Below are 437,078 nucleotides of genomic sequence, written 5' to 3'. Positions count from 1 at the left end.
TCCAGCGCGAGCAGTCGGCCCGCGTGGCGTCCGGCGCCTCGAAGCCGTGGATGAAGAAGTGATGGCCGGCCTCAAGGACAAGCGCGGCTTCATCGACAAGGACCGCCTCGACCTCTCCGAGCGCAAGGCCGTCGAGTACTGGATGAAGCGCTGGGGCGTGACGAAGGACCAGCTCACCGCCGCCCACCGCAAGGTCGGCCGCCTCACCAAGGACATCGCCGCCGAGCTGGGGAAGAAGCGCTAGGCGGCCGGCTAAGTCGGGAACCCTACGGCCAAGGCTGCGCTTTAGCTCCGCATCGCGGCCACCCCGGCCGCGCAATCCGGAGCCACCATGTCCATCCTGGTCTTCGCCGTCATCGTCATCGTCGTCGCCGCCCTGATCGCCTGGGCGGTCCAGAAGCTGCCGCTGCCGTCTCCGTTCGGCACCATCCTCCAGGCGCTGATCCTGATCATCGCCGCCGTGGTCATCGCCCAGCGCGCCGGACTGTTCTAGAGCGCCGGAACGCCCCCCGCCGCCCGTCCGTTGTCGCCCGGCCATCAGGCGGGACAACGGACGGAGGCGCGACCCATGGGCATCTTCAGCTCGATCTGGAACAAGATTACCGGACACAAGCCGGCGGCCCCGAAGCCGCAGGCCGCGCCCCAGCCTGCCCCTCAGGCCCAGGCCGCTCCAAAGCCTGCTCCGGCGCCGGCCGCACAGCCCGCCCAGCCGGTGGACGTCGAGGCCATCCTCGAATCCATGGCGGCCGCCAAGGGCGGCGGCGGCAACTGGCGGACCTCCATCGTCGACCTGCTGAAGCTGCTCGACATGGATTCCAGCCTCGACGCCCGCAAGGAGCTGGCCGGCGAGCTCGGCGTCAACGCCGGGCCGCACGGCAGCGCCGAGCAGAACATCGCGCTCTCCAAGGCCGTCTGGAAGAAGCTCGCCGAGAACGGCGGCAAGGTCCCCGCCAGCCTGAGGGACTGACGTCCCGGGCGTCCTCAGACCTGGGCCAGGCCGCCGTCGGCGAACACCTCGCCGCCGGTCATGAAGCTCGAGTCCGAGGACGCCAGGAAGGCCGCCACGGCGCCGGTCTCGCTGGGCTCGCCGATGCGGCCGATCGGGGTCATCGCCCCCCAGCGCCTCGATGGCGTCGGCGCCCACCGCCTCGATCGCCAGGTCGGTGCGGGTGGGGCCGGGCGACAGCACGTTCACCCGGATGCCGGTGCCCTGCAGGTCCAGCGCCCAGCTCCGCGCCAGGTTGCGGACCGCGGCCTTGGAGGCGCTGTAGACGCTGAACGCCGGCGTCCCCATCGCCCCGGTCGTCGAGCCGGTGAGGATGATCGACCCGCCCGGCGCCATCAGGGGCAGGGCCTTCTGCACCGTGTGGATCAGCCCCTTCACATTGACGTCGAACGTCGCGTCATAGTGCTCGGGGGTCAGGTCGCCCAGCTTCGCCAGGGCGCCGGTCCCGGCATTGGCGAAGACGATGTCGACGCCGCCCCGCTCGGCCTTCACCGCCGCATAGAGCCGGTCGAGGTCGGCGGGTTCGGTCACCGATCCGGCCACCGCCCGGGCGCTGGGGCCGAGCTCGGCCACCGCCCGGTCCAGGGCGTCCTGCCGCCGGCCGAAGAGATAGACGAACGCGCCTTCCTCCACGAACCGCCGGGCCGCGCCCAGCCCGATGCCGCTTCCGCCGCCGGTGATCACCGCGGTCTTGCCGTCCAGCCTCTTCATGATGCGCTCCTTTGCTTGAGGTTGCCCTCAGCTGGCGGCGCACCCACCTATCGACAAGTATGCACCTTTTGGTAAGTGCCCAGAAATGTCGAAGACCTCCTCGGCCGGTCCGGCCTGTACGCCAACCCTGCCCGGCTTCACCTGCGGCCTGGACGCCACGCTGCGGGTGATCTCCGGCAAGTGGAAGCCGCTGATCCTCTACTTCGTCGCGCAAGGGGGGCCGACCCGCTACGGCGAGCTCCGCCGCGCGGTGCGCGACGCCAGCGACAAGATGCTGATCCAGCAGCTCAAGGAGCTGGAGGCCGACGGCCTCGTGAAGCGCACCGACTACAAGGAGATCCCGCCCCGGGTGGACTACAGCCTGACGCCGCTGGGCGAGAGCCTCGCCCAGGCTCTCGTGCCGCTCTGCCTCTGGGGCGAGGCGAACCTGGAGGCGGTGAACCGCGTGTTCGCCGAGCGGGCGGCCGCCGGGGCCGCCCGCTCCGGAGCGCCTGGCCTGAGCGCCTAGGTCGCCGCGGACGCCCGGGCCGGCAGCTTCCAACCGGGCCGGGGGAAGTGGCAGGTGTAGCCGTGCGGGATCCGCTCCAGGTAGTCCTGGTGCTCGGGCTCGGCCTCCCAGAAGTCGCCCACCGGCTCCACGGCGGTGACCACCTTGCCGGGCCACAGGCCCGAGGCCTCCACGTCGGCGATGGTCTCCTCGGCGACCCGCTTCTGCGCCTCGCCGGTGTAGAAGATCGCCGAGCGGTAGCTCATCCCGATGTCGTTGCCCTGGCGGTTCAGCGTCGTCGGGTCGTGGATCTGGAAGAAGAAGGCCAGGATATCCCGGAAGCTGGTCACGGCCGGGTCGAAGACGATCTCGATCGCCTCCGCATGGGTCCCGTGGTTGCGGTAGGTGGCGTTCTTCACGTCGCCGCCCGAATAGCCGACCCGCGTGGAGAGCACGCCCGGCTGGCGGCGGATGAGCTGCTGCATGCCCCAGAAGCAGCCCCCGGCGAGAACCGCCCGTTCGGTCGTGGTCATGTCGCGTCTCCTTCGCTCAGGTCATCGGGCGCTGGCCCGTCGCCGGGAATGTGGGCCTTCCGCGCCGCGGTTTCCACCGGGCGATCGCGCGGATTCCGCGCCGCCCGCCGGGGAACCGGAGCCGCGCCTGCGCCTTCTGTCGGGAGCAGAGGGAGCATCAGATGCCGAACCGCGAGACAATCGACACCGGAACCGACAAGCGCTACGTGCGCCGCGACGAGGACGGCCGGTTCACCGAGGACCAGACCGACGTGGGCAAATCCTCCGCCGCCGACCAGCGCCAGCACTCGAAGACGCCCGCCAAGCGCGGCCAGGGCGACCGCGGCGACCGCCGGTCGTGATCCGCACCCTCGTCATTATGGCCCGGTTCGCCGGCCTCGCCGCGCGCGTCGGCCTTGACCTCGTGCGCCCCACCCGCCCGGATTACCGCCTGCCGCGGCGCTGGCTGGCCGACGCCTGACCTAGGGCTGCGGCGCGAAATCCCGGCGCGCCCCGCCGGGAATCGTCCACACATGGCGTGAGGGCCCGCCCGTTCGTGGGCGGTGGCTCGACCCAGCCCCGCGAGGCCCCACGCCATGAAGCCGCCCCCCATCCGCCTCTCCGACCTGAAGGGCGGCGCCCGCAAGGCCGCCGAGCCGACCGCCTACGCACGGCCCACGCCCAAGGTCTCCCGCCAGAAGAAGGCCAAGGTCCTCACCCCCGCCGAGCGCGCCGCCTTCCTCGCCGCCCGCCCGGACCTGAAGCCGAAGGCCCTAGGCCCCCCTTCGCCGGCCGCCGGCGGCGGGGCACGCGGACCGTCGCCTCCCCGTCCATCACCAGGTCGTCGCCCACGAAGACCTCGCAGCGCAGGACGACCCGGGCCGTCGCGTCGTCGATCGACGCCACCGTCACCCGCGCCTGGGCCACGTCGCCGATGCGGACCGGCCGGTGGAAATTGAGCGTCTGGCCGAGATAGACCGCCCCGGCGCCGGGCAGGATCGTCCCCACCACCGCCGAGCCGAACGAGGCTGACAGCAGGCCGTGCGCGATCCGGCCGCGATAGGCCGTCCGGGAGGCGAACGCCTCGTCCATGTGCAGCGGATTGAAGTCGTCCGAGGCCTCGGCGAACTGGGCGATCCTCTGCTCGGTCACCGGCACGCGCTTCTCGGCGCTCATGCCGACGACGAGCTCGTCCAGGATGTAGCCGCCCGACGGATGGGGTTCGATCATCCGGGCCCTGTACTGTCCGGGCCGCCGCTTCGCCAGTGGAAAGGACGCCGCGGCGCCCGCTGCCTACCGCGAGGGGCGGGGGCCGCGCGCGGCCCGGGCGGGGCGTGCTGCGGCAGGGCGGGCAGGCTGCCGACCATGCCCCGCGGGCGCGCCTTGGCGATCATCCGCTGATAGGCCGGGCGGCTCTCGATCCTCGCCTTCCAGGCGTTGACGTTGGGAAACCGGGTCTTGTCGACGATGTTGAGCTGCATCGCGAAGTTCAGGGGGAACAGCATCATGATGTCGGCCGTGGAGAACGCCTGCCCGCCGAACCACGGGTGCTGGCCCAGGTAGTCCTCCGCGAACTGCACGACCTGCTCGGAATCCACCAGGCGCGACCGCTCCGTGGGCGGCCGGATCTGCCAGACGCGGTAGTCGGCGATCGCCCGCGAGGCCAGCGAGCCCTCGGCGTAGTGCATCCACATCAGGTGATAGGGGTAGTCCGCGGAGTGGAGCGCCGGCGTCAGTTGGCCGGGCGCGTGGCGGTCGACGATCGTCTCGATGATCGCGCCCGACTCCACGAGGATCTGATCGCCGTACTTCACCGTGGGATAGACCGGCATGGCCGGGTTGATGGCCCGGAGCGCCGCCGAGGTGGCCATCATGTCGGCCGGCTTGAACTCCAGCTGGTAGGGCAGGCCCAGCTCCTCCATCAGCCAGACGATCCGCTCCGAGCGGCGGCCCTCCAGATGGTAGATGGTCACCGGCGGCAGGGCCGCCGCCGTGGGCGCAGGCCGGGCGGCCGGCTGGGCGGACGCGGCCGACGCCGACACGAGCGCGAGGACGAGCCCCGCCAGAACCGCACGCTTCATCTTTGTTTTCCCCCCGCCGGACGCGGCGGCGCGGAGCGTTGCACTTCCGTCCGGAGCGCGCCACCCCTGGCATGTTCCGGATGCATATGGAGCGTGGCTGCGCTTAGATACGCGTTCTCGCGATCGGCGGGCAGGTGCCGCGAAGGAGCGTCAATTCATGAATTCGGCGAGCAGGGAACAGACCGGCGGGGTCCTTCGCTGGATCGAGCGGACAGGCAATCGGCTGCCCGATCCGGTCTTCCTGTTCGTCTATCTGATCGGCGCCCTCATCGTGATCAGCGTGGTGGCCAGCGCGCTCGGCGTGTCGGCCGTCCACCCGACGCAAAAGGACCCGGAGACCGGCGCCCTGGCCCTGGTCGCGGCGGAGAGCCTGATCTCGGCCGACAACATCCGCCGGCTCTGGGTCGAGATGCCGACCACGTTCACCCACTTCCATCCGCTGGGGTACGTCCTCGTCGTGATGCTCGGCGCGGGCGTCGCCGAGCGCTCGGGGCTGTTCGGGACCGCGATGAGCGCCGCCGTGCGCGGCGCGCCCAGGATGCTGCTCACGCCGCTCGTGGCGCTGGTGGCGATGCTCGGCAACCTGGCGGCGGATGCGGCCTATGTGGTGCTGATCCCCCTGGCCGGCGCGCTCTACGCCGCGGCGGGCCGGCATCCCGTGGCGGGCATCGCGGCGGCGTTCGCCGGGGTCTCCGGCGGTTTCTCGGCCAACCTGCTGCCCGGCCAGCTGGACGCCCTGCTGTTCGGGATCACCGAGGCGGCGGCGGAGACCATCGCCCCCGCATGGGACGCGAACATCGCCGGCAACTGGTTCTTCATCTCGGCCATGACGGTCGTGTTCCTGCCGGTCATCTGGTACGTCACGGACCGGATCGTGGAGCCGCGCCTGGGCCGCTTCACCCCGGCTCCGCCGCCGAAGAGGGGGCGGAGGCCTCGGCCGAGATGGTGGCCGACGCGCCGCTCACGCCCGAGCAGAGGCGAGGGCTGCGCGGCGCCGGCCTGGCCGCGGCGGCCGTGGCGGCGCTCTGGCTGGTCTTCACCCTGGGCCCCGGCACCCCGCTGATCGACGAGACCGCGGCGGCGACCGGCCGGCTGACCCCCTTCTACCAGTCGCTGGTGGCCGCCTTCTTCCTCCTGTTCCTGGCCACGGGCTGGGCGTACGGACGGGCGACCGGGACGGTGAAGACGCACCGGGACCTCGTGCAGATGATGGCCGGGTCGATGGGCGACATGGCCTATTATCTCGTGCTGGCGTTCGCCGCGGCGCACTTCGTGGCGATGTTCAACTGGTCGAACCTCGGGCTGATCACCGCCGTCCACGGCGCCGCCGGGCTGCAGCAGCTGTCCCTGCCGGCCCCGGCGCTCCTGGCGATCATCGTGGTTTTCACGGCGGGCCTCAATCTCTTCGTCGGCTCGGCCAGCGCCAAGTGGGCGCTGCTGGCGCCCGTGCTCGTGCCGATGCTGATGCTGCTGGGCATCAGCCCCGAGGCCACCACCGCGGCCTACCGCGTGGGCGACGGGGCGACCAACATCATCACCCCACTGATGGTCTATTTCCCGCTGATCCTGGTGTTCTGCCAGCGCTGGCAGAAGGACTTCGGCATCGGCAGCCTCGCGGCGACGATGATGCCCTATTCCATCGGGTTGCTGATCGTGGGCGTGGTCCTGGTGGTCGCGTGGATCGGACTGGGTATTCCCCTCGGCCCGAGCGCGCCCGTCGCCTACGCGCTCCCCCGCCGCCGCGCCCTAGGACGGAGCCCGCGCCCGCCCTGCGTCAGTCCCGGGCGCCCGGCCCTGCGACCACCCGCTGGATCGCCGCCGCGGTGCGATCGCCGTGGACGAGACCCAGGAGGGTGCGGTGGCCGGCCCCTTCGACGTGGTCCACAAACCCGGCCCGGGACGCCTGGGCCGGGGCTTCGCGCGACTCGGTCCAGGCGCCGGACTGCGCTGGACCCGCCATGACCACCGCCACCGGCCAGTCGGGGTCCAGCGGTCCCGCCGCCGCCGCCTGCTGGGCGGCCGCCCGCCAGCTCTCCACCTCGGCCAGCGCCGTGCGGCTCTGGCGCCCCGAGACGAACCCATGCCGCTTCTCCGCCCGCCCCTCGGGCGGCAGGCCGATGCGGTCGCCCATCAGATAGAACGGCTTGGTCAGCCCCAGGCTGCCCACGGCCGCGCCGAGCCGGGCCAGGGTGGTGAACCGGTCGACGAACTGCTGGGCGCCGGGGGCGTCGATCATCTCCGGCATGGCGGCGTCGATCAGCACCAGCCCGGCCACCTGGTCGGGGTGGCGCGCGGTGTAGAGGCGCAGGTAGAGGCCGGCCATCGAGTGGCCCGCGAACACGAACGGCCCGCGCTCGCCCGAGGCGGCGATCAGCTTCGCCAGGTCGCCGGCGATCGCCGCCCCGTCCCGCGGGCCCGGCCCGGGATCGGAGTAGCCCATCCCCGCCCGGTCGTAGGCGCAGGAGCGCAGCCCCCGGCCCGTGAGCTTCTGCTGGATCGCCGCGAAGTCGGCCGCCCCGCCGAACGCGCCGGCTTCCAGCCAGACGGTGGGCGCGTCCGAGCGCGGGCCCTCGCAGACCAGACGCAGCCGCCGCCTGCCGATGTCCACGAACTCCCCGCGCGGACCGTGCAGCCGGTCCGCCACTTCGGCCGCCGCCGCCGCGGCCCCCCAGGCGGCGACAACGATCAGCATCAGGACGGGAAGGGCGCGCATGGCCATGTCGTAGAGGGCGGCCCCGGCGCTGACAATTGCGCCGGCACTACGTCAGTCCCGGACCCGCCGGCCGAACGGCCAGGACGTCACCCCGCCGGCGAACAGCGCCCACCAGACGATGACCGGCTGAAACGCCAGCCTGGGCGCGTGATAGGGCCACCAGGCGCCGGAGCCCTGGGCCGCCAGGGCGTCGGCCGCATGCTTGATGTTCGCCGGATAGACGCAGACCGCATAGAGCGCGAGCCCGATGGCCGCCGCCCGCCGCAGCCGCGGAACCGCCACCAGCGCCGTCGCCCCCAGGATTTCGGCGACCCCCGTCGCCGCGATCACCTGCTCCGGCCACGGCACCCAGTCCGGCGTGATCCCCACGAACGGCCGGGGCGCCAGGAGATGCAGCACCCCCGCGGCCAGATAGGCCGCGCCGAGCACCAGCCGCAGCACGACCCTCGATGTCTCAAGCCTGCCCATCGCCTGCCCCCAAGCTTGCCCCCACACCGGCGCGCGTCTCGCCCTCAAACCTTCCGGACGAACTCCGCCCGCAGCACCAGGCCCTTGATGCCCTCGTGCCGGCAGTCGATCTCCTGCGGGTCGCCGGTCAGCCGGATCGCCCGGATCACCGTCCCGCGCTTCAGCGTCTGCCCGCCCGACCCCTTCACCTTCAGGTCCTTGACCAGGCTCACGGCGTCCCCGTCGGCCAGCCGGTTGCCGACCGCGTCCCGCACCTCCACGGCGCCCGCCGCCGCCGCCGCGCGGGCCTTGGCCTCCTCGGCGCTGATCCACTCCCCCGACGCCTCGTCGAACACGAAGTCCCCGTCCCCGCCCGCATCGCTCATGGAAGCCTCCGAACCGCCGAAGCCGGCGGTGTACGCCCCCGCCCCCCGCACCGCCAAGCCCGCCGCCAAACCCGCCGCCCGGCCGGCCCGGCCGCCGGCAGTTGACAGGCGCGCCCCCTCCACCGGCTAATGTGGCGAAGCTTGTCTCGCGTATCGTCTGCACGAAAACGGAGGAGCGCCGTGCGTCGGATCCTGGTCCTTGTTGGTATCGCGTCGCTGGCCACCCTCGCCGCCACAAGCGCTGGCGCGCAGGCGGTCACCGTCCTCGGCGGCAGCCAGGCGCGGCTCTGCGCCTACGCAGCCCAGACCGGCGAGGACGACATCGCCAGCCAGGCCGTCTGCACGAACGCGCTGACGACCGAGGTCCTCGACCCCCTCGACCGGGCGGGCACGTTCGTGAACCGCGGGGTCATGAAGCTCCGGCGCAAGGACTTCGCCGGCGCCACCGCCGACTTCGACGCCGCCCTGCAGGTCAAGCCCGACCTGGGCGAGGCCTATCTGAACCGGGGCGCCGCCACCCTCGGCGCCCGCCGCTTCGCTGCCAGCATCGCCGACCTCGACCGGGCCCTCGCGCTCGGCGTCAAGGAACCGGAGAAGGCCCACTTCAACCGCGCCCTGGCTCACGAGAACCTCGGCCAATGGGAGGCCGCGCTGGCCGACTACGCCAGGGCCATCGAGCTCCGCCCCGAGTGGCAGCAACCCCGCACCGAACTCGCCCGCCTCTCGGTGGCGCCGCCCTGACGGGCGGTCCGGTCCCGGCCGCCCTTCTCCCCTTGTGCGAGAAGGTGTCGGCAAGGCCGACGGATGAGGGGGCGCGCGGGCCTCATTCACAGCCGCTGCTACCGCTTGAAGATAACCTCGTTCCGCGATTAGCTCGAAGCTTGGCAATGGGGGCCGGCGTGTCGAAACAAGCCTTGCTCAACGGCGCGATCGCGCTCGTTGCGGCATTTTTCGCTGCCTACTTCGCCTCCCCGCTACTCGCGGCACAGAGCTTGAGGTCTGCCGCGCGCGAGGGAGACGCTGAGCGACTCGAACGCCTCGTCGACTTCCCAACTGTGCGTGAAGGCCTCAAGAGTCAGATCAATGCTCAGCTAATGACGGCCATGCAGACGGACCCGGAGATGCAGGCGAATCCATTCGCCGCTCTCGCGCTCCTGATGGTTCCCGCGATCGTTGAGCGGGCAATTGACGCCTATGTCACACCAGACGCCATCGGAGCCATGGTCACCACCGGCAAGGCGAAGCCGACAGGCCTAAGCACTACTAGCAACCAAGCGGCCGTTCAGGTGGAGGCCGCCAAAAGGCATACGCCACAATCGTCTTTGCCAGAATCGCAACAACCGAGATTCGACTATCGGTACAAGGACCTCGACACCTTTGGAATATCGACTTCTGACCCAGAGGCCCCCCAGTCAGAAGCTCGAGTTCATTTTACGTCGGCAAGGTCTCTTTGGTTGGCGGCTGACCCGCATTCAGCTTCCAGATTTCACGGCTGCTCGCGCCGCAAACTGACCGTCGCTAGGCATGATCGCGGGCGGTGCCGCCCCTCCGAGCGGCCACCCCGCCTTAGATCTCACAGCCAGCCCATCGCCGCCCGCGCCCGCCGGGTGAAGGCGCGGGCTTCAGCCCGCCCGCGCCAGCGGCGGCGCGCGAGCGCCAGGCCTTGAGGCGGCGGGCGCGGGCGGCAGGATCGAGGGTGAGATTGTCGGTCCTAACTGTCGCTCAGCGAACTGCCCGGCCGGATTTCCGGCGGCGCGATGCGCCCAGCAATCTCATCTTCGACCGAGACGAAGAGCTGATCCAAGTTCGCGGCTACAATCGCTGCGAGCCGCGACTGATCCGGCACATCGCTTAGGCGGAACAGTCGATTGTCTGGGAGCGAGAGAACGGCCACGTCATCGGGCGCGATCTCACCATCATAAGCCAGGAGCGCCAGAGCCAACGCCACGTATGTCATCCGGTCGTTGAGGCGGACAGTGCTGGTAGGGATGCAGGATACGATCCGTTCCGGATCGACAATAAAGAACACAATAATAAGATCGATGACGAGATTGTCGCCGAAATAAAAAGGTCTCGCTTTCTGATCGCCGATTTTACCTGCGGCGGCATAGAGCTTGGTGGAAAGTTCCAACCAAATCCACGAGGAGGCGTCTACTACGAGGCCGGTCTAGCTCACGGACTCGGTATGGACGTCATATTTGCTTGTCGCGCAGACAGGATGGAACATGCTCACTTCGACACACGGCAGTTCGCTCACATCGTGTGGAAGGCACCCAACGAACTAAGGGCGGCCCTATACAATCGCATCGCTGCGACGGTAGGCGAAATGCCCGATGCTCCCGGACGAGGGCGCGGACGCGTCGATCTCTAGCCAAGAGCTTGGGTGGTGCGTCGCCATCCCCTACTTCAACGCCCACCCCCCATCCACATTGATCACCTGGCCGGTGATGAACCGCGCCTCGTCCGACGCCAGGAAGGCCACCGGGCCGACGAGGTCGTCCACCTCCCCCTGCCGGCGGATGCACTGGTTGGCGATCACCAGGTCGAAGATGCTCTTCAGCTTTTCCTCGGAGAGGCTGACGCGGCCCTCGCGGCCGACCTTCGGCTGGATGAGGCCCGGCGCGACCGCGTTGACGGTTATCTCGTAGGGGCCGAGCTCGCGGGCGAGCGAGCGGGTCAGGCCCATGACCCCGCCCTTGGCCGAGATGTAGGGGACCATCTCGGTGGGCAGGCCGTAGTCGAGGGTGGTCGAGGTGATGTTGACGATCCGGCCCCAGCGGGCGGCCTTCATCCCGGGGATAGCCGCCCGGGCGCAGAGCCAGCTGCCGGTCAGGTTGACGGTGACCGCGCGCGTCCACTGCTCGACGGAGAAGGCCTCCGCCGCCTGGGTGGGGGCCAGCAGGCCGCCGGCGTTGTTGACCAGCACGGCCACCGGCCCCAGCGTCTTCTCCACCTCGGCGAAGCCCGCCGCCACCGACGCCTCGTCGGCCACGTCCATCACCACCGCCCGGGCCTGGCCGCCGGCCTCGCGGATGCCGGCCGCCACGGCTTCGGCCCCCTCGGCGTTGATGTCGGCCACCACCACCGCCGCGCCCTTGCCGGCCAGCGTCTCCGCATAGCCCTTGCCCAGCCACCGCGCCGCGCCCGTCACCAGCGCCACCTTGCCGTCCAGCATGCCCGTCTCCTCCACTGACGCGTCTTATTACTTCGATATCTAATCAATTTGCGGCGCGGTGGCTATCGCTGGAAAGGTCGCTCTTAACGCCCCCTTCACCACGCCGGCCGCATCCGTCATCCTGAGGAACAGATGACGAACGCGATCTGACTCCCAGCGGCTTGGCCGGCTTCCACTCCGCCCCCGGCGGCTCCGGCCCCCTGCGGGTCCTGGGCCTCGACCCCGGCCTGCGCCGCACCGGCTGGGGGGTGATCGCGGTCGACGGCGCCCGGCTCGTCCACGTGGCCCACGGGGTGATCGCGCCCGACACCGAAGCGGCCTTCGCCGACCGGCTGCTGCACCTCTTCGAGGCGATCTGCGAGGTCATCGCCCTCCACGCGCCCGACGAGGCGGCGGTGGAGGAGACCTTCATGAACAATAACGCCCAGTCGGCGCTGAAGCTCGGCCACGCCCGGGCCTGCGCCCTGCTGGCCCCCGCCCGCGCCGGCCTCACCGTCGCGGAGTACGGCAACAGCGTGATCAAGAAGGCCGTCGTCGGCACCGGCGCGGCCGACAAGGGCCAGGTCGGCTTCATGATCGCCCGCCTGCTGCCCACCGCCGGCAAGACCACCGCCGACGCCGCCGACGCGCTGGCCGTCGCCATCGCGCATGCCCACGTGCGCGGCTCGCGCAAGCCGCTGGGGAGAGTGGCATGATCGGACGGCTGCGCGGGATGGTCGCCGAGGTCGGCGAGGAGGAGGCCCTGATCGACGTGATGGGCGTGGGCTACGTCGTCCGCTGCGGCGCCCGCACCCTGTCGCGCCTGCCCGAGATCGGCGCCGAGACCGTGGTCCATGTGGAGACCATCTGGGGCGAGCAGACCGGCCAGGTGCTCTACGGCTTCTCGTCGCGCGACGAGCGCCGGGCCTTCGTGATCCTGAAGACCATCCAGGGCGTCGGCCCGAAGGCGGCGCTGTCGGTGCTGGACGTGCTGTCGCCGGCCGAGCTCGCGTCCGCCGTGGCCCGCGACGACAAGGCCGCTGTCGCCCGCGCCAACGGGGTGGGGCCCAAGCTCGCCCAGCGCATCGTGCTGGAGCTCAAGGGCAAGCCGATCACCGAGGGGCCCGTCGCCGCCTTCCACGCGACCAGCTACGCCCCCGAGCAGGCCGCCAAGGTCAGCGTCTCCGGCGAGGCCGTCGCCGCCCTCATGGGCCTGGGCGTCGCCGAGCCCAACGCGCGGCGCGTCGTCGAGCACGCGGTCGGCCGCCTCGGCGAAGACGCCCCCGTCCCCGCCCTCATCAAGGCCGCCCTCCAGGAGCTGGGGCGGTAGTGGAAAGGAACCACGAAAGTCACGAACGACACGAAAGAGGCCGCGCTGAACCGGGCCGCGAGGCTCCCCCGTGCTTCCAACCTTCGCGCGCCGCAGGCGCGCAATCGGCCTCGAGACGCCGAGACCTCCCGCAGACACATAGGTCGGTTCCGACCCTTTTCGTGTCTTTCGTGCCTTTCGTGGTTCAATAACCCATGACCCGCCTGATCTCCGGGGACGCGCAGCCGTTCGAGGGCGCCGACAAGGCGCTCCGGCCGCAGACGCTCGCCGAGTTCGTCGGCCAGCAGCAGGCCAAGGCCAACCTGTCGGTGTTCATCGAGGGCGCCCGCCAGCGCGGCGAGGCGCTGGATCACGTCCTGCTGTTCGGCCCGCCGGGCCTGGGCAAGACCACGCTTTCCCAGATCGTCGCCCGCGAGCTCGGCGTGAACTTCCGCGCCACCTCCGGCCCCGTGCTCGCCAAGGCCGGCGACCTGGCGGCCATCCTCACCAACCTCGAGCCGCGCGACGTCCTCTTCATCGACGAGATCCACCGCCTGCCGGCCAATGTGGAGGAGATCCTCTACCCGGCCATGGAGGACCACGTCCTCGACCTGATCATCGGCGAGGGCCCCTCGGCGCGCTCGATCCGCATCGACCTCGCGCCCTTCACCCTCGTGGCGGCGACCACCCGGGCGGGCCTGCTGGCCACGCCGCTCAGGGACCGCTTCGGCATCCCGATCCGGCTGGAGTTCTACACCCACGACGAGCTCTCCAGCGTGCTCACCGGGGCCGCCGCCAAGATGGGCCTCGGCCTGCGCGCCGACGGCGCCCTTGAGATCGCCCGCCGCTCGCGCGGCACGCCCCGCGTCGCCGGCCGGCTGCTCCGCCGGGTCCGCGACTTCGCCGCCGCCGACGGCGCCCCTGGTCATCGACAGGAAGGTGGCGGCGTCCTCGCTCGCCCGCCTCGACGTGGACGAGCAGGGCCTGGACAGCCTCGACCGCCGCTACCTGCGCGCCCTCATCGAGAACTACGCCGGCGGCCCGGCGGGCGTGGAGACCATCGCCTACGCCATCGCCGAGGCCCGCGACGCCGTCGAGGACGTCATCGAGCCCTTCCTGATGCAGCAGGGCTTCATCCAGCGCACGCCGCGGGGCCGCATGGCCACCGCCCGGGCCTACGAGCACCTCGGCCTGACGGCGCCGCCCCCGCCCCAGGCCCGCGGCGTGAACCCCGACCTCTTCGACAAGTGACCTGAACCACCCCGCCCATCCCGGCGAAAGCCGGGACCCAGGCTGAGTCGTCCGCCATAACGTCCGCATAGTCGGCGCCAGCGCCGTCACCCGCTAGGTTGGCCCGCATGAGCGCGACGGCTGATTCGGCTTGGGTCCCGGCTTTCGCCGGGATGAGCGGATTATGAAGGACGAGCATTCCAACGCCGGCTGGCTGGAGGGCCGCGAGCATGTGCTGCCCGTGCGCGTCTACTACGAGGACACCGACTTCACCGGCGTCGTCTATCACGGCAACTACGCCCGCTATTTCGAGCGCGGCCGGAGCGACTTCCTGCGCGTGGTCGGGATCAGCCACGCCGACCTGCTGGACCGCCCGGATCCGGCCGCCTTTACGGTCGTGAAGCTCACGATCGAGTTCCGGCGGGCCGCCCGGATCGACGACCTGCTGCACGTCCGCACCCTTTACGAGACGGTGAAGGGGCCCCGCTTGTTCATCCGTCAGCGGATCCTTCGCGGCGACGAGTTGATCGCCACCGCCGACGTGGAGGCCGCCTGCATCGACCTCGCGGGCCGGGCGCGGCGTCCGCCCGCCGGCCTCGCCGCGACGCTTGGCCCCTACCTGGCCGCTCCGCCTTAAGTTCGCCGCACGCATACGCAAACCACGACCTTACGACTCAACCGATCCGGACCCGCCCATGGACCCCAGCGCCGTCAGCCCCGACAGCTTCAACGCCGTGAACCTGTTCCTCAGGGCCGACTGGGTCGTGAAGCTGGTGATGGTGGGCCTGGCCGCCGCCTCGCTGTGGTCGTGGACGATCATCTTCGACAAGCTGTTCCGCTTCGCCGCCCTGAACCGCCAGGCCGACAAGTTCGAGGACGCCGTCGCCTCCGGCCGCAGCCTCGAGGAGATCGCCCAGGAAGCCGGCGAGCGGCCCCGCCACGCCCTGCCCCGCATGCTGCAGGGCGCCTTGAAGGAATGGCGCGACGCCCGCGCCAAGGGCCAGTCCGAGAGCCAGGCCGCCTTCCTGGTCCAGCGCATCGACCGGGTGCTCGACACCATCATCGCCCGGGAGAGCCAGCGCGTGGAGGAGGGCCTGGGCTCGCTGGCCATCGTCGCCACCGCCTCGCCCTTCGTCGGCCTGTTCGGCACCGTCTGGGGGATCATGCACGCCTTCCAGGCGATCGCGATCCAGAAGAACACCTCGCTCGCCGTCGTCGCCCCCTCGATCGCGGAGGCCCTGTTCGCCACCGCCATCGGCCTCGTCGCGGCGATCCCGGCCTATATCGCGTTCAACGCCTTCTCGACGAAGGCCGGCAAGTTCGCCGCCCGGCTGGAAGGTTTCGCCGACGACCTCTCCACCGCCATCCAGCGCCGCCTGGCGGAGCGGGTCTAGATGGGTCTGTCGGCCAACGACGCCTTCGCCGCCGGCGGCGGCCGCCGCAACCGGCGCCGCTACGGCCGCGGCCGGCGGGGCGCGCTCTCCGAGATCAATGTGACGCCGCTCGTCGACGTCATGCTGGTGCTGCTGATCATCTTCATGATCTCGGCGCCGTTGCTGACCGCCGGCGTGCCGGTCGAGCTGCCGAAGACCGAGGCCGGCGCCATGCAGGACCGTCCGGATCCGATCACCGTCTCGGTCCAGGCGAGCGGCGCCCTGTTCATCGGCGAGGATCCGGTGGCCTTCGCCCAGCTCTCGCCGCGCCTGAAGGCGATGGCCGGCGACGATACGACGACGAAGCCGATCTACGTCCGCGCCGACGGCAAGGCCTCGTACGAGACCGTCGCCCAGGTGATGGCCTCGCTCAGCACGTCGGGCTTCACCTCGATCAACCTGATCACCGAGACCGGCGGCCCGTCCTCCGGCGGCAACCCTGAGGAGGCGGCCGCGCCGTGATGCGCCGGGAGCTGTCGCCAGCGGCCGCGGGCTCGATCCTCCTGCACGGAGGGATCGCCGCGGCGCTCATGATCTCCTGGCCCTGGGCGCGGGACCTGAAGGTCGGCGCCGTCGTGCCGGTGACGATCGTGGCCAATGCGCCGGTGACCGACCTCCGCGCCGCCGAGCAGGCGCCCGTCGAGCAGACCGCCCAGACCGAGCAGCCGGTCCCCGACGCGCCGATGGACTCCAGCCCGCCTCAGCCGACGCCCACGCCGCCCGCGCCGGCTCCGACGCCGGTCCCGAAGAGCGCGCCGCCGCCGAAGGCGGCGCCGGCGTCTACGCCCGCCCTGAAGTCCACGCCCACGCCGCCGGCGCCCAAGAGCCCGCCCGCCAAGGCCCAGCCGAGGCCGGCCGAGAAGGGTCTCGACTTCGATGCCCTGCTGGCCAGCATCCCGGCCGCGAAATCGCCCGCCCGGCCGTCCTCCGCGCCGAAGGGCGCATCGCGGCCCGAGACCGCACAGCAGGCGCGGCCCAACCTGGGTTCGGGCCTCGCAGCCTCCGCCGCCATGAGCGGCCTCGCCGACGAACTGCAGCGCCGCTGGAACCCCAACTGCGAGGTGGAGGGCGGCCGCGACGTCGTGGTCCGCGTGACCTTCCAGCTCGGCTCCGGCGGCCAGGTCACCGGCGAGCCCCAGGCCGAGATCCGCGGCGCCCGCAGCGCGGTCAGCCAGGCCGCCGCCGACCGGGCGGTGCGCGCCGTCTACGCCGCTTCACCCTTCCGCAACCTCCCCGGGAGTTCTACGGCCAGCGTGTCGCCGTGAACTTCAACGCCCGCGAGGCCTGCCAGACATGAGCCTGAAGATCCTTTCCCTCCACCTGAAGCGCCTCGCCTTCGCCCTGATGGCGGCCCTCGCCGTCACCGTGGCCGCGCCCGCCGCGCGCGCCGAGATCGAGGTCAACGTCAATCGCGGCGACGTGCAGCCGCTCCCCCGTCGCCCTGCCGGCGTTCGGCGGCGGCCAGGTCGGCGCCGACATCGCCGGCGTGATCTCCGCCAACCTGCAGCGCTCCGGCCTCTTCCGACCGCTGGACCCGGCGAGCTTCGTCGAGCGCGACCTGACGGCCGCCGTGCAGCCGCGCTTCGCCGACTGGAAGCAGATCAACGCCCAGGCCCTGGTCAACGGCCAGGTGACCGTGGTCGGCGGCCGGCTCGTCGTCGATTTCCGCCTGTGGGACGTCTTCGCCGAGCAGCAGCTCCTGGGCTTGCAGTTCACCTCCAGCCCCGAGAACTGGCGGCGCGTGGCGCACAAGATCTCCGACGCAGTCTATGAGCGGCTGACCGGTGAGAAGGGCTACTTCGACACCCGCGTGGTGTTCGTGGCCGAGAGCGGCGGCCGCGGCGCAAGCCGCCAGAAGCGCCTGGCCATCATGGACCAGGACGGGGCCAACCCGAGCTACCTGACCGACGGCTCCTACATCGTCATGACGCCCCGGTTCTCCTCGAACAGCCAGGAGATCACCTACATGGCGCTCCGGCCCGAGGGCTCGTCGATCTACCTCTTCAACCTGGAGACCGGCCGGCGCGAGAGCCTGGGCGACTTCCGCGGCATGGTGTTCGCGCCGCGCTTCTCGGCGGATGGCGGCAAGGTCGCCTTCTCGGTGGAGCGCAGCGGCAACTCCGACATCTTCGTCATGGACCTCCGGAGCCGCCAGACCTCGCGGCTCACCGCCGATCCCGGCATCGACACCTCGGCGTCGTTCTCGCCGGACGGCTCGCGGATCGTCTTCAACTCCGACCGCTCGGGCAGCCCGCAGCTCTACGTCATGGGCGCCGACGGCTCGAACCCCCGGCGGATCACCTTCGGCGGCGGCCGCTACATGACCCCCCGTCTGGAGCCCGACCGGCGAGTTCATCGCCTTCACCAAGCAGTCCGGCGGCCAGTTCCACATCGGCGTCATGCGCGCCGACGGCTCGGACGAACGTCTGCTGACCTCCGGCTACCTGGACGAGGGCCCGAGCTGGGCGCCGAACGGCCGGGTCCTGATGTTCTCGCGGGAGGCCCGCGGCGGTGCGCCGAGGCTGTGGAGCGTCGACGTCACCGGGCGGATCCTCCAGCCGGTGCCCTATCCGACCGCAGGCTCCGACCCCGCCTGGTCCCCCCTGCTCAACTAGGGTTGCGCCGGAGGCGCAGCCCGTAGACTTTCAATCGCGACAAGGAGATCGAAGACATGGCCCTCAGCTACAACAAGACCGCGGTGAACCTGACCCTCGTGGCCGCCGCGGCCCTGTCGCTGGCCGCCTGCTCGCGGCCAAAGCCCCCGCTCGACACCCGTCCGCCGGCTTCGACGACGCAGCCGGCCCCGCCGCCGACCAGCCAGCCCGGCCCGGTGAGCAGCCAGCCGACCGGCGCGCTGCCCGGCTCGGCCCAGGACTTCACGGTCAATGTCGGCGACCGCGTGCTCTTCGACTTCGACCGGTACGACATCCGCGCCGATGCTCAGCCGGTCCTGAGCGCCCAGGCCGCGTGGCTCCGCCGCTACCCCTCGGTCCGCGTGCGGATCGAAGGCAACACCGATGAGCTGGGCACCCGCGAGTACAACCTCGCGCTCGGCGCCCGCCGCGCCAACGCCGTCCGCGACTTCCTGGTCTCCAACGGCGTCACCGCCGACCGGATCGCCACGGTCTCGTACGGCAAGGAGCAGCCCGTCGACACGAGCGGCACGGACGAGGGCCACGCCCAGAACCGTAACGCCAAGACCGCGATCGTCAGCGGCGCGCGCTAAGCTCGCGCCCTGAAATCGCCGCCGCCCGCTGCCAGGCTCTTCTCCATGCTGACCCGCCGCCTTCGCACGTCCCTCGTCGTCCTGGCCTTCGCAGCCGCCCTTCCGGCGGTCGCGCAGACTCCCATGGACGATCCGCTGGACAGTCGTGACGCCCGGCGGGTGGACCGCATGGAGAAGGTCGTGCGCGAGCTGCGCGACATCGTCTTCAAGGCCCAGAGGACCGGCGCGCCGGTGGTCGTCCAGCCGGCCGACACCGACGCCCGGCTGGCGGACCTCTCCCAGCGTATCGGGGATCTCGAGCAGTCGCTGACCCGGATGAACGGCTCGCTCGAGACCACGACGCACGAACTCGAGCTCACCAAGCGCGAGAACGAAACCCCTGAAGACCCAGGTCAGGGACCTCACCGACCGGCTGACGGTGGCGGAGAAGGCGGTCGCCCCGCCGCCGCCGCCCGAGCCGCCGGCCGAGGCCGTCGCCGACGCGCCGAAGGCCACGCCGCAGGAGGCCTTCACGGCCGCGCGGCAGCTGATGCTCGGCGGCGACTACGACGGGGCGGAGCAGGCCTTCGCGGCCTATGTCCAGACCTATCCGGAAGGCCCGCGGGTCGCCGAGGCGCGGTACTGGTGGGGCAAGACGCTCACCGTCCGCAACGCCCACGCCCAGGCCGCCACGGCCTATATCGGCGCGATCCGCGGCTGGCCGCAGACCGCCTGGGCCGGACGCCACGGTCGAGCTCGCCCGGTCTCTGGTGGCCCTGAAGAAGCCCACCGACGCCTGCCAGACGCTCGCCGAACTCACCAAGCGCTACCCGAAGGCGCCGGCCGCCGTGGCCAGCCGGGCCGCGGCCACCCGCACCCAGGCGAAGTGCGCGGCGTAGGATGGAGCCGGGCGACCCGCTCGCCGACGCCGTCCTCCCCGTCCTCGACCGCCGCCTGCTGGCCGACGACGAGCGGCCGCTGGCCGTGGCGCTGTCCGGCGGCGGCGACAGCCTGGCGCTGACCCTGCTCGCCGCGGAATGGGGCAAGCAGGCCGGACGTCCCATCCTCGTCCTGACCGTGGACCATGGCCTGCAGCGGCAGAGCGCCGCCTGGACCCAGGCCTGCGCCGAGACGGCGCGGCGCCTCGGCGCGGACTTTCGGGCGCTTGCCTGGACCGGCGCGAAGCCGGGCTCCGGCCTCGCGGCCGCAGCCCGCGAGGCCCGTCACAGGCTGCTGGCCGACGCCGCCCGACAGGCCGGCGCGCGCGTGATCCTCATGGGCCATACGGCCAGCGATGTCGCCGAGGCCGCGGCCATGCGCGCGGCCGGCTCGACCACGCCCGCGCCGCGCGAATGGGCGCCCTCGCCCGCCTGGCCCGAGGGCCGCGGCCTCTTCGTGCTGCGGCCGATGCTGTCGGTGACGCGGGCCGCGATCCGCGACTGGCTGACCGCCCGCGGCGAGACCTGGATCGACGACCCGGCCAACAGCGATCTGGCTTCCGCCAGGGTCCGGGCCCGGGCGGCCGATCCGCCGCCCGACGAGCCGCCGGGCGAGCCGGCGCTGGCGCCCCTGGCGGAGGCGTGCCGGTTCGACGCGGCGGGCGGCGTCACCTTCGAGCGCGCTCTGCTGCGGGGCGCCGAGCCCGCACAGGCCGCGACCTTCCTGGCCATGGCGGCCGTCTGCGCGGGCGGCGGCGACCGCCGCCCGGCGTCCGATCGGGTGGAGCGGCTGCGGGCGATCCTCGCCGGCGGCGCGGTCACAGCCACGACCCTGGCCGGCGCCCGGATCGAGGCCGACGCGGAGGTCGTGCGGATCTTCCGCGAGCCCGGCGAGGCGAAGCGCGGCGGCCTGCCGATGCTCTACCTGACCCCCGGCAAGCCCGTCGTCTGGGACGGCCGTTTCGAGCTCACCGCCGCCCGCGACGGCCTGCGCGTGGATCGGCTGGAAGGCCTGATGCGCAAGCTTCCCCCTGACCAGCAGGCGGCCGTCGCGGCCCTGCCCGCCAAGGCGCGCGGCGGGCTCCCGGCGGTCACCGACGGCCCGCTGGTCGTCTGCCCGGCCGTGACGCAGGTGGTCGGCGTCGAGTGCCGGTCGCTCGTCGCCGAACGCCTGCTCGCCGCCTGCGGCCTGCTGGAGCGCGAGCCCTTCTAGAGGGTTTCCAGCACGTGCTCGACACCACGCACGACCGGGTCGGCGAACCGGCGACCGAGCAGGCTCGCATGCGTCGAGCCCGCCACATGCTCCACGTGGCCGCGACGCGACGCGAGGGCCGGCGCGGACTGCAGGGTCTTCAGCCACGGCCGCGCCTGCTCGCCCCCGCGGTGATCACGGCGACCGGCAGTTCCGGCGGCAGGTCCGTCCGGCCGGCCTGGGCGGAGGTCGCGGGCCAGGCGTCGACCTCGTCGGCCGCGCCGCGGGCGTGGGGCGCGGAGCCGTGGATCCGCCGCTTCTCCACCGCCGCCTCGCCGGTGAGGCCGATGAGGTTGCCGGTGAGCAGCGACACCGGCCGCATCAGCCCGACCCGGGCGCCGGCCTCGGCCAGCCTGAGCACGCGCCCGAACGAGCGGACGGCGCGTGCTCCGCCGGGCAAGGCGATGACGTCCGGCGTCATGGCGTCGACCAGAACCAGGCCCTTCACGCGCGCCGGCTCGACGAGCGCCAGCAGGCGCACCATCAGCCCGCCCATGGAATGGCCGACGGCGATCAGCGGCCCTTCCTCGCCGACTGCGGCGAGCAGCGCCCGGGCGTCGGCGACGATGGCGCCGCCATCGCGGGGCCGGGGGCCGGGATCGGAATGGCCGAGGCCGGCGCGGTCGTAGGCCAGGCTCCGCAGCCCCTTGGCCGCCAGCCGCTCCTGCACCACCGCCCAGTCCGCGGCGCAGCCGAAGGCGCCATGCTCCAGGAAGATCAGCGGGCCCGATCCTGCCGGGCCCGCGCGCACGGCGCGCAGGCGCCGGCCGCCGATGTCCACCTGCTCGCCGCGGAACGCGAGCGCCGGCTTCAACTCTGCGTACGCCAGGGGATCAGTCCTTCGTGAACGGCTTCGGCACGCGCGACGCGCCCTGGCGGGGCAGCATCCAGCCGGGGTATTCCGCCGCCAGTTCGCTGACCTCGTCCAGCCGGGCGACGTCCTGGGCGGTGAGCGTGAGGTCGACGGCGGCCAGGTTGTCGTCCAGCTGCTCCAGGGTCTTGGCGCCGATGATGATGCTCATCACGTGCGGCTTGGCGAGCAGCCAAGCCAGCGCCACCCGGGCGACCGAGGCGCCGTGGGCCTCGCCGACCTCGCGCATGGCCTCGACGCAGGCCCAGGCGCGGTCGCGGTTCACCGGCGGGAAGTCGAAGTTGGTGCGGCGCGCGTCCTGCGGATTGTTGGACCCCGGCCCGAACTTGCCGGACAGCAGGCCGCCGGCCAGCGGCGACCAGACCATCAGGCCGAGCTTCTCGGACGTCAGCATCGGGACCAGCTCGCGCTCCAGGTCGCGGCCGGCGATGGAGTAGTAGGCCTGCAGCGTCTCGAAGCGCGCATAGCCCTTCTGCTCGCTCACCCCCAGCGCCTTGGCGATCTTCCAGGCCTGCCAGTTCGAGACGCCCACGTACCGCACGAGCCCCTGGCGCGTCAGGTCGTCCAGCGCCCGCAAGGTCTCGTCGACGGGGGTCACGCTGTCGTTGCCGTGGATCTGGTAGAGGTCGATGTGGTCGACCTGCAGCCGCTCCAGGCTCCGCTGCACGGAATCCATGATGTGACCGCGGCTCGCGCCCCGGTCGTTGGGGCCAGGTCCCATCTCGCCATAGACCTTGGTGGCGATCACCACGTCGCTGCGCTTCACGCCGAGGTTCTTCAGCGCCTGGCCGGTGAGCCGCTCCGACTCCCCGAAGGAGTAGACGTCGGCCGTATCGATGAAGTTGACCCCGGCCTCAATGGCGCTGCCGACGATGGCGTCCACCTCGCCCTGCTGCAGGGCGCCGATGGCGCGCCAGATGCCCGCCTCGCTCGAGCCGCCGAAGGTCATGGTCCCGAGGCAGATCTCGGACACATAGAGGCCGGTCCGGCCAAGCTGGTTGTATTTCATGCGCGCGATCTCCCGAGCCCCTCAGATATGGTGCCCCGACCGCGCGCCGTCGAGCCGTCGAGCCGTTCAGCCGTTGGCGGTGGCGATCGCGTCCTCGGCGGCGGGAGCGGGCGTGGGCGCGGCGGGCCGTGGGGGCCGCGGCGGGCCCGAGCGACGGCGGCCGGGGCGCGGGCTCCGAGCCGTACGCGGGCACCGGCCGGCGGTCGGCGTTGAAGCGGATGGTCGCGCGTGGCCGGCCGTCGCCGTAGCGCACGGTGACGCCGGCGTCGCGGGCCACGCCCGGCGCGTCGGCGGCCAGGGCTCCCGACTTGCGCTCCAGCTTCGCCTGCATCAGCAGCTTCTTGCTCTCCGGGATGCGCGAGACGAACGCCATGCGGACGCGGCGCGGGAAGCGGCGGGCTTCCGTAAGCGGGAGATCGTCGGCGCTGGCGAAGGCCCGGCCCATGAACAGCGTCGGGTTCAGTGGCCGGTCCCGGGCGTCGCGGACCTCGAAATGCAGGTGCGGGCCGGTGGAGGTCCCCGACGAGCCCACCTTGCCGACCACCGTTCCCGCGGCGACAGCCCGGCCCGGCCGCATGCCGTCGGCCACTGCGCCCATGTGGGCGTAGAGCGTGGTCAGGCCCTCGGCGTGGACGAGTTCCACGAAACGGCCGTAGCTGCTGCTCTGCCCGGCGCGGGTGACGACGCCGTCGGCCGAGGCCAGCACCGGCGCGCCGAAGTCGGCGGCGATGTCGACGCCCTCGTGCAGGCGGCCGTTTTCTTCCCACGGAAGCTGGCGTAGGCCGAACGGCGAGACGACCTCTTCGCCGGCCACCGGCGTGCGGAAGGCGATCAGGACGGCGGGTTCGACGGCTGCAGCGGGCGTGGCGGGCGCGGCGGGCGCGGAGACGAGGCGGGCGACGCTGGTCGGCGGAGCCGCGGCAGGCTCTGGGCGGTCCGGCAGGGCCGCGTTCGCCGCCGTGATGGCGCCCAGGGCGACGGCCGCGCCGATGCCCGCATCGATGATCCAGTGACGCGCACGCGCCTCGAGAGCCGAACTCGCTTCCGTCAAGGCTGATAGTCTCCCAGCACCGCCGCGCCCGTTTTCGAGGGCGGTTCCGTTATGGAGACCACCCGGGCGTCGGCATTCCCGCCGTTAGGGGTTGGTTAACTGGGCGAGCTTCTAGGCGAAAACTTGGCGGCCGGACATTCGAAACTGTCCGCGGGAGACCGGAACCGGCCGCCAAGCTTTGCTGTCGGTGCGCGGTCCTAGAAGAGGAACCGGACGACCGCGCGCAGGTCGTATTCCTTGTAGCTGTCGTCGAACACGCCGCCGCCTTCGATGGCGTAGAGCACCTGGTTGGCGCCCCCGCGGACGCCCACGCGGGCCACCGCGCCGCCCTTGAAGGCGTCTTCCGCATCGAGGCTGAACTGCGTGCCGGTCCCGAACCGGGCGACCGTCTTGCCAGCGTCTCCGGCGAGCTTGGCGCGCCAGCCGACCTTGACCTCCGGAGCCCACCAGAAATCGTCGCCGAACCGCGCGCCGAGCGCCATCAGCGCCGATCCGGTCAGCAGGTCGCCCTTGCGGTCCTCGACCGTCAGGTCGAAGCCGTTGCCGCCGCCGGCCTCGGTGTAGCCGTCCTCGGAGAGCCGGATGTAGTCGGCTGACAGCTCCGGCCGGGCGTAGAACAGGCCGAGCCGCGCCTCGTAGGACACGCCGGCGTGGCCCTCGATCAGCCAGCCGTTCCAGTCGGCTTCCGAACGCAGGTTGATGTCGCCGGTGGTCAGCACGCGGGTCGAATCGAAGGAGGCGTAGCCGAGGCCGCCGCGGACGTTGCCCTGGAACCCGCCGGCCTGGACGCGCCAGTAGGCGCCGCCGCCAAGGAAGTTCATGGCGATCTTCTCGCCGGCCGCCGCGCCCTGGTCGTTGTATTCGACGCTGACGAAGCTGGCGGAGAGGCCCACGGCCTGGTTGTCGCCGACCAGTTCGTAGCCGCCGGCCAGGCCGAAGCCTTCCGACTCGAAGCCCAGCGCATCCTCGGCGTCGCGGTCGATCTGGAACAGGATCTCTTCCGCCCAGACGCCATTGCCGCCGCCGCCGTTCGGCGCGTGCGGGTGCGCGATCGCCGAAGAAATGGCCGTGGAGATCGCCTGGGCCGACATCAGGGCTCCGCCCGAGTGGTCGGGGAGAAGCTGGTCATAGACCGCGCGGAAGCCCTCGTTTGTCTTCTGCGAGAGGATCGCGCTCTCGATCGAGCCGTTCCTGTCGAGGTTGTCGAACACCGCGCCGAAGGCTGCGGCGCCCGACCGATTGAGACCAAGCTCGGTGGCGGTCTTCGGGCGGATGTCCACATAGACCGCGTTGGCGTCGTTGCGCAGGGACGCGGTGTAGAGGAACGGCGCGCCGGCCAGGGTGGCCGTGCCGCCCTGCACGGTGAGCGCGTTCGAGCGGATGATCTCGTAGGACTTGGCCCCCCGCTGCAGCGAGGCGAGGTTCAGGTCGAACTGCGCGCCCGAGGCGACGGTCGTCGCGCCCGAGACGTTGACCCGCGTCGCGACGCCGGTCTCCCCGTCGACCGTGACCGCCAGCACGCTTTTGGCGCCCAGGGACAGCGAGGAAATCTGGATCACCTCGGTGTTGGTCACCGCCAGGCGGCCGTCCCCCCACGCTGACGTCGAGGCGGCCGTCGGTGTCGGTCAGCCGGCCCGTCACCACGCCGCCCGCGTCGATCACCAGGGTGTCGGCGCCCGTGCCGAAGCCCATGGCGCCGGTCAGCGTGCCGCCCTGGATTTCCAGCCGGTCCGCGCCCGAGCCGAACAGGACGTCGCCCAGGATCGCGGGCGTGCTGGTGCTCGTCGCCTTGGTCTGACGCACCGTGGCGCCGGAGACGTTGGCGCGCAGGTCGAGCGCGATCGCCTGGCCGGCGTTGGTCGAGCCGGTCCTGGGCGTGGAAAGGGCGCGGATGACGCCGGTGTTCTCCACCAGCGACAGGCTGCCGGAGAGGTCGACGACCGCGCGGGCGTCCTGCGAGCCGTTGGCCAGGATGGCCTCGATGGTCCCGGAGTTGCGCAGCGCCGGCACGACGCCGTTTTGGTTGATCAGCAGGCCGGTGGCCGCGCCGCCCTGGGCGGTGACGTCCGCGCCGTAGGAGGTGGCGCTGACCCGGCCGCCGAGGATGTTGATGCCGTTGACGATGGTGGTGACGCCGCCGCCGGCCTCGCCGATCCTGACGCCGGTGGAGGCGACGCCGTCCTGCAGGCCGGAGCCCACGGCCTCGCCCTTGATCACCAGGCCGTAGGCCTTGTCGCCAGCGCCGACGAGGCCGATGGTCGTGGCCCGGTCGGCGGCGCCGATGGCGATGGCCGGCGCTGCGCCGACCACGTTGATCGAGGCGTTGCCCTCGGAGGCGTCGGCGACGCCGTCGTCGTCCTCGTCGGTGTCGTTGGCGTCGTTGTCGGCCGGCCGGGTGTCGAGGATCACGCCGCCCGCCACATTGCCCACGACCTTGAGGCCGGCGCCGCCCTGCTTCAGGTCGTCGGCGTCCAGCTTCGCGCGGACGGAATCGATGAAGCGGGTGGTGTCGCGGTAACCGGTGACCGAAATCACGCCCTGCATCCGCACCGCGCCGCCCACGTCGCCCAGCACGACGCCATTCGACGCCTCGCCGCGCACCTGGACGGTCCCGTTGATGTCGGCGTTGACCGAGATGTCGGTGGCCGAGATGCCGACGCTGCGGTCGCCGATGACGCTCACCGCGCCGCCGTTGATCAGCGAACCGTTCAGCCGGGTGTCCATCAGGATGCCCGCGGAGTCGTTGCCCTCGATGCTGATCGAGCCGGCCGCCTCGTTGCGGATGTCGCCGGTGAAGGCGCCGGGACCGGTGACCCGCAGGCCTACGCGGTTCGAACCCTGGGCGAACAGCCCGTCCAGGTCGCCGTCGTTGTCCGTGTCGGTGGGCGTGTAATCCTCGGTGGACAGCAGCACGCCGCTGTTGCTCACCGAGCCGGTGTTGCCGCCGAGGACCAGCAGCGCCGTGGAGTTGTTGACCCCGGTGTCGAAGCCGACGGTGCCCGAGCTCTTCACCGCGTTGGAGGAATTCAGGGTCACTGCCGCGCCGGACGTGGTCGGCTTGATCGAGCCGGTGGCCTCGACCGTCAGGTCGTCGCGCGCACCATTGGCCACCGTCGCCGTCTGCACCGGTGTCGTCGTGGCGGTCGTGATCTTGGTCTCGGCGCTGGCGGACGCAGCATAGGCCAGCGGCAGGAGGGCCGCGGACACGAACAGACGCTTCATGATTCTGGAGATCCCCTGGCGCGCCCCCGCGCCCCGATAAGCCCGCCCGTTCTTAAGTTGGCAGGCTCCCCGTGACAAGCGGACGACCGTGACGTATGTACTTGTTTCGTAAAAACTGTACGCGGCTTCCCGGGGCGCTTCAAGACGCTCTTGACGGAGCGCCGTTATCGATCGCCCAGGAGCGACCATGCCGAGACCCGCCGCTGATCCCGCCAAGGCCGCTCAGACCAAGCTGCTGCGCCAGCAGGCCGGACGCTGGCTGAAGGGCGCGCGGGAGACGGCCGGCCTCACCCAGGCGGAACTCGCCGACCGCGTCGGCTTGCGCTACTACACCTTCGTGAGCCAGGTGGAGAGCGGTCTGGGACGCCTCCCCATCGAGACCCAGCGGGCCTGGGCCGAGGCGCTCGGCGTCGATCCCGGCGAGTTCGCCCGCACCCTCCTGGGGTACTACGAACCCGAGTTGTACCGCCTGCTGTTCGAAGACGCGGGCCGCCAGGCGGCCCAGGCCTGAGGGGATACCTGACCGTCCATGGGTGACGTCCTCCCGTTCATCGCGAGGGTTCGCGAAAGCGGCGACTGGACCGCGGCCGAACGCGCGCGGCTGGAGGCGCTCGGCCGGCAGTTCGCGGAGGAGGGTCTCCGGGTCGAGGTCATCTACGGGGCCACCGAGGACGGCGACCCCTGGTGCGTGGTGAAGGACCAGAACGAGGAGGTCCTTGTCCACGTGGCCCGTATCGGCGGCCGCTTCGTGGTCCACTATGCCGTTGACGACGCCATCGCCGAGGGGGCCGACCTGCATCTGGCGCTGGCCGAGCGGCTGGCCGTCGATGACGATACGCCGCAGGGCGATGTGGTCGTTCCGTTCAGCCTGGCCGGCCGCCAGGCCCAGACCTTCATCGCGCTCGTGGTGGCGACGGCCTTCTTCTACGAGACCAGCGCGGCGGTGATCGAAGCCGGCGAACTCGGCGAGGAGCTGCATTTCGACAGCGACCCGCCGCCCCCGCCGACGCTGGCAGAGGACAATTCGCTGAACGAGAAGCGCGAGGTCGCGACCCAGGCCGTGGTCGTCACCTCCGACGCCGAGCCCGCGCCGAGGACAGTGGAGCTCGCGGCGGCCGGGCCGCAGGCCCCGGCGGTCGCGGCGCCGCAGACCGCGCTCCACGTCGCCGCCAAGGACGAGGCCCAGCCGCTCGGCAAGCCTGAGCCCGAGGAAGCCGCGCAGGTCGCCGAGGCGCGCGCGGCGGCGGTCAATGTGATCAGGGGCGGCGACGGCGACGACGTGCTGACCGGGACCTCCGGCGTCGATCACCTGCAGGGCGGCGACGGGAACGACACCCTCTCCGGCGGCGGCACGAACCACGCCGGCTACGATTTCCTGCAGGGCGGCGCCGGGGCCGACCGGCTGATGGTAAACGCCGAGACCGTCGCCGAGGGCGGGTCGGGCGCCGACACCTTCGTGATCGCAAGGCCCATCGTCATGGGCGACGCCAGCACCCTGCTGGGCGTGATCCTCGACTTCCGCGCCGAGGAGGGCGACGAGGTCGAGACCGAGAAGGGGGGGCCGGTTGTGCTTCCGCCCTCGCCGCCGGGCGACATGGAGACCGAGGAACACCCGCCGACCGACGGCACGGGCCTTCTGCCGCCGGGGACCAGCTTCGGCCCCGGCCGCCGCGTCGAGGTCGACCTCGACGGCGACGGGGTGGTGGACGGCTACATCTGGGTCGCCAACGTGCAGAGCAAGCTCGGCGCCGGCGAACCCCCGCCTGTGAGCGTCGCTCTCGACGACGCGATGGTCACCACCGTCGGCGGGATCTGGAACGCCTGGGACATCGGCGCCTGAGGCGGCCGCCTCAGAGCGACTTCAGGATCCCCTCGACCATCTTCTTGGCGTCGCCGAACAGCATCATGGTGTTATCGCGGAAGAAGAGCTCGTTCTCGACGCCGGCGTAGCCCGACGACATGCCGCGCTTCACGAACAGCACCGTGCGGGCCTTCTCCACGTCGAGGATCGGCATGCCGTAGATCGCCGAGGTGGGGTCGGTCTTGGCCGCCGGGTTGGTGACGTCGTTGGCCCCGATCACGAAGGCCACGTCGGCGGTGGAGAACTCGGAGTTGATGTCCTCCAGCTCGAACACCTCGTCGTAGGGGACGTTCGCTTCTGCAAGGAGCACGTTCATGTGCCCGGGCATCCGGCCGGCCACCGGGTGGATGGCGTACTTCACCTCGACGCCCTCCTCCTTCAGCGTGTCGGCCATCTCGCGCAACGCGTGCTGCGCCTGGCTGACCGCCATGCCGTAGCCGGGGACGATGATCACCTTGGACGCGTTCTTCATGATGAAGGCCGCGTCGTCGGCCGAGCCCTGCTTCACCGGCCGGGTTTCCACCTTGCCGCCGGAGGCCGCCGCGCTGTCGTCGGCGCCGAAGCCGCCGAGGATCACCGAGACGAAGCTGCGGTTCATGCCCTTGCACATGATGTAGCTGAGGATCGCGCCCGAGGAGCCGACCAGGGCGCCGGTGATGATCAGGGTGGTGTTCTCGAGCGTGAAGCCCAGCGCCGCCGCGGCCCAGCCGGAGTAGCTGTTCAGCATCGACACCACGACCGGCATGTCCGCCCCGCCGATCGGGATGATCAGGGTGACGCCGATCAGCAGGCTGAGCGCGAAGATCGCCCAGAAGGCCCAGAGCGCTGTCCCGCCGCTCATGACCAGCACGACCACCAGGGCGATGATGGCGAGCGCGATGACGACGTTCAGCAGGTGGCGGGCCGGCAGCAGGATCGGGGCCCCGCTCATGTTGCCGTTCAGCTTGGCGAAGGCGATCACCGAGCCGGTGAAGGTCACGGCGCCGATGGCCAGGCCGAGGCTGAGCTCGATCAACGAGATCATATGGACGCGGCCGGCCTCGGCGATGCCGTAGGCCTCGGGCGTGTGGATGGCGGCGACCGCCACCAGGCAGGCGGCCATGCCGACCAGGCTGTGGAAGGCGGCCACGAGCTGGGGCATCGAGGTCATGGCGACCTTGCGGGCGATCACCGCCCCGATCGCGCCGCCGATCGCCACGCCGCCGCCGATCAGGGCCAGGGTCAGGCCGTCCAGGGCCCCCTGGCTCCAGAGCGTGGCCAGCGTGGCGCCGACCGCGATCGCCATGCCGATCATGCCGTTGCGGTTGCCCGCCTGGCTGGAGGTCGGCGAGGACAAGCCCCGCAGCGCCAGGATGAACAGGACGCCTGAGACGAGGTAGAGGATGGCCGCGAGGTTGGCGTTCATTGGTCAGCGTCCCCCCGACGCTTGGTGAGGCTGGTGATCGCGGCGACGAGGGCGCCGACCACGAGGACTCCTCCGATCGCGAGGACGACCTTGCCGCCCGCGCCCTCGGTCAGTTGCGGCACGGCCTGGGACATGCTGATCAGGGCCCCGCCGGCGGCGGCGAGGATCGCGGCGCGGGATAGCTGGGCGTTGCGCGCGTAGCCGCTTCTCACTTCGCCCCGCCCTTCTTCGCAGGAGCTTCCTTCTTCTTGTACATGGCCAGCATCCGCTGGGTGACGAGGAAGCCGCCGAAGATGTTCACCGCCGCGAAGGCCGCGGCGACGGCGCCGGCCCCCTTGGAGATCAAGACGTTCCCCGTCAGCTCGCCGCCTTGGCCCGAGGCAGCGGCGGCCAGGAGCGCGCCGACGATGATCACCGAGGAGATGGCGTTGGTCACCGCCATCAGCGGCGTGTGCAGGGCCGGCGTCACGCTCCAGACCACGTAGTACCCGACGAAGATGGCCAGCACGAAGATGGCCAGGCGGAAGACGGTGGGATCGACGGCTTCCATGGGACCTCAGCCTTGCAGTTGCGGGTGGACGACCTTGCCGCCCTGGGTGACGAGGGCGGCCTTGAGGATCTCGTCCTCGTAGTCCGGCGCGAGCTGGCCGTCCTTGAGCAGGAGGGTCGAGAAGGCGAGCAGGTTGCGGGCGTAAAGCGCGGACGCGTCCGCCGCGATCCGGCCGGGCAGGTTCGGCCGGCCAAGGATCTTCACGCCGTTCTTGGTCTCGACGACCTCGCCCAGCTTCGCGCCCTCGACGTTGCCGCCCTGCTCGATGGCCAGATCGACGAGCACCGAGCCGGGCTTCATGGACGCCACCTGGGCGGCGCTGATCAGCTTCGGCGCCGGGCGGCCCGGGATCAGGGCCGTGGTGATGACGATGTCCTGCTTGGCGATGTGGCTGGAGACCAGCTCGGCCTGCTTGGCCTGGTACTCCTTGCTCATCTCCTTGGCGTAGCCGCCGGCGGTCTGGGCGTTCTTGAACTCCTCGTCCTCGACGGCGAGGAACTTGGCGCCCAGGCTCTCCACCTGCTCCTTGGTGGCGGGCCGCACGTCGGTGGCGGTCACCACCGCGCCGAGCCGCCGGGCCGTCGCGATGGCCTGCAGGCCGGCGACGCCGACGCCCATGATGAACACCTTGGCCGCGGCGATGGTGCCGGCGGCGGTCATCATCATCGGCAGGGCCTTGCCGTAGGCCTCGGCCCCTTCGATCACCGCCCGGTAGCCGGCGAGGTTGGCCTGGGAGGACAGGACGTCCATCACCTGGGCCCGGGTGATCCGGGGGACGAACTCCATGGCGAAGGCGGTGGCGCCGGCCTTGGCGAGCGCGGTGAGCTCAGCCTTGTCCTGGTAGGGGTTGAGGGTGGCGGCGACGATCGCCCCCGTCTTCAGGGCGGCGGCCTCAGCGGCCTCCGGCGCCCGCACCTTGAAGAGGATGTCCGCCTTGGCCAGCGCGTCCTTCGCGGTCTTGGCGATGGTCGCGCCGGCGTCCTTGTAGTCGGCGTCAGGATAGGAGGCTGCGGCCCCGGCGCCCGCCTCTACGGTCACGGCGAACCCGGCCGCGATCAGCTTCTTCACCGTCTCCGGCGTCGCGGCGACACGGGTCTCCCCGGCCCGGCGTTCCCTGGTGACGGCGATGACGGCCATCTGCTCCCCCTCTGATTGGGCGGGACCATAGGAGGCCGAGTCAGGGTCTGTCCAGCAGACGCAAAACGCCGTTCAGGCGGCGACATCCTTCCCCTTCAGGGGAGGGTGGCCGGCGCGTAGCGCCGCCGGATGGGGATGTCAGGAATCAGAAGGGCGGGCGGAGCCTGGACGCGACTCCCCCACCCGGCTCGCGGCGCGAGCTGTCCCTCCCCTGAAGGGAGGGATGCGCGGGCCCTTAGTGGGCCGCGGCGCTCTTTTCGCGCAGGGCCACGACGCCGATGACGGTCAGCGCCACGGCGGCGACGGTGGCGCCCAGGAAGCCGGTCTCGGTGCAGAACCACAGGGTCAGCCACAGGATCAGCGCGGCGGTGGCCAGCGAGCCCCACTTGGTCATGCCCATGACCAGAGCGTAGGTCGCGGTCTGCTCGGAGATGTCCATCTCGCCGCGGTGGTAATCGGGGTCGGCCATCGAGGGCGGTCTCTCTTACGAAATACGGAAGTCCGGTGGCCGGGGTGCTACACGAGAGCGCGCGCCGGCTCAAGCTCAGGCGCTGTCGCCGCCCGCGGCCGGCCAGGTCGCGAGGATCGCCCGGATGGCGGCCACCAGGGCCAGCGGCTGGTCGATCATGATGTGGTGGTGGCTGTCGGGGATCTCGATCTCGAGCATGTTCTTCGGGAAGAACGAGGGCTCGCCGCTCTTGCGGCGCTCGATGATCCGCGACTGGGCGCCGTAGATGTGGACCATCGGCGTCTCGATGGTCGCGCCGAGCTGCGGCATCATCCCCGTGCGGTCCAGCTTCTCCCACATGGTCGGGTCGAACCGCCAGGTCCAGCCCTCCCCCGATTTGTCGGGCAGCGGCGCGCGCTTCAGGGAGCGGCGGGCGATGAAGTCGGCGATGTAGGCGTTGCCCGCCGGCTGCGGCGGCATCAGGCGGAAGCGGTCGAGGGCGGCCTCAAGCGTCGGATAGACCCGGCTCGGCCGGTCGGCGGTCGGGATGTTGCGGACCTGCTCGGCCCGCTTCTGGCGCTCGGCGACCACCTCCGGCGGCGGGCCGCCGAAACCGGTGTCCACCAGGATCGCGGCGCGCATGTTCTCGGGGTTGGTCGCCGCGGCGAAGAACACCTGCCCGCCGCCGAACGAGTGGCCGATGTAGACCGGCTTCGCGCCGCCTTCGTAGAGGCCGGTCGCCCGGGCCACCGCCTCGGCGTCCCCTGGAGAAATCGGCGAAGGCGTAGCGGTCGCGCCAGTCCGACGCGCCCATGCCGGCCAGGGACATGGCGGCGACCCGGTAGTCCTGGGCGAAGAAGGGGGGCGATGAAGCTCCACCAGTCGGCGTGGGCCGAGTTGCCGTGCACGAAGAGCAGGCCGGGCTTGCCGACCTCGCCCCAGGTCAGCACCTCGAGCTTCGTGCCCAGGCTCTCGACGAAAGTCCGCTCGGGCTCCTGGGCGATGGCGTCCTTGAACCACTGCGGCGACGGGGGCTCGGCGCCCTTGAAGGCAGCCAGCGGCGCCTTCACCTCCGGCGGCAGGTCGTCGGAATGGAACGGGCGGTCGTCGTAGGTTTCCTTCTCGGGCTTCCCGCCCGCGACCTCGTCCGCCATCACGCCATCCCTCACAGCCTTCCTACCGGGTCTAACAACCGTTTGAAGAATGGCAAGCGCGCAGCTCTTGACGCTTTGCCTCCTGCTCAAGCTGGATGCGGCAGGCCGTCGCAGCAACCTCCTGTTCAGCTTGATCTGCCAGCCTCAGGCGTCATCTTCCCGCATCTGGTCGCAGTCGGGGTTCTTGAATGCAGACGTTGATCGGGCGCCGTGCGGCGCTTCGCCTGGGCGCTGGCGCCCTGCTCTCGGGCCTGGCCATGCCGGCCTTCGCGAGCAACCTCGACGCCGGCCCCCGACGGGCGATCCTGCACAACCTGCACACCGGCGACCGCTTCAACGAGGTCTATTTCGCCAACGGCCGCTATGTGCCCGACGCGCTCGCCGAGGCCATGCGCGTACTGCGCGACTGGCGTACCGGCGAACAGAAGATGATGGAGCCGGCGCTGTTCGATGCGCTGCACGCCATCAACACCCGGCTGGAGACCAACCAGCCGTTCCAGATCATCTCCGGCTACCGCTCGCCGAAGACCAACGCCGCCCTCCATGCCAAGAGCAAGGGCGTGGCCTCCAACAGCCAACACACTCTGGGCAAGGCCGTGGACGTCCGCATCCAGGGCGTCGACCTGCGCAACCTGCAGAAGGCCGCCCTGAACGTCGGCGCCGGCGGCGTCGGCTTCTACCCCAAGTCCAACTTCGTCCACGTCGACACCGGCCGCGTCCGGCAGTGGAGCGGGGTGTGACGACGTCATCCTAGGCCTTGTGCCTAGGATCCCTACCTGAGGGGCAGGGCGCGGGCCGCGATGGCCCGAGTGTCCGGCTATTCCCCCGAATCCAGCGCACCTGATCGAGGGATCCCAGGCACAAGGCCTGGGATGACGCCGGCATTTCAGGGCGTCGGCTCCCGGGCCGGCTCCGGCGGCGGGGCCTCGGGGGGCCTGTTCCTCTTCCGAAGGCTCGCGGGTGGTCATCCCCACGGCGGCGGCGTCCTCGGCGACCTGGTCGTCGATCGGCGGGGGCGGCGGGGCGGCAGGTTCCGGCGCCACGGCGGCCGCGGGCTGGGCGGCTTCCTCGGCGGCGGGGGCCTTGGCCTCGGCGGGCGGCGGCGGAGCGACCGGCTCCGAGGTGAACCGCACGCCCCGACTGATCGCCAGCGCCGCCAGCAGCACCACGCAGGCCAGGGCGACCCACAGCACGATCCTCATCATCAGGCGACGTCCGTCTTGGGCTTAGGCTTCGCCAGCACGCCCATCCGCTGCAGGAGCTCCCGGTCCCAATCGTAGGGGTCGGTCCGGAAGTGCATCTGCCCGTCGGCGCCGGCGAAGGCCGTCCAGTAGAGGATGAAGACCGGGACCTGCTGGGGCAAGCGGGCGCGCACGGTCTTGCCGGCGTCCAGCGTCGCGGCGATCTGCTCCGGCGTCCACTTGGGGTCGCCGGCCAGCAGGGCCTCGGCCAGTTCCCTCGGCTTCTCGACGCGGACGCAGCCGTGGCTGGCCTGGCGTGAGAACCGCTCGAAGGTCGCCTTGGTGGGCGTGTCGTGCAGATAGACGGCGAACGGATTGTCGAAGTCGAACTTGTAGCGGCCGAGCGCACTCTGCTCCGAGCTCTGCTGGAGGCGCTTGGAGCCGTCGTCGTTGGTGATCACCCGGAAGCCGTTCCGCGCCAGGTAGCCGGGGCTTGCCCTCTCCTTCGGCCACAGCTCCTCGTTGGCGATCCGGGTCGGCACGTTCCACGGCGGGTTGATGACCACGCTATGCATGGCCGAGGAAAGCATCGGCGTCTCGTCGCCGGGCTTGCCCGAGACCGCCTTCATGGAGAGCACCGGGCGGTCGTCCTTGAAGAGGGTGACGATGGCCGCGCCGGAGTTCACCTGCACGCGGGTCGGCGGCATTTCCCGCGGCATCCAGCGCCAGCGCTCCAGGTTGGCGATGGTCTGCAGCACCCGCTGGCCGACCGGCTGGTTGAGCATGCGAAGCGTCGCGGGGCCGACGACGCCGTCGGGCTCGAAGCCAAACCTGCGTTGGGCGCGCTGCACCGCCTGGTGGAGGGCCATGTCGAAGGCGGGATCCCCGGCCGCCGGAGCCTCGGGATCCTCGACCGCGAGGCGGGCGCGCAGCGCGGCGACGCGGGGATCGCTCACGCCCAGCTTCAGCGGCGGGCCTTCGGGGATCGGCGTCCAGCCGCCGTCGGCCGCGATCTGGCGGTACCTGGCCAAGCCGCGCTTCAGGGCCGCATAGCCCGAATAGGGCGGCGGCAGGCTATCCAGCCAGGGCTTCAGCCGGTTGTCGGCGATGGCCTGGACGAACTCGGCCCGCGGGTCGTAGGGGCGCCGGCCGCAGCGTCCAGTTGTTCGGGAAATCGCCGAGCTGGAGCCGGCCGACGCGCACGTCGTGGGCGTAGGCCAGCAGACCCTGCGAGATCAGGCCCTGCTGCTCCGGCGTGAGCTCCCCGGCCGCCTCGAAGCCCTCGGGCAGATAGTCGGTGGGCTTCAGCCCGTGCAGCTCGGCGTCGCGCAGCGCGGCCAGCGCCTGCTCGGCCTGGGCGGCCGACAGCGGCGGGATCGCGGGCGGCGCGGCCTGCTGCTGGGCCCACGCCTGGCCGGCGGCGAGCACGCCAAGGACAGCCGCGCCCGTCCGCAGGAAGCCGCGCCGCTCGATACTCAGAACCATGCTCGTGGACACCTTAAGCTTCGCCCTCGCGGCATCGAACGCGCGAAGCCCTCGTTTCGTGGCATTCCGGGGACTTAGCCTTGATCAAGCTCATGTGGAGAAGTCGTGCAGGTCCTCATTGCGCGCGGGTCTGTTGCGGAGACACCAGAGCCTCGAACTCGTCCACAAGGCGTTCGATCTGCTTCATGCCCGCCGCCCAGAAGGCCTTTTCCCGCGGGTTGAGGCCGAAGGGCGCCAGGGCCTCCACATAGGTCTTCGTGCCGCCGGCCGCGAGCAGGGCCTCGTAGAGCGGCGCGAACCCTTCCGGATCCTCGCGCCGCTTCTCCATCAGGGCCCGCACCAGCAGGTCGCCGAAGGCGTAGGCATAGACGTAGAACGGCGCGTGCACGAAGTGGCTGACATAGGCCCAGTAGTGCTCGTAACCCTTGTTGAGCCGGATGGCCGGCCCGAGGCTCTCACCCATCACCTCCAGCCACAGGCCGCCGATCTCGTCCGGCGACAGCTCGCCGGCCAGGCGCGCGGCGTGGAAGCGGGTCTCGAAGCGGTGGAAGGCGATCTGGCGCACCACCGTGTTCAGCGCATCCTCGATCTTGCCGGCCAGCAGGCCGCGCTTTTCCTCGGGCGTCGCATTGGCCAGCAGCTTCTCGAACACCAGGCCCTCGCCAAAGATCGAGGCGGTCTCGGCGAGCGTCAGCGGGGTGTCGGCCAGCAGCGTGCCGAGCGGCTGGCAGAGCGTCTGGTGGACCGCGTGGCCGAGCTCATGGGCGAGCGTCAGCACGTCGCGGCGTTCGCCCATGTAGTTCATGAAGACGTAGGGGTGCCGCTCGGCGGTCACCGGGTGGGAATAGGCGCCGGACTGCTTGCCGGGCCGCGGCTGGGCGTCGATCCACGGCTGGTTGAAGAACACCTGGGCGGTGTCGGCGAACTTCGGGGCCAGCGCGGAGAAGCTCTCCAGGACCAGCGCCTTGGCCTGGTCCCAGGCATAGGTGCGGGGCTGGGCGGTATCGAGCGGCGCATTGCGGTCCCAGTGGTCCAGCGCCGTGCGGCCCATGACCTTGGCCTTCAGCCGGTAGTAGCGGTGGCTGACGCTGGCGTAGGATTCCACCACGGCGGCCTCCAGGGCCGCGACGGCGTCGGCGTCGACCTCATTGGCAAGGTGGCGGGCGGCGGCCGGGTCCGGGTAGTTCCGCCAGCGGTCCTCCACCTGCTTCTCGAAGGCGAGCGTGTTGAGGCAGAGCGCCAGTGTCGGCGTCCGATCGGCCAGGGCCTTGGCGAGCGCATTGGCCGCCGCCTTGCGCTGCGCGGCGTCGGGGCTGGAGAGCCGGTTCAGCAGCTCCGGCAGGGTCAGGGTGTCGCGGCCGACCTTGGCCGAGAGCCGGGCCAGCGTTTCGTCCGAGAGCCGGCTCCAGTTGGCGACCGCCGGGCCGCGGTCGACCAGCATCCGCTCCAGCTCGGCCGACAGCTCGTGCGGGCGGGACAGCCGCACGCGGCGGATCCAGGGCCGCCAGCGGGCGGCCGGCTTGTGGGCCTTCAGCGCCGCCTCGATTTCCACGTCCTCGAGCTGGTTGATCTCCAGGGTGAAGAACAGGCTCTCGGCGGCGATCTGCGAGGACCGGGTGCGCAGGTCCGCCTCGAACTTCGACCAGGCCGGGTCGTCGCGGGCGGTGGAGGCCGCGAGCGAGGCATAGGCCCCGACGCTCCAGAGGCCGTTGGTCGCCGTCTCGTAGAGCGCGATGCCGTGGTCCAGCCGTTCCCCCAGCGACTTGGGGTCGCTCCGGGCGGCCAGGAACCGGCCCTTCAGCGCCACGAGGTCGTCATTGGCCTGCTTGGCGCGGGCGAGGTCGGCCTCGATCCGCGGATCGGTGCGTCCGGCGTAGAGGTCGTCCAGCCGCCACTGCGGCAGGGTCTCGGTCTTCACGGGGGCGTTCATGGAGTGGATGTAGTCTATCCCTCGCCTTCAGGGGAGGGATGTGCGCTGAGCTAGAACTTCTGCGTGGCCAGCAGGATCGAGGTCTCCGTGCTCGCGATGCCTTCGATCTGGCGGATGCGGTCGAGGGTGCCGCTGAATTCGGCGAGCGTGGCGGTGTCGAGTTCGGCCACCAGATCCCAGCGGCCGTTGGTGGTGTGCACCCGGTCGACGGTCGGCAGGCCCTTGAGCGCCTTCACCACCGCGCCGGAGCGCTCGCCCTCGATGGCGATGCACATGATCGCCCGCACGCGGTTGGCCTCCAGCTCCGGGCGGGTGCGGATGGTGAACCCCTGGACGACGCCGCGGGCCAGCAGCCGGTCGATGCGGTTCTGCACGGTGCCGCGCGACACCTTGAGCCGGGCGGCCAGCGTCGCCGCCGGGAGCCGCGAATCGGCGCGCAGGAGGGCGATCAGGCCGCGATCCAGCTCATCCAGCTCATCCAGCTCATCCAGCATTTCGACAGACATGACTGCCATTCCAACAGAAGTTCTGACGAAATGTAGCAGGTTGCGCGCTTTTCGCTAGCACGACCGGAGATCATCCTGAAGCCAGGACCACCACACGAGGCTCGCGATGGCGCTGTTCCTGATGACCGACCCGGCCCATTACGAGGTCTGCTACCAGATCAATCCGTGGATGCGGCCCACCACCTGGCGCGAGGACCGCGACGCCTGCCTGGCGGGCGCCAAGGCCGCGTCCGGCGCGCTCCGCGCCGCGCTGAAGGCCATCGGCGCCCAGGTGGAGACGGTCGAGGCGGCCCGCGGCCTGCCCGACCTGGTGTTCCCGGCCAACGCCGCCGTGGTGCTCGACGGCCGTGTGCTGCTCGCCCGTTTCCGCCATCCCGAGCGCCAGGGCGAGGAGGCGATCTTCCGCTCGGCGTTCTGCAAGCTGAAGACCCGCGGCGTCATCGACGAGATCGTCGACCTGCCGGAGGACCTGTTCCACGAGGGCGCCGGCGACGCGATCTGGGACCAGGGCCGCCAGCTCTTCTGGGCCGGCTACGGCCCGCGCTCCAGCAAGGGGGCCCTGGCGGTGCTGAAGGACGTCTTCGGCCGCGAGGTGGTCCCGCTGGAGCTCGCCTCCGAGCGCTACTACCACCTCGACACCTGCTTCTGCCCGCTCACGGGCGGCGAGGTGCTCTACTACCCGCCGGCCTTCACGGAAGCGGCCCTGGCCGAAATCCGCGCCCGGGTTCCGGAAGAGCTGCGCATCGAGGCGACGGACGCCGACGCCGAGGCCTTCTGCGTCAATGCCGTGAACGTCGGCCGAACGATCGTCATGGCCAAGGCCCCGCCGGCGCTGCGCGCCCGGCTCGAGGCCCGCGGCTACGACGTCCGCGAGGTCGACCTCGCCCCCTTCATCCTCTCCGGCGGCGCCGCCTACTGCATGACCCTGCGCCTCGACCGGACGAGCCAGCCCGCCGCCGCCTCCATCGCCGCCGAATAGAGGGACATCCGATGAACGACATCGCCCTGCAACGCTCGCTGGCCAGCCAGCTGATCGCCACCGAGGCGCTCTACGGAGCCAAGAACTACAAGCCGCTCGACGTGGTGCTCACCCGCGGCGAGGGGGTCTACGTCTGGGACGTGGACGGCAACCGCTACCTGGACTGCCTATCGGCCTATTCCGCCGTGAACCAGGGCCACTGTCACCCGAAAATCCTGGAGGCCATGGTCGCCCAGGCGAGCCGGCTGACGCTGACCTCGCGCGCCTTCCGCAACGACCAGCTCGCGCCCTTCTACGAGGAGCTCTGCGCGCTCACCAACTCCCACAAGGCCCTGCCGATGAACTCCGGGGCCGAGGCCGTGGAGAGCGCCATCAAGGTGGCCCGCAAGTGGGGCTACGAGGTGAAGGGCGTGCCGGAGGGCCGGGCCGAGATCATCGTCGCCTCGGAGAACTTCCACGGCCGCACGGTGGCCATCGTGGGCTTCTCCACCGACCCCGGCTCGCGCGGCGGCTTCGGCCCCTTCGCGCCGGGCTTCAAGGTCGTCCCGTTCGGCGACGCCGACGCCCTGGAGGCGGCGATCACGCCGGAGACGGTGGCCTTCCTGGTCGAGCCGATCCAGGGCGAGGCGGGCGTAATCATCCCGCCGGCCGGCTATCTGAAGCGGGCCCGCGAGCTCTGCACCCGGCACAACGTCATCCTGATCCTCGACGAGATCCAGACGGGGCTTGGCCGCACCGGCAAGCTGCTGGCCGAGGAGCACGAGGGCGTCGAGGCCGACCTCACCCTGATCGGCAAGGCGCTGTCGGGCGGCTTCTACCCGGTCTCCGCCGTGCTCTCGAACACCGAGGTCATGGACGTGCTGCACCCCGGCGAGCACGGCTCCACCTTCGGCGGCAACCCCCTGGCCTGCGCCGTGGCCCGCGCGGCGCTGCGGGTGCTGACCGAGGAAGGCATGGTCGAGAACGCGGCGCGGATCGGCGAGCGCCTGCGCCGCGACCTGGCCTCGATCACCGCCTCGAAGGTGAAGGAGGTCCGCGGCCGCGGCCTGATGCTGGCCGTGGAGCTCCACGCCGACGCCGGCGGCGCGCGCCGGGTCTGCGAGGCCCTGCAGGCGCGGGGGCTCCTGGCCAAGGAGACCCATGACCACACCATCCGCATCGCCCCGCCGCTGATCCTGACGGAGACCCAGTCCGACTGGATCGCCGACCAGTTCGCCGCGGTGCTGGACTAGCCCTTCGGCGGCGGCGCCGGGGCCTTGGCGCCCTGGGCCGCCTGCGGGGCGGCCGCGGCGGCGGTCTTGGCCTCCGAGATCACATAGGCGCGCACGTCCTCGGCGTCCTGCGGCGACAGGAACCTCTGGAAGCTGGCCATGCCGCGCGGGGCCAGCGCCCCGTCGATCACCACCGACTTCCAGTTCTCCGCCGTCGCGAGCATCGGCGAGGCGCGCAGGTCCGGCAGCCAGGAGCCGCCGGCGTTCGGGCCGTGGCAGACCTGGCACTGCTGGTGGTAGAGCGCGAAGCCCTTCTGCACATTGCCCGTGGAGCTGACGTCCGTCAGGTCGAGCGTCGGCTGCTCCAACTTCGGGAAGGCCGGAGCGGTGGCGGTCCCCCCGAGCTTGAAGACCAGCAGCCGGCCCGGGAGCCTGGGCCGCTGGGGCAGGAAGCCCGGCGCGGAGATCTGGCCGCCGCCGCCGGCGCTCGACCATCACCGCCACGTACTGCTCGCCGTCCAGTTCGTAGGTCATCGGCGCGGCGATGATCCCGTTGCCCGCGTCGAAGCTCCACAGCTTCGCCCCCTGGCGGCGTCATAGGCGATGAACTGCCCCTCCGCGCCGCCCTGGAAGACCAGCCCGCCCGCCGTCGCCAGCACGCCCGCGTTCCAGAAGTAGGGGTGCTCGACGCTCCAGACCTGCTTCTGCTGCACCGGGTCCCAGGCGACCAGCGCGCCGCGGACCATGGACATCACCGCCTTCTGGGTGGCCGCGTCGGTGGGGAGCGCATTGGTCAGGAAGTCCACGCCGACGTTCCAGGCGCCGGGCTTGTAGGTGAAGCCCTTGTCGTCGGTGTAGGCGAAGGGCGTGACGTTGGTCGGGATGTAGACGAGGCCGGTCTTCGGCGAGAACGCCATCGGCTGCCAGTTGTGGGCGCCGAGCGGGCCCGGGATGGCCAGCGCCGGGCCGGAGCCATAGCGCGCGTTCGGTGTCTCGATCGGCCGGCCGGTCGCGAGGTCGACGCCGCTCGCCCAGGTGACGTTGGTGTAGTTCTTGGCCGAGAGCAGTTGGCCGGTCGCCCGGTCGATGACGTAGAAGAAGCCGTTCTTCGGCGCCTGCATCAGCACCTTGCGCGGCTGCCCGCCGACGGCGAGGTCGGCCAGCATGATGTGCTGGGTCGCCGTGTAGTCCCAGCTCTCGGCGGGCGTCGTCTGGTAGTGCCAGACGTAGTCGCCGGTCTCCGGCTTCAGGGCCAGGATCGAGGACAGGAAGAGGTTGTCGCCCTTGCCGCCCGAGCGCCGCTGGTGGTTCCAGGGCGTGCCGTTGCCGATGCCGAAATAGACGATGTCGAGCTCGGGGTCGTAGGCGATGGAATCCCACGCCGTGCCGCCGCCGCCGGTCTGCTTCCACTCCCCCATCGCTCCAGGTGGCCGCCGCCTTCTCGGCCATCACCTTGTCGGAGGCCGCGCCGTCCGCCGCGCCCGTCGGATTGGGCGTGGTGTAGAAGCGCCAGGCCTGCTGGCCAGTGGCGGCGTCGTAGGCGGTGATGTAGCCGCGCACGCCGTATTCGGCGCCGCCGTTGCCGATCAGCACCTTGTCCTTCACGACCCTGGGCGCGCCGGTGATCGTATAGGGCTTGGAGGGGTCGGTGGTCTGGACGCTCCAGGCCGGCTGCCCGGTCTTGGCGTCGAGCGCGATCAGCCGGCCGTCGATGGTGCCGAGGTAAACCTTGCCCTTCCAGACCGCGACGCCGCGGTTGACCACGTCGCAGCAGGCGTTGAAGCCCTTGGCGCCTTCCACCTTCGGATCGAAGGCCCAGAGCTGCTGGCCGGTCTTGGCGTCGAAGGCGTAGGCCTTCGACCAGGCGGTCGTGGTGTAGAGCACGCCATCGACGACGAGCGGCGTCGCCTCCTGGCCGCGGTCGGTGTCGAACTGGGCGTGCCAGGCGAGGCCGAGCTGGCCGACATTGGTCGTATTGACCTTGTCGAGCGGGCTGAACCGCTGTTCCGAATAGCCCTTGCCGTAGGACAGCCACTCGCCATTGGCGTCGGCGGCGGCGATCCGCGCGCCATCGACCTGGCCCGGCCCCTTCTCAGCGGGCTGGCAGCCCGCAACGACGACGGCCAGCGCCGCCACGGCGCCCAGCGTGAAGATCCTCATGTCGCCTCCCCTGGCCGCCTTTGCGTGGCCTTGGGCACGACGTTAGGCCCGCAGCGCTAAGCCGGGCAAGCCGGCCGCCACGTCAACTGCCGGAGGTCGCCCGGCGGCGGCGGTCGAAGGGCCAGGCGACGGCGGCGAGCAGCAGGTAGACGGCCAGGGCCGTGGCGCCGAACTGGACGGCGCCCGCGGGCTCGCTGAACATGCCCACCACCTGGATCACCACCAGCAGCGCCACGAAGGCCGCCGCCGGCCAGACGGGATCGCCCGCCCGCACCCGCTGGCCTGCCCAGGCCATGCCGGCGAGCGCCAGGAGGCCGATCTCCAGCGCCTGTTCCGGCACGGGCCAGTTCCAGAGGCCGAGGCCCAGCTTCGGCTCGCCGCCGAAGCCCAACGACAGGTCCGGGCGATGCACCAGCAGATCGGCCAGCCAGTGGGAGAAGACCACGAGGCCGATGACCACGGCGGCGCGCCTGGGCAGCTTCAGCAGCGCCATGGCCGCGAACGCCGCCGCCGCCGACCAGGCGAGCGCCGCGGGCAGGCTGTGGGTCCAGGGCATGTGTTCGAGGACGAGCGGCGAGCCCGGCAGGCTCGCGTCAAAGGTCAGGCGCTCCACCCCGGCCATCACCAGCACGGACCAGCCGATGTCGAGGAGCTGGGCCCCAGCCACGAGCGTCCAGAGCGGTGCGCGCGGCTCGGCGGCCTTGGCGGCGAGCGCGGCGGCGTAGTGGCCCACGAACATCGGCAGTCCCCCCGGTTGCTGCGCCTAAGCGGTACCGTGGAGAACGTGGTTCGACCAGCCTGCGGGCTGCAGGCCCGGTGTTCGGTTCTGAATGGGAAGGGCGGGAGCCCCGGTCGCGCCAGGGCTCCCTGAAGTCCTCAAGCCTTAGCGGCGGTAGTTGTTGTAGCCGTAGCGCTGGCCGTCGTTGGCCTCCCAGCGGATGCGCATGGCGAGCTGGTCGAACCGGCGGTCGAGCTCCGCCATCTCCTGCGGGCTGTAGCCGCCGCGGCGCATGCGCATGTCCATGCGGACCACGTCGTTGAACTCGGCGCGCAGGCGGGCCGCCTCCTGGCGGGTCAGCTTGCCGTTGCGCAGGCCCTGGTCGATGCGGCGGTCGAGCTGGACCTTGCGGCGCTCGATCGGCACCCAGCGGCCGTTGTTGTCGTTCCAGCCGCGGCCGCCGAACCAGCCGACTTCACGGTCGTTGCGGTTGTCGCGGATGCGCATGGCGAGCTGGTCGAACCGGCGGTCGAGGTCCTGGCGTTCCCAGGCCGACAGACCGTTGGAGCGATAGCGCGCCTCGATGCGGGCGAGGTCGCCGAACTCGGCGCGCAGCGACATGGCTTCCTGGCGGCTGAGGTCGCCGGTGCGGACGCCGGCGTCGATGCGGGCGTCGAGGTTGGCCTGGCGGTCGTTGATCGACATCCAGGGTTGGGCGGTGGCGGCGCCGGCGGTCAGCATCAGGGCCGCGCCGGCCATCAGGGCCATCCGGGTCTTGTTCATGTCTGTTCTCCTCTTCGTGTCGTCCCCCGAGGCGCCGGCCTAAGCAGGCGCCCCTCGGCGGGTCAGAACTCCGAAGGCGGAGGTTTGGTTCGAATTTCGGGAACCGGCTTCACATTCGACGGGGCCGCCCGTGAACCGGTTCCGGGCTTCGCGTGTTTACGGACGTCCGCAACCGGAGACCCGATAAGGCCATGACCCGCGCAGCCCCCATGATCGCCGCCCTCGCCGCGGCCGGCGTGGCGCTCACCGCCTGGCCCGCCGCCGCCGAGATCAACCCGGGCCAGCAGGAAGGCCTGGGCCTCACGTCCCGCGACGTGCCCGCGATCCTGCAGAAGGCGAAGACCGACCCCTATGCGCCCGCGACCTGCGAGGCCGCCTACCAGGAAGTCGCCGCCCTCGACCAGATTCTTGGCCCCGATGCCGACGAGCCCGAGATGCAGAAGAATGCGGCGGGCAACCTCTTGATCAAGGGCGCCCGCAGCCTGATCCCCTACCGCGAGGTGTTCCGCGTGGTCACCGGTGTCGACCGCAAGGAACGGGCCCTGGCGGACGCGGCCATGGCCGGCTGGGCCCGGCGCGGCTACCTGAAGGGTTATCTGCGGGGCGACGACTGCTCGGGCGAGCCCACGACCATCGCCGCCTCGGTGGACGCCAGCTCTGCTGCGACCGTGGAAATCTCCCCCGAGCCGGTCGCTTCGGCGCCGGTCGCGCAGGTGGACCTGCCGCCGCCGGCCGCGCCCACCGGGGCCTATCAGACGGCCGAGGTCCGGGCCTCGATGGAGACGGCCTTGGAGGCGGAAAATTAACTTAGCGCGTTAACCGTTGATTCGGGTCTCCGAAACCCGCCCTTTACCGCCTGCCTGTATCAATTCGGATCAGATCTCGAGCCTCGTCCAGAAGAGACGAGCATCCGATACAGGTGGGTTACTCCCGATGTCCAAGACTGTTCTCGTCGTCGACGACGACCCGACACAACGCCGTCTGATCCAGGCCGTCCTGGAGCGCGAGGGCTTCGCGGTCGTCCACGCCGAGAACGGCGATGACGCGCTCACCAAGCTTGCCGCCGGCACCAAGGCCGACGTGGTCCTGCTCGACCTCGTCATGCCGGGGATCTCGGGCCAGGACACGCTCCAGGAAATGCGCGCGCGCAGCTTCAACCAGCCGGTCATCGTGGTCACCGCCACCGGCGGCATCGACACCGTGGTCTCGGCCATGCAGGCCGGCGCCGTGGACTTCTTCGTCAAGCCGGCCGCGCCGGAGCGGATCATCGTCTCGATCCGCAACGCGCTCTCCATGGGCGCCCTCAAGGGCGAGGTGGACCGGCTGAAGAAGCACGCCAACGGCCGCACCACCTTCGACGACCTCATCGGCGGATCGCCGGCCATGACCATGGTCAAGCGCCTGGGCGAGCGCGCCGCCAAGTCCGGCATCCCGGTCCTGATCACCGGCGAAAGCGGCGTCGGCAAGGAAGTCATCGCCCGCGCCGTTCACGGCTCCTCCGACCGCGCCGGCAAGCCGTTCGTCGCCGTCAACTGCGGCGCCATCCCCGAGAACCTCGTGGAGTCGATCCTGTTCGGCCACGAGAAGGGCAGCTTCACGGGCGCCAGCGACAAGCACCTGGGCAAGTTCCAGGAAGCGAACGGCGGCACCCTGTTCCTCGACGAGGTCGGCGAGCTGCCGCTCGACGTCCAGGTCAAGCTGCTGCGCGCCCTGCAGGAGAGCGAGATCGACCCGATCGGCTCCAAGCGCTCCATCAAGGTGGACGTGCGGATCGTCTCGGCGACCAACCGCGACCTGAGCCAGGCGGTGGCCGAGGGCCGCTTCCGCGAGGACCTGTTCTACCGCCTCAACGTCTTCCCGATCGAGGCGCCGGCGCTGCGCGAGCGCAAGGAGGACGTCCCCGCCCTGGTGGACGCCTTCATCCGCCGCTTCAACGTGGAAGAGGGCAAGTCCGTGGTGGGCGCCGCGCCCGAGACCATGGCCTTCCTCGCCGCCCACGACTGGCCGGGCAACGTCCGCCAGCTCGAGAACGCGGTCTATCGCGCCATCGTGCTCGCCGACGCCCCCTACCTCGCCCCGCACGACTTCCCGGCCATCTCGGGCGTCGCCGCCCCGCCGCCGGAAGCCGTCGTGCGCCCGGTGGCGACCGCCGTCCCCCAGGCCCTGCCGACCGCCGCCGAGCTCGTCGCCGAGATGCCGAAGGACGCCCCGGTGCGGATCCTCGACGAGCGCGGCCACCTGCGCACGCTGGAGGACATCGAGCGCGACCTGATCCAGCTCGCCATCGGCATCTATGCCGGCCACATGAGCGAGGTGGCCCGCCGCCTCGGCATCGGCCGCTCCACGCTCTACCGCAAGGTCAAGGAGCAGGGGCTCGAGGACGTGGTCGAGCAGATCGCGGCGCAGGGGTAGGGAGACGGAGAGGCTCTAGTCGTCCGCCTTCTTCCGCCGGAAGCCCTTACCGCGGGCCATGGGCTTCTTCTCGCCCTTGGCCTTGGCGGCGATCTCCTTGAGCTTGACGGTCTGCATGACCGACAGCGCCTGCCCGCGGGCGCCCTTCTCGGGATCGCCGAACGCGCGGCCGTAGGTCTTCACGCGGTCGGCGACGCTGCCGAGGAATTCGCCCTCCCAGTCGGAGAGCTCGATACCCGCCTTGTCGGCGGTGCGCCGGGCGCGCTTCAGGGCGTTGAGGGCGGCGCGCTTGGCGGCCGCCCGCTGGGCCTCGAAGGGCGAAAGGGGCGCCTTCTTCCTCAAATCTCTCCGATCGCCGAGAGGTAGAGGTCGAGGATCGCATCTTCCTCCTGCCGCTTGGCGCGGTCCTGCTTCCGGAGCCGGATGACCTTGGCGATGATCTTGACGTCGAAGCCGTTGCCCTTGGCCTCGGCCTTCACTTCCTTGATCTGCTCGGCGATCTCGCCCTTCTCCACCTCGAGGCGCTCGATGCGCTCGATGATGCTCTTGAGCTGCCCCTGGGCGGTGGCGTTGAGAACGTCGGAGTGGGCGGAAGCGTCGTCGGCCATGGTCTAGGTCTACCGAAGTCGGGGGTTGCCGGAAAGCGGCGGAACCTACTCGCCCGCCTTTCGCCTGTCACCCGAACCTTGAACCTTGACTTCGGGGCCCGCGTTGAGGCGGATCGCCGCGGAGGGACCATGTCCGACGACACGCGAATGAAGCCGACCCAGGCCGACGCCGAGGCCGCCGTGCGCACGCTCATCGAGTGGGCCGGCGACGACCCCGCCCGCGAGGGCCTGCTGGAGACGCCGAAGCGGGTGGCCAAGGCCTACCGCGAGCTATTCGCCGGCTACGAGGCCGATCCGCGCGAGTATCTGGAGCGCACCTTCGAGGAGGTCGGCGGCTACGACGAACTGGTCATCCTGAAGGACATCCGGGTGGTCAGCTTCTGCGAGCACCACATGCTGCCGTTCCTAGGGAAGGCCCATGTGGGCTACCTGCCGCGCAACCGGGTGGTCGGCATCTCCAAGCTCGCCCGGGTGGTCAACGGCTTCGCCCGGCGCCTGCAGATTCAGGAGAAGCTGACCGCCGAGATCGCCGAGGCGATCCAGGACATCCTCGACCCCAAGGGCGTCGGCGTGGTGCTCGTCTCCGAGCACAGCTGCATGACCATGCGGGGCGTGAACACGCCGGGCTCGCGCCTGACCACCAGCCATCTGCTGGGCGAGGTCCGCGACGACCCGCGCACCCGCCAGGAATTCTTCGAGCTGGTCCGCAACTCGGACTGAGGGCCGCTAGAGCAGGCCCCGCGCCTCCAGCGCCGGGCGCAGCGCCGCGGGATCGGTGAAATGGTGGGCGTCGAGGCCCACCGCCTTCGCCGCCTCGACGTTGGCCGGGCTGTCGTCGACGAACAGCAGATCGGCGGGCTCGTGGCCGAAGCGCTGGCAGGCGAAGCGGTAGATGGCGGGATCCGGCTTCATCATGCCGTCGCGCCCGGAAATCACCGCGTCCTTCAGCCGGCCGAACGCCGGACTCATGGCGTAGGTCCCGTCGAGCGTGTGGTGACTGATGTTGGAGAGGCCGTACTGGGGCACGCCGCGGGCGTGGAGGGCCTCGATGGCCGCCTCGGTCTCCGGGATGGCCCCGGAGAACATCTCCCACCAGCGGTCGCCCCAGGCGCGGATCGCCGCCTCGTGCTCGGGAAAGCGGGCGATCAGCGGCGCCCGGTTCTCCTCGAAGGAGACGCCGCGGTCATGGGCCGTGTGCCAGTCCAGGGTGCAGACGTGCGCCAGGAACCGGTCGCATTCGGCCGGATCGGAAAAAATCTTCCGGTAGAGCGTGCGGGGGTTCCACCGCACGATGACGTTGCCGAAGTCCCAGACGACCGCCTTCGGCGACCCGGGACCGGGCAAGCGCGCTTAGCCCTGCTTGGCTTTGAAGCGCGGGTCGGTCTTGTTGATGATGTAAACCCGGCCCTTGCGGCGCACGAGCTTGCAGTCGCGGTGGCGAGTCTTGAGCGACTTGAGCGAGCTTCTGACCTTCATGACCTGTTCTCGGGCGTGCGCGGACGCGCGGCGTCCTGGTTCAACAAGAGCGGGCGCATATACGGGCCGGCCTCGCAGGAGTCAACGCTTCGGCCCCTGACGGCGTTTTGATTGTGGGCCGCGCCCCCGGGCTCGCTAGACTCCAGAATCGATGCGCCGCAGATATCTCCTCGCCCTCTACGTCCTGGCCGGTTGCGCCAGCCCGGCCAACAAGGCCCTCATCCCGACGCCGAGCGTGGCCCCGCCGCCGCCGGCCGTGGAGGCGCCCGCGCCCGTCCCGGCCCCGGTGACGCCGCCGACCGCCTCGGGCGACCAGGTGTTCGACGCCTGGGCCAGCGAGTTCCACGGCCGGGCGCTCAAGGCCGGGGTCTCCCGCGCCGTGCTCGACCGCGAGATGGCGGGCCTGACGCCGGACCCGCGGGTCGGCAGCCTGGACAGCCGCCAGCCGGAATTCTCCAAGCCGATCTCGGAATATCTGAAGGGCGTGGTCACCGGCGGCCGCGTGACCATGGGCCAGCAGCGACGGACCGCGCCCTATTTCGACGCCATCGAGCAGACCTACGGCGTCCCGCGCGAGATCCTGATCGGCATCTGGGCGCTGGAGAGCGGTTACGGCGCCATTCAGGGCGAGCGCGACGTGATCCGCTCCGTGGCCACCCTCGCCGCCCAGGGCCGGCGTCGCGCCTGGGCGGAGGGCGAGCTGATCGCCGCGCTGAAGATCATCCAGTCGGGCGAGCACCCGAGGTCGCGGCTGGTCGGCTCCTGGGCCGGGGCCATGGGCCAGACCCAGTTCATTCCGACCACCTTCACCTCCACGGCCGTGGACCACGACGGCGACGGCCGGCGCGACATCTGGGCCTCGGCCCCGGACGCCCTGGCCTCGGCCGCCAACCTGCTCGCCAAGGCCGGCTGGGTGCGGGGCCAGAGCTGGGCGCGCGAGGTCGCCGTACCGGCCGGATTCGACTGGAGCCTTTCCGAAGGTCCCCGCGAGGACCCGGCCTGGTGGGCGCAGAAGGGCGTGGTGCGCGCCGACGGCCTGCCGTGGACCGAGGCGGATGCAGGGGCGAAGGCCCAGCTCGTCGCCCCGACCGGCGCGGGCGGCCCCGCCTTCCTGCTGTTCCCCAACCACTTCGCGATCCGCAAGTACAACAACTCCATCGCCTATGCGCTTGGCGTCGGCATGCTGGCCGACCGGGTCGGCGGGATGGGCGACCTCGTCCGCCCCTGGCCCAACGAGACCCCGCTCTCGCTCGTCGACCGGATGACCGCCCAGCGGGCGCTGGCCTCGCTCGGCTTCGATCCCGGCGCGCCGGACGGGGTGATCGGCATGGGCACGCGTACGGCGCTGCGCAACTGGCAGAAGGCCCGCGGCCTCGTGGCCGACGGCTATCTGTCGCCGGACATGGTCGCGCGGCTCCGGCGGGAGGCCGAAGCGCCCGCGACGGCGGCGGCGGCCCCCGCGCGCTAGGCTGCGCGGGACCCGCGGGCCGTGTGAACGGCGCCTACAGGGTCCCGCCCTCGTCCGACTTCTCGATGGTCGCCATGGTGGCCATCTCGCGGGTCGCCGGCTTGGGATCGGCGTTGCGCAGGGCGTTGCTGCGGAAGGCATAGATCAGCAGCCCCCCCCATCAGCACGCTATTGAGGATGAAGGGCGCCGGGCCGAAGTGCTGGTAGAGCCAGACGAACAGCGGGGCGAACACAACATTGACCCCGTTGACCGCCGCGATGGCCCCGGCCACCCGGGCCTGCTCCCCGATGCCGACGGCGATCGAGGCGCCGGCGGTGAAGCCCGGCCGGGCGAAGCCGAAGCCCAGGCTCGCCACCGCGTAGCCGGCGACCACCAGATAGTAGTCGGTGGCGAAGGCCACGAGCAGGTTGCCGAGGCAGGCCACGGCCACGCCCCAGCGCAGGAGCTGGCGCGGCGTCATCTCGAACATCCGGATGATGCCCCACTGGGCGAGCAGGCCGGCGCAGGCGCCGAACATCATGGCGATGGAGATCGAGAACTGCGCCTGGATCGGCGACAGGCCGAGCTTGTCGATGATCAGGAAGCCGAGCGTCTGGGCCTGGGCCGTCTGGCAGGTGGCGACGATGAAGCCGTAGATCAGGAAGGGCGTGACCCGCGGGTCCTGCCACATCCGGGGCCCGGCCTTGGCGCCCGTGACCGGCCGGCGGGGCCGCCGGGCCTCCTCAGGCACCGGGGTCTCGGGCAGCATCCGCCAGACCACCGCCAGCATGCCGAGCGCGATCAGGGCGAAGGTGAAGAGCGGCCCGGCCAGCCCGAGCACCGGGATCTTGGTGAACAGCGGCGCGAGGAACGGCCCGATGACGGTGCCAAGGCCGAAGGCCCCGGCCAGGCTGGCCATCGCCTGGGTGCGCTGAGTGAGCGGCGTGCGCTCCGCCACATAGGCCTGGGTCGCCGGGTTGGCGGCCGCGCCGAACAGGCCGAAGAGCGCCCGGGCCAGCAGGAAGAACACGAAGATCGCCATCGGCGTCGCCCAGTGGCGGAGGCCCGCGCTGACCACCACGCCGCACAGCAGCATGGAAACCAGGAAGCCGGTCAGGCCGACCATCATCAGGGGCTTGCGGCCGTAGCGGTCCGACGCCCTCGCCCAGGCCGGCGACGAGGCGGCCCACAGGAGCGCCGAGAGCGAGAAGATCGCCGCCACCATGGGATCCGGAATGCCGATCTCGCGCCCGATCGCCGGCAGCACGGATATCAGGCCGGTGTTGCCCATCGCCGTGGCGAGCGAGACGCCGAAGATGATCGCGAACGAACGCCGGGGCAGGCCGCTGTCCGTCGGAGCGGGGAAGCCATCGGCCACCGGCTTAAGCGGGTTGGCCGGCGCCCGCAAACGGCAATCGCGCTCACTGGCCATTAAGCATTAACGGCGATCTTCCGCGGGAAGACGGAGCCCCGCGACGAATGTTCCAGATTATCGGCCTCGTGCTGCTGTTCGCCATGGTGTTCGGCAGCTACCTGATCTCGGGCGGCAACATGGGCGTCATCATGCACGCCGCGCCGCACGAGATGATGGCCATCGGCGGAGCCGGCGTCGCCGCCTTCCTGATCGGCAACTCGATGACGACGATCAAGGCCACCGGCGGCGGCTTCGCCAAGGCGTTCGCGGGCCCGAAGTGGAAGGCCGCGGACTACCGGGACCTGCTCAGCCTGCTGTTCCTGATCACCAAGACGATGAAGTCCAAGGGCATCATCGCGCTCGAGCAGCACATCGAGAACCCGCACGAGAGCACGATCTTCTCGAAGTTCCCGAAGATCATGAAGGACCACTTCGCCGTCGACTTCATCTGCGACACGCTGCGGATGATGACCATGAACCTCGAGGATCCTCACCAGGTCGAGGACGCGATGGAGACCCAGCTCGAGAAGCACCACCACGAGTCGCTGGCCGCCAGCCACGCGGTCCAGAACCTGGCCGACGCCCTGCCCGCGCTCGGGATCGTCGCGGCCGTGCTGGGCGTCATCAAGACCATGGGCGCGATCACCGAGCCGCCGGAGGTGCTGGGCACCATGATCGGCGGCGCCCTCGTCGGCACCTTCCTCGGCGTGTTCCTGGCCTACGGCATCGTCGGCCCGCTGGCGAACCAGATGAAGGAGATCGTCGAGGAGGAGGGCGCCTTCTACAAGATCATCCAGTCGGTGCTGGTCGCCCACCTGCACGGCAACGCCGCCCAGATCTCTGTCGAGATCGGCCGCGGCAGCGTGCCCTCCAAGGCCCAGCCGAGCTTCGCCGAGCTGGAAGAGGCCCTCAACGCCATGCCGAACGAGTAGGCTCGAAGCGCCGGCCGGAGCCCCTCGGGGCGACAAGAAATGTGATCACGGACGCGTGAATACGCCCCTTGCTGGCGCCGCGAACCGGCGCATAGTTCCCCTCAGCGTCCGGGCGCTCCGCAATGGCCCAGAGGGCGCGTGAACGAACCCCATCGAGGGAAGGGAACCAGGGACATGACCTCCGAACTGCTCCGCAAGCTGGCCATCGCCGGCGCCGCCGTCGCCGCCCTGTCGGTCGCGGCCTGCAACAAGCCGGCGGAAGAACCCGCGGCCACCGCGGAAACCACCACGGAAGCTCCGGCCGCGGCTCCGGCCGACGCCGCCGCCGCCGATGCGGCCGCCGCCGCCGCGGCTCCAACCGATCCGGCCGCCGCCCCGGCCGCCGACACCGGCGCCATGGCCACCACCGCCCCGGCTCCGGAAGCGGCCCCGGCCGCCGCGCCGGCCGAGAAGCACTAAGCTTCCCGCGCGAAAACGCGCTACGGAGGGCCGCCTCGCAAGGGGCGGCCCTCTTCTTATGCCCGGACGATGAGCGACCCTGCACCTCCCGCCAGCGATGACCCGCTCGTCTGGGGTGACGATGGCCAGCCGCGCTCACGGCTGTTCGGCGACGTCTACTTCTCCACCGAGGACGGCCTGGCCGAGGCCCGCGCGGTGTTTCTGGACGGCTGCGGCCTGCCGGACGCCTGGGCGGGGCGCCGCCGCTTCGTGGTCGGCGAGCTGGGGTTCGGGACCGGGCTCAACACCCTGGCCCTGCTCGACCTCTGGAGCCGCACGCGCCCGCCGGGCGCGCGGCTCCACGTCTTCAGCCTGGAAGGCTATCCGATCACCGCCGGGGAGGCCGCCCGCGCCCACGCCCGCTGGCCCGAGCTCGCGGAGATATCCGCCCTGCTCCGCGGCCGCTGGCCGGGCCGCGCCCGCGGGCTGCACCGCGTCGACCTGCCGGAGCTCGGCGCCGTCCTCGACCTCGCCGTGCTCGACGTGGCGGAGGCGCTGGAGGGCTGGGACGGCCGGGCCGACGCCTGGTTCCTCGACGGCTTCTCGCCCGCCCTGAACCCGCAGATGTGGGGCGAGGACGTCCTGCGCCTGGTCGGGGCGCGCTCGGCCCCCGGCGCGCGAGCCGCCACCTTCACCGTCGCCGGCCATGTCCGCCGCGGGCTCGCCGCCGCCGGCTTCGCGGTGGAGAAGCGGCCCGGCTACGGCCGCAAGCGCGAGCGTCTGGAAGCCCGCCTGCCAGGTGAGCCCGCCGATTCCGGGCCGCGCCGGGTGGCCGTGGTCGGCGGCGGGATCGCCGGGGCCGCGGCGGCGCGCGCCGTCCGCGCGCTGGGCGGCGAGGCGGTGCTGGTGGAGGCCCACGGCCTGGGCGCCGGGGGCTCGGGCAATCCCGCCGCGCTCGTGACGCCCAGGCTCGACGCCGGCGGCGGTCCGCCCGCCAAGCTCTTCGCCCAGGCCTTCCGCCGCGCCATCCAGCTCTATGGGGCCGAGGCGGCCGACGCCGTTATCGCGCAGGGCGTGCTCCAGCTCGCGCCCGGCGAGCGCGACGCCCTGCGCTTCGGAAAGGTCGCCGCCTCGGGCCTCTTCGAGCCGACCGCGCTGGCGATGATCCCCGCGACCGAGACGGCGTCGCGCCTGGGCGAACCTGCCCCGGACGCGCTCGACCAGCCGGCGGCCCTGGTGGTCGATCCAGGCCGGGTCCTGGCCGCCTGGGCCGGCGATATCGTGCCGGCGGACGTGGCGGCGATCGCGCCCGCGGGCGACGGCTTCAGTCTGCGCGACGCCGCTGGCGCAGAGATCCTGCGCGCCGACGCCGTGATCCTGGCCGCCGGTCTCGCCTCAGCCGCCTTCGGCCCCTGCCCGCCGCTGACTCCGGTCCGCGGCCAGGCGAGCTGGGCCACGACCCGTGAGCGCGTGCCGGCGGCCGCCTGGGGCGGCTACGCGGTTCCGACCGCCGACGGCCTCCTGTTCGGAGCCACCCACGATCGCGGGGAGACCGCCACCGAGGTCCGCGCCGACGATCACGCGCGCAACCGCGGGACCCTGGCGGCGGCCCTGCCCGCTCTGGCCGCCCGGATCGCCGACCTGCCGCTGGAGGGCCGCGCCTCGGTCCGGGCGACCACCGCCGACCGCCTGCCGCTGGCCGGACCGGCCGACGGGGGACCGCCGGGCCTTTTCCTGCTCACCGGCTTCGGCTCGCGGGGCTTCTCCTGGGCGCCGCTGCTGGCCGAGCACGTGGCGGCCCAGGCGCTGGGCGCGCCCTCGCCCCTGCCTGAGCCGCTGGCCGACCTGGTGGACCCCGCGCGCTTCCGGCGGCGGGCCGAACGACGCGGCCTTCCCTGAGGTCCAGCCGGCGCCCTAGAGTGGCCGGGCACTTCGGGGGACCAACCCGCCAGGGACCGAAGCCAATGAAACGACATATCTTCTGGGGTGCGCCGATCGCGGCGCTGGCCTTCGCCATGAGCGCCGGCGCGGCGCCGGACGCCCAGACCGACACCAAGGCGACGTCCAACGCCGCCCGGGAAGCCCGCCAGTGCTTCTGGACGCGCAACGTCAACGGCTTCGCCGCCGCCGACGAGAAGTTCGTCAACGTCCGGGTGGGCGTGAAGGACGTCTACCAGTTCGAGATGTTCGGCCCGTGCAACGACATCGACTGGAGCCAGCGCATCGCCATCGTTTGGCGCGGCGGCGCCCAGATCTGTTCGGGCTTCGACGCCGAGATCATCACCCCCTCGCCGATCGGTCCGCAGCGCTGCACCGTGCGCAACATGAAGAAGCTGACGCCCGAAGAGGTGGCCGCCCTACCCCGGCGCGGGCGGCCCTAGGGCGCATCCGCCAAAGGAAAGGGCGCCGGACCCTCAGGCCCGGCGCCCCTCCCTGCTGTCCGTGACGCCTTAGAAGCGCTTCTGGAAGCCGATCTCGAACACCCGGCCCAGCGGATTGCCCTGGGTCAGGTCGTAGTTGTACGGCGAGGGCACATAGGGCGGGTCCTCGTCGAACAGGTTCTGGACGCTGACGGTGATGGTGGTGTCCCAAGGCGCTTCCCACCGGCCGATCAGGTCGTGCTGCCAGTAGTCGTCCGACTTGCCCACCGCTTCTAGCCGCCGGCCGCCGCAGGCGTTGGTCGGGCAGGCCGTGCCCGCCGCCGGCACCGTCGTGGCGCTGGCGTCCGGCACCGTGATGAAGAACGGCGAGCCGAAGGCCGGCGAGGTGCCTTCCGCATAGCGGAGCTGCCAGCGGAACATGAACGGCCCGCGGTTGAAGGTCGCGAACCCGTTGGCCTTCATCTGCGGATACGAGAAGAAGTCGTTCAGCACGTCCGACAGGCCCGCCCGGTCCTCGGCGGGCGCGATGGTGATGCCCGGGTCCTCGAGGAGCGGAATGGCGCCGCGCTTGTACTCGATCAGGTAGGTGAGCTCGCCGCCGACGGCCCAGCTGCCTTCGAACCAGCCGTCCCAGGCGTACTGGGCGCGGGCCTCGATGCCGGACGTGTCGGTGTTCGGGCCGTTGACCACGAAGCTGCGCAGCCGCGCCACGTTCGCAGCGCCGCAGGCGCCCGCGAAGGTGAAGCGGGCCTGCAGCGACGCGTACGCCGGCTGGTTGCAGTTCACGTTCGTGCCGTTCGGGAACATCGTGGCGTAGAGGCGCGAGCCGCTCTCCTCGATGATCTCGTCCTTGAACTTGAAGTTGAAGTAGTCGACCGTCGCCGAGAAGCCGTTCACCTCGACGATCGCGCCGATGTTGAAGGTGTCGGCCTCCTCAGGCTTGAGGTTGGGGTTGCCGCAGCTCTGGAACGCCCGGTAGGCGCTGCCAAGCACCCGCACCCCGTTGTTACAGCCCGAGCCGGTCAGGCCGGGACCGGGCGCCCGGAAGGTTGTGCTCGCGCTGCCGCGGAGCGCCAGGAAGTCCGCCACCTGCCACTTCACGGCGATCTTCGGATTGGTTGTCGAGCCGATGTTGCCCTGGAATTCCTCGTGCCGGATGGCGAGGTTGATGTTCAAGGCGTCCGTGACCGGCACTTGCAGCTCGCCGAAGATCGCCTTCACGTTGGCGTCGTCGTCCCGGTCGGTGTTCGAGCCGAAGAACTGCAGCGGCCCGGTCTCGTCGGCGCAGGCCGGACGGTCGGGACAGGGGTTCTCGTCGGCGTTGAAGAGGGCGCCGTACTTCCGGATCTCGCGGTTGTAGCGGTACTGGCCGCCGGCCGCCCAGGCCACCGGCCCGCCGCTGAGCTCGAGGCCCGTCTCGCCCGAGAACACCGCGTCCAGCACCAGGATCTGGTTGGTGAGCACATTGGTGTAGTTGCCGTAGAGCCACTGGACGACCTGCGGATCGTTGGCCACCGCGGCGTTGAAGAACGGGTTGGCGGCGCCGTTCACCGCGCTGGTCTGCACCCCGTTGGTGAACGGGTTGAAGAAGTAGCAGCCGAGCGCCGCGTTGCCGGCGCCGGTCGTGAAGTTGGCGGTCTCCGCCGCCGTGCAGCCCCCCGGATCGTCGGCCTTGGCGCCGAAGCCGCGCAGCGCGAGCTGCAGGTTCTTCACCAGGATGTCGTTCGTGTTCGAGGTGTTCTTCTGCTCCATGTAGGTGACGGCGGTGTCGTAGTTGACGCCGCCGAAGATGGAGCCCTTGAGCCCGCCGGAAATCCGGAAGGCGTCGTTGACGATGCTCTGGTGGTCCGCCTTGTCCGGGTTCAGCGGATGGCCGGCGAAGGCCACCGCCCGCCAGCCGAGCTGAACGATGTCCACCCCGCGCGCGCCGCCCGGCGCCCCGGCTGGGCGCCGACCGTGGAGAACGCCCCCGCCCGGATCGCGGCGCATTCGGTCGCTGTCAGCGGGGCGCGGCAGTCGTTGATCAGGGCGAGCAGGCCCGGGTTGTTCACCGGCACGTTGAACGGCACCGACAGGTTCGGGCCGCTGCCGGCGGTCGGCGAATAGGACGTGCCGCCGTCCGACACCCGGGACGGGTACTGCGCCGTCAGGTTGGCGGGCGACAGGCGCTGGACCGGCGTGTCGTTCTTCGCCCAGGCGACCTCGCCGTGGAAGCTCATGTTCTCGGAGAGATCGAAGTTGACCTCGCCGTAGAGGTTGTAGTGGTCCTCCTCGTTCACCAGGTCGTTGAAGTTGGAGAACTGGAAGCGGCAGCCGGTGGCGGTGCCGGAGGTGGCCGGAAGCTGCGGGCCGGTCGGCACCGCGAAGGCGACCGTGGGGGCCTGGTTCGGCTGTCCGGCCAGGGGGTTCTGATAGGTGATCGAGCGGGTCAGCGTGCCGCCCAGCTCTTCGCAGCCGTTGTCGCGGAAGGCCGTGGCGCCGGCGACGAAGAAGCCGGGGTTCGAGGCGCCGGTGAAGCCGGCCGCCCCGGACGAGCCCGCGAAGTCGAAGGGCTTCAGCGCATAGTCGCGCTCGTGGATGTCGAGCCGCGAGCGGTGGCGGTAGCCGGCGGTGAGCAGGACGTTGCCGTTGTCGAACTGCTTGCCCCAGGCGACGTTGGCGTTCCAGTCGCCGTCCGAGCCGTCGATCAGGGCATATTCGCCGTCCACGTCGAGGCCGTCGAGGTCCTTGCGGGTGATGAAGTTCACCACCCCGCCGATGGCGTCGGAGCCATAGGTCGCGGCCGCGCCGTCCTTGAGGATCTCGATGCGGCCGATGGCGGCGGTCGGGATCGAGTTCAGGTTGGCGCCGCCGCCCTGGAACGCCGCGGCCGGGCTGTCCGCCAGCCGGCGTCCGTTCATCAGGGTCAGGGTCCGCTGGGCCCCGAAGCCGCGCAGGTTGATCGTCGCCGTGCCCGCGCCGCCGTTGTAGCGGTTGGATTCGCCGAGCGACGATTGCGAGGCGGTGATCGTCTTCACGAGCTGGACGATGGTCGGCGAGCCCTGCTCCTGCAGGTCCTCGGTGGACATCACGTCCACCGGCATGGCGGAGTCCTCGGGCGTGCCGGCGATGAATGAGCCGGTGACCACCACCTCTTCGACTTCCGCGGCGCGCGGAGCCTGCTGGGCGGCGGCGGGCGCGATGAGCCCAAGGGTAATGGCGACGGCCAAGGTCGAGCCGCCGGTGAAATAATGGCTTCTGGTCATAATGGGTTTCCTCCCCGTCATGGGGTCCGCCGCTCCCATCTGACGCGGAAGCTGACGCCCCGAACACGAAGGATCATCCGGCAGCGCAACGCCATCCGTCCAGCGCTTTCGGTGCTGGTGCATGACGTTGGGCGTTCGCGGCAACAATTCCGAACCGCGTTGATATTGCTCGAAAAAGCACGGTGACGCTGGGGCAACTCCGTACCCCTGCTTCGATCCCGCAACACGCGATAAACGTACTTGATATTCGAAAAAATCGGCTCTGGGGCCCCGCAATTCCGCATACCGCTGTTTCGGTTATCGGCGATAAGGTTGCGGCTGTTGCAGAAATGCCGCGACGCCGGCGGAATGACGAAAAAAGGGCGCCGCCACGGTCGCGGCGACGCCCCTTTCGGGTCCGGAGGCCCGGCGGTCAGAACCGCTTGGTCACGCTGAGTTTGAAGGTCCGGCCGAGCGGATTGGCCGTGAACGGGTCATAGCCCAGGTCGAGGCGGGCGAACGGCGGGTCCTCGTCGAGGAGGTTGTCGATGTCGAACACGAAGGTGGTGTCCCACGGCGCCTGGTAGCGCCAGGCCGCGTCAACCGTCGTGAAGGCGTCGATCTTCCGGCCCTCGTTGGAGCGCAGTTGGGTCGCGCCCGTGGCGTTCTGCACCACGTTCGGCGGGAAGGGCGACGTCCGCTGGTCGATGTAGCTGGCGATGTGGTTCACCTGCACCCGGATGTTGTGGGGCCCCATGGTGTATTCGGCGAAGGCCGTGCCCTTCCAGTCGGGCACCGGCACGATCTGGGTCTGGTAGTTGAGGTGGTTCACGCCCTCGAAGGCCGGCGACACCACCACGCCCTCCACGGTCGTCGCCCCGACACTGTACTCGTTGGTATAGGTCGCCGTGACGCCGAAGGCCGCGCTGCCGCCCCAGACGTCGTCCATCCGGTAGTTGGCCAGGACGTCGATGCCGTTGGTCTTCACCTTCGGCCCGTTCACCACGAAGGTCCGGATGCGGGACAGGTTGGCCACCGAGCAGACGCCGCCGGCGCCGAACACGAACCGCGACTGGAGCGCGGCGAACGCCGGGTTGCCGCAGTTGCCGGTCCCCGCGCCCGTCGGGAACATGGTCGAGAACATGCCGCCCACCGGCTCGGTGACCAGCGGGTTGTCGAAGTCGAAGTTCCAGTAGTCGATGGTGGCCGTGAAGCCGCCGGAGCTGGCGATCAGGCCGATGTTGTAGGTGGTCGCCTCCTCGGGCTCCAGGTCCGGGTTGCCGATGATGTCCACCGCCCGGAAGGCGCCGCCCAGGAACTGCAGGCTGGTCACCTGGCCGGGGTCGAGCGACGTGAGCGGCGGAGCCCGGAAGGTGGTGCCGACGCTGCCGCGGGCGGCCAGAAGGTCGCTGAACTGCCAGCGCACCGAGGCCTTCGGATTGAAGGTCGAGCCGACCCCGCTGCCGTGGTCCTCGTAGCGCGCGGCGAGCTGCATCTGGATGGAGTCGGTGAACGGCAGGCTGACTTCGCCGAACCCGGCCCAGACGTCGCCCTTCAGGTCCGACGGCGTCGCGCCGCCGAGGAACAGGAACGGCCCGTTGCGCACGGTGCAGTTCGTCGAGCCGTTCACCGGCGTGTCGATGCAGGGGGTGACGGTCAGATCGGTGAGGGCGTCATACTTCCCCTCGAACTGATCCTTCCGGTACTGCGCGCCGAGCGCCCAGCCGACGGCCCCGCCGCCGAGCTCCCAGCCGAGTTCGCCGTTCAGGACGGCGTCGACGACGAACAGCTTGGTGGTGAGGTCCGAGCCGGTCGGCTGGAAGAACCAGCGGATCAGTTCCGGATCATTGGCCACCGCGGCGCTGTAGTTCGGGTTGGTCTGACCCGTCAGGACGTTCGACTGGATGGCGTTGGAGAACGGGTTGAACCAGCGGCAGGGTCCGACGCCGGGCGTGCCGGTGGTCGGGCTGCATCCCTCGCCGCCGAGGCCGCGGAGCGCGAGCTGCAGCCGGCTGACGAGGGCGTCGTAGCCGATGCGCACGAGGTTGTCGGTCATGTAGGTGGCGGCCACGTCGTAGCCGATGCCGTTGCCGAACTCGCCGGCCAGGCTGGCCGACAGGCGGAAGGCCTCGTACTTGCGGCTGCCGCGCGAGGAGTTGTCGCCGAACAGCGGGTTGCCGCCGAAGCTCAGCGGCCGGTAGAGCACGCCGGGAAGGTAGGCGCCGGTGGCGAAGGAGGGGATCTGGGTCGGGTTCTGCTGGCGGTAGAGCGCGAAGCCCGGGTTGGTCGACGGCACGAAGTAGCCGGCGGCGAGGCCGGAGGCGACCGCCGGGCTGGTGGTGGAGGTCGGCGACTGCAGGGCGAGGTAGGAGGGCGATGTCGCCCACTGCGGCGTGTCGGTCTCCGAATAGAGGCCCTCGATGTGCAGCCGGTGATCCTCGGCGATGTCCCAGTTGATCTCGCCGTAGAGCTGGAAGCGGTTCTCCTCCTCCACGAGGTTGTCGTAGGGCGTGTAGTTGAAGGCACAGGCCGGCGTCGTGCCGCTGAAGGTGGGCGTCCCGCCGAGCGGGGCGCAGCCGGCGTCGCGCTGCAGGCCGGCGGCCGGCGTGAAGCCGCCCGTCGCGGTGTTCATCAGCGGCAGGAAGGCGGTGACCGCGTTGCCGGTCGAATAGCCGGTTTCCGGGCTGTCGAAATAGCTGACCTGGGTGAAGTCACGCTCGCGGACCGAGAGTTCCGACCGGTGCTGGTAGCCGCCGGTGAGCATCACGTTGAACGCGCCGAAGTCCTTGCCCCACACCGCCTGGGCCGTCCAGTCGTCGCCGTCCGACCCGTCGATCATCCGGTACGAGCCGTTGATTTCCAGGCCGTCGAAATTGCGCCGGGTGATGAAGTTGACCACGCCGCCGATGGCGTCCGAGCCGTAGGTGGCGGCCGCGCCGTCCTTCAGCACCTCGATCCGGCCGATGGCGGCCGACGGCAGCAGGTTCACGTCCGGCGCGCCCTGGCCGATGGGCGCGATGACCACACGCCGGCCGTTGAACAGGATCAGCGTGCGGGAGGCCCCCAGCCCCCGCAGGTTGACCGTCGCCGCGCCCTCGGCGCCCTGGGCGCGGCCGTCGAACTGGTTGGTGTCGCCGATGACGCCGTTGGACGCCGGCAGGTTCTTGATCAGCTCCAGCGTTGACGGCGAGCCCTGCTTCTCGAGCTCGTCGGCGCCGATCACGTCCACCGGCAGGGCGGCGTCCTCGGGCGTGCCGCGGATGAAGGAGCCGGTGACGACCACCTCGCCCACGGTCGTGCCGGACTGCTGGCCGGCGGCCTGCACGGCCTGGGCGGCGGCGGGCCCGGCCACGGCGAAGGACGCGAGCGCGGCGATGGTCGACGCGCTGCAGAAGAACCCGGTTCTGGTCATTGAGTATCCTCCCCCTCGGCGCCCTCTCCGCCCCTTAAGGGGTCGCGGGCCGCCTGAGTCCGCCCACTACGGCGCATTTGTTTCAACTGCGCCACATGGATTTTCGTGTTCCGACAACGCGGCTATTTGAAAGCGGCGCCCGCGCAACACCCGACAGGGCAAGGCATTGCCGTTACGGCAAGAGCCTTCGGCGCTCGGATTCTGCGATGCGCCGCGACCGGAGGATTTCGTAGTCGCTCCGCGGTTCGGCGCGCTAGGCTCGGGGCCTGGAGGAGGACCGGGTGGAGACGGAGACGCCCATCAATCTGATCGTGGCGCTCGGAATCGGGCTGCTGATCGGCATCGAACGCGAGCGGGCCAAGGCCGAACAGGACGGCGCGTCGCCGGGCGGTCTCAGGACCTTCGCCATCACCGCGCTCGCCGGGGCGGTGGCCGCAATGGCCGGCGGCGTCCCCCTGCTGCTGGCGGCTGCCCTGTTGGTCGGCGCCTTCGTCGGCCTCAGCTACTGGCGGGCGATCCCGGGCGCGGGGTTCGGCCTGACGACCGAGGTCGCCATGGTCCTGACGCTGCTGCTCGGCGGCCTGGCCATGACCCAGCCGGCCGCGGCCGGATCGGTCGGCGTGGTCACCGCCCTGCTGTTGGCCAGCAAGGCACGGCTGCACCGGTTCGCCGGCTCTGTGCTCACCGAGGAGGAGGTCCGCTCCGCCCTGATCCTGGCGGCCGCCGTGGTGGTCGTCCTGCCGCTGCTGCCGAACGCCCCCCATGGGTCCGTTCGGGGCGCTGAATCCGTGGAAGATCTGGAGGCTCGTAGTCCTCGTGCTGGCGATCGGGGCGGCGGGCTACCTCGCCACCCGCCTGCTCGGTCCCCGTTTCGGCCTGCCGATATCCGGCCTGGCCTCGGGCTTCGTCTCAAGCTCGGCGACCATCGGGGCCATGGGGGCCAAGGCCGCCGCGGTCCAGGGGATCCTCGGCGCCGCGGTGGCGGGCGCGGTGCTCTCGACGGTGGCCACGGTCCTGCAGATGGCGGCGGTGCTCGGGGCGACCAGCCAGCCGGTGCTGATGGCCATGGCCATGCCCCTGGTGTTCGCCGGCGTCGTCGCCGCGCTCTACGGCGCGGTGTTCACCCTGCTGGCGCTGAAGTCGCCGCCGCAGGACGGCGACCATGCCGGCAACCCGCTCAGCGTGAAGACGGCGCTGGTGTTCGCCGCCACGCTCGCGGTGGTCATGCTGCTGTCGGCCGCGGCGCGGGAATGGTTCGGCGAGGCGGGCGTCATCGTAGCGGCGGGCCTGGCGGGCTTCGTGGACACCCACGCCCCGGCGATCTCCATCGCCTCGCTGGTCGCGGCTGGCCGGATGACGCCCGACGAGGCCATTTGGCCGATCCTGGCGGCCTTCACCACCAATTCGGCGACCAAGGTGATCCTCGCCGCCACCGCCGGGGGCCGGGACTTCGCGCTCCGGGTGATCCCGGGCGTGCTGCTGGTCGCCGTCGCCGCCTGGGCCGGGGCGCTGGCCGCCATGCGGCTGGGCTGGCCGGGCTAGGGCTGCCGCTTCTCTAAGTCTTTGAAAGGGATGGTGGACGTGACAGGGATTGAACCTGTGACCCCCTCGATGTCAACGAGGTGCTCTCCCGCTGAGCTACACGTCCAAACCGGTCCGGTCGTCGGGAAGGCGGGGATATAACGGCGCGCCTCGCCGGGTGCAAGCGTCGCCTTCAGGCTGCGATCATCCGCTCCACCTCGGAGACGATCTCGCGCAGGTGGATGGGCTTGCTCAGCACCTTGGAGCCCGGAGGCGCCTGCTCGCCGGCCGCCAGCGCGACGGCGGCGAAGCCGGTGATGAACATGATCCGGAGGCCCGGGTGGCGGGCGGCGGCCTGGCGGGCCACCTCGATGCCGTCCATGCCGGGCATGACGATGTCGGTCAGCAGCAGGTCCCAGTCCTGGTCGAGCACGGCGGCCGCCTCGTCGCCGTCGGCGCAGGCCACGACGTCATAGCCGGCGCGCTCCAGCGCGCGCGCGAGGAAGCCGCGCAGGGAATCGTCGTCTTCGGCAAGCAGGATGCGGGGCATGGGCGCGGCGATCAGGTCTCGGTCAGGAAGAGAAAACCATAAGCCCTCAAGCGTAAACTCGCGATGAACCCTTTGACCTAATGCGGCGGCTGGGCCTTCTATGCCCCCCATGAACGCCTGGGAGCCGATCGCCGAGGATGCGCGCCCGCGCCACGCGGCCTTCGAAATCCGCCGGGCGGCTCGAGACGGCGTTCCGCCGCCGACGCCCCCTGGTGTTCGCCTCGCCCCATTCCGGCCGCCTCTACCCCGACGACATGATGGCCGCCGCCGCGCTCGACGCGCTGGCCATCCGCCGTTCGGAGGACGCCTTCGTCGACGACCTGATCGAGGCGGCGCCCCGGCTCGGCGCGGCGACGATCAGCGCCAGCTACGCGCGGGCCTACATCGACCTGAACCGCGAGGCCTTCGAACTCGACCCCAACATGTTCGCCGACGAACTGCCGGAGTTCGCCCGGGCGCGGACGGCCAGGGTCGCGGCGGGCCTGGGCGCCATCGCCCGCGTGGTCTCGGAAGGCCAGGAGATCTATGCACGCAAGCTGACCTTCGCCGAGGCCCGCGGCCGGATCGAAGGCGCGCACCGGCCCTATCACGCCGCCCTGGCCGGCCTGATCGCCGAGGCGCACGCGGCCCACGGCTTCGCGATCCTGATCGACTGGCATTCCATGCCGGCGGCGGCCCGGCCGCCGGCGGGCGCGACCGGCCCTGCGACATCGTGCTGGGCGACCGCTTCGGCGCCGCCTGCGCCGGCCTGCTGCCGACCCGGGTCGAGAAGGAGCTCGAGGCGCTGGGCTACCGGGTGGCGCGGAACACGCCTTACGCCGGCGGCTACACCACCGAGCACTACGGCCGGCCGGGACGGCGGGTGCATGCGCTGCAGGTGGAGCTCAACCGGGCGCTCTACCTCGACGAGGCGAGCCTCTCGCCCACCGCCGGATTCGAGACGCTCAAGAGCCATATCGAGGCCCTCACCCGCACGCTGGCGGCCGCCGACTGGAGCGCGCTGCGCGGCTGAGCCGGGGCGATCCGCCGGCCGGACCAAAAAAAGCCGCGCCAGAAGGCGCGGCTAGTTCATTAGGGAGGAAACGCCCAGGAAGGGCAGAGGCGTCAGCGACGCCTCACAACAATCGATATAGAGTGCGCTGCACAAAAAGGCAAGCTGACGGCGTACAGATTACGCTATCACGAAGCGTTACAGGAAATTTCCCGACATAATTCCGTCGCTTAGTGTTAGTATGCGACGCGTCCCATTCGCTTTTGCACCGCAAAACAGGCGCTGCCGCCCCTGTGGCGCCGCAGCGTCGCGCCGTCGCGGTTGCGAACTGTGGCTGGCGGATGCCTCGCCACTCGCCTACAAGCCCGCCTTTCTCAAAAGACCGAAGATCTTCCCCGCCCCATGTCGCTCCGCAACATCGCCATCATCGCCCACGTCGACCACGGCAAGACCACGCTCGTCGACCAGCTGCTCGCCCAGTCCGGCGTCTTCCGCGCCAACGAGGCGACGGTGGAGCGCGCCATGGACTCCAACGACCAGGAGCGCGAGCGCGGGATCACCATCCTGGCGAAGTGCACCTCGGTGCTCTGGCACGGCAAGGCCGGCGAGACCCGCATCAACATCATCGACACCCCCGGCCACGCCGACTTCGGCGGCGAGGTGGAGCGGATCCTCGGCATGGTGGACGGCTGCGTCCTGCTGGTCGACGCCGAGGAAGGCGTCATGCCGCAGACCAAGTTCGTGCTCGGCAAGGCGCTGAAGATGGGCCTGCGCCCCATCCTCTGCCTGAACAAGGTCGACCGCGCCCACGCCGATCCGGACCGCGTGCTGAACGACGCCTTCGACCTCTTCGCGGCCATGGGCGCGACGGACGAGCAGCTCGACTTCCCGCACATCTATGCGTCGGGCAAGAACGGCTGGGCGACGATGGATCTCGCCAAGCCCAACGACAACCTCGCCCCCCCTCTTCGACCTGATCGTCGACCACGTGCCGCCGCCGAAGGCCGAGGCCCGCAAGGACGAGCCCTTCCAGATGCTGTCGGTGCTGATCGAGAGCGACCCGTTCCTGGGCCGCCTGCTCACCGGCCGGATCGAGAGCGGCAAGGCGGTCCCCGGCATGGCGATCCACGCCCTGTCGCGCGACGGCAAGGAGATCGAGCGCGGCCGGATCACCAAGGTCCTAGCCTTCCGCGGCCTGAAGCGCCAGCCGATCGACGAGGGCGCCGAGGCCGGCGACATCGTCGCCATCGCGGGCCTGTCCAAGGCCACCGTGGCCGACACGCTCTGCGCGATGGAGGTCACCGAGGCCCTGCCGGCCCAGCCGATCGACCCGCCGACCATCTCCATGACGGTGTCGGTGAACGACAGCCCGCTGGCCGGCCGCGAAGGCGACAAGGTGCAGAGCCGCGTGATCGCCGCGCGCCTGCAGAAGGAAGCCGAGAGCAACGTCGCCATCCGCGTCACCGAGACCGCCGAGAAGGACGCCTACGAGGTCGCCGGCCGCGGCGAACTGCAGCTCGGCGTGCTGATCGAAGGCATGCGCCGCGAGGGCTTCGAGGTCTCCATCAGCCGCCCGCGCGTGGTTTTCCAGACCGACCCGGAGACCGGCGAGCGCCTGGAGCCCATCGAGGACGTGATGATCGACGTGGACGACGAGTTCACCGGCATCGTCATCGAGAAGCTGTCGGCCCGTAAGGCCGAGCTGAAGGACATGGGTCCGTCGGGCGCCGGCAAGACGCGCATCAGCCTGATGAGCCCGTCGCGCTCGCTGATCGGCTACCAGGGCGAGTTCCTGACCGACACCCGCGGCTCGGGCGTGCTGAACCGCGTGTTCAGCCACTACGAACCCTACAAGGGCCCCATCGACGCCGGCCGCAAGGGCGTGCTGGTCTCCAACTCCGACGGCGAGACGGCGGCCTACGCCCTGTGGAACCTGGAAGAGCGCGGGACGATGTTCGTCGGCGCGGGCGAGAAGACCTACCAGGGCATGATCATCGGCGAGAACTCGCGGTCCGACGACCTCGACGTCAACCCGATGAAGGCCAAGCAGCTCACCAACGTCCGCGCCTCCGGCAAGGACGAGGCCGTGCGCCTCACCCCGCCGCGCAAGCTGACCCTCGAACAGGCCATCGCCTACATCGAGGAGGACGAACTGGTCGAGGTGACGCCGAAGAACATCCGGCTGCGCAAGAAGGTGCTCAACCCGAGCTTCCGCAAGAAGCGCGTCCGCGAGGACTAGACGGCTTCGCCATCAGCGTGACACGTGGAGGCGCTATAGGTGTCCCATGACTGTCACGCCCGCCACGTCCGCCGCCGCCAAGCCGCCCCGCCACTACCCGACGCCCGGCGCGAAATGCGCCGACCTCGTCGTACACATTATCGGCCTGACGCTCGCCCTCGTGGGCGGCGTCGTGCTGCTGACCCTGGCCGTCATGGCCGGGCGGATCAGCACCATCGTCGGGGTCTCGATCTATGCGGCCGGCGTGATCGCCATGCTGGCCTTCTCGCTGGCCTACAACTTCGCCCACCACCGCTACCGGCCGCCGCTGCGCCGGCTGGACCACGCCGGCATCTTCCTGATGATCGCCGGCTCCTACACGCCCTTCACGCTTGGCCTCCCCGGCGCCTGGGGCTGGGGAATGACGACGGCGGTCTGGTCGGTCGCCACGGTGGGCGCGCTCGGCAAGCTGTTTCTGAAGGGCCTCGACCGGAAGGTCTGGGTGGTCGTCTACCTGCTGCTGGGCTGGATGGTGGTCATCGCGCTCGGGCCGATGATCGACAACCTCGCCTGGTACGCGCTCGCGCTGCTGGCCAGCGGCGGGGTGCTCTACTCCACCGGCGTGATCTTCTACGTCAACAAGCGCCTGAAGTTCTCCCGGGCCATCTGGCATGGCCATGTGGTGGCCGCGGCGGCCACGCACTGGGTGGCGGTTCTGCTGGGCGTCGTCCTGGCGACCCAGAACTGATCCTTACCGGAAGGACCAGGCCGTTCATCTGGAAGGCCTCGGCGACCAGGCAGGCCGCCGCGCCCAGCGCGCCGGGCGGTTCGTCGTCGATCAGCTGCGCCAGCGCCGCATCGACGCTGCGGTAGTCGTCGGCCTGGGCGGACGCGAACACCTGCAGCACCAGCCGCTCGTCCGCCGTCGGCCGGCCCGGCGCCGGCGGGCTCACCTGGATCTTCCGCCGGCCATGCCGCCGAAGCTGCTGGACGAACACCTCCAACCCACGGAGCGCCTGGCCGCCGGCGCAGCCGCAGGCCTCGTCGAACCGGGGCTGCAGCGTGGTGCAGGCGGCGTCTGCCGCCATCAGCCTGAGCCCGCACAGCACCAGCCGCTCGCCGCACGTCAGGTCCGTCTCGAACGCATCCATCGCCAGCTCCATCCTCGAAGCCGACGCTATTGCAGTTGCGAGTCATTCGCAACTTCTTCCGACGCGAGCGGGAGGAGCGCCTACAGCCCCCGCTCCATCCAGACGTCGCAGCGGGCATACTCCGTGCTGCAGCCCGTGAGTTCCTTGAACCCCATGGCCCGGTAGAGCGCCAGGGCGGGCGCCAGGGCGGAATTGGTCTCCAGGTAGAGGCGCGTGGCGCCCAGCGCCGTCCCCTCGTCGATGCAGGTCTGCATCAGGCGACGGCCCAGGCCGGAGCCGCGAAGCCCCTCGGCCACCGTCATCTTGGCCACCTCATAGCCGCCGTCGGGCATCTTCAGGAGCGCGACGCAGCCAGCCGGCCGGCCGCCGTCCAGGGCCATGAAGATCCGGCCGCCCTTGGCGAGGATCTTGCCCTCCGGGTCCTCCAGCACCTCGCGGTCCTTTGGCTCCAGGGTGAAGTGCTTGCCGATCCAGGCCTCGTTCAGCGTGCGGAACGCCTCGGCGTGTTCGGGGCGGTAGGCGACGATCTCCATGGACGAACGGTCCCGTTGCGTGGTGTTTCTCGCGGACGTCTCCGCGACCCAAGCTTAGCACATGGCCGATCCAACCTTCTCGAACCTGCCGACCACGATCTTCGAGGAGATGTCGGGCCTGGCCCGGAGCCTCTCCGCCGTCAATCTCGGCCAGGGCTTTCCCGACGATCCCGGACCGGCGGAGATCCGCGAGAAGGCCGCCGACGCGGTGCTGAACGGCTACAACCAGTACCCGCCCATGGCCGGCCTGCCCGAGCTGCGCCAGGCCGTCGCCGGCCACTACGCCCGCACCCAGGGCCTCGACCTGGACTGGGCGTCGGAGATCACTGTCACCTCCGGCGCCACCGAGGCGCTGGCCGCAGCCTTCTTCGGCCTAATCGAGCCGGGCGACGAGGTGATCGTCTTCCAGCCGCTCTACGACGCCTATGTCCCGCTGATCCGCCGCGCGGGCGGGGTCGCGCGCTTCGTGCGCCTGCAGCCCCCCGCCTGGCGCTTCGACCGGGCGCAGCTCGAAGCCGCGATCACGCCCCGCACCCGCTTCGTGGTGCTGAACAACCCGATCAACCCCTGCGGCGTCGTCCTGCCCGAGGAGGACCTGGCGCTCCTGGCCGAGGTCTGCATCGCCCACGACATCACCGCCATCTGCGACGAGGTCTGGGAGCAGGTGGTGTTCGGCAACGCCGTCCACCGGCCGCTGATGGCCCTCCCCGGCATGCGCGACCGGTGCGTGAAGATCGGCTCGGCCGGCAAGATGTTCGGCCTCACCGGCTGGAAGGTGGGCTTCCTCTGCGCCGCCCCGGCCCTGACCCACAGCCTGGCGCGCGCCCACCAGTTCCTGACCTTCACCACCCCGCCGAACCTGCAGGCCGCGGTGGCCTGGGGCCTGGAGAATTCCGCGGCCTGGTTCCGCGACATGCCCCGCGATTTGGAACGCTCCCGCGACCGGCTGACCGAGGGCCTCAGGCGCGAGGGCTTCGCCGTCCTGCCGAGCCAGGGGACCTATTTCCTGAACCTCGACCTCGCCGCCTCGGGCATCGGCATGGCCGACCGGGACTTCGCCCTCTTCGCGGTCCGGGAGGCCGGCGTCGCCACGATCCCGGTCTCGGCGCTCTACGAGGAAGACCCGGTCACCCGCATCCTGCGGCTCTGCTTCTCCAAGCGCGATGCGACGCTCGACGCCGGCGTCGAGCGGCTGGCCAGGGCCCGCGACCTGGCGCGGCGGGAAGCCGCCGCCTCATGACCCGGATCGTCTACCTCGGCTTCCCGCAGGGGGAGGTGACCGGTGGCCAGAAGATGATCCTGCGCCACGTGGAGACCCTGCGCGACCTGGGCTTCGACGCCATCGCCTGGAACAACCCGGAGAACGTTCCGGCCCCCGGGCTCGACCATCGGGCGCCAGTGGAGGTCGGAACGGCGTTCCGGGCGGCCGACATCCTGGTCGTGCCCGATGACGCGCCGCGCGCGCTGGCCCAGGCCTCGCAGATGGTCCGGAAACGCAGCGTGGTCTTCTGCCAGAGCGCCATCAGCCTGGCCTCGGTGGGCGCGCCGTCGATCGACCACTATCCGGCCGAACGCTTCCCGCCGTTCATCACCGTGGCGCCGGGCGTCGCCGGCGCGATCCGGCGCATCTATCCGCAGGCCGACGTCCACGTGGTGCCGGCGTTCGCCGACGAGCGGCTGTTCCAGCCGGGCAACCAGCGCAGGAACCGCATCGTCGTCTGGCCGAAGAAGCGGCCCGCCGAGGCCCGGGCGATCCGAAGCCTGCTGCCGAGGCTGCATCCGCAGAGCGCCCTGCCGTTCGTGGCGATCGACAAGGCGCCGGAGCGCGACATGGCGCGCGCCTTCGCGTCGTCCACCGTCTTCCTCAGCCTCGCCCGCATGGAGTCGCTGGGCATCACGCCCCTGGAGGCCATGGCCTCGGGCTGCGTCGTCGCCGGCTTCACCGGCATCGGCGGCCGCGACTTCGCCACGCCCGAGAACGGCTTCTGGGTCGAGGAGGACAATGTCTTCGCCGCCACGGACGCGCTCGCCGCCGCCTGCGACCTCGTCCGCCGCGGCGGACCCGACCTCGTGCGCATGTGGGAGGCCGGCCGCGCGACCGCCGAGGCCTGGTCCTACGCCCGCTTCAGGGTCCGGCTCGAGGAGACCTGGATGACGCTGGCGCCGGAGGCGCGTCTGAAAGATGGGCCTCTCGATTGAGGGGGTCGCGGCGCGCTGAAAGGCGGGGCTCTGACATAGAGCAAGCCTAGCCGACTTGCTCGTCGTGCGGGTTTGCCGCCTAATTCCCCCGAAGCGCTTCGGGGGGAGGCACATACATGCGCAGTCTGGTGCTTGCGGCGGCGCTCGTCGCCCTCTCGGCGGGGACGTCGATGGCGGAGACCCGCCAATGCCGCCCCGGACGCCGCGGGCGTTATCGACTTCGAGGCCTGCGCCGCGGCGGCGCCCAGACGGTTCGCCAGAACGGTCCCTGGCGCTCATCAACCTCGGCACCAGAGCCGTGCTTCGACAGGATTACGCTGCGGCGATCGGCTTCTACGACGCGGCCGTGCCACCCGGAGATTCGATCTACTCCGATCCGATGTTTCACGCGTTTCGCGCCGACGCCTATGCCCACGTCGGCCGACGTGAGGAAGCTCTGGCGGACGCGCGGATCGCGCTTCGCCAGATGAACGGCGAAACCTTTCCCGGCGTGCCGGTCAATTCCCTCGCCCACGACCCGGACAATGTGCTGCCGCGCATTCTCCCGATCCTGAAGGCGGCGTCCGATCCGGGCTTCGACAAGGCGATGCGGGCCTATCTTGCGCTTCCGGCCCGCGATTGGATCAGCCACGCCAATCGCGCCAGCGTCCTGGCGGATCTCGGTGACTATGAGGCCGCGGCGGCCGAGAGTGCGAAGGCGCTGGCAATCGAGCCGAATCACCCCGGTCTGCTGAACAACGTCTGCTACATGCAGGCAAAGGCCGGACGGCCCGCCGACGGGTTGCCCTACTGCGAGCGGGCGATCGCCGCGGCGCCTGACTTCGCCGGCCTCCGGGACAGCTACGCCACGGCGCTGGCTGGGCTCGGTCGATGCCGCGAAGCCGAGGTCCAGATGGCCGAGGCGCGGCGGCTCGATCCGGTCAGCATCGAGTATCGTCGTACGCTGGCCTGCCGGGCGGGCTGATCAGCAGGTCGAGCCGCCGTCGACCACGATGGTCTGGCCGGTGGTCCAGGCGCCGGCCCGCGACGCCAGGTAGATGGCCGCGCCGGCCAGGTCGTCGGGCTCGCCCAGGCGGCGCAGCGGCGTTCCGGAGCTGGCGCGCTTCTCACCTTCCGGCGTGTCCCAGAGCGCCTTGGCGAAGTCGGTCTTCACCAGGCCCGGCGCGATGCAGTTCACCCGGATGTTGTCGGGGCCCAGCTCCTGGGCGAGGTTGCGGGCGAGCTGCATGTCGGCGGCCTTGGAGATGCAGTAGGCGCCGATGACGGTGGAGCCGCGCAGGCCGCCGATCGACGAGACGATGATGATCGCCCCGTCCTTCCGCTCGCGCATCTCGGGGACCACCATGCCGATCAGCCAGTTGTTGGCCACGATGTTGTTGTTGAGGATCTTGCCGAAGGCGTCGTCGCTGATGTCGAGCTGCGAGCCGTAGAACGGGTTCGAGGCGGCGTTGCAGACCAGGATGTCGATCTTGCCGAACGCCTTGCGGGTCTCGTCCACCAGGCGCTGAAGATCCTCCTTCGACGAGATGTTGGCCGGGACGGCGATGGCGTGGCCGGGCTTCTTCTCGTTGATCAGGTTCGCCACCTCCTCGCAGGGGCCGGCCTTGCGCGAGGAGATCACCACCTTGGCGCCCTGCTCGGCCATCCGCTCGGCGATGGCGCGGCCGATCCCGCGCGACGAGCCGGTGATCACCGCCACCTTGCCCGTCAGGTCGAAGAGCCCGCCCGCGAGCACCTGGGTCCGGTCCATCACGTCGCTCATGGGTCGCTCCTCGTCTAAACAGTTGTTTGATTGGTCGCCATTTGCGCCGGCCGCTGCCGCCAGGTCAAGGCGGGTTCGGCGGTCGACAAGGGCCGGTTTCGGCTTATCGTAGGTCCGGTATGCGGCCGGGAGAGCCGCAGGGTCTCTCGGGGGAAGCGAACCATGGGCTTCAGGCATCTGGCCGCCGTCGTGGCGGCGATCGTTGCGTTCAGCGCCGGCGCGGCCGTCGCGCAGACGCCCCTGCCGCATCCGGGCCAGGCGATCTACCGCGAGCGCTGCGCCGCCTGCCACGACAACCCCGAGGCCACCCGCTCGCCGGCTAAGACGACGCTGGCGGCGATGAGCTTCCAGGCGATCAACTATGCGCTCACCGCCGGCAAGATGCAGGTCCAGGGCCAGGGCCTGGACGAGGCGGCGCGCGGCCAGCTCATCAACTACCTGACCGGCCGCTCCACCGCGACGCTCGACGCCTGGAGCGCGCCGATGATGTGCCAGGGCGCGCGGGCCAGGGTGGACCTGAAGGCCGCGCCCAGCGTCGCCACCTTCGGCTTCGACGCCCGCCAGACCCGGACGCTGACGGCGAAGCAGACGGGCCTTTCCAAGGCCAAGCTCTCGAAGATGGAGCTGGCCTGGAGCCTCGGCTTCCCGGACGTTACGATGATCCGCAGCCAGGCCGCGGTCGTGGGGAACAACCTCTTCCTGCCGGTGGCCGAGGCCTCGGCCATGTACAGCCTCGACATTTCCGATCCGGCGAAGCCCTGCGTCCAGTGGGTCTACAACACGCCCGGCGGCGCGCCCCTGCGCACCAGTGCGTCCTTCGGCGTGATCGCCGACGGCACGCCGGTGCTGGCCTTCTCAGGGCTGGATTCCGCGGTCCACGCCGTGGACGCCCGCACCGGCAAGGCGCTCTGGACCAAGGGCGTCGGCGCCTATTCCTACTCGCTGACCACCGGCACGCCGCGGGTGCTGAAGGACCGGATCATCGTGCCGGTCAGCCAGTACGAGATCATGGAGGCGGCCAACAACGCGGTCACCTGCTGCACCAACCACGGCTACGTCCTCTCGCTCGACCCGAAGACCGGCGCCCAGCAGTGGCGGTACGACACCATGGAGGACGCGAAACCGGTCCGCGACCGCGGCGACGGCAAGCCGCTGATGGGGCCTTCGGGCGCGCCGATCTGGAACTCACCAGTCATCGACGAGACGCGCGGTCTGGTGTTCTTCGGCACCGGCGAGGCCAACTCGCCGCCCGCCCACCGCAACACCGACGCCCTGATCGCCATCCGGCTGAAGGACGGCACGGAGGCCTGGAGCCATCAGGCCACCGAGAACGACATCTTCAACGCCGGCTGCGGCCCCAATCCGAAGCCCACCCAGCTCAACTGCGTGAAGGAGACGGTCTACCGCGACGTGGACTTCGGCGCCTCGCTGATCCTGGCCAAGCTCTCGGACGGACGCGAGATCCTCTACGCCGGCCAGAAGTCGGGCACGGCCTGGGCGCTGGACCCCGGCACCGGCAAGGTGCTGTGGCGGCGCGACATCGGCACGGGCGCGCCGAACGGCGGCATCCACTGGGGGATCGCCTTCGACCGCGACACCCTCTTCGTGCCGGTGGCCCAGATCGGCCGCCCCCTGCCCGGCGGCCAGCCGATCGACCCGGCCCTGCAGCCCGGCATGTACGCGCTGGACGCCCGGACCGGCGAGATCAGGTGGCACTATTCGGCGGTCCCCGACTGCGCCGGCGAGCGGGGCAGGAAGGGCGCCGCGCTGCGAGCGGCTCTACGGCTTCTCCGGCGCGCCGACGGTCATCGACGGGGTGGTCATCCAGGGCGGCCTCGACGGGCGGCTCTACGCCCTGGACGCGAAGGACGGTCGCGCGCTCTGGACCTACGACACGCTTCGGGAATTCGAGGCGATCAACGGCGTCAAGGCGAAGGGCGGGTCCATCGACAGCGCCTCCATCGTCGCGGCGAACGGCCTGCTGTTCGTCGGCTCCGGCTACGGCATGTTCGGCCAGGCGCCGGGGAATGCGCTCCTGGCGTTCCGGCCGGCGAAGTAGTCAGCGGCAGACGCTCCACCGGCCGAAGTCCAGGTGCAGGTGGTCGCGGTGAGCGGCGTTGTAGTCCGGGCTGAGCACCGCGCGGAACCAGGGGCAGGCGCCGTCGCGCACCCGGCGGAGGAACTGGCCCCGCGGGCCCTCGTCGCGGAAGTCGCGGAGCACGCTCACCCGCTGGCCGTCGGCGGTCCGGAAGCTCGCCACGTCGAGGGCGTTGGCGAAGGCGTGCTCGCTGCGCCGCCCCTCGGCCCGGCCATAGACGTTGCGGCAGGCGTAGGTCCCGTAGTGCTCGACGCCCGAGATCCGCGACCCCAGCAGGTCCTCGGCCGCCGGCTGCAGCACGTGGCGGCTCCAGGCGGCGTAGCCCAGCGCCGCCTCGCAGGTGATCACCGGCGCGGCCGGCGACAGCGGCGCGGCCCCGTCCCGCAGGCGTATGGTGTTGGTCGTGGCGCATTCGCCGAGGTCGCGGTCGGGCTCCTCGGTGAACCGCACGCCGGCCGTGTCCAGGGTGGCGCGGCAGATCGCGGGGTCGGCCACGGCGCGGGCGAACTGGACCCCGGTCGCCATCCCCACCGGCCGGTCGAGGCGGAACGGCTTCCACGGCAGGTCCTGGGCCGGCGCCCAGGCGTTGACGATCCCGGCCAGGAGGAAGCCGACGATGGCCAGGTCGACCAGCGCCGCCCACAGGCCGGCCAGGGCCAGCACGTCGGGCGGTACGGGTCTCAGCGTCACGGCTCGCACCCGGGTCATGGCGGTCCAGCGGCTTTCCAACTGCGCCGCAACGCTTAAGGTCGGGTCGGGTTCGGGGAGTTCCAGATGCGTCTCGCAGGCAAGATCGCGCTCGCCGTCTTCGCAGGCCTCATCCTGCTCGTGGCCGTGGTGCTGGTCCGCACCCTCACCTACAAGCCCGCCGCCGTGGCCGACGGCCGTGACGTGAGGGTCGCCCCGCCGGTCGCCGTCGATGTGGACCGCGCTGCCCAGCGTCTGTCGGCCGCTGTCCGGATCCAGACCGTTAGCCACCAGGACCGCGCCGAGGACCAGCCCGCCGAATGGGCCCGGCTGCACGCCTTCCTGGCCGAAGCCTACCCCGCCGCCCACGCCGCCATGCGCCGCGAGCTGGTGGCGGAGCGGACCCTGGTCTTCACCTGGCCAGGCTCCGACGCGGCGCTGGCCCCCATCGTGCTGATGGCCCACCAGGACGTGGTGCCGGTGACGCCGGGCACCGAAGGCGACTGGAAGCATCCGCCGTTCGGCGGCGTGATCGCCGAGGGCGCGGTCTGGGGCCGCGGCGCCATCGACGACAAGGGCTCGCTGATCACCCTGTTCGAAGGCCTGGAGACCCTCGCCGCCGGCGGCTTCCAGCCGCGCCGGACGGTGATCGTCGTCTCCGGCCACGATGAGGAGGTCCGCGGCGGGGGCGCCCGGGCGGCCGCCGCGCTCCTGAAGTCACGCGGGATCCGCGCCCAGTTCGTGCTCGACGAGGGCCTCGCGGTCATCGACGGCAATCCGCTGACCGGCGGCCGCCTGGCCCTGGTCGGCACCGCCGAGAAGGGCTTCGCGACCCTGAAGGTCACCGCGGAGGCCAAGGGCGGCCACTCCTCGGCCCCGCCGAAGGACGGCGGCGGGGTCCTGACGCTCGCCCGCGCCGTCGCCGCCATCGCCGACCGGCCCTTCCCCATGAGGCTGGACGGCCCGGCCGGCGACATGATGGCCACCGCCGCGCCGCACGCGCCGTTCGTCGTCCGCATGGCCGTCGCCAACCGCTGGCTGTTCGGCCCGCTGCTGAAGAGCCAGCTCGGCGCGACCCCGGCCGGGGCGGCCCTGATGCACACCACCATCGCGCCGACGATGCTGAAGGGCTCGCCGAAGGAGAACGTGCTCCCCCAGGACGCCACCGCCTGGATCAACTACCGCATCGCGCCGGGCGACAGCTCGGCCGAGGTCATGGCCCGCGCCAGGGCGGCGGTTGGCGACCTGCCGGTGACCCTCGCCTGGAACCGCCCGCCGGACGAGCCGTCGCCGGTCTCGTCGACCACCTCCGACGCCTGGAAGGTGATCGCCGCCGTCGCCGGCGAGACGGCGAGGGCACCGGTCGCGCCCGGCCTTGTCACCGCCGCCACCGACAGCCGCTACATGCAGCCTGTCGCGAAGGACGTGTACCGCTTCCAGCCCATGGCGCTGACTGTCGAGACCACCGGCATGATCCACGGGACCAACGAGCATCTCACCCTCGAGAACCTCGGCATGGCGGTTCAGTTCTATGCCCGGCTTGTGGCGACCGCGGCGTCGCGTTAGCCACATTCCTCACCTCGGGCCTTGCCGGAACCCGCGCGGGCCAATAACTCCGAGGTTCTGCACCTACGAGGTATCTATGCGCCATCAGTGGACCGGCCGGCTCGACGACGAAGACGGCGACGACGAGGACAAGGGCCGCCTGCCCGACATGCCGTTGACGGCGGGGCCCGTCCAGAACGCGCTGTTCAAGTCCCGCACGGTGCTCGTCTTCGGCGAGATCGACATGCGTCTGGCCGAGCGCGTCACCGCCCAGATCACCGCGCTCGCCGCCGAGAACGACAAGCCGATCCGCCTGATCATCAACTCGCCCGGCGGCCACGTGGAGAGCGGCGACACCATCCACGACATGATCCGCTTCTGCGGCGTCGAGGTGAAGGCGATCGGCACCGGCTGGGTGGCCAGCGCGGGCGCCAGCATCTTCCTGGGCGCCAAGAAGGAAAACCGGCTCTGCCTGCCGAACACCCGCTTCATGCTTCACCAGCCGGCCGGCGGCATGCGCGGCCAGGCCTCGGACATCCAGATCGAGGCCGAGCAGATCATCAAGATGCGCGACCGCGTGAACCGGATGATCGCCAACGAGACCGGCCAGCCCTACGAGCGGATCGTCAAGGACACCCAGCGCAACTACTGGCTGACCGCCGAAGAGGCCGTCGACTACGGCCTCGTCAGCCGGATCATCACCGATACCTCGGAAGTCTGACGTGACGGGCGAGCCGTGGTGGAAGGGCGCGGTCCTCTACCACGTCTACGTCCGCTCCTTCTTCGACGGCGACGGCGACGGCCACGGCGACCTGCGCGGTCTCCTGGCCAAGCTGGACTACATCGAAAGCCTCGGCGTCGACGGCGTCTGGCTGTCGCCGATCCACCCCTCGCCGAACCGCGACTGGGGCTACGACATCGCCGACTTCGAGGGCGTCCAGGCCGACTACGGCACGATGGCCGACTTCCAGCGCCTGCTGGACGAGGCCCATGCGCGCGGTCTGAAGGTCGTGCTGGACGAGGTGCTCAGCCACACCTCCGACGTCCACCCCTGGTTCGTGGAGAGCCTGACCGGCGGCCGGGACGGCCCCAAGGCCGACTGGTACGTCTGGGCCGATCCCCAGGAAGACGGCACGGCGCCGAACAACTGGCTCTCGGTGTTCGGCGGCCCGGCCTGGGCCTACCAGCCGGCGCGCCGCCAGCACTACCACCACAAGTTCCTCCGGCAGCAGCCGAAGCTGAACTGGCGCAACGACGCCGCCCGCGAGGCGGCGCTGTCGGTGCTCGACTTCTGGCTTTCGAAGGGCGTCGACGGCTTCCGGCTCGACGTCGCCGGCACCTACCTCCACGACGAAGCCCTGACGCCCAACCCGCCGGTCCCGATGGAGGAGCGCACCCGGCTCCACTGGAGCCACGCCGGCAACCTGCAGCAGCACCTCTTCGACTCGAACCTGCCCGAGAACGTCGAGATGCTGGAGCTCATCCGCCGGCGCGTGGAGGCCCACGACGGGAAGAACGGCGGCGAACGCTTCGTGTTCGGGGAGTTCTCCGAGGAGGAGGCCCGCTGCGGCGCCTACTGCACGCCCGCCGAGGGCCTGCACTCCGGCTACACCTTCGTCATGCTGCTGGCCCGCCAGCTTTCCTCCGGTTTCGTGCGCGAGCACTTCGACAACCTGGCCGGCTACCCCGGCCACTGGCCGACCATCAGCTTCTCCAACCACGACGTGCCGCGCACGGTCAGCCGGTTCGGCGGCAAGCAGGCCTCGCCTGAGCTCGCGCGGATGATGTTCGCCCTCCTGGTGGCGCTGAAGGGCACCACCCTCGTCTACCAGGGCGAGGAGCTGGGCCTGCCGCAGGCCGAGCTGACGCGGGATCTGCTCCGCGATCCGGTGGGCGACCTCTACTGGCCCTACGACGGCGGCCGCGACGGCTGCCGCACGCCCATGCCCTGGGGGCCCGGCCCGACGCTCGGGTTCACCACCGGCCAGCCCTGGCTGCCGGCGGCGAAGGAACACGCCGGCCTGACCGTCGCCGAGCAGGAGCGCGACCCGGAGTCCACCCTAGCCTTCTCGCGGTCGATGATCGCTTTCCGGAAGGCCTCGGACGCCATGCGGCTGGGAGAGCTCGAGTTCATCGAGACCGCGGAGCCCGTGCTGGCCTTCGTCCGCCGCCACGCGGGCGAGCAGGTCGCCTGCATCTTCAACCTCTCCGCCGAGCCGCAGTTCGTCGAGCAGCCGGCGCTCGCCGGCGCGGAGCTCCTGCCGGTCCGGGCCGGCGACGGCGAGCTGCGCGGGGGCTCGCTGGGCCTGTCGCCCTGGGCGGCGCTGTTCGTGAAGCTGCCGGCCTGATCCGGCTCGCCCTCGTCCGGCCACCGAATCTCGTCTAGGTGCGTTGAACTGACGCCGCACAAGCGCGCGGCGGCGCACGGACCCGACCATGGCCGACGGCGAGATCAGGACCGCCCGCAGCGACGGCCGCTTCGGCCAGGGCTTCCTCACGGACACCTGGTATTTCGCCGCGCTCAGCCAGGAACTGAAGCCGGGGAAGCTGGCGCGCCACGAGATCCTCGGCGAACCGGTGCTGCTGGCGCGCGCGAACGGCGGCGGGCTCTTCGCGCTCCGGGACATCTGCCCTCACCGCGCCGCCCCGCTCTCCAGCGGCCGCTTCCGGACGGAGGAAACCGGCGCTCCGAGCGTCGAGTGCCCCTATCACGGCTGGCGCTTCGGCGCGGACGGGGCCTGCACGGCGATCCCCTCGCTGGTCGCCGACCAGGCCATGGACGTCTCCCGCATCCGGGTGCGCCGCTATCCCGTGGCCGAGAGCCAGGGGATGGTCTTCGTCTGGATCGGGTCCGAGGCCGGGTCGCAGCCCACCGAGGCGCCGCCCGTGTTCCCGGGCGTAGTGGGCGGCCGGCCGAAGCTCGTCGAGCGCATGGACTTCGACGCCCACATCGACCACGCCGTCGTCGGCCTGATGGACCCGGCGCACGGCCCCTATGTCCACCGGCAATGGTGGTGGCGCACCGCCGGCAGCCAGCACGACAAGGCCAAGCGCTTCGAGCCGCGCGAGGCGGGCTTCGCCATGGTCCGGCACGCGCCGTCGAAGAACTCGCGCGCCTACGCCATCCTGGGCGGGCGGCCGGAGACCGAGATCGTCTTCCGCCTGCCGGGCCTCCGCTGGGAACACATCACCGTGGGGAAGCGCCAGGTCCTGTCGCTCACCTGCCTGACGCCGCTCGGCGAGACGAGGACCCGGATCACCCAGATCGTCTGGTCCGACCACCCGGCCTTCATCCTGCTCCGCCCCGCCCTGCGCGCCGCCGCCCGCGCCTTCCTGCGCCAGGACGCCGGCATGGTCGCCGCCCAGAACCAGGGCCTGAAGTACGATCCGCCGCTTCTCTGGATCGACGACGCCGACCGCCAGGCCAAGTGGTACCGGCAGCTCAAGCGCGAATGGACCGCCAGCCGGAGAGAGGGCCGCCCCTTCCGCAACCCCGTCGAACCGACCGTGCTCCGGTGGCGGAGCTGAACGCCAGCCGTCGTCCTAGGCCTTGTGCCTAGGACGACGAGCTTGAGACCTTAAGCCGTCCCCGTCGCGTCGGCGCCTTCGCCGACGAAGGTCACCTTGGTCCCCTTGCCGACGGCGCTGGCCAGTTGGCGGGCGTCCCAGTTGGTGAGCCGGACACATCCGTGGCTGGCGGCCTTGCCGACCAGCTTGGGATCGGCGGCGCCGTGGATGCCGTAGGTGTCCTTCGAGAGGTCGATCCAGACCGCGCCCACGGGATTGTTCGGCCCGGGCTTGATGGTCAGCTTGCCGAGCGTCTTGTCGCCGAAGTTCAGCTTCGACGGGTCGTAGGTCCACACCGGGTCGAAGGCGACGGCGGTGACCTCCCACTGGCCGGCCGGGGTGGGCATCTCCGATGAGCCGATGGTCGCCGGATAGGAGGCCAGCATCTTGCCGTCGGCGGCGTAGGCGCGCACCTGGCGGGCCTTCTTGTCGACCTCCACGAGGGTCACGGGCGCGGGCAGCTTCTCGGGCATCGGCGCGGCGACGACGATCCGCGTCCCAGCCTGGCCGAAGTTCGCGCCCGGGTTCAGGGCGACCAGCAGGTCCTCGTCCATGTGGAACCGCTCGGCCAGCATCTCGCGCGGGCCCGTGAAGGCCAGCCGCTCCAGCTTGGCCAGGGCCCGGTAGTCGTCCTTGGGGATCGCCTCCACGAACGGCCCCTTCACGTCCGCGTCGGTGATCACATAGTCGGTCATCGCCGGCCCGCCGTCGGCGGCCAGCCGGTCGAAGACCGCCTTGTCGAGCTTGCCGTCCACCGGCAGGCCCTGCTGTTCCTCGAAGTGGCGCACCGCGTCCTTCAGGTTGTCGCCGTCCTTGCCGTCGATCACGCCCGGCGAGATGTAGGCCCTGGACAGCAGCACCTGGGCGCGGATCAGCATCTGGCGGGTCTGGTCGGGCGACAGGTTCTCGCCCCACGCCGCCTTGTCGATCGCCTGGCCAATGGGCGAGGCCGAGGGCTGGACCAGCGACGGGATCGCCAGGGGCGAGGTCGAGACATTGACCGGCGGCGGCTGCGCCGCCTGGGCCGGGGGCGGGGGCGCCTCGGCCTTCCCGCCCGGCGGCGGTTCGCTGCACGCGGTCAGGGCAAGCGCCAGCATGCCGAGAGAAAGACCACCAAGAGTCGAATTCCTGACCGTCACCATGGACCTCCGCCGTGCGTCGCGCATTCCTGCGAGCGTGAGGTTCAAGGCGTCAGAAGCCCTGCGGTTCCTGGGCGGCCTGGTGGTCGCCGTCCTCCTGCTGTCCCTCCTGGTGCTGCGGGTGACCGGCTGCGCGCCCAATCCGAAGGTCGGCGAGGTTCCGCCGCCGAAGCCCGGGGCCACCGCGACCGCGCCGCCCGCAACCCGCATCCAGACGCCCGCCGAATGCGCCGAGGCCCGCGGCTGGGAGCGGGCGGCGAAGATCAACGGCGGCAGCCTGCATGCCCTGCCTGGGCGCCGTTCCGCCGGCCTGAAACCGGCTGGCAGACCTATGCCCCCCTGATCCAGCGCGAGATCGGCACGACCTGCGAGCCCGACACCCCCGGCTTTGCGGCCGCCTACGCCGCCTGGCAGGGGAAGATGCGCATCCTGCCCACCGGCGTGCTGTCGGCCGAGGACTTCGACCGCATGAAGGGCGCGATCCAGGAGGACCGGCCGATCGTCATGGTCTCCACGCGCGGGATCTGCCCGGAAGTCGCCAACAGCATCGCCCAGGCCCGGCCCGAGGAAGGCTATTCCGGCAAGGCCATCGTGCTGCGGCCCGGCGCGCTCGAGGCCTACCGCCGGATGGTCGCCGCGGCGAAGAAGGAGGTCCCGGAGATCGCCGCCGACCCGCGAAACCTGACGATCTTCTCCGGCTACCGCAGCCCGGCCGCCGACGCCGCCCGCTGCGCCGCCGAGGGCAACTGCGACGGCATCGTCCGCGCCCGCTGCTCGCCGCACCGCACGGGCCTCGCCCTCGACCTCTATGTGGGCCAGGCGCCCGGCTTCGGCCCGGATTCCTCGGCCGACGCCAACCGGCTCTTCATGAGCAAGACCGCCACCTACCGCTGGATGGTCGCCAACGCCCACCGCTTCGGCTTCGTGAACTACCCCTTCGAGCCCTGGCACTGGGAGTGGACCGGGGAAAATCCGTAGGGCAGGTTTCGGCGCCCATGGCCGAATTCACCACGCCCGACGGGGTCACCCTCGCCTACGACGACATCCAGCCGCCGGGTCCGCCCGAGCGCACCGTCCTGCTGCTGCACGGCTACACCTCGAACCGCAGCGAGGGCTGGCGGCGCACGGGTTGGTACGGCGCCTTCGAGCGCCGCGGCATGCGGGTGATCGGCCTTGACCAGCGCGGCCACGGGGAGAGCGCCAAGCTCTACGATCCCGCCGACTACACCCGCGCAAAGCTCGCCGCCGACGTGATCGCGCTCATGGACCATCTGGACGTCGGCCGGGTCGACCTGATCGGCTACTCCATGGGCACGCGCACGGCGACCGAGGCGGCGCTCCGGGCCCGACCGGGTCTCCAACCTCATCCTTGGCGGGGTCGGCGGCCGGCTCCTGCAGCCCTCCACCGACCGCGGATCGATCATGGCCGACGCCATGCTGGCCGAGGACCCAGAGACCATCGCTCACCCCTTCCTGCGCAGCTTCCGGCAGTTCGCCGACGAGCAGGGCGAGGACCGCCGCGCGCTCGCCGCCTTCGTCCAGGCCGAAAACCCGCCGCTGGACGTGGACGCCATGGCGACCCTGCCCATGCCGGTGCTGGTGGTGACCGGCGCCCGCGACGAGAGCGCCGGGGATCCCGAAGAGCTCGCGAGGGTATTCGCGCGGGGCAAGGGCGTCAGCCTGCCCGGCTGCGACCACTTCTCGGCGATCACCCACGGCTCGACGAAGGCGACGGTGTTCGACTTCCTCGACGGGCTGCTCGACGACGACTTCCCAGGGAGCTTCTAGGCCCTCTCCCTGCCCTCTCCCCTCTCCGCTTCGCGGGGGGAGGAGGCGATGGCCCGGCCTCGGAGCTCAACTCCTCTCCCCCGAGCGCAGCGAAGAGAGGGAGAGGGTAGGGAGAGGGCCTGGAGCCCGCCTCACCCCCGCGCGAACGAGTACGCCCCGCCGCGTTCCAGCGCCGCCTTGTAGGCCGGCCGGGCCTGGAAGCGCTCGACCCAGGCGGCGATGTTCGGGAACTGCCCCAGGCGCCCATAGACCCCGGCGATCTCGCCCACGAAGCTGAGGTTGATGTCGGCGCCGGTCAGCGCTTCGCCGAGGATCCAGTCGTGGCCCTCCAGAGAGTGGTCGATGTAGCCCAGGTGGTTCTCGATCTCGCTGTCGATGCGCGGCTTCAGCGGCGCGGCCGCCTCCCCGAGCCGCCCGGCGTAGAGCTGCAGCATCAGGGGCAGCATGGCCGAACCCTCGGCGTAGTGCAGCCACTGGAGGTAGGCCTCGTGCGCCCAGCTCCCGGCCGGCGGCGCGAGCCGGCCCTCGCCGTGGCGGCGGATGATGTAGTCGATGATCGCCCCGGACTCGTGGATCGTGTGGCCATCGTCGGTGATAACCGGGCTCTTGCCCAGCGGATGCACCGCCTTCAGCTCGGGCGGCGCGAGCCTCGTCGTCGCGTCACGCTCGTAGCGCCGCAGCTCATAGGCCAGGCCCAGCTCCTCCAGCAGCCACAGGATGCGCTGCGAACGCGAGTCGTTGAGGTGGTGGACGACGATCATCGGAGAGCCTCCCTGCGGCGAGGCGCCCAGAAACGCCGCTTCCCCTACGCAAGGCAAGCATCGCCTATAAGGAGCCCATGACTCTCGTCCTGCCCGACCTCCCCGCCCTGCTGGACCAGGCCGCCGCGGCCGCGGAGACTCATGTGGCCGCGCTCCGCGCCGCGGTCGGCGGCGTCGTCGCGCCGGGCGGCCGGCTGGACCGCGCGGCCCTCGACGCCGAGCAGCACGCCGCCCACGGCCTCGCCTGGTCCGCCGCCTATGCCGAGACTCTGCGCCAGACCGCCGCCTGGGCCCGCGACCTGGGTCCCGCCTTCGGCGAGTCCGAAGCCCTGCCGGCCCAGCTCCTGGCCTTCGAATATCTCAGCCAGCTTGCGGGCGGTCTGCCGATGAACCAGGGCGAGCTGTTCCGTCCGGGCGACCTCGGCGTCGACCCCGCCCGCCTCGCGCCCGCCATCGAGACCCTGCGCCCCGGGGCCGCCCAGGCCGTGAAGCTGCGCATCGTCGACCTGCTGGACGAGGCCCGCGGCCGGCCCTCGCTGGAGGCCAGCGGCCTCGACGAGACGCTCGAAGCCATCCGCCATCAGTTCGACGACTTCGCCGCCACGAGGATCGCGCCGCACGCCCACGGTTGGCACCTGCGCGACGAGCTGATCCCGCTCACCCTCTACCAGGAGCTCGCCGACCTCGGCGTCTTCGGCCTCACGGCGCCCGAGGACTGGGGCGGCTCAGGACTCGGCAAGACCGCCATGTGCGTGGTCTCCGAGGCCTTGTCGCGGGCCTGGATCGGAACCGGGTCGCTGGGCACCCGGTCCGAGATCGCCGCCGAGCTGATCATCGCCCACGGGACCGAGGATCAGAAGGCGCGCTTCCTGCCCGGCCTCTGCTCGGGCGCGATCATCCCCACCGCCGTCTTCACCGAGCCGGAGGCCGGCTCCGACCTCGGCTCGCTGCGCACCCGCGCCGTCCGCGACGGCGGCGTCTGGCGGGTCACCGGCGCCAAGACCTGGATCACCCACGCCGCCCGCGCCGACCTGATGACGCTGCTGGTCCGCACCGATCCGGCCTCGAAGGACCACCGCGGCCTCTCCATGTTCCTCGCCGAGAAGCCGCGCGGCACGGTCGCCGAGCCCTTCCCTGCCCCGGGCATGACCGGCGGCGAGATCCGGGTGATCGGCTACCGCGGCATGAAGGAATACGAGATCGGCTTCGACGGCTTCGCGGTCGACCACGCCAACCTCCTGGGGGGCCAGGAGGGCCAGGGCTTCGTCCAGCTCATGGCCACCTTCGAGAGCGCCCGCATCCAGACCGCCGCCCGGGCCATCGGCGTCGCCCAGAATGCCCTCGATCTCGCCGTCGACTATGCCCTGGCGCGGCGTCAGTTCGGCCAGCCGATCGCGGCCTTCCCGCGCGTCGCCAACAAGCTCGCGATGATGGCCGCCGAGATCCTGGGCGCCCGGCGCCTGGCCTGGTTCGCCGCCCGCGCCAAGGACGAGGGCCGCCGCTGCGACCTCGAGGCCGGCATGGCCAAGCTCACCGCCGCCCGCATCGCCTGGGCGGCCGCCGACAATGCGGTGCAGGTGCACGGCGGCACGGGCTTCGCCGAGGAGACCCCGGTCAGCCGGGTGCTGGCCGACGCGCGCATCCTCAACATCTTCGAAGGGGCCGGCGAGATCCAGGCGCAGGTCATCGCGCGGCGCCTGCTCGAGGCAGGAAACTAGCGGGGCCGAAATCCTTCCGAGACGAGGCCGATCTGGCGGTCCATCACCGCGATCAGCTCGTCGGCGCTGGCGTTCTTTCGCACCACCAGGCGGTAGGTCCAGGCATAGGCCGCCATCAGGAGGTCGATGATGTCCTGGTGGTCGGCGGCGGGATCCACATCGCCCTCGTCGACGCCCTTCTCAAGGCACTCGCGGATGATGTCCTGCAGCCTCGGCGTCATCCCGTAAGGCCGCGCGGCCGCCGACAGGGTCCAGTCGTAGGCGGCGGCGATGTGGGCCAGGAACAGGCGCAGCCGCTGGGCCTCGAACGAGAAGTGGATGGCGAACATGGTCCGCAGCCGGTCGGGCGTCGACCCCCGCAGGTGCGGCATCACCCGGTCCAGCTCGGCGTAGAGCGGCTCCAGGCGGTCCTGCATCACCTGGGAGAGGATATCCCCCTTGGACGCGAAGGTGGTGAACACGGAGCCCACCGAGACCCCGGCGTGGCGGGCGATCGCCCGGATCGTGGTCCCGTCGTAGCCCTCGGTCTCGAAGAGCTCACGCGCGGAGGCCACCACGCGGTTGCGGGTGGCCTCGCGCCGTGTGTGGCGGGCGCCTCCCAAAGCGCCCTCCGTCTCTGTGTCGGTCGTCATCGAAGGACCCCCCGGTCCCTGATTTCGTTGGTTAGCCGCGGCGGGCGCCGGCCAGCAGGATGCGGATCTGGTCGCGGGCCCGGGCCTGCAGGGCGTCGAGGCTCCAGCCGTGGAAGATCGCCTGCGGGAAGTTCGACAGATAGGCGTCCCAGAGCATCTGGGTGCGCAGCTTCACCTCGGCCTCCTGGCCGAGCTCGCCGCGGGTCACGCCGGCTTCGAGCTGTTCGGCGATCAGGTCGTGCATCGCCTGGACGCTCTGGGCGCTGCGCAGCGCCGGGCCGTCCTGCGGGGTCCAGGAGACGCTGAAGGCCGCGCGGGCCAGCGGCAGCTGGGTCTTGTAGAAGGCGTAGCCCGCCGAGAAGATCTTCAGCAGCGCGTCTTCGACCGTGCGGCCGCGGCCGGCGGCTTCGCCGCCTCCATGTCCGCGGTCATGATCTCGCGGAACAGGTCGGACTTGTCGGTGAAGTTGGCGAACACCGCGCCGGTAGACATGCCGGCGGCCGTCGCGATGTCGCGGATCGTGGCGCCTTCATAGCCCTGCTCGCTGAACAGCCGCCGCGCGGCGGCCAGTACCTTGGCGCGCGTCTGCTGCTTCGCCAGCGCGCGGCGGGTCGGCATCTTCACCTTGGTCTCGGCCGCGGGCTGGAGGGGGGAAACGTGCTTCATCTCTTAACCTTCTTGGCGCGGGGAGGCGCTCACTCTCGTTGCGTTTGCTTTCATCGACGGCCTGCGCCCCGGGGATCCGGGGGCCGCGCCGCCGGCGGCCGTCTCGCCTGGCCGCCGTCAGGTTCCGATGCGCCGCGGAGCGCCCGGGAATTCAACTTGAACACGTTCAATATCCCCGTTCCGCGATCCGGGATATACGACACAACTTTCGGAGGAAACCGGCGGCCGTGGGCGACCTGAGGTCGTAGCGCCGGCTGTTATCTAGATAATCCTTGCTCAGTGTGGCTGATTTGCGACCCAAGCCGCCGAATGCGGATCGTTGAACATGATCAATCCACAGACAGTCAAGCTGCAATTTCAACGTTCGGCGTAAACCACCGTTCTCGATGGCGGAACAGGCGGGCGCGGCCTAAATTGGGTTCATGGACCTGTTCGACATCCTCATCCCCGCGGCCCTGATCGCGGTCGCCGCGGTGCTGGCGCTCGGCATCTACGCCCTCTTCCGCGGGGGCGACTTCGGCCGTTCCTATTCGAACAAGCTGATGCGCCTCCGCGTCCTCGTGCAGGCCATCGCCATCGCCGTGCTGGTGGGCGCGGTCTGGTGGCGGGCGTCTCACTAGAGCCGGACTGCGACGCTTGGTCACCCTGAACCGCATCTACACCCGCACCGGCGACGCCGGCCGCACCCGGCTCTCCACCGGCGAGGCGGTCAGCAAGGCCGCGCCCCCGCGTCGCGGCCTATGGCGCGGTCGACGAGACCAACGCCTGCATCGGCCTGGCGCGCGTGCACACCGCCGAGGCGGCCGAGCTCGACGCCATGCTGGCCCGCATCCAGAACGAGCTGTTCGACCTGGGTGCCGACCTCTCCACCCCGCCGCGCGAGGACGAGGCGAACACGCTGCGCATGACCGACCGCCAGGTCGAGCGCCTGGAATCCGAGATCGACGGGATGAACGGCCTGCTGCCCGAGCTGAAGTCCTTCGTGCTGCCGGCCGGGACGCCCGCCGCCGCCGCCCTGCACCTGGCCCGCACGGTCTGCCGGCGCGCCGAGCGCCAGGCGGTGGCGCTGCTGGAGGCGGGCGAGCCCATCTCGGGGCCTGCGCTCCGCTACCTCAACCGGCTGTCGGATTTCCTGTTCGTCGCCGCCCGCTTCGCCAACGACCGCGGCGCGGCCGAGGTCTTCTGGCAGTCGGGCGCGACCCGCTGACTACTTCTGCGCCGGCGCCGCAGCTGGCGCCGGCGGCCGGCCGATCGCCTTCTTGGCCTCGGCCAGCGCCTTCTCGTCGGTGATCACCCGGCCGGTGATGTCCGACACCAGGATCGGGGTGGCGCAGACCCGCTCGGAATGGTCCCACCACTTGTGGGCCGCCGAGCACTTCTTCATCGGCATCACCCAGCCGACCTGCCAGACCGCCACGCCGATGCAGAGCACGGCGAAGACGCCCACGAAGATCAGCATCAGGCGGGGAATTCGGCTTTTCATGCGGTCTCTCTAAGACGGCGGACGGGGCATGGCTAGCGCGCTGTCCCGGCGGGAATGCGGCGCCTGCGAAGGGTTGCAAAGCGCGGCCAAACCGTTATCCCGCTCCCGACCCCTCATTTCCTCCAAGCAGATTTCGAGGCCTAGGCCATGAAGGTATTGGTCACCGTCAAGCGGGTGATTGATTACAACGTCAAGGCGCGTGTGAAGCCGGACCAGTCCGGCGTCGACCTCGCCAACGTCAAGATGTCCATGAACCCCTTCGACGAGATCGGTGTCGAAGAAGCTGTCCGCCTGAAGGAGAAGGGCGCCGCGACCGAGGTCGTCGCCGTGTCCGTCGGCCCGACCCAGGCGCAGGAGACGCTGCGCACGGCGCTCGCCATGGGCGCCGACCGCGCCATCCTCGTCCAGACCGACCAGGACCTCGAGCCGCTCGCCGTGGCCAAGGTGCTGAAGGCGATCGTCGCCGAGGAGAACCCCGACCTGGTGGTCATGGGCAAGCAGGCCATCGACGGCGACAACGCCGCCACCGGCCAGATGCTGGCCGCCCTGCTCGACTGGCCGCAGGCGACCTTCGCCTCGGAAATCGCCGTCTCCGGCGGCTCGGCCAAGGTCACCCGCGAGGTGGACGGCGGCCTGCAGACCCTGGAAGTGACGCTGCCGGCCGTGGTCACCGCCGACCTGCGGCTGAACGAGCCGCGCTACGCCAGCCTGCCGAACATCATGAAGGCCAAGAAGAAGGAGCTCGCGGTGAAGGAGCTCGGCTCCCTCGGCGTCGACACCGCCCCGCGCCTTAAGGTCGCCAAGGTCACCGAGCCGCCGAAGCGCGCCGGCGGCATCAAGGTCGAGACCGCCGCCGACCTGGTCATGAAGCTCAAGAACGAAGCGGGGGTCCTCTAATGGCCGTTCTCGTCATCGCCGACCACGACAACGCGACGCTGCGCGACGCGACCCACAAGACGGTCACCGCCGCCCAGAAGCTGTCCTCCGACGTGGACGTGCTGGTCGCCGGCAACGGCGCCAAGGCCGTGGCCGACGCCGCCGCCAAGATCGCCGGCGTGCGCAAGGTGCTGTTCGCCGAGAGCGCCGAGCTGGGCCAGGGCCTGGCCGAGGCCTTCGAGGCCCTGGTCGTCCCGCTGGCCGCCAACTACGACGCGATCCTGACCCCGGCCACCTCGCAGGGCCGCAACGTCGCCCCGCGGATCGCCGCCAAGCTCGACGTGGCCCCGATCTCCGACGTGGTGGACGTGGTCGACGCCTCGACCTTCGTGCGCCCGATCTACGCCGGCAACGCGCTGGAGACGGTGACGTCCTCCGACGCCAAGAAGGTGATCACCGTCCGTCCGACCGTCTTCAAGCCGGCGGCCGACGGCGGCTCGGCCTCGGTCGAGACGGTCTCCGCCCCGGCCGCGCCCGCCAAGGTGAAGTTCGTCGACCAGCAGATCGTCAAGTCGGCCCGCCCCGAGCTGGGCGGCGCCAAGATCGTGGTCTCCGGCGGCCGTGCGCTCGGCTCGGCCGAGGAGTTCCAGAAGGTCATCGAGCCGCTCGCCGACAAGCTCGGCGCGGCGGTCGGCGCCAGCCGCGCCGCGGTCGACGCGGGCTATGCCCCGAACGACTACCAGGTCGGCCAGACCGGCAAGGTCGTCGCCCCGGAGCTCTATGTGGCCGTCGGCATCTCCGGCGCCATCCAGCACCTCGCGGGCATGAAGGACTCCAAGGTGATCGTCGCGATCAACAAGGACCCCGACGCCCCGATCTTCCAGGTCGCCGACTACGGCCTGGTCGCCGACTACAAGGCCGCCATCCCCGAGCTGATGAGCGAGCTGACCAAGGTCGGGAAGTGACCGCGTGAGCTGGTCATCCCGGACGGCCGCAGGCCGATCCGGGATCCAGCTACGGCACGGAATCCAAAGGGCGGCCCCTCCCGGAGCCGCCCTTTTCTTTGCCCTCACCCTGCCCACTCCCTCTCTTCCCCCGGGCTTGCGCCGGTGTCGGGGAGAGGATTGGAGCTGAGAGGCCGAGCCATCCCCTCCTCTCCCCCGCGAAGCGGAGAGGGAGAGGGCAGGGAGAGGGCCCGCGGCTAGGCCGCCCGCTTCGCCGGCGCCATCTCGCCCGTCGCCAGCCAGCGGGCGCACTCCGGACCCAGGCGCTCCAGCGCCATCTTCTCGTAGTCCAGGCTGTCGCGGACGGTCAGCACGTCGCGCCAGGGGCCGTTGACGCCCTTGTTCATGAAGGTCCCGGCGCCGCCTTCCCACACCTGGCCGCCGAGCGGCGCGACCTTCTCGGCGTTGGCCTTCATCCAGTCGAAGGTGCAGTGCTCCACCGCCGCGGCCCAGCGGTCGGCGGGCAGGGAGACTTCGAGGAAGTCGGCGATGGCCCGCATCTCGCCTTCCAGGTCGCGCTTCAGGTCCTCGAAGTGCACCAGCTTCACGTTCGGCAGGTGGCGCACGTTCCACCAAGTCTCGATGTTCTCCCAGAACGACCAGAAGGGCGCCCCGTCGTTGTCGAGCCAGGTGCGGAAGTAGGACCTGGGGTCCGGATCGCAGGGCGGCAGCGGATCGCCCACCAGCCCCGGCGTCCCGTTGATCAGCTCGTAGGCGATCGGCAGGAAGTTCGCGTGGTGGTTCCACATGCTCATCATCACGTCGCGGCCGTCGCGGGCGACGTAGAGGTACCTGGCCTGGGTCGACAGGCTGAGCGCGTCGGCCGGCAGGTGGGTCTTCAGCACGCGCCGGTGCGGCTGGGCGATCACCATCTCGCGCACCTCCGGCGGGATGATCCGCATGTCCCACCAGGGCGAGATGTCGGCGATCCGCACGTCCGGGTCGCCGGCGAACAGGAGCTGGCCGACGATCTGCTGGGTCCAGGTCGTGCCGCTCTTGGCATAGGTGCCGACGACCACGTCGTCGCGGAACGGGAAGCCGTCCCAGGCGGTGGAATCCATGTGGTGGTTCATCAGCTCGCGCGTCTTGCGCGGCCGAAAGGCGTCGGCCTCCGGCATCATCCGGGTCTTCCTCTCTCGAGATGCGGTCGTCTGTTGGCGGCGGGCGAGAGGCCCGGCGCGAGGCGAACGCTGCTATCCGAACCCGTCCGCCGATCCAATCAGCGCCTTCGCCGAACCGCTCTGCAGCTTTGCAGCACGCCCCGCGCGGAGCTTCGCCGCCGGAGGCCGAGGCATATGGGCGAGCTTCGCCGGGACGGCTGTGACGGAGGTCACCTTCGTCGCCCTCTCCCTACCCTCTCCCTCTCTTCCCCCGGCGTGCGCCGGGGTCGGGGGAGAGGAGTTTGGCTGCGAGATCGGTGCTTCACCTCCTCTCCCCCCGCGCAGCGGAGAGGGAGAAGGTAGGGAGAGGGCCTACTGAGCCTGGTGCTCCGCCACCAGCCCCTGCCACTGATCCATTTCCGGGAACTTCTCGAAGCTCTTCACCGCCGGGGTCTTCGCCCAGGGCAGGGCCTCGGTGGTGTAGGTCTCCATCCACGGCGTGAACCAGGAGGCGTCGTCCAGCAGGGTCGCGCGCACGTTCACCAGCCACGCCGCCCCCGGCGGCTCGGTGAACATCCAGCTCATGCAGTGGGCGCAGAACCGGTGCATCGGCGGCTCGCGCAGGCCGCCCGCCACCGTCTCGCCGGCGATCACCTCGAACCCGTCCGCCGGGACCATCACCGACAGCGAATAGGCGCTGGCCGTCATCCGCTGGCAGCCCGTGCAGTGACAGGCCATGGTCATCAACGGCGCGCCCGTGATCCGGAACCGCACCTGCCCGCAGCGGCACCCGCCCTCGATCGGCAGCGGCATGGTCGTCGGCATGGCGGTCTCTCCTTCCAGGGTGGCGTCAGAAGCGGACGCCGGCCGGGCGCCTGAGGTCAAGTTCTCTTAGGCGGATCGGCGGGGTCGGCCGCACAATCGGGGGCATGGTCGCCTACACGCCCGCGCTTGCCGCCCACCTCTGCGCCCGCGTCCGCCGGGGGAGTCGCTGCGCACGCTCTGCGCTGACCCCGACATGCCCGCCCGCCGCAACGTCCAGATATGGCGACACCGATATCCGACCTTCGCCCTGCGCCTCGAGCGCGCCCGCCAGCTCGGCGGTTTCGGCGGTCGCGGCCGGCCGTCCAGCTACGACCCGGCTCGCGCCGAGCGCCTGCTCGAACGGATCGTGGCCGGCGAAGCCCCTGCAGAACATCTGCCGCGAGCCCGGCCTGCCGGACATCTCCACCGTCTACTATTGGCGCCGCCTCCACCCGGAGTTCGCCCGGGCGCTGGCCATCGCTAGGCGCATGCAGCGCGAGCTGATCGTCGAGGAAGGCTGGGAAATCGCCGAGGCTGCGACCCGCGAGACCGCCCGCGCCGTCGCCCGCCGGCTCAAGCACCTGCGCTGGCGCGTCGCCATGCTCTACCCCACCAAGTACGACAGCGACGCCGACCTCGTGATCCCCGACCCCGAACCCCTGCGCCTGAGACGCGACCGCTCCTCTCCCCCCGCGCAGCGGAGAGGGAGAGGGTAGGGAGAGGGCCGGGAACCGCACGGCGCCATCCCCCAACTGTCATCCCGGTTTCGGCGCAGCCGAAGACCGGGATCCATGAGCGCAGGCGTCCGTAGCGGGCGCAGCGCCGACACCGGGCCTCCTCTCCCCCCGCGCAGCGGAGAGGGAGAGGGTAGGGTGAGGGCCGGGAACCGCACGGCGCCATCCCCCAACTGTCATCCCGGTTTCGGCGCAGCCGAAGACCGGGATCAATGAGCGCAGGCGTCCGTAGCGGGCGCAGCGCCGACACCGGACCTCCTCTCCCCCCGCGCAGCGGAGAGGGAGAGGGTGGGGTGAGGGCCGGCTCGTGCGAGCGATCCGCACCGGATGAGAGTCCAAGGGCCCTCGGGCTCGCCTCCGGCGGTGGCAGAGAGGTCCCAGCCGGCCCTCACCCTGCCCTCTCCCGCGCCTGCGGCGCGGGCGAGGAGGAGCCGGCGCGAGCCCAGCATCCCCCGGATGCCGCCCGTCCTTAAGTCCATGGTCGGATGCGAGCCTGCCTCAGGCGGTTGGTCAAGGACCGGCCTCCGGCCGGCCGCTCCGCGGCGCGCAGCGCGCGTCCTTGAGCAACCGCCTGAGGCAGGCAGACTGGCTGCCATGGATTTAAGGCTCAGGTTCGCTCAGGGGTAGCGAGCAAGCGAAATGGACAGGCAAGACCTCCCCCGAGACGCTTTCGCCTCAACGGCGAGGGCAACCGCGATTGTCTTGCGTCGGAACTTTCTTCGAGGATAGGTTGCGAAAGTAGAACTGTACAGGTTTCGGGGGGATACGCGTGCCGAGTGGTACAGGCCTCGTTCTGTGTCGCTATGCCATTGAGCATGAAGACTCGATGGTCCGCTGGAGCGACCAGCTTCGACTCTTAACAGAACTCCGAGACGCGCCGCCGATTGCTTACCGCAAGCGCGACCCTGGTCCGGAAGATTACGATACTTACCTGATGCGCCCAGCCGCCCTTGAGATCGAGGGCTATTATTGCATCACGTTGGACGTCGTAAGGGATATTCGGTTTCGGGAGGTGCTTACGGCCGATCGAGACGCTCAGACCGTTCGAGCTTCCTTCGAAGCCACGGACGAAGTTGAACTCGCACACATCGTCATGGTGCCAGAACTCGGCGTACTCGCGGTCGAAGATCGTACCGGCGAAGGCAGACTGGCGGGCAGTTCGGCGGCCCATCGCCTCCAGGCCATGGTCGAGACGCGGCGTGGCTTTGCAATGCAGGTGACACAAGCGGGCGGACCACACGACCTGCAGCTTGCCATCCGAACTTGGGAACTTGAGCAGTTCAGCTTTCAAGCTCGACCGTTTAATCCTCACCCTTCCACGCCCGGCGAAATGCTGTCGGATATGATGGCGCAGGACGACATCGGCGTTATGCGCGGCGTGGCTAAGCCGAAGGACGGAAGACACATCAAGCCAGAGTCCGATGGTCTGGTCCAAGAGACGCTCGGCTTAGCCGAAAAGGGATACGCCACCTACGGGCTCAAGGGGCGGACCCCTAGCGGAGCTGAGGCAGTGGTCGACAAGCCTCCGTTCAGCCATGATCGACAGAAGAACCTCGAGCGGCTCAACGGGCCCCAGAAGCTCCGCATCTACGTAGAAGCCGACACACAGGAGGAGCAGGACCGAAAGGCGGTACGAGTGCTTATCGAATTTTTCGTCCCTATCTTACAGGCATGAAGCTCGCTGAGCCCAGCACACTTCCACGCGGCGCGCGGCGTTTCGTAGCCTATTGGCTGCAAGACACTGCATACCGTTTCCATAAGCATGGCTTTCGCACGCTCATACCTGTGAGGACCATCGTCTGCGTAGCGATCGGGGCAGCGGTCGGCATGCACGCAAACAAGGTGACGCTGGCAGATACGCAAACAATGGTGGCTGTCTACGCTGCCGTCTTCACTGTGAACGCCATTCTGCTTGCGATTTGCTGGGGTGCCTTTAGCAAGATGTTCGACATCTTGTCTGACCAGGATTTCGGCGCTTGGTTGCGCCGGAGGCGGATGGACGGTTACTACAGTTTCTATATCGAATTTATCCAGCTCATGCAGATGCTTGCAGTCGCGACTGCGGCTGTAGCTCTGATTTTGTCTCTACTGGCTGGTATACCTGAATGGGCCCTTCACGCTGCACTCGCGGCAGTCGCGACCACGTCTTCGTACGCGGCATGGTGGGCGTCGGGTTGTGTGCACATAATGCAGGACTTGGGTGACAGCCGCTCTGCATACCTGGATCGCCGCGACGAAGTACATGAGATGCGACCCCAGCAAGGTCGTGAGGCGTAAATCACTCCCACCCCCCGCGTTGACTCTCCGCCGTTCCCGCGTATAAGTCCGCCCCTCTCGCCCGCGGGGCTTCCTGCGGGCGCAATCCGTTTTGCACACACACTATAAGTACGAAGGCGCGCGAACGATGTACGCGGTGATCAAGAGCGGCGGCAAGCAGTACCGGGTCCAGCCCGGCGACGTGCTGGTCGTCGAAAAGCTCGACGGCGAGCCGGGCGCGAACGTGTCCTTCGGCGACGTCCTGATGCTGGGCGACGGCGACGCCGTGACCCTGGGCGCGCCCCTCGTGGCCGGCGCCTCGGTCGCCGCGACCCTGATCGAGACCCGCAAGGGCGAGAAGGTGAAGATCTTCAAGAAGATCCGTCGCCAGGGCTACCGCCGCACCCGCGGCCACCGCCAGCACGAGACCGTGCTCCGCGTCACCGCCATCAACGGCGAAGGCGGCAAGGAAGCGGCGAAGTGGGACGGCACGGTCGACCTGACCACCAAGGCCGAGCTGAACGCCCGCTCGCGCAACCTGGCCTTCCAGGCCCCGGTCGCGGCGGAAGCCGCCCCCGCCAAGAAGGCCGCCGCGCCGAAGGCGAAGGCCGCGTCCACCAAGGAAGCCGCCAAGGCCGCCCAGGTGAACGCCCCGGTGGAAACCGAAGCCAAGGCCGCGCCGAAGAAGGCCGCCGCCCCGAAGGCTGAAGGTGAAGCCAAGAAGCCGGCCGCCAAGAAGGCCGCCGCCAAGAAGGACACGGGCGCCGCCGAGTAATCGGACCGGCAGCCCTCAAGAGAGTAGGAGAGCACTATGGCTCACAAAAAATCCGGCGGCTCCTCGCGCAACGGTCGTGACTCGGCCGGCCAGCGCCTCGGCGTGAAGAAGTTCGGCGGCGAAGCTGTGCTCGCCGGCAACATCCTCGTGCGTCAGCGCGGCACCAAGTTCTGGCCGGGCCAGAACGTGGGCATGGGCAAGGACCACACCCTCTTCGCCACCGTGACCGGCGCCGTGAAGTTCATCACCAAGCGCAACGACCGCACCTATGTGACGGTGGTCCCGGCGACCGAGGTGATGGCGGCCGAATAGGCGGAACCACCTTTCTCCGGTTCCGCCCTCTCCGAAGATGGCGGACCGGACAGACGAACCTAGCGGGGAGTCCGGTCAGCCGGGCTCCCCGCTTTCGTTTTGGGCCCCGAAAAGTGGGCCGGGAGGTAGACATGTGCGCCATTGAAGTGACCCCCGTCGTCTCGACGGAACGGCTGGTCCTGCGCGGGCCGGTGCGGAGCGACGCCGACGCCCTCGTGGCCCTGGCCGGCGACTTCAACGTGGCGGGCATGACCGCCAACCTGCCCCATCCCTACGCCGCATCCGACGCCGAGGCCTTCCTCGACCGGATGGCCCGCCAGGACTTCGTCCGCGACGCCACCTTCTCCGTCGAGCACCGGCACTTCGGCCTGGTGGGGATGCTGGGCTTCCGCACCCAGGCGAACGGCCGGCCGAACCTCGGCTACTGGCTGGGCCGCCCCTACTGGAACCGCGGCTACGCCACGGAAGCCGTGCGCGGGGCGCTGGCGTGGGTGAAGCGCGACTGGCGGGCCAAGGTCGTCGAGGCGGCCCACTTCACCGACAACCCGGCCTCCGGCCAGGTGCTGGTGAAGGCGGGCTTCCTCTACACCGGCGACATCGAACGCCAGCCCTGCCTCGCCCGCGGCGAAGACGTCCCCGCCCGCCGGATGGTCTGGCTGGCCTGAGCTTCAACCGAGGGGCCGCGCAAGCGGCTCCTCCCCAATCTTGGAACCACAGAAGGACACAGAAAACACAGAGGGAGGCTCCGGCCCGCAGTCGGAGCGATGGCTGTCGGGAGATCGCGCGCCGGAGGCGCGCAAACCTCGCCAATCCCGAGTTCTCGGGACGGCCCGCCTTCTGTGTATTTCTATGTTTTCTGTGGTTTGAAAAAAATCGGCGGGCCGGCCAGCCCTTCCGTGTGGTCCGTGTATTCCGTGGTTCTTCTCTTTCTGTGGTATCCGCCTCACCCATGACGACGACGCCTGCCGATCCGCTGGTCCGCCAGCCGCCGCTCGCGCGCCTGATCGCGGGCCGCGGGCAGCTGTGGCGCGTGCCCGTGGTGCTGGGCGGGGCGGCGGTGATGGCGCTGGCCTCCCAGGTGTCGATCCCCCTCGGCCCCGTGCCGCTGACCCTGCAGACCTTCGCCCTGTTCTCGCTGGCGGGCCTCTCCGGCATGCGGCTCGCCCTGCAGATCGTCGTGGTCTGGATGCTGGCCGGCATCGTCGGCCTGCCGGTGTTCGCCGGCGGCGAGGCGGGGCCGGAGACGGTCATGGGACCCACCGCCGGCTTCCTGCTGGGCATGCTGCTGGCCGCCCCGCTCACCGGCCGCACGGCCGAGCGGACGACCGCCTGGCCGAAGCTCGCCGGCGCCTTCCTCCTGGGCCACGCCCTCATCCTGCTGCTGGGCTGGGCCTGGCTCGCCACCCTGGCCGGCGTCGGCCGCGCCTTCGCCGAGGGCGTCCTGCCCTTCATCCCCGGCGCCCTCCTCAAGTCCTTCGCGGCGGCCCTTCTCGTCTGGGCCGTCCGCCGCAGAGTCCCCACGTCATGAAGTTCCTCGACCAGGTCAAAGTCTACATCCGCTCCGGCAACGGGGGCGGCGGCGCCGTGTCCTTCCGGCGCGAGAAGTACATCGAGTACGGCGGCCCCGACGGCGGCGACGGCGGCCGCGGCGGCGACGTCTGGATCGAGGCGGTGGAGGGGCTGAACACCCTGATCGACTACCGCTACCAGCAGCACTTCAAGGCCGAGACCGGCGTGCACGGCATGGGCCGCAACCGCCACGGCGCGGCCGGCGCCGACGTGGTGCTGAAGGTGCCGGTGGGCACCCAGGTGCTCGACGAGGACAAGCAGGAAATCCTGTACGACCTCGACCAGCCCGGCATGCGCATCCGCCTGCTGAAAGGCGGCAACGGCGGGTTCGGCAACACCCACTTCAAGGGCCCGATCAACCAGGCCCCGAAGTTCGCCAACCCCGGCCAGGAGGGCGAGGAGAAGGCGATCTGGCTGAGGCTGAAGCTGATCGCCGACGTGGGCCTGGTCGGCCTTCCGAACGCCGGCAAGTCGACCTTCCTGGCCGCCTCCTCGGCCGCCAAGCCGAAGATCGCCGACTATCCCTTCACGACGCTGGCCCCCAACCTCGGCATGGTCGACCTCTCCGCCGGCGAGCGCTTCGTCCTGGCCGACATCCCCGGCCTGATCGAGGGCGCTCATGAAGGGGTGGGCATCGGCACCCGCTTCCTCGGCCACGTGGAGCGCACCGCCGTCCTGATCCACCTTGTGGACGGGACCCAGGAGAACCTCGGGGAGGCCTGGCGGATCGTCCGCCATGAGCTGGAAGCCTATGGCGAGGAGCTGGCCGACAAGCCGGAGATCCTGGCGCTCAACAAGATCGACGCGCTCTCCGAAGAGGAACGGGAGGCCAAGGCCGCGGAGCTGGAGGCCGCCGCCGGCGTGAAGCCCCGGCTGGTCTCCGGCTACACCGGCGAGAACGTCACCGAGCTGCTGCGCGAGGCGTGGAAGCTGGTCCGCCAGCGCCGCGGCGAGATCGTCCCCGACGAGGAGGACGAGGATCACGCCGAGCCGCCCACCGAGGGGGGCTGGCAGCCTTGAGCCCGCTCGCCGCCGCCCGCCGCATCGTCGTCAAGGTCGGCTCCGCCCTGCTGGTGGGCGAGGACGGCGCCGACGCGCGCTGGCTGGCGGCCTTCGCCGCCGACGTGGCCCGCCTGCGCGAGCGGGGCCAGCAGGTGCTGGTGGTCTCCTCCGGCGCCGTGGCGCTCGGCCGCCGCCGCCTCGGGCTCTCCCGCCGGGCGCTCACGCTCCCCGAGAAGCAGGCCTCGGCCGCCGCCGGCCAGTCCCTGCTGATGCGCGCCTGGGAGGAGGCCTTCGAGCCCCACGGCCTGGGCTGCGCCCAGGTCCTGATGACCCGCGACGACACCGAGGTCCGCCGCCGCTGGCTGAACGCCCGGGCCACCGTCGACACCCTGCTGCAGCTCGGCGTCATCCCGATCGTCAACGAGAACGACACCGTGGTGACCGAGGAGATCCGGGTCGGCGACAACGACCGCCTGTCGGCGCGCGTCGCCCAGATGGCCGGCGCCGACGTGCTGGTGCTGCTCTCCGACGTGGACGGCCTCTACACCGCCGACCCGCGGCGCGACCCGGCGGCGCAGCACATCCCCCGCCTCGACCGCATCACGCCGGAGGTCGAAGCCATGGCCGGCGGGGCGAACGCCGACGCCGGCGTCGGCACCGGCGGCATGGCCACCAAGCTGGAGGCCGCGCGCATCGCCGCCGCCGCCGGCTGCGCCACCCTGATCACGCTCGGCCACCGGCCCTCGCCGCTGTGGGCCGTGGAGCACGGCGAGAAGGCCACCGTCATCGCGCCGGCGACGACCCCCGCGGCCGCCTACAAGGCCTGGATCGCCGGCTCGCTCTCCCCGGCCGGGGCCCTGGTGGTCGACGACGGCGCGGCCGCGGCGGTCCGCAAGGGCAAGAGCCTGCTGGCCGCCGGCGTCCGGAAGGTCGAAGGCCGCTTCGACAAGGGCGACGCCGTGGTGATCCGCGACGAACAGGGCCGCGAGATCGCCCGCGGCCTCGTCCGCTACGAAGCCCCCGACGCGCGGCGGATCTGCGGCCTGAAGAGCGAGGCCATCGAGGCGGCGCTGGGCTACACTTCCGGCCCGCTGGTCCACGCCGACGACCTCGCCCTGGCGCACGGCGGGCCCGCCGTCCTGACCTGAGGCGGCGCGCCGCACGCCGCGCTGGTATGGTTCGTGCGATAAAGACCGGTTCTCAGGACGGGACCCCAGGGATGGATGCGCAGGCGGAGGCCCGGCGCCTCGCGGCGCTGCTCGACTACGATGTTCTGGACACGCCGCCCGAGCCGGCGTTCGACCGGCTGGCGGAACTCGCCGCCGACCTGTTCGACGCGCCGATCGCCCTGATCTCGCTGATCGACCGCGAGCGGCAGTGGTTCAAGGCCAGGGTCGGCCTCGACGCCGGGGAGACGCCGCGCGAGTTCGCCTTCTGCAGCCACGCCATCGAGGGCCCGGCGGGCTCGGCGCTGGTGGTGGAGGACGCGACCCGCGACCCGCGCTTCGCCGACAACCCCCTCGTCACCGGCGCGCCGAACATCCGCTTCTACGCCGGCGCCACCCTGGCCGCGCCGGGCGGCGAGAACCTCGGCACGCTCTGCGTCATCGACGACAAGCCAAGGCCGGTGCCCAGTCCGCGCGACCTCGAACGCCTGAAGCGGCTGGCGGCGCTGGTGGTGGGCGAGATGGAGGCCGCGCGCCTGCGCCGGCAGTCGGATTCCAACCGCCTGCTGCTGGAGCTGGTGGAGCACATCTCCGGCGTCGGCCACTGGCGGATCGACGGCCCGACCTTCAGGCTCACCTGGTCGGAGCAGACCTACCGCATCCACGGCGTCGACCCGGCAGACTTCCGGCCGGACCTCGGCAAGGCGGACGCCTTCTTCGCCCCAGAGGATCGGGCGCGCCACACCGAGGCCGTGCTCAACGCCTTCGCCACGGGCCAGGGCTACGAGATGCAGGTGAAGATCGTCCGCGCCGACGGGCTGGTCCGCGACTGCCTGATCCGCACCCGCACCCAGCGGGGGGCCGACGGCCAGACCCTAGGCCTGTTCGGGGTGATCCAGGACATCACCGAGCAGCTCCAGTCGCTGAAGACCGCCGAGCGCAGCCGGGCGCGCTACCAGCTCCTGGCCGAGAACATGGCCGACGCGGTCACTCGGATCCGGCTGGACGGCAGCTCCAGCTACATCTCCCCGGCCATCGAGCAGCTGATCGGCTGGAAGCCGTACGAGATGGCCGGCAAGCCGGCCCAGGCCTTCACCTGGCCGGAGGACCGGCCGCTGATCCTGGCGACCTTCGCCGAGATGGCCGCGGGCCTGGACGAGAAGACCGTCCAGCACCGCGCCCAGCACAAGGACGGCCATCCCGTCTGGGTCGAGACCCGCTTCCGGATGATCCGCGACACGGCCGGCCGGCCGCTGGAGATGGTGGCGGTGATCCGCGACATCAGCGAGCGCAAGGCGGTGGAGGCGGCCCTGCAGATCGCCCGCGACGAGGCCGACGCCGCGGCGCGCGCCAAGTCCGAGTTCCTGGCCAACATGAGCCACGAGCTGCGCACGCCGCTCACCGCCATCATCGGCTTCTCCGGCCTCCTGAAGATGCGCCAGGACCTGCCGGAGCAGGCGGCGATGTTCTCCCGGCGGATCGAGGGGGCGAGCCAGGCGCTGCTCGCCACCATCAACGACGTGCTCGACTTCTCGAAGCTGGAGGCGGGCCAGGTGGAGATCCGCCCCGCCCCCACGGATGTGGCGGCCCTGGTCGCCGAGGTCGCCGCGGTGCTGGAGCAGCAGGCGAGCGCCAAGGGCCTGACGCTGGAAACCCGCCTGGCCGACCTGCCCCCGCGCCTCGAGCTCGACCGCGACCGGGTGCGGCAGGTGCTGCTGAACCTCATGGGCAATGCGGTGAAGTTCACGGCGCAGGGCGGCGTCTCGGTGTCCGCCAGCCATGGCGAAGGCCGGCTCACGGTCGAGGTGTCCGACACCGGGCCGGGGATCGGCGAGGCGCAGCAGGCCCTGCTGTTCCAGAGATTCTCGCAGGTGGACGCCTCGGCCTCGCGCAGCCACGGCGGCACGGGCCTCGGGCTCGCCATCTGCAAGGGGCTGGTGGAGGCGATGGGCGGGACGATCGGGGTGGCTTCCGAGCCGGGGCGGGGCGCGACGTTCCGCTTCACCGTGCCCTGCGAGCCCGTCTGATCCGACCTTCCGCTGGCGCAGCCCCGCTCCGCACGGCTAGGTAAGGCTCAGGCTGAGCATATGGACGACGGCGGAACAGGACGGCGCACGCAGGCGCCCCGCGAGGGGCGGCTGGAGGCGCTTGCCCCGGGCCAGGCCATCGTCTGGGGCGGGGATCGCGTCGCCCACGTCTCCGAGGCGCTCGCCGCCGCCTTCCGGCCGGGCGACCGGCTGCTGGTGGCCGACGGCGCCCTGCTCCACGTCCCCCAGGGCGAGGCGGGCATCGCGGACCATGCTGTCGGGCAGGCCCACGAGGCCTTCGGCCGGATGGGCCAGGTTTCCGACGTCCAGATCAGCGCCTTCTTCTCCCACTTCGCCGAGAACCTGGAGCCCGGGCAGGCCCGCGACCTGATCCGGGACGCCAACGACGCCGACGTCGAAAGCGCCCGGGCCCGCGGCCGGTCCACCACCCGGCTGCAGATCACCGAGGCCATGCTCGAGGACATGATCGCGGGCCTGCGCGCCTGGCGGGACAGCGAGCCGTCGCGCGGCGCGGTCGTCGAGACCGTCCGCCACGCGGGCTGGACGGTGGAGCAGGTGAAGGCCCCGCTGGGCGTCGTGGGCTTCGTCTTCGAGGGCCGCCCGAACGTCTTCGCCGACGCCACCGGCGTCCTGCGCGGCGGCAACACGGTGGTCTTCCGCATCGGCTCCGACGCTCTGGGCACGGCGCGGGCGATCATGGAGCAGGCGGTGGCCCCGGCGCTCAGGGCCTGCGGCCTGCCGGCCGGGGCGGTCACCCTGGTCAATTCGGCGGCCCACGCCGCCGGCTGGGCGATGTTCGCCGATCCCCGCCTGTCGCTGGCGGTGGCGCGCGGCTCGGGCCCCGCGGTCGCCCAGCTCGGCGCGATCGCCAGGGGCGCCGGCACGCCGGTCAGCCTGCACGGCACGGGCGGCGCCTGGATGGTCGCCGACGCCTCGGCCAATCCGGAGCGGTTCTACGCCGCCGCCTTCCATTCGCTGGACCGCAAGGTCTGCAACACGTTGAACACCTGCTGCATCGTCCGCAGCGCGGCCGACACCCTGCTGCCGGTCTTCCTGCACGCCCTGCAGCGGGCCGGTGAGCGCCGGCGAGGCTGGAAGCTGCACGTGGCCGAGCCGGACCTGGAGCACATCCCCGCCGCGCTGCGCGCCGCGCGCGGGCCAGTGGTCCGCGCCGAGGGCCCGGTGGACGAGCCCCTCGTCGAGCCGCTGGCCGACGCCGACCTCGGCCGCGAGTGGGAGTGGGAGGAGACCCCGGAGGTCAGCCTGCGCCTGGTCGACAGCGTCGACGAGGCCGTCGCCCTCTTCAACAGGTACAGCCCGCGTTTCACCGCCAGCCTGATCAGCGCCGACCCGGCGGCGCACGAGCGGTTCTACGCCGCCATCGACGCGCCCTTCGTGGGCGACGGCTTCACCCGCTGGGTGGACGGGCAGTACGCACTCCAGAAGCCCGAACTCGGCCTCTCCAACTGGGAGAACGGCCGGCTGTTCGCCCGCGGCGGCGTGCTGGCCGGCGACGGCGTCTTCACCGTGCGCGCCCGGGTGCGCCAGACCGACCCCGATCTCGACCGCGGGGGCCAGCCGACCCCGCCCCGTCCCGCTTGAAGGGGCCGGCTTGAAGGCGCACCGCATGTGGTTCGCGGGCCCGGCGCGCCGGATCCCGCCGGCCGGGCGGCCGGGGGCCTCCGCCTGGGCTTCAACCTCGCGCCCGGAATGCGGGTGGGCCTCTACGGCGGCTCCTTCAATCCGGCGCACGAAGGCCACGCCCATGTGGCCGAGACCGCGCGGCGGCGGTTGAAGCTCGACCGGGTGATCTGGCTGGTCTCGCCCCAGAATCCGCTGAAGCCGGCCCACGAGACCGCCGACCTCGCCGAGCGCATGGCCGGCGCCCGGGCTCTGGCGTCCAGCCGGGACATGATCGTGTCCGACGCGGAGAGCCGGCTGGGCTCGCAGTACACCATCGACACCGTGCGCGCGCTGAAGGCGCGCTTCCCGGGCGTGAAGTTCGTCTGGATCATGGGCGCCGACAGCCTGGCCAGTTTCCACCGCTGGCGGGGCTGGACGCAGATCATGCGCGAGGTCCCCGTGGCGGTGGTCTCGCGGCCGTGGATCTCGCTGAAGAGCCGCTTCTCGCCCGCCGCACACCGCTTCCGCCGCTTCCGGGTCGGCTCGCAGCGGGCCATGGGGCTGGCGGACATGAAGGCGCCGGCCTGGGTCTTCCTGCGGGGCCGCTTCAACTTCCAGTCCTCGACCCTGTTGCGGGAACGCATGCGCCGCGCGCGATCTTTGAAGTCTTTGTGAGGCCCCCTGACCCGGGCTCCAGTCCGTGCTAGGGTCCTAGAAGCGAGGACATCAAAGGAGCACCCCGCTGCAACGTGAGACCGCGCCACGCGCGCCGGAGGCCTCGACCAGCGTCCACTCGGACGCCGACGCCTCCCAAGACGACCAGGGTCGGATCACCGCCCTGGAAGACCTGATCCTGGCCAAGCTCGACGACGACAAGGCGCAGGACGTCGTGTTCATCGACCTCAAGGGCAAGACCGCCGTCGCGGACGGCCTGATCGTCGCGTCCGGGCGTTCGCACCGGCACGTCGGCGCCATGGCCGACCACCTGCTGCGCGCCCTGAAGGACGAAGGCTACGGTCGCGTCAGGGTCGAAGGTCTCCCGCACTGCGACTGGGTGCTGATCGACACGGGCGACGTGATCGTCCACCTGTTCCGGCCCGAGGTCCGCAGCTTCTACAACATCGAGAAGATCTGGTCGGTCGACTCCCCGCACCGCACGCAGGCGGTTTGAGGACCCATCCCTCCCTTCACGGGGAGGGAGGACTTCCGTGAAGATCGTCATCGTCGCCATCGGCCGCCTCGCGCGCTCTCCGGAGACGGAGCTCGTGAAGCTCTACGTGGAGCGGGCGACCAACACCGGCCGCGCGCTCGGCCTCGGGCCCGTCGAGGTGGTCGAGGTGGAAAGCCGCAAGCCCGGCAAGGCGGCGGAGGCCGAGGCGCTGCGCCCCCACCTCGCCGACGCCCACGTGATCGCCTGCGACGAGCGCGGCCAGGCCCGGTCATCCCGCGCCTTCGCCGAGGAGATCGCGGGCCTGCGCGACCGCGGCGTGCGCCGGCTGGTGTTCCTGATCGGCGGGGCCGACGGCCTCGATCCGGACCTCGTCGCCGCGGCCAACGGCAAGCTGGCCTTCGGGCCGCAGACCTGGCCGCACGCGCTGGCCCGCGCCATGCTGGCCGAACAGGTCTATCGTGCGGCCTCAATTCTGGCGGGTTCGCCCTATCATAGGGATTAGATGCGGGCGCAGGCGCTCATTGGCGGCAGTGTGGCGGCGGCGGCCCTGGGCGCAGTGGCGCTCACCGGGGTCGCGGCCGCTCAGTCCGGCGAACGGCTGGCCCGGCTGAACCTCGCCGAGACCCAGCTTTCCGCCGAGCAGGCGGCCAACATGAACCAGCTCGCCCGGCTGCTGTCGGTGCTGGAGCAGATCCGCCGCGATCCGCCGCCCGCCCTCCTGGTCTCGCCGCAGGACGCCAAGGACGCGGTCCGCGCCGCCATCCTGGTCAAGGCCATGACGCCCGAGCTGCAGGCCCGCGCCCAGAACTACGCATCGGCCGCCGGCGAGATGATGCGCCAGCGGAGGCTCGCCGCCGTGCAGAGCGAGGCGCTGTTCACCACCGAGAGCCTGGCCGCGGAGAGCCTGCCCGAGGCGGAGACCGCCGCGCCCGACCTGGCCCGCCTGCCGCCCGTGCGGTCGGAGACCATCCGCCCGCCGGAATCCCTGCTGACGCCGGTCTCCGGCCCGGTGATCCGCCGCTTCGGCGCGCCGCTCGCCGGCGGGGGCCGGGCCAACGGCGTCACCGTCCAGGCGCCCCGCGCCGCCCGGGTCACCAGCCCCGGCGCCGGCGCTGTGCAGTATGTGGGCCCGGTTAAGGGTTGGGGGGTCATCCTGATTTTAAGGCTGGCGGGCGGCTATCATCTCGTGTTGGCTGGCCTTGAGCGACCGTCGGTCTCCGTCGGACAATCCGTCGCGCCAGGACAGCCTGTCGGATGGATGCCGGATGGTCGACAATCGCCATCGGAACTCTATCTGGAGGTCCGGGAGCAGGGCGCGCCGGTCGATCCGGGGCGCTGGCTTGGCGAGTACCGGGGCTGAGCGTCGTCATCCGGCGTCGTTCGGGGGCTTTTTGTCGAAGGCGGCGGCAGCCGCAGAGGGACCTGACGAAGGCGATGAAGAAGTATCTCCTGATCGGCGTTTCGGCCTTCGTGCTCGGTGCGGGGTCCATGGCCTATGTGAGCCAGCAGGCCATCGCCAGCGCCGAGCCGCGCGCGAAGACCTACCGGATGCTGGGCCTGTTCGGCGACGTGCTCGACACCGTCGAGCGGCAGTACGTCACCGATGTGGACGACACCAAGCTGATCCAGGCCGCGATCGACGGCATGCTGACCAGCCTCGACCCGCACTCGGGCTACCTCGACCCCGAGAACTTCGACGACATGCGCGACCAGACGCGCGGCGAGTATGGCGGCCTTGGCATCGAGGTCACCAGCGAGGACGGCGTCGTGAAGGTCATCTCGCCGATGGATGACACCCCGGCCTTCAAGGCGGGGATCAAGGCCGGCGACTACATCACCGCGGTGAACGGCGACAGCGTGCTGGGCCTGACCGTGACCGAGGCCGTCAAGCAGATGCGCGGCCGGCCGGGCGAGGCGGTGACCCTGACCATCGCCCGCGAGAAGTCCGACCCGTTCGACGTGAAGCTGACCCGCGAGGTCATCAAGCCGAAGTCCGCCACCGCCAAGATGGACGGCGACTACGGCGTCCTGCGCATCGGCAGCTTCAACGAGAAGACCACCGACGAGGCCGAGGCCGAGTTCGCCCGGCTGCGCGCCGCCAACCCGCAGATGAAGGGCCTGGTGCTCGACCTGCGCAACAATCCGGGCGGCCTGCTCGACCAAGCCGTGGCGGTGTCCGACCTGTTCCTGGAAGGCGGCGAGATCGTCAGCCAGCGCGGCCGCGATCCGCGCGACGTGGAGCGCTACAACGCCCGTCCGGGGGACATCACCGGCGGCATGCCGATCGTCGTGCTGATCAACAACGGTTCGGCGTCGGCCGCCGAGATCGTCGCCGGCGCCCTGCAGGACCGCAAGCGCGCCGAGATCGTCGGCCTGACCAGCTTCGGCAAGGGCTCGGTCCAGACCGTCATCCCGCTGCGCGGCGGCATGGACGGGGCGCTGAAGCTGACCACGGCGCGCTACTACACGCCGTCCGGCCGCTCGATCCAGAAGACCGGCATCGAGCCGGACCTCGAGGTCGCCGCCAGCCGCGAGGAAGCCCAGAACATCGCCAACCGTGCGTTCCAGTTCTCGGAGGCCTCGTTCCGCAACGCGCTGAACGCCGACGAGGGCAAGGTGCGCCGCGGGGCCCATGAGCCGGCCGAGGCGCCTCCGGAGGCCTTCGACGCCAAGAAGGACTTCCAGCTCGCCCGGGCCACCGACGTCCTTCGCTACGGCTCGGTGGCGGCGACGCCGAAGCTGCCGAAGCCGACGGCCAAGCTCGCCGAGGTGGTCGGCTCCCGGGCCCGCGTGGCCGAGGTGAAGCCCCCGCAGACGACCCAGAAGTAGTCCGGCTCTCGGAGCCAGACAGGGAGGGCGGTCCGCGAGGTCCGCCCTCCTTCGCTTATGGGCCCCTTGCGGCCTCGCCCCGCAGGCGAGCGGCGAGCTTTCGTTAACCATATCAAGGGAGGCTCCGGACCCAGGAGCACCCCTAAGTTGGCGATGATCTCGATTCCCCGTCTGAAGCCGCCGGCGATCGACTTCGCCAAGCTGCGGGCGATCGACCTTTCCAAGCTGAAGTCGATCGATCTCGCCAGGCTGAAGTCCCTCGACGCGGCGAAGCTGAAGAGCCTGGCCGCAAGCCCCTATGCCGGCGTAGGCGCCGCGGGCGCCCTGCTGCTGGTCGCCGCCGCGGCCCTCCTCATCATGATGGGACCGGCCGAACCCTCCGGCCCGACCGTGAAGGTGCCGCTGGCCGCCGTCCTGCGCCATGCACCGGAGGGCTGGCGCGAGGCGTTGCGGACGGTGAAGGGGGTTCCGATCACCGAGGACATCATCCGCCTCTCCGACCGGCCGCTCGACCCGCAGGCGATCCACGCCGCACAGACCGCCGCCCACGGCCGCGCCGGCCCCCACAGCGGCCCTTTGCCGCCCGCCCCGATCGCCGGGCTCTATGCGCCAGGTCCCGGCGGCCCGCTGCCCGTCATCGCCCCCGACGGTCGCACGCCGTTCGACGCCTACGCCCGGCCCTTCCACGACAACGGCAAGCCCAAGGTGGCGCTCGTCATCGGCGGCCTCGGCCTGAACGCCCGCGCCACCCAGCAGGCGATCGAGACCCTGCCCGCGCCGGTCACCCTCTCCTTCGTGGCCTATGCCGAGGGCCTGCAGAGCTGGATCGACCTGGCGCGCCAGTACGGCCACGAGGTGATGCTCGAGACGCCCATGGAGCCGGAGAATTTCCCGGACAACGACCCCGGCCCCTACGCCCTGATGGTCAGCGGCAGCCCCATGGAGACCGCCAAGAAGCTGGAATGGGTGCTTTCCAGAGCCACCGGCTATTTCGCGGTGACCAACTACCTGGGCTCCCGGTTCCTGGCCGACGAGAAGGCCTATGCTGGCTTCGCGGCGGCGGTGAAGGCCCGGGGCCTCGGCTTCCTCGACGACGGGTCGGCCGGCCAGCGGACGGGCGGCCTGCCCCGGGCGTCCGCGGGCCGGGTGATCGACGACCAGCTCACCGGCAAGGCGATCGACCAGCAGCTCCTGGCCCTGGAGGCCGGCGCCCTGCAGCGCGGCGAAGCCCTGGGCGCCGGCTTCGCCTATCCCGTGACCCTGGAGAAGGTCGCCGCCTGGGCCGCCACCGTCGAGAGCCGCGGCTACCAGCTCGCGCCCGCCTCCGCGCTCGCCAAAACGAAATGAGCCCGGCCGACGACTATCCGGACCACAGGCCGAATGTGGGCGTGGTGCTCTTCCATCCGGACGGCCGGGTGTGGCTGGGCCGTCGCGCCGGGACCGACCCGCCCCACAACTGGCAGTTCCCGCAGGGCGGCGTCGATCCGGGCGAGGCGCTTGAGGACGCCGCGCGGCGCGAGCTGCACGAGGAGACCGGCGTGACGAGCGCCACCCTGCTCGGGCGCACCGACGGCTGGATCGCCTACGATTTCCCGGCCCTGATCGCCGCCGAGCTCCGCCGCGGCTGGAAGGGCCAGAAGCAGGTCTGGTTCGCCTTCCGCTTCGACGGCGAAGAGGCCGAGTTCGACCTGGCCGCCCACGGCGAGCCGGAGTTCGACGCCTGGCGCTGGGACTACCTCGCCGCCGCGCCCGGGCTGATCGTGCCCTTCAAGCGCGCCGCCTACGAGCAGGTCGCGCGGGCCTTCGCGCCTTTCGCCGCACCCGCGCCCGGTCAGGGCTGAAACCTGCGGCCGTCCGGAGGTTTTGGAACTAGAATGCGTGCTGTCGGGATGAGGGGACGATGAGCACGATCGTCATGGTCCATGGCGCCTTCTGCGGCGGCTGGGCCTTCGAGCGCTTCCGCGCGCCGTTCGAGGCGGCCGGGCACACTGTGGTGGCGCCCGACCTGCGCGGCCATGCGCCCGACGACCGGGCCGGCGTCGTGGGCGTCTCCATGACCGACTACGCTCAGGACATCGCCGCCCTGTGCGCCAGCTATCCAGAACCGCCGATCCTGATCGGCCACTCCATGGGCGGTCTGGTGGCCCAGCTCGCGGCGCGGCGGTTCCGCCCGCGCGCGCTCGTGCTGCTCGCCCCCTCGGCGCCCTGGGGCGTGGCGGGATCCACCTTCGAGGAGGCCGCCACCGCCTTCGGCATCCAGATGCTGGGGCCGTTCTCGGCCGGCGCGGTCGAACCGGATCTCGGCCTGATGAACCGCTACAGCCTGAGCCGCATGCCGAAGGGCGGGAAGCGGCCGATCCTGACCCGTCTCAGGCCCGAGAGCGCCCGCGCCCTGCGCGAGACCGTCACCTGGTGGCTCGACCCGTTCATGACCACCAGCGTCGGCGCAGGCCCGCTGGGCGTGCCGGCGCTGGCCGTGGCCGGCGCACACGACCTCGTCCATCCGCCGGCCACGGTGCGGCTGACGGCGGACCGACTTGGCGCCGCCTACCAGGAGATGCCGGGGATGAGCCACTGGCTGCTGGGCGAGCCGGGCTATGAGACGGTCGCCGACCTCGTCCTGCGCTGGCTGGCCGACGAGGCCCGCGCCGCGGCGTAGGGCGGAACTAGGCGCCGTCGTTCGGGCTGAACAGCTTCAGCCCCAGGATGCCGGCCACGATCAGCGCCAGGCAGACCAGCCGCATGGCGGTCACCGGCTCGCGGAAGATCACCATGCCGAGGATCGCCGTGCCGACCGCGCCGATGCCGGTCCACACCGCATAGGCCGTGCCGATCGGCAGGTTGCGGACCGCCAGGCCCAGCAGCGCCATGCTCAGCACCAGGCTGATCCCGGTGAGCACGGTGGGCCAGAGCTTCGTGAAGCCGTCCGTGTACTTGAGCCCGATGGCCCAGCCGATCTCGAAAAGTCCCGCGATGAAGAGGATGACCCAGGCCATGTGCGGCCTCCGTCGTCTGTCGCGGGGTCGTCCCCGCGGGCAAAGAAAAGCGCCGGGGTCGTCCCCGGCGCTGATCGTTGCGGCTCGGAGCGAGCCCCTTAGAGCTTACGCTCCTGGTACTGCAGGGTGCCCATGTCGTAGCGGCCGTTGACCTGGGTGTCGTCCGGCTTGCGCACGGTCGAGAAGTTCAGGCCGATCGACTGGCCCGACGACAGGTTTTCCCACGAGCGGCGCACGCGCTTCAGGCCGTCGGGGTCCACCGGCTGGGTGTAGTTGGCCGTCGGGTCCAGCGGCGGCTGGCGAGTGAACGCCCACACGTTCAGGCCCTTGGCGATCTCGTCGGCGGCGCCGGCGCCGTAGCGCAGCTCGGCGAAGCAGACGTCCTTGTTGGAGCCCTGCGGGAACAGGATCACCGAATAGTTCTTCTGACCGCCCAGCGCCTTCGTCCAGGTCTGGTCGCGGCGGTTCATCTTGAAGCCATGCGCCTTGGCGAGGTCGTCCAGCTTCTGGCCGCGGACGGCCGGGACGCAGATGTTGTCCAGCACCGAGAGGACCTCGGCGGCGTCGCCGGTGGTCGGCAGCGGCGGCGGAGGCGGCGGCGCTTCGGCGGCGGGCGCCGCGGCAGGGGCCGGGGCGGCGGCGGGCGCGGCCGGCTGAGCTTCCGGAGCCGGCGCGCCGGGCGCGGGCGGCTGGGCCGCAGGCTGGTCGGCCGGCGTCTGGGCGTGGGCCGCGGTCGCGAGCCCGGCGGCGAGGATCAAGCTGGCGAAGGCATTACGCATGGACGTTCCCCTGACTTTTCAGCGCGGCATCAAACCGACAGAGGGCGCCGGAGGCAAGGCCCCACGGCGCCCACAATTCGTCGGGCGATCACGTGCCCGTTAGACGGCCTCGGTGGCGTGCTCGGCGAGCACGGTCAGGCCTTCGGGCGTCACGTCGGCGAATCCGCCGCGGATGTCGTACACCGTGACCTGGCCGTTGTTGTGCACGCGAAGCTGGCCCTCCCGCAGCGCCGTCATGAACGGCGCGTGGTTGGCGAGCACGCCGAAGTCGCCTTCGGCGCCAGGCGCGTCGACCTGGTCCACCAGCCCCGAGAACAGTTCGCGCTGCGGGGAGACAAGTGAGAAGTGGAGCTTTTCGGCCATGGTCCCTTAGGCTTCCGCGGCCAGCTTCTCGGCCTTGGCCACCGCTTCCTCGATCGGGCCGACCATGTAGAAGGCGGCTTCCGGCAGGTGGTCGTACTCGCCGTCGCAGATGGCCTTGAACGAGCGGATGGTGTCCTTCAGCTCGACGAAGGCGCCGGGCGTGTTGGTGAACTGCTCGGCCACGTGGAACGGCTGCGACAGGAAGCGCTGGATCTTCCGGGCGCGGGCGACCGTCAGCTTGTCCTCTTCCGAGAGCTCATCCATGCCCAGGATGGCGATGATGTCCTTCAGCGCCTTGTACTGCTGCAGGATCTCCTGGGTGCGGCGGGCGACCTGGTAGTGCTCTTCGCCGATCACCAGCGGGTCCATGATCCGCGAGGTCGAGTCCAGCGGGTCCACGGCCGGGAAGATGGCCTGGGCGGCGATGTCGCGGCTGAGCACGGTCGTCGCGTCCAGGTGGGCGAAGGAGGTGGCGGGCGCCGGGTCGGTCAGGTCGTCGGCGGGCACGTAGATGGCCTGCACCGAGGTGATCGAGCCCTTGTTGGTCGAGGTGATCCGCTCCTGCAGGTTGCCCATCTCGGTGGCCAGGGTGGGCTGATAGCCCACGGCCGAGGGGATGCGGCCCAGCAGCGCCGACACTTCCGCGCCGGCCTGGGTGAAGCGGAAGATGTTATCAACGAACAGCAGCACGTCCTTGCCTTCCACGTCGCGGAAGTACTCGGCCTGGGTCAGGCCGGTCAGGGCGACGCGGGCGCGGGCGCCCGGCGGCTCGTTCATCTGGCCGTACACGAGGGCGCACTTGGAGCCTTCGGTGGAGCCGTTGTTCTTCTTCGGGTCCACGTTCACGTTGGACTCGATCATCTCGTGGTAGAGGTCGTTCCCTTCGCGGGTCCGCTCGCCCACGCCGGCCAGCACGGAGTAACCGCCGTAGGCCTTGGCGATGTTGTTGATCAGCTCCTGCATCGTCACGGTCTTGCCGACGCCGGCGCCGCCGAACAGGCCGATCTTGCCGCCCTTGGTGTAGGGGCACATCAGGTCGATGACCTTGATGCCCGTGACCAGTACTTCGGCCGAGGTCGACTGCTCCGCGAAGCTCGGGGCCTCGCGGTGGATCGGCGAGTACTCGGTGGTCTGGATCGGGCCGGCCTCGTCGATCGGCTCGCCGATGACGTTCATGATGCGGCCGAGCGTGCCCGGGCCGACCGGAACGCTGATCGAGGAGCCGGTGTCGGTGACCGGCTGACCGCGGGTCAGGCCCTCGGTGGTGTCCATGGCGATGGTGCGGACGGTGTTCTCGCCCAGGTGCTGGGCCACCTCGAGCACCAGGCGGAACGGCTGGCCGGTCCGCTGATCGGTGTTGGTGGTCTCCAGGGCGTTCATGATCGCCGGCAGGTGACCCTCGAACGCGACGTCGACGACGGCGCCGATGACCTGGACGATCCGTCCGGTCGCGGCGGCCTTGGACGCGGCGGATTGGACCGCGGCGCCCTTCGGGGCGGCGGCCTTGGCGGGGGCCTTGCGGGCGGCGGGCTTCTTCGGAGCGGCTTCAGACATGGGTCAGCTCTTTTTCGATCAGATAGCTTCGGCGCCGGAGATGATCTCGATCAGCTCCTTGGTGATCTGCGCCTGGCGTGAGCGGTTGTACTGCAGGGTGAGGCTGGCGATCATGTCGCCGGCGTTGCGGGTGGCGTTGTCCATCGCCGTCATCTGGGCGGCGAAGAAGCCAGCCTGGTTCTCCAGCATGGCGGAGAACAGCTGGGTGGTGATGTTGCGCGGCAGCAGCTCCTCGAGAATCGCGGCCTCGTCGGGCTCGTACTCGTAGGCGGCGCCCTTCAGGTCCACCGCCTCGCCGCCGGCGGCGACTTCGGCCGGGATCAGCCGGGTCACGGTCGGGGTCTGGCTGACCACGCTCTTGAAGCGGCTGAAGACCAGGGAGACCACGTCCACCTCGCCCGCCTCGAACAATTCGCGGATCTTGGCCGAGACCTCTTCGGCGACCGTCAGCGACGGGTTGCCGCCGGCTTCGAAGGCGCCCACCGAGCGGTCGCCGTAGAAGCGGCGGAGCTGGTCGCGGGCCTTGCGGCCGATGGTCAGGACGCGCACGTCCTTGCCCTCGGCCAGCAGGGACGAGATCCGCTCGCGCGCGGCGCGCACGATGGAGGAATTGAAGCCGCCGGCCAGGCCGCGGTCCGAGGTCGCCACCACCACAAGGTGGCGGCGGTCGGAGCCGGTGCCGACGAGCAGCTTCGGCGCGCCGTCGCCGGACACGCCGGACGCCAGGTTGGCGATCACCGCCGCCATCCGCTCGGCGTAGGGCCGGGCGTTCTGGGCGGCGTCCTGCGCCTTCCGCAGCTTGGCCGCCGCGACCATCTGCATCGCCTTCGTGATCTTCTGCGTGGCTTTCACGCTTCCGATCCGATTGCGCATCTCCTTGAGGCTGGCCATTCCTGGCTACTTTCTCCGCTCAGCCAGCTCTTACGCGAAGGACCCGGCGAAGGCGCCGAGGACTTCCTTGAGCTCAGCTTCCACCGGACCGAGGTCCTTCTTGGTGCGGATGGTGTCCAGCAGGCCCTGGTGCTTGGCGTGCATGTGCGCCAGCAGCTCGGCCTCGAAGCGGCCGACGTCGGCGGTCGGCACCTTGTCGAGGTAGCCGCGGGTGCCGGCGTAGACGCTGACGACCTGCTCTTCCACCGACAGCGGCGAGTACTGGGGCTGCTTGAGGAGCTCGGTCAGGCGTTCGCCGCGGGCCAGCTGGCGCTGGGTCGCCACGTCGAGGTCGGAGCCGAACTTCGCGAAGGCGGCCATTTCCCGGTATTGGGCGAGCTCGCCCTTGATCGGGCCGGCCGCGGTCTTCATCGCCTTGATCTGGGCCGAGGAGCCCACGCGCGACACCGAGATGCCGACGTTCACGGCGGGGCGGATGCCCTGGAAGAACAGGTCGGTCTCGAGGAAGATCTGGCCGTCGGTGATCGAGATCACGTTCGTCGGGATGTAGGCCGACACGTCGTTCGCCTGGGTCTCGATGATCGGCAGGGCGGTGAGCGAGCCGAGGCCGTTGTCCTCGTTCAGCTTCGCGGCGCGCTCCAGCAGGCGCGAGTGCAGATAGAAGACGTCGCCCGGATAGGCTTCACGGCCCGGCGGACGGCGCAGCAGCAGCGACATCTGGCGGTAGGCGACGGCCTGCTTGGAAAGGTCGTCATAGATGATGACGGCGTGCATGCCGTTGTCGCGGAACCACTCGCCCATGGCGCAGCCCGAGAACGGGGCCAGGAACTGCAGCGGGGCCGGCTCGGACGCCGTGGCCGAGACCACGATCGTGTAGTCGAGCGCGCCGCGCTCCTCGAGGGTCTTCACGATCTGGGCGACGGTCGAGCGCTTCTGACCGATGGCCACGTAGATGCAGTAGAGCTTCTGGCTCTCGTCGCCGCCGGCGTTGATCGCCTTCTGGTTCAGGATGGTGTCGATCGCGACGGCGGTCTTGCCGGTCTGGCGGTCGCCGATGATCAACTCGCGCTGGCCGCGGCCGACCGGGATCAGGGTGTCGATGGCCTTCAGGCCGGTCTGCACCGGCTCGTGCACCGACTTCCGCGGAATGATGCCCGGGGCCTTCACGTCCACGCGGCGGCGCTCGGCCACGTTCTGGATCGGGCCCTTGCCGTCGATCGGCTCGCCCAGCGGGTTCACGACGCGGCCCAGCAGGCCCTTGCCGACCGGAACGTCCACGATCTCGCCCAGACGGCGGACTTCGTCGCCTTCCGAGATGGCGCGGTCTTCGCCGAAGATCACGACGCCGACGTTGTCGCGCTCGAGGTTCAGGGCCATGCCCTTCACGCCGGCGGACGGGAATTCCACCATCTCGCCGGCCTGGACATTGTCCAGGCCGTAGACGCGGGCGATGCCGTCGCCGACCGACAGCACCGAACCCACGTCGGAAACGTCGGCTTCCTCGCCGAAGTTGGCGATCTGGCTCTTGAGGATGGCCGAGATTTCGGCGGCGCGGATGTCCATAGTCTTACGCTCTCTTGAGGGCGAATTTCAGGGAATCGAGCTTCGACTTCAGCGAAGCGTCGAACAGTCGGGAGCCGACCCGCACCTTGATCCCGCCGAGGATGGCGGGGTCGACGCGGGTTTCGATTTCGGGGTCCTTGCCGAGCGCCTGGCGCAGGGCCTGGGCGACGCCCTGGGCCTGGGCGGCGCTCAGCGGGACGGCCGTGGTCACCTGGGCGGACACCGCGCCGCGCGCTTCGGCGGAGAGCCGCTCGAAGGCCGCGATCACGGCGGAGAGGGCGCTGGCGCGGCCGTTGACCGCGAGCAGGCCCAGGAACTTCTGGGTGGTGGCGTTGAACTTCGCCTGGGCCCCGATGGCGGTCAGGCCCCGGCGTTTCGCCTCGGCGTCGAACGCCGGGGAGTTCAAGAGGATCTGCAGGTCCCGGCTGTCGGCCAGCGCGGCCTTCAGCGACTTCAGGTCGGCCTCGACGGCCGCCACCTGGTTCTGGTCTTTCGCGAGATCGAACAGGGCCTGGGCATATCTGCCACCCACGTTCGAAGCTTGGGAATCGTCCGCCACTTAATATCCGCCCGGTGCGTTTTAGAGAGTCGCGGCGGTTGAGCCATCCGCGACCTAAAGGCTTGAAAGCGCTAGAGAAAAGCGCTTCGGCCCGAGCAGTCGGTATGACGCCCGGCCCAAAGCCGCGCGCCTAGTATCACGCGATGTTCGGCGCCGCAACCAAGGGGGGCGACCGAATGGGCCTTACCTGCCGCCGCGTTGGCGCCTGAGGGTCCGCGGCCGAAGCCTGGCGGCAACCTGCGGAAATTTTTCGAGAAAGGAAGCGGAGCCCTAGGAACAAGCCGGCGCGGGAGCCTGTTGACGTGCGGGTGCCGTGTGGTCGCGCGGAACCACTTGCATGCCGCGCCGTCGGGGCGCGGTCGCTTTTCTGGGGCTTCCGATGTCCAATTTCGCTTTGTCCGGCGCTTGCGCCGGGGCCACCGCCGGGGGATCGCTGAGATGTCCGGCGCCGCACCCGTCATCAGCCTGCCGACGCCGCCCGGCGGACATCTTTACGCCGCCGAAGCCGGCCTGCCCCAGGGCAGCCAGCCGGGACAGGCGCAGACCGCCAGCAGCTGGACCTTCAGCATCCGCGCCGACGACGGCGTCGACGACCTCTTCATCGGCGGCTACCAGGCGGTTCGCGACGGTGTCTTCACCGCCGGCGGCGTGTCGCTGCCCTACGGCCGCCTGTCCGTGACCGCCTATGATGCGGCCACGGGCGAGGTGACGGTCGGCTTCCAGCTCACCGGCGCCCACCAGAGCCAACCTTATTCACAGCAGCGGTACGGCGATATCGTCACCTTCGACGTGACCCTCACCGACCGGGACGGGGACACCGCACAGTCCAACCTGGTGCTGCAGATCCGCGACGACGAGGGCGTCCGGCTCAGCAACGATACCGCGACCGTCGCAGCCGGATCCTCGAAGACCGGCAATCTGGTGACCGACGGATCGCCCGACAGCTTCGGGGCCGACGGCTTTGGCCGGATCAGCCGCATCGCTAACGCTGAACGGACCGTGGTCGACGACACCGCCGACGCCGACGGGCGCTTCAGCCTGCAGGGGCGGTTCGGCGAGCTGACCGTCTCGCCGACCGGCGTCTTCACCTACACGGCCCGGGCGGACGCGTCCGAGGGCTCCGTCGACCGGTTCACCTACTTCGCCGCCGACGCCGACGGCGACGAAGCCGCGGCGACCGTCACCTTCACCTTCGACGCCGCCCCGCCGCCCCTCCTCCAACGAGGAGGGCCGGGTCTATGGGTCGCCCGGCCCGGGCTCGACGGTCACCGCGGGCGCCGGCGACGATACGCTGAACGCCAGCCAGGGCGCCGACGTGCTCACCGGCGGCGCGGGCCACGACAGCTTCGCCTTCGCGGCCCTGCCGTGGAGCGCCGGCCACATCACCGATTTCATGGTCGGGACCGACCGGCTGGACCTGTCGAGGATCTTCTCGGCGGCGGGCTACAGCGGCGACGATCCTGTGGCGGACGGCCGCATGCGCTTCGATCCCGACGGCGCCGGCGGCACGAAGCTCTATTTCGACCCCGACCAGCTCGACGGCGGGGAATGGCCGTTCCACATCACCACCCTCGATGGCGTGGCCCCGGCCGGCCTGACCTGGGCCAAGCTTGCGGGCGACGCCCCCCCGTCGTCCGGCGGCATCGGGACCGGCGACAAGGGCCAGGTGATCGTCTCCCCGGGACCGGGCTCGGTCCTGACAGGCGGCGAGGGCGCCGACACCCTGGTCGCCAGCCAGGGCAAGGACCGGCTGACCGGCGCCGGCGGCGGGGACCATTTCGAGTTCCCGAAGCTGCCCTGGAACGCCGGCCACGTGACCGACTTCGATCCGGCCGCCGACCGCATCGATCTTTCGGCGCTGTTCGACGAATACCCGGACGGGATCCTGGAGGCCCGCGCGGGCGCCGGAGGCGGCACCGAGGTCTATTTCGACCGCGACCAAGCCGACGGCGGCGACTGGCCGTTCCTGATCACCCGCCTGGACGGGATTTCGCCCGCCGCGCTCGGCACCGACTGGGTGATCGTCTAGCCGCCCAAGAAAAAAGGGCGCCGGCTCAAGGCCGGCGCCCTCAGGTGTCAGAAGCTCGACAACAGAGCCGCTGGGAGATCGGTGGCCTTACTGCTTGGCGAGCTGTTGCTGGCCGGCCTTGGCGAAGGCCTGGGCGTTGCAGTCGGCGAGGCGCGCGTCGTCGAGCGACTTGCGGCCCGAGAAGGCGGCCACGGGGCCGACCTTGCCGGCGATGGTCTTGCAGGCCGCGCCTGAGAAGGTCTGGGACGTCGGGGCCTGGGCCACGCAGGCGTCGCCTTCACAGACGAACATGGCGCCGCCGGCGATGAACTTGGTCTTCTCGGCGACCGGCGACTGCAGCTTGGCGGTGACGGGTTCGGCGGCGAAGGCCGAGCCGGCGGCGAGGGTGGTCAGGGCGGCGCAGGCCGCGAGGAATTGGAGCTTCACGAGAGCCCTCCAGCGTTTCGGGGAGAAATCGGCGCCCCTGCTCTAAGGCGCCGGCTTTGGTCCACCGCGGGGATCGCCTCGGGTATCCCCACCCAGGGCGCACAACGAACTAAGCATCGCTAAGATAACAGTGTTAAGATCGGCGGCAACCGCTTTTTTCGCAACGCCGTTATGCGTGGATGCAGAGCTCGGGGGTCTTGAAACGGCGCCGCTTCAGACCGTCAAACCCGCCGAAGGCGAGCGGGGTGGGGTTCCGAAACCCGCGTTCGGAGCGAGATCGTGGCTCCCCGCCCGTCCCGGGCTTCGCCCGTTCGGCCCCTGCCCATGGACGGGAGGGACGGCCGTTCATGTCTCGTCAACGTTGTTTGGCCTTGGGTGGCGGTGATAAGGAGCGCCCGGCCGGGGGCTTCTCTTCTATTAGGACGACGACATGGCCAACGCGCAGTCGCCGGGATCGGGCGGTCGCGGACCGCAGCCGCCCAAGCCCAGGCGATCGCCCCTGCAGTCCCTGATCTACTGGACGCTCGTGCTGGGCGTCTGGGGGCTGATCTTCGTGGTGGCCTTCTTCGCGGTCTTCGCGGTCGACCTGCCCGACACCTCGAAGCTCTATGACGTCCAGCGCCAGCCTTCGGTCAGCTACCTCGACCGCTCCGGCGCGCTCGTCGCCGTGCGCGGCAGCCAGTACGCGCCGCCGGTCGACCTGGACGCGCTTCCCGACCACGTGCCCGAGGCGTTCATCGCCATCGAGGACCGCTGGTACTACTACCACTTCGGTTTCAACCCCTGGGGCATCGTCCGCTCGCAGCTCTACAATATGAAGCGCGAGAGCGGGCCCTGCGCGGCGGCTCGACGATCACCCAGCAGCTCGCCCGCAACCTCTTCCTGACGCCCAGCCAGAACTACCGCCGCAAGGCGCAGGAGCTGATCCTCGCCGTCTGGCTGGAGGCCAGGTTCTCCAAGAAGCAGATTCTCGAGCTCTATCTGAACCGGGTCTATTTCGGCGCCGGGGCCTATGGCATCGAGGCCGCGTCCCAGCGCTACTTCGGCAAGCCCGCCTCGCAGCTCACACTGGGCGAAAGCGCCCTGCTGGCGGGGATGATGAAGGGACCGTCCCGCTACTCGCCGGTGGCCGCCACCGACCGCGCCGCGCGGCGGGCAACCGTCGTGCTCGATGAGATGGTCCGCAACAACTTCATCACGCCGGCGGAGCGGGAAGAGGCCTTCCGCACCAAGGTCCGCGTGAACCCGGTGCTGGCCAATCAGCGGGCGCAGTACTTCACCGACTGGGTGGACGATCAGGTCCGCAGCCTGGTCGGCGAGCCCACCGAGGACCTCGTCGTCGAGACCACCCTCGACCTGCCGTTGCAGGCCTCGGCCGAACAGGCGATCCAGGCCGGTGTGGCGGCGGCCAAGGGCCAGGGCGTGGAGCAGGCGGCGCTCGTCTCCATCGACGGCGAGGGCCGGGTCCGGGCCTACGCGGGCGGGGTGAACTATCTGCAGAGCCAGTTCGACCGGGCCACCGCCGCCCGGCGACAGGCCGGCTCGGCCTTCAAGCCCTTCGTCTACCTGACCGCCATGGAGAGCGGCCGGACGCCCGCCACGCCGGTGGTCGACGAGCCGGTCACCATCGGCAACTGGCAGCCGCGCAACTACACCGGCGAGTACCTGGGCCCGATCACCCTGGCCAAGGCGCTGGAGCAGTCGGTCAACACGGTGGCCGCACGGCTCGCCAACGAGGTCGGCACCTCCAACGTGGCGGCGACGGCGCGCCGGCTGGGCGTCACCTCGCCGATCCAGCTCGATCCTTCCATGGCGCTGGGCGCCGTCGAGGTCAGCCCGCTGGAGATGGCCCAGGCCTACGCCCCCTTCGCCAACGGCGGCTTCCTGGCCCGGGGCTACGGCATCGAGCGGATCCGCACGGCGTCGGGCCGGGTGCTCTACGACCACGGCGTCGACAAGGCGCCGCGCCAGGCCGTCATCGGCACGCCGGCGCTGCAGTACATGAACCAGATGATGCGCCAGGTGGTGACCCAGGGCACCGGCACGCGGGCGAACGTCCCGGGCTTCGACCTGGCCGGGAAGACCGGCACCACCAGCGACTACCGGGACGCCTGGTTCGTCGGCTACACCGGCGGCTTCGTCACCGCCGTCTGGGTCGGCAAGGACGACAACAAGCCGATGCGCCGGGTGACCGGCGGCGGCGCGCCGGCGGGCATCTGGAAGGACTACATGGCCGCGGCGCTGCCTCGCCTGAAGGTCCAGCCGATCCCCGGCGGGGTCATCGACCCGAACCCCGAGCCCGATCCGCTGGGCGACGTGATCGACGGCATCACCGACTTCTTCGGCGGCGGCGACGAGCGCGAGCCCCCGCCCTCGGAGTTCGACCGCCAGCCGCGCCCGAACGATCCGCCGTTCTAGCCTCCGGCCCTTCGGGCCGCCTCCCCGGAGGAGGAGGAAGTCGGCATCTACCGCCCGAAGGCGTGCAGGCGCGCGCCCTCGGCCCGGAGCCAGGCGCGGTGGCGGCGCTCGTCGCCCACCAGCGCCTTCACATGGGCCCAGAACCTCGGCCCGTGGTTCAGCTCCAGGAGGTGGGCGCATTCGTGGGCGGCCACATAGTCGGCCACCTCGAAGGGGGCGAGCGCCAGGCGCCAGGAATAGCGGATGTGGCCCGCGGTCCCGCCCGGTCCGGGCCGGCAGGAGCCCCAGCGGCTCTTGGCGTCCTGGAGGCTGACCCTGGGGACCGGCGCCCCCAGCCGCGCCGCATAGTGGGCGGTGCGCTCGGTGAACACGGCCAGCGCCCGCTTGCGGATCAGCAGGATCACGGCGCGGGCATAGCCCTCGCCGTCGCCCATGGCGGCGATGCGGTGCGGCTCCCCGCCGGACGCCTCGTGCCAGCGCGCCCGGCCCGTCGCCGTCTCCAGGCGCACGGGCTCGCCGAACACCTCGATCACCATGCCGGGCGAGAGCGGCGCGGTTGCCGGCAGCTCGGCGATCCGCTCGGCGATCCAGGTCGCCCGCTCGCGCGCGAAGGCGGCGGCTTCGGGGAGGCGGCGCAGCGACGGCGCCGTGGCCACGATCTGGCGGCGCGTCCGGTCGAGCCGGAGCGACACCCGGCGGGCGCGGCGGTTGACTTTCAGGGTGACGGTCGCGCCGGCCACCTCCAGCCGGTCACCGTCCGAGAGGGCTCGGCCGAAGAGACTCATGTGCCGGAGAATCTAGTGCATCCCGGCCGGGAATCGACCCCCGCGCGGGTGAAGGTTCGGCGACGGTCAGGCGGCCCGGCGCTGCCTGCCGAAACCGGTCTCGGCGCGGGCGATGAAGGCGCGGACCTTCGGATAGATCTCCTCGCGGAACCGCTTGCCGTTGAACACGCCGTAGTGGCCGACCTTCGGCTGGACATAGTCTTCCTTCAGCTCCGGGGGCAGGCCGGTGCAGAGGTCGTGCGCGGCCTGCGTCTGGCCGATGCCGGAGATGTCGTCGTTCTCGCCCTCGACGGTGAGCAGGCCGATGTCCTTGATCATGCCGGGGTTCACAAGCCGCCCCCGGTGGAAGAGCTCGCCCTTCGGCAGCAGGTAGCGCTGGAACACCACGTCGACGGTCTGGAGGTAGAACTCCTCCGAGAGGTCGAGGACCGAAAGGTACTCGTCATAAAAGGCCAGGTGCGCCTCGGCGCTGTCGCCGTCGCCGTCCATCAGCTGCTGCAGGTAGCGGCGGTGCGCTTCCTGGTGCTTCTCGAGGTTCATGGACATGAAACTGGCGAGCTGGACGAAGCCCGGATAGACGCGCCGCCCGACGCCCGGATAGGGGGCGGGCACGTTGTAGACCATGTTCGACTGGAACCAGGCGAAGGGCTTCTCCTCCGCCAGCTTGTTGGTGACGGTCGGCGACAGCCGGGCGTCGATCGGCGAGCCCATGAAGGTCATGGTCGCCGGCCGGCATTCCTCGTTGTCCTCGGCCATCAGGCTGGCGGCGGCCAGCACCGGCGGTCCCGGCTGGCACACGGCGACCACGTGCGGCCGGGGCCCGAGCTGGCGCAGGCACTCGCGGACGTGGTCGATGTAGTCGTGGAAGTCGAAGCGGCCTTCCATCACCGGCACGTCGCGGGCGTTCGACCATTCGGTGATGAACACCTCGTGATCCTGCAGGAAGGCCTGCACCGTGCCGCGCAGCAGGGTGGCGTAGTGGCCCGACAGGGGCGCGACGATCAGCACCGCCGGCTCCAGCTCGCGGCGGCCCGCCTTGCGCATGTCGGCCATGTCGCGGGTGAAGTGGGTGAGCTTGACCCAGGGGCTGGACCAGACCTCGGTCGGGCGGACGCGGACCGGCTGGCCCTCGATCTCGACGCTGTCGATGCCCCAGGCGGGCTTGCCATAGCGCCGGGTCAGGTTGGCGAGCAGGTCGGCGCCGGCGTAGAGGCTGCGGCCGAACTCGGTGTCGGCGGCCGGATTGAGCGGCGAGCTCCAGAAATCCCGCGTCGCCCGCGCGGCATACCGCAGGGGCGTCGTCGCGTAGTAGCCGGCCTCGTAAAGCGTATAGAGCATGGCCAATCCCTGTTGCGCCGCAGCATTAACATGCGTGCGGTTAATGGGATGCACAAGGCAGAGGTTCCTTCGGCGCCGCAGCGTGGCGCGATGCCGCGGAACGGGTCAGCAGGCGGTGGCGCGCGGACCGGTCGCCATGGCCTTGCGCACATGGCCGGCGATCTCGTCGGGCGAGAGGCCGTGGCGCAGAACGCAGACGAACTCGCCCCTCGGGCTCATCAGGTAGGTGATGGTCGAATGGTCGACGACGTAGTCCGCGCCCTCGCCGTTCTTCCGGTGGAAGACATGATAGGCCTTCGCGACGGCCTTCACCTGGTCGTCCGTGCCGGTGAGGCCCCAGACCTGCTTCGGGAAGGCGGGATTGTTCAGGTAGGCGGCAAGCTGGGCCGGGGTGTCGCGGGCCGGATCGACGCTGATCAGCACCGTCTGGAAATCCTTCGCGTCCCTGCCCAGCGCCTGCTCGGCGCCGCCGAGGGCGAACATCGTCGTCGGGCAGACGTCCGGGCAGTGGGTGAAGCCGAAGAACACCGCGCTCCACTTGCCCTTCAGCAGCCGCTGGTCGACGGTGCGGCCGGACTGGTCCACCAGTTGGAACGGCCCGCCCACGGCGGCGGTTTGCTTGGGGGTGGGGCTCAGGATGCCCGTGCGGACGGCGAGACCCGTGAGGATGGCGAAGGCGAGCGCGAGCAACGCGATGACGGCGAGGGTGCGACGGCGCATCCGGGGGTCCCTTGCGGCCCGGCCGGCGCGATCGGCGCGGCGCTGAGCCATGGCGAGCATTCAGGCCCCAGCCCCGAAGGCGCTGAAGCCGGTGAGCCTCGATAAGGCCCACGCCGCCCCGCCGCAAGCGGGACCCGGCCATGAGCCCGAACCGGTGAGCTTCGGCGTCCGCCGCAGCCAGCTCCGCGTCCGCACGCTGGTCACCCTGCGCTGGCTGGTGATCGCCGGTGAGATCCTCCTGCTGCTGGTCGTCGGCCTGGGCTTCGGCTTCAAGGCCCCCTACCCGCTCTGCTTCGCGGTGATCGGCGCCGGCGCCTGGATCAACCTCTTGACCGGGGTCGCCTCCCCCGGTCAGCGGGTGTTCAGCGACCGCGAGGCGACGTTCCAGCTTGCGCTCGACCTCCTGCAGATCTCCGCCCTGATCTACCTGACCGGCGGCACCGCCAACCCCTTCGTCCTGCTGCTCATCGCGCCGGTCACCCTGGCGGCCGCGACCCTGCCCAACTGGCCCGTGGTGCTCTTGGGCGCGCTCGCCTGCGTGCTCTCGGTGCTGCTGGCCTTCTTCCAGATGGCCCTGCCGGAGGTCGCCGGGCTCGAGGGCGTGGGCCCGGAGAGCTTCCGCATCGCCGCCGCGCTCGCCAACGTCGCCGGCATCACCCTGATCGCGGGCTATGTCCGCCAGGCCGCCGAGGAAAGCGCCCGCATGGCGCTGGCTCTGGACATGACCCAGGCGGTGCTGGCCCGCGAGCAGCGGCTCTCGGCGCTGGGCGCGCTCGCCGCCGCCGCCGCCCACGAACTCGGCACCCCGCTCGCCACCATCGCCATCGTCTCCAAGGAGATGGCCCGCGAGGCCCAGAGCCCGCAGGTGAAGGAGGACGCCGAGCTCCTGATGAGCCAGGCCGAGCGGTGCCGGGAAATCCTCAAGCGGCTGTCCGAGACCCCGGACCAGGCGTCCGACGAGGTCCACGAGCGCATGAGCCTGCGCCAGCTCGTGCACGAGGTGATCGAGCCGCACGCCAGCGTGAAGGGCGTCCGCGTGGAGGCCATCGTCTCCGGCGCGCCCGGCGTGAAGACCCCGGACATCTGGCGCCTCCCAGAGATCACCCACGCCATGACCTCGTTCGTGGAGAATGCGGTGGACTTCGCCACCTCGGAGGTCCTCCTGTCGGCCCGCTTCGACGCCGACAGCGTCTCCATCGAGGTCCGCGACGACGGCCCGGGCTTTGCGCCGGACATCCTCGCCAAGCTCGGCGAGCCCTATGTGACCTCCCGCGCCGGCATCGAGGGCGGCCGCACGGGCCACATCGGAATGGGGCTCGGATTCTTCATCTCCAAGACCCTGTTGGAACGAACCGGGGCAGTTGTGACGTTTCAGAACGGAAGGCCACGCGGTGCGGTTGTGTCAGCGAAGTGGCCTCGTTCGAGGATTGAGGTGGGCGGCGGTTGACGACGCAGGCCGGTTTGCCGAAAGGTAGCGATCTGCGACAGCTTGCCGCACGCCCGCGTAAAGGGAGCCCCACCAGGGGTTGCTGAATGACCGATCTGTCCGCCGATGTCTCGGCCCTCCCCGACAAGTCGCTTCTTGTGCTCGATGACGACGCGCCTCTCCGCACCCGGCTCGGGCGCGCCCTCGAGCAGCGGGGCTTCGAGCCGACGCTGGTCGGCAGCGTGGCCGAGGCGCTGACGGCGGTGAAGTCCAGTCCGCCCGCCTTCGCCGTGCTCGACATGCGGCTGGAGGACGGCTCGGGCCTCAAGGTGGTGGAGGCCGTGCGCGACGCCCGGCCCGACGCCAAGATCATCATGCTCACCGGCTACGGGAACATCGCCACGGCGGTGCAGGCCGTGAAGGCCGGGGCGGTGGATTACCTCTCCAAGCCTGCCGACGCCGACGACGTGGCCCGGGCGTTGCTGGCCAAGGGCGACACGGCGCCCGCGCCGCCCGAGAATCCGATGAGCGCCGACCGGGTGCGCTGGGAGCACATCCAGCGGGTGTACGAGCTCTGCAACCACAACGTCTCGGAGACGGCGCGCCGGCTGAACATGCACCGGCGCACCCTGCAGCGGATCCTCGCCAAGCGCGCGCCGCGCTAGGCCGGGTCTACTCGGCCGCGCGCAGCGGCTCCTGGACGATGGTCGTCGCCTGGCGGATGACGCCGTCCAGGTGGTCGCGCAGCTCCCGACCGCGCGGGGTCAGGTGGATCACGTGGCTGCGCGCATCGTGCGGGTTGAGGAAGGCCTCGACCAGGCCGAGCGCCGGGGCCTGGGCCCAGTCCGACCCTGCCGGCCCGAGGGCGCGCAGGCTGCGCGAGGCGGTGGACTGGGTGAGCTTGGCCACCTCGGCGAGCTCCTGCACCGTCAGGCCCTCATTCTCGCAGACATAGAGGAAGGCGATCAGCTCGTTGACGCTGACCCGGGGGTCGAGGGCCTTGAACAGGTGGATGGCCTGCAGCAGCGCGTTGCGCGATCTCGCCACCTACTCCTCCATGTAGCGGGCGAGCGCGCCGGACCCCATGGCCCTGGGCGCGCGCGTCAGCGACAGGGGCTTGCGTTCGCGCCGCTCGCGCATGGCCAGCGTCGCCTCCGGATACTGGTCTCGCACCAGCCTGAGGATGTCCTCCAGCCGGCGCTGGTGGTCGGCCGCGGCGATGTAATCGTCCACGCTGAGCTCGACCGAGATCTGACCGCAGAGCTTCATGGAATCTCCCTCCCGCAGACCGCGTCAGCCAGAGGATCGGACCAGTCGGCCGCGCAAGCAGCCTGCAATCGACCGGCGCTGCAATTCCTGCTGCAAATTGAAGTCGTTGCGGCGAGCGGTCGATCCGCCGCGACGAACAGTCGAGCTCGTGCGCGCCTCTTGTCGGAAAGCCGCTATGATCGCGTCGGGAGGGCCCGCGCCTTTGACGAGTGAGCTTGCCGCCGCACCGGCCGGCCGGCGCTGGACGCTGCGCCTGGACCGCTATCTGGCCGCCAACGTGCTCGTCTGGCTCGTGACCTACGCCCTGATGACGGTGCGCTCGATCAGCGACGCCACCTTCCCCTATTTCTGGGACATGGCGCTCCGGCGCCTCATCGTCTGCGGGATCGCGGTCGGGATCTGCATCCTGATCCAGCGCGCCCTCTTCGCCGCCCGCCCCTGGCCGATGCGCCGGCGCCTGCTGCTGGCGGCGGGGCTGGCCATCCTCGGCGGCGCGGCCTGGGGGGTGGTCAACCATCTGGCCTTCTACGTCATCGATCCCGTGGTCGTCTGGAAGGGCTCCACGGGCGACATCGCCCTCGGCCAGTTCATGAACTTCACGGTGATGATCTGGTCGTTCATCGCCTTCATCGCCGTGGTCTTCGTGCTCGACTACGACCAGGAGGTCCGGGAGAAGACCCTTCGCCTCGTCCAGGCCCAGGCCATGGCGGCGGAGAGTCAGAACCAGATGCTCCGCTACCAGATCAATCCGCACTTCCTGTTCAACACCCTGAACGCGCTCTCCTCCCTGATCCTGGCGCGCGACTATGTGCGCGCCGAGCAGGTGGTGCTCTCGCTGTCCCGCTTCCTGCGCGCCTCGCTGGAGCGCCCGGCCGGCGAGCGCAACACCCTGGACGGCGAGATCGAGGCCCAGCGGCAGTACCTGGCGATCGAGCAGATCCGGTTCGGCGACCGGCTGCGCTTCGAGGCCCGGGTGCCCGCCGACCTCGCCCAGGCCCTGGTGCCCAGCCTGATCCTGCAGCCGCTGGTCGAGAACGCCGTGAAATACGGCGTCGCCCGCTCCACCGCCCCGGTGACCATCGAGATCGCCGCCGAGCGCGTCGACGGCCGGCTTCACCTCTGGGTCTGCGACGACGCCCGCGGCGACCTGGAAGGCCATCCGCCGAAGCTCGGCGTCGGGCTGGAGAATGTGCGCCGCCGGCTGGAGGTCATGTATCCGGGAAGCGGCCGCCTGACCGTCGGGCCGCGCCCAGGCGGCGGCTTCATGGCCCGGGTCGAACTGCCCTTCGAGGGCGCGGCCGCGGAGCGCGCCGCATGAATGCGCTTGGCGAACCGCTCCGCATCCTGGTCGTCGACGACGAGCCGCTGGCGCGGCGACGTCTCGAGATCCTGCTGAAGGACACGCCCGGCGTGACCATCGTCGGTTTGGCCGGCGAAGGCGCGGAAGCCCGCCGGCTGATCGCCGCCACCGCTCCCGACGTGGTCCTTCTCGACATCAAGATGCCGGGCGTCTCGGGCCTGGACGTCCTCGACGGCCTGACCGGGCCCAGCGGCCAGGGGGCCGGCGCGCCCATCGTCATCTTCGTCACCGCCTTCGACCGCTTCGCCGTGGAGGCCTTCGACCGCGCCGCGTTCGACTATCTTTTTGAAGCCGGTGGAGCCTGAGCGGCTGACCCAGGCGCTGCGCCGGGCCCGCGACGCCCTGGCCGACCGCGGGCGCCGCGCAGCGCATCCGCGAACTGGAGGAGATCGTCGCCAATCTGCGCGGCGGGGCGCCGGCCGGCGACGCGCCGGCCCCCACCTACGAACGTGAGCTCTGGATCCAGGACCGCGGCGACCGCCTCAGCCTGCCGGTAGCCGCGCTCGACTGGGTGGCCGCGGAGCGGGACTATGTCCGCCTGCACGCCGGCGCGCGCAGCTTCCTGGTCCGCCAGCCGCTCGGCGACCTGGAGGAACGGCTCGACCCCCGGCACTTCGTGCGCGTGCACCGCTCGGCCCTGGTCCGCATCGACCGCATCGCCCGCGTCCGCCGGGCCATGGGACGGACCTCGGTGGTGCTGACCACAGGCGCCGAGGTGCCGGTCTCGCGCCGGCATCTGAGAGGGCTGAAGGCCGCGACCGTCGGTCGGGCGCTCTAGGGCCTATTCCAGCGCCGTGACCTGCGCGCCGGCGGCCCGGAGCGCGGCCAGCCGGCCGAAGGCAAGGGTCAGGGCCTTGCGTCGCGCCCCCGCCAGCGCCGCCACCGGCGCCTCGCGCAGCACCGCGCCGCCGAAGCCGTCGGCGACGATCAGCCCCGGCTCCTCGGGCAGGATCTCGCGCGGGAATTCCGGGGCGACGGCGAACGCGAAGGCGTCGCAGTAGGGCTGGTACTCGTGCCATTTCTGATCGGTGCGGAAGTCCTCCACCGAGCTCTTCACCTCGACGATGAAGATCTGGCCCTTGGGTCCCAGCGCCATCAGGTCGGCGCGCCGACCGTTCGGCAGGCAGACCTCCGCCAGCGGCGCATAGCCGAGCGCGGTGAGCAGCCGCGCCGCCCCGCGGGTCACGCTGGCCGTAGTCTCCGGCCGGCTGACGCCCTGACCACTGGAGAGCGTGGTGACGGAGATGGCGGTGACGGCGACATCCATGCCGCCACCCTGTTCCGCCTTCGTTCCCGATGCAAGCCTGGTGTCAGCCGCCGAGACCCATGGCCGCACGGGCGATGCACCAGATGCCGACGAAGAGCAGCACCACCGTCAGGCCCACATAGGCCGCGAACAGCCCCGGCCGCTCCGACCGCCGGACCGTGTTGGCGAAGCGGATGGAGCCGCCGGCCGCCATCCGCAGGCGCGAGACCGCCAGGTAGAGCGCCAGCGTCCCGACCGCGAAGAGGACGACCTCCATCTATTCCGCCGCGACGGCGACGCGTGCGCGATCCTTGAAGTTGATCTCCTGCAGGTAGCGGATGCCGTCCTCGGCGATGTCGTCGCCGACCATCCGGTCGCCCTCGCCGGCCAGTTCGTCGAGATCGACGTACATGGCGTAGAAGCTGCGCGTCCGCTCGGTGATCAGGCCGGCCTTCAGCAGGGTCTTGATGAGCACCCGGAAGACGTTGGTGTCGCTCTTGTAGCGCCGGTTGGGGTCGCGCTCCTTCCGCCGCTGGACAATGTCGGCCATCACCCGCTCGGGGTCCATGTCGTAGGCCCCGAAGAGTTCGGCCATCTGGTTCGGCGCGCCGCGGTCGAACAGCAGTTTCTGGGCGCAGTGGGCCGTCCAGTCCTCGACGAGGTCCCGCTCCGCCTGGGAAAGCTGCGGAATGGTCCGGTCGGCCCAGATCTTCCCGAACTTGTGGTGGAAGGCCTCGTCGGTCATCACGAGCTGGAACAGCTTCCTGGCCAGCGGGTCGCGGTTGTAGCGGTAGCCGTGGGAGAAGGCGCCCATGGCGAGGCCCTCCACCAGCATCTGCATGCCGACGATCTTCTTGTAGACCTCCGGCGCCTCGATGATCTCGACGAGCAGGGCCTTCAGGGCGGCGCTGCATTCCACCGGCCGACCCCAGCGGGCCTTGATGTATTTCGCGAAGGCCGTGACGTGGCGGGCCTCCTCGCGCGTCTGGTTGGCCGCGTATTCCTGGGCGCCCTGGTCCTTCAGAACGTGGCAGAGCGAGGCCGAAAGGTTCAGCGCCCCCCTGCTCGCCGTGCAGGATCGAGGAGAAGTTGCGGAGCTGCAGATGGTTGATGAAGGCTACCCGCATCTTCGGGTCTGTCAGGCTCTGGTCGACGTAGGGTAGCCGCAGGAAGACCACCTGGTCCTCCGGCATCAGGGGCTCGTTCTCCAGGTCGAACGGCTCGGAGAAGTCGATGTACTTCGCGTCGAGCGGATCCCAGAAGTGATCGTGGGTCGCCGAGATGATCTTGTCGAAGGCGGTGGAGCGCGCGCCGTAGCGGTCCAGCTCCAGCATGCTCTCGAAGTCGTCCGGCGCGACCGCGCCGTACATGACGTCCTTGGTGATGTTTCCGTCGGCCATGGCCCGTTCCTCCCGCGCCCGGCCCGTCTCACGCGGGTCTCGTGACGCCAATCCCGAAACTGTCTGCTTGGATGACGCCGGCGTCAAATCTTCCTCCCCTGCGCAGCGGGGGAGGAACAAACAAAACCGCCCGCCGGGGCGACCCAGCGGGCGTCAGTCATGCTCGACTACAGAAGTTCCCGACGCGGAGAGACCCGCGCCAGGGGCAAGAGCCTATTCGGCCGCGATCAGGATCTGCTTCGCGCGGTCCTTGAAGTTGATCTCCTGGAGGTACTTGATCCCCTCCTCGGCGATGTCGTCGCCGACCATTTTGTCGCCCTCGGACTTCAGCTCGTCCATGTCCACATAGACGGCGTAGAAGGCCTTGGTGCGGTCGGTGATGATGCCCGCGTTGACCAGGGTCTTCACCAGCACCCGGAAGATGTTGGTGGCTTCCTTCATGTCCTCGCGGCGGGTCTCGTCGTTGATGAGCTTGCCCATCTCCTCGATCACCCGGTTCGGGTCGAGGCCGAACTCCTCGTAGAGGCCGACGTTCTGGGTCGGGGCCACCAGGTTGAAGAGCAGCGTCTGGAAGCAGTGGGCCGCCCACATCTCGATGATCTCGTGCTCGGCGTCCGACAGGTGCGGGATCGTCCGGTCGGCCCAGATCTTCCCGAACTTGTGGTGGAAGGCCTCGTCGGTCATCACCAGCTGGGTCAGCTTGCGGGCCAGCGGGTCGTTGGTTTCGTTGAAGATCGTGGCGAAGGCGCCCATGGCGAGGCCTTCCACCAGCATCTGCATGCCGATGATCTTCTTGTAGACCTCGGGGCTGCCGATGATCTCGACCAGCAGGTCCTTCAGCACCGGGCCGCATTCCACGGGCCGGCCCCAGCGGGCCTTGATGTATTTCGCGAAGGCCGTGACGTGGCGGGCCTCTTCGCGCGTCTGGTTGGCCGCGTATTCCTGGGCGCCCTGGTCCTTCAGCACGTGGCAGAGCGAGGCCGAGAGGTTCAACGCCCCCTGCTCGCCGTGCAGGATCGAGGAGAAGGTCCGCAGCGTCTGGGCATTGGCGAAGGCGATCCGCCGCTTCTCGGTGCCGAGCGTCTCGTTGACGTAGTCGAGCCTGAGCGCGCCGATCATCTTCTCCGGCAGGATCATGGTGTTTTCCATGTCGAACGGCTCGGAGAAGTCGATGTACTTCGGGTCCAGCGGATCCCAGAAGTGGTCGTGGGTGGCGCTGATGATCTTGTCGAAGGCGGTGGAGCGCGCGTTGTAGCGGTCCAGCTCCAGCATGGACTCGAAGTCATCGGGCGCGACCGCGTCGTAGATGACGTCCTTGGTGATGTTGCCGTCGGCGGCCATCAGCATGCTCCTCACCTGACCGGGCGTTCGCCGCCCTTTTACTGGAGCGCCACCTTCAGACCTGAACGCCGTTCAGTCAAGAAAAATGACGGACGCGTCACCTTCGCTCATCTGCCCGGCGGGGCGACGGGAACTGACCTACCCCGCCCGGGCCTCGATGGCGTCGATGTCGTCGTCGGAGAGTCCGAAGTGATGGCCGATCTCGTGGACCAGCACGTGGCTGACCAGTTCCTCCAGCGTCACCTCGCCGTTGTCCGCCCACTCGTCGAGGATCGGCCGGCGGTAGAGGAAGACCATCGAGGGATGCGGGTTGGGATCGAACACCGAACGGTGGGCGAGGTCGACGCCGTGATAGAGGCCGGTGAGCTCGAAAGCATCCTCGATCTCCAGCGCCGCCAGGGTCTCGGCGTCCGCGAAGTCGTGGACCTGGAAGACCACGTCGCCGGTCATCCGCCGGAAGCCTTCCGGCAGGGCGGCGAACGCCTGCTCGGCCAGCGCCGCCAGGTCGTCCAGCGACGGCGCCTTGCCGACCATAAGCTCACTCATCTGGCACCACGATGTTGGGGTTTTCCGGCAGGCGGGTCTCGAACAGCCCGATGTCCAGCGCCCGCTGCGGCTCTACGGGGCGGAGCGGCGCGCGTGCGATGGCCTTCAGGGTCTCGGAATCCAGCGCCTGCTTGCCGCGGCGGGCCTGCCTCGCCTGCGGAGCCTCGATCGGCCGCTCGGCCGTGGCGATCCGCCAGTAGCTGACCATCAGCCGCCAGGCGGTCTGCGGCGGCTCGGCGGGCGGCGCGGGCCAGCGGCGACCGTCCTGAAAAGTCGGCGAGACAGGCGCCAGCCGCGGCGCGCGGCCGTTCCCCGTCACCACCTGCTCGGCGAGCGCGCAGTAGCGGTCCTCCGGCGGCGGGCCGCCGGTCCTCCGCTCGTCGTCGACCCGGCCCCTGTAGGCGTCCAGCGCCGCCTCGCGGGTGGCGAAGGCCGGCCCCACGGGGTCGGTGGTGAACACCACCGCCTCCTTGGCCAGCGCCCTGGCCTCGCGCTCGCGCGCCGCCCGGCCCTGGGGCCGGGAGAGCGCCAGCTCGGCGTTGGCGGCCACCGGATAGAGGATGGCGGACATCGGGATCATCATACCTGCCCTCCCACTTAAGGGCAGAACCGGCCGGCCGCCACCCGGCGCCCCGCCGGCCCGCCGCTCATATCGCCGCCGCCGAGGCACTGGATGGCGGCCGTGTGCGTTGGACCATCAGGTCCCCGACGCCCACCACGCCGACCCGGCCGGCCTCGCGCCGCGCTCCGACACTCGGCCGTGAGCGACCCCGCACAACGAAGGAGCCCGCCACGGCGATGGATGCATCCAATGACTGGGATATCTCACGGCGGGGTCTCCTGATGACCGGCGCCGCCTCGGCCGCCACGGCCACGCCCGCCCTCGCCCAGGACCCGGCCGCCGGCGAGGCGCTCGGTGACCGCCAGGGTCTCGTTCGAGGTGAACGGCCAGCGCCGCGACCTGGAGCTCGACACGCGCACGAGCCTGCTCGACGCGCTGCGCGAGCACCTGAAGCTGACCGGCACGAAGAAGGGCTGCGACCACGGCCAGTGCGGGGCCTGCACGGTCATCGTCGACGGCCGGCGGATCAATTCCTGCCTGACCCTGGCGGTGATGCACGAGGGCGCCAAGGTGACCACCATCGAGGGCCTGGGCACGCCCGAGGCCATGCACCCGATGCAGGCCGCCTTCGTGAAGCACGACGGCTACCAGTGCGGCTACTGCACGCCCGGCCAGGTCTGCTCGGCGGTGGCGGTCCTGGAGGAGATCCGCGCCGGCGTCCCCAGCCACGTCACCCCCGACCTCGGTGACAGGCCGAAGGTCACGGCCGAGGAACTGCGCGAGCGGATGAGCGGCAACATCTGCCGCTGCGGGGCCTACTCCAACATCGTCGACGCCATGACCGAAGTGGCCGGGAGCCGCGCATGAAGGCCTTCACCTACGAACGCGCCCGCACGCCCGCCGAGGCCGCGGCGGCCGTCGCCCGGACCCCGGGCGCCAAGTTCATCGCCGGCGGCACCAACCTGCTCGACCTGATGAAGCTGCAGATCGAGACGCCCCGCCACCTGATCGACGTCAACGGCCTGAAGCTGGACGAGATCGAGAAGACCCCGGACGGCGGCCTGCGCATCGGCGCCCTGGTCCGCAACACCGACCTCGCCGCCGACGCCCGGGTGCGCAACGACTACGCTGTGCTCTCGCGGGCGCTGCTGGCCGGCGCCTCGGGCCAGCTCCGCAACAAGGCGACCACCGCCGGCAACCTGCTGCAACGGACCCGCTGCCCCTACTTCTACGACACCGCCCAGCCCTGCAATAAGCGCCAGCCCGGCTCCGGCTGCTCGGCGATCGGCGGGGTCAGCCGTCAGCTCGCGGTGATCGGCTCCAGCGACGCCTGCATCGCCACCCACCCCAGCGACATGGCGGTGGCCATGCGCGTTCTGGACGCCAAGGTCGAGACCGTCCGCGCGGACGGCCAGGCCCGCAGGATCCCCATCGCCGACTTCCACCGCCTGCCCGGGACGACGCCGCATATCGAGACCGCGCTGATGCCCGGAGAGCTGATCACCGCGGTGACCCTGCCGAAGCCGGTGGGCGGCTTCCACACCTACCGGAAGGTCCGCGACCGGGCGTCCTACGCCTTCGCCCTCGTCTCGGTGGCGGCCATCGTCCAGAGGGACGGCCGGGGCCGCGCCGCGTTCGGCGGGGTCGCCCACAGGCCCTGGCGGGTGGAGGCGGCCGAAGCGGCCATGCCAGGCGGCGCCAAGGCCCTCGCCGACCAGGTCTTCGCCGGCGCCAAACCCACCCACGAGAACGCCTTCAAGCTGACTCTCGCCGAGCGAACGCTCGCCGGCGCCCTGGCCGAAGCGAGGGCCTGATCCCATGAAGTTCGACACGCCCGCCGCCACCAACCCGATCGACCAGCTGAAGGTCGTGGGCCAGCCCGCCGACCGGATCGAGGGCCCGCTGAAGGCCACCGGAACGGCGCCCTACGCCTATGAGCGCCACGACGCGGCGCCGAACGCCGCCTACGGCTACGTGGTCGTCTCGACGATCGCCAGGGGCCGCATCCGGTCCCTGGACGCGAGCCGCGCGCGCCGCGCGCCGGGCGTGCTGGCCGTGATCACCGCCGAGACCGCAGGGCCCTTGGACAAGGGCCAGTACAACACCGTCCGGCTGCTCGGCGGCCCGGAGATCCAGCACTACCATCAGGCCCTGGGCGTCGTGGTCGCCGAGACCTGGGAACAGGCGCGGGCGGCCGCGGCCCTGGTGCAGGTCCAGTACCAGGAGGCGCCGGGCCGCTACGATCTTGCGAAACTGAAGAACGCCGCCGCCGTCGCCCCGCCCGGCTTCGGCGGCCCGCCCGACACGGCGCGCGGCGACTTCGACGGCGCCTTCGCGAGCGCCCCCGTGAAGCTCGACGCGACCTACTCCACGCCGGGCCACGCCCACGCCATGATGGAGCCGCACGCCACCGTCGCGGCCTGGAACGGCGACCAGCTCACCGTCTGGACGTCCAACCAGATGATCGACTGGAGCCGGGGCGACCTCGCTAAGACCCTGAAGATCCCGAAGGAGAAGGTGCGCCTCGTCTCGCCCTTCATCGGCGGCGGCTTCGGCGGCAAGCTTTGGGTCCGGGCGGAAGCCGTGCTGGCGGCCCTGGGGGCGAAGGCGGTGAACCGGCCGGTGAAGGTCGCCCTCACCCGCCCGGTGATGTTCAACAACACCACTCACCGGCCCGCGACCATCCAGCGCGTGCGGATCGGCGCCACGCCGGACGGCAAGATCACCGCCATCGGCCACGAGAGCTGGCAGGCGGACCAGGAGGGCGGCAGTTCCGACCCCCACGTCAACCAGACCCGCCTGCTCTATGCCGGCGCCAACCGCATGACCCGGACCCGGCTCGCGAAGGGCGACCTGCCCGAGGCCAACGCCATGCGGGCGCCCGGCGAGGCGAGCGGCATGATGGCGCTCGAGATCGCCATGGACGAGATGGCGGAGAAGCTGGGCCTCGACCCCGTGGATTTCCGCATCCGCAACGACACCCAGGTCGATCCGGAGAAGCCGCACCGGCCGTTCTCCCAGCGCCAGTTCGTTCAGTGCCTGCGCCAGGGCGCCGACCACTTCGGCTGGAGCGCCCGCAACCCTCGGCCGGGCCAGACCCGCGACGGCCGCTGGCTGGTGGGGCTGGGCGTCGCCGCCGCCTTCCGGGGCGCGCCGGTCCAGACGTCCGCCGCCCGGGTGCGGCTGGAGGCCGGCGGGCTGTTGGTGGTCGAGACCGACATGACCGACATCGGCACGGGAAGCTACACCATCATCGCCCAGACCGCGGCCGAGACGATGGGCGTGCCGCTGCACCATGTGCGCGTGCGCCTGGGGGATTCCGACTTCCCGGTCTCGGCGGGTTCCGGCGGCCAATGGGGCGCGGCCAGCTCCACCTCGGGCGTCTACGCCGCCTGCATGAAGCTGCGCGAACAGGTGGCCGGCAAGTTCGGCTTCGATCCCGGCCAGACGGCCTTCCAGGACGGCCAGGTCCGGTCCGGCGGCAAGGCCTTCCCGCTCGCCCAGGCCGCCGGCCTGGTGGCCGAGGACGCCATCGAGTTCGGCAAGCTCGGCGAACAGCAGGAGCTCTCGACCTTCGGCGCCCACTTCGTGGAGGCGGCGGTCGATCCCTACACCGCCGAGATCCGCGTCCGCCGGATGCTGTCGGTCTGCGCCGCCGGCCGGATCCTCAATCCGAAGTCCGCCCGCAGCCAGGTGATCGGCGCCATGGTGATGGGCGTCGGCGCGGCCCTGATGGAAGACCTGGTGGTCGACAAGCGCCGCGGCTTCTTCGTCAATCACGACCTCGCGGGCTACGAGGTGCCGGTCCATGCCGACATCCCGCACCAGGAGGTGATCTTCCTGGACGAGGTGGACCCGGCCGCCTCGCCCCTGAAGGCCAAGGGCGTCGGCGAGCTCGGGATCTGCGGCGCGGCCGCGGCCGTCGCCAACGCGGTCTACAACGCCACCGGCGTCCGCGTGCGCGACTATCCCGTCACCCTCGACAAGCTGCTCGCCGGCATGCCGCAGGTGGCCTGACACCGGGCGCAGCCTGCGGCGCGCGGCCACCCCCGCAAATCGGCGGGGTGGGTTACTCTCCGAAGGGGGTGATTCGGAGTTCAGGGTTGAGCGCGGACCAACTGATCCTTGCGGCGGCGGCGGGTGCGGTCTCGCTCGCCATCTGCGCGGTCCTCTGGGCGCTGATCCAGCGCCGCCACGCGCAAGGCCGGGTCGAGGCCCTGGCCGAACGCCTCGCCGGGATCGAGGCCCGCGCGGAAGCCGCCCAGGCCTCCGCCGAGGCCTTCGATTCCGCCCTGCTCGCCGTCGAGGACGGCCAGGCCATGCTGGCCTCCGGCGAGGAAAGCCTGGTCACCTGCGCCGAGGCCCTGGGTCTGACCGAAGCCGATCCGCAGGGGCTGGTGAACGCCCTGATGCGCGCCGATCCCGACCATTCGCGGCGGCTGCGCGCGCTCTTCGAGCGCGGCGAGGCCTGCGCCTTCGAGGTCCAGGGGCCGAAGGGCGCCGTCACCGTCGAGGGCCGCGCGGCGGGCGCGCTCGCCTGGCTGCGCCTTTCCGGGGCGCTCGGCGAGGACGCCGCGCTCCCGACCGCCCCGCGCTTCGCGGCCTTCCTCAACGCCCGCGCCTGTCCGGCCTGGATCGCCGCGGCGGACGGCTCGCCGGTGTGGGTGAACCGCGCCTGGCTGGCCGCCGTCGACGCCGCCAGCCTGGACGAGGCCGCCGCCCGCGGCGCGGCCTTCGACAAGGGCGCCGACGCGCTTGCCGCCGAGGCCGCCAATCTCGGCCAGGTCCGCGACGCCGTGCGCTGGGCCACCGTCGGCGGCCGCCGCCGCGCCTTCCGCGTCGTCGCCCAGCCGCTCGAGGGTGGCGGGGTCGGCGTCTTCACCGACGACGTGACCGAGCTCGAGGAGTTCAAGGAGAACCTGCGCCGCAACGTCGAGGCGCACGACGAGACCCTGAACCACATCGCCGAGGCCGTGGCGGTCTTCAGCCACGGCAAGAAGCTGATGTTCCACAACACCGCCTTCGCCGAGCTGTGGGGCCTGGAGCCCGCCTGGCTGGGCGAGCAGCCGACCCATGGCGAGATCCTCGACCGCCTGCGCCAGCGCCGCCGCCTGCCCGAGACCGCCGACTACGGGAAGTGGAAGGCCGCCGAGCTTGAGCGCTACGAACAGCTCGGCCCTGCCGCCGACGACCTCTGGAGCCTGCCCGACGCCCGCACCCTCAAGGTCGTCCGCCAGCCGCACCCCATGGGCGGCCTCCTCCTGCTGTTCAGCGATATCACCGGCGAGCTCCGTCTGAAGGCGCAGTACAACGCGCTCATCCAGGTGCAGCAGGCGACGCTCGACAAGCTGAACGATGCGGTGGCGGTGTTCGGGTCGGACGGCAGGCTCAGGCTGCACAACGACGCGTTCCAGCGGTTTTGGGCGATCCGGCCGCAGGCGCTGGAGGCGGCCGGCGACTTCGAGGGCGTGGTCGAGCTCTGCGTGCCGAAGCTCCACGACATGGGCTTCTGGCGCGAACTGAAGGGCCGCGTGGCCGACCCGGACCCCAGCGCCCGGGCCCCGATGTCCGGCGAGATCAAGACCTCCGACAGCCGGATTGTCGCCTACCAGTCCCGCCCGCTCCCCGACGGCGCGACGCTGATCGCCTTCACCGACGTCACCGACGCCCGCAAGCTGGAGGGCGCGCTGGCCGCCAAGGAGGCGGCGCTGGCCGAGGCCGAGCGGCTGAAGCGCGATTTCGTAGGCAACGTCTCCTACGAGCTGCGCACCCCGCTCACGACGATCATCGGCTACTCCGAACTGCTGGAACGCTCCGGCGACGGCCTGTCGGAACGCGGCCGGGCGCACGCCGCGGCCGTGAAGTCCGCCGCCACCCAGCTCGCCCGGTCCATCGATGACGTGCTCGACATGGCCCAGATCGACGCCGAGGAGATGGCGCTGGACCTGGAGGACATCCGGGTCGCCGACCTGCTGCTGGCCACCGCCGCCCGCTGGCAGGCCGAGGCCGAGGCCGCCAAGGTCTCCATCGTCGTCGAGCCGTCAGAGGGCCTCGGCCTGATCCGCGGCGACGTCCGCCGGCTCAGCCAGATCCTCGACCACCTGGTGGAGAATGCGCTGGGCCAGACGCCGGCCGAGGGCACGGTGACCATTGCCGCCCGCAAGGCGCTGGGCGAGATCCAGCTGCAGGTCTCCGACACCGGCCGCGGCATCCCCTTCCACGTGCAGGCGCACATCTTCGACCGGTTCATCGGCCGCGAGCGGGGCGGGCCCGGGCTGGGCCTGGCCCTCGTGAAGGCGCTCACCGAGTTGCACGGCGGCTGGGTGGCGCTGGAGAGCGAGCCCGGCGCGGGCGCCACCTTCACCTGCCACCTCCCCGAGGAGGCCCAGGCCGCCGCCGCCCAGCCGGAGCTCGGCCTCAGCGTCTAGGCCGATTGTCGGAACGGCCGGGGGATCGCCGTCTTACAGTCGGATGCCCGCCTACGGAGGCCGCAGATGAACGCCCCTACCCCCACGCTCGCCCCCGCCACGGAGCTCGCTCGCCGCAGCGCCTGGACGATCCCCGGCGAGAGCGACGCCTACCGCGCCGCCCGCACGGCCCTGCTGGCCGAGGAGATCGAGCTTCGCCGCCACATCGAGGCGGTGGCCGCCCAGCGCCGCGCCCTGCCGCCCGGCGCGGCGATCGACCCCACCCGCTACCGCTTCGAGGCCGAGGACGGGACCCTGACCGACCTCGCCGGCCTGTTCGGCGACAAGGCGACGCTCGTCGCCTACTCGGCCATGTACGGGCCCGACCGCGCCCAGCCCTGCCCCATGTGCACCAACTTGGTGGGCGCCTGGGACGGCAACGCCCAGGACGTCGACCAGCAGGCCAGCCTGGTGTTCATCGCCCGCGCGCCGATGGCGAAGCTGAAGGCCTGGAAGCGCGACCGCGGCTGGCAGCACGCCCGCCTCTACCGCGACCTCACCGACGCCTACTCCATCGACTGGAAGGGCGTCAGCCCGGACCGCACCGAGGACTGGGCGGCGATCAACGTGTTCCGCAAGGACGGGGCGGAGGTCCGCCACTTCTGGTCCGGCGAGATGGGCCCGGAGAGCGTCGACCCCGGCCAGGACGGCCGCGGCGCCCCCGATCCCGCGGCGCTCTGGACCATCCTCGACATGACCCCGGAAGGGCGGCCGGACGGCTGGTACCCGAAGCTCAGCTACTAGGCCAAGACCCTCTCCCTACCCTCTCCCTCTCGGGCTTCGCCCGGGGGAGAGGAGGTGATGGCGCGGGCCTCGCAACCCCACGCCTCGCCCCCCGCGTAGCGGAGAGAGAGGGCTAATTACCGCGCGGCCACTTCAGCAGCTTCGTCCGGTCCGCGGAGCGCACCTCCACGTCGAACACGTCGCCCTCGCGGGCCAGCGTCAGCGGCGCCACGACCCCGGCCGGGCCCAGCGCCCAGAGCTTCTGGTAGAAGTCGGCGAGGTCGGCCACCGGCTGGCCGGCCACGGCCAGCACCATGTCCCCGGCCTTCAGCTCGGCGCGCGCCGCCGGGCTCTGCGGGCTCGTGCCGACGATCACCACCCGGTCCTGCATCTCCTGGGCCAGCACCCCCAGCCATGGCCGGGGCGCATGCGGCGCCTTCCCGCGGGCCAGGTCGTCGAGGATCGGCGGCAGGAGGTCGATCGGCACGAACATGTTGATCGGCTTCGGCCCCTCGCGGCTGCGGGCCTCCAGGCTGAGTGAGCCGACGCCCACCAGGTCGCCCTTGGCGCCGATCAGCGCCGCCCCGCTCCAGTGCGGATGGCCGGGCTCGGTGATCAGCGCGTCGTCGAGGAGGTATTCCCAGTAGCCGGCGAAGGGCATGCGGGTCAGCACCTGGCCGGCCGCCGCATGGGTGCGCCCGCCGGCGCCGGCGATCACCACGGGGCTCTCGGCGCGCAGCTGCCTGGAGTCCCCCAGGGGCAGGGCGGGCAGGCCCAGCGGCTCCAACGCCTGCACCACGCCGAAGCCGGTCACCGCGTCGACGCCCAGCGGATGGGCCGCCACCCGCGCGCCGTCGTTGAGGGTCAGCGTCACCTCGGCGGCCTCGGTGATCAGGTAGCCGATGGTGAGGACAAGGCCGTTGGCCCCGATCACCGCCCCGTTGCCGAGGCGCTCGGTCCCGAGGATCGGGGCGGTGAAGGCGTCGGGCGCCACCCGCGCCTCCAGCGCCACCACCGAGTTCAGCGCCTGCTCCAGGTCGAAGGCGCAGTCCCGCGCCTGCGGCCGAAGCTCCGCCTCCACCTCGTATCCGTCGAATGGCCGGGCCAAGCTCAAGCCTCCAGGTGCTCAGGCCCCCTAATGTCGGCCCGCGGGCCGGGCGGCACAAGTGACGAGGGTCGCGTGGGCCAGGGTGAGCGTCTCCGTGCCTGTTCCTCCCCCCACCGGGACAGGGGCCCCGAAAGGGCGGAGGGCGGCCCGCTCGGACGCCGGGACCGACCCTCTCGGTCGCTTCGCGACGAGAGGCCGTGAGTCTTCCATCACAGCCTCCCCGCCGCCCCTCTTGACCCATCGCCTCCGCCGCCTAGATCATCGGCCATCGCCGCCCTGCGGCGGCGCTTGGAGAAAGGCTCAATAAGCTGGAGACGAAGCCGTGCGACTGGCGACCACGGAACATCTCATCCATTCGCAGGGCCTGAAGGCCCAGGGGTTTGGGCGCCCTGCTCGCCCGCGGGATCCGCCCGGCGGTCGGGTTCACGAGCCCCGACGACGTCCTGAAGGACCCGCACCTTACCCACGGCCAGAAGCGGGAGATCCTGTCGTCCTGGGCGTCCGACGCCTCGGCCGTGCAGGACGAGCCCACCCTGCGCTGGCTGCTCGGCACGCCTGAGCCGGTGGCCTATGCGGAGGTGCGCGAGGCGCTGCTCAGGCTGGATCGGGCGCGGCACTGACGGCGGGCCGCCCTGCGGCTCCCCTGGGTCCCGGATCGCCGCTGGCGCGGCGTCCGGGATGACAGTCTGGCTTAGTGCTGGCTCTCCGGCATGCGGACGACCAGGCCGTCCAGCTCGTCGCTGACCTTGATCTGGCAGGAGAGGCGGCTGTTCTCCTCGACCCCCTCGGCGAAGTCGAGCATGGACTCTTCCATGGCCGACTTGGTCCCGGTCTTGCCGGTCCAGGCGGGGTCCACATAGACGTGGCAGGTGGCGCAGGCGCAGGCGCCGCCGCAGTCGGCGTCGATGCCGGGGATGTTGTTCTTCACCGCGCCTTCCATCACGGAGAGGCCGGTCTTCACCTCGATGGTGTGTTCGGTCCCGTCGTGCTCGATGTAGGTGATCTTGGCCATCGGTGAATCCTGCCCTCTACGCGCCGCCGCCCTTATCCCTGGGCGACGACCTCTTTCATGGAAACGGCGGGGTCGGCAAGCTTCGCCTTGTCCACCGGCTTTCGGTTGAGGATGAGCTGGCGGCCCATCATGAACTCCGGCGGGGCGTTGATCGCCTCCACCGACTGGATGCGGTCCCCGGCCAGGTGGAAGACGGCGAACTTCGCCGTGGCGGGGTCGCCGCGCACCAGGATCTCGTCGACGTCGAAGGCGTAGCCGGCGATCTGGAGCTTCAAGTCGTACTGGTCGGACCACTGCCAGGGACATTCGCCGGCCGGGGCGGGGCGCCCGGCGATGGCGCTGGCCGCCTGCTTGGCCTGTTCCAGCGCATTGGGCACGCTTTCCATGCGGAACATGCGGCCCCCGTAGATCGGCATGGGGCGGTGGGCGACGTCGCCGATGGCGAAGATCGCCGGGTCGGAGCTGCGGGCTTCCAGGTCGACGACGACGCCGCGGGCGACGTCGAGGCCGGCGTCGCGGGCGAGCTCGTCGTTGGGCTGGGCGCCGACGCCGACCACGGCGGCGTCGCAGGCGACGACGCGGCCGTCGGCCAGGGTGACGCCGGTGACGTGACCCGCCTCATCGCCCGTGAAGCCGACGACGGAGCAGCCGAGCTCGAAGGTCACGCCGTGCTGTTCGTGGTAGGCCTGGAAGAAGGACGACAGCGTCTCGCAGGCGACGCGGGCCAGCAGGCGATCCTCGCGCTCGAAGACGGTGACCTCGGCGCCCAGAGCCCGGCCGGAGGCGGCGACCTCCAGGCCGATGTAGCCGCCGCCGACGACGGCCAGCTTCTTGCCCGGACCGACGGCGGCCTTCAGCTGCTCGGCGTCGTCGGCGGTGCGCAGGAACATGACGCCCTTGAGGTCCGCGCCGGGGATCGGCAGGGCGATGGCCCGCGCGCCGGTGGCGAGGACCAGGTGGCCATATGGAACGACCGTTCCGTCGGCGAGCTCGACGGTCTTGCCGGCGCGGTCGATGCGCACGGCCCGCGCGTTCGGCCGGAAGTCGATGTCCGCCTCGGCGTACCACTCGGCCGGCTTGAGGGCCAAGCTGTCGGCGTCGGCCTCGCCCTTCAGCCAGGCCTTGGAGAGCGGCGGGCGCTGGTAGGGGGCGTGCGGCTCCTCGCCGATCAGGACGATGGGGCCCGCGTAGCCATACTGGCGGAGCAGGGCCGCGGCCGTGCCGCCGGCATGGCCGGCGCCGACGATCACCACCGCCCCGTCCGGAGCGCGCTCGCCCTCAGTGCTCATGGACCCTCGTTGCCGAAAAATGACGCCCGCGTCAACTTGGTGCGCGCGCCGGCCTCCCGGATCAGGTCATCCGGTCGGCGAGCATCTTCTTGACCTCGGAGATCGCCTTGGCCGGGTTCAGGCCCTTGGGGCAGACCTGGGCGCAGTTCATGATCGTGTGGCAGCGGTAGAGCTTGAAGGGGTCCTCGAGGTCGTCGAGGCGGTCGCCGGTGGCCTCGTCGCGGCTGTCGATGATCCAGCGGTAGGCGTGCAGCAGGGCGGCGGGGCCCAGGTACTTGTCCTGGTTCCACCAGTAGCTGGGGCACGAGGTCGAGCAGCAGGCGCACAGGATGCACTCGTAGAGGCCGTCGAGCTTCTCGCGGTCCTCGGGGCTCTGCTTCCATTCCTTCTGCGGCTCGGGCGTCTCGGTCTGCAGCCAGGGCTTGATGGAGGCGTACTGGGCGTAGAACAGCGTCAGGTCGGGGATCAGGTCCTTGATCACCTGCGAGGCCGGCAGCGGGCCGATCTGGCAGTCCTTGCCTGGGACCTCTTCCCACCCCTGCGTGCAGGCCAGGGTGTTGCGGCCGCCGATGTTCATGGCGCAGGAGCCGCAGACGCCCTCGCGGCACGAGCGCCGGAAGGCCAGCGTCGGGTCCACGGTGCTCTTGATGTGGATGAGCACGTCCAGAACCATCGGCCCGCAGGCGTCGACGTCCACGTCATAGGTGTCCCAGCGCGGGTTCTCGTCAGTCTCGGGGTCCCAGCGGTAGACCTTGAAGGTCTTGACCTTCCCGGCGCCGGCGGGCGCCGGGAAGTGCCGGCCTTTGCCGATCCGGGAGTTCTTCGGCAGTACGAACTGAGCCATGGGGCGCGCGTCCTCAGTACACCCGCGCCTTGGGCGGGATGTAGGCGATGTCGTTGGTCATGGTGAAGTTGTGCACCGGCCGGTAGTCGATCTTCACCTTGCCGGTGGCGTCGTCGAACCAGGCGAGCGTGTGCTTCTGCCAGGTCTGGTCGTTGCGGTCGGGGAAGTCCTCGTGGGCGTGGGCCCCGCGGCTCTCCGTGCGGTTGGCGGCGCCGTTGACGGTGACGATCGCCTGGCCGACGAGGTTGTCGAACTCCAGCGTCTCCATGAGGTCGGTGTTCCAGATCATGCCGCGGTCGGTGACGGCGATGTCGCCGCGCTTGGCCTGGACGGCGGCGAGCCGCTTCACGCCCGACGTCAGGCTCTCCGAGGTGCGGAAGACGGCGGCGTCCTCCTGCATGGCGCGCTGCATCTCGAGCCTGAGCGCCGCCGTCGGCGTGCCGCCGGAGGCGTGGCGCAGGCGGTCGAAGCGGGCCAGGTGGCGCTCGGTGTGGTGCGGTTTCAGCTCCGGCTGCTTGTCGCCGGCCTTGATGGTGTCGGCGGCGCGGAGCGCGGCCGAGCGGCCGAACACCACGAGGTCGATCAGGCTGTTGGAGCCCAGGCGGTTGGCGCCGTGCACCGAGACGCAGGCGGCCTCGCCGACGGCCATCAGGCCCGGCACCACCTGGTCGGGGTTCTTGCCGGCCTTGGTCACTACCTCCGAGTAGAAGTTCGTGGGGATGCCGCCCATGTTGTAGTGCACCGTCGGCAGCACCGGGATCGGCTCCTTGGTGACGTCGACGCCGGCGAAGATCTTGGCGCTTTCCGAGATGCCCGGCAGGCGCTCGGCCAGAACCGCCGGGTCCAGGTGGTCGAGGTGCAGGAAGATGTGGTCCTTCTTCGGGCCCACGCCGCGGCCTTCTCGGATCTCGATGGTCATGGCGCGGCTGACCATGTCGCGCGGCGCGAGGTCCTTCACGGTCGGCGCATAGCGCTCCATGAACCGCTCGCCCTCGGAGTTGGTGAGGTAGCCGCCCTCGCCGCGCGCGCCTTCGGTGATCAGGCAGCCGGCGCCGTAGATGCCGGTCGGGTGGAACTGCACGAACTCCATGTCCTGCAAAGGCAGACCGGCGCGGAGCACCATGGCGTTGCCGTCGCCGGTGCAGGTGTGGGCGCTGGTGCAGGAGAAGTAAGCCCGGCCGTAGCCGCCGGTGGCCAGGATCACGAGCTGCGCCTGGAAGCGGTGCAGGGTGCCGTCGTCGAGCTTCCAGGCGGTGACGCCCCGGCAGACGCCTTCGTCCATGATCAGGTCGAGGGCGAAGTACTCGATGAAGAACTCGGTGTCGTGCGCCAGGGACTGGCCATACATGGTGTGCAGCATGGCGTGGCCGGTGCGGTCGGCCGCGGCGCAGGTGCGTTGGATCGGGGCCTCGCCGTAGTTCTTGGTCATGCCGCCGAAGGCGCGCTGGTAGATCTTGCCGTCCTCGGTCCGCGAGAACGGCACGCCCCAGTGCTCCAGCTCATAGACCGCGGCCGGCGCGTTGCGGCAGAGGTATTCGATGGCGTCCTGGTCGCCCAGCCAGTCCGACCCCTTGACGGTGTCGTACATGTGCCAGCGCCAGTCGTCCTCGCCCATGTTGCCGAGGCTGGCCGAGATGCCGCCCTGGGCCGCCACCGTGTGCGAACGGGTCGGGAAGACCTTGGAGATGCAGGCGGTCTTCAGCCCCGCCTGGGCGCAGCCGAGCGCGGCGCGGAGGCCCGAGCCGCCGGCGCCGACGACGACGACGTCGTACTTGTGGTCGATGAATTCGTAGGCCGACATGGCTTCAGGAGACCCCGCCGCTGAACGCGACTTTCAGGATGGAGAGGATCGAAAGCGCCCCGGCGAGGCCGCAGACGAAGAGGTTGAGCAGCAGCAGGCCCGCCTTGGACAGCGTCTTGTGGATGTAGTCCTCGACCACCACCCGCAGGCCGTCGTGCATGTGCCAGAAGCTGACCGCGAACAGCAGCACCAGCAGGGTGGCGTTCACCGGCTGGGCCACCCACTGGACGGCGTAGGCGTAGTCGTGGGCCGCGAGCCGCATGGCCGCGAAGACGCCCCACAGGCAGAGCGGCACAAGGGCGATGCCCCCCACCCGCTCGCCGAGCCAGGTTCCGACCCCGTGGCCGGCGGCGCCCAGGCCGCGGGCGCGGGAGAGCGGCGTACGATAGCTGGCCATCAGACCGCCCCCGTCATGCCGGCGATCACCCAGACCGCGATGGTCGCCGCGATGGCGAAAGCCATCACCACCACCGCCGAGGCGTTGGCGCTCTTGATGTCGAGCCCGTGGCCCAGGTCCCAGACCACGTGCCGGATGCCGTTGGCCAGGTGGTAGAACAAGGACAACGTCATGCCGAACAGCACGAATTTGCCGATCGGCGAGCCGAGCACCGCCTTGAACGCCTCATAGGCCTCCGGGCCGCTGGCCAGGGAGACCGCCCAGGCCGCCGCGATCAGGGGCGCCCAGGTAGAGGCCGGAGCCGGTCACCCGGTGCAGGATCGAGGTCCACATGGTGATGTGCCATCGCCAGACCTGCAGGTGGGGCGACATCGGTCGGGCGCGGGGGCGCCTTGTGGCGTCGGTCATGATCTAGCCGCTCGCTCTCATGTTTGGAGGCGGCTCCGCTTTTAAGCCGCCCCGGTAGGCTGTCAACGAAGGCCCCGGCGCGCGGGGCCCCACCTTCGTAATCGCCGAACCCTTGGCGGTTTCGCCTCGCTTCGCAATGCGTGATTGCTGTAGTGATCCTTCGCGAAGGACGAAGGATCATGCGGTTCGACCTGACCGACCTCAGGCTCTTCTGCGAGGTGGTGGACGCGGGCTCCATCACCGGCGGCGCGGAGCGCAGCGCGCTGGCGCTGGCCGCCGCCTCCACCCGCATCCGGCACATGGAGGAGAGCCTGGGCGCGGCCCTGCTCTCGCGCTCCCGCCAGGGGGTCACGCCGACGCCGGCCGGCCGCATGCTGCTGAAGCACGCGCGCGCCATCCTCGACCAGAGCGCCCGCCTGCGCGACGACCTGGGCGCCTTCTCCGGCGGGGCCGGGGGCGAGGTCCGGGTGCTCGCCAACACCAATGCGCTGACCGAATTCCTGCCCGAGGCGCTGTCGTCGTTCCTGACCCGCCACCCGCACGTCAGCGTCGACCTGGAGGAACGGCTCTCGGACGAGATCGTCGGCCTGATCGCCGAGGGCGTCGGCGACGTGGGCATCGTCGCCGGCACGGTGGAGGTGGGCGCCCTGCAGGTCTTCCCGTTCCGCTCCGACCGCTTCGTGGTGGTGACGGCGAAGGATCACGCCCTGGCGGCCCGGCCGAGCGTCAGCTTCGCCGAGGTGTTGGACTACGACTTCATCGGCCTGGAGCGGTCGAGCTCGCTGCAGCGGTTCCTGGCCGGGAAGGCGGCGCGGGAAGGCCGCCCGATCCGGCTGCGCGTCCAGCTCCGCAGCTTCGACGCGGTCTGCCGGCTGGTGGAGTGCGGCGTGGGCGTCGGCGTCGTGCCGGCCACCACCGCGGCGCGCGCGGCGAAGACCATGGACCTGGCGATCGTGGCGCTCGCCGACGACTGGGCAGTGCGCGACCTGAACATCGTCGTCCGCGCGATGGACGACCTGCGGCCCTACGCGCGGGAGCTGGTGGAGAGTTTGAGGGGGTGAGCCCACCCCCTCCCCTTCAGGGGAGGGCGGACGGCGCGAAGCGCCGCCGGGTGGGGGTGTGTGGCCAGGCTCCGCATTGGGCGAAGAGCGCCCCGTCCTGAGGCGCCGGGCCCGAACGCGACTCTCCCACCCCGATCGCTCCGCGATCTGCCCCTCCCCTGAAGGGGAGGGATACGCGCGCCTACTCCCGATCCGCGAGCCAGTCCGCCGAGCGCATCTCCTGCAGGCGGGACGCGGTGCGTTCGAACTCGAAGGCGCCGTCGCCGGCCGGGTAGAGATGGTCCGGGTCGGCCTCGGCCAGGACGATCAGCCGGGTGCGGGCCTCGTAGAGCGCGTCGATCAGCAGGACGAAGCGCCTCGCCTCCTCGCGCCGGTTGGCGGTGAGCTTCGGCACGTCCTCCAGGAAGACCGTGTGGAAGCGCTCGGCCAGCGCCAGGTAGTCGTTGGGGCCCAGCGCCACGGAGCAGAGGCTGGCGAAGGACGACCGCACCAGCCCGCCGGCGGCGCGCGGCAGGGTGATCCGGCGGCCCAGCACCTCCAGCTCCTCGCCATCCTCCTCTTCCGGGCCCAGCATCTGGGTCCAGAGGTCGTCGAACACCCGCTGGTGGTCGGGATCGTTGGGCGAGAACCAGGTGCCGGCGGCCCTGAGGCGGTCGAGCCGGTAGTCGTGGGCCCCGGCGACCTCCACCACCTCGACCTTCGACTTCAGGAGATCGATGAACGGCAGGAAGAGCTGGCGATTGATGCCGTCCTTGTAGAGCTGGTCCGGATGGCGATTGGAGGTCGCCACCAGGGTCACGCCGCGGGCGAACAGGGCCTCGAACAGCCGGCCGAGGATCATGGCGTCGGCGATGTCGGTGACCTGGAACTCGTCGAAGCAGAGCAGGCGCGCGCCGTCGGCGACCACGTCGGCCACCGGCGGGATCGGATCGTCCCCCTTCGACTGCCCGAAGCGGGCCTTGCGCGCCGCGGCGTCGCCCTTGCGCCAGGCGTCGATCAGGCGGTGGATCTCGCCCATGAAGACGTGGAAATGGGTGCGGCGCTTCTTCTCCACCGGCACGGTCTCGAAGAAGAGGTCCATGAGCATGGACTTCCCCCGGCCCACCGGCCCCACGAGATAGACCCCACGCTCGCTCTCCGGCTTCCGGAACAGCGCCTTCAGGCGTCCGCCCGATTGCGCGGCGGCGAGGTCGTCTTCCAGCCTGACGAGTTCGCGGAGCCCCGCCGCCTGGGCGGGGTCGGGCCGGATGTCGCCTGCGGCCAGGCGGGCGTCGTAGGCGGCGGCAAGGGTCTCGGCCATCAGCCATGAGGCCTAGCGAGGGGCGACCGCATGCGCAAGGAATGGGGGCAAGGAACAGGCCGGCCGGACACGGGTTGAGCCTATGAAGAGAAGGAGACCCTGATGGCCGATCAAGACCGCACTTTCACGACGGACGACGTGTCCGCCAACCGTGGCCGCCAGCAGGGACTGGGTGTCGGGGAGCGTGAGCTGGAGGCCCAGCACGATCCCACGGTCGACGTCGACCAGCTCGAGGAAGACCTCATCGAAGACCACGGCAGCCCGAAGATCAGCCAGGGCGCCAAGACCCGGGCGCACACCAAGGACATCATCAGCCGCAGGAGCTGAGGGCAACCCGATCCCTCCCCTTCAGGGGAGGGAAACGCCGCTGCGCGGCGAGGGTGGGGAAGTCGCGTTCAAGCCCCGACTCCGAGCCTGGCCCACACTCCCCCACCCGGCAGCGCGTACCGCGCCGTCCACCCTCCCCTGAAGGGGAGGGATTGAGCCCTACCCCATCGTCGGGATGACGAACGCCGAGTCCTCCACGGCGCCCTCCGGCCAGCGGGCGGTGACGGTCTTCACCTTGGTGTAGAACTTCACGCCTTCCATGCCGTGCTGGTTGGTGTCGCCGAAGGCCGAGCGCTTCCAGCCGCCGAAGGTGTGGTAGGCGACCGGCACCGGGATCGGCACATTGATGCCGACCATGCCGACGTTCACCCTCGCGGCGAACTCGCGGGCGGCGCGGCCGTTGCGCGTGAAGATGGCGACGCCGTTGCCGTACTGGTGCTCGGAGGGCAGGGCCAGCGCCTCCTCGAAGGTCTCGGCGCGCACGATCTGCAGGACCGGGCCGAAGATCTCCTCGTCGTAGGTCTTCATGCCCTTCTTCACGCCGTCGAACAGCGAGGGGCCGATGAAGAAGCCGTCCTCGTAGCCCTGCAGCTTGAAGCCGCGGCCGTCGACGACCAGCTCGGCGCCTTCCTTCACCCCGATGTCGATGTAGTCGCTGATCTTCTTGCGGTGGGCGGCGGACACCACCGGCCCATACTGGGCGGCGGGGTCGGTGGAGATGCCGACCTTCAGGGTCTCCAGTTCGGCCAGCACCCGCTCGCGCACCTCGTCGGCGGTCTTCCGGCCCACGGGGACGACGACCGGCAGCGCCATGCAGCGCTCGCCGGCCGAGCCGTAGGCCGCGCCGATGATGTCCTTCGTCGCCTGCTCCAGGTCGGCGTCGGGCAGGATGATGCCGTGGTTCTTGGCGCCGCCCATGGCCTGGACCCGCTTCCCGTTCGCCGTGCCGCGGGAATAGACGTAATGGGCGATGTCGGAGGAGCCGACGAAGCTGACCGCCTTAATGTCCGGGTGGTCGAGGATGGCGTCGACCGCCGTCTTGTCGCCGTGGACGACGTTCAGCACGCCCTTGGGCGCGCCGGCCTCCATCATCAGCTCGGCCAGGCGGACCGGGACGCTCGGGTCCTTCTCCGACGGCTTCAGGATGAAGCTGTTGCCGACCGCGATGGCCACGCCGAACATCCACATCGGGATCATGGCCGGGAAGTTGAACGGGGTGATGCCCGCGCAGACGCCCAGCGGCTGGCGCATGGAATAGACGTCGATGCCCGGACCGGCGCCCTCGGTGTATTCGCCCTTCAGGGCGTGCGGGATGCCGCAGGCGAACTCGATCACCTCCAGGCCGCGCTGGATGTCGCCCTTCGAGTCGGCGATCACCTTGCCGTGCTCGGAGGAGAGCAGCTCGGCGAGCTCGTCCATGCGGGCTTCCACCAGCCGCTTGAACTCGAACATCACCCGCGCCCGGCGCTGGGGATTGACCAGGGCCCAGGTCTGCTGCGCGCGCAGCGCCGAGGCGACCGCGGCGTCCAGCTCGGCCGGGGTGGCGAGCGCCACGCGGGCCTGAACCTCGCCGGTGTTGGGGTTGAAGACGTCTCCGGTCCGACCGGAGGTCGAGGCGACGGACGCGCCGTCGATGAAATGGGTGATCTCACGCATGGCCGGCGTTTTAAGCCGATGACGTCAGGTGAGCCAGCCGTTGCGACACGCGGCGCCACCTGGAGATTGCGGCGGGAATTCGGCAAGCATTTCTCGGCTGAAGCCAAATAATCCGAAGATATACGCCCTTGTCAGCCACCGTTCAGGTGCGAAGGTGTTAAATGCACTCTCAGATGAGGGTCAGGAACAGCCTGGCCGTAGACAAGGAAAGAGGAGCGAGACCATGAAGATCGCCGCTATTTCCGCCGGCGTCCTGGCTACCGTCGCCGCCGGCGCGATCGCCACACCTTCCGCGGCCCAGTCGTACGGCCGCTATCAGGACTGCCGCTCGGGCAACGGGACCACCGGTGCGGTGGTCGGCGGCCTGGCCGGCGCGGCGCTGGGCGCCAGCCTCGCGGGCCGTCACGACGGCCGGGCCCCCGGCGCGGCCATCGGCGCGGTCGCCGGCGCCCTGCTGGGCTCCCAGATCGCGAAGTCGAACGACAAGTGCCGGACCTACGGCTCGAGCTACTACGCCCCGAACTATCGCGGCTCGAGCTACTACGGCAACCAGGGCTACTACGGCTCGAACTACAACTACGGCCGGACCTACGCCCAGCCGCGCTACACGAGCTACGACCGCTACGGCTACCCGACCAGCCGCAGCTACTACGGCTCGCCCTACTACCGCTAAGGGCTGAGCCTCCAAGGACCCCGGCCCGCCGCAGCGATGCGGCGGGCCGGGTGCTGTCTGGGGCAAGCCTCGTCCTCCCCCTAAGGTGGATGACGAGGCGCCGAGCCGCTTGCCCCCCTCCCCCGGCGCGTCGCATCCTGGGGGCATGACCCTCGCGTCGCCGGCCGCCGGCTTCGCCCCCCGGGGCGCGACCACATCGTCGACATCCTGATCGCCGAGCGGGCGCCGAAGCTGTCGGGCTCGCCGTTCTGGCCGGTCGTCCGGCCCCTGCTCTACGGCGTCCTCGACTACGCCAAGGCCCGGCGCATGGCCGACGCGATCCGGCCGCTGCCCGGCGTCCAGGCGCTGGACCATGTCTCCGGCCTGCTGTCGCTGAAGACCACCGCCGAGGGGCTGGACCGGGTCCCGCGCGCCGGCCGGCTGATGGTGGTCTGCAACCATCCCACCGGCATCGCCGACGGGATCGCGGTCTATGACGCGCTGAAGCCGCTCCGGCCGGACCTCTGCTTCTACGCCAACTCCGACGCCCACCGGGTCTCGCCCCGCCTCGACGAGGTGCTGATCCCCGTGGAGTGGGTGGAGGCCAAGCGCACCCGCGAACGGACCCGGCTGACCTTGCAGCTCACCCGGGAGGCCCTGGAGGCCGAGCGCTGCCTGGTCATCTTCCCGGCCGGCCGGCTCGCGCGCCGCCAGCCGGACGGCCTGCTTGCGGACCCCGCCTGGGCGCCGAGCGCCGTCTCCATCGCGCGCAAGTACGAGGCGACCGTCCTGCCGATCCACGTGAGCGGCCCCTGGTCGACCCTGTTCCACCTGTTCAACCGGGTCTCTCCGGAGCTGCGCGACATCACCCTCTTCCACGAGCTGCTCAACAAGCAGGGCCGGGCGTTCCACCTGAAGGTCGGCCGGCCGATCGCGCCCGACGCCCTGGTCGGCGATCCGGGCGAGGCCACTCTGCGCCTCAAGCACCATGTGGAGCGGACGATCCCCGCCGACGCCGACGCGGCCTTCGCATGATCCTGGAAGCCGAAGGCGACTTCCGCCTCGCGGGCGAGGCGGCCACGCAGCATCTGGGCCGGGCGATCGCCGACGCCCTGCATCCGGGGGACATGGTCTGCCTCTCGGGGCCGCTCGGGGCCGGCAAGTCGACCCTGGCCAGGGCCCTGGTGCGGGCGCTGACCACGCCGGACGAGGACGTGCCCTCGCCGACCTTCACGCTCGTGCAGTTCTACGAAGGCGCCCGCCTGAAGGTCGCCCATTTCGACCTCTATCGCCTGTCGTCGCCCGACGAGGCCTATGAGATCGGGCTGGACGAGGCGCTGGAGGACGGGGCCGCGGTGGTCGAATGGCCGGAAAGGCTGGAGGGCCGCCTTCCCGCCAACCGACTCGATGTAGAGATCTCGCTTTCCGAGGATGGCGAGGAACGGCGCGTGCGGCTGACGCCGCATGGGACCTGGGAGGGACGAGGGCTTGAGTTCGGACCGTGAGGCCCTGAAGGCCGAGTTCCTGAAGGCGGCGGGCCTGGCGGGCGCCGAGCGGGTTCCGCTCAGCGGCGACGCCTCGACGCGCAGTTACGAGCGGCTGAAGACGCCCGGCGGCGCGAGCCTGATCTTCATGGACCAGCCGCCGGCCGTGGAGAGCGGCGTCTGCCCGCCGGACGCCACCCCGGAACAGCGACTGGCGCTGGGCTACAATGCGGCGAGCCGGCTGGCGGCGGGCTCGGTGGCCGCCTTCGTGGCGACGGCCACCTACCTGCACGGCCGGGGGCTCTCCGCGCCGGAGATCATCGCCCACGACGTCGGCGCCGGCCTCTGCGTGCTGGAGGACCTGGGCGACGGCCTGTTCGCGACCCTGGTGGCGAACGGCCAGGACGAGCGACCGCTCTACGAGGCCGCGGTGGACGTGCAGGTGGCCCTGCAGGCTGAGGAACCGCCCGCCGTGCTGGGCGAGGGCGACACCGCCTGGCCGCTGCTCACCTACGACACCCTGGCGCTGAAGGTCGGCACCGACACCTTCCTGGAATGGTGGCCGAAGTTCTCCGGGCTCGCGCCGTTCGACGACGCGGCGGTGGCCGAGTGGGACGCGCTGTGGGCGCCGGTCTATGCGCGCGGCGAGGCCGGGGCCTCGGTCTTCACCCACCGGGACTACCACGCCCAGAACCTGCTCTGGCTGCCGGAGCGCGCCGGCCCGGCCCGCGTCGGCCTGCTGGACTTCCAGGACGCGCTGCGCGCCCATCCGGCCTGGGACCTGACGCACCTGCTGCAGGACGCCCGGCGAGACGTCTCCGCCGAGCTCGAGGCCGCCATGCTGGCGCGATTCCTGGACGCCCGGCCCGAGCTCGAGCGCGAACCGTTCCTCGCCGACTACCGGGCGCTGGCCGCCTCCAACGGCGCGCGGATCCTCGGCCGGGTGTTCGCCAGGCAGGCGATCCTCGGGCGGCTGCAGTACACCACCTACATGCCCCGCACCTGGCGCTACCTGGAACGGAACCTGGAGGACCCGGCGATGGCCGGCCTGAAGACCTGGTTCGACCGCCACGTGCCGCGCGAGGCGCGGGCGTGAGCACCGCGGCTCCCAAGACCGCCATGGTGCTGGCCGCGGGCCTCGGCACGCGCATGCGGCCGCTCACTGACGCCATGCCCAAGGCGCTGATCCCGGTGGCCGGGCGGACCCTGATCGACCGGGTGCTGGACAAGCTGGTCGAGGCGGGTGTGACCCGCGCGGTGGTCAACGTCCACCACCACGCCGACCAGATGGAGGCCCACCTCGCCGGGCGCCGCGACCTGGAGGTGCTGATCTCCGACGAGCGGGCCGAGCTGCTGGATTCCGGCGGCGGCATCCAGAAGGCCCGGCCGCTGCTGGGTGAGGACCCGATCTTCGTCGCCAACATCGACTCGCTCTGGATCGACGAGGGCGAGCCGCCGCTGGAGACGCTGAAGCGCGTCTGGGATGCGGAGCGCATGGACATCCTGCTGCTGCTCGTGACGCGCGGCCACGGCATCGGGTTCGAGGGGCCGAACGGCTTCTTCATGGACGCCGAGGGCCGGCTCACCCACTCGGTGCGGCCCGAGCCGCCGACGCCGTTCGCCAACATCGGCTTCGGGGTCCTGAAGCCGCAGGTGCTGGCCAGCTCGCCCAACGCGGGCCCGTTCTCGATCCTGCCGGTCTGGCATCGGCTGCAGGCCGAGGGGCGGCTCTACGGCGCGGTCATGGACGCCTTCTGGATGCACGTGGGTGATCCCGCCGCCCGGGAGGCGGCCGAGGCGCGGCTGAGATGACCAGCTTCCTGGACCGGCCCGGACCGCGCTGGTTCAACGTGCCTGCGCACCGCCCCTTCGCCCAGGACCTGGCCCAGGGCCTGTTCGACACGCTTGCGCCACTGGGTCCGGAGGCGCTGTCGCAGGCGGTGGTGCTGATGCCGACGCGGCGGGGCGCGCGGGCCATCGCCGACGCCTTCATCGCCGCGGCCGGCGGGCGCGCCGTCCTGCCGCCGCAGATGCGGCCCCTGGGCGACCTGGAGGAAGGCGAGCCGCCGTTCGAGCCGGGCGACCTATCCCTCGATCTGCCGGCCGCCATCGATCCGCTGAAGCGGAAGTTCGAGCTGACGCGGCTGGTGGCCGAGCGCGAGCACCTGCTGCAGGGCCGGACCCTCACCGCCCCCGGCGCCCCTGGAATTGGCCGAGGCGCTGGGCGGCTTCTTCGACAGCGTGCAGATCGAGGAGGCGGAGGTGGAGAGCCGGCTCGCCGACCTCGTGGAGAGCGAGCATGCCGAGCACTGGCAGGTCAGCCGCGCCTTCCTGGAGAGCGCGGTCGCCGGCTGGGCCGAACGCCTGCGCGACCTCGGCTTGGTGGACGTCAGCGAGCGCCGCGTGAAGCTGCTGCGGCGCCTCGCCGAGGTCTGGACCGACCGGCCGCCGCAGGGCGTGCTGGTGGCCGCCGGGTCGACCGGGACGGCGCCGGCCACGCGGGCGCTGCTGATCGCCGTCGCCAACGCGCCGCAGGGCTGCGTCGTGCTGCCGGGATTGGACGAGGGCCTGGCCGAGAAGGCCTGGGCCAAGGTCGACGTGCAGCATCCGCAGGGCCCCTGAAGCGCCTGCTGGACGATGCGCGGATCGCCAAGCGCGACGTGCCGCTCTGGCCGGCCTCGATCCAGGCGAACATGGCCCGGCGCTGGCGCCAGCGGATCGTCAACGAGGCGCTGCGCCCCGCCGACGAGACCGCCGACTGGCTGGGCGTCATCGCCGAGCTGCGCAAGGAAGGCGGCGACGCCGACCCCATCGCCGAGGGGCTGAAGGGCCTCTCCCGCGTCACCGCCCGGACGGAGGAGGAGGCCGCCACGGTCGCCGCCCTGCTGCTTCGCGAGGCCATGGAGACCCCGGACCTCACCGCCGCCCTGGTGACGCCCGACCAGGCGCTGGCCCGGCGGGTGACCGCCAAGCTGACCCGTTGGGGGATCATCCCCGACAGCTCCGCCGGCGAGAGCCTGGCCGGCTCGCGCTGCGGGTCGCTGGCCGGGCTGGTGGCCAAGGCCGCCGTCGACCCGCTGGCGCCAGTCACCCTGCTGGCGATCCTGAAGCACCCGGCGGTGCGACTGGGGCTCGACGCCGAGGCCTTCGCCGCCGCCCGCGACGTCCTGGAGCGCCGCGCCTTCCGCGGCCCCCGCGCCCGCACCTGGCCGGACTTAATCAGTAAACTGACGGAATATCCGGACGCCGCCGCCCTCGCCGACCGCCTGCGCGCCGCCCTGCCGAGCGAGTACGACGCCGACTCCCCCGCCACCCGCGCCGCCGCCCTCGCCCGGTCCATGGAGACCCTGGCCGAGGGCGCCGACGACCTCTGGAGCGGCTTCGACGGCGAGGCGGTGAGCCGGCTGCTGGCCGGCCTGATCCGCGACGGCGGCGACCTCCCCGCCGCCACGCCGCGCGGCTTCGCCGAGCTGCTGGACCGGCTGATGTCCGGAGAGAGCGTGCGGACCGGCGGCTCCACCCATCCCCGCCTGCGCATCCTGGGCGCCATCGAGGCCCGGCTCGTGCGCGCCGACCGGCTGGTGGTCGCCGGGCTGGAGGAAGGCGTCTGGCCGAGAGGCGCGGCCCTGGATCCCTTCCTGTCCAGGCCCATGCGCGAGCGCCTCGGCCTGCCGAGCCCCGAGCGCCGGGTCGGCCTCGCGGCCCACGACTTCGCCCAGGCCGCCTGCGCGCCGGAAGTGATCCTGCTCCACACCGAGCGTCGCGAGGGCGCCCCGGCGGTGAAATCCCGCTGGCTCTGGCGGCTGGAGACCCTGGCCAAGGGCGCCGGCGTGACGCTTGCCGGCCGGCCCGAGGTGCTGGACTGGGCCCGGGCGCTGGATGCCCCGGACGCCTACGCGCCCTGCCCCCCGGCCGGCGCCGAAGCCGCCGCTGGCCGACCGGCCCAAGAAGCTGTTCGTCACCGGTGTGGAAACGCTCACGCGCGACCCCTACGCCGTCTGGGCCCGGCACATCCTCGGCCTGCGCCAACTCGCCCGCCCCGACGAAGAGGTAGACGTCCGCATCCGGGGGACCGCCATCCACAAGGCCTTCGAAGACCTGGCGCTGAACTGGCCGGCCGACGCGCCCGAGACCGCGGCCGCCGCCTTCGAGGGCTACTACCTGCAGGCGCTCATCGACGGCGGCATGCCGCCCGAGGGCCTGGCCCGGGAGACGGCCCTGGCCCGCGAGGCCGCCGCCTGGGTGGCCGAGCTGGAGCTGCAGCGCCGCGCCGACGGCCGGGCGATCCACGTGGAAAAGGAAGGCGAGCTCGTCCTCGACATCGACGGCGAGCCGTTCACCGTCGCGGCCAAGGCCGACCGCATCGAGATCGGCCCGGACGGGCTGGGGCACGTGCTCGACTTCAAGACCGGCCGGGCCCCGAGCGCCAAGATGGTCCGCACCGGCTTCTCGCCGCAGCTCACCCTCACCGCCGCCATCCTGGCCAAGGGCGGATTCCACAGGGCCGGCCTGCCCGCCGCGCCCACCGGCGAGCTGGTCTATCTGGAGGTCACCGGCCGCAAGCCCGCCGGCCGCGCCGAGGTCCGCGCCGCGCCCGACGGCGACGGCAAGAGCGTGCTGGAGAGCCAGGGCGCGGCGGACGGAGCCCTCGCCGGCCTGATCGGACTGGTCCGCCAGTTCCGCGACCCGGAGCGCGGCTACGCCTCGCGCACCGCGCCGCAGTTCGTGAAGCTCTACGCGTCGGACTACGACCATCTGGCCCGGGTCTTCGAATGGTCCACCTCCGGCGAGGAGGGCGAGGAATGAGCGAGATCCGCGACCGCGCCGCCAACTCCAACGCCGACCCGCAGCAGCTCGCCGCGGACCCGACGCTGTCGGCCTTCGTCACGGCCAACGCCGGCTCGGGCAAGACCAAGACCCTGATCGACCGGGTGGCCCGCCTGCTGCTGGCCGGCGCCGAGCCCGCCACCATCCTGTGCGTGACCTACACCAAGGCGGCGGCGTCGGAGATGCAGCGCCGGCTGTTCGACCTGCTGGGCGACTGGTCGGTGATGGCGGGGGCCGAGCTCGCGGAGAAGCTGCACGCGCTCGACGGCCGCCGCGTCGATCCGCAGGACGAGGCCCAGCTCTCCGACGCCCGGCGCCTGTTCGCCCGCGCCCTGCAGACCCCGGGCGGGCTGAAGATCCAGACGATCCACGCCTTCTGCGAGAAGCTGCTGCGCCGGTTCCCGCTGGAGGCCGGCATCTCGCCCAGCTTCCGCGTGATGGACGATAGCGGGTCGGCGGCGGTGGCGCGCAGCGCCAAGGCCCTGGTCGCGCACCACGCGCTGAAGGCCGACGACCAGATCGCGGCCGCCTATGCCCGGTTCTCCGTCGCGCTCGACTTCCAGAGCTTCGAGGCGATGTTCGCCGATTTCGAGGCCCGCCGCGGCGCGCTGGCCGAGTTCTTCCACCGCGAAGGCGGGCTGGCGGGCGCCGAAGCCTGGGTCTGGCGGGCCGTGGACGTGGCGCGCGGGTCGACCGTCGAGAGCCTGGAAGCCGAGGCCGTGGCGGCCCTCGACCGGGGCCTGTGGCGCCGGGCGGCGGAGACCCTGCAGCGCGGCGGCGCCACCGACCAGAAGTGCGCCGCCCAGATCGCCGCGGTCGCCGCCAATCCCGACGCGACCTTCGCCGAGGCGCTGCTGCCGTTCTTCACCGAGAAGGGCGAGGGCAGCGCGGCGACCTGGGTCGGCAAGACCAGCGGGCTGAAGGCCGACGAGGGCCTGCGCGCCCTACTGCTGGCCGAGCAGGCCCGGCTGGAGGCGGCGCGCGAGCGGCTGCGCGCCGTGCAGGTGGCGTGGGAGACGCTCGACGCCCTGACGCTCGCCTCGGCCTATCTCGCCGCCTACCGGCTGGAGAAGGATGCCGCGGGCCTGCTCGACTTCGCCGACCTGATCGAGAAGGCCTGTCACCTGCTGCGCGACCGGCCGGCCGCGGCCTGGGTGCTCTACAAGCTGGACGGCGGCATCGACCACATCCTGCTGGACGAGGCGCAGGACACCGCCCCCGATCAATGGACGATCATCGACCAGATCACCGCCGAGTTCTTCGCGGGCGCCGGCGTCGGCGGCGAGGCGCGGCTGCGCGACCTCTTCGTGGTCGGCGACCCCAAGCAGTCGATCTATTCTTTCCAGGGCGCCCGGCCCGAGCAGCTCCGCCACAAGCTCACCTTCCACCGGGACCGGGCCACCGGCGCCGGGTTCCGCTTCGAGGAGGTGGAGCTGGTGGATTCCTGGCGCTCCACGCCCCAGGTGCTGAGCTTCGTGGACGCGGTCTTCACCCCGCCGGGGCTGGCGCGATCGATCCAGCCGGGTCTCGACGAGGCCGTCCGCCACCAGGCCCAGCGGCGCGAGCACACGGGCTGCGTGGACGTCTGGCCTCTGGAGGTCGAGCGGAAGGGCGACGAACGCGAGGCCTGGGATGCGCCGCTCGACGCCGAGGCGGAGGACAGCGCCAACCGCAGGCTCGCTAGGCGGATCGCGGATGAGATCAAGGCTCTCGTGGCCCGCGGCGACGCCGTCTTCGACAAGGAAACGAGGACGTGGCGCGCCGCCCACTATGGCGACGTCCTGATCCTGGTCCGCCGCCGTCGCGCCCTGTTCGAGGAGATCTTGCGCGCGCTCAAGCAACGCGACGTCCCGGTGGCCGGCGCGGACCGGCTGGCGCTCTCGCAGCACATCATCTTCGACGACCTGGTGGCGCTCGCCCGCTTCGTCCTCTTCCCCGGCGACGAGCTGACGCTCGCGGCCCTGCTGAAGAGCCCGCTCTGCGGCCTCGACGACGACAGCCTCTATCAGCTCGCCCACGGCCGGAAGGACGAGACCCTCTGGGCGCGGCTGGTCCGCCGGTCCGGGGAGCGGGACGACTGGCAGGTGGCCCACGCCTTCCTGCAGCTCGCGCTCACCGAGGCGAAGGCGCGCCGGCCGTTCGAGCTCTACGCCGTCCTGCTGGGCGTGAAGGGCGCCGACGGGCTCTCCATGCGCCAGCGCCTGCTGCGCCGGCTGGGGGCCGAGGCCGAGGACGCGCTGGACGAGTTCATGAACCAGGTCCTGGCCGCCGAGACCCGCGGCGTCCACAGCCTGGAGGGCCTGGCCGCCGAGCTGGCCGGCCTCGACATCGTCGTGAAGCGCGAGATGGAAGGCGCGGAGCGCGAGGTGCGGGTGATGACCGCCCACGGCGCCAAGGGCCTCGAGGCGCCGATCGTCTTCCTCCCCGAGACGACGTTGACCCAGACCGCGCGGGGCTCGCCCCTGCTGCCGGTGAAGGACGGCTTCCTGTGGTGCGGCTCGTCCGCCAGGGACTGCGAGGCGACCTCCATCGCCCGCGAGGCGCGCGCGGCGCGCGAGGAGGCGGAGGCCTACCGCCTGCTCTATGTGGCCCTGACGCGGGCGCGGGACCGGCTGGTGCTCTGCGGCCGGATCGCCGAGCGCACCGACCCGGAGAAGCTGCGCGGCTGGTGGGGCGCGATCCGCGAGGCCTTGGACCACGCCGACATCTTGGCCGAGGTGCGGGAGGTGGAGAGCGCCGGCCTGCATTTCCGCCGTTACGGCCATGACCCGGCGACCTTGCCGCCGGAGACCGCAGCCGCGCCGGCGCCGGCCGCCCTGCCCGCCTGGACGGCGACCAGCCCCCCGGCGGAAGCCTTCGCCCGCTACGCCTCACCGTCGGAGCTCGGCCAGGGCGTGAAGGTCCCGGCCCCCTCGCCGCTGGCCGAGGCCGGCGGGCTGGGGCGCTTCCGTCGGGGCGACCTCGTCCACCGGCTGCTGCAGATCCTGCCCGACCTCCCGGCCGGGGGCCGGGCCGACGGCGCCCGCGCCCTGCTCACCCGCGAGCGCGACCTGACCGAGGCCCAGCGCGCAGAGATGATCGCTGCGGCGCTCTCGGTGCTGGAGGACGCCCGCTTCGCCGAGGTATTCGGCGACGGCTCCCGCGCCGAGGTGGCGATCGCCGGGACCGCCGCCGCCTTGCCGCCGGGCTTGCGCATCTCCGGCCGGATCGACCGCCTCGTCGTGCTGCCGGACCGGGTGCTGGTGGTGGACTTCAAGACCAACCGGCCGTCGCCTGACCGGATCGAGGACGCCGGCCCCGCCTATCTGCGCCAGATGGCGCTCTACGCCGCCGTGCTGGCCGAGGTGTTCCCCGGGCGGCGGATCGAGGCGGCGCTCGTCTGGACCGACGGGCCGAAGCTGATGCCGGTCCCAGAAAACCTGTTGGCCGCAACGCTTGCCGACCTGCGCCGCACCGGTTGATACCTTGAGGGGCGCGGCCTACATCCGCGGATCAGGAGGCGCGGCCCTGCGTTGGGCCAGCGCATAAGGAGCTAACCCATGGCCACCGTGACGGTCACCGACGAGTCCTTCGAAAAGGACGTTCTGCAGGCCGAGCGCCCCGTGCTCGTCGACTTCTGGGCCGAGTGGTGCGGCCCCTGCAAGCAGATCGCCCCGGCGCTCGAGCAGATCTCCGACGAGCTTTCCAGCGCGGTGACCATCGCCAAGCTGAACATCGAGGAAAGCCCGACGACGCCCTCGCGTTACGGCGTCCGCGGCATCCCGACCATGATGCTCTTCAAGGGCGGCCAGATGGCCTCCATGAAGGTCGGCGCCATGCCGAAGCAGAAGATTCTGGAATGGCTGAACGAGGCCGGCGTCGCCGCCTGAGCCCCCATCCCTCCCCTGCAGGGGAGGGACAGCTCGCCCTCGGCGAGCCGGGTGGGGATCTGATGGGCAGGCTCCGGGCCTGATCGTGTCTCCCCCACCCGTCCGAGGCTTCGCCTCGTCCTCCCTCCCCTGAAGGGGAGGGATTTTCTTTGAGGCCTACGTCGGCCAGGTGTCCCGGCTCATGGCCAGCACCTCGCCGGCGAAGTGCAGGCCGCCGCAGACCAGCAGGTGCGGCGGCGGGCCGTCAGCGCCGAGCGCCTGGCGGACGCCGGCCTCCACGTTTGGGACCACCTCCACCTGCAGGCCCGCGGCGCGGGCGGCCTCGGCGATCTCCTCGGCGGGCGCGGCGTTGGGCGAATCGAAGGTCGTCGCGAAGACCTTCGGGTGCATCTCGGCGAAGGGCTCGAAGAAGCCGCGGGCGTCCTTGCGGGCGAACATGCCCACGACCATCGAAAGCGGCCGGCCATCCCGGTCGGTGAGGCGCGAGGCCGCCTCGGCCAGCGCCCGGCCGGCATGGGGATTGTGGCCGCCGTCGAGCCATAGGTCGGAGCCGCGCTCGCGGGCCAGCGCCGCCAGCGGCCCCGCCTTCAGCCGCTGGAAGCGGGCCGGCCAGACAGCCGACGCCACGCCCTCGCCGATGGCGTCCTCGCTGAGGCTCTGGTCGAAGGTGAGCGCCGCGGCCACCGCCAAGCCGGCGTTGGCGAACTGGTAGCCGCCGAACAGGCTGGGCGGCGGCAGGTCGAGCAGGCGCTCGGGCATCTGCACCAGCAGCCGGCCGCGCTCCTCCCAGGCGTCGAAGTCGCGGCCCATGAGCAGCATCGGCGCCATGCGGGCGTCAGCCTCGCGCTCGATGATATCCAGCGCCTCGTCCTGCTGGCGGGCGACCACCACCGGCCGGCCGGGCTTGATCACGCCGGCCTTCTCCCAGGCGATCTTGGCGAGGCCCGGGCCCAGCATCTCCAGGTGGTCGTAGTCCACGGGCGTGATGACGCTGACCGCCGGGGGCGTCGAAGACGTTGGTGGCGTCGAACCGTCCGCCCAGGCCCACCTCGACGATGCAGACGTCGGCGGGCGTCTCGGCGAAGGCCTGGAAGGCCAGCACCGTGGTGATCTCGAAGAAGCTGATCGGCTGGCCGTCGTTGGCCGCCTCCAGGCGATCGGTCAGGTCCTCGAGGCTCGCGTCGCCGATCAGCTCGCCCGCCACCCGGATCCGCTCGGCGAAGCGCACGAGGTGCGGCGACGTCAGCGCGTGGACCCGCAGTCCCTGGGCCTCCGCGATGGCCCTGAGGTAGGCGACGGTGGAGCCCTTGCCGTTGGTGCCGGCCACATGGATCACCGGCGGCAGGCGCCGTTCGGGGTGACCCAGCGCCGCCAGCAGCCGCTCGACGCGGCCGGTCGAAAGGTCGATCAGGCTCGGGTGGTTGGCGCGCAGCCTGTGGATCACCGCGTCCGAGGCGCGGATCGGATCGTGGTCGATCGCGGGCGGGGTTTGATCAGGCGGCGGAGGGAAGTCGCTCACGCCCCATCATGAGGGTCTTCAGGATCGAGGCCAGCACCGCCGGCAGCTCGGCGCGGGGCACGACCTTGTCCACCATGCCGCGCTCCACCAGGAACTCCGACTTCTGGAAGCCCGGCGGCAGGGTCTCGCGGATGGTCTGCTCGATCACCCGGCGGCCCGAGAAGCCGATCGTGGCGTTGGGCTCGGCCAGGTGGACGTCGCCCAGCATGGCGTAGGAGGCGAGCACCCCGCCCGTGGTCGGGTCGGTGAGCACGACGATGTAGGGCAGGCCCGCGGCCTTCACCTCGTTGAGCGCCAGGGTCGTGCGCGCCATCTGCATCAGGGAGAGCGTGCCCTCCTGCATCCGCGCGCCGCCCGAGGCCGTGAAGATGATGAAGGGCACGTCGCGCTTCACCGCCTCCTGGGCCGCCTTCACGAAGGCCTCGCCGGCGCCCATGCCGAGCGAGCCGCCCATGAAGGAGAAGTCCTGCACCACCACCACGGCCGGCTGGCCCTGGATGTGGCCATAGCCGATGGCCATGGAATCCTGTTCGCCGGTGGCCTTCCGGGCCGCCTTCAGGCGCTCGGCGTAGGGGCGCTCGTCGGGGAACTTCAGCGGGTCGTCCGCCACCACCGGCGAGGCGATCTTCTCGAAGGTCCCGCCGTCGAAGGTGACCTTCAGCCGCTGGGCCGCGCCGATCCGCATGTGGCTGCCGGACGGCGTCACCCAGAGCGCCGCCTCCAGGTCGGGGCGATAGATCATCTCCCCGGTGTCGGGGCACTTCACCCAGAGGTTTTCGGGGGTCTCACGCTTGGCGAACGCGTTGCGCACGCCGGGCGCGATCTTGGAGAGCCAGCCGCGCCGTTCGCGCGGGCCTTGGGGCCGTCCGGGCTTGTCGTTTCTCTGATCAGCCATCGCCATTGCGTCTAGACCGTCGTCTTCGTCGGTTGGCCGGTACGCGCGAAGCGCACACCCTTAGCCAAGGATTCGGCTTTGGAAAGAACGGCGGAGGTCACGAGTTCGTTTCTCTCCACCGCTTTGGCCACTTCGTCCACAAGCGCGGAACCCACGACGACCGCATCGGCGACGCGTGCTACCGCGGCCGCCCTTTCCGGAGTCTTGATGCCGAACCCGACCGCCACCGGCAGGCCCGAGGCCTTGCGGACCCGTTCCACGTGCGGGGCGACCTCATCGGCGTCGGCCTCCTTCACGCCGGTCACCCCGGCGACCGACACGTAATAGACGAAGCCCGAGGTGCCCTGGACGATGACGGACAGCCGCGCATCGTCGCTGGTGGGGGTGGCCAGCCGGATCAGCGACAGGCCGGCGGCGTCCAGCGCGGCGGCCAGCGGCCTCGCCTCCTCGGGCGGGCAGTCGACGACGATCACCCCGTCGATCCCGGCTGCGGCGGCGTCCCGGGCGAAGGTCCCGTAGCCCCGGCTGAGCAGCGGGTTCAGGTAGCCCATCATGATGATGGGGGTGTCCTGGTCGGTCTCGCGGAAGTCCCGGGCGAGGTCGAGCGTGCCCCGGAGGGTCATCCCGGCAGCCAGGGCCCGCTGGGCGGCGCGCTGGATCGGCGGGCCCTCGGCCATGGGGTCGGAGAACGGGAAGCCCAGCTCGATCAGGTCGGCGCCGGCGGCCGGCAAACCCTTGAGGATCTCCAGCGCGGTGTCGCGGTCCGGATCGCCGGCCATCACATAGGCCACGAATCCGGCGCGGCCTTCCTGCTTCAGCTTCGCGAAGCGGGCGTCGATACGGGCGGTCGTCAAATCGTGCGTCCCAGGTGGGCGGCGACGGTCGCCACGTCCTTGTCGCCGCGGCCGGAGAGGTTCAGGACCACCACGCCGCCCGGGCCCACCTCCCTCGCGACATCGCCGATGCGGGCGAGCGCGTGCGCGCTCTCGATGGCCGGCAGGATGCCCTCCAGCTTCGAGAGCAGCATGAAGGCCTCGAGGGATTCCGCGTCGGTGGCGGTGAGGTAGGTCGCCCGGCCGACGTCGTGCAGCCAGGAGTGCTCCGGGCCGATGCCGGGATAGTCGAGGCCGGCGGAGATCGAGTGGGCCTCGGTGATCTGGCCCTCGTGGTCCTGCAGCAGATAGGTCTTGTTGCCGTGGAGCACGCCCGGCCGGCCGCCGTTGATCGCCGCGGCGTGGCGCTCGGTGCCCATGCCCTCGCCGGCCGCCTCGACGCCGATCAGCCTGACGCCCTCGTCGTTGAGGAACGGGTGGAACATGCCGATGGCGTTCGACCCGCCGCCGACGCAGGCGACGACCGCGTCCGGCAGGCGGCCCTCGGCCTCCAGCACCTGATCCTTCGTCTCCTGGCCGATCACCGCCTGGAAGTCGCGGACCATCACCGGATAGGGGTGCATCCCCGCCGCGGTGCCGATCAGGTAGTAGGTGTCGTGGACGTTGGTGACCCAGTCCCGGAGCGCCTCGTTCATGGCGTCCTTTAGGGTGGCGGAGCCCGACGTCACCGGCCGGACCTCGGCGCCCAGCAGGTTCATCCGGAAGACGTTGGGCTTCTGCCGTTCCACGTCGACGGCGCCCATGTAGACCACGCAGGGCAGGCCGAAGCGGGCGCAGACGGTGGCCGTCGCCACCCCGTGCTGGCCGGCGCCGGTCTCGGCGATGATCCGGGTCTTGCCCATCCGCATGGCCAGCAGTATCTGGCCCATGCAGTTGTTGATCTTGTGGGAGCCGGTGTGGTTCAGCTCCTCGCGCTTCAGATAGATCTTCGCGCCGCCGAAATGCTCGGTCAGCCGCTCGGCGAAATAGAGCGGCGAGGGGCGGCCCACGTAGTGGGTGAGGAAGCTCCGGAGTTCGCCCTGGAAGGCCGGATCGGCCTTGGCCGCCGCGTAGGCCGCGTCCAGCTGGTGGACCAGCGGCATGAGCGTCTCGGGCACGTAGCGGCCGCCGTAGTCGCCGAAGCGGCCCTCGGCGTCGGGGGTAGGCCATGTAGTCGTTGGGACGGACGGAGGCGTTCACGGGGCCGAATCAGGCTCGTCTGGCGGCGTCAAGGAACGCCTTGATCAAGGCCGGGTCCTTTAGGCCGGGACCGCGCTCCACGCCAGAGGAAACGTCCACGATGGGCGCGCCGGACTTCTCCACCGCCGCGGCGAGGTTCCAGGGATCGAGCCCGCCGGCCAGCATCCAGGGCCGCTGGAACCGGCGCCCGGCGAGCAGCGTCCAGTCGAAGCTGTGGCCCAGGCCGCCCGGCCGGTCGGCGTCCTTCGGCGGCTTGGTGTCGAACATCAGGTGCTCGACGAGGCCGTCGTAGTCCGCGGCCGGCGCCAGGTCGGAGGCCTCGGCCACGGGCAGCACCTTGACGATGCCCAGGCCGGTGCGCGCGGCGATCTCGCGGACCCGCGACGGGCGTTCCGCGCCGTGGAGCTGGATCAGGTCGGGCTGCAGCCCCCGGGCCACCTCGTCCACCTGGGCGTCGGTGGGATCGACCAGCAGGGCGGTCACCTTCGCCCGGTTGCGGACCGGTTCGGCGAGCCGCCGGGCCGCGTCGGGGGCGATGTTGCGCGGGCTCTTCGGGAAGAACACGAAACCCAGGAAGGCCGCCCCTCCCTCCAGGGCGGCGGCGGCCGCCTCCGGCGTGGTGATCCCGCAGATCTTCGCGCTGACGCTCATGGGGCGGGATTAGGGGATCGCGGCGCGTCTGGGCAAGGCCGGCTGGACCTCGCGGACAATCCCGAGCAAGCTTCCGACCGGGACGGGGACGCTCAGAGCATGACCGAACGGCTGGACGGCGAGGCCCTGTGGCGGGCCTGGCGGCGGATCATCAAGACCATGACCGTGCCGGGCCTGGTGTTCGAGATGTTCTTCTCCCGCGCCGCCTGGAGCCAGTGGGGCGCGGACTATGTGAGCGGCCTGCGCCGCAACGCCTCCAGCCGGAAGGTCTTCGCCGAGCTCGCCGCTCTCACGCCGGCCGACGCGCGCCGGCTTTTGGCCATCGCGGCGATCAACCACCGCCGGCTCGAGGCGGTCTCGCGCTGGGTGGCGATCGCCCTCGTGACGGTTCCGGCCTCGCTGGCGCTGACGATCGCCCAGCTCCGGCCGGAGTGGTTGAAGGGGCTGTCGCTGGAGCCCCGCCAGTGGATCTTCGTCGGTTCGACCGCTTTGGTGGTGCTCTACTATCTGCTCGCCGCCTGGCGGGCTCGGCAGATCGTCACCGTGATCGAGCTGGGGTTCGTCGATCGGGGCATCCCGCTGAACGGCGGCGAAATCGGCGACGACGGCGAGCCCCTGACTCCGCCGATCGGGGCCTAGGGTCTCGGCGGCGGCTCCGCCCCATCCGTCCGCGCAGCCTGGGCCTTCAGCAGGTCGCGGATCTCCATCAGCAGGGCTTCCTGCGGGGCCGGCGCGGGCGTCGTCTTCGGCCCTTCCTCGGCGTCCTTGCGGCGGATGACGTTGATCATCTTCACCAGCAGGAACACCACCCAGGCGACGATCATGAACTTGATGCCGGCGTTGATCAGCGCGCCGTACTTCACCGACACGAACTCGTCGACCTTGGTGGCCGGGTTGTCGGCCTTCAGCACCCATTCCATGTGCGAGAAATCGAGGCCCGACATCAGCAGGCCGATCGGCGGCATCACCACCTGGTCGACCAGGGTCTTCACGATGTCGTTGAAGGCAGCCCCGATGATCACCCCGACCGCGAGGTCGATCACATTGCCGCGGGCGATAAACTCGCGGAATTCGCCAAGGATGGGGGCGCGCTTTTCGATCTTGTTCTCGAGCTTCCTCAGCCCGTCCTGGACGTTCGTCAGGGTTTGACGCCTCTACGCTTACTCGTCGCCGGAGAGATTGAGCCGCTCGCGCAGCTCCTTCCCGCTCTTGAAGAAGGGCACATGCTTGGCCCGCACGTCCACGGGCTCGCCGGTCCGCGGGTTGCGGCCGGCCCGGGCGTCGCGCGAGCGGACCGACAGCGCCCCGAAGCCGCGAAGCTCCACGCGGCCGCCCTCCTCCAGCGCCAGGATCATCCGTTCGAGGATCACGCCCACCACGCGTTCGATGTCGCGCTGCGTCAGGTGCGGGTTCTCTTCGGCGAGTTTCGCGATGAGCTCGGACTTGATCATGCGGCCCTTCGGGGGAGGTGAGCGGCGCGACCATGAAAGGTTCCGCCAATCGATTCAAGGCGGAAAGAGGGTTTAGGGCCCTCTATGGCGAAGCTTGGGCGGAGCCGGGGCGGGCCGTACACGTCCAATCAAATGAAAACGGCGGCCGGGTCGCCCCGGCCGCCGCATTCCGTTCAGCCGATGAAGGCTGAAACTACTCCTTCTGGGCCTTCTCGCGGAGAGCCGCGCCCAGGATGTCGCCGAGCGAGGCGCCGGAGTCCGACGAGCCGAACTGCTCGATGGCTTCCTTTTCCTCGGCCATTTCCAGCGACTTGATCGACAGCGAGACGCGGCGCGCGGCCTTGTCCACGTTGGTGATCTGGGCGTCGACGCGGTCACCCACGGCGAAACGCTCCGGACGCTGGTCGGCGCGGTCGCGCGACAGGTCGGACTTGCGGATGAAGGCGGTCATCGGCGCTTCGTCTTCGCCGAACCGGACCTCGATGCCGCCCGAGGTGACCTCGGTGACCTGGACGGTGACGGTCTGGCCCTTGCGGAAGCTGTCGCCCTGCATCGGGTCGCCGGCGAGCTGCTTGATGCCGAGCGAGATGCGCTCCTTCTCCACGTCGACGTCGAGCACCTTGGCCTTCACCACGTCGCCCTTGTTGTAGCGGGCGATGGCTTCCTCGCCGGGCGCGGCCCAGTCGAGGTCGGAGAGGTGCACCATGCCGTCGATGTCGCTGTCGAGGCCGATGAAGAGGCCGAACTCGGTGGCGTTCTTCACTTCGCCTTCGACGGTCGAGCCGACCGGGTGGGCCTCCAGGAAGGCCTCCCACGGGTTGGCCATGGCCTGCTTCAGGCCGAGCGACACGCGGCGCTTGGACGGATCGACGTCCAGGACGACCACGTCCACCTCTTGCGAGGTCGACACGATCTTGCCCGGGTGGACGTTCTTCTTGGTCCAGGACATTTCCGAGACGTGCACCAGGCCCTCGACGCCCGGCTCCAGCTCCACGAAGGCGCCGTAGTCGGTGATGTTGGTGATGCGGCCGGTGAACTTCGCGCCCACCGGGTACTTGGCTTCCACGCCGTCCCACGGGTCGGACTGGAGCTGCTTCATGCCAAGCGAGATGCGCTGGGTCTCGGGGTTGATCTTGACGATCTGCACCTTGACCGTGTCGCCCACCGCCAGGACCTGGCTCGGGTGGTTGACGCGCTTCCAGCTCATGTCGGTGACGTGCAGCAGGCCGTCGATGCCGCCGAGGTCCACGAACGCACCGTAGTCGGTGATGTTCTTGACCACGCCTTCACGGACTTCGCCCTCTTGCAGCTGGCTGACCAACTCGGTGCGCTGCTCGGCGCGGGCTTCTTCCAGGATGGCGCGGCGCGAGACGACGATGTTGCCGCGCGGACGGTCCATCTTGAGGATGGCGAACGGCTGCTCGCGGCCCATGAGCGGGCCGACGTCGCGCACCGGACGGATGTCGACCTGCGAACCCGGCAGGAAGGCCGAGGCGCCGCCGAGGTCGACGGTGAAGCCGCCCTTCACGCGGCCGACGATCGCGCCCATGACGGGCTCGTTCTTCTCGTAGACGGCTTCCAGGCGCGTCCAGGCTTCCTCGCGGCGGGCCTTGTCGCGGCTGATGACCGCTTCGCCCATGGCGTTCTCGACGCGCTCCAGGAACACCTCGACGGTGTCGCCGGCCTTCAGGGCGGGCTTGTCTTCGCCCGGCTGGGAGAATTCCTTCAGGGGCACGCGGCCTTCGGTCTTCAGACCGACGTCGATGATCGCGAAGTCCTTCTCGATCGCCACGACCTTGCCGTGGACAACCTGGCCTTCCATGAAGTCACGCCCGCCGAGGGACTCGTCGAGCAGCGCGGAGAAATCGTCCCGCGTCGGGTTCAGGCTCATATCGTCAGCCATGTGTACTTTCGTCTTCAAATGACCTGTGGGCCCGCGCACCGGATGGTGTCGGACGGAATCCCGCCGGGTCGGGTTAAGGGTTGGACCGAAGGCGCGGGCATACCCGTGCAGTGAGATTTGCCCGCAGCGACCGAGGGAAAGGCACGGTTGGATTTGCTCGGCTAGGAAGCAGCTTCCCAGCGGGCGCGCGCCGCCTCGACGATGCGGCGGGCCGCATCGGCGGCCTGCGATATACTCATTTCGGAGGTGTCCAGCAAGACGGCGTCCGGCGCGGGGCGCATGGGACTGTCGGCGCGGCTGCCGTCCCGCGCGTCGCGGCGCACGATGTCCTCGAGGATCTCGTCGTAGGTCACGGCCTCGCCCTGGGCGGTGAGCTGCTTCCAGCGGCGGTCGGCGCGGACCTCCGGCGTGGCGGTGACGTAGAGCTTCGCCGGGGCCTCGGGACAGATCACCGTGCCCTGGTCGCGGCCGTCCATCACGCCCCCGCCCGGCTGGCGGGCGAAGGCGAGCTGCAGGTCACGGAGCGCGAGGCGGACCGCCGGATGGACCGCCACCCGGCTCGCGGCCTCCCCTGGCGCCCCGCGTGCGGAACTCCGGGTCGCCGAGCTGGTCGACGGTGAGCCCCCGGGCGATCCGCGCGGCGGCTTCCGCATCGTCCAGGTCCAGGCCGGCCCGGGCGGCGAGCACGCCGACCGCCCGGTAGAGCAGGCCGGAATCCAGCATCGGCAGGCCGTAGAGGGCGGCCAGGCCGCTGGCCACCGTGCCCTTGCCCGAGGCCGCGGGCCCGTCGACCGTGATGACGAACGAGGACTTCACGCCGCTTCCGGGCGCTCGTCGGCGATCTCGGCGCCCAGGCCCTGCATCAGGGCGACGAACCCCGGGAAGCTGGTGGCGATCATGCCGGGCTCGTCCACCGCCACCGCCTGCTCGGACGCCAGGCCCATGACCAGGTGGGACATGGCGATCCGGTGGTCGCCATGGGTGACGACCCGCGCGCCGCCCTGGACCGGGTGGTTGCCGCGCCTGGACCCGATGACCGTGAGCGTCTCCGGCTCCTCCTCGACGCCCACGCCGCAAGCGGAGAGCCCGGCGGCCATGAGCGCGATCCGGTCGCTCTCCTTGACGCGCATCTCGCCGATCCCGCGCATCACCGTGCGGCCCTCGGCGAAGGCGGCGGCCACCGCCAGGATCGGGTATTCGTCGATCATCGACGGCGCCCGCTCGGGCGGAACCTCGACGCCGGAGAGTTCGGAGTATCGGGCGGTGACGTCGGCGACGGTCTCGCCCCCCTCGTCGCGGACATTGGTCACGGCGAGGTCGGCGCCATCTCGCCCAGGGTCTCCAGGAGACCTATGCGCAGCGGGTTCAGCAGCATGCCCTGCACCGTCACCTCGGACCCCCGGGTGATCAGGGCGGCGACCAGCGGGAAGGCCGCCGAGGACGGGTCCCCCGGCACGCGGATCGAGGTCCCGCGCAGCTTCTGGCCCGGCGGCAGGACGATCCGGCGTCCGCCATCCTCCTCCGTCACCAGCACCTCGGCCCCGAAGCCGCGCAGCATGCGCTCGGTGTGGTCGCGGGTGGCCTCCGGCTCGAAGACCTCGGCCCCGCCCGCGGCGTTCAGGCCGGCGAGCAGGACCGCCGACTTCACCTGGGCCGACGGCTCGGGCAGGCGGTAGGCGATGGTCCTGAGGTTGCCGCCCTTCAGTGTCAGCGGCAGGCGGCCGCCCGAGCGGCAGAGCCAGGTCGCGCCCATCTCGCCCAGCGGCTTCAGCACCCGGTTCATCGGCCGGCCGCGGAGCGACTGGTCGCCCGTGAAGGTGACCGAGAGGTCGAACCCGGCCGCGGCGCCCATGATCAGGCGCACGCCGGTGCCGGCGTTGCCGCAATCGATGACGTCGACCGGCTCGGCGAATCCGCCCTTGCCCTCGACGCGCCACCTGCCCTCTCCGAGGCGTTCCACGCCCGCCCCGAAGGCGGCCATGGCCGCCGCCGTCCGCTTGACGTCGTCGCCCTCCAGCAGGCCCTCGATCTCGGTCACGCCGCTCGCCAGCGCGCCCAGGATGAGCGCGCGGTGCGAGATCGACTTGTCACCCGGGGCCCGCACCGTCCCCTTGAGCGGGCCGCCCCGCCGGGCGCTCAAACCCTGCGCCGCCATGCCTGAAATCCGCGCCTCCGCGTGCCTGCCATTTCCGAGAGGGGGGATTGCTTTGACAGCCGCTCCCCCGCGTGGCAAGGGAGCCCGCTTCTCAAAAACCCCTTGTCTGAAAGAGGGTCGCCTCCCTTGGCCAATCCTGAGCTGGGCACCAAGCAAATCTGCCCCCCACTGCCAAGCTAAATTCTACGACCTGAACAAGCGTCCGGCGCACTGTCCGAAGTGCGGCACGGACTTCGATCCTGACGAGGCCGTCCGCAATCGCCGCGTTCGCGCCCGCGCCATCGTGCCCGAGGCCGACACCGACGACGAACGCGAAAGCCAGGTCCGCGGCAAGGACACCGAGTCCGAGGACGAGGAAGAGGACGACGCGGTCACGCCGGAGCTGGACGAGGTGGTCGACGAGCCGCCGCTGCCCGGCGACGACGACGAGGATGGCGCCGACCCGGTGGCCACCCCGCCGGCCGACGACCTCGGCGAGTTCTCGGACGACGAGGAAGTCGAAGACGACGCCGACGTTCCCTTCCTGGAGGAGGACGACGAGGACTTCGACGATTCCGAGATCGAGGGCCTGCCCGACGAGGGCGACGTCGACGACCGGTAACCGACACGGTCGGAGCCTGCGGCGAAAAAGGTCGAAAGACCCGCTTGATCGCGGTGAAGGCTTTGACTAGGTTCCGCGCCTCGCCGGGGGCGTTGCCCTCCGGCGACCCGAGACCTCGGGGCTATAGCTCAGTTGGTAGAGCGCTTGAATGGCATTCAAGAGGTCAGGAGTTCGACTCTCCTTAGCTCCACCATGAAGGCCCGCCGGTAACGCCGGCGGGCCTTCGCCTTTCCGGGATCCTGTGGCAGTCAGGCGCTCCGATCCGCCTGGAGCCACGCCCTTGCGCCCGACCCTCGCCCTCGCCGCCGGCCTCGTCCTGCTGGCCGCCTGCGACTCGCCGAAGCCGCGTCCGGCCCCGCCGCCCCTGCCGGCCGCCGCCATCCCGCCGGAGGGCGCCGCCGCGGCCGCCCCCGTCACCGCCGAGATCCCGGTGGCGGTCGCGCTGTCGGAGGGCCTGGCGCGCCGCGCCGAGCCGGCGAGCTTCTACCTCGACCAGATCGGCAAGGCGGTGAACCCGATGAGCCAGACGCCGGCGGTGACGGACGCCGACGGCCCCCTGCTGATCTCGGGATTCGCCTTCGACGGCGCGGCGAAGGCGCCGGCCCAGGGGGTGGACGTGGTGATCGACGGGGTCGCACGGCCGGCTGCCTACGGCGTGGCGCGCCAGGACGTGGCCGACCACTTCAAGAACCCGAAGCTCGCCGCCGTGGGCTTCAACCTCAACCTGCCGGCCGGCGCCCCTGACGCCCGGCGAGCACAAGCTGTCGCTGCGCGTGGTCGCCGCCGATGGCGAGGGCTTCTTCGAGTCGCCCGAGGTCGCCTTCACGGTCCGCTGACCGCCGATTGAAAGAGACCGGGCAGGTTCCCACATAGGAACCTGTCCGGCCGAGCCGCGCCGCTAACGGGCGGCCCGACCGGAGAGTCGCTTCCTGAGAGGGCTCTTCTGAGAATGAACCGATCTATCCTGTTCGACAGCCCGTTCCTGCTGGGCTTCGAGCACACGCGAAACCTGATCGAGCGCGCCGCCAAGGCCGCCGCCGAGAGCTACCCCCCTACAATGTGGAGGACCGCGGCGACGGAGCCTTGCGGATCACCCTGGCGGTCGCGGGCTTCACCCCCGCCCAGCTCAGCGTGAGCGTGGAGGACCGACAGCTCACCGTCGCCGGCAAGCGCGACGGCGAAGGCCGGACCGAGGACGCCTTCCTGCACCGCGGCATCGCCGCCCGCGGCTTCGTGCGCAGCTTCGTGCTGGCGGACGGGATGGTGGTGGAGGGCGCGACCCTGGAGCATGGCCTGCTCCACATCGATCTGGCCCGGCCTGAGCCCGAGACGCGGATCCAGCAGATCCCGATCCGCTCGGGCGGCTGAAATTATCAAATGAGGCGTGAGTTCAATTTTCACGCCGTCTGCGCCCCTCGAAGGCTGAACCGGCTTCCCCCGGGCGCGTTGGACAGATTGGAGGTGGTCAAATGATGACACCGGCACTGACTTCTGAAGCGTTTGCCGCACTCGGCGCCCCGAACCTGGTCTACGTCCGGCCGGTGAAGGCCGCGGAGATCCTGGCGAGCGTCCCGAGCGCCAGCATCCAGGGCTTTGAACTGGATCCTGACCAGACGCTCTACGCGGTCCACCGCGCCGATGGCGAACGCCTCGCCGTCCTGACGGACCGGGAATCGGCCATGGCGGCCGCGCTGGCGCACGAACTCGCGCCCGTTTCGGTCCACTAGCGCCGCACGACGCCGTTCCTCCCCTGGACCAGGGGAGGCGAAGCCGGCGGACCGCCGGCTTTTTTCATGCCTTCAGCAAGGGGCCGGAGCCGGCCGTTCAGGCCGCGGTCGGCCGCACCGACGAGTGGCCGTTGTCCTGCACCAGCAGGGCGTGGATGGCGTCGGCCGTGCCGGCCTGGCGGAGCTGCTCGCGCAGGTTGGCCTGGCGCAGCAGGCGCGAGACCCGGGCGAGCGCCCGCAGGTGCTCCGCGCCGGCGTCCTTCGGGGCGAACAGGGCGAAGATCAGATCCACCGGCTTGTCGTCCACGGAGTCGAACGCCACCGGCTGCTCGAGGCGCACGAAGACGCCACGCATGCGGTCGAGACCTTCGAGCCGGGCGTGCGGCACGGCCACGCCGTAACCGACCCCGGTGGAGCCCGCCTGCTCGCGCTCGATGAGGGCCTCGAGGACCTCACCGGCGTCAAGCTTCAGGTTCCGCGCCGCAATGTCGGCGACGACCTTCAGCGCCTGGCGCTTGCTGGCCGCGCTCACGCGCAGGGAGATCGCACCGCGATCCAGGAATTCGCCGATCTGCATCTGTCTCGTTAAGCCCGCAACTCTTCCGGGCGATCCACTAGCGGACCGCCATGACGGACCTGCGAAGCGCTATTGCGCCGCGCCGGTTCCGTCCCCGCCCCCGTTTCCGTTCCTCGTCCGCTCGGGATCGATCCAGCCGATATTCCCGTCGGGCCGGCGATATACCACCGACAAACCGCCATGGGCAGCGTTGCGGAACACGATTGTTTGAGATTCGGTCAGGTCGAGATCCAGGACCGCCATCGAAACAGTCATTGTTCTTACTGGCTTTTCGGTCTCGGCGATGATGATCGGCTCGGGGAAGCCCGGTTGCGACTCTTCGCCCTCCCACTCCTCGTCCTCGTCGGTGGGGGCGATGATGAAGTAGGCGGCGGCCTCCTCGGCCTGTTTCGCCTGGGCCGCGATCGAGTGGTCCTTGAGCCGATTCTTGTAGCGGCGGATCCGCTTGTCCATCTTCGCGAGGGCCGCGTCGAAGGCCATGTGGGCGTCGCCGCCGACCCCGTGGGTGGTCAACTGCTGGCCGGACGCCAGCGTGACCGCGCAGTCGACCTTGAAGGCTTGGCCCTCTCGGGTGACCACGACGTCGGCGCCGCCGCCGCGGTCAAAATACTTCTCGACGCTGGTGGAGAGCTGGTCGGAGACTCGCGAGCGCAGAGCCTCGCCGACATCGACGTGTTTGCCGGTGACTTGGACTTGCATGAACCATCAACGCGCCTCTCGCGAGATGGTGTCAACCTCAGGAAAATAGTCCCAGCAATGAGTGGAATCCCCGGGTCAGCAGGCTTGCGGCGAGCACGAGGATGCTGACGCTGGCGGCGGTGAGCGCATAGCCGAAGAGCGCCAGCAGGCCGTCCCCGCTGGACGAGGGCGAGCGAGAGCACGCTCACCGCCGCCGCCGGCAGGATGTTGCCCAGCGGGATCGGCAGGATCAGCACCACCGCCAGCAGGAAGCAGACCACCCCGATCACCCGCTCGCCCACCCCGCCGAACAGGAAGGAGAGCCGGGGCCGGGACACCGCCTCCACGCGCCGAATCCACGGCAGGACCTTGGGCAGGCCCTTCTTCAGGTCCTCGGTGGCGATGGCGCCCTTGCGGATCTTGGCCGGTAGCCAGGGGTGCCGCGCGCCGATCACGAGCTGGGGCGCGAGCAGCAGCAGCGGGATGCCGAAGATGGTCGTGCCGCCGGGCGGCAGCGGCAGCGAACAGGCCAGGCCGAAGATCAGCAGCAGGCCGCCCAGCGCCCGGCCGCCGAAGCGGTCGACCAGTTGGGCGACAGATATCTCGGGCTCGTCGTGGTCGGCGAGGTCCCAGAGGATATCCGACAGTGACTTCTGACTCTCACGGTCCGGCATGCGCCCGCCCCATCTGGGGCTTCGGCGTCACCGCGCCAAGGCGTATTTCGGCAACACAGCCGGGGAATGTGACCCGGGTTACACCGCGTCCTTCAAAAGGCGCCGCCGCTCCACGGACGACGGGATGCGCATGGCCTCCCGGTACTTGGCCACCGTGCGGCGGGCGATGTCGACCCCGGCCTCCTTGAGGATCTCCACGATCCGGTCGTCGGAGTGGACGTCGCTCTCCCGGGCTTCGGCTTCGATGAGCTGGCGGATCTTGTGGCGCACGCTCTCGGCGGAGTGGGCCTCGCCGCCCTCGGTCGCCTGGATCGCCGAGGTGAAGAAGAACTTCATCTCGAACACCCCGCGGGGCGTGGCGATGTACTTGTTCGAGGTCACCCGGCTGACCGTCGATTCGTGCATGCCGATCGCGTCGGCGACGGTCTTCAGGTTCAGGGGCCGCAGGTGCTCGACGCCATAGGCGAGGAAGGCGTCCTGCTGCCGGACGATCTCGGACGAGACCTTGAGGATCGTGCGGGCCCGCTGGTCCAGGCTCTTCACCAGCCAGTTGGCCTGGGCCATGCAGTCGGCGACGAAGGTCTTCTCCTGGTCGGAGCGGGCCGCCGCCGAGACCCGCGCGTGGTAGCGCTGGTCGACCAGCAGCCTGGGCAGGGTGTCGGAGTTGAGCTCCACGTGCCACAGGCCGTTCAGGCTCTCCCTCACGAAGACGTCCGGGGCCACCGGCTGCACGGGCTCGGAGCCGAACGCGGCGCCGGGCCGGGGCGTCAGCGCCTTCAGCTCGGCGACCATGTCGCGCAGGTCCTCGTCGTCGACTCCGCAGACCTTCTTCAGCGCGGCCATGTCGCGGCGGGCGAGCAGGGCCAGGTTGTCGAGCAGGGCCTCCATGGCCGGGTCGAACCGGTTGCGCTCCTTGAGCTGCAGCATCAGGCACTCGCGCACGTCGCGGGCGGCGACGCCCGTCGGCTCGAAGCCCTGGATCACGGTCAGCACGCGATCGACCAGGGCTTCATCGCAGCCCAGGCGGTCGGCGATCTCCCACAGCTCGGCGCGCAGGTAGCCGCCCTCGTCGACGGCGTCGATCAGGACGCTGGCCACCGCCTGCTCGGCGGCGTCCAGGCCGGCCACGGCGAGCTGGTCGTAGAGGTGCTCGACGAGGGTCTTCTCGCGGGACAGGGCGCTCTCCAGGGCGTCGAGGTCGCCGTCGAAGCCGACCGAGCCGCCCTTGCCGGCCTTCGACCAGTCGACCGAGCCGCCGGCGTCGGCGGCCCCCATCTCGGGCGCATCGCCGGTGGCGTGCTCGCCCGGCGAGGCCTCGTCGTGGCTGGCGTCCATCTCGGCGCGGGCGCCGGCGTCGTCGATGCGGTCGGTGGAAACGTCGTGGGCGACGTCGGGGGCGGCCTCGGCGGGGCCTTCCGATTCGCGCTCGCGTTCGCCGTCCTCGCGCTGCAGCAGCGGATTGCGCTCCAGCTCGCCCTCGACGAAGGCCTCCAGCTCCATGTTGGACAGCTGCAGCAGCTTGATCGCCTGCTGCAGCTGGGGCGTGATGACCAGCCCCTGTCCCTGCCGGATCTCTAGACGCGCGCCGAGCGCCACTGGCTTAGCCCCTCTGGCCTGTTTCTTGCTCAGGAGGCTACGGGCCTGTTCCCCACCGATTGGTTAACCGGCGGGGAAATTCGTTAAAGCCGTTCAGGCGGCGAGCTGGGCCTCGACGTCCGCCTTCCACGGGAAGTCGGGGTAGAACAGCGCCATCAGCCGGTCGGTGTAGGCGACGAGGATTCGCGAACCCCTGGGCCCGCTCCTGCAGCTCGCAGGGGAAAAAGGGCGTGTAGAGCGCCGTCAGCATGCCCAGCGCCGTGGCGTCCGCGCCGCTGGGCCGGTCGCCGAACAGGAACCGCTGGTCGCCGAGGATCTCCGAGAGCGCGGCGAGCGACTTCAGGCCCAGCTCGACGATCTCGGCGTCGGAATGCCGCGCCACCCCCTGCGCCCGCATGGCGGCGCGGACCTCGCGCAGCACCTCCTCGTGGATCGCGTCGCGGGCCTCCGGCGGGGCGCCGTCGAAGAAATGGGCCGGGCCGCGGGCGAAGTTCTCCGGCGTCAGCCAGCGGAAGTAGCCGATCACCCAGCCGAGCTGGTTCTCGAGCATGCGTTCCAGCGCCCAGGCCTCGGCCCGCTGGCGGGCGCTCAGCCCTCGTCGAAGTCGACGCCGTACGTCCTCTCCAGGTGCATCCGGATGAAGGTCGAATCGGCCACCCGGACCTCGCCGTCGTCGATGAACGGGATCTGGCCCTTGGGGCTCTCCTCCGGCATGGCGTCGCGCGCCTCGTAGGCCAGGCCCGCCATCTTTAGCTGGATCTCGGTCTTCGAGACGTACGGGCTGACCTGGGGCAGGCCGAAGGCCGCCTGCGCGCCATACAGAACGATCATCGGGTCTCTCCGTCGTTGACAGGAAGCGAGACTAGGGGCCCCCTGCTGCCATCATTCTGTCAGCAGCTTGGCGGGAGACGGGGTTGCGACGGGCGGACCGGCTGTTCCAGATCATTCAGGTCCTGCGGAGGCACCGCGGGCCGGTGACGGCCGACGTCATCGCCGAGGAACTGGAGACCTCCAAGCGGACCATCTACCGCGACATCGCCGACCTGATGGGCCAGCAGGTTCCGATCCGCGGCGAGGCGGGCGTCGGCTATGTCCTGGAGGGCGGATACGACCTGCCGCCGCTGATGCTGACGCCGGACGAGATCGAGGCGGCCGTGCTGGGCGCCCAGTGGGTGATGGGTCAGGGCGATCCCGAGCTTGCCCGCGCCGCGCAGGACCTGGTCGCCAAGATCGCCGTCGCGGTGCCGGAACGCCTCCGCCCGATGATCCTGGAGCCCGCCACCCGCGCGGCGAAGAACTGGAAGGCCCTGCCCGACCGGCTCGACATGGCCCAGGCCAGGCGCTGCATCCACGGCGGCCGGAAGATCCGCCTCACCTACCGCGACGAGCAGGAGCAGGAGACCTGCCGGACGATCTGGCCGTTCGCCATCGGCTACCACGACACCGTGCGGCTGCTGGTCGCCTGGTGCGAGCTCAGGAACGATTTCCGGAGCTTCCGGACCGACCGGGTGGCCGTGGCCGAGTTCCTCGACGACCGCTATCCCGAGCGGCCGGCGGCGCTCCGGCCCGCTGGCGGAAATTCTGCCAGGAGGAGGGCCAGCGCATGCGGCACATGAAGGAAGCCGACCTGAAGGCGGCGAGCTGAGCCGCCCTAGTTGAAGCGGTCGCCCAGGTAGACCCGGCGGACTTCCGGATTGTCGACGATCTCGTCCGGGCTGCCCTCGAACAGCACCTCGCCCGCGTGGATGATCGAGGCGCGGTCGATGATGTCCAGGGTCTCGCGGACGTTGTGGTCGGTGATCAGGATGCCAATCCCGCGGCCCTTCAGATAGGTGATGACCTCGCGGATATCGGCGATGGCCAGGGGGTCGATGCCGGCGAACGGCTCGTCGAGCAGCATGAAGGACGGCTCGGACGCCAGCGCCCGGGCGATCTCCACCCGGCGGCGCTCGCCGCCCGACAGCGAGATGGCCGGGGCGTTGCGCAGGTGCTCGATGTGCAGCTCCTCGAGGAGCTCGGTGACCATGGCGCGGGCCTTCTTGCGGTCGCGCTCGCGCAGCTCGACGACGGCCATGACGTTCTCGCCCACGCTCATGCCGCGGAAGATCGAGGTCTCCTGCGGCAGGTAGCCGACGCCCATTCGGGCGCGCTGGTACATCGGCTGGGCGGTGATGTTCTCGCCGTCGAGGTAGATAGAGCCGTAGTCGGCCGGGATCAGGCCGGTGATCATGTAGAAGCAGGTGGTCTTGCCCGCGCCGTTCGGGCCGAGCAGGCCGGCGACCTCGCCGCGGGCGAGATGCAGGGACACGCCCTTCACCACCGGACGGCCGCGGTAGGACTTGCCGATGTTGTCGACCACGAGGCCCTGGCCGGCCTCGGCCGGGAGCGCCTGCACGCGTTCCTGCGTCACGGAGGCCATCGGCTAGTTCTTGGCCTGGGCGTTGGACTTGGAGGGATAGAACACGCCGCGCACGCGGCCCTGGGCGTTCTTGCCCGTCGCCTGGCCGACCATGTTGCCCTCGCCGGTCTTGGTGTTGAACACCATCTTTGTCCCGCGGATCACGTTCTGGCCCTGCACGGCCACCACGTCGCCGGTCATGGTCAGCGTGCTGTTGGCGGCGGTGTAGATGCCCTGGTTGGCGCGCACCCGCTGGTCGGGGGTCATGTAATAGACCTGCCCCTCGGCCTCGAGGCGATCGAGTTCGCCGCAGCCGCCGGTCTGGCCGCCGCCGCCCGCCGCGGGCTTGTTGAAGATCTTCAGCACCTGGGCCCGGAGGCGCGAGGTCTCCTGCAGGGCCTCGGCATTGCCCTTCCAGATCGCCGTGCAGGCGTTGTTGGTCACCTCCAGCTCGTCGGCGGTGATGTCGACGGGCGCGTCGGAGTTCTTGGCCAGCTGGGCGGCCGCGGAGCCGGCGACGAGCGCCACGGCCGTCGCGACGATCGGGATCAGGTGCTTCGTCGGCATGCGACCAGTCCTACTTCATGTTGAGGCGAGCGCGCACGCCGCCCTTGAACACCATCCGCTCGCCCTTGCCATAGACGGCATAGGACTGCGCACTGATATCACCAAGCGACCCTGTGCCCTGAATAGGACCTGAACCCACGAGTTCACCGGTCTTGGTGTCGAACAGCGATTCGGCGGTCTCGAACGACTGCTGCGGACTTGAGATGCGCACGCCGCCCTTCAGTTCAAGCTTGCGGTCGCCCTCGTGATAGATTCCCGTGGCGCTCGAGATCCGCATCGGTTCGGGGCCCTCCTCGTCGAGGACGAGCGACGGCCGTTCGAGCAGCACGCGCTGATAGTCGCTCTGCGAGCGGGTGGCCGAGACGGCGGTGATCACGAACGCGCGGCCGCGGTCGTCCCGGCCGACGAAGCGGGGATTCACCAGCCGGATCGGCGCGTCGGGATCGCCCGCCACCTCCGGCTTGGTCCGAAACGCGTTCCAGGCGACCGAGCCGGCCATGCCCAGCAGGATCAGGGCGATCAGGGCGGGGACGCCGATGCGCAGCCAACGCAGCGTGCGCGAGCGGCGCCGCCAGCGGTCGGCCGAGGTCCGGGCGGCCGGCGGGGCGTGCGTGGTGGGAAGGTCCGGCGACGCCATGCCCCCACCCCTCAAGCGTGCGCGAAGATGTCGACGTCTTCCCAGCCGGCGACGTCGAGCAAGGCGCGGTGCGGCAGGAACTCGAAGCAGGCGCGGGCGAGATGGTCGCGGCCTTCGCGGACCAGCATCTCGTCGAGCCGGGCCCGGAGACCGTGCAGGTGCAGCACATCGGTGGCCGCGTAGCTGAGCTGTTCCGGCGACAGGTCGCCTGCGCCCCAGTCCGAGCTCTGCTGGGCCTTGGAAAGGTCGACGCCCAGGAGCTCCTTGACCACGTCCTTCAGGCCGTGGCGGTCGGTGTAGGTGCGGGCGATCTTCGAGGCGATCTTGGTGCAGTAGACCGGCGCGGTGATCACGCCGAGGTGCAGCCAGAACATGGCGATGTCGAAGCGGCCGAAGTGGAAGAGCTTCAGCACGCCCGGATCGGTCAGCAGGCGCTTCAGGTTGGGGGCGTCGTAGGTCGAACGGTCGAGCTGGACGATATGGGCGTCGCCCTTGCCGTCGGAGAGCTGGATCACGCAGAGCGGGTCACGGCCGAGCCGGAGGCCCATGGTCTCCAGATCGATGGCCACGACGCTTGCGCCGGCCAGCGCATCCGCGGGCAGGTCGCCGCTATGCAGGAAATTCGTCAAATCGAACGCTCGCTCCGGCGATCCATCCCGTCTCTCCACTATAGAGAGAGGGATGGTGCCCAGGAAAGGACTCGAACCTTCACGGCCGTTAAGCCACTGGCACCTGAAGCCAGCGCGTCTACCAATTCCGCCACCTGGGCCCGGTCCGTCCGGATCGGGAGGCGGCTACATATGGCGCCCGCTCCCCCCGGTCAACGGCGCCTTTGCCACAGTTTTGAAGTCGCATTGCGGCGCGGGGCCGCATCGTCTATCCGCAGGCTCGAATTCGACGCTTTCAGAGAACGCGCGCGCGCCATGCAGAACCTTGTCACCGTCTTCGGCGGATCGGGCTTCATCGGGTCCCAGGCCGTGCGGCAGCTCGCCCGGGCCGGCTGGCGCATCCGCGTCGCCGTGCGCCAGCCGAACCTCGCCTACGCCATGCGCCTGCACGGCGACGTGGGCCAGATCGACATCGTCCAGGCCAACATCCGCAACGAGGCCTCGGTCGCCCGGGCGCTGGAGGGCGCGACCGCCTCGGTGAACCTGGTGGGCGTCGGCCGCGAGGCCGGCCGCCAGGGCTTCCAGGCGATCCACGCCTTGGGCGCCAGGACCGTCGCGGAGCAGGCCCGCGCCGCCGGCGTCACCCGCGTCGTGCAGATGTCGGCCCTGGGCGCCGATCCGGCCTCGCCCTCGAAGTACGCCCGGACCAAGGCCGAGGGCGAACTGGCGGTCCGCGAGATCTATCCGGACGCCGTGGTGTTCCGGCCCTCGATCGTGTTCGGGCAGGACGACGACTTCTTCAACCGCTTCGCCGGCATGGCGACAGTCCTCCCCGCCCTGCCCCTCTTCGGCGGCGGGACCACACGCTTCCAGCCGGTGTTCGTCGGCGACGTGGGCAAGGCCATCGCGCTCGCCGTCACCTCCGACGAGGCGGCCGGCCAGACCTATGAGCTGGGCGGGCCGGCGACCTACACCTTCCGCCAGCTCATGGAGCTGATCCTGGCCGAGACCGGCCGCCGCCGGCTCCTCCTGCCGCTGCCGAACGCGGCCGCCGACCTGCTGGGCGCGGCGGGCGACCTCGTGCAGGGCTTCATCCAGCCGCCGATCACCTCCGACCAGGCCAAGCTGCTGCGCGTGGACAACGTCTGTTCCGGCGCCTATCCCGGCCTCGAGGCGCTGGGGATCACCCCGACCGCCCTGGAGTCGGTGCTGCCCAGCTACCTCTACAGCTACCGCAAGGGCGGCCAGTACGCCGACCAGGACGCGCGCGCCCCTGGCCGTGATGCGCTAGCCGAGCGCCGCCAGCCCCACCAGGCCCACCACCCCGACGGCGATCCGCCACCAGGCGAAGGGCGCGAAGCCGTGGCGGCCGACGAAGTCCACCACCTTGCGCACGGTGATCACCGCGGCGATCAGGGCGCAGACGAAGCCCAGGGCAATGATGCCGGCGTCGTCGGGGCTGAGCAGCTTGTAGTTGCTCGCGAGGTCGACGGTGAAGGCCCCGGCCATGGTCGGCATGGCGAGGAAGAACGAGAACTCGGCCGCCGAGCGCTTGTCGCAGCGCATCAGCAGGGCGCCGGCCACCGTCGCGCCCGACCGTGACACGCCGGGGACCAGGGCCAGGCACTGGAACAGGCCGATCGCGAAGGCGGTCTTGAGCGGATAGCTCCCGGCGTCCGTGTGCACCGGCTCGCGCGGGATGCGGTCCACCAGCAACAGCGCGACGCCCCCCCACGATCAGGCTGATGCAGATCAGCCGCGGGCTCTCGAAGAGCACGCCCTTGATGAAGTCGTGCAGGGTGAAGCCCAGCACCGCCGCCGGCAGGAACGCCAGCAGGATGGAGAGCACGAACCGCCGCGCCGCCGGATCGCGGTGCAGGTTGGTGGCCACGCCCCAGAGGCGGCCGAAGTAGACGCTGATCACCGCCAGGATCGCCCCCAGCTGGATCATCACCTCGAACGTCTTGCCCGTGGACTCGAAGCCCAGGAAGTGGCCGAGCAGCAGGATGTGCCCCGTCGAGGAGACCGGGATGAACTCCGTCAGGCCTTCGACGATGCCGAGGATGATGGCTTTGACCCACTCGGGCACGGCGAACTCCAGCTTGAACAAGGCGGGCAAAGGGGCGGCACTATGGTGAAGAAGCGGTTCATCTCAAAATTGGACTAATTCTGCGGTCCACTCGCGCAGATGCTGCCGAAAACGTAGCCGCCCAAGGCCACATAGTCCTGATATTGTATCATCCTATTTTCGACGTACCGCCGCTCGCGTACAGGGCCGTCCTGGAAGGAGCCCTCGACCATGGCCGAGCGCATGCTGAAGTTCACCGTCACGCCCCGGTCGACCCCGGCCAAGCGGGATGCGGCCGCGCGCAAGGGCGACTTCCACGAGATCTACGCCGACTTCATCGACGCCAAGGCGGCCGAGCAGGCCTCGCGCTGCTCCCAGTGCGGCGTGCCGTTCTGCCAGACGCACTGCCCGCTCCATAACAACATCCCCGACTGGCTGCGGATGACCGCCGAGGGCCGGCTGGAGGAGGCCTACCAGCTCTCCCAGGCGACCAACTCCATGCCCGAGGTCTGCGGCCGGATCTGCCCGCAGGACCGGCTGTGCGAGGGTAACTGCGTCATCGAGCAGGCCGGCTTCGAGACCGTCACCATCGGCGCCGTGGAGCGCTACATCAACGACAAGGCCTGGGAAGAAGGCTGGGTCCGGCCACTCGTCGCCGGCCCCGACCGCGGCCAGTCGGTGGGCGTGGTAGGCGCGGGTCCCGCAGGCCTCGCCGCCGCCGAGCTGCTGCGCGAGCAGGGCTATGCGGTCACCGTCTATGACCGGCACGACCGGGCGGGCGGCCTGCTGACCTATGGCATCCCGGGCTTCAAGCTGGAGAAGCCGGTCGTCGAGCGCCGGGTGCAGCGCCTGGCCGATGGCGGCGTCCAGTTCCGCCTCGGCTTCGAGGTCGGCCGCGACGCGACGCTGGCGCAGCTGCGCGAGGCGCACGACGCGGTGTTCGTGGCGACGGGCGTCTACAGGGCCCGCGACCTGGAGGTCCCCGGCGCAGGCTCGGCCGGCGTCGTCCCCGCGCTCGAATATCTGATCGCCGAGAACCGCGCCGACCTCGGCGACGAGGTCGAGGGCCACAGGGACGGCCGGCTGCACGCGGCCGGCAAGCATGTGGTGGTGGTCGGCGGCGGCGACACCGCCATGGACTGCGTCCGGACCGCCGTCCGCCAGGGCGCGGCCTCGGTCACCTGCCTCTACCGCCGCGACAAGGCCAATATGCCGGGCTCGATGCGCGAAGTGGCCAACGCCGAGGAGGAAGGCGTGGTCTTCGAATGGCTGGCCGCGCCGCGCGCCGTCACCGGCGAGGCGCTGAAGGCCGCGGGCCTCCGCGCCGCACGGATGCGGCTGGGTCCCCCCGACGCCTCCGGCCGCCAGGCGCCCGAGGAGATCGAGGGCGCCGACTTCGAGCTGAAGGCCGACCTGGTGATCAAGGCGCTGGGCTTCGATCCCGAGCCCCTGCCCGAGACCTTCGCCGCCCCCCGACCTCGCCGTGACCCGCTGGGGCACGCTCAAGGCCGACTTCCGCACCATGATGACCTCGGTCCCCGGGGTCTTCGCCGGCGGCGACATCACCCGCGGCGCCAGCCTCGTCGTCTGGGCGATCCGCGACGGCCGCGACGCCGCCGCCGCCATCCACCGCTACCTGACCGCCCACGCGAGCGCCGACGCGCTCATGGCCGCGGAGTGACCGCCATGTCCGACTACGTCCAGCACTACCTGTCCGAACGGCAGAAGCTCGTCGACGCCAACGGCGGCTACGACATCACCGAGCAGCACGACGCCTGTGGCGTGGGCCTGGTCTGCGCCATCGACGGCAAGCCGCGCCGCGAGGTGGTGGAGCTCGCCATCCTGGCGCTGAAGGCGGTCTGGCACCGGGGCGCGGTCGGCGCCGACGGCATCACCGGCGACGGCGCCGGCGTGCTGGTCTCCGTGCCGCAGGACTTCTTCGCCGCCCACGTGGAGCGGATCGGCCACCAGGTCCGCCCTGGGCCGATCGCGGTCGGCCAGGTCTTCCTGCCCAGGACCGACCTCGCCGCCCAGGAGGCCGCCCGGACCATCGTCGAGGCGGAGGCCCTGCGCTTCGGCTTCTACATCTACGGCTGGCGCCAGGTGCCGGTGGACACCTCGGTGATCGGCCGCGACGCCGCGGCCACCCGGCCCGAGATCGAACAGATCATGCTCTCGCCGCCCAAGGGGCTGGAAGGCGAGGCGCTGGAACGCGCCCTCTTCCTCTGCCGCAAGCGGATCGAGAAGCAGGTCGCCCAGGCCAACATCCAGCACTTCTACCTGTGCTCGCTGTCCGCCCGGTCCCTGATCTACAAGGGCATGTTCCTCGCCGAACACATCGACGAGTTCTATCCCGACCTCAAGGACCCGCGGTTCAAGGCGGCGGTGGCGATCTTCCACCAGCGCTACTCCACCAACACCTTCCCGGAATGGCGGCTGGCCCAGCCGTTCCGGATGCTGGCCCACAACGGCGAGATCAACACGCTGAAGGGCAACCGCAACTGGATGCGGAGCCACGAGATCCGCATGGCCGCCAACGCCTTCGGCGACTACCAGGACGACGTGAAGCCGGTGATCCAGCCGGGCGGCTCGGATAGCGCCGCGCTCGACAACACCTTCGAGGTGCTGGTCCGCGCCGGCCGCGACGCGCCGATGGCCAAGACCCTGCTGATCCCCGAGGCGTGGAACGCCCGGACCGAGGAGCAGATCAAGCCAGACCACCGGGCGCTCTTCGCCTACTGCAACGCGGTGATGGAGCCCTGGGACGGGCCGGCGGCGGTCTGCGCCACCGACGGCCGCTGGGTGATCGCCGGCAAGGACCGCAACGGCCTGCGCCCCATGCGCGTCGCCGAGACCTCCGACGGCCTGCTGATCGTGGGCTCCGAAGCCGGCATGGGCCGGGTCGAGGAGACCCGGATCACGCGCAAGTCGCACATCGCGCCCGGCCGGATGCTGGCCGTCGACCTCGCCGAGGGGAAGCTCTACGGCGAGGAGGCGATCATCGACCGGCTGGCCGCCCAGCACCCCTACGACCGCTGGCTCGGCAACATGGTCGAGCTGGAGGACCGGATCGGCCCCGGCGAGGAGCCGCGCCTGTTCGGCCGCGAGGAGCTGGTCCGCCGCCAGGCCGCCGCCGGCATGAGCCTGGAGGACCTGGAGCTGATCCTGGCCCCCATGGTCGAGGACGGGAAGGAAGCCGTGGGCTCGATGGGCGACGACACCCCGCTGGCGGTGCTGTCCTCCGAGTACCGGCCGCTCAGCCACTTCTTCCGGCAGAACTTCAGCCAGGTGACCAACCCGCCGATCGACTCGCTGCGCGAGACGGCGGTGATGAGCCTCAAGACCCGGTTCAAGAACCTCGGCAACATCCTGGCCGAGGACGAGACCCAGACCGACGTCTTCGTGCTGGACAGCCCCGTCCTGACCACCGGCATGTACGCCCGCCTGGTGGAGGCGATCGGCGAGAAGAACGTCGCCGTCGTCGACTGCACCATGCCGGTCCCGGCCGGCGAGGCGCGGGCGGGGGACGCGCTGCGCGCCAACCTGGAACGCATCCGCATCGAGGCGGAGGACGCGGCCCTGCGCGGCTGCTCGACCATCGTGCTCTCGGACCTCGCGACCGGTCCCGACCGCGTCGCCCTGCCGATGATCCTGGCGACCGGCGGCGTGCACGCCTGGCTCGTCGCCAAGGGCCTGCGGTCCTACGTCTCCATCGTGGTGCGCTCGGCCGAGTGCCTGGACACCCACTATTTCGCCGTCCTGGTCGGCGTCGGCGCCACCGCCGTGAACGCCTACCTGGCGCAGGAGGGATTCCTCGATCGCCAGGACCGCGGCCTGACCGGCGACCGGTCGCTCCGCGAGCTGTGCCTGAACTTCAAGACCGCCATCGAGGGCGGCCTGCTGAAGATCATCGCCAAGATGGGCATCTCGGTGATCTCGTCCTACCGGGGCGGGCTCAACTTCGAGGCCGTCGGCCTCTCGCGCAGCCTGGTGGCGGAGTTCTTCCCGGGCATGCCCTCGCGCATCTCCGGCATCGGCCTGGCCGGCCTGGAGACCAAGGCGGTCGAGATGCACCGCCGGGCCTGGAACCCCGCCGCGCTCTCCCTGCCGGTGGGCGGCTTCTACAAGGCGCGCCGCGCGGGCGAGGCCCACGCCTTCGAGGCGCGGATGATCCACACCCTGCAGACGGCCTGCGACCGCGGCGACTACCATATCTACAAGCGCTTCTCGGACGGCATGAAGAAGATGCCGATCATCCAGCTTCGCGACCTCCCTGGCCATCCGCACCGACGAGGTGAAGCCGGTGGGCTTGGACGCGGTCGAGAGCGTCAACGAGATCCGCAAGCGGTTCGTCACCCCCGGCATGAGCCTGGGCGCGCTCGGCCCCGAGGCGCACGGCGCGCTGAACATCGCCATGAACCGGATCGGCGCGAAGTCGGTGTCCGGCGAGGGCGGCGAGGACCGCGCCCGCTACCGGCCGCTGCCGAACGGCGACAACCCGAACTCGGCCGTGAAGCAGATCGCGTCCGGCCGGTTCGGCGTCACCGCCGAGTACCTGAACCAGTGCCGCGAGATCGAGATCAAGGTCAGCCAGGGCGCCAAGCCCGGCGAGGGCGGCCAGCTGCCCGGCTTCAAGGTCACCGAGCTGATCGCCCGGCTGCGCCACGCGACGCCCGGCGTGATGCTGATCAGCCCGCCGCCGCACCACGACATCTATTCGATCGAGGACCTGGCCCAGCTCATCTACGACCTGAAGCAGATCAACCCCGACGCCAAGGTGACGGTGAAGCTCGTCGCCATGACCGGCATCGGCGCGATCGCCGCGGGCGTGGCCAAGGCCAAGGCCGACGTGATCCTGATCTCCGGCAACGTCGGCGGCACGGGCGCCTCGCCCCAGACCTCGATCAAGTACGCCGGCGGACCCTGGGAGATGGGCCTCTCGGAGGCTAACCAGGTCCTGACGCTGAACAACCTGCGCCACTCGGTGAAGCTCAGGACGGACGGCGGCATCCGCACCGGCCGCGACGTGGTGATCGCCGCCATGCTGGGCGCCGAGGAGTTCGGCATCGGCACGGCCAGCCTGATCGCCATGGGCTGCATCATGGTGCGCCAGTGCCACTCCAACACCTGCCCGGTGGGCGTCTGCACCCAGGACGAGGCGCTGCGCGCCAAGTTCACGGGCACGCCGGAGAAGGTGATCAACCTCTTCACCTTCATCGCCGAGGAGGTCCGCGAGATCCTGGCGCTGCTCGGGCTGAAGTCCCTGCAGGAAGCCGTCGGCCGCACCGACCTGCTGATGCAGGTCTCCCGCGGCGGCGAGCACCTGGACGACCTCGACCTGAACCCGCTGCTGGTGAAGGCCGATCCGGGCGACCATCAGCCCTACTGCACGGTTGAGGGCCGCAACGAGGTGCCCGACACCCTCGACGCCCAGATCGTCCGCGACGCCGGGCCGGTCTTCGAACGCGGCGAGAAGATGCAGCTCACCTACACGGTCGCCTCCACGGCGCGCTCGATCGGCGCCCGGACCAGCTCGCACATCGTGCGCCGGTTCGGCATGGACGGGCTGGCCCCCGGCCACCTGACTGTCCAGCTCAAGGGCTCGGCCGGCCAGAGCCTGGGCGCCTTCGCGGTCCAGGGGCTGCGCATCGAGCTGACCGGCGAGGCCAACGACTACGTGGGCAAGGGCCTCTCGGGCGCGACCATCGCCATCCGGCCCTCGCCCCACCTTGCGCAGCCGGAGAAGAACGCGATCATCGGCAACACCGTGCTTTACGGCGCGACGTCCGGCCGGCTGTTCGCGGCGGGCCTGGCCGGCGAGCGGTTCGCGGTGCGGAACTCCGGCGCCACCACCGTCGTGGAGGGCGTCGGCGCCAACGGCTGCGAGTACATGACCGGCGGCATGGCGGTGATCCTGGGCAAGGTCGGCTTCAACTTCGCGGCCGGCATGACCGGCGGCATGGCCTTCGTCTACGACGCCGACGACAGCTTCCAGCGGTCGCTGAACCGCGAGAGCGTGATCACCTGCCGCGTCGCCAGCGCCCACTGGGCCGGCGTCCTGAAGGACCTCGTGGAGGAGCACGCCCGGGAGACCGGTTCGGCCCTCGCCGGCGAGCTGCTGCGCAACTGGGACCTCGCCCTCGAGCGCTTCTGGCAGGTGTGCCCGAAGGAGATGGTCGGACGCCTCGACCACGCGCTGGAGGCCGAGGAGGCCGTGCACCGCCGCGCCTGACATCCGGCGCCGGGCGCCGCCGGGCGCCCGGATATGCGGCGGGCCGTCGCAGGGTTTCAGCCCTGCAACGTTTCGGCCTCGCGCCCCGGGAACGACGCTATATAACAGCGTAAGCGCAAGCGTTCGGGGCGTAAGGACGGGGATGAGCGAGGCGGCGAAGGCGCCGGAAGACCTGGTCCGCCAGGCGCATGAAGCGTTCCGCCGTGGCGACGCCGCCCGGGCGTTCGGCCTGCTGGCCGAGGCTGAGGCCGTCTTCCCCCGCGACCTCTCAATCAAGCTCCAGAAGGCGATGATCCGCCGGGCCATGGGCGACCTGTCCGGCGCGCTGGCCGCCCTCGACGAGGCGCTGGACATCGACCCCTACGACTACGTCTCCCTTCTCTCGAAGGCGGGGCTCGTGGAGCAGATCAGCGGCGAGCGGGCCGCCGCCGCCATCTACAAGAACGCCCTGAAGATCGCCCCGGCCGACGACAAGATCCCGGCCGCCTTCCGCCGCCCCACCGAGCGGGCGCGGGACCTGGTGGCGCGCACCACCGAACGACTCGACGAATACCTGCGCGAGAAGACCGCCGAGGCCAGCTCCGACGTGTCCGAGGCCGCCCGCCGGCGGTTCGACGAGGCGATCGGCGTGCTGACCGGCAAGCGGAAGGTCTATGTGCAGGAGCCGCTGCTGCTGCACTATCCGCAGCTTCCGGCCATCCCGTTCTACGACCGCAGCCACTTTCCTTGGCTGGAGGAACTGGAGGCGGCCACCGACGTCATCCGCGAGGAGATGCTGGTGGCGATGGAGAAGGCCGGCGACGCGTTCGCGCCCTACATCGCCTATCCGAAGGGCGCGCCGGTCAACCAGTGGGAGGAGCTGAACCACTCCCGCCGCTGGAGCTCCTTCTTCCTCTGGAAGGACGGGGTCCGGCAAGACGGCGCCTGCGAGCTCTGCCCGCGGACCGCCGACCTGCTGAACCGCCTGCCGATGGCGCGCCAGAACGGTTTCGCGCCCACCGCCATGTTCTCGGCGCTGGAGGCGCACACCCACATCCCGCCGCACACGGGCTCCACCAACGCCCGCCTGCTCTGCCACCTGCCGCTGGTCCTGCCCGGACCGGCCCGCTTCCGGGTCGGCAACGAGACCCGGGACTGGAAGATGGGCCAGGCCTGGGTGTTCGACGACACCATCGAGCATGAGGCCTGGAACGACGCCGACGAGCTGCGCGTCATCCTGATCATCGACGTCTGGAACCCCTACCTGGAGCCGGCGGAGCGGGAGCTGATCACCACCCTGCTCCAGGCCCGCAACGAGTTCTTCGCCACGAACTGAGGCCCTCTCCCTACCCTCTCCCTCTCTTCCCCGGCTTGCGCCGGGGTCGGGGGAGAGGAGGTTCTGGCTCCGCGTTACAACTTCACTCCTCTCCCCCCGCGAAGCGGAGAGGGAGAGGGTAGGGAGAGGGCCTGACGCTCATCCGAACTCCGGTTCCGGGCCCACATACCGCGCCCGCGGCCGGATCAGGGCGTCGGCCTGGCCCTGCTCGATGGCGTGGGCGATCCAGCCGGCGCAGCGCGCGACGGCGAAGAGGGCGAAGGGCGCATCCTTCGGCAGCCTCAGGGCCTCGCAGGCGGCGACCAGGGCGAAGTCGATGTTGGGAGCCTGGCCCGTCACCGCGCGCACCGCCTCGGCGAGCGCGGCGAGATCCGCCGGCAGGGCGAACCGCTCCAGCAGGGCGGCGGCGCGGGGATCGTCGTCCGGATAGAGCGGATGGCCGAAGCCCGGCAGCGCCCGGTCCTCCAACAGCCGGTTGGCGATCGCCGTCCGCGGGCCCTGCTGGACGGCCTCCGCCGCGAAGGTCCGCACCGCCGCCGAGGCGCCGCCGTGCCGGGGGCCTGACAGCGTCGAAAGGCCCGCGAGCGCCGAGGCCGAGAGCGACGCGCCGGTCGAGGCCGCCACCCGGGCGGCGAAGGCGGACGCGTTCAGCTCGTGGTCGGCGACCAGCACCAGCATCCGCCGGATGAGGTCCGCGCCGGGCCCGCCCGGTCCCTGCCCCCAGGCCAGCGCCAGCCGGTTGTGGATAGCGCCGCCGCCCACCTCGCCCGCCACCGCGTCGGTCAGGACGTCGAGCAGGGTCGCCGCCTCGACGGCCAGCGCCATCGGGTGCCGCCCCCGCGCCGGCGGATCGGTCCCGGCCAGGGCGGCCAGCGCCAGGAAGGCGCGGGTGCGCATGTCCGCCGCCTCGGGCGGCCTCGGCCGCTCGGTCCGCTTCAGCGCCGCGCCGTGCCCGCCGCGCAGCAGCCGGGCGACGGACTCCAGCGTCTCGGTCTCGGCGAGCCGGATGGCGTCGCGGCCCCGGTAGAACAGCCGTCCGCCGGCAACCGTGGTGATCGCCGAGGCCAGCACCGGCTCGCCCCAGGCGATGGCGCCCGCCGCGACGTCCGAGACCTTGCGGCTTCGCGACTTCCGCTGCTGGAGCGCGGCGATGTCGGCGGCGCGATAGAGGCTGCGCCGCGGGTCATGCGGGTCCGGCCGCACCTGCACGCGGCCCCGGCTCACATAGGCGTAGAGCGTCTGCGCCCGCACGCTCAGGCGGCCCTGCGCATCCTCGGCGGAGATCCAGTCGGGCGGTGGCATATATTGATCATGTTGATCAAGATTGACGGCAGAAGCGTGAAGGCATTTCGTCGGCGCGGCAAGAGTTGAAGGAGCCCCAAATGTCCGATGGTCTCGAAGACGTCGTCGCCGCCGAAACCGTCCTGTCCGAGGTCGACGGAAAGAAGGGCGTGCTGATCATCCGCGGTCGCAGCCTCGACGAGCTGGCCGGACGCACCCGCTTCGAGGACGTGACGCGCCTCCTGTGGGACGGCTTCTTCGACGACCTGCCGGACGACCTGACCGCCCCGCTGGCCGCCGCCCGGGCCGAGGTGTTCGGCGAGGTGGCCGCCCTCGACACCGGCCTGCTCGACCGCACGCCCGTCGAGGCCATGCGGGCGCTCACCGCCCGGCTCGCCGACGGCGACGACCTGGCGACCGCTCTGCGCCTCGCCGCCGCGCCCGCCGTCTTCACCGCCGCCGTGGTCCGCGCCCAGGCCGGCGAAGCGCCCGTGCGGCCCGATCCCAGCCTCGGACATTCGGCCGACATCCTGCAGATGCTGACCGGCCGGCCGCCAGAGAAGGGCCACGCCAATGCACTGGACACCTACCTGGTGACGGTCAGCGACCATGGCCTGAACGCCTCCACCTTCGCCGCGAGGGTGATCGCCTCGACGCGCGCCGGCCTCGGCTCCGCGGTGCTGGGCGGGATCAGCGCGCTGAAGGGTCCGCTGCACGGCGGCGCCCCCGGCCCGGTGATCGAGATGCTGGACGGCATCGCCCACCCCGCCAATGCGCGGGCCTGGCTGGAGGCTGCGATCGCACGCGGCGACCGGCTGATGGGCTTCGGCCACCGGGTCTACCGGGTGCGCGACCCGCGCGCCGACGCGCTCAAGGGCGCGGTCCGGCGGCTGAGCGAAGGCTCCAACACCGGCCGGCTAGCCTTCGCCGAAGCGGTGGAGGCCGCCGCGCTCGCCATCCTGCGCGAGAAGAAGCCGGACCGGCCGCTCGACACCAACGTCGAGTTCTACACCGCCCTGCTGCTGGAGGCGCTGGGCCTGCCGCCGTCGGCCTTCACCTGCGTCTTCGCCATGGGCCGGGTCGCGGGCTGGATCGCCCACGCCCGCGAGCAGGTCGCCGGCGGCCGCCTGATCCGGCCCCAGTCGCGCTATGTGGGGCCATGGCCGAAGCAGGCGGCGTGAGTTCGTACCTCCCTTAATGGGGAGGGACAGGCCGCGTAGCGGCCAGGGTGGGGAAGTGCGGGTCTGAACTCCGGATCAGCGCGTGAACGCGACTCCCCCACCCCGCTCGCCTTCGGCGAGTCGACCCTCCCCATGAAGGTAGGGACGGACTAGTTTCGGCCCATGACGACGATCCAGGGCCTGTCTCCCGCCGAGAGCGCCGCGCTCACCCGCAGGGTGACGCTGCTGTCGGTAGCCGTGGCCGCCACCCTGGTGACGCTGAAGGCCGGCGCCTGGCTGGCCTCCGGCTCGACGGCGGTGCTGGCGTCCGCGGCCGACTCCGGGCTCGACCTGGTCGCCAGCCTGGTGACGTTCTTCGCCGTCCGCTACGCGGTCGCCCCGCCCGACGCCGAGCACCGGTTCGGCCACGGCAAGGCCGAGGCCTTCGCCAGCCTGATGCAGGCCGGCCTGGTCTTCGCATCCGCGGCCCTGGTGGCCCGGGAGGCGATCGGCGACCTGATGAATCCGCATCCGCTCAAGGCCGAGGGCTGGGCGGTCGCGGTGATGCTGGTCTCGACGGTGCTCACCCTCGTGCTGATCAACGCCCAGACCCGGGTGCTGCGGCAGACGTCCTCGGTGGCGGTCTCGGGCGACCGGGCGCACTACGCCTCCGACCTCGCCTCCAACCTGATCGCGCTCCTCGGCATCGGCGCATCCGCGTGGCTGGGGCTGAACGGCCTGGACGCGGCGGCGGCCATCGTCATCGCCGCCCTGCTGCTCTGGGGCGCGGTCGGCGTGTTCCGCGAGGCGTCGGCCCAGCTCATGGACCGCGAGCTGCCCGACGAGGCCCGGGCCCGGATCGTCGCCCTGATGACCGAGGATTCCCGGCTGACCGACGTCCACCAGCTCCGCACCCGGGCGTCCGGTCCGTTCGTCCACATCCAGATGCACGTCGACCTCGACCCGCAGCTCACCCTGGAGGCCGCCCACGAGGTGATCGTCGCGGCCGAGAAGCGGCTCCTCGCCGTCTTTCCGCAGGCCGACGTCATCATCCATGCCGACCCTCGCGGCCGCGCCGAGCCGCACGGCGGGGCTTTCGCCGAGTCCGCGGCAGAGTAAACGCGAACTTAAGGTGTCGGGGCGCACCTCAGGCAGATCGATTCCCGCCTGAATCCAGACCATTCCTCGGGCGTTGTAGCCGGACCATGAGCGTCGAACTCACCCTCCACCATTTCCCGCTCGATCCCGCCTCGCGACAGGTGCGCCTGGCGCTGGGCGAGAAGCGCGTGCCGTTCGCCGAGCTGACGGTGAAGTACTGGGAGCGCCCCCGCGAGCTCTCGGCGCTTAATCCGTCGGGCCTGGTGCCGGTGCTGGTGGCGGCGAACGGCGACGACCGCCTCGTGCTGTGCGAGGCCCGCGCGATCCTCGACTATCTGGAAGAGGCCTATCCCGAGCCGCCGCTGCTGGGCCGGGAGGCCGCGGAACGCGCCGAGGCGCGGCGCCTGCTCCAGTGGTTCGATCGCAAGTTCGAGTTCGAGGCCGGCGGCTTCATCCTGCACGAGAAGATGGAGAAGCGCCTGCTGGGCCTGGGCGCGCCGGAGCTCGCCAACCTCCGCCAGGGCCGCGACGGGGTGAAGAACCACCTCCACTACATGGATGGCCTGCTGCAGGCCCGCGACTGGCTGGCCGGCGGCCGGCTCTCGCTGGCCGATTTCGCCGCCGCCGCCCACCTGTCGGTCATCGACTATTTCGGCGATGTGCCGTGGAGCGACTTCCCCGCGGTGAAGACCTGGTACATGAAGCTGAAATCCCGGCCGGCTTTCCGGCCCCTGCTTCTGGACCGCTGGCCGGGCCTGACGCCCGCCAGGCACTATGACGATCTCGACTTCTGACCGCGACCTGATCCGCGCCGAGGCCCTGGCCCTCGGGTTCGACCTCTGCCGCTTCACCGACCTCGACGACGCCTGGCTGGCCGCCGGACGACTCGAAACCTACGTGGCCGAAGGCCGGCATGGCGAGATGGGCTGGATGGCCGAGACCCTCGAGCGCCGGCGCCATCCCCGGCCATGTGGGCCGACGCGAGGTCGGCCGTCGTGCTGGGCGTCAACTACGGGCCGGACACCGACCCCATGGCGGCGCTGGCCGACCCGACGCGGGCGGCGATCAGCGTCTATGCCCAGGGCGACGACTACCATGACCTGATCAAGAAGCGGTTGAAGGCGCTGGCCCGCTTCCTTCAGGCGAGGTTCGGCGGCGAGCTCAAGGTTTTCGTCGACACCGCGCCCCTGCTGGAGAAGCCGCTGGCCGAGCGCGCCGGGGTCGGCTGGCAGGGCCGTCACACCAACCTCGTCAGCCGCGAATTCGGCTCCTGGCTTTTCCTGGGCTCGATCCTGACGACCCTGGAGATCGAGCCGGACGCGGCCGAGCCCATGCACTGCGGCTCCTGCCACGCCTGCCTCGACGTCTGTCCGACGAACGCCTTCCCGGCGCCGTTCCAGCTCGATGCGCGGCGCTGCATCTCCTACCTGACGATCGAATTGAAGGGGCCGATCCCGCTGGAGTTCCGTGAGGCGCTCGGCAACCGGATCTACGGCTGCGACGACTGCCTGGCCGTCTGCCCGTGGAACAAGTTCGCCCAGGCCGGCCGCGAGCAGAAGCTGGCGGCGCGCGACGCGCTGCGAAATCCCGCCCTCGCGGAGCTGTCCCGCCTGGACGACGCAGCCTTCCGCGAGCTGTTCGCCAAGAGCCCGGTCAAGCGCATCGGCCGCGACCGCTTCCTGCGCAATGTGCTCTACGCCATCGGCAACTCGGGCGATCGGGGGCTGGCGGACGAGGCGAGGCGCCTGCTGGATGAACCCTCGCCGCTTGTGCGCGGCGCCGCGATCTGGGCGGCGTCTTGCCTGCTTCCCTATGCCGAGTTCGAGCGCCTGCGCGCCGAGCGGTTGCCCGCCGAGCCCGATGCCGAAGTCCGCGCGGAGTGGTTCGACCCGGCGGACGCCTAGGCCGGGAGGTCGCGGCGGATCTGCTCCAGGACGGAATCCCAGACGCCCGGCGCGGGCTGTCGGTAGAGGCGCATCGACGGGTACCAGAGGCTGCGGTCCGCGAACGGCGTCCAGCGCCAGTCCGCCCCGAGCCTGGCCAGCATCACCCAGCAGGGCTTACCCATGGCCCCGGCCAGGTGCGCCCCGGCCGTATCGACGGTGATCACCAGGTCGAGCCCGCTGATCAGCTCGGCGGTTTCCTGGAAGTCCCGTGCGCCGGTGTCCTCGGGCAGCAGGCTGACGGCGCCGGGCAGCGACAGCAGGGCCTCGACCGCGGCCGGCGAGAGCGAGCGGGCGGCGTCGTTCACCTGCTTCGGGTTGCCGCGGCTGATCACCCCGATGCGGCCCCCGATGGGCCGAGGCGTCGCCGAGAGGTAGGGGGCGGTCGGCAGGTCTGCGTCGCCGAACAGGGCGGGCAGCGAGCTCGACCATATCCAGAAGTCGGCCTCGGGCAGGGCGGCCTCGCCCTCGGCGCGGATCACCTCAACGCCGAGGTTCGCGGCGAACAGCGAGGCAAGCTGGGGCAGACAGAACCAGGTGAGCCGCACGCCCCGCTCGGCCAGGGCCTTGGCAAAGCGCGCGTACTGGATCTGGTCGCCGAAGCCCTCCTCCGGCCAGACCACCACATGCTTGCCGGCCGGATCCTCACCGTTCCAGCGCGGGAACGGCAGCGGCGGCGGCGGCCTGCGGCCGGGGACGTCCAGGCGCGCCTCCAGCCGCCGGAAGCCTTCGGCCAGCCGTCCCTGGCCGAGCAGGGGCCATGCCGAGGCCGTGCTCGGAGATCGCCCGGCCGGGCTCGCGTTCGAGCGCCGCGCGGAAGGCCTGCTCGGCGCCCACCGTGTCGCCCAGGCGCATGCGGATCAGGCCGATCCAGTGGTGCGGTTGCGGCATCCGGGGGCCGCAGCCGCGACCTGGCCATAGGCGTCGATGGCGGGTTCGAGCTGGTCGGCCTCCCGGAGCCGGTGGGCCTGCTGGTAGAGCGCCTCGATGCCGGCCCGGTCCAAGGCGTCAGAACTCCGTGGGCGCCAGGTCCCTGAGCCGCGGCAGGACCAGGTCCTTGTCGGAAAGGATGGGCTCGACGTCGAGCGGCCAGGCGATGCCCACGTCCGGGTCGTTCCAGATCACCCCGCCCTCGGTCTGCGGCGCGTAAAGGCCGTCGACCTTGTAGGCGAGCTCGGTGTCGTCGGTGAGGGTGCAGTAGCCGTGGGCGAAGCCGCGGGGCACGAAGAGCTGTTCCCCGACCTCGGCGGTCAGGGTGGCGCCGGCCCACTGGCCATAGGTCGGCGAGCCCGGGCGGACGTCCACGGCCACGTCGAAGATCGCGCCCCGGAGCACTCGCATCAGCTTGGCCTGGGGATGCGGCGCGGCCTGGAAGTGCAGGCCGCGGATCGTGCCCTTGCGGGCGCTGAACGCCTGGTTGTCCTGGACGAAGGTCACGTGAAGACCGGCCGCCTCGAAGGCTCGGGTGCTCCAGGTCTCGGCGAACCAGCCGCGCGCATCGCCATGCCGCTTGGGCGTGATAAGCAGGAGCTCGGGAAGGGCGAGCGGCGTGATCGTGGTCATGGCGCCTTGAAGGAATACGGGAAGAACCGCCTCCGCATGGACGAGCCCGCGCCGGAAGACAAGCCGCTGCTCAGCGTCTGCGTCATCGCCTTCAACTCCGGTCCCATGCTGGCCCGCTGCCTGGAGAGCCTGGCGGCCCAGACCTTCCGGGACTTCGAGACCCTGGTGATCGACAACGCCTCGCCGGACCCGGCCGATGCGGCGACCGCGGCGCGGTTTCCGGGCGTCCGGCTGATCCGCAACGCCGAGAACCTGGGCTTCGCCGGGGCCGGCAACCAGGGGGCGCGGGAAGCGTGCGGCCGCTGGTTCGTGCTGCTGAACCCCGACGCCTGGGCCGAGCCGGACTGGCTGGCCGAGCTGGCGGCGGCGGCCGGGCGCCATCCCGCCGCGCGGTCCTTCACCTCCCGCCAGCTCATGGCCGAGGACCCTGGCCTGCTCGACGGCCTGGGCGATGTGATGAGCGGCTACGGCATCCCCCTATCGCGGCGGCTTCCTGACCCCCGATCCCGGCGACACCGCCGAGGGCGAGGTGTTCTCCCCGTGCGGCGCGGCGATGATGATCGACCGCGCCCTCTTCTTGGAGCTGGGCGGCTTCGACGAGCAGTTCTTCTGCTACGGCGAGGACGTCGACCTGGGCTACCGGCTGCAGCTCCGCGGCGAGCCGACGGTGCTGGTCCCCGGGGCGGTGATCCACCACGTGGGCTCGGCGACGAGCGGCGGCCGGCGCTCGGAATTCGCGGTCTTCCACGGCACGCGCAACCGCTTCTGGGTGGTGGCCAAGGACACGCCGCTGCTGCTGCTGCCGCTCGTCGTGCCGCTGCATCTGGCGGCGGTGGCCTACATCAGTTCGCGGAAAGCCAACCGGCCGCAGGCGGGCCTGGTCTGGAAATCCTTCGTGGCCGCGATGAGGGGCCTGCCGCAGGTGATGAGGAGCCGGGCGCGGGTGCAGCGGAGCCGCCGCGCCTCGGCGCTCGCCATCGCCCGGGCCATGACCTGGAACCCCAGGGACCTGACCGCGCGCCGCGCCGTGGTCCGGCCGTTGCGCTCAGGGCTCTGACGCCCACTCGATCAGCCGGCGCATGAAAGGCTGCGCCGCGTTCGAGCTGGCTGATCTCCAGGTACTCATCCGGCTGGTGCGCCTGGGCGATGGAGCCGGGGCCGCAGATCACCGTCGAGAACCCGCCCCGCTGGAACTGGCCGGCCTCGGCGGCGAAGGCCACGACCCGCGGCGGGCCGTTGTCGCCGGCGAGGCGGCGGGCGAAGGCCTCCGCCGCGCCCTCCGGCTCCGGGGCGAAGGGCGGCACGTCGGTCTTCTTCTCGACGACCACGCCCGCCTCCGGCGCACGGGCCTTCAGCTCGGCGTCGAGCTTCCTGGCCTCGGCGTAGAACGGCGCCAGCACCGCCTCGACCTCGAAGCCCGGCGGGCAGCGCAGGTCGAAGGTGAAGCCGCACTCCCGGGCGATGATATTGTGGGCGGTGCCGCCGTTGACCATGCCGATGGTCAGCGTCGCGCCCTTCGGCGTGAACGGCGATGCGGGGTCGGCCTCGGCCTCCAGCCGCCTGGCCAGGTCGCCTAGGAAGCTCATCAGCTTCACCGCCTCCATGATCGCCGAGACGCCCTGATGGGTCTGGCTGGAATGGGCCTCGCGGCCGGTGACGGTGACGCGGAAGGTGGCGATGCCCTTATGACCGTTGACCGCCACCATGTCGGTGGGCTCGCCGACCACGACGACCGCCGGCTTCGGCAGCTCGCGGCGGATCACCTCGATCATCTCAGGCGCGCCCAGGCAGCCGATCTCCTCGTCGTAGGAGAAGGCGAGATGCACGGGCTTCGGCGGCCGGGCCGCCGCCAGCTCCGGCACGGCGGCCAGCGACAGCGCCAGGAACGCCTTCATGTCGCAGGTCCCGCGCCCGTAGAGCCGCCCGTCCTTCTCGGTGAGCGTCCAGGGGTCGGTGCTCCAGGGCTGGCCGTCCACCGGCACGACGTCGGTGTGGCCGGAGAGCACGACGCCGCCCTCGGCCGCAGGCCCGATCGTCGCCAAAAGGTTGGACTTGGAGCCGTCGGCGTTCGGCACGCGCCGGTGCGGCACGCCATGCCGGTCGAGATAGGCCTCCACCCAGCCGATCAGCTCGAGGTTGGAGCCGCGCGAGGTGGTGTCGAAGGCGACCAGCGTCGCCAGGATCTCGCGCGCGGCCGGGGTCAGGTCGGAGGACATGGGGAAGGCATAGATCATCCCTCCCCTGAAGGGGAGGGATCGAGCGCCTAGCCCAGCGCCGTGCGGCCCGGGCCTTCGAGGACGGCGATCAGCTCGATGCGGAAAATCAGGGCGGCGTTGGGCGGGATCTCGCCGCCGCCGGCGCCTTCCGCGCCATAGCCCTGCTCGGGCGGCACATAGAGGATCCACTCGTCGCCCGGCCGCATGAGCACCAGCGCCTCCTGCCAGGCCGGGATCAGGCCCCGCAGCGGCATGGCCGCCGGCTGGCCGCGTTCATAGGAGCTGTCGAACACCTTGCCGTCGATCAGCTTGCCTTCGTAGTGGACCTTCACCTCGTCGGAGAGCTGCGGCCGCAGGCCGTTCGCCGGCCCCTCGCGGACGACCTTGTACATCACCCCCGACGGCAGCTTCTGGACGCCCGGCTCCTTGGCGGTCTTCTCGAGGAAGGCGTGGCTGGCCACCGACTGGTCGGGCAGCTTCTGCTGACCGCAGGCGGCCAGCGACAGGGCCGCGACGGCAATCATCACAACACGGAACATATCAAACAGCCCTCGGAGGATATCCACGCTCGCGCAGCGCATCCATGATCTCCTGGGTGTGCTGCGCGTCACGGGTCTCGATCATCAGGTCGAACTCGGCGCCTTGGCCGGCACGTCCAGCGCGAGACGATTGTGAGCAACTTCAATGATGTTGGCGCCCATCTGGCCGATGATCGCCGAGACGTTGGCCAGCAGGCCCGGTCGGTCGTCGCCGATGATCCGAAGGCTGACGATCCGCTGCTCGCGGACCAGCTCGCGGGTCAGGACCGAGGCCAGGAGCCGGGTGTCGATGTTGCCGCCGGTGATCACCAGGCCGCACTTCTTTCCGCGGAAGCGTTCCGGATAGGCCAGCAGCGCGGCCAGCGACGCGGCGCTGGCCCCCTCGGTCACCGTCTTCTCGACGTTGCAGTAGAGCGCGATGGCCTTCTCGAAGTGCGGCTCCTCGATCAGCAGCACGTCGTCGATCAGCGGCCTCGCGACCGCATAGGAGAGGTCGCCCACCTGCTTGACCGCGATGCCCTCGGCGATGGTCGCCCCGCCGGTCGCGGCGCCGGCGTTCACGCCGCGCATCTTGGCGGTGAAGGAGGGGTACATGGCAGGCTCCAGCCCGACCACGCGGATGTCGCCGCGGATCTGCTTGGCCGCCGTCGCCATGCCGGCGATCAGCCCGCCGCCGCCGATCGGCACCGGCAGGACCTCGAGGTCGGGCACGTCCTCCAGCATCTCCAGCGCCACCGTGCCCTGGCCGGCCATGACGTCGAGGTCGTTGAACGGGTGCACGAAGACGAGGTCGCGCTCGTCGCAGAGCTTGCGGGCGAAGGCCGAGGCCTCGTCATAGCCGTCGCCGTCGATCACCACCTCGGCGCCGTGGGCGCGGGTCTGCTGGACCTTCACGAAGGGCGTGGCCTTGGGCATCACGATGGTCACCGGGATGCCGAGGCGGGCGGCGTGGTAGGCCAGGCCCTGGCTGTGGTTGCCGGCCGACGCCGCGATCACGCCGCGTTTCTTCTCGGCCTCGGAGAGCTGCAGCAGCTTGTTGAGCGCCCCGCGCTCCTTGTAGGCGGCGGTGAACTGCAGGTTCTCGAACTTCACCCAGACCTGGGCCCCGGTGATGTCCGAGAGCGTCTTGGAATAACGGCAGGGCGTGCGCTCGATGTGACCCTTCAGCCGCTCTTCGGCCGCGCGGATGTTGTCGAGGGTCAGGGTCATCGGGCCGGAGGCTGCTGGCGGGAAAGGCCGCGCAACCTAACGGCGGACGGTCCTTGCCGCAACGCAGCACGTCCTAGGCGGGGTCGAACTCCGCCACCAGGTGTCCAGGCGCGACCTCCTTCAGCGCCGGCGCGAGGATCGGGGCGTTGGGGTCGACCGGCAGGCGCGAGGGCAGGAAGCGCAGCGCAGCCCGGGGATCCATGGGGCTCGGCGGCTCGCCCGCGAGCTTGATCCGCTGTCGGGTGCGCTCGATGGCCGGATCCGGGATCGGCGCGGCGGAGAGCAGCGCGCGGGTGTAGGGATGTTGCGCCTCGGCATAGAGCCGGTCCCGGTCGGCCAGCTCCACCACGCGGCCGAGGTAGAGGACCAGCACCCGGTGGCTGATCTCGCGCACCACCGCCAGGTCGTGGCTGATGAAGATCATCGCCAGGCCCATCTCCTTCTGGAGCTGGATCAGGAGATCGATGATCTGCGCCCGGATCGAGACGTCGAGGGCCGAGACCGCCTCGTCGCAGATGACGAGCTTCGGCTTCAGGATCATCGCCCGGGCGATGCCGACCCGCTGGTTCTGGCCGCCGGAGAGCTCGTGCGGGTAGCGGTTGATCAGCGCAGGATCAAGCTCGACGCGCGCCATCATCGCCCGGGCCTCGGCTTCACGGGCGGCGCGGTCCATCCCCGGCCGGAACACCCGCAGCGGCTCGGCGATGGAATCGCCGATGGTCATGCGGGGATCGAGGCTGGCCAGGGGGTCCTGGAAGACGATCTGCAGGTCCGTGCGCGCCGCCTGCCAGGCGGAGCGGTCGGCGGGATCTAGGTTGCGGCCGAGCAGCGTCACCGCGCCACCGGTGGCCGGCAGCAGGTTCAGCACGGCGCGGGCCAGCGTCGACTTCCCCGAGCCGCTCTCGCCGACGACGCCCAGCGTCTCGCCCTGGTGGACCTGGAAGCTCACCCCGTCCACGGCGCGCAGCGCCCTGGGCCTGCCGAACAGGCCCTCGCGGATCGGGAAGTGCACCTTCACGTCGCGGCCTTCGACCACCACCGGCGCGTCGGCCGCCACGGGCGCGGTGGTCGGACGGCCGCCGCGGTCGGCGCGGTCGAGCCTGGGCACGGCGGCCAGCAGGGCGCGGGTGTAGTCGGTGCGCGGCTGGGCGAAGATCTCGCCCACCGGGCCTTCCTCCACATAGGCCCCGTCCTTCATCACGCAGACCCGGTCGGCGAGCCGGGCGATCACGCCCATGTCGTGGGTGATCAGCGCCATGGCCGCGCCGGTCTCCCGCTGCAGCTCGGCCATCAGGTCGAGGATCTCGGCCTGGACGGTGACGTCCAGCGCGGTGGTCGGCTCGTCGGCGATCAGCAGTTCCGGGCCGCCGGCCATGGCGGCGGCGATCATCACCCGCTGGCGCATGCCGCCGGAGAGCTCGTGCGGATACTGCCGCATCCGCCGCGCGGCGTCGGGGGATGCGCACCTTCTCCAGCCATTCGCGGGCCCGGGCCTTCGCCTCGCCGTCGGAGAGGCCGAGGTGCAGCCGCAGCGGCTCGGCGATCTGTTCGCCGATCCGCACGTGCGGGGTGAGCGCCGTCAGCGGGTCCTGGAAGATCATGGTCATCTTCGAGCCGCGGATGCGGTTGAGCGCGCGGGGGCCGAGCCCCAGCAGGTCCTGGCCCTGGAACCGCGCCTGGCCCGACGCGCGGCCGTTGCGGGCCAGAAGGCCCATCACCGCCATGAAGGTCTGGCTCTTGCCCGAGCCGCTCTCCCCGACCACGCCGAGGGTCTCGCCGCGGCCGATGGCCAGCGATACGCCCCGCACCGCCCGGACCATGCCGTCGTGGGTCTCGAAATCGACCACCAGATTGTCGATCGCCAGGACGGGTGCGGACGAAGCTTCGGGCAAGCGGGACCTCGGACTTGGCAGGACACAGGGACCCTAGACCGCGAATGGGGCTTTTTGAAATCGCCTGTCAGGGCGGATTGCTTTAAGCGCGGGGGCCGTGCCGCCCGAACCGACATCGCCGCTCCGGCCTGCCCTGTTCCTCGACCGCGACGGCGTGCTGAACGAGGACCGGGGCTACGTCTACCGCTGGGAGGACTTCGCCTGGATCCGGGCGCCCGCGAGGCGGTGGCGGAGTTCAACCGGGCCGGCTGGCTGGTGATCGTGGTGACCAACCAGTCGGGCGTCGGCCGCGGCTACTACACCGAAGAGGACATGCACGCCCTGCACGACCGCATGGTCGAGGGCCTGGCCGAGGCCGGCGCGAAGGTCGACGCCTTCTACTTCGCCCCCAGCACCCGGAGTCGGAGATGGATGAGTACCGCCACCCCGACCCGCCGGACCGCAAGCCGAACCCCGGCATGCTGCTCCGGGCCATGGAGGATTTCCCGATCGACCGGGAGCGCTCCCTGATGATCGGCGACAAGCCGTCGGACCTGGAGGCCGCCGAACGCGCCGGGGTCCGCGCCGTGCTGTTCGAGGAGGCCAACCTGCGGGACTTCCTGAACAAGGAAGGGCTGCTGCCCTAGTCCGGGGGCCTACCGCCCCTCCATCCGCTCCAGCATCCGCTCCAGCGTCGAGAGTTCGTCCGCCTCGCCGGGCGGCTTGTCCCAGCGGATGCGGTTGATACGCGGGAAGCGCATGGCGACGCCGGACTTGTGCCGCGTGGAGCGCTGCAGCCCCTCGAAGGCGACCTCGAAGACGAGACCGGCGTTCGGCTCGGCGCGCACCGAGCGGACCGGCCCGAACCGTTCGAGCGTGTTGTCGCGGACGAACTTGTCGATCTGCTTCAGCTCCTCGTCGGTGAAGCCGAAATAGGCCTTGCCCACGGGCGTCAGCATCCGCCCGCCCTCGGGGCTCTCGGTCCAGGTCCCGAAGGTGTAGTCGGAATAGAAGCTCGACCGCTTCCCGTGGCCGCGCTGGGCGTACATCAGCACCGCGTCGATCAGGAACGGGTCGCGCTTCCACTTGAACCACGGCCCCTTCGGCCGCCCGGCCTCGTAGATGCTGTCCCAGCGCTTCAGCATCAGGCCTTCGGCGACCTGCGGATCGCCCTCTGGCGGCTGGCTGCGCAGGTCCGCCAGCTCCGACCAGCTCGCGAACGGTTGCACCGGCGACAGGTCGATGCGCGGCGACCGCTCCTTCGCGACGAAGGCTTCCAGCCGCTGCCGGCGCTCGGCGAATGGCAGGGTGCGGGTGTCCTCCGCCCCCTCCGCCAGGATGTCGTAGGCGCGGATCGCCGCCGGGTGCTGGGCCATCAGCTTGGCGTCCACCGTCTTGCGGTTCAGCCGCTGCTGCAGGTCGGCGAAGGGCGCCACCTGGCCGTCGCGGATCACCAGCAGCTCGCCGTCGATCACGCCCTCGTCGGTCAGGGCGTCCAGCACGTCGGGGAAGCTCTTGGAGATGTCGTCGCCGGTGCGGGTGTAGAGCCGGCGCACGCCGCCCTCGTTGACCGCCTGGACCCGAATGCCGTCCCACTTCCACTCGGCGGCATAGTCGGTGGCGTCGAGCTTGCCGAAGTCGACCTCCTCATCGATGGCCTGGGCCAGCATGACCGGCCGGAACCGGCCCGGGTTCTCCGACGACGGCTTCTCGGAGCGGCCCTCCAGCCAGGCGAACAGGTCCTCGTAGGGCGCATGGAGGGCGTGCCAGATCTCCTCGATCTCGGCGGGCTCCACGCCGCCCATCTCGGCGGCCGCGCGCTTGGCGAGCCGGGCGGTCATGCCGACCCTCAGGCCGCCGGTGACGAGCTTCAGCAGCGCCCAGCGCTCGCGGGGCTCGTCCATGGCGTCGAGCCAGCCCTCGATCAGCCGCTGGACCTCCGCCCGGCCGGCGCTGCGCAGCGCGTCGACCACCTCGTTGAGCTCCGGCTCGCGGTTGGCGCCTTGACGCCGCGGCCAGACCAGGGCCACCGTCTCGGCGAGGTCGCCCACATAGTCGTAGGACCACCAGAAGAGCTGGGGGTCCATCCGCTCCTCCACCGCCTTGCGGATGAAGGCGGGCTTGGCGGCGGTGAAGGACAGGTCGCCGGTCAGGGCGGCGAGCGCCCAGCCCCGGTCAGGGTCGGGCGTGTCGCGTAGATAGTCGCGGACCAGCCTCAGCTTCGCGTTGCGCGAAGCCGTTAGCGACAGCCGGTCGAGGAGCTCGGCGAACGCCCGCATGGCTCAAGACGTAGGCGCACGGCCGCCGAGCTTCAAATCAGCCCTCGCCGATCATGCCGCCGGTGTCGGGGCCGATGTCGCCGTCGCCGGAGCCGATGCCGGTGTCCACGGAGTCGTCGGACCCCGGGATGTGCCGGCCTTCGGTGCTCGCCGGCGGCAGGCCGTCGCCGGAGGGACGCGAGGCAGGGCCGCCGAAGCCGTCGCCGCCTTTCACGCCGCCGGCGGTTCCGGGATTGAGGGGTTCGGACATGGCAGGCTCCTTGTGTCGGTGCGGAGCGAACGCCGCCGTCGGCGGGCCAGTTCCTACCCCTCGTCCTCGTCCTCGTAGCCGACGAGGGCCAGCGCCCGGGCCGGGACGCCGTGCAGCTCGGCCCAGCGGGCCAGCGCCTCCTCCCGGCCGTGGGTGATCCAGAGTTCGCCGGGTCGGATCTCGTCGACGGTCTGGGTGAGCTCATCCCAGTCGGCGTGGTCGGAGATGACCAGCGGAAGCTCGCAGCCGCGCTGGCGGGCCCGGGCGCGGACCTGCATCCAGCCTGACGCAAAGGCCGAGACGGGATCGGGGAAGCGCCGGCTCCACCGGTCCTGGGTCGCCGACGGCGGAGCGATGATGATCTGGCCCGCGAAGTCGGTCTTCTTGCCCGTGGTGGCCGGCGCCAGCGGGCCGAGGTCGACGCCGTGCTTCTCGTAGAGGGCGTTCAGCCGCTCCAGCGCGCCATGGACATAGATGGCCCTGTCCCAGCCCGCCTCGCGCAGCAGCCGGATCACCCGCTGGGCCTTGCCGAGCGCATAGGCCCCCACGAGGTGCGCGCGCTCCGGGAACTGCGCCACCGAGCGCAGCAGGCGGGCGATCTCGTCCCGGTCCGGCGGGTGGCGGAACACCGGCAGGCCGAAGGTCGCCTCGGAGATGAAGACGTCGCAGGGGGACCGGCTCGAACGCCGGGCAGGTCGGGTCGCGGCGGCGCTTGTAGTCGCCGCTGACCACCATGGTCAGGCCCTTCCAGCGCACCACCGCCTGGGCCGAGCCCAGGACGTGGCCGGCCGGCACAAGGCTAACCTCCACCTCGTCGCGGCGGACCACCTCGCCATAGGGGGCGGGCTGCACGGACCTCGCGAACTCCAGGCCGTAGCGCTCGCCCATGATGTCGAGGGTCTCGGGCGTCGCCAGCACGGCGCCATGACCCGAACGGGCGTGGTCGGAATGGCCGTGGGTGATCACCGCGCGCTCCACCGGCCGCACCGGGTCGATGTAGAAGCCGCCGGGCGCGCAGTAGAGCCCCTCGGGCTTCGGGCAGAGCAGGTCCTGGGGTCGGATCATCGCCTTCATATAAGCGCGGCGCGGGCGCGCGCGATCCTTACGGGTCGTTCAGAATATTACATAGACTTCATCTTGTGAATTCGGCGTCATGACTGAAGCTTAACGTGTATTCGCCATGCCGATTACATATACCGCCCTCAACAGCAACGGCCGCTCCGGCCAAACCGACAAAACGAGGGTCACAATGTCCAACGCCTTCACCCCCTTCCTCGGCGCGTTCAACATCGTCGTCGCCGCCATCCCGATGCTCGCCGTCCTGACCTGGATGGGCCAAGCCGCCCTGTAGAGCCCATCCACCCAGCGCCCCGCGGGAATTGACCGCGGGGCGGGTCGGGCCTACCGCCTCAGGTGATGAGCGCCGATCCCGACTCCCTTCGCCAGATGGCCGCCATGATGGCCACCGGCGCCCCCCAGGCCGCCGCCCTGGGCTTCCACCTTGTCTCCGTCGAGCCCGGCAAGGGCAGCATCGCCGCCCCCTGGCGCGAGGACCTGGTCGGCGATCCCGAGACCGGCGTCATCGCCGGCGGCGTGGTCACCACCCTCCTCGACCACACCTGCGGCCTGGCGATCGTCAGCAATTCGACGCAGCGCATGCCCACCGCGACGCTCGACCTGCGCATCGACTACATGCGGGCCGCCAAGCCCCGGGCCGGCGTCACCGCGGAGGCGCACTGCTACAAGGTCACCCGCACCATCGCCTTCGTCCGCGCCCAGGCCTGGGACGACGACCCGTCCGACCCGATCGCCACCGCCCAGGCGGCCTTCGTGCTGGTCGGAGCGCCGGCATGAGCGAGGCCGCCGATCGCCTGGAGGCCTTCCTCCACCGCGTCCCCTATGTCCGCTTCCTCGGCATGCGCGCCGAACTGGCCGGCGACGAGATGACCGCCACCCTGCCCTTCTCCGAGCACCTGGTCGGCAATGTCATGCTGCCGGCCCTGCACGGCGGCGTGCTGGGCGCCTTCCTGGAGATGACGGCGCTGGCCCAGCTCGCGGTGGCCCAGAAGACCACCCGGGCCCCGAAGACCATCGACCTGACGATCGACTACCTGCGCCCCGGCCGGGCCGTGACCACCTACGCCCGCGCCGACCTGCGCAAGGTCGGCCGGCGGATCGCCAACATCCACGTGGAAGCCTGGCAGGAGGCGCGCGCGTCTCCGGTGGCCTCGCTGCGCGGGCATTTCCTGCTGGCCACCGAGGATTGATTCAAAATTCCGCTCATCCCGGCGAAAGCCGGGATCCACAGGGCTTCAGCGGCTCTGCAAGGCCGGCGCTCTATCCGCGGCCTTAGCTTGGGCCCCCGGCTTTCGCCGGGGTGAGCGGAGTTGGGGGTTGGCGATGAGCCCTACCCCTCCCCGGCCGCCTTCTCCCTCTGGATCTTCGCCAGTTCGGCCCGGGCCGCGGCCTCGCCCGCCGCGTCGCCCTTGGTCCGGGCCTGCAGCATGGCGCCGGTCGCCTCCATCTCGCGCACCGGGATCAGGTGGCGGTCGTCGGCCGGCGCGAAGGGCAGGGTCTGGATACGGGCGAGGATCGCGCGCTGGCGCTTGGCCTCCTCCGTGTCGCCCTTGCCGTAGGTGAACATGAAATCGGCGATCTTCTTCTTGAGCGCCGGGTCGAGGTCCTTGCGCCAGACCAGCGGGTCCTCGGGGATGCGCGGGCTGCGCCAGACGATCTCCACCTGGCTCAGGGTGTGGTTGGCGGCCGCGGTGCCGAGCATCCCCATCCGCTCCATGGAGGCGGTGTTGTTGGTGGCCGCGTCCAGCACGCCGGCGCCGACCGCGAACAGGTTGGCCTCGTGGTTGGCCGACTTCACGGTCTTGAAGCAGGCGTTCGGCTCGATGCCGCGCGGCGCGAAGAGGTAGGTCATCGGCGCCAGCGTCCCGGACGTCGACTTCGCATCGCCCATCCCGAAGTCGAGGCTCTTGTCGCAGGCCAGCACCTTCTCGAGGGTCAGGCCGGAGCCCTTCTTGACGATGATCACCGCCTCGTAACCATCGACGCCGGAGGGGTTCACCGACCGGGCGAAGACCTCGCCCTCCGCCCGGCGCACGGCCTCCAGGCCCGACTGGTTGGTGAACCAGCCGACGTCCGTCTGCTTGAACCGCATGGCCTCGATCAGCCCCGTGTAGTTCGAGCCGTAGAAGGCCTTCACCGGCATGCCGAGCGCCTTGGCCATGTCGTCCAGGAACGGCTGCCAGTCGGCCTCTGCCGAGGACTGGCTCTCGGCCGACAGGATCGAGAAGTTGAGCGTCTTCGGCTCGGGCTCGGCCTTTCCGCAGGCGGCGAGCGGCAGCGCCAGGCAGGCGGCGAGCATCAGGCGGCGCAGGATCATTCGGTTCGTCTCCCCGGGACGGCCAGCTTAGAGCCGTCCGGGCGAGCTTGTCGCGCGCGTCTGTGACGGTTCCGCTACGTCGCCGCCGCCTCGTTCTCGCGCTTGTCGACCAGGGCCTGGACCGCAAGGATCGTGTCCACCACCGCGATCGCCGCCACGGTGAGGGCCACGAGGCCGGCGATGTGGCGCTTGGGGTTGTCGCGGCCGAGCGCCTTGGCGATGCCGGCCAGGTCCATGACGTCGCCGCCGACCCGCATCCAGAACCAGGGCCCGGGCTTCACCGGCGAGAGCAGGCCGGCGCCCGAGGCGATCTCGCGCGCGCCGAAGGCGCTGATCGCGTCCTCCTCCGCCTGGAGGCCGAGATGCTTGGAGACGCGGTTCGGCGCGGCGACGGCCACGACGCCGAGGCCGATGGAGATGAGGCCAAGCGCCCGCTTGGCGATGAGAAGGTTCATGGCTGTGCCGTCCCTGGGATCCTGAGCCCGGAAGACGCCGACAGGCGGCGCTTGGTTCCCGAATTCCCTTGTTGTTGCGGGGATTGGGCCTTACCTGCCCCGCCCATGCTGCAAGGACTCTCCCGACAGGCCCGCGAGGCGAAGAGCTGGCCGTTCGAACAGGCCCGCATCCTGCTGGACCGCACGCTGCGCCTGCGCCTCGACGACGCCGAACGCGACCTGGCGGCGACGCTGATCGCCCAGGGCAAGTTCGACGAGCTGGTCCGCACCCTGCCGGCGCTCACCGCGCCCGTGGTCTTCCAGTGCGGCTATGGCGCGTCCGGCCTGCCGCACATGGGCACCTTCGGGGAGGCGGCGCGGCCGACCATGGTGCGCAACGCCTTCCGCGCGCTGACCGAGGATGCGATCCCGACCCAGCTCATCGTCTTCTCCGACGACATGGACGGCCTCAGGAAGATCCCGGACAACGTGCCGAACCGCGAGATGCTGGAGGAGGACCGCGACAAGCCGGTGACCTCCGTCCGGGACCCGTTCGGCGAGCACGAGAGCTTCGGCGCGCACAACAACGCCCGCCTGCGCGCCTTCCTCGACAGCTTCGGCTTCGACTACACCTTCATGTCGTCCACCGAGACCTACAGGTCCGGCCGGTTCGACGGGGTCCTGCGGCTGATCCTCGAGCGTTTCGACGCGGTCATGGCGATCATGCTGCCGACGCTGGGCGAGGAGCGCCGCGCCACCTATTCGCCCTTCCTGCCGATCAGCCCGAAGACCGGCCGCGTGCTGCAGGCCCCCACCGTCGCCCGCGACGTGGAGAAGGGCACGATCAGCTTCCACGACGAGGACGGCGAACTGACCGAGGTCCCGGTGACCGGCGGCCATGTGAAGCTGCAGTGGCGCCCGGACTGGGCCGCCCGCTGGACGGCGCTGAAGGTCGACTTCGAGGCCTCGGGCAAGGACCTCGTCGATTCCGTGCGGGTCTCGAACAAGATCGTGAGGGCGCTGGGCGGCGAGCCGCCGGAGGCCTTCCACTACGAGCTCTTCATGGACGAGAACAACCAGAAGATCTCCAAGTCCAAGGGCAACGGCCTGACCATGGAGGAGTGGCTGCGCTACGGTACGCCCGAGAGCCTGGCCTACTACATGTACCAGTCGCCGAAGTCGGCGAAGCGGCTCTTCTTCGACGTCATTCCGAAGGCGACGGACGAGTATCTCAGCCACCTGGACAGCTACAACAAGGCCCGCGCCGAGGGCGCCAACGGCCCGGCCATCGACAACCCGGCCTGGCACGTCCACCGCGGCGCGCCGCCGGAGAAGGGCTCGCCGGTCTCGTTCTCGCTGCTGCTGAACCTGGTCTCAGCGGCGGACGCCTCGACCAAGGAGATCCTCTGGGGCTTCCTGGAGCGCTACATCCCGGGCGCGACGCCGCAAAGCGAGCCGCTGCTCGACAGGCTCGCGGGCTATGCGATCAACTACTACGAGGACTTCGTGAAGCCCTCGAAGCGGTTCCGCGCGCCCACCGACCAGGAGCGCGCGGCCATGCAGGACCTGCTGGCGCGGCTGAAGGCCCTGCCGGCCGGCGCGGACGCCGAGGCGATCCAGAACGAGGTCTTCGAGGCCGGCAAGGCCGGCGGTTTCGAGCCGCTTCGCGCCTGGTTCGGCGCCCTCTACGAGGTGCTGCTCGGCCAGTCCACGGGCCCGCGCTTCGGCTCCTTCGTGGCGATCTTCGGCGTCGAGCGCACGACCCTGCTGATCGAGCGTGCGCTCTCCGGCGAGCTGGTCTCGGCCTAGAACAGCGTCATCGCCGCCCGGACCGCCAGGACCGCGAGCACGATCGAGCTCGTCATGAAGATCAGGAAGCGGACCATGATGGCGTTGACCGTCGCCTGCACGAGGCTGTGCACGACGCGAAGGCCGACGTAGCCCCAGGCGAGCTGGGCGTTCAGCCCGTCGCCGGCGCCGGCGACCGCGAGCGCCAGGGCGGTCGCGTAGAAGATCGTCGGCTGCTCCATCAGGTGGTTGTAGTTGTCCGCCTTCCAGCGGACCTTCGGCGGCACCTTCGCGGCGAGCTCGGCCGGCGTCAGGTTCGGGTCGAGCGGCACATTGGCCGCCTGCATGGCCGGGATGCGGGTGGCGTAGAGCCAAGCCATCATCACCAGCGACCAGAGCACCAGCACCACGACGGGCTGCAGGATCTGCGTGTTCATTCTGTCGTCCCCCTTATCGGTCGGCGTAACGCCGTTCCGCGCGCATGAGTACACGGCCTGACCTTGACGTAAACGGAAGCATAGACTTACGCTGTCAGTCATAGATTTGAGCGTCCGGGGACCCCGCCATGCCCACCGATCTGCGCCGCCCGAACCGCACCTTCACGATCCGGCAGCTCTGCCTCGAGTTCAAATGCACGCCGCGCGCGCTGCGCTTCTACGAGGACAAGGGCCTGCTGAACCCCGCCCGCGACGGGCTGAACCGGGTCTATTCCTACAAGGACCGCGCCCGCCTGCAGCTCATCCTGCGGGGCAAGCGCGTCGGCCTGGCGCTTGCCGAGATCGGGGAGATCCTCGACCTCTACGAGGCCGGCGACGGCGGCGCCTCGCAGGCCGCCAAGAGCCTCCGGAAGTTCAAGGAGCGGATCGTGGCGCTCGAGAACCAGAAGCTCGACATCGACAAGGCCATCGCCGAGCTGCGCGAGGGCGTGGCGATGATCGAGAAGCGGCTGACCGAGACCCGGCCCGACCTGCTGCCGCGCGCCGAGGCCTACGACCAGGTCTTGCGCCATCGCCTCGACGGCGTAGAGCACAGCGAAGCCAAATAGCCCTCGCCTGGGCCTGCGCCCGGCGTGACCCATAGACCGGAGCGTCCATGACCTTCCAGCCCCCTGTGCGGGACTACCAGTTCCTGCTGCGCGACCTGCTGCAACTCGAGCGTTACGCCAACCTGCCGGCCTTCGCCGACGCCTCGCTGGACACCGTCGACCAGATCCTCGAGGAGGCCGGGAAGTTCACCGGCGAGGTGCTGGCCCCCCTGAACGGCGTCGGCGACAAGCAGGGCTGCGTCTGGAGCCCGGACTTCACGGTGAAGACCCCGGACGGCTTCAAGTCGGCCTACGCCCAGCTCGTCGAGGCCGGCTGGCCGGCGCTCGGCGCCGACCCCAACTACGGCGGCCAGGGCCTGCCCCACGTCGTCAACCTCGCCTTCTCCGAGATGAGCTCGGCGGCCAATATGGCCTTCTCCATGTACCCGGGCCTGACGCACGGCGCCTATTCGGCGATCCACGTGGGCGGCACGCCGGAGCAGAAGGACCTCTACCTGCCCAAGCTCGCGTCCGGCGAATGGGCGGGCACCATGAACCTCACCGAGCCGCACTGCGGCACGGACCTCGGCCTGCTCCGCACCAAGGCGGTGCCGCAGGCGGACGGGACGTACAAGATCTCCGGCCAGAAGATCTGGATCTCGGGCGGCGAGCAGGACCTGACGGACAACATCGTCCACCTGGTGCTGGCCCGCATCGAGGGCGCGCCGGCCGGGGTGCGCGGCATCAGCCTGTTCATCGTGCCGAAGTACATCCCCGACGCGGACGGCAAGCCCGGCCAGCGGAATTCCGTCAAATGCCTCGGTCTCGAGGAGAAGATGGGCATCCACGGCAACGCCACCTGCGTGATCAGCCACGAGGAGTCGACCGGCTGGCTGATCGGCGAGGAGAACCGCGGCCTGCCGATCATGTTCGTGATGATGAACGAGGCCCGGATCGGCGTCGGCATGCAGGGCATCGCCCAGGCCGAGGCCGCCTACCAGGCCGCCGCCGAATTCGCCAAGGACCGCCTGCAGGGGCGCTCGCTCACCGGCCCGAAGAACCCCGACGGCCCCGCCGACCCGATCATCGTCCATCCGGACGTGCGCCGGATGCTGATGGACAGCCGCGCGATCATCGAGGGCGGCCGCGCCTTCCTGTTCTGGACGGCGCTCCACGGCGACCTTTCCCACGCAAGCCCGGACGAGGCGGTGCAGCAGAAGGGCCGCGACTACATGGCCCTGCTCACGCCGGTGCTGAAGGGCTTCCTCACCGACCGCGGCTTCAAGGTCTGCTCCGACGCCATGCAGGTGCACGGCGGCTCGGGCTTCACCGAGCATTTCCCGGTCAGCCAGTACCTCAGGGACGTGCGCATCGCCCTGATCTACGAGGGCACCAACGGCGTCCAGGCCCTGGACCTGGTGGGCCGCAAGCTCGCCGCGGACGGCGGGCGGGCGGTGATGAGCTTCTTCGCCGAGCTCGACGCCTTCATCGCCGAGAACGAGGACGACGCGGCCCTGAAGCCCTTCGTCGCCGGGCTCGCCAAGGCCAAGGGCGAACTGCAGGAGGCCACCATGTGGCTGATGCAGAACGGCCTCGCCAACCCCGAGAACGCCGGCGCGGCGTCCACCGACTACATGCACCTCTTCGGCCTGACCGGCCTCGCCTACATGTGGACGCTGATGGCCAAGGCGGCCAACGGGAAGATCGCCGCCGGCGACGCCGATCCGTTCTACGCCAACAAGCTGACGGTCGGCCGCTACTACATCGAACGCATCCTGCCGGAGACCGCGTCGCACCTCGCCAAGCTGAAGGCCGGCTCGGAGCTGATGATGGCGCTGCCGGCCGAGGCCTTCTGATGTCGAAGCACCGCGCGGTCGTCGAATGGGCGCTGACCGACGCGACGCCTGAGGACTTCCTGAAGGGCCGCTATTCCCGCGGCCATTCGGTGCGGTTCGAGGGCGGCCACGAGGTTCCGGCCACCGCCTCGCCTCACGTTGTGGGCAACAGGTGGTCGGTCGCGGGCGCCGTGGACCCGGAAGAGATGCTGGTCGCCGCGATCAGCAACTGCCACATGCTGACCTTCCTGCACGTGGCCCGCGAGGCCGGCTTCGTGGTCACCCGCTACGTCGACCACGCCGAGGGGCTGATGGCCAAGACGGACGCCGGCCGCGTGGCCGTCACCCGCGTGGCGCTGCGCCCTGAGATCGCCTGGGCGGGCCGCGAGCCTACCGCCGCCGAGCTCGATCACCTCCACCATGAAGCCCACGAGGGCTGCTTCATCGCCAACTCGGTGACGACCGAGATCGTCGTCGAGGCGCCGGTCCGCGCGTAGTTCTCCTTTTGTTCTTGCGCACAATGTCTATTCGGCTAAGCTTCCTCAGGCCAGGGAGACATGCCGATGGGACTTTCTCACGTCTGGGTCGCGGTACAGGGTGTCGGTCGCGAGGCGGCGTTGGAGGCGTTGGGCGCCGAGCCGGTCGGTCCCCTCGAGCCTGACGAGTTGCCGGCCCTTGGGCTGGGCGAACTGCCTGGCGGCTGGCTCCTGGTGCTCAGCGACGACCTCTGGGCCCTGGAGCGCGGTCCGCTTCAGGCCCTCACCCGGATGGGACCGGCGGTCTCATGCCTCGAGGAAGAGCACGTCATGGCCAGCGAGGCCCGGGGCTACCGGGACGGCGAAGAGATCTGGCGGGTGATCCACAACCCGGAGGACCAGGTCGAGGAGGCCTCGGGCGAGCTGCCGGCCGCCTACACTACTTTGCGGGAAGAGGCGGAGCGCCTCGACGCCCTGTACGACGTGGGCCCGCAGCTGGCGCAATCGATCTGCGGCTTCAAACTCGACCAGGATTTTCCGCTCGGGCTGGTGTTCACCGAGCTGCGTTCGCTCCGCCGGGCCGAGGCGCCGCGCAGCGCCTCACGGAAGCCTGGGTTCTTCCAGCGGCTGTTCGGGCGGAAATAGCAGGTCCCGCAGCCGCGTCTCCAGCGCCGCTGCGTCCTTCAGCCCGCACTCCCAGATCGTCTCGACGCGCCAGCCCAGCGCCTCGAGCTCTGCCCGCGTGCGGTCGTCGCGCGCCACGTTGCGGCCGACCTTGGCCACCCAGTAGTCGCGGTTCTGCTTGGGCACGCGGGCGCCCCGCGCGCAGTCGTGGCCGTGCCAGAAGCAGCCGTGGACGAAGAGCGCCAGCCGGCGGCCCGGCAGCACGATATCGGGATTTCCCGGCAGGTCCTTGCGGTGCAGCCGGTAGCGGGCGCCGAGCCGCGTGAGCGCCTTCCGGACCTTCAGCTCCGGCGAAGTGTCGCGCCCCTTGACCCGCCGCATGACGGCGGAGCGCTTCTCCGGGTCGAAAACGTCCATCTACCCGCCCCGCGCAGCGGGGAGGGGGGACCGTCCGCCGAGCGAAGCGGAGAGCGGATGGTGGGAGGGGCGCGCGACCGCACGGCGTGTGGCGCGCCCCCTCCACCACGCGCTCTTCAGCCAGCAAGCTGGCTTCGGCGAGTGGTCCCCCTCCCCCGCTTCGCAGGGGAGGACCATCAAAGCCCTTCGAACAGGGCCGTGGAGACGTAGCGCTCGGCGAAGCTCGGGATGATGGCGACGATCAGCTTGCCGGCCATGTCGTCGCGCATGGCGACGTCGAAGGCCGCGGTCAGCGCCGCGCCCGACGAGATGCCGACCGGGATGCCCTCCTCGGCCGCCGCCCGCCTGGCCATCAGGAAGGCGTCGTCGTTGGAGACCTGCACCACCTCGTCGATGACGCCGCGGTCGAGGATCGAGGGGACGAAGCCCGCGCCGATGCCCTGGATCTTGTGCGGGCCGGGCGCGCCGCCGGAGAGCACAGGCGAGGCCTGGGGCTCGACGGCGATCATCCGCACGGACGGCTTCCTGGCCTTCAGCACCTCGCCCACGCCCGAGATCGTGCCGCCCGTGCCGACGCCGGAAATCACCGCGTCGACGCGGCCTTCGGTGTCGTTCCAGATCTCGTTAGCGGTGGAGACCCGGTGGATCAGCGGGTTGGCGACGTTGTCGAACTGCTGCGGCATCACCGCCCCGGGGGTGGCCTCCACCAGTTCCTTGGCCCGGGCGACGGCGCCGGCCATGCCCTTCTCGGCGGGGGTCAGCTCCAGCTTGGCGCCGAGCAGCAGCAGCATCTTGCGCCGCTCGATGGACATGCTCTCGGGCATGACGAGCGTCAGCTTGTAGCCCTTGGCGGCGGCCACGAAGGCCAGGGCGATGCCGGTGTTGCCGGACGTCGGCTCGACGATCACGCCGCCGGGCTTCAGCAGGCCCTTGGCCTCCAGGTACTCGATCATCGCCACGCCGATGCGGTCCTTCACCGAGGCGATCGGATTGAAGAACTCCAGCTTGGCGACGACTTCCGCTTTCGGCTTCAGGGCCGCGGTCAGGCGCGGCAGGCGCACGAGCGGTGTGTCGCCGATGGTGTCGATGATGGAATCGAAGATCTTGCCGCGGCCGGCGCGCTCGTAGCGGGCGGCGTCGTAGGCCTTGTCGGGAGTGGCGTCCATGGGGAGGTCTCGGCTGGCTGAAGTGTGCCCTTCGGCCGCGAACCTAAGACTTTCGGTGGGGATTGGAAGCGCCGTTCAGCCGACCGCGCGGCGCCCGGCGGTCTCGCGCCCCAGCAGCGGCTCGAGCAGGCGCTCGGCGAGCCAGCGCACCACGGGCACGGCGACCCCGTCGCCCGCCACATGCAGGGGCGCCGGTGGCGGCCTTGGGCAGGGCGTAGGCGTCGGGCAGGCCCATCAGGCGGGCGGCCTCCCGGGGGGCTGAGCAGGCGCGAGCGGACGCGGCCGCCGTCCACCACCACGATCGCCTGGCGCGACGAGCCGCCACGCGGGGTGCGCAGGCAGCCGGCCAGGCCGTCGAAGCGGACCTCGGCGCGCTGCACCGGCTGGCCGTTCTCCTGGCGGGTCCGGCGGAAGACGGCGCCCACGGCTCGTTCGCCCCTCGCCTGCATGGCCTCCAGCCGGGCGCGGTGCAGCGGGGCCATCAGCGAGAGCAGGTGGGCGGTGCGCTCCGGCATGTGCCAGGCGACCGCGGCGTCCGGCTCCAGCAGGGCGGCGAGGTCGGTGTTGCGCGGGGGCGGGGCGGCGAGGCCCCACCAGACCCAGGCGGCGGCCACGTCGGCCGGCAGCGCCTCGGCCGCGGCCTTCACGGCGCGGGTGTGGAACGGGCTCGCTCCCTGCAGGGCGTCGGGCGGCGCCTCGCGGGTGGCGACCACGAACACCCGCGGGCGGGACTGCGGCAGGAAGCCCGCGGCGTCGATCTCCAGCGCCCCGAAGCGGTAGCCCTGGGCGGCCAGCGCCCGGCCGAGCGCGGCGAAATCCGCGCCGCCGTGCGAGGTGAGCAGGCCCGAAACGTTCTCGATGACGATGGTCCTGGGGGCGCGGCCCTCGGCGGCCAGGGCCTCCATCAGCCGCCAGAAGCCGAAGAAGGCCGACGAGCGGCCGCCCTTCAGGCCCGCCCGCGCGCCCGCCAGGCTGAAATCCTGGCAGGGGCTGGACGCCCAGGCGAGGTCGGCCCGGCCCGGCAGGTCGTCCGGCGTCAGCGCCCAGACGTCGCCCTGGCGGAAGTGCTCGCCGGCGTCGGCGAAGTTCCCCGATAGGCGGCGGCCTTCATGGCGTCGAAGTCGTTGGCGAAGGCGCAGGCCCAGCCGTCGCCGAGGCCCAGCCGGGCCATGCCGCCGCCGGCGAAGAATTCGTAGAAGGCGAAGGGCGCGTTCACGGCGCCGACGCTAAGCTGATTTGCGCGCTTTCGGCTCCCGGTGTGTCATTGTGCCGGCATGCGTCCGATCCTTCTCCTCGCCGCCGCCCTCCTTCTCGCCGCCTGCCAGCCGCAGGCCCCCGACGGGGCGGCCGCGCCGGCCCCGGCCGATGCGCCGCCGGCCGCGCCGGCGCCGCCCTCCACCACGGTCATGGACCTTTCCGCCCCCATTCTGGCGCGCGGCAACGAGCCGTTCTGGGCGGTGCTGATCGACGGGACGAAGCTGACGCTTCGTCGACCGGGAGAGCCGGAGAAGCTGTTCCTGGCGCCGGGCGCGCAGGTGACCGGCGGCAAGGCGAGCTGGGAAGCCAAGTCGGAGGACGGTCAGGCCCTGTCCGTCACCCTGCGGGCCGGCGAATGCAACGACGGGATGAGCGACATGGTCTATCCCATGAGCGCCGAGGCGAGTCTGCCCGGCCTGTCGCTCCTGGTCGGCTGCGCGGCCAAGGTCAGCGAGCTGCCGCGCGAGTAGGCGGCTCTAGCCCTGGCCGAGATCGAGGGTCTCGAACTGGGAGCTGGCGGCCGCCTCGGAGGCGTGCGGCACCGGCAGGAGCAGGCCGACGCTCACCGCGATCGCGGCGGCGGCGGCCAGAAAGGCCTTCAGCGGCATCCCGGGTCCCTTATCCGTTCTGCTCGTCATGTCCCTTCAGCCTACGTTCATCTGGTTAAATGGCGCGGAAGGAACACCCTGAACAAAAGATGAGTTCCCGAGGCCCGCGCTGCGGCCCCGCTTGACCTGACCTAGGGTTCGGGGCGCGTACTTCCCGAAAGACAGAAACCAAGCCCAGCTCTGGCCTTTGGGAGGCGACGCCATGGAACGAGCCTATGACCTGGTGGTCCGCGGCGGCACGGCGGTCGACGGGACCGGCGGCCCGGCGTTCGAGGCCGACGTGGCGGTCAGGGACGGCCGCATCGCCGCGGTCGGCAAGGTGACCGGCGCCGGGGCCGAGGAGATCGACGCCCGCGGCCAGCTCGTGACGCCGGGGTTCGTCGACATCCACACCCACTACGACGGCCAGGCGACCTGGGACGAGCGGCTTCAGCCCTCCTCCTGGCATGGGGTCACGACCATCGTCATGGGCAACTGCGGCGTCGGCTTCGCGCCCTGCCGCCCCGCCGACCACGACCGGCTGATCCGGCTGATGGAAGGGGTCGAGGACATCCCCTTCCCGGTGCTCAGCCAGGGCCTGCCCTGGAGCTGGGAGAGCTATCCCGACTACCTCGACCGGCTGGCCGAGCGGCGCTTCGACGTCGACGTGGGCAGCCAGCTGCCGCACGCGGCGCTCAGGGTCTTCGTCATGGGCGAGCGCGGGGCGAACCGCGAGCCGGCGACCGAGGCCGACATCCACGCCATGGCGGCGATCGCGAAGCGGGCCGCCGAGGCGGGCGCGCTGGGCTTCGCCACCTCGCGGACGCTGAACCACCGCACCTCCGACGGCCAGCCGACGCCGACGCTCACCGCCGGCGAGGATGAGCTGACCGGCATCGCGCTCGGCCTCGCCGCCGCCGGCCGCGGCGTGCTGCAGGTGGTCTCGGACTTCCTCGACCCCGAGGAAGAGTGGGCCATGTTCCGCCGGATCGTCGCCCGATCCGGCCGGCCGCTGTCCTTCAGCCTGGTGCAGAGCCCGCGCGCGCCGACCAGCTACAAGGTGCTGCTGCAGAGGCTGGCCGAGGCCAACGCCGAGGGCCTGCCGATCAGGGCCCAGGTGGCCAGCCGCCCGGTGGGCGTGCTGTTCGGCTTCGAGCTGACCATGAACCCGTTCAGCCAGCACCCCGCCTTCCAGGAGATCAAGGCCCTGCCGCTGGAGGGCAAGGTCGCCAAACTGTCGGACCCGGCCTTCCGCGCCCGCCTGCTTCACGAGGAAAGCGAGGCCCAGCGCGGCTTCGCCGGGACTCAGCCGCGGGCCTGGGGCAACATGTTCCTGCTGGGCGAGGAGCCGGACTACGAGCCGACGCCCGACGCGACTGTCGCCGCCATCGCCGGGCGCGAGGGCAGGGATCCGGCCGAGGTGGCGCTCGACCACCTGCTGAGCCGCGGCGGCCGGGGCATGCTCTACCTGCCGTTCCTGAACTACGCCGACATGAACCTCGACCCGGCCTACGAGATGCTGAGCCACCCCGACTGCGTGCCGGGCCTGTCGGACGGCGGGGCGCACGTGGGGATGATCTGCGACGGCAGCTTCCCGACCACCAACCTCGTCCACTGGACGCGCGACCGCACCCGGGGGCCCAGGCTTTCCCTCGAGCACATGATCGCCGGCCAGACCCGGCGGACAGCGGAGACGGTGGGCCTCCACGACCGCGGCGTGCTGGCCCCGGGCTACCGCGCCGACCTCAACGTCATCGACTATCCGCGCCTGAAGCTGAAGGCGCCGGAGGTGGCCTACGACCTGCCGGCGGGCGGGCGCCGGCTGATCCAGCGGGCCGAGGGCTATACCGCGACGGTGGTCGCGGGCCAGGTCACCTATCGCGACGGGACGCCCACCGGCGCCCTGCCCGGCCGGCTGCTGCGCGGCGCGCAAGCCGCCCCCGCGGCCATGGCCGCGGAGTAGGCCGTTAGCTTAACCTCAACCTCTGGGCGGGTAGCCGGGTAAGCGACCGTCCCCGGAGTGATTCGATGTCCCGCGGCAGCCGCACGCTTCACCAGCTGATCTACGCCAGCCGTGTCCGCGTGCCCTGGCCCGACCAGCAGCGCGAGGTGGACGGCATCGTTCAGGCCTCCATCCGCAACAATCGCGTGGTGGACGTCACCGGCCTGCTGCTGGTCCACGACGGCTGGTTCGTCCAGGCGCTGGAAGGTCCGGTGGAGGCCGTGCTCGGCGTCTACGGCCGGATCTGCGACGACGGCCGCCACGAGGACTGCCGCGTCTTGTACGCCGGCCCGGCCGAGGCGCGCAGCTTCGAGGACTGGAACATGTGCGCCCGCCACATGACGCCGGCCGACGAGGCGATCCTCGACACCCTGTCCATGAAGACGGTGTTCGAGCCGCACCGGCTCACCGCCAAGCAGGCGCTGCGGCTCCTCAAGGCCGTCCGCGGCGTCCAGCAGTCCACCCAGCTGCGCGCGCTCGGATAGGACAAAAACGAGAACGCCGCATGGCCCACGGGCGACACCATGCATAACGCGGCGGATGTCTCCCGCGCTCGCCGAAGCTGACCTCGCGCCCCTCGACGGCGCCCGCGAGATCCTGCGCCGCACCTTCGGCCACCAGGAGTTCCGCGGCCTGCAGGCCGACGTGATCGGCGAGGTGCTGGCCGGCCGGTCCGCCATGGCCGTGCTGCCGACCGGCGGCGGCAAGAGCCTCTGCTACCAGATCCCGAGTCTCATCCGCCCGGGCCTCGGCCTCGTCGTCTCGCCGCTGATCGCGCTGATGACCGACCAGGTGGCGGCGCTGATCCAGTCGGGCGTCGCCGCCGCCCGGCTCGATTCCAACATCGACCCTGCCGAGAAGGCCGAGACCTGGCGCCGGATCGAGGCCGGTGAGCTCGACCTGCTCTACGTCTCGCCCGAGGGCCTGATGCAGCCCTGGATGCTGGAGCGGCTGTCGCAGACTCCGCTGGCCCTGATCGCCATCGACGAGGCCCACTGCGTCAGCCAGTGGGGCCACGATTTCCGGCCCGAGTACCGGATGCTGGGCCGGCTGGCGGAGCTGTTCCCGGCCGTGCCCCGGCTGGCGGTCACCGCCACCGCCGACGCCCGGACCCGCGAGGACATCCGCGCCGAGCTGCATCTCGAGGCGAGCCGCGAGTTCGTCGCCAGCTTCGCCCGCCCCGAGTTGATCCTGTCCGCCGAGCGCAAGCGCGGGACCAAGGAGAAGCGCGTCGTCGACCTGGTCACCGCCCGGCCCGACCGGTCGGGCGTGATCTACGCCGGCTCGCGCGACGGCACCGAGAAGCTCGCCCAGGCGCTCCGCGACGCGGGCGTCCCGGCGCTCGCCTACCACGCCGGCCTCGACCGCAGTCTGCGCACCACGCGGCTGGAGGAATTCCTCGAGGCCGACGCCGCCGTGATGGTAGCGACCATCGCGTTCGGGATGGGCGTGGACAAGCCGGACGTCCGCTTCGTGATCCACGCCGACCCGCCGGCCTCCATCGAGGCCTACTGGCAGGAGATCGGCCGCGCGGGCCGCGACGGCGACCCCGCCGAGGGCATCACCCTCTACGGCGCCTCGGACATGGCCTGGGCCCTGCGCCGCATCTCCGAGCGCGACGTGGACGAGGCGGTGAAGCAGGTGCAGGTCCGCAAGGTCCGCCAGCTCTACGCCCTGCTGGACGGCACGGGCTGCCGCGCCGCCGCCGTGCGCCGCTACTTCGGCGAGGAGGGGGTGAAGGCCTGCGGCCAGTGCGACCTGTGCTCCGGGGCCGTGGAGACCACCGACGTCACCGAGGCCGCCCAGAAGGCGCTCTCCGCCGCCCACCGGCTGGGCGGGCGCACCGGCCGCGGGCGGCTGGTCGACCACCTGCTCGGCAAGACCAAGGAGCCCAGCGCCTTCGAGCAGGGCCTCTCCACCTGGGGCATCGGGACCGAGCTCTCGGCCGTCCAGTGGCGGGACCTGACCGAGCAGCTGATCTTCGAGGGCCTGCTGCGCGAGGACCCCAACGACGGCCGGCCGCTGGTCGGCATCGGCGACGCCGACGCCGTGCGCCAGGTGTTCCGCGGCGAGCGGCGGGTGGCCATGCGCAAGCCCGCCGAGGGCTATGACCCGTCCACCCGCTCCGGCCGCCCGCGCAAGAAGAGCCGCGAGGCCCTGGCCGCGCTGGCGCCCGGCGACCAGCCGCTGTTCGAGGCTCTCCGGGCCTGGCGCAGCCGCGAGGCCAAGGCCCAGCACGTGCCGCCCTATGTGATCTTCAACGACCGCACCCTCGTGGAGATCGCCGCCGCCCGACCCGGCAGCCGCGCCGCGCTCGCCCGCCTGAACGGCGTCGGCGAAGCCAAGCTCGCCCACTACGGCGAGGCGGTGCTCGAGATCGTCGGCGGGTTCGAGGGGTGAGCTCGCGCCCTTCTCCCCTTGCGGGAGAAGGTGTCGGCGGAGCGGACGGATGAGGGGTCGCGCGGACCTCACAGCCGAAAATGAGAAAGGGGCCTCGCGGCGAAGCCGGGAGCCCTCATCAGGCCCGTTCGGGCCACCTTCTCCCGCAAGGGGAGAAGGAAGAAGCCTAGAAGTCCGCCTTCACCTCGATGCCGATGGTGCGCGGGTCGTTCACGAAGCCGGTCAGGTTGTTGAAGTCGATGCCGCCTTCCAGCGACCGGTCGTTGGTGATGTTGCGGCCGAAGAGGGCCACCTCCCACGTCTCCGGCGCGCGCCAGCCGAGCCGCAGGCCGCCTTCCAGCAGCTTGGCGTCGTTGAACTCGGCGGACTCGTAGAGGAAGAAGTTGATCTTCGAGCGGTAGGCCCAGTCGGTGAAGACGAAGATCTCGCCGCTCGCCACCGGCCACGAATAGCCGGCCGTGAAGTTGGCGATCCACTTCGGCGCGTTCGGCAGGCTGTTGCCGTCGATGCGCACCGTCCCGGCGATCGGGCCCGCCGGGTCCAGCACCGTGCAGCCGCCGCCGCAGGGCTGGGTGAACAGCGCCGGGTCGTCGATCTCGGTGTTGTTGTAGGAGAAGCCCGCGGTCAGCAGGAGGCGGTCCACCGGTTCGGCCTCGGCGTTGAACTCGAAGCCGTAGCCCACCGCCTTGTCGGCGTTCAGCAGGCGGTTGAAGTTGGCGCCGCCGCCCACCGCGGTGATCTGCATGTCGTTGACGTTGTAGTAGAAGACCGCCGCGTCGAAGCGGGCCCGGGCGCTGGGCAGCACGCCCTTCACCCCGGCCTCGTACGACATCACCGTCTCCTTGTCGGCGATCGACAGGGTGTCGCCGAACACCAGCCGGCCCTGGATCGACGGCGCGCGGTAGCCGCGCGAAACGCGGGCGTAGAGGTTCATGTCCTCGGTCGCCTGGTAGGTGGCGTTGAGGTTGAAGCTGACCTCGCTCGAGTCCGGGCTGGCCCGCAGGATCGCGGTCGGGGGGGCCCCGAACGGCGACTGGGTGCGCTGGGCCAGGAAGTTCTTGCTGTCCTTCGAGTAGCGGATGCCGCCGCCGACGTTCAGGGCCTCCGAGACGTCGTAGTCGAGGTTGGCGAAGGCCGCCCAGCTCTCGGTCTTCTGGTTCTGGTAGGCGAAGCCGTCCTGCGCGCCGCCGGCCAGGGTGTTGTAGCTGTAGCTGTCGATCTTGATGCTTTCGTTGAAGTAGAAGGCGCCGACCGTGTAGCCCAGCGCGCCGTTGTCCCCGGCCACCCGCACTTCCTGGGTGAACTGGCCGTGGAACGGGATGCCGTCGGCGCTCTCGGACGGGAACGGGATCAGGCCCGGACCCGAGGGCGGGGCGAAGACCGCGCCGTAGCCGCCGTCGATGTCGGCGCGGGAGTAGGTGTCCACCCGCTCATAGGCGGTGATCGAGGTCAGCTCCGGCCCGCCGAAGTCGTAGGTCAGGACGAGGTTGGCGCCCGAGCTCTCGACCTTCTGGACCGCGCGCGAGGCGGCGTCGTGATAGATCGTGTCGCGCTCGAAGCCGTCGACGAAGTTGTTCGTGCCCTTCTCGATGATGTTGGCGCGGAACACTCGCGGCGTGCCGTCCAGGTGCTGGTAGTGCAGGTTCAGCAGCGCGCTGAACGCCTCGGTCGGCGTCCAGAGCAGCTGGCCGCGGATCGCCCACTGGTCGTAGCCTTCCAGGACGTTCTTCTCGCCGGTGAAGCCGTTATCGACCCAGTGGTCGCGGTGCTGGACCAGCGCCGACAGACGGCCGGCGAGCACGCCCTCCACGATCGGCCCGGAGACGGCGCCCTCCACGTTCACGGTCTGGAAGGTGGCGAGCGAGGCCCGGGCGTAGCCCTCGAACGTCTGGGTCGGCCGGGCGCTGGCGAACTTCAGCACGCCGGCCGGGGTGTTGCGGCCGAAGAGCGTGCCCTGCGGGCCCTTCAGCACTTCCACCTGGTCGATGTCGAAGAGCGGGAAGCCCTTCAGCACCGGCGTCTCCATCACCACCTCGTCGTAGACGAAGCTCACCGGCTGGGAGGCATTGAGGTCGAAGTCGGTGTTGCCGAGGCCGCGGATGTAGGGACGCGGGAAGGTCCGGCCGAAGCTCGATTCCAGGGTCAGGCTGGGGACCCGGGCGGAGAAGATGCGGATGTCGCCGCCGGAGGAGCGGATGGCGTCGAGCTTCTCGCCGCTCACCGCCGTGACCGCCACGGGCACGTCGTTGATGTTCTGCGCCCGCTTCTGGGCCGTGACGATGACCTCGCCGATCTCGGTCGTGTCCTGCGCCGCCGCGGTCCCGGCCATCGCCAGCACCGTCATAGCCGCACCCGCCGCCAGCGCTGCGCGCCGCGTCCATGCCCTCGTCATCGAGCGCCCCTGTTCCGTTGATTCACAAGCGTCGGCTGCCCGACTCAGGGGCCCGCCGACTTGTCGCTCAACCTACACCGTGCCGACGCGGAAGGGTTGCAAACCTGACGCGCCCGTCACCCGCAAGCCGCACAGCGTGGCTCCCGGGCAACAGGCGCGTCCACTGCCTAAGCGGTGGTCAGCCGTCGATGTCGAGTCCGAGCGCCAGGCGGCCGGCGAAGAGGCGCTGCGGTTTCTCCTGGAGCGGATGGAAACGCGCGGCCTGCACGTCGCGGAAGGCCCGCTCCAGCCCGGCGCTCCGGTAGAAGGCCCGGCCGCCCGCGGCTTCCAGCGCCCGCTCCACCGTGCGGATCGCCGCCTGGCCGGCGAGCTGGCGCAGCGTCATGGTCCTGCCGGTGGTCTCGGGCCCGGGCCGCTGCGTCTCGACGATCCGGACCATCTCGGCCACCGCCGTCTCGCAGGCCACGTGCTCGGTCTCCATCTCGCCGACCGACAGGACCAGGCTGTCGTCGGCAGCCTTGCCGCGCACGAGGGCCAGCGCCGTCGCCCGCGCGCCGTCCGCCACGCCCAGATAGGCGGAATAGATGATCGGGAAGGCGATCATGCTGATGGCATGGAAGAGGGGATGCCACGCGCCCTGCGGCCGGCGCCCGGAGATCGCCGCGTCGGGGACGAAGACGCCGTCCATCTCCAGGTCGTTGGAGCCGGTGCCCCGCATGCCCAGCGTCCGCCAGGTGTCGAGGCTGCGGAAGCCTTCGGCCTTCAGCGGCGCGAAGAAGTGCAGCACGGTCGGGCCGGTCTCCGGGTCGTCATGGACCGCGCAGGTGCTGATCAGGTCGCCGGCCGGCGAGCCGGAGGCGAAGACCTTGCGCGCCGTGATCCGGAAGCCGCCCTCGACCTTTTCCGCGTGGCCGGAGCCCTGCAGCCAGTCCGAGCCGCCGCTGGAGACCAGCACCAGGTCCTCGGCCGCGATCCGCTTCAGCAGGCCCTCGGTGGGGGCGCCCTCGTGGGCCCGGCGCCAGACCGCCAGCGCCACGATATGGGTGTGCATGGCGAAGGCCAGGCCCGTGGAGCCGCAGGCGGCGGCGAGCGTGCGGACCACCTCGCAGATCTCGGCATAGGACGCCCCGCCGCCGCCCAGCTCGGCAGGCACATGGGCCTTGAACAGGCCGGCCTGCTTCATCAGCGCGTAGGCTTCGGCGACGAAGCTGTCCTCGGCGTCGTGGCGGGCCGCGTGGCCGGCGATCTCGCCGGCGATCCTGCGGGCGGCGTCCGTCCAGTTCGTCGTCGCGGCGGTCATGGTGGCGTCATCGGGCATGGTCTCGTCTCTCATCACAGAACATCGTTTGCTGTGCTGAGAGCAACACCACGCCGTCGCCGCGCCGGCCAGTTCAGGAAGTGAACCTGACCCGGTACAGGTTCTGAACTAGCATCGTTCTGCGAACCGCCTAGGTTCGCGCGCTTTCGAGGTAAGGAGCCGACAATGGCCGAGCGCGGCTACAGCCAGTTCTGCCCCGTCGCCATGGCGGCGGAGGTGCTGACCACCCGCTGGACGCCGGTCGTCCTGCGCGAGCTGCTGGCGGGGACCACCCGGTTCAACGAGCTGCGCCGCGGCATGCCGCGCATGTCGCCCGCCCTGCTGTCCCAGCGCCTGAAGGACCTGGAGGCGGCGGGCCTCGTGGTGCGTACGCCGATCGCCAGCGAGCCCGGCGTCTATGAGTACCGCCTGACGCCGGCCGGCCAGGGGACCTCGACGGTGGTCGAGGCCCTTGGCTTCTGGGGCCAGCGCTGGGTGGACAAGGAGCTCTCGCTGCAGAACGTCGATGCGACCCTGCTCATGTGGGACATGCGCCGCCAGCTCGACCCGTCCCCGATGCCGCCGAGGCGCAGCGTCATCCAGTTCCTGTATTCCGACCAGCCCCCGGCCACCCGGTCCCACTGGCTGGTGGTGGAGCCGGGCTGCCCTGTCGACCTCTGCTCGGTCGATCCCGGCTTCGAGGTCGACCTCTATGCGACCTGCGACCTGCGCACGATGACGGCGATCTGGATGGGCGCGGAGAACGTCCGCGGCGCGGTGCGCGCCGAGCGCCTGCGGCTGGTCGGCGATCCGCAGCTCGCCGACAGCATGCAGACCTGGCTCGGCCTCAGCCCGTTCGCCCGCGAGCAGCGTCTGGCGAGCTGAGCGCAAGCCCGGCTATGAAGGGCGCCATGCGCGTCCTTCCCCTCGCCCTCGCCTTCACCCTCCTCGCCGCCGGCGCCCGCCTCGGCCCAGCCGGACCCCCGCTGGTCCGGCATCCTGCCGCCGGCCGGCCTGGAAGGGCGCCAGCGAAAAGCTCGTCGCCCCGGCGGGCCACCCCTGGATCACGCCGATCGAGCAGGCGGGCTTCCGGACCACGCCCTCCTACGCCGCGACGCTGGACTATCTCCGCAAGCTCGCCGGGGCCTCCGACCTGATCCGCATCGAGCGGATCGGCGACACGCCGGAGGGGCGCGAGCTGGTCGTGGTGATCGCCAGCAAGGACAAGGGGGGCCTAGATCCGAAGAAGCCCGTGGTGCTGGCCCAGGCGGGCATCCACGCGGGGGAGATCGACGGCAAGGACGCCGGCCTGATGCTGCTGCGCGACATCACCCAGCGCGGCAAGGACGGCCTGCTGGACCAGGTCAACTTCCTGTTCGTGCCGGTGTTCAATGCCGACGGCCACGAGAACAGCTCGCCCTACAGCCGGCCGAACCAGCGCGGCCCGGAGATCCAGGGCTTCCGCACCACGGCCCAGAACCTCAACCTCAACCGCGACTACGCCAAGCTCGACGCGCCCGAGATGCAGGCCATGCTGGGCCTGATCAACCGCTACGATCCGGACCTCTACCTCGACCTGCACGTCACCGACGGCACGGACTACGTCCACGACATCACCTTCGCCTTCCAGGGCTGGAACGGCCGCTATGCCCGCAGCCCGAAGTCCGGCGAGTGGCTGGACCAGCGCCTCAGGCCCGCGCTTGAAGCGGCGCTCTCGGCGAACGGCCACTTCCCCTCGCCCTACCTCGACGCGGTGGACGGCGACGCCCCGGAGAAGGGCTTCAACATCGGCGCGGACACCGCCCGGTTCTCCACGGGCTTCGGCGATCTGCGGCGGATGCCGACCGTGCTGGTCGAGACCCATTCGCTGAAGCCCTACCGCCAGCGGGTGCTGGGGACCTACGTCCTGCTGGAGGCGACGTTGCGCGCCGCCGCGGCCTCGGGCGATGCACTGAACGCCGCGCGCGCCGCCGACCGGACGCTCCGCAAGGACAGGGTGGTGCTGAGCTGGAAGCCGCTGAAGGCCCCGATCGACAGCTTCGCCTTCCGGCCGATCCAGCGCGAGACCTGGCGGTCGGAGGCCTCGGGCCGCGACGAGGTCCGCTGGACCGGCCGGCCTGGGCCGGTGATCCAGGCGCCGGTGTTCGGCTCCGAGCCCGACGTGGTGGTGGACGCGCCCGCCGCCTACTGGGTGCCCGCACACAAGGCCGAGGTGATCGACCGCCTGCGCCGGCACGGCGTCCGGATGGAGACGGTGACCGAACCTCGCACCGTCGAGGTCGAGGTCACCCGCCTCGTCGCGCCGAAGTCGCCGGCCGCGATCGAAGGCCGCTTCCCGCTGAGCGCCCAGGACTATGTGGCCGAGCGCCGGACCGTCACCTATGCGCCGGGTTCGGTCCGGGTCTCCACCGACCAGCCGCTGGGCGAACTGGCCTCGATCCTGCTCGAGCCGAGGAGCCCCGACAGCTACCTCGCCTGGGGCTTCTTCCCGGAGATCCTGCAGCGGACCGAATACATGGAGGGCTATGTCATCGCCCCGCTCGCCGACCGGATGCTCGAGGCCGACCCGAAGCTCGCCGCCGAGTTCAGGGCGAAGGTCGCCGCCGACCCGGCCTTCGCGGCGGACGCCGACGCCCGCCTGCGCTGGTTCTACGAGAAGACGCCCTTCTACGACCGCCGCTACCTGATCTACCCGGTGGGCCGGGAGACGCGGCGCTAGGCCCTCACCCTGCCCTCTCCCTCTCCGCTTCGCGGGGGAGAGGAGATTCTGGCCCGACCTCTCCGCCCCACTCCTCTCCCCCGGGCGCAGCCCGAGAGGGAGAGGGTAGGGGAGAGGGCCTCCGCCCCTAGACGTCGACCTCGGCGTCGAGGGCGTTTTCCTGGATGAACTCCCGGCGCGGCTCGACCACGTCGCCCATCAGCCGCGCGAAGAGGCCGTCGGCGTCCTCCGAGTGATGGACCTTCACCTGCAGCAGGGTGCGGGCGTTGGCGTCCAGCGTGGTCTCCCACAGCTGGTCGGGGTTCATCTCGCCCAGGCCCTTGTAGCGCTGGATGGACAGGCCCTTTCGGCCGGCCTCCATCACCGCGTTGATCAGGTCGATCGGGCCGCGGATCGTCGTGGCCTTGTCGCGGCGGGTGAAGGTGGCCACGCCCGAGAACACCTCGGCCAGCTCCTTCGACCGCTCGGCCAGGCGCCGCGCGTCGGCCGCGTGCAGCAGGATGTCGTCCAGCACGACGCGCTCGGAGACGCCGCGCTTCATGCGGCTGAACACGAAGCTGTTGGCCTCGCCCTTGGCGCCGGACCAGGCGCCGTCGCCTTCCTCGGCGTAGAGGTCGAGCCGCTTGGCCGCCGCGGCCGGATCGCCGCCGCCGTCCACGAACAGGCCGGCCAGCGCCGACTGCTCGATGGCGAAGGCCGGCGCCCGGGTGGCCAGGCGCTCGACGTTGGCCTTGGCTCCGCGTGACGTGTTGACCAGGGCCAGCAGGTCGGCGCCGGTCAGGCGCTCACCGGACGCCAGGTCGAGGGTCGCCCCGTCCGTGCCCTCGTCGATCAGGTAGGCTTCGAGCTCGCTGTCGTCCTTCAGGTAGCGCGAGGACTTGCCCTTGGCCGCCTTATAGAGCGGCGGCTGGGCGATATAGAGGTAGCCGCGCTCGATCACCTCCGGCATCTGCCGGTAGAAGAAGGTGAGCAGCAGGGTCCGGATGTGGGCGCCGTCGACGTCGGCGTCCGTCATGATGACGATCTTGTGGTAGCGCAGCTTCTCGATGTCGAAGTCGTCGCGGCCGATGCCGGCGCCGAGCGCCGTGATCAGGGTGCCGACCTGGTCCGACGACAGCATCTTGTCGAAGCGGGCGCGCTCCACGTTCAGGATCTTGCCGCGCAGCGAGGATCGCCTGGTTCTCGCGGTTGCGGGCCTGCTTGGCCGAGCCGCCGGCCGAGTCGCCCTCCACGAGGAAGATCTCGGACTTCGCCGGATCCTTCTCCTGACAGTCGGCGAGCTTGCCGGGCAGCGAGGTGATGTCGAGCGCCGACTTGCGGCGGGTGAGCTCGCGGGCCTTGCGGGCCGCCTCGCGGGCGGCGGCGGCTTCGGCGATCTTCTGGACGATCAGCCTGGCCTCGTTCGGATGCTCCTCGAACCAGGTGGACAGGCCCTCGCTGACCAGGTTCTCCACCGCCGGGCGCACCTCGGACGAGACCAGCTTGTCCTTGGTCTGGGAGGAGAACTTCGGGTCGGGGACCTTCACCGAGAGCACGCAGGTCAGACCCTCGCGGGCGTCCTCGCCGGACACGCTGACCTTCTCGCGCTTCGCCGCGCCGGAGCTCTCGGCGTAGTTGCCGATGATCCGGGTCAGCGCCGAGCGGAACGCGGCCAGGTGGGTGCCGCCGTCGCGCTGCGGGATGTTGTTCGTGAAGCAGAGGACGTTCTCGTGGTAGCTGTCGTTCCACCACAGCGCCAGGTCGAGCTCGACGTTCTCCTTCTTGCCGCGGACCACGATCGGCGTCTTCACCAGGGGGTCTTGGCCTTGTCCAGGTGGCGCACGAAGGCCTCGATGCCGCCCTCGTAGCTCATCACCTCCTCGGTGGGCTCCGGACCCCGGTGGTCCTTCAGCCAGATGGTCACGCCGGAGTTCAGGAACGCCAGCTCGCGCAGCCGGTGCTCCAGCGTCTTCAGGTCGAAGTCGATGAAGCTGAACGTCTCCAGCGACGGCAGGAAGGTGACCTCGGTGCCGGTCAGGAACTCGCCGTTCTCGCGCCTCGGCGAGACGCCGGTGACCACCAGGGGCGAGACCGCGTCCCCGCGCCGGAACTCCATCTCGTGGACCTGGCCGTTGCGGTGGATCTTCAGCTTCAGGAAGTCGGAGAGCGCGTTCACCACCGACACGCCGACGCCGTGCAGGCCGCCGGAGACCTTGTAGGAGTTCTGGTCGAACTTACCGCCGGCGTGGAGCTGGGTCATGATGACCTCGGCCGCCGAGACGCCCTCGCCCTCGTGGATGTCGGTCGGGATCCCCCGCCCGTCGTCGGTGACGGTGCACGAGCCGTCGGCGTTGAGGATCACCTCGACCCGCGTCGCCCAGCCGGCCAGGGTCTCGTCGATGGCGTTGTCCACCACCTCGTAGACCATGTGGTGCAGGCCCGACCCGTCGTCGGTGTCGCCGATGTACATCCCCGGCCGCTTGCGCACCGCATCGAGGCCCTTCAGGACCTTGATCGACTCCGCGCCGTACTCGGCGCTGCCGTTGCCTTCGACGATCTCGTTCTCTTCGCTCATCACACGTCCAGTTGAATCGGAAACTGGGGCCTCACCGAGGCCCTGCGCCCGCCTTCGATTGCAGAGGAACCGGCGCGCCTGCGCCCGCCGGCCGTCGTCGGCCGAATCTCTCTGCTGCAATATAGGGATTAAGCGCGCGCTTCGCACCTGCGTACGTGCGTGCGCGTGTGTGTACGCGAGGCCGCGGGGCTATTTCGGCCGCCGTCCAGGCCCTGGTAGGGTCACGGGCATGTGCGTCCGCGTCCTCGTCCTCGCCGCTTGCCTGGTCCTCACGACACCGGCCGCCGCCCTTGCGCAGTTGCGCCTGGCGCCCGATTGGGCGGAAACGCCGGACGGTGAACGGCTGTCGCACCATTACCCCCTGGTGGCGGAGCGGCTCGCCCTGGAGGGCCGGGCGCTGCTGAGCTGCCGGGTCACGATCCCCACCGGCGTCCTGAAGGCCTGCGCGGTGGTCGAGGAGCAGCCGAAGGGGCTGGGCTTCGGCGAGGCGGCCATGGCCATGACCCGGGACTTCCAGATGCGGGCCGCCGGCTGGGGGGGGACCGGAACCCGGACGACACCGTCCGCATCCCGATCCGCTTCGCCCTGCCGGCGATCCGGCAGCCGGCGCGGCTGGATCCCGATCCCGCCCGGCTGGCGCCGGCGCGGCGGATCGCCGGGTCCCTGCGCGGGGGATCGACGGACGCCTTCGAGGCGGAGCTGAAACGGCTGGTGGACCGGCCGCAGCGGGGCGTGGAGCCGGCGACCCGGGCCGCGGCCGCGGCCGCGATCCGCAAGTCCCAGGGGCAGGCGACGGCCGAAACGGAGGAGGGCATGGCGCGCATCCTCGCGAGCCGGCTGTCCGCCGCCGATCTCGAAAAGGCCGCGGCCTTCCTCGCCTCGCCGGAGGGCCAGCGCTACCTGAGCTTCCCGGACGGGCTGGCCGCGGCGCAGTCCGCGATCACGGCGGAGGCCCGGCGCCGCATGGAGACTACGGCCCGCGACACGTTCTGCGCACGCCTCAACTGCAAGGCCGAACCCGCGACCGAGGTCCTGAAGGCCGCCATGGCAGCCGATCCGCCGCCGGAGCCGGTCATCGTCTGGGACCGCCGGCCCACGCCCGACGCGCTGGGCGCGCCTGGCCGCTGGCGCGGCATTTCGACCTGAACGGCCTGGCTTGGCTGGTCTGCGGCATGGGAGCCCAGGGCGCGCCGGAGGATTGCCGCGTGGTGGCGGAATCGCCCGACGGGCTGGGCGTGGGCCAGGCCGCCCTGTCGGTCAGCGACCGCTACCGCCTGCCGGCCGGCGAGGTCCCGAGGCTGGCGGGGCGCGAAGTGCTGGTGCTGGCCGCCTTCCTCGACGTCACGGCCCGCAACCGCCGAACCTATGCGCCGCGCGCGGTGACGCCGGCCCGGCGCGAGCTCGCGAGGCGGCTGATCGCCGCCCTCAACGACCACTGGGAGCGCCCGGCCTGGCGGGAGGTGCTGGACGCCGAGATCGAAGGCCTCGCCGTTCTGCCCGCCGAGGTCCGCGACGCCGCCGCGGCGGCGCTGACCTCCGGGTACCAGGCTGCCGACCGGGCCTATCAGGAGCTGATGCTCGACGCGGTCGCCGCGACGATGGACGACGCCACCCTCGAGGCCGCGGTACGGTTCGAAACCAGTGACGGCGCGCCTTTCCGGCGGGCGCTCGCCGAAGCCAGCGACGACATCGACGTCCTGCGCCGGGCGGCCATCCGGCGGATCGCGGAGACCGCGCGCGCCGATTTCTGCCGCAGCTTCGACTGCGGCCTCGCCGGGTCTCAGCCCAGCGCCGCCAGCTCCGCCCCGTCCACCCGCACGCCCTGAGCGCGGCCCTTCAGCTCCTCGAAGAGGTGCTCGTCGGTGCCGGTGAGGAAGGCCTGCAGGCCGAGCGCGGTGATCTCGTCGAACAGGGCCGCTCTCCGGCGGCGGTCGAGGTGGGCGGCGACCTCGTCCAGCAGCAGGATGGGGCTCGGCGCGGCAGGCGTGCGCGCGAGCCGGGCGGCCTGCGCCAGCACCAGGTTGAGGATCAGCGCCTTCTGCTCGCCGGTGGAGCATTCGGCGGCGGGCCGGTCCTTCTCAGCGTGGACGACCGCGAGGTCGCCCCGGTGCGGGCCGGTCAGCGCCCGGCCGGCGGCCGCGTCGCGCTCGCGGGCCCGGCGCAGGGCCTCGGCCAGGCGGCCCTCGATGTCGGCGATCTCGGCGCCCTCGCCGGCCATCTGCTCCCACTCGCCGGTCAGGCTGAGCCTCGCCTGGGGGAACGGCCGCTCGCCGCGGGTGTCGATCTCGGCCTGCAGGGCGGCCAGGGTGCGGGCGCGGGCGAGCGCCATCAGGGCGCCGGCCTCGGCCAGCCGGGCCTCCAGGGCGTCGAGCCAGGCGGGGTCCGGCGGGCCGTCGGTGAGCAGCCGCATCCGCTCGCGCTGGGCCTTCTCGTAGGCGCTGGCGTGGGCGGCGTGGGCGGGCTCGGCGGCGAACACCAGCCGGTCGAGGAAGCGGCGGCGGTCGGCCGCTCCCTCCAGGAACAGCCGATCCTGGGCGGGCGTCAGCCAGACCTGGCGGACATGCTCGGCCAGCCGGCCGGGCGGCACGGCCTCGCCCTCCAGGCGGACGGCGCGGCGCGCGGCGCCCGGCCTGTTCGACGCCCGTCCCCAGCCGCGTCTCCTCGCCGCCGGCGCTCACCACCGCCGCCACGGCCCAGGCGCGGCCCGCGCGCTCGCCCGGCAGGCGGCGGCCGACCTCGGCGAGGCTGGAGCCGCGCAGGCCGCGGCCGGGCATCAGGAAGCTGACCGCCTCGAGCAGGTTGGTCTTGCCCGCCCCGTTCGGCCCCACGAGGAACACCGGACCGCCGTCCAGCGCGAGGTCGGCCCGGGCGTAGGACCGGAAGTCCGTCAGGGTCAGGCGGGTCAGGGCCGTGGCGGTCACCCGGCGGGTCATACAGGGTTTTCGCGGCCGGAGGCGAGCGGCGGGACGCGCGGCTTGGCGAACGGCCGGCGCCGCCGCTAAGTAGCGCGCCGAGGACGCCTCCAGGGAAGCTGCATGCCCGCCGACGACATCGCCGATCTCCTGAAGCGCGGCCGCGAGGCCCGCGAGGCCGGGCGCCGCGACGAGGCGATCGCGCTGTTCGAAGCCGCCGGCGCGGCCGATCCGGCGAGCTTCATCCCGCCCCAGGAGGTCGGCCTCACCCTGCTGCAGGCCGGCGAGCGCGCGCGGAGCGCCGAGGCCCTGCGCCGGGCCGTCGCCCTGGAGCCCCGGGCGTGGCGGGCCTTCGGCTGGCTGGGCGTGGCGCTCCGCAACATCGCCCCGCTCGAGGCGCTCGAGGCCTACGACCGCTCGCTGGCGCTCAAGCCGGACGAGCCCAGCACCCAGAACAACCGCGGCAACGTCCTGCTCGACCTCGGCCGCTACGAGGAGGCCGAGGCGGCCTTCACCGCGGCGCTCGCCCTGCAGCCGGGATACGACGTCGGCCATGTGAACCGCGGCCGGGCGCTGTTCCAGCAGGGCCGCTACGCCGACGCGCTCGCGGCCTTCGACACGGCGATCGCCCTCAATCCCCAGGCGGCGGGCTCCCACTTCGAGCGCGGCGCGGCGCTGATGGGCCTGGAGCGCTGGGCCGAGGCCAAGGCCAGCTACGAACAGGCGATCGCGCTCAATCCGAACCACGCCATGGCCCACCTCGGGCGCGCCCGGGCGATCGTCGAGCTCGACTTCCTGGAGCCCGTCTCGGCCGGCACCAACCTGGAAGCGCTGGCGAGCTTCGACCGCGCCATCGCCCTCGACCCGGGCTTCTCGGAGATCCGCTGGAGCCGGGCGCTCACCAGCCTCCGGCTCGGCCGCTACCACGAGGGCTGGGACGACTACGAGCACCGCTGGAAGGCGCAGAGCTTCATCAGCCGCTCGTCGAGCTTCGTCACCGCCGACCTGCGGGCCCGGCTGACGCCGAACCTCACCCGCGAGAGCCTGGCGGGCCGCCGGGTGGTGCTCGTCGCCGAGCAGGGCGTCGGCGACATCATGATGTTCGCCGCCATGATCCCGCAGGTGATGGCGACGGCGGCGTCGACGGCGCTGATCTGCGCCAGCCGGTTCCACCGCCTGTTCCGCGCCTCCTTCCCCGGCCTGGAGTTCATCGGCCTGGGCGCGCCGCTTGGGCCCGACGACGTGGTCGTGGCGATCGGCAGCCTGGCGAGCCTCTACTGGCGCGACGCGGCCGACATCCCGGGAACGCCCTACCTCACCGCCTCGCCCGAGGCGCTGGCCGACTGGGCGGGCCGCCTGGGGCCGCGGACCGCGCCGCTGCGCGTCGGCGTCTCCTGGCGGGGCGGGCTCGACTACACCGCCGGCGCGGCCCGGTCGCTGACCCTGGAGCGCATGGCGCCGGTCCTCGACCTGCCCGGGTGCGAGTTCGTCAACCTGCAGTACGGCGACGTCGACGCCGAACTTGCCGCCTTCAACCAGGGCCGCGCCAACCCGGTGCGGCCGATGCCCGGCGACACCAGCGACTTCGAGGACCTCGCCGCCCTGGTCCAGAACCTGGACGTGGTGGTGTCGGTGCAGACGGCGGTGGTCCACCTCTCCGGCGCGACCGGCACGCCCTGCCTGGCGATGATCCCGCGCAAGCCGGAGTGGCGCTACGGCGTCGCCGGCGAGGACCTGCCCTGGTACCGCTCGGTGCGGCTGTTCCGGCAGGGCGTCGAGGGCGACTGGGCCCCGGTGCTGGCCAAGGTCGCCGACGAGGTCCGCCGCCGCGCCGAGGAAGCGGCCGCCGCCTAGGCCGTCCACGTCCGGATTCCGCCAGCGGCGTGTCACAGGCGTCGCCATATGACCGTCCTGGGTGTCAGACGAGGAGAGCCGACGATGGAACAGCGCGCCAGGGCCGAGACGTTCGCGAAGCTTCACCGGGACGGCATACTCGTGCTGCCCAACGCCTGGGACGCCGCGAGCGCGGCCCTGATGGCGGACGCCGGCGCGAAGGCGGTGGCCACCTCCTCGGCCGCGGTGGCCTGGGCGCATGGCTATCCCGACGGCGACGCCCTGCCGATGGAAAAGGTGATCGCCACCGTCGCCGGGATCGTCCGGAGCGTCGACCTGCCGGTCACCTGCGACTTCGAGGGCGGCTACACCGACGACCCCGCGGAGCTCGCCGCCAACATCGCCCGCGTCCTCGACGCCGGGGCGGTGGGGATCAACTTCGAGGACGGCGGGCGCGACCCGGACCTCCACGCCCGCAAGGTCGCCGCCGCCCGGGCCGCCGCCGACAGGGCCGGGGTCCCGCTGTTCATCAACGCCCGCACCGACGTCTACCTCCGCGGCCTTGCCGAGGGCGAGGCGGCGTTCGACGAGACCGTGCGCCGGGCGAAGCTCTACGCCGAGGCGGGCGCCAGCGGGATCTTCACGCCGGGCGCCAAGGACGAGGCCCTGATCGGCCGGCTGGCGGCGGCGATCCCGCTGCCGCTGAACATCATGCTGCTGCCCGGCCTGGCGCCCGCCCCGCGCCTGGCGGAGCTCGGCGTCCGCCGGCTGAGCTCGGCCACCGCCCCGTTCCGCCTGGCGTATGCGTCGCTGGCGAAGGGGATCGCGGCCTATCTGGCGACCGGAGAGGCCGCCGCGTTCGCCGCGGACCCGCTGCCGAACCTGAACGCCCGCTTCAGCCGGTGAGCGCCACGTCGCCCATGTGCGTGAGGCCGCTCTTCGTGTCGGCCCAGACCTCGCCGCCGATATCGCGCCAGCGCCGCGCGAAGGCCTGCCAGTCGTTGAGGTAGCGGCCGGTCCCGGGCTCCACGAAGCTGTCGAACACCATCAGGGCGTCGGGCGTGCCGGAGCCCTTCACGTCGCCGACCTTGGCCACCAGCTGCGGATAGGCCGCCGCCAGCCGCTCGGCCGCGGCGCGGCGGATCATCAGGAAGCCCGCCCCCACCGCCGCCACCTGGCGGAACCCGTCGCCGCGGGCCGGCGGGGCGTCCGGCTGCTCGTCCGCCTCCCAGGCGAGCGTCCCGGCGCGCACCGCCGCCAGGTCCTGGGCCCGCTTCGGGTAGAGGCCGCCCGCCACGTCGAGGCCCGAGTCCAGCAGCCGGAACACGGCCTCCGGCGGAAAGCCGATGTCGGCGTCGACGAACAGCAGGTGGGTCGCCTGCGAGCGCAGGAACTTGGAGAGGTAGCTGCCGCGCCCGCGGCCGATCAGCGCCTCGCCCCCCGCCGAGGTCGGGCCAGAGCGTCACGCCGCGCGCCGCGCAGGCCGGCCGCAGCGCCAGCAGCGAGCGCATGTAGGTCGCGTGCGCCTGGCCGCCGTAGCAGGGCGTGGCCAGGTGCAGGAAGGGCGCGGGGCGGGTCACCTGCGATCCATAGCCGCCGGATGTATTTTCCGCCAACGGTCACGGATGACGCTCAGGCCCCGCGCGCCTATGTTCCGGCCATGACCGACACGCTCGACGCCGCCCCCGAAACCTTGGCCGACATCCCGCGCGAGCCGACGCAGGACGGCCCCAGGATCCGGCTCTACCTGGTGGACGGCTCGGGCTTCATCTTCCGCGCCTTCCACGCGCTCCCGCCCCTGACCCGCAAGTCGGACGGCCTGCCGGTCGGCGCGGTCTCCGGCTTCTGCAGCATGCTGTGGAAGCTTCTCGTGGAGATGAAGTCCGCCGAGGACGCGCCGACCCACCTGGCGGTGGTCTTCGACCACTCCGAGTCCACATTCCGCAACAAGCTCTACGACCAGTACAAGGCCCACCGCCCGCCGCCGCCGGAGGACCTCGTCCCGCAGTTCCCGCTCGTCCGCGAGGCCACCCGGGCGTTCGGCGTACCCTGCCTGGAGCTGCCCGGCTACGAAGCCGACGACCTGATCGCCGCCTACGCCTGCAAGGCCCGCGACATGGGCGGCGAGGTGCTGATCGTCTCCTCCGACAAGGACCTGATGCAGCTCGTCGGCGACGGGGTCTTCATGCTCGACACCATGAAGAACCTGCGGATCGGGCCCGACCAGGTGATGGAGAAGTTCGGCGTTCCGCCGAACAAGGTCGTTGATGTGCAGGCTCTCTGCGGCGATTCGGTGGACAACGTCCCCGGCGCGCCGGGCATCGGCATCAAGACCGCCGCCCAGCTGATCAACGAATACGGCGACCTCGACACGCTCCTGGCCCGGGCCGGCGAGATCAAGCAGCCCAAGCGGCGCGAGACCCTGATCGCCTTCGCCGACCAGATCCGCCTGTCGCGGGAGCTCGTCCGGCTGGATTGCGACACCCCCCTCCCGGCGACCCTGGACGAGCTCGCCGCCGACGACCCCGACCCGGCGGTGCTGGCCGAGTTCCTGGAGCGGATGGAGTTCCGCTCGCTCGCCCGCCGCGTCGGCGACGGCAAAGGGCGGTCCGGGCCCCGCCGCCGCCACGCCCGCCCCGGAGGCGCGCACCCGCGCCGCGCCGCAGCATGGCCCGATCGACGTCAACGGCTACGTCTGCGTCCGCGACCTCGAGACCCTCGACGCCTGGATCGCCCGCGCCCGGGCCGCCGGCGTGGTCGCCTTCGACACGGAGACCGACGCGCTCTCGGCCTCCAGCGCCAACCTCTGCGGCGTGTCGCTGGCGGTGGCGCCGGGCGAGGCCTGCTACATCCCCGTCGGCCACGAGCACGAGGGGCGACGGCGGCCTCGACTTCGAGACGAAGGAGGACCTGGCCCAGATCCCCTGCGAGGAAGTCATCGCCCGCCTGAAGCCGCTGCTGGAGGAGCCGTCGGTCCTGAAGGTCGCCCAGAACGGCAAGTACGACCTGGCCGTGCTTCGCCGCTACGGCGTCGAGGTGTCGCCGATCGACGACACCATGCTGATCTCGTTCACGCTGGAAGGCGGGCTGCACAAGAGCCACGGCATGGACGAGCTCGCCAAGCGGCTGCTCGAGCACGAGCCGATCAGCTTCAAGACGGTGGCCGGGACCGGCAAGGCGCAGAAGAGCTTCAAGCACGTCGAGCTGCAGGCGGCGACCTGCTACGCGGCCGAGGACGCCGACGTCACCCTGCGCATCTACGAGCACCTTCGGCCGCGGCTGGCCGAGGAGAAGCTGCTCACCGTCTACGAGACGCTGGAGCGCCCGCTGCCCCAGGTGCTGGTCGACATGGAGCTGGCCGGCGTCAAGGTCGATCCCGACCGCCTGCGCCAGCTCTCCAACGACTTCGCCGTGCGCATGGGCGAACTGGAGGAGCAGGCCTACAAGGTCGCCGGCCGGCCGTTCAACCTGGGCAGCCCCAAGCAGATCGGCGAGATCCTGTTCAACGAGATGGGCATCGCGTCCGGCAAGACGACGGCCACCGGCGCCATGTCCACCGACGCCTCCCTGCTGGAGGACCTGGCCGCCCAGGGCCACGAACTGCCGCGCATCCTGCTGGACTGGCGCCAGCTCTCCAAGCTGAAGGGCACCTACACCGACAACCTGGTGGACGCGATCGACGCGAGGACCGGCCGGGTGCACACCTCCTACTCCCTGGCGGCGGCCACCACCGGGGCGCCTCGCCTCCAGCGACCCGAACCTGCAGAACATCCCGATCCGCACGGAAGAGGGGCGGAAGATCCGCCGCTGCTTCATCGCCGAGCCGGGCAATGTCCTGATCAGCGCCGACTACTCGCAGATCGAGCTGCGCCTGCTCGCCCACATCGGCGACATCCCGCAGCTCAAGCGCGCCTTCAAGGACGGCCTCGACATCCACGCCATGACCGCGTCCGAGATGTTCGGCGTCCCCGTGGAAGGGATGCCCGCCGAGACCCGCCGCCGGGCCAAGGCGATCAACTTCGGCATCGTCTACGGCATCTCGGCCTTCGGCCTCTCGAACCAGCTCGGCATCCCGAGGGAGGAGGCCGGGGCCTACATCAAGACCTACTTCGAGCGCTTCCCCGGCATCCGGACCTACATGGACCGCATGCAGCAGCAGGTGCGCAGCCAGGCCTTCGTCACCACCATCTTCGGCCGCAAGGTCCACATCCCCGCCGCCCGCGGGAAGAGCCAGGCCGAGCGCAGCTTCGCCGACCGCGCGGCGATCAACGCGCCGATCCAGGGCGCGGCGGCCGACGTGATCCGCCGGGCCATGGTGCGGATGCCGGGCGCGCTGCGTGACGCCGGCCTGACGGGCAGGATGTTGCTGCAGGTGCACGACGAACTGGTCTTCGAGGCCCCCGAGGCCGAGGCCGACCGACTGATCGCCGTCGCCCGCGAGGTGATGGAGACCGCCCACGAGCCGGCGGTCTCGCTGTCCGTGCCGCTGGTGGTCGAGGCCCGCGCCGCCGCCAACTGGGACGACGCCCACTAGCCCGCGCGGAACCGGGACCGCGGTCTCCGCGCTCAGCCTGCGCCATGACCGCCCCGGACATCCTCGACAGCAAGCCCATCCGCCGCATCCGCCGGCGGTTCGCGCACATGCCGTGGGCGACGGTGATCGAGCTGGCGGCGCGCGGGGGCTATCTCGCCTATGGCGCGGTCTATCTGAGCATGGGCGCGATCGCCGTGCTTGCAGCGGCCGGCGTCGCGCCGCAGGCGGAGAGCCCGGTGGGCGCGCTGGAGGCCTGGGGCGACTGGCCCCCGGGCATCGCCCTGCTCTGGCTGGCCGGCCTCGGCCTGTTCGCGCTGGCGGGCTGGCGGACGCTGCAGTCGGTCTTCGATGTCGACCGCCTGGGCCGGGGTCTCAGCGCGCTCTGCGCCCGCGCCGGCCTCGCCTTCAGCGGGCTGGCGGCGCTCGGCCTCGGGGTCTCGGTGTTCTTCATCCTCGACGCCATCGAGGACCTGAAGGAGCTCGACGACCAGGTGCAGACCCGTGAGGCGGTGGCCCGCGCGCTCGACCTGCCCGGCGGCGAGCTGATCGTCAGCCTGGTCGGCCTGACGATCCTCGGTGTCGGCGTCGGCAACATGATCCGCGCCTTCTCCGACCACTTCGGCCGGACGCTGGCCTGCGACGCGGACACCGCCCGGGTGGCCGGCTGGCTGGGCCGGATCGGCCACTTCGCCCGCGGCCTGGCGATGATCCCGGCCGGGGCCTTCATCGTCTACGCCGGCGTCAGCGCCCGGGCCGGCGAAGCGCGCAGCCTGGGCGGCGCCTTGCAGGAACTGCGCGACCTGCCGCTCGGCCCCCTGGCGCTGGCGCTGATCGGGGCGGGCCTCGCCGCCTTCGGGGCGTTCTCGGTGATGGAGGGGTGCAAGCGGCCGATCCGCCCCGAGCGGGCGATCCAGGCCTGATCTTCAGCCGAAGCGCCGCTCGGCCTTCACCTGGATGAGCCGCTGGTCGGTGTCCTGCAGGCGCACGGCGGTCAGCACGCCGGTGGCGTAGCAGCCGGTGTCGATGCCCAGCCGGTGCGGCAGGAGCTGGGGCTCCTCCATCGGCGTGTGGCCGTGGACGATGACCTTGCCGAACGGCCCCTTCTCCTGGAGGAACTCCTGGCGGATCCAGAGCAGGTCGCGCTCGGCCTGCTGGTCCCAGGCGACGCCGGGCCGGACGCCGGCGTGGACGAAGGCGTAGTCGCCCACGTCGACCATCAGGTCCAGGCGCTCGAAGAACGCCTTGTGGTCGGCGGGCAGGGTCTCGGCGAAGACGTCCCGCACCCGCTCCCACGCCTCGGTGTCGGTGCGGGTCGGCGGCGGCTGGACCCCGTAGGAGACCAGCGTCGGGCCCCCGCCGTGCTCCATCCAGGTGGCGCCGAACGACGGCTGCTCCAGGAACTGCAGCAGGGCCTCCTCGTGGTTGCCCTTCAGCGCCCGGACGTCGAGGCCGCGGGCCTCGCGCATCTTCAGCACCAGGTCGACCACGCCCCGGGAATCGGGCCCCCGGTCCACATAGTCCCCGAGGAAGACCAGCAGGGCGGTGTCGGCCGGCGGGCTGGCCTCCAGGTCGTCGACGATGGCGTGGATCAGCGGCTGCAGGGCGTCCAGGCGGCCGTGGACGTCACCGACGGCATAGACGCGCCGGCCGCCGGTGGTGGGCGGGACGACGGGCTTCTTGCGGCGGCCGAGCAGGCGGTCGAGGAACAGGGTCTCAGGTCCCGTCAGGTTGCGGCCGGACCATAGGCGCGACCGCCCCGCCCAGCAACGCGGCGCCTGGGCTCAGCCGGCCAGCACCATCACCTGCTCGCCCAGACGCCAGGCCTCCACGGACTTCAGCCGGCGCTCGTCGATCAGCCGGCGCATGGCCGCGAGCAGCTCGACCTCGTCCGTGCAGGTCAGCGGCTCGAACCGCGGCGGCTCGTCGTCCTTGTGCAGGTAGAGTTCGTAGGTGTGACTGAGGGCCAAGGCGGCGGGACTCCTGAAACGGCGGGGGCTCGAGCCCCGGTCGGTGAACCCGGAAACTACCACCCCGGGTCCGGCGCTTCGCCTCCGGGCCGACACGGAGGCGTTCGCCCGCGCCTCCGGGTCGCCCCCTAGGGAATGATCCCGACTGTCGGCCGGGACCGTTCGGGGGGAGGCTCGGGTCGGAAACTCCGCGCGGGTTCACCGCTTTCATCAGGGAAGACAGCCAGGAGCCGCAGATGGCCAGGAAGCAGAACAAGGTCCCCCGCAAGATCGCGGGGGTGAAGGTGCCCAAGAGCGTGCGCCGCAGCCTGAAGGACCTGGCCGCCACCCAGAGCGGCAAGGCGGTGATCGCCGAGGCCCTGCTGGCCGCCGGCACGGCGCTCGCCCTGCACGAGGCCAAGCCCGGCTCGAAGACCCGCAAGGCCGCCGCCAAGGTGGGCGCGAAGGCCGGCAGGAAGCTGAAGCCGGTGGCGATCGCCGCGGTCTCCAGCGCCGCCGAGGGCCGCGACCAGATGGCCCGGGCCTTCGAGCGCGCCACCCGCTCGTTCACCGAGTCGCTGCGTGGCCCGAAACGCCCCGAGGCGCGGGCGTCCGAGGCGCGGACGTCCGAGCCGCCGGCGCACTAGATCGTCTGTCGGGAAGGTTCCTGGTGGAGCCGAGGGGAGTCGAACCCCTGACCTCCTCATTGCGAACGAGGCGCTCTACCAACTGAGCTACGGCCCCAGGAAGGCGCGGAATAGCCCTATCGGCGGGGGCCTGTCAAGCGCCTCTCCCGCGGTGCGGCGCCTTGCCTGCGGCGCAAAGCCGGTTAGAAGCCCATAGGGACGCGGGACAGGACACGATGGTCGCACTCATCAACTTCATCTTCTTCATCGTGGGCGGCCTGCTCGGCCTGCTGATCTGGGCGATCATCATCAGCGCGATCCTGTCGTGGCTGGTGGCCTTCGACGTGATCAACCTGCGCAACCGGTTCGTCTACAACGTCACCCGCTTCCTCGACGCGGTGACCGCCCCGGTGCTGCGGCCCTTCCGGCGGTTCATCCCGTCGCTGGGCGGCGTCGACATCAGCCCGATCGTCGCGATCCTGGTGCTGGTCGGCCTGCGCGACATCCTGCTGCCGGCGCTGAGGGGCCCCTCGTCGGCGCCGTCGCCTACTGATCCCGTGCGGTTCGCCGTGCGGGTGACGCCCCGCGGCGGGCGCGACGCGGTCGACGGCTGGACCGCCGACGAAGCCGGGCGGCCGGTGCTGAAGGTGCGGGTCGCCGCCGCGGCCGCCGAGGGCCAGGCCAACGCCGCCGTCGTCGCCCTCCTGGCCAGGGCGCTCTCCCGGCCGAAGTCCGCCCTGCGCATCGTCCGCGGCGAGACCGCGCGGGTGAAGCAGGTGGAGGCCGACGGCGTCGAGGCCGCCGATCTCGACCGGGCTTTCGGACCGTGCCCGGACAGAATCGCCGAACGCCGGAACCCGATCATTTGATGGACGGTTGATAGGGCGTCGCTCAACGACTTGCCTGTCGGACACGAGCGGCGCGCGACCGGCCCGGCCCATCCCCCTGGCATCCCCCCGACAGCGGCCGGGCCGGTCGTCCCCACCCCCCTTCGCATCGCCCGGGACTGGCGAAGTCCGCCTGTCCGACCGACATTGGGGACATGGACAGCCGCCAAGCCCTCGCCCGCCTGATCGCCGACAGCCGCCGCGCCGTGGTGTTCACCGGCGCCGGCATCTCCACGGAATCCGGCATCCCCGACTTCCGCTCGCCCGGTGGCGTGTGGAGCCGGATGAAGCCGATCTACTTCCAGGACTTCGTGTCCGACCCGGCGAAACGCCGCGAGGCCTGGGAACGCGCCTTCACCGGCAAGGCCGGCTGGACGGGCCGCCAGCCCAACGCCGGCCACCACGCGGTCGCCCGGCTCGTGGCCCGCGGCAAGGTCAGCGCGGTGATCACCCAGAACGTCGACAACCTGCACCAGGACTCGGGCGTGCCGCCGGACAAGGTCATCGAGCTGCACGGCAACGCCACCTACGCGTCCTGCCTGGAATGCGCCGAACGCCACGAGCTCGCCGACCTGAAGGAGGGCTTCCTGAAGGCCGGCGAGATCCCCTACTGCCGGTCGTGCGGCGGCCTCGTGAAGACCGCGACCATCTCCTTCGGCCAGTCGATGCCGGAGGGGCCCATGCAGCGCGCCGAGGAAGAGACCCTGGCCTGCGACCTGTTCATCGTCCTGGGCTCGTCGCTGGTGGTCTATCCGGCCGCCGGCTTCCCGCTGATCGCCAAGCGCAACGGCGCGACGCTGGCCATCGTCAACCGCGAACCCACCGAGCTCGACCCCTACGCCGACCTCGTGCTGCACGACGAGATCGGGCCGACGCTCCGAGGCCGTGCCGGCCTAGAAGTAGGACAGCAGCCCGCCCGGGTGGCGGCGCTTCACGCCGGCGAACCAGCGGCAGGGCAGGTAGAGGGCGGCCACGGCGGCGATCCAGATGGCGTAGACATAGGCGAGCGGCAGGCCGTAGCCCTGCAGGTCCTGGCCCCGCCGGAACAGGTCCGCGATCCCCCAGACGCCATAGCCCTGCGCCAGGCTGAGCAGGGTGGCGGCGGCGTGCACCAGGTAGATGTGGGCGATGTAGAAGAAGAACGGCACCGCCCCGAAGGTCGCCCAGGGCTCGGCCCACCGGCCCCGCAGCCGCTCCAGCGCCGGGAGGACGAGCAGGGCCGGCCCCAGCGTCATGCAGGCGTAGAGCAGGCTCGGCGGATACTTCGTGGTGGCCAGGAAATCCATGGTCGTGCGGATGTCGCTGGCCTGCAGGCTCCAGGCGTCGGGGTCGCCGTAGATCCGGCTGCCCCGGAGCACGAGGAACAGCAGGACCATCGCCCCGCCGACCCCGATCATCAGGGTGTGGCGCCGGCGCCGGGGCAGCAGGAAGCCCGGGCCCATGCCGTAGCCCAGCGCCATGATCCCGAACCAGGGCAGCAGCGGATAGGCGATCAGGCCCCAGAGCTGGCCGCCCAGCACGAGGGGCCTGCTGGTGCAGCAGCGCCCACCAGACGCCGAGCCGCCCGAGCTCGGCCGCCTGCACCCCGTCGAGCAGGTTGTGGCCCGCCAGGACGATCACGCCGATCGCCAGCACCGCCTTCCACGGCAGCCAGACGAGGCCGGCCAGGGCGACCATCGACCAGCCGATCGCCCAGATCACCTGCAGGAACAGGAAGTCGAGCCGCCAGTGCCAGCCGAAACCGATCACCGTCAGCTCCATGGCCACCAGCCACAGGCCCCGGGTCAGCAGGAAGCGCGAGAGCTCGCCCCGGGTCTTGCCGCGGGCGAACTGCAGCCAGGCCGAGACCCCGGCCAGGAACACGAAGACCGGCGCGCAGAAGTGGGTGATCCAGCGGGTGGCGAAGAGCAGCGGATAGCTGCGCTGCGGGTCAAGCGGATCGAAGATCAGCGCCTGGTCGTGGAAGAAGTCGCGCACATGGTCCAGCACCATGAGCACCATGGCCATGCCGCGCAGCAGGTCGACGGACGCCAGGCGCTGGCCCTTGAGGGCGGAGGGCGGCCGGACGACCGGGGAATCAGGGGGGCTGCGGGCGTCGGCATCGGGCCGGACCCTAGCCAAGGCCGAGCTTCGATCAACCAGGGTTCTGCGAGGCGCTCGCAACTTTTTGCGGCTCCATGACCGGGGTCACGTCGGAAACGGCGCAGGCCGGCGGTTTTGGACCGGGGAGACGCGTTCCGTCATCCCGTCGCCATGATTCATCCGTTATGGCGGCGTCCCCGCCTTCCGGAGCCTGAGCCTTGAAGACCTTCGCCGCCGCCCTCGCGCCCCTCGCCCTCCTCGCCGCCTGCAGCGGCGCCGACACGGCCTCGACCGCGTCCGGCGACGACCGTTTCGCCGGCCTCGACCAGCAGATCTCCGCCTGGCGGACGGACATCGAGGCGACGAACCCGAGCTGCGCCACGAAGGTCGACGGCGCCGGCTGCGAGTCGTTCCAGGTCACCTGCAAGGCCGAGCGCACGATCACGCCCGAGGAACAGGCCCAGGGCGTCACCGCCAAGCTCGTCTCCGCCATGACCTTCACCGGCAAGGGCGCCGAGGGCCGGCCCGGCTCCGCCTTCGCGACCTTCTCTAAGGCCGGCGACGCCTGGACCCGAACCGAAGCGCCGTCCGTCAACCTCACGACCTGCGCGGGCTGACCGCACCTTATGTCGGGTATGCGACAATATAGCACGATCGCTTAGCCGGCTTAGTTCAGCCTCCGCAATTCGCGAGTGTTTCGGCCCATATCCCTGCGTAGATCAAGTCCATGGCGCTCGGTTCTGCCGGTGGTTATTCGGCTAAGCATTGGGTTTGACGTGACGGATACTTTCCGGACCGGTCATCACTAATCTTTTTTAAAGCCGGTTCCGATTATCGCTCCCCATAAGACTGCATCCAACATCGGGGGGCTACGGCGTGCTCTTGGACAACCTGAAGATCTCGCGGAAGCTGATGGTCGCTTTCGCGACCCTCGTGGCCGTCATGGCCATCCAGAGCCTCGTGCTCTTCGTGCAGAGCGTGCGCGTCGAGGCCGTCAACCAGCGCGACGCGGCCTCGTTCGAACTTCAGGTCGCCATGGCGCGGGCCGAGGCTGCGCTCTTCGAGCAGAATTCCAGCCTCCGGGGCCTGATCCTCACCGCGAGCGACAAGCACCGCAAGGCCGTCGTCGGGGCGCGCGAGCGCTTCCTGAAGGAAATGGCCCGCGCGGAAGAGCTGGCGGCGGACCAGCCGCCGATCCTCGCGGCGCTCGCCACGATGAAGGGCGCCGAGGCCGACTTCCAGACCGGCTATATCGAGCCGCAGGTCCAGTTGATGAGCGACCCGGCGACCTATGGCCAAGCGCTGGAGAACGCCCGCACCGGCGGCAGCCTCGACGCCTACCGCAAGGCGTCGGCGGCCGCGAGCCAGGCGGTCGACACCTGGTCCGACGTGGAGGCGGCGGCGACCGACCAGTCGGTGGCGATCACCCGTCTGGCGCTGGCGATCGGCGGCGCGCTGTCGGCCCTGATCGCGATCGCCATGGGTTGGCTCCTGGCGCGCAGCATCGCCGGCCCCGTGACCGAGATGACCTCCGTCATGCGCAAGCTGGCGGACGGCGACAACACGGTTGCGATCCCGGGGACGGGCCGCAAGGACGAGATCGGCGAGATGGCCGGAGCGGTGCAGACCTTCAAGGACGCGGCGATCGAGAAGCTGCGGCTGGAGGGCATGACCGCCGAGCAGGCCAGGCAGGCCGAGGAGGAGCGGAAGCGGCAGGAGGAGGCCAAGGCCGAGGCCGCCCGCCAGCTCGCCCAGGTGGTGCAGAACCTCGCCACCGGGCTGGAGAAGCTCTCGGCCGGCGACCTGGTGTTCCGCATCGAGCAGCCGTTCGCCGGCGAGTACGAGAAGCTGCGCACCGACTTCAACGGCGCCATGGGCCAGCTGCAGGACACCCTGAAGGTGATCTCCGGCAACGTCCGCGGCATGCGCTCGGGCACCGACGAGATCAGCCAGGCGGCCGACGACCTCTCCAAGCGCACCGAGCAGCAGGCCGCGAGCCTGGAGGAGACCCGCCGCGGCGCTCGATCAGATCACCGCCACGGTCCGCAAGACCGCCGAGGGCGCCAACCACGCCCGCGACGTGGTCAACACCGCCAAGTCCGACGCCGAGCGCTCGAGCGAGGTGGTCCGCCAGGCCGTCGAGGCGATGACCGGGATCGAGAAGTCGTCCGGCCAGATCGGCCAGATTATCGGGGTGATCGACGAGATCGCCTTCCAGACGAACCTGCTGGCGCTGAACGCCGGGGTGGAAGCCGCCCGCGCGGGCGACGCCGGCAAGGGCTTCGCGGTCGTCGCCTCGGAAGTCCGCGCGCTGGCCCAGCGCTCGGCCGACGCCGCCAAGGAGATCAAGACCCTGATCTCGGCCTCCACCGACCAGGTCGGCCAGGGCGTCACCCTGGTGGGCGAGACCGGCGAGGCGCTGACCCGCATCGCCGCCCAGGTGGCCGACATCACCACCGTCGTCTCCGAGATCGCCGCCTCGGCCCAGGAGCAGGCCACCGGCCTGCATCAGGTGAACACCGCGGTGAACCAGATGGACCAGGTGACCCAGCAGAACGCCGCCATGGTCGAGCAGTCCACCGCCGCCAGCCACAGCCTCGCCCAGGAGGCCGAGGAGCTGTCGCGGCTGATCGGCCGCTTCCAGGTGGGCGAGACCGCCCACCAGGCCCCGCCGGCCCGCGCCCCGGCCCGCACCTCCGCCCCGGTCGCTCAGATGCGGACCGTGTCGACCGGCTCCGGCGCGGCCGCGCGCAAGCCCGAGCCTCAGGCCGACGCCGACAGCTGGGAGGAGTTCTGATGGGCGCCGACACCGCCGGCGCGCGTGAGCTGATCTCCATCCGGGTCGGCGAGCAGATGTTCGCCCTCGACATCATGAAGGTCCGCGAGATCCGCGGCTGGACGGCCTCCACGCCCCTGCCGCACGCCCCCTCCTACGTCCTGGGCATGATCAACCTGCGCGGCACGGTGCTGCCGGTGCTCGACCTCTCCGGCCGCCTCGGCCTGCCGCCGCGCACCCCCGACGCCTCCTCGGTGGTGGTCGTCGCCGAGCTCGCCGGCCGCCCCGTCGGCCTGCTCGTCGATGCGGTCTGCGACATCATCACCGTCGACGCCGCCCAGATCCAGGCCGCCCCCGACCTCGGCTCCGGCGATGCCGACTTCGTCCGCGGCGTCATCACGCTCGAGACCGAGATCGTCACCCTGCTCGACCTCGACACCGCCCTGCCCGAGACCGCCTTGGCCGAGACCGACGCGGCGGCCTGAGCCGGTCAGCCGCGCTCGCCGGCCCTCGCCTCGCGCAGCCGCGCCGCCTCCGCGGCGGCCGCCTGGGCGGCGGCGTTGGCGGCGTCGGCCGAGGACTGGGCCCGCTGCGCCGCCTGGCCGGCGGCGTCCGCGGACGCCTGCGCCCGGTCGGCCGAGGCCTGGGCGGCCTGCGCCGCCGACAAGGCCTGGTCCGCCGTGGCCTGGGCCCGCTCCACCGATTCCACGGTGGCGCAGGCGCTGAGCGCCACGAGCGCGCCGGCCGACGCGCCGACGAGGCCGAGGTTCCGAAGGACGTGCATCATGGAAACCGCTCCCTGGCAGTCGTAGGTCCTGAACGGATCCGACTCTTTCAGGCCGGCGGCCAAGACCGAATCCGGCCCAACCCGCGAACGCCCGCGGACCGCGCCTGAGAAGCGGCTGCGGGTTTTACCCCAGGTCCTGCGCCGTCCGGACGCCTGAAGGAAGGAAGTGGTGCCGCTTACAGGACTCGAACCTGTGACCCCCTCATTACGAATGAGGTGCTCTACCAGCTGAGCTAAAGCGGCATTCCTAGGCAATCGGCGCTGGTAGCTTGCCGAAGGCCCTTCCGTAGTTCCCCTGACTCCCGATAGATCCACGCATTGCGAATGCGCCGCTCTACCGGCTGAGCTAAGGCGGCCCGTTTCGCGCGACTCGGGAAGACCCTGGCCGCCGGGAGGCGCCTATTTAGCGGACCTCGCGCCGCTCGCCAAGCGGCGCCTCGCGGGGGCGCGGCGCTGGGGGCGCAGGCCGGGGCGCCGACGGGGGCGCGGGCGGCGGTTCGTCGTCGCCGAACGGCTCCTCGTGGGCCGGATAGAGCACCGGCTCGCCGCCGTCGGGGCCCAGCAGGGCCGCCTGGTCGGCATAGGTGAGCGGCAGTTCCGGCAGCTCGGGCAGGCCGCGCTCGCGCCGTTCCAGCCGCGGATGGATCAGCTCGCCGGTCTCGGCGAAGGTCGCCACCAGCCGCGCCCAGTCGGACGCGTGATAGGCGAAGGCCCGGCCCTCGGGATCGAGGTCCGACCAGTCCGGCTCGTGCGGGGCGCTCATGCCGCGCGCCATCCAGACCCGCGCCTCGTCGGGACGGCCGCCGGCATAGGCGACGCGCGCCATCAGGCCGGCGATGCGGGCGGTCGCCGGCTCGCCGTCCAGCGCCCGGGCGGCCTCCGCGGCGCCCGCGGCGTCCCCGGCGATCAGCGCCTGCTCCACATAGAGGATGCGGCTCTCGCGGTGGGCGGGGTTGCCGGCGGCCAGCGCCATCAGCCGCGCGGCCCGGGCCTTCGGCGTCTCGTCGGTCCGCAGGTCCCGGTAGGCGAGATAGAGCGCCGGGTGCGGCTGGGCCTTCCAGGCGGCCTCCAGGGCCCCGGCCGCGCGCTGCGCCTTGCCGTCCCGGGCCAGCAGGCGCGCGGCCATCACCACGCCGGGCGAGAAGCCCGGCTGCAGCCGGGCGGCCTCCACGGCGCTGTCCAGGGCTTCGGCGCGGGCCCGGGGCTCCGGCGCATGCTCGAGCTGGGCGGCGCGGGCGGCGAGCAGGGCCGCGCGGGCGCGCTCGGCCACCAGCGGGCTCACCACCTTGCGGTCGAGCGCCCGCTTCACGAGGTCGAGCGCCGCGTCCCAGTCGCCGATCTCCAGCCGGGCCTCGAGCAGCGCCCGCCAGGCCCAGCGGGTGGTCCGGGCCTCGCCGAAGGCGGCTTCCGCGTGGCGCAGGCCGCCGTCCCGGTCGCCCTGGCTGAAGGCGAGCTGCATCAGCCCCTTGTGGCCGGCCAGCCGCATCTCCGGCAGGCCGAGCATGGCGGTGTAGGCGGCGTGCATGGCGGCCGGATCGCCGGCCGCCTCGGCGGCCTGGGCGGCGAGGATGCGGGCCAGGCCCGGGGCCTCGACGGCGAGGTCCGCGGCCTTGCCGGCCAGCCGGCGGGCTTCCGAGCCGTCGCCCGCCGCCACCGCCAGGAAGCCGCGGGTCAGCACCTCGTCGGCCTGCCGGCGGCGGGCCTCGGCGCGGGCCCGTTCCGACCGGGCCGGCGCCTCCAGGATCCAGATCAGGGTGCGCCAGATGACGGTGGCCAGCAGGGCGCCCGCCCCGACGAGCAGGACGGCGGTCGCCGCCGTCATGTCCACGCGCCAGCCGAGCCAGACGAGGTTGGCGCGGCCGGGATCGCCGGTGAGCGCCAGCACCGCCACCGCCAGCGCCAGCACCAGCAGGACGACGAGGCCGGCGCGGATCACGCGGCCGGCTCCGCGCTCAGCGCCTTCAGCGCCCGGCCTCGCAACGCGGCGGCCAGGCGGTCGATCTCGGCCCGGCGTTCGGCCCGCAGGCGCCAGGGGGCGAGCGCCTCGCGCGCGGCCGGCGGCAGGCCGTCCAGCGTCCGGAGCGCGCCGTCCAGGTCGCCGTCCTCGGCGAGCCGCTCGGCGCGGGCCAGCCGGGCGTCGACCCCGTCCCCGGCGACCTCCCCGACCCGGCGCACGGTGACGATCCGCGAGACGGCGTAGGCGGCCCGCGCGCCCAGCGGCGCGCCCTCGCCCGGCCCCGGGCGGCGGTGGCGGCGCGGGCCGCATAGTCCGGGAAGCCGGCGGCCAGCGCCGCCCGGGTCGGCGCGCCGGTCTCGGCCAGGCGGGCGAGGCCCGCGAGCTCGGGGAAGGCCGGGGCCGCGGCGCGGAGCGCGGCGAGCTCCTCGGGGAACGGGCGCGCCCCTTGGGTCGCCTCGACGAGGGCGGCGGCGGCCAGGGCGGCGGCGGCGGCTTGGTTGGCGGTCCGCTCCTGGTTCTCCAGGGCGGCGATCCGGGCGGCCAGGCGCTCCAGGTCGGCGGCCGAGGCCGGCGCGGGCGCCGTGGGGCTGGGCGGCGCGGGGACCGGCGGAGCGGCGGCCTCGGCGGGCTCCACGGCCAGGGCGGCCACCGCCGGCGCCGTCGCCTGCGGCTTCGCCGCCATCACCCGCGGCACGAGCCGGCCGATGGCGACGCCGGCCAGCACGCAGAGGACGCAGAGCGCGCCGATCGCCCAGGCCGCCACCTGACCCCGGCCCCGCCGGTAGACGGCCGGGTCCTTCGGCTGGGTCAGTCCGGCGGGCTCGGGCGGGACGGTCATGCGCCCCGGTCGATCAGGTTGAGCAGCGCCGCCTCCAGCGGGAACGGCGGGAAGACCCTGGCGGCCAGCGGCGTGCGCGTCAGGGGCTTGATCACCGCCTTGGAGAGGCCCAGCGCCCGGAGCTGCGGGGCCGGATGGGCCTTCAGCACCTTGGCCAGCACCTGGGCGGCGCGCGGCGAATGCAGCAGGGCGGCGTCGGCCTTGATCAGCATCTGGGCCTCGCTGGCCGAGATCGCCACCGGGCCCGTTTCGTAGAGCACCAGGCGCCGCGCCGGCACGCCGTGCTTCTCAAGCGCCCCCGCCAGGTCGCCGGCCGGCTCGGCGGCGCCGGGATGCAGCACCACGCCCTTCAGCTCGCCCCGGCGCACGGCGATGCCCTCGGCCAGGGCGTCGACGTCGCCGTCCGCCGACAGCACGGAGCGGAAGCCGGCGGAGCGCGCCGCCTGGGCGGTGGCGGCGCCGACCGCGAACACCTTCAGCGACCGGTCGCCGCTCTTGTCGGCGAAGGCGCGCACGCCGTTGGCGCTCGTGAAGGCCAGCGCCGCGACGCCGGCGAGATCGATGTCCACGTCGTCCAGCGTGCGCACCGCCAGCAGCGGGGCGACGATCGCCTCGTGACCCAGCGCGCGCACGCGCTCGGCGGTGGCGTCCGCGCCGGGCTGGGCGCGGGTGATCCAGATTCGTAAGCGTCGGCCGGCCATCCGGCAGTCCTTATAACGGCCAAGCTTAAGCTTTGACGACTGGCGCCTGGCGGGAACCCTGTCGCGGCCATTGTCGTCCCGCTCGCCGCCGAGCGGAAGGGCGCAGACGAATTCTCCGTCCGCGTCGCATCCGTCCGCCGCGCCTCAGATGGCGATGCGGTCGCCCCCCTCGGCCTTCACCGCCAGCCCGAGCGAGCGCCCGAGGTCGAGCGCCGAGGCCAGCGGATCGGCGAGCTGCGACAGCTCGGCCTCCCCGGCATGGCGGAAGCGGTGCACGCCGTCGGGCGACAACGCCTCGACGATCAGCTTCAGCGCGCCGTCCTCGAACCGGGCATGGGCCCCGATCGCCGTCTTGCACGAGCCTTCCAGGGCCATCAGCGCGCCGCGCTCGGCGGCCACCGCGATCTCGGTCGGCGCATGGCGCAGCGCCTGGATCCAGGGCGCGTCGCGCAGGTCCTCGCGGGTCTCGATGGCGAGCGCCCCCTGGCCCGGGGCCGGCGGGCATTCCACCGGATCGATCAGGCTCTGGGGCAGGTGACCCAGCCCCAGCCTGCGCAGGCCCGCATAGGCGAGCAGGATGGCGTCGGCCTCGCCGGCCTCCAGCTTGGCCAGCCGGGTGTCCACATTGCCGCGCAGCATGGTGACCTTGAGGTCCGGCCGCCGGTGCAGCATCTGGGCCTGGCGGCGCAGGCTGGCGGTGCCGAGCACCGCGCCCTCGGTCAGGTCCTCCGGCCGCTCGGGTCCGCGGGACAGGAAGGCGTCGCGCACGTCCTCGCGCTCGGGCACTGCGCCGATGCACAGGCCCGCCGGCCGCTCGGCGGGGACGTCCTTCATGGAGTGGATCGCGCAGTCGATGCGGCCCTCCAGCATCGCCTCCTCGATCTCCTTGGTGAACAGGCCCTTGCCACCGATCTCCAGCAGCCGGCGGTCCTGCACCCGGTCGCCCGTGGTGGTGATGACGATCAGCGGGGCGACGGCCTCCACCTCGGCCGCGTTGTCCGGGTCCACGCCAAGGGCGGCGGCGATCTTCCGCTGCATCATCCCGGCCTGGGCCAGCGACAGCTTGGAGCCGCGGGCGCCGATCCGAACCTGGGGGGCGGGCGGTTGCGTGGGCACGGTGGGCGGTCTACCTGCAAGCCTGGAACGAAGAGGACTGCCTGCTACAGGAGCGGGCCCCCCCGGCAACCGGATGACCACGACCACGACCTCCCACACCGTCCTTGGCCTGGAGACCAGCTGCGACGAGACCGCCGCCTCGGTCGTGCGGCTCGTCGACGGCCGGGCCGAGGTGCTGTCGTCGGTGGTCGGCAGCCAGATCGCCGAGCACGCCCCCCTACGGCGGCGTCGTCCCCGAGATCGCCGCCCGCGCCCATGTGGAGAGCATCGACGGCATCGCCCAGCGCGCCCTGGAGGACGCCGGCCTGACCTATGCCGACCTGACCGGGGTCGCCGCCACCGCCGGACCGGGCCTGGTGGGCGGGGTGATGGTCGGCCTCTCCTTCGGCAAGGCCGTGGCGCTGGCCCGGGGCCTGCCGCTGGTCGCCGTGAACCATCTGGAGGGCCACGCGGTCTCCGCGAGGCTCGGCGTCGACCTGCCCTACCCCTTCCTGCTGCTGCTGGTTTCCGGCGGCCACTGCCAGCTCCTGGAGGTCGACGGCGTCGGCGCCTGCCGCCGGCTCGGCTCGACCATCGACGACGCGGCCGGCGAAGCCTTCGACAAGATCGCCAAGACGCTCGGCCTGCCCTACCCCGGCGGCCCGGCGCTGGAGACCCTGGCCGAGGGCGGCGATCCCGACCGCTTCCAGCTCCCGCGGATGCTGCTGGGCCGCAAGGACTGCGACTTCTCCTTCTCCGGCCTGAAGACCGCCGCCGCCCGCCTCGCCGAGGGCCTGACCGCCGAGGCCGACCGCCGCGACCTCGCGGCCGCCGTGCAGGAAGCCATCGCCCGCCAGCTCGCCGAGAAGTCCGACCGCGCCATGCAAGCCTACGCCCAGGCCCACGCCGGCCGGGACCTGCGCTTCGTGGTGGCCGGCGGCGTCGCGGCCAACCGCACGGTGCGCGCCCGGCTGGAGGCCGCGGCCACGGCGCGCGGCTTCAGCTTCGCCGCCCCGCCGCTCGCCTACTGCACCGACAACGCGGCGATGATCGCGCTGGCCGGGGCCGAGCGCCTGGCGCTTGGCCTGACCGATCCGCTGGACGCCGCCGCCCGGCCGCGCTGGCCGCTCGACGCGGCCGCCGCGGCCGCCAACCCGACCCATGCGCCCGGCCGTAAGGCGCCAAGGCGTGAGGACCTATCCATGAAGACCGCTGGCGTCATCGGCGGGGGGCGTGGGGCACCGCGCTCGCCCAGGTCTGCGCCCGGGCCGGGCTGGACGTGGTCCTCTGGGCCCGCGAGCCCGAGGTGGTGGAGGGCGTCAACGCCCGCCACGAGAACAGCCTCTTCCTGCCCGGCGTGACGCTCGAGCCGCCGGTCCGCGCCACCGGCGACCTCGCCGACCTGGCGGCCTGCGACCTGGTGCTGGCCGTGCCGCCGGCCCAGCACATGCGCGCCACGCTCACGGCCTTCGCCCCGCACGTCCGCGACGGCCTGCAGATCGTGCTCTGCGCCAAGGGGATCGAGCAGGGCTCGCTGAAGCTGATGACCGACGTGCTCGCCGAGACCGTTCCGCAGGCGCGCGCCGCCGTGCTCTCCGGCCCCTCCTTCGCCGGCGAGGTGGCCCGCGGCCTGCCCACCGCCGTCACGCTCGCCTGCCCCGACGAGGGCTGCGCGCGGGAGATCTCCGAAGCCATCGCCACCCCGACCTTCCGCCCCTACTTCGCCACCGACATGATCGGCGCCGAGGCCGGCGGGGCGGTGAAGAACGTGCTGGCCATCGCCTGCGGCATCGTCGAGGGCCGCGGCCTCGGGCGTTCGGCCCACGCCGCCCTGATCACCCGGGGGTTCTCCGAGCTGACGCGGCTCGCCGTGGCCCTGGGCGGCGAGGCCGAGACCGTCGCCGGCCTCTGCGGCCTGGGCGACCTGGTGCTCACCTGTTCCAGCCCGCAGTCGCGCAACATGAGCGTCGGCCTGGCGCTGGGCCAGGGCCAGACGCTCGAACAGGCGCTGGCCGGCAAGCTCTCGGTGGCCGAGGGCGTCGCCTCCGCCCCGGCCGTGCGCCAGCTCGCCGCGAAGCTGGGCGTCGACATGCCGGTCTCCGAGGCCGTGGCCGCCATCCTGGCCGGCGAGGTCGGCGTCGACGACGCCATCCGCGGCCTCCTCTCCCGTCCCATCCGCGAGGAACGCTAGATGCCCCTTTACATGCTGGCCTGCTTCGACAAGGCCGACAGCCTCGACCTTCGGATGGCGACCCGCGAGGCGCACCTCGCCTGGGCCCGCGACCAGCACGGCAAGATCCGCCGCGCCGGGCCGATGCTCGACGACGCCGACCAGATGGCCGGTTCCCTGTTCTTCCTCGAGGCCGAGACCGAGGCCGAGGTCCGCGCCTTCAACGCCGAGGACCCCTACACCAAGGCCGGCCTGTTCGACCGCGTCGAGATCAAGCGGTTCCGCGCGACCCTTGGCGACCCCCTCTAGCCAGGACCCGGGGGCAACCCGGCCCGCCCGCCCGCCGGGGTCCGGCTCTGCGCGCTCTCCGAGATCGCCGATCCCGGCGGCAAGAGCTTCCGCTTCCGGGCGGACGCCAAGCTGTTCGCGGGCTTCGTGCTGCGCCGGGGCGACACCGTCACGGGCTTCGTGGACAGCTGCCCGCACGCCGGCTGGCCGCTGGCGCCCATGGACGACCGCTACCTGACCCGCTCGGGCCAGCACATCCTCTGCGCCGGCCACGGGGCGCTCTTCGACCTGGCCGGGAAATGCGTCGCCGGACCCTGCCTGGGCGACCACCTGACGGCCTGGCCGGTGGTGCTCGAGGGCGACGAGGTGTTCACCGCCTAACATGTTCGCAGAGCGCCGGTCGCTCTGTTAACTTTTTGAATTCCCAGCTTTTCAAGTGACCTAGGTTAACCGTGTCTTAAAGAAAGGACTCGCCTTCGAGGCGTCTTTCGCCTATCCGGTCGCGCCTCCAAGCTAGGCTTTCAAGGGGCCCGAGAGCGTGCTTTCCCGGTTCCGCGAGTTCCTCCGTCGGCTGCCGATAAGCGGCGGCCAGCTGGCCTTCGGCGCCACGCTCGGCCTGGTCGTCGGCCTGACCGTGCTGGCGCTCACCGGCTTCAGCTTCTCGGCGCCCCACGCCGCGCCCGCCCAGGCGGCCGCCCGGCCGCAGCCCGCCGCCCTGGTCGCCCAGCCGATCGCCGACGAAGGCGAGGCCCTGATCCGGCTGCAGGATCTCTCGCCCGAGGCCGCCCGCATCTGGAACGCCTCGAACCCGGTCTCCGACCTGCCGAACCCGGCGGCGAAGCCCTTCCTGCTGAAGGCCGAGGGCGTCATCGACGAGGCCCGCGCCGTCGACTGCATGACCGCCGCCATCTACTACGAGGCCGCCTACGAGACGACCGACGGCCAGCGGGCCGTCGCCCAGGTGGTGCTGAACCGCATGCGCCACCCGGCCTATCCGAAGACCGTCTGCGGCGTGGTCTTCCAGGGCTCGGAGCGGGCCACCGGCTGCCAGTTCACCTTCACCTGCGACGGCGCGCTCGCCCGCAAGCCCACCGCCGAGGGCTGGGACCGCGCCCGCAAGGTCGCGGTGGCCGCGCTGAACGGCTACGTGATGAAGAAGGTCGGCAACGCCACCCACTATCACGCCGACTATGTGGCCCCGTACTGGAGCCCGAACCTCGTGAAGGTGGGCACGATCGGCGCGCACATCTTCTACCGCTGGACCGGGACCTGGGGCCTGCCCCCCGCCTTCGCCGGCCGCTACGCCGGCGGCGAGTCGCTCGGCGTGCAGCTCGCCAAGCTCGACATCATCGCCCAGGAACAGGCCCGCCTCTCCCTGGTCTCCGACGACACGGCCCCGGCCGCCGCGCCCGAGGCCCCGGCCCATGTGGAGGAAGCCTCCGCCGTGGTCGCCGTGCAGGAGGCCGAGGCCGAACTGGTCACCGCCGCCGAGGCCGCGCCCGCCGATCCGAAGACCATCCTGCCGCCCGAGCAGCTCGACTGGCAGGGGCGGCCGCGCCAGAAGGGCCCGCCGCGGATCGCCATTCCCAGCGCCGGCGGTCCCCCGAAGTTCTAGGGCGAAGCCCTCAGGCGGGATCCGCCTCCGCCGCGAACTCGGCCACCTCGGCGACCAGCGCCTCCGCCGCCGCGGCCACCAGCTCGCCGCCCTTCTCCGGCGTCGCCTGCGCCGGGTCCGAGCCCATCCGGCCGTCGGCGTAGCGGGTGCGGAAGTCGCGCGCCTCGCGGATCGGCCCGGTGGGCGCCACCTGCGGCGCGTAGTTCGCGGTCTTGATGCTGTCGGGATAGGCCCACTGGGTCACCGCGATCTCCGACGGCGTGGCATGGCTGCCGTGCCCGGTGGGGAACTGCCGGTTGGCCAGCGCCAGCACGCCGCGCAGCTCCCACCAGTTCTTCAGCTTGCAGGCGAAGCCCCGGGGGCGCCCGGCATAGCTCGCCTCGGCGTAGAGCTCCGAGAACGCCGCCTCGATGGTCGCGACATTGCCGCCGTGGCCATTCAGGAAATAGAGCCGGGTGAAGCCGTGATGCCCCAGGCTCCGGCACCAGTCGCCGATCGCCAGCATGAAGGTCGAGGGCCGAAGCGCGATGGTGCCGGGGAAGTCCAGGTGGTGCTGGGCCATGCCGATGTTGAAGGTCGGCGCCACCAGGAGCTCCGGATGCCGCCGCTGCGCCTCGTGGGCGATGATCTCCGGGCACAGCCAGTCGGTGCCCAGCAGCCCCGTCGGCCCGTGCTGCTCGTTCGACCCGATCGGCACCACCACCGCCTTCGAACGCGTGAGCTGGTCCTCGATCTCGGCCCAGGTGGACAGGTGCAGCAGCATGCGGACGTTCCCTTCTGACCCGGTGTCATAGGCCGCGGCGCGGGCGAATTCCATGCGCCCAAAGGCCAAGGCGACTTCCCTGAGAGGGCGGAATGGCCGAGAGGAGCGCCATGTCCGTCGAACTGCCCCCCGCCCTGCGCAGCGCGCTCCAGCGCGAGCTTGAGGGCGTGTCGCGCAAGGGGCTGGCCGAGCGGGCGAGCCGGACGTCGGAGGCCTATCGGGCGGGCAAGGGCTCGGCGGGCGTGATCCGCGCGCTGGAGGACGCGCTGGCCTATGCCCTGGCCAGGCTGCCGGCCACCTATGCGGCCTGCGCCACCGTGTTCGCAGAGGCTGCGCGTCTGGCGCCGGGGTTCGCGCCGAAGACGGTGCTGGACGCCGGCTCCGGCCCCGCCGCGGCGAGCTGGGCGGCGCGGGAGGCCTGGCCGGGCCTCGCCGGCGTGACCTGGCTCGACGCCAGCGCGCCCTTCCTCGACCTCGCCGGCCGGCTGGCGGCCGACGCCCCGCCGGTCATCGCCGAGGCTGCGCGGCTGAAGGCCGACCTCGTGGGCGGCGGGGCCTGGCCCCGGGCCGACCTTGTGGCCGCCAGCTACGCCCTCGCCGAGATCCCGCCCGCCGCCCAGGCCGGGGTGGTCCGCGCGCTGTGGGCGGCGGCCGAGGGGATGCTGGTGCTGGTGGAGCCCGGCACGCCGGCCGGCTACGCCCGGCTGCTGGCGGCGCGCGAGGCCCTGATCGCCGAGGGCGCGGACGTGCTCGCGCCCTGCCCGCACGCCCGCGCCTGCCCGCTGGCCGCGCCCGACTGGTGCCACTTCACCGTCCGCCTGCCGCGCAGCCGCGACCACAAGCTCGCCAAGGGCGCCGAGACGCCGTTCGAGGACGAGAAGTTCGCCTATCTGGTCGCGGCGCGGCCGGGGGTCGGCGCGGCGGCCCGGACCTCCCGCATCCTGCGCCATCCCCGCATGGGCAAGCCCGGCCTCGAACTGCGGCTCTGCGGGCCCGAGGGCCTGGAGACCCGCCTGGTCGCCAGGCGCGACAAGGCCGCCTTCCCCCGCGCCCGGCGCGCCGGCTGGGGCGACGCCTGGGAGGGCTGAGGCCCCAGGCCCTCTCCCTACCCTCTCCCTCTCGGGCTGCGCCCGGGGAGAGGAGTTCTGGCTCGGACTCACCGCCTCACCTCCTCTCTCCCCGCGAAGCGGAGAGGGAGAGGGTAGGGAGAGGGCGAGACCCTAGGCGTCCGCCGCGTGCCGGTTCTTCACCAGGTCGTCGACGACGCCGGGATCGGCGAGCGTCGAGGTGTCGCCCAGGTTGGAGAGGTCGTCCTCGGCGATCTTGCGCAGGATGCGGCGCATGATCTTGCCGGAGCGGGTCTTCGGCAGGCCCGGCGCGAACTGCACCACGTCCGGCGCGGCGAACGGCCCGATCTCGCGGCGGACCCAGCCCTTCAGCTCGGCCTGCAGGATGTCGGTGGCCTCCACGTCGGCGTTGAGCGTCACGTAGCAGTAGATGCCCTGGCCCTTCACCGGGTGCGGGAAGCCTACCACCGCCGCCTCGGCGACGTTCTCGTTGGCGACCAGGGCTGACTCGATCTCGGCGGTCCCGAGACGGTGGCCCGACACGTTGATCACGTCGTCCACCCGGCCGGTGATCCAGTAGTAGCCGTCCTCGTCCCGCCTCGCCCCATCCCCGGTGAAGTACTTCCCCGGATAGGTGGTGAAATAGGTGGTGATGAACCGCTCGTGGTCGCCGTAGACCGTGCGCATCTGGCCGGGCCAGGAGTCGGTCAGGCAGAGGTTGCCGCTGACCGCGCCGGTCAGGACCTTGCCGTCGGCGTCGACGAGCTGGGGCTTCACGCCCGGCAGCGGCTTGGCGCAGGAGCCGGGCTTCAGCGGGGTAGCGCCCGGCAGCGGGCTCATCAGGCAGGCGCCCGTCTCGGTCTGCCACCAGGTGTCGACGATGGGCGCCCGGCCCTCGCCGACCACCCGGTGGTACCAGAGCCAGGCCTCGGGATTGATCGGCTCGCCCACCGTGCCCAGCAGGCGGATGGACTTGCGCGAGGTGCTCGTCACCGGCCCGTCGCCCTCGCGCATCAGGGCGCGGATGGCCGTGGGGGCGGTGTAGAAGACCTCCACCTTGTGCTTGTCGCAGACCTCCCAGAACCGCGAGGAGGTCGGGTAGTTCGGCACGCCCTCGAACATCACCGTGGTCGCCGCATTGGCCAGCGGGCCATAGACCACATAGCTGTGGCCGGTGACCCAGCCCACGTCGGCGGTGCACCAGAAGACCTCGCCCGGCCGGTAGTCGAAGACCAGCTCGTGGGTGTGCGCCGCCCACGTCAGATAGCCGCCCGTGGTGTGCAGCACGCCCTTCGGCTTCCCCGTCGAGCCCGAGGTGTAGAGGATGAACAGCGGGTCCTCGGCGTTCATCGGCTCGGGATCGCAACTGTCGGGGACAGTCCCCTTCAGGTCGCCCCAGTAGGCGTCGCGGCCCTCGGTCATCGGCACGTCGGCGCGGGTGCGGCGCACGACGATCACGTCGGTGACCCCCGGGCATTCCTTCAGCGCCTCGTCGACGTTCTTCTTCAGCGGCACGATCTTGCCGCCGCGCACGCCCTCGTCGGCGGTGATCACCACCTTCGAGTCGCAGTCCTGGATGCGGCCGGCGAGGCTGTCGGGCGAGAAGCCGCCGAACACCACCGAGTGCACCGCTCCGATCCGCGCGCAGGCCAGCATGGCCGCCGCCGCCGCCGGGATCATCGGCAGGTAGATGGTCACCCGGTCGCCCTTCCTGACGCCCTTGGCCTTCAGGACGTTGGCCCAGCGGCAGACCTCGGCGTGGAGCTGGCGGTAGGTGAGCGCGTCATAGACCTCCGGGTCATCGCTTTCCCAGATGATCGCCCGCTGGTCACCGCGCTCCGCCAGGTGGCGGTCCAGGCAGTTGACGCTGACGTTGAGCACCCCGTCGGCGAACCAGCGGATGCGGAAGTCCTCGCGGTCGAAGGAGACGTCCTTGATCTCGGTCGGCGGGGTCATCCAGTCGAGGCGGCCGGCGACGTCCTTCCAGTAGCCCTGGGGATCGTCCTCGACCCGCTTGACCGCGGCGTCATAGGCCTTGGCGTCCATGTGGGCGCGCTTGGCCCACTCGGCCGGAACCGGAAACACCTCAACGTCGGACATGGGCCGCACTCCCCGGAAATGGTTGTGGATCACTAGGCCAGCGGAGCCCTCCCGCGCAACACGCCGCAGCATGCCGGGTTGAGGCGACTCGCCCGGGCGGCCATGTTCGCCGGATGGTTCGAGGCGTATCCATCCTGTTCACGGCGGCCGCCGTCCTGGCGCTCGCCGGCTGCGGCCCGCGCGTGCCCAAGGATGCGCTCGTTGCGGCCGAGGACCTGTTCGAGGCCGTGGTGGACCGCGACCGGGTGGCTTTCGAGGCCGCCGTCGACCGCCCGGCGCTGCGCGAGAACCTGAAGGGCCAGATCGTCGAGCTCGCCCGCGCCAACGGCCTGGAGGTGGACGGCGGCCCCTCCGAGTTCGCCCTCGACCGGATGATCGGCCCCGAGGCCTTCCGCCTGGTCGACGAGCGGGGCCTCAGGTTCTTCGAGGCCCCGACCCCGGAACAGCTCGCGCCCATGATGCGCGCCGCCGGCAAGGGTCACGTCTGCCTGTTCGACGAGGGCCGTGACGACTGCCTGCTGACCTTCGCCCGCCAGAAGGACAAGGACGGCGCCCGCTGGCGCCTCGTCGCCATGCCGGCCCAGGACCTCACCGTCCGCCTCCCCGCGGAAGGCGCCCGCTCCGCCCGCCGCACCGAGGGCCGCGCGCCGGGCTAGGGCCCTCCCCCTCCCTTAATGGGGAGGGTCGACTCGCCGTTAGGCGAGCGGGGTGGGGAGGTCACGCCCGCCCCAAGCCCTCTCCCTACCCTCTCCCTCTCGGGCTTCGCCCGGGGGAGAGGAGTGGAGCTGAGACTCAGAGCCATCACCTCCTCTCCCCCGCGCAGCGGAGAGGGAGAGGGTAGGGAGAGGGCCTGCGGTGCGAAAAACCTTGACTTGTCGGGCCTGGTATGTTCCCTGTTTGTTCTCATGGACGCCGACCCCGCAGACTTCGCCGAAGACCGTCACACCGTGACGCTCCGCGCGCTCGCGGGGATGAGCCTCGAGCTCTGCCGCGACCTGCAGCAGCGGGCGCTGAACGCCGAGAGCCCCGAGGACGCCGTCCGCCTCGCCACCGCCTTCCACCGGGTCAGCCGCGGCCTGCGCCAGACCCTGGCCCTGGAGCTGAAGCTCCTCCGCTACAAGGATGACCTGGTCCTCAAGGAAAAGGCCGCCGCCGACTTGGCCGAAGCCCGGGCGAAAGCCGAGGCTGATCTGCACGAGCTCGCCGTCGACCAGCGCCGCGACGGCGTCTGGACCCGGGTCGGCGACTGCTTCTGGTCCGAGCACGAAGGCGCCGACTGGAACCTCCCCGACGACGGGATCGAGAGACCCGACCGCCCGCCGCCCGAAGACCCCATGTGGGACAGGCTCGAGGCCTTCCTCGACGCCGAGGAAGCCAAACCCGACTTCCTCACCCGCGACTTCGACCTCCTGGTCATCGAAGCCTGCGACGCCATCGGCGCCGACCCCACCCTCATCTACGACATCCGCGGCCGCGAACGGGCCGAGCCCGAGGCCGAGCCCGAACCCGAGACCGCCGACTCCAGCTAACCCCCTCCGCTCATCCCGGCGAAAGCCGGGATCCAAGCCGACTCAGCGACCGCGCTGCGCGCGAACCACAGAACCACACAGAACCACACAGAAGGCGGGCCACCGGATGGCTTGGCGCCTCGATCGTCGTTGCGCGCCTTCCAGGCGCGCGAGTCACGCCCGCCATCTCACCGACCTCGACCGGCTCGCCCCTTCTGTGTGGTTCTGTGTGTTTCTGTGGTTCCAAACAGGATCGCACCCGCGCCTGCCGGCCAGGGTCGGTGTGGTCCGTGTATTCCGTGGTCCAAAACCGACCTCAGCCTGGATCCCGGCTTTCGCCGGGATGAGCGGAGGAGGGGCGGATCAATGGCGTGTCTTTCGTGGTTCTTCCCGGCCGCGCCATCCGTGAAATCCGCGCGCCCGGACCCGGCCCCCTCAGATCCCCCGCGTACCACTCGTAGCCGCGGTCCTCCCAGAAGCCGCCCTTGCCGCCGTAGAGGCCGGAGAGGTCGGCGACCGCCTCGATGCGCTGGACATATTTGGCGTGCTTGTAGCCGAGCTGGCGCTCGACCCGCAGGCGGACGGGCGCGCCGTGCGGCACGCCGAGCGGCGCATCGTTCATCCCGTAGGCCAGGATCGTCTGCGGATGGTAGGCGTCGATCAGGTCGATGCTCTCGTAGTAGCGGTCGCTGGCGTCCTGGTTCGGCCCCAGGTGGTCGGCGCAGTGGAAGACGATGAACCGCGCCTCCGGCTTCAGGCCGGCCTGGTCGAGCAGCGGGCCGAGCTTCGCCCCCCGTCCACTTGCCGATCGAGGACCAGCCCTCGACGCAGTCGTGGCGGGTGATCTGGGTGCGGGCCGGCAGGGCCCGGAGCTGATCGAGCGTCAGGGCCATCGGCCGTTCCACGAGGCCGTCGACCACGATCCGCCAGTCGGCGAAGCCGGCCGCGGCATGGGCCGCGTAGTCTGCCGTGCCCGGCCGCAGGGTGCCGTTGGCCCGGAAGTCCGGCGAGATCTCCGAGGCGGGGAACTCCCGGGCCAGCGCCTTGCGGTCGGTGATCAGCCGCTGGGCGCGCCGCGTCAGGCCCTCGGCGCTGCCGATGAGGCGGGTGAACCCCGGATTGGCGTTGAGCTGGTCGCAGGCGGCGAGCGTCAGGCCGGCCAATGACGCGCCGGCGCCCCTTCAGCCAGCCGCGGCGGGACGGGCCGCTCACGGCCGGTCCCTCGATGTGTCGACGGCATAGAAGCCGGTGATCATGGACCGCATGTTGTTCCAGAAGCCCGAGAGCACGACCAGCGCCACGTGCACGATCACGAAGAGCACGATCAGGCCGGCGCAGATGAAGTGGATCGAGCGCGCCGACTGCCGTCCGCCGAACAGGTCGATCAGCCAGGGCGCCGTGGCGTTGAACCCCGGCGACATCGACAGGCCGGTGAGCAGCATCAGCGGCAGGACGATGAGGATCATCAGCAGGTAGGTCAGCTTCTGGATCGCGTTGTAGCTCCGCGCCGCCTCGCCCTTCGGGAACCGCAGGCGGGCGTGGTCGGCCGCCTCGCGCCACAGGTGGCGGGGCCGCCACTGATCCTTCGTGGGGAGGAGGTCGCGGCGCAGGTGACCGCCGATCAGGCCCCACGCGAGATAGACCAGGCCGTTGATCACGAAGAGCCAGGCGAAGAAGAAGTGCCAGCGCCGGCCGCTCGCCAGGTCGCGGTAGCTCGGCACGGTGGCCCAGGCCGGGAAGCCGCGCGGCTCGCGCTTGCCCGCCGCGCCGGAGTAGCCGAGGACCCCGGTGGTCTCGAACACCGTGTCGCCGATCTGGGTGACGCCGACCGGCTGGCCGCCGCGCTCCACCATGCCCATGACCAGCCAGGGCTCGCGGAACGTCGACTTCTGGCCCCAGTAGAGGGCCGGGTGGGCGTTGAAGATCTGCAGGCCGCTCATGAGGAGCAGGCTGACCGCCAGCACGCCCAGCCAGTGGGTGAGGCGGACCAGGACCGAATGGCGCCGGTAGAGCTCTTTCGTCATGTGGCGGCGATCCTGCCACAGGGTTCGCGCATGGAACACCGCGCGGCGCCCACGCGCTTCCCTGGAGAGAGTTCAAGGAGGCTGCCATGCCGGGACGCGACGACCTCAACACCGACGGCCGCAAGGCCAACGCCGCCCAGCCGCCGGGCAAGGCCCCGGAGACCAGCAACGGCCGGAAGGGCGCCGAGCGCTATCCCTCCGTGCGCCAGGACGACTCCGTCGAGCCGCGCAGCTTCGCGGGCGGGGCCAATCCCGAGCCGCCGCAGGGCGCCGGCGACACCAGCGCCGCGGCCGCGGACCTCACCGGCCCGGCCGGCGATCCCGCCGAGGGCAAGCGCTAGCCCTCCCCTGCCCGCGCCCCTAAGCTCCGCACCGAGCGGAATTGGGGGGCAGGGTCTTGGCGGACGAGGGCGTGGAAGTCTGGCGCGGCAGCGTGGCGACGTGGGAATGCGACGCCATGGGCCACCTGAACGTCGGCTTCTACGTGGCGAAGTCCATGGAGGGGCTGATCGGGCTGGCCGCCGAGCTCGGCATGCCCCAGGCCTTCGCGGCGCATGCCGCCGCCACCCTGATCGTCCGCGAGCAGCACATCCGCTTCATCAAGGAGGCGAGGCCCGGCGCGCCGCTCCACATGATGGGCGGCGTCGTCGAGATGGGCGAGGACGAGGCTCGCCTGGTGCTCCTCCTCAAGCATCACACCGGCGAGGTGGCGGCGAGCTTCCAGACCGTCGTCGCCCACGCCACCGCCCGGACCGGCGCGGCGTTTCCGTGGCCCACGCGGGTGCGGGCGCGCGCCGAGGTCCTGAGGATGGCCGTCCCCCCCGGCGCCGCGCCGAAGAGCATCGGGCTCGAGCCGGTGGAGAGCCAGGCCAGCCTCGCCCGCGCCGACGAGCTCGGGCTGAAGCGCACCGCCCTGGGCGCGATCCGGGCGGCCGACTGCGACGTCTTCGGCCGCATGCGCACCGAGCAGATGATGGCCCGCATCTCCGACGGCATCCCCCACTTCTTCGGGGGCCAGCGGCCGGGCGCGGCCGACAGCGGGGCGAAGGTCGGCGGGGCGGCGCTGGAGTACCGGCTGATCCACTTCGACTGGCCGCGGGCAGGCGACCGGCTGGAGCTGCGGTCCGGTCCCGCCGGCGGCGACGCCCGGTTCCGGCGCCTGGTCCACTGGCTGCTCGATCCGGACACCGGCCGCCCCTGGGGCTCGGCCGAGGCGATCGCCGTCTCCTTCGACCTGGAGACCCGCAAGATCATCACCCTTAGCGACGAGGCCCTGGCCGCCGCCAACGCCGCCGCGACGCCGGGCTTGTCGCTCTAGCCTGTGAGCGTCCGCAGCGCGGCCCGGACCAGCTCCGGCCGCTCCATGGGCAGGAAGTGGGTCGTGCCGGGCACGGTCTCGACGCGGATGCGGCCCGTCGCCTCGAGTTCCGGCAGGTGGTCGTCGAGCCGGGCCGTGGTGCCCTCGGCCGCGCGGAACACCCGCACCGGGCAGCGGGTCGCCCGGAAGGCGGCCCAGGGGTCATAGTTGTGCGAGCGGAAGTTGGACGCCTCCCAGGCCGGGGTGCAGGCCAGCGTCACGCCGCCGCCGGCCGCGTCTCGGAAGCCGCCCTCCACGTAGTCGGCGAGTTGCTCCTCGCTCCAGGTCCGGAACGCGCCGCGGCCCCTGTAGGCTTCGAAGGCGGCCTCGCGGCTCGGGAAGTCGGCGCGTCGGCGCTCGGCGCCGGCCGCCAGCGGCGAGTTGGCGATCGCCGGCTCCTCCTCCGACCGGCGGCCCGGCGTGTGGACCAGGACCGGATCGAAGAGCGCCAGCGCCTTCACGCGCTCCGGCTCCGCGGCCGCGGCCAGCAGGCTGGAGGTGCCGCCCATGGAGTGCCCGCCCAGCACCACGGGCCCCTCGGTCGCCGCCCGCAGGAGGGCCAGCAGGTCCTCGCGGAACTCCGACCAGCCGTCGCGACCCTCGATCACCGCCGGCAGGCTGGAGGCGCCGTGGCCCCGCAGGTCGAGCGCCAGGATGCGGAAGTCGGTGGCGAGCGGCGCCAGGATCGAGCGGTAGGTGCGGGCGTTGAAGCCGTTGGCATGCGACCAGACGATGTCCACCGGCCGGTCGGCCGGCCCGAACTCCAGCGCCGCCATCTCCCCGCCGCGGGTCGGCAGGTCGACGCGGCGCGGGCGCGGCGCGATGTCCAGGTCGGCGTCCATGCAGGTCCCCCTCGTGGCCCCCATATAGCCGCCTGACCCAGAGGAAGACGACATGAAGCTGGCCACCATTGGCTACGAGAAAGACACCCAGGCCAATGTGATCGACCGCCTCAGGAAGGCCGGCGTCGAGGTGCTGATCGACGTGCGCGCCGTGGCCGCGAGCCGCCGGGCCGGCTTCTCCAAGACCCTGCTGGCCGCCAGCCTGGAAGAGGCGGGCATCGACTACGTCCACCTGCGCGACCTCGGCACGCCGCCGGCCGGCCGCCTTGCCGCCCGGGCCGGACGCACCGAGGAGATGCGCGACATCTTCCGCGGCCATCTGGCCGAGCCCGCCGCCCAGATCGCGCTGGCCAAGGCCGCCGAGATCGCCGGCCGGCGCAAGACGGCGCTGCTCTGCTACGAGGCCGACCACTGCGTCTGCCACCGGGCCATCGTCGCCGACCGCATCTGCGAGGCCCTCGACGCCTGCGAGGTCGAGCCGCTCTGAACCTCTTGGCTTCCCCGGGGTCGCGGGGCGAAGATCGCAGCTCCAGGGAGGACAACGCGATGAACGCGCCGGCGCAGATCGACTGCACGACCACGGAGTGGACCTGCTTCGAGGTCACCATCGAGGACCATGTGGCCCACATCCGCCTGAAGCGGCCGGAAGCCATGAACACCATGGTCCGCGCGTTCTGGAACGAGCTGCCGGCCATCGTGAACGAGATCAATTCGAAGGCGCTGGCGCGCTGCATCGTCATCTCGTCGACCGGCAAGCACTTCTGCGCCGGCATGGACCTGGCGGTGTTCGGCGGCGGCGGGTCGACTTCCGACGCCGCCTCCCAGGACCGGCACGTCAACGCCGAGGCCATGCGCTTCCACGTGAAGGTGCTGCAGGACAGCTTCTCCTGCCTCGACGAGGCGCGGATGCCGGTGATCGCCGCGATCCAGGGCGGCTGCGTCGGCGGGGCCGTCGACATGACCAGCGCCTGCGACATCCGCTACTGCACGGCCGACGCCTTCTTCGTGATCCAGGAGATCAACATCGGCATGACCGCCGACGTCGGCACCTTCCCGAGGCTCTGCAAGCTGATCCCCGAGGGCTGGGTGCGCGAGCTGGCCTATACCGGCCGCCGCCTGCCGGCCCACCGGGCCCGCGAGATCGGCCTGGTCAACGAGGTGTTCGACACCCACGAGCAGGTGGTCGACCATGCGCTCGCCACCGCCCGCGAGATCGCGTCAAAGGCGCCGCTGGCGGTCACCGGCTCGAAGGTGATGATCAACTACGCCCGCGACCACACGATCAAGGACGCCCTCGACTACATCGCGGTCTGGCAGACGGCGATGTTCTCCGGCCCGCACATGGCGGAAGCCTTCAAGGCGAGGGCCGAGAAGCGCGACGCGAACTTCCCCGACCTCGCGCCGCTGCGCGGCGAGATGTAGCTAGGCGACGTCCTCGGCGAGGACTTCCACCTCGGCGCCGGTGAGGTCGCAGCCGGTCATCCGGGCCTGGGTGATGTCGGCCTCGAGGAACCGGGCCCGCTGGGCGGAGGCGCCGCGGAAGTCGGCGTTGCGCAGCGAGGCGCGGGTGAAGTCGGTGCGCACGAACCGCCCCTCGGCGATCTTGAGGGGTCCCAGGCGCGCGCCACGCAGGTCGGCGCGGGCAAGCTGGGCGTCGGTGAGCTTGGCGCCGCGCAGGTCGGCGTCGCGCAGGTTCGCGCCGCGCAGGTCGCAGCCCGAAAGGTCCGCGCCCTGCAGCTCCACGCCCTGCAGATCCATCCCGAACAGGATGGACCGCGGCGCCACGAGCGCGGTCAGCTTGCGGTGACGCAGGTGTTTCAGCGGCCGGAAGTCGACGTCGGGCAGGTTCAGCACGCGCCCGCGCGCGCCGTCGGTCTCGCAATAGGCCTCGTGTTCGGCCAGCACCTCGTCGAGCGGCCGGTCGTCGACGTAGATCGCCGGCGGCGGGCCCCGCAGGACGTCGGTCAGGTCGGCGTCGTCGAGGCGCGCGTGCTCCAGGTTCACACCCGCCAGCACGGCGCGCTTCATGGAGGCGCCGGTGAGGTCCGCCCCGCCCAGGTCCGCGCCCGAGAGGTCCGCGCCGTCGAGCACTGCCCGGTGCAGGCGCGCGCCGGCCAGCATGGCGCCGGCCAGGTTGGCGTCGGTGAAGTCCACGGCCATGGCGATGGCCCCGGTCATCTGGGCCCCGGCGAGGTTGGCGCCGGCCAGGATGGCGTAGTTCAGCTCGCCCGGCCGGTGTTCGTGGCGCAGCACGCGGAAGCCGTCGAGCTTGTCCTGCAGAGCGATGCGGCCCTCGCGCAGGTCGCAGCCGGCGAGGTCGGCGCCGGCCAGGTTCGCGCCGCGCAGGCACGCGCCGCGCAGGTCGGCCCGCTTAAGGTTTACCCGGCGAAGGTCGGCTTCGCGCAGGTCGGCGCCGAACAGGATGGCGCGCGACAGGTTCGCCCGGTTGAGATTGGCCCCGTCGAGACGCGCGCCGGCGAGGTCGGCCTCGCGCAGGTCGAAGCCTTCCAGCGAGCAGTTGGAGAGGTCCGCATAGGTGAGCGACAGGCGGCGGCCGCCCGCCCGGCCGGCGAGGTAGCGCTGGTGCGCCTCCACGGCCTCGCGGAGCGTGTTGGCGTCGAGCGCCACGTGGTGCGGAACGGCTTCGGTGGACATCAGGTCTGCTCTGACGTCCAGCGTGCGCCCGTCCCGCTTAAGGAACGGTTGCGGGAATAAGCACTTAGCGTTCGCCGCCCTGGCCGGTGGCGGCGGCGATCAGCGCGCCGATCCGGTCGGTAGAGATCGGCGGCCTGGCTGAGGATGGCCAGCGGGCCCGCGCCCGGACGGACCGCGGCCGAAACCTGGTTGGCCGCCGTCTGGGCGACGGCCAGCGCCGTGGCGCCGGCGGAATTCCAGCCGTTGGCGGCGATCTTCTTGGCGGTGGCGTCCTGGTAGATGAAGCCATAGGTCGGATAGGTCGAGCCGCCGAGGTCCCGGCTCGGGTCGTACCACACCTTCACCTGGCTCCAATCGCCGCTCGGCGACACATCGATGACGGTGACGTCCTTCTCCACCTGGCCGCGCGTGCCGCCGATCGGCGACCAGTTGGCGTGGGTGATCTGCACGACGCGGTCGGTGAGGACCTGTGAGACCACGGCCACGTGGCCAAGACGCATCCGGTCGGTGGGCTTGAAGCAGAGCACGGCGCCGGCCTTCGGCTGGAAGCCCGTCTCGTACTTGCCGACAGCCTGCTGCCACCAGGTGCGCGCGTCGCCGAAGATCTGGATGCCGGAGAGCAGGCGCGCGAACGGAACGCACTGCCAGTAGATGTCAGCCGTGGCGGCCGCTGGCGTCATGCCGACGAACGCGGCGACGGTCACGGCCCCCCAGAAGGGACCTCATCCGTTTACGCATGCTGGGCACTCCCCGACGCTACAGCCGAAGGGATAACCCTAAGTCGCAGTGAGTGAAAAGAGGGTTTACGCGCCTGCGACGGCAGGTCGCCGCCCGTCATCGCGCCACTGGGCACGAAGCACGGCGGCAATATCTTCCGGGACCAAGAGTTTAGAAATAGAAGATGTTAACGGCCGGGCGGCCGTTAAGAACACTATGCCATGCCGATTGGCGCGTTCTCTGAAAAGATGCTCAATTCATTCCCCCTGGGGACCGAACGATCTATAGGGGTCGCCCCGATCACTTGACATCACGGGGTCGTAATGGTGTGAAACAAGAGCTCGGGCCGCAGGGCCAAGTGCTCGCCCATTAGGCGAGGCTCGTTTCGTAGGCGCCCACAGCCCCCGCCTTGGCTGTGGATAAGTCCAAGGCTTTCGCCCGCGCTCTTACCGCGCGGGCAAGCGCCACTAGATAAGGCGTCGGAATTCACGGGAGAGAAACGGCAAGACCATGGAGAGCATCACGGCCCTCGTCAGCGACCCCGCCGCCTGGGCGGCACTCATCACCCTGATCGTGATGGAGGTGGTGCTCGGGATCGACAACCTGATCTTCATCTCGATCCTATCGAACAAGCTGCCCGAGCATCAGCGCGTCAAGGCCCGCCGGGTGGGCATTTCCCTCGCGCTGATCATGCGCCTGGCGCTGCTATCGACTATCGCCTTCATCGTCACCCTGACCCAGCCGGTGTTCTCGCTGCCCTGGCAGGGGCCGGTCGACGCGCACGGCATGCCCGCCTTCGAGCTCCAGTTCTCCTGGCGCGACCTGATCCTGATCGCCGGCGGCCTGTTCCTGGTCTGGAAGGCGACGACCGAGATCCACGAGAAGACCGCGCCCGGCGATGGCCACGGCGTCATGGACACCACCGGTCGGGTGGCGGCCAACTTCGGGGCCGCGATCTTCCAGATCCTGCTGCTCGACCTGGTCTTCTCGATCGACTCGATCCTGACGGCCGTGGGCATGACCGACCACCTGCCGATCATGGTGGTCGCCGTGGTGGTGGCGGTGCTGGTGATGTTGTTGGCGGCCGACCCGCTGGCCAACTTCATCCACCACAACCCGACCGTCGTCATGCTGGCCCTGGGCTTCCTGCTGATGATCGGCGCGGTGCTGATCGCCGATGGCTTCGGGGTGCATGTTCCGAAGGGCTACATCTACGCCGCCATGGCGTTCTCGGCGCTCGTCGAAGGGCTGAACATGCTGGCCAGGCGCGCTGCGGCGAGGAAGTCGGACGCGACGCTCCACTAGCGATGGGTCGGCGCCTGCCGCCCTGAGTCGCAGGCGGGCGGAGAGGTTTTCGTTAAGCCTCTCCGTCCGCCCTATCTTAAGCTCGGCATGCGAGATCACCCAGCGCGTCGGCAATGCGGCGCCGGAGGCTGTGCGCCAGGGACCAGCATGCCGATCAGCTACCTCTCGGCCGCTCAGATGTCGCGTCTCACCCAGACGCGCCTGCAGTCGCTGACAGAGACCCAACTCGGTCAGCTGAAGTCGACCCAGGTGGCGGCCCTGACCACCACGGGGATCGAGGTGCTGTCCGCGACCCAGGTGACCCAGCTGTCGAGCACGGCGGTCAAGGGGTTGTCGACGACCCAGATCCAGCACTTCGGCCCGGCCGTGCTGTTCGACGCCGACCAGCTGATGGCGCTGTCCGGCGCCCAGCTGAACGCGTTCTCCACCACCCAACTCGTCGCGCTCGACGAGACGCGCCTCGACGGCCTGACGTCGACCCAGCTCAATGCGCTCTCCGGCTCGAAATTCTCGGCGCTGTCAGCGACCCAGGTCGCCTCGCTTACGAGCACCCAGCTGCGCGGCCTGTCCGCCATCCAGTTTGCGGCGCTGACAGAAACCGACATGGCCGAGTTCAGCTCGACCCATATCGGCGGCTTCACCACCACCCAGGTCGCCGCCCTGAGCGCAGACCAGGTCGACGGCCTGACCGCCACCCAACAGTCGGCGCTGACCAGCACGCAGATCGGGGCCCTCAGCACCAGCGCCGTCTCCGGCCTGACCGCGACCCAGGTGGCGGCGCTGACCACCACCCAGATCACCGGGCTCAACGCCAACCAGCTGAAGAGCCTGAGCGCCACCGACTTCGGCGAACTGACCGCAACGCATGTGGCCGCCCTCACGGCCACCCAGATCGGCGCTCTCAGCGGCACCAACCTCGGGTCCCTCGGCACGTCCCAGCTCCAGGCCCTCAGCTCGACCCAGGTGGCCGGCCTGACCGTCACCCAGCTCGGCGCCCTGACCTCCACGGAATTCAGCAAGTTCTCGACGACCCAGATCGACCTCTTCACGCCGGCCCAGCTCAGCGGCCTCTCCGTGGAGAACCTGTTCAGCCTCTCGGACACGCAGATCCAGGGCCTGACCACCACCAAGATCCAGGGCCTTTCGAGCTACCAGATCTCCAGCCTGTCGCTGACGGACTTCGATCGCCTGACCGACACCCAGATCAGGGCGCTGACCTCGAGCCAGATCGGCTCGCTGTCCGTGGAGAACTTCTCCTCGCTCGACGAGACGATGATCCGCTCGCTGGGCACCAATCAGATCAAGGGTCTGTCGGCCTACCAGGCCTACAGCCTGAGCGCGACGGACGCCGGCGAGTTCACCTCGACCCAGCTCGCGGCCCTGTCGTCCGACCGGATAGGGTCGTTCTCCTCGACGGCCCTGACCGCGCTGACCACCACCCAGCTCTCGGGCCTGTCCTCGCAGCAGCTTGGCGCGATCTCGTCGCAGAAGTTCTACGCCCTGTCCTCGACCCAGGTGGGCGCGCTGTCCGCCGCCCAGGTGAAGGGCCTCTCCGCGCCGGTGCTGAGCGCCATGTCGGCGGCGGACTTCCAGAAGTTCAACGCCCTGCAGATCGCCGCCTTCTCCGGCGGTCAGATCGGCTCGCTGTCGACGACGGTGATCGGCGGACTGAGCTCGACGCAGATCCTTGCGATCACCCCGCTGCAGATTCCCTCGCTGACCGTGACCCAGATCCAGTCGCTGAGCTCGACCCAGATCAGCCAGATGACCGCGGCCCAGCTCAACGCCATGACGGCGGCCCAGGTCCAGAGCCTGCCGGCCTAGGCCGCGGGTTAGAGGAAGCTGTAGGGGTCGATATCGATCGCCACGCGGACCGACGCGGGCGGCTTCACCCGCGCGCGCCAGGTCGCCATGTAGGCCGAAAGGTCGACCGTGCGGTCGGCGCGGACCAGGAAGCGCTTGCGGCGGCGCCCGCGCACGAGGCCGAGGGGCGCGTCGGCCGGGCCATAGACCTCCACGCCCTCGGCGTTCGGCGCCGCCTCCGCCATGGTCCGCACGAAGGCGTCAAGCTGGCCGGGGTCGGTGCCGGAGGCCACGACGGCGGCCAGGCGTCCGAAGGGCGGCAGCCTCGCGAACTCGCGCTCCTCCATCTCGGCGGCCACGAAGGCGTCCCGATCCTGGGCGGCCAGCGCCTGCATGACGGCGTGGTCCGGAGCGTAGGTCTGCAGCAGAGCCTTGCCCGGCCGGTCACGGCGGCCGGCCCGCCCGGTCGCCTGGGCGAGCAGTTGGTAGGTGCGCTCGGCGGCGCGGAGGTCGCCGCCGCGCAGGCCGAGGTCGGCGTCGACCACGCCCACCAGGGTGAGCTTCGGGAAGTTGTGGCCCTTGGCGGCGGCCTGGGTGGCCACCAGGATATCGATGTCGCCGGCCGCCATGCTCTCCACGAGCCGCCTGGCCTCGCGGGCGTCGAACACGGTGTCTGAGGAGAACACCGCCACCCTGGCCTCGGGGAACAGCAGCCTGGCCTCCTCCTCCACCCGCTCCACGCCGGGACCGATGGAGACCAGGCTGTCCTTCGCCCCGCAGTGCGGACAGCGGTCGGGCTTGGGCATGGAGAAGCCGGTCAGGTGGCAGACCAGCCGGCCGGAGTAGCGGTGCTCGACCAGCCAGGAATCGGTGTCGGGCGCCGTCATCCGCTCGCCGCAGGCGCGGCAGAGCACCAGGGGCGCATAGCCCCGGCGGTTGAGGAAGAGGAGGGTCTGTTCGCCGCGCGCCAGGGTCTCCGCCATGGCCGTCACGAGCGGCGGGGAGAGCCAGCGCCCCGTTTCCGGCGGCGTCACGCGAAGGTCGACCAGCTCGATGTCCGGCAGGCGGGCGATCCCGTGGCGGCCGGCCAGCCTCAGCCAACGGTAGCGGCCGGTCTCGGCGTTCCGGAGGCTTTCCAGGGACGGGGTGGCGGAGGCCAGCACCACCGCCGCCTTCTCGATCCGGCCGCGGACCACCGCGAGGTCGCGGGCGTGGTAGATGAAGCCCTCCTCCTGCTTGAAGGAGCTGTCGTGCTCCTCGTCGACGACGATCAGCCGGAGGTTCAGGAACGGCAGGAAGAGGGCCGAGCGGGCGCCGACCACGATCCGGCAGCGTCCGCTCGCCACCGCCTCCCAGGTCCGCCGTCGGGCCGGCGGGGCGACGTCGGAGTGCCACTCCCCCGGCTGGGCGCCGAAGCGCGCGGCGACCCGGCCGATGACCGCCTGGGTCAGGGCGATCTCCGGCAGCAGGATCAGCACCTGGGCCGTGGGGTCGGCGGCCAGGGCGTGGGCGGCCGCCTCGAGATAGACCTCAGTCTTGCCCGACCCCGTCACCCCGTCGAGCAGGGCGACGCCGAACCGGTCCTCGTCGAGCAGGGCGGTCATCGCCTCGGCGGAGGCCCGCTGGCTGGGGTTCAGCTCCGGGCCCGGACGCGAAAGGTCCGGCGGGTCGAAGGCGGCCTCGGCGACGATCTGGCGGACGGCCAGCACGCCTTCGTCCACCAACCCCTTCACGACCCCGGAGGAGACGCCCGCGGCGCGAGCGAGGTCGGCCGGGCTCATCGGCGCCGCGGCGGCGTCCAGGACCTTCTGCCGGGCGGGGGTCAGCTTCCCGGGCTCGGCGCCGGTCAGCTCTAGGACCTTTACCGGCTTCGGCTTCGGTGCGCGGGCGCCGCGCAGCGCGATGGCCAGCGGCCCGCCGGGGGCGTCGACAGCGTAGCGGGCGGCCCACTGGACGAACTCCAGCGTGTTCTCCGGCAGGCGGGGCTCGTCGAGCCGCTCGGCCAGCGGCTTCAGCGGCCGGTTGCCGCCCACCGCGTCGCGCAGGCCGACGACGACGCCGCGCATGAGCCGTGGCCCCAGCGGGGCGGCGACCTGGTCGCCCACGGCAAGGTCCATCCCCTCGGGTTCGGCATAGTCGAACGCCTCGGGAAGGGGCATGGGCAGGAGGACGGAGGCGATGCGGCTCACCGGAGCCTTTTGCGCTTTCCGGGCGAGCGGCTACAAGCACCCTTCGAAACGTAAGGGTCAGTCATGCAGCTCTTCCTCGACACCACCGACGTGGCCGTCCTCAAGGACATGGCCGCCACCGGCCTGGTGGACGGCGTCACCACCAATCCCTCGCTCATCGCCAAATCCGGCCGCAACATGCTCGACGTGATCGGCGAGATCTGCGCTGTCGTCGAAGGCCCGGTCAGCGCCGAGGTCGCTGCCGCCGACACCGCCGGCATGCTGGACGAGGGCCGCAGGCTCTCCACCATCGCGCCGAACGTGGTGGTGAAGGTCCCGCTGACCCGCGACGGCCTGATCGCCACGCGCGAATTCGCCCGCGAAGGCATCCTGACCAACGTCACCCTCTGCTTCTCGGCCAGCCAGGCGCTGCTCGCCGCCAAGGCGGGGGCCAGCTACATCTCCCCGTTCATCGGCCGGCTGGACGACCACGGCGCCGACGGCATGGACCTGATCACCGAGATCCGGACCATCTACGACAACTACGGCTTCGACACCGAGATCCTCGCCGCCTCGATCCGCACACCGGCCCACGTGGCTCAGGCGGCCATGGTCGGCGCCGACTGTGCGACCATCCCGCCGGACGTCTTCCAGGCCCTCTTCAAGCACCCGTTAACCGAGAAGGGTCTTGATCAATTCCTGAAGGACTGGGCGAAGACGGGTCAGTCCATCCTCTAGGATATCAGCGGGGCGGACATGGACGGGGCCGAGGCCAGGGCGGACGAGACCAACCTGGAGGCCGGCGTCCGCGCCTACCTCCGCGACCATCCGGGCCTCGTCCGCGACGACGCGGACCTGATGGCCGAGCTCGGCCTGAAGCCCGCCGACAATGTGGTGGACTTCGGCCACGCCGCGCTCGCCCGGGTGCACGCCGCCCACGAGCGCGAGGCGAGCGCCCGCCAGCAGCTCGAAGCCACGGCGCGCGAGAATTACGCCGCGCAGGGGCAGACGCACGGGGCGGTCATCGACCTGCTGGAGAGCCGCAACCACGCCGATCTCGCCCGCCGGGTCGACGACCTCGCCCAGCTCCGCTTCGGCCTCGCCGCCGGGGTGGTGGCCCTGGAAGGCCCGGAAAACACGCCGGCCGGCTGGCGCGCCCTGGTCGAGGGCCAGGTCGACCTGATCCTCGGTGACCACCAGGCGCTGCACCGGATGGGCTTCGCGCCCACGGCGCTTGGCCTGTTCGGCGACCGGGCCGAGAGCATCCGGTCCATGGCCATGGTCCGCCTCGCGATCTGGGAGCCGGCGCGGCAAGGCCTGATCGCCTTCGGCTCCTCCGACCCTGCGGGCTTCACCCCCGACATGGGCGCCGAGCTCGTGGCGTTCCTGGGCCGCGTGGTGGAGCGCACGGCGGAGCGGTGGCCGGTCCTGTGACCGCCGCCGAGGCCCGGGCGCTCTGGCTGGAGCACCTGGCCAACGAGCGCCGGGCCTCGCCCCGCACGCTGGAGGCCTACGGTTTCGCCGCGGGCCGCTACATCGCCTTCCTGGAGCAGCACCGCGCCGAACGGCTGACGGTGAAGGGGCTGGCGGACGTCACCGCCGGCGAGGTCCGCGCCTGGCTGGCCCATCTGCGGCAGGGCGACCATCCGCTCTCGCCCCGCTCGCTGTCGCAGGCGCTCTCCGCCATCCGCACATTCCACAGGTTCCTCGACCGCAGGCTCGACGCGCCGAACGCCCACATCGCCCTCGTGCGTGGGCCCAAGGTGAAGCCCGGCGCGCCGCGGCCGGTCACCGAGGACCAGGCCCGCGGCCTGATCGCCGAGCCCGCCCTCGATCCCGACCGTGAGGACTGGGAGGTCTCCCGCGACCAGGCGGTGCTGACCCTGCTCTACGGCTGCGGCCTGCGGATTTCCGAGGCGCTCTCCCTGAAACGCCGCGACGCGCCGCTGTTGGACAGCCTGCGCATCACCGGCAAGGGCTCGAAGACCCGGATCGTGCCGGTTCTGCCGGCCGTGCGCGAGGCGGTGGACGCCTATCTCGCCGAAACCCCATACGCCTCAGGCCCCGATGAGCCCCTGTTCCGCGCCAAGCGCGGGGGGCGCTCAGCCCGCGTCACGTGCAGGCGACGGTCCAGACGCTGCGCGGCCGCCTCGGCCTGCCGGCCAGCGCCACGCCGCACGCCCTGCGCCACTCTTTCGCCACCCATCTGCTAGGGGCGGGCGCGGATCTCCGCTCGATCCAGGAACTGCTCGGCCACGCCTCGCTGTCGACTACCCAGCGCTACACCGAGGTCGACGCCGCCGCCCTGCTCAGCGCCTATTCGCAGGCGCACCCGCGGGCCTGAGGTCCGCCGCGCCGGGCAGCAGATAGTCCTGCCGGTAGCCGACCGGAGCCGGGAGGGAACAGCCATCGACCCTCCGCAAGACCGCATATTGCGCGGCGGCGGGCGGCAATTCGCCGAGCTTGCGCGGACCGCGGCCCCTAAAGGGGGCGTGCGCCCGCCGCGGCCGGCGCCGAGCGCTCGGCGACGTGCCGGCGCAGGGCCTGGCACGCAGCGGCGTCGCTCCTATAGAGATTGGGCGTCTCGGTCGCCGCGGGCTCGGCCTGCGTCACGGCGGCGGCAAGAAGAAGTGCGATCATTGTCGGCCTCCTCGTGCGGAAGCCGTCAGTGTGCGCCCGCAACCCTGACGGGTCACGTTAAGATTGCGCCACGTCCCGCACCAGCCGCAGCCAGTTCACGTCGGAGCCGGGGTCGCGGCCGCGCTCCACGCAGACGAAGCCCTCGCGGGCGTAGAACTTCTGGGCGCGGACGTTGGGGGCCTGGACCTTCAGCGAGACCGGGCCGGCCGCCACTGAGCCCACGTAGTCCAAGAGCGCCTTGCCGACGCCCAGGCCGCGCTCGGTGACATAAAGCGAATGCAGGAAGTTCTGCGGCCGGTAGAAGCCGGCCAAGCCGACGATCCGGCCCTGCAGCACCGCCACATAGATTTCCTCCTCGCGGGCGGCGCGGGCGAAGTCCTCTCGACGGTGGCGTTCCGGCGGCTGCCAGGTGAAGGTGTCGCGGAGCACCTTTACATAGAGGTCGGCGCACGCCGGGAGCTCCTCCAGGCGCGCGGGACGGACGGTCAGCCCGCCGGCCAGGCCTTCGGTCAGGCCTGCATCGTCCAACCTTCGACTCCCATGGCGGCCTGGCGCAGCGCCTCCGACCGCGTCGGGTGCGGGTGGCAGGTCCGGGCCACGTCCTCGGACGCCGCGCGGAACTCCATGGCCACCGCGTATTCGCCGACCATCTCGCTGACCTGCGGACCGATCAGGTGGGCGCCCAGGATCTCGTCGGTGGCGGCGTCGGCCAGCACCTTCACGAAGCCTTCGGTCTCGTGGTTGATCTTCGCCCGGCTGTTGGCGCTGAACGGGAACTTGCCCGACTTGTAGGCCCGGCCCTCGGCCTTCAGCTCCTCCTCGGTCTTGCCGACCCAGGCCACTTCCGGGCTGGTGTAGACGACCGACGGGATCAGGCCGTAGCTCACATGGCCGGCCTTGCCCGCGAGGCTCTCAATGGCGGCGACCGCCTCCTCCTCGGCCTTGTGCGCCAGCATCGGGCCGAGCGTCACGTCGCCGATCGCCCAGACGCCGGGCGCGGAGGTCTTCCAGTGGTCGGTGGGGATGAAGCCACGCTTGTCGGTCTCGACGCCGACGGTTTCCAGGCCCAGGCCCTCGGTGTACGGGCGACGGCCGATGGCCAGCAGGACGTAGTCGGCCTCGAGGGTCTCGGCGGCGCCGCCGGCCACGGGTTCCATGGTCAGGCTGACGCCGGCCTTGGACGCGGTCCCGCCGGTGACCTTCGTTCCGAGCTTGAATTCCATGCCCTGCTTGGTGAGCGCGCGCTGGAAGGCCTTGGCGACCTCGGCGTCCATGCCGGGGGTGATCCGGTCGAGGAACTCGACGACGGTGACCTTCGCGCCGAGCCGGCGCCACACGGACCCGAGTTCCAGGCCGATGATGCCGGCCCCGATGACGACGAGGTGCTTCGGCACTTCCGGCAGCGACAGCGCGCCGGTGGAATCCAGGACCCGGACGTTGTCGACGGTGATCCCCGGCAGACCGGCGGGCTCGGAGCCCGTGGCGATGACGATGTTCCTGGCCTCCAGGGTCTGGGTCGAGCCGTCCTCGGCGGTCACCTCGACCTTGCCGGGACCAGCGATGCGGCCGCGGCCCTTCACCCAGTCGGCCTTGTTCTTCTTGAACAGGAACTCGATGCCCTTGGTGAGCGCCGCCACGCTTTCGGCCTTCTGCTTCATCATCTGAGGCAGGTTGAGCTTCGGCTTCACGTCGATGCCGAGCGTGGCGAACTCGGTATTCGCCGCGTCAAAGAGCTCGGACGCGTGCAGCAGGGCCTTGGACGGCATGCAGCCGACGTTCAGGCAGGTGCCGCCCAGGGTGGCGCGGGATTCCACGCACGCCGCCTTCAGGCCCAGCTGGCCGGCGCGGATCGCCGCGTTGTAGCCGCCGGGGCCGCCCCCGATGATGACGACGTCGTACTGGGCCATGAGATACCTGCCTGGGAGTTGGTGCGGCCCAGATACAGGTTTGCGTACGCGGGGGCGAGGCTTGGCGGGCCGCCTGCGTGGCCTCACCCCCTGAGAAGGCGCCTAGACGTCGAGCAGCAGGCGCTGCGGGTCTTCGATAGCTTCCTTGACGTGCACCAGGAAGGTCACCGCGCCCTTGCCGTCGACGATCCGGTGATCGTAGCTCAGCGCCAGGTACATCATCGGACGCGAGACGATCTGGCCGTTCACCACCATCGGACGGTCCTGGATCTTGTGCATGCCCAGGATGCCGGACTGCGGCGCGTTCAGGATCGGCGTCGACATCAGCGAGCCGTAGACGCCGCCGTTGGAGATGGTGAAGGTGCCGCCCTGCAGGTCCTCCAGGGCAAGCTGGCCGTCGCGGGCCTTCTTGCCGAGCGCGCCGATCTCCTTCTCGATGTCGGCCAGGCTCATCAGGTCGGCGTCGCGCACCACCGGCGTCACCAGGCCCTTTTCCGTGCCGACGGCGACCGAGATGTCGTAGTGGTTCTTGTAGATGATGTCCGTGCCGTCGATCTCGGCGTTGACCTCCGGGACCTCCTTCAGGCCGTAGATCACCGCGCGGACGAAGAAGCTCATGAAGCCGAGCTTCACCCCGTGCTTCTTCTCGAACACATCCTTGTACTGGTTCCGGAGCGCCATGACGTTTGTCATGTCCACCTCGTTGAAGGTGGTCAGCATGGCCGCGGCGTTCTGGGCTTCCTTCAGCCGGCGCGCGATGGTCTGGCGCAGGCGGGTCATCTTCACCCGTTCCTCGCGCGCGTGCAGCTCGCGCGGCGCGGCGGGGGCGGTCGGCGCGGCCGGGGCCTTGGCGCGGGCTTCGAGAGCGGCGAGGGCGTCGCCCTTGGTCACCCGGCCGTCCTTGCCGGTGCCGGCGATAGCGCCGGCATCCAGCTTGTTCTCGGTCGCGATCCGCTGGGCCGACGGAGCGAGCACCGGCTCGGCCTTGGGAGCCGCCGCCTTGGCAGGCGCAGGCGCGGGCGCCGGAGCGGCCGCGGGCGCGGCTTCAGCCTTCGGCGCGGGCTTGGCGGCGGGGGCCGCCGCGGCGGCGCCCTCGGCGATCCGGCCCAGGACAGCGCCGGGCTCGACCGTCGCGCCTTCCTCGGCGCTGATCGCTTCCAGCACGCCGTCGGCCGGGGCGGCCACTTCTAGGCTCACCTTGTCGGTTTCCAGCTCGACGAGGATCTCGTCCTTGCGCACCGCCTCGCCGGCCTTCTTGGTCCAGCGCGCCACCGTCGCTTCGGTGACGGACTCGCCCAGGGCGGGGGTCATGATGTCGGCCATTGCCGGTGCGCTCCTTAGATCTTCGACACAAACAGTCAGATGGGAGGGACGAGGGGTTGTCCCTTTAGGCGAAAGCCTCGGTGAGGAAGGCTTCGAGTTCCTTCAGGTGGCGGCTCATCAGGCCGGCGGCGGTGGACGCCGAGGCCGGGCGGCCGACGTAGCGAGCCCGCTTGGCCTTCACGTTCAGCCGCTCCAGGGTGAGCTCCAGCCACGGGTCGACGAACTGCCAGCCGCCCATGTTCTTCGGCTCTTCCTGCACCCAGACCAGCTCGGCGTTCTTGAACCGCTTCAGCTCGTTGGAGAGCGACTTCAGCGGCCAGGGATAGAACTGCTCGAGACGCAGGATGTAGACGTCGTCGCGGCCGGTCTTGGCGCGCTGCTCCACGAGGTCGAAGTAGACCTTGCCCGAGCAGAGCAGGACGCGGTTGATCTCTCCGTCGGACTTCAGCGTCACGCCGCCGACGTCGCAGCCGGCCTCGGCGCCATCCAGCATCACGCGATGGAAGCTGGAGCCCTCCGCCAGGTCGACAAGGTTCGAGACCGCCCGCTTGTGGCGCAGCAGGCTCTTCGGCGTCATGACGATCAGCGGCTTGCGGAATTCCCGCAGGAGCTGGCGGCGCAGGGCGTGGAAATAGTTCGCCGGCGTCGTCGGATTGATCACCTGCATGTTGTCTTCGGCGCAGAGCTGCAGGAACCGCTCGAGGCGGGCCGACGAGTGCTCGGGGCCCTGACCCTCGTAACCGTGCGGCAGCAGCATCACGAGACCGCTCATCCGCAGCCACTTGCGTTCGCCAGACGAGATGAACTGGTCGATGACCACCTGGGCGCCGTTCACGAAGTCGCCGAACTGGCCTTCCCACATGGTCAGGGTATTCGGGTCGGTCAGGGAGAAGCCGTACTCGAAGCCCAGCACCGCCTCTTCGGAAAGCGCCGAATCCAGCACCTCGAAGTGCGCCTGGCCGGGGCCCAGGTTGCGGAGCGGGAAGTAGATCTCCTCCGTCTTCTGGTCGATGATTCCCGAGTGGCGCTGGGTAAAGGTGCCGCGCACGCTGTCCTGGCCGGACAGGCGCACGGGGTAGCCCTGGTCGAGCAGGGTGGCGAAGGCCAAGTGCTCGGCGGTGGCCCAGTCGAGGCCCTCGCCCTTCTCGATCGCCTCGCGGCGGCCCTGGACCACGCGCTCCACCGTCTTGTGGATGCTGATCCGCTCGGGGACCGTCGTGATCCGCTTGCCGAGGTCGAGGAGCTTCTGCTTCGGCACGCCGGTGTTGTGGCGCTCGTCGCCGGCCGGCAGCGTCAGGCCCGACCACTTGCCGTCCAGCCAGTCCGCCTTGTTCGGCTTGTACGACTTGCCGGCGTCGAACTCCTTGTCGAGGAAGTCGTTGAACTCGGCGATCCAGCCTTCGACTTCCGCCTGGGTGGTGACGCCCTCGCTCACCAGGCGGGCGGCGTAGAGGTCGCGCACCGACGGATGGTCCTTGATCTTCGCGTACATCAAGGGCTGCGTCATCGTCGGATCGTCGCCCTCGTTGTGGCCGAACCGGCGGTAGCAGAACATGTCGATGACCACGTCCTTGCCGAACATCTGCCGGTACTCGGTGGCCACCTTGGCGGCGAAGGTCACCGCTTCGGGATCGTCCCCGTTGGCGTGGAAGATCGGGGCCTCGACCATCAGCGCCACGTCGGACGGATAGGGCGACGAGCGCGAGTTCTTCGGGCTGGTGGTGAAGCCGATCTGGTTGTTCACCACGAAGTGCATGGTGCCGCCGACGCCGTAGCCCTTCAGGCCCGACAGCGCGAAGCACTCGGCCACCACACCCTGGCCGGCGAAGGCGGCGTCGCCGTGCAGCAGCAGCGGCATGACGTGCGCGCGGCCGGCGGTCGGCTGTTCGCGAAGCGTGAAGGCCTGCTTCGCCCGCGCCTTGCCGATCACCACCGGGTTGACGATCTCGAGGTGCGAGGGGTTGGCGGTCAGCGACAGGTGGACGCTGTTGTTGTCGAACTCCCGGTCCGCCGAGGCGCCCAGGTGGTACTTCACGTCGCCCGAGCCTTCCACGTCGGACGGGACGGACGAGCCGCCTTGGAACTCGTGGAAGATCACGTGGTAGGGCTTGCCCATCACGGCGGCCAGCACGTTCAGGCGGCCGCGGTGCGGCATGCCGACGATGATGTCCTGGACGCCCATGGCGCCGCCGCGCTTGATGATCTGCTCCAGCGCCGGGACCATGCTCTCGCCGCCGTCGAGACCGAAGCGCTTGGTGCCCGGGAAGCGGCGGTGCAGGAAGCTCTCGAACCCTTGCGTCTCGATCAGCTTCTTGAGGATGGCGACCTTGCCCTCCTTGGTGAAGGCGATCTCCTTGTCGCGGCCCTCGATGCGCTCCTGCAGCCAGGCCTTCTCCTTGGGATCGGAGATGTGCATGTACTGCACGCCGACGCTGCCGCAGTAGGTGCGGCGCAGGATCTCGAGGATCTCGCGGAGCGTCGCGGTCTCCAGGCCCAGCACGTAATCGAGGAAGATCGGCCGGTCGAAGTCGCTCTCGGAGAAGCCGTAGGTCGCCGGATCGAGCTCGGAGGCGTCGCCCGGCGTGGTGGCGATGCCCAGCGGGTCGAGGTTGGCCTTCAGGTGACCCCGCATCCGGTAGGCGCGGATCATCATGATGGCCCGCAGGCTGTCCAGCGTCGCGGCGCGAACCTCGTCCTGGCTGGCCGCGGGCTTCTTCTCGGCGACCTTGGCGCCGAGCTTGGCCTCGACCGCCGGCCACAGACCGTCGATGGCCGAAAGCCAGTCCGGACGGGCGGCGGGTACGGAAGGACGCGCCCACGCGGGCTTCTGGGCCGCGCGCTTCACCTCGTCGGCCTGGTCCGACAGCGAGGCGAAGAACGCCTGCCAGGACGGCTCGACCGAGGCGGGGTTCGCCGCCCATTTCGCGTAGAGGTCCTCTACGAAGGCCGCATTGCCGCCATAGAGGAACGAGGTCTCCGCGAGCACCTCGTTGATCAGACCTGCGTCGTCCGCCATTTCATCCGCTTCCCGGAGGACCGCGGAGCTTCTGACAAAGGAGCCGAGCGCGGACCGCCCATACGCTTAAATCTAGGTACTCAGGCGCCCTTCAGCACCTCGAGCAGGGTCTCGCCAAGCTTCGCCGGAGACGGCGACACGCGGATGCCCGCGGCCTCCATCGCGGCGATCTTGTCCTCGGCCCCGCCCTTGCCGCCGGAGATGATCGCGCCCGCGTGGCCCATGCGGCGGCCCGGAGGCGCCGTACGACCCGCGATGAAGCCGACCATAGGCTTCTTGATTGCTGAATTCTTGATGAACTCGGCGGCGTCTTCTTCCGCAGACCCGCCGATCTCGCCGATCATGATGATCGACTCGGTCTCCGGGTCCTTCAGGAACATGTCGAGCATGTCGATGAACTCGGTGCCCTTGACCGGGTCGCCGCCGATGCCGACGGCGGTCGTCTGGCCGAGGCCCACCTGGCTCGTCTGGAACACGGCTTCGTAGGTAAGCGTGCCGGACCGCGACACAACACCCACCGAGCCCTTCTTGAAGATATTGCCCGGCATGATGCCGATTTTGCACTCACCCGGGGTGAGCACGCCCGGGCAATTGGGGCCGATCAGCCTGGATTTCGAGCCGGAGAGCGCGCGCTTCACCTTGACCATGTCGATCACCGGGATGCCCTCGGTGATGCAGATGATCAGCGGCACTTCCGCGTCGATGGCTTCCAGGATCGAGTCCGCCGCGAACGGCGGCGGGACGTAGATCACGCTGGCGTCGGCGCCGGTCTGCTTGACCGCCTCGCCGACCGTGTCGAACACGGGCAGGCCGATGTGCGTCTGGCCGCCTTTGCCGGGGGTCACGCCGCCGACCATCTTGGTGCCGTAGGCGATGGCCTGCTCGGTGTGGAAGGTGCCCTGGGCGCCGGTGATGCCCTGGCAGATGACGCGGGTGTCCTTACCGATAAGGATCGACATTTACGCAGCCCCCGAACGGCCTGGACGATCTTCTCGGCGCCGTCCGAGAGGTCGTTGGCGGCGATCACGTTCAGGCCGCTCTCATTGATGATCTTCTTGCCCAGCTCGACGTTGGTGCCTTCCAGGCGCACGACGAGCGGCACCTTCAGGCCCACTTCCTTCACCGCAGCGACCACGCCTTCCGCGATGATGTCGCAGCGCATGATGCCGCCGAAGATGTTCACCAGGATGCCCTTCACGTTCGGGTCCGCTGTGATGATCTTGAAGGCCGCCGTGACCTTTTCCTTCGAGGCGCCGCCGCCCACGTCCAGGAAGTTGGCCGGCTCGGCGCCGTAGAGCTTGATGATGTCCATGGTCGCCATGGCCAGGCCCGCGCCGTTGACCATGCAGCCGATCTCGCCGTCGAGGGCGATGTAGGAGAGGTCGTACTTGGAGGCCTCGATCTCCTTCGGGTCCTCCTCGCTCTCGTCGCGCAGCGCCACCACGTCCTTGTGGCGGAAGAGGGCGTTGGAATCGAAGCTCACCTTGGCGTCGAGGACGCGGAGCTGGTCGTCGGCGGTGACGATCAGCGGGTTGATCTCCAGCATGCTCATGTCCTTGGCCAGGAAGGCCGTATAGAGCTGCGAGAGGAGCTTCGAGGCCTGCTTGGAGAGGTCGCCCTTCAGGCCGAGCGCCGCGGCCAGCATCAGGCCGTGGTGCGGCCACACGCCGGTGACCGGGTCGATGGAGAAGGTGACGATCTTCTCAGGGGTGGCGTGGGCCACCTCCTCGATGTCCATGCCGCCTTCGGTGGAGGCCACGACCGAGACCCAGCTCGTCTCGCGGTCGACCAGCAGCGACAGGTAGAATTCCTTGGCGATCGCGGCGCCTTCCTCGATGTAGAGGCGGTTCACCTGCTTGCCGGCCGGGCCCGTCTGGTGGGTCACCAGCACGCGGCCGAGCATCTCCTCGGCGTTGGCGCGGACCTCGTCCACCGACTTCACCACCCGGACGCCGCCCTTTGCGTCGGGGCCCAGGCCCTCGAACTTGCCCTTGCCGCGCCCGCCGGCGTGGATCTGGGACTTCACGACGAAGACGGGGCCGCCGAGTTGTTCAGCCGCCTTGACCGCCTCGTCGACGGTGAAGGCCGGGAAGCCGCGCGGAACCGCGACGCCGAACTCGGAGAGGACGGCTTTGGCTTGGTGTTCGTGGATGTTCATGAGGCCGTGGCGCTGGAAATCGCCTCGCCCGGGGCGGCGAGTGGGCGCGGTTATAGGCCCCCCTGACGATGACAACCGCGTGAGCGTGTCAAAATCGGCTGAAAACCCAAGGTGCTTCCCTAGAGGGAGCAGGCTCAGCCGAAGAACAGCGTCCAGAGCGTCCGCCCCGGGATCAGGGCCACGAAGAGGTTGATGGCGAAGCCCCCGTAGAACAGGCCCATCATGGTGCGCCGGTGCCTCGCGACGTTGTGACGCTTCGCCCAGATCACGGCCAGCGGCAGCATCAGGAACACCCAGCCCGTGAACAGGTGAAGGATCGACCAGCGGCCATGGTTCAGGCTGGTGATGAACAGGGTCGCGCCTGCCGTCACCGCGACCAGGGAGACCCAGACCCAGCCGGCGACCCGGTGGAACCTGCGCCCCTTGCGGACCGCCATCAGCAGGCCGCCGAGGACAAGGGCGGCCAGCGCCGCCAGCAGGTGAATCTTGATCGCCGGCGACAGGCTGGCGAACAGCGCCATGTCCGGCGCGTGCGGCCGGGCGGCCAGCGCCATGCGGGCGATGTCGTCCCAGGCGCCGCGCTGCGAGATGATGACGATCGCCGCCGCCGCGGTCATCGCGACCAGGAAGTAGCTGCGGAACCCCAGCGGCGCGCGGGCCGGAATTTGCGATCGAACCGACATCCTTTATCTCCGGTCAGGTGAACGCCGCGGGCCTTCGCGGCGTCGTCGGACGGATGACTGGGGGCGGACGGTTCGATGGGCGAGCGGGGATACGTCGGATGACGCAGGTCCTACGCGAACGGCCAGGGGCCGCCGTTGACGCTTCGTGGACGAAGACCCGCATCATCGGCCTGCTGCGCGGCACGCTCGTCCCCGCGCTGATCGTCGGAAGCTTCATGAGCTTTCTCTCGGCCTTCGAGACCTCAGGGACGCCGTTCGTCATCCGCTCGATCCTGATGATCAGCTTCGCCTGGATCGCCTCCCTGATGGGCGCAGCAGCCTTCATGTTCGTGGAACAGGCGGCCTGGGTGCGGCGCGCCTGGTGGCGGGTGGCGCTCGCCAGCGCCATCCTGATGTTCGCCCCGATGGGGCTCGTGGTGTGGAGCGGCGTCAACCTGGTGGCCCCTCCGCAGGGCGACCCGCCGGTCTCCAGCATCCCCGGCTACATCGGCACCTCGCTCGTGACGTCGCTGTTCTTCTGCTTCCTGGTGGCCTGGATCCGGCGGACCTCGATCCGCGAGGGCGAGGCCGCAACCGCCGCTCCGCCCCCGCCGAAGTTCCTGGAGCGCCTGCCGCTCAGGTTGCGCGGCGCGGACGTCTGGGCGGTCGAGGCCGAGGACCACTACCTGCGGATCCATTCGTCGAAGGGGCAGGACCTGATCCTGATGCGGCTGGCCGACGCCGTCGCCGAGCTGGACGGCGTCGAGGGCATGCAGGTGCATCGCTCCTGGTGGGTCGCGCGCGACGCCATCGCCGACGCGAAGCGCGGCGACGGCCGGGCCACGCTCACGCTGAAGGACGGCGCCCAGGTCCCGGTCAGCCGCACCTATGCCGGCGAACTGCGCGAGAAGGGCTGGATCTAGCGCTTCCGCGCCTTCCACTGGGCCCGGGACTGCCCCCAGACATCCACCGGCAGGTTGATCGGCGCCGGCAAAACCGCCTGCCGCAGGATGGTCGAGCCCAGCCGCTCGGCGACCTTCGAGGAGTTCACGTTGGGGCTCTCGATGGTGTGGATCACCTCGTCCCAGCCGAGCACGTCGAACGCCCAGTCGATAGCCGCGGCCGCGCCCTCCGTCGCATATCCCTTGCCCCAGCAGTCGCGGACCAGGCCCCAGCCGACCTCCGTGCCCGGCCAGCCCTCCGGCTGCCAGGGCCCCAGGCGGCCGATCCAGCGGCCGGTCGACTTCTCGATCACCGAGAACATGGAGAAGCCGCGCACCGTCCAGGCCCCGGTCATCACGCAGATCTGCCGCCAGGCGAGCGGCCGGGGCTGGGCGCCGCCTAGGAAGGCCTGGGCCTCGGCGTCGGCCAGGAAGGCCGTCCAGGGTTCGAAGTCCTCCGGCTCGGGCGTGCGCAGAATGAGGCGATCTGTCTCAAGAACGGGTGCTGGCGGACGCACGTATTTGGCCTCATTGTGGCGGTGGGAGAGAGGTCGGGGCTAGGGGCTTATCACAGCTGCGGGCGTGGCTGTGTGGTCTGACGCCTCGATTTTCGAGGGGCCGATGTTCGCAAGGACCAGCCCCTATGGCGCAAGACCCGCCTGACGATCCGAAGATTCCGGACCTGGTGACACCATCCTCCGGCGGTGGCCGACCCATGCTGTTCCTGGGCGTGGTCGGCGCCTGCGCGCTGGGCGTCGGCGCCGGCCTCTGGGCCCGGCCGCACGAGGACGAGCGCCGGGCCGTCCCGGTCGCCGCGAAGGCGGTCGCCGAGCGCCGAAGCCGGCGCGGATCCTGGAGGTCGTCGTGCAGGACGCGCCGACCGCCCCGATCGGCGCGCCCATAGAGGTGCTGCCGGCCATGGCGGGCCGCCCGCCCGCGATCGCCGTGCCTGTCGATCCCGCCCCACCCGTCTTCGCGCCGACCCGTCCGCCCTCCGGCCTGGTCCGCGTCCAGGCCGTGACGCCGATCGAGGTCGAACCGGAACCGGCGCTGGCGCCGAAGCCGGCGGTCAAATCCGAGCCTAAGCGGCTCGCGGGTGCGACGGTCGAGAAGAAGGCCGAGGTGAAGCCCCCCGAAAGCCAAGGCCGAGCGGAAGGTCGCCGAGGCCGCGCCGGAGAAGACCAGGGTCCGCAAGGCGAAGGACGAGCCCAAGGCGGCGAAGGTCGCCAAGGCGGAGCCGAAGAAGGCTGACGCCGCCGAGGCGAAGAAGGGCCGCAAGCTCACCACGACGCTCGCCAAGGTGACGCCGAAGAAGGTGAAACAGGCGGCGTCCGCCTCCAAGGCCAAGATCGCCGACACCCGCAAGGCCCGCGCCGAGAAGAAGAAGACCAAGACCGAGCTGGCGAAGCTGGAGCCGGTCAAGGCGAAGAAGGCCGACAAGACGTCCGCGAAGAACACCAAGGCCGAGCGGGACAGGGTCGAGAAGGCGAGGGTCGAGAAGGCGAAGGCCGAGAAGGCAAGGGTCGAGAAGGCGAAGGTCGAGACGGCCGCGGCGCGCAAGCCCGAGCGGGCCAAGTCCGCGCCGAAGCCGACGCTGCCCAAGCCGACCCGCGACAATCCGATCCGCAAGGCGTCGAACCGCTGCGTCTCCTCGGACGCCGGCGCGGCCCTGGTCTGCGCTGACCCTTCGCTGGCCGCCGCCGACCGCCAGCTCGCCCGCGCCTATCGCCAGGCCGAGGCGGCCGGGGCCTCGACCGCCACTTTGGCGCGCCAGCAGGCCCGCTGGCTGGAGGCCCGCGCCCAGGCGGCCCGCGAGGCGCCCTGGGCGGTCCGCGACGTCTATGAGGCCCGCATCGCGGAGCTGAACGACATGACGCGGGACGCGCGCGCTTACTGAGCCATTGCAACGGTCAAGGGGGCGAACGGGTTAGGTCCGGCGCGAGGGACGCGCCGGAGATCGAAGACCCATGCCCGCCGACCCGACCCCCAGAGACCCGATCGCCCACTCCTGGACCGGCGGTGCGTACAACGGCTTCGCGTCGGAGCCGCCGGCCCGGCCGCCGCCGCCGCCCCGCGCCGCGAACCGCCGCAACCTCGTGCTGGGCGGGCTGGCCGGCGCCGTCGCCCTGGGCCTGGTGGCCGGCGTGCTGTTCCGCCCTCAGCTCGTTGAGGACCGCGCGCCGGCGCCGATGAAGGCCGCGACGGCCGAGGCCCTCACGCCGCCGATGCCGGTGGAGGTCGCGAAGCCCGAGCCGCTGCCTGCGCCGAAGTCCGCCGGCAAGCTGGAGGTCCTGCCCCCCGAACTCGCCCGCGCCGCGCCCCGGCCGGCGGCGCCCGCGCCCGCCGCGACAGCCCGAACTGGCCGTCGCGCCCTCCGCGCCGGAGGCCGCCGCCCCGGTGGTCGCCCGCGTCGCCGAGCCGCCGCCGATCCCGGCCCGTGCCAGGCCGAGCTTCGACTGCCGCAATGCCGGCACCCGCGCGGAACGGATGATCTGCGGCGACGACGAGCTGGCGCGCCTAGACCGGCGACTCGACCGCGCGTTCGACCGCGCCGTCTCCTCCGGCATCCCCTATCGCGAGCTGAGGGCCGAACAGGACGACTGGCTGCAGATCCGCGAGGACGCCGCGCGCCGGTCTTCCGGCGCCGTGGCCAGCGTCTATTCCCAGCGGATCCGCGAGCTCAACGACCTGGCGGAAGGGTATTAGGGTGCGTTAGCCCAGCATGTCCTTCACGGTGTCGCGCTCGCCGATCAATTCGTCGTTGGTGATCGCGATCTTCGACTTGGCGAAGTCGTCCATCTCGTAGGACGTCACGACTTCATAGGCGCCCGGCGCCGTGGTCTTCACCGGCATCCCGGCCCAGACGCCTTCGGCGAAGCCATAGCGGCCTTCCGAGTTCACCGCGACCGAGTGGATCCTGCCGACGGTGGTCAGGTCGCGCACGTGGTCGATCAGGGCGTTGGCCGCCGAGGCCGCCGAGGACTGGCCGCGGGCCTCGATGATCGCCGCGCCGCGCTTGCCGACGGTCGGCAGGTAATCGGTCTCCAGCCAGGCGCGGTCGGTGATCACGTCGGTGACCGCCTTGCCGCCGATCTTGGCGTGGGTGAAGTCGGCGAACATCGTCGGGCTGTGGTTGCCGTAGATGAACAGCTCGCTGACGTCGTTGATCGACACACCGGCCTTCTTGGCGAGCTGGGCCCGGCCGCGGTTCTCGTCCAGGCGCACCATGGCGGTGAAGCGGTCGGCGGTCAGGCGCTTGGCCTGGCTGGCGGCGATCATGCAGTTGGTGTTGCAGGGGTTGCCCACCACGGCGATGCGGGCGTCGTCGGCGGCCACCTCGTCGATCGCCCGGCCCTGGGCGATGAAGATCTTGCCATTGTCCTTCAGCAGGTCGGCGCGCTCCATGCCCGGACCGCGCGGCTTGGAGCCCACCAGCAGGTTCCAGCTTGCATCCTTGAAGGCGACCTTCGGGTCGTCGGTCAGCACCATGTCCTGCAGCAGCGGGAAGGCGCAGTCCTCGAGCTCCATGGCGACGCCCTTCAGCGCCTTCTGCGGCCCCTCGGCCGGGATCTCCAGCAGCTGCAGGATGACCGGCTGGTCCTTGCCCAGCATCTCGCCCGAGGCGATGCGGAAGAGCAGCGCGTAGCCGATGTTGCCGGCCGCGCCGGTCACCGCGACGCGGATGGGGGACTTCGCCATGGATCACTCTCCGGAAATTGGGGACGGCCGCTCTAGCCGGGTCGCGGGCTGGGTAGCCAATTGACGGCCATGCTGCAATGCCGCAGACGCCGAAGCCGCCATGACCATGCTCGATCCCGCCTTCGCCGCCACCTCCGAGGCCCTGGGCGACCTCGAGCTCTGCCACGCGCGGTTGCAGCGCGACGCCCGGTACGCCTGGATCGTGCTGATCCCCCGCGTCGACGACGCGGTGGAGCTGGAGGATCTCTCGCCGCGCCAGCGCGGGACGCTGCTTGAGGAGGTCCTGCGCGCCGGCGCGGCGGTGCGGGCGGTGGGCGAGGCGCTTGGCCGCCCGGTGGAAAAGCTGAATGTCGGCCAGCTCGGCAATGTGACGCGACAACTGCATGTGCATGTGGTCGGGCGGCGCGCGGACGATCCCGCATGGCCCGGGCCGGTGTGGGGCCAAGGCGCGGCCGAGCTTTTCGATGAGACGTCGCTGGCGACCGCGATGGCGGTCGCGAAGGGCGCGCTCGGCCTCTAGGGCTGGGGGAGGGGCCTTCCGCAGGCTCACCTGCCGACCGTCGGAGAGCCGGCCGGACCACTGGCCGCCATAGCCGCCGCTGAACGTGCCCGTCACATCCCCGAAGCGCAGGATGAGCTGGCCGCCGTCAAGGCGGATCTCGTCCACGAACCCGGAGCCGCCCAGGGCGCCCGGCCGGCGCAGGTCCCGCCAGGCCCTCCGGCGGGGCGCTCGTCTTGTCGGAGAGCTCGAACTCATAGAGCCCGGTCCCGTCGGCCGCCGCGAGCGTCCATCGCCCGTCCAGCGGCCCCTGGAAGGATTGGGCGGAGGCGAAGGACGCCCGGATCCGGGACTCGTAGGCGAGGTCGCGCACGGTCGGCGGGGCGTCGGGGTTCTTGCCAGTCTCGTCCACGAACACTGGCCCGGCGAGTTGCGGCCGGGGCGGCGCGTAAGGCTGCGGCCCCGGAGGCAGCGCGATCTGAGGTTCGGGCTCTGGTGCGGCCGGCGGCTCGGCGGCGGTGTCCGGCTCCTCGGGATCCGCCTGGGTCGGCGGCGCCGAGCGGTCGAGCAGCGCCCCGATCGGGTCCTGGGCGCGCGCCGCGGCCGGAGCAGCCAGGGCGGCGGTCAGCAGGACGGCGACGGTCAGCCTCATGTCTACCTCTACGCGGCCTCATGGGCGGCGATGGCGTCGGCGATGCCGATCAGACGCTGCGCCTGAACGAGATGCAACCGCTCCACCATCTTGCCCTCGACCTTGATAACGCCCTTGCCGGCGTTTTGTGGCTCGTCGAACGCCGCCGCGATCGTGCGGGCCCAGGCGACCTCGCCGGGATCCGGGCTGAAGGCGGCGTTGGCGGCCTCCAGATGGGTCGGGTGGATCAGGCTCTTGCCGTCGAAGCCGAGGTCCGCCCCCTGGCGGCACTCGCGCGCCAGGCCGTCGAGGTCGGTGATGGCGTTCCAGACCCCATCGAGGATCGAAAGACCATAGGCGCGGGCGGCCATGACGCTGGCGGCCAGGGACGGCAGGAGCGGCGCCCGGTCGGGGCCCGGCCGGCAGCGCATCTCCTTCACGAGGTCGTTGGCGCCGATCACCCACACGTCGCAGCCGCAGACCCGGCTGGCCTCGGCGATCTGCGGGAGACGGAACATGGCCGAGCAGGTCTCGATCATCGCCCAGAGCCGGACGTCGCCGGTGACCAGCTTGGCGTAGTGCGAGAGGTCGTCGGCCTTGGCGACCTTGGGCACGAGGATGCCGTCCGGCCCGGCCTCAGCGGCGGCCTTCAGATCGGCGGCGCCCCAGGGGGTGTCGAGGCCATTGACCCGGATCACCACCTCGCGGCCTCCGAATCCGCCGGCCCGGACAGCGTCCACCGCCAGGCCGCGGGCTTCGTCCTTGGCGTCCGGACCCACCGAGTCCTCGAGGTCGAGGATCACCACGTCGGCGGCCAGGCTGCGTGCCTTGTCGATGGCCCGCGGGTTGGATGCGGGCATATAGAGGGCGCTGCGGCGCGGCCGGACCATCTGAGGGCTCCTTGTCGCTTGGCGGACCCCCTGTCTTAGCGGCTAAACTGACGCCATGACCACACGCCGGCACGATCCCGACGCCCGCAACGTCCTCGGCGGCAAGCTCGCGCCCTGTTCGACCCAGCCGGTCACCGGCTTCTTCCGCAACGGCTGCTGCGAGACCGACCACAACGACTTCGGCATGCACACCGTCTGCGCGGTGATGACGGCGGAGTTCCTGGCCTATTCGCGCTCGGTCGGGAACGATCTCTCCACGCCCGTGCCCGAAGCCATGTTCCCGGGCCTCAGGCCCGGCGACCGCTGGTGCCTCTGCGCACCCCGCTGGAAGGAGGCGCTCGACGCCGGCGCCGCGCCCCAGGTGGTGCTGGAGGCGACCCACGAGGAGACCCTGGCCATCGTGCCGCTCGGCATCCTCAAGGACCACGCGGTCCAGGCCTGATGCGGCTGCTGATCCCGCTCGCCGCTGCGGCGATCGCGACCGCCGCCCTCGCGCAGCCGGCGAAGCCGCCCTTTCCGACCCGCCCGCTCTCGGCGGAGGGCCAGGCCCTCGCCGGCGCCTGGCGATCACGGATGGACGCCGTGCGCGCCGAGCTCGCCGCCCTCCCGCCGCCGGCGTCCCTGACCGAAGAGCTCGCCCGGCGGAACCGTCTGCAGCGCGAAGGCCGGCTGGCGCTTTCCCGGATCCTTGCGTCGCCTCCACAAGAGCGGGGCTGGATCCTGGCCGTCGTCTGGAACGAGCTGGCGCTCATCGACGCGGACAACACAGAGGCATTGCGGCGAGTCTTGCCGGCCAAGGGCTGGTTCAGCGACCCCGCGCTCTCCCATGAGGCCTGGGACATCGCCCAGCACACCAACGACTGGGACTTCCAGAAGGAGGTCCTGGCGAGGGTCGAGCCGCTGGCGGGGACTCCGATCATCGAGGGCGGAGCCTATGCGAAGCTCTATGACCGCGTCGCCGAGCGAGACGGCCGCCGGCAGCGCTACGCCACTCAGGCTTCCTGCGCCGCGGGAGTGCGGTCCATCCAGAACGTGGAAGACTCCGACCGCGTCGACGCCCTCCGTGCGCAGGTCGGGCACCGCGAAACTCTGGCCGAGACCAGGATGCGGCTCAAGGTCGGCGAGCCCTGCTAGCTCACCCCAGCGGGTACTCCGCCTCCAGCCGGTAGGCCGAGCCCTCCTTGGTCTGGTGGCTGGAGTAGAGGCTGAAGCGGTCGACCCAGATCGGCGGGCTCTTCAGCAGGTTGTTGGCCTGGATCCAGCCGGCGACCTCATCCGGGTTCGGCCGGCGGGTGTAGGCCAGGGTCACGTGAGGCCGGTAGTGGCGCCCTTCCGGCTTCAGGCCGGCGCGGCGGGCGGCGGTCTCGCACGTCCGGGCGAGGTGGCGGAGCTCCGGGCTCTCCTGGACGCCCGCCCAGATCGCATGGATGTCCGCGCCCTCGCCGAACGCGCCGACGCCCTCCAGCACGATGGGAAACGGTCGTCCGCCGACCGCCGAAAGCTCGGTGTCGAGGTCGCGGGCCACGTCCTCCCTGAGGTCGCCGAAGAAGCGCAGGGTCACGTGGAGGGCTTCGACCGGCCGCCAGCGGGCGTTCTCCACGCCCTTCTGGCGCACCAGGAGCGCCCCGCCGATATCCTCGGGAATGGCGATCGCGGCAAAGAGACGGATCATGCGCCACCAGTAGCGCGCCGCCGAGCCGAAGACCAAGCGCCGGCCTGGGGACCATTCAGGACGCGAACAATCAAACTTGTCCGATTTCGCGAGCCCCGGAATCCGGAAGCCCTTGCTTACAGCGCAAGCGACCCCGATATTTCGGGCTGCGTCCAATCCGGACGACTAGACAAGGGCCTTGCCTCAAATGAGCGACTTCAACCGCGGCTACGCGCGCACGATCCCCGCCGATCGCGCCGACATGTCGGTGGACGCGGGTCTGCGCAGCTTCATGCTCGGCGTCTACAACAAGGTGGCGCTGGGCCTGCTGGTCTCCGCCGCCCTCGCGTTCCTGACCGGCCAGTACGCGCCCGTGCGCGACCTGATGTACACGGTCACGCCGGATGGCCGCCTCGCCGGGATGACCGTCCTGGGCATGATCGTGGCGTTCGCGCCGCTGGGCGTCATCCTGTTCGGCATGTTCGCGATGAAGAACGCCTCGCCCCGCAGCTCGGGCATCCTGTACTGGACCATCGTTGCGCTGATCGGCGCGGGCCTGGGCGTGCTGACGCTGGTCTACACCGGCGCCTCGATCTTCTCGACCTTCCTGATCACGGCGGCCGCCTTCGGCGGGCTCAGCCTGTTCGGCTACACCACCAAGAAGGACCTGACCGGCTTCGGCAGCTTCCTGCTGGTGGGCCTGATTGGCCTGATCATCGCCTCGGTGGTGAACATCTTCCTGCAAAACTCGATGATGAGCTTCCTCATCAGCGTGCTGGGCGTGTTCATCTTCGCGGGCCTGATCGCCTACGACACCCAGCGCCTGAAAATGTCCTACTACGAGATGGGCGGCGACCAGGCGGCCATGGGCGTGGCCACGAACTACGGCGCGCTCAGCCTTTACATCAACTTCATCAATCTCTTCCAATTCCTGCTCTCGATCTTCGGCGACCGCCGCTAGGCGCCGAGAGCCTCGAAAGATTGGACCCCGGCGGGCGACCGCCGGGGTTTTTCTTTGGCGATCACCGCCCTAGCCTGCCGCCATGGTCGAGCTTGTCACACACAGATTGAGGCTGCGCCGGGCGCAGCCGGAGGATCTCGACGCGCTGTTCGGGGTGCTGAGCCACCCCGAGGCCATGCGCTACTGGTCGACCCCGCCGCACGCTGACCGCGAGCAGACCCGCGCCTGGCTCGACGACATGATCACCGCCACGGACGAGGACTTCGTCGTCGAGTTCGAAGGCCGGGTGATCGGCAAGGCCGGCGTCTATCGCCTGCCGGAGGTGGGCTACATCCTGCACCCGGACGCCTGGGGGAAGGGCCTGGCCTTCGAGGCGCTGTCCGCGGTGATTCCCCACGTGTTCGCCGCCCGCGACATCGACGCGCTGACGGCCGACGTCGATCCGCGCAACACCGGCTCGATCCGGTTGCTGGAGAAGCTGGGGTTTGTGGAGACCGGAAGGGCGTCCGGGACCTGGCAGATCGGCGACGAACTCTGCGACAGCGTCTACCTGGCGCTGGCCAGGCCTAGTCGACGACCTTGAAGCGGCCCTTGTCGAAGAAGCGCAGCACCTGCTCCAGGTCGTGGCCGCGGCGCAGGATCATGCCGCCCTCGCCGATGATCGCCCAGGCGCCCTGCTTGCGGGCCAGGGCGGGGCGCTTCTCGACGCGGTAGAGGGGCTGTTCGGAGGCGCGGCGGAAGACCGAGAAGACGGCGGACTCGGCCAGCCCGTCGATGGCGTAGTCGCGCCACTCGCCGGCGGCCACCATGCGTCCGTAGAGCCTGAGCAGGCGCTCCAGTTCGCGCCGCTCGAAGAACACCCGCCCCTGGCGGGGCTCCGCATAGGACGGATCGAATGCCATTGGCGCCGAGCCTAGACTGAATCTTTCCGGATTGGCGAGCGTCCGGAGCGTGCGGCGGGTTCCCGCACCCCGCGCGCGCCGGCTCCGGGCCCACGCCGTGAAATGACCTTATTTCGGACGCCTCGCCGACAAGGCCCGCCGGTTTTATGGATGTGTCGGTTGGACAGAGACGCCGGTCCCGGATCCTGAACAGCCCCCCCAGCCCCCCTGGATTGGGGTCCTGCCCAACCGACACACTACTTTCACTGATCCCCCGAGCAGCCCGCGTGGACCTCTCCAGCCACGCGGGCTTTCTCGTATCTGGCGACCTGGCCTATTCGTCCTTCGGCTGGGCGACAGCCAGGATGCGCCCGCCCTTGGCCGCCTGGACGATGATGGCGGTGGCGAGCCCGGCCTCGTCGGGCGCCGGCAGGCGATAGGCCGTCGGCCGCCCGCGCCACGCGCCCACGCGCTCGATCTCACGCACGACGTTCCGATGCACGATGGACTGGCCGCGGTTGTCGCCGCTCTTGACCGCCACCTCCTGCTCGCGCGGGTCGTAGCGGACGAGCCAGACCTCGGCCCCGCCGCGCGGCACCCGGCCCGAGCCGACATCGACGCGCCGGTCGCTCATGAACTGGATGTCCGGCGGATCCTTCGGCGTCCGCGCGGCGTCGCGGACGAGCTGGTCGACCTTGGCCGCCTGCCGGCCGGCGACCTGGTTGCGGCCGTCCACCACCACCTGAGGCGTATAGGGCTCGCGCAGCTTCAGCCGGGTCACATAGGCCTTCTGCCGCTCGGCGAAGGCCGGTTCGGCGAAGGTGTCCTCCCAGCCGAGATAGTCCCAGTAATCCACGGGATAGGTGAGCACGAGCACGCCAGGGCGTTCGGCCAGCCTGGCGGCGTGCGCATTGGCCTCGCCGCAGGACCCGCAGCCCTGGGCGGTGAACAGCTCGACCACGACCGGCGGCCGGGCGGCCGCGGCGACGGGCAGGAGCGTGAGCAGAAGGCTAAGCGCCGCGGCGGTCCGCATTGCGTCCGACTTAAGGGGTGTGTCGGCGGCTGTAAATTACAACTAGGCGTGACCACCCGGCCGAGGCGCCCGCGCCAACGAGAAGGGCCCCGGACGCGGACGTCCGGGGCCCTACAGGTTCGCCGTGGGCCTGAGCCTAGCCCTGGCGGGCCAGGCCGCGCAGCACGTAGTTCAGCACGCCGCCCTGCTTGAAGTACTCGAGCTCGGTCGGCGTATCGATCCGGCAGCGGACCGGGAAGCGGGCGATGCGGCCGTCGCTCGGACGGTACATCTCGACGATCAGCTGCTTGCGGGGCGCGAGCTCCGTCAGGCCGCGGATCGTGACGATCTCCTCGCCGGTCAGGCCGAGCTTGTGCCAGCCTTCCTGGGTGAACTGCAGCGGCAGCACGCCCATGCCGACCAGGTTCGAGCGGTGGATGCGCTCGAAGCTCTCGGCCACCACGGCGCGGACGCCGAGCAGCTTCGTGCCCTTCGCCGCCCAGTCGCGCGACGAGCCGGTGCCGTACTCCTTGCCCGCGAACACCACCAGAGGACGCCCCTCGCCCTGGTAGCGCATGGCGGCGTCGTAGATCGCCATGGTGTCGCCGGACGGGAAGTGCTTGGTCACGCCGCCTTCGATGTCCGGCGTGATCTTGTTGCGGATGCGGATGTTGGCGAAGGTGCCGCGCATCATCACTTCGTGATTGCCGCGGCGCGCGCCGTACGAGTTGAACTCGCTGGTCGGCACCTGGCGCTCACTGAGATAGACGCCCGCCGGCGAGGTCGCCTTGATCGAGCCGGCCGGCGAGATGTGGTCGGTGGTGATCGAGTCGCCGAAGACGCCCAGGATGCGGGCCTCGACGATGTCCGTCACCGGCGCCGGCTCCATCTTCATGTCCTGGAAGTACGGCGGGTTCTGCACATAGGTCGAACCCATGTCCCAGGCGTAGGTCTGGCCGCCGGCGACCTTGATGCCCTGCCAGTTCTTGTCGCCCTTGAAGACGTCGGCGTAGCGGGTCGCGAACATCTTGTTGGTGACGTGCTTGCGCTGCAGGACCGCGATCTCCTCGGACGTCGGCCAGATGTCCTTCAGATAGACCGGCTTGCCGTCCTTGCCCTCGCCCAGCGGTTCGGTCGAGAGATCCTTCAGCATGGTGCCGGCGAGCGCATAGGCCACCACCAGCGGCGGCGAGGCCAGGTAGTTGGCGCGCACGTCCGGGTTCACGCGGCCCTCGAAGTTCCGGTTGCCCGAGAGCACCGAGACGGCGACGAGGTCGTTCTTGCTGATCGCATCCGACACCGGCTCCGGCAGAGGGCCGGAGTTGCCGATGCAGGTGGTGCAGCCGTAGCCCACGAGGTTGAAGCCCAGCGCATCCAGCGATTTCGTCAGGCCGGCGGCCTTCAGGTAGTCGGTGACAACCTGCGAGCCGGGCGCCAGCGAGGTCTTCACCCAGGGCTTCACCTGCAGGCCCTTCTCGACCGCCTTCTTGGCCACCAGGCCGGCGGCGATCAGTACCGAGGGGTTCGAGGTGTTGGTGCACGAGGTGATCGCGGCGATCACCACGTCGCCGTTGCCGATGTCGAAGTTTTCCTTCTCCACGGCAAAGCGCTCGGTCATCTGGTCGGCCTTGCCGAAGTCGCCGGCCAGGGCCGTGCGGAACTCGGCGGCGGCGTCGGTCAGCAGCACGCGGTCCTGCGGGCGCTTCGGGCCCGCCAGCGAGGCGGCGACCGTGCCGAGGTCGAGCTGCAGGCTGTCGGTGAACACCGGATCCGGATCGGTGGGCTCGCGCCAGATCCCCTGTTCCTTGGCGTAGGCCTCCACGAGGGCCACGCGCGCCGGCTCACGGCCGGTGGCGGTCAGGTAGCTGATCGTCGCCTGGGTGACCGGGAAGAAGCCGCAGGTGGCGCCGTATTCCGGAGCCATGTTGGCGATGGTCGCCTGGTCTTCCAGCGTGAGGCTGGCGAGGCCGGGGCCGTAGAACTCGACGAACTTGCCGACCACGCCCTTCTTGCGGAGCATCTGGGTGACGGTGAGCACCAGGTCGGTGGCCGTGGCGCCGTCCGGCAGGACGCCGTCCAGCTTGAAGCCGATGACTTCGGGGATCAGCATCGGGATCGGCTGGCCGAGCATGGCCGCCTCGGCCTCGATGCCGCCCACGCCCCAGCCCAGCACGGCCAGGCCGTTGACCATGGTGGTGTGGCTGTCGGTGCCGACGACGGTGTCCGGATAGGCCACGGTCTGGCCCTCGTCGTCGTTGGTCCAGACGGTCTGGGCCAGGTACTCCAGGTTCACCTGGTGGCAGATGCCGGTGCCAGGCGGCACCACACGGAAGTTGTTGAACGCCGAGGAGCCCCACCGCAGGAAGCGGTAGCGCTCCATGTTCCGCTCGTATTCGCGGTCGACGTTGGCGCCGAACGACTTCGACGTACCGAAGTAGTCGACCATCACCGAGTGGTCGATCACCAGATCGACCGGGTTCAGCGGATTGATCTTCTCGGGGTTGGCGCCGAGGCTGGTCATGGCGTCGCGCATGGCGGCCAGGTCGACGACCGCCGGCACGCCGGTGAAGTCCTGCATCAGCACGCGGGCCGGGCGGAAGCTGATCTCGTGCTCGACGGCGCCCTTGTTCTCGATCCAGGCGGCGACCGCCTTGAGGTCCTCCGGCGTGACGGTGTCGCCGTCCTCGTTCCTGAGCAGGTTCTCGAGAAGCACCTTCATCGAGATCGGCAGGCGCGAGACGCCCGAAAGTCCCGCTTCCTCAGCGGCGCGGAGGCTGTAGTAAGCGTAGGTCTTGTCACCCACCACGAGCTCGCGGCGGGTTTTCAGGCTGTCCACTGACGCCATGTTGGGAGATCCTCTCTCTGTTCCCGGCCGCTCCACGTCAGTCCCAAGGATCGCGCGACTTTAGAGGCGGACTCACAGGTTCCGTCTCCGCGCGGCGTACGTCCCCCAGGTCGACGGCGGCCGTGGGCTACATATTCCGAACCGGGCCCAGCGTCCATGCGGCGGAGCCCTGCGAGTGATTCGCAACTTGACGCTGAAAACACTGGCGATCCGGCGCGGCGGACGCCTTCTGTTCGAGGGCGTCGACCTCGTCCTCGAGGCCGGCCAGGCCTGTGCGCTGACCGGCGCCAATGGGGTGGGCAAGACCAGCCTGCTGCGCTGCGTCGCCGGCCTGGTGCGCGCGGAGGCCGGCGAGGTGGGTTTCGGCGGGCTCGACCCATCCGAGGCGCGCGGCGCCGGCCTGCATTTCGTCGGCCACCACGACGGGCTGAAGCCGGCGCGGACCGCCCGCGAAGAGCTGGCCTTCTGGACCCGCTGGTGCGGCGGAACCGATCCCACGCCGGCCGCGGAGGCGCTGGAGCTTGCGCCGCTGCTCGACCTGGAGGTTCGCCGGCTGTCGGCGGGACAGCGCCGGCGCGTGGCGCTCGCGCGCCTCCTGGCGGCCCCCGGGCGCTCTGGCTGCTCGATGAGCCGCTCAGCCCGCTGGACGCCCGCTGGCGCGTCCGGTTCGGCGAGATCATGCAGGGCCACCTCGACGGCGGCGGGTTGATCCTGGCGGCGGTGCACGACCCGCTGCCGATCCGCGCGCTCAGCCTGGAGCTCGCGCCATGAGCCGCCTGGCCGGGCTGCTGGCCCGTGAGACGACGCTGGCCTGGGGCCGCGGCGGCGGCCCGCTGGTGGCCGTGGGCTTCTACATCGGCGTCGCCACCCTCCTGCCGCTGGCCTCGGGTCCGGAGCCCGAGCGGCTGGCGGCCATCGCGCCTGGGCTCGCCTGGGTGGCGCTGGCCCTGGCCTCGCTGCTCTCCCTCGAACGGCTCTTCGAGCGCGACTACGAGGACGGGGCCCTGGACCTGCTCGTGCTGTCCGAGACGCCGCTGGAGTTGACCTGCGCCGCCAAATGCCTGGGGCAGTGGCTGGCGACCGGCGCGCCGCTCGCCCTGGCCGCGCCGGTGGCGGCGATCGCGCTGGGCGCCAGCCCGGCGCTGGCGCCGCTGATCGTCGCCTGCGCCCTGCTGGGCGGCCTGGCCTTCGCCTTCGTGGGCGGGATCGGGGCGGCGCTCAGCCTGGGCGCCCGGCGGGGCGGGCTGCTGACCGCGGTGATCGTCCTGCCACTTTTCACCCCGCCGGTGATCTTCGGCGGCGGGGCGCTGGACGCCTTCGCCGGCGGACTGCCCTGGCAGGCGGGCTTCGCCCTGCTCGGCGCCTACGCCCTGGCGGCCGTCGCCCTGGGCCCGATCGCCATGGCGGCGGCCTGCCGCAATGCGCTGTCCTAGTCGGCAGACGGACGGGTCAGCGGCTTCGGGTACCAGAGCGCGTTGACGATCACCCAGCGGTCGCCGAAGCGGCCCAGGTGGAAGTAGTCCACGAACCAGGGCGTCTCCACCCGGGCGACCGCGGCGTTACCCGCCACGTCCAGCACCTTCACCGAGCGGTTCCACTGCGCCTTCGGCGTCTTCAGCACGCCCTGGCGGGTCAGGTCGACCAGCTCCTCCTTGGTCATCCGGCGCAGGCCGAGCGGCTCGTCGGGGTCGCCGAGCTCCACCGCCCGCTTGGCGAGGTCCGGGTGGAGCGAGCGCGCCACCCGGGCGGCGTCGCCTTCGAGCTGGCCGTCCACATAGTCGTAGGCCACCGCCTCGATCGCCCTGGCGGTGGCGGGGTCGATGGCGGCCGGCGCGGCGCCGGCGGCGGCCTGCAGGGTGACGGCGGCGAGGAGCGCGCTCAGCATCAGAGATCTCCGGAAATCTGCGGCTGCGCCGTAACCACGCCCCCGCCGGCTCGCGCAAGGGCGTTCGGCGAACATGAACAAAGCTTCACGGAGAACGGCGCCGTTTCGCCCATTTTCGGCGTGAGCTTCCGGCTAGCTTCACTGTTCAGCTTGCCCGGAGGACGGCATGTCACGAATGACCAAGCCTGTGCTGGCGGCCGCCCTGGCCGCGCTCTTCGCCGGCGGCGCGCTGGCCCAGACGCCGGACGCCGCGATCCGCCAGGCCCAGGAGGACGCCCGCAAGGCCCAGAGCGAAGCGCGCGACGCCCAGTCCAGGGCGCACCAGGCCCGGCAGCACGCCGAGCGCACCCGCGAACGCGTCCACCGCATGGTCGTCCAGCGCCTGGGCGACGAGGGCGACCGGACGGAGCACCTGCGCAACATCCTGCAGCTGCGGCCCAACCAGGAAGCCGCCCTGAAGACCTACGTCGAGGCGCTGAAGCCGAAGCCCGTGGTCAGGCGCTTCGACGCCGAGACCGAGAGCAGGAAGACGACTACCCAGCGCCTCGCCGAGATGGAGCAGCGCATCGCCGAGCGGGAGGCCGCCAGCCGCGCCCGCATCCAGGCGACGCGCGCCTTCTACGGCCAACTCGACGACAAGCAGAAGAAGGCCTTCGACGAGCTGCCCCTAATGATGGGGCCTGACCACTTCGGGCCGGGCCCGATGCGAACCATCCACTTCATGCATGACACACCGCACGGCGACCACGGCGTCTTCCGCGGGATGCCGGCCGAGATTATGCCGCCAGCGCCTCCCGCGCCGCCTGTGCCCCCGGCCCCGCCGGCGCCGCCGGCGGGCGTCTAGAGCGCCTTGCGGGTCGGGCGTCAGGGCTCTAAGCGAAAGCGATGCTCCCGGCGCCCGCCTTCCTGGCGAACCCTGAACGGTTCATGGCCTTCTCGCGGTGGGCCGCGCCGCTGTTCGGCGCGCTCGCCGTCGTCCTGGCGACGGCCGGACTCTGGCTGACGTTCCAGGTCCCGGAGGACTACCAGCAGGGCGACACCGTCCGCATCCTGTTCATCCACGCCCCGGCGGCCCAGCTCGGCCTCTTCGTCTACGCCTGCCTGGGGGTCGCCAGCTTCCTGGCCCTGGTCTTCCGCCATGTCCTGGCCGACGCCGCCGCCCGCGCCGCCGCGCCGCTGGGCGCGGCCTTCACCCTGCTCGCGCTCGTCACCGGCTCGCTCTGGGGCCAGCCCATGTGGGGGACCTGGTGGGTCTGGGACGCGCGCCTGACCTCGGTGCTGATCCTTTTCCTGTTCTATGTGGCCTACATGGCGCTGCGCGCCTCGCTGGACGACGAGGCCAAGGCGGCCCGGGCGGGGGCGATCCTGGCGATGGTCGGGCTGATCAACCTGCCGATCGTCTATTTCTCGGTGGAGTGGTGGAACACTCTGCATCAGGGCTCCTCCACCTTCGCCGGCGAGGGCAAGGGGCTGGCGCCCGTCTATCGCCCGCCGTTCTACCTGATGAGCCTCGCCTACATGTCGGCCTTTGGCTCGCTCTGGCTCGTGCGGATCCGCGGCGAGGTCTGGCGCCGCCGCGCCGAGGCCGCGGCGCTCCGCGCGGCGCGGGCGTAAGGGACCTCGATGCTCGACCTCGACGCCAGCCCCTACGCCGCCTTCGTCTGGCCGGCCTTCGCGATCACCGCCCTCGTCTTCGCCTGGATGGTGGCGAGTTCGCTGGCCCACGCGCGCCGCTGGAAGCGCAAGGCCCTCGAAGGCGACCGCCAGAGGAGCGAACGGACGTGAGCCGCTGGCTCGCCCTGCTGCCGCTGCTGGTGCTGGTCGCCATGGGCGGCCTCTTCGGGCTCTACGCGCTGAACCGCAATCCGCAGGTGCAGCCCGAGGCCATGGTCGGCAAGCCCGTGCCCAACCTCACCCTGCCAACGCTGGCCGAGGGCCAGCCGCTGCCGTTGCGCGAGGCCGCCGCCGAGGGGCCGATGCTGGTCAACTTCTTCGCCTCCTGGTGCGCCCCCTGCGAGATCGAGCATCCGGTGCTGATGGAGATGAAGCAGGACAAGGTCCGCTTGGTCGGCGTGGCCTACAAGGACGCGCCGCAGAACACCCAGGCCTTCCTGACCCGGCTGGGCGACCCCTTCTCCGAGATCCTGGTGGACCGCGACGGCCGCGCCGGCATCGAGTTCGGCGTCACCGGCGTGCCCGAGACCTATGTGGTCGGCCGGGACGGCACCATCCTGGCCAAGCACACCGGCCCTCTGACCATCGAGGCGGCCCGCAGGCTCGCCGCCCAGGCCAGGTAGGCCGGGACAACTCGTCGCACCCTTCCTGTCCGCCCCCGGAACATGGTCAACGCCTCGTTAACCATGAACGACGAGCCTCGACGGGTGAATCCGATCCGACCTCTTGGCGTTGCGCCCACGCCGCAGCCGGCTCCCGCGCAGCGCACCGACGCCGGGCGGATGGCGGGCCAGCGGGCCTTCTTCGACATGATCGCCGGCAAGGCGCCGGCCGCGGCCGCGGCGGCGACTGCTGCCCCGGCGACGCCGGCCGCCGTCACCCCGGCGACGCGCAGCGCGGCGGCCCCGGCCGAAGCCCCGGCCAAGATCCTGCGGCCCGGCTCGCTCCTCGACATTCGGATCTAGGCGAACAGACCGCCCTGTTAGGGTTATCAAAAAATGGCCTCATTTGAATCGGGAACGGCTCGCCCCTAACGCGAGTTACGGGCGCCGATGGCCAATGAAGCGACCCAGAGGGACGACCAGGTCCAAGCCGAGGCCGCCGCGCTGTGGCGCGCGCTGTTCGGTGAGCCGCCGCCCATTCAGGCGGACGGCGTGACGATGCTGGACGTCATCATGAAGAGCCTGCCCGAGGTGGCCTATGACCGGCTGGCCTCGCCGCACCTGCGGCCGGCGCAGATCGCGCGGCCCCGGAACGGCCTCCAGGCGCCGTAGCGGCTCAGCCCGCCTTCTTCTTCCGCTTCTCGGGCGCAGCCTTTGCGGGCTTCGCCGCCTTGATCGGCTTGGCGGCCTTGGTCGGCTTCGCGGGGTTTCGGGCGGTGGCGGCGGGAGCCTGGACGCTGGCCTGAGCCTTGAGCAGGTCCTTGAGCAGGGCCACCAGCGCCGTGCGCCGGCCGCCCCCCGCGATCAGCTTCAGCAGCTTGGCGTCAGCCTCGGCCATCTTCGGCTTGGCGTCCTCGAGCGTGGCGCGGCCCAGGTCGGTCAGCCGCACCGTGTTGGCCCGGGCGTCCGACGCGGAACGCTCGCGGGCCAGCAGGCCTTTGCGGATCATCCGGGCGGCCATGTCGGCCAGCGTCGACCGGTCGATGCCGGTGATCCGGACGAGATCCGTCTGGGTGGCGCCCTCGTGGTCCGCCGCCGCGGCCAGGACGGCGTACTGCCGCTGGGTCACGCCGTCGGGTCCGAAGACCTCCGCATAGATATCCACCGCCACCTGCTGGGCGCGATGGAGGAGATGACTGGGCGACCGCTCCAGCGCAGCGACGCCCTTCGTTGATGACTTCGATTTTGCCATGGAGACCCAACAAGACGCCCGCGAGGTGTAACGCCGTTATACGAGAATTTGAGTCGGGTGCACGACGTAAATATCCCTAGGTCGGAGGTTATTCTGACGGAGGCGGCGGCAGATCCTCGACCTTCATGTAGCGCATCAGCAGGGGCGTTTGTGTCAGGGCGAAGGCGACCGTGAGCCCCGTCAGTCCGAAGGACCGGAACGCCACCCATGTGGATTCCGCCTGGGTCCGCCACACCACCTCGTTCAGCGCCGCCAAGGCCCAGTAGAAAAGACCGAAGCGGAACATCAGCTTGCGCCACACCTCGTCGGGCAGGGCGATCGTCTGGCCCAGGATGGCCTTCAGCGGATTCTTGCGCAGCAGCAGGCCGCCCATCAGGACGGCGCCCAGGGCGAAGTTCAGGACGGTCGGCTTGACCTTCATGATCCGGGGATCGTCGAAGAGGAGCGTCAGCCCGCCGAAGATCGCGCCCATCAGGCCGACGAACAGCGGCAGAGGCGCGAGCCTGCGCTCGACGATCGCGCCCACCGCCAGGGCCACGACGGAGGTGATCACAATGGCGGCGGTGGCCTTCATGAAATCGCGCCCGAAGCCGAAATAGACCACGGCGAACGCGATCGGCGCGGAGTAGTCCACGAACCAGCGGACCCACTTGCGGCGGCTTTCAGCGCTCATTGGGCGGCCTCCGAGAGCCCGACCAGCGAGCGGGCGAACGCCCGCGCGTCGAACGGCTGGAGATCATCGATCCCCTCGCCGACGCCGACCAGCTTGATGGGGCTGTCCGACGCCTGGGCGACCGGAACCAGAACCCCGCCGCGGGCCGTGCCGTCGAGCTTGGTCATGACGATGCCGGAGACGCCGATCTGGTTGCCGAAGATGTTTTCCTGGGCGAGCGCATTGCGGCCGACCGTGGCGTCGAGGACCAGCAGGGTCTCGTGCGGCGCCTCCGGGTCGACCTTCTTCACCACCCGGATGATCTTCAGGAGTTCGTCCATCAGTCCCTGCTTGTTCTGCAGCCGCCCGGCGGTGTCGATGAGGACAACGTCGTAGCCCTCGGCCTTCGCCCGCTCGACGGCGTCATAGGCGAGGCCGGCCGCGTCCGAGCCCGTGGGCCGACCCATGAAATCGGCGCCCGAGCGCTCGGCCCACACCTTGAGCTGCTCGACGGCCGCGGCCCGGAAGGTGTCGCCTGCCACCACCAGCACCTTGGCCCCGCGCGCCCTGAGGTCGGAGGCGATCTTTCCGAGGGTCGTGGTCTTGCCCGAGCCGTTCACCCCGATGAACAGCACGATGTAGGGCCGCGGGCCCTGCAATGGATCGAAGTGGCCCTGGCGGGTGGCCAGCTCGTCGCCGATCGCCTGGGCGAGCGCCTCCTTGATCTCCTCCTCGGAGACCGCCTTGCCGAACTTCTCGTCCGAGAAGCGTTGGGTGATGCGCGCCGCCGAGTGGGGACCGAGGTCCGCTTCGATCAGCATCTCTTCCAGCTCATCGAGCTTGGCCTGGTCGAGGGGCGTCCGCTGGACGAAGACCTGGGTGATCTGGTCGCCCATCTGCTTGGACGAGCGGGAAAGGCCGTCGGTGAGCCGCTGGAACCAGCCGCGTTTGGGTTCTGCCATGGGGCGGCTTCTAGCCGGAGGCTTGCGGCCCGTCACCTCTGACCGCAGAAGAGGCCGATGGACCGGCTGGGGCTCACCCTCGTCATTCTCGACTATGCCGCGGTCGCGGTGTTCGCCGCGTCCGGCGCCCTGGCCGCTGCGCGGCGGCGGCACGACATCGTCACCTTCGGCTTCTTCGCGTCGATCACCGGGGTAGGCGGCGGCACGCTCCGCGACCTGCTGATCGGCGCGCCGGTCTTCTGGGTCGGGAAGCCGAGCTACATCCTCGTCTGCCTGGCCGCCGCGGCGGCCGTGTGGGCGTTCGGACCCGGCGCGCGACGGGAAGCCTCACTCCTCTGGCTCGATGCGCTGGGGATGGCCGCCTACTCGGTGGTCGGCGCGCTCAAAGCGCTGTCCCTGGGCATCCCGCCCTTCTCTTCCGTGCTGATGGGCGTGCTGACCGCGACGTTCGGGGGCGTGCTGCGCGACGTCGTCGCCGAGGAGCCCTCGGTGCTCCTGCGCCGGGAGCTCTACGTCACGCCCGCCCTGCTCGGCGCGACCAGCTTCGTCCTGCTCCGGTGGATCGAGGCGCCGGTGATGGTCGCGGGCCTGGCCGGATTCCTGGCGGCCTTCGCGCTGCGCGGCGCGGCGATCGTCTTCAACCTCAGCCTGCCGCCGTTCGGCGGCCGTGCGCCGCCGGCCTAGCGGTCCTCGCCCCCGTCCTGGCGGGAGGCCACGGCCGCGAACTCCTCGGACGCCTCGCGGCCCGCCTTGCTCTTCCAGTGGGCGAGCTCGCCCAGGCGATCCACGAAGGCCAGCTTCTCGGGCCAGACGAGCTGGGTGGTCGGCGGAGCGGCCTCCGGCTCGTCCAGCGTGCCGATCATCACCCCACCCTGGCCGTGAGATTCGAAGGTCAGAGGCGTGCCACAGGCCGCGCAGAAGCCGCGCTTCACGTCCTTCGAACTGGCGAAGTAGCTGGGCTGACCGCGCGTCCAGGTGAGACCGGGCGTGTCCACATAGGGACCGAAGAAGCCGCCGGTCGCCTTCTGGCACATCCGGCAGTGGCAGATGCTGGACGCGCCCAGGCTCTCGGCGGCGTAGCGCACCGCCCCGCACTGGCATCCGCCGGTGACGCTCATTCCGCAGCCTCCAGGACTGGGATGCGCGCGAGCGCCCGCTGGCCGTCGTGGCCTGTGACCTCAAGCGCCACCACGCCGCCGACCGGCGCCTCGCCCGCGAACGCGATCTCCGTGAAGTCCTCGGCGCGCGCGACGCCGGGCCGTTCGACCAGGGCCGGCAGCGTGCGGCCGACCTGGCGGTCCAGGTGGCGGACGAGCGCCGCGGCGCCGGCGGCGCGCAGGCGCGCGGCGCGGTCCTTCACCACCGGTCGGGCAAGCTGCGGCATCCGGGCGGCGGGAGTCCCGGGCCTCGGGCTGAAGGGGAAGACGTGCAGGAAAGCGAGGTCCGCGTCCTCGACCAGCCTGAGCGTGTTCTCGAACATCTCGTCGGTCTCTGTCGGGAAGCCGGCGATCAGGTCGGCGCCGAAGGCGGTCTGGGGGCGCACGGCGCGGACCTCGGCGACGAGCTTCAGCGCGTCGGCGCGGCTGTGGCGGCGCTTCATGCGCTTCAGGATCATGTCGTCGCCGGCCTGCAGCGAGAGGTGCAGGTAGGGCATGAGCCTGGGTTCCTCGGCGAGGCAGCGGAGCAGGTCCGGGTCGATCTCCGCGGCGTCGATGGAGGAGAGCCTGAGCCTCGGCAGCTCCGGCACGAGCTTCAGGATCCGCACGACGAGCTGGCCCAGCGTCGGCTGCCCGGGCAGATCCGCCCCCCAGCTCGTCATGTCGACGCCGGTCAGGACAACCTCCTGGTAGCCCTGGGCGGCCAGGACGCGGACCTGCTCGACCACCTGGCCCGCCGCCGCCGACCGGGAGTTCCCGCGGCCATAGGGAATGACGCAGAAGGTGCAGCGGTGATCGCAGCCGTTCTGGACCTCCACATAGGCCCGGGCGCGGTCCTTCAGTCCGTCGATCAGGTGACCTGCGGTCTCGCGGACGCTCATGATGTCGTTGACCCGCACCCGCATGGGTTCGACGCCGCCCGACAGGTCCTGCGGGGCATAGGCGCCGGCCTGGCTCTTCTCGGCGTTGCCGAGCACGAGGTCGACCTCGGGCATGGCGGCGAAGGCGCCCGGATCGATCTGGGCCGCGCAGCCGGTGACGATCAGCTTCGCGCCGGGCCGTTCGCGCCGGGCCTTGCGGATCGCCTGGCGGGCCTGGCGCACGGCCTCGCCGGTCACCGCGCAGGTGTTGAACACCACCGCGTCGGCGAGCCCGTCATCGGCCGCCCGCTTGCGGATGACCTCGCTCTCGTAGGCGTTCAGGCGGCAGCCGAACGTGACGATGTCGACGTCCTTCACCATCCGAGCACCACCCAGGCCACATGGGCCATCAGGGCGAGGACGCCCAGGAAGTTGAGCGTGAAGACCATCCCGCGCAGCCGGACATTATCGGTGAGCGTCTGCACCGCCGAGTGGATCACCCGGCCGGCGAGGAAGAGCCAGGCCGCGGCCACGTCGAAGGCGTTCACCTCGCCGCGCCACAGCAGGAACAGGACCGCGAAGTACGCAAAGAGCGGCGCCTCGAACTGGTTGCCGAGGTTGCGGGCGATCCGCGCCGCGGCCGGTGGATCCCCGTCGACTCGCGCGAAGGCGTCGTAGGCGACCTGCCCGGAACGCACCGCCGCCGCCCGCGCCACGGTGAGCGCGGCATAGAGCGCCAGCACGAGGGCGAAGTGCAGCAGGAAGGGGGTGACGAGCGCCGTCTGGAGCGCGGTCACGGCAGCTCCCCGCGAAATCCACGGCGGCCGGGCCGGTCATGATTACATGGCCGTCGTCGCGCCATTCGACGAACAGCTCGCCGCCGTCCAGCTCGAGCGTCGCGGCGCGGTCGGTGAGATCGCGGCGGGCCGCGGCCACGAGGGCCGCGCAGGCGCCGGTGCCGCAGGCCTTGGTGAGGCCCGCGCCGCGTTCCCAGACCCGCAGCCGGATGCGGTCGCGGCCCCGGATCTCGGCGAAGCCGACGTTGACGTGCTCGGGGAACAGCGGATGGATCTCGACCGCCGGGCCGGCCTCGCGCACCGGCGCCTGCTCGGCGTCGGGGACGAAGAACACCACGTGCGGGTTGCCCATGGAGACGCAGCCCGGCGGGGCCATCAGGTCGGCGTGGTCGAAGAGGGCGACGGCCAGCTCCCGCGTGTCGTGCTCGGCCGCCAGCGGGATCTCGGTCCAGTCCAGGCCCGGCTCACCCATGTCGACACTGACCAGCCGCTCGCCGGCGCGGCGGGCGAAGAGCCGACCCGCCTTGGTCTCGATCACCGCCTCGTCCCGGCCGGTGGACTGCATCAGCAGCCAGCCGACGCAGCGCGTGCCGTTGCCACAGGCGGAGACCTCCTCGCCATCGGCGTTCCAGAAGCGCACGCGGGCGTCGACGCCGTCTTCCCCGGGCTCAATGGCGATGAGCTGGTCGCAGCCGACACCGGCTGCCCGATCGGCGATCGCGCGCACTTCCTCCGCCGTGGGGGCGAAGGGCGCGGAGCGGGCCTCGACCACGACGAAGTCGTTGCCGAGGCCGTTCATCTTGAGGAACAGACGGGTCATCAGGGGGCGCTATATAGGCGAAGACGGCCTCGCGCGCACGTCGGGCGAGACAGGGCCGTTCGCGGCTGGCTATGAAACCGGCATGAAATCCCTCGCCGCCGCGCTCCTCGCGCTCGCCGTCGCACTTCCCGCCGTCGCTCAGGACACCGACCCCTTTCTCTGGCTCGAGGACATCGACGCGCCGCGCTCGATGCAATGGGTCGAGGGCCAGAACGCCAAGTCCGCCGCCCGGCTGGAGAAGGACCCGCGCTACGAGACCTTCCTGAGCGAGGCCCGCGCCATCTTCACCGCCCAGGACCGCATTCCGGTCCCGCGCTTCCGGGCCGGCGGCATCGACAACCTGTGGCAGGACGCCAGCCATCCGAACGGGATCTGGCGCCATACGACGCTCGCCAGCTATCGCACCGCCTCCCCTGCCTGGGAGACGATCATCGACGTGGACGCGCTCGCCAAGGCGGAGGGCAAGCGCTGGTTCTACAAGGGCGCGGGCTGCCTGAAGCCGGCGGAAACCACCTGCCTCGTCCGGCTGTCCAACGGCGGCGGGGACGCCGTCGAGATCCGAGAGTTCGACACCACGACCAAGCGCTTCGTGGACGGCGGTTTCCGCTTTGCCGAGGGCAAGCAGTACGTGGAGTGGCTCGACCGCGACACCCTGATCGTCGGCCGGGAATGGACGCCGGGCGAGCTCACCGAGTCCGGCTATCCCATGGTGCTGAAGACGGTCTCGCGGTCGGGCTCCGTCAAGGAGGTGTTCCGCGGCCAGAAGACCGACGTGTGGGCGCAGCCGACCGTCCTGCGTGGCGAAGGCGGCCGGACCGACGGGGTGATCATCCAGCGCGGCCTTTCCTTCTACGAGAGCGAGTACGGCCTGCTGACCGATGCGGGCCTGAAGCCGATCGCGCTACCGAAGCTCGCCCAGCTCCAGGACTATGTGGACGGCCAGGTGGTCTTCACCCTGCAGGAGGCCTGGGGCGGCTTCCAGCCGGGCGCGCTGATCGCCTACGACCTGGCGGCCCTGAAGGCGGGGACCGCGAAGCCGCAGCTCGTCTTCCAGCCGGGTCCGCGCCAGGCGATCCAGCAGGTGGCCGCAACCGACGGCCGACTCGTCGTCGTACTCCTGGAGGACGTGAAGGGCGCCGTCGACGTGTGGGATTTCGCGGACGGCCGCTGGACCTCTAAGCGCCTGCCGCTGCCCAGGGACGCCAACATCACCCTCGTGGACACGGCGGCGAAGGACGACAGCCTGTTCGTCAATGTGGAGAGCTTCCTGGAGCCCAACAGCCTGTGGCTCGCCGATGGGGCGGCCGGGACGGCGTCGCGGCTCAAGGCCCTTCCCTCGCGCTTCGACGCGAAGACCCACGTGGTGGAGCAGTTCTGGGCCACGTCATCCGACGGCGCGAAGATCCCCTATTTCGTCGTGCGGCCGAAGGCGGCGAAGCTGGAGGGCGAGATTCCGACGCTGATGTACGGCTACGGCGGCTTCGAGGTCGCCAAGCCGCCGATCTACATGCCCGAGGCCGGCAAGCTCTGGATGGAGCGCGGCGGCGCCTACGTCATCGCCAACATCCGTGGCGGCGGCGAGTTCGGCCCGGCCTGGCACCAGAGCGTGCTCCGCGAGAAACGCCAGCTCGCCTTCGACGACTTCGCCGCCGTGGCCAAGGACCTGTTCGCCCGCAAGATCACCTCGGCCCGCCGGCTCGGCATCTACGGCCGGTCGAACGGCGGCGTGCTGACCAGCGTCGCCATGACCCAGCATCCGGAGCTCTGGAACGCCGTCGTCATCGAGAGCCCGCTGATCGACATGCTGCGCTACCACAAGCTCTCGGCCGGCGCGTCGTGGGTGGGCGAGTACGGGAATCCGGACGTGGCGGACGACCGCGCGTTCATCGCGAAATATTCGGGCTACCAGAACCTGAAGCCCGGCGTGCGCTATCCCGAGGCCTACATCACCACCAACACCCGCGACGACCGGGTGCATCCGGGCCATGCGCGGAAGTTCGCCGCGCGGCTGGAGCAGCTGGGCGTTCCCTACCTCTACTACGAGCAGACCTTCGGCGGTCACGCCAACGACGCCGACCCCGAGCTGAACGCGCAGCGGTGGGCCCGGCACTACGTCTACCTGGCCCAGAAGCTGATGGACTGACGCTAGGCGGCGGCCTCGGCGCCGCCGCTCTCCGCGTCCGCCAGCACCGCCTCGATGGTCGCCACGAGCTGGGGAAGCTGGATCGGCTTGGGCGAGAGCGCGTCCATGCCGGCCTCGGTGTATTCCGACACCTGGTGGGCCATGGCGTTGGCGGTCAGGGCGACGATGGGCGTGCGGGCGAGCCCCTCTTCGGCCTCGATCCGGCGGATCTCGCGCGTCGCGGTGACGCCGTCCATCTCCGGCATCTGGACGTCCATCAGGATCAGGTCCCAGCGCCCCGTCCGCCAGACCTCCACCGCCTCGCGGCCGTTCTCCACGAAGCTGACGGCAAGGCCGACCTGCTCCAGCAGGGTCTTCAGGACGAGCCGGTTGGTGGCGTTGTCCTCGGCGGCGAGGATGCGCAGGTCGCCTTCGGAGGTCTCGGCCGGCGCGACCGGCCTGGGCGCGGGCGCGCTCGCCGGCGCGGCGGGGGCCGGCGCGAGCTCCGGCGCGCGGTCCACCGCGGCCGGCGCCAGGCGCAGGCGGGCGGTGAAGGTCGAGCCGTGGCCCACGGCGGAATGCACCGTGATGTCGCCGCCCATCATCCGCGCGAGGCCACGGGCGATGGAGAGGCCCAGCCCGGAGCCGCCGTAGCGCCGGGCGTTCGAGGCGTCGGCCTGGGTGAACCGCTCGAAGAGGGTCGAGAGCACGTCCGGCGCGATGCCAGGCCCGGTGTCGGCCACCTCGACCACGAGCTCGTCGCCGCTGGCCGTGACCCGGGCGGTCACCCGCCCGGTCTCGGTGAACTTCACCGCATTGCTCATCAGGTTGTAGATCACCTGGCGGACCCGCATGGGGTCCCCGTGGCGCACGCCCTTGGCGTCGCTGGCCACCCAGACCTTCACGCCGACGCCCTTGGCCTCGGCGATGGGGGCGAAGGTCGCCTGGGCTTGGCTGGCGAGCTCAGCGATGTCGACCAGACCGTCCTCCAGCTCCAGCTTGGCGGCCTCGATCTTCGAGAGGTCGAGCAGGTCGTTCAGCAGGGTCAGCAGCACCTCGCCCGACTGGCGCACGACCCCCAGCCGCTCGCGCTGGTCGGGATCGAGCCGGCCGGCCTCCATGGCCTGGGCCATGCCCAGCACGCCGTTGAGCGGCGTACGGATCTCATGGGACATCACCGCCAGGAAGTCGCTCTTGGCGCGGTTGGCCCGCTCGGCCCGCAAGCGCTCGGTCTTGGACGCCCGGAGCGCACGCCGCAGTTCACGCTCGCTCGCCTCCCATTTCCGGACGGCGACCACCAGGTGCGCGACGAAGAGGATGATGCCCAACGTCAGGAACAGCATGCCGCCGAGGGAGGCGGTCGGCTCCAGGAACCAGGTCAGGATCGGCAACGACAGCACGGCGACGGTCACCGGCAGCACCCCGACCAGGACGAAGAGCATGGAGACGTTGCCGAGGACGGCGACGTTCAGGACGCCGCCCAGAAGGATCACCAGCGCCGCGAGGCGTCCCGCCTCGCCGCCCATGAACCAGCACCATGGCGCGATGGCCGCGAAGATGATCCCGTTCAGCGCCTGGGTCGCGAGATAGGCGACCTCCCGGGCCCTCGACGGCGGCTGCCCGGCGTCTCGCCGGTATGGGGCGGCGACGAGGTGATGCAGGAGCTGGCTTCCCACGTTCAGCGCCCACCAGACCGCAGGCCAGAAGCTCTCGGTCACATAGGCCGCCCCGCAGGCGATCACGACGGCGAAGACCATGCGGCCCGGAAGCTCGCGGGCCCTGGCGAGGGCCAGCTGGTGGTAGGGGTTATTCAAGAGGTTGTCCGGCTCAGGCGGCCGCCTCACCGGCGGCGGCCTCACCCGAGGCCAGCACCGACTGCAGGGTCGCGAGCAGGTTCGGAAGCTGGATCGGCTTCGGCGAGAGCCCGTCCATGCCGGCGGCGGTGTATTCCGCTACCTGGTGCGCCATGGCGTTGGCGGTCAGGGCGATGATCGGCGTGCGCGGGAGGCCCTGCTCCGCCTCGGCCCGGCGGATCTCGCGGGTGGCGGTGACGCCGTCCATCTCCGGCATCTGGATATCCATCAGGATCACGTCCCAGCGCGAGGCGCGCCAGGCGTCCACCGCCTCGCGGCCGTTCTCCACGAAGGTGGCCGAAAGGCCCATCTGCTCCAGCAGGGTCTTGAGCACGAGCCGGTTGGTGGCGTTGTCCTCGGCGGCCAGGATGCGCAGCTCCCCGCCGGCTTCCTCACCGGGCGAGGCGTCGGCGGGGACCGCCGCGACCGGCGCCGCCGCGGCCTCGGGCGCCGGCGCGGCCGGACGCTGCTCGCCGCTCGGCGGCAGGCGCATACGGGCGGTGAACGTGGAGCCATGACCCAGGGCGGAATGGACGCTGATGTCGCCGCCCATCAGCCGCGCCAGACCGCGGGCGATCGAGAGGCCGAGACCCGACCCGCCGTAGCGCCGGGCGTTGGAGGCGTCGGCCTGGGTGAAGCGTTCGAAGAGCGTCGAGACCACCTCCGGCGCGATGCCCGGGCCGGTGTCGGCGACCTCGATCACCACCTCGTCGCCCGTGGAGGTGACGCGCGCCGTGATCCGGCCGCTTTCGGTGAACTTCACGGCATTGCCGATCAGGTTGAACAGGATCTGGCGCACCCGCATGGGGTCGCCCTGGCGCAGGTCCTTGGCGGCGTCGGCCACCCAGACCTTCATGGAGACGCCCTTCGCCGCGGCCAGCGGCGCGAAAGCCGCCTGGGCGTGCGAGGCGATCTCGGGCAGGTCGACCAGCCCCTTCTCGAGGTCCAGCTTGGCGGCCTCGATCTTGGAGATGTCCAGCAGGTCGTTCAGGAGGGTGAGCAGCACCTCGCCCGACTGGCGGACCACCTCCAGCCGTTCGGCCTGGCGCTCGGGCAGCTCCTCGGCCGCCATGGCCTGGGCCATGCCCAGCACGCCGTTCAGCGGCGTGCGGATCTCGTGGGACATCACCGTCAGGAATTCGCTCTTCGCCTGGTTGGCCTGCTCGGCCCGCAGGCGCTCCTGCTTGGCGAGCTTCAGGGCCACGTTGAGGTCGAGCGAAGCTTTCCCGTTGCGCCGGACCGCGACGGCCAGATGGATCAGGTAGAGCAGGCCCCCGATCATCACGAAGGCCATGCCGAGCGGATTGGCGGTCGCTTCGAACAGGATCGAGAGCAGCGGCAGGATCACGAGATAGGCCGCGTGCGGCAGGCAGCCGGCGAGCATCAGCTTCGGCGAGGACTGCGCCTGCAGGGCGACGTTCAGCAGGCCGCCGATGGGAATGAGGATGGCGAACAGGTGGCCTTCCAGGCCGCCCACGAGCCAGCAGAGCACCGAGATCGACGAATAGACCGCCGTGTTCAGGGCGAAGGTCGCGAGGTAGGCCACCTCGCGGCCGCGGGTCTGCACATAGACCTCGTTGCGCCGCATGGGCGCGGCCAGCCAGTGGTCGAGGAACTGGACCGCGACCACGGCGGCGAACCAGAGCACAGGCCAGAGGGTGCGCGTGACCGCCCACACCGCGAGCGCGATGATCAGCCCGTAGACGATCCGGCTCCACAGCTCGTTCGCCCGGGTTATGGCGAGCTTGTGATGACTCGTGCTGACCGGCATTCTGCCCCCCAGAATGGGTAGGATGCCTGCCGCCGGTTAAGACAACGCTGATGCAGCTAGGTTTTTTCCGGCTGCGCGTTGCGGAGCACGTCGGCGAGCAGCCGGCCCTCGACGGCGCGGTTCGATCCCGCCCGCCAGGCGATGACGATCTCGCGGCTCGGGTGGTCGGCGTCGATCGGCCGGACGGCCACCGGCGCGGCGTCGGCGAGGCCGGCGTTGACCGCCATCCTCGGCAGGAAGGTCACGCCGAGGCCCGAGCCCACCATCTGAACCAGGGTCGGTAGCGAGGTGGCCGCGAAGGACTCCTCGTCGGACGCCTTGGGCGGCTTCAGCCCGCAGGCCGACAGGGCGTGCTCGCGCAGGCAGTGGCCGTCCTCCAGCAGGATCAGCCCTTCCTTCTCCAGCGCCTCGGGGGTGGCGGACGTCTGGCGGGCCAGCGGGTGGCCCTTCGGCATGGCGGCGAGCAGCTCGTCGTCGGCCACATGGGCCCACTGCAGCCCGGCCATGTCGTAGGGGAGCGCGATCAGGGCGGCGTCGAGCTGGCCCGCCTTCAGGGAGGCGATCAGGCGGTGCGTCAGGTCTTCGCGCAGGAAGAGCCGGAGCTTCGGGAAGCGTTCACGCAGCGCCGGCAGCGCGGTCGGCAGCAGGAACGGGGCGATGGTCGGGATGACGCCCAGCCGGAACCGGCCGGTCAGGGGCTGGCCGACGTTCTGGGCCGCCTCGACCAGTTCCTCGGCCTCGTTGAGGATGACGGTGGCCCGGCGCAGCGCCTCTTCGCCCACCGCCGTCAGGATCACGCCGGAGCGGGCGCGGTCGACGACGGCCGCTCCGAGCGTGCGTTCCAGTTCCTGGATGCCGGCCGACAGGGTCGGCTGGGTGACATGCGCGGCTTCGGCCGCCCGGCCGAAGCTGCCCTGCTCGGCGAGGAGCTTGAGGTACTGCAGCTGGCGGAGCGTCGGAAGCATGACGCATAGATAGGCCCGCTCTATGTGAATCTCAAAGCCAATCGATTGGCCCTAGGCGGGGGCCGACCCTATCTCCCCTTCGTCGCGCAGGCCCTGCCCTCCCGTCTGTCCTGCGAGACCATCCTGAAGCGCCCACCAGCCCGGGTCTTCAGGCGTCCGGGAGGAGCCCCCTCCCCCCCCAACACTCCTCCCGGACACCCTTTCGCCGGAGCGGAGGCGTCGAACGTCCGCTGAGGGTGGTTAGCCGTCGTTCGTAGCCCACGCGGATCTACGGATCGTTCCTCCCTGCGCTGCGCTTAGGGGAAATGGTCCAGTTCAACATGTGGACGCTGCGCCTACTGGGCTGGGCGGCCCTCGCCAACGCAATCTTGCAGGTCGTTAATGGCAAGCTCGCGTTCGCGGCAGTTGCGGTCGGCATGGCAGGGCTTGCGCTCTCCATCGGCTATCGAGTTGAACGGGTCTTTGGCATCCGTCTGCCATGGGTGCGCCGCCTCCCATCCGATGACGATTAAGCAGTTTTGACGTCCGCAAGGGTCGGGAGCTGACATTGGCCTACCGCCCATCACGCGACATCCGTCTCCGCGCCCATTTCTGCCCTTAAGTCCATGGTCAGACGCGAGCCTGCGGGCCCAGGCGTGGCAAGGACTGTTCTCCTGAGGAGAGGGGCGCAGGGCGGCTGGGCCGAAGGTTGGCGCGAAGGGGTCCAAGACGGCGGCCGCGCGGTCGGCCTGAACCGCCCTCTCACAGCCTCTCCCATGACGCTGCCGCGCCTGGGAGAGGGGCCGGTCGGGGCTACTCCGGCTTGCCGGTCTCGGCGTAGCGGCCGAGGCGGGTGAGGGCTTCGCGCATCACGGCGTCGACGCCGGCGGCGAAGGCCTTGGGCATGCCCGGGCGGGCGCCGCCGACCGCGTAGGTCTGGACGATCTCGACGCCGTCGCCCTTCGGCTTGATCTCGAACGTGAGCGCCGCCGACACGCCCTCCTGCTGCAGGGGGCCAAGCGCGGCGTCGAGGCGGAGCGTGCCCTGCGAGGGCCAGGCCATGACCACGCGGCCGTGCTCGATGCCCCCGCCGTCGGGCAGGGTCTCGCAGAAGCAGCCGCCGGCCTTCAGCTCGAGGCGGAGGTTGGACGCCTGGCCCGAATAGCTGTGCGCGCCGTTCCACCAGCGGCCGATCTCGCCGAGCGCGGCATAGGCCTTCTGGGGCGTCGTCTTCGACTGGACGACGTTGCGGAGCTGGAAGCTGGTGTCGTCCTGGCGGACCACCTCGGCGCGCGCGGCGCCGGCGAGCGTCAACGCGGCGCAGGCCGCCAGCGCGATCCTCATGGAAACCTCCCCTAAGCCTGTTCGAAGCTTAGCGGCCCTCCCCAGAAGGTCTCAACCAGGCTGTGCTGGGCGCCCGGCTGGCCGGTCGTCAGGAAGCGACGGACGGCGCCGCTTCCGGCCGCGAACTCCGGATGTCGCTCGAAGTAGCGGGCGAGCGCGTCGGCGGTGGCGTCCGGCTGGTGGATCAGTGGCGTCCCCGGCGGCAGGGCCTCGCGGAACAGGTCGGCGACGATCTCGTAGTGGGTGCAGCCGAGGATCGCCCGGTCGGGCCAGCGGCCGATCCGCGACTTCAGCGCCTGGGCGTGCCGGCCGATCACCTCGCGAAGCTCGTCGCGTGAGGCGCCGGCCTCGATCATCCGCGCCAGTTCCGGGCAGGGCTCGGAGAAGACCGCGACGTCCTGCCGGCGCTTGTCGACCTCGATCTCATAGACGCGGCTGGCGGCTGTGGCCGGCGTCGAGAAGACGCCGACGATGTCCAGCTTCTCGACCTTGTCGCCGCGCCGCTCGGCCTCGTGCTCCCACGGCAGGCCGGTGGCCGCCTCGATGGTCGGGACGACGATGCCCAGCACGTTCACCGGCCGGCCGATCTCGCGGCGGAAGCCGGGCAGCCAGGTCTGCTGCAGCCGGCGCAGCGCCACGCTGGCGGCGGTGTTGCAGGCCAGGACCACGAGGTTGCAGCCCTCGGCGAACAGCCGCTCGCAGCCGGCCCTGGTCAGGGCGACGATCTCCTCGCCCGGTTTGCCGCCGTAGGGCGCGTTGGCCTGGTCGGCGAGATAGACGAAGTCCGCGGCGGGGAACCGCTCCACGAGCTTGTGGTGGACGGTCAGGCCGCCCACCCCGGAGTCGAACACGCCGATGGCCATGCCGATGGTGTTAGTAGCGGCGGTGAATCGCCGCCAGTCCGGTTTTTCGGAATGACAGTTGCGTCAGTTTGACAACTGTGTCATCCGGACGCCGTTTTCACGGGAAGGGCGAGTCGGATGGGCTATTCGTCGCGGCGGAGCCAGTCGGAGGCGGTGGCGGGCGCGTTCGCCCGCAGCGCGGTCACGGACCGCATGAGCCGCCTGCGCGCCGAGGCGTCGGGCGGCGAGGACCTGGACCTGCTCACGGCCATGGCGCTGTGTCGCGCCACGGTTCGCGCGCTGATGAGCATCTCCGCCCTGTCGCACCACGAAATGGTCACGGCGCTGGAGCATGAGATCGCCGCGCACGAGAAGCAGGACGAGCCGAACGCCCGCGTCGTCGCCCAGATGCTGAAGCTGCACCTGAAGGAGCACGCCTGACCGGCCGCAAGCCGATGCAGGTGAACCTTGCCGCCCGGGCCGCCGCGGCGGAGGCGAAGCGCGCCCAGACGCGGGACCGGCTGCTGGCCGCCGCCGAGCGGGTGATCGCCGAGAAGGGCGTGGACGCCGCCTCCATCGAGGACTTCGTGGCCGCGGCCGGCGTCTCCCGCGGCACCTTCTACAACTACTTCCCCTCGCTCGCGGACCTGGTCGCGGCGCTCAACCAGAGCATTGCCGCCAGCATGGGCCACCTGCTCGACGCCCTCCCGTTCGACGAGGATCCGGCCCGGGACCTGGCGCGTCGGCTGCACCTCGGCTTCGCCATGGCGATCCGCGATCCGGTGCGCGGCTGGGTGCTGCTGCGGCTGATCCCGGCGGGCGCGGCGCGGCAGTCGCTGATGGAGGAGCGCTTCATGGCGGCCTTTGCGCGCTGCGTGGAGCGGGGCCGGTTCCGCGCCTGCGACCCGCGCGCCGCCTCGACCCTCACCTTCGGCATGCTCCGCATGGCCCAGCGCGACATGTTGGTGGGCTCCACCCAGCCCGAGAAGGCGATCGAGCTCATCGCCATGCTGTTCGTGGCCTTCGGCCTCGATCCGGAGGACGCCGCAGCGATCAGCGCCGCCGCGGCGGAAGGCGCCTACGACACCGCCGCGACGTAACATTACCTTCCTGTCATGTGACGTTCAGGGCGGGCCTGCCTAAGGTCCCGGCGACTTTGCGATTTTCGCCCTGGAGAGCCCATGCGCCGGCGCACGTTCCTTGCCGCTTCCACCGCCCTCGCCGCCACGTCCGCCCTGCCGGCCGGCGTGCTGGCCCAGTCCACGAGCCCGCTGCTCGCCCCCTGGACCGGCCCGTTCGGCGGCGTGCCGGCCTTCGACAAGGTGAAGGTCGCCGACTTCAAGCCGGCGCTGGAGGCCGCCATGGCCCAGGAGCTGGCCGAGGTGGACGCCATCGCCAATAACCCGGCGGCCCCGACCTTCGAGAACACCATCGCCGCGCTGGAGGCCACCGGCCGGGCCGGCGACCGGGTCTCGACCTACTACGGCATCTGGAGCGACACGCTGTCGACGCCCGAGGTGCGGGCCGTGGAGAAGGAGATGGAGCCGAAGCTCGCCGCCCACGCCGACAGGATCCTGCAGAACGCCAGGCTCTTCCAGCGCATCGACGCGGTCTATCAGCACCGCGAGCACACGGGGCTGACGCCCGAGCAGAAGCGGGTCACCGAGCTGCGCTGGAACGCCTTCGTCCGCGCCGGCGCGCGGCTCAATCCGGAGCAGAAGGCCCGCGTCGCCCAGATCAACACCGAACTGGCCGGCCTCTTCACCACCTTCAACCAGAACCTGCTGCACGACGAGGACGCCTATGTCCTCTACCTGAAGGCGGCCGACCTCGAGGGCCTGCCCGCCGACGTGCGCGCCGCCGCCGCCTCGGTGGCCAAGGACCGTGGCAAGCCCGGCGAGTACGGCATCGCCAACACCCGCTCGTCGGTGGACCCGTTCCTCACCTACTCGGCCCGCCGCGACCTGCGCGAGAAGGTCTGGAAGACCTTCTACAGCCGCGGCGACAACGGCGACGCCCACGACAACAACGCGGTCATCAAGCGCATCCTCAAGCTCCGGGTGGAGCGGGCGAGGATCCTCGGCTTCCCGACCCATGCCCACTGGCGGCTGGCCAACAACTCCATGGCCGAGACGCCCGACGCCGCCATGGCGCTGATGATGCGGGTCTGGCCGTCGGCCACCGCGCGCGTCCGCGAGGAGGTGGCCGAGATGCAGGCCATCGCCGACAGGGAAGGAGCGAAGATCAAGATCGCGCCCTGGGACTACCGCTACTACGCCGAGAAGGTCCGCAAGGCGCGCTACGACCTCGATATGAACGAGGCCAAGCCCTACCTGCAGCTCGACAAGCTCCGCGAGGGCATGTTCTGGGCCTCGGGCGAGCTCTACGGCTTCTCGTTCCACCCGGTGACCGGCGTGCCGGTGCAGCATCCCGACGTGACGGTCTGGGAGGTGAAGCGCGGGCCTGAGCACATCGGCCTCTGGTACTTCGATCCCTACGCCCGCCAGGGCAAGCGCTCGGGCGCCTGGATGAACGCCTATCGGGGCCAGGAGACCTTCCAGGGGAAGGTCACCACGATCGTCTCGAACAACTCGAACTTCGTGAAGGGCGCGCCCGGCGAGGCGGTGCTGATCTCCTGGGACGACGCCCAGACCATGTTCCACGAGTTCGGCCACGCCCTGCACGGCCTGAACTCGGCGGTGACCTATCCGTCGGTCGCCGGCACGCGGGTGTTCCGCGATTACGTGGAGTTCCCGAGCCAGGTGAACGAGAGCTGGCTGCCGACGCCGCAGGTGCTGAACCGCTTCGCCCTGCACCATCAGACCGGCAAGCCGATCCCCGCCGACCTGGTCGCCAAGATCGAGAAGGCGTCGACCTTCCGCCAGGGCTTCGACGTCACCGAGTACTTGGCCTCGGCCATGATCGACATGAAGTTGCACCTGGCCGGCGACGCCGACATCGACCCGGACGCCTTCGAGCGCGAGGAGCTGAAGAAGCTCGGCATGCCGGACGAGCTGCCGATGCGCCACCGAACCCCGCAGTTCGGGCACATCTTCTCGTCCGACGGCTACTCGGCTGGCTACTACTCCTACCTGTGGTCCGAGGTGATCGCGCTGGACGCCGTCGAGGCGTTCAAGGAGGCGCCCGGCGGCCTCTACGACAAGGCCGTCGCCAGGAAGCTGCACGACGAGGTCATGTCGAAGGGCAACTCCGTCCACCCGCGCGAGCAGTACCGCGCCTTCCGCGGCCGCGACCCGGACGTGAAGGCCTACCTGCGCGACAAGGGCTTCCCGACGACCTAGGCCCGCGGATCAGGCGAAGAGGTCGCCCTGAGCGGCGGCCTTGGCGCCCTCGATGGCGAGCAGCCTGAGCTTGGTCTGGGCGCCGCCGCGGGCCGAGAAGCCGCCGAGCTTGCCGCCGGCCGCCGTCACCCGGTGGCAGGGGACGACGATCGGCCAGGGGTTCTTGCCGAGCGCCTGGCCGACGTCCTGGGCCAGCAGCCGGTCGCCGAGCTGCACGGCGATCTCGCCATAGGTCAGGGTCTCGCCGGCCGGGATGCGACGGGCGATCTCATAGACCTTCGCGTGGAACTCCGGCGTGCGCGACAGGTCGAGCGGGGCGTCGGACAGGTCCGCCTTCTCGCCGCGCATCAGCGCCTGGATGCCGGCGATCGTCAGAGCCAGGCGTTCGGGGATCGTCGCTTCCGACGCGTCCGGGAAGCGGCGCAGGAAGCCGGCCCGCGCCGTCTCGGCCTCGCGCTCCGGCAGGTGGCAGGCGACGAGGCCCGCGTCGTTCCACGCGACGCCGGCCCAGCCGATGGCGGTCTCGAAGAGGGCGTAGCAGGTCATGGCCTCCAGATACGCCCGTTCGCCGAAATCCGCTGGCGGCTTTCGGACATCGATGGGCGGCGGGGGATGGAATTCTTGACCTGATCCATCCACAGGCGCATAAGCGCGCCCTTCCGGCCTGATCTCGATCAGCGCCCTCCACCGCCACGACCCCCATCACCATATGGGACGAGGGCGGCGAGGCCCCCGTCGACGCAATCGTCCACGGGGGTCGATCGCGTTTGGGCTTATGGAGTACGAGCTTGTTCGACGCACTGACAGATCGCCTGTCCTCCGTCTTTGACCGTCTCGGCGGCAAGGGCGTGCTGTCCGAGAAGGACGTGGACGAGGCGCTGCGCGAAGTCCGCATCGCGCTGCTGGAAGCCGACGTGGCGCTGCCGGTCGTGCGCGACTTCATCGCCAAGGCGAAGGAACAGGCCACCGGCGAGGCGGTGATCCGCTCGGTGCGTCCGGCCGACCAGGTGGTGAAGATCACCTACGACGGCCTCGTGGACATGCTGGGCGGCGAGGGCGAGCCCGCGGGGCTGAACCTCTCGCTGAACCCGCCGACCGTGATCCTGATGGCCGGCCTGCAGGGCTCGGGCAAGACGACCACCGCCGGCAAGCTCGCCCTGCGCCTCGCCAAGGAGCGCAAGAAGGTCCTCGTCGCCTCGCTCGACACCCGCCGTCCCGCCGCCATGGAGCAGCTCGCCATGCTGGCGACCCAGGCCGGCGTGGAGAGCCTGCCGATCGTCGCCGGCCAGGCCGCCCCGGACATCGCCAAGCGGGCGATGAGCGCGGCCAAGCTGCAGGGCTACGACGTCCTGATCCTCGACACCGCCGGCCGCACGACGCTGGACGAGGCGATGATGTCGGAAGCCGCCGAGATCGCGCGCATCAGCTCGCCCAGCGAGACCCTGCTGGTCGCCGACAGCCTGACCGGCCAGGACGCGGTGCGCACCGCCAAGGCCTTTCACGAGCGCCTGCCCCTGACCGGCCTCGTCCTGACCCGCGCCGACGGCGACGGCCGCGGCGGCGCGGCGCTCTCCATGCGCGCGGTCACCGGCCTGCCGATCAAGTTCCTCGGCGTCTCCGAGAAGATCGACGGCCTCGACGTCTTCGACGCCCGCCGGGTCGCCGGCCGCATCCTCGGCCAGGGCGACGTCGTCGCCCTCGTGGAGAAGGCCGCCCAGGACATCGACGCGGCCAAGGCCGAGGCCATGGCCCGCAAGCTGGCCAAGGGCCAGTTCGACCTGGAGATGATGGCCGACCAGCTCGCCCAGATGAAGAAGATGGGCGGCATGGAGGGCCTGATGGGCTTCCTGCCGGGCGTCCAGAAGGTGAAGAAGCAGATCTCCGAGAGCGGCATCACCGACAAGGTGTTCGACCGCCAGGTGGCGATCATCTCATCGATGACCAAGCAGGAGCGGAAGAAGCCCGACCTGCTGCAGGCCTCGCGCAAGCGCCGCATCGCGGCCGGCGCCGGCGTCGACGTCGCCGAGGTCAACCGGCTCCTGAAGCAGCACCGGCAGATGGCCGACGCCTTCAAGATGATGAGCAAGGGCGGCGGCAAGGGCTTCGCCCAGATGGCCCAGATGCTGGGCGGGGGCGGCGGCGGCGGCATGGATCGCCTCAAGACGCTCGGCGGCGGCAAGATGCCTGCGCCGACGCAAGCAGAGATCGAGGAGGCCGCGTCCAAACTGCCCGGCCTCGGCGGCCCCGGTGGGCTGAAACTTCCTGGCCTGGGCGGCGGCGGACTGCCCCCGGGCTTCAACCCGTTCAAGAAATAGAACTGCAAGACCAAGGACTTAATGAAATGCTGAAGATCCGTCTCGCCCGTGGCGGCGCCAAGAAGCGCCCCTACTACTCGATCGTCGTCGCCGACAGCCACTCGCCCCGCGACGGCCGCTTCATCGAGAAGGTCGGCTCCTACAACCCGCTGCTCAAGAAGGACGACCCGAACCGCGTCGTGCTGAAGGCCGAGCGCATCCAGGAGTGGATGGGCAAGGGCGCCCAGCCGACCGACCGCGTGGCCCGCGAACTGGCCAAGCAGGGCATCGGCTCCTGGACCAACAGCAGCAACCCGAAGAAGGGCGAACCGGGCACGAAGGCCAAGGAACGCGCCGAGGAGAAGGCCCAGAAGGAAGCCGACCGCGCCGCCGCCGCCGCCGAGGCCGCCGCCAACCCGCCGCCGGCCCCGGTCGAGGAAGAAGCCGCCCCGGCCGCTGAAGAGGTCGCCGCCGAAGCTCCCGCCGCCGAGGAAGCCCCGGCCGCCGAGGCCGCCGCTGAAGAGGCTCCGGCCGCTGAAGCCGCCGCCGAGGAAGCTCCGGCTGCCGAAGCTCCGGCCGAGGAAGCCGCGCCCGCCACCGAAGGCGAAGAGAAGGCCTAAGACACCCTTCCTCCGCTCATTCCGGCGGAAGCCGGAATCCAGGCCGCGATCAGCCTGGGCCCCGGCGTTCGCCGGGGTGAGCGGGATAGGGTTTGCGGCGCATGGAAAAGCCCAACCTGATCCTTGTCGGCCGCGTGGCCGGGGCGTTCGGCGTGAAGGGTGATGTCCGCATCACCAGCTTCACCGCCGACCCGATGGCCCTTCTCGACTACAAGACCCTGATGCGCGAGGACGGTTCGCCGGCCCTGACGCTGAACTCCGGACGTCCCGCCAAGGGCGCGATCGTCGTCCGCACGAAGGAGGTCGAGACCCGCGAGCAGGCCGAGGCCCTGCGCGGTCTCAAGCTCTATATCCCGAGAGACGCCCTCCCCGCGCCGGAGGAGGACGAGTTCTACGTCACCGACCTGATCGGCCTTGCCGTCGAGACGCCGGAGGGCGAGCCGCTCGGCCGCGTCCGCAACGTCGAGGACTTCGGCGCCGGCGACCTCATCGAGGTCCAGCCGCCGCAGGGCGCGAGCTGGTGGCTGCCCTTCACCCGGGAAGCCGTGCCGGAGGTGCGGATCGCCGACGGCAAGGTGATTGCGGTCCGGCCGGCTGAGACCGAGGGTGACGAAACGGCGTAAGCCCTCTCCCTGCCATCTCCCTCTCCGCTTCGGGGGGGGACAGGAGGAGAATTCCGAGGCCTGCGCCGAGCGCTCCTCTCCCCGAGCGCAGCGAAGAGAGGGAGAGGGTAGGGAGAGGGCCTACCTCTTCCGCATCCGCATCAGGCCTTCCTGGGCGCAGGAGGCCACCAGCGCCCCGTCCGAGACCCGGTAGATGTAGCCGAGGTTGAAGCCCCGTCCGCCCGAGGCCGAGGGGCTTTCCTGGTGGTAGAGGTGCCATTCGTTGAAGTCGGTCGGCCGGTGGAACCACATGGCGTGGTCGAGGCTGGCCGACTGGAAGCCGGGCGTCTGCCAGGAGACCCCGTGCGGCCGGATCGCGGTGCCGAGCAGGCTCATGTCCGAGGCATAGGCCAGGATCACCTGGTGCAGGTGCGGGTCGGGGCCGATCGGGTCCCGGGCGCGGAAGTAGAGCTGCTGGCGCGGCTCGCGCGGCTCGGGCTTGTGGTCCATGCGGCCGCCGACCGTGCGCATCTCGATGGGACGCGGGCGCTCCAGCCATTCGCGGGCCGCCGGCGGGGCGTTCTTGAGCGCCGCCCTGGCGGTCTCGAAGTCGTCGGGAACGCTGTCGACCGGCGGGGCGTCGGGCATGTCCGACTGGTGCTCGTACCCCTCCTCCTCCACCTGGAAGGAGGCGGCGAGGTTGAAGATCTGCTGGCCGTGCTGGACGGCGATCACCCGCCGCGTGGTGAAGCTGCCGCCGTCACGCGAGCGGTCGACCTCGAAGATGATCGGCACATTGGGGTCGCCGGGGCGGATGAAATAGCAGTGCAGCGAATGGCAGACGCGATCCTCGACGGTCTCGTAGGCCGCGTTCAGCGCCTGGGCGATCACCTGGCCGCCGTAGATCCGCTGGCGGGACTCCTCGTCGGGCGTCGTCCCGCGGAAGAGATTGACCTCCAGCCGCTCCAGATTCAGCGACTGCACCAGGGTGCTGATGTCCATGCGTCCGTCCCGGGGATGCTGCGACTGCGAAGGCGGCTGGCTTACGCGCCGGCCGCCCCTACGGCAAGGTCAGTAGTAGTCGGCGAGACGCAGCACGCGGCGGCTGCCGTCCGCCAGGGTCAGGGCGACCACCTTGCCCGCCGGACCGTTGGCCCAGCGGAACAGCGGGCTCTGGGCGTAGGCGGGCGTGATGGCCTTGCCGTCGATGGCGGTGATCAGGGTCCCGACCCCCCCACCCTGCCGCCTCGGCCGGACTGCCGCGCGCCACGTGGGTGACGCGCAGGCGGTCGCCCTCGGCCACCACGGACAGGCCCGCCCGGTTCTTGCGGAACGGCGCCTCCTCGCTCCCCGGGTAGGGCTGCAGCCACAGCCGGTCGCCGGCGAAGTCGACGGTCACGTGGAACCGCGACAGGAGGGCGAGGCCGACGTTGGCCGGGGCCCGCGCCACCAGGCCGACGGTGGCGACGGTCGGCACGTCGTCGAAGCTCACCCCGCCGATCTCCACCTTGTCGACGCTCGCCACCGCGCTCTCGCGCGGACCGTCGACGCCCACCGAGAGCTGGGTCGAGACCGCGCGGCCGTCGAGCAGGCGGTTCGCGTCGGCGAAATCCCGGTCGATCAGCAGGGCTCCGGAGTTGCCGAGATCGAGGATGGCCGGCGTGGCGACGCCGCCGATGCGGATCGGGAAGGCGCGCAGGTTGCCGGCCGTGGTCAGGGGCAGGGGATCGACCGGCGGCGGCCGGAAGTCGTGGCGCGCCAGGAAGGCGATCTCCCGGGTCCGGAAGTCGATGTCGAGGACGGCGCTGTCGAACACGTCGCGGCCGAGGATGACCTGCACCGGCCTGGGCACCACCTCGGCCAGCACGTCGAGGTCCATCACCGCCACCGCCCGGCCCGGCAGGGCGAGGTCGCCGAGCTGCAGGTCGGCGCGGGCCAGGCGCACGCCGTCCACCCGGCCCGCCACGCCCTGGGCGCGGACCACCTCGCCGAGCGGCAGGCCTAGGCTCGCGGCCACCCGGGCGTCCACCACCGTCGAGCTCGCGCCCGAGTCCAGCCAGGCCTCCACGAGCCGGCCGTTGATCCGCATGGGGAACAGGACCTGCCGCTCCTGGAGGAAGTCGAAATAGGTGGAATGCGCCACCGTCGCCTGGGCCGGCGTCGGCGCCTGGGCGGCCTGGGCGGGCGTCACCAGGAGGGCGAGCGCCACACCGATCAGGACGTTGCGAGATCGAAACTTCAACATGACGGTAAGGTTGCGCTTCTCGCGACGCGGTTCCAGGGTTCCCCTCTTAGGACAGGATATTGGGCATGGCGAGCGGGCGGCGGCGAGACGAGATCATGCAGAACCTGCTGCCCGCGGTGTTCGTGGCCTGGCTCCTGATCCTGGCCGTCTGGACGCTCTGTTTCTTTGTCATGATGCAGGCGCTGAACCACGACACGTTCACGATCTTCAACGTCACGATCCTCTTCGCGGCACCGTTGCTGCTTCTCGCCTGGGGCGCTCTCAGGATTGTCTTCGGGGCGAGGCGCCGGACAGCGACCTTGGTCGTTCTCGGCGCGGCAGCCGTAGCGGTCGGCTGGGTCGTTGCGCAACCGGTCCTGCTGCCGGTCGCCGCACGCCTGAATTTCCTGCGGCAGAAACCAGCCTACGAAGCGGTTGTCGCTGAGTTCAAGGCAGGTCGGTTCGGTCAGGCGCGCAGCGGCAAGAGCCATGGCCTCGTCTGGGCTCGCCTGGACTCGATGAATGCGATCGACTTCCAATGGAGTCGCGAGCCGCCGACGCTCTTTCCGACCTACTTCGGGCTCGTCTACGACGAAGAGAATTGTCCGGAGCGGCCCGCGCCGCCGCCAACGCCGGTGCCACCTTATGATCCGGATGGCGCCGATCCTCCGACTTTTAAGCATGCGGGCCTGCTTGGAGAGCGCTTCCATCTTCAAGGCCACTACTGCCTGATGTTCTTCCAATCCTGAGGCTTGACGTCGCGAGCTTCGCCGGTCCTTTCAGCCGCGATGTCCTTCGACGCCACCGTCCTGACCATGTTTCCCGAGGCCTTCCCCGGCCCGCTGGGCGTCTCGCTCATTGGGACCGCCTGGCGCGAGCACGGCCTCTGGACGCTGGAAACGGTGGACATTCGGGGCTTTTCCACAGATAAGCGCGGCTTCCTCGACGACACCCCTGCGGGTGGCGGTCCGGGACAGGTGATGCGGGCCGACGTGATCGCCTCCGCGCTGGACAGCGTGGAGCGGCGCGGACGTCCGCTTTTGTACATGAGCGCCCGGGGTCGTCCCCTCACCCAGGCGCGCGTTCGGGAATGGGCCCAGGGGCCCGGCCTGATCGTCCTTTGCGGTCGTTTCGAGGGGGGTGGACCAGCGGGTGCTCGACGCCCGGGGGTTCGAGGAGGTCTCCGTCGGAGACGCGGTCCTCGCCGGCGGCGAGGCGGCGGCCCTGGTGGCGATCGAGGCTTGCGTTCGGCTCGTGCCCGGTGTGTTGGGCCAGGCCGAGAGCCTGAGTGAAGAAAGCTTCGAGGACGGGCTCCTCGAGCATCCGCAGTTCACGAGACCGCGGACGTTCGAAGGGCTCGACATCCCCGAGGTGCTGCTGTCCGGCAACCACGCGGCCATCCGCAAGTGGCGGCAGGACGAGCGGGAGAAGACCACGCGGGAGCGACGCCCGGACCTCTGGGCCAAGCGTCCCGCCAACTGACAGGCAAAGGGCGTTCAAGCCCGAGAGGATCAAAGACCATGAACGTGATCGAACAGCTCCGTAAGGAAGAGGCCGACCGCCTCCTCGCCAACAAGAGGATCCCGACGTTCCAGCCGGGCGACACCGTCCGCGTGAACGTGAAGATCAAGGAAGGCGAACGCGAACGCGTCCAGGCCTACGAGGGCGTCTGCATCGCCCGCCAGGGCCAGGGCGTCGACGAGTCCTTCACCGTCCGCAAGATCTCCTTCGGCGAAGGCGTGGAACGCGTGTTCCCGGTGATGTCGCCGATGATCGAAAGCATCGAAGTTAAGCGCCGCGGCGTCGTCCGTCGCGCCAAGCTCTACTACCTGCGCGACCGTCGCGGTAAGTCGGCCCGGATCGCCGAGCGCCAGATGACCCGCTCGACCGACGAGGCCCCGGAAACCACCGAAGCCTAGGCGTCTGCGGACACCAGAATTCCAGGCGGCGGCCGCAGCGATGCGGCCGCCGTCTTCGTTCAGGCCTGCCGCGCCCGCCAGGCGGCGACCACCTCGGCCAGGTCGGCCGGCTGGGTCTCGTAGGCCAGCACACCCTCCGGCGGCTCGAACCACTCCGGCGCCTCACGGGTCCAGAAGAACGCCGCCGGCGTCACCTCGCGGCCCCGGTCCAGCGCGCCCGTGCGGATCGACACCACCGCGTCGGAATAGCCCGGCCGCGCGTGGGTCCGGGCGCTGCAGGTCGGGCAGGCATACTGCGCGCTGGCCTGGCCCGAGGGGCCCGGCCGCATCCAGAGCCGGGGTTCGCCCGCCGTCACCTGGAAGTCGCCGGCCATCGCCAGCACCGACATGCTGAAGGCCGAGCCCGACGCCTTCTGGCATTCCGTGCAGCAGCAGGCGAAGCCCACCACCAGGGGCCCGGTCACCTCGAACCGGACCTCTCCGCACAGGCAGCCGCCGGACAGTGCACGCTCCGTCATCTGAAAAATCCCGGAGATCTGCGTTCGCCCAGACCTAGCGCGGGCGGCGAAGCTTGACTACGTCAGCCTCTCCTATTCGGGGGAGCATCATGGGCCTTCTGCATGTGGACACCGCCGTCCGGCGGGACGGCGAACGGCTGGTCGCCGACCTCTCGCGCGACTGGGAGATCTGGGGCCCGAACGGCGGCTACGTCTCGGCGATCGCCCTGCGCGCGGCCGGCGCGCAGGTCCCGGCGGGACACCGGCCGGCCAGCCTCTCCGTCCAGTACCTGGGCGTGGGCGGCTTCGGCGAGACCGAATGCCGGGTGACCCCGGTGAAGCAGGGCCGCAGCGCCTGGCTGCTCAATGTCGAGATGATCCAGGCCGGCAAGGCGTTCCTGCAGGCCCAGGTCTGGACCGTGGCGCGGGACGATGGCCCCCGCGTGGCCGAGGCGGCGATGCCGGAGGCTCCGCCGCACGAAGGCCTCAAGACCTTCGGCCAGCATGTGCGCGACCACTATGGCGACAGCGCGCCCGATCCCCACGTCTTCTGGCGCAACATCGAGAGCAAGCCCATCGCCTGGAAGCCGTTCGACGCGCCGCGCGAAGCGCGGCCGGCGACCCTGACGCAATGGTATTCCTTCCCGGGCTTCGACGCCGGGGGCGATCCGTTCTGCGATTTCACCCAGGCCTGCGTGCTGATCGACACCCTGATCTGGCCGACCCACCACAGCACGAAGGCGGAGGCGCCGGACTACATCGCCCCCAGCCTCGACCTGGCGATCTGGTTCCACGAGCCGCCGGCGGGCGCGGAATGGCTGCTGATGGATGTGGTCGCCGACACCGCCCGGGCCGGCCTGATCCACGGCCGCAGCCGGCTGTGGACCGACGACGGCCGGCTCGTCGCCACCGGCGGCTCGAACATGCTGCACACGCCCCGCCGCGGGTGACCGGCGCTAGGCGGTCAGCGCCTTCAGCTCCTCGGCGAGGTGGTCGAACATCGCCCGCATGCGGCGCGAGCCCCGGAGGTTCTCGTGCATGGCGATCCACAGCTCCAGCTTGAACTCGAAGACCTCGGCCATGACCGGAACGAGGCCGGCCCGACGGGCGATCTGATGCTGACAGGCGGCGATTCCGAAGCCGGCCTTCAGGAGCGCCATCTGGGCCGCATCGTTGTCGGTGCGCACGGCGAAGAGGTCGCGGGTGATCGGCCGGCCGATGTCCAGGTCGTCGACGATCGACGGTCCCTGCGTGTCGAAGCCGATGATCGTGTGGCCCTCGAGCTCGTCGAAGGAGGTCGGCGGCGGATGGCGGGCCAGGTAGTCGGCGGTCGCATAGAAGCCCACCCCCAGCTCCCCGATCTTCTTGGCCACCAGGTTGTTCTGCGTCGGCCGGGCCATCCGGACCGCGATGTCGGCCTCCCGCCGCGAGAGGTCCTCGAGCTTGTTGGTGGTGACGAGCTCCACGTCGATCTTCGGATGCTTGGCGCGGAAGCTGGTGAGGATCGACGGCAGCACCTCGATCCCCATGATCTCCGAGCAGGTCACCCGCACCACGCCGCCGACGCCGTCGATGGCGCCGGAGGCGTCGCGCACCGCGGCGCCTGACGCGGCGGCCATGTCGTCCAGGTGCGGCTTCAGCATCAGCGCCAGGTCGGTCGGCTGGATCCCGCGCGGGCTGCGCAGGAACAGCGGCGCGCCGAGCTGGCGCTCGAGCTGGTCGATGTGCCGGCCCAGCGTCGGCTGGGTCAGGCGGCGGCGCTTGGCGGCGGCCGAGAGGCTGCCGGCCTCCAGGACGGCGTGCAGGCTCTGGAGAAGGTCCCAGTCGGCGTAAGACGGCATCCCACAGAGATAGCGTTGTTTGGCGAGGACGCCACCCGCCGGCGCCACGAAGGCGCCACGCAAGAAAATTGCTGCAACTGCGCCCGCGATGCGGCGTCGCAGCACTAGACGTGCGCGCTTGTGCGGACCTACATGACCGGCATGCCCGGCAAGACCCTTTACGACAAGATCTGGGACGCCCACGTCGTCGACCAACAGGACGGCGAGGCGATCCTCTACATCGACCTGCACCTGATCCACGAGGTGACGACGCCGCAGGCCTTCGCCGGGCTTCGCGCCAACGGCCGCAAGGTCCGCCGGCCCGACCGCACCCTGGCGGTGGCCGACCACAACGTGCCGACCGAGGGCCAGGCGCTCGGCGTCGACGCCGTGGCCGACGAGGAGGCCCGCCTGCAGCTCCAGACGCTCGGCGCCAACGTCGCCGACGCCGGCATCGAATATTTCGCCATGGGCGACATCCGCAACGGCATCGTCCACGTGGTCGGGCCCGAGCAGGGCCGCACCCAGCCGGGCATGACCATCGTCTGCGGCGACAGCCACACCTCGACCCACGGCGCCTTCGGGGCCCTGGCCCACGGCATCGGAACGTCCGAGGTGGAGCACGTGCTGGCCACCCAGACGCTGCGCCAGAAGAAGGCCAAGAACTTCCGCGTCCGCATCGAGGGCGACCCGGTCCCCGGCGTCGGCGCCAAGGACTATGCGCTGGCCGTCATCGGCCAGATCGGGACCGCAGGCGGCACGGGTTACGTCATCGAATACGCCGGCTCGGCGGTGCGCGCGCTCTCCATGGAAGGCCGCATGACGCTCTGCAACCTGACCATCGAGGGCGGGGGCGCGGGCCGGGCTGGTGGCGCCCGACGAGACCACCTTCGAGTACCTCAAGGGCCGGCCGGCCGCGCCGAAGGGCGGCGCCTGGGAGATGGCCCTCGACTACTGGAAGAGCTTCTTCACCGACGAGGACGCCCACTTCGACCGCGAGATCGTCATCGACGCTTCGCAGATCGCCCCGCTGGTCACCTGGGGCACCTCGCCGGAGGACGTCATCGCGGTGACCGACACCGTGCCGGACCCGTCGGCCTTCGCCACGCCCGACAAGCGCGCCGCGGCCGAGCGGGCGCTCGACTATATGGGGCTTTCCGCCGGCCAGCCGATCACCGAGGCGAAGATCGACGTGGTGTTCATCGGCTCGTGCACCAACAGCCGGATCGAGGACCTCCGCGCCGCCGCGAAGATCGTCGAGGGCCGCAGGGTCGCCGACGGTGTCCGCGCCATGGTCGTGCCGGGGTCGGGCCTGGTCCGCGAGCAGGCCGAGTCCGAGGGCCTGGACGAGATCTTTAAGGCCGCCGGCTTCGAGTGGCGCGAGCCGGGCTGCTCGATGTGCCTGGGCATGAACCCGGACCGCCTGGCCCCCGGCCAGCGCAGCGCGTCCACCTCCAACCGCAACTTTGAGGGGCCGCCAGGGCCGCGGCGGCCGCACCCACCTGGTCAGCCCGCCCATGGCCGCCGCCGCCGCCATCGCCGGCCACATCGCCGACGTGCGGGACTACCTCAGGTGATCACCGGCCTCGACCACGTCGCCGTCGCAGTCCGCGACTTCGACGCCGCGGTCGACGGCTACCGCCGGCTGTTCGCCCGCGAGCCCGACCTGGAGCCGGGCGGCGGCGCGAAGCGGGCGTGGTTCCGGTTTCCCAACGCCGCCCTGGAAGTGATCGCGCCCGATGGCGAAGACGTGGCCGGCGACCGGGTGCGCGCGCGCCTCGACGAGGCCGGCGAAGGGCTGTGGATCCTGTCGTTCGCGACGCCAGACCTCGACGCGGCCACCAGGCTCGCCGAGCGTCGCGGGCTCGAGGTGGAAGCCGTCGCCGGCGTCGCCCTGATCCGCGCGGCGGGCCTGCAGTTCACCCTGCGCCAGCAGCGCGACCTGCCGCTCTCGGCGCCCACCGCCGACGGTCCCGTCGACGCGCTGGACCACGTGGTCGTCTACACCGCCAATCCGGACCGCGCGCTGGCGCTCTTCGGCGCCAAGTTCGGCCTCGACCTCCGGCTGGACCGCGAGAACCCGCAATGGGGCGCGCGCCAGCTCTTCTTCCGCTGCGGCGGCGCCGTGGTCGAAGTGGGCCAGAGCCTCAAGATCCCGGTCTCCGACGCCCCCGACCGGTTCGGCGGCCTCGCCTGGCGCGTCGCCGATCCGGAGGCCGCGCAAGGCCGCATGGCCGCCGCCGGCTTCGACGTCTCCGAGGTCCGCAAGGGCCGCAAGCCCGGCACCCACGTCTTCACCGTCCGCGACGCCCCCGGCGGCGTCCCCACTCTCATGCTGTCGGCAGAGCCGGCGAAAGAGACCGTCTGATGGAAGCCTTCACCCGCCTCGACGCCAAGGCCGCGCCCCTGCCGCTGGCCAACATCGACACCGACCAGATCATCCCCAAGCAGTTCCTGAAGACCGTGGAGCGCGAGGGGCTGAGCAAGGGCCTGTTCTACGATTTCCGTTACGACGAGCAGGACGTGGAGCGGCCCGACTTCGTGCTGAACCGGCCGGAGTACAAGGGCGCGGGCGTGCTGGTGGTCGGCGACAACTTCGGCTGCGGGTCGAGCCGCGAGCATGCCCCCTGGGCGCTGATGGATTTCGGGATCCGCTGCGTGATCTCCACCAGCTTCGCGGACATCTTCTACAACAACTGCTTCCAGAACGGCCTTCTGCCCGTGGTGCTGAAGGCCGAGGAGGTCCAGCAGCTGATGGACGAGGCGCGCGGCGGCAACCACATGGTCAGCGTCGACCTGGAGACCCAGTCGGTGACCTCGCCGTCGGGCCAGGTGTTCCACTTCGAGATCGACCCGAAGCGGAAGGAGAAGATGCTGAAGGGCCTCGATGCCATCGGCGAGACCCTGCAGAAGGCCAGCGCCATCGACGTCTACGAGATGAAGGCCGCGCTCGCCCGGCCGTGGCTGGAGGACGCGTGAGCCTGGTCATCGCCGGCACGGTCCGCGTGCCGCCGGAGAACCTGGCGGCGTTCCAGCCGCACATGGAGGCCATGCTGGCGGCGAGCCGGGCCGAGGACGGCTGCCTCGTCTATTCCTATGCCGTCGATGTGGAGGACCCCGGCCTGATCCGGGTGTTCGAGGCCTGGCGCGACCAGGCCGCGCTCGACGCCCACTTCCAGGCGCCGCACCTGGCCGACTGGCGCGCGGCCTGGCCGGCGCTCGGCGTGCACGACCGCAGGCTCATGCTCTACGAGGTCGCCGCCGAGCGCGCGCTCTAGGGCGCGCCCGGCGGCTCCCGCGCCCCGCGCTAGTTCGGGGTCTTCTCGTCTTCAGAACCGGTCTTGGCGCTCGCCGAGCCTGTGGCGCCGACATCGGCGCTCGCGCCGCTCTGGGTGTCGGCGCTGGCCGAGCCGCTGGCGCCGAGGCCGCCGGTGGCGCTCACGGGCGCCGCGCCGGTGCTGGCCGCGGTCGCCGAGCCGTCGGCCGCCGCCGCCCCGGTCGCCGAAGCGTTGGGGGTCGCCTGCGCGGCGGTGCGGGCCGCCTCCGCCTTGGCGGCCTTGGCCTTCTGCTTGGCGCTCTGGGTCGTGGCGCGCGTGGTGTCGAGGGTCGAACGGCCGGTGTCGCGGACGGTGGAGCCCACGCTCTGGGTCGTCTGTCCCAGCGTTCCGGTCGCGCCGCCCAGGACGCCGGTCGGGGCGCCGAGCTGGCCGCCGACGGAACCACCCACGGCGCCGCCGAGGCCAACCTGGGCGGCGGCCGGTCCGGCGAGGGCGAGGATTCCGGCGAGCGCGGCGAATGCGGAGATGGTGCGCATGATGGTCGTTCCTCCAGTCAACGCGAGCGTACGCCCACGTCTGTTGAGTCCCCTCCGACCGAAGCCAAGGGGTGCGCGCCGCTTGGGGTCAAAAAAGGGCGCAGCCGTGACCATGGCTGGGCCATTCCGGCTTCCCGGCGGCGCGCTCTTCCCCTAGGAGGTCGCCAGCAAACCGACCGAAAACAGCTCCCGGGGACCTGCCGTGACCGACCTGCTTCTCCTGCCCGGCGACGGCATCGGCCCGGAGGTGACGGCCCAGGTGCGCCGGATCGCGGCCGCCCTGACCCCGGAGCTCGCAATCGACGAGCAGCCGTTCGGCGGCCACAGCTACGACCTGCTCGGGACCCCGCTCAGCGACGAGGCCATCGCCGCCGCCAAGCAAGCCAAGGCGGTCCTGATGGGCGCGGTCGGCGGTCCGAAATGGGCCGGCGTCGCCCGCGACAAGCGGCCGGAGGCCGGCCTCCTGACCCTCCGCTCGGAGATGGAGGTGTTCGCCAACCTCCGTCCCGCGCTCTGCTTCCAGCCGCTGGCCGACGCCTCCTCCCTCAAGCGGGAGCTGGTGGAGGGCCTGGACTTCATGATCGTCCGCGAGCTCACCGGCGGGGGTCTATTTCGGAAAGCCGCGGTTCATCGAGGATCTGCCGGGCGGCGGCCGCCGCGCCGTCGACACCCAGGTCTACACCACCGGCGAGATCGAGCGGATCGCGCGCGTCGCCTTCGAGCTGGCCCGCGGCCGGCGCAACAAGGTCCATTCCGCCGAGAAATCCAACGTCATGGAGACCGGCCTGTTGTGGCGCGAGGTGGTCACCGACCTTCACAAGCGCGAATACGCCGACGTCGAGCTGGAGCACATCCTGGCGGACAACGCCGCCATGCAGATCGTCCGCAATCCCAAGCAGTTCGACGTCATGGTCACCGACAACCTGTTCGGCGACATCCTGTCGGACGCCGCGGCCCAGCTCACCGGCTCGCTCGGCATGCTGCCGTCGGCGGCCCTGGGCGCGCCCGGCAAGCCTGGCCTCTACGAGCCGATCCACGGCTCGGCGCCCGACATCGCCGGCAAGGGCGTCGCCAACCCGCTGGCCGCGATCCTCTCCTTCGAGATGGCGCTTCGCTGGTCGCTGGGCCGCGCCGAGACCGCCGACCGGCTGTTCGCCGCCGTGACCCGGGCCCTGGAGGGCGGCGCCCGCACGCCCGACCTCGGCGGCCGGCTCTCCACCGCCGAGATGGGTGACGCCGTCCTGGCCGCGCTCTAGTCTCCTTCCCGCGCAAGCGGGAGGGACGCGATGGCCGGCTGGCTGGTGAAGTCGGAGCCCAACACCTACAGCTTCGAGGACCTGCAGCGGGACGGCCGCACGGTCTGGGACGGCGTGCGCAACAACGCCGCCGCCCTCCACCTCAAGGCCATGAACGTCGGCGACGAGGTGCTGTTCTACCACTCGCAGGAGGGGCTGGCGGTGGTGGGCGTCGCCAAGGTGGCCAAGGCGGCCTTCCCGGACGCCAGCGATCCCTCCGGCCGCTTCGTCGCCGTGGAGCTGGCGCCGGTCCGCCCGCTGAAGGCCCCGGTCACCCTCGCCGACATGAAGGCCAATCCCGCCCTCGCCGAGATGGCCATGATCCGCCAGTCGCGCCTTTCCGTCTCGCCGGTAAGCGATCAGGAGTGGGCGGCGATCCTGAAGATGGCCGGCGACTAGAGCTTCAGCCGCCACCGTTCGCTGGTCAGGCCGTAGCCGCCGAAGTCCTCGTTGGGCCAGCTCTCCTCGAGCTCGAACCCGACCGCCTCGTAGATCGAGCGGGCGGCGATCAGGATGCTCTGCGTCCAGAGCGTCATCTCGCGGTAGCCCAGGTCGCGGGCCCGGGTGACGCATTCGTCCACCAGCCGGCGGCCCAGCCCCAGGCCCCGCGCCGCGGGGTCCACGAGCAGCAGGCGCAGCTTGGCGGTCGTCTCGTCCTGCCGCTGCAGGAAGACGCAGCCGATATTGGTCCCCGCCCGCTCGGCGATCCAGCTGCCCTCACGCTCGGAGTCGAAGTTTTCGACGAGGTCGGCGGTCAGCCGCGCCACCAGGGCCTCGAACCGGTGGTCCCAGCCATATTCGCGGCCGTAGATCACCCCGTGCGCCTGGGTCACCCAGCCGATGTCGCCCAGTCGGTGGGGCCGCAGGATATAGCCCGCCGCGAGTTGCGGCCCGTCCGGCAGCGCTTCGGCCATGCTGACGCCTCCTCGCGGAAGCTGCCGGCAGAGGCCTGATCGAGTCAACGCAGACGGATGGTTCGCCGGCTTATCTTTTGCTGTGGAAAGGCTCCGTTAACCGCGCTCGCCCAACCTTGACCACGCAGCATCGTCGAACACGTTCTCTCGGGATTCCACCCAGCCCCATGGCGCTCGATCCCGCATCCCGGTCCCGTTACAACCTCGAGGACGCCTCGGTTCTCCTCCTCGACGACACGACGCTCGGGATGTCGATCCTCGTGCAGATCGTCACCGGCCTGGGCGCCAAGAAGCTCTACCGCTGCACCGACGTGGACGCCGCCAAGGAAGTGGCCCAGCGGCACGAGCTGGACCTGGCCATCGTCGACGGCATGTCGCCCTCCGGAGACGGCTACGACTTCGTCAAATGGATGCGGACGAACTGTCAGGAACCCAACTGCTACACCCCGGTGATCATCACCACCGCCCACACGCCGGCGACCGACGTGGCCCGGGCGCGCGATTGCGGCGGCCACATCATCGTCAAGAAACCTTTTGCCCCTATCGTGATGCTCGAACGCATCATCTGGGTGGCCAAGGAGGGCCGGCCGTTCTTGTTCTCCGGTGAGTATGTAGGCCCCGACCGCCGCTTCCGTGACGACGGCCCGCCGAAAGGCGTCGGCCGCCGGCGCGAGGACAATGCGGCCAATGCCCAACCCATTCCGGCGGAGGCCGACGAGGTGAAGGAATCGAGGCTCGCATCATGAGCGCCGTCCGCTTCGTCTTCCCCAAGCCCCGGCTTGCGAAGCTGCTGAAGATGCCCGGCGGCCTGCCCGTGGCCGAGGCGCTGGAGCGCGCCCAGGCCAACCTCGACACCATCCGCCCGACCTGCATGGCCGAGCTGCAAGCGCTGCTCGAGCTCACCGAGGCCCGCCTGGAGGCCATGGGCGAGAGCTTCGACGACGAGGGCATGGCCGACCTCTACGCCATCGCGGTCCGCGGGATCGGCGGCGGCGAGGTCTGCCACGTCCCGGCCGTGGACCTGGCGCTCACCAGCCTCTGCGACCTGCTCGACCACCTGCGCACCGGCCAGCGCTACGACCGCGCGGCGATCGTCGTCCACGTGCGGGCCTGGCGGATGCTGCTCGGCATGGGCGACCAGCCCGGGACCGCCGCCGTCGTCGACGGCCTGCGCCAGGTCAGCTCGCGGTACGCCGCCTAGCCTTCGATCGTCATCTGCGTCTGGACGATCAGGGCGAGCAACTTGCCCTCCGGCGCCGTGATCCGCGTCTGCCAGACGCTCGACCGCCGCCCCACATGCAGGGGCGTGGCTTCGCCGAACACCTCCGACCCGACCTTCGCCGAGCCGAGGAAGTTGGTCTTGGATTCCAGCGTCGTGGTGCGCGTCCCGGGCTGCAGGTTCATCACCCCGCCGATCGCGCCGAGCGCGTCGGCGAAGGCCATGTAGGCGCCGCCGTGCAGGATGCCGCCCGCCGTGCAGAGGTCCGGCCGGACCGTCAGCTTCCCCCTCACCCGTTCCTTCGACCGCTCGAGGATCTCCACGCCCATCAGGTTGGCGAACGGCATGCCGGTGTCGGTGATCACGGCTTCGGACATGGGCGGGTCTCCTCCTGGTCAAGTGAGCTTACCGGCCTGCATGGAAGCTGCATCCCGAATCCGTGGAACGACGGCTTGTCCGGAGGCCGGCGGACCGCCATTTGTCGCAGGCGCCGGAAGACAGCCGATCTGAGACGGCTGTGAGTTCTGCTCGCCTTGCTATGGGCCACGCCGGAGCGTACGGGAACGCTCCCCAGTCTTAGGAGAGTTGCGATGGGTTACCGGGTGGCCGTCGTCGGCGCCACGGGCAACGTGGGCCGTGAGATGCTGAACATCCTCGAGGAAGTGAACTTCCCCGTGGAAAAGATCCACGCCATCGCCTCGCGCAAGTCCATCGGCCTGGAGGTCGAGTTCGGCGAGAAGATCCTGAAATGCGAGGACGTGGAGCAGTTCGACTTCTCCACCGTCGATCTCGTCCTGATGAGCGTGTCGGGCGCCTTCTCCAAGGAATGGGCCCCGAAGATCGGCGCCGCCGGCCCCATCGTCATCGACAATTCCTCGGCCTGGCGCATGGACCCCGACGTTCCCCTGGTCGTGCCGGAAGTGAATCCGGACGACGTGGAGTGGGCCGACCGCAAGAACATCATCGCCAACCCGAACTGCTCGACGGCCCAGCTCGTCGTGGCGCTGAAGCCGCTGCACGATCGCGCCCGGATCAAGCGCGTGGTGGTGGCGACCTACCAGTCGGTCTCCGGGGCCGGCAAAGAAGGCATGGACGAGCTCTTCGACCAGACGAAGAACGTCTTCGTCCTGGGCGCCACGCCGCCGAAGAAATTCCCCAAGCAGATCGCGTTCAACGTCATCCCCTTCATCGGGTCGTTCCAGGACGACGGCTACACTGATGAGGAGGCCAAGATGTGGAACGAGACCCACAAGATGATCGACCCTGAGATCAAGCTCACGGTCACCTGCGTGCGCGTGCCGGTGATGGTCGGCCACTCGGAGGCCGTGAACATCGAGTTCCACGAGCCGCTGGACGAGGACAAGGCCCGCGACATCCTGCGCGAGAGCCCCGGCCTGATCGTCATCGATCAGCGCAACGACAAGGGCTACATGACGCCGAAGGAAGCCCAGGGCGAGTTCCCGGTCTTCGTCAGTCGCATCCGCAACGACCCGACCGTCGAGAACGGCCTGTCCATGTGGGTGGTCGCCGACAATCTCCGGAAGGGCGCGGCCCTCAACGCCGTGCAGATCGCCGAGCTGCTGCACGCGCGCGGCCTGATCAACCAGAAGGCCCTGGCCTAGGATGCCCCCCGCCACGGCGCCCGGCGGGGAGTCCCGTCTGGCGCTGTCGGCGGGGATCCTCTGCTACCTGATCTGGGGCTTCGTGCCGCTGGCCATGCAGGCCATCGGCGCGCTGGGCGTTTCCGCCCCCGAGATCCTGGCGCACCGCATCGTCTGGAGCGTGCCCACCGCCCTGATCTTCGTCCTGCTGGCGAAGCAGGGCGGCCAGGTGCTGGGCGTCCTTCGCCAGCCGAAGGTGCTGGGCTGGCTGCTGCTGTCGTCCCTGCTGATCGCCGCCAACTGGATCGTCTTCATCTGGGCGGTGAACTCCGGCCGCCTGCTGGAGACCTCGCTCGGCTATTACATCAATCCGCTGGTCAACATGGCCGCCGGCGCCCTTGCTGTTCCGCGAGCGCATCGACCGGATCGGCCAGACCGCCATCGCGCTCGCCGGCGTCGGGGTCGTGGTCCAGGCCGTCGCGCTCGGCCACCTGCCCTGGGTGTCGCTGGCGCTCGCCCTGTCGTTCGGCGGCTACGGGGTGGTCAGGAAACAGGTCGCGGCCGACGCCCAGACCGGCTTCCTCGTGGAATGCCTGCTGCTCGGCCTGCCCAGCCTCGCCTTCCTGATGTGGCTTCAGGCCCAGGGGACCGGCCATTTCGCCGACAGCGCCGCCACGGTGGCTTGGCTGATCGCCGCCGGACCGATCACCGCCATTCCGCTCGTCCTCTTCGCCTGGGCGGCCCGGCGCATGCCGCTCTCGGCAATGGGCTTCCTGCAATTCATGGCCCCGACCATCAGCTTCATGATCGGCATCGCCCAGGGCGAGCCCTTCACGCCGGTCCGGGCGCTGTCGTTCGGCTTCATCTGGGGCGGGGCGGCGGTGTTCCTCTACGGGGCCTGGCGGCGGAGCCGCGCCGTGCTCAACGCCGAGAAGATCGTCCAGGCCGCCGCCGCGGAATAGCCGCCGGTCGCGCGGCCGCTGGCGCCGGACGACCTTCGCCTTCAGGCTGAGGGGATGCTGCGGACCGTCCTCGTTCTTCTTGCGCTCGCCCTGCCCGCCGAGGCCGTCGAACCCGATCCAGCCCACGCCGACCGGGTCTTCGCCCGCACGACGACGCAGGTCGCGCCCGGCGTCTGGCTGATCGCCAAGCCGGCCGTCACCGACCCGCCGTTCGAGGGCAATGTGGTCGTTATCGAGCAGGCGAAGGGTCTGGTGGTGATCGACGCCGGCGGGTCGCCGACCTCGGGCCGCGCCGTCGTCGCCGAGATCCGCAAGGTTTCCAAGAAGCCGGTCCGCTGGATCGCCTACACCCACTACCACGGCGACCACAACCTGGGCGCCGGAGAGCTGCTGGCCGCCTGGCCCGAAGCGGTGACGGTCTCCACCGCCCAAACCAAGGCCAACATGGAAGGTCCGCCGATGACGTATGTGGCGGGCTATGCGCAGAGCTATTCAGCCATGGCCGACGTGGCGGCGAAGCGGGCCGACGACACGGCCCTGCCGGAAGCGCTGAGGGCGGGCTGGCGGCGCACGGCGGAGGCGGGGCCCGGGATGGTCGCCGGCTACACGGGCCTGAAGCCCTTTCCCGCCCAGCGGACCTTCACCGGCCGCTTCGATATCCCCCGACGCCCAGCGGCCCGTGGAGCTGCGCTTCCTCGGCCGCGGCAACACGGATGGCGACGCCATAGCCTGGCTGCCGAAACAGCGGATCGTGGCCAGCGGCGACCTGGTGGTCGCCCCCGTCCCCTACGCCGCCCACACCTATCCCGGCGAGTGGATCGTGACGCTCCGGAAGCTGAGGGCCATGCAGCCCGCCGTGCTGATCCCTGGTCACGGCGCGCCGATGCGCGACACGGTCTACGTCGACCGGCTGATCGCGGCGCTCGAGGGCCTCCGCGCGCAGGTCGCGCCGCTGAAGGACCTGCCGCTCGAGGAGGTGCGCAAGCGCGTGGACCTGACCGCCATGAAGGCTGGCTTCACCGGCGGCGACGCCTGGCTCGCCTTCCTGATCGACGCGGTTTTCACGAACGACCTGATCGGCAACGCCTGGAAGGAAGCGCGCGGCGAGGCGGTCGTGCAGGGGAAGGGTTGAGCGGCCGCCCGCTCCTCACCCGTCACCCCGGCACAGGGCAGCGGAGAGCCTGCGGCCCTCCGGGATGACAATCTAGGGTGAGGTTCAAAGCCCCGCGTACGCCGCCTCGATCAGCCGCTTGGGGCGCAGGTCGCCCATCAGCGCCGTGCCCTGCTTGTTCATCACATAGGCGCAGCCGAGCTTCCGCTCCGGGTCGGCGAAGGCGCAGGAGCCGCCCCAGCCGGAGTGGCCGAAGCTCTGGTTCCCCGGGCCCCAGGGGTGCTCGGTCTCGTTGCGCATGAAGCCCGCGCCCCAGCTCATGAAGAACGGCAACACCAGGTCCTGGCCGCGGATGCGCTCCCGGGCCGCCTCGGCGATCAGGGCCGGCGACAGGATCTCGTCGCCGTCCAGCCAGCCGTCGTTGGCCAAGGCGCCCATCAGCCGGGCCAGCGCCTCGGCGGTGGCGTGGCCATTGGTCGACGGGATCGGCAGCGCCCGCCATTCTGCCTGCGGCCGGCCGGCAGCGGCGGACCAGGGGACCAGGAAGGCCGCCTTGGTGGGCTCGTTGCGCTCGCCGAAATCCGGCAGGGCCGACGGCCGCTGCAGCTCGGCCAGCCGGTCGGCCTCGGTCTCCGGCAGGCCCATCCAGAGGTCGAGGCTGAAGGGCTGGGCGATGTCCTCGCGCAGCGCCTGGCCCATGGTCCGGCCGTCCACCCGGCGGAAGATCTCGCCGGCGATATAGCCCACGGTGATCGGGTGATAGCCGCTGGCGCTCCCCACCGGCCACATCGGCGCCATGGCCGCCAGCCTGGCGCAGATGGCGTCCCAGTCGAACCAGGTCACCGGGTCCATCGGCTCGGGGAAGCCCGGCAGGCCGGCCTGATGGGAGATCGCCTGTTCGATGGTGACGGCCTCCTTCCCCGCCTGGGCGAACTCGGGCCAGACGCTGGCGACGGTCTGGCCGTAGTCGAGCTTCCCCGCATCCACGAGCCGGGCGATCAGCAGGGCGGCCATGGCCTTGGTGGTCGAGAAGATGGTGGCCAGCGTCCGCTCGTCGAACGGCCTGGTCCGCGCCCGGTCGGCGTGGCCGCCCCAGAGGTCGATCACCACCTCGCCCGCCTCGACCAGGGTGAAGCGCGCGCCCAGCTCCTCGCCGGCGGCGAAGCTGGCGGCGAAGGCGTCCTTCACGGCGCTGAACCGCGCCGGCGCGAAGCCCGAAATCTCGACCATGCCTACTCCGTGGGACGTTCGTGGAAGCCCTGCGCGCCGTCGTCCTGCGCGGGCGTGCGGACCACCTCGGCGACCCGCGCGCTGGGCGGACCCTTGGCGCAGGCCGCGGCGAAGGCGTCGAGGCCGGCCCGTTCGCCGATGGCCAGGGCCTCGACCGAGCCGTCGCGCCGGTTGCGGACCCAGCCCGCCAGCCCCAGCCCGCGGGCGGCCTCCACCGTCCACCAGCGGAAGCCCACGCCCTGGACGCGGCCCTCGATCCGGAAGTGCTCCGCCTCGCGCATCAGAGGTGTTCTATACGCACCTCTGCGGTCGGCCGCACGAGGCGATCGCCCAACGCCACGATCGGCAGCTCCTGCGCCCGCCAGTCCTGACCGGCCTTCACCGTCTCGGCCGCGGCGCGCGACGCCCGCTCGGCGGCGGCCAGCGCCGGCAGGCCCTCCACCAGGCCCGCACCGAACGAGGCGGTCACCAGGTCGCCGGTGCCGCTCGGCGCGCGCTCGAGCCGCGGGTGACTGAAGAGCGTGGCCGAGACCTCGTCCACATAGAGCAGGCCGATCCGGTCGTCGCCGGCCGGCACCGAGGTGATCAGGGCGCATTTGCCGAGCTCGCGCGCCGCGGCGGCGGCGTCGGCCGCGTCGACCACATGCCGCCCGACCAGTTGCGACAGCTCCCAGACGTTGGGGGTGATCCAGTCGGCGATCGGCACGAGCCGCTCGGCCACCGCGGCCGCGACCTCGGGCCTCACATAGAGTCCCTTGGGCTCGTCGCCCATGATCGGGTCGACCACCACCGTCGGGCGGCCGGCGAAGGCGCCCTCCCGGTTGGCGGCCCGGACGCGCTCCAGCACGCCGGCGGCGATCTCCACCTGCTCGGGGAGCGAGAAGTGGCCGGTGATCACCAGGTCCACCAGGCCGAACAGCGCGTCGGCCTCGATATCGCCGAGCATCCGGCGGAACACCTCCGGCGAGGTCACCTGGCCTTCCGCGCCCCGGGCAGGGTTGCGGCCGAACATGACGGTGGGCGCCAGGACCGGGTCGATCTTGTGCTGGGCCAGCACATACTGCTGCGCGGCGCCGCCGATCCGCGAGGCGGCCACGAACGACGACATGACGAGCGCCAGCGGCATGGCCGCAGGGTTTAGCTTAGGTGAAGCTCGCCTCCTACCCTTCTCCCCTCGCGAGAGAAGGCGTCGGCCGCAGGCTGACGGATCAGAGGTGGCGCAACGGCCCCGCGCGAAAACGAAGAAGGGCCTCGCGGCGACGCCGAGAGACCCCTCATCCGACCCCAGCGGGGATAGTCGTCTCCCTCAGGGGAGAAGGAAACTAGTAGCGGTAGTGCTCGGGCTTGAACGGGCCCTGGACCGTGACGCCGATGTAGTCGGCCTGGTCCTTGGAGAGCTTGGTCAGCTTCGCGCCGAGCTTGTCGAGATGGAGCATGGCCACCTTCTCGTCGAGGTGCTTGGGCAGGGTGTAGACCTTGGTCTCGTACTTCGCGCCGTTGGTCCAGAGCTCGATCTGGGCGAGCGTCTGGTTGGTGAAGGACGCCGACATCACGAAGCTCGGGTGGCCCGTGGCGTTGCCGAGGTTCACCAGGCGGCCTTCGGACAGGACGATGATCTTCTTGCCGTCCGGGAACTCAACGTGGTGGACCTGATCCTTGATCTTGTCCCACTTGAAGTTGCGCAGGCCGGCGATCTGGATCTCGCTGTCGAAGTGGCCGATGTTGCAGACGATGGCGTTGTTCTTCATCGCCCGCATATGGTCGACGGTCAGAACGTCCTTGTTGCCGGTCGCCGTGACGAAGATGTCGGCCTTGTCGGCGACGTCTTCCATGGTCTGGACCTCATAGCCCTCCATGGCCGCCTGCAGGGCGCAGATCGGGTCGATCTCGGTGACGATGACGCGGGCGCCGCCGTTGCGCAGCGAGGCCGCCGAGCCCTTGCCCACGTCGCCGTAGCCCAGCACCACCGCGACCTTGCCCGCCAGCATCACGTCGGTGCCGCGGCGGATGGCGTCCACCAGGCTCTCGCGGCAGCCGTAGAGGTTGTCGAACTTCGACTTGGTCACGCTGTCGTTGACGTTGATCGCCGGGAACGGCAGCTCGCCCTTCTCGGCCATCTGGTAGAGGCGGTGAACGCCCGTAGTGGTCTCCTCGGAGACGCCCTTGCAGGCGTCACGGATCGCCGAATAGAAGCCCGGCTTCTCCTTGAGGTAGCGCTTCATGACGGTGAAGAGGGCTTCCTCTTCCTCGTTCTGCGGATTGTTCAGGACCGAGGGGTCCTTCTCGGCCTTCGGGCCCAGCACGCAGAGCAGGGTGGCGTCGCCGCCGTCGTCGAGGATCAGGTTCGGGTAGCCGCCGTCGTGCCACTCGAAGATCTTGTGGGCGTACTCCCAGTACTCCACCAGCGTCTCGCCCTTGATGGCGAAGACCGGGGTGCCCTTCACCGCGATGGCGGCGGCGGCGTGGTCCTGGGTCGAGAAGATGTTGCACGAGGCCCAGCGGACCTCGGCGCCCAGCGCCTGCAGGGTCTCGATGAGGACGCCGGTCTGGATGGTCATGTGGAGCGAGCCGGCGATCCGGGCGCCCTTCAGCGGCTGGGCCTTGCCGAACTCGGCGCGCACGGCCATCAGGCCCGGCATTTCGGTCTCGGCGATGTCGAGTTCCTTGCGGCCCCAGTCGGCCAGCGAGATGTCCTTCACGACGTAGTCGGTCATGGGGCGTACGGGTCCTGATGCGGAATTTGGGGTTTGCGGCTCTATAGCCGCGACGCGCCAGCGTCGCAACCGGGACATAAGGATTTCTTTATATGAACCGCGACGGCGGGTCGCAGCTCACCGCCAGAACTTCGGAGCCTCGTCGAGCTTCTCGAAGGCCTTGACCGCCTTTTCCACGTGGAACGGCTTTCCCGCCGTCTCCAGGCCCACCAGCTCGCCGGCGGCGAAAGCGGCTTCCGGTGACAGGGCCAGAGATTCCAGCAGCGGGGCGGCGGTCGCCGCGTCGTTCAGCGCCCCCCAGTTCCTCCTGGAGCTCCTTCAACCGGCCGATGAACCGGGTCGTCGCCTTCTCCGGGAAAAGGCTGGCGAAGGTCTCGGCGCCGTAGCGCAGCTTCTTGGCCTCGATGCGGGCCCTGTGGCGCTTCTCGTCGGTCGTGGTCGCCAGGTCGCGGGCCAGCTTGCGGAGCTTCTTGCGGCGGTGGTCGAGGGCGGCGGCGGCGAAGGCGGTCGCCTTCTGGTCGCGGACGTCGCGCCCCTCCTCGTCCGACAGCCAGGCGCCGGTCTCGATCCAGGCGGTGACGTCGATCATCAGCTTGCGGAAGCGGGCCGAGGCGGCGGTTCGGCCGACGTCGAGGTTGGCCGCGTCGCGGGCGGCCTCCACCGCGAGCTTCAGGGCGTCGATCCCGGCCGGCGGCGGCTTCATCGCCCCGGCGGTTTCGTCGATCCGCTCCAGGAGGACGTGGAGGTTGCGGGCGGAATCGCAGGCGTGTCCCAGCCAGCGCAGCTCGTCCTTCACCGCCTCGGCCCCATCCTCGTCGAGCAGGGGCTCGAAGGTCGCGATGACGCTGCGCAGCCGGCGGGCGGCGACCCGGAGCTGGTGCACGGCCTCGGGCTGGGGGTCGGCCCGCAGCACCGCCGCATTGGCGGCGATCTGGCCCAGCGCATTGCGCGCCGTGGCCTGGAAGGCGCCGGCGGCGGTGACTCCGCCCTTCAGTTCGACCCGTTCCTTGCGCCTGGCCTGCAGCGGCGCGCCGGACACCAGGGCCTGGCCGCGCGAGGCCTTTCCATCGAAGGAGAGATAGAGCGGCGCGGCCTCGCCGAGCTCTCGGGCCAGGTCGAAGAGGGCGGTCGGGTCGCCGGACTTGAGCTCCAGCTCGACCTCGCTGATCGCCGCCGTGCGCCCGCCGGCGCGGACCTCGCCCTCGTCGAGGGCGAGTTCGATCTCGGCCTTCCGGTAGCGGACGAGCCGCTGCCGCCGCGTCACGTGCACATTGAAGGACGCGCTGAGCGCCAGCGCCTCACCGTTCGGCAGGAGGTCGTTGAGCGGCCCGAGCGACGGGTCGGGCCGGTCGCCCTTCACCGGCGCCTCGTGCTCCTCCCGCGTCAGACCCGAGCCGCGCTTCAGTGTCTGGACGCGCTGTCCCTTACTGTGACGCACGCGGAGCGAGACGCCCTGCTTCTGGAGGCGCTGGTCCGGCGTGTCGAAATAGGTGCTGACCAGTTCGCGCGTCTCGTCCTCACCGGACGGCGCGGCCGCCAGCACTGCGGCAAGATCGGCCGGAGCGCAGAGGAACTTCAGCTCGATCTCGTGGGAAGCGCCCATACAGGCGTCCTTCTATGGACCAGATCCAGCAGGCGCCTACCATATCAAGTCGGGCGCAACATGCGCAGGATCAACAAAAAGCGAGAAAATTGCGGGGCGGCGCGGCTTGCCGCCCGCAGCGTGAGGGGCTCTAAGCGCGGCCATCGTCCCGAAGGAAACGCCATGAATGCTCCCTTCCGCCCCTCTGATCCCGCCCTGCCGCGGCACGACTGGACGCTCGAGGAGGTGGAGGCGCTGTTTGAGCTGCCGTTCACGGAGCTGGTCTTCCGGGCCGCGGAGGTCCACCGCGCCTGGTTCGATCCGACCGAGCTGCAGATCAGCCAGTTGCTCAGCGTGAAGACCGGCGGCTGCGCCGAGAACTGCGGCTACTGCGCGCAAAGCCAGCACTTCAAGACCGGCCTGAAGGCGTCCAAGCTGATGGAAGCCGAGGCAGTGATCGCCGCCGCCCGCGAGGCGAAGGCCGGCGGCGCTCAGCGCTTCTGCATGGGCGCGGCCTGGCGCGACCTGAAGGACCGCGACCTGCCGAAGGTCGCCGAGATGATCTCGGGCGTGAAGGCCCTCGGGCTCGAGACCTGCGCGACGCTCGGCATGCTGACCGCCGACCAGGCGAAGGCACTGAAGGCCGCGGGCCTCGACTTCTACAACCACAACCTCGACACCGGTCCGGACTACTACGACCAGGTCGTCACCACCCGCACCTACCAGGAGCGGCTCGACACCCTGGCCCACGTCCGCGACGCGGGGCTTTCCACCTGCTGCGGCGGGATCGTTGGCATGGGCGAGACCCGCCGCGACCGGGCCGGCCTGCTGCACCAGCTCGCCGTCCTGCCGGCCCACCCGGAAAGCCTGCCGATCAACGACCTGATGCCGATCCCGGGCACCCCGCTCGGCGGCTCGGAGCCCGTCGACCCGCTGGAGTTCGTGCGGATGATCGCCGTCGCCCGCCTGGTCTGCCCGAAGTCGGTGGTGCGCATCGCCGCCGGCCGCGAGCACATGAGCCGGGAGCTGCAGGCGCTCTGCTTCCTCGCCGGCGCCAATTCGATCTTCGTCGGCGGCCGCCTCCTGACCACCAACAATCCCGAGAAGACCGCCGACGAGGCCCTGCTCGCCGACCTGAAGATGCGGCCAATGGGCATGAAGGTGTCGGCGCCGGCCTAGCTCAACCGTCCTTCGGGCCCTATCTCTGGGCGCGAAGAGGGGGACGCGTGGATCCGATCATCAGCATCGACGGGCTGTCGAAGACCTATGCCGGGGGTTTCCAGGCGCTGAAGGGCGTCAGCCTGGACATCCGCAAGGGTGAGATCTTCGCCCTGCTGGGGCCCAACGGCGCCGGCAAGACCACGCTCATCGGCATCACCTGCGGCATCGTCAATCCGACGGGCGGAAGGGTCCTGGCCGCCGGCCACGACGTGGTCCGCGACTACCGCGCCGCCCGCGCCAAGATCGGCCTGGTCCCGCAGGAGATCTCCACCGACGCCTTCGAGACCGTCTGGGCGACGATGAAGTTCTCCCGCGGCCTGTTCGGCCGCGCGCCCGACGACGCCTACCTGGAGAAGGTGCTCCGCGACCTCAGCCTCTGGGACAAGAAGGACGCCAAGATCATGGCTCTGTCCGGCGGCATGAAGCGCCGGGTGATGATCGCCAAGGCGCTCAGCCACGAGCCGGAGATCCTGTTCCTCGACGAGCCGACCGCCGGCGTCGACGTGGAGCTCAGGCGCGACATGTGGGAGATGGTCCGGGGCCTGCGCGAGCGGGGCGTGACCATCATCCTGACCACCCACTACATCGAGGAAGCCGAGGAGATGGCCGACCGGATCGGCGTGATCTCCCGGGGCGAGCTGATCCTGGTCGAGGAGAAGACCGCGCTCATGCGCAAGCTCGGCAAGAAGCAGCTCACCCTGCACCTGCAGGAGCCGCTGGCGGCCGTGCCGGCCGGCCTGGGCGCCTACCAACTCGAGCTCGCCAACGAGGGCTCGGACCTGATCTACACCTTCGACACCCAGGCCGATCACACCGGCATCGCCGAGCTGCTGCGCGAGCTTTCCAAGCAGGGGGTCGACTTCAAGGACCTCCAGACCAGCCAGAGCTCGCTGGAGGAGATCTTCGTCAGCCTGGTCCGGGGGGCCCGCGCATGAACCTGCACGCCGTCCAGGCCATCTACCGGTTCGAGATGAGCCGCTGGCTGCGCACCATCGTCCAGAGCGTGGCCGCGCCGGTGATCACCACCTCGCTCTACTTCATCGTCTTCGGGGCGGCGATCGGCCGCCGGATGCCGGAGATCGACGGCGTCAGCTACGGGGCCTTCATCATCCCCGGCCTGATCATGCTCTCGATCCTCACCGAGAGCATCTCCAACGGCTCGTTCGGGATCTACATGCCGAAGTTCGCCGGCACCATCTACGAGGTGCTCTCCGCGCCGATCTCGGTCGTCGAGATCGTCCTGGGCTACGTCGGGGCGGCGGCCACCAAGTCGGTGGTGCTGGGGCTGATCATCATGGCCACGGCGCGCATCTTCGTGCCCTACGAGATCGCGCATCCCTTCGTGATGCTGGCCTTCCTGGTGCTGACCAGCGTCACCTTCTCGCTGTTCGGCTTCCTCACCGGCATCTGGGCCGACGGCTGGGAGAAGCTGTCGATCATCCCGATGATGGTGGTGACGCCGCTGACGTTCCTCGGCGGCAGCTTCTATTCGATCGACATGCTGCCGGACGTCTGGCGGACGATCGCCCTCTTCAACCCGGTGGTCTACCTGGTCTCCGGCTTCCGCTGGGCCTTCTACGGCGTCTCGGACGTCGGCGTGGGCGTCAGCCTGGCCGCGACGGCCGGCTTCCTGATCGCCTGCCTGGCCGCGGTCACCTGGATCTTCCGCACCGGCTGGCGCCTGAAGACGTAGGCCGGCGTCCTACTCGTCTTCCTCGAAGCGGCACTCGACGAGGGCGCAGAGCGCCGCCAGCGCCTGGGCGGCCTCGTCGCCTTCGGCCCTGATCTCGATCTCGCTGCCGGGACCGGCGGCCAGCATCATCAGACCCATGATCGAGCGGGCGTCGACGGTCTGGCCGTCCTTGGAGACCGTGACCTCGGCGTCGAAGGCCGACGCGGTCTTGACGAACTTGGCCGAGGCGCGGGCGTGCAGCCCCCGCTTGTTGCAGATCTCGACCGTGCGGGCGGCTTCGCTCACTTCTCGCCGGCCAGCACGTAGGACGCCACGGAGATGTACTTGCGCCCGGCCTCCTGGGCGCAGGCGACCGCGTCCTCCAGGCTCTGGCGGGTGCGCACGGACGCGAGCTTGATCAGCATCGGCAGGTTGAGGCCGGCGATGACCTCGGCCTTGGTCTGCTCCATCACCGAGATGGCCAGGTTGGACGGCGTGCCGCCGAACATGTCGGTGAGCAGGATGACCCCGCCGCCGGAATCGACGCGGCCACAGGCCGCCAGGATGTCCTGGCGCCGGCGCTCCATGTCGTCTTCGGGCCCGATGCAGATGGCCTCGACGGCGCTCTGCGGGCCGACCACGTGCTCCATGGCGAAGATGAACTCCTCCGCCAGCCGCCCGTGCGTCACGATCACGAGCCCGATCATGAAATGTCTCTCAAGGGGTATCCCCACCCGGCCGCGGCGTGCGCGAGCGGGCCTAAATAACCCTCTTGGGGCCGGCGTCAAAGGCGGCGAGCGCGTGACCGAGTTTCGCAGGCGCCGAGGATTCGCTCAGCGCGAGAACGATCAGAGGGACCTTCAACCCGAGGATGTCGGCGGCGACGGGGTCGGGAATGCGCTCCGGCTCGCCGGCCCGGACGACCAGCGCCACCTCGGCGAGCGGCAGGGTCTCGAACCGCGGCACGCCGACCCCGCGCACCTCCATGAGGCCGGAAATCGTCTCCGGCGCCCGGCCGAACAGGCGGCCGTCCGACAACCAGAGCGTCGTGCGGTCGTCGGCCACCAGCCGGAAGCCCTCGCCGAGCGCGCGGAGCATCAGGTCGCTCTTGCCCGATCCGGACGGCCCCTCCACCAGGATCCCGCGCCAGGCGCCGCTTGGCCCGCGGATGGCGATCAGCCCGGCATGGACGATCATCCGCCGGCCACCGGCAGGGTGAGGATGAAGAGCGCGCCCACGACCTGGTCGTCGGCGCCCAGCCGGTTCTCCGCGTGCAGCGTGCCGCCGTGCGCCTCGGCGATCTGGCGGGCGATCGAAAGGCCGAGCCCCGAGTTGCCGCCGAACGCCGCCCCCTTTGGCCGGGAGGTGTAGAAGCGCTCGAACACCGTCTCGAGGTTTTCCGGCGGGATGCCCGGGCCGTTGTCGGCGACGGTGACGATCGCCTGGTCGCGCACCCGGTGCAGATTGACGGTCACCTCGTCGCCGGGCGGCGAGAACGAGCGGGCGTTGTCCACCAGGTTGCGGAAGATCTGGCCGAGCGGGCCCTCGCGGCCCAGCACCACCACCGGCTCCATCCCGCCGGGGGCTGGAAGCGGACCCGGACGTCCCCCGGCTTCAGGGTCGCGTCGTAGAGGTTCACGATGTCGAAGATCAGCCGCTCCAGGTCGATCGGCTTGGGATTGTCCCGTGACAGCTCGGCGTCCAGCCGCGAGGCGTTGGAGATGTCGGTGACCAGCCGGTCCAGCCGCTGGACGTCGTTCTTCAGCACCTTGAACAGCCGCTCCCGGGCGGCTTCGTCCTTGACCAGGTCGAGGGTCTCCACCGCCGAGCGCATGGAGGTCAGCGGATTGCGGATCTCGTGCGCGACGTCCGCGGCGAAGCTCTCGATGGCGTCCATCCGCTCCGAAAGCGCGTGCGTCATGTCCTCCAGGCTGCGGGTCAGGTCGCCGAGCTCGTCGTCGCGCCCGGCGAGGTCGGGCAGCGAGATCGCCCGGGCCCGCGCCTGCCGCACCCGGTCCGCGGCGCGCGACAACCGGCGCACCGGCTGGGCGATCAGCCGGTTGAGCAGCAGAGACGACAGCAGGGTCACCGCCACCGCGATCAGGATGAAGGGGATCAGCGAGGCCCGCTCGCGGGCGATGATCTCGTCCACGTCGCGGGCTTCCAGCGTCAGGACGCCGAGCACCGCCTGCACATGCTGGATAGGGATCGAGACCGAGACGACGCGGTCGCCGCCGCCGGTGCGCCGGAGGCCGGCCACGTGTTCCCCCGCGGAGCGCCCGCTGGAGCTCGGCCTCGAGCGCCCGGCCGGCCGCCTCCGGCGTCGGCGCCGAGCCCTTGGGCATCTCCAGCCGCATGCCGCCCTCGCTCTCCTGGCGCGGCCTGGCCGGCGGCAGGGGGCGGCTATCGACGCGGTCGAGCACCCAGTCGCTGTCTGCCACCACCTTGCCCTCGGCGTCGAACAGCCGGGCGCGCTGCCCCTTGGGGTTGGCCAGGAGCTGCAGGACGATGTCGTTGGCGTAAGCCGCGTCCATGGCGGGGGCCGGCTCGCCCACCGTGGCGGCCTGCTCGATGATCGAGGCCATGAGCTCGCCCTGGGTGGTCAGGCTGTCGATCCGCGCCTCGACCAGGCCGCGCCGGAGCTCGTTCATGACGAGGGCCCCGGCGACGAGGATCGCCAGGCCGAGCACATTGAGCGCGATGATCAGCCGGCCGAGCCGGGTGCCCGGCAGCCACGACAGACGCGAACGACGCGCCGGCCGCTCAGCTCTCCCGGTATCGGTAGCCGACGCCATACAGGGTTTCGATCGCGTCGAACTCGGGGTCCACGTCGCGGAACTTCTTGCGCATGCGCTTGATGTGACTGTCGATCGTGCGGTCGTCGACATAGACCTGATCGTCGTACGCCGCATCCATCAGGTTGTCGCGGCTCTTCACGAAGCCGGGCCGCTGCGCCAGCGACTGCAGCAGCAGGAACTCGGTGACGGTCAGCTTCACCGGCTTGCCGTCCCAGAGGCAGTCGTGGCGCGCCGGGTCGAGCGTCAGCTTGCCGCGCTTGATCGCCCGCGAGCCTTCCGCCCCGGCCGGCGCGGCCCCGGGCGCCGCCGGCTCCTCGCCTTCGACACCGGCCCGGCGCAGGACCGCCTTCACCCGCTCGATCAGCAGGCGCTGGCTGAACGGCTTGTGCATGTAGTCGTCGGCGCCGAGGTTGAAACCGAGGATCTCGTCGATCTCCTCGTCCTTGGACGTCAGGATGATCACCGGCAGGTCCGAGGTGCGGCGCAGGCGGCGCAGCACCTCCATCCCATCCATGCGGGGCATCTTCACGTCGAGGATGGCGAGGTCAGGCGGATCATTCTCCAGCGCCGCGAGGCCGGCCGCGCCGTCGAAGTAGGCCTTCACGGCGTGGCCGTGGCTTTCCAGCGCCAGGCTGACCGACGTCACGATGTTTTCGTCGTCGTCCACCAGGGTGATCTTGGCCATTTGTCGTCGATGTCTCCGTCGAAGATTGGTGAAGCTAGTCGTCGCGCACCGTGGCCTCAATGGGGCGGCGGGCAAGGCGTTCCGGAAAGGGCCTCTTAAGGTTGTCGTGTCAGGTTCACGGCCTTACCGGCGATTGAGCATGAGATGAGCGGCGCACGCGTACACTTCGAGGTTTTCGTGCGGCGCAAGCCCGGGGGCGAGCTGGACGCTGGAGCTGGCGACGGAAGATCGCGCCACCGCCGTCACGACCGCCGAGGCCACCTTCCAGGACGGCGGCGTCCATGCGGTGAAGGTGACCAAGGAAACGCAGGACGCCGCGAGCGGCGAGTTCCAGTCGGTCCAGATCCTCAATCTGGGCATGCCCGAGCCGATGACCAAGCGGCGCGCGCCCGCCGAGAACCTGGAGCCGCTCTGCGTTACGCCCCAGGACCTCTACAGCCTTCATGCCCGTGACCGGATCGGCCGGCTGCTGGAGGCCTGGCTGGCGCGGAAGTCCGCGACGCCGTTCGAGCTGCTGCACCGCCCCGACCTCGTCGAGCAGTTGGAGGCGGCCGGCAACGAGCTGCAGCACGCCGTCCAGAAGGTCGCCGTCCCGGAGGCCCAGGCCCGCGGCGCCAACACCCACGAGATGATGCGCACCTTCCACGGCCTGATCGACCGGGCGGTGGAGCGTCTGATGAAGGACTGGCGGCGCGGCGCGCTGCCGGACCTCTCGAAGGAAACCTTCGCCGGGGCCGCCGAACGGCTCGCGGGCGACCCCGACGGGGCCTACTACCTCGGCTGCGGCGTCGCCATGAGCCTGGTGAGCTGCAAGGACTGGAACGAGAAGCTCTCGCGCCTGATGGACTTCGCCGCCGCGGCCCCGCCGGCCGCGGGCCCGGCGCGCAGGCTGGCGATCACCGTGCTTCAGGCCCCGATCGCCGAGATCCTGGAGAGCCGCGCCGGACTCGAGGCCATCGTCGGCAAGACCGAGAACCTGGGCGCGTCGCTGGCCGCCCTGACCCGCCTGGCGGCCGCCGATTCCGTCGACATGCTGGTCAAGGTCGAGAAGTCGGTCGCCAAGGTGATGCCCGAGCTCAGCACCGAGGCCAAGCGACTCCGGGCGCTGGCTGGGCGGCGAGGATTTCGTCGAGGTCCGCACCGCCCTTGGCAAGCGCATCATCACCGAGCTGAACGGCCAGCGCCGGCTGGCGCCGGGCGAGGCCGCGCTCGAGATCGACATCCTGCGCGCGCTCGCCATGTCGCTGACCGCCGCGGCCGGCAAGCTCCTGCCGATCGAGGACGTGCAGGCCGCCTTCTCCCACCGCTCGAAGATGCTGGTGACGCCGGACTTCGTGGAAAGCTACCTCGGCCAGGGCAAGACCGCCCGCCAGGAGGCCGAGGCGCTGGTCTGGCTGGCCGAGAATGTGATCGGGCCGCAGAACAAGCGCAGCGCCGCGCGCTGGCTGAAGACCGTGGTCGGCAACCCGCCCTTTGAGAAGGAAGCGCTGACGTCCGTCGAGACCCCGCCCGTGCGGCTGGCGGCGCTCGCCGCGCTGCAGCGCGGCGTCGCCCGGTGCGGCCTCGCCCCCGAGGACGTGGCGCCGCTGCAGGAGCGGATCGGCCAGGTCGGCGGCCGGGTCGAGGCCGAGGCCCGGCTGATCGCCGCGCTCATCCGCGCCACCGCGCCGGCCGTCCAGAAGCTGACCTTCCTCCTCAAGCTCGCCAGCGGCGAAACCGCGCCTCTCGGCCCGGCCGCCGACCGCGCCCGTGGCGAGGCCATGCGCCTGGTCCGGGAGGAAGCGGTGCGCAACGAGCTCGCCAAGTCGCCCGAGCAGATGGCCGCCGTCCGCGACCTGGTCGAGAAGGCGGCGGTCGCCGCCTAGAGGCCAAGCGCCTCCGCCAGCGCCGTCACGACGACGCCCACGTCGTCGTCCGCCATGCCGGGATAGAGCGGCAGCGAGAGGCAGCGCGCATACCAGGCCTCGGCCCCCGGCAGGTCCTGCGGGCCGTAGCGTTCCACATAGTAGGGCTGGCGGCTCACCGGGATGTAGTGGACCTGGCTGCCCACGCCCCGGGCCTTCAGCGCCTCGACCACCTCCAGCCGCGTCCGGCCGGCGGCCTCGAAGTCGATCAGCACGCTCATCAGGTGCAGGACCGGATCGCTCCAGGCGGGCGACGCCGCCTGGACCACGTGCGGGGCGAGCGGCGCCAGGGCCTCGCCATAGGCGGCCGCCAGCGCCCGGCGGCGCGCCGCGAAGCGGTCGAGCTTGGCGAGCTGCGAGAGACCGAGCGCGCAGAGGATGTCGGGCAGCCGATAGTTGAAGCCGGGCTCCGGCATCTCGTACCACCAGGGCTCGCAGCCCTCCGGCCGGACCATGCCGTGGCTGCGCAGGGTGCGCAGGCGCTGGGCGACGCCTTCGTCGTTCGTGGTGATCATTCCCCCCTCGCCGGTGGCGATGGTCTTCACCGGGTGAAATGAGAAGGTGGCCATGGCGCTGCGGCGCACATCGCCGATCATCTCCGTCACATTGCCGAAGGTGGCCGTCGTTCCGAGGGCATGGGGCGCGTCCTCCACGAGGACGGCGCCGGCGTCGCGGGCGAGGGCTTCCAAGGCCGGCAGCTCGCAGGCGTCGCCGCGCAGGTGCACCGGCAGGACCGCCTTCACCGGGCCGTCCGCGCGGGCGAGCGCGTCGCGCAGGGTGTCCGGCGTGATCAGTCCGGTCGTCGGGTCGACGTCGGCGAACATCACCTCGGCGCCGACGTAGCGGGCGCAGTTGGCCGTCGCCAGGAAGGTGATCGCCGGGACCACGACACGGTCGCCCGGACCGATCCCGAGCGCCAGCATCGCCAGGTGGAGCGCCGCCGTGCCGTTGGCGCAGGCCACCGCATGGGCCGCGCCGACCTTGGCCGCGAAGGCGTCCTCGAAGGCCGCGACCGTGGGGCCGGTGGTCAGGAAGTCGGCCTTCAGCGCCGCAACCACCGCGGCGATGTCGTCGTCCTCGATGGTCTGCCGGCCGTAGGGGAGCATCAGTCGCCGACCCGCCGGCGCGGCGCGGCCGCCCCCGGCCCGATCATCGCCAGGAAGGCGGCGGGGCTGAGCCACTGCTCGTTGGTGTCGGAGGCGTAGCTGAAGCCCTCGGCAAGCCGGCCGCCCTCCAGGGGATCGCGGGTGTAGTCCGCGAACGCCGGCTCTATGGCGTAGCGGTCTCCAAGATTGACCGTGCCGCGCGCATCGTCGGCGGAGATCATCATCTCGTGCAGCTTCTCGCCCGGCCGGATGCCGATCACCCGGGTCGCCAGCCCGGGCGCCATGGCTTCCGCCATGTCCACCACCTTCATCGACGGGATCTTCGGCACGAAGATCTCGCCACCGCGCATGATGTCGAGCGACGACAGGACGAAGTCCACGCCTTCATCGAGCGTGATCAGGAACCGGGTCATCCGCGGGTCGGTGATCGGCAGCTCCGTGGCGCCCTTGGCGATCAGCCGCTGGAACAGCGGCGCGACCGAGCCGCGCGAGCCCACGACATTGCCATAACGGACCACCGAGAACCGCGTGCCGATGTCGCCGGAGAGGTTGTTGGCCGCCACGAAGGTCTTGTCGGACGCGAGCTTGGTGGCCCCGTAGAGGTTCACCGGGTTGCACGCCTTGTCGGTGGAGAGCGCCACCACCTGCTTCACCCGGTTGGTCAGGCAGGCCCAGACGACATTTTCAGCGCCCAGCACATTGGTGTGGATGCACTCCGACGGATTGTATTCCGCCGCCGGCACCTGCTTCAGCGCCGCGGCGTGGATCACCACGTCGACGCCACGCAGCGCCAGCGTCAGGCGCTCGCGGTCCCGGACATCGCCCAGGAAGAAGCGCATGCAGGCGAGCTGGTCGGGGGCGAACCGTTCGGCGAGGTCGATCTGCATCTCGCTCTGCTTCAGCTCGTCGCGCGAGTAGACGATCAGCTTGCGCGGCGCAGCTCCGCTCAGCACGGCCTCGACGAACCGCCGGCCGAAGGAGCCGGTGCCGCCGGTGATCAGTATGACCTTGCCGTCGAGGTCGAGCTTGGTCGGCGCAAATCGGCCCAAGGGCGCTCCAGCGTGCGTGCGAATCTCTGTTGCGGGGAGATTCCGGCCCGGTCCGTAAAGAGAGCGCTAACCATAGTCGGGCAGGAAGGAGATATGCGACGCCGCGCCCTTCTCGCCCTGATCGCCGCCGCCTGGCCGGCGATGGCCGCCGCCGCCGGCAAGAAGGAGGGCGGCGAGAAGAAGCGCTCGGGCGGCGCCACCTACATCGTGATCCAGACGCTGACGGCCACGACGAACAAGGGCGGCGGCCGGCGCGGGGTGTTCACGGTGGAATGCGGCCTCGACGTGCAGGACGAGAAGCTGCGCACGCTCGCCGAACAATCGATCCCCCGCCTGCGGGCGGCCTATGTCCAGGTCGTCCAGGCCTACGCCACCGGCCTCGCCCCGGCCACGGCGCCGAACGCCGACTTCCTGGCTCAGACGCTGCAGCGCCAGACCGACCTGGTGCTCGGGAAGACCGGCGCCAAATTCCTGCTCGGCGCCATGCTGGTCAACTGAGGTCGCGGAGACCTCTTCCTCACATCGCGCTGATGCCGCCGTCGAGCTTCAGCTCGGCGCCGGTCATGAACCGGCTCTCGTCGGACGCCAGGTAGAGCACTGCGTCGGCGATGTCCTTCGGCTGGCCGATCCGGCCGAGCGGCACCTGGCGGGCGAGCTTGGATTCCGCCTCTTCCTTGCCGAACCGCTGGCGCAGAGGGTCGAGGATCGGGGTGTCGATGAAGGTCGGGTGGATGGAGTTCGACCGCACGTCCAGGCCCTGCTTGGCGCAGTGCAGGGCGATGCCCTTGGAAAGCAGCCACACCGCGGCCTTCGAGGCGTTGTAGACCGGCGTGTTATGGGCGGCGATCAGGCCGGCGATCGAGCTGATGTTGACGATCGAGCCCGGCTGGTTCTGGCGCAGGTACTTCAGGGCGTGCTTGGTCCCGAGGAAGACGCTGTCGGTGTTGACGCTCATCACCAGCTTCCAGTCCTCGAAGCTCAGCTCCTCGATGTTGCCGCCCCGGCTGATGCCGGCGTTGTTCACCAGGACGCTGAGTCCGCCCATGGCCGCGTCGGCCTCTTCCAGGGCGAAGATCCACTGCTCCTCCTTGGTGACGTCGAGCGGGAAGGCGAACGCCGTCCCGGCCCCGTGGGCGGCGTTGATCTCGGCGGCGATCGCCTCGGCCCCCGCAGCATTGATGTCGGCCACCGTCACCTTGGCGCCTTCCTCGGCCAGGCGTCTGGCCATGGCCGCGCCCAGCCCCTGGGCCCCGCCGCTGATGAAGGCCTTCTTGCCCGCGACCCGTCCCGCCATGTCCTATTTCTCCCCTGCCTGGCCGGCGGCCACGGCGTCCATGAAACGCGCGAGCGTCACGTCCAGCTCGGTCACCCCGTCGGCGTCGTGGGTGGCCAGAGTCACGTCCACGCGGTTGTAGACATTGAACCACTCCGGATGGTGGTCGAGCTTGTCGGCCATCAGGGCCACCCGGGTCATGAAGCCGAAGGCCTGGTTGAAATCCCGGAAGCGGAACGTCCGCTGGATGGCGTCCCGGCCGCTGGTGTCGGCGCCCCACTCGGGCAGGCTTTTCAGCGCCTCCGCGGCGCCCACGGTCGCTGGCCGGGTCATGCGGCCTCTCCTGTGCCGAAGTCGAGGCCGACGGCGGCCGAGAGCTCGGAGAGCGTCTGGTCCACGTCGACCACCTTGATCGCCGTCATGCCGAGCCCCGCCGCCGGCTTGCAGTTGATGCCGAGGTCGTCGAGGTAGACGCAGGCCTCGGGCTGCACGGCCAGCAGGTCGCACATCATCAGGTAGATGCGCGGGTCGGGCTTGCGGACGCCGGCCTTCGAACTTTCGATGATCGCGTCGAACAGCGGCATCACCTGGGCCATGGCGCCGGCCATCCGCTGGCCTTCGTCCTGGCCCGGGCTGTGCTCGGAGACCACATTGTTGGTGATGCAGCCCACCTTGAAGCCGGCCGCCTTGCACGCCTTCAGCGCCGCGACCATCCGGGGCCGCAGCGACCCCGACAGCAGCGGCAGGACGTCGGCGCCGCGCACCGGATGGCCCAGCGCCGTGGATTCCTCCAGGAACAGCTCGTCGAAGCGGGCGGCGCCGATCTCATTGCGTTCGAAGAGCGCCCAGGCGTTGTGGTCGCCATTGGTGGCATTGACCCGCCGGATCAGATCCTTCGGCAACCCCTTCTCCGCCTCGTAGCGGTTGAAGGCCTCGAACGGCGAGGAGGTGAACACCCCGCCGAAATCCCAGATCACCGCCTCGACAGCCATGCACGTCCCGCCTTCCTGACCGGCGGCGGACGCTAGAGAGTGACACGGGACCGTGCAAGTAAGGGGCGATGCTTCCCGCCCGACTTCCCAGGCCGCTCCGCCTCGGCGCCTATGCCGCGGCCGTCGCCGTCCTGCTCTGGCTGTGCCTGGCGCCCACCGAGAGCCTGCCGCAGCCCGAGAACCTGGGCGACAAGTCGGAGCACCTCATCGCCTGGTTCGTCCTGACCGCCCTGGGGTTGGCGCTGTCGCCCCGCCGCTGGCGGGCGATCGCCGGCTTCGCCCTGCTGCTTGGCCTGGCCATCGAGGTCCTGCAGGCGACCCTGGGGTTCGGACGGCACGGCGACTGGCGGGACTTCGTGGCCGACGCCGCCGGCGTCCTGCTGGCGCTCGCCCTCTTCCTGCCGTTCCGCCGCCGGCTCGACCCGGCGCAGGCCGCCGCCTAAGCTCCGCGCCATGCCGGGCCGCCCGTTCATCTACCTCGCCACCCCCTGCTTCGGCGGCCTGGTGAACCTGCACTTCATGCAGTCGGTGCTGCGCCTGCAGGAGGCCTGCGAACAGCGCGGCGTGGGCCTGCACGTGGAACTGCTGGCCAACGACGCCCTGATCACCCGGGCGCGCAGCCGGCTGGCGGCAAGCTTCCTGGCCCATCCGGAGGCCAGCCACCTGCTCTTCATCGACGCTGACATCGGCTTCGAGCCCAAGACCGTCTTCCGCCTGCTGGACTCGGGCCACGACGTGGTCGCCGCGGTCTGCCCGCTGAAGCACATCGACTGGGACAAGCTCAGGGCCGCGGCCAAGGCCGACGTCGCCGACCTGCAGGCCGCCTCGATCGGCTACGTCGTCCGCTTCCTGCCGACGGCCGACAGCTCAGTGGAGGTGCACGACGGCATCGCCAAGGTGGCCTACGGCGGCACCGGCGTCCTGATGATCTCGCGGTCCGCCCTCACCCGCATCGCCGAGGCGCATCCCGAGCTGAACGCCGTGCTCGAGGACGGATCGCGGGCCGTGATGGTGTTCGACACCCTGCTGGAGGAGGCGACCGGCGAATACCTCTCCGAGGACTACGCCTTCTGCCGCCGCTGGCGCGACCTGGGCGGCGACATCTGGGCCGACATCGAGGCCCGCCTCACCCACGTCGGCCACGCCGCCTACACCGGCAGCCTGATCCAGGCGCTCCGGCGGGGCTGAGCTACTCCGCCGGCGCGGGCGCGGCCGCGCCGGTGTTGGGGGTCGGGGCCGTGCCGGCGGCTTCGAAGGCCTCCGAGCGGCGCTTCGCCAACGCCTCGCGGGTCGTCTGGTAGGCCTGGCGGTCGATGCGGTAGCGGCCGTAGCAGACGGCGGCGAGCACGCCCGGGATGGCGGCGAGCACGCCGTCCCACAGCGCCAGCTTCTGCAGCACCTCGAAGTCCACCTGGCCGGGCGACGCCTTGTCGGGGAAGGCGATCAGGGTGATCACGAAGCCGGCCAGCGCCGTGCCGATAGCCTGGTCGAGCTTCGCGGCGAGCGCGCGGGTGGAATAGAGGATGCCCTCCTGCCGCACGCCGTGCTTCAGCTCGTTCTCGTCGGCGATGTCGGCCAGGGCCGACATGATGCTGATCTGCAGGATGCTGACCGCGGCATAGCCGGCGGTGGCGAAGGCGATGAGGATCGGCAGCAGCCCGGGGGTGTCCGCCTTCAGCACGCCCAGCAGGCCGAGCGTCGTCGGGATGCCCGGGATGACGGCGTAGGCCACGGCCGACCAGATGGCGGTGCGCTTCTTGTCGAACCGGCCGTGCATCTTCGCCGCGAAGACGAAGGCGGTCACATAGCCGATGAAGCTGCCGATGATGAACAGCCGCATGTCGCTGGAGGAGATCTCCCACAGGAAGCTGTAGACGTAGAGGCGCAGGCCCTCGCGCAGGCCCAGCATCATCGACAGGAAGAAGTAGCCGGCGAGCAGCCAGACGTAGTTCACGTTGGTCAGGGCCTTGGCCACGTCGCCGAAGAACTCGCGCAGGCTGAACCGCGGCGTGTCCTCAGAGGGCTTCGGCAGGTAGGGGATGCGGTCGCGGGTGAACCAGGCCGAGGCCGTCAGGATCAGCACGATCGCGACCGACATGGCGAAGGCGAAGTCGTTCCAGGGCCCGGGATTCAGCAGGCCGTTATGGAACGCCGGGGTCTGCGGGAAGAAGAAGGTCAGCGCCACGAAGGACAGGCCGGCGCCGCCCACGAAGGTGAAGAAGCTGTTGTAGGCCATCACCTTGGAGCGCTCGAGGTAGCTGGCCGCCAGCTCCCCGCCCAGGGCCAGGTGCGGCGTGTGGAAGAACGTCATCGCCCAGCGCATGCACGAGACGCTGACCCCGCACCAGACCGCCAGGGCGAGGTCGGAGAGGCCGGCGGGCGGACTGAACACCGCGAACAGCGCGAGCGCGATGGGGATGGGCGCGGCGAACATCCAGGGGTGCCGGCGGCCGAGCTTCGAGCGGGTGCGGTCCGAGAGCGAGCCCACCACCGGCTCCAGAAGTCCGTCGGCCACGAGGCTGATGGAGAGCGCCAGGCCGACCCAGGCGGCGCTGACGCCCAGCACCTGATTGTAGAAGAGAAGCGCGAAGCTGGAGACCGAATAGAGCGCGATCATCTCGGCCGCGCTGCCGACGCCGAACGCCAGCTTGGTCTTCAGCGTGAGGCGTTCCGCCTCCCCGGCCTGGGTCTGCGCCACGTCGTCTTCCTCCCCTGGACGCCGCTCTCGAGGGCGGCGTTGCCGTTCAGGAAGCCCGGGTTGCGGCGGGCCGTCAATCGAAAGTCCGGTACGGTCACGGTCCGCGGGATCGATCCGGCCCGCTGCACATTCTAGGACGGCTGAGCTTCCACCGGAGCCAGCGGGGGCCGAAAGGCGAGCGCGATGCAGATGGAGACTGGATCCGCGCGCGGCGACCTGTCGCGCAGCGTGGACGACGACCTTGGCGCGATCTTCCGGCCCGTGGCGGCGGAACCGGCGCCCGCGGCCGCACAGGCCCAGGCCTTCGAACCCCGCGCCGTCAACGCAACCGGCCGCGCCGCCCGGTTCGGCGGGATCGCCGCCGCCGCCCTGGCCGGCCTGGCGGTCGGCGCCGTCCTGATGGATCCCCGCCCCGTCCGCACCGTGGCCGCGCCGACCGAGCCGCACGTGCCGATCGTCGTCGCCGAGGCGCCCCAGCCGCCCCCGCGCGCCGAGCTGCCGGCCCCGGTGTTCACGCCGCCGCCAGGTCCCGTCACGCCGCCGGTGCAGTCCGCCGCCGTTGCGCGGGAGGCCCCGCCGGCGCGGATCGTGAAGGCGAACTCGAAGACCAAGGCGAAAGCGAAGGCGGCCGGCGGCTGCGAGCGGCTGTCCGGCGGCGCGCGCGCCCGTTGCGGCTATCCGCAGGTGCTGGCCGCCGACCGCCAGCTCCGCCGCGCCTATGCCCAGGCGACCCGCGCCGGTGTCGAGCGCGGCCGCCTGGTGAGTTACCGCAATCGCTGGGCGAACCTCCGCCACCGGGCCGACGACCAGCCGACCCGGGTCGCCGCCGCCTATGGCGACATGGCCCGCGACCTGTCCCGCCTGGCGCGCGAGGCCCGGTCGTGAGCACCACCGGCGGGGCCCTCGTCTATGCCGTCGGCGACGTCCACGGCTGCTATGACCTGATGAAGGCCCTGCTGGCCGACATCGCCGGCGACTATGCGGCGCGCGCCGACGGGCGCAGGCCGATCCTCGTCTTCCTCGGCGACTATGTGGACCGCGGCGCCCAGTCGCCGAAGGTGCTGGAGGCCCTGCTCTGGCTGCGCCGTCGGCCGGACATCGAGGTGCGGCTGCTGCGAGGCAACCACGAGCAGGCCCTGCTCGACTTCCTGGAGGCCCCGGAGCGGGGCGGCGGCTGGCTGGCCTACGGCGGGGCGGAGACCCTCATCGCCTACGGGGTCGAGCCGCCGGAGCATCCCGCCGCCTTCGCCCGCGCCCGCGACGCCCTGCTGGCGGCCATGCCGGCGGCGCACCTGTGGCTGTTGCAGCGGCTGGAGCTGATGGTGACGGTGGGCGACTACGCCTTCGTCCACGCCGGCATCCGGCCGGGCCAGCCGCTCGCCGCCCAGGCCGAGGCGGACCTGCTCTGGATCCGCGGGCCGTTCCTGGAGGCCGCCGGCCCGCACGAGAAGGTGATCGTCCACGGCCACACCTGGCTGGACGCCCGGCCGCAGCTCCAGGACTGCCGGATCGGCGTCGACACCGGCGCCTTCGCCACCGGGGTGCTCACCGCCGTCCGCCTGGACGGGGAGGATCGCGCCGTCCTGCAGGCCCGCGCCGCCGCGCCGGCGGACGCCTAGTCGTTCTTGAAGTAGCCGCTCCAGTCGGGTTCGCCGCGCAGGCGGCGGAAGACCCGCAGCATCCGGGGCCGCGTCAGCGCGAAGGCCGCCCACGCGCCCGTCAGGGCCAGGCTCGCCAGGTAATTGCGGAAGGCGAGATAGGAGAGCGCGAAGAGAAGCACGGTCGTCGCCGTGCAGAAGAGGATGGCGCGCAGGTCGCGTGGCCTCATCAGATCACCCGTGGCTGGCAGCTTTGTCCCTCGTCTGTCGGCTCAACGACCAAGCCCCCCGCGCCGTTGCAGGACGGTCGCGAGAATGTCGGAGGATCGATCGCGGCGTCCCGGGCGTTCCGATGAGGCCAGGGGCGCCGTATCGGGCGGCGCGCCCGATCTGCGTTTCAAGAGGACGGGGTCCATGAGCCAGCATTCCGACGACACCTCCCTGTTGCACGGCGTCGACGAGCCGGGCGGCGCCGTTTCGAGCTACGAGGCCGGAGAGCCGCGCGACAACGACGGGACCGACGGGGGCGACAGCGATGGAACGGACGGCGCCGACAGCGATGGAACCGACGGCCACGACGCCGATGGAACCGACGGTGACGCCGGCGACACCGACGCGACCGACGGCGACTCCACCGACGGCACGGACGGCGACAGCGCCTGACGCCCGGCCTGACCCCGTCTCGCCCGCCCTCTCCGGCCTGCTCGGGCCGGAGGGGAGCCGGCGGCTCCTGACCGAAGCCTTCGGACGCGACGCCTGGCGCGGGCGGATCGGCTTGGACGCCGCGCGCGCCCTGTTCGGCTGGCCCGAGCTCAACGCCGCGCTGGCCGAGCACCGCCTGGCGCCGCCGAGGCTCAGGCTGGAACGCGGCGGCGACTGGACGAAGGGCCTTTTCCGGACCCGGCGCACCCGCCGCGGCGAGACCCTGTTCGACCTCGACGCCGCCGTCCTCACCGAGCGGCTGCGCGACGGGGCGACGCTGATCCTGGACGCGGCCAACGAACTCAGCCCGCCGCTGCAGGCGCTCTGCGCGGGCCTGTCCGCCGACTTCGCCTGTTCGTCCCAGGCCAATCTCTACGCCTGCTGGGGGGACCAGCCAGGGGTTCGATGTCCACTGGGACGACCACGACGTTCTGGTCATCCAGGTGGAGGGGACGAAGCGCTGGCGGCTCTATGGCTCGACCCGGCCCGCGCCGACCCGCAAGGCCGAGACCTCCGGCCACGAGCGGCCCGCCGATCCCGTCGACGAGCTGGACCTCGCGCCCGGCGACGTCCTCTACCTGCCGCGCGGCTACTGGCACGCCGCCCAGGGCCGGGGGGAGCCCACCCTGCATCTCACCGTCGGCCTGACGCGCAAGACCGGCGGCGACTTCCTGCACTGGCTCGCCGACCACCTGCTCGCCGAGGCCGACGTCCGCGCCGACCTGCCGTTCGAGCGGGGCGAGGCGGCGCTCGCCGCCCGGCTCTCGGACCTGCTCGCCCGCGCCGCCGCCCTGGACCCCGCGGAGCTCGCCCGGGCCTATCGGCGCCGCGTGGAGGCGGCCCAGCCGCAGCGCGCGAAACTCTCCTTCCCGGCCCTCGGCGCGGCGGACGAGACCTGGCCGCCGGACGCGCCCTTGGCCTTCTCCGACGGCGCGGTCCGGGTCGCCCCCGGCGGGCCCGGCGAGGTGGTGCTGAGCTGGCGGGGGACCGAGTTCACCGTCGCGGCGAGCCTGGCCGGGCCGCTGCGCCGGCTGGCGGCGCGGGAGCCCCTGACCTACGCGGAACTGGCGGCGGCCCTGCCCGACGCGGACCGTCCGAAGCTGCCGGCGTTTGTGGGCGAGCTGGTCCGGCGTGGGGTGCTGGTGATCGGGCCGCTTGCGTGAGCTTCTGTTCGCGCGCCGACCTCGCCGACGGGGCGCCGGCCGCCGGCACCGGCGTACGGGCCGGCGCCTATGTCTTCCTGCCGGTCGCCAAGCGGCTGTGGCAGGACCGGGAGCTGAACACCGGCTGGGCCTCGCCCGAGGAGCTGTCGGCCATCGCCCAGGCCCGCAAGGGCGGCGTGGTCACCCGGCTCTACAATCCGCCGAAGGGGACGCCCGGCGCGCGCTGCCCGGTGCTGGTGCACGCAAGCCCGCGGGCGTCGGCCGCCCCGGGACTGGCCGCCCTCCTGGAGGTGGTGGGCCGCCGCTGGACCGTGGAAGCCGAACCGAGGCCTCGCGTGGCGATCTGCACCCACGGCACCCGCGACCGCTGTTGCGCCAAGTTCGGCTTCGCCGCCTTCAGCGAGGCGAAGCGGCTGTTCGACGCCGGGCTCTCGCCCTTCGCGCCGCTCGAATGCTCGCACCTGGGCGGGGATCGGTTCGCGGCGACGGGCATCTTCTTCCCTTCCGGCAGCATGTACGCCCACCTGGACAGCCAGGACCTCGCCGCCCTGACCGCCCGGGAGGCCGAGGGGCGGCTCGATCCCGCCCATTACCGCGGTCGGGTGTTCGAGGGGCCGGTCGCCCAGCTCGTGCGCGCCGGCCTCGCCCGCGACGGCATCTTCGACGCGGCGACCGCCCCCCTTCACCTGCGCCGGGAGCCGCACGACGGGCCCAGGGTGGAGGCCACTCTGCCCGACGGACGCCGCTTCGAGATCGCGCTCGGACAGGTGGAGGTGCATTTCTTCGCCAGTTGCGAGAAGCTGGCCGCCGGCCAGCAGGCCGCGGGCCGGCGGCTGGTCTACGCCGGCGCAACACCGCTCGACCCGGGGACGGGCGGCGGCCCGGGCCAGAAAGTTTCGCCGCAGCGGGAATAGGTCCGGCTTCGGCGGCGTAAGCCTGGATATGAGCCGCAAGTCGGAGAGCCTCGACGTCGTCCAGCATCTGCCCCAGATGCTGCGCTACGCCCGCGCGCTGGTCCGCGACGCCTCCGCAGCGGAGGATCTCGTGCAGAGCGCCCTGGAGCGCGCGCACGCTAGGCGCGCCACCTTCCGGGACGGGGCCGACCTGCGCGCCTGGCTGCTCGCCATCCTGCACAACGCCTTCGTGAGCGCCGAACGCAGCCGTCGCGCCGCCGCCGCCCGCGACGCCGCCGCGGCCCGGACGGCCCCCGTGGCGGCGGAGCCCGTGCAGGAACACGCCGCGGACCTGCAACTCGTCCAGGCGGCCTTCCGCCGGCTCAGCCCCGAGCACCGCGCCGTGCTGCACCTCGTCGCGGTGGAGGGCCTGTCCTACCCGGTCGCCGCCGCGGCGCTGGAGATTCCGGTGGGCACGGTGATGTCGCGCCTTTCGCGGGCGCGCGCCGCGCTCCGCGCCGAGCTTGGCGGAGCCGAGGCGCCGGCCCGGCCGAGGCTCAGACTTGTGGGAGGCGAAGATGACCGGTGACGACCGTATCGACGACCTGGACCTCAACGCCTTCATGGACGGCCAACTGGACGAGACCGGCCGCCGCGCCGCCCTCAACCGCCTGGCCCAGGACCCGGAGGCCGCCGCCCGGCTGATGGGCGACATGGCGCTGGCCCACGCGCTGCGCACCCTCGCCGAGGCCGAGACGGCCGATCCCTCACCGGCCCTGACCGCGAGCGCCCGGCGGCTGCAACGGGGGCTCGCGTGGCGGCCCTACAGGCGCTGGGCGGCCCGCGCCGCGTCGCTGGCGGCCGTCTTCGTGGCCGGCTTCTGGGCGGGCGCGGCCGACATGCCTGTGGCGCCCGGCGCCCCGGCCTTCGTGGCCGACGCGATCGCGTCGCACCGCACCGCCCTGCTGCGCGCGGCGATGACGTCCCAGCCCGAAACGCCACGCTACGACGCAGACGAGATCCGGGCCGCGACCGACATCGCCCTGCCGCCCCGGCCGGCGGGCTGGCGGGTCACCGACGCCCAGGTCTATCCGTCGGCCGAGGGCCCCAGCGTCGGCCTCTCCTTCGCCACGCCGTCCGGCGCGGTCTCCCTATTCGCGTTCCGCACCGACGAGCGGCGGACCATTGCGCCCACCACCATCCGGAGCGAGCCCGGTCAGGTCTCCTACTGGCAGGAAGGCGACCTGGCCTTCGCCCTGATCGGCAGGATGCCGGCTGGACGCCTCGAGGCGGCCGCCGAGGCGCTGGCGAGCGCCGATCTCCCCGCCCACGAGTCCTGATCCCGAAAGTCCCGATCCTATGCCCCGCCTGACTTTCGGCGTCGCTGCTCCCTGGTTCAGCGCGCCCACCCACAGCAACCCGCGCTTCGCCTTCTCCAGCGTCGCGGGCCGCTTTGTCCTGGTCGTGCTGCTGCCCGCCGACACCGCCCGCGCCCAGAGCCAGATCGCCCAGATCCTGGCCCGCGAGTCGCTGTTCGACGCGAGCCGGCAGATGGTCTTCTTCGTGGTCCGGGACCTGGCCCAGCACGCCGCCCGGCGCGAGACCCGGGGGGTCCGTTATTTCCTCGACGCCGACGGGGCGGTGAGCCGCGCGTTCGGCGCGCTCGACGACGCCGGCGAGCAGCCCTACGCCGTGGTCCTCGACCCGAGCCTGCGCACGGTGTTCACCGCCGAGCCGGACGATTACGGCCGCCTGCTGGCCTTCCTCGAGACCCTGCCGGTCCCGGACGGCCACGCCGGCGTGCGCCTGCATGCGCCGGTGCTGATCGTTCCCAGGATCTTCGAGCCGCCGCTGTGCCGCGAGCTGATTGCCTACTACGACGCCCGCGGCGGCGCGCCCTCGGGCGTCATGCGCCAGATCGACGGGAAGACGGTCGGCGTGCTCGACGACTTCAAGAAGCGCCGCGACGCGACCATCGACGACCAGGGTCTGAAGGACCGGCTTCAGCACCGGATCTTCCACCGCCTGCTGCCGGAGATCGAAAAGGCCTTCCAGTTCCGGGCCACCCGGATGGAGCGCTACATCGTGGCGGCGTACGACGCCGAGGAGGGCGGCTATTTCCGGCCGCACCGCGACAACACCACCGGCGGCACGGCGCATCGGCAGTTCGCCTGCTCGATCAACCTCAACGCCGAGCAGTTCGAGGGCGGCGACCTGCGCTTCCCGGAGTTCGGGACGCGCACCTACCGGCCGCCGACCGGCGGGGCTGTGGTGTTCTCCTGCAGCCTGCTGCACGAAGCGACGCCGGTCGTCAGGGGGGCGGCGGTACGCCTTCCTGCCGTTCTTCTACGATGAGACCGCCGCGCGGGTTCGCCAGGCCAACCTGCACCAGCTGGCGACCGAGGCGGCCGAAGCCGGCGAGGCGCGCGCCGCGTCCTAGCCCGGCGCCTCTGCGACTTCCGCCGCGGCGGCGCGGCCGGCGCGCGGGCAGGCGTCGTCATGGTGTCGTTGGCGACGGCCACCGCGTGGACGACCGCCGACGTCAGTTCCGGCGGCGTCAGCGTCCGGTCGATCAGGCCCTGGAAGCCCTTGTCCACCACCGCCCCGTAGAGGCCCTCGCTGGCCACCGCGGCGAGCCCCAGAATAGGCGTCGCCGCATTCGGCCCCCGCCGGGCGCGCAGCCGCCGGACGATCGTGGCGGCCGTGACCTTGGGCAGGTCGAGGTCGAGCAGGATTGCGTCCACCGGCTCCGCGCGGGCGAGCGCCAGGGGCGGCTTCGCCATCCGGGGCGACCAGGAGCTCGGCCTTCAGGGAGGACAGGCCTTCGACCACCCAGGCGCGCACGTCCGGATCGGCGGCGGCGATGAGCACGCGGATGCGTGGCGGCGGGGCTCCGTCCCCGAGGTCGGCGGCGGCCGCCGCCATGTCCACCCTTGGGGCCGGCGTCCAGAAGCTGAAGGCGCTGCCCTGGCCGGCCTCGCTGGACGCGCGGATCTCGCCGCCCAGCCCGTCGATGATGCCCTTGGAGATGGCGAGGCCAAGGCCGGCGCCGCGATAGAGCCGGTCGCCGGCCTCGTCGACCTGGCTGAACCGCTCGAACAGCCGGTCGAGGCGTACGGTGGGGATTCCCGGGCCCGTGTCGCGCACCGTCACATGCAGCCGCTCGGCCCCGTCGTAGGCGACCTCGAGGCTGACTGTCCCGGCATGGGTGAACTTCACGGCGTTGCCGAGCAGGTTGAGCAGCACCTGCCGCAGACGGTCCTGGTCGATGGACACCACCAGGTCGGGCGGCGTCCGATCGGCGAGGCGGAGTTCCAGGTCCTTCGCCCGCGCCTGGGGCTCCATCTGCGCCAGGGCCGCGGCCGCAAAGGCGCCCACCGGCGTGGGCTGCGGGCGGAAGGCGACCTGCTTGGCCTCCAGGCGGGAGAAGTCGAGGACGTCGTTCACCAGGCCGAGCAGGCCGCGGCAGGCCTCCTCCATCCGCTCGATATAGGTGCGGATCGGGTCGCGCAGGCCCGGCCGCGCATGGCTCAGCCGCGCGAAGCCCAGCACGCTGTTGAGCGGGCCCCGGAACTCGTGGCTCATGTCGATCAGGAATTCGGCGTTGGCCGTGGCCGCGAAATCCGCCTCGGCGCGGGCGGTCCGCAGCTTGGCCTCCAGCGCCTTGTGACCGCTGATGTCGCGGACCACGTCCTGCCAGGCCACCACCGCGCCGGTCTCGTCGCGGATCGCCCGTGGGTTGCCCTCGACCCAGACCATGGACCCGTCCTTGCGGATCATCCGGCACTCGATCCGGCAGGGATCGTTGCCGCCCAGCTCCAGGTGTCGCCGGAGTGCGAGCCGGGCCGCGTCGGCGTCATCCTGCGGCATCAGGTCGGCCACGTTGCGTCCCACGAGCTCCTCCGGGTCGTAGCCGAGGAGCTGCCGGCAGGCTCCGGTGACGAAGGTCAGGTTGCCGTCGCGCCCGTAGCAGCCGACCATGTCGTTCATCTGGTCCGCCAGAACCCGGTAGCGCTCCTCGCTCTCCGCAAGGGCTTCGGCGGCCGCCTGCTGCGCATGGACATCCCGGAGCAGGTTGACCACGCCGACGACGGCGCCGCTGCCGTCGCGGATCGGGCTCGGGCTGCCCTCGTACCACCGGTAGGATCCGTCCTTCTTGCGGACCCGGTAGCGGCGGTCCGCGGCGGGATCGAATACGCCCCGCAGCAGCGCGTCGACATTGGACCGCGCCCTGGCCAGGTCGTCGGGGTGGGCGAAGTCCTCGATCCGGCGGCTCAGCACCTCCTCGGGCGTGTAGCCCAGCACCCGGCAGGAGGGCGAGATGTAGCGCAGGCGCTGCTGCGTATCGAACCTGAGGACGATGTCGCTCATGCTCTCGGTCAGGAGCCGGAATCGCGCCTCGGAGTCCTGCGTGGCGGCGAGGGCCTCGCCGAGCGCCGCCTGGAGCTGGCTGGCGCGCGCCAGCCGGGCCGCGACGGGCACGCTCACGTGGAAGCTGACCGTCAGGAAGAGCTGCACGAACAGGAGCTTTTCGGTCGGCGTGCCGGGGAAGGTCGAGAGCTGTCCGCGCCCGACCATCACCCCTTCCACGGCGAGGACAAGCGCGGAGACCACGCCGACCGCGGCCCCCAGCGGCCCGAGCCGCCAGGCGACCAGCAGCAGCGCCACGACCACGAGATAGAGCAGCGACGCCGTTGAGAAGAGCAGTACAGCGACCTCCAGCACAAGCAGCAGGGCGAGCGGCCAGGCGCGCGGCCGCAGCAGGTCGCGCCAGGCGTGCCGGTGGGCGACGAGGACCAGGAGGCAGGGGGCCAGCGTCGCCATGCTGGTGAAGTCGCGCGTCGCCCAGACGACCGCGCCCGGCCAGAAGGGGAGGCCCAGGACGAGGACGTTCAGGAGGGCGGCGGCGGCGGCGGCCCGCGGTCGCGGCGATGGCGATGGCGGCGAGGTAGCGCCAGAGGTGGCCGAGGTCGGCGAAGTCCGGCGGGCGGCCGAGCCAGCGCAGCACCAGGCTGACCGCGAGCAACGACTGGGCGACGTGACAGAGCGACAGCGGCAGCGCGACGATCGGCGGCGCGCCGGCCAGGAGCGCCGACAGGCTCCGCCCGACCAGCGCCGCCAGGATCAGGCCCGGCCAGGCGCGTCGGGGCGCCAGCAGGAGGATCGCCAGCAGGATCGCGCTGACCAGGCTGACTGGCGTGAATTCCCGGGGACCGCGCGGCAGGGCGAAGCTCATCCAGCCGACGACGAAGATGACGAAGCCGACGCCGAACGCCCGCGCCGGCCCCCAGCGGGGCAGGCCGGTGACATGGCTCCGATCCCGGTCCAGACCCTCCGTCACAGGTCGTTTGCCCCAGGCCCTTCGGCGAACCTTGATATGCTGGAAAGCCGGCGCGCGGAAGACGCCCTTCCCCGGGGCGCGGCGTCCCGTCGCACAGGCCGTGCGCCTAGGGATCGACGCGGCCGATCCGCACGGCGTCCGACCCGACCGGCAGGGTGTAGAGGCTGCCGTCCTCGGCGATCGTCCAGTCGCCCTTGCGGACTCCGGCGACGCCGCGGGCGAACGCTCGCCGCGCCAGGGGATTATCCGGCGCCGGGAGCAGGTGATAGTAGGCCACCAGCTTCACCCCGGCGGCATTGCCCAGGGCGGCGGCCTCCTCCGGCGACACATGGTAGTCCTGCACGTCGTGCATGATCGCGGCGACCCGATCGCGGCGGACGTCGCGCGCGGCGGTCTCGAGCATCTCCACCAGAGGCCGCGAGATCGCCTCGGTGAGCAGCAGGTCCGCGCCGGCTGCGGCGCGCGCCAGCGGCGCATGGGCCTTGGTGTCGCCGCTGATCACCACCGAACGGCCACGATAGTCGAAGCGGTAGGCCAGCGCCGGCTGGATCGGGGCGTGGTCGACTTCGATGGCCGTCACCTTCAGCGATCCGTCGTCGAACACCACCGCGGTGCGGTCGCGGCGCGGCGTCGGGGCTCCCGGCAGTTCGATCGTCAGAGCCCGCATCGGCCAGGTGGCTGGCGGGGTGACCACAGGCCCGTGGTGCGCGGTGCGGTAGCCCTGGTCCAGGCGGTAGGCCCGGTCGAAGCCGCCCACCACCTCGTCGACGCCTGGCCCGCCATAGACCGCCAGCTGCGCGGCCCGCCCCCGGACCCAGGTCTGCAGGTTGAGTTCGCCGAGATCGCCGATGTGGTCGGAGTGGAAATGCGTCAGGAAGACGCCGCCGATGCGGTCGAGCGGCACGCCCCACTGCATCAGCACCTCGACGGACTCCGGGCCCACGTCGACCACGTAGAAGCGGCCGCCGGCCATCACCGCGACGCAGGCCTTCGCGCGGCGGGAACTCGGAAGCGGCGCGGAACTGCCGCAGACCGCGACCCTGAGCGCGTCCGGCGCGAGCAGGGCGGACTGGTCCCGGGCGACGACGTCCTGGAAAGCCCGGCGCATTAGGGCGTCCTGGACGGCCGGCAGGGCCAGCGCGCCAGCTGCGGCGGCGAGCACGCCCGCGCCTGCGGCCAGGCCCGTCCAGAGCCGCGGCCGGGCCTGGCCGCCGCCCTGCCGGGCCCGCCAGGCGAAGACCGCGGCGCCGACGACCTCGACGGCCAGGGCCACGAGGCCCTCGCGCCCAGGGACGCCCGCCACGGCGTCGACCAGCCGGCCGGCGACGATGGCGCCCAGCACGCCGGCGGCGGCCCACAGCGCGAGGGGCCGGCGCCCGAAGAGGCCGATGGCGGCCAGGGCCGAGAGCGCGAGGAAGAGGCCGCCCAGGTCGGCGCGAAGGGTCGAAACCCCCGCGTCGCCCAGGGCCGCCAGGTGCAGCCGCGTGGCCGCGGCCTCCGGCGCCAGCCAGAGGCCGAGGCCGAGCGCGGCGAAGAGCAGGGCATAGAGGCCGGTCAGGAACCCGCTGATCCGCATGGGGTCACCCTCGGTGGAGGCCGAACACGTCCGCCGCGGCGGAGGCGGCCACGGCCTCGGGCGCGGATGCGCCCAGCCCCTGCAGCAGCCCCTGCGCCAGCGCCTCGGCCAGGCGGCGGGCGTCCCCAGGCCGCTGGAGGGTGCGCGAGACGCCGATCTGGACGACGCCCACCGCCATCAGCACCGCCGGTTCCAGCGGAAGTCCGCGGAAGCGGCCCTCGGCCAGCCCGGCCTGCACCGCCGCCCGGACGCCACGGTCCATCGGCGCGTCGGGCACGGTCGCGCCGGGAAATAGGCGCAGCATCGCCGCCGCCGGCTCGGGATGCTCCGCCGCCTGGCGGACGAAGAAGCAGACCGCGCGGGCGACCTGCCGGGCCGGGTCGTCGACGCCGGCGTTCAGGTCCGCGACGCGCGCCTCGACCGCGGCGCGGATCTCGGCGGCGAGTTCGGCGGCCAGCGCCGCCTTGTCGGGGAAGTGGTTGTAGAAGCTGCCCTTCGCCACGTCGGCGGCGGCGACGATCTCGTCGATGTTCACCCCGTCCACCGAACGCTCCGCGAACAGGGCGCGGGCGGCCGACAGCAATGCGGCGCGGGTGCGGATGCGGCGGCGGTCGACGCGCGGCGCGGCCTCTGGCATCGCCATCTCCATTCTTGACGATTTCGTCACTATTGGACATTTTCGTCAGAATTGCAAACGAGGCGAACGATGCCGCTCGAGGTCGAGGTCTTCTGGTCCTTCCGCAGCCCCTATTCCTACCTGGCGGCGCCTAGGCTCGCGGCCATGGCGGCCGAGTACGACGCGGAATTCCGCGTGCGCCCGGTCTACCCTCTGGCCGTCCGCGTCGACGGCTTCTTCAAGCGGCAGGACCGCCGCTGGCCGCTCTATGTGGCGCGGGACTGCTTCCGCATCGCCCAGATGCACGGCCTGCCCTTCGGCCCGCCCCGTCCGGACCCCATCGTCATGGACTTCGCCACTGGAGAGGTCGCCGCCAACCAGCCCTACATCCGCCGGCTCACCCACCTGGGTCAGGCCGCGGTGGAGGCCGGCCGCGGCCTGCCGTTCATCGTCGAGGTCAGCCGGCTTATCTGGGGCGGCGAGGTCCAGGGCTGGGACCAGGGCGACCACCTGGCGCAGGCCACGGCCCGCGCGGGGCTCGACCTCGCGGGCCTAGAGGCCATCGCCGCCGCGGACGGCGAGCGGCTCGAAGCCGCCATCCAGGCCAGCCACGACCGCCTGGAGGCGGTGGGCCATTGGGGCGTGCCGACCATGGTCTTCAGGGACGAGCCGTTCTTCGGCCAGGACCGGCTCGACGTCCTCCTCTGGCGCCTAGGCCAGCACGGTCTCGCCCGTCGTCCCGCGTCAGGCTAGGCCATCCGGCACGAGTTCCAGCATCTCAAAGCCGCCACATCGGCGCTCCGCCCCAGGGCGAGCTGGGCAGCCGCGGCCGCAAGCGCCGGCGGCCCTGGGATCTAGGCGAAGCCCCAGGGGCCTCGCATCTTTCTGGCCGGCGACGAAGGCCGCTGGCGCACCCGACACGATTCGAACGTGTGACCTTTGCCTTCGGAGGGCAACGCTCTATCCAGCTGAGCTACGGGTGCTTGGCAGCGGGAGCGGTTCTCTAGCCGAAAGCCTCGCCGGCCGCAAACGGCGCATCAGATTTCAGTTGGGCAATTTTCCGAAGAGCCGGTACGGCTAGCTTGTCGGTCGTAGACCGCCCGTCCGAGGCGGCGCGCCATCTCTGGGGGAAACGCATGGTCACCTGGTCCAAAACTGCGCGCGCGGGCGCCGGTCTGGCCGCCGCCGCAGCCGCCGCGCTCGCCGCCGGCTTCGCGATCGCCCAGGGGCACGGCGAGGCGCCGCCGCCCGAGCACCCCGGCAAGGCGGTCTACGACCAGTTCTGCGCCGCCTGCCATACCAATCCCGAGGCCGGCAGCCGCGCCGCCCCCCGTCGCCACCCTGCGCCGGATGAGCGCCCAGACCCTGACCACGGCGCTCACGACCGGCGTGATGAAGCCGATCGGAGACCAGCTCACCCGCGAGCAGATGCGGGCGGTGGCCAGCTATCTGGCGCCGGCCGAGGCGCCCGTGGGTACGGCCTGGATCGACCAGAACATGTGCGCCCCCGAGCGCCGAACGGTGGACCTCTCGGCCAAGCCCGCCCAGATCGGCTTCGGTGTCGACCTGGACAACACGCGCCGGATGTCCGCCGCCCAGGCCGGGCTGACGACGAAGGACCTCGGCAACCTGGAGGTCGCCTGGGCCTTGGCCCTGCCGCGCACCAGCGGCCTGCGCGGCCAGGGCGTGGTGGTCGGCGAAACCCTCTTCTATCCGGCGGGCCAAGCGAACCACGTGCTGGCGCTCGACACCAAGAGCGGCTGCGTGAAATGGGCGACGGCCACGCCGTCCCAGGTGCGCACCAGCCTGACATTTGGCCGCCTGGGCAAGGACGGCCCCCTGGGCCTGGTCGGCGGCGATTCCGCGGGCAACCTGATCGCGTTCGACGCCCAGAGCGGCAAGATCCTCTGGCGCGCCGATCCGCGGCACGACAAGACCACGCAGCTCACCGGCACGCCGCTGATCCACGAGGGTCGGATCGTCACGCCGATCTCCGGCACGGACGTGGCCGCCGCCATGCGTGGGGCCTACGAGTGCTGCAAGGGCCACGGGGCGGTGGTCGCGGTCGATGGCAAGGACGGCAAGGTCCTCTGGACCTGGCACACCATGGAGGACGCCAAGCCGCTCGGCCGGCAGAACAGCCAGGGCGCCGCCGCCTACGGCCCGTCCGGCGCGCCGATCTGGTCCTCACCGGCCATCGACGTGAAGCGCGGCGTGGTCTTCGCCTCGACCGGCGAGAACACCTCGCCGCCGGCCACCGTGACCTCCGACGCCATCGCCTCCATCGACCTGGCCACCGGGCGGCAGAACTGGGTCTTCCAGGCGCTGGAGAACGATGTCTGGAACATGTCCTGCCCGGTGGGCATCGACGCGGCCCGTCCGCCGGGCCCCAACTGCTATTTCTTCAAGGAAGGCAGCGTGCTGCTCGACCACGACTTCGGCGCGGGTCCGGTCGTGTTCCGCGGCAAGGGCGGCAAGGACGTGGTCCTCGGCGGCCAGAAGTCGGGGGACGTCTGGGCGCTCGACCCGGCCAACGGCAAGGTCCTGTGGCGCCAGCAGTTCGGCAAGGGCTCGGCGCTGGGCGGCGTCCACTGGGGCATCGCCACCGACGGGACCCGCGTCTTCGCCCCGATCAGCGACCCGAACGTGCCGAAGGACCAGTCGGCGGCCGGGATGCACGCGGTGGATGTGAGGACCGGCAAGGTCGCCTGGCAATGGCGCGCTGAACCGGACTGCACGGGCGAGCGCGCCAAGATCGGCATCTGCGGCAACCGTTACGGCCTCTCCGCGGCGCCCCTGGTCATCGACGGCGCGGTGGTGGCGGGCTCGCTCGACGGCCGGGTCTGGGTGTTCGACGCCCGCAGCGGCAAGGTGCTCGCCATGCACGACACCATCACCACGGCCTACAAGCCGGTGAACGGCATCCCCGGCGCGGGCGGATCGATCGACGCGGCGGGCGTCTTCGCCGGCGACGGCATGCTGTTCGTCAACTCGGGCTACGGCTCGTTCGGCCAGGCGGCGGGCAATGTGCTGGTGGCCTACAGGCCGAAGAAATAGCGCCTAGCCGGCGTCACGCTCCACGAGCGGCGTGACGCCGGCGGCCAGCGCCAGGCGCACTGCGGCCGAGACGCTGCGGACGCCGAGCTTGTCCATCATCTTGCCGCGGTAGATCTCCACCGTGCGGGTTGAGAGATCGAGCTCATAGGCGATGAGCTTCGAAGGCATTCCGGCCAGCAGTCCCTGCAGGACCTCGCGTTCCCGGGCCGAAAGGGAGCCGACCTTCCTGCGGGCGTCCGACGTCCGCGCAGCCTCTTCGGCGCGAGCCTCCAAGGCCTGGAAGGCGTCGCCGATCACCCGTCTCAGCTCTTCGCTGTCGAACGGCTTCTGCAGGTATTCGAAGGCGCCGTTCTTCATGGTTTCGACGGCGAGGCGCACCTCGTTGGCGGCGGTGAGCACCACCACCGGCCAGTCGAAGCCACGGGCGTTGAAGGCCTGTTGCACCTCGACCCCGGTCATGCCCGGCATGCGCATGTCGAGCAGCACGCAACCCGGCCGGGGATCATCGAGGGCCGAGAGGAACGAAGGCCCGTCGGGATAGGTGTCCACCACGCAGCCGGGCGCCGATGAGGACGTGCTCCACCGCCTCCCGGATGAGCTCGTCGTCGTCGACAACATGAACCCGCCGCAAAAGACCCGCTCCACACACCTCACTCAACCGGTGGCTGAGTCTGCCGGGAAAGGTCCGCGCGCGCTACCCTTTGGGAGTGGGGTTTCCGCCCCAGATCCTAGGCCCCGGTGACCTCGTCCCAGAAGCGCTTGGCCTTGCCCAGGAAGCTCGCCTGCTTGGGGTGCTGCTGCTCGGAGCACGTTCCGGCGAACTCGCGCAGCAGTTCCTTCTGCCGGGCGGTCAGCCGGGTCGGCGTCTCGATGAACAGCTCGACCACGAGGTCGCCGCGCTGCGGCCCGCGCAGCGACGGCATGCCGCGGCCCTTCACGCGCACGGTGCGGCCGGTCTGGGCGCCTTCCGGCACCTTCACCTCGAGCTTGCACTGGCCATCGCAGGTCTCGCCGCCCAGCAGGCAGGGAGCCTCGATCTCGCCGCCGAGCGCGGCGACCGCCATCGGCACCGGCACCGTGCAGAGCAGGTCCAGGCCGTCGCGCTCGAAGAGGTCGTGCGGACGCACCGAAAGGAAGATGTAGAGGTCGCCGCGCGGGCCGTTGCGGGCCCCGCGTCGCCCTCGCCGGCCAGCCGGATCCGCGCGCCGTCGTCGACGCCGGCCGGAATGCGCACCGAGAGCGTCCGCTCCTTGCGCACCTGGCCCTGTCCGCGGCAGTCCGCGCAGGGATCGAGGATCATCTGGCCGGAGCCGCCGCAGCGTGGGCAGGCCCGCTCGATGGAGAAGAAGCCCTGCGTCGCGCGCACCCGGCCCGCGCCGTTGCAGCCGGTGCAGGTGGTCGGGCTGGTGCCGGGCTTCGCGCCGGAGCCGTCACAGGTCTCGCAGGTCATGGCCGCGGGGATGGTGATCTCCACCTCGGCGCCCGCATAGGCCTGCTCCAGGCTGATCTCCAGATCGTAGCGCAGGTCCTGGCCGCGGGCCGGACCGCGGCTCTGCTGGCCGCCGCGGCCGCGGCCGCCGAACATGTCGCCGAAGACGTCGCCGAACACCTCGTTGAAGATGTCGTGCACGTCGTGGAACTGCTGCCCGCCGCCCGGGCCGCCCCCATTGACGCCGGCGTGGCCGAAACGGTCGTAGGCCGCCCGCTTCTGGGGGTCGGACAGCACGGAATAGGCTTCGTTGAGTTCCTTGAACCGCCCGGCCGCGTCCTCGCAGCCGCCGTTGCGGTCAGGGTGGTGCTCCATGGCGAGCTTGCGGAAGGCGGCCTTCAGGCCCGCCGCATCGCAGCCGCGCTCGACGCCCAGGATCTCGTAATAGTCCCGCATCAGAAGCTCTGGCGCTCAATCATCAAACTGTTGGGAAGGAGGTGGGATAGCCCCCGCCCGGCTGCAAGGCTTGTGGCCGAGCGGGCGGGGGCTCCCTGTCGTGCTGCAGAAGCGGCGGCGACGTCCCCAGTGACGAACCCTTCGCATGTGAGACCGGGGTTCGCCATGGGGCGCGATGTCACGCCGACTTCTTGTCGTCGACTTCTTCGAACTCGGCGTCGACGACATCGTCGCCGGCGGCGTCCGAGGCAGGTTGCTCGCCGGCGTCGCCGGCGTCCTGCTGGGCCTTGTACATGGCCTCGCCGAGCTTCATCGAAGCCTGGATGAGGGCCTGCGTCTTCGCCGCGATGTCCTCGGCGTCGTCACCTTCCTTGGCCGTCTTCAGCTCGTCGATCGCCGTCTGAATGGCGGTCCGGTCGGCTTCCGAGACCTTGTCCCCGTGCTCGGAGAGCGCCTTCTCGGCGGTGTGCACCGCGCTGTCGGCCTGGTTCTTCGCATCGACCACGGCCTTGCGCTTCTCGTCGTCGGCCTTGTGGGACTCGGCGTCCTTGACCATGGCGTCGATGTCCGCGTCCGAGAGGCCGCCGTTGGCCTGGATGCGGATCGACTGCTCCTTGCTGGTCGCCTTGTCGCGGGCCTGGACGTTGACGATGCCGTTGGCGTCGATGTCGAAGGTGACCTCGACCTGCGGCACGCCGCGGGGCGCCGGCGGGATGCCGACCAGGTCGAACTGGCCGAGCAGCTTGTTGTCCGCCGCCATCGGGCGCTCGCCCTGGAAGACCCGGATCGTCACGGCCGACTGGTTGTCGTCCGCGGTCGAGAAGGTCTGGGAGCGTTTGGTCGGAATCGTGGTGTTGCGCTCGATCAGCGGGGTGAACACGCCGCCCAGGGTCTCGATGCCCAGGGTCAGCGGGGTCACGTCGAGCAGCAGCACGTCCTTGACGTCGCCCTGCAGCACGCCGGCCTGGACCGCGGCGCCCAGCGCCACGACCTCGTCCGGGTTCACGCCCTTGTGGGGCTCGCGGCCGAAGAACTCCTTCACGACCTCGACGACCTTCGGCATGCGGGTCATGCCGCCGACGAGGATCACCTCGTCGATGTCGGTCTTCTTGAGGCCGGCGTCCTTCAGCGCGTTCTCGCACGGGCCGATCGTGCGCTGGATCAGGTCCTCGACGAGGGCCTCCAGCTTGGCGCGCGACAGCTTGATGTTGAGGTGCAGCGGGCCGGACGCGTTCATCGAGATGAAGGGCAGGTTCACCTCGTACTGGGTGACGCTGGAGAGCTCCTTCTTTGCCTTCTCGGCCTCTTCCTTCAGGCGCTGGAGGGCCAGCTTGTCCTTCCGCAGGTCGACGCCCTGCTCCTTCTTGAACTCGTCGGCCAGGTAGTCGACGAGGCGCAGGTCGAAGTCCTCACCGCCGAGGAACGTGTCGCCGTTGGTCGACTTCACCTCGAAGACGCCGTCGCCGATCTCCAGGATCGAGACGTCGAAGGTGCCGCCGCCGAGGTCGTAGACGGCGATCTTCTTGCCGTCGTTCTTCTCGAGGCCGTAGGCCAGGGCCGCCGCGGTCGGCTCGTTGATGATCCGCAGGACTTCCAGGCCCGCGATCTTGCCGGCGTCCTTGGTCGCCTGCCGCTGGGCGTCGTTGAAGTAGGCCGGGACGGTGATGACCGCCTTCTCGACCTTCTCACCGAGGTGCTGCTCGGCGGCTTCCTTCATCTTCTGGAGGATGAAGGCGGAGACCTGCTGGGGCGAATAGTCCTTGCCCTGGGCCTTCACCCAGGCGTCGCCGTTCGGACCCTTCACGATCTCGTACGGCACCATGTGCTTGTCCTTCTCGACCACGGGGTCGGAGAACTGGCGGCCGATCAGGCGCTTGATCGCGAAGAGGGTGTTGGCGGGGTTGGTGACGGCCTGGCGCTTGGCCGGCTGTCCGACGAGGCGTTCGCCGTCTTCCAGGAAGGCGACGATGGACGGCGTGGTCCGCGCGCCCTCGGCGTTCTCGATCACCTTCGGCGCCTTGCCATCCATGATGGCGACGCACGAATTGGTCGTGCCGAGGTCGATGCCGATAATCTTGCTCATTGAGAGTCTTGCTCGCTCCTAGTTGGCGGACGCCGCGGGTTGGCCTTCTATCGAAGCGCCTCGTTTGCGACGCCCCCGGTCGATCAATCTCCGCGAAGTTTCCCAAAGCGGAAGCCTCGCGTCGCCAGCCGATATGGGGAAATTCGCCAAGGCTGCAAGGGCGAATGTCCTTAGCGTCGTCAGGGACATGGACTCACCCGCGCCGCCAGGCGGCCGCAACCTTGGTGTAGAGCTCGGCGGCGAACGGCGCGCGGGCGCCCCGGGAGGCCAGGAAGGCGTGCTCCACCACCATGGCCTGCTGCTCGATATTGAGCCGCGCGAAGTCGCCCAGGCCGTCCGCCCCGTAGGCGTAGCTTGCCGCGCTGTCGCCGGCCCGGAGCTTGGCGAACAGCAGCCGGACCCCGTTCTGGGCCTGCCAGACGTGGGTCAGCTCATGGATCAGCGTCGCCTGGGCGCGCAGCGGCGCGGCGGCCAGGTCTTCGGGCAGCGCCTTCGCCGGCCAGACGATCAGCGAGGGCCCCGCGACGAAGGCCCGATTCCAGAGCGGCAGGGCGAGGAGGCGCACGCGGGCGACGTCCAGCCCTGCGCCGAACATCTCGCGCGCCAGGTCCCGCTCGGCGGGCGTCAGGCGGCGGAGGCTGAACGGGCGGGCGGCCATGAGCGCTCAACGCACGGCGTCGCGGACGGAGCCCTCTAGAACGGCGGGTCCTCGGCGGCCGGCGGCGGCGGCGGGTTCTGCAGAATATCGCCGACCCGATCCGGAGCCGGGGCGGGGGCCACCACCGGTGGCGGGGCGCTGGCCAGGGCCTGCTCGGCGGCGATCCGGGCGGCCTCCGCCTCCTCGCGCGCCTTCTTGTCGGCCTCGAGCTTGGCCAGTTCCTCCGGAGTCGGCTCGGGCGGCGGCGGGGGGCCCTCGATCCGCTCCTGGCTGAGCGGCGTGGCTTCCACGGCCTGCACGGCCTGCGACGCGCCGTCTGACCGCTCGCCCGGCAACCGGCCGCGCGACGGGGCGGTGGCGACGCCGAGGCTGAAGCTGCCCACGGCGACGGCGACGAGGGCGCCGGCGACCACCTGCAGCAAGGGACGGGGCATGGACCAGTCGGTACGGGGCATGGCCGGACCCTAATGCGCCGCGCCCCCGGGCGGAAGCCCGTCGCGCAGCCGCGCAGGGTAAACGCCCGTTAACCGGCAGGGGGCCCAAAAGTGGCCTTCGATCAAACCGGAGGCTGAGGGACGCATGGCGCGGGCGGCGCGGAAGACGGGCATCGAGCTCTTCTGGCACATCGCCGGACTCGCCTGGTCGCATCCCTCGACTGCGCGCCTGCGCGGCGGGATCACCGCCGCGGCCGGCGTCGCCGCGGCCGTGGCCTTCGCCACCTATCACGCCGCCGATCCCAGCCTGAACGCCGCCGGACCCGGCGCGCCGAGGAACGCGCTGGGCGGCGTGGGCGCGGTCGTCGCGGACATCGGCGTGCAGTCCCTGGGCCTCGCCGTCGGCGTCGCCGCCCTCTTGATGGTCGTGCTCGGCCTCAGCCGCGTCACCGCCGGCGAACCGGACGCCAGCCGCCTGCACATCCGCCTGCGGGCGCTGGCCGGCGCAGCCGGCGTGCTGGCCCTGGCTGGCGCGCTCGCGCTCCCGGCGCCGCCCGCCGCCTGGCCGCTGGCCAAGGGCCTGGGGGGCTTCTGGGGGGACACGCTGCTGCACGGACTCTCGGGCCTGATCGCCTGGGCGCACATCCCGCTTTCGACCGCCATCGCCACCGGGCTCCTGGCCGTCGGCGCGCTCGTCGCCCTGGGCTATGGCCTTGGCCTGAGCCGGCGCGACCTCGCCGGGGCCGGCGAGTGGCTGCAGGCCGCGCTCCAGCCGCAGCCGAAGATCCAGCTCAAGGTCGCCAAGGCCGAGAAGCCGGCCAAGCCGGAAAAGCCCGCCCGGCGCACGAAACTCCGGGACGCCGGCATCCCCGCCGCGGCCCTCGGCCCCACGCCCGACGCGGCGGCGGACCGCGGGTTCGACGCTGAGGACGACGACGCCCTCCCCTCGCCCGCCCCGCAGCTCAAGGTCCGCGCCCCCAAGCCCGCACCCAAGGAGAGTGTCCGGGAGCAACGTGAGGCCCAGGCCACCTTCGACTTCGCCCAGACGGGGGGCTTCCGCCTCCCCGAACTGTCCATGTTGGCCAAGCCGAAGCCCCGCGCCGCCCAGTTCGACGAGGGCTCGCTGCGCCAGAACGCCCAGCTGCTGGAGAGCGTCCTGGCCGAGTTCGGCGTCCGCGGCACGGTGGACCAGATCCGCCCGGGCCCGGTCGTCACCCTCTACGAGCTCGTCCCGGCCGCCGGCGTGAAGTCGGCCCGCGTCGTGGCGCTGGCCGACGACATCGCGCGCTCCATGAGCGTCGCGGCCTGCCGCGTCTCGGTCGTGCCGGGCCGCAACGCCATCGGCATCGAGCTGCCGAACTCCAAGCGCGAGACCGTCTACCTGCGCGACCTGCTGGCCGCGCCCGAGTACGAGAAGGGCGGCCAGACGCTCCCCATGGCGCTGGGCGAGACCATCGGCGGCGAGCCCTACATCGCCGACCTCGCCAAGATGCCCCACCTGCTGATCGCCGGCACCACCGGTTCGGGCAAGTCGGTGGGCGTCAACGCGATGATCCTGTCGATCCTCTACCGCCTGCCGCCCGAGCAGTGCCGGATGATCATGATCGACCCCAAGATGCTGGAGCTTTCCGTCTACGACGGCATCCCGCACCTCCTGGCCCCGGTGGTCACCGAGCCCAAGAAGGCCATCGTCGCCCTGAAGTGGGCCGTGCGCGAGATGGAGGACCGCTACCGGCGGATGTCCAAGATCGGCGTCCGCAACGTCGCCTCCTACAACGAGCGGGCCAAGGAGGCCCTCGCGAAAGGCGAGCACTTCGAGCGCACCGTCCAGACCGGCTTCGACGAGGCCGGGCGGCCGATGTACGAGAGCGAGAAGATTCTTCCCGAGCCCATGCCCTATCTCGTCGTGATCATCGACGAGGTGGCTGACCTGATGATGGTCGCCGGCAAGGACATCGAGGGCGCCGTCCAGCGCCTGGCCCAGATGGCGCGGGCCGCCGGCATCCACGTGATCATGGCGACCCAGCGCCCGTCGGTGGACGTCATCACCGGCACCATCAAGGCCAACTTCCCGACCCGGATCAGCTTCCAGGTCACCTCCAAGATCGACAGCCGGACCATCCTGGGCGAGCAGGGCGCCGAGCAGCTGCTGGGCCAGGGCGATCAGCTCTACATGGCCGGCGGCGGCCGCATCACCCGCCTGCACGGGCCCTTCGTCTCCGACGGCGAGGTGGAGGCCGTGGCGAAGTTCCTGCGCGAGCAGGGCCAGCCGCAGTATCTGGAGGAGGTCACCGCCGGCGGCGAGGAGGACGGCGACGACGGTCCCAACCTCGGCTTCGGCGGCGACACCGGCGACGCCAACGACCTCTACGACCGCGCGGTCGCCATCGTCACCCGCGACGGCAAGGCGTCCACCTCCTACGTCCAGCGCCGCCTGCAGATCGGTTACAACCGCGCCGCCTCGCTCATCGAGCGGATGGAGCAGGAGGGCGTCGTGGGCCCGGCCAACCACGCCGGCAAGCGCGAGATTCTGGTCGGCGCGCCGCCCTAGCCCTTTCGGCGACCGCCCGGCTTGTGGCCCTTGGTCATCGGGTCGGGCTTCTTGGGCAGAGGCTTCGAGCCCTCGCTGGCATAGCGCTCCTGGCTCGACCCCAGGCCCATACGGCCGGGTTTCTGCTCGGTGATGGCGCTCTCGCCCCGCTCGATCCGGTCGATGGCGTCGCGCAGCAGGATGGCGGTCTCGAAGTCCTCCTCCGCCACCGCCTTGGCCAGCCTCGCCTTCAGGTCCTCGATCATGACTCCGGAACGCGCCTCCAAGCTTGAGCGTTGCCGCCGGACACGAACCCGCCCTAATGACGCCAAGCGTCAGGGTTAGCGTGATCCCATGCCGGAGCCCACAATGAGCCTCACCCGCCGATCCGCCGTGCTGGCGCTCGCCGCCGCCCCGTTCGCGGCGGGGTCAGCATCCGCACAGACCATCAGCCCCGCAGACAAGGCGCTGGTGGACCGCGCCGTCGCCTACCTTGAGGGCCTGCGCGAGGCCCGCGGCCGCTTCGTGCAGACCGACGCCCGTGGCCAGCGCTCCACAGGCGCACTCTACCTGAAGCGTCCCGGAAAGGCCCGCTTCGCCTATGACCCGCCGTCGGGTCTGACCGTCGTCTCCGACGGCGGCAACGTCGCGGTGCACGACGCCCGGCTGAAGACCTTCGACCGCTATCCGCTGCAGTCCACGCCGCTCTCGCTGTTCCTGGCCAAGACCATCCGCCTCGACCGCGGCGTCACCGTCACCCGCGTCTCGCGGATGGCCGGCGGCTTCTCGATCACGGCCCGCGACGGCGCGAAGAAGACCGCGGGCCAGATCACCCTTACCTTCACCGACGCGCCGCTCGCCCTGGCCGGCTGGACGGTGCAGGACGCCCAGGGCCGCTCGACGCGCGTGCAGGTCCAGGGCCTGCAGGCCGCCTCGGGCCTCGCCGCCGACCTGTTCGTCCTGAAGAACCCCTACCGGGACCGCGCCCGGGCGTGACTGGAAAAACACACGCAAGCCTTAACCTTTGCGTGCTTGCGTTTTTCGGATCGCGTTGCCATAATACCACTATGTTGGATGCGCGTCGGTCGCGCGTCCGGCTACCGTGCCGGAACCTATCCCCTCCCGGCGGCGGCATGAGAGACCACTTTCCACGCCCGGGCCCCTCCAGTGCCCGGGCGTTTCTTTTGCCGCCTTGGCCGGCGCCCGCCGCCCAGTCTAGGAAGCCGCATGCGCCTCCGTATCTGCACCTGGAACGTCAACTCCGTCCGCCTGCGTCACGAGCAGGCCGCCCGGTTCGTCGCCGAGCATGCGCCAGACGTCCTGTGCATGCAGGAGATCAAGTGCCGCGAGGGGGAGTTCCCGCGACAGGCCTTCGTCGACATGGGCCTGCCCTACCTCAAGATCGCCGGCCAGAAGGGCTGGCACGGGGTGGCCATCGCGTCCCGCCTGCCGATCGAGGACGCCCAGCCCCTGGACGTCTGCCGCGAGGGCCACGCCCGCTGCGTGGGCGGGACCGTCGCCGGCGTCGAGGTCCACAACTTCTACATTCCGGCGGGCGGCGACATTCCCGACCGCGAGGCCAATCCGAAGTTCGACCACAAGCTCGACTTCTACGAGAAGCTGACCGCCGAGCTCTCCAAGCGCGACCGTAAGGCGCCGCTGGCCATCGTCGGCGACCTCAACGTGGCCCCGGGCGAGTTCGACGTCTGGAACCACCGCTACATGTCGAAGATCGTCAGCCACACGCCCGTGGAGGTCGAGGCCTTCGCCGCGCTCAAGGCCTCGCTGGACTTCATCGACCTGCCGCGCGAGACGACGCCGGAGCCGGAAAAGATGGCGTCGTGGTGGAGCTATCGCGCTGCCGACTTCCGCCAGTCCAACCGCGGCCTCAGGCTCGACCACATCCTGGTGACGCCGGGCCTCCGCGACGCGGCCTTCCGCCTGGGCTCCGCCGCCAGCCGCGTCCACGACGAGGTCCGCGCCTGGGAACGGCCCAGCGACCACGCCCCGGTGACGGCGGATCTCGTCCTCTAGATCAGGGCGCGAGCTTGTAGCCGCCGGCCTCGGTGAGCAGCAGGCGGGCGTTCGCCGGGTCGGGCTCGATCTTCTGGCGCAGCCGGTAGACGTGGGTCTCCAGCGTGTGGGTGGTGACGCCGGCGTTGTAGCCCCACACCTCGGCCAGCAGCTCCTCCCGGGACACCGGCTTCTCGCCGGCGCGGTAGAGGTACTTCAGGATGTTGGTTTCCTTCTCGGTGAGCCGGATCTTCTTCTGGCTCTCGTCGATCAGCAGCTTGGCGGCCGGTCGGAACTCGTAGGCGCCGAGACGGAACACCGCGCCCTCGGAATGTTCGGCGCTGCGGAGCTGGGCGCGGATCCGGGCCAGCAGGACGGCGAACTTGTAGGGCTTGGTGACATAGTCGTTGGCGCCGGCCTCCAGCCCCTGGACCGTGTCCTCGTCGGCGGCGGCGGCCGTCAGCATGATCACCGGGGCGGCGACGCCCTTGGCGCGCATCTGCCGGCAGGCCTCGCGGCCGTCCATGTCGGGGAGGTCCACGTCGAGCAGCACCAGGTCGGGCCGGATCTCGACGGCGAGCTCGACACCGCGCCCGGCGGTGTCGGCTTCCACGGTGTTGAACTCTTCAGCCTGGAGCTGTTCGGCGACTGCGCCGCGCAGGTCCGCGTCATCGTCGACGATGAGGAGGGTCTTGCGTTGAGGCATGGGCAAGAACATGCACCGTAATCTGCCGTCGGGGCAAAGCATTATCCGGAGCCGTCGTGATCTTCACCGCCACGCCTGACGGGATGTTCGACCTGGGGAACCGCAAGGCGCGTTGCGCGTTGGGCCGCTCCGGCGTCGTCGCGGCCGCCGACAAGCGCGAGGGCGACGGCTGCTCGCCGGCGGGCGTCTGGCCCGTACGGCGCGTGCTCTACCGACCCGACAAGGGCGCGGGCGCCGGCGACGGCCCTGCCTGTCGAGCCGATCCAGCCGGACGACGGCTGGTGCGACGCCGCCGGCGACCCGGCCTACAATCGCCCGGTCAAGCTGCCCTACCCCGCCAGCGCCGAGCGCATGTGGCGGACCGAGGACGAGGCCTACGACGTGGTCGTGGTTCTCGGCCACAATGACGAGCCGGTGGTCGACGGCCTGGGCTCGGCCATCTTCCTGCACCTCAGGAAGCCCGGCTACACGCCCACCGAGGGCTGCGTCGCCCTGGCCCCCGACGACATGGCGGCCTTCCTGGCGGCCGCGAAGCCCGGCGACGCCGTCGAGATCCGGCTCTAGCCGCGCGCTCCGAACACCGCGGAGCCGACCCGGACCGAGGTCGCGCCGAAGCGGATCGCGGTCTCGAAGTCGTCGCTCATGCCCATGGAGAGCTTCGCAAGCCCGTTGCGCTCGGCGATCTTCCGCAGGAGCGCGAAGTGCGGTCCGGGGGTTCGCCGACGGGCGGGATGCACATCAGCCCCTCGGGCGCGAGGCCATAGATCGCCCGGCAGGCGCCGATGAAGGCGTCGGCTTCGGCCGGAACGACGCCCGCCTTCTGCGCTTCCTCGCCGGTGTTCACCTGGACGTAGAACCGCGGGCTTCGCCCCTGCTTCTGCACCTGGTCGGCGACCGCGGTGGCGAGCTTGCCGCGGTCGAGGGTCTCGATGACGTCGAAGAAGGCGACCGCCTCCTTGGCCTTGTTGGTCTGCAGCGGTCCGATCAGGTGCAGCGTCAGGCCCGCGGCCTTGCCGGCCCAGCGGGCTTCGGCCTCCTGCACCCGGTTCTCGCCGAAAACTCGCTGGCCGGCGGCGAGTACGGGTTCGATGGCCTCCCACGGCTGCTGCTTGGAGACCGCCACCAAGGTGACATCCCCGGGCGCTCGTCCGGAGGCTTGCGCCGCGGCGGCGATCCGGGCCACGACGTCGAGATAGGCAGTGGCGGGAGCGGCGGTCATCTCGGGGACGTTCTGGACCTTGCGGCGGACTGCGGCGCTCTTAAGCCGCCGCGCGGGCTCGTGGAAGGCCCTGCCGCCGCTGCTGTTCTTCACCGACCCCGTCCGCACGCCCGACCCCTGCGGCGTCGCCGCCGCCCTGCCGGCCGGCTCGGCGGTGGTGTTCCGGGGGTTCGGCGCCGCCGACGCCGAACAGACCGCCCGCGCCCTGCTGGCCGTCGCCCGGGACCGCCGCCTGAGGCTGCTGATCGGCGCGGACCCCGGTCTCGCGGCCCGGATCGGGGCCGACGGCGTCCACCTGCCCGAGCGGCTCGCCCGTCGCGCCGGCCCCCTGAAGCGCGCCCATCCCCGCTGGACCGTCACCGCAGCGGCCCATTCCCTGCCGGCGGCTCGGCGCGCGATCTCCGCCGGGGCGGACGCCGCCGTGATCTCGGTCGCCTTCGCCAGCAACAGCGCCTCGGCGGGAACGCCGCTCGGCCCGGTGCGCCTGGCGCGGCTCGCCCGCGGCGCCGGCGGCCCGGTCTACGCCCTGGGCGGGATCACAAATGAAACGGCCCGCCGTCTCGTCGACGCGGGCCTGGTGGGTCTGGCGGCCGTGGAGGGCCTGATCAGAACTTGAAGTTGGTCTCCAGCCGCACCCGCGGCTGGCCCTTGGCGGCGTCCGGCTTCTTCGGCCCCGGCGCGAACTGCTCCTCGCCCAGCGCCACCGCGCCGCCGACCCGGATGGACGGGGTGATGCGATAGTAGGCCCCGGCCTCGACGTCGTTCAGCGTCGACGGGCGCGCCGTCGGCTGCTCGAGGTTGAAGGTCAGGCCCCAGCGCCGCTTCTGCACATCCCATTTCATGGTCTGGCCGGCGTTCGGCTGGATGGGGGACGCCGTCGGCTCCTGGCGGACGGTGAAGTCCTGTTCGGCGGCGTGCACAGCCGTCGCGCCCGCGCCGAACAGCGCGGCCGTGGCGATCGCAGCGAGGATCCGTCGAGCCGACATACGCAACATATAACCCCAGCACACCGTGTCCGCAGCCCCCCGCTTGGAGGAGACCGACGGTCAAGGTCGATTAGAGAACACCTTACGTATGGGTCAATCGTGACTCTGTGACAGAAGGTCCCGCCGCAGACGAATCGTTCGGCGCCTGTGTCCGAAGGGCCACGCGATTTCGATTTGGCGCCGGGAAGGCCATTGCTATAGAGGGCGCGGCGCGGGGCGGCGCCGTAGCGCTTCGAAAAGGCGCGACGGAAATCAATTGGAGCGGATGCATATGCCGTTTGTGCGCGGTTCTTGGGTGCGTGGCGTGACGACGGGCGCTCTGGCGTTGGGTGTCCTGGGTCTGGCCGCCTGCTCGGGCGGGCCTGCCATGTTCGGCCGCGGCCAGGAGGCTCAGGCCGCCCAGGCCCAGACCGGAATCGGCGTGAACGGCTATCTGTGGCGTGCCACGCTGGACACCCTGTCCTTCATGCCGCTGGCGTCCGCCGACCCCTACGGCGGCGTGGTGATCACCGACTGGTACACCAACCCCGAAAAGCCGGACGAGCGCTTCAAGGCCACCGTCTACATCCTGGACTCGCGCCTGCGCGCCGACGGCCTGAACGTGGCGGTCTTCAAGCAGAGCCGCGACGCGGGCGGCAACTGGGTCGATGCGGCTCCGGCCACCCAGACCGAGACGGACATCGAGAACGCGATCCTGACCCGCGCGCGCCAGCTTCGACTTTCGAACATCCGGGGCTGAGGCCCTCGGATCTCGATCGTCGACGGCGCGTGACGTGATCCGCCGTTGACCGGACCTCCACATCCAGTCCAAAGGCGGCCCGTCATGGCCCGTTACAATCCCAAGGAAACCGAGCCCCGCTGGCGGCAGGCGTGGACCGACGCCGACGCCTTCCGGGCTGTCGCCGACCGCTCGAAGCCGAAGTACTACGTGCTGGAGATGTTCCCGTACCCGTCGGGACGTCTCCACATGGGCCATGTGCGCAACTACGCCATGGGCGACGTCATCGCCCGCTTCAAGCGCGCCCGCGGCTTCTCCGTCCTGCATCCCATGGGCTGGGACGCCTTCGGTCTGCCCGCCGAGAACGCCGCCATGGAGCGGGGCGTCGATCCCAAGGCCTGGACCTACGAGAACATCGCCCGGATGCGGGCCGAGCTGAAGGAGCTGGGCCTCTCCATCGACTGGTCGCGCGAGTTCGCCACCTGCGATGTGGACTATTACGGCAAGCAGCAGGCCTGGTTCCTGGACCTGTTCGCCCGCGGCCTGGTCTATCGCAAGGAGAGCCTGGTCAACTGGGACCCGGTCGACCAGACGGTGCTGGCCAACGAGCAGGTGGTCGACGGCCGCGGCTGGCGGTCGGGCGCGGTCGTGGAGAAGCGCAAGCTGGCCCAGTGGTCCATGCGGATCACCGACTACGCCGACCAGCTGACCGACGACCTGGCGAGCCTGGACCGCTGGCCCGAGAAGGTCCGCGTGATGCAGGAGAACTGGATCGGCCGCTCCAAGGGGCTGAGGTTCCGGTTCCATTTCGCGAGCGGCCCGCCGGCCGACAGCGGCGTGGAGGACCTGGAGGTCTACACCACCCGTCCCGACACCCTGTTCGGCGCGAGCTTCGTCGGCATCGCCCCTGATCACCCGCTGGCCGCGGCGGTCGCCGCGCGCGACCCCAAGGCCGCCGCCTTTGTCGAGCAGTGCCGCAAGGGCGCGGCCACCGAGGCGGAGATCGAGACCGCCGAGAAGCTCGGCTACGACACCGGCCTGAAGGTGAAGCACCCGTTCGATCCGACCTGGGAGCTGCCGGTCTGGATCGCCAACTTCATCCTGATGGACTACGGCACGGGCGCGATCTTCGCTTGCCCGGCCCACGACCAGCGCGATCTCGACTTCTGCCGCAAGTACGACCTGCCGGTGAAGCCCGTGGTCCTGCCGCCCGGCGAGGATCCGGCGACCTTCACGGTCGGAACCGAGGCCTATGTGGGTCCCGGAACCATCTACAATTCCAACGGCTTGGACGGCCTGGACATCGAGGCGGCGAAGGCCGAAGCCATCGCCCGCCTCGAGGCCCAGGGCGATGGCGAGGGCGCGACCGTCTTCCGCCTGCGCGACTGGGGCGTCTCGCGCCAACGCGCCTGGGGCTGCCCGATCCCGGTGGTCCACTGCGAGGCCTGCGGGGTCGTCCCCCCTGCCGAAGAGCGCGCTGCCGGTCGCCCACCCGGCCGACATCGAGTTCGGCAAGTCCGGCAACGCCCTCGAGCGCCACCCGACCTGGAAGCACACCACCTGCCCCGGCTGCGGCGGCCCCGCCACCCGCGAGACCGACACGCTGGACACCTTCGTGGACAGCTCCTGGTACTTCGCCCGCTTCGCCAACCCGCACGTCCCCGAGCCGATCAGCAAGGAGGACGCGGACTACTGGCTGCCCGTCGACCAGTACATCGGCGGCATCGAGCACGCCGTGCTGCACCTGCTCTACGCCCGCTTCATCACCAAGGCCCTGGCCGACGACGGCCAACTCTCGGTGCGCGAGCCGTTCGCGGGCCTGTTCACGCAGGGCATGGTCACCCACGAGACCTACCGGCGGCAGAACGGCGAGTGGATCGAGCCCAGGGAGGTGGACGTCACCGCCGAGGGGAACACCCGCCGCGCCCGGCTGATCGAGACCGGCGAGCCCGTGGTGATCGGCGACATCGAGAAGATGTCGAAGTCCAAGAAGAACACCGTGGCGCCCGAGGAGATCTTCGACGTCTATGGCGTGGACGCCGCGCGCCTGTTCGTGCTCTCCGACAGCCCGGCGGAGCGCGACGTCCAGTGGACGACCGGCGGCGTGCAGGGCTCCTGGCGCTTCGTGAACCGCGTCTGGGACGAGTTCGACAGCCAGCCCGAGGGCGCGTCGGCTGCCGAGCCGGACGCCGAGCTGCGCCGCGCGACCCACAAGCTCGTCAAGCAGGTGACCGAGGCCATTGACGGCTTCCGGTTCAACTCCGGCATCGCCCGGCTCTACGAGTTCCTGAACCTCTTGAAGGCCAACCCCGCCAAGGGGGCCTCGCCCGCCATTCTGGCCGCCCGCCAGGAGGCGCTGAGCGCCTTCGCGCGCCTGATCGCCCCCCTTCACGCCCCACCTGGCCGAGGAATGCTGGGCCCGGATCGGCGGCGAGGGCATGGTGGTCGCCGCGCCCTGGCCGGGCTTCGATCCGGCGCTCACCGAGGACGCCGTGAAGGTCCTGCCGGTGCAGGTGAACGGCAAGCGCCGGGGCGAGATCACCGCGCCGGCCGGCGCAGAACCGGCCGACGTGGAAAAGATGGTGCTTGACGATCCCGAGATCGCACGGCGCCTTGAGGGCCTGACCATCCGCAAGGTGATCGTGGTGAAGGATCGCATCGTCAACATCGTGGCCGCCTGATGCGCAAGGCCCTCGCGCTCTGCCTGATCCTGGCCGCCGGAGCCCTCTCCGGCTGCGGATTAACGCCCCTCTACGGCACGCCCGGCGTGGTCTCGAACCTCGCCTCCATCGATGTGGTCGCGCCCGAGGGCCGCACGGGCTACCTGATCCGCCAGCACCTGGACGACGCCTTCGCCAAGAACCACGGAGTCACGCCGGCCTGGCGGATGAATCTGCAGCTCAACGAGGCGCGCTACCCCCGCGGCGTGCGGATCGACAACGTCGCCACCCGCTATGAGTACGTGCTGACCGCCAACTACGCGCTGGTGAGCACCGCCTCGGGCGTGGCCGAGAAGGCCGGCAGCGTGCGCGTCGAGCTCACCTACGACAGCGCCGACCAGCCCTACGCCTCGATCGCCGCCCAGCAGGACGCCCAGGACCGCGCGGCCGAGGAAGCGGCGCGGCGCATCCAGCTCGAACTGGCGGCCTGGCTCGCGGACCGGGCGAAGTCCTAGACCCCGATGATCCTCTCCAAGCGCCCCGATATTGAGCGCTTCCTGAAATCCCCGGACCCGGGCGTCCGCGCCGCGGTGATCTACGGCCGCGACGTGGGCGTGGTCCGCGACCGCGGCCATCAGCTTGCGGCGAAGGTGGCCGCCAACCCCGACGACCCCTTCGATGTCGCCCAGCTCACCGACGGCGACCTCGATTCCCGACGCCGGCCGCCTGGAGGGCGAGCTCGCCGCCCAGTCGCTGATGGGCGGCCGCCGGCTGGTGCGCCTGCGTCTCACGTCGGACAAGGCCGGGCCCGACAAGGTCGCCGCCGAGGCGCTCACCCGCCACGCCGCCGGCGAGCTCAATCCCGACGCCTTCCTGCTGATCGAGGCGGGCGCCCTCGACCGCACCTCGGCGCTCCGGAAGGTCGCCGAGAAGGTCACGGGCGCGGTCTGCATCCCCTGCTACGAGGACGAGCCGGGCGACGTGGCCCGCCTGGTCCGCGAGACCCTGGCGCGCGACAACGTCAGCCTGAACCCCGACGCGCTCGCCCTCTTCGTCGCCCGGATGCCCAAGGAGCGCGGCGTGGCCCGCGCCGAAATCGAGCGGCTGGCCCTCTACCTCGGCCCCGGCAGCAACACGACCGCCACCCCGGCCGACCTGGAGGCGTTCCTGGGCGTCGAGCCCGAGGCCTCTCTGCTCGACGCGGCGTCCGACGCATTCGGCGGTCGCCTGGCCGAGGCCCAGGCCGGGCTTCGCCGCGCGGCCCAGGAGGGCGAGGCGGGCCCTGCCGCCGTGCGCGCGATCGGCATGCACCTCGGCCGCCTGCGCCGCACGCTGACGCTTGCCAAGTCCGGCGCCGGCCTGCAGGAGGCCGCCAAGGCTTCCGGGGTCTTCTGGAAGCAGGAGCGCGAGTTTCTCCGCCAGGCCCGCACCTGGACCCTCGACGAGCTCGACAGGATCCAGCCCGAGGTGCTGGCCGCCGACAGGGCCTGCAAGACCGCCGGCTCCCCGGATCAGCTCATCGCCCAGCGCCTGGCCCTGACCATCGCCGGCCGCGCGCGGCGGATGGGTCTTTAGCCCCGGTCGCGGACCATCGAATAGAGGATGCAGTCCTCGGGGCCGTCCGCGCCGAAGCCGGCCTTTCGCAGGATCCCCTCGCTGGCGTAGCCGGCGTCCTCCACGCGGCGCGCGGCCCGGTCGTCCCAGGTGGGCACGAGGAGCTGCAGGCGGCGGAGGTTCGGCTTGGCGTTGAACAGCAGGTCGCTCATCAACTTCAGCGCCTCGACGCCATAGCCCTTGCCGTAGTCGTCGCGATCATGGAGCACGAGGCTGATCTCGAAGCCCTGGATGCCGGGGCCCGAGCGGTAGAACTGGATCGTGCCCACCAGCCGGTCGTCCACCTCGATGGCCAGCACCCCGGCGTCATCGGTCCAGAACCCGGTCTCGTCGTAGACCTCGCGGGCCCGCACCGGGTTGCTCAGCGGCTCGACGGCCGAGAGCGCGAAGGGGACCTTCGAGGCGGCCTTCAGGTCCCGCGCCGTCAGCCGCGAGAGGGTGACGATGGAACCCTGGGCGACACTCATGTCCGCGTGAGCCTCCGGCAGATCTCGTCGAGCTGCTCCAGCGTGGCATAGCGGATGCGCAGTTCGCCAGCCCCGCCGCGGTCGGTGATGTCGACGCTCATGCCGAGCACGTCCTCGAGGTCGGCCTCGAGGGCGGCGGTGTCGGTGTCCTTCTGCGGCCTGCGGGGGCCGGACGCCTTCTTCGGGCCGGCGGCCTTGGCGCGGACCAGGGCCTCGGCGTCGCGCACCGAGAGACCGCGGGAGACGATCTGCTCCGCCACCGTCTCCTGGTCGTCGGAGGCGAGGATCGCCCGGGCATGGCCGGCGGTCAGGCGGGCGTGCAGCACATGGTCCTGGACGCTGGGCGGCAGCTGCAGCAGGCGCAGCGTGTTGGCCACGTGGCTGCGGCTCTTGCCGACCGCGTTGGCGGCCTGCTCCTGGGTGTAGCCCATCCGGCCCATCAGGCTCTCGTAGGCCTTGGCCTCCTCCATCGCGTTGAGGTCTTCGCGCTGGACGTTCTCGACGATGGCGATCTCGTAGGCGGCGTTGTCGTCCAGGGGCCGGACCAGCGCCGGGATCGAGCCGGCGCCGGCGCGCTGCGAGGCGCGCCAGCGGCGCTCGCCGGCGACGATCTCATATTCCCCGGTCTTCTCCGGCGACGGCCGCACCAGGATCGGCTGCAGCACGCCCGACGCACGGATCGAGGCTTCCAGCTCCGCGAGCTCGGCCTCGGAGAAGTGCTGCCGCGGCTGGTTCGGGTTGCGGTGGATCAGCTCGATGGGGATCTCCCGCACGCCGGACGGCGGCGGCGCGCCGGGCGCCGGGGCCTCCCCCGTCACCACCGCTTCCTCAGCCTCTCCCAGGAGGGCCGACAGGCCGCGTCCCAGTCCTCTGCGCTCAGCCATCGTCTCGCTTCCCTAAGCCGCCTGCGCGCGGCGTTCGCGCTCGCGGACCACGACTTCCCGCGCCAGCTTCAGATAGGCCTGGCTGCCCGTGCACTTCAGATCGTAAACCAGCACCGGCTTGCCGAACGAGGGCGCCTCGGAGACCCGCACGTTGCGCGGGATCACCGTCTGGTAGACCGCCTCGCCGAAGTGGGCGCGCACGTCGCTGGCCACCTGCTCCGAAAGGCTGTTGCGCCGGTCGTACATGGTCAGCACTACCCCCTGGATCTCGAGGTTCGGGTTGAGGCTGCCGCGCACCAGATCGACGGTCCGCATGAGCTGGGTCAGGCCCTCCAGGGCGAAGAACTCGCACTGTAGCGGCACCAACACCGCGTCGGCCGCCGCCATCGCGTTCACCGTCAGCAGGTTCAGCGACGGCGGGCAATCGATCAGAACGTAGGTATACTGACCCGAGTCCCGCAGCGGATGCAGGGCGTCGCGCAGCTTGAACGAGCGCCGCGCCTGCTGGCCGAGCTCCAGCTCCACGCCCGAAAGATCGGGGTCCGCCGGCACCAGGTCGAGACCGGGAAGCGCGGTGTGTACCACGGCCTGCTCGATGGTGTGCTCGCCCATCAGCACGTCGTAGAGCGTCGTCTTGCGCTGGGCCCGGCCGACACCCAGGCCGGTCGAGGCGTTGCCCTGCGGATCGGAGTCGATCAGCAGCACCTTCTCGCCGACGGCAGCCAGCGCCGTTCCGAGGTTGATGGCGGTCGTCGTCTTGCCGACGCCGCCTTTCTGGTTGGCAATGACCAGCACGCGGAGCGGCCGTTCGGTATTACCTGGCACGACCGAACCTCTTCACACGCACGATACGACCTCTCTCGTCGCTCGCCGACGGGATAACCTCCGCCTCGAACTTCCAAGATTTTGTAGCCTCTTCCAGCTCGGACGCAACATCTTGTCCCTTGAGGAAGAGCCCGTCTGCCCCCGCCTGCAGGTAGGGCTGCGCGAACCCCAGCAGGCGCACGAGCGGCGCGCAAGCCCGCGCGGTGACGACATCCACAGCCAGCTTGAGGTTTTCCGCACGATCGTTGTGAACCGTGGCCGGCAGGTCGACCGTGTCGACCACCTCCTGCAGGAAGCGGCAGCGCTTGGTCATGCTCTCGACGAGGTGGACGTGCGCGCCCTCGCGCCCCTTGAGCAGGATCGCCAGCACCAGGCCCGGGAAGCCGGCGCCGGCGCCCAGGTCGGCCCAGGTTCGGGCCTCCGGAGCGAGCGGCAGGAGCTGGGCGCTGTCCCAGGCATGGCGGTTCCAGAAGTCCGGCAGGCTCTTCGGCCCCACGAGGTTCATCACCGCGTTGCCCGCCTCCAGCATCTCCAGGAACCGGGCGAGGTCGCGCATCTGCGCCGGCGTGGCGCCGGTGGCGGCCGCGAAGCTCGCCGCGTCGGTGGGGCCCAGGAAGGGCTCAGGCCGCGCGGCGACGGACATGGGCGAGCAGCGCGGTCAGCGCGCCGGGGAGTAACGCCCTCGATGCGGGCGGCCTGGCCGAGCGTCAGGGGACGCACGGCCGCGAGCTTGTCGCGGACCTCGTTGGAGAGCCCGCCGATGCCCCCGTAGTCGAGGTCGGCCGGCAGGCGCAGGTTCTCGTCCCGGCGGAAGGCCGCGGCGTCGGCCGCCTGGCGGTCGAGGTAGCCGGCATAGCTGGCGTCGATCTCGACCTGCTCGCGGACCGGGGCCGGCCACGCGGCGATCTGCGGCCAGATGGCGGCCAGGTCGTCGAAGCCGATGGTCGGATAGGCGAGCAGCTGGACGAGGTCGCGGCGCTGGCCGTCGGCCTTCACCGGCAGGCCGGCCTTAGCGGCCTCGGCCGGGGTGAGGGTCAGGGCGGCGGCCTCGGCGCGGGCGGCGGCGAGCGCGTCGCGCTTGGCGGTCCAGGCGGCGGCGCGGGCCTCGCCCACCACGCCCAGCGCGATCCCCTTGTCAGTGAGCCGCTGGTCGGCGTTGTCGGCGCGGAGCGTCAGGCGGAACTCCGCCCGGCTGGTGAACATCCGATAGGGCTCGGTGACGCCGCGGGTGACGAGATCGTCGATCAGGACGCCGATGTAGGCCTCGTCGCGGGCGAACTGGACGGGCTCCAAGTCCTTCGCGGCGCGGGCGGCGTTGAGGCCGGCGACCAGGCCCTGCGCGCCCGCCTCCTCGTAGCCCGTGGTGCCGTTGGATCTGGCCGGCCAGGTAGAGGCCCGGCAGCGCCTTGACCTCCAGCGTCGGGAAGAGCTCGCGGGGGTCCACGTAGTCGTATTCTATGGCGTAGCCGTAGCGGCGGACCTGGACGTTCTCCAGGCCCGGGATGGTCCTGAGGAACAGGTCCTGGGTCTCCTCGGAGACGGAGGTCGAGATGCCGTTGGGATAGACGGTGTCGTCGTCCAGGCCTTCCGGCTCCAGGAAGATCTGGTGGCTCTCCTTGTCGGCGAAGCGGACCACCTTGTCCTCGATGGAGGGGCAGTAGCGGGGGCCCCTGCCCGTCAGCTTGCCGCCATAGACGGCGGACTCGCCCAGCCGCTCGGCGATGATCCGGTGGGTCTCGGCCGTGGTGTAGGTGATGCCGCAGGCGATCTGCGGAACCTCGATCCGGTCGGTGAGGAAGGAGAAGGGCACCGGCTCGTCGTCGGCGGCCTGCATCTCCAGGCGATCCCAGGCGATGGAGGAGCCGACCAGGCGGGCGGGGGTGCCGGTCTTCAGGCGGCCCATGTTGAGGCCGAGGGCGTAGAGGCGGTCCGAGAGACCGATCGCGGGCTGGTCGCCCACGCGGCCGGCGGGGATGCGTTCCTCGCCGCGGTGGATCACGCCCTTTAGGAAGGTGCCGGTGGTCAGGACGACGCGGCCGGCGCGGTAGGCCCGCCCCTCGGCGTCGACGGCGCCGGCGACCCGGCCGTCCTCGACGATCAGGTCCTCGACGGCGGCGGCGGCGATCTCGAGATTCGGCGTCGCACTCAGTTCGGCCTGCATGGCCTCACGGTAGAGGCGGCGGTCGATCTGGGAGCGCGGGCCGCGGACCGCGGCGCCCTTGGAGCGGTTGAGCATCCGGAACTGGATGCCGGCCTTGTCGGCGAGGCGGCCCATCAGGCCGTCGAGGGCGTCGATCTCGCGGACCAGGTGGCCCTTGCCCAGGCCGCCGATGGCCGGGTTGCAACTCATCTCGCCGATGGTCTCGAGCTTGTGGGTGAGGAGCAGGGTGCGCGCGCCGGCGCGAGCGGCCGCGGCGGCCGCCTCGCATCCGGCGTGTCCGCCGCCGATCACGATCACATCCCAGTTGGCCAAGGCCGTCCTCAAAGCATCACGCCCCCCGGGCGGGGGCGAGGGCTCCTCATATAGCGCAAGACCCCTCGCCGCGCGAGGCGCGGCGGCGACGCAGGCGTTAACGCGGTGTTTCACGTGAAACACCTGCGGCGCTAAGCATCACTTGCCGATGCAGAACGTGCTGAAGATCTTGCCGAGCACCGCCTCGGGGTCGATGCGGCCGGTGATGCGGTCGAGGGCGCGTGCGGCGAGGCGGACGTCCTCGGCCGCGAGCTCCAGGTGCTCCTCCTCGGCCAGGGCCTGGCGCAGGCGGTCGGCGGCGTCGGTGAGCAGTTCCTGGTGTCGCAGGCGGGTGGCGGCGGGCGGCTCGGCGCCGGCCAGGGCCGCCACCACGCGCTCCCCCAGCGTCTCGCGGAGCCAGGCGAGATCGCCCGGTCCCTTGGCGGTGATCTCGGCGACCGAGAGGCCCAGGCGCTTCCCCTGCCCCCGCCGCCCAGGCGCCCGCGGCGCCCACCGGCTTGTCGCGCTTGGTGATCAGGCAGAGGTCGCCGGCGCGGAGCTCCATGGGCACGCCGGGGGTCTCGTCCGCCGAGCCGTCGACCAGCCAGAGCCGCAGGTCCGCCCCTGCGGCCCAGGCCCGGGCGCGACGCACCCCCCTCGGCCTCGATCTCGTCGCCGGTCTCGCGCAGGCCGGCGGTGTCGGCCAGCAACGCCTTGTAGCCGGCCAGCACCATCGGGACCTCGATGATGTCGCGGGTGGTGCCGGGCGTGGCGGTGACGATGGCGGCGTCCCGCTCGGCCAGCGCATTCAGCAGGGTGCTCTTGCCGGCGTTGGGCGCGCCGATCAGGGCGATGCGATAGCCCTCGCGCACCCGCTCCCCGCGCTCGGCGTCGGCCGCGGCCTGGTCCAGTTCCGCGATGAGCCGGCCGAGGATCGGACGGGCGCGGGCAGCGACGTCGGCCGGCACCTCCTCGTCGGGAAAGTCCACGGCCGCCTCGAACATGGCCAGGGCTTCCGTGAGGGCCTCGCGCCAGCGCGCCTGGACGTTGGAGAGCCGGCCCGACACCTGCTCCAGCGCCTGGCGGCGCTGCTGTTCGGTCTCGGCGTCGATCAGATCGGCCACCCCCCTCGGCCTGGGCGAGGTCGAGATGGCCGTTCTCGAAGGCGCGCCTCGTGAACTCCCCGGCTCCGCCAGCCGGAGCCCCAGGGCGGCCAGCGCCTCGATCACCGCGCGCACCACGGCGGTCCCGCCGTGCAGGTGCAGCTCGGCGCAGTCCTCGCCGGTGTAGCTGCGGGGCCCCGGGAACCAGAGCACCAGGGCCTGGTCGAGCACCAGTCCCGCGGCGTCGCGGATTCTCCGCAGCGTCGCCCGGCGCGGCTGCGGGAGCTGGCCGGCCAGGGTCTTCACCGCAATGTCGGTCCGGGGTCCGGAGATCCGCACCACCGCCACCGCCGCCCGGCCCGCCGCCGTGGCCGGGGCGAAGATGGTGTCCGTCATCCCTTGGGCTGGGTCCCGCCCATGCCGGCTTCCATCAGCTTGCGGAACTGCTCCTGCGCCCCGCTGCCGAACGCCATCCAGTTCTTCATGAACTCCTCGGGATTGAGCATGCTGATGTTGGCGTCGATCCGCTTGCTCATCTCCGCGACCAGGTGCTCGTTGAGCGGGGTCACGTCCGGCAGGCCCATGAACCGGCGCGCCTCCTCCGGCGTGCAGTCCACCTCGATCGTCATCTTCATGGCTTGCCCTTCCTCTACGGCCGAAAGTTATGGCCCTGCGACAGGCCGTCGCGCTAGTAGCCGATGCCGAAGGGCCCGCGAAAATCAGGAGATCACCATGGGTGAACGCATCACCATCACGACTGAGGACGGATCGTTCGAGGCCTACCTCGCGCGGCCCGAGAAGACCCCGGCCGCCGCGGTCGTGGTGATCCAGGAGATCTTCGGCGTGAACCAGGTGATGCGCGACATCACCGACGGCCTGGCCGGCCAGGGCTATCTCGCCGTCTGCCCCGACCTGTTCTGGCGAATCGAGCCCGGCATCGACATCACCGACCAGTCGGAGGCCGAGTGGAAGCGGGCGTTCGAGCTGTTCAACGCCTTCGATGTGGACGCCGGGGTGAAGGACATCCAGGCGACGATCGACGCGGTCCGGAAGCGCCCGGACTGCACCGGCAAGGTGGGCGCGGTGGGCTTCTGCCTGGGCGGCCTGCTGGCCTTCCTCACCGCCACCCGCACCGACGCCGACGCGTCTGTCGCCTACTACGGGGTCGGCATCGAGAACCGCACGGCCGAGGCCGAGAAGCTGACGCGGCCCGTCCTGCTGCACATCGCCGAGGAAGACCAGTTCGTGCCGAAGGAAGCGCAGGCCGCCATCCAGCAGGCGCTCGCCAACCACCCGCAGGTGACGATCTACACCTACCCCGGCCGCGACCACGCCTTCGCCCGCGTGGGCGGCGCCCACTATGACGAGGCCGACGCCATGAAGGCCGGCGGCCGCTCCCTGCAGTTCTTCGCGCAGCACCTGAGCTAGGCCATGCGCGCGATCCAGTTCACCGAGACCGGCGGGCCCGAGGTCCTCAAGCTCGTCGACCTTCCCGCCCCCGAGCCGAAGCCCGGCCAGGCCCGCGTCCGCCACGAGGCCATCGGCCTCAACTTCATCGACACCTACCATCGGACCGGCCTCTACCCCGTGAAGCTGCCCTGCACGCCGGGCGGCGAGGCGGCGGGCGTGGTCGATGCGGTCGGCGAGGGCGTGACGCGGGTGAAGGTCGGCGACCGGGTCGCCTATTCGGGCGGGTTCGGCGCCTATGCCGAGGCCAATGTGGTGTCCGCCGACCGGCTGGTGAAACTGCCGGACGACATCGACGCCCGGACGGCGGCGGCGATCCTGCTGAAGGGCATGACCACCGAGGCCTTCATCCGCCGGTGCTATCCGGTGAAGGCCGGCGAGACCGTGCTGGTGCACGCGGCGGTCGGCGGCGTCGGCCAGATCATGACCCAGTGGCTGAAGGCCATCGGCGCCGAGGTCATCGCCACGGTCGGCTCCGAGGCCAAGGCCGCCAAGGCCCGGGAGCTGGGGGCCGACCACGTGATCCTCTACCGCGATCAGGACGTGGCCGCCGAGGTCCGGCGGATCACCGGCGGCAAGGGCGTGCCGGTGGCCTACGACAGCGTCGGCAAGGACACCTTCGAGGGCACGCTCGCCAGCCTGGCGCGGCGCGGTCTGTTCGTCAGCTTCGGCAATGCGTCGGGGGCCGTGCCGCCCTTCCCGCCCGGCCGGCTGGCGGCGGGCGGGTCGCTCTACCTCACCCGCCCGACCCTGTTCGACTACATCGTGACCACCGAGGAGCTCGAGGCCTCGGCGGCGGCGGTGTTCGAGGTGGTCCGCGCGGGGACGGTGAAGATCGAGGTCGGCCAGACCTTCGCCCTGGAGGACGCCCGCAAGGCCCACGAGGCGCTGGAAGGCCGCCAGACGGTCGGGGCGACGCTGCTGATCCCGTAGGGCCCCAGGCCCTCACCCTGCCCTCTCCCCTCTCGGCTCCGCCCGGGGGAGAGGAGTTTGGCAGCGAGGTCGGGGCTTGCCCTCCTCTCCCCCCGCGCAGCGGAGAGGGAAAGGGTAGGGTGAGGGCGGGCGGCGCTTAACGCGTGAGACGCGGTAGTGTTTCACGTGAAACACTGCTTTCTCGCCTATACTGAAAAGACTGAGAAAACAGCGGTCCGACGGTCTGCCCGCGGGCTTACCGGTAGGACTACCGGGCGTTTCTCTTCCTCACGAAGCTGTTTTCCAAGAAAAGACCTGATGCTTCGCCAGGCAAGGGTTCGCGGTACGCGCGTACCCCCCGGAGGCTTTTCCACTCCCGCGCGAGCCCCGGTTTTCCCTCGGTGAGGGCCTGTGGAAAACTTTGCGCCCTAAGCTTGTTTCACGTGAAACGACGTTTCGCCGCAATACAGTAGAGACCAAGAAAAAGCCGGCGCGCCTCCGAGGCGGCCGGCTTCGTTCTTGAGGCTTTACCTCCCCGCTCACCCCGGCGAAAGCCGGGGTCCATACAGCGCCCGGTATTCGCACCGAGAGGCCGCCTGGTTCCCGGCCTCCGCCGGGATGAGCGGATGGGGTTAGGTGTTCATCGACTGGAAGAAGTCGTCGTTGGTCTTCGACTGGCGGAGCTTGTCGAGCAGGAACTCGATCGCATCCTGGGCGCCCATGGGATTGAGGATGCGCCGCAGGATGTAGGTCTTCTGCAAGTGCTCCTTGGGCGTGATCAGCTCTTCCTTGCGGGTGCCGGACTTCAGCACGTCGATGGCCGGATAAATCCGCTTGTCGGCGACCTTGCGGTCGAGGACGATTTCCGAGTTCCCGGTGCCCTTGAACTCTTCGAAGATGACCTCGTCCATCCGGCTGCCGGTGTCGATCAGGGCCGTGGCGATGATCGTCAGCGAGCCGCCCTCCTCGATGTTCCGGGCGGCGCCGAAGAAGCGCTTCGGACGCTGCAGGGCGTTGGCGTCGACACCGCCGGTCAGCACCTTGCCCGACGACGGGACGACGGTGTTGTAAGCGCGGCCGAGGCGGGTCACGCTATCCAGCAGGATGACGACGTCGCGCTTGTGCTCGACCAGGCGCTTGGCCTTCTCGATGACCATCTCGGCCACCTGGACGTGGCGGGTCGCCGGCTCGTCGAAGGTCGAGGAGATCACCTCGCCCTTCACCGTCCGCTGCATGTCGGTCACTTCTTCCGGGCGCTCGTCGATAAGGAGGACGATGAGGTAGCACTCGGGGTGGTTGGTCTCGATCGACTTGGCGATGTTCTGCAGCATCACCGTCTTGCCGACGCGCGGCGGCGCGGTGATCAGGCAGCGCTGGCCCTTGCCGAGCGGCGCGACGATGTCGATGACGCGGCCCGAGCGGTCCTTCACCGTCGGGTCGGGCAGCTCCATGGTCAGGCGCTGGTCGGGATAGAGCGGGGTCAGGTTGTCGAACAGCACCTTGTGCCGCACGTTCTCCGGCGGCTCGAAGTTGATCTGCTGGACGGTGACCAGGGCGAAATAGCGCTCGCCCTCGCGCGGGGCGCGGATGCCGCCGTCGACCGAGTCGCCGGTGCGCAGGCCGAACTTCCGGATCTGCGAGGGGCTGACGTAGATGTCGTCGGGGCCCGGCAGGTAGTTGGCTTCCGGCGAGCGCAGGAAACCGAAGCCGTCCTGCAGAACCTCCAGCGTGCCCGAGCCGGAGATCTCCACGCCCTCTTCGGCCAGCGCCTTGAGGATGCCGAACATCATGTCCTGCTTGCGCATGGAGTTCGCGTTCTCGATCTCCAGCGTCTCGGCGAGCGTCAGGAGGTCGGCCGGCGACTTGTCCTTCAGCTCCTGCAGGCTCATGCGGGTGAGCCCCATGGCGGCGATGGCCGCGGAGACCTCCGACGGCTCTTCGGCCTCGGCTTCCGCCGCCGCGGCGGCGGCCTCGGCCTGGGCGGTGTCGCCGGCGTCCTCAGCCGCGGGCGCCAGGACGTCGTCTTCGGGGGCGTGGTGTTGTCTTCGCTCATAGCTTTGCTCGTGTGCGCCCGCGGCCGGACACGATCCGGCGCGGGCTGGGTAGAGATGTGGGGCGCTCTTCAGCGCCGGGATGTCGTTTCGTCTCGGGAGCCGGCCCTGCGGTGTGCGCCCGGAGGGCGCAGGTCGAGGCCGGAGATAAGGCGGGGCGCGCCGTCGTCGACGCGTGGGTCCAGCGGAACCACCTTTGGGGGGTGGCGTCAAGGGTGGCGGGGTCGCGGGCGGGGGCTGGCCCTCACCCTACCCTCTCCTCTCTCCGCTTCGCGGGGGGAGAGGAGTGGAGTTCTGAGACCGAGCCATAACCTCCTCTCCCCCGGGCGCAGCCCGAGAGGGAGAGGGTAGGGTGAGGGCTTCTTCCTCTAGATAATCTACCGGTCGCCGAATTGAAGGGTGACGGCCAGGACGGCGACGACGGCCAGGAGGAAGGGGATCTCGTTGGTGGCGCGCCAGAACTTGCCGGACTTCGGGCGATCGCCGGCCACGAATTTCCGGTAGGCCCCGGCCAGGAAGCCGTGCCAGCCGGAGAGCGCGATCACCGCCGCCAGCTTGGTGAGCATCCAGGGCTGGGCGAGGAAGCTCCAGCCCCGGCCGGCCTGGGTGACGTGGAACCAGATCAGCGAGAGGCCGAGCAGCCAGGTGAGCGTCATGGCCGGGTTGATGATGATCTTCAGGAGCTTGCGCTCCCAGACCAGGAAGTGGGCGTCGAACTCGGTCCCGGGGGGCGCGGTCTCGGTGTGGTAGGCGTAGAGCCTCGGCAGGTACATCATGCCCGCCATCCAGGCGATGACGGCGATGATGTGCAGGCCGCGCAGCAGGTCGTAAAGGCTCATCGGCTCCCCTTCCCCTCGTGGGCGCGCCACGGGCATTTCCCACAGCCGTCCGGACAGCGCCAGTTCCTGTAGGGATGCGGATCGACCGTGCGCATGACGGCGCTGACCGCCGCGTCGGCGAGGCCGGTGACGAAGGTGGTGCGGACGCCGGGCGTCGGGCTGCGCAGATAGGGGGCGACGCCTTCCTTGCCTGCCAGCTCGGCGTATTCGTGGTCGAGCTCGACCAGGGTCTCCACATGCTCGGAGACGAAGGCGATGGGCGCGACCAGCACCCCCTTCCCTTCCGCGCCGGCCTTGCGGATCGCCGTCTCGGTCGAGGGCTCCAGCCACTTCAGCCGGCCGACGCGGCTCTGGTAGCAGACCTGCCAGTCGCGCAGCTCCGGGACGCGGGCGGCGACGGCGCGGGCGGTGGCCTCGATCTGCGCCTGGTAGGGGTCGCCGGCGTCGATCACCTTCTGCGGCAGGCCGTGGGCCGAGAACAGCAGCCGGACGTTCGCGGGGCTCCCGGCCGCCGCCCAAGTCTCGCGGATCGCCTCCACATGGGCCTGCACCACATTGTCGGCGGTCGGGTAGCAGCAGACGGTGTGGACCTGGCCGGGCCCCGAATAGGCGCGCTTGAAGTCGGCCACCGAGCTGCCGGTCGTGGTCGTGGAATACTGCGGATAGAGCGGCAGCAGGACGACGTTGTCCGGGGCGAAGGCGGCGACCTCGCGGGCCGTCTCGTCGGCCAAGGGGTTCCAGTAGCGCATGGCGATGAACACCCGCACCTCGTCCGTCGTCCGTAGGCGGAGTTCCTGCTCGAGCGCCCTCGCCTGGGCCTCCGTCTCTGGCAGCAGGGGCGAGCGGCCGCCCATGATCGCGTAGTTGGCCTGGGCGGTCTTCTCCCGCGTGGTGGAGATCAGCCAGGCCAGGGGGTAACGGGCGATGGGCGGCAGGTCGATGATCGCCCGGTCGCGGAACAGGTTGAACAGGAACGGCCGGACCGCGGCGGGGGCTGTCGGGCCCGCCCAGGTTGAAGAGGACGACGGCGAGTTTTTTCAACGCCCATCCCTCCCCTTCAGGGGAGGGTGGACGGGCGGAGCCCGCCGGGTGGGGGTGTGGGCCGGGCGCGGCGTGGCTGGAAGGACACCCTTCCCCGCCCCGCCGAGCTTGAGCGCGACCTCCCCACCCCGGCCGCTGCGCGGCCTGCCCCTCCCCTGAAGGGGAGGGATGGGCGTCGGAGGACATCATCCCCGCCATGTCGTCACCTTCTCGACCACCCGGGCTATGTGCGGGATCGGGGTGTCGGGCAGGACTCCGTGGCCGAGGTTGAAGATCCACGGCCCCTGCCCCCACTGGGCGAGGAGCTGGTCGACGCGGGCGTCGAGCGCCGGACCGCCGGCGCGGAGCAGCAGGTTGTCGAGCGCGCCCTGGATGGTCTTCCCCTGGGCCTGCAGCGTGCGGCCGAGCTGGGCGGTGGCCTGGGTGTCGAGGGCGACGCCCTCCACGGGCACGGCCTCGGCGTAGTTATAGACCTGGGCGCCGGCCCCGCGCGGGAAGCCGATGAACGGGACGTCGACCCCGGCGGCCCGGACCTTCTCGACAATCGCCGCGTGCGGCTTCACGACGATGCGCTCGAACATGTCCTCGGAAAGTCCCTCGGCCCAGCTCTCGAACAGCTTCAGCGCCTGGGCGCCCGCCCTCGCCTGCATGACGAGGTAACGGGCCGTCGACTCCACGAGGACGTCCAGCAGGGCGTCGAGCTTTTCCGGGTTCGCATAGGCGAAGGTGCGGGCGGCCTCCCGGTTGGAGCCCTTTCCCTCGATCATGTAGGTGGCCACCGTCCAGGGGCCGCCGGCGAAGCCGATCAGGGCCCGCTCGGGCTCCAGCTCGGCGCGGACGAGCTTCAGGGTCTCGCCGATGTCGGCCAGCCGGCCTGTGGAGGCCTCGATCTGGTCGGCCAGCGCGCCGATCTCCGGCAGGGCGCCGAGCCTGGGCCCCTCCCCGGCCTCGAACCAGACCTCCTGGCCGAGCGCCCGGGGAATCAGGAGGATGTCGGCGAAGACGATGGCCGCATCCAGCGGAAAGCGGCGCATCGGCTGCAGCGTCGCCTCGGCCGCCATCTGCGGATCGTGACAGAAGGCGATGAAGTCGCGCGCCCGGGTGCGGAGCTCCCGGTACTGGGGAGCGACCGGCCGGCCTGGCGCATGAACCAGACGGGCGGCCGCTCCAGGGTCTCGCCGGCGAGGGCGCGGAGCAACCGGGGCGTTTCAGGAGAACTCATGCCCGCCTTGAACCCGAAAGGCGCGGGCGGCTCAAGCCCGGGCGCGATCCCGCAAGGCCCCCCTTCCCTCCTTCAATCCTTAAGACTTAGGAAATCTTTTGAGGAAGAAGGCGATAGGGCCTGTCGACGGTGGGGATAACCGAACGGCGCCTGCGACACCCCGCACCTTTTCCACAATCCTTGCCCAGGCCCAGGCGGTCCATGCACACCCCTGTGGAACGCGGGCGCCGCCGCCGAGGCCCCCTGATGTCATTAAGCTTTCATTAAGGACCTCGGGGGTAGGGCCGGGATCACCGGCGGCCATACCCGGGCTTTGGACACATCGGCCGGAATCCGGGGCCCCCGGGCCGGCCTGTTGGTTAAGAGGTCGTAAACGGGCCGATCCATACAGCCGGTCCACCGGCCGCGGGCCGGACGGCCGCCGACACGCCATCTATCCCCATCGGCGTCCGCGTTCGCTAAGACGGTCTCCACAGATTATGTCCCCAGGTATCTTTTGACGCAGGGCCGCGCTTGCCGACTTCCCAGACCCGCCTCGCCACCTACTTCCACGTGCACCTCGTCTCGGACTCCACCGGCGAGACGCTGAACGCCATGGCGCGCGCCGTCTGCGCCCGCTTCGACAATGTGCTGCCGATCGAGCACATCTACGCGCTCGTGCGCTCCCAGCGGCAGCTCGACCGGGCGCTCGGCGACATCGAGGAGGCGCCGGGGATCGTGCTGCACACGATCGTCGACCCGAACCTGCGCAACGCGCTGGAGGAGGGCTGCCGCAAGCTCGACATGCCGTGCATCGCCGCCCTCGACCCGCTGGTCAGCGCGCTGAGCCGCTACCTGGGGGCCTCGACCACCAGCCGGGTGGGGGGCGCACCTCAGGCTCGACACCGACTACTTCAACCGCATGGACGCCCTGAACTACGCCATCGGCCACGACGACGGGCAGGGGGGCCAGGACCTCGACCAGGCCGATGTGGTGCTGGTGGGGGTGTCGCGGACCTCGAAGACGCCGACCTGCATCTACCTGGCCCACCGGGGCGTACGGGCGGCCAATGTGCCGCTGGTGCCCGGCCGGCCGCTGCCGGAGCGGCTGTTCGCCCTGAAGAATGCGCTGGTGGTCGGCCTGACCATCGCCCCGGACCGGCTGATCCAGATCCGCCGCAACCGCCTGCTGTCGCTGAAGGAGAACCGCGAGAGCACCTATATCGACACCGACACGGTGCGCGACGAGATCGTCCAGGCCCGCCGGCTCTACGAGAAGCAGGGCTGGCCGACTATCGACGTGACCCGCCGCTCGGTGGAGGAGACCGCCGCGGCGGTGCTGAACCTGCTGCACGGCGGCCACGGCCAGGTCGAGGTGCTGGGCTGATGGCGGGTATCGTGCTGGCGTCGAAGAGCGCGGCCCGGCGGGCGGTGCTGGACGGGGCGGGGGTGTCCTACGAGGCGACCGTGGCCGGCGTCGACGAGGACGCGGTGAAGGCCTCGCTGCTGGCCGAGGGGGCGGGCGCGCGCGACATCGCCGACGCGCTGGCCGAGCTGAAGGCCATCAAGGTGTCGCGCGGGCGCGGTGACTATGTGATCGGCGCCGACCAGACCCTGGAGTTCGAGGGGAAGCTCTACGACAAGGCCGACACCGTGGACGAAGCCCGCGACCGGCTGCGGGCGCTGCGCGGCAAGCCGCACAGGCTCCACTCGGCGGTGGTGGTGGCCAAGGACGGCGCGCCGATCTGGCGCGAGGTGGTCACCGCGACGCTCACCATGCGCGACTTCTCCGACGCCTTCCTGGAGGCCTATCTGGCTGAGGAGGGCGAGCACGCCCTGGGCTCGGTCGGTTGCTACCGCTTGGAAGGGCCGGGGGCGCAGCTGTTCTCGAAGATCGAGGGCGACTATTTCGCCATCCTCGGCCTGCCGCTGCTGGGTCTGCTCGACCTCTTCCGCCGCCACAAGGTTCTCGCCGAATGATCACCGGAAAGACGGCCGTGGCCGGGGTCGCCGGGAACCCGGTCGCCCACTCGCTCTCGCCCCTCATCCACAACGCCTGGCTGGCGGCCGCCGGGATCGATGGGGTCTATGTGGCCTTCCAGCCGCCCGCCGACGGGTTCCGCCGGTTCGCCGAGGGCCTGCGGGGCGGGGCGGTGCGCGGGATCAACGTCACCGTGCCGTTCAAGGAGGCCGCCTTCGAGGCCGCCGACGAGATGACCGGGCGGGCGCGGGCGGCCGGCGCCGTCAACCTGCTGCTGTTCCGCCCCGACGGGACGGTCGCGGCGGACAATACGGACGGCGAGGGGCTGATCGGCGCGCTCGCCCACCAGGCCGGGTTCGATCCCGAAAGCGGCCCGGCGGTGATCCTCGGGGCCGGCGGCGCGGCGCGCGGCGCGGCGACCACCTTGGCGGCCGAGGGCTGCCCCGACATCCGCATCGTCAACCGCACGCTCTCCCGGGCCCAGGCGATCGCCGAGCTGGTCGCCGGCCGGGCCTTTCCCCTCGACCGCTGCGAGGGCGCGCTGGAGGGGGCGGCGGTGGTGATCAACGCCACCACGGCCGGGCTCTCCGGCCAGGCGCCGATCGACGTGCCGCTGCACCTGACCCGCGACGACGCGGTGGCCATGGACATGGTCTACAAGCCGCTGGTCACCCCGTTCCTGGCCCGCGCGCAGGCGAGGGGGCTTCGCACCGTCGACGGCCTCGAGATGCTGATCCGCCAGGCCGCGCCTTCGTTCGAGGCGTTCTTCGGCCGTCCGCCGCCGCCGGAGGTGGACGTCCGCGGCCTGGCGCTGGCGACGCTGGAGGCCGGGGCATGAAGCTGATCGGCCTGACCGGCTCCATCGGCATGGGCAAGTCGACGACCGCGGCCATGTTCCGCGCCGCCGGGATCCCGGTCTACGACGCCGACGCCGCCGTGCACGACCTCTACGACGCGGGCGGGGCGGCGGTCGCGCCCGTGGGCGAGGCGTTCCCGGGCGTGGTGAAGGACGGAAAGGTCGACCGCGAGGCGCTCCGCCAGGCGGTGCTCGGCAAGCCGGACGAGCTGAAGCGGCTGAACGCCATCGTCCATCCGCTGGTCGGCCAGGACCGCGTCGGCTTCTTCGAGCAGGCCAGGCGGGACGGCGCCGACATGGTCGTGCTCGACATCCCTCTGCTCTACGAGACCGGCGGGCACGCCAACATGGACGCCGTGGTGGTGGTCACCGCGCCCCCGAGATGCAGCGCGAGCGGGTGCTGGCTCGGCCCGGCATGACCCCGGAGCGGCTCGACGCCATCCTCGCCCAGCAGATGGCGGACGCCGAGAAGCGGGCCCGCGCCCACTATGTGGTCGACACGAGCCGGGGCCTCGAGGCGGCCCGGGCGCAGGTCGCGGAAATCATCGCGGCGCTGCGGCATCCACAGTTCAAGTCGGCCCGCGACGGATCGCCGGCTTGAGCGAAGGGCCCGACGCAGGCCAATAAGGGACATGGCGCGCGAGATCGTCCTCGACACCGAGACCACCGGGTTCGACCCGCTGACCGGCGACCGGCTGGTGGAAATCGCCTGCCTGGAGATCGAGGACTTCATCCCCACGGGGCGGCACTTCCACCGCTACATCGACCCCTGCCGGGACATGCCGGCCGAGGCCGAGAAGGTGCACGGCCTGTCGGCCGCCTTCCTGCGCGGCAAGCCCCGGTTCGAGCACGCCGAGGTGGTGGACGAGTTCCTGGACTTCGTCGGCGACGCCCCGATCGTCGCCCACAACGCCGGCTTCGACCGCAATTTCGTGAACTACGAGCTGCAGCTCTGCAGCCGCGACCACCTGCACGAGCACCGCTGGGTCGACACGCTCGCGCTCGCCAAGCAGCGCTTCCCGGGGATGCACAATTCGCTGGATGCGCTCTGCAAGCGCTTCAAGATCTCGCTCTCGGAGCGGGAGAAACACGGGGCGCTGATCGACGCCAAACTGCTGGCGGCGGTCTATCTGGAGCTGAAGGGCGGCCGCGAGCGTCGCCTGGAACTGACCAGCGCCGCCGTGGCGACCATGGTGCACGCCGCGACGAGCAATTCCTACGGCCAGCGGCCCCGCCCGCTCGCGCCGCGGTCCACCGACGCCGAGCGCGAGGTCCACGCGAGCTTCATCCGCGACGTGGTGAAGTCCGACGACCTGTGGAAGAGGTTCGGGATCTGATCCGAGATCATCCCTCCCCTTTAGGGGAGGGGCAGGCCGCCTAGCGGCCGGGGTGGGGATGTTGCGCTCAAACGCCCGCGTCCGAGCTTGGACCCTACTCCCCCACCCGTCCGGCGCTGGGCGCCGTCCTCCCTCCCCTGAAGGGGGAGGGATGCGCGCCTCACTAAGCGTGGCCGACCTGCTGGTCGGTCTGGGCCTTGCGGGCGGCATAGACCTGGGCGAAGTCGATCGGGTCGAGCAGGAACGGCGGATAGCCGCCTTCCGAGCTGACCTCGGCGATGATCCGCCGGGCGAAGGGGAAGAGGTAGCGCGGGCACTCGATGAGCAGCACCGGCTCGAGCTCCTCGGCCGGCACGCCGCCGATCTGGAAGACGCCGCCGTAGAGCAGCTCGATGATGAAGAGGGGGCCGTCGTCGCGCTGGGCCTTGGCCGAGAGCTTCAGATCCACCTCGAACAGGCCGTCCTCGCGGCCGCGGGCGTTCATCTCGACGCCGAGGTCGATCTGCGGCTGGGCCGCGCCGCCGCGCAGCGCTTCCGGCGCGCGGGGGTTCTCGAAGGAGAGGTCGCGGATGAACTGGGCGAGGATGCGGATGCCCGGCCCGCCGTCGGCGGCCAGATCCGGCGCGCCGGCGCCAGCGTCGATATCGGTCATGATGCGGCTTGAATCCGTGATGGGACGCTTCGGATGTCGCGTCGTTCGGGCCGAGCGGCTATCACGCACCCCTCACTGATGCAACGGCGCCCCTGACGGGGACGTTGCGCCGTCCTATATTGCCGCAGAGACGTTTCCCGGAAGTCGTACAGCAGGCCCGATTTGCAAGTCCTCGAACTGATCATCTTCGCGGGTCTCGCCGCCATCGTGCTCTACCAGCTCTATTCGGTGCTGGGGCGCAGGGTTGGCCGCCAGCCCGAGGACAACGCCGCCGCCGAGGCGGCCCGGCCCGCCGTGCGCGCCGCCGACCGGCCCGTCGAGCCCGTTGACGACGGCGTGGCGCTCACCGGCCTCGCCGCGGTCAAGGCCCAGGATCCGAGCTTCGACGTCTCGCGGTTCCTCTCCGGCGCCAAGGGCCTATGAGATGATCGTGAAGGCGTTCGCCGCCGGCGACCGCACGACCCTGCGCAACCTGCTGGCGCCGGGCGTCATGGCCAGCTTCGACACCGCCATCGCCGCGCGCGAGAGCGAGGGCCGCACCGAGAGCGTCGAATTCCTGCATTCGCCCCGCGCCGACCTCGAGAAGGCCGATGTGGTGGGCGGCGGTGACCTCGCCCGGCTGACGGTGCGCTTCCTCGCCGAGTTCCGCAGCCGGTCCAAGGGACCGGAAGGCGAGGCGGTGGACGACCGCCGGACCGCCGAGCTCTGGACGTTCGAACGGAACCTGAAGAGCCGCGACCCCAACTGGACGCTCGTCCACGTCGACGCCGCAGAGGCGTAAGGTCCTGTGCCAGTGCGAGCCGCGGGGGCGGCGCTCCTCGCCCTGACCGTGGCGGCCTGCGCCACGCCCAAATATGAGCCGCAACCCGGCCCGCGGCCGGGCGTCCCGCCGTTTCCGCGGCCCGGGCGTCCGGAAAGCCCGCGGCCCGAGCCGACGAAGCCGCCGCTGCGGGTGCTGGAGCTCTCCGAGCTGCCGGGCTGGGCCGCCGACAACCACGCCGAGGCCTTCGCGGCCTACCGCGCCACCTGCCAGGCGGCGCAGGGCCCGGCCTTCGCTCGCCTCTGCCGGCAGGCCAAGGCGGCGCCGCCGCTGGGCTCGCGCGAGGCGCGCGCCTTCTTCGAGGCGAACTTCAGGGCGCTGGAGACCGCGGGCGAGGGGGTGCTGACCGCCTATTTCGCGCCCGAGTACCCGGCCCGCGCCGTCGCCGACGAGGTGTTCTCCGCGCCTGTGCGGCCGAAGCCCGCCGACCTGGTGAACGGCCAGCCCTATGCGGCGCGCGACGAGATCGAGGCCCGGCCGGCCGACGACGCCCTGGCCTGGATGCGTCCGGAGGACCTGTTCTTCCTGCAGATCCAGGGCTCGGGCGTGCTGACCTTCGAGGACGGCCGGCGGATGAAGGCCCTCTATGCGGCCAACAACGGCCTGCCGTTCGTCGGCATCGCCAATCCGATGCGCGAGCGCGGCCTGCTGGCCCGCGACAACACCTCGGGCGAGGCGATCCGCGGCTGGCTGGCGGCCCACGCCGGTCCCGAGGCCGACGAGATCATGCGGCTCAATCCGCGCTACGCCTTCTTCCGACTGGCCCCCGACGACGGCAGGCAGCCGGCGGGCTCGGCGGGCATCCCCCTGCCGCCCGGCCGGGCGATCGCGGTCGACCTGACGCGCCACAGCCACGGCGAGCTGCACTGGATCAGCGCCGAGGCGCCGATGCTGGCCGGCGCGTTCCCGACCTACCGGCGCCTCGTCACGGCGCTCGACACGGGCGGGGCGATCAAGGGCGAGGTGCGGGCCGACCTCTACCTGGGCCTGGGCGCCGAGGCGGGGACCGAGGCCGGTCGCGTGCGCCATACCCTGCGCATGTACCGCCTGATCCCCCGCGAGCCGGGACCATGAAGCGGCCGCTCCGCCCCGACGAGGTCCGGGTCTGGGGCCTGGTCGCCGGCACGGTCCACCCGCTGCCGGGCCGCGGGGCGCCGAAGCCGACCGCGGAGATGAAGGCGACGGAGGTCCCGGCCCGCGTGCCGGTGGAGAGCCTGAAGCCCAAGCCGCGGCCGGCGCCGAAGGGGAGGGGAGGGACCCCATCGAGCCCCGCCGCAAGCACCGGATCGCCCGGGAGCGGGAGGAGATCGGCGCCCGGCTCGACCTGCACGGCCTGGACCAGGACCGCGCGCGCGTCACGCTGGAGAGCTTCCTCGCCCGCGCCTGGAACGACGGCTACCGCGCCGTCCTCGTGATCACCGGCAAGGGTGTGCAGGGCGACGGCATCCTGCGGCGCCGCACGCCGGAGTGGCTGGCCGCCCCCCCACCTGCACCACATCGTCGCCGGCATCTCCGAGGCCGCCCGCCACCACGGCGGGGAAGGGGCCCTGTACGTGGCGCTGAAGCGCAAGCCGCGGGGCTGAGGCCCACCGGCTTCCGGAAGATCAGGGTTGCGCGGGGTCCGCCGCGTCGCCGGCGAGCAGGATCGGCATCAGGTAGAAGCTGAGCGGGACCGGTTCCTTGTAGCTATTGCAGCACGGCGGCGGGCGGGGAGTGTGCATGGCGCGGATCGTCCAGCCATTGGCGGCGCGCAGGGCGGCGACGTTGGAGACGATCACCGGCTGGGCGAACGGCGCGCGGGTCCAGCCGCAAATCCAGAGCGGGCGCTCCTCCCCGCGCACCTTCAGGGTCGGGACTGCGGTGGACTGGATGGGCGGACTGTAGCTGCGCGTTCCCGGCAGGCCGCTGATCCCCCAGGAAAGGTCCAGGCGCTTGGGCATGTCGCGGCAGAAGTCCTTGTCGAGGATCGGCGACCCAGGCTCGTCGCGGGAGAAGGCGATCCGCGCCACCACGCCCTCCTGGTCGGAATACTCACAATACGCCGCCTCCTCCGGCGGGCTGCCGGCGAACGGGCCCGCCGCCACGCTATTCAGCACCACGCCCTGGGCCGGCTTGCTTGGGCAGTGGAATCCGCTGGGGACATGAACCAGGCCCTCGGCGGTCTCGGCGAATAGCGGCCGTGCTTCCGGCGCGGCCTTCGCCAGCACGGCGGACGGCGCCCGCGCTTCGGTGGCCTTGTGGATCTGAGCGGCAGCGGGCGTCGCGAGCGCGACGGCGGCGAGGAAAGGAACGATGGTCTTCATGGGCGGGGCGAGATTGAACCGCGGGACGGCGGAAACAAGGCGACGGACAATCAGCCGCGGCTGGCCTTCTCCGTGATCCCGCTGGTGCCCTCGCGGGCCTCCAGCTTGGCGGCGACCTCATCGAGGGTCACGCCGGAGGCGGAGAGCACCACCAGCCAGTGGTAGATCAGGTCGGCGCTTTCGGCGGCGAGGCTGCCCTGGTCGGCGACGGCGGCGATCGCGGCCTCTAGGGCCTCCTCGCCGAGTTTCTTGGCGGCCTTGACGGGCTCGTTCAGGAGCTGGGCGGTGTAGCTGGAGGCGGGGTCGGCGCCCTTGCGGGCCTCGATGGTGGCGGCGAGCCTGGCCACCACCTCTGCGAAACGGTCGCTCATGCGGCGTGCTCCGTGATCCGGACCGGCAGGCCCTCGGCGGCCATGGCGCGCTTCACCTCGGCCACCGAGACCTCGCCGAAGTGGAAGATCGAGGCGGCGAGCACGGCGTCGGCGCCGCCGACCTTCACCGCATCCACCATGTGCTGCGCATTGCCCGCGCCACCCGAGGCGATGACGGGCACGTTCACCGCCGACGTGATGGCTTTCAGGAGACCCAGGTCGTAGCCGGTCTTGGCGCCGTCGCGGTCCATGGAGGTGAGCAGGATCTCGCCCGCCCCATGCTTCACCGCGTCGATGGCGTAGTCCACCGCGTCGAGCCCGGTGTCCTCGCGGCCGCCCATGATGAAAACCCGCCACCGGTCGCCCACCTGCTTGGCGTCGATGGCGACGACCGTGGCCTGGGAGCCGAAGGCGTCCGCGCAGCCGGAGATCAGGGTGCGGTCCTTCACGGCGGCGGTGTTGACGCTGATCTTGTCGGCGCCGGCCAGCAGCAGGCGGCGCGCGTCGGCCACGGTGCGGATGCCGCCGCCGACCGACAGCGGCATGAAGCAGACCTCGGCCGTGCGGGCGACCACGTCGAAGATGGTCCCGCGGTTCTCGTGGCTGGCGGTGATGTCGAGGAACATCAGCTCGTCGGCGCCGGCGGCGTCATAGGCCCGGGCCTGCTCCACCGGATCGCCGGCGTCGCGCAGCGAGACGAACTGCACGCCCTTCACCACGCGCCCGTCCTTCACGTCGAGGCACGGGATGACTCTTACGTTCAGCATGAGGGGGCGTTCAGCATCAGGCGGCGACCCGCAGCGCGTCGGCCGGCGTGATGTCGCCGTTGTAGAGCGCGCGGCCCAGCACCGCCCCGTGGATCGGCGTGCCGGCGCGGGCCTTCAGGCGGACGATGTCGTCGACGCTGGCCAGGCCGCCGGCGGCGATCACCGGGATCGCCACCGCATCGGCGATGGCGCCGAAGGCGTCGACGTTGAAGCCCATGGTGGTGCCGTCGCGGTCGATGTCGGTGATGATCAGGGCGCCGACGCCCACGTCCTCGAAGCGCCGGGCCACCGTCACCGCGTCGAGGTCGGAGCTCTCGGTCCAGCCCTGCGTCGCCACCTTGCCGGCGCGGACGTCGACGCTGACGGCGATCTGCTCGGGCCACGCCCGCGCGGCCGCCTTGACGATCTCGGGCTCGGTCACCGCCACGGTGCCGAGGATCACCCGGGAGACGCCCGCCTCGATCCAGCGCTCGATGTCGGCCATGGAGCGGATGCCGCCGCCGAGCTGCACCGGGATCGAGACCGCCGAGAGGATCTGCTCGACCGCCGCCTCGTTCACCGCCTTGCCCTCGACCGCGCCGTTCAGGTCGACCACATGGACCCAGTGGAACCCGCCGTCGGCCCAGGCGCGGGCCTGGTCGGCGGGGCTGTTGTTGAACACGGTGGCGGTGTCGAGGTCGCCGTGGACCACGCGCACGCACTGGCCGTTCTTCAGGTCGATGGCGGGGAAGAGGATCACGGGCGCCACTCCAGGAAACGGGCCAGAAGGTTGAGCCCCGAGGCCTGCGACTTCTCGGGGTGGAACTGGACGCCGGCCATATTGGCCCTCGCGACCGCCGCGGGGAACCGCCCGCCGTGGTCGACCCAGGCGGCGACGTCGTTTTCGTCCTCCGGCCAGTAGGCGAAGGAGTGGGTGAAATAGACCGCCTGGCCGTCGCGGAGGCCCGCGAAGACCGGGTTGTCGGCGACCTGCTGGAGCGCGTTCCAGCCCATGTGCGGGACCTTGGCCGCGGGATCGGACGGCGTGAGCTTGCGCACCTCGCCCGGGATCCAGTCGAGGCCGGCGGTTGCGCCGAACTCCAGGCCGCGCGAGGCCATGAGCTGCATGCCGACGCAGATGCCGAGGAACGGCGCGCCGCGCGACCGGACCGCCTCGGTCATGGCCTCGACCACGCCGTCCCGGGCCTCGAGCGCCGCCATGCAGGCGGCGAAGGCGCCGACGCCCGGCAGGACGACGCGGTCGGCGGACGCGACGAACGCCGGATCGTGGGTGACCACGATCTCGCTCTTCCCGTCCGCGGCGCGGACCAGGGCCTTTTCGGCCGAGCGCAGGTTGCCCGACCCGTAGTCGATCAGGGCGACCCTCTGCATGGATGAGTTCCTAGAGGACGCCCTTGGTGGAGGGGGCGTGGCCGTGGGTTTTCGGGTCGAGCTCGACCGCGTGGCGGAGCGCCCGGGCGAGCGCCTTGAAGCCGCTCTCGGCGATGTGGTGCGAGTTCGCGCCGTAGAGCGTCTCGAGGTGCACGCAAGCGCCGCAGTTCATGGCGAACGCGTGGTGGAATTCCTTGAAGAGCTCGGTGTCCATCTCGCCGACCTTCGGCGTCCGGAACTCGGTCTTCCAGATCAGGTAGGGCCGGTTGGAGAGGTCGATGGCGCAGCGCGTCAGGGTCTCGTCCATCGGGATGTAGGCATGACCGAACCGGCGGATGCCCTTGAACCCGTCCAGCGCCTTGTTGATCGCCTGGCCGAGCACGATGCCGGTGTCCTCGACCGTGTGGTGCATGTCGATGTGCAGGTCGCCCTTGGTCTCGACCTCGATGTCGATGCCGCCGTGGCGGGCGAAGCTGTCCAGCATGTGGTCGAAGAAGCCGATGCCCGTGGAGACCTTGGCCACGCCGGTCCCGTCCAGGTCCACGGCCACGCGGATCTGGGTCTCCTTGGTGTTGCGGACGACCTCGGCCGTACGGCTCATGCGCTCAGTATCCCTTGGCGGCCGCGAGCTCGGCGAGCGAGACGTTGGGCCGGGGGCCATAGTGCGAGATCACCTCGGCGGCCGCGAGCGACGCCAGCTTGCCGCACTGCTGCAGCGGCCGCCCCCGCGCCAGGCCGAACATGAACCCGGCCGCGTATTGGTCGCCAGCGCCCGTCGTGTCCACGACTTTTTCCACAGGCTCGGCGGCCACGGACAGCTTCTCGCCCTGGGAGAGGATCACCGAGCCCTTCTCCGAGCGGGTGACGGCGGCGAGCTTCACGTGGGGCCTGAGCGCCTCGAGCGCCTGGTCGAAGCTGGAGGTCTGGAAGAGCGAGGTCAGCTCCGCCTCGTTGGCGAACAGGAGGTCGACCTGGCTTTCGATGAAGCCCATCAGGCCGCCGCGGTGGCGCTCGACCACGAAGCTGTCGGAGAGCGTCAGGGCGATCATCCGGCCCGAGCCGTGCGCGAGCGCGGCGGCCTTGGCGAAGGCGCGGCGGGCGGCCTCGGCGTCGAACAGATAGCCCTCGAGGTAGACGATCTTGGCCGCCTCGATGACGTCCCTCTCCACGTCGTCGTCGGTGAACTCCACCGAGGCGCCGAGGAAGGTGCACATGGTCCGCTGGCCGTCGGGGGTGACGTTGATCATCGAGACCGCGGTGGCCGGGCCGCCGACCAGGGGGCGTTCTCGAACCGGGCGCCGATGCCGCGCATGTCGGTGGCGAAGAGCTCGCCCAGCGCGTCGTCGGCCACCTTGCCCATGAAGGCGCCCTTGCCGCCGAAGGAGGCGAGGCCGGCGATGGTGTTGGCCGCCGAGCCGCCGGAGGCCTCGATCTCCGGGCTCATCTTCGAATAGAGGGCCTGGGAGCGCTGCTGGTCGACCAGCATCATGGCGCCCTTGTCGAGGCCGTTCTCGGAAAGGAAGGACTCCTGGACGGGGCCGATCACGTCGACGATGGCGTTGCCGATCGCGGCGACGTCGTAGAGGTCTGGCATTCCAAGGCTTTCCGGACGGCTGAGAGGCCCGCCGCTTAGCGGAATTCGGGCGTCGGCGCTACGCCCTCTCCCTACCCTCTCCCTCTCTTCCCCCGGCTTGCGCCGGGGTCGGGGGGAGAGGAGTGCATGGCACAGACCTCGGCGCTTCACCTCCTCTCCCCCGCGAAGCGGAGAGGGAGAGGGTAGGGAAAGGGCTAGCGGCCGACGAACAGATGCCGCGAGGGGCAGAGGTCCGCCACCGGGCATTCCTCGCACTTCGGACGGCGCGCCACGCAGGTGTAGCGGCCGTGCAGGATCAGCCAGTGGTGGGCGCGGGTCAGCAGCGGCCCGGGGATCTTGCCCATGAGTTCGAGCTCGACGGCGTCCGGCGTCTTGCCGGTGGAGAGGCCGAGACGGTGCGCCACCCGGAAGACGTGGGTGTCGACGGCGATGGCCGGCTCGACCCGGAGCTCGTTCAGCACCACCGAGGCGGTCTTGCGGCCGACGCCCGGCAGGGCCTGAAGCTGCTCGCGGACCAGCGGCACCTGGCCGCCGTACTGGTCGACCAGGATGCGGGCCGCGGCGATGACGTTCTTGGCCTTGGTGTTGTAGAGGCCGATGGAGGAGATGAACGGCTTCAGCCCCGCCTCGCCGAGCGCCAGCATCTTCTCCGGCGTGTCGGCGACCTCGAACAGCTTCGCCGTCGCCTTGTTCACCGACACGTCGGTGGCCTGGGCGGAGAGCGCGACGGCGACGACGAGGGTGTAGGCGTCGCGGTAGTCCAGCTCGGTGCGCGGATCGCTCTCCAGGCTCTCGAAGCGGTGGAAGATCTCCGCGATCCGGGCCTGTTCGGCGGGGGAGAGGCGGGCCGGGCGCGTCTTCGGCCCCGGTTTCGTCTTCGGCTTCGCGGAGGTCTTCGGCATGCGGCGGCCAAGATGGCCGGGCCCGTAGCGCCTGTCATCCCACCACCGCTCATCACGGCGAAAGCCGGGACCCAAGCTGAGTCAGGGTCCGGCGCCGGCGGGTCCGGCCCGCGTCGGCCTGGACCCCGGCTTTCGCCGGGGTGAGCGGATTTTGCGAGAGGCGCTTCGCCAAGGCGGATTCCGGACGTATCCTGAGACGCCATGGTCCGGCCGCTCTACATGGACGCCGTCATCACGCCCAACCGCTCGCTCTCCGAGCGGGGGTTCATCGTGCTCATCTCGGTGGTGACCCTGGCCAATGTCGCCTCGGCGGCGGTGTTCCTGGCCATGGGCGCGACCCTGGTGCCGATCTTCCTGGGCGTCGACCTGCTGGCCGTCTTCGTCGCCTTCCTGATCAGCTTCCAGGCCGTGAAGACGGTGGAGCGGGTGCAGGTCACCGCCCGCGAGGTGCGGGTGGTGCGCGAGACGCCGAAGCAGGCGGTGGTGATCTGGGAGAGCCCGACCGCCTTCACCCGCGTCGCCGTCGAGCGGGACGAGGAGGACCGGGCGCTGGAGCTGAAGCTGGCGCTGTCCGGCCGGGAGCTGCCGGTGGCCACGGCGCTGAGCCCGCGCGAGCGCTTCGAGTTCGCCCGGGCGCTGGAGAAGGCGATCTGGGAAGCGCGCCGGGAGCGGAGCTAGGCGGCTTCCACGACCCGCCGGAGCTCGGCGAGGCGCCGGTCGTCGGCCGGATGGGTGGAGAGCGCCTCGATCGGCCTGGGCTGGCCGGCGGCGCGGGCCACCATGCGCTCCCAGAAGCTGACGGCGGCGCGGGGGTCCTGGCCCGCCTCGCGCATCAGGCCGACGCCGACCCGGTCGGCCTCCAGCTCGTGCTTGCGCGAATAGGGCAGGATCACGCCGTACATGGCGCCGAGGCCGAGCGCGGCGGCGATCTCGCCGGCGTACTGGCCGCCGCCCTCGCCGTTGGCCAGCAGGATCTGGGCGATGCCGACGCCGGCGCGGACGGCCAGCTCCTGGCTGATCCGCTCGGCCGGATGGCGGGCGACGATGTGGCCGACCTCGTGGCCGACCACCGAGCCGATCTCGTCGTCGGACCTCGCGAAGTCGAAGAGGCCGCGGAAGAAGCCGACCTTGCCGTTCGGCAGGACGAAGGCGTTGAACTCCGGGCTGTCGAGGACGACGAAGTCCCAGTCGAGGTCGCGGCCCGACGCCGCGACGATCGGGGCGGCGATGCGCGCCAGGCGGGCCTGGTAGGCCGGATCGCGTAGCGGCGGGACCTGGGCGGTGACCTGGCTCCAGGCCTGGTCGGCCATGCCGGCCAGCTGGTCGTCGGAGACGAAGGCGAGCTGGCGGCGGCCGGTGTCGGCGTTCTCGCTGCAGCCGGCCAGCGCGGCGGCCGCGCCGAGCGCCAGGAAGCTCCGCCGGGAATAGCAGGCGCCGCACATGGCTAGAGGATGAACCGGCTGAGGTCGGCGTTGCCGGACAGCGCGCCGATGCGGTCCTGCACATAGGCGGCGTCCACCGTCACGGTCTCGCCGGTCTTGTCGGCGGCGGTGAAGGAGACCTCCTCCAGGACCTTCTCGAGCACGGTCTGCAGCCGCCGGGCGCCGATGTTCTCCACCGCGCCGTTGACGGTGACCGCGGCGTCGGCCAGCGCGTCGACCGCGTCCTCCGTGAAGACCAGCGTCACGCCCTCGGTGGCGAGCAGGGCCTGGTGCTGGCGGATCAGGTTGGCCTCGGGCTCGGTGAGGATGCGGCGGAAGTCCTCGCGGGACAGCGGCTTCAGCTCCACGCGGATCGGCAGGCGGCCCTGCAGCTCGGGGAGCAGGTCGCTGGGCTTGGCCACATGGAAGGCGCCGGACGCGATGAACAGGATGTGGTCGGTCTTCACCGGACCGTACTTGGTGGAGACGGTGGTGCCCTCGATCAGCGGCAGCAGATCGCGCTGCACGCCCTCGCGGGAGACGTCGGCGCCGGCGCGGTCCTGGTGTGAGGCGACCTTGTCGATCTCGTCGAGGAAGACGATGCCCTGGTTCTCCGCCAGCTCCAGCGCCTCCTGGGTCAGCGCGTCGGAATCCAGCAGCTTGTCGCTCTCCTCGGCGATCAGCGGGGCCCAGGCGCCGGCGACGGTGGTCTTGTGGGTCTTCGTCCGGCCGCCGAACGCCTTGCCGAACATCTCGCCGAGATTGAGCATGCCCATGGACGCGCCGGGCTGGCCGGGGATGTCCATCATCGGCATCTGCGGGCCCGAGTCGGCCATCTGCAGCTCCACCTCCTTGTCGTCCAGCTCGCCGGCGCGGAGCTTCCTGCGGAAGCTCTCGCGCGCCGCCGTCGAGCCGGGGCCGGTGAGCGCGTCGAGGATGCGCTCCTCGGCGGCGGCCTCCGCCCGGGCGCGGACGCCGGCCCGGCGCTTCTCGCGGACCATGCCGATGGCGCTCTCCACGAGGTCGCGGACGATCTGGTCCACGTCCCGGCCGACGTAGCCGACCTCGGTGAACTTGGTGGCCTCGACCTTCAGGAACGGCGCCTGGGCGAGCTTCGCCAGCCGGCGGGCGATCTCGGTCTTGCCCACGCCCGTGGGGCCGATCATCAGGATGTTCTTCGGCGTGACCTCGTCGCGCAGGTCGTCGGGGACGCGCCGGCGGCGCCAGCGGTTGCGCAGCGCGACGGCGACGGCGCGCTTGGCTTCGGGATGGCCGACGATGAAACGGTCGAGCTCGGAGACGATTTCGCGGGGAGAGAATTCGGTCATGTCGCCCGGTGAGATAGGGAGGCGACCGGCCCCTTACGATGGCTTTCGCTCGGGGACCACCACGATCTGGTCGTAGAGCAGCCGCCAGCCGCCCGCGTCGTTCCGCCAGATGCGCACATAGTGGCCCCGCCGGTCCGCCCCCCGCATCGGTCGTCCAGTGCGCATTGCCGTAGGTCCAGGCGAGGTCGCCGGCCGAGGAGGCCTGGCCGCCGATCGGGGCGAACAGGATGCGCTGCGGCCGGGTGGCGAGCTCGGCCTCCACCGCGGCGCGGGTGAGCGTGGGCCCCGCCCTGGAGCCCGCGACCCGGGCGTCCGGCGCGAGGTGGGCGAGATAGGCGCCGGTCACGTCCTTGCGGGCGGCCGCGGCCAGCGCCGTCTCGGCGTGGCTCACCTCGGTCATCGCCCGGGCGGGCGAGCCCGCCCCCTTGGCCGCGAGCTTCGCATAGGCGACGGGCGAGTCCTTCGGCGCAGCGCCCGTGGGGTCGGTGGCCGGGCCGCCGTCGAACAGCCACTTCCACGAGCCGTCGGGCTGCTTCGCCCAGACGGTGAAGTACCAGGCCTTGGGATCGCCCCCCAGGGTGTAGGGGCCGGTCGTGAAGCCGAGGTCGCCGGAGCGCGCGATGCCGGCCCAGAGCGGCCACCAGACCAGGTCCGGCCCCTTGGGCTGGGGGCGCCTGGAAGGCGGCCTTGGCCAGGGTCGGGTCGGGCGCCATCACGATGCCCTCGGGCGCCGAGTGCTTGTAGAAGCTCCCCTGGACGCCGAGCGTCAGGCCGTCCGCGGCGAAGGCCCGCTCGGCGGCGACCACGGGGGCCGGATCGACCTCGGCGGCGGCCGGCGCAGCCAGCATCGCCAGAGCCAGGGCGGGAACCAGGGGCATGAGGCGGCGCATCTTCGGGGGTCTCCGGTCGTCCCGCTCCCTATGGCGAAGCCGTGGCGGCGCTGTCCGAGTGCTTGCGGCGAAGGGCGACGGTTACGCGATCAATGCGCGGTCGACTTCAGTCCAGCACTTCCACGGTCAGCGAGCCGTTGGTGTAGACGCAGATCTCCGCGGCGATCGCCATCGCCTTGCGGGCGACCGCCTCGGCGTCGAGGTCGGTGTCCATGAGCGCCCGGGCGGCGGCCAGCGCATAGTTGCCGCCCGAACCGATGGCCGCGACGCCGCTCTCCGGCTCCAGCACGTCGCCGACGCCGGTGACGGTGAAGATCGCGCTCCGGTCGGCGACGATCAGCATGGCTTCCAGCCGGCGCAGGTAGCGGTCGGTCCGCCAGTCCTTGGCGAGATCGACGCAGGCCCGGGCCAGCTGCTCCGGATACTGCTCCAGCTTGGCCTCCAGCCGCTCGATCAGGGTGAAGGCGTCCGCCGTGGCCCCGGCGAAGCCCGCCACCACCTGGCCGCCAGCCAGGGTGCGGACCTTGCGGGCGTTGCCCTTGACCACCGTCTGGCCCATCGAGACCTGGCCGTCGCCGGCGATCACGGTCTTGCCGCCCTTGCGGACGCCGATGATGGTGGTCCCGTGCCAATCGGGAAAGGCCGCGCTATGGGTCGTCGACATGGCCTGGGATGTGGCCAGCAGGGGGGACCAGGTCAAGCCACATGAGCTTCACCGACGAGGAAGTCGAACGCTACGCCCGCCACCTGGTGCTTCGCGAGGTGGGCGGTCCGGGGCAGCAGAAACTCAAGAACGCCAGCGTCCTGATCGTCGGCGCCGGCGGCCTGGGCTCGCCCGCGGCGCTCTACCTGGCCGCCGCCGGCGTGGGCTCCATCTTCCTGGCCGACCCTGACGTGGTCGACGCCTCGAACCTCCAGCGGCAGGTGATCTATGTGGAGGAGGACATCGCCCTGCCCAAGGCCGAGGCCGCGGCCGACCGGCTGCATGCGCTGAACCCGCACATCTTCGTGGCCGGCTACAACGGCGCCTTCGACGAGGGGAGCGCCGACGAGCTGGTCTCCGGCGTCGACCTGGTGCTGGACGGCACCGACGACTTCGCCACCCGCTTCTGCGTCAACGACGCCTGCGTGCGCCACGGCAAGACCCTGGTCTCGGGCGCCATCGGCCGCTGGACCGGGCAGGTGGGCGTGTTCCGCGGGCAGCCCTGCTACCGCTGCCTGGTGCCGGAGATCCCGCCGGACGCCGAGACCTGCGTGGCGGTCGGCGTGGTCGGCGCCCTGGCCGGCGTCGTCGGCTCGATGATGGCGCTGGAGGCGATCAAGCTCATCACCGGCGCGGGCGAGCCGCTCGCGGGCCGCCTGGCGATCTACGACGCCCTGGCCGGCGAGACGCGGACAGTGCGGGTGGGGGCGGATCCGGAATGCCCGGTGTGCGGGTCAGGCCCGTCTTGAGCGTGTAGCTCCAGTTGGTAGGCTGAGCCGAAGCAAGGGGGAGCCAGTATGGAAGACGGGACGCCGGGAACCGGAGCGGACCAGGTCATCCAATTCATTCCGATGATGACCCTTGGTCTCATCTATGCGGTGATCGTCTTCGTGATTGCCCGAAAACGCGGGGTAAATCCCTGGCCCTGGACCATCGCCACCCTCGTACCGGCCATCGGGCTGATCGTGGCAGGCGTGTTCTACCTGCTCAGCTTCCTCTCGGTGCTCGACCGACTGAACGCCCTGGAAGGTAAGACCCCGTCAGCCTGAGCCTCAGAACTGCGCGGCGATGAAGCCGGCCGAACGCTCGACGATCTGGCGAAGCGTTTCCGGGGTCCAGCCGCGGTGGCCGACGTCTTTCATCTCCAGGTGCTCTACGGGCTTGCCTGCCGCGCGCAGGGCCTGGGCCATCAGCCGGCTCTGCTCCATGGGCACTACCTGGTCCTCCAGGCCGTGGATCAGCAGGACCGGCGCCTTGATCGCCTCCGCGCACCGCCGGGGCGAGGCCAGGCGAAGCTTCTCCGCATCCCGCTCGGGGTGGCCGATGGTGCGGACCCAGTACTGATAGGCCGGCGAATCCTCGCCGTCCTCGCGCTCGAAGGCCAGCATTGCGGCGAGGTCCGAGACGCCGGCGATGGAAACGGCGCAACGATAGAGGTCGGGCCGCCGGACCGCGCCCATCAGGGCCGCGTAGCCGCCATAGCTCGCGCCGCAGATCGCCACCTTGCTCGGGTCGGCGCGGCCCGTCGCCAGGACCTGGGCGACAGCATCCTCGACGTCCTCCTGCATCCGATCGCCCCAGCGGCCCCGGCCGGCGTCGGCGAAGGCGGCGCCATAGCCGCCCGACCCCCCTGAAGTTGGGTTGCAGGACAAGCCAGCCCTGGGCCGCAAAGGCCTGGGCGAATACGTCGAATGCGATCTTGTCCCGCGACTCCGGGCCCCCCGTGCGGCAGGACGGCCAGCGGGCGCGGACCTTCGGCCAGAGGCTGGGTGAGGTAGGCGCGGATCACGGCGCCGTCGCGGGTTTTCACGTCCAGCGCCTCGGCCTTGGCGAGGCTGTCGAACTGCAGCCACGGCGAGGCCAGGCCCAGGGGCTCCAGACGACGGACGTTGACGTCGTAGAGGTAGTAGGCGTTGGCGACGCGCGGCCCGCTGGCGCGGACCAGCAGGCGCTGGCGGCTGTCGTCCATGTCGACCAGCTCCGCCGAGGCCTCCCCCTGGAAGAAGCGGTCGATCCCACGGAAGTGGGGCGCGAGGTTCGGGTCGGTGAACTCGTATTCGTTGCGGTCGGCGACGAACTGCGTGGCCAGGAGCCGTCCGCGTTCGTCGATGAGGACGTCCTCGACGTCACGGTCGGGCCGCGAGGCGATGGGAGGACCGAGCGCCCGGGTTCGCGGATCGAAGGCGCGAAGGCTGAGGGAGGCTTCGGTCTCCGCGCGGGCGACGACCAGGAACTCCCCCCGGTCCCCGGTCCATCCGACCACACGGAAGTCGGACCGGAAGAATTCGTTTTCCGGCCGGATCTTGCGGATCGGCGTCCACTCTCCGCCCGGGGCGTTGCGGGCCAGCAGAAGCGCCGTCGAGCGGCCGGCGCGGTCGAAACGCAGCGTGGGTGCGCCGTCCTGCGACAGCCAGTGATAGGTGGCCGGCCCGCCGCGCTCCACGACCTCTCCGCGGCCGGTGAGCACGTTCATGCGGTAGATCGAATAGGTGTTGTTCCTCAGCTCCCAGCCCCGGATCAGGATGTGCTCCGGATCGTCCGGCAGAAGATCGATGACCCTGGCGAGATCGGGATCGACCCTGAGGAGCGGCCTGTCCTCGCCGAACAGCATGACGGGTTCGCGGCCGTCGAAGCCGACGCTGAGCATGCGGCGGTTCCGGACATCGTAGTCGCGGCCGAGGTGCGAGCCGGTCGGGACGTAGGTCTGCTCCCGCTCGAGGGTCAGGCTCACGAGCAGGCGCTCGGCGCTGGCCCAGCTCACGCCGCCGACGTCGAGGTCGCCCAGCACGATCCGGACGGGCGTGGCCTTGAGATTGTCCGTCGGCACGAGGCTGACGAAGGCGATGCGCTTGCCGGCGTCACGCGCCTCGCGCAACAGGGCGAGTGTCTTGCCGTCCGGCGACAGCGAGGGCGCCGAG

Annotated in this window: 427 protein-coding genes, 6 tRNA genes and 60 pseudogenes (2 of these 493 only partly in view); 250 read left to right on the top strand and 243 right to left on the bottom strand. The window is 70.9% G+C overall.

The window, feature by feature from the left end:
* The 4 genes from LRS04_RS09300 to LRS04_RS09285 form a co-directional block, all read left to right on the top strand.
* A protein-coding gene (locus LRS04_RS09300; RefSeq protein WP_257816116.1) for a hypothetical protein crosses the window boundary here: on the top strand, positions 1-62 show its 3' portion. 118 nt of this gene lie to the left of the window's left edge; the window shows 62 of its 180 coding nt (coding positions 119-180); its start codon lies beyond the left edge, outside the window; it ends in the stop codon at positions 60-62.
* Entirely contained in the window at positions 62-244 is a 183-nt protein-coding gene (locus tag LRS04_RS09295; RefSeq protein WP_257816115.1) for a DUF3606 domain-containing protein, read from the top strand. The genes LRS04_RS09300 and LRS04_RS09295 overlap by 1 nt, the downstream gene beginning before the upstream one ends.
* An 87-nt stretch (positions 245-331) precedes the next feature.
* The gene (locus LRS04_RS09290) at positions 332-493 is read left to right on the top strand and encodes a hypothetical protein (RefSeq protein ID WP_257816114.1); all 162 of its coding nucleotides are present in this window, start codon (positions 332-334) and stop codon (positions 491-493) included.
* Positions 494-568: 75 nt separating this feature from the next.
* Positions 569-967, top strand: a complete 399-nt coding sequence (locus LRS04_RS09285; RefSeq protein ID WP_257816113.1) for a DUF3597 domain-containing protein — start codon at positions 569-571, stop codon at positions 965-967.
* A gap of 14 nt (positions 968-981) precedes the next feature.
* Here LRS04_RS09285 and LRS04_RS27780 read toward each other — a convergent pair whose 3' ends face one another.
* Entirely contained in the window at positions 982-1,110 is a 129-nt protein-coding gene (locus LRS04_RS27780; RefSeq protein ID WP_374575748.1) for an SDR family oxidoreductase, read from the bottom strand.
* Positions 1,111-1,186: 76 nt separating this feature from the next.
* A pseudogene (locus LRS04_RS09280) lies at positions 1,187-1,717 on the bottom strand (SDR family NAD(P)-dependent oxidoreductase); the annotation flags it as partial.
* Between the two features lie 85 nt (positions 1,718-1,802).
* On the opposite strand from LRS04_RS09280, the gene LRS04_RS09275 reads away from it, so the two are divergent.
* Positions 1,803-2,225: a helix-turn-helix domain-containing protein gene (locus LRS04_RS09275; RefSeq protein ID WP_257816112.1), complete on the top strand. Its 423-nt coding sequence runs from the start codon at positions 1,803-1,805 to the stop codon at positions 2,223-2,225.
* On the opposite strand, the gene msrA is transcribed toward LRS04_RS09275, so the two are convergent.
* The gene (gene msrA / locus LRS04_RS09270; RefSeq protein WP_257816111.1) at positions 2,222-2,737 is read right to left on the bottom strand and encodes a peptide-methionine (S)-S-oxide reductase MsrA; all 516 of its coding nucleotides are present in this window, start codon (positions 2,735-2,737) and stop codon (positions 2,222-2,224) included. The genes LRS04_RS09275 and msrA overlap by 4 nt on opposite strands.
* Positions 2,738-2,898: 161 nt before the next feature.
* On the opposite strand from msrA, the gene LRS04_RS09265 reads away from it, so the two are divergent.
* Together LRS04_RS09265 and LRS04_RS09260 are read left to right on the top strand one after the other, a co-directional pair.
* Positions 2,899-3,078, top strand: coding sequence for a hypothetical protein (locus LRS04_RS09265; RefSeq protein ID WP_257816110.1), 180 nt, complete (start codon positions 2,899-2,901; stop codon positions 3,076-3,078).
* Positions 3,075-3,197, top strand: coding sequence for a hypothetical protein (locus LRS04_RS09260; RefSeq protein WP_257816109.1), 123 nt, complete (start codon positions 3,075-3,077; stop codon positions 3,195-3,197). The genes LRS04_RS09265 and LRS04_RS09260 overlap by 4 nt, the downstream gene beginning before the upstream one ends.
* Positions 3,198-3,499: 302 nt before the next feature.
* Here LRS04_RS09260 and LRS04_RS09255 read toward each other — a convergent pair.
* Together LRS04_RS09255 and LRS04_RS09250 are read right to left on the bottom strand one after the other, a co-directional pair.
* A pseudogene (locus LRS04_RS09255) lies at positions 3,500-3,946 on the bottom strand (MaoC family dehydratase); the annotation flags it as partial.
* Entirely contained in the window at positions 3,943-4,797 is an 855-nt protein-coding gene (locus tag LRS04_RS09250; RefSeq protein ID WP_257816108.1) for a glutathione S-transferase family protein, read from the bottom strand. The gene LRS04_RS09250 and the pseudogene LRS04_RS09255, both read right to left, overlap by 4 nt.
* 157 nt (positions 4,798-4,954) lie before the next feature.
* Here LRS04_RS09250 and LRS04_RS09245 point away from each other — a divergent pair, with 157 nt between their 5' ends.
* Positions 4,955-5,860 carry an AbgT family transporter gene (locus tag LRS04_RS09245; RefSeq protein ID WP_257816107.1) on the top strand — a complete coding sequence of 302 codons (906 nt, stop codon included), beginning with the start codon at positions 4,955-4,957 and terminating at the stop codon, positions 5,858-5,860.
* A pseudogene (locus LRS04_RS09240) lies at positions 5,743-6,462 on the top strand (AbgT family transporter); the annotation flags it as partial. The gene LRS04_RS09245 and the pseudogene LRS04_RS09240, both read left to right, overlap by 118 nt.
* Before the next feature lie 109 nt (positions 6,463-6,571).
* On the opposite strand, the gene LRS04_RS09235 reads toward LRS04_RS09240, so the two are convergent.
* Genes LRS04_RS09235 through LRS04_RS09225 form a run of 3 tightly spaced genes read right to left on the bottom strand, consistent with a single transcriptional unit; the run spans position 6,572 to position 8,238 of the window.
* Positions 6,572-7,510 carry an alpha/beta fold hydrolase gene (locus LRS04_RS09235; protein WP_257816106.1) on the bottom strand — a complete coding sequence of 313 codons (939 nt, stop codon included), beginning with the start codon at positions 7,508-7,510 and terminating at the stop codon, positions 6,572-6,574.
* A 51-nt stretch (positions 7,511-7,561) separates the two neighbouring features.
* Complete coding sequence (locus tag LRS04_RS09230; protein WP_257816105.1) at positions 7,562-7,978, bottom strand: DoxX family protein; 417 nt, start codon at positions 7,976-7,978, stop codon at positions 7,562-7,564.
* 44 nt (positions 7,979-8,022) lie between these two features.
* Positions 8,023-8,238 (bottom strand): alkylphosphonate utilization protein, encoded by a 216-nt coding sequence (locus tag LRS04_RS09225; protein WP_257819056.1) that lies wholly within the window; start codon positions 8,236-8,238, stop codon positions 8,023-8,025.
* A 285-nt stretch (positions 8,239-8,523) separates the two neighbouring features.
* On the opposite strand from LRS04_RS09225, the gene LRS04_RS09220 reads away from it, so the two are divergent.
* Positions 8,524-9,084 (top strand): tetratricopeptide repeat protein, encoded by a 561-nt coding sequence (locus LRS04_RS09220; protein ID WP_257816104.1) that lies wholly within the window; start codon positions 8,524-8,526, stop codon positions 9,082-9,084.
* On the top strand, positions 8,982-10,010 hold the full coding sequence (locus tag LRS04_RS27775; protein WP_374575735.1) for a DUF2939 domain-containing protein: 1,029 nt from the start codon (positions 8,982-8,984) through the stop codon (positions 10,008-10,010). The genes LRS04_RS09220 and LRS04_RS27775 overlap by 103 nt, the downstream gene beginning before the upstream one ends.
* 44 nt (positions 10,011-10,054) lie before the next feature.
* Here LRS04_RS27775 and LRS04_RS09215 read toward each other — a convergent pair whose 3' ends face one another.
* The gene (locus tag LRS04_RS09215; protein WP_257816103.1) at positions 10,055-10,474 is read right to left on the bottom strand and encodes a hypothetical protein; all 420 of its coding nucleotides are present in this window, start codon (positions 10,472-10,474) and stop codon (positions 10,055-10,057) included.
* Between the two features lie 270 nt (positions 10,475-10,744).
* Positions 10,745-11,518, bottom strand: coding sequence for an SDR family NAD(P)-dependent oxidoreductase (locus LRS04_RS09210; RefSeq protein ID WP_257816102.1), 774 nt, complete (start codon positions 11,516-11,518; stop codon positions 10,745-10,747).
* A 161-nt stretch (positions 11,519-11,679) separates the two neighbouring features.
* On the opposite strand from LRS04_RS09210, the gene ruvC reads away from it, so the two are divergent.
* The 11 genes and pseudogenes from ruvC (at position 11,680) to tilS (ending at position 20,825) form a co-directional block, all read left to right on the top strand.
* A complete protein-coding gene (ruvC, locus tag LRS04_RS09205; protein ID WP_374575729.1) occupies positions 11,680-12,213 on the top strand; it encodes a crossover junction endodeoxyribonuclease RuvC in 534 nt (177 codons plus the stop codon).
* Complete coding sequence (gene ruvA / locus LRS04_RS09200) at positions 12,210-12,827, top strand: Holliday junction branch migration protein RuvA (RefSeq protein ID WP_257816101.1); 618 nt, start codon at positions 12,210-12,212, stop codon at positions 12,825-12,827. Before ruvC ends, ruvA begins: the two co-directional genes overlap by 4 nt.
* Before the next feature lie 194 nt (positions 12,828-13,021).
* Positions 13,022-14,057 (top strand): annotated as a pseudogene (gene ruvB, locus LRS04_RS09195) (Holliday junction branch migration DNA helicase RuvB).
* A gap of 163 nt (positions 14,058-14,220) precedes the next feature.
* Positions 14,221-14,673: a YbgC/FadM family acyl-CoA thioesterase gene (locus LRS04_RS09190; protein ID WP_308238104.1), complete on the top strand. Its 453-nt coding sequence runs from the start codon at positions 14,221-14,223 to the stop codon at positions 14,671-14,673.
* Positions 14,674-14,731: 58 nt separating this feature from the next.
* Positions 14,732-15,430: a protein TolQ gene (tolQ, locus tag LRS04_RS09185; protein ID WP_257816100.1), complete on the top strand. Its 699-nt coding sequence runs from the start codon at positions 14,732-14,734 to the stop codon at positions 15,428-15,430.
* A complete protein-coding gene (locus LRS04_RS09180; RefSeq protein WP_257816099.1) occupies positions 15,431-15,931 on the top strand; it encodes a biopolymer transporter ExbD in 501 nt (166 codons plus the stop codon).
* Positions 15,931-16,734, top strand: coding sequence for an energy transducer TonB (locus LRS04_RS09175; protein WP_257816098.1), 804 nt, complete (start codon positions 15,931-15,933; stop codon positions 16,732-16,734). The genes LRS04_RS09180 and LRS04_RS09175 overlap by 1 nt, the downstream gene beginning before the upstream one ends.
* A gap of 79 nt (positions 16,735-16,813) precedes the next feature.
* Positions 16,814-18,084: pseudogene (tolB, locus tag LRS04_RS09170) on the top strand (Tol-Pal system beta propeller repeat protein TolB).
* A gap of 56 nt (positions 18,085-18,140) precedes the next feature.
* Entirely contained in the window at positions 18,141-18,695 is a 555-nt protein-coding gene (gene pal / locus LRS04_RS09165) for a peptidoglycan-associated lipoprotein Pal (protein WP_257816097.1), read from the top strand.
* Between the two features lie 418 nt (positions 18,696-19,113).
* On the top strand, positions 19,114-19,695 hold the full coding sequence (locus LRS04_RS26750; protein ID WP_308238103.1) for a hypothetical protein: 582 nt from the start codon (positions 19,114-19,116) through the stop codon (positions 19,693-19,695).
* Positions 19,629-20,825 (top strand): tRNA lysidine(34) synthetase TilS, encoded by a 1,197-nt coding sequence (tilS, locus tag LRS04_RS09155; protein ID WP_308238312.1) that lies wholly within the window; start codon positions 19,629-19,631, stop codon positions 20,823-20,825. Before LRS04_RS26750 ends, tilS begins: the two co-directional genes overlap by 67 nt.
* Positions 20,826-20,964: 139 nt before the next feature.
* On the opposite strand, the gene LRS04_RS09150 is transcribed toward tilS, so the two are convergent.
* The 5 genes from LRS04_RS09150 to LRS04_RS09130 form a co-directional block, all read right to left on the bottom strand.
* The gene (locus LRS04_RS09150) at positions 20,965-21,678 is read right to left on the bottom strand and encodes an alpha/beta fold hydrolase (protein WP_257816095.1); all 714 of its coding nucleotides are present in this window, start codon (positions 21,676-21,678) and stop codon (positions 20,965-20,967) included.
* Between the two features lie 19 nt (positions 21,679-21,697).
* Entirely contained in the window at positions 21,698-22,684 is a 987-nt protein-coding gene (locus LRS04_RS09145; RefSeq protein ID WP_257816094.1) for an aldo/keto reductase, read from the bottom strand.
* Positions 22,590-23,795, bottom strand: a complete 1,206-nt coding sequence (locus tag LRS04_RS09140) for a M23 family metallopeptidase (protein ID WP_257816093.1) — start codon at positions 23,793-23,795, stop codon at positions 22,590-22,592. The genes LRS04_RS09145 and LRS04_RS09140 overlap by 95 nt, the downstream gene beginning before the upstream one ends.
* Before the next feature lie 197 nt (positions 23,796-23,992).
* Positions 23,993-25,006 carry an autotransporter domain-containing protein gene (locus LRS04_RS09135; RefSeq protein ID WP_257816092.1) on the bottom strand — a complete coding sequence of 338 codons (1,014 nt, stop codon included), beginning with the start codon at positions 25,004-25,006 and terminating at the stop codon, positions 23,993-23,995.
* Positions 24,921-27,017, bottom strand: a complete 2,097-nt coding sequence (locus LRS04_RS09130; RefSeq protein WP_257816091.1) for a hypothetical protein — start codon at positions 27,015-27,017, stop codon at positions 24,921-24,923. Before LRS04_RS09130 ends, LRS04_RS09135 begins: the two co-directional genes overlap by 86 nt.
* A 187-nt stretch (positions 27,018-27,204) precedes the next feature.
* Here LRS04_RS09130 and LRS04_RS09125 point away from each other — a divergent pair, with 187 nt between their 5' ends.
* Entirely contained in the window at positions 27,205-27,528 is a 324-nt protein-coding gene (locus tag LRS04_RS09125; protein ID WP_257816090.1) for a helix-turn-helix domain-containing protein, read from the top strand.
* 18 nt (positions 27,529-27,546) lie between these two features.
* Complete coding sequence (locus tag LRS04_RS26745) at positions 27,547-28,857, top strand: calcium-binding protein (RefSeq protein WP_308238102.1); 1,311 nt, start codon at positions 27,547-27,549, stop codon at positions 28,855-28,857.
* Between the two features lie 10 nt (positions 28,858-28,867).
* Here LRS04_RS26745 and LRS04_RS09115 read toward each other — a convergent pair whose 3' ends face one another.
* The 6 genes from LRS04_RS09115 to LRS04_RS09090 all read right to left on the bottom strand — a co-directional run bounded on the left by LRS04_RS09115 (position 28,868) and on the right by LRS04_RS09090 (position 33,168).
* A complete protein-coding gene (locus tag LRS04_RS09115; protein WP_257816089.1) occupies positions 28,868-30,283 on the bottom strand; it encodes an NAD(P)(+) transhydrogenase (Re/Si-specific) subunit beta in 1,416 nt (471 codons plus the stop codon).
* Positions 30,280-30,495, bottom strand: coding sequence for a hypothetical protein (locus tag LRS04_RS09110; RefSeq protein ID WP_257816088.1), 216 nt, complete (start codon positions 30,493-30,495; stop codon positions 30,280-30,282). Before LRS04_RS09110 ends, LRS04_RS09115 begins: the two co-directional genes overlap by 4 nt.
* Positions 30,492-30,833: a proton-translocating transhydrogenase family protein gene (locus LRS04_RS09105; protein WP_257816087.1), complete on the bottom strand. Its 342-nt coding sequence runs from the start codon at positions 30,831-30,833 to the stop codon at positions 30,492-30,494. Before LRS04_RS09105 ends, LRS04_RS09110 begins: the two co-directional genes overlap by 4 nt.
* 6 nt (positions 30,834-30,839) lie before the next feature.
* A complete protein-coding gene (locus tag LRS04_RS09100) occupies positions 30,840-31,970 on the bottom strand; it encodes a Re/Si-specific NAD(P)(+) transhydrogenase subunit alpha (RefSeq protein ID WP_257816086.1) in 1,131 nt (376 codons plus the stop codon).
* A 235-nt stretch (positions 31,971-32,205) separates the two neighbouring features.
* The gene (locus LRS04_RS09095; RefSeq protein ID WP_257816085.1) at positions 32,206-32,439 is read right to left on the bottom strand and encodes an aa3-type cytochrome c oxidase subunit IV; all 234 of its coding nucleotides are present in this window, start codon (positions 32,437-32,439) and stop codon (positions 32,206-32,208) included.
* A 75-nt stretch (positions 32,440-32,514) separates the two neighbouring features.
* Positions 32,515-33,168 (bottom strand): alpha/beta fold hydrolase, encoded by a 654-nt coding sequence (locus LRS04_RS09090; protein ID WP_257816084.1) that lies wholly within the window; start codon positions 33,166-33,168, stop codon positions 32,515-32,517.
* Positions 33,169-33,760: 592 nt separating this feature from the next.
* Here LRS04_RS09090 and LRS04_RS09085 point away from each other — a divergent pair.
* Positions 33,761-34,312: a YcbK family protein gene (locus LRS04_RS09085; protein ID WP_257816083.1), complete on the top strand. Its 552-nt coding sequence runs from the start codon at positions 33,761-33,763 to the stop codon at positions 34,310-34,312.
* A 464-nt stretch (positions 34,313-34,776) separates the two neighbouring features.
* Here LRS04_RS09085 and LRS04_RS09080 read toward each other — a convergent pair whose 3' ends face one another.
* The 4 genes from LRS04_RS09080 to LRS04_RS09065 form a co-directional block, all read right to left on the bottom strand.
* Positions 34,777-35,784, bottom strand: a complete 1,008-nt coding sequence (locus tag LRS04_RS09080; RefSeq protein ID WP_257816082.1) for a murein L,D-transpeptidase — start codon at positions 35,782-35,784, stop codon at positions 34,777-34,779.
* 43 nt (positions 35,785-35,827) lie between these two features.
* Positions 35,828-36,238 carry a twin-arginine translocation signal domain-containing protein gene (locus LRS04_RS09075; RefSeq protein ID WP_257816081.1) on the bottom strand — a complete coding sequence of 137 codons (411 nt, stop codon included), beginning with the start codon at positions 36,236-36,238 and terminating at the stop codon, positions 35,828-35,830.
* A 115-nt stretch (positions 36,239-36,353) separates the two neighbouring features.
* Positions 36,354-38,168 carry a M3 family oligoendopeptidase gene (locus LRS04_RS09070; RefSeq protein ID WP_257816080.1) on the bottom strand — a complete coding sequence of 605 codons (1,815 nt, stop codon included), beginning with the start codon at positions 38,166-38,168 and terminating at the stop codon, positions 36,354-36,356.
* 50 nt (positions 38,169-38,218) lie between these two features.
* On the bottom strand, positions 38,219-38,662 hold the full coding sequence (locus LRS04_RS09065) for an Lrp/AsnC family transcriptional regulator (protein ID WP_257816079.1): 444 nt from the start codon (positions 38,660-38,662) through the stop codon (positions 38,219-38,221).
* 118 nt (positions 38,663-38,780) lie between these two features.
* Between LRS04_RS09065 and LRS04_RS09060 the strand changes: the two genes are divergently transcribed.
* The gene (locus tag LRS04_RS09060) at positions 38,781-39,653 is read left to right on the top strand and encodes a dimethylarginine dimethylaminohydrolase family protein (RefSeq protein WP_257816078.1); all 873 of its coding nucleotides are present in this window, start codon (positions 38,781-38,783) and stop codon (positions 39,651-39,653) included.
* An 11-nt stretch (positions 39,654-39,664) separates the two neighbouring features.
* Positions 39,665-40,885, top strand: coding sequence for an ornithine--oxo-acid transaminase (rocD, locus tag LRS04_RS09055; protein WP_257816077.1), 1,221 nt, complete (start codon positions 39,665-39,667; stop codon positions 40,883-40,885).
* On the opposite strand, the gene LRS04_RS09050 is transcribed toward rocD, so the two are convergent.
* From LRS04_RS09050 to LRS04_RS09030, 5 genes and pseudogenes are all read right to left on the bottom strand, one after another.
* On the bottom strand, positions 40,882-41,232 hold the full coding sequence (locus tag LRS04_RS09050; protein WP_257816076.1) for a cytochrome c: 351 nt from the start codon (positions 41,230-41,232) through the stop codon (positions 40,882-40,884). The genes rocD and LRS04_RS09050 overlap by 4 nt on opposite strands.
* A gap of 162 nt (positions 41,233-41,394) precedes the next feature.
* Complete coding sequence (locus LRS04_RS09045; RefSeq protein ID WP_257816075.1) at positions 41,395-42,282, bottom strand: PQQ-binding-like beta-propeller repeat protein; 888 nt, start codon at positions 42,280-42,282, stop codon at positions 41,395-41,397.
* A gap of 106 nt (positions 42,283-42,388) precedes the next feature.
* Positions 42,389-43,024 (bottom strand): annotated as a pseudogene (locus tag LRS04_RS09040) (PQQ-binding-like beta-propeller repeat protein); the annotation flags it as partial.
* 82 nt (positions 43,025-43,106) lie between these two features.
* Positions 43,107-43,763 (bottom strand): hypothetical protein, encoded by a 657-nt coding sequence (locus tag LRS04_RS09035; RefSeq protein ID WP_257816074.1) that lies wholly within the window; start codon positions 43,761-43,763, stop codon positions 43,107-43,109.
* Positions 43,764-43,907: 144 nt separating this feature from the next.
* On the bottom strand, positions 43,908-44,525 hold the full coding sequence (locus LRS04_RS09030; protein WP_257816073.1) for a hypothetical protein: 618 nt from the start codon (positions 44,523-44,525) through the stop codon (positions 43,908-43,910).
* Between the two features lie 191 nt (positions 44,526-44,716).
* Here LRS04_RS09030 and LRS04_RS09025 point away from each other — a divergent pair, with 191 nt between their 5' ends.
* Together LRS04_RS09025 and LRS04_RS09020 are read left to right on the top strand one after the other, a co-directional pair.
* Entirely contained in the window at positions 44,717-45,331 is a 615-nt protein-coding gene (locus LRS04_RS09025; protein WP_257816072.1) for a hypothetical protein, read from the top strand.
* A gap of 127 nt (positions 45,332-45,458) precedes the next feature.
* A complete protein-coding gene (locus LRS04_RS09020; RefSeq protein WP_257816071.1) occupies positions 45,459-46,937 on the top strand; it encodes a sigma-54 dependent transcriptional regulator in 1,479 nt (492 codons plus the stop codon).
* Between the two features lie 15 nt (positions 46,938-46,952).
* Here LRS04_RS09020 and LRS04_RS09015 read toward each other — a convergent pair whose 3' ends face one another.
* The gene (locus LRS04_RS09015) at positions 46,953-47,279 is read right to left on the bottom strand and encodes a hypothetical protein (protein ID WP_257816070.1); all 327 of its coding nucleotides are present in this window, start codon (positions 47,277-47,279) and stop codon (positions 46,953-46,955) included.
* Positions 47,276-47,545, bottom strand: a complete 270-nt coding sequence (locus tag LRS04_RS09010) for a DUF2312 domain-containing protein (RefSeq protein ID WP_257816069.1) — start codon at positions 47,543-47,545, stop codon at positions 47,276-47,278. The genes LRS04_RS09015 and LRS04_RS09010 overlap by 4 nt, the downstream gene beginning before the upstream one ends.
* A 129-nt stretch (positions 47,546-47,674) precedes the next feature.
* Between LRS04_RS09010 and folE the strand changes: the two genes are divergently transcribed.
* A complete protein-coding gene (gene folE, locus LRS04_RS09005; protein ID WP_257816068.1) occupies positions 47,675-48,265 on the top strand; it encodes a GTP cyclohydrolase I FolE in 591 nt (196 codons plus the stop codon).
* A gap of 6 nt (positions 48,266-48,271) precedes the next feature.
* Here folE and LRS04_RS09000 read toward each other — a convergent pair whose 3' ends face one another.
* Both LRS04_RS09000 and ykgO read right to left on the bottom strand, forming a co-directional pair.
* Positions 48,272-48,889, bottom strand: coding sequence for an HAD family phosphatase (locus LRS04_RS09000; protein ID WP_257816067.1), 618 nt, complete (start codon positions 48,887-48,889; stop codon positions 48,272-48,274).
* Between the two features lie 6 nt (positions 48,890-48,895).
* Complete coding sequence (gene ykgO / locus LRS04_RS08995) at positions 48,896-49,021, bottom strand: type B 50S ribosomal protein L36 (RefSeq protein ID WP_111513452.1); 126 nt, start codon at positions 49,019-49,021, stop codon at positions 48,896-48,898.
* 151 nt (positions 49,022-49,172) lie between these two features.
* Between ykgO and LRS04_RS08990 the strand changes: the two genes are divergently transcribed.
* The gene (locus LRS04_RS08990) at positions 49,173-50,489 is read left to right on the top strand and encodes a lytic murein transglycosylase (protein WP_257816066.1); all 1,317 of its coding nucleotides are present in this window, start codon (positions 49,173-49,175) and stop codon (positions 50,487-50,489) included.
* Here LRS04_RS08990 and LRS04_RS08985 read toward each other — a convergent pair.
* Complete coding sequence (locus LRS04_RS08985; RefSeq protein WP_257816065.1) at positions 50,486-51,847, bottom strand: MFS transporter; 1,362 nt, start codon at positions 51,845-51,847, stop codon at positions 50,486-50,488. The genes LRS04_RS08990 and LRS04_RS08985 overlap by 4 nt on opposite strands.
* A gap of 101 nt (positions 51,848-51,948) precedes the next feature.
* Here LRS04_RS08985 and motA point away from each other — a divergent pair, with 101 nt between their 5' ends.
* The 4 genes from motA (at position 51,949) to LRS04_RS08965 (ending at position 55,634) form a co-directional block, all read left to right on the top strand.
* Entirely contained in the window at positions 51,949-52,815 is an 867-nt protein-coding gene (gene motA / locus LRS04_RS08980) for a flagellar motor stator protein MotA (RefSeq protein WP_257816064.1), read from the top strand.
* A 174-nt stretch (positions 52,816-52,989) separates the two neighbouring features.
* Entirely contained in the window at positions 52,990-53,274 is a 285-nt protein-coding gene (locus LRS04_RS08975) for a hypothetical protein (RefSeq protein ID WP_257816062.1), read from the top strand.
* 69 nt (positions 53,275-53,343) lie between these two features.
* The gene (gene mnmD, locus LRS04_RS08970; protein WP_257816061.1) at positions 53,344-55,152 is read left to right on the top strand and encodes a tRNA (5-methylaminomethyl-2-thiouridine)(34)-methyltransferase MnmD; all 1,809 of its coding nucleotides are present in this window, start codon (positions 53,344-53,346) and stop codon (positions 55,150-55,152) included.
* Between the two features lie 65 nt (positions 55,153-55,217).
* Positions 55,218-55,634, top strand: a complete 417-nt coding sequence (locus tag LRS04_RS08965; protein WP_257816060.1) for a DUF6491 family protein — start codon at positions 55,218-55,220, stop codon at positions 55,632-55,634.
* Between the two features lie 69 nt (positions 55,635-55,703).
* On the opposite strand, the gene LRS04_RS08960 is transcribed toward LRS04_RS08965, so the two are convergent.
* The 3 genes from LRS04_RS08960 to LRS04_RS08950 form a co-directional block, all read right to left on the bottom strand.
* Complete coding sequence (locus LRS04_RS08960) at positions 55,704-57,551, bottom strand: TonB-dependent receptor domain-containing protein (RefSeq protein WP_257816059.1); 1,848 nt, start codon at positions 57,549-57,551, stop codon at positions 55,704-55,706.
* The gene (locus tag LRS04_RS08955) at positions 57,497-58,879 is read right to left on the bottom strand and encodes a TonB-dependent siderophore receptor (RefSeq protein ID WP_257816058.1); all 1,383 of its coding nucleotides are present in this window, start codon (positions 58,877-58,879) and stop codon (positions 57,497-57,499) included. The genes LRS04_RS08960 and LRS04_RS08955 overlap by 55 nt, the downstream gene beginning before the upstream one ends.
* Positions 58,880-59,291: 412 nt before the next feature.
* Positions 59,292-62,270, bottom strand: a complete 2,979-nt coding sequence (locus LRS04_RS08950; RefSeq protein ID WP_257816057.1) for a TonB-dependent receptor — start codon at positions 62,268-62,270, stop codon at positions 59,292-59,294.
* A 281-nt stretch (positions 62,271-62,551) separates the two neighbouring features.
* Between LRS04_RS08950 and LRS04_RS27770 the strand changes: the two are divergent.
* Both LRS04_RS27770 and LRS04_RS08940 read left to right on the top strand, forming a co-directional pair.
* Positions 62,552-62,875 (top strand): annotated as a pseudogene (locus LRS04_RS27770) (MgtC/SapB family protein); the annotation flags it as partial.
* Between the two features lie 157 nt (positions 62,876-63,032).
* Entirely contained in the window at positions 63,033-63,812 is a 780-nt protein-coding gene (locus tag LRS04_RS08940; RefSeq protein WP_257816055.1) for a DUF4010 domain-containing protein, read from the top strand.
* 31 nt (positions 63,813-63,843) lie between these two features.
* Here the strand turns inward: LRS04_RS08940 and LRS04_RS08935 are convergent.
* A tRNA-Val gene (locus LRS04_RS08935) sits at positions 63,844-63,918 on the bottom strand.
* 66 nt (positions 63,919-63,984) lie between these two features.
* Positions 63,985-64,341, bottom strand: coding sequence for a cell cycle two-component system response regulator CpdR (gene cpdR, locus LRS04_RS08930; protein WP_257816054.1), 357 nt, complete (start codon positions 64,339-64,341; stop codon positions 63,985-63,987).
* Positions 64,342-64,450: 109 nt separating this feature from the next.
* Here cpdR and LRS04_RS27765 point away from each other — a divergent pair.
* The 3 genes and pseudogenes from LRS04_RS27765 to LRS04_RS08915 all read left to right on the top strand — a co-directional run bounded on the left by LRS04_RS27765 (position 64,451) and on the right by LRS04_RS08915 (position 68,298).
* Positions 64,451-65,353, top strand: a pseudogene (locus LRS04_RS27765) (N-formylglutamate amidohydrolase).
* Between the two features lie 381 nt (positions 65,354-65,734).
* Positions 65,735-67,571, top strand: a pseudogene (typA, locus tag LRS04_RS08920) (translational GTPase TypA).
* Positions 67,572-67,617: 46 nt separating this feature from the next.
* On the top strand, positions 67,618-68,298 hold the full coding sequence (locus tag LRS04_RS08915; RefSeq protein WP_257816053.1) for a hemolysin III family protein: 681 nt from the start codon (positions 67,618-67,620) through the stop codon (positions 68,296-68,298).
* Here LRS04_RS08915 and LRS04_RS08910 read toward each other — a convergent pair.
* Both LRS04_RS08910 and LRS04_RS08905 read right to left on the bottom strand, forming a co-directional pair.
* A complete protein-coding gene (locus tag LRS04_RS08910; RefSeq protein WP_257816052.1) occupies positions 68,186-68,701 on the bottom strand; it encodes a hypothetical protein in 516 nt (171 codons plus the stop codon). The two genes, LRS04_RS08915 and LRS04_RS08910, sit on opposite strands and share 113 nt — an antisense overlap.
* 80 nt (positions 68,702-68,781) lie before the next feature.
* Complete coding sequence (locus LRS04_RS08905) at positions 68,782-69,234, bottom strand: GNAT family N-acetyltransferase (protein WP_257816051.1); 453 nt, start codon at positions 69,232-69,234, stop codon at positions 68,782-68,784.
* Positions 69,235-69,295: 61 nt separating this feature from the next.
* Here LRS04_RS08905 and LRS04_RS08900 point away from each other — a divergent pair, with 61 nt between their 5' ends.
* The 3 genes from LRS04_RS08900 (at position 69,296) to LRS04_RS08890 (ending at position 72,397) form a co-directional block, all read left to right on the top strand.
* Positions 69,296-70,474: an aminotransferase gene (locus LRS04_RS08900; protein ID WP_257816050.1), complete on the top strand. Its 1,179-nt coding sequence runs from the start codon at positions 69,296-69,298 to the stop codon at positions 70,472-70,474.
* Positions 70,471-71,433: a glycosyltransferase gene (locus LRS04_RS08895; protein ID WP_257816049.1), complete on the top strand. Its 963-nt coding sequence runs from the start codon at positions 70,471-70,473 to the stop codon at positions 71,431-71,433. The genes LRS04_RS08900 and LRS04_RS08895 overlap by 4 nt, the downstream gene beginning before the upstream one ends.
* Positions 71,434-71,620: 187 nt before the next feature.
* On the top strand, positions 71,621-72,397 hold the full coding sequence (locus LRS04_RS08890) for a tetratricopeptide repeat protein (RefSeq protein ID WP_257816048.1): 777 nt from the start codon (positions 71,621-71,623) through the stop codon (positions 72,395-72,397).
* Here the strand turns inward: LRS04_RS08890 and LRS04_RS08885 are convergent, their stop codons facing one another.
* Positions 72,398-73,183, bottom strand: coding sequence for an SDR family oxidoreductase (locus tag LRS04_RS08885; RefSeq protein WP_257819050.1), 786 nt, complete (start codon positions 73,181-73,183; stop codon positions 72,398-72,400).
* A 174-nt stretch (positions 73,184-73,357) separates the two neighbouring features.
* Between LRS04_RS08885 and LRS04_RS08880 the strand changes: the two are divergent.
* Both LRS04_RS08880 and LRS04_RS27760 read left to right on the top strand, forming a co-directional pair.
* A pseudogene (locus LRS04_RS08880) lies at positions 73,358-74,908 on the top strand (PQQ-binding-like beta-propeller repeat protein); the annotation flags it as partial.
* Positions 74,909-75,011: 103 nt separating this feature from the next.
* On the top strand, positions 75,012-75,254 hold the full coding sequence (locus LRS04_RS27760; RefSeq protein WP_374577146.1) for a hypothetical protein: 243 nt from the start codon (positions 75,012-75,014) through the stop codon (positions 75,252-75,254).
* Here LRS04_RS27760 and LRS04_RS08875 read toward each other — a convergent pair whose 3' ends face one another.
* Entirely contained in the window at positions 75,255-75,983 is a 729-nt protein-coding gene (locus tag LRS04_RS08875) for an extensin family protein (RefSeq protein WP_257816046.1), read from the bottom strand.
* 84 nt (positions 75,984-76,067) lie between these two features.
* On the opposite strand from LRS04_RS08875, the gene LRS04_RS08870 reads away from it, so the two are divergent.
* From LRS04_RS08870 to LRS04_RS08855, 4 genes are all read left to right on the top strand, one after another.
* Positions 76,068-77,546, top strand: coding sequence for a M20 family peptidase (locus tag LRS04_RS08870; protein WP_257816045.1), 1,479 nt, complete (start codon positions 76,068-76,070; stop codon positions 77,544-77,546).
* A 76-nt stretch (positions 77,547-77,622) separates the two neighbouring features.
* Entirely contained in the window at positions 77,623-78,246 is a 624-nt protein-coding gene (locus LRS04_RS08865) for an ATP-dependent Clp protease proteolytic subunit (protein ID WP_257816044.1), read from the top strand.
* A gap of 1 nt (position 78,247) precedes the next feature.
* Positions 78,248-79,873 (top strand): alpha-glucosidase family protein, encoded by a 1,626-nt coding sequence (locus tag LRS04_RS08860; RefSeq protein ID WP_257816043.1) that lies wholly within the window; start codon positions 78,248-78,250, stop codon positions 79,871-79,873.
* 88 nt (positions 79,874-79,961) lie between these two features.
* Positions 79,962-81,053 carry an aromatic ring-hydroxylating dioxygenase subunit alpha gene (locus LRS04_RS08855; protein ID WP_257816042.1) on the top strand — a complete coding sequence of 364 codons (1,092 nt, stop codon included), beginning with the start codon at positions 79,962-79,964 and terminating at the stop codon, positions 81,051-81,053.
* Positions 81,054-81,103: 50 nt separating this feature from the next.
* Here LRS04_RS08855 and LRS04_RS08850 read toward each other — a convergent pair whose 3' ends face one another.
* On the bottom strand, positions 81,104-82,189 hold the full coding sequence (locus LRS04_RS08850) for a L,D-transpeptidase (RefSeq protein ID WP_257816041.1): 1,086 nt from the start codon (positions 82,187-82,189) through the stop codon (positions 81,104-81,106).
* 43 nt (positions 82,190-82,232) lie between these two features.
* Here LRS04_RS08850 and LRS04_RS08845 point away from each other — a divergent pair, with 43 nt between their 5' ends.
* The 3 genes from LRS04_RS08845 to LRS04_RS27755 all read left to right on the top strand — a co-directional run bounded on the left by LRS04_RS08845 (position 82,233) and on the right by LRS04_RS27755 (position 84,129).
* Complete coding sequence (locus LRS04_RS08845) at positions 82,233-82,574, top strand: hypothetical protein (RefSeq protein ID WP_257816040.1); 342 nt, start codon at positions 82,233-82,235, stop codon at positions 82,572-82,574.
* 77 nt (positions 82,575-82,651) lie between these two features.
* Positions 82,652-83,209, top strand: a complete 558-nt coding sequence (locus LRS04_RS08840) for a D-alanyl-D-alanine carboxypeptidase family protein (protein ID WP_257816039.1) — start codon at positions 82,652-82,654, stop codon at positions 83,207-83,209.
* A gap of 17 nt (positions 83,210-83,226) precedes the next feature.
* Complete coding sequence (locus tag LRS04_RS27755; RefSeq protein WP_374575629.1) at positions 83,227-84,129, top strand: alpha/beta fold hydrolase; 903 nt, start codon at positions 83,227-83,229, stop codon at positions 84,127-84,129.
* Positions 84,130-84,150: 21 nt separating this feature from the next.
* On the opposite strand, the gene LRS04_RS08830 is transcribed toward LRS04_RS27755, so the two are convergent.
* Positions 84,151-84,780: a glutathione S-transferase family protein gene (locus LRS04_RS08830; protein ID WP_257816037.1), complete on the bottom strand. Its 630-nt coding sequence runs from the start codon at positions 84,778-84,780 to the stop codon at positions 84,151-84,153.
* Between the two features lie 77 nt (positions 84,781-84,857).
* Here LRS04_RS08830 and LRS04_RS08825 point away from each other — a divergent pair, with 77 nt between their 5' ends.
* Positions 84,858-86,498, top strand: coding sequence for an acyl-CoA dehydrogenase family protein (locus LRS04_RS08825; RefSeq protein ID WP_257816036.1), 1,641 nt, complete (start codon positions 84,858-84,860; stop codon positions 86,496-86,498).
* On the opposite strand, the gene LRS04_RS08820 is transcribed toward LRS04_RS08825, so the two are convergent.
* The 3 genes from LRS04_RS08820 to LRS04_RS08810 form a co-directional block, all read right to left on the bottom strand.
* Positions 86,495-87,130 carry a TetR/AcrR family transcriptional regulator gene (locus LRS04_RS08820; RefSeq protein ID WP_257816035.1) on the bottom strand — a complete coding sequence of 212 codons (636 nt, stop codon included), beginning with the start codon at positions 87,128-87,130 and terminating at the stop codon, positions 86,495-86,497. The two genes, LRS04_RS08825 and LRS04_RS08820, sit on opposite strands and share 4 nt — an antisense overlap.
* A gap of 31 nt (positions 87,131-87,161) precedes the next feature.
* Positions 87,162-87,374: a hypothetical protein gene (locus LRS04_RS08815; protein WP_257816034.1), complete on the bottom strand. Its 213-nt coding sequence runs from the start codon at positions 87,372-87,374 to the stop codon at positions 87,162-87,164.
* A gap of 122 nt (positions 87,375-87,496) precedes the next feature.
* Positions 87,497-87,796 (bottom strand): TetR/AcrR family transcriptional regulator, encoded by a 300-nt coding sequence (locus tag LRS04_RS08810; RefSeq protein ID WP_257816033.1) that lies wholly within the window; start codon positions 87,794-87,796, stop codon positions 87,497-87,499.
* Between the two features lie 422 nt (positions 87,797-88,218).
* Between LRS04_RS08810 and LRS04_RS08805 the strand changes: the two genes are divergently transcribed.
* Positions 88,219-88,416 carry a twin transmembrane helix small protein gene (locus LRS04_RS08805; protein ID WP_257816032.1) on the top strand — a complete coding sequence of 66 codons (198 nt, stop codon included), beginning with the start codon at positions 88,219-88,221 and terminating at the stop codon, positions 88,414-88,416.
* A gap of 16 nt (positions 88,417-88,432) precedes the next feature.
* Positions 88,433-89,003 (top strand): annotated as a pseudogene (locus LRS04_RS08800) (cob(I)yrinic acid a,c-diamide adenosyltransferase).
* On the opposite strand, the gene LRS04_RS08795 reads toward LRS04_RS08800, so the two are convergent.
* Positions 89,004-89,279: a hypothetical protein gene (locus LRS04_RS08795; RefSeq protein ID WP_257816031.1), complete on the bottom strand. Its 276-nt coding sequence runs from the start codon at positions 89,277-89,279 to the stop codon at positions 89,004-89,006.
* A gap of 147 nt (positions 89,280-89,426) precedes the next feature.
* Here LRS04_RS08795 and LRS04_RS08790 point away from each other — a divergent pair, with 147 nt between their 5' ends.
* Both LRS04_RS08790 and LRS04_RS08785 read left to right on the top strand, forming a co-directional pair.
* The gene (locus LRS04_RS08790) at positions 89,427-90,176 is read left to right on the top strand and encodes an electron transfer flavoprotein subunit beta/FixA family protein (protein ID WP_257816030.1); all 750 of its coding nucleotides are present in this window, start codon (positions 89,427-89,429) and stop codon (positions 90,174-90,176) included.
* The gene (locus LRS04_RS08785; protein WP_257816029.1) at positions 90,176-91,120 is read left to right on the top strand and encodes an electron transfer flavoprotein subunit alpha/FixB family protein; all 945 of its coding nucleotides are present in this window, start codon (positions 90,176-90,178) and stop codon (positions 91,118-91,120) included. Before LRS04_RS08790 ends, LRS04_RS08785 begins: the two co-directional genes overlap by 1 nt.
* A gap of 236 nt (positions 91,121-91,356) precedes the next feature.
* On the opposite strand, the gene LRS04_RS08780 is transcribed toward LRS04_RS08785, so the two are convergent.
* Both LRS04_RS08780 and LRS04_RS08775 read right to left on the bottom strand, forming a co-directional pair.
* A complete protein-coding gene (locus LRS04_RS08780) occupies positions 91,357-92,277 on the bottom strand; it encodes a sulfotransferase domain-containing protein (protein ID WP_257816028.1) in 921 nt (306 codons plus the stop codon).
* A gap of 354 nt (positions 92,278-92,631) precedes the next feature.
* Complete coding sequence (locus tag LRS04_RS08775) at positions 92,632-93,084, bottom strand: GFA family protein (protein ID WP_257816027.1); 453 nt, start codon at positions 93,082-93,084, stop codon at positions 92,632-92,634.
* 193 nt (positions 93,085-93,277) lie between these two features.
* Between LRS04_RS08775 and LRS04_RS27750 the strand changes: the two genes are divergently transcribed.
* The 20 genes from LRS04_RS27750 to LRS04_RS08680 all read left to right on the top strand — a co-directional run bounded on the left by LRS04_RS27750 (position 93,278) and on the right by LRS04_RS08680 (position 111,207).
* Complete coding sequence (locus LRS04_RS27750; RefSeq protein WP_374575585.1) at positions 93,278-93,547, top strand: hypothetical protein; 270 nt, start codon at positions 93,278-93,280, stop codon at positions 93,545-93,547.
* Between the two features lie 4 nt (positions 93,548-93,551).
* Positions 93,552-93,779: a hypothetical protein gene (locus LRS04_RS27745; protein ID WP_374575580.1), complete on the top strand. Its 228-nt coding sequence runs from the start codon at positions 93,552-93,554 to the stop codon at positions 93,777-93,779.
* An 844-nt stretch (positions 93,780-94,623) separates the two neighbouring features.
* Complete coding sequence (locus LRS04_RS08765) at positions 94,624-95,472, top strand: hypothetical protein (RefSeq protein ID WP_257816025.1); 849 nt, start codon at positions 94,624-94,626, stop codon at positions 95,470-95,472.
* Complete coding sequence (locus LRS04_RS08760; RefSeq protein ID WP_257816024.1) at positions 95,469-96,074, top strand: hypothetical protein; 606 nt, start codon at positions 95,469-95,471, stop codon at positions 96,072-96,074. The genes LRS04_RS08765 and LRS04_RS08760 overlap by 4 nt, the downstream gene beginning before the upstream one ends.
* Positions 96,075-96,201: 127 nt before the next feature.
* Positions 96,202-96,828 carry a 50S ribosomal protein L21 gene (gene rplU / locus LRS04_RS08755; RefSeq protein ID WP_257816023.1) on the top strand — a complete coding sequence of 209 codons (627 nt, stop codon included), beginning with the start codon at positions 96,202-96,204 and terminating at the stop codon, positions 96,826-96,828.
* A 36-nt stretch (positions 96,829-96,864) separates the two neighbouring features.
* A complete protein-coding gene (gene rpmA, locus LRS04_RS08750; RefSeq protein WP_257816022.1) occupies positions 96,865-97,140 on the top strand; it encodes a 50S ribosomal protein L27 in 276 nt (91 codons plus the stop codon).
* Positions 97,141-97,271: 131 nt separating this feature from the next.
* Positions 97,272-97,805: a GNAT family N-acetyltransferase gene (locus tag LRS04_RS08745; RefSeq protein WP_257816021.1), complete on the top strand. Its 534-nt coding sequence runs from the start codon at positions 97,272-97,274 to the stop codon at positions 97,803-97,805.
* A gap of 284 nt (positions 97,806-98,089) precedes the next feature.
* A complete protein-coding gene (locus LRS04_RS08740) occupies positions 98,090-98,668 on the top strand; it encodes a biotin transporter BioY (protein WP_257816020.1) in 579 nt (192 codons plus the stop codon).
* The gene (obgE, locus tag LRS04_RS08735; protein ID WP_257816019.1) at positions 98,665-99,729 is read left to right on the top strand and encodes a GTPase ObgE; all 1,065 of its coding nucleotides are present in this window, start codon (positions 98,665-98,667) and stop codon (positions 99,727-99,729) included. Before LRS04_RS08740 ends, obgE begins: the two co-directional genes overlap by 4 nt.
* Positions 99,717-100,859: a glutamate 5-kinase gene (gene proB / locus LRS04_RS08730; protein ID WP_257819046.1), complete on the top strand. Its 1,143-nt coding sequence runs from the start codon at positions 99,717-99,719 to the stop codon at positions 100,857-100,859. The genes obgE and proB overlap by 13 nt, the downstream gene beginning before the upstream one ends.
* Before the next feature lie 71 nt (positions 100,860-100,930).
* Positions 100,931-102,904 carry an ATP-binding protein gene (locus LRS04_RS08725; protein WP_257816018.1) on the top strand — a complete coding sequence of 658 codons (1,974 nt, stop codon included), beginning with the start codon at positions 100,931-100,933 and terminating at the stop codon, positions 102,902-102,904.
* A gap of 60 nt (positions 102,905-102,964) precedes the next feature.
* Positions 102,965-104,527, top strand: coding sequence for an aldehyde dehydrogenase family protein (locus LRS04_RS08720; RefSeq protein ID WP_257816017.1), 1,563 nt, complete (start codon positions 102,965-102,967; stop codon positions 104,525-104,527).
* 27 nt (positions 104,528-104,554) lie between these two features.
* The gene (locus tag LRS04_RS08715) at positions 104,555-105,223 is read left to right on the top strand and encodes a nicotinate-nucleotide adenylyltransferase (RefSeq protein ID WP_257816016.1); all 669 of its coding nucleotides are present in this window, start codon (positions 104,555-104,557) and stop codon (positions 105,221-105,223) included.
* Between the two features lie 67 nt (positions 105,224-105,290).
* Positions 105,291-105,719, top strand: coding sequence for a ribosome silencing factor (gene rsfS / locus LRS04_RS08710; protein ID WP_374577143.1), 429 nt, complete (start codon positions 105,291-105,293; stop codon positions 105,717-105,719).
* 37 nt (positions 105,720-105,756) lie between these two features.
* Positions 105,757-106,221 carry a 23S rRNA (pseudouridine(1915)-N(3))-methyltransferase RlmH gene (gene rlmH, locus LRS04_RS08705; RefSeq protein ID WP_257816015.1) on the top strand — a complete coding sequence of 155 codons (465 nt, stop codon included), beginning with the start codon at positions 105,757-105,759 and terminating at the stop codon, positions 106,219-106,221.
* On the top strand, positions 106,222-107,079 hold the full coding sequence (locus tag LRS04_RS08700; RefSeq protein WP_257816014.1) for a murein hydrolase activator EnvC: 858 nt from the start codon (positions 106,222-106,224) through the stop codon (positions 107,077-107,079).
* A gap of 74 nt (positions 107,080-107,153) precedes the next feature.
* Entirely contained in the window at positions 107,154-108,548 is a 1,395-nt protein-coding gene (locus LRS04_RS08695; protein WP_257816013.1) for a S41 family peptidase, read from the top strand.
* Between the two features lie 153 nt (positions 108,549-108,701).
* A complete protein-coding gene (locus tag LRS04_RS08690) occupies positions 108,702-109,895 on the top strand; it encodes a divergent polysaccharide deacetylase family protein (RefSeq protein WP_257819042.1) in 1,194 nt (397 codons plus the stop codon).
* Positions 109,892-110,389: an RNA pyrophosphohydrolase gene (locus LRS04_RS08685; RefSeq protein WP_257816012.1), complete on the top strand. Its 498-nt coding sequence runs from the start codon at positions 109,892-109,894 to the stop codon at positions 110,387-110,389. The genes LRS04_RS08690 and LRS04_RS08685 overlap by 4 nt, the downstream gene beginning before the upstream one ends.
* A gap of 59 nt (positions 110,390-110,448) precedes the next feature.
* Positions 110,449-111,207, top strand: a complete 759-nt coding sequence (locus LRS04_RS08680) for an alpha/beta hydrolase (RefSeq protein ID WP_257816011.1) — start codon at positions 110,449-110,451, stop codon at positions 111,205-111,207.
* 7 nt (positions 111,208-111,214) lie between these two features.
* On the opposite strand, the gene sugE is transcribed toward LRS04_RS08680, so the two are convergent.
* From sugE to LRS04_RS08640, 8 genes are all read right to left on the bottom strand, one after another.
* Positions 111,215-111,544 carry a quaternary ammonium compound efflux SMR transporter SugE gene (gene sugE / locus LRS04_RS08675; protein WP_257816010.1) on the bottom strand — a complete coding sequence of 110 codons (330 nt, stop codon included), beginning with the start codon at positions 111,542-111,544 and terminating at the stop codon, positions 111,215-111,217.
* 98 nt (positions 111,545-111,642) lie between these two features.
* Positions 111,643-112,323 carry a hypothetical protein gene (locus LRS04_RS08670; RefSeq protein WP_257816009.1) on the bottom strand — a complete coding sequence of 227 codons (681 nt, stop codon included), beginning with the start codon at positions 112,321-112,323 and terminating at the stop codon, positions 111,643-111,645.
* 99 nt (positions 112,324-112,422) lie between these two features.
* Complete coding sequence (locus LRS04_RS08665; protein WP_257816008.1) at positions 112,423-112,686, bottom strand: ATP synthase F1 subunit epsilon; 264 nt, start codon at positions 112,684-112,686, stop codon at positions 112,423-112,425.
* Between the two features lie 6 nt (positions 112,687-112,692).
* Positions 112,693-114,240, bottom strand: coding sequence for a F0F1 ATP synthase subunit beta (atpD, locus tag LRS04_RS08660; protein ID WP_257816007.1), 1,548 nt, complete (start codon positions 114,238-114,240; stop codon positions 112,693-112,695).
* A gap of 18 nt (positions 114,241-114,258) precedes the next feature.
* Positions 114,259-115,131: a F0F1 ATP synthase subunit gamma gene (locus tag LRS04_RS08655; RefSeq protein ID WP_257816006.1), complete on the bottom strand. Its 873-nt coding sequence runs from the start codon at positions 115,129-115,131 to the stop codon at positions 114,259-114,261.
* A gap of 30 nt (positions 115,132-115,161) precedes the next feature.
* Complete coding sequence (atpA, locus tag LRS04_RS08650) at positions 115,162-116,694, bottom strand: F0F1 ATP synthase subunit alpha (RefSeq protein ID WP_257816005.1); 1,533 nt, start codon at positions 116,692-116,694, stop codon at positions 115,162-115,164.
* Between the two features lie 4 nt (positions 116,695-116,698).
* The gene (locus LRS04_RS08645; RefSeq protein ID WP_257816004.1) at positions 116,699-117,253 is read right to left on the bottom strand and encodes a F0F1 ATP synthase subunit delta; all 555 of its coding nucleotides are present in this window, start codon (positions 117,251-117,253) and stop codon (positions 116,699-116,701) included.
* Between the two features lie 753 nt (positions 117,254-118,006).
* A complete protein-coding gene (locus LRS04_RS08640; RefSeq protein WP_257816003.1) occupies positions 118,007-118,474 on the bottom strand; it encodes a hypothetical protein in 468 nt (155 codons plus the stop codon).
* A 52-nt stretch (positions 118,475-118,526) separates the two neighbouring features.
* Between LRS04_RS08640 and LRS04_RS08635 the strand changes: the two are divergent.
* Both LRS04_RS08635 and LRS04_RS08630 read left to right on the top strand, forming a co-directional pair.
* Positions 118,527-118,586, top strand: a pseudogene (locus LRS04_RS08635) (hypothetical protein); the annotation flags it as partial.
* A 60-nt stretch (positions 118,587-118,646) separates the two neighbouring features.
* Entirely contained in the window at positions 118,647-119,282 is a 636-nt protein-coding gene (locus tag LRS04_RS08630) for a hypothetical protein (RefSeq protein WP_308238309.1), read from the top strand.
* Between the two features lie 87 nt (positions 119,283-119,369).
* Here LRS04_RS08630 and LRS04_RS08625 read toward each other — a convergent pair whose 3' ends face one another.
* Positions 119,370-119,708, bottom strand: a complete 339-nt coding sequence (locus LRS04_RS08625; protein WP_257816002.1) for a hypothetical protein — start codon at positions 119,706-119,708, stop codon at positions 119,370-119,372.
* Positions 119,709-120,138: 430 nt separating this feature from the next.
* Here LRS04_RS08625 and LRS04_RS08620 point away from each other — a divergent pair.
* Positions 120,139-122,126, top strand: a pseudogene (locus tag LRS04_RS08620) (transglycosylase domain-containing protein).
* Between the two features lie 47 nt (positions 122,127-122,173).
* Here the strand turns inward: LRS04_RS08620 and LRS04_RS08615 are convergent.
* The 3 genes from LRS04_RS08615 to LRS04_RS08605 form a co-directional block, all read right to left on the bottom strand.
* A complete protein-coding gene (locus LRS04_RS08615; RefSeq protein ID WP_257816001.1) occupies positions 122,174-122,911 on the bottom strand; it encodes a M48 family metallopeptidase in 738 nt (245 codons plus the stop codon).
* A gap of 66 nt (positions 122,912-122,977) precedes the next feature.
* The gene (locus LRS04_RS08610) at positions 122,978-124,249 is read right to left on the bottom strand and encodes a polyhydroxyalkanoate depolymerase (protein WP_257816000.1); all 1,272 of its coding nucleotides are present in this window, start codon (positions 124,247-124,249) and stop codon (positions 122,978-122,980) included.
* 105 nt (positions 124,250-124,354) lie between these two features.
* Positions 124,355-124,969 (bottom strand): SCO family protein, encoded by a 615-nt coding sequence (locus tag LRS04_RS08605; RefSeq protein ID WP_257815999.1) that lies wholly within the window; start codon positions 124,967-124,969, stop codon positions 124,355-124,357.
* A gap of 49 nt (positions 124,970-125,018) precedes the next feature.
* Between LRS04_RS08605 and LRS04_RS08600 the strand changes: the two genes are divergently transcribed.
* Together LRS04_RS08600 and LRS04_RS08595 are read left to right on the top strand one after the other, a co-directional pair.
* Positions 125,019-126,416 (top strand): ActS/PrrB/RegB family redox-sensitive histidine kinase, encoded by a 1,398-nt coding sequence (locus LRS04_RS08600; protein WP_257815998.1) that lies wholly within the window; start codon positions 125,019-125,021, stop codon positions 126,414-126,416.
* Between the two features lie 86 nt (positions 126,417-126,502).
* Complete coding sequence (locus LRS04_RS08595; protein ID WP_257815997.1) at positions 126,503-127,060, top strand: ActR/PrrA/RegA family redox response regulator transcription factor; 558 nt, start codon at positions 126,503-126,505, stop codon at positions 127,058-127,060.
* A gap of 7 nt (positions 127,061-127,067) precedes the next feature.
* Here LRS04_RS08595 and LRS04_RS08590 read toward each other — a convergent pair whose 3' ends face one another.
* On the bottom strand, positions 127,068-127,442 hold the full coding sequence (locus LRS04_RS08590; RefSeq protein WP_257815996.1) for a MarR family winged helix-turn-helix transcriptional regulator: 375 nt from the start codon (positions 127,440-127,442) through the stop codon (positions 127,068-127,070).
* Positions 127,443-127,664, bottom strand: a complete 222-nt coding sequence (locus LRS04_RS08585; protein ID WP_257815995.1) for a hypothetical protein — start codon at positions 127,662-127,664, stop codon at positions 127,443-127,445.
* 202 nt (positions 127,665-127,866) lie between these two features.
* Between LRS04_RS08585 and LRS04_RS08580 the strand changes: the two genes are divergently transcribed.
* The 3 genes from LRS04_RS08580 to LRS04_RS08570 all read left to right on the top strand — a co-directional run bounded on the left by LRS04_RS08580 (position 127,867) and on the right by LRS04_RS08570 (position 129,802).
* Entirely contained in the window at positions 127,867-128,982 is a 1,116-nt protein-coding gene (locus tag LRS04_RS08580) for a sensor histidine kinase (RefSeq protein WP_257815994.1), read from the top strand.
* Positions 128,979-129,329 carry a LytTR family DNA-binding domain-containing protein gene (locus tag LRS04_RS08575; RefSeq protein WP_257815993.1) on the top strand — a complete coding sequence of 117 codons (351 nt, stop codon included), beginning with the start codon at positions 128,979-128,981 and terminating at the stop codon, positions 129,327-129,329. The genes LRS04_RS08580 and LRS04_RS08575 overlap by 4 nt, the downstream gene beginning before the upstream one ends.
* Positions 129,330-129,394: 65 nt before the next feature.
* Positions 129,395-129,802 carry a LytTR family DNA-binding domain-containing protein gene (locus LRS04_RS08570; RefSeq protein ID WP_308238307.1) on the top strand — a complete coding sequence of 136 codons (408 nt, stop codon included), beginning with the start codon at positions 129,395-129,397 and terminating at the stop codon, positions 129,800-129,802.
* A 3-nt stretch (positions 129,803-129,805) separates the two neighbouring features.
* On the opposite strand, the gene mmcB is transcribed toward LRS04_RS08570, so the two are convergent.
* The 6 genes and pseudogenes from mmcB to LRS04_RS08540 form a co-directional block, all read right to left on the bottom strand.
* Positions 129,806-130,291, bottom strand: coding sequence for a DNA repair putative endonuclease MmcB (gene mmcB, locus LRS04_RS08565; protein ID WP_257815992.1), 486 nt, complete (start codon positions 130,289-130,291; stop codon positions 129,806-129,808).
* Between the two features lie 43 nt (positions 130,292-130,334).
* Positions 130,335-130,547, bottom strand: a complete 213-nt coding sequence (locus tag LRS04_RS08560; RefSeq protein ID WP_257815991.1) for a hypothetical protein — start codon at positions 130,545-130,547, stop codon at positions 130,335-130,337.
* Positions 130,548-131,670 (bottom strand): annotated as a pseudogene (locus LRS04_RS27740) (ferritin-like domain-containing protein).
* Positions 131,671-131,883: 213 nt separating this feature from the next.
* Entirely contained in the window at positions 131,884-133,011 is a 1,128-nt protein-coding gene (locus tag LRS04_RS08550; protein ID WP_257815989.1) for a ferritin-like domain-containing protein, read from the bottom strand.
* Between the two features lie 138 nt (positions 133,012-133,149).
* The gene (locus LRS04_RS08545; protein WP_257815988.1) at positions 133,150-133,557 is read right to left on the bottom strand and encodes a metallopeptidase family protein; all 408 of its coding nucleotides are present in this window, start codon (positions 133,555-133,557) and stop codon (positions 133,150-133,152) included.
* Positions 133,550-134,128, bottom strand: a complete 579-nt coding sequence (locus LRS04_RS08540; protein WP_257815987.1) for a hypothetical protein — start codon at positions 134,126-134,128, stop codon at positions 133,550-133,552. The genes LRS04_RS08545 and LRS04_RS08540 overlap by 8 nt, the downstream gene beginning before the upstream one ends.
* 345 nt (positions 134,129-134,473) lie before the next feature.
* Here LRS04_RS08540 and paoA point away from each other — a divergent pair, with 345 nt between their 5' ends.
* The 5 genes from paoA to LRS04_RS08515 all read left to right on the top strand — a co-directional run bounded on the left by paoA (position 134,474) and on the right by LRS04_RS08515 (position 141,330).
* Positions 134,474-134,986 carry an aldehyde dehydrogenase iron-sulfur subunit PaoA gene (gene paoA / locus LRS04_RS08535; RefSeq protein WP_257815986.1) on the top strand — a complete coding sequence of 171 codons (513 nt, stop codon included), beginning with the start codon at positions 134,474-134,476 and terminating at the stop codon, positions 134,984-134,986.
* The gene (locus LRS04_RS08530) at positions 134,983-135,933 is read left to right on the top strand and encodes a xanthine dehydrogenase family protein subunit M (RefSeq protein ID WP_257815985.1); all 951 of its coding nucleotides are present in this window, start codon (positions 134,983-134,985) and stop codon (positions 135,931-135,933) included. The genes paoA and LRS04_RS08530 overlap by 4 nt, the downstream gene beginning before the upstream one ends.
* Positions 135,934-135,937: 4 nt before the next feature.
* Positions 135,938-138,136, top strand: a complete 2,199-nt coding sequence (paoC, locus tag LRS04_RS08525) for an aldehyde oxidoreductase molybdenum-binding subunit PaoC (protein ID WP_257815984.1) — start codon at positions 135,938-135,940, stop codon at positions 138,134-138,136.
* 86 nt (positions 138,137-138,222) lie between these two features.
* Complete coding sequence (locus LRS04_RS08520) at positions 138,223-140,547, top strand: PAS domain-containing sensor histidine kinase (RefSeq protein WP_257815983.1); 2,325 nt, start codon at positions 138,223-138,225, stop codon at positions 140,545-140,547.
* A 66-nt stretch (positions 140,548-140,613) separates the two neighbouring features.
* Positions 140,614-141,330 (top strand): DUF899 family protein, encoded by a 717-nt coding sequence (locus tag LRS04_RS08515; protein ID WP_257815982.1) that lies wholly within the window; start codon positions 140,614-140,616, stop codon positions 141,328-141,330.
* Positions 141,331-141,442: 112 nt separating this feature from the next.
* Here the strand turns inward: LRS04_RS08515 and LRS04_RS08510 are convergent, their stop codons facing one another.
* On the bottom strand, positions 141,443-142,417 hold the full coding sequence (locus LRS04_RS08510) for a S1C family serine protease (RefSeq protein ID WP_257815981.1): 975 nt from the start codon (positions 142,415-142,417) through the stop codon (positions 141,443-141,445).
* Between the two features lie 380 nt (positions 142,418-142,797).
* Here LRS04_RS08510 and LRS04_RS08505 point away from each other — a divergent pair, with 380 nt between their 5' ends.
* A complete protein-coding gene (locus LRS04_RS08505) occupies positions 142,798-143,037 on the top strand; it encodes a hypothetical protein (protein ID WP_257815980.1) in 240 nt (79 codons plus the stop codon).
* A gap of 71 nt (positions 143,038-143,108) precedes the next feature.
* On the opposite strand, the gene LRS04_RS08500 is transcribed toward LRS04_RS08505, so the two are convergent.
* The 7 genes from LRS04_RS08500 to LRS04_RS08470 all read right to left on the bottom strand — a co-directional run bounded on the left by LRS04_RS08500 (position 143,109) and on the right by LRS04_RS08470 (position 148,168).
* A complete protein-coding gene (locus LRS04_RS08500) occupies positions 143,109-143,429 on the bottom strand; it encodes a 2Fe-2S iron-sulfur cluster-binding protein (protein WP_257815979.1) in 321 nt (106 codons plus the stop codon).
* Between the two features lie 32 nt (positions 143,430-143,461).
* Positions 143,462-144,718 (bottom strand): NAD(P)/FAD-dependent oxidoreductase, encoded by a 1,257-nt coding sequence (locus LRS04_RS08495; protein WP_257815978.1) that lies wholly within the window; start codon positions 144,716-144,718, stop codon positions 143,462-143,464.
* A 61-nt stretch (positions 144,719-144,779) separates the two neighbouring features.
* Positions 144,780-145,562, bottom strand: a complete 783-nt coding sequence (locus tag LRS04_RS08490) for a succinate dehydrogenase iron-sulfur subunit (protein WP_257815977.1) — start codon at positions 145,560-145,562, stop codon at positions 144,780-144,782.
* 13 nt (positions 145,563-145,575) lie between these two features.
* Complete coding sequence (gene sdhA / locus LRS04_RS08485; protein ID WP_257815976.1) at positions 145,576-147,363, bottom strand: succinate dehydrogenase flavoprotein subunit; 1,788 nt, start codon at positions 147,361-147,363, stop codon at positions 145,576-145,578.
* Between the two features lie 4 nt (positions 147,364-147,367).
* A complete protein-coding gene (gene sdhD, locus LRS04_RS08480; RefSeq protein ID WP_257815975.1) occupies positions 147,368-147,760 on the bottom strand; it encodes a succinate dehydrogenase, hydrophobic membrane anchor protein in 393 nt (130 codons plus the stop codon).
* Positions 147,760-148,011 (bottom strand): succinate dehydrogenase, cytochrome b556 subunit, encoded by a 252-nt coding sequence (gene sdhC / locus LRS04_RS08475; protein WP_257819036.1) that lies wholly within the window; start codon positions 148,009-148,011, stop codon positions 147,760-147,762. The genes sdhD and sdhC overlap by 1 nt, the downstream gene beginning before the upstream one ends.
* Entirely contained in the window at positions 147,986-148,168 is a 183-nt protein-coding gene (locus LRS04_RS08470) for a hypothetical protein (RefSeq protein WP_257815974.1), read from the bottom strand. The genes sdhC and LRS04_RS08470 overlap by 26 nt, the downstream gene beginning before the upstream one ends.
* A 179-nt stretch (positions 148,169-148,347) precedes the next feature.
* Here LRS04_RS08470 and LRS04_RS08465 point away from each other — a divergent pair, with 179 nt between their 5' ends.
* On the top strand, positions 148,348-149,229 hold the full coding sequence (locus LRS04_RS08465; RefSeq protein WP_257815973.1) for a LysR substrate-binding domain-containing protein: 882 nt from the start codon (positions 148,348-148,350) through the stop codon (positions 149,227-149,229).
* Between the two features lie 181 nt (positions 149,230-149,410).
* Here LRS04_RS08465 and zapE read toward each other — a convergent pair whose 3' ends face one another.
* Positions 149,411-150,529: a cell division protein ZapE gene (gene zapE / locus LRS04_RS08460; protein ID WP_257815972.1), complete on the bottom strand. Its 1,119-nt coding sequence runs from the start codon at positions 150,527-150,529 to the stop codon at positions 149,411-149,413.
* Between the two features lie 102 nt (positions 150,530-150,631).
* Here zapE and LRS04_RS08455 point away from each other — a divergent pair, with 102 nt between their 5' ends.
* Positions 150,632-150,856 (top strand): hypothetical protein, encoded by a 225-nt coding sequence (locus tag LRS04_RS08455; RefSeq protein ID WP_257815971.1) that lies wholly within the window; start codon positions 150,632-150,634, stop codon positions 150,854-150,856.
* 159 nt (positions 150,857-151,015) lie between these two features.
* Here the strand turns inward: LRS04_RS08455 and LRS04_RS08450 are convergent, their stop codons facing one another.
* Complete coding sequence (locus LRS04_RS08450; RefSeq protein ID WP_257815970.1) at positions 151,016-152,512, bottom strand: CoA-acylating methylmalonate-semialdehyde dehydrogenase; 1,497 nt, start codon at positions 152,510-152,512, stop codon at positions 151,016-151,018.
* A gap of 223 nt (positions 152,513-152,735) precedes the next feature.
* Here LRS04_RS08450 and LRS04_RS08445 point away from each other — a divergent pair, with 223 nt between their 5' ends.
* The 6 genes from LRS04_RS08445 to LRS04_RS26730 all read left to right on the top strand — a co-directional run bounded on the left by LRS04_RS08445 (position 152,736) and on the right by LRS04_RS26730 (position 157,270).
* Positions 152,736-153,185 carry a glycine zipper domain-containing protein gene (locus tag LRS04_RS08445; protein ID WP_257815969.1) on the top strand — a complete coding sequence of 150 codons (450 nt, stop codon included), beginning with the start codon at positions 152,736-152,738 and terminating at the stop codon, positions 153,183-153,185.
* Positions 153,186-153,491: 306 nt separating this feature from the next.
* Positions 153,492-154,199: a 1-acyl-sn-glycerol-3-phosphate acyltransferase gene (locus LRS04_RS08440; RefSeq protein WP_257815968.1), complete on the top strand. Its 708-nt coding sequence runs from the start codon at positions 153,492-153,494 to the stop codon at positions 154,197-154,199.
* Positions 154,196-154,669 (top strand): tRNA (adenosine(37)-N6)-threonylcarbamoyltransferase complex ATPase subunit type 1 TsaE, encoded by a 474-nt coding sequence (gene tsaE / locus LRS04_RS08435; RefSeq protein ID WP_257815967.1) that lies wholly within the window; start codon positions 154,196-154,198, stop codon positions 154,667-154,669. Before LRS04_RS08440 ends, tsaE begins: the two co-directional genes overlap by 4 nt.
* Entirely contained in the window at positions 154,653-155,744 is a 1,092-nt protein-coding gene (amgK, locus tag LRS04_RS08430; protein ID WP_257815966.1) for an N-acetylmuramate/N-acetylglucosamine kinase AmgK, read from the top strand. The genes tsaE and amgK overlap by 17 nt, the downstream gene beginning before the upstream one ends.
* A gap of 23 nt (positions 155,745-155,767) precedes the next feature.
* Positions 155,768-156,460, top strand: a complete 693-nt coding sequence (locus tag LRS04_RS08425; RefSeq protein ID WP_257819035.1) for a nucleotidyltransferase family protein — start codon at positions 155,768-155,770, stop codon at positions 156,458-156,460.
* 396 nt (positions 156,461-156,856) lie between these two features.
* A complete protein-coding gene (locus tag LRS04_RS26730; RefSeq protein ID WP_308238100.1) occupies positions 156,857-157,270 on the top strand; it encodes a hypothetical protein in 414 nt (137 codons plus the stop codon).
* Between the two features lie 593 nt (positions 157,271-157,863).
* Here LRS04_RS26730 and LRS04_RS26725 read toward each other — a convergent pair.
* Positions 157,864-158,400 carry a hypothetical protein gene (locus tag LRS04_RS26725; RefSeq protein ID WP_308238099.1) on the bottom strand — a complete coding sequence of 179 codons (537 nt, stop codon included), beginning with the start codon at positions 158,398-158,400 and terminating at the stop codon, positions 157,864-157,866.
* Positions 158,401-158,527: 127 nt separating this feature from the next.
* On the opposite strand from LRS04_RS26725, the gene LRS04_RS26720 reads away from it, so the two are divergent.
* The 3 genes from LRS04_RS26720 (at position 158,528) to trxA (ending at position 163,344) form a co-directional block, all read left to right on the top strand.
* Complete coding sequence (locus LRS04_RS26720; RefSeq protein WP_308238098.1) at positions 158,528-159,454, top strand: PD-(D/E)XK nuclease family protein; 927 nt, start codon at positions 158,528-158,530, stop codon at positions 159,452-159,454.
* Positions 159,451-162,936 carry a double-strand break repair helicase AddA gene (addA, locus tag LRS04_RS08415; protein WP_257815965.1) on the top strand — a complete coding sequence of 1,162 codons (3,486 nt, stop codon included), beginning with the start codon at positions 159,451-159,453 and terminating at the stop codon, positions 162,934-162,936. The genes LRS04_RS26720 and addA overlap by 4 nt, the downstream gene beginning before the upstream one ends.
* Positions 162,937-163,014: 78 nt before the next feature.
* Positions 163,015-163,344, top strand: a complete 330-nt coding sequence (gene trxA / locus LRS04_RS08410; protein ID WP_257815963.1) for a thioredoxin — start codon at positions 163,015-163,017, stop codon at positions 163,342-163,344.
* Between the two features lie 156 nt (positions 163,345-163,500).
* Here trxA and LRS04_RS08405 read toward each other — a convergent pair.
* From LRS04_RS08405 to LRS04_RS08385, 5 genes and pseudogenes are all read right to left on the bottom strand, one after another.
* Positions 163,501-164,821, bottom strand: a pseudogene (locus LRS04_RS08405) (folylpolyglutamate synthase/dihydrofolate synthase family protein).
* 16 nt (positions 164,822-164,837) lie between these two features.
* Positions 164,838-165,764: an acetyl-CoA carboxylase, carboxyltransferase subunit beta gene (gene accD / locus LRS04_RS08400; protein ID WP_257815962.1), complete on the bottom strand. Its 927-nt coding sequence runs from the start codon at positions 165,762-165,764 to the stop codon at positions 164,838-164,840.
* Between the two features lie 5 nt (positions 165,765-165,769).
* Positions 165,770-166,612: a tryptophan synthase subunit alpha gene (trpA, locus tag LRS04_RS08395; protein ID WP_257815961.1), complete on the bottom strand. Its 843-nt coding sequence runs from the start codon at positions 166,610-166,612 to the stop codon at positions 165,770-165,772.
* Positions 166,609-167,830: pseudogene (trpB, locus tag LRS04_RS08390) on the bottom strand (tryptophan synthase subunit beta). The gene trpA and the pseudogene trpB overlap by 4 nt, the downstream one beginning before the upstream one ends.
* Before the next feature lie 9 nt (positions 167,831-167,839).
* Positions 167,840-168,481, bottom strand: a complete 642-nt coding sequence (locus tag LRS04_RS08385; RefSeq protein ID WP_257815960.1) for a phosphoribosylanthranilate isomerase — start codon at positions 168,479-168,481, stop codon at positions 167,840-167,842.
* A gap of 99 nt (positions 168,482-168,580) precedes the next feature.
* Between LRS04_RS08385 and LRS04_RS08380 the strand changes: the two genes are divergently transcribed.
* Positions 168,581-169,120 (top strand): hypothetical protein, encoded by a 540-nt coding sequence (locus LRS04_RS08380; protein WP_257815959.1) that lies wholly within the window; start codon positions 168,581-168,583, stop codon positions 169,118-169,120.
* Here the strand turns inward: LRS04_RS08380 and mscL are convergent.
* The 5 genes and pseudogenes from mscL to aroA form a co-directional block, all read right to left on the bottom strand.
* Entirely contained in the window at positions 169,117-169,563 is a 447-nt protein-coding gene (gene mscL / locus LRS04_RS08375) for a large-conductance mechanosensitive channel protein MscL (protein ID WP_257819033.1), read from the bottom strand. The two genes, LRS04_RS08380 and mscL, sit on opposite strands and share 4 nt — an antisense overlap.
* Before the next feature lie 78 nt (positions 169,564-169,641).
* Complete coding sequence (locus LRS04_RS08370; RefSeq protein ID WP_257815958.1) at positions 169,642-169,932, bottom strand: integration host factor subunit beta; 291 nt, start codon at positions 169,930-169,932, stop codon at positions 169,642-169,644.
* Between the two features lie 193 nt (positions 169,933-170,125).
* Positions 170,126-171,835: a 30S ribosomal protein S1 gene (gene rpsA, locus LRS04_RS08365; RefSeq protein ID WP_257815957.1), complete on the bottom strand. Its 1,710-nt coding sequence runs from the start codon at positions 171,833-171,835 to the stop codon at positions 170,126-170,128.
* Positions 171,836-171,996: 161 nt separating this feature from the next.
* Positions 171,997-172,651: pseudogene (gene cmk, locus LRS04_RS08360) on the bottom strand ((d)CMP kinase).
* Positions 172,648-173,990, bottom strand: a pseudogene (gene aroA / locus LRS04_RS08355) (3-phosphoshikimate 1-carboxyvinyltransferase). Before aroA ends, cmk begins: the two co-directional pseudogenes overlap by 4 nt.
* Between aroA and LRS04_RS08350 the strand changes: the two are divergent.
* From LRS04_RS08350 to LRS04_RS08330, 5 genes and pseudogenes are all read left to right on the top strand, one after another.
* Entirely contained in the window at positions 173,896-174,591 is a 696-nt protein-coding gene (locus LRS04_RS08350; protein WP_308238097.1) for a TIGR02300 family protein, read from the top strand. The pseudogene aroA and the gene LRS04_RS08350 overlap by 95 nt on opposite strands.
* Before the next feature lie 117 nt (positions 174,592-174,708).
* A tRNA-Ala gene (locus LRS04_RS08345) sits at positions 174,709-174,784 on the top strand.
* An 87-nt stretch (positions 174,785-174,871) separates the two neighbouring features.
* Positions 174,872-175,438: a hypothetical protein gene (locus LRS04_RS08340; protein WP_257815956.1), complete on the top strand. Its 567-nt coding sequence runs from the start codon at positions 174,872-174,874 to the stop codon at positions 175,436-175,438.
* Positions 175,439-175,540: 102 nt separating this feature from the next.
* Positions 175,541-175,959 (top strand): annotated as a pseudogene (locus LRS04_RS08335) (Hsp20 family protein).
* A 104-nt stretch (positions 175,960-176,063) separates the two neighbouring features.
* Positions 176,064-176,318: a DUF1150 domain-containing protein gene (locus LRS04_RS08330; protein WP_257815955.1), complete on the top strand. Its 255-nt coding sequence runs from the start codon at positions 176,064-176,066 to the stop codon at positions 176,316-176,318.
* Between the two features lie 97 nt (positions 176,319-176,415).
* Here LRS04_RS08330 and ptsN read toward each other — a convergent pair whose 3' ends face one another.
* The 6 genes and pseudogenes from ptsN to LRS04_RS08300 form a co-directional block, all read right to left on the bottom strand.
* Entirely contained in the window at positions 176,416-176,895 is a 480-nt protein-coding gene (gene ptsN, locus LRS04_RS08325; protein ID WP_257815954.1) for a PTS IIA-like nitrogen regulatory protein PtsN, read from the bottom strand.
* 69 nt (positions 176,896-176,964) lie between these two features.
* On the bottom strand, positions 176,965-177,594 hold the full coding sequence (hpf, locus tag LRS04_RS08320) for a ribosome hibernation-promoting factor, HPF/YfiA family (RefSeq protein ID WP_257815953.1): 630 nt from the start codon (positions 177,592-177,594) through the stop codon (positions 176,965-176,967).
* A 215-nt stretch (positions 177,595-177,809) separates the two neighbouring features.
* Positions 177,810-178,247 (bottom strand): annotated as a pseudogene (locus LRS04_RS08315) (exopolysaccharide biosynthesis protein); the annotation flags it as partial.
* A gap of 78 nt (positions 178,248-178,325) precedes the next feature.
* On the bottom strand, positions 178,326-179,843 hold the full coding sequence (gene rpoN, locus LRS04_RS08310; protein ID WP_257815951.1) for an RNA polymerase factor sigma-54: 1,518 nt from the start codon (positions 179,841-179,843) through the stop codon (positions 178,326-178,328).
* Positions 179,844-179,880: 37 nt separating this feature from the next.
* The gene (locus LRS04_RS08305) at positions 179,881-180,393 is read right to left on the bottom strand and encodes a glutathione S-transferase C-terminal domain-containing protein (RefSeq protein WP_257815950.1); all 513 of its coding nucleotides are present in this window, start codon (positions 180,391-180,393) and stop codon (positions 179,881-179,883) included.
* Positions 180,394-180,674, bottom strand: a pseudogene (locus LRS04_RS08300) (glutathione S-transferase N-terminal domain-containing protein); the annotation flags it as partial.
* Positions 180,675-180,757: 83 nt separating this feature from the next.
* Between LRS04_RS08300 and LRS04_RS08295 the strand changes: the two are divergent.
* Positions 180,758-181,459: a YafY family protein gene (locus LRS04_RS08295; protein WP_257815948.1), complete on the top strand. Its 702-nt coding sequence runs from the start codon at positions 180,758-180,760 to the stop codon at positions 181,457-181,459.
* A 35-nt stretch (positions 181,460-181,494) separates the two neighbouring features.
* Here the strand turns inward: LRS04_RS08295 and lptB are convergent, their stop codons facing one another.
* The 5 genes from lptB to LRS04_RS08270 form a co-directional block, all read right to left on the bottom strand.
* Positions 181,495-182,262 carry an LPS export ABC transporter ATP-binding protein gene (lptB, locus tag LRS04_RS08290; protein WP_257815947.1) on the bottom strand — a complete coding sequence of 256 codons (768 nt, stop codon included), beginning with the start codon at positions 182,260-182,262 and terminating at the stop codon, positions 181,495-181,497.
* 3 nt (positions 182,263-182,265) lie between these two features.
* Complete coding sequence (locus LRS04_RS08285; protein ID WP_257815946.1) at positions 182,266-182,808, bottom strand: LptA/OstA family protein; 543 nt, start codon at positions 182,806-182,808, stop codon at positions 182,266-182,268.
* A 10-nt stretch (positions 182,809-182,818) separates the two neighbouring features.
* Positions 182,819-183,445 (bottom strand): LPS export ABC transporter periplasmic protein LptC, encoded by a 627-nt coding sequence (gene lptC / locus LRS04_RS08280; RefSeq protein WP_257815945.1) that lies wholly within the window; start codon positions 183,443-183,445, stop codon positions 182,819-182,821.
* Between the two features lie 11 nt (positions 183,446-183,456).
* Positions 183,457-184,074 carry a ribonuclease D gene (locus tag LRS04_RS08275; protein ID WP_257815944.1) on the bottom strand — a complete coding sequence of 206 codons (618 nt, stop codon included), beginning with the start codon at positions 184,072-184,074 and terminating at the stop codon, positions 183,457-183,459.
* A 53-nt stretch (positions 184,075-184,127) separates the two neighbouring features.
* Positions 184,128-184,214: transfer RNA gene (locus tag LRS04_RS08270), tRNA-Leu, on the bottom strand.
* A gap of 154 nt (positions 184,215-184,368) precedes the next feature.
* Here LRS04_RS08270 and LRS04_RS08265 point away from each other — a divergent pair.
* A pseudogene (locus tag LRS04_RS08265) lies at positions 184,369-185,325 on the top strand (complex I NDUFA9 subunit family protein); the annotation flags it as partial.
* 15 nt (positions 185,326-185,340) lie between these two features.
* Here the strand turns inward: LRS04_RS08265 and LRS04_RS08260 are convergent.
* A pseudogene (locus LRS04_RS08260) lies at positions 185,341-186,142 on the bottom strand (undecaprenyl-diphosphate phosphatase).
* Positions 186,143-186,352: 210 nt separating this feature from the next.
* Here LRS04_RS08260 and LRS04_RS08255 point away from each other — a divergent pair.
* The 3 genes and pseudogenes from LRS04_RS08255 (at position 186,353) to LRS04_RS08245 (ending at position 193,668) form a co-directional block, all read left to right on the top strand.
* Positions 186,353-187,802 (top strand): annotated as a pseudogene (locus LRS04_RS08255) (NAD(P)-dependent oxidoreductase).
* Between the two features lie 5 nt (positions 187,803-187,807).
* Positions 187,808-192,353, top strand: a pseudogene (gltB, locus tag LRS04_RS08250) (glutamate synthase large subunit).
* Between the two features lie 142 nt (positions 192,354-192,495).
* The gene (locus tag LRS04_RS08245; protein WP_257815943.1) at positions 192,496-193,668 is read left to right on the top strand and encodes an aspartyl/asparaginyl beta-hydroxylase domain-containing protein; all 1,173 of its coding nucleotides are present in this window, start codon (positions 192,496-192,498) and stop codon (positions 193,666-193,668) included.
* Between the two features lie 138 nt (positions 193,669-193,806).
* Here LRS04_RS08245 and LRS04_RS08240 read toward each other — a convergent pair whose 3' ends face one another.
* Positions 193,807-194,970, bottom strand: coding sequence for a citrate synthase (locus tag LRS04_RS08240; protein ID WP_257815942.1), 1,164 nt, complete (start codon positions 194,968-194,970; stop codon positions 193,807-193,809).
* Between the two features lie 80 nt (positions 194,971-195,050).
* On the opposite strand from LRS04_RS08240, the gene LRS04_RS08235 reads away from it, so the two are divergent.
* The 4 genes and pseudogenes from LRS04_RS08235 to queG all read left to right on the top strand — a co-directional run bounded on the left by LRS04_RS08235 (position 195,051) and on the right by queG (position 199,111).
* Positions 195,051-196,130: a citrate synthase/methylcitrate synthase gene (locus tag LRS04_RS08235; RefSeq protein WP_257815941.1), complete on the top strand. Its 1,080-nt coding sequence runs from the start codon at positions 195,051-195,053 to the stop codon at positions 196,128-196,130.
* A 162-nt stretch (positions 196,131-196,292) separates the two neighbouring features.
* On the top strand, positions 196,293-197,228 hold the full coding sequence (locus LRS04_RS08230; RefSeq protein WP_257815939.1) for a cation diffusion facilitator family transporter: 936 nt from the start codon (positions 196,293-196,295) through the stop codon (positions 197,226-197,228).
* Between the two features lie 86 nt (positions 197,229-197,314).
* A complete protein-coding gene (locus LRS04_RS08225; protein ID WP_257815938.1) occupies positions 197,315-198,001 on the top strand; it encodes a glutathione S-transferase family protein in 687 nt (228 codons plus the stop codon).
* Positions 197,982-199,111: pseudogene (gene queG / locus LRS04_RS08220) on the top strand (tRNA epoxyqueuosine(34) reductase QueG). The gene LRS04_RS08225 and the pseudogene queG overlap by 20 nt, the downstream one beginning before the upstream one ends.
* Here the strand turns inward: queG and LRS04_RS08215 are convergent.
* From LRS04_RS08215 to rfbC, 4 genes are read right to left on the bottom strand one after another with little or no spacing between them, the layout of a single operon-like run.
* Positions 199,108-199,773 (bottom strand): glycosyltransferase family 9 protein, encoded by a 666-nt coding sequence (locus tag LRS04_RS08215; RefSeq protein WP_257815937.1) that lies wholly within the window; start codon positions 199,771-199,773, stop codon positions 199,108-199,110. The pseudogene queG and the gene LRS04_RS08215 overlap by 4 nt on opposite strands.
* Positions 199,774-199,795: 22 nt before the next feature.
* Positions 199,796-200,041, bottom strand: a complete 246-nt coding sequence (locus tag LRS04_RS08210) for a tetratricopeptide repeat protein (RefSeq protein WP_257815936.1) — start codon at positions 200,039-200,041, stop codon at positions 199,796-199,798.
* On the bottom strand, positions 200,011-200,154 hold the full coding sequence (locus tag LRS04_RS08205) for a hypothetical protein (RefSeq protein WP_257815935.1): 144 nt from the start codon (positions 200,152-200,154) through the stop codon (positions 200,011-200,013). The genes LRS04_RS08210 and LRS04_RS08205 overlap by 31 nt, the downstream gene beginning before the upstream one ends.
* 4 nt (positions 200,155-200,158) lie before the next feature.
* Positions 200,159-200,713 (bottom strand): dTDP-4-dehydrorhamnose 3,5-epimerase, encoded by a 555-nt coding sequence (gene rfbC / locus LRS04_RS08200; protein ID WP_257815934.1) that lies wholly within the window; start codon positions 200,711-200,713, stop codon positions 200,159-200,161.
* Here rfbC and LRS04_RS26715 point away from each other — a divergent pair.
* Both LRS04_RS26715 and LRS04_RS26710 read left to right on the top strand, forming a co-directional pair.
* A pseudogene (locus tag LRS04_RS26715) lies at positions 200,654-201,094 on the top strand (glycosyltransferase family 2 protein); the annotation flags it as partial. The gene rfbC and the pseudogene LRS04_RS26715 sit on opposite strands and share 60 nt — an antisense overlap.
* A 172-nt stretch (positions 201,095-201,266) precedes the next feature.
* Positions 201,267-201,377, top strand: a pseudogene (locus LRS04_RS26710) (glycosyltransferase family 2 protein); the annotation flags it as partial.
* 178 nt (positions 201,378-201,555) lie between these two features.
* Here LRS04_RS26710 and argE read toward each other — a convergent pair.
* The 5 genes and pseudogenes from argE to LRS04_RS08170 all read right to left on the bottom strand — a co-directional run.
* Positions 201,556-202,947 (bottom strand): acetylornithine deacetylase, encoded by a 1,392-nt coding sequence (argE, locus tag LRS04_RS08190; RefSeq protein WP_308238096.1) that lies wholly within the window; start codon positions 202,945-202,947, stop codon positions 201,556-201,558.
* A 29-nt stretch (positions 202,948-202,976) separates the two neighbouring features.
* A complete protein-coding gene (locus LRS04_RS08185; RefSeq protein WP_257815933.1) occupies positions 202,977-203,468 on the bottom strand; it encodes an FKBP-type peptidyl-prolyl cis-trans isomerase in 492 nt (163 codons plus the stop codon).
* Position 203,469: 1 nt separating this feature from the next.
* Positions 203,470-204,677: pseudogene (locus tag LRS04_RS08180) on the bottom strand (threonine ammonia-lyase).
* A gap of 73 nt (positions 204,678-204,750) precedes the next feature.
* A complete protein-coding gene (locus LRS04_RS08175; RefSeq protein ID WP_257819031.1) occupies positions 204,751-205,713 on the bottom strand; it encodes an ABC transporter ATP-binding protein in 963 nt (320 codons plus the stop codon).
* 57 nt (positions 205,714-205,770) lie between these two features.
* Positions 205,771-206,497, bottom strand: a pseudogene (locus tag LRS04_RS08170) (ATP-binding cassette domain-containing protein); the annotation flags it as partial.
* Between the two features lie 169 nt (positions 206,498-206,666).
* On the opposite strand from LRS04_RS08170, the gene LRS04_RS08165 reads away from it, so the two are divergent.
* Complete coding sequence (locus LRS04_RS08165) at positions 206,667-206,828, top strand: hypothetical protein (RefSeq protein WP_257815931.1); 162 nt, start codon at positions 206,667-206,669, stop codon at positions 206,826-206,828.
* A 148-nt stretch (positions 206,829-206,976) separates the two neighbouring features.
* Positions 206,977-207,195: an HAD-IA family hydrolase gene (locus tag LRS04_RS08160; RefSeq protein WP_257815930.1), complete on the top strand. Its 219-nt coding sequence runs from the start codon at positions 206,977-206,979 to the stop codon at positions 207,193-207,195.
* A 9-nt stretch (positions 207,196-207,204) separates the two neighbouring features.
* On the opposite strand, the gene LRS04_RS08155 is transcribed toward LRS04_RS08160, so the two are convergent.
* From LRS04_RS08155 to LRS04_RS08145, 3 genes and pseudogenes are all read right to left on the bottom strand, one after another.
* Positions 207,205-208,827 (bottom strand): cisplatin damage response ATP-dependent DNA ligase, encoded by a 1,623-nt coding sequence (locus LRS04_RS08155; RefSeq protein WP_257815929.1) that lies wholly within the window; start codon positions 208,825-208,827, stop codon positions 207,205-207,207.
* A 37-nt stretch (positions 208,828-208,864) separates the two neighbouring features.
* Positions 208,865-209,077 carry a hypothetical protein gene (locus LRS04_RS08150; RefSeq protein ID WP_257815928.1) on the bottom strand — a complete coding sequence of 71 codons (213 nt, stop codon included), beginning with the start codon at positions 209,075-209,077 and terminating at the stop codon, positions 208,865-208,867.
* Positions 209,078-209,130: 53 nt separating this feature from the next.
* Positions 209,131-210,151, bottom strand: a pseudogene (locus LRS04_RS08145) (ligase-associated DNA damage response exonuclease).
* 342 nt (positions 210,152-210,493) lie between these two features.
* Here LRS04_RS08145 and LRS04_RS08140 point away from each other — a divergent pair.
* Positions 210,494-210,931, top strand: coding sequence for a PaaI family thioesterase (locus tag LRS04_RS08140; RefSeq protein WP_257815927.1), 438 nt, complete (start codon positions 210,494-210,496; stop codon positions 210,929-210,931).
* Positions 210,928-211,344 carry a PaaI family thioesterase gene (locus tag LRS04_RS08135; protein WP_257815926.1) on the top strand — a complete coding sequence of 139 codons (417 nt, stop codon included), beginning with the start codon at positions 210,928-210,930 and terminating at the stop codon, positions 211,342-211,344. The genes LRS04_RS08140 and LRS04_RS08135 overlap by 4 nt, the downstream gene beginning before the upstream one ends.
* A gap of 140 nt (positions 211,345-211,484) precedes the next feature.
* Here LRS04_RS08135 and phnD read toward each other — a convergent pair whose 3' ends face one another.
* Positions 211,485-212,471: a phosphate/phosphite/phosphonate ABC transporter substrate-binding protein gene (gene phnD, locus LRS04_RS08130; protein WP_257815925.1), complete on the bottom strand. Its 987-nt coding sequence runs from the start codon at positions 212,469-212,471 to the stop codon at positions 211,485-211,487.
* Positions 212,472-212,545: 74 nt separating this feature from the next.
* Positions 212,546-212,926 (bottom strand): hypothetical protein, encoded by a 381-nt coding sequence (locus LRS04_RS08125; RefSeq protein ID WP_257815924.1) that lies wholly within the window; start codon positions 212,924-212,926, stop codon positions 212,546-212,548.
* A 105-nt stretch (positions 212,927-213,031) separates the two neighbouring features.
* Here LRS04_RS08125 and LRS04_RS08120 point away from each other — a divergent pair, with 105 nt between their 5' ends.
* On the top strand, positions 213,032-214,714 hold the full coding sequence (locus LRS04_RS08120; RefSeq protein WP_257815923.1) for a lysine--tRNA ligase: 1,683 nt from the start codon (positions 213,032-213,034) through the stop codon (positions 214,712-214,714).
* Here LRS04_RS08120 and LRS04_RS08115 read toward each other — a convergent pair.
* A complete protein-coding gene (locus tag LRS04_RS08115; protein ID WP_257815922.1) occupies positions 214,711-215,130 on the bottom strand; it encodes an MAPEG family protein in 420 nt (139 codons plus the stop codon). The two genes, LRS04_RS08120 and LRS04_RS08115, sit on opposite strands and share 4 nt — an antisense overlap.
* A gap of 128 nt (positions 215,131-215,258) precedes the next feature.
* On the opposite strand from LRS04_RS08115, the gene LRS04_RS08110 reads away from it, so the two are divergent.
* The 4 genes from LRS04_RS08110 (at position 215,259) to LRS04_RS08095 (ending at position 218,673) form a co-directional block, all read left to right on the top strand.
* Positions 215,259-215,738 (top strand): MerR family DNA-binding transcriptional regulator, encoded by a 480-nt coding sequence (locus LRS04_RS08110; protein WP_257815921.1) that lies wholly within the window; start codon positions 215,259-215,261, stop codon positions 215,736-215,738.
* Between the two features lie 47 nt (positions 215,739-215,785).
* A complete protein-coding gene (locus LRS04_RS08105) occupies positions 215,786-217,573 on the top strand; it encodes an acyl-CoA dehydrogenase C-terminal domain-containing protein (RefSeq protein ID WP_257815920.1) in 1,788 nt (595 codons plus the stop codon).
* Positions 217,573-218,049, top strand: coding sequence for an OsmC family protein (locus LRS04_RS08100; RefSeq protein ID WP_257815919.1), 477 nt, complete (start codon positions 217,573-217,575; stop codon positions 218,047-218,049). Before LRS04_RS08105 ends, LRS04_RS08100 begins: the two co-directional genes overlap by 1 nt.
* A gap of 66 nt (positions 218,050-218,115) precedes the next feature.
* Positions 218,116-218,673 carry a hypothetical protein gene (locus LRS04_RS08095; RefSeq protein WP_257815918.1) on the top strand — a complete coding sequence of 186 codons (558 nt, stop codon included), beginning with the start codon at positions 218,116-218,118 and terminating at the stop codon, positions 218,671-218,673.
* Here the strand turns inward: LRS04_RS08095 and LRS04_RS08090 are convergent.
* From LRS04_RS08090 to LRS04_RS08080, 3 genes and pseudogenes are all read right to left on the bottom strand, one after another.
* Complete coding sequence (locus tag LRS04_RS08090) at positions 218,629-219,069, bottom strand: very short patch repair endonuclease (RefSeq protein ID WP_257815917.1); 441 nt, start codon at positions 219,067-219,069, stop codon at positions 218,629-218,631. The genes LRS04_RS08095 and LRS04_RS08090 overlap by 45 nt on opposite strands.
* 176 nt (positions 219,070-219,245) lie before the next feature.
* The gene (gene cysK / locus LRS04_RS08085; RefSeq protein WP_257815916.1) at positions 219,246-220,235 is read right to left on the bottom strand and encodes a cysteine synthase A; all 990 of its coding nucleotides are present in this window, start codon (positions 220,233-220,235) and stop codon (positions 219,246-219,248) included.
* Positions 220,236-220,310: 75 nt separating this feature from the next.
* Positions 220,311-221,406: pseudogene (locus tag LRS04_RS08080) on the bottom strand (DNA cytosine methyltransferase).
* A gap of 103 nt (positions 221,407-221,509) precedes the next feature.
* On the opposite strand from LRS04_RS08080, the gene LRS04_RS08075 reads away from it, so the two are divergent.
* Positions 221,510-221,962: a COG3650 family protein gene (locus tag LRS04_RS08075; protein WP_257815915.1), complete on the top strand. Its 453-nt coding sequence runs from the start codon at positions 221,510-221,512 to the stop codon at positions 221,960-221,962.
* 6 nt (positions 221,963-221,968) lie between these two features.
* On the opposite strand, the gene LRS04_RS08070 is transcribed toward LRS04_RS08075, so the two are convergent.
* Entirely contained in the window at positions 221,969-222,100 is a 132-nt protein-coding gene (locus tag LRS04_RS08070; RefSeq protein ID WP_257815914.1) for a hypothetical protein, read from the bottom strand.
* 202 nt (positions 222,101-222,302) lie between these two features.
* On the opposite strand from LRS04_RS08070, the gene LRS04_RS08065 reads away from it, so the two are divergent.
* From LRS04_RS08065 to recQ, 3 genes are all read left to right on the top strand, one after another.
* Positions 222,303-224,042 (top strand): amidohydrolase family protein, encoded by a 1,740-nt coding sequence (locus tag LRS04_RS08065; RefSeq protein WP_257815913.1) that lies wholly within the window; start codon positions 222,303-222,305, stop codon positions 224,040-224,042.
* Positions 224,043-224,107: 65 nt separating this feature from the next.
* Entirely contained in the window at positions 224,108-224,566 is a 459-nt protein-coding gene (locus LRS04_RS08060; RefSeq protein ID WP_257815912.1) for a BLUF domain-containing protein, read from the top strand.
* Positions 224,567-224,621: 55 nt separating this feature from the next.
* The gene (gene recQ, locus LRS04_RS08055; RefSeq protein ID WP_257815911.1) at positions 224,622-226,481 is read left to right on the top strand and encodes a DNA helicase RecQ; all 1,860 of its coding nucleotides are present in this window, start codon (positions 224,622-224,624) and stop codon (positions 226,479-226,481) included.
* 166 nt (positions 226,482-226,647) lie between these two features.
* On the opposite strand, the gene LRS04_RS08050 is transcribed toward recQ, so the two are convergent.
* Together LRS04_RS08050 and LRS04_RS08045 are read right to left on the bottom strand one after the other, a co-directional pair.
* Positions 226,648-228,825, bottom strand: a complete 2,178-nt coding sequence (locus tag LRS04_RS08050; RefSeq protein ID WP_257815910.1) for a TonB-dependent receptor — start codon at positions 228,823-228,825, stop codon at positions 226,648-226,650.
* A 226-nt stretch (positions 228,826-229,051) separates the two neighbouring features.
* Positions 229,052-230,206 carry an acyl-CoA dehydrogenase family protein gene (locus LRS04_RS08045; protein ID WP_257815908.1) on the bottom strand — a complete coding sequence of 385 codons (1,155 nt, stop codon included), beginning with the start codon at positions 230,204-230,206 and terminating at the stop codon, positions 229,052-229,054.
* Between the two features lie 150 nt (positions 230,207-230,356).
* Here LRS04_RS08045 and LRS04_RS08040 point away from each other — a divergent pair, with 150 nt between their 5' ends.
* Positions 230,357-231,055: a helix-turn-helix domain-containing protein gene (locus tag LRS04_RS08040; RefSeq protein WP_257815907.1), complete on the top strand. Its 699-nt coding sequence runs from the start codon at positions 230,357-230,359 to the stop codon at positions 231,053-231,055.
* Entirely contained in the window at positions 230,979-232,889 is a 1,911-nt protein-coding gene (locus LRS04_RS08035) for a M14 family metallopeptidase (RefSeq protein WP_308238305.1), read from the top strand. The genes LRS04_RS08040 and LRS04_RS08035 overlap by 77 nt, the downstream gene beginning before the upstream one ends.
* Before the next feature lie 127 nt (positions 232,890-233,016).
* Here LRS04_RS08035 and gyrB read toward each other — a convergent pair.
* Positions 233,017-235,443: pseudogene (gyrB, locus tag LRS04_RS08030) on the bottom strand (DNA topoisomerase (ATP-hydrolyzing) subunit B).
* A 229-nt stretch (positions 235,444-235,672) separates the two neighbouring features.
* Between gyrB and LRS04_RS08025 the strand changes: the two are divergent.
* The 3 genes from LRS04_RS08025 (at position 235,673) to LRS04_RS08015 (ending at position 237,269) form a co-directional block, all read left to right on the top strand.
* A complete protein-coding gene (locus LRS04_RS08025; protein ID WP_257815906.1) occupies positions 235,673-236,146 on the top strand; it encodes an energy transducer TonB in 474 nt (157 codons plus the stop codon).
* An 8-nt stretch (positions 236,147-236,154) separates the two neighbouring features.
* The gene (locus tag LRS04_RS08020; protein ID WP_257815905.1) at positions 236,155-236,589 is read left to right on the top strand and encodes a DUF2059 domain-containing protein; all 435 of its coding nucleotides are present in this window, start codon (positions 236,155-236,157) and stop codon (positions 236,587-236,589) included.
* A gap of 62 nt (positions 236,590-236,651) precedes the next feature.
* Positions 236,652-237,269 (top strand): hypothetical protein, encoded by a 618-nt coding sequence (locus LRS04_RS08015; RefSeq protein ID WP_257815904.1) that lies wholly within the window; start codon positions 236,652-236,654, stop codon positions 237,267-237,269.
* On the opposite strand, the pseudogene recF reads toward LRS04_RS08015, so the two are convergent.
* Positions 237,224-238,376 (bottom strand): annotated as a pseudogene (gene recF / locus LRS04_RS08010) (DNA replication/repair protein RecF). The gene LRS04_RS08015 and the pseudogene recF overlap by 46 nt on opposite strands.
* A gap of 102 nt (positions 238,377-238,478) precedes the next feature.
* Here recF and LRS04_RS08005 point away from each other — a divergent pair.
* Entirely contained in the window at positions 238,479-240,209 is a 1,731-nt protein-coding gene (locus LRS04_RS08005; protein WP_257815903.1) for a tetratricopeptide repeat protein, read from the top strand.
* A gap of 84 nt (positions 240,210-240,293) precedes the next feature.
* Complete coding sequence (locus tag LRS04_RS08000) at positions 240,294-241,094, top strand: isocitrate lyase/phosphoenolpyruvate mutase family protein (protein ID WP_257815902.1); 801 nt, start codon at positions 240,294-240,296, stop codon at positions 241,092-241,094.
* Here LRS04_RS08000 and LRS04_RS07995 read toward each other — a convergent pair.
* Positions 241,084-241,515: a hypothetical protein gene (locus tag LRS04_RS07995; RefSeq protein WP_257815901.1), complete on the bottom strand. Its 432-nt coding sequence runs from the start codon at positions 241,513-241,515 to the stop codon at positions 241,084-241,086. The two genes, LRS04_RS08000 and LRS04_RS07995, sit on opposite strands and share 11 nt — an antisense overlap.
* 333 nt (positions 241,516-241,848) lie before the next feature.
* Between LRS04_RS07995 and polA the strand changes: the two are divergent.
* Together polA and LRS04_RS07985 are read left to right on the top strand one after the other, a co-directional pair.
* A pseudogene (gene polA / locus LRS04_RS07990) lies at positions 241,849-244,722 on the top strand (DNA polymerase I).
* Positions 244,723-244,766: 44 nt separating this feature from the next.
* The gene (locus tag LRS04_RS07985) at positions 244,767-245,642 is read left to right on the top strand and encodes a DUF1206 domain-containing protein (RefSeq protein ID WP_257815899.1); all 876 of its coding nucleotides are present in this window, start codon (positions 244,767-244,769) and stop codon (positions 245,640-245,642) included.
* Positions 245,643-245,645: 3 nt separating this feature from the next.
* Here the strand turns inward: LRS04_RS07985 and LRS04_RS07980 are convergent, their stop codons facing one another.
* On the bottom strand, positions 245,646-246,323 hold the full coding sequence (locus tag LRS04_RS07980) for a metallophosphoesterase family protein (RefSeq protein ID WP_257819026.1): 678 nt from the start codon (positions 246,321-246,323) through the stop codon (positions 245,646-245,648).
* Between LRS04_RS07980 and LRS04_RS07975 the strand changes: the two genes are divergently transcribed.
* The gene (locus LRS04_RS07975) at positions 246,306-246,467 is read left to right on the top strand and encodes a hypothetical protein (protein WP_257815898.1); all 162 of its coding nucleotides are present in this window, start codon (positions 246,306-246,308) and stop codon (positions 246,465-246,467) included. The genes LRS04_RS07980 and LRS04_RS07975 overlap by 18 nt on opposite strands.
* 36 nt (positions 246,468-246,503) lie before the next feature.
* Here the strand turns inward: LRS04_RS07975 and LRS04_RS07970 are convergent, their stop codons facing one another.
* Positions 246,504-246,689, bottom strand: coding sequence for a hypothetical protein (locus tag LRS04_RS07970; RefSeq protein WP_257815897.1), 186 nt, complete (start codon positions 246,687-246,689; stop codon positions 246,504-246,506).
* Between the two features lie 236 nt (positions 246,690-246,925).
* Here LRS04_RS07970 and LRS04_RS07965 point away from each other — a divergent pair, with 236 nt between their 5' ends.
* Positions 246,926-247,315 carry a hypothetical protein gene (locus LRS04_RS07965; protein WP_257815896.1) on the top strand — a complete coding sequence of 130 codons (390 nt, stop codon included), beginning with the start codon at positions 246,926-246,928 and terminating at the stop codon, positions 247,313-247,315.
* Between the two features lie 21 nt (positions 247,316-247,336).
* Here the strand turns inward: LRS04_RS07965 and LRS04_RS07960 are convergent.
* Positions 247,337-247,412: transfer RNA gene (locus LRS04_RS07960), tRNA-Ala, on the bottom strand.
* A 118-nt stretch (positions 247,413-247,530) separates the two neighbouring features.
* On the opposite strand from LRS04_RS07960, the gene LRS04_RS27735 reads away from it, so the two are divergent.
* Complete coding sequence (locus LRS04_RS27735; protein ID WP_374575247.1) at positions 247,531-248,163, top strand: YggT family protein; 633 nt, start codon at positions 247,531-247,533, stop codon at positions 248,161-248,163.
* Positions 248,164-248,336: 173 nt separating this feature from the next.
* Positions 248,337-248,876, top strand: a pseudogene (locus LRS04_RS07945) (NAD-dependent deacetylase); the annotation flags it as partial.
* A 198-nt stretch (positions 248,877-249,074) separates the two neighbouring features.
* Here the strand turns inward: LRS04_RS07945 and LRS04_RS07940 are convergent.
* A complete protein-coding gene (locus LRS04_RS07940) occupies positions 249,075-249,701 on the bottom strand; it encodes a hypothetical protein (protein ID WP_257819263.1) in 627 nt (208 codons plus the stop codon).
* A gap of 124 nt (positions 249,702-249,825) precedes the next feature.
* Positions 249,826-250,173 (bottom strand): annotated as a pseudogene (locus tag LRS04_RS27730) (DUF1624 domain-containing protein); the annotation flags it as partial.
* 308 nt (positions 250,174-250,481) lie between these two features.
* On the opposite strand from LRS04_RS27730, the gene LRS04_RS07930 reads away from it, so the two are divergent.
* Positions 250,482-250,880 carry a hypothetical protein gene (locus tag LRS04_RS07930; protein WP_257815895.1) on the top strand — a complete coding sequence of 133 codons (399 nt, stop codon included), beginning with the start codon at positions 250,482-250,484 and terminating at the stop codon, positions 250,878-250,880.
* 214 nt (positions 250,881-251,094) lie between these two features.
* Here LRS04_RS07930 and LRS04_RS27725 read toward each other — a convergent pair whose 3' ends face one another.
* On the bottom strand, positions 251,095-251,562 hold the full coding sequence (locus tag LRS04_RS27725; RefSeq protein ID WP_374577337.1) for a hypothetical protein: 468 nt from the start codon (positions 251,560-251,562) through the stop codon (positions 251,095-251,097).
* Between LRS04_RS27725 and LRS04_RS27720 the strand changes: the two are divergent.
* The 3 genes and pseudogenes from LRS04_RS27720 to LRS04_RS07920 all read left to right on the top strand — a co-directional run.
* A pseudogene (locus LRS04_RS27720) lies at positions 251,479-251,841 on the top strand (chemotaxis protein); the annotation flags it as partial. The gene LRS04_RS27725 and the pseudogene LRS04_RS27720 overlap by 84 nt on opposite strands.
* Positions 251,842-252,343: 502 nt before the next feature.
* Positions 252,344-253,060, top strand: coding sequence for a methyl-accepting chemotaxis protein (locus LRS04_RS26700; protein WP_308238302.1), 717 nt, complete (start codon positions 252,344-252,346; stop codon positions 253,058-253,060).
* The gene (locus tag LRS04_RS07920) at positions 253,060-253,524 is read left to right on the top strand and encodes a chemotaxis protein CheW (RefSeq protein WP_257815894.1); all 465 of its coding nucleotides are present in this window, start codon (positions 253,060-253,062) and stop codon (positions 253,522-253,524) included. Before LRS04_RS26700 ends, LRS04_RS07920 begins: the two co-directional genes overlap by 1 nt.
* Before the next feature lie 5 nt (positions 253,525-253,529).
* On the opposite strand, the gene LRS04_RS07915 is transcribed toward LRS04_RS07920, so the two are convergent.
* The 6 genes from LRS04_RS07915 to hemC all read right to left on the bottom strand — a co-directional run bounded on the left by LRS04_RS07915 (position 253,530) and on the right by hemC (position 258,438).
* Positions 253,530-253,823, bottom strand: a complete 294-nt coding sequence (locus tag LRS04_RS07915) for a hypothetical protein (RefSeq protein WP_257815893.1) — start codon at positions 253,821-253,823, stop codon at positions 253,530-253,532.
* Between the two features lie 170 nt (positions 253,824-253,993).
* Positions 253,994-254,069 (bottom strand) — tRNA-Thr (locus LRS04_RS07910).
* A gap of 160 nt (positions 254,070-254,229) precedes the next feature.
* Positions 254,230-255,762, bottom strand: coding sequence for a heme biosynthesis HemY N-terminal domain-containing protein (locus tag LRS04_RS07905; RefSeq protein WP_257815892.1), 1,533 nt, complete (start codon positions 255,760-255,762; stop codon positions 254,230-254,232).
* 25 nt (positions 255,763-255,787) lie between these two features.
* On the bottom strand, positions 255,788-256,621 hold the full coding sequence (locus tag LRS04_RS07900) for a hypothetical protein (RefSeq protein WP_257815891.1): 834 nt from the start codon (positions 256,619-256,621) through the stop codon (positions 255,788-255,790).
* Positions 256,618-257,322: a uroporphyrinogen-III synthase gene (locus LRS04_RS07895; RefSeq protein ID WP_257815890.1), complete on the bottom strand. Its 705-nt coding sequence runs from the start codon at positions 257,320-257,322 to the stop codon at positions 256,618-256,620. Before LRS04_RS07895 ends, LRS04_RS07900 begins: the two co-directional genes overlap by 4 nt.
* A gap of 144 nt (positions 257,323-257,466) precedes the next feature.
* On the bottom strand, positions 257,467-258,438 hold the full coding sequence (gene hemC / locus LRS04_RS07890; RefSeq protein WP_257815889.1) for a hydroxymethylbilane synthase: 972 nt from the start codon (positions 258,436-258,438) through the stop codon (positions 257,467-257,469).
* Positions 258,439-258,511: 73 nt separating this feature from the next.
* Here hemC and tsaD point away from each other — a divergent pair.
* The 5 genes and pseudogenes from tsaD to LRS04_RS07865 all read left to right on the top strand — a co-directional run.
* Positions 258,512-259,604: pseudogene (gene tsaD, locus LRS04_RS07885) on the top strand (tRNA (adenosine(37)-N6)-threonylcarbamoyltransferase complex transferase subunit TsaD); the annotation flags it as partial.
* Between the two features lie 15 nt (positions 259,605-259,619).
* Positions 259,620-260,608, top strand: a pseudogene (locus LRS04_RS07880) (NAD(P)H-dependent glycerol-3-phosphate dehydrogenase).
* On the top strand, positions 260,609-260,896 hold the full coding sequence (locus LRS04_RS07875; protein ID WP_257815888.1) for a YciI family protein: 288 nt from the start codon (positions 260,609-260,611) through the stop codon (positions 260,894-260,896).
* A 126-nt stretch (positions 260,897-261,022) separates the two neighbouring features.
* Positions 261,023-261,256, top strand: a complete 234-nt coding sequence (locus LRS04_RS07870) for a Rieske 2Fe-2S domain-containing protein (protein ID WP_308238095.1) — start codon at positions 261,023-261,025, stop codon at positions 261,254-261,256.
* A 157-nt stretch (positions 261,257-261,413) separates the two neighbouring features.
* Complete coding sequence (locus LRS04_RS07865; protein ID WP_257815887.1) at positions 261,414-262,490, top strand: cell wall hydrolase; 1,077 nt, start codon at positions 261,414-261,416, stop codon at positions 262,488-262,490.
* Between the two features lie 10 nt (positions 262,491-262,500).
* Here the strand turns inward: LRS04_RS07865 and LRS04_RS07860 are convergent, their stop codons facing one another.
* The gene (locus LRS04_RS07860) at positions 262,501-263,253 is read right to left on the bottom strand and encodes a creatininase family protein (protein ID WP_257819022.1); all 753 of its coding nucleotides are present in this window, start codon (positions 263,251-263,253) and stop codon (positions 262,501-262,503) included.
* 110 nt (positions 263,254-263,363) lie between these two features.
* On the opposite strand from LRS04_RS07860, the gene LRS04_RS07855 reads away from it, so the two are divergent.
* A complete protein-coding gene (locus LRS04_RS07855; protein ID WP_308238094.1) occupies positions 263,364-264,341 on the top strand; it encodes a small ribosomal subunit Rsm22 family protein in 978 nt (325 codons plus the stop codon).
* A 132-nt stretch (positions 264,342-264,473) separates the two neighbouring features.
* Here the strand turns inward: LRS04_RS07855 and acs are convergent, their stop codons facing one another.
* A complete protein-coding gene (gene acs, locus LRS04_RS07850; protein ID WP_257815886.1) occupies positions 264,474-266,420 on the bottom strand; it encodes an acetate--CoA ligase in 1,947 nt (648 codons plus the stop codon).
* A 113-nt stretch (positions 266,421-266,533) separates the two neighbouring features.
* Between acs and LRS04_RS07845 the strand changes: the two genes are divergently transcribed.
* Both LRS04_RS07845 and LRS04_RS07840 read left to right on the top strand, forming a co-directional pair.
* On the top strand, positions 266,534-267,076 hold the full coding sequence (locus LRS04_RS07845; protein ID WP_257815885.1) for a DUF2939 domain-containing protein: 543 nt from the start codon (positions 266,534-266,536) through the stop codon (positions 267,074-267,076).
* 249 nt (positions 267,077-267,325) lie between these two features.
* On the top strand, positions 267,326-267,949 hold the full coding sequence (locus tag LRS04_RS07840) for a hypothetical protein (RefSeq protein ID WP_257815884.1): 624 nt from the start codon (positions 267,326-267,328) through the stop codon (positions 267,947-267,949).
* Positions 267,950-268,244: 295 nt separating this feature from the next.
* Here the strand turns inward: LRS04_RS07840 and LRS04_RS07835 are convergent, their stop codons facing one another.
* Positions 268,245-268,664: a molybdopterin-dependent oxidoreductase gene (locus LRS04_RS07835; RefSeq protein ID WP_257819018.1), complete on the bottom strand. Its 420-nt coding sequence runs from the start codon at positions 268,662-268,664 to the stop codon at positions 268,245-268,247.
* Between the two features lie 472 nt (positions 268,665-269,136).
* Entirely contained in the window at positions 269,137-269,952 is an 816-nt protein-coding gene (locus LRS04_RS07830; protein ID WP_257815883.1) for a cytochrome b/b6 domain-containing protein, read from the bottom strand.
* An 86-nt stretch (positions 269,953-270,038) separates the two neighbouring features.
* Here LRS04_RS07830 and LRS04_RS07825 point away from each other — a divergent pair, with 86 nt between their 5' ends.
* Both LRS04_RS07825 and LRS04_RS07820 read left to right on the top strand, forming a co-directional pair.
* The gene (locus tag LRS04_RS07825) at positions 270,039-270,293 is read left to right on the top strand and encodes a hypothetical protein (RefSeq protein WP_257815882.1); all 255 of its coding nucleotides are present in this window, start codon (positions 270,039-270,041) and stop codon (positions 270,291-270,293) included.
* A gap of 56 nt (positions 270,294-270,349) precedes the next feature.
* Positions 270,350-271,270 (top strand): thioesterase family protein, encoded by a 921-nt coding sequence (locus tag LRS04_RS07820; protein ID WP_257815881.1) that lies wholly within the window; start codon positions 270,350-270,352, stop codon positions 271,268-271,270.
* Here LRS04_RS07820 and LRS04_RS07815 read toward each other — a convergent pair.
* The gene (locus LRS04_RS07815; RefSeq protein WP_257815880.1) at positions 271,267-272,151 is read right to left on the bottom strand and encodes an alpha/beta fold hydrolase; all 885 of its coding nucleotides are present in this window, start codon (positions 272,149-272,151) and stop codon (positions 271,267-271,269) included. The genes LRS04_RS07820 and LRS04_RS07815 overlap by 4 nt on opposite strands.
* A 52-nt stretch (positions 272,152-272,203) precedes the next feature.
* Between LRS04_RS07815 and LRS04_RS07810 the strand changes: the two genes are divergently transcribed.
* Positions 272,204-272,638, top strand: coding sequence for a DUF488 family protein (locus LRS04_RS07810; protein WP_257815879.1), 435 nt, complete (start codon positions 272,204-272,206; stop codon positions 272,636-272,638).
* A 59-nt stretch (positions 272,639-272,697) separates the two neighbouring features.
* Positions 272,698-273,573 carry a crotonase/enoyl-CoA hydratase family protein gene (locus LRS04_RS07805; protein WP_257815878.1) on the top strand — a complete coding sequence of 292 codons (876 nt, stop codon included), beginning with the start codon at positions 272,698-272,700 and terminating at the stop codon, positions 273,571-273,573.
* On the opposite strand, the gene LRS04_RS07800 is transcribed toward LRS04_RS07805, so the two are convergent.
* Positions 273,574-274,806, bottom strand: a complete 1,233-nt coding sequence (locus tag LRS04_RS07800; protein ID WP_257815877.1) for a pentapeptide repeat-containing protein — start codon at positions 274,804-274,806, stop codon at positions 273,574-273,576.
* Positions 274,806-275,510, bottom strand: coding sequence for a CHAP domain-containing protein (locus LRS04_RS07795; protein WP_374575095.1), 705 nt, complete (start codon positions 275,508-275,510; stop codon positions 274,806-274,808). Before LRS04_RS07795 ends, LRS04_RS07800 begins: the two co-directional genes overlap by 1 nt.
* A 523-nt stretch (positions 275,511-276,033) precedes the next feature.
* Here LRS04_RS07795 and LRS04_RS07790 point away from each other — a divergent pair.
* Together LRS04_RS07790 and LRS04_RS07785 are read left to right on the top strand one after the other, a co-directional pair.
* Entirely contained in the window at positions 276,034-276,828 is a 795-nt protein-coding gene (locus LRS04_RS07790; protein ID WP_257815876.1) for a TerC family protein, read from the top strand.
* A 147-nt stretch (positions 276,829-276,975) separates the two neighbouring features.
* The gene (locus LRS04_RS07785) at positions 276,976-278,652 is read left to right on the top strand and encodes an ice nucleation protein (RefSeq protein WP_257815875.1); all 1,677 of its coding nucleotides are present in this window, start codon (positions 276,976-276,978) and stop codon (positions 278,650-278,652) included.
* A gap of 8 nt (positions 278,653-278,660) precedes the next feature.
* Here LRS04_RS07785 and LRS04_RS07780 read toward each other — a convergent pair whose 3' ends face one another.
* Positions 278,661-280,820, bottom strand: coding sequence for a primosomal protein N' (locus tag LRS04_RS07780; protein ID WP_257815874.1), 2,160 nt, complete (start codon positions 280,818-280,820; stop codon positions 278,661-278,663).
* Between the two features lie 63 nt (positions 280,821-280,883).
* Between LRS04_RS07780 and fsa the strand changes: the two genes are divergently transcribed.
* The 3 genes and pseudogenes from fsa to LRS04_RS07765 all read left to right on the top strand — a co-directional run bounded on the left by fsa (position 280,884) and on the right by LRS04_RS07765 (position 283,143).
* Entirely contained in the window at positions 280,884-281,537 is a 654-nt protein-coding gene (gene fsa / locus LRS04_RS07775; protein WP_257815873.1) for a fructose-6-phosphate aldolase, read from the top strand.
* An 18-nt stretch (positions 281,538-281,555) separates the two neighbouring features.
* Complete coding sequence (locus LRS04_RS07770; protein ID WP_257815872.1) at positions 281,556-282,233, top strand: DUF484 family protein; 678 nt, start codon at positions 281,556-281,558, stop codon at positions 282,231-282,233.
* A gap of 68 nt (positions 282,234-282,301) precedes the next feature.
* Positions 282,302-283,143, top strand: a pseudogene (locus LRS04_RS07765) (tyrosine recombinase XerC).
* A gap of 137 nt (positions 283,144-283,280) precedes the next feature.
* Here the strand turns inward: LRS04_RS07765 and LRS04_RS07760 are convergent.
* The 8 genes and pseudogenes from LRS04_RS07760 to LRS04_RS07725 form a co-directional block, all read right to left on the bottom strand.
* Positions 283,281-283,439, bottom strand: coding sequence for a hypothetical protein (locus LRS04_RS07760; protein ID WP_257815871.1), 159 nt, complete (start codon positions 283,437-283,439; stop codon positions 283,281-283,283).
* 57 nt (positions 283,440-283,496) lie between these two features.
* Positions 283,497-283,967, bottom strand: coding sequence for a GNAT family N-acetyltransferase (locus LRS04_RS07755; protein ID WP_257815870.1), 471 nt, complete (start codon positions 283,965-283,967; stop codon positions 283,497-283,499).
* Positions 283,949-285,346, bottom strand: a complete 1,398-nt coding sequence (gene lpdA, locus LRS04_RS07750) for a dihydrolipoyl dehydrogenase (protein ID WP_257815869.1) — start codon at positions 285,344-285,346, stop codon at positions 283,949-283,951. Before lpdA ends, LRS04_RS07755 begins: the two co-directional genes overlap by 19 nt.
* 102 nt (positions 285,347-285,448) lie before the next feature.
* Positions 285,449-286,669, bottom strand: a complete 1,221-nt coding sequence (odhB, locus tag LRS04_RS07745; protein ID WP_257815868.1) for a 2-oxoglutarate dehydrogenase complex dihydrolipoyllysine-residue succinyltransferase — start codon at positions 286,667-286,669, stop codon at positions 285,449-285,451.
* 64 nt (positions 286,670-286,733) lie between these two features.
* Complete coding sequence (locus LRS04_RS07740) at positions 286,734-289,685, bottom strand: 2-oxoglutarate dehydrogenase E1 component (protein ID WP_257815867.1); 2,952 nt, start codon at positions 289,683-289,685, stop codon at positions 286,734-286,736.
* Between the two features lie 80 nt (positions 289,686-289,765).
* Positions 289,766-290,644 carry a succinate--CoA ligase subunit alpha gene (gene sucD, locus LRS04_RS07735; RefSeq protein WP_257815866.1) on the bottom strand — a complete coding sequence of 293 codons (879 nt, stop codon included), beginning with the start codon at positions 290,642-290,644 and terminating at the stop codon, positions 289,766-289,768.
* 2 nt (positions 290,645-290,646) lie between these two features.
* Positions 290,647-291,843, bottom strand: a pseudogene (sucC, locus tag LRS04_RS07730) (ADP-forming succinate--CoA ligase subunit beta); the annotation flags it as partial.
* A gap of 134 nt (positions 291,844-291,977) precedes the next feature.
* The gene (locus LRS04_RS07725; protein ID WP_257815865.1) at positions 291,978-292,526 is read right to left on the bottom strand and encodes a DUF2306 domain-containing protein; all 549 of its coding nucleotides are present in this window, start codon (positions 292,524-292,526) and stop codon (positions 291,978-291,980) included.
* 98 nt (positions 292,527-292,624) lie between these two features.
* Between LRS04_RS07725 and LRS04_RS07720 the strand changes: the two genes are divergently transcribed.
* Entirely contained in the window at positions 292,625-293,428 is an 804-nt protein-coding gene (locus tag LRS04_RS07720) for a LytTR family DNA-binding domain-containing protein (protein WP_257815864.1), read from the top strand.
* On the opposite strand, the gene LRS04_RS07715 is transcribed toward LRS04_RS07720, so the two are convergent.
* Positions 293,425-293,964 carry a GNAT family N-acetyltransferase gene (locus tag LRS04_RS07715; protein ID WP_257815863.1) on the bottom strand — a complete coding sequence of 180 codons (540 nt, stop codon included), beginning with the start codon at positions 293,962-293,964 and terminating at the stop codon, positions 293,425-293,427. The genes LRS04_RS07720 and LRS04_RS07715 overlap by 4 nt on opposite strands.
* A gap of 346 nt (positions 293,965-294,310) precedes the next feature.
* Here LRS04_RS07715 and LRS04_RS07710 point away from each other — a divergent pair, with 346 nt between their 5' ends.
* Both LRS04_RS07710 and LRS04_RS07705 read left to right on the top strand, forming a co-directional pair.
* Positions 294,311-294,697, top strand: coding sequence for a hypothetical protein (locus LRS04_RS07710; RefSeq protein WP_257815862.1), 387 nt, complete (start codon positions 294,311-294,313; stop codon positions 294,695-294,697).
* Between the two features lie 49 nt (positions 294,698-294,746).
* Positions 294,747-295,343: a hypothetical protein gene (locus LRS04_RS07705; protein ID WP_257815861.1), complete on the top strand. Its 597-nt coding sequence runs from the start codon at positions 294,747-294,749 to the stop codon at positions 295,341-295,343.
* Between the two features lie 261 nt (positions 295,344-295,604).
* Here LRS04_RS07705 and LRS04_RS07700 read toward each other — a convergent pair whose 3' ends face one another.
* Positions 295,605-295,727: a hypothetical protein gene (locus LRS04_RS07700; protein ID WP_257815860.1), complete on the bottom strand. Its 123-nt coding sequence runs from the start codon at positions 295,725-295,727 to the stop codon at positions 295,605-295,607.
* A 116-nt stretch (positions 295,728-295,843) separates the two neighbouring features.
* Here LRS04_RS07700 and LRS04_RS07695 point away from each other — a divergent pair, with 116 nt between their 5' ends.
* Complete coding sequence (locus tag LRS04_RS07695) at positions 295,844-296,152, top strand: lysozyme inhibitor LprI family protein (RefSeq protein WP_257815859.1); 309 nt, start codon at positions 295,844-295,846, stop codon at positions 296,150-296,152.
* Between the two features lie 6 nt (positions 296,153-296,158).
* Here the strand turns inward: LRS04_RS07695 and LRS04_RS07690 are convergent, their stop codons facing one another.
* Positions 296,159-297,145, bottom strand: coding sequence for a malate dehydrogenase (locus tag LRS04_RS07690; protein WP_257815858.1), 987 nt, complete (start codon positions 297,143-297,145; stop codon positions 296,159-296,161).
* 100 nt (positions 297,146-297,245) lie between these two features.
* On the opposite strand from LRS04_RS07690, the gene LRS04_RS07685 reads away from it, so the two are divergent.
* On the top strand, positions 297,246-297,665 hold the full coding sequence (locus LRS04_RS07685; protein ID WP_257815857.1) for an HIT domain-containing protein: 420 nt from the start codon (positions 297,246-297,248) through the stop codon (positions 297,663-297,665).
* Between the two features lie 127 nt (positions 297,666-297,792).
* Here LRS04_RS07685 and LRS04_RS07680 read toward each other — a convergent pair whose 3' ends face one another.
* Positions 297,793-298,296, bottom strand: coding sequence for a hypothetical protein (locus LRS04_RS07680; protein ID WP_257815856.1), 504 nt, complete (start codon positions 298,294-298,296; stop codon positions 297,793-297,795).
* Between the two features lie 8 nt (positions 298,297-298,304).
* Positions 298,305-299,165, bottom strand: a complete 861-nt coding sequence (locus tag LRS04_RS07675) for a CoA ester lyase (RefSeq protein ID WP_257815855.1) — start codon at positions 299,163-299,165, stop codon at positions 298,305-298,307.
* Between the two features lie 55 nt (positions 299,166-299,220).
* Between LRS04_RS07675 and LRS04_RS07670 the strand changes: the two genes are divergently transcribed.
* Together LRS04_RS07670 and LRS04_RS07665 are read left to right on the top strand one after the other, a co-directional pair.
* The gene (locus LRS04_RS07670; protein WP_257815854.1) at positions 299,221-299,607 is read left to right on the top strand and encodes a DUF2237 family protein; all 387 of its coding nucleotides are present in this window, start codon (positions 299,221-299,223) and stop codon (positions 299,605-299,607) included.
* A complete protein-coding gene (locus LRS04_RS07665; RefSeq protein ID WP_257815853.1) occupies positions 299,607-300,299 on the top strand; it encodes a DUF6624 domain-containing protein in 693 nt (230 codons plus the stop codon). The genes LRS04_RS07670 and LRS04_RS07665 overlap by 1 nt, the downstream gene beginning before the upstream one ends.
* Position 300,300: 1 nt before the next feature.
* Here LRS04_RS07665 and thpR read toward each other — a convergent pair whose 3' ends face one another.
* Entirely contained in the window at positions 300,301-300,837 is a 537-nt protein-coding gene (gene thpR, locus LRS04_RS07660) for an RNA 2',3'-cyclic phosphodiesterase (protein ID WP_257819016.1), read from the bottom strand.
* A gap of 187 nt (positions 300,838-301,024) precedes the next feature.
* Here thpR and LRS04_RS07655 point away from each other — a divergent pair, with 187 nt between their 5' ends.
* A complete protein-coding gene (locus tag LRS04_RS07655; protein ID WP_257815852.1) occupies positions 301,025-301,777 on the top strand; it encodes a Bax inhibitor-1/YccA family protein in 753 nt (250 codons plus the stop codon).
* An 82-nt stretch (positions 301,778-301,859) separates the two neighbouring features.
* Positions 301,860-302,360 (top strand): GNAT family N-acetyltransferase, encoded by a 501-nt coding sequence (locus tag LRS04_RS07650; RefSeq protein ID WP_257815851.1) that lies wholly within the window; start codon positions 301,860-301,862, stop codon positions 302,358-302,360.
* On the opposite strand, the gene LRS04_RS07645 is transcribed toward LRS04_RS07650, so the two are convergent.
* From LRS04_RS07645 to acnA, 3 genes are all read right to left on the bottom strand, one after another.
* Entirely contained in the window at positions 302,344-302,679 is a 336-nt protein-coding gene (locus LRS04_RS07645; RefSeq protein WP_257815850.1) for a DUF2794 domain-containing protein, read from the bottom strand. The genes LRS04_RS07650 and LRS04_RS07645 overlap by 17 nt on opposite strands.
* Positions 302,680-302,992: 313 nt before the next feature.
* Entirely contained in the window at positions 302,993-303,691 is a 699-nt protein-coding gene (locus LRS04_RS07640) for a thioredoxin family protein (protein WP_257815849.1), read from the bottom strand.
* A 136-nt stretch (positions 303,692-303,827) separates the two neighbouring features.
* Positions 303,828-306,515, bottom strand: coding sequence for an aconitate hydratase AcnA (acnA, locus tag LRS04_RS07635; protein ID WP_257815848.1), 2,688 nt, complete (start codon positions 306,513-306,515; stop codon positions 303,828-303,830).
* Positions 306,516-306,690: 175 nt separating this feature from the next.
* Between acnA and ccmA the strand changes: the two are divergent.
* Together ccmA and ccmB are read left to right on the top strand one after the other, a co-directional pair.
* Positions 306,691-307,286: pseudogene (ccmA, locus tag LRS04_RS07630) on the top strand (heme ABC exporter ATP-binding protein CcmA).
* A complete protein-coding gene (ccmB, locus tag LRS04_RS07625; protein ID WP_257815847.1) occupies positions 307,283-307,948 on the top strand; it encodes a heme exporter protein CcmB in 666 nt (221 codons plus the stop codon). The pseudogene ccmA and the gene ccmB overlap by 4 nt, the downstream one beginning before the upstream one ends.
* Here the strand turns inward: ccmB and LRS04_RS07620 are convergent.
* Positions 307,945-308,400 (bottom strand): nuclear transport factor 2 family protein, encoded by a 456-nt coding sequence (locus LRS04_RS07620; protein ID WP_257815846.1) that lies wholly within the window; start codon positions 308,398-308,400, stop codon positions 307,945-307,947. The two genes, ccmB and LRS04_RS07620, sit on opposite strands and share 4 nt — an antisense overlap.
* A gap of 166 nt (positions 308,401-308,566) precedes the next feature.
* Between LRS04_RS07620 and LRS04_RS07615 the strand changes: the two genes are divergently transcribed.
* The 6 genes from LRS04_RS07615 to LRS04_RS07590 all read left to right on the top strand — a co-directional run bounded on the left by LRS04_RS07615 (position 308,567) and on the right by LRS04_RS07590 (position 311,348).
* Positions 308,567-309,244: a Spy/CpxP family protein refolding chaperone gene (locus LRS04_RS07615; RefSeq protein ID WP_257815845.1), complete on the top strand. Its 678-nt coding sequence runs from the start codon at positions 308,567-308,569 to the stop codon at positions 309,242-309,244.
* A 41-nt stretch (positions 309,245-309,285) separates the two neighbouring features.
* Entirely contained in the window at positions 309,286-310,014 is a 729-nt protein-coding gene (ccmC, locus tag LRS04_RS07610) for a heme ABC transporter permease CcmC (protein WP_257815844.1), read from the top strand.
* 9 nt (positions 310,015-310,023) lie between these two features.
* On the top strand, positions 310,024-310,185 hold the full coding sequence (gene ccmD, locus LRS04_RS07605; RefSeq protein WP_257815843.1) for a heme exporter protein CcmD: 162 nt from the start codon (positions 310,024-310,026) through the stop codon (positions 310,183-310,185).
* The gene (locus LRS04_RS07600; protein ID WP_257815842.1) at positions 310,182-310,697 is read left to right on the top strand and encodes a DsbE family thiol:disulfide interchange protein; all 516 of its coding nucleotides are present in this window, start codon (positions 310,182-310,184) and stop codon (positions 310,695-310,697) included. The genes ccmD and LRS04_RS07600 overlap by 4 nt, the downstream gene beginning before the upstream one ends.
* 63 nt (positions 310,698-310,760) lie before the next feature.
* Positions 310,761-311,039 carry a hypothetical protein gene (locus LRS04_RS07595; protein ID WP_257815841.1) on the top strand — a complete coding sequence of 93 codons (279 nt, stop codon included), beginning with the start codon at positions 310,761-310,763 and terminating at the stop codon, positions 311,037-311,039.
* 87 nt (positions 311,040-311,126) lie between these two features.
* Positions 311,127-311,348 (top strand): hypothetical protein, encoded by a 222-nt coding sequence (locus tag LRS04_RS07590; protein ID WP_257815839.1) that lies wholly within the window; start codon positions 311,127-311,129, stop codon positions 311,346-311,348.
* A 4-nt stretch (positions 311,349-311,352) separates the two neighbouring features.
* Here the strand turns inward: LRS04_RS07590 and LRS04_RS07585 are convergent, their stop codons facing one another.
* The 3 genes from LRS04_RS07585 to ftsY all read right to left on the bottom strand — a co-directional run bounded on the left by LRS04_RS07585 (position 311,353) and on the right by ftsY (position 313,542).
* Positions 311,353-311,841 carry a MarR family winged helix-turn-helix transcriptional regulator gene (locus LRS04_RS07585; RefSeq protein ID WP_374575023.1) on the bottom strand — a complete coding sequence of 163 codons (489 nt, stop codon included), beginning with the start codon at positions 311,839-311,841 and terminating at the stop codon, positions 311,353-311,355.
* Between the two features lie 175 nt (positions 311,842-312,016).
* A complete protein-coding gene (locus LRS04_RS07580) occupies positions 312,017-312,601 on the bottom strand; it encodes an inner membrane-spanning protein YciB (RefSeq protein ID WP_257815837.1) in 585 nt (194 codons plus the stop codon).
* Positions 312,598-313,542 (bottom strand): signal recognition particle-docking protein FtsY, encoded by a 945-nt coding sequence (gene ftsY / locus LRS04_RS07575; protein ID WP_257815836.1) that lies wholly within the window; start codon positions 313,540-313,542, stop codon positions 312,598-312,600. Before ftsY ends, LRS04_RS07580 begins: the two co-directional genes overlap by 4 nt.
* 57 nt (positions 313,543-313,599) lie before the next feature.
* Between ftsY and LRS04_RS07570 the strand changes: the two genes are divergently transcribed.
* Positions 313,600-314,226: a trimeric intracellular cation channel family protein gene (locus LRS04_RS07570; RefSeq protein WP_257815835.1), complete on the top strand. Its 627-nt coding sequence runs from the start codon at positions 313,600-313,602 to the stop codon at positions 314,224-314,226.
* Here LRS04_RS07570 and LRS04_RS07565 read toward each other — a convergent pair.
* The 4 genes and pseudogenes from LRS04_RS07565 to dapF form a co-directional block, all read right to left on the bottom strand.
* Positions 314,223-314,660: a GFA family protein gene (locus LRS04_RS07565; protein ID WP_257815834.1), complete on the bottom strand. Its 438-nt coding sequence runs from the start codon at positions 314,658-314,660 to the stop codon at positions 314,223-314,225. The two genes, LRS04_RS07570 and LRS04_RS07565, sit on opposite strands and share 4 nt — an antisense overlap.
* Complete coding sequence (gene mtaB / locus LRS04_RS07560; RefSeq protein WP_374575016.1) at positions 314,657-315,940, bottom strand: tRNA (N(6)-L-threonylcarbamoyladenosine(37)-C(2))-methylthiotransferase MtaB; 1,284 nt, start codon at positions 315,938-315,940, stop codon at positions 314,657-314,659. The genes LRS04_RS07565 and mtaB overlap by 4 nt, the downstream gene beginning before the upstream one ends.
* The gene (locus LRS04_RS07555) at positions 315,934-316,356 is read right to left on the bottom strand and encodes an MAPEG family protein (protein ID WP_257815833.1); all 423 of its coding nucleotides are present in this window, start codon (positions 316,354-316,356) and stop codon (positions 315,934-315,936) included. The genes mtaB and LRS04_RS07555 overlap by 7 nt, the downstream gene beginning before the upstream one ends.
* Positions 316,357-316,363: 7 nt before the next feature.
* Positions 316,364-317,176, bottom strand: a pseudogene (gene dapF, locus LRS04_RS07550) (diaminopimelate epimerase); the annotation flags it as partial.
* 82 nt (positions 317,177-317,258) lie between these two features.
* On the opposite strand from dapF, the gene LRS04_RS07545 reads away from it, so the two are divergent.
* Complete coding sequence (locus LRS04_RS07545; RefSeq protein ID WP_257815832.1) at positions 317,259-319,319, top strand: prolyl oligopeptidase family protein; 2,061 nt, start codon at positions 317,259-317,261, stop codon at positions 319,317-319,319.
* Between the two features lie 2 nt (positions 319,320-319,321).
* On the opposite strand, the gene LRS04_RS07540 is transcribed toward LRS04_RS07545, so the two are convergent.
* Genes LRS04_RS07540 through LRS04_RS07530 form a run of 3 tightly spaced genes read right to left on the bottom strand, consistent with a single transcriptional unit; the run spans position 319,322 to position 323,887 of the window.
* Positions 319,322-321,142: an ATP-binding protein gene (locus tag LRS04_RS07540; protein ID WP_257815831.1), complete on the bottom strand. Its 1,821-nt coding sequence runs from the start codon at positions 321,140-321,142 to the stop codon at positions 319,322-319,324.
* Positions 321,126-322,922: an ATP-binding protein gene (locus LRS04_RS07535; protein ID WP_257815830.1), complete on the bottom strand. Its 1,797-nt coding sequence runs from the start codon at positions 322,920-322,922 to the stop codon at positions 321,126-321,128. The genes LRS04_RS07540 and LRS04_RS07535 overlap by 17 nt, the downstream gene beginning before the upstream one ends.
* 56 nt (positions 322,923-322,978) lie before the next feature.
* A complete protein-coding gene (locus LRS04_RS07530) occupies positions 322,979-323,887 on the bottom strand; it encodes a hydrogen peroxide-inducible genes activator (protein ID WP_257815829.1) in 909 nt (302 codons plus the stop codon).
* A gap of 305 nt (positions 323,888-324,192) precedes the next feature.
* Between LRS04_RS07530 and LRS04_RS07525 the strand changes: the two genes are divergently transcribed.
* On the top strand, positions 324,193-324,399 hold the full coding sequence (locus LRS04_RS07525) for a hypothetical protein (protein ID WP_257815828.1): 207 nt from the start codon (positions 324,193-324,195) through the stop codon (positions 324,397-324,399).
* A gap of 280 nt (positions 324,400-324,679) precedes the next feature.
* Here LRS04_RS07525 and LRS04_RS07520 read toward each other — a convergent pair whose 3' ends face one another.
* Together LRS04_RS07520 and LRS04_RS07515 are read right to left on the bottom strand one after the other, a co-directional pair.
* The gene (locus tag LRS04_RS07520) at positions 324,680-325,210 is read right to left on the bottom strand and encodes an ATPase (protein ID WP_257815827.1); all 531 of its coding nucleotides are present in this window, start codon (positions 325,208-325,210) and stop codon (positions 324,680-324,682) included.
* A gap of 11 nt (positions 325,211-325,221) precedes the next feature.
* Positions 325,222-326,073: a glutamate racemase gene (locus LRS04_RS07515; protein WP_257815826.1), complete on the bottom strand. Its 852-nt coding sequence runs from the start codon at positions 326,071-326,073 to the stop codon at positions 325,222-325,224.
* Positions 326,074-326,190: 117 nt separating this feature from the next.
* Between LRS04_RS07515 and LRS04_RS07510 the strand changes: the two genes are divergently transcribed.
* The 3 genes from LRS04_RS07510 to LRS04_RS07500 all read left to right on the top strand — a co-directional run bounded on the left by LRS04_RS07510 (position 326,191) and on the right by LRS04_RS07500 (position 329,354).
* Entirely contained in the window at positions 326,191-326,493 is a 303-nt protein-coding gene (locus tag LRS04_RS07510; protein ID WP_257815825.1) for a hypothetical protein, read from the top strand.
* Between the two features lie 14 nt (positions 326,494-326,507).
* Complete coding sequence (locus tag LRS04_RS07505) at positions 326,508-327,152, top strand: TetR/AcrR family transcriptional regulator (RefSeq protein WP_257815824.1); 645 nt, start codon at positions 326,508-326,510, stop codon at positions 327,150-327,152.
* Positions 327,153-327,233: 81 nt separating this feature from the next.
* Positions 327,234-329,354, top strand: coding sequence for a M3 family metallopeptidase (locus LRS04_RS07500; RefSeq protein WP_257815823.1), 2,121 nt, complete (start codon positions 327,234-327,236; stop codon positions 329,352-329,354).
* Between the two features lie 9 nt (positions 329,355-329,363).
* Here the strand turns inward: LRS04_RS07500 and LRS04_RS07495 are convergent, their stop codons facing one another.
* Positions 329,364-329,900 (bottom strand): methylated-DNA--[protein]-cysteine S-methyltransferase, encoded by a 537-nt coding sequence (locus tag LRS04_RS07495; protein ID WP_257815822.1) that lies wholly within the window; start codon positions 329,898-329,900, stop codon positions 329,364-329,366.
* A 242-nt stretch (positions 329,901-330,142) separates the two neighbouring features.
* Between LRS04_RS07495 and ffh the strand changes: the two genes are divergently transcribed.
* The 3 genes from ffh (at position 330,143) to rimM (ending at position 332,891) form a co-directional block, all read left to right on the top strand.
* Positions 330,143-331,669: a signal recognition particle protein gene (gene ffh, locus LRS04_RS07490; RefSeq protein ID WP_257815821.1), complete on the top strand. Its 1,527-nt coding sequence runs from the start codon at positions 330,143-330,145 to the stop codon at positions 331,667-331,669.
* Positions 331,670-331,695: 26 nt separating this feature from the next.
* Positions 331,696-332,268, top strand: coding sequence for a 30S ribosomal protein S16 (rpsP, locus tag LRS04_RS07485; protein WP_257815820.1), 573 nt, complete (start codon positions 331,696-331,698; stop codon positions 332,266-332,268).
* A 101-nt stretch (positions 332,269-332,369) separates the two neighbouring features.
* Positions 332,370-332,891, top strand: coding sequence for a ribosome maturation factor RimM (rimM, locus tag LRS04_RS07480; RefSeq protein ID WP_257815819.1), 522 nt, complete (start codon positions 332,370-332,372; stop codon positions 332,889-332,891).
* Between the two features lie 120 nt (positions 332,892-333,011).
* Here the strand turns inward: rimM and LRS04_RS07475 are convergent, their stop codons facing one another.
* Positions 333,012-333,872: an acyl-CoA thioesterase II gene (locus tag LRS04_RS07475; protein WP_257815818.1), complete on the bottom strand. Its 861-nt coding sequence runs from the start codon at positions 333,870-333,872 to the stop codon at positions 333,012-333,014.
* A 58-nt stretch (positions 333,873-333,930) separates the two neighbouring features.
* Positions 333,931-335,115, bottom strand: coding sequence for a retropepsin-like aspartic protease (locus tag LRS04_RS07470; RefSeq protein WP_257815817.1), 1,185 nt, complete (start codon positions 335,113-335,115; stop codon positions 333,931-333,933).
* Between the two features lie 95 nt (positions 335,116-335,210).
* Here LRS04_RS07470 and LRS04_RS07465 point away from each other — a divergent pair, with 95 nt between their 5' ends.
* The 3 genes and pseudogenes from LRS04_RS07465 to rplS all read left to right on the top strand — a co-directional run bounded on the left by LRS04_RS07465 (position 335,211) and on the right by rplS (position 337,013).
* A complete protein-coding gene (locus tag LRS04_RS07465) occupies positions 335,211-335,843 on the top strand; it encodes a hypothetical protein (protein ID WP_257815816.1) in 633 nt (210 codons plus the stop codon).
* Positions 335,844-335,882: 39 nt separating this feature from the next.
* Positions 335,883-336,576: pseudogene (gene trmD, locus LRS04_RS07460) on the top strand (tRNA (guanosine(37)-N1)-methyltransferase TrmD).
* 38 nt (positions 336,577-336,614) lie between these two features.
* Positions 336,615-337,013, top strand: a complete 399-nt coding sequence (rplS, locus tag LRS04_RS07455) for a 50S ribosomal protein L19 (protein ID WP_257815815.1) — start codon at positions 336,615-336,617, stop codon at positions 337,011-337,013.
* Positions 337,014-337,072: 59 nt separating this feature from the next.
* Here the strand turns inward: rplS and LRS04_RS07450 are convergent, their stop codons facing one another.
* Positions 337,073-337,531 carry a GFA family protein gene (locus tag LRS04_RS07450; RefSeq protein ID WP_257815814.1) on the bottom strand — a complete coding sequence of 153 codons (459 nt, stop codon included), beginning with the start codon at positions 337,529-337,531 and terminating at the stop codon, positions 337,073-337,075.
* An 89-nt stretch (positions 337,532-337,620) separates the two neighbouring features.
* On the opposite strand from LRS04_RS07450, the gene LRS04_RS07445 reads away from it, so the two are divergent.
* Entirely contained in the window at positions 337,621-338,460 is an 840-nt protein-coding gene (locus LRS04_RS07445; protein ID WP_257815813.1) for an acyl-CoA thioesterase II, read from the top strand.
* A 6-nt stretch (positions 338,461-338,466) separates the two neighbouring features.
* On the opposite strand, the gene LRS04_RS07440 is transcribed toward LRS04_RS07445, so the two are convergent.
* Positions 338,467-339,351 (bottom strand): LysR family transcriptional regulator, encoded by an 885-nt coding sequence (locus tag LRS04_RS07440; protein WP_257815811.1) that lies wholly within the window; start codon positions 339,349-339,351, stop codon positions 338,467-338,469.
* Between the two features lie 141 nt (positions 339,352-339,492).
* Between LRS04_RS07440 and leuC the strand changes: the two are divergent.
* The 4 genes and pseudogenes from leuC (at position 339,493) to LRS04_RS07420 (ending at position 342,608) form a co-directional block, all read left to right on the top strand.
* Positions 339,493-340,907: pseudogene (gene leuC / locus LRS04_RS07435) on the top strand (3-isopropylmalate dehydratase large subunit).
* Complete coding sequence (locus tag LRS04_RS07430; protein WP_257815810.1) at positions 340,904-341,698, top strand: VOC family protein; 795 nt, start codon at positions 340,904-340,906, stop codon at positions 341,696-341,698. The pseudogene leuC and the gene LRS04_RS07430 overlap by 4 nt, the downstream one beginning before the upstream one ends.
* The gene (gene leuD, locus LRS04_RS07425) at positions 341,698-342,309 is read left to right on the top strand and encodes a 3-isopropylmalate dehydratase small subunit (protein WP_257815809.1); all 612 of its coding nucleotides are present in this window, start codon (positions 341,698-341,700) and stop codon (positions 342,307-342,309) included. Before LRS04_RS07430 ends, leuD begins: the two co-directional genes overlap by 1 nt.
* Positions 342,306-342,608, top strand: a complete 303-nt coding sequence (locus LRS04_RS07420) for a putative quinol monooxygenase (RefSeq protein ID WP_257815808.1) — start codon at positions 342,306-342,308, stop codon at positions 342,606-342,608. The genes leuD and LRS04_RS07420 overlap by 4 nt, the downstream gene beginning before the upstream one ends.
* 29 nt (positions 342,609-342,637) lie before the next feature.
* On the opposite strand, the gene LRS04_RS07415 is transcribed toward LRS04_RS07420, so the two are convergent.
* Positions 342,638-343,144 carry a hypothetical protein gene (locus tag LRS04_RS07415; protein WP_257815807.1) on the bottom strand — a complete coding sequence of 169 codons (507 nt, stop codon included), beginning with the start codon at positions 343,142-343,144 and terminating at the stop codon, positions 342,638-342,640.
* 202 nt (positions 343,145-343,346) lie between these two features.
* On the opposite strand from LRS04_RS07415, the pseudogene leuB reads away from it, so the two are divergent.
* Both leuB and LRS04_RS07405 read left to right on the top strand, forming a co-directional pair.
* Positions 343,347-344,400 (top strand): annotated as a pseudogene (gene leuB, locus LRS04_RS07410) (3-isopropylmalate dehydrogenase).
* A gap of 30 nt (positions 344,401-344,430) precedes the next feature.
* The gene (locus LRS04_RS07405; RefSeq protein ID WP_257815806.1) at positions 344,431-344,838 is read left to right on the top strand and encodes an EVE domain-containing protein; all 408 of its coding nucleotides are present in this window, start codon (positions 344,431-344,433) and stop codon (positions 344,836-344,838) included.
* Here the strand turns inward: LRS04_RS07405 and LRS04_RS07400 are convergent.
* Complete coding sequence (locus LRS04_RS07400) at positions 344,835-345,353, bottom strand: GNAT family N-acetyltransferase (protein ID WP_257815805.1); 519 nt, start codon at positions 345,351-345,353, stop codon at positions 344,835-344,837. The two genes, LRS04_RS07405 and LRS04_RS07400, sit on opposite strands and share 4 nt — an antisense overlap.
* A 167-nt stretch (positions 345,354-345,520) precedes the next feature.
* Between LRS04_RS07400 and LRS04_RS07395 the strand changes: the two genes are divergently transcribed.
* Both LRS04_RS07395 and LRS04_RS07390 read left to right on the top strand, forming a co-directional pair.
* Positions 345,521-346,099 carry a PleD family two-component system response regulator gene (locus LRS04_RS07395; protein ID WP_257815804.1) on the top strand — a complete coding sequence of 193 codons (579 nt, stop codon included), beginning with the start codon at positions 345,521-345,523 and terminating at the stop codon, positions 346,097-346,099.
* Entirely contained in the window at positions 346,096-346,554 is a 459-nt protein-coding gene (locus tag LRS04_RS07390; protein ID WP_257815803.1) for a hypothetical protein, read from the top strand. Before LRS04_RS07395 ends, LRS04_RS07390 begins: the two co-directional genes overlap by 4 nt.
* Here the strand turns inward: LRS04_RS07390 and LRS04_RS07385 are convergent.
* The gene (locus LRS04_RS07385; RefSeq protein ID WP_257815802.1) at positions 346,551-346,949 is read right to left on the bottom strand and encodes a PaaI family thioesterase; all 399 of its coding nucleotides are present in this window, start codon (positions 346,947-346,949) and stop codon (positions 346,551-346,553) included. The genes LRS04_RS07390 and LRS04_RS07385 overlap by 4 nt on opposite strands.
* Positions 346,950-347,162: 213 nt before the next feature.
* Here LRS04_RS07385 and LRS04_RS07380 point away from each other — a divergent pair, with 213 nt between their 5' ends.
* The 4 genes and pseudogenes from LRS04_RS07380 to LRS04_RS07370 all read left to right on the top strand — a co-directional run bounded on the left by LRS04_RS07380 (position 347,163) and on the right by LRS04_RS07370 (position 350,267).
* Positions 347,163-348,194: an aspartate-semialdehyde dehydrogenase gene (locus LRS04_RS07380; protein WP_257815801.1), complete on the top strand. Its 1,032-nt coding sequence runs from the start codon at positions 347,163-347,165 to the stop codon at positions 348,192-348,194.
* A gap of 377 nt (positions 348,195-348,571) precedes the next feature.
* On the top strand, positions 348,572-349,135 hold the full coding sequence (locus LRS04_RS26695; RefSeq protein WP_308238092.1) for a hypothetical protein: 564 nt from the start codon (positions 348,572-348,574) through the stop codon (positions 349,133-349,135).
* A gap of 54 nt (positions 349,136-349,189) precedes the next feature.
* Positions 349,190-349,714, top strand: a pseudogene (locus tag LRS04_RS27715) (MBL fold metallo-hydrolase); the annotation flags it as partial.
* Positions 349,715-349,814: 100 nt separating this feature from the next.
* Positions 349,815-350,267: a hypothetical protein gene (locus LRS04_RS07370; protein ID WP_257815800.1), complete on the top strand. Its 453-nt coding sequence runs from the start codon at positions 349,815-349,817 to the stop codon at positions 350,265-350,267.
* An 84-nt stretch (positions 350,268-350,351) separates the two neighbouring features.
* Here LRS04_RS07370 and LRS04_RS07365 read toward each other — a convergent pair whose 3' ends face one another.
* The 5 genes from LRS04_RS07365 to LRS04_RS07345 all read right to left on the bottom strand — a co-directional run bounded on the left by LRS04_RS07365 (position 350,352) and on the right by LRS04_RS07345 (position 355,793).
* Complete coding sequence (locus tag LRS04_RS07365; protein WP_257815799.1) at positions 350,352-351,476, bottom strand: serine hydrolase domain-containing protein; 1,125 nt, start codon at positions 351,474-351,476, stop codon at positions 350,352-350,354.
* A 2-nt stretch (positions 351,477-351,478) separates the two neighbouring features.
* The gene (locus LRS04_RS07360; RefSeq protein WP_257815798.1) at positions 351,479-351,757 is read right to left on the bottom strand and encodes an acylphosphatase; all 279 of its coding nucleotides are present in this window, start codon (positions 351,755-351,757) and stop codon (positions 351,479-351,481) included.
* Positions 351,757-352,602, bottom strand: coding sequence for a PfkB family carbohydrate kinase (locus LRS04_RS07355; RefSeq protein ID WP_257815797.1), 846 nt, complete (start codon positions 352,600-352,602; stop codon positions 351,757-351,759). Before LRS04_RS07355 ends, LRS04_RS07360 begins: the two co-directional genes overlap by 1 nt.
* Positions 352,603-352,798: 196 nt before the next feature.
* Positions 352,799-354,190 carry an adenosylhomocysteinase gene (gene ahcY, locus LRS04_RS07350; protein ID WP_257815796.1) on the bottom strand — a complete coding sequence of 464 codons (1,392 nt, stop codon included), beginning with the start codon at positions 354,188-354,190 and terminating at the stop codon, positions 352,799-352,801.
* A gap of 88 nt (positions 354,191-354,278) precedes the next feature.
* The gene (locus LRS04_RS07345; protein WP_257815795.1) at positions 354,279-355,793 is read right to left on the bottom strand and encodes a CYTH and CHAD domain-containing protein; all 1,515 of its coding nucleotides are present in this window, start codon (positions 355,791-355,793) and stop codon (positions 354,279-354,281) included.
* A 162-nt stretch (positions 355,794-355,955) separates the two neighbouring features.
* Here LRS04_RS07345 and bioB point away from each other — a divergent pair, with 162 nt between their 5' ends.
* The 3 genes from bioB to LRS04_RS07330 are packed head-to-tail and all read left to right on the top strand — an operon-like array spanning position 355,956 to position 358,686.
* Entirely contained in the window at positions 355,956-356,951 is a 996-nt protein-coding gene (bioB, locus tag LRS04_RS07340; protein WP_257815794.1) for a biotin synthase BioB, read from the top strand.
* A 47-nt stretch (positions 356,952-356,998) separates the two neighbouring features.
* Complete coding sequence (locus LRS04_RS07335; protein WP_257815793.1) at positions 356,999-357,928, top strand: ABC transporter ATP-binding protein; 930 nt, start codon at positions 356,999-357,001, stop codon at positions 357,926-357,928.
* Positions 357,925-358,686: an ABC transporter permease gene (locus LRS04_RS07330; protein ID WP_257815792.1), complete on the top strand. Its 762-nt coding sequence runs from the start codon at positions 357,925-357,927 to the stop codon at positions 358,684-358,686. The genes LRS04_RS07335 and LRS04_RS07330 overlap by 4 nt, the downstream gene beginning before the upstream one ends.
* Before the next feature lie 9 nt (positions 358,687-358,695).
* On the opposite strand, the gene LRS04_RS07325 is transcribed toward LRS04_RS07330, so the two are convergent.
* The 5 genes and pseudogenes from LRS04_RS07325 to LRS04_RS07305 form a co-directional block, all read right to left on the bottom strand.
* Positions 358,696-358,971: an HPr family phosphocarrier protein gene (locus LRS04_RS07325; protein WP_257815791.1), complete on the bottom strand. Its 276-nt coding sequence runs from the start codon at positions 358,969-358,971 to the stop codon at positions 358,696-358,698.
* Entirely contained in the window at positions 358,968-359,372 is a 405-nt protein-coding gene (locus LRS04_RS07320) for a PTS sugar transporter subunit IIA (protein WP_257815790.1), read from the bottom strand. The genes LRS04_RS07325 and LRS04_RS07320 overlap by 4 nt, the downstream gene beginning before the upstream one ends.
* 52 nt (positions 359,373-359,424) lie before the next feature.
* Positions 359,425-359,862 carry an HPr kinase/phosphorylase gene (locus tag LRS04_RS07315; protein ID WP_257815789.1) on the bottom strand — a complete coding sequence of 146 codons (438 nt, stop codon included), beginning with the start codon at positions 359,860-359,862 and terminating at the stop codon, positions 359,425-359,427.
* A pseudogene (locus LRS04_RS27710) lies at positions 359,859-361,460 on the bottom strand (ATP-binding protein). The gene LRS04_RS07315 and the pseudogene LRS04_RS27710 overlap by 4 nt, the downstream one beginning before the upstream one ends.
* A complete protein-coding gene (locus tag LRS04_RS07305; RefSeq protein WP_257815788.1) occupies positions 361,429-362,148 on the bottom strand; it encodes a response regulator transcription factor in 720 nt (239 codons plus the stop codon). Before LRS04_RS07305 ends, LRS04_RS27710 begins: the two are co-directional and overlap by 32 nt.
* A 292-nt stretch (positions 362,149-362,440) precedes the next feature.
* Here LRS04_RS07305 and LRS04_RS07300 point away from each other — a divergent pair, with 292 nt between their 5' ends.
* On the top strand, positions 362,441-363,625 hold the full coding sequence (locus tag LRS04_RS07300) for a hypothetical protein (protein WP_257815787.1): 1,185 nt from the start codon (positions 362,441-362,443) through the stop codon (positions 363,623-363,625).
* Complete coding sequence (locus LRS04_RS07295; protein WP_257815786.1) at positions 363,555-364,013, top strand: hypothetical protein; 459 nt, start codon at positions 363,555-363,557, stop codon at positions 364,011-364,013. The genes LRS04_RS07300 and LRS04_RS07295 overlap by 71 nt, the downstream gene beginning before the upstream one ends.
* On the opposite strand, the gene pseC is transcribed toward LRS04_RS07295, so the two are convergent.
* Both pseC and pseB read right to left on the bottom strand, forming a co-directional pair.
* A complete protein-coding gene (gene pseC / locus LRS04_RS07290) occupies positions 364,010-365,158 on the bottom strand; it encodes a UDP-4-amino-4,6-dideoxy-N-acetyl-beta-L-altrosamine transaminase (RefSeq protein ID WP_257815785.1) in 1,149 nt (382 codons plus the stop codon). The two genes, LRS04_RS07295 and pseC, sit on opposite strands and share 4 nt — an antisense overlap.
* Positions 365,158-366,207 (bottom strand): UDP-N-acetylglucosamine 4,6-dehydratase (inverting), encoded by a 1,050-nt coding sequence (pseB, locus tag LRS04_RS07285; protein ID WP_257815784.1) that lies wholly within the window; start codon positions 366,205-366,207, stop codon positions 365,158-365,160. The genes pseC and pseB overlap by 1 nt, the downstream gene beginning before the upstream one ends.
* 93 nt (positions 366,208-366,300) lie before the next feature.
* Here pseB and LRS04_RS07280 point away from each other — a divergent pair, with 93 nt between their 5' ends.
* Entirely contained in the window at positions 366,301-366,705 is a 405-nt protein-coding gene (locus LRS04_RS07280) for a Tat pathway signal protein (protein WP_257815783.1), read from the top strand.
* A gap of 19 nt (positions 366,706-366,724) precedes the next feature.
* Here LRS04_RS07280 and LRS04_RS07275 read toward each other — a convergent pair whose 3' ends face one another.
* From LRS04_RS07275 to LRS04_RS07265, 3 genes are read right to left on the bottom strand one after another with little or no spacing between them, the layout of a single operon-like run.
* A complete protein-coding gene (locus LRS04_RS07275) occupies positions 366,725-367,501 on the bottom strand; it encodes an SDR family oxidoreductase (RefSeq protein ID WP_257815782.1) in 777 nt (258 codons plus the stop codon).
* A 3-nt stretch (positions 367,502-367,504) separates the two neighbouring features.
* A complete protein-coding gene (locus LRS04_RS07270; RefSeq protein ID WP_257815781.1) occupies positions 367,505-367,813 on the bottom strand; it encodes a 4a-hydroxytetrahydrobiopterin dehydratase in 309 nt (102 codons plus the stop codon).
* Complete coding sequence (locus LRS04_RS07265; protein WP_257815780.1) at positions 367,810-368,472, bottom strand: HAD-IA family hydrolase; 663 nt, start codon at positions 368,470-368,472, stop codon at positions 367,810-367,812. The genes LRS04_RS07270 and LRS04_RS07265 overlap by 4 nt, the downstream gene beginning before the upstream one ends.
* Before the next feature lie 68 nt (positions 368,473-368,540).
* Between LRS04_RS07265 and LRS04_RS07260 the strand changes: the two genes are divergently transcribed.
* A complete protein-coding gene (locus LRS04_RS07260) occupies positions 368,541-368,915 on the top strand; it encodes a VanZ family protein (RefSeq protein ID WP_257815779.1) in 375 nt (124 codons plus the stop codon).
* Between the two features lie 10 nt (positions 368,916-368,925).
* Entirely contained in the window at positions 368,926-369,660 is a 735-nt protein-coding gene (locus LRS04_RS07255; RefSeq protein WP_257815778.1) for a hypothetical protein, read from the top strand.
* Position 369,661: 1 nt separating this feature from the next.
* Here the strand turns inward: LRS04_RS07255 and LRS04_RS07250 are convergent, their stop codons facing one another.
* The gene (locus tag LRS04_RS07250; RefSeq protein ID WP_257815777.1) at positions 369,662-371,170 is read right to left on the bottom strand and encodes an MFS transporter; all 1,509 of its coding nucleotides are present in this window, start codon (positions 371,168-371,170) and stop codon (positions 369,662-369,664) included.
* 183 nt (positions 371,171-371,353) lie between these two features.
* On the opposite strand from LRS04_RS07250, the gene LRS04_RS07245 reads away from it, so the two are divergent.
* Complete coding sequence (locus LRS04_RS07245; protein WP_257815776.1) at positions 371,354-372,055, top strand: hypothetical protein; 702 nt, start codon at positions 371,354-371,356, stop codon at positions 372,053-372,055.
* Complete coding sequence (locus LRS04_RS07240; protein ID WP_257815775.1) at positions 372,052-372,789, top strand: metallophosphoesterase family protein; 738 nt, start codon at positions 372,052-372,054, stop codon at positions 372,787-372,789. The genes LRS04_RS07245 and LRS04_RS07240 overlap by 4 nt, the downstream gene beginning before the upstream one ends.
* Here LRS04_RS07240 and LRS04_RS07235 read toward each other — a convergent pair.
* Positions 372,786-372,998, bottom strand: coding sequence for a hypothetical protein (locus LRS04_RS07235; protein WP_257815774.1), 213 nt, complete (start codon positions 372,996-372,998; stop codon positions 372,786-372,788). The genes LRS04_RS07240 and LRS04_RS07235 overlap by 4 nt on opposite strands.
* A 184-nt stretch (positions 372,999-373,182) precedes the next feature.
* Between LRS04_RS07235 and LRS04_RS07230 the strand changes: the two genes are divergently transcribed.
* The 6 genes from LRS04_RS07230 (at position 373,183) to LRS04_RS07205 (ending at position 377,881) form a co-directional block, all read left to right on the top strand.
* Positions 373,183-373,431 carry a hypothetical protein gene (locus LRS04_RS07230; RefSeq protein WP_257815773.1) on the top strand — a complete coding sequence of 83 codons (249 nt, stop codon included), beginning with the start codon at positions 373,183-373,185 and terminating at the stop codon, positions 373,429-373,431.
* A 407-nt stretch (positions 373,432-373,838) separates the two neighbouring features.
* Positions 373,839-374,633: a cupin domain-containing protein gene (locus LRS04_RS07225; RefSeq protein ID WP_257819014.1), complete on the top strand. Its 795-nt coding sequence runs from the start codon at positions 373,839-373,841 to the stop codon at positions 374,631-374,633.
* Complete coding sequence (locus tag LRS04_RS07220; protein WP_257815772.1) at positions 374,630-375,547, top strand: sucrase ferredoxin; 918 nt, start codon at positions 374,630-374,632, stop codon at positions 375,545-375,547. The genes LRS04_RS07225 and LRS04_RS07220 overlap by 4 nt, the downstream gene beginning before the upstream one ends.
* A gap of 28 nt (positions 375,548-375,575) precedes the next feature.
* A complete protein-coding gene (locus LRS04_RS07215) occupies positions 375,576-376,115 on the top strand; it encodes a sigma-70 family RNA polymerase sigma factor (protein WP_257815771.1) in 540 nt (179 codons plus the stop codon).
* Entirely contained in the window at positions 376,105-376,866 is a 762-nt protein-coding gene (locus tag LRS04_RS07210; RefSeq protein WP_257815770.1) for an anti-sigma factor, read from the top strand. Before LRS04_RS07215 ends, LRS04_RS07210 begins: the two co-directional genes overlap by 11 nt.
* Positions 376,867-376,885: 19 nt before the next feature.
* A complete protein-coding gene (locus LRS04_RS07205; protein ID WP_257815769.1) occupies positions 376,886-377,881 on the top strand; it encodes a 2OG-Fe(II) oxygenase in 996 nt (331 codons plus the stop codon).
* Positions 377,882-377,962: 81 nt separating this feature from the next.
* Here LRS04_RS07205 and LRS04_RS07200 read toward each other — a convergent pair whose 3' ends face one another.
* The 3 genes from LRS04_RS07200 to LRS04_RS07190 all read right to left on the bottom strand — a co-directional run bounded on the left by LRS04_RS07200 (position 377,963) and on the right by LRS04_RS07190 (position 383,080).
* A complete protein-coding gene (locus LRS04_RS07200) occupies positions 377,963-380,422 on the bottom strand; it encodes a PAS domain S-box protein (protein WP_257819013.1) in 2,460 nt (819 codons plus the stop codon).
* 551 nt (positions 380,423-380,973) lie between these two features.
* On the bottom strand, positions 380,974-382,443 hold the full coding sequence (locus LRS04_RS07195; protein WP_257815768.1) for an MBL fold metallo-hydrolase: 1,470 nt from the start codon (positions 382,441-382,443) through the stop codon (positions 380,974-380,976).
* A 4-nt stretch (positions 382,444-382,447) separates the two neighbouring features.
* On the bottom strand, positions 382,448-383,080 hold the full coding sequence (locus LRS04_RS07190; protein ID WP_257815767.1) for a TetR/AcrR family transcriptional regulator: 633 nt from the start codon (positions 383,078-383,080) through the stop codon (positions 382,448-382,450).
* Positions 383,081-383,149: 69 nt separating this feature from the next.
* On the opposite strand from LRS04_RS07190, the gene LRS04_RS07185 reads away from it, so the two are divergent.
* Positions 383,150-383,812 (top strand): 2-hydroxychromene-2-carboxylate isomerase, encoded by a 663-nt coding sequence (locus LRS04_RS07185; RefSeq protein WP_257815766.1) that lies wholly within the window; start codon positions 383,150-383,152, stop codon positions 383,810-383,812.
* Between the two features lie 153 nt (positions 383,813-383,965).
* Here the strand turns inward: LRS04_RS07185 and LRS04_RS07180 are convergent.
* Positions 383,966-384,042 (bottom strand) — tRNA-Arg (locus tag LRS04_RS07180).
* A 367-nt stretch (positions 384,043-384,409) separates the two neighbouring features.
* Between LRS04_RS07180 and LRS04_RS07175 the strand changes: the two genes are divergently transcribed.
* Positions 384,410-386,116 (top strand): PQQ-binding-like beta-propeller repeat protein, encoded by a 1,707-nt coding sequence (locus LRS04_RS07175; protein WP_257815765.1) that lies wholly within the window; start codon positions 384,410-384,412, stop codon positions 386,114-386,116.
* A 3-nt stretch (positions 386,117-386,119) separates the two neighbouring features.
* Here the strand turns inward: LRS04_RS07175 and LRS04_RS07170 are convergent, their stop codons facing one another.
* The 5 genes and pseudogenes from LRS04_RS07170 to LRS04_RS07150 all read right to left on the bottom strand — a co-directional run bounded on the left by LRS04_RS07170 (position 386,120) and on the right by LRS04_RS07150 (position 391,197).
* The gene (locus tag LRS04_RS07170; RefSeq protein WP_257815764.1) at positions 386,120-386,668 is read right to left on the bottom strand and encodes a response regulator transcription factor; all 549 of its coding nucleotides are present in this window, start codon (positions 386,666-386,668) and stop codon (positions 386,120-386,122) included.
* Positions 386,669-386,844: 176 nt separating this feature from the next.
* Positions 386,845-388,001: pseudogene (gene dnaJ, locus LRS04_RS07165) on the bottom strand (molecular chaperone DnaJ).
* Positions 388,002-388,179: 178 nt separating this feature from the next.
* Positions 388,180-390,084 (bottom strand): molecular chaperone DnaK, encoded by a 1,905-nt coding sequence (gene dnaK, locus LRS04_RS07160; RefSeq protein ID WP_257815763.1) that lies wholly within the window; start codon positions 390,082-390,084, stop codon positions 388,180-388,182.
* Between the two features lie 193 nt (positions 390,085-390,277).
* Positions 390,278-390,742: a hypothetical protein gene (locus LRS04_RS07155; protein ID WP_257815762.1), complete on the bottom strand. Its 465-nt coding sequence runs from the start codon at positions 390,740-390,742 to the stop codon at positions 390,278-390,280.
* A gap of 35 nt (positions 390,743-390,777) precedes the next feature.
* Positions 390,778-391,197 (bottom strand): hypothetical protein, encoded by a 420-nt coding sequence (locus tag LRS04_RS07150; protein WP_257815761.1) that lies wholly within the window; start codon positions 391,195-391,197, stop codon positions 390,778-390,780.
* 124 nt (positions 391,198-391,321) lie between these two features.
* On the opposite strand from LRS04_RS07150, the gene LRS04_RS07145 reads away from it, so the two are divergent.
* Positions 391,322-393,727 carry a DNA translocase FtsK gene (locus LRS04_RS07145; protein ID WP_257815760.1) on the top strand — a complete coding sequence of 802 codons (2,406 nt, stop codon included), beginning with the start codon at positions 391,322-391,324 and terminating at the stop codon, positions 393,725-393,727.
* Here the strand turns inward: LRS04_RS07145 and LRS04_RS07140 are convergent.
* A complete protein-coding gene (locus LRS04_RS07140; protein ID WP_257815759.1) occupies positions 393,724-393,972 on the bottom strand; it encodes a UvrB/UvrC motif-containing protein in 249 nt (82 codons plus the stop codon). The two genes, LRS04_RS07145 and LRS04_RS07140, sit on opposite strands and share 4 nt — an antisense overlap.
* A 103-nt stretch (positions 393,973-394,075) precedes the next feature.
* On the opposite strand from LRS04_RS07140, the gene LRS04_RS07135 reads away from it, so the two are divergent.
* Positions 394,076-394,702, top strand: coding sequence for an outer membrane lipoprotein carrier protein LolA (locus LRS04_RS07135; RefSeq protein ID WP_257815758.1), 627 nt, complete (start codon positions 394,076-394,078; stop codon positions 394,700-394,702).
* Positions 394,703-394,933: 231 nt separating this feature from the next.
* The gene (locus tag LRS04_RS07130) at positions 394,934-395,740 is read left to right on the top strand and encodes an exodeoxyribonuclease III (RefSeq protein WP_257815757.1); all 807 of its coding nucleotides are present in this window, start codon (positions 394,934-394,936) and stop codon (positions 395,738-395,740) included.
* Between the two features lies 1 nt (position 395,741).
* On the opposite strand, the gene LRS04_RS07125 is transcribed toward LRS04_RS07130, so the two are convergent.
* Entirely contained in the window at positions 395,742-396,425 is a 684-nt protein-coding gene (locus LRS04_RS07125) for a response regulator transcription factor (RefSeq protein ID WP_257819012.1), read from the bottom strand.
* A gap of 75 nt (positions 396,426-396,500) precedes the next feature.
* On the opposite strand from LRS04_RS07125, the gene LRS04_RS27705 reads away from it, so the two are divergent.
* Entirely contained in the window at positions 396,501-396,989 is a 489-nt protein-coding gene (locus LRS04_RS27705) for a L,D-transpeptidase (protein ID WP_374577132.1), read from the top strand.
* On the opposite strand, the pseudogene LRS04_RS07115 reads toward LRS04_RS27705, so the two are convergent.
* Positions 396,986-397,644: pseudogene (locus tag LRS04_RS07115) on the bottom strand (YggS family pyridoxal phosphate-dependent enzyme). The gene LRS04_RS27705 and the pseudogene LRS04_RS07115 sit on opposite strands and share 4 nt — an antisense overlap.
* A gap of 19 nt (positions 397,645-397,663) precedes the next feature.
* Between LRS04_RS07115 and LRS04_RS07110 the strand changes: the two are divergent.
* On the top strand, positions 397,664-398,260 hold the full coding sequence (locus LRS04_RS07110; RefSeq protein ID WP_257815756.1) for a thiamine phosphate synthase: 597 nt from the start codon (positions 397,664-397,666) through the stop codon (positions 398,258-398,260).
* Here the strand turns inward: LRS04_RS07110 and LRS04_RS07105 are convergent.
* On the bottom strand, positions 398,250-398,630 hold the full coding sequence (locus LRS04_RS07105) for an NtrZ family periplasmic regulatory protein (RefSeq protein WP_257819010.1): 381 nt from the start codon (positions 398,628-398,630) through the stop codon (positions 398,250-398,252). The two genes, LRS04_RS07110 and LRS04_RS07105, sit on opposite strands and share 11 nt — an antisense overlap.
* Before the next feature lie 271 nt (positions 398,631-398,901).
* Between LRS04_RS07105 and LRS04_RS07100 the strand changes: the two genes are divergently transcribed.
* From LRS04_RS07100 to holA, 4 genes and pseudogenes are all read left to right on the top strand, one after another.
* Positions 398,902-399,369, top strand: coding sequence for a DUF3576 domain-containing protein (locus LRS04_RS07100; RefSeq protein ID WP_257819009.1), 468 nt, complete (start codon positions 398,902-398,904; stop codon positions 399,367-399,369).
* Positions 399,370-399,453: 84 nt separating this feature from the next.
* Positions 399,454-402,029: pseudogene (leuS, locus tag LRS04_RS07095) on the top strand (leucine--tRNA ligase).
* Positions 402,029-402,523 (top strand): LPS assembly lipoprotein LptE, encoded by a 495-nt coding sequence (lptE, locus tag LRS04_RS07090; RefSeq protein ID WP_257815755.1) that lies wholly within the window; start codon positions 402,029-402,031, stop codon positions 402,521-402,523. Before leuS ends, lptE begins: the two are co-directional and overlap by 1 nt.
* A gap of 6 nt (positions 402,524-402,529) precedes the next feature.
* Positions 402,530-403,583 (top strand): annotated as a pseudogene (gene holA, locus LRS04_RS07085) (DNA polymerase III subunit delta).
* Here holA and LRS04_RS07080 read toward each other — a convergent pair.
* The 8 genes and pseudogenes from LRS04_RS07080 to LRS04_RS07045 form a co-directional block, all read right to left on the bottom strand.
* A complete protein-coding gene (locus LRS04_RS07080) occupies positions 403,580-404,089 on the bottom strand; it encodes a GNAT family N-acetyltransferase (protein WP_257815754.1) in 510 nt (169 codons plus the stop codon). The pseudogene holA and the gene LRS04_RS07080 sit on opposite strands and share 4 nt — an antisense overlap.
* Complete coding sequence (locus LRS04_RS07075) at positions 404,086-404,973, bottom strand: ParB/RepB/Spo0J family partition protein (protein WP_257815753.1); 888 nt, start codon at positions 404,971-404,973, stop codon at positions 404,086-404,088. The genes LRS04_RS07080 and LRS04_RS07075 overlap by 4 nt, the downstream gene beginning before the upstream one ends.
* 12 nt (positions 404,974-404,985) lie before the next feature.
* Positions 404,986-405,798 carry a ParA family protein gene (locus tag LRS04_RS07070; RefSeq protein ID WP_257815752.1) on the bottom strand — a complete coding sequence of 271 codons (813 nt, stop codon included), beginning with the start codon at positions 405,796-405,798 and terminating at the stop codon, positions 404,986-404,988.
* A complete protein-coding gene (gene rsmG, locus LRS04_RS07065) occupies positions 405,788-406,441 on the bottom strand; it encodes a 16S rRNA (guanine(527)-N(7))-methyltransferase RsmG (protein WP_257815751.1) in 654 nt (217 codons plus the stop codon). Before rsmG ends, LRS04_RS07070 begins: the two co-directional genes overlap by 11 nt.
* Positions 406,419-408,283, bottom strand: a pseudogene (gene mnmG / locus LRS04_RS07060) (tRNA uridine-5-carboxymethylaminomethyl(34) synthesis enzyme MnmG). The gene rsmG and the pseudogene mnmG overlap by 23 nt, the downstream one beginning before the upstream one ends.
* A gap of 126 nt (positions 408,284-408,409) precedes the next feature.
* Positions 408,410-408,655: a hypothetical protein gene (locus tag LRS04_RS07055; protein ID WP_374577129.1), complete on the bottom strand. Its 246-nt coding sequence runs from the start codon at positions 408,653-408,655 to the stop codon at positions 408,410-408,412.
* Between the two features lie 314 nt (positions 408,656-408,969).
* Positions 408,970-409,749 (bottom strand): annotated as a pseudogene (locus tag LRS04_RS07050) (GTPase); the annotation flags it as partial.
* Positions 409,746-409,988, bottom strand: coding sequence for a DUF6489 family protein (locus LRS04_RS07045; protein WP_257815750.1), 243 nt, complete (start codon positions 409,986-409,988; stop codon positions 409,746-409,748). The gene LRS04_RS07045 and the pseudogene LRS04_RS07050, both read right to left, overlap by 4 nt.
* A 97-nt stretch (positions 409,989-410,085) precedes the next feature.
* On the opposite strand from LRS04_RS07045, the gene LRS04_RS07040 reads away from it, so the two are divergent.
* Positions 410,086-410,781 (top strand): dienelactone hydrolase family protein, encoded by a 696-nt coding sequence (locus LRS04_RS07040; RefSeq protein ID WP_257815749.1) that lies wholly within the window; start codon positions 410,086-410,088, stop codon positions 410,779-410,781.
* A gap of 3 nt (positions 410,782-410,784) precedes the next feature.
* Entirely contained in the window at positions 410,785-411,753 is a 969-nt protein-coding gene (locus tag LRS04_RS07035; RefSeq protein ID WP_257815748.1) for a quinone oxidoreductase, read from the top strand.
* 611 nt (positions 411,754-412,364) lie between these two features.
* Here the strand turns inward: LRS04_RS07035 and rho are convergent.
* The 4 genes and pseudogenes from rho to hemE all read right to left on the bottom strand — a co-directional run bounded on the left by rho (position 412,365) and on the right by hemE (position 416,885).
* Positions 412,365-413,747, bottom strand: a complete 1,383-nt coding sequence (rho, locus tag LRS04_RS07030; RefSeq protein ID WP_257819005.1) for a transcription termination factor Rho — start codon at positions 413,745-413,747, stop codon at positions 412,365-412,367.
* A gap of 413 nt (positions 413,748-414,160) precedes the next feature.
* A complete protein-coding gene (locus LRS04_RS07025; RefSeq protein WP_257815747.1) occupies positions 414,161-414,622 on the bottom strand; it encodes a CopD family protein in 462 nt (153 codons plus the stop codon).
* Positions 414,619-415,663: pseudogene (gene hemH, locus LRS04_RS07020) on the bottom strand (ferrochelatase). Before hemH ends, LRS04_RS07025 begins: the two are co-directional and overlap by 4 nt.
* Positions 415,664-415,848: 185 nt before the next feature.
* Positions 415,849-416,885, bottom strand: a pseudogene (hemE, locus tag LRS04_RS07015) (uroporphyrinogen decarboxylase).
* A 496-nt stretch (positions 416,886-417,381) separates the two neighbouring features.
* Between hemE and LRS04_RS07010 the strand changes: the two are divergent.
* The 5 genes and pseudogenes from LRS04_RS07010 (at position 417,382) to dnaQ (ending at position 421,038) form a co-directional block, all read left to right on the top strand.
* Positions 417,382-418,251: pseudogene (locus LRS04_RS07010) on the top strand (pyruvate, water dikinase regulatory protein).
* Positions 418,251-418,844: a nucleoside triphosphate pyrophosphatase gene (locus LRS04_RS07005; RefSeq protein WP_257815746.1), complete on the top strand. Its 594-nt coding sequence runs from the start codon at positions 418,251-418,253 to the stop codon at positions 418,842-418,844. Before LRS04_RS07010 ends, LRS04_RS07005 begins: the two are co-directional and overlap by 1 nt.
* Positions 418,841-419,683, top strand: coding sequence for a shikimate dehydrogenase (gene aroE / locus LRS04_RS07000; RefSeq protein WP_257815745.1), 843 nt, complete (start codon positions 418,841-418,843; stop codon positions 419,681-419,683). The genes LRS04_RS07005 and aroE overlap by 4 nt, the downstream gene beginning before the upstream one ends.
* A pseudogene (gene coaE, locus LRS04_RS06995) lies at positions 419,680-420,302 on the top strand (dephospho-CoA kinase). The gene aroE and the pseudogene coaE overlap by 4 nt, the downstream one beginning before the upstream one ends.
* Positions 420,303-420,333: 31 nt before the next feature.
* Positions 420,334-421,038 (top strand): DNA polymerase III subunit epsilon, encoded by a 705-nt coding sequence (dnaQ, locus tag LRS04_RS06990; protein ID WP_257815744.1) that lies wholly within the window; start codon positions 420,334-420,336, stop codon positions 421,036-421,038.
* Between the two features lie 163 nt (positions 421,039-421,201).
* Here the strand turns inward: dnaQ and secB are convergent, their stop codons facing one another.
* Positions 421,202-421,690 carry a protein-export chaperone SecB gene (gene secB / locus LRS04_RS06985; RefSeq protein ID WP_257815743.1) on the bottom strand — a complete coding sequence of 163 codons (489 nt, stop codon included), beginning with the start codon at positions 421,688-421,690 and terminating at the stop codon, positions 421,202-421,204.
* Positions 421,691-421,852: 162 nt separating this feature from the next.
* Between secB and LRS04_RS26670 the strand changes: the two genes are divergently transcribed.
* The 4 genes from LRS04_RS26670 to LRS04_RS26660 are packed head-to-tail and all read left to right on the top strand — an operon-like array spanning position 421,853 to position 424,176.
* Positions 421,853-422,113: a hypothetical protein gene (locus LRS04_RS26670; RefSeq protein WP_308238089.1), complete on the top strand. Its 261-nt coding sequence runs from the start codon at positions 421,853-421,855 to the stop codon at positions 422,111-422,113.
* Between the two features lie 7 nt (positions 422,114-422,120).
* Positions 422,121-422,471 (top strand): TIM44-related membrane protein TimA, encoded by a 351-nt coding sequence (gene timA / locus LRS04_RS26665; protein WP_308238088.1) that lies wholly within the window; start codon positions 422,121-422,123, stop codon positions 422,469-422,471.
* 12 nt (positions 422,472-422,483) lie between these two features.
* A complete protein-coding gene (locus tag LRS04_RS06975) occupies positions 422,484-423,584 on the top strand; it encodes an MltA domain-containing protein (protein ID WP_257815742.1) in 1,101 nt (366 codons plus the stop codon).
* A gap of 31 nt (positions 423,585-423,615) precedes the next feature.
* On the top strand, positions 423,616-424,176 hold the full coding sequence (locus LRS04_RS26660; RefSeq protein WP_308238296.1) for a Smr/MutS family protein: 561 nt from the start codon (positions 423,616-423,618) through the stop codon (positions 424,174-424,176).
* On the opposite strand, the gene LRS04_RS06965 is transcribed toward LRS04_RS26660, so the two are convergent.
* The 8 genes and pseudogenes from LRS04_RS06965 to nth all read right to left on the bottom strand — a co-directional run bounded on the left by LRS04_RS06965 (position 424,115) and on the right by nth (position 429,818).
* Positions 424,115-424,813, bottom strand: a complete 699-nt coding sequence (locus tag LRS04_RS06965) for a hypothetical protein (protein ID WP_257815741.1) — start codon at positions 424,811-424,813, stop codon at positions 424,115-424,117. The two genes, LRS04_RS26660 and LRS04_RS06965, sit on opposite strands and share 62 nt — an antisense overlap.
* Positions 424,814-424,863: 50 nt before the next feature.
* Positions 424,864-425,184 (bottom strand): phosphoribosyl-ATP diphosphatase, encoded by a 321-nt coding sequence (locus tag LRS04_RS06960; RefSeq protein ID WP_257815740.1) that lies wholly within the window; start codon positions 425,182-425,184, stop codon positions 424,864-424,866.
* Entirely contained in the window at positions 425,181-425,951 is a 771-nt protein-coding gene (gene hisF, locus LRS04_RS06955) for an imidazole glycerol phosphate synthase subunit HisF (protein ID WP_257815739.1), read from the bottom strand. The genes LRS04_RS06960 and hisF overlap by 4 nt, the downstream gene beginning before the upstream one ends.
* 16 nt (positions 425,952-425,967) lie before the next feature.
* Positions 425,968-426,690, bottom strand: a complete 723-nt coding sequence (gene hisA, locus LRS04_RS06950) for a 1-(5-phosphoribosyl)-5-[(5-phosphoribosylamino)methylideneamino]imidazole-4-carboxamide isomerase (RefSeq protein WP_257815738.1) — start codon at positions 426,688-426,690, stop codon at positions 425,968-425,970.
* Positions 426,687-427,322, bottom strand: a complete 636-nt coding sequence (hisH, locus tag LRS04_RS06945) for an imidazole glycerol phosphate synthase subunit HisH (RefSeq protein ID WP_257815737.1) — start codon at positions 427,320-427,322, stop codon at positions 426,687-426,689. The genes hisA and hisH overlap by 4 nt, the downstream gene beginning before the upstream one ends.
* 10 nt (positions 427,323-427,332) lie before the next feature.
* Positions 427,333-427,923 carry an imidazoleglycerol-phosphate dehydratase HisB gene (gene hisB / locus LRS04_RS06940; RefSeq protein ID WP_257815736.1) on the bottom strand — a complete coding sequence of 197 codons (591 nt, stop codon included), beginning with the start codon at positions 427,921-427,923 and terminating at the stop codon, positions 427,333-427,335.
* A 4-nt stretch (positions 427,924-427,927) separates the two neighbouring features.
* Positions 427,928-428,916: pseudogene (locus tag LRS04_RS06935) on the bottom strand (adenosine kinase).
* A 194-nt stretch (positions 428,917-429,110) separates the two neighbouring features.
* Positions 429,111-429,818: an endonuclease III gene (gene nth, locus LRS04_RS06930; RefSeq protein ID WP_257815735.1), complete on the bottom strand. Its 708-nt coding sequence runs from the start codon at positions 429,816-429,818 to the stop codon at positions 429,111-429,113.
* Between the two features lie 201 nt (positions 429,819-430,019).
* Between nth and LRS04_RS06925 the strand changes: the two genes are divergently transcribed.
* Entirely contained in the window at positions 430,020-430,496 is a 477-nt protein-coding gene (locus tag LRS04_RS06925) for a DUF2244 domain-containing protein (protein WP_257815734.1), read from the top strand.
* On the opposite strand, the gene LRS04_RS06920 is transcribed toward LRS04_RS06925, so the two are convergent.
* The 3 genes from LRS04_RS06920 to hslV all read right to left on the bottom strand — a co-directional run bounded on the left by LRS04_RS06920 (position 430,493) and on the right by hslV (position 434,157).
* On the bottom strand, positions 430,493-431,260 hold the full coding sequence (locus LRS04_RS06920) for a M48 family metallopeptidase (RefSeq protein WP_257815733.1): 768 nt from the start codon (positions 431,258-431,260) through the stop codon (positions 430,493-430,495). The two genes, LRS04_RS06925 and LRS04_RS06920, sit on opposite strands and share 4 nt — an antisense overlap.
* Before the next feature lie 2 nt (positions 431,261-431,262).
* On the bottom strand, positions 431,263-432,567 hold the full coding sequence (gene hslU, locus LRS04_RS06915) for an ATP-dependent protease ATPase subunit HslU (protein WP_257815732.1): 1,305 nt from the start codon (positions 432,565-432,567) through the stop codon (positions 431,263-431,265).
* A gap of 996 nt (positions 432,568-433,563) precedes the next feature.
* Positions 433,564-434,157: an ATP-dependent protease subunit HslV gene (gene hslV / locus LRS04_RS06910; RefSeq protein ID WP_257815731.1), complete on the bottom strand. Its 594-nt coding sequence runs from the start codon at positions 434,155-434,157 to the stop codon at positions 433,564-433,566.
* Positions 434,158-434,162: 5 nt separating this feature from the next.
* Here hslV and LRS04_RS06905 point away from each other — a divergent pair, with 5 nt between their 5' ends.
* Together LRS04_RS06905 and LRS04_RS06900 are read left to right on the top strand one after the other, a co-directional pair.
* The gene (locus LRS04_RS06905) at positions 434,163-434,909 is read left to right on the top strand and encodes a HesA/MoeB/ThiF family protein (RefSeq protein ID WP_257815730.1); all 747 of its coding nucleotides are present in this window, start codon (positions 434,163-434,165) and stop codon (positions 434,907-434,909) included.
* A gap of 48 nt (positions 434,910-434,957) precedes the next feature.
* A complete protein-coding gene (locus LRS04_RS06900) occupies positions 434,958-435,209 on the top strand; it encodes a hypothetical protein (protein WP_257815729.1) in 252 nt (83 codons plus the stop codon).
* A gap of 3 nt (positions 435,210-435,212) precedes the next feature.
* Here LRS04_RS06900 and LRS04_RS06895 read toward each other — a convergent pair whose 3' ends face one another.
* Positions 435,213-436,013, bottom strand: a complete 801-nt coding sequence (locus LRS04_RS06895; protein WP_257815728.1) for a S9 family peptidase — start codon at positions 436,011-436,013, stop codon at positions 435,213-435,215.
* A gap of 170 nt (positions 436,014-436,183) precedes the next feature.
* Between LRS04_RS06895 and LRS04_RS06890 the strand changes: the two genes are divergently transcribed.
* A protein-coding gene (locus LRS04_RS06890; RefSeq protein ID WP_257815727.1) for a hypothetical protein crosses the window boundary here: on the top strand, positions 436,184-437,078 show its 5' portion. The gene runs 20 nt beyond the window's last position; only the first 895 of its 915 coding nucleotides appear in the window; it begins with the start codon at positions 436,184-436,186; its stop codon lies off the right edge, out of view.

The organism is Phenylobacterium sp. J367 (assembly GCF_024699985.1).
In the GTDB taxonomy this organism is placed as follows: domain Bacteria; phylum Pseudomonadota; class Alphaproteobacteria; order Caulobacterales; family Caulobacteraceae; genus Phenylobacterium.
The sequence above is the reverse complement of the archived record's forward strand: the minus strand, read 5'-3'. Positions and strand labels throughout refer to the sequence as shown.

Coding starts and splice junctions, on each gene's coding strand:
- LRS04_RS09295 (WP_257816115.1), top strand. CDS start 62: ATGGCCGGCCTCAAGGACAAGCGCGGCTTCATCGACAAGGACCGCCTC.
- LRS04_RS09290 (WP_257816114.1), top strand. CDS start 332: ATGTCCATCCTGGTCTTCGCCGTCATCGTCATCGTCGTCGCCGCCCTG.
- LRS04_RS09285 (WP_257816113.1), top strand. CDS start 569: ATGGGCATCTTCAGCTCGATCTGGAACAAGATTACCGGACACAAGCCG.
- LRS04_RS27780 (WP_374575748.1), bottom strand. CDS start 1,110: ATGACCCCGATCGGCCGCATCGGCGAGCCCAGCGAGACCGGCGCCGTG.
- LRS04_RS09275 (WP_257816112.1), top strand. CDS start 1,803: ATGTCGAAGACCTCCTCGGCCGGTCCGGCCTGTACGCCAACCCTGCCC.
- msrA (WP_257816111.1), bottom strand. CDS start 2,737: ATGACCACGACCGAACGGGCGGTTCTCGCCGGGGGCTGCTTCTGGGGC.
- LRS04_RS09265 (WP_257816110.1), top strand. CDS start 2,899: ATGCCGAACCGCGAGACAATCGACACCGGAACCGACAAGCGCTACGTG.
- LRS04_RS09250 (WP_257816108.1), bottom strand. CDS start 4,797: ATGAAGCGTGCGGTTCTGGCGGGGCTCGTCCTCGCGCTCGTGTCGGCG.
- LRS04_RS09245 (WP_257816107.1), top strand. CDS start 4,955: ATGAATTCGGCGAGCAGGGAACAGACCGGCGGGGTCCTTCGCTGGATC.
- LRS04_RS09235 (WP_257816106.1), bottom strand. CDS start 7,510: ATGCGCGCCCTTCCCGTCCTGATGCTGATCGTTGTCGCCGCCTGGGGG.
- LRS04_RS09230 (WP_257816105.1), bottom strand. CDS start 7,978: ATGGGCAGGCTTGAGACATCGAGGGTCGTGCTGCGGCTGGTGCTCGGC.
- LRS04_RS27775 (WP_374575735.1), top strand. CDS start 8,982: ATGGGAGGCCGCGCTGGCCGACTACGCCAGGGCCATCGAGCTCCGCCC.
- LRS04_RS09210 (WP_257816102.1), bottom strand. CDS start 11,518: ATGCTGGACGGCAAGGTGGCGCTGGTGACGGGCGCGGCGCGGTGGCTG.
- ruvA (WP_257816101.1), top strand. CDS start 12,210: ATGATCGGACGGCTGCGCGGGATGGTCGCCGAGGTCGGCGAGGAGGAG.
- LRS04_RS09190 (WP_308238104.1), top strand. CDS start 14,221: ATGAAGGACGAGCATTCCAACGCCGGCTGGCTGGAGGGCCGCGAGCAT.
- tolQ (WP_257816100.1), top strand. CDS start 14,732: ATGGACCCCAGCGCCGTCAGCCCCGACAGCTTCAACGCCGTGAACCTG.
- LRS04_RS09180 (WP_257816099.1), top strand. CDS start 15,431: ATGGGTCTGTCGGCCAACGACGCCTTCGCCGCCGGCGGCGGCCGCCGC.
- LRS04_RS09175 (WP_257816098.1), top strand. CDS start 15,931: ATGCGCCGGGAGCTGTCGCCAGCGGCCGCGGGCTCGATCCTCCTGCAC.
- pal (WP_257816097.1), top strand. CDS start 18,141: ATGGCCCTCAGCTACAACAAGACCGCGGTGAACCTGACCCTCGTGGCC.
- LRS04_RS09145 (WP_257816094.1), bottom strand. CDS start 22,684: ATGACCTTCGGCGGCTCGAGCGAGGCGGGCATCTGGCGCGCCATCGGC.
- LRS04_RS09130 (WP_257816091.1), bottom strand. CDS start 27,017: ATGAAGCGTCTGTTCGTGTCCGCGGCCCTCCTGCCGCTGGCCTATGCT.
- LRS04_RS09125 (WP_257816090.1), top strand. CDS start 27,205: ATGCCGAGACCCGCCGCTGATCCCGCCAAGGCCGCTCAGACCAAGCTG.
- LRS04_RS26745 (WP_308238102.1), top strand. CDS start 27,547: ATGGGTGACGTCCTCCCGTTCATCGCGAGGGTTCGCGAAAGCGGCGAC.
- LRS04_RS09115 (WP_257816089.1), bottom strand. CDS start 30,283: ATGAACGCCAACCTCGCGGCCATCCTCTACCTCGTCTCAGGCGTCCTG.
- LRS04_RS09105 (WP_257816087.1), bottom strand. CDS start 30,833: ATGGAAGCCGTCGATCCCACCGTCTTCCGCCTGGCCATCTTCGTGCTG.
- LRS04_RS09100 (WP_257816086.1), bottom strand. CDS start 31,970: ATGGCCGTCATCGCCGTCACCAGGGAACGCCGGGCCGGGGAGACCCGT.
- LRS04_RS09095 (WP_257816085.1), bottom strand. CDS start 32,439: ATGGCCGACCCCGATTACCACCGCGGCGAGATGGACATCTCCGAGCAG.
- LRS04_RS09085 (WP_257816083.1), top strand. CDS start 33,761: ATGCAGACGTTGATCGGGCGCCGTGCGGCGCTTCGCCTGGGCGCTGGC.
- LRS04_RS09075 (WP_257816081.1), bottom strand. CDS start 36,238: ATGGTTCTGAGTATCGAGCGGCGCGGCTTCCTGCGGACGGGCGCGGCT.
- LRS04_RS09070 (WP_257816080.1), bottom strand. CDS start 38,168: ATGAACGCCCCCGTGAAGACCGAGACCCTGCCGCAGTGGCGGCTGGAC.
- LRS04_RS09065 (WP_257816079.1), bottom strand. CDS start 38,662: ATGCTGGATGAGCTGGATGAGCTGGATGAGCTGGATCGCGGCCTGATC.
- LRS04_RS09060 (WP_257816078.1), top strand. CDS start 38,781: ATGGCGCTGTTCCTGATGACCGACCCGGCCCATTACGAGGTCTGCTAC.
- rocD (WP_257816077.1), top strand. CDS start 39,665: ATGAACGACATCGCCCTGCAACGCTCGCTGGCCAGCCAGCTGATCGCC.
- LRS04_RS09045 (WP_257816075.1), bottom strand. CDS start 42,282: ATGGGGGAGTGGAAGCAGACCGGCGGCGGCGGCACGGCGTGGGATTCC.
- LRS04_RS09035 (WP_257816074.1), bottom strand. CDS start 43,763: ATGTTCGTGGGCCACTACGCCGCCGCGCTCGCCGCCAAGGCCGCCGAG.
- LRS04_RS09030 (WP_257816073.1), bottom strand. CDS start 44,525: ATGAACAAGACCCGGATGGCCCTGATGGCCGGCGCGGCCCTGATGCTG.
- LRS04_RS09025 (WP_257816072.1), top strand. CDS start 44,717: ATGACCCGCGCAGCCCCCATGATCGCCGCCCTCGCCGCGGCCGGCGTG.
- LRS04_RS09020 (WP_257816071.1), top strand. CDS start 45,459: ATGTCCAAGACTGTTCTCGTCGTCGACGACGACCCGACACAACGCCGT.
- LRS04_RS09010 (WP_257816069.1), bottom strand. CDS start 47,545: ATGGCCGACGACGCTTCCGCCCACTCCGACGTTCTCAACGCCACCGCC.
- folE (WP_257816068.1), top strand. CDS start 47,675: ATGTCCGACGACACGCGAATGAAGCCGACCCAGGCCGACGCCGAGGCC.
- ykgO (WP_111513452.1), bottom strand. CDS start 49,021: ATGAAGGTCAGAAGCTCGCTCAAGTCGCTCAAGACTCGCCACCGCGAC.
- LRS04_RS08990 (WP_257816066.1), top strand. CDS start 49,173: ATGCGCCGCAGATATCTCCTCGCCCTCTACGTCCTGGCCGGTTGCGCC.
- motA (WP_257816064.1), top strand. CDS start 51,949: ATGTTCCAGATTATCGGCCTCGTGCTGCTGTTCGCCATGGTGTTCGGC.
- LRS04_RS08975 (WP_257816062.1), top strand. CDS start 52,990: ATGACCTCCGAACTGCTCCGCAAGCTGGCCATCGCCGGCGCCGCCGTC.
- mnmD (WP_257816061.1), top strand. CDS start 53,344: ATGAGCGACCCTGCACCTCCCGCCAGCGATGACCCGCTCGTCTGGGGT.
- LRS04_RS08965 (WP_257816060.1), top strand. CDS start 55,218: ATGAAACGACATATCTTCTGGGGTGCGCCGATCGCGGCGCTGGCCTTC.
- LRS04_RS08955 (WP_257816058.1), bottom strand. CDS start 58,879: ATGACCAGAAGCCATTATTTCACCGGCGGCTCGACCTTGGCCGTCGCC.
- LRS04_RS08950 (WP_257816057.1), bottom strand. CDS start 62,270: ATGACCAGAACCGGGTTCTTCTGCAGCGCGTCGACCATCGCCGCGCTC.
- LRS04_RS08940 (WP_257816055.1), top strand. CDS start 63,033: ATGGGTCCGTTCGGGGCGCTGAATCCGTGGAAGATCTGGAGGCTCGTA.
- cpdR (WP_257816054.1), bottom strand. CDS start 64,341: ATGCCCCGCATCCTGCTTGCCGAAGACGACGATTCCCTGCGCGGCTTC.
- LRS04_RS08915 (WP_257816053.1), top strand. CDS start 67,618: ATGACTGTCACGCCCGCCACGTCCGCCGCCGCCAAGCCGCCCCGCCAC.
- LRS04_RS08910 (WP_257816052.1), bottom strand. CDS start 68,701: ATGGATGCGTTCGAGACGGACCTGACGTGCGGCGAGCGGCTGGTGCTG.
- LRS04_RS08905 (WP_257816051.1), bottom strand. CDS start 69,234: ATGGAGATCGTCGCCTACCGCCCCGAACACGCCGAGGCGTTCCGCACG.
- LRS04_RS08900 (WP_257816050.1), top strand. CDS start 69,296: ATGGCCGATCCAACCTTCTCGAACCTGCCGACCACGATCTTCGAGGAG.
- LRS04_RS08895 (WP_257816049.1), top strand. CDS start 70,471: ATGACCCGGATCGTCTACCTCGGCTTCCCGCAGGGGGAGGTGACCGGT.
- LRS04_RS08890 (WP_257816048.1), top strand. CDS start 71,621: ATGCCGCCCCGGACGCCGCGGGCGTTATCGACTTCGAGGCCTGCGCCG.
- LRS04_RS08885 (WP_257819050.1), bottom strand. CDS start 73,183: ATGGACCGGACCCAGGTGCTCGCGGGCGGGCTCTTCGACCTGACGGGC.
- LRS04_RS08870 (WP_257816045.1), top strand. CDS start 76,068: ATGCGTCTCGCAGGCAAGATCGCGCTCGCCGTCTTCGCAGGCCTCATC.
- LRS04_RS08865 (WP_257816044.1), top strand. CDS start 77,623: ATGCGCCATCAGTGGACCGGCCGGCTCGACGACGAAGACGGCGACGAC.
- LRS04_RS08855 (WP_257816042.1), top strand. CDS start 79,962: ATGGCCGACGGCGAGATCAGGACCGCCCGCAGCGACGGCCGCTTCGGC.
- LRS04_RS08850 (WP_257816041.1), bottom strand. CDS start 82,189: ATGCTGGCGCTTGCCCTGACCGCGTGCAGCGAACCGCCGCCGGGCGGG.
- LRS04_RS08845 (WP_257816040.1), top strand. CDS start 82,233: ATGGACCTCCGCCGTGCGTCGCGCATTCCTGCGAGCGTGAGGTTCAAG.
- LRS04_RS08840 (WP_257816039.1), top strand. CDS start 82,652: ATGCGCATCCTGCCCACCGGCGTGCTGTCGGCCGAGGACTTCGACCGC.
- LRS04_RS27755 (WP_374575629.1), top strand. CDS start 83,227: ATGGCCGAATTCACCACGCCCGACGGGGTCACCCTCGCCTACGACGAC.
- LRS04_RS08830 (WP_257816037.1), bottom strand. CDS start 84,780: ATGATCGTCGTCCACCACCTCAACGACTCGCGTTCGCAGCGCATCCTG.
- LRS04_RS08825 (WP_257816036.1), top strand. CDS start 84,858: ATGACTCTCGTCCTGCCCGACCTCCCCGCCCTGCTGGACCAGGCCGCC.
- LRS04_RS08820 (WP_257816035.1), bottom strand. CDS start 87,130: ATGACGACCGACACAGAGACGGAGGGCGCTTTGGGAGGCGCCCGCCAC.
- LRS04_RS08815 (WP_257816034.1), bottom strand. CDS start 87,374: ATGCACGACCTGATCGCCGAACAGCTCGAAGCCGGCGTGACCCGCGGC.
- LRS04_RS08810 (WP_257816033.1), bottom strand. CDS start 87,796: ATGAAGCACGTTTCCCCCCTCCAGCCCGCGGCCGAGACCAAGGTGAAG.
- LRS04_RS08805 (WP_257816032.1), top strand. CDS start 88,219: ATGGACCTGTTCGACATCCTCATCCCCGCGGCCCTGATCGCGGTCGCC.
- LRS04_RS08795 (WP_257816031.1), bottom strand. CDS start 89,279: ATGAAAAGCCGAATTCCCCGCCTGATGCTGATCTTCGTGGGCGTCTTC.
- LRS04_RS08790 (WP_257816030.1), top strand. CDS start 89,427: ATGAAGGTATTGGTCACCGTCAAGCGGGTGATTGATTACAACGTCAAG.
- LRS04_RS08785 (WP_257816029.1), top strand. CDS start 90,176: ATGGCCGTTCTCGTCATCGCCGACCACGACAACGCGACGCTGCGCGAC.
- LRS04_RS08780 (WP_257816028.1), bottom strand. CDS start 92,277: ATGCCGGAGGCCGACGCCTTTCGGCCGCGCAAGACGCGCGAGCTGATG.
- LRS04_RS08775 (WP_257816027.1), bottom strand. CDS start 93,084: ATGCCGACGACCATGCCGCTGCCGATCGAGGGCGGGTGCCGCTGCGGG.
- LRS04_RS27750 (WP_374575585.1), top strand. CDS start 93,278: ATGCCCGCCCGCCGCAACGTCCAGATATGGCGACACCGATATCCGACC.
- LRS04_RS27745 (WP_374575580.1), top strand. CDS start 93,552: ATGCAGCGCGAGCTGATCGTCGAGGAAGGCTGGGAAATCGCCGAGGCT.
- LRS04_RS08765 (WP_257816025.1), top strand. CDS start 94,624: ATGGTCCGCTGGAGCGACCAGCTTCGACTCTTAACAGAACTCCGAGAC.
- LRS04_RS08760 (WP_257816024.1), top strand. CDS start 95,469: ATGAAGCTCGCTGAGCCCAGCACACTTCCACGCGGCGCGCGGCGTTTC.
- rplU (WP_257816023.1), top strand. CDS start 96,202: ATGTACGCGGTGATCAAGAGCGGCGGCAAGCAGTACCGGGTCCAGCCC.
- rpmA (WP_257816022.1), top strand. CDS start 96,865: ATGGCTCACAAAAAATCCGGCGGCTCCTCGCGCAACGGTCGTGACTCG.
- LRS04_RS08745 (WP_257816021.1), top strand. CDS start 97,272: ATGTGCGCCATTGAAGTGACCCCCGTCGTCTCGACGGAACGGCTGGTC.
- LRS04_RS08740 (WP_257816020.1), top strand. CDS start 98,090: ATGACGACGACGCCTGCCGATCCGCTGGTCCGCCAGCCGCCGCTCGCG.
- obgE (WP_257816019.1), top strand. CDS start 98,665: ATGAAGTTCCTCGACCAGGTCAAAGTCTACATCCGCTCCGGCAACGGG.
- LRS04_RS08725 (WP_257816018.1), top strand. CDS start 100,931: ATGGATGCGCAGGCGGAGGCCCGGCGCCTCGCGGCGCTGCTCGACTAC.
- LRS04_RS08720 (WP_257816017.1), top strand. CDS start 102,965: ATGGACGACGGCGGAACAGGACGGCGCACGCAGGCGCCCCGCGAGGGG.
- LRS04_RS08700 (WP_257816014.1), top strand. CDS start 106,222: ATGCGGGCGCAGGCGCTCATTGGCGGCAGTGTGGCGGCGGCGGCCCTG.
- LRS04_RS08695 (WP_257816013.1), top strand. CDS start 107,154: ATGAAGAAGTATCTCCTGATCGGCGTTTCGGCCTTCGTGCTCGGTGCG.
- LRS04_RS08690 (WP_257819042.1), top strand. CDS start 108,702: ATGATCTCGATTCCCCGTCTGAAGCCGCCGGCGATCGACTTCGCCAAG.
- LRS04_RS08685 (WP_257816012.1), top strand. CDS start 109,892: ATGAGCCCGGCCGACGACTATCCGGACCACAGGCCGAATGTGGGCGTG.
- LRS04_RS08680 (WP_257816011.1), top strand. CDS start 110,449: ATGAGCACGATCGTCATGGTCCATGGCGCCTTCTGCGGCGGCTGGGCC.
- sugE (WP_257816010.1), bottom strand. CDS start 111,544: ATGGCCTGGGTCATCCTCTTCATCGCGGGACTTTTCGAGATCGGCTGG.
- LRS04_RS08670 (WP_257816009.1), bottom strand. CDS start 112,323: ATGCGTAATGCCTTCGCCAGCTTGATCCTCGCCGCCGGGCTCGCGACC.
- LRS04_RS08665 (WP_257816008.1), bottom strand. CDS start 112,686: ATGGCCGAAAAGCTCCACTTCTCACTTGTCTCCCCGCAGCGCGAACTG.
- atpD (WP_257816007.1), bottom strand. CDS start 114,240: ATGTCTGAAGCCGCTCCGAAGAAGCCCGCCGCCCGCAAGGCCCCCGCC.
- LRS04_RS08655 (WP_257816006.1), bottom strand. CDS start 115,131: ATGGCCAGCCTCAAGGAGATGCGCAATCGGATCGGAAGCGTGAAAGCC.
- atpA (WP_257816005.1), bottom strand. CDS start 116,694: ATGGACATCCGCGCCGCCGAAATCTCGGCCATCCTCAAGAGCCAGATC.
- LRS04_RS08630 (WP_308238309.1), top strand. CDS start 118,647: ATGGTCGGGACCGACCGGCTGGACCTGTCGAGGATCTTCTCGGCGGCG.
- LRS04_RS08615 (WP_257816001.1), bottom strand. CDS start 122,911: ATGAGTCTCTTCGGCCGAGCCCTCTCGGACGGTGACCGGCTGGAGGTG.
- LRS04_RS08610 (WP_257816000.1), bottom strand. CDS start 124,249: ATGCTCTATACGCTTTACGAGGCCGGCTACTACGCGACGACGCCCCTG.
- LRS04_RS08605 (WP_257815999.1), bottom strand. CDS start 124,969: ATGCGCCGTCGCACCCTCGCCGTCATCGCGTTGCTCGCGCTCGCCTTC.
- LRS04_RS08600 (WP_257815998.1), top strand. CDS start 125,019: ATGGCGAGCATTCAGGCCCCAGCCCCGAAGGCGCTGAAGCCGGTGAGC.
- LRS04_RS08595 (WP_257815997.1), top strand. CDS start 126,503: ATGACCGATCTGTCCGCCGATGTCTCGGCCCTCCCCGACAAGTCGCTT.
- LRS04_RS08585 (WP_257815995.1), bottom strand. CDS start 127,664: ATGAAGCTCTGCGGTCAGATCTCGGTCGAGCTCAGCGTGGACGATTAC.
- LRS04_RS08575 (WP_257815993.1), top strand. CDS start 128,979: ATGAATGCGCTTGGCGAACCGCTCCGCATCCTGGTCGTCGACGACGAG.
- mmcB (WP_257815992.1), bottom strand. CDS start 130,291: ATGGATGTCGCCGTCACCGCCATCTCCGTCACCACGCTCTCCAGTGGT.
- LRS04_RS08560 (WP_257815991.1), bottom strand. CDS start 130,547: ATGGAGGTCGTCCTCTTCGCGGTCGGGACGCTGGCGCTCTACCTGGCG.
- LRS04_RS08550 (WP_257815989.1), bottom strand. CDS start 133,011: ATGGCCGCCGACGGCAACATCACCAAGGACGTCATCTACGACGCGGTC.
- LRS04_RS08545 (WP_257815988.1), bottom strand. CDS start 133,557: ATGAGTGAGCTTATGGTCGGCAAGGCGCCGTCGCTGGACGACCTGGCG.
- LRS04_RS08540 (WP_257815987.1), bottom strand. CDS start 134,128: ATGTCCGCCATCCTCTATCCGGTGGCCGCCAACGCCGAGCTGGCGCTC.
- LRS04_RS08530 (WP_257815985.1), top strand. CDS start 134,983: ATGAAGGCCTTCACCTACGAACGCGCCCGCACGCCCGCCGAGGCCGCG.
- paoC (WP_257815984.1), top strand. CDS start 135,938: ATGAAGTTCGACACGCCCGCCGCCACCAACCCGATCGACCAGCTGAAG.
- LRS04_RS08515 (WP_257815982.1), top strand. CDS start 140,614: ATGAACGCCCCTACCCCCACGCTCGCCCCCGCCACGGAGCTCGCTCGC.
- LRS04_RS08500 (WP_257815979.1), bottom strand. CDS start 143,429: ATGGCCAAGATCACCTACATCGAGCACGACGGGACCGAACACACCATC.
- LRS04_RS08495 (WP_257815978.1), bottom strand. CDS start 144,718: ATGAGCACTGAGGGCGAGCGCGCTCCGGACGGGGCGGTGGTGATCGTC.
- LRS04_RS08490 (WP_257815977.1), bottom strand. CDS start 145,562: ATGGCTCAGTTCGTACTGCCGAAGAACTCCCGGATCGGCAAAGGCCGG.
- sdhA (WP_257815976.1), bottom strand. CDS start 147,363: ATGTCGGCCTACGAATTCATCGACCACAAGTACGACGTCGTCGTCGTC.
- sdhD (WP_257815975.1), bottom strand. CDS start 147,760: ATGGCCAGCTATCGTACGCCGCTCTCCCGCGCCCGCGGCCTGGGCGCC.
- LRS04_RS08470 (WP_257815974.1), bottom strand. CDS start 148,168: ATGACCGACGCCACAAGGCGCCCCCGCGCCCGACCGATGTCGCCCCAC.
- LRS04_RS08465 (WP_257815973.1), top strand. CDS start 148,348: ATGCGGTTCGACCTGACCGACCTCAGGCTCTTCTGCGAGGTGGTGGAC.
- zapE (WP_257815972.1), bottom strand. CDS start 150,529: ATGGCCGAGACCCTTGCCGCCGCCTACGACGCCCGCCTGGCCGCAGGC.
- LRS04_RS08455 (WP_257815971.1), top strand. CDS start 150,632: ATGGCCGATCAAGACCGCACTTTCACGACGGACGACGTGTCCGCCAAC.
- LRS04_RS08450 (WP_257815970.1), bottom strand. CDS start 152,512: ATGCGTGAGATCACCCATTTCATCGACGGCGCGTCCGTCGCCTCGACC.
- LRS04_RS08445 (WP_257815969.1), top strand. CDS start 152,736: ATGAAGATCGCCGCTATTTCCGCCGGCGTCCTGGCTACCGTCGCCGCC.
- LRS04_RS08440 (WP_257815968.1), top strand. CDS start 153,492: ATGGCCGACGCGATCCGGCCGCTGCCCGGCGTCCAGGCGCTGGACCAT.
- tsaE (WP_257815967.1), top strand. CDS start 154,196: ATGATCCTGGAAGCCGAAGGCGACTTCCGCCTCGCGGGCGAGGCGGCC.
- LRS04_RS08425 (WP_257819035.1), top strand. CDS start 155,768: ATGGTGCTGGCCGCGGGCCTCGGCACGCGCATGCGGCCGCTCACTGAC.
- LRS04_RS26720 (WP_308238098.1), top strand. CDS start 158,528: ATGCCCCGGACGCCTACGCGCCCTGCCCCCCGGCCGGCGCCGAAGCCG.
- addA (WP_257815965.1), top strand. CDS start 159,451: ATGAGCGAGATCCGCGACCGCGCCGCCAACTCCAACGCCGACCCGCAG.
- trxA (WP_257815963.1), top strand. CDS start 163,015: ATGGCCACCGTGACGGTCACCGACGAGTCCTTCGAAAAGGACGTTCTG.
- accD (WP_257815962.1), bottom strand. CDS start 165,764: ATGGCGATGGCTGATCAGAGAAACGACAAGCCCGGACGGCCCCAAGGC.
- LRS04_RS08385 (WP_257815960.1), bottom strand. CDS start 168,481: ATGAGCGTCAGCGCGAAGATCTGCGGGATCACCACGCCGGAGGCGGCC.
- LRS04_RS08380 (WP_257815959.1), top strand. CDS start 168,581: ATGACCGAACGGCTGGACGGCGAGGCCCTGTGGCGGGCCTGGCGGCGG.
- LRS04_RS08370 (WP_257815958.1), bottom strand. CDS start 169,932: ATGATCAAGTCCGAGCTCATCGCGAAACTCGCCGAAGAGAACCCGCAC.
- rpsA (WP_257815957.1), bottom strand. CDS start 171,835: ATGGCTGACGATATGAGCCTGAACCCGACGCGGGACGATTTCTCCGCG.
- LRS04_RS08350 (WP_308238097.1), top strand. CDS start 173,896: ATGAGCGCGCGGTGCGAGATCGACTTGTCACCCGGGGCCCGCACCGTC.
- LRS04_RS08330 (WP_257815955.1), top strand. CDS start 176,064: ATGACACCGGCACTGACTTCTGAAGCGTTTGCCGCACTCGGCGCCCCG.
- ptsN (WP_257815954.1), bottom strand. CDS start 176,895: ATGCAGATCGGCGAATTCCTGGATCGCGGTGCGATCTCCCTGCGCGTG.
- hpf (WP_257815953.1), bottom strand. CDS start 177,594: ATGCAAGTCCAAGTCACCGGCAAACACGTCGATGTCGGCGAGGCTCTG.
- LRS04_RS08305 (WP_257815950.1), bottom strand. CDS start 180,393: ATGCTCGAGAACCAGCTCGGCTGGGTGATCGGCTACTTCCGCTGGCTG.
- lptB (WP_257815947.1), bottom strand. CDS start 182,262: ATGGCCTCCGTGACGCAGGAACGCGTGCAGGCGCTCCCGGCCGAGGCC.
- LRS04_RS08285 (WP_257815946.1), bottom strand. CDS start 182,808: ATGCCGACGAAGCACCTGATCCCGATCGTCGCGACGGCCGTGGCGCTC.
- lptC (WP_257815945.1), bottom strand. CDS start 183,445: ATGGCGTCGCCGGACCTTCCCACCACGCACGCCCCGCCGGCCGCCCGG.
- LRS04_RS08245 (WP_257815943.1), top strand. CDS start 192,496: ATGAGCGAGGCGGCGAAGGCGCCGGAAGACCTGGTCCGCCAGGCGCAT.
- LRS04_RS08240 (WP_257815942.1), bottom strand. CDS start 194,970: ATGCCACCGCCCGACTGGATCTCCGCCGAGGATGCGCAGGGCCGCCTG.
- LRS04_RS08235 (WP_257815941.1), top strand. CDS start 195,051: ATGTCCGATGGTCTCGAAGACGTCGTCGCCGCCGAAACCGTCCTGTCC.
- LRS04_RS08230 (WP_257815939.1), top strand. CDS start 196,293: ATGACGACGATCCAGGGCCTGTCTCCCGCCGAGAGCGCCGCGCTCACC.
- LRS04_RS08225 (WP_257815938.1), top strand. CDS start 197,315: ATGAGCGTCGAACTCACCCTCCACCATTTCCCGCTCGATCCCGCCTCG.
- LRS04_RS08210 (WP_257815936.1), bottom strand. CDS start 200,041: ATGCCGCAACCGCACCACTGGATCGGCCTGATCCGCATGCGCCTGGGC.
- rfbC (WP_257815934.1), bottom strand. CDS start 200,713: ATGACCACGATCACGCCGCTCGCCCTTCCCGAGCTCCTGCTTATCACG.
- argE (WP_308238096.1), bottom strand. CDS start 202,947: ATGATCTATGCCTTCCCCATGTCCTCCGACCTGACCCCGGCCGCGCGC.
- LRS04_RS08185 (WP_257815933.1), bottom strand. CDS start 203,468: ATGTTCCGTGTTGTGATGATTGCCGTCGCGGCCCTGTCGCTGGCCGCC.
- LRS04_RS08160 (WP_257815930.1), top strand. CDS start 206,977: ATGGATGAGTACCGCCACCCCGACCCGCCGGACCGCAAGCCGAACCCC.
- LRS04_RS08155 (WP_257815929.1), bottom strand. CDS start 208,827: ATGCGGGCGTTCGCCGAGCTCCTCGACCGGCTGTCGCTAACGGCTTCG.
- LRS04_RS08150 (WP_257815928.1), bottom strand. CDS start 209,077: ATGTCCGAACCCCTCAATCCCGGAACCGCCGGCGGCGTGAAAGGCGGC.
- LRS04_RS08140 (WP_257815927.1), top strand. CDS start 210,494: ATGAGCGCCGATCCCGACTCCCTTCGCCAGATGGCCGCCATGATGGCC.
- LRS04_RS08135 (WP_257815926.1), top strand. CDS start 210,928: ATGAGCGAGGCCGCCGATCGCCTGGAGGCCTTCCTCCACCGCGTCCCC.
- phnD (WP_257815925.1), bottom strand. CDS start 212,471: ATGATCCTGCGCCGCCTGATGCTCGCCGCCTGCCTGGCGCTGCCGCTC.
- LRS04_RS08125 (WP_257815924.1), bottom strand. CDS start 212,926: ATGAACCTTCTCATCGCCAAGCGGGCGCTTGGCCTCATCTCCATCGGC.
- LRS04_RS08120 (WP_257815923.1), top strand. CDS start 213,032: ATGCTGCAAGGACTCTCCCGACAGGCCCGCGAGGCGAAGAGCTGGCCG.
- LRS04_RS08115 (WP_257815922.1), bottom strand. CDS start 215,130: ATGAACACGCAGATCCTGCAGCCCGTCGTGGTGCTGGTGCTCTGGTCG.
- LRS04_RS08110 (WP_257815921.1), top strand. CDS start 215,259: ATGCCCACCGATCTGCGCCGCCCGAACCGCACCTTCACGATCCGGCAG.
- LRS04_RS08105 (WP_257815920.1), top strand. CDS start 215,786: ATGACCTTCCAGCCCCCTGTGCGGGACTACCAGTTCCTGCTGCGCGAC.
- LRS04_RS08100 (WP_257815919.1), top strand. CDS start 217,573: ATGTCGAAGCACCGCGCGGTCGTCGAATGGGCGCTGACCGACGCGACG.
- LRS04_RS08095 (WP_257815918.1), top strand. CDS start 218,116: ATGGGACTTTCTCACGTCTGGGTCGCGGTACAGGGTGTCGGTCGCGAG.
- LRS04_RS08090 (WP_257815917.1), bottom strand. CDS start 219,069: ATGGACGTTTTCGACCCGGAGAAGCGCTCCGCCGTCATGCGGCGGGTC.
- cysK (WP_257815916.1), bottom strand. CDS start 220,235: ATGGACGCCACTCCCGACAAGGCCTACGACGCCGCCCGCTACGAGCGC.
- LRS04_RS08075 (WP_257815915.1), top strand. CDS start 221,510: ATGCGTCCGATCCTTCTCCTCGCCGCCGCCCTCCTTCTCGCCGCCTGC.
- LRS04_RS08070 (WP_257815914.1), bottom strand. CDS start 222,100: ATGCCGCTGAAGGCCTTTCTGGCCGCCGCCGCCGCGATCGCGGTGAGC.
- LRS04_RS08065 (WP_257815913.1), top strand. CDS start 222,303: ATGGAACGAGCCTATGACCTGGTGGTCCGCGGCGGCACGGCGGTCGAC.
- LRS04_RS08060 (WP_257815912.1), top strand. CDS start 224,108: ATGTCCCGCGGCAGCCGCACGCTTCACCAGCTGATCTACGCCAGCCGT.
- recQ (WP_257815911.1), top strand. CDS start 224,622: ATGTCTCCCGCGCTCGCCGAAGCTGACCTCGCGCCCCTCGACGGCGCC.
- LRS04_RS08050 (WP_257815910.1), bottom strand. CDS start 228,825: ATGACGGTGCTGGCGATGGCCGGGACCGCGGCGGCGCAGGACACGACC.
- LRS04_RS08045 (WP_257815908.1), bottom strand. CDS start 230,206: ATGAGAGACGAGACCATGCCCGATGACGCCACCATGACCGCCGCGACG.
- LRS04_RS08040 (WP_257815907.1), top strand. CDS start 230,357: ATGGCCGAGCGCGGCTACAGCCAGTTCTGCCCCGTCGCCATGGCGGCG.
- LRS04_RS08025 (WP_257815906.1), top strand. CDS start 235,673: ATGTGCGTCCGCGTCCTCGTCCTCGCCGCTTGCCTGGTCCTCACGACA.
- LRS04_RS08005 (WP_257815903.1), top strand. CDS start 238,479: ATGCCCGCCGACGACATCGCCGATCTCCTGAAGCGCGGCCGCGAGGCC.
- LRS04_RS08000 (WP_257815902.1), top strand. CDS start 240,294: ATGGAACAGCGCGCCAGGGCCGAGACGTTCGCGAAGCTTCACCGGGAC.
- LRS04_RS07985 (WP_257815899.1), top strand. CDS start 244,767: ATGACCGCCCCGGACATCCTCGACAGCAAGCCCATCCGCCGCATCCGC.
- LRS04_RS07965 (WP_257815896.1), top strand. CDS start 246,926: ATGGCCAGGAAGCAGAACAAGGTCCCCCGCAAGATCGCGGGGGTGAAG.
- LRS04_RS27735 (WP_374575247.1), top strand. CDS start 247,531: ATGGTCGCACTCATCAACTTCATCTTCTTCATCGTGGGCGGCCTGCTC.
- LRS04_RS07920 (WP_257815894.1), top strand. CDS start 253,060: ATGGGCGCCGACACCGCCGGCGCGCGTGAGCTGATCTCCATCCGGGTC.
- LRS04_RS07915 (WP_257815893.1), bottom strand. CDS start 253,823: ATGCACGTCCTTCGGAACCTCGGCCTCGTCGGCGCGTCGGCCGGCGCG.
- LRS04_RS07900 (WP_257815891.1), bottom strand. CDS start 256,621: ATGACCGTCCCGCCCGAGCCCGCCGGACTGACCCAGCCGAAGGACCCG.
- LRS04_RS07895 (WP_257815890.1), bottom strand. CDS start 257,322: ATGGCCGGCCGACGCTTACGAATCTGGATCACCCGCGCCCAGCCCGGC.
- LRS04_RS07875 (WP_257815888.1), top strand. CDS start 260,609: ATGCCCCTTTACATGCTGGCCTGCTTCGACAAGGCCGACAGCCTCGAC.
- LRS04_RS07860 (WP_257819022.1), bottom strand. CDS start 263,253: ATGCTGCTGCACCTGTCCACCTGGGCCGAGATCGAGGACCAGCTCACG.
- LRS04_RS07855 (WP_308238094.1), top strand. CDS start 263,364: ATGTCCGTCGAACTGCCCCCCGCCCTGCGCAGCGCGCTCCAGCGCGAG.
- acs (WP_257815886.1), bottom strand. CDS start 266,420: ATGTCCGACGTTGAGGTGTTTCCGGTTCCGGCCGAGTGGGCCAAGCGC.
- LRS04_RS07845 (WP_257815885.1), top strand. CDS start 266,534: ATGGTTCGAGGCGTATCCATCCTGTTCACGGCGGCCGCCGTCCTGGCG.
- LRS04_RS07840 (WP_257815884.1), top strand. CDS start 267,326: ATGGACGCCGACCCCGCAGACTTCGCCGAAGACCGTCACACCGTGACG.
- LRS04_RS07830 (WP_257815883.1), bottom strand. CDS start 269,952: ATGACGAAAGAGCTCTACCGGCGCCATTCGGTCCTGGTCCGCCTCACC.
- LRS04_RS07825 (WP_257815882.1), top strand. CDS start 270,039: ATGCCGGGACGCGACGACCTCAACACCGACGGCCGCAAGGCCAACGCC.
- LRS04_RS07815 (WP_257815880.1), bottom strand. CDS start 272,151: ATGGACGCCGACCTGGACATCGCGCCGCGCCCGCGCCGCGTCGACCTG.
- LRS04_RS07810 (WP_257815879.1), top strand. CDS start 272,204: ATGAAGCTGGCCACCATTGGCTACGAGAAAGACACCCAGGCCAATGTG.
- LRS04_RS07805 (WP_257815878.1), top strand. CDS start 272,698: ATGAACGCGCCGGCGCAGATCGACTGCACGACCACGGAGTGGACCTGC.
- LRS04_RS07800 (WP_257815877.1), bottom strand. CDS start 274,806: ATGTCCACCGAAGCCGTTCCGCACCACGTGGCGCTCGACGCCAACACG.
- LRS04_RS07790 (WP_257815876.1), top strand. CDS start 276,034: ATGGAGAGCATCACGGCCCTCGTCAGCGACCCCGCCGCCTGGGCGGCA.
- LRS04_RS07785 (WP_257815875.1), top strand. CDS start 276,976: ATGCCGATCAGCTACCTCTCGGCCGCTCAGATGTCGCGTCTCACCCAG.
- fsa (WP_257815873.1), top strand. CDS start 280,884: ATGCAGCTCTTCCTCGACACCACCGACGTGGCCGTCCTCAAGGACATG.
- LRS04_RS07770 (WP_257815872.1), top strand. CDS start 281,556: ATGGACGGGGCCGAGGCCAGGGCGGACGAGACCAACCTGGAGGCCGGC.
- LRS04_RS07760 (WP_257815871.1), bottom strand. CDS start 283,439: ATGATCGCACTTCTTCTTGCCGCCGCCGTGACGCAGGCCGAGCCCGCG.
- lpdA (WP_257815869.1), bottom strand. CDS start 285,346: ATGGCCCAGTACGACGTCGTCATCATCGGGGGCGGCCCCGGCGGCTAC.
- odhB (WP_257815868.1), bottom strand. CDS start 286,669: ATGGCCGACATCATGACCCCCGCCCTGGGCGAGTCCGTCACCGAAGCG.
- LRS04_RS07740 (WP_257815867.1), bottom strand. CDS start 289,685: ATGGCGGACGACGCAGGTCTGATCAACGAGGTGCTCGCGGAGACCTCG.
- sucD (WP_257815866.1), bottom strand. CDS start 290,644: ATGTCGATCCTTATCGGTAAGGACACCCGCGTCATCTGCCAGGGCATC.
- LRS04_RS07725 (WP_257815865.1), bottom strand. CDS start 292,526: ATGTCGGTTCGATCGCAAATTCCGGCCCGCGCGCCGCTGGGGTTCCGC.
- LRS04_RS07720 (WP_257815864.1), top strand. CDS start 292,625: ATGACGCAGGTCCTACGCGAACGGCCAGGGGCCGCCGTTGACGCTTCG.
- LRS04_RS07690 (WP_257815858.1), bottom strand. CDS start 297,145: ATGGCGAAGTCCCCCATCCGCGTCGCGGTGACCGGCGCGGCCGGCAAC.
- LRS04_RS07685 (WP_257815857.1), top strand. CDS start 297,246: ATGACCATGCTCGATCCCGCCTTCGCCGCCACCTCCGAGGCCCTGGGC.
- LRS04_RS07680 (WP_257815856.1), bottom strand. CDS start 298,296: ATGAGGCTGACCGTCGCCGTCCTGCTGACCGCCGCCCTGGCTGCTCCG.
- LRS04_RS07675 (WP_257815855.1), bottom strand. CDS start 299,165: ATGGTCCGGCCGCGCCGCAGCGCCCTCTATATGCCCGCATCCAACCCG.
- LRS04_RS07670 (WP_257815854.1), top strand. CDS start 299,221: ATGACCACACGCCGGCACGATCCCGACGCCCGCAACGTCCTCGGCGGC.
- LRS04_RS07665 (WP_257815853.1), top strand. CDS start 299,607: ATGCGGCTGCTGATCCCGCTCGCCGCTGCGGCGATCGCGACCGCCGCC.
- thpR (WP_257819016.1), bottom strand. CDS start 300,837: ATGATCCGTCTCTTTGCCGCGATCGCCATTCCCGAGGATATCGGCGGG.
- LRS04_RS07655 (WP_257815852.1), top strand. CDS start 301,025: ATGAGCGACTTCAACCGCGGCTACGCGCGCACGATCCCCGCCGATCGC.
- LRS04_RS07650 (WP_257815851.1), top strand. CDS start 301,860: ATGGTCGAGCTTGTCACACACAGATTGAGGCTGCGCCGGGCGCAGCCG.
- LRS04_RS07645 (WP_257815850.1), bottom strand. CDS start 302,679: ATGGCATTCGATCCGTCCTATGCGGAGCCCCGCCAGGGGCGGGTGTTC.
- LRS04_RS07640 (WP_257815849.1), bottom strand. CDS start 303,691: ATGCGGACCGCCGCGGCGCTTAGCCTTCTGCTCACGCTCCTGCCCGTC.
- acnA (WP_257815848.1), bottom strand. CDS start 306,515: ATGGCGTCAGTGGACAGCCTGAAAACCCGCCGCGAGCTCGTGGTGGGT.
- ccmB (WP_257815847.1), top strand. CDS start 307,283: ATGAGCCGCCTGGCCGGGCTGCTGGCCCGTGAGACGACGCTGGCCTGG.
- LRS04_RS07620 (WP_257815846.1), bottom strand. CDS start 308,400: ATGCTGAGCGCGCTCCTCGCCGCCGTCACCCTGCAGGCCGCCGCCGGC.
- LRS04_RS07615 (WP_257815845.1), top strand. CDS start 308,567: ATGTCACGAATGACCAAGCCTGTGCTGGCGGCCGCCCTGGCCGCGCTC.
- ccmC (WP_257815844.1), top strand. CDS start 309,286: ATGCTCCCGGCGCCCGCCTTCCTGGCGAACCCTGAACGGTTCATGGCC.
- ccmD (WP_257815843.1), top strand. CDS start 310,024: ATGCTCGACCTCGACGCCAGCCCCTACGCCGCCTTCGTCTGGCCGGCC.
- LRS04_RS07595 (WP_257815841.1), top strand. CDS start 310,761: ATGAACGACGAGCCTCGACGGGTGAATCCGATCCGACCTCTTGGCGTT.
- LRS04_RS07590 (WP_257815839.1), top strand. CDS start 311,127: ATGGCCAATGAAGCGACCCAGAGGGACGACCAGGTCCAAGCCGAGGCC.
- LRS04_RS07580 (WP_257815837.1), bottom strand. CDS start 312,601: ATGAGCGCTGAAAGCCGCCGCAAGTGGGTCCGCTGGTTCGTGGACTAC.
- ftsY (WP_257815836.1), bottom strand. CDS start 313,542: ATGGCAGAACCCAAACGCGGCTGGTTCCAGCGGCTCACCGACGGCCTT.
- LRS04_RS07570 (WP_257815835.1), top strand. CDS start 313,600: ATGGACCGGCTGGGGCTCACCCTCGTCATTCTCGACTATGCCGCGGTC.
- LRS04_RS07565 (WP_257815834.1), bottom strand. CDS start 314,660: ATGAGCGTCACCGGCGGATGCCAGTGCGGGGCGGTGCGCTACGCCGCC.
- mtaB (WP_374575016.1), bottom strand. CDS start 315,940: ATGGTGAAGGACGTCGACATCGTCACGTTCGGCTGCCGCCTGAACGCC.
- LRS04_RS07545 (WP_257815832.1), top strand. CDS start 317,259: ATGAAATCCCTCGCCGCCGCGCTCCTCGCGCTCGCCGTCGCACTTCCC.
- LRS04_RS07535 (WP_257815830.1), bottom strand. CDS start 322,922: ATGCCGGTCAGCACGAGTCATCACAAGCTCGCCATAACCCGGGCGAAC.
- LRS04_RS07530 (WP_257815829.1), bottom strand. CDS start 323,887: ATGCTTCCGACGCTCCGCCAGCTGCAGTACCTCAAGCTCCTCGCCGAG.
- LRS04_RS07525 (WP_257815828.1), top strand. CDS start 324,193: ATGGTCCAGTTCAACATGTGGACGCTGCGCCTACTGGGCTGGGCGGCC.
- LRS04_RS07520 (WP_257815827.1), bottom strand. CDS start 325,210: ATGAGGATCGCGCTGGCGGCCTGCGCCGCGTTGACGCTCGCCGGCGCC.
- LRS04_RS07515 (WP_257815826.1), bottom strand. CDS start 326,073: ATGGCCATCGGCGTGTTCGACTCCGGGGTGGGCGGCCTGACCGTCCAC.
- LRS04_RS07510 (WP_257815825.1), top strand. CDS start 326,191: ATGGGCTATTCGTCGCGGCGGAGCCAGTCGGAGGCGGTGGCGGGCGCG.
- LRS04_RS07505 (WP_257815824.1), top strand. CDS start 326,508: ATGCAGGTGAACCTTGCCGCCCGGGCCGCCGCGGCGGAGGCGAAGCGC.
- LRS04_RS07500 (WP_257815823.1), top strand. CDS start 327,234: ATGCGCCGGCGCACGTTCCTTGCCGCTTCCACCGCCCTCGCCGCCACG.
- LRS04_RS07495 (WP_257815822.1), bottom strand. CDS start 329,900: ATGACCTGCTACGCCCTCTTCGAGACCGCCATCGGCTGGGCCGGCGTC.
- rpsP (WP_257815820.1), top strand. CDS start 331,696: ATGCTGAAGATCCGTCTCGCCCGTGGCGGCGCCAAGAAGCGCCCCTAC.
- rimM (WP_257815819.1), top strand. CDS start 332,370: ATGGAAAAGCCCAACCTGATCCTTGTCGGCCGCGTGGCCGGGGCGTTC.
- LRS04_RS07475 (WP_257815818.1), bottom strand. CDS start 333,872: ATGGACATCAGCACCCTGGTGCAGTCGCTGAATCTGGAGCGGCTGGAG.
- LRS04_RS07470 (WP_257815817.1), bottom strand. CDS start 335,115: ATGTTGAAGTTTCGATCTCGCAACGTCCTGATCGGTGTGGCGCTCGCC.
- LRS04_RS07465 (WP_257815816.1), top strand. CDS start 335,211: ATGCAGAACCTGCTGCCCGCGGTGTTCGTGGCCTGGCTCCTGATCCTG.
- rplS (WP_257815815.1), top strand. CDS start 336,615: ATGAACGTGATCGAACAGCTCCGTAAGGAAGAGGCCGACCGCCTCCTC.
- LRS04_RS07450 (WP_257815814.1), bottom strand. CDS start 337,531: ATGACGGAGCGTGCACTGTCCGGCGGCTGCCTGTGCGGAGAGGTCCGG.
- LRS04_RS07445 (WP_257815813.1), top strand. CDS start 337,621: ATGGGCCTTCTGCATGTGGACACCGCCGTCCGGCGGGACGGCGAACGG.
- LRS04_RS07440 (WP_257815811.1), bottom strand. CDS start 339,351: ATGCCGTCTTACGCCGACTGGGACCTTCTCCAGAGCCTGCACGCCGTC.
- leuD (WP_257815809.1), top strand. CDS start 341,698: ATGGAAGCCTTCACCCGCCTCGACGCCAAGGCCGCGCCCCTGCCGCTG.
- LRS04_RS07415 (WP_257815807.1), bottom strand. CDS start 343,144: ATGCGCACCATCTCCGCATTCGCCGCGCTCGCCGGAATCCTCGCCCTC.
- LRS04_RS07405 (WP_257815806.1), top strand. CDS start 344,431: ATGGCCGGCTGGCTGGTGAAGTCGGAGCCCAACACCTACAGCTTCGAG.
- LRS04_RS07400 (WP_257815805.1), bottom strand. CDS start 345,353: ATGGCCGAAGCGCTGCCGGACGGGCCGCAACTCGCGGCGGGCTATATC.
- LRS04_RS07395 (WP_257815804.1), top strand. CDS start 345,521: ATGGCGCTCGATCCCGCATCCCGGTCCCGTTACAACCTCGAGGACGCC.
- LRS04_RS07390 (WP_257815803.1), top strand. CDS start 346,096: ATGAGCGCCGTCCGCTTCGTCTTCCCCAAGCCCCGGCTTGCGAAGCTG.
- LRS04_RS07385 (WP_257815802.1), bottom strand. CDS start 346,949: ATGTCCGAAGCCGTGATCACCGACACCGGCATGCCGTTCGCCAACCTG.
- LRS04_RS07380 (WP_257815801.1), top strand. CDS start 347,163: ATGGGTTACCGGGTGGCCGTCGTCGGCGCCACGGGCAACGTGGGCCGT.
- LRS04_RS07365 (WP_257815799.1), bottom strand. CDS start 351,476: ATGGTCGAGATTTCGGGCTTCGCGCCGGCGCGGTTCAGCGCCGTGAAG.
- LRS04_RS07360 (WP_257815798.1), bottom strand. CDS start 351,757: ATGCGCGAGGCGGAGCACTTCCGGATCGAGGGCCGCGTCCAGGGCGTG.
- LRS04_RS07355 (WP_257815797.1), bottom strand. CDS start 352,602: ATGCCGCTGGCGCTCGTCATGTCGTCGTTCGTGGCCGCCTCGCGGATC.
- ahcY (WP_257815796.1), bottom strand. CDS start 354,190: ATGACCGACTACGTCGTGAAGGACATCTCGCTGGCCGACTGGGGCCGC.
- LRS04_RS07345 (WP_257815795.1), bottom strand. CDS start 355,793: ATGGGCGCTTCCCACGAGATCGAGCTGAAGTTCCTCTGCGCTCCGGCC.
- bioB (WP_257815794.1), top strand. CDS start 355,956: ATGAATGCTCCCTTCCGCCCCTCTGATCCCGCCCTGCCGCGGCACGAC.
- LRS04_RS07330 (WP_257815792.1), top strand. CDS start 357,925: ATGAACCTGCACGCCGTCCAGGCCATCTACCGGTTCGAGATGAGCCGC.
- LRS04_RS07320 (WP_257815790.1), bottom strand. CDS start 359,372: ATGATCGGGCTCGTGATCGTGACGCACGGGCGGCTGGCGGAGGAGTTC.
- LRS04_RS07315 (WP_257815789.1), bottom strand. CDS start 359,862: ATGATCGTCCATGCCGGGCTGATCGCCATCCGCGGGCCAAGCGGCGCC.
- LRS04_RS07305 (WP_257815788.1), bottom strand. CDS start 362,148: ATGGCCAAGATCACCCTGGTGGACGACGACGAAAACATCGTGACGTCG.
- pseC (WP_257815785.1), bottom strand. CDS start 365,158: ATGCTCCCCTACGGCCGGCAGACCATCGAGGACGACGACATCGCCGCG.
- LRS04_RS07280 (WP_257815783.1), top strand. CDS start 366,301: ATGCGACGCCGCGCCCTTCTCGCCCTGATCGCCGCCGCCTGGCCGGCG.
- LRS04_RS07275 (WP_257815782.1), bottom strand. CDS start 367,501: ATGGCGGGACGGGTCGCGGGCAAGAAGGCCTTCATCAGCGGCGGGGCC.
- LRS04_RS07270 (WP_257815781.1), bottom strand. CDS start 367,813: ATGACCCGGCCAGCGACCGTGGGCGCCGCGGAGGCGCTGAAAAGCCTG.
- LRS04_RS07265 (WP_257815780.1), bottom strand. CDS start 368,472: ATGGCTGTCGAGGCGGTGATCTGGGATTTCGGCGGGGTGTTCACCTCC.
- LRS04_RS07260 (WP_257815779.1), top strand. CDS start 368,541: ATGCTTCCCGCCCGACTTCCCAGGCCGCTCCGCCTCGGCGCCTATGCC.
- LRS04_RS07255 (WP_257815778.1), top strand. CDS start 368,926: ATGCCGGGCCGCCCGTTCATCTACCTCGCCACCCCCTGCTTCGGCGGC.
- LRS04_RS07245 (WP_257815776.1), top strand. CDS start 371,354: ATGCAGATGGAGACTGGATCCGCGCGCGGCGACCTGTCGCGCAGCGTG.
- LRS04_RS07235 (WP_257815774.1), bottom strand. CDS start 372,998: ATGAGGCCACGCGACCTGCGCGCCATCCTCTTCTGCACGGCGACGACC.
- LRS04_RS07230 (WP_257815773.1), top strand. CDS start 373,183: ATGAGCCAGCATTCCGACGACACCTCCCTGTTGCACGGCGTCGACGAG.
- LRS04_RS07215 (WP_257815771.1), top strand. CDS start 375,576: ATGAGCCGCAAGTCGGAGAGCCTCGACGTCGTCCAGCATCTGCCCCAG.
- LRS04_RS07210 (WP_257815770.1), top strand. CDS start 376,105: ATGACCGGTGACGACCGTATCGACGACCTGGACCTCAACGCCTTCATG.
- LRS04_RS07205 (WP_257815769.1), top strand. CDS start 376,886: ATGCCCCGCCTGACTTTCGGCGTCGCTGCTCCCTGGTTCAGCGCGCCC.
- LRS04_RS07195 (WP_257815768.1), bottom strand. CDS start 382,443: ATGCGGATCAGCGGGTTCCTGACCGGCCTCTATGCCCTGCTCTTCGCC.
- LRS04_RS07190 (WP_257815767.1), bottom strand. CDS start 383,080: ATGCCAGAGGCCGCGCCGCGCGTCGACCGCCGCCGCATCCGCACCCGC.
- LRS04_RS07185 (WP_257815766.1), top strand. CDS start 383,150: ATGCCGCTCGAGGTCGAGGTCTTCTGGTCCTTCCGCAGCCCCTATTCC.
- LRS04_RS07175 (WP_257815765.1), top strand. CDS start 384,410: ATGAGCGCCCAGACCCTGACCACGGCGCTCACGACCGGCGTGATGAAG.
- dnaK (WP_257815763.1), bottom strand. CDS start 390,084: ATGAGCAAGATTATCGGCATCGACCTCGGCACGACCAATTCGTGCGTC.
- LRS04_RS07155 (WP_257815762.1), bottom strand. CDS start 390,742: ATGGCCGCCCGCCCGTTCAGCCTCCGCCGCCTGACGCCCGCCGAGCGG.
- LRS04_RS07150 (WP_257815761.1), bottom strand. CDS start 391,197: ATGCCCCGTACCGACTGGTCCATGCCCCGTCCCTTGCTGCAGGTGGTC.
- LRS04_RS07145 (WP_257815760.1), top strand. CDS start 391,322: ATGGCGCGGGCGGCGCGGAAGACGGGCATCGAGCTCTTCTGGCACATC.
- LRS04_RS07140 (WP_257815759.1), bottom strand. CDS start 393,972: ATGATCGAGGACCTGAAGGCGAGGCTGGCCAAGGCGGTGGCGGAGGAG.
- LRS04_RS07135 (WP_257815758.1), top strand. CDS start 394,076: ATGAGCCTCACCCGCCGATCCGCCGTGCTGGCGCTCGCCGCCGCCCCG.
- LRS04_RS07130 (WP_257815757.1), top strand. CDS start 394,934: ATGCGCCTCCGTATCTGCACCTGGAACGTCAACTCCGTCCGCCTGCGT.
- LRS04_RS07125 (WP_257819012.1), bottom strand. CDS start 396,425: ATGCCTCAACGCAAGACCCTCCTCATCGTCGACGATGACGCGGACCTG.
- LRS04_RS07105 (WP_257819010.1), bottom strand. CDS start 398,630: ATGTCGGCTCGACGGATCCTCGCTGCGATCGCCACGGCCGCGCTGTTC.
- LRS04_RS07100 (WP_257819009.1), top strand. CDS start 398,902: ATGCCGTTTGTGCGCGGTTCTTGGGTGCGTGGCGTGACGACGGGCGCT.
- lptE (WP_257815755.1), top strand. CDS start 402,029: ATGCGCAAGGCCCTCGCGCTCTGCCTGATCCTGGCCGCCGGAGCCCTC.
- LRS04_RS07080 (WP_257815754.1), bottom strand. CDS start 404,089: ATGAGTGTCGCCCAGGGTTCCATCGTCACCCTCTCGCGGCTGACGGCG.
- LRS04_RS07075 (WP_257815753.1), bottom strand. CDS start 404,973: ATGGCTGAGCGCAGAGGACTGGGACGCGGCCTGTCGGCCCTCCTGGGA.
- rsmG (WP_257815751.1), bottom strand. CDS start 406,441: ATGTCCGTCGCCGCGCGGCCTGAGCCCTTCCTGGGCCCCACCGACGCG.
- LRS04_RS07045 (WP_257815750.1), bottom strand. CDS start 409,988: ATGAAGATGACGATCGAGGTGGACTGCACGCCGGAGGAGGCGCGCCGG.
- LRS04_RS07040 (WP_257815749.1), top strand. CDS start 410,086: ATGGGTGAACGCATCACCATCACGACTGAGGACGGATCGTTCGAGGCC.
- LRS04_RS07035 (WP_257815748.1), top strand. CDS start 410,785: ATGCGCGCGATCCAGTTCACCGAGACCGGCGGGCCCGAGGTCCTCAAG.
- LRS04_RS07025 (WP_257815747.1), bottom strand. CDS start 414,622: ATGAGCCTTTACGACCTGCTGCGCGGCCTGCACATCATCGCCGTCATC.
- LRS04_RS07005 (WP_257815746.1), top strand. CDS start 418,251: ATGGCGGGTATCGTGCTGGCGTCGAAGAGCGCGGCCCGGCGGGCGGTG.
- aroE (WP_257815745.1), top strand. CDS start 418,841: ATGATCACCGGAAAGACGGCCGTGGCCGGGGTCGCCGGGAACCCGGTC.
- dnaQ (WP_257815744.1), top strand. CDS start 420,334: ATGGCGCGCGAGATCGTCCTCGACACCGAGACCACCGGGTTCGACCCG.
- secB (WP_257815743.1), bottom strand. CDS start 421,690: ATGACCGATATCGACGCTGGCGCCGGCGCGCCGGATCTGGCCGCCGAC.
- LRS04_RS06965 (WP_257815741.1), bottom strand. CDS start 424,813: ATGAAGACCATCGTTCCTTTCCTCGCCGCCGTCGCGCTCGCGACGCCC.
- LRS04_RS06960 (WP_257815740.1), bottom strand. CDS start 425,184: ATGAGCGACCGTTTCGCAGAGGTGGTGGCCAGGCTCGCCGCCACCATC.
- hisF (WP_257815739.1), bottom strand. CDS start 425,951: ATGCTGAACGTAAGAGTCATCCCGTGCCTCGACGTGAAGGACGGGCGC.
- hisH (WP_257815737.1), bottom strand. CDS start 427,322: ATGCAGAGGGTCGCCCTGATCGACTACGGGTCGGGCAACCTGCGCTCG.
- hisB (WP_257815736.1), bottom strand. CDS start 427,923: ATGAGCCGTACGGCCGAGGTCGTCCGCAACACCAAGGAGACCCAGATC.
- nth (WP_257815735.1), bottom strand. CDS start 429,818: ATGCCGAAGACCTCCGCGAAGCCGAAGACGAAACCGGGGCCGAAGACG.
- LRS04_RS06925 (WP_257815734.1), top strand. CDS start 430,020: ATGGTCCGGCCGCTCTACATGGACGCCGTCATCACGCCCAACCGCTCG.
- LRS04_RS06920 (WP_257815733.1), bottom strand. CDS start 431,260: ATGTGCGGCGCCTGCTATTCCCGGCGGAGCTTCCTGGCGCTCGGCGCG.
- hslU (WP_257815732.1), bottom strand. CDS start 432,567: ATGACCGAATTCTCTCCCCGCGAAATCGTCTCCGAGCTCGACCGTTTC.
- LRS04_RS06905 (WP_257815730.1), top strand. CDS start 434,163: ATGAGCTTCACCGACGAGGAAGTCGAACGCTACGCCCGCCACCTGGTG.
- LRS04_RS06900 (WP_257815729.1), top strand. CDS start 434,958: ATGGAAGACGGGACGCCGGGAACCGGAGCGGACCAGGTCATCCAATTC.